Origin of the sequence: Sphingomonas sp. IC4-52, from assembly GCF_020707225.1 — a bacterium.
Classification (GTDB): domain Bacteria; phylum Pseudomonadota; class Alphaproteobacteria; order Sphingomonadales; family Sphingomonadaceae; genus Sphingomonas.
This window is the reverse complement of record NZ_JAJFEU010000001.1, coordinates 564,952-1,014,502: the sequence shown is the minus strand read 5'-3', so window position 1 is coordinate 1,014,502 and position 449,551 is coordinate 564,952. Positions and strand designations below refer to the sequence as shown.

General features: G+C 64.1%; 442 protein-coding genes, 7 tRNA genes, 1 other RNA gene, 1 pseudogene and 1 riboswitch (3 of these 452 only partly in view). Of the genes and pseudogenes, 222 read left to right on the top strand and 229 right to left on the bottom strand.

The features are described 5' to 3' along the window. On the bottom strand, position 1 holds a 1-nt sliver of the coding sequence (locus LK535_RS05035) for a metallophosphoesterase family protein (protein ID WP_227770756.1). 536 nt of this gene lie to the left of the window's left edge; only 1 of the gene's 537 nt is visible here; its start codon straddles the left edge of the window (only 1 of its three bases is visible, at position 1); the stop codon falls past the left edge of the window. Beyond that, positions 1-981, bottom strand: the 5' portion of a protein-coding gene (locus tag LK535_RS05030; RefSeq protein ID WP_227770755.1) for an SPL family radical SAM protein. Its footprint begins 3 nt before the window's first position; only the first 981 of its 984 coding nucleotides appear in the window; the start codon lies at positions 979-981; its stop codon lies off the left edge, out of view. The genes LK535_RS05035 and LK535_RS05030 overlap by 4 nt, the downstream gene beginning before the upstream one ends. A gap of 263 nt (positions 982-1,244) precedes the next feature. Between LK535_RS05030 and LK535_RS05025 the strand changes: the two genes are divergently transcribed. Continuing rightward, entirely contained in the window at positions 1,245-1,586 is a 342-nt protein-coding gene (locus tag LK535_RS05025) for an SWIB/MDM2 domain-containing protein (protein WP_415837082.1), read from the top strand. Positions 1,587-1,704: 118 nt separating this feature from the next. Here the strand turns inward: LK535_RS05025 and LK535_RS05020 are convergent, their stop codons facing one another. From LK535_RS05020 to LK535_RS04990, 7 genes are all read right to left on the bottom strand, one after another. Beyond that, a complete protein-coding gene (locus LK535_RS05020; protein WP_227770754.1) occupies positions 1,705-2,172 on the bottom strand; it encodes an OsmC family protein in 468 nt (155 codons plus the stop codon). Between the two features lie 83 nt (positions 2,173-2,255). Beyond that, a complete protein-coding gene (locus tag LK535_RS05015; protein ID WP_227770753.1) occupies positions 2,256-2,918 on the bottom strand; it encodes a TetR family transcriptional regulator in 663 nt (220 codons plus the stop codon). Further along, entirely contained in the window at positions 2,915-4,081 is a 1,167-nt protein-coding gene (locus LK535_RS05010; protein ID WP_227770752.1) for a CaiB/BaiF CoA transferase family protein, read from the bottom strand. The genes LK535_RS05015 and LK535_RS05010 overlap by 4 nt, the downstream gene beginning before the upstream one ends. Positions 4,082-4,319: 238 nt before the next feature. Continuing rightward, the gene (locus tag LK535_RS05005; protein ID WP_227770751.1) at positions 4,320-5,966 is read right to left on the bottom strand and encodes a S10 family peptidase; all 1,647 of its coding nucleotides are present in this window, start codon (positions 5,964-5,966) and stop codon (positions 4,320-4,322) included. A 95-nt stretch (positions 5,967-6,061) separates the two neighbouring features. Beyond that, positions 6,062-7,264: a CoA transferase gene (locus LK535_RS05000; protein ID WP_227770750.1), complete on the bottom strand. Its 1,203-nt coding sequence runs from the start codon at positions 7,262-7,264 to the stop codon at positions 6,062-6,064. Between the two features lies 1 nt (position 7,265). Then, on the bottom strand, positions 7,266-8,447 hold the full coding sequence (locus tag LK535_RS04995) for an acyl-CoA dehydrogenase family protein (protein ID WP_227770749.1): 1,182 nt from the start codon (positions 8,445-8,447) through the stop codon (positions 7,266-7,268). A gap of 11 nt (positions 8,448-8,458) precedes the next feature. Then, positions 8,459-9,376: an SDR family NAD(P)-dependent oxidoreductase gene (locus LK535_RS04990; protein WP_227770748.1), complete on the bottom strand. Its 918-nt coding sequence runs from the start codon at positions 9,374-9,376 to the stop codon at positions 8,459-8,461. Positions 9,377-9,477: 101 nt separating this feature from the next. Here LK535_RS04990 and LK535_RS04985 point away from each other — a divergent pair, with 101 nt between their 5' ends. Both LK535_RS04985 and LK535_RS04980 read left to right on the top strand, forming a co-directional pair. Further along, entirely contained in the window at positions 9,478-10,248 is a 771-nt protein-coding gene (locus LK535_RS04985) for an IclR family transcriptional regulator (protein WP_227770747.1), read from the top strand. Next, positions 10,245-11,408 (top strand): acyl-CoA dehydrogenase family protein, encoded by a 1,164-nt coding sequence (locus tag LK535_RS04980; RefSeq protein WP_227770746.1) that lies wholly within the window; start codon positions 10,245-10,247, stop codon positions 11,406-11,408. Before LK535_RS04985 ends, LK535_RS04980 begins: the two co-directional genes overlap by 4 nt. Positions 11,409-11,421: 13 nt before the next feature. Here the strand turns inward: LK535_RS04980 and pncB are convergent, their stop codons facing one another. The 7 genes and pseudogenes from pncB to LK535_RS04945 all read right to left on the bottom strand — a co-directional run bounded on the left by pncB (position 11,422) and on the right by LK535_RS04945 (position 21,749). Beyond that, a complete protein-coding gene (pncB, locus tag LK535_RS04975; RefSeq protein WP_227770745.1) occupies positions 11,422-12,726 on the bottom strand; it encodes a nicotinate phosphoribosyltransferase in 1,305 nt (434 codons plus the stop codon). A 304-nt stretch (positions 12,727-13,030) separates the two neighbouring features. Beyond that, positions 13,031-14,452, bottom strand: a complete 1,422-nt coding sequence (locus LK535_RS04970; protein WP_227770744.1) for an efflux transporter outer membrane subunit — start codon at positions 14,450-14,452, stop codon at positions 13,031-13,033. Next, a complete protein-coding gene (locus tag LK535_RS04965) occupies positions 14,439-15,599 on the bottom strand; it encodes an efflux RND transporter periplasmic adaptor subunit (RefSeq protein ID WP_227770743.1) in 1,161 nt (386 codons plus the stop codon). Before LK535_RS04965 ends, LK535_RS04970 begins: the two co-directional genes overlap by 14 nt. Beyond that, a pseudogene (locus LK535_RS04960) lies at positions 15,592-18,785 on the bottom strand (efflux RND transporter permease subunit). Before LK535_RS04960 ends, LK535_RS04965 begins: the two are co-directional and overlap by 8 nt. 133 nt (positions 18,786-18,918) lie before the next feature. Then, positions 18,919-19,572, bottom strand: a complete 654-nt coding sequence (locus tag LK535_RS04955; protein ID WP_227770742.1) for a YitT family protein — start codon at positions 19,570-19,572, stop codon at positions 18,919-18,921. A gap of 114 nt (positions 19,573-19,686) precedes the next feature. After that, positions 19,687-20,997, bottom strand: coding sequence for a metal-dependent hydrolase family protein (locus tag LK535_RS04950; protein WP_227770741.1), 1,311 nt, complete (start codon positions 20,995-20,997; stop codon positions 19,687-19,689). A 284-nt stretch (positions 20,998-21,281) separates the two neighbouring features. Then, positions 21,282-21,749, bottom strand: coding sequence for an Lrp/AsnC family transcriptional regulator (locus LK535_RS04945; RefSeq protein WP_227770740.1), 468 nt, complete (start codon positions 21,747-21,749; stop codon positions 21,282-21,284). Positions 21,750-22,163: 414 nt separating this feature from the next. On the opposite strand from LK535_RS04945, the gene LK535_RS04940 reads away from it, so the two are divergent. The 4 genes from LK535_RS04940 (at position 22,164) to LK535_RS04925 (ending at position 30,069) form a co-directional block, all read left to right on the top strand. Next, positions 22,164-24,689, top strand: coding sequence for a TonB-dependent receptor (locus tag LK535_RS04940; RefSeq protein WP_227770739.1), 2,526 nt, complete (start codon positions 22,164-22,166; stop codon positions 24,687-24,689). A 56-nt stretch (positions 24,690-24,745) separates the two neighbouring features. Next, on the top strand, positions 24,746-27,787 hold the full coding sequence (locus tag LK535_RS04935; protein WP_227770738.1) for a M14 family zinc carboxypeptidase: 3,042 nt from the start codon (positions 24,746-24,748) through the stop codon (positions 27,785-27,787). A gap of 29 nt (positions 27,788-27,816) precedes the next feature. Next, entirely contained in the window at positions 27,817-28,038 is a 222-nt protein-coding gene (locus tag LK535_RS04930) for a hypothetical protein (protein ID WP_227770737.1), read from the top strand. Positions 28,039-28,182: 144 nt separating this feature from the next. Continuing rightward, positions 28,183-30,069 carry a gamma-glutamyltransferase family protein gene (locus LK535_RS04925; protein ID WP_227770736.1) on the top strand — a complete coding sequence of 629 codons (1,887 nt, stop codon included), beginning with the start codon at positions 28,183-28,185 and terminating at the stop codon, positions 30,067-30,069. Positions 30,070-30,092: 23 nt separating this feature from the next. Here LK535_RS04925 and truA read toward each other — a convergent pair whose 3' ends face one another. Together truA and fmt are read right to left on the bottom strand one after the other, a co-directional pair. Next, positions 30,093-30,836, bottom strand: a complete 744-nt coding sequence (truA, locus tag LK535_RS04920) for a tRNA pseudouridine(38-40) synthase TruA (protein WP_227770735.1) — start codon at positions 30,834-30,836, stop codon at positions 30,093-30,095. Further along, positions 30,833-31,738: a methionyl-tRNA formyltransferase gene (gene fmt / locus LK535_RS04915; protein ID WP_227770734.1), complete on the bottom strand. Its 906-nt coding sequence runs from the start codon at positions 31,736-31,738 to the stop codon at positions 30,833-30,835. The genes truA and fmt overlap by 4 nt, the downstream gene beginning before the upstream one ends. Positions 31,739-31,794: 56 nt before the next feature. Between fmt and recR the strand changes: the two genes are divergently transcribed. From recR to rmuC, 3 genes are all read left to right on the top strand, one after another. After that, the gene (gene recR / locus LK535_RS04910; RefSeq protein ID WP_227770733.1) at positions 31,795-32,391 is read left to right on the top strand and encodes a recombination mediator RecR; all 597 of its coding nucleotides are present in this window, start codon (positions 31,795-31,797) and stop codon (positions 32,389-32,391) included. A gap of 57 nt (positions 32,392-32,448) precedes the next feature. Continuing rightward, on the top strand, positions 32,449-32,997 hold the full coding sequence (gene def, locus LK535_RS04905; RefSeq protein WP_227770732.1) for a peptide deformylase: 549 nt from the start codon (positions 32,449-32,451) through the stop codon (positions 32,995-32,997). Positions 32,998-33,059: 62 nt separating this feature from the next. Further along, positions 33,060-34,439, top strand: a complete 1,380-nt coding sequence (gene rmuC / locus LK535_RS04900) for a DNA recombination protein RmuC (protein ID WP_227770731.1) — start codon at positions 33,060-33,062, stop codon at positions 34,437-34,439. A 422-nt stretch (positions 34,440-34,861) separates the two neighbouring features. Here the strand turns inward: rmuC and eda are convergent, their stop codons facing one another. The 8 genes from eda to LK535_RS04860 form a co-directional block, all read right to left on the bottom strand. Then, a complete protein-coding gene (gene eda / locus LK535_RS04895; protein ID WP_227770730.1) occupies positions 34,862-35,467 on the bottom strand; it encodes a bifunctional 4-hydroxy-2-oxoglutarate aldolase/2-dehydro-3-deoxy-phosphogluconate aldolase in 606 nt (201 codons plus the stop codon). Further along, positions 35,464-36,432 (bottom strand): glucokinase, encoded by a 969-nt coding sequence (gene glk, locus LK535_RS04890; RefSeq protein WP_227770729.1) that lies wholly within the window; start codon positions 36,430-36,432, stop codon positions 35,464-35,466. Before glk ends, eda begins: the two co-directional genes overlap by 4 nt. Positions 36,433-36,566: 134 nt before the next feature. Beyond that, entirely contained in the window at positions 36,567-38,399 is a 1,833-nt protein-coding gene (gene edd, locus LK535_RS04885; RefSeq protein ID WP_227770728.1) for a phosphogluconate dehydratase, read from the bottom strand. A gap of 88 nt (positions 38,400-38,487) precedes the next feature. Continuing rightward, positions 38,488-39,195, bottom strand: coding sequence for a 6-phosphogluconolactonase (gene pgl / locus LK535_RS04880; RefSeq protein WP_227770727.1), 708 nt, complete (start codon positions 39,193-39,195; stop codon positions 38,488-38,490). Between the two features lie 114 nt (positions 39,196-39,309). Further along, complete coding sequence (zwf, locus tag LK535_RS04875; protein ID WP_227770726.1) at positions 39,310-40,773, bottom strand: glucose-6-phosphate dehydrogenase; 1,464 nt, start codon at positions 40,771-40,773, stop codon at positions 39,310-39,312. Between the two features lie 66 nt (positions 40,774-40,839). Next, positions 40,840-41,757 (bottom strand): N-acetyl-gamma-glutamyl-phosphate reductase, encoded by a 918-nt coding sequence (gene argC / locus LK535_RS04870; protein ID WP_227770725.1) that lies wholly within the window; start codon positions 41,755-41,757, stop codon positions 40,840-40,842. Next, positions 41,754-42,107: an SH3 domain-containing protein gene (locus LK535_RS04865; protein ID WP_227770724.1), complete on the bottom strand. Its 354-nt coding sequence runs from the start codon at positions 42,105-42,107 to the stop codon at positions 41,754-41,756. Before LK535_RS04865 ends, argC begins: the two co-directional genes overlap by 4 nt. Continuing rightward, positions 42,094-42,414, bottom strand: a complete 321-nt coding sequence (locus tag LK535_RS04860) for a MarR family transcriptional regulator (protein WP_088334508.1) — start codon at positions 42,412-42,414, stop codon at positions 42,094-42,096. The genes LK535_RS04865 and LK535_RS04860 overlap by 14 nt, the downstream gene beginning before the upstream one ends. Positions 42,415-42,620: 206 nt before the next feature. Here LK535_RS04860 and secG point away from each other — a divergent pair, with 206 nt between their 5' ends. The 3 genes from secG (at position 42,621) to LK535_RS04845 (ending at position 45,298) form a co-directional block, all read left to right on the top strand. Beyond that, entirely contained in the window at positions 42,621-43,010 is a 390-nt protein-coding gene (secG, locus tag LK535_RS04855; RefSeq protein ID WP_227770723.1) for a preprotein translocase subunit SecG, read from the top strand. Positions 43,011-43,095: 85 nt separating this feature from the next. Continuing rightward, positions 43,096-44,730 (top strand): CTP synthase, encoded by a 1,635-nt coding sequence (locus LK535_RS04850; RefSeq protein ID WP_227770722.1) that lies wholly within the window; start codon positions 43,096-43,098, stop codon positions 44,728-44,730. Further along, on the top strand, positions 44,723-45,298 hold the full coding sequence (locus tag LK535_RS04845) for an NUDIX hydrolase (RefSeq protein WP_227770721.1): 576 nt from the start codon (positions 44,723-44,725) through the stop codon (positions 45,296-45,298). Before LK535_RS04850 ends, LK535_RS04845 begins: the two co-directional genes overlap by 8 nt. A 105-nt stretch (positions 45,299-45,403) precedes the next feature. On the opposite strand, the gene LK535_RS04840 is transcribed toward LK535_RS04845, so the two are convergent. Further along, the gene (locus LK535_RS04840; protein ID WP_227770720.1) at positions 45,404-45,874 is read right to left on the bottom strand and encodes an Hsp20 family protein; all 471 of its coding nucleotides are present in this window, start codon (positions 45,872-45,874) and stop codon (positions 45,404-45,406) included. A gap of 210 nt (positions 45,875-46,084) precedes the next feature. Here LK535_RS04840 and LK535_RS04835 point away from each other — a divergent pair, with 210 nt between their 5' ends. Beyond that, on the top strand, positions 46,085-48,586 hold the full coding sequence (locus LK535_RS04835; protein WP_227770719.1) for a TonB-dependent receptor: 2,502 nt from the start codon (positions 46,085-46,087) through the stop codon (positions 48,584-48,586). A 10-nt stretch (positions 48,587-48,596) separates the two neighbouring features. On the opposite strand, the gene LK535_RS04830 is transcribed toward LK535_RS04835, so the two are convergent. Beyond that, entirely contained in the window at positions 48,597-49,484 is an 888-nt protein-coding gene (locus LK535_RS04830) for a LysR family transcriptional regulator (protein ID WP_227770718.1), read from the bottom strand. A gap of 122 nt (positions 49,485-49,606) precedes the next feature. Between LK535_RS04830 and LK535_RS04825 the strand changes: the two genes are divergently transcribed. Together LK535_RS04825 and wrbA are read left to right on the top strand one after the other, a co-directional pair. Then, positions 49,607-50,320: a pirin family protein gene (locus LK535_RS04825; protein ID WP_227770717.1), complete on the top strand. Its 714-nt coding sequence runs from the start codon at positions 49,607-49,609 to the stop codon at positions 50,318-50,320. A gap of 84 nt (positions 50,321-50,404) precedes the next feature. After that, entirely contained in the window at positions 50,405-51,007 is a 603-nt protein-coding gene (wrbA, locus tag LK535_RS04820) for an NAD(P)H:quinone oxidoreductase (RefSeq protein ID WP_227770716.1), read from the top strand. Between the two features lie 120 nt (positions 51,008-51,127). Here wrbA and LK535_RS04815 read toward each other — a convergent pair whose 3' ends face one another. Continuing rightward, positions 51,128-51,907, bottom strand: a complete 780-nt coding sequence (locus tag LK535_RS04815; protein ID WP_227770715.1) for a M15 family metallopeptidase — start codon at positions 51,905-51,907, stop codon at positions 51,128-51,130. A 47-nt stretch (positions 51,908-51,954) separates the two neighbouring features. Here LK535_RS04815 and LK535_RS04810 point away from each other — a divergent pair, with 47 nt between their 5' ends. The 4 genes from LK535_RS04810 to LK535_RS16885 all read left to right on the top strand — a co-directional run bounded on the left by LK535_RS04810 (position 51,955) and on the right by LK535_RS16885 (position 54,554). Beyond that, positions 51,955-52,605, top strand: a complete 651-nt coding sequence (locus LK535_RS04810) for an RluA family pseudouridine synthase (RefSeq protein ID WP_227770714.1) — start codon at positions 51,955-51,957, stop codon at positions 52,603-52,605. Then, the gene (gene arfB / locus LK535_RS04805) at positions 52,598-52,996 is read left to right on the top strand and encodes an alternative ribosome rescue aminoacyl-tRNA hydrolase ArfB (RefSeq protein WP_227770713.1); all 399 of its coding nucleotides are present in this window, start codon (positions 52,598-52,600) and stop codon (positions 52,994-52,996) included. The genes LK535_RS04810 and arfB overlap by 8 nt, the downstream gene beginning before the upstream one ends. Before the next feature lie 12 nt (positions 52,997-53,008). Then, positions 53,009-53,377 carry a hypothetical protein gene (locus tag LK535_RS04800; protein ID WP_227770712.1) on the top strand — a complete coding sequence of 123 codons (369 nt, stop codon included), beginning with the start codon at positions 53,009-53,011 and terminating at the stop codon, positions 53,375-53,377. Between the two features lie 91 nt (positions 53,378-53,468). Next, on the top strand, positions 53,469-54,554 hold the full coding sequence (locus tag LK535_RS16885) for a helix-turn-helix transcriptional regulator (protein ID WP_227770711.1): 1,086 nt from the start codon (positions 53,469-53,471) through the stop codon (positions 54,552-54,554). An 11-nt stretch (positions 54,555-54,565) separates the two neighbouring features. Here the strand turns inward: LK535_RS16885 and LK535_RS04790 are convergent, their stop codons facing one another. Both LK535_RS04790 and LK535_RS04785 read right to left on the bottom strand, forming a co-directional pair. Then, complete coding sequence (locus LK535_RS04790; RefSeq protein ID WP_227770710.1) at positions 54,566-55,759, bottom strand: mechanosensitive ion channel family protein; 1,194 nt, start codon at positions 55,757-55,759, stop codon at positions 54,566-54,568. Positions 55,760-55,895: 136 nt separating this feature from the next. Then, positions 55,896-56,846, bottom strand: coding sequence for a DNA topoisomerase IB (locus LK535_RS04785; protein WP_227771081.1), 951 nt, complete (start codon positions 56,844-56,846; stop codon positions 55,896-55,898). A gap of 171 nt (positions 56,847-57,017) precedes the next feature. On the opposite strand from LK535_RS04785, the gene LK535_RS04780 reads away from it, so the two are divergent. From LK535_RS04780 to LK535_RS04770, 3 genes are all read left to right on the top strand, one after another. Further along, on the top strand, positions 57,018-57,569 hold the full coding sequence (locus LK535_RS04780; RefSeq protein WP_227770709.1) for a type 1 glutamine amidotransferase domain-containing protein: 552 nt from the start codon (positions 57,018-57,020) through the stop codon (positions 57,567-57,569). 40 nt (positions 57,570-57,609) lie between these two features. Then, entirely contained in the window at positions 57,610-58,398 is a 789-nt protein-coding gene (gene fdhD, locus LK535_RS04775) for a formate dehydrogenase accessory sulfurtransferase FdhD (protein ID WP_227770708.1), read from the top strand. Positions 58,399-58,474: 76 nt separating this feature from the next. Further along, the gene (locus LK535_RS04770; RefSeq protein WP_227770707.1) at positions 58,475-58,903 is read left to right on the top strand and encodes a hypothetical protein; all 429 of its coding nucleotides are present in this window, start codon (positions 58,475-58,477) and stop codon (positions 58,901-58,903) included. Here LK535_RS04770 and LK535_RS04765 read toward each other — a convergent pair. After that, a complete protein-coding gene (locus LK535_RS04765) occupies positions 58,900-59,199 on the bottom strand; it encodes an HNH endonuclease (protein ID WP_227771080.1) in 300 nt (99 codons plus the stop codon). The genes LK535_RS04770 and LK535_RS04765 overlap by 4 nt on opposite strands. A gap of 134 nt (positions 59,200-59,333) precedes the next feature. Here LK535_RS04765 and LK535_RS04760 point away from each other — a divergent pair, with 134 nt between their 5' ends. Continuing rightward, complete coding sequence (locus tag LK535_RS04760; RefSeq protein ID WP_227770706.1) at positions 59,334-60,080, top strand: SDR family NAD(P)-dependent oxidoreductase; 747 nt, start codon at positions 59,334-59,336, stop codon at positions 60,078-60,080. Then, entirely contained in the window at positions 60,080-61,147 is a 1,068-nt protein-coding gene (locus LK535_RS04755; RefSeq protein WP_227770705.1) for an ecdysteroid 22-kinase family protein, read from the top strand. The genes LK535_RS04760 and LK535_RS04755 overlap by 1 nt, the downstream gene beginning before the upstream one ends. Positions 61,148-61,150: 3 nt before the next feature. Here the strand turns inward: LK535_RS04755 and LK535_RS04750 are convergent, their stop codons facing one another. Together LK535_RS04750 and LK535_RS04745 are read right to left on the bottom strand one after the other, a co-directional pair. Continuing rightward, positions 61,151-62,041: an alpha/beta fold hydrolase gene (locus LK535_RS04750; protein ID WP_227770704.1), complete on the bottom strand. Its 891-nt coding sequence runs from the start codon at positions 62,039-62,041 to the stop codon at positions 61,151-61,153. Then, positions 62,038-62,826 (bottom strand): SDR family NAD(P)-dependent oxidoreductase, encoded by a 789-nt coding sequence (locus LK535_RS04745; RefSeq protein ID WP_227770703.1) that lies wholly within the window; start codon positions 62,824-62,826, stop codon positions 62,038-62,040. The genes LK535_RS04750 and LK535_RS04745 overlap by 4 nt, the downstream gene beginning before the upstream one ends. A gap of 99 nt (positions 62,827-62,925) precedes the next feature. On the opposite strand from LK535_RS04745, the gene LK535_RS04740 reads away from it, so the two are divergent. The 4 genes from LK535_RS04740 to LK535_RS04725 all read left to right on the top strand — a co-directional run bounded on the left by LK535_RS04740 (position 62,926) and on the right by LK535_RS04725 (position 67,367). Then, positions 62,926-64,263, top strand: coding sequence for a flavin-containing monooxygenase (locus LK535_RS04740; protein WP_227770702.1), 1,338 nt, complete (start codon positions 62,926-62,928; stop codon positions 64,261-64,263). Then, positions 64,260-65,327: an acyl-CoA dehydrogenase family protein gene (locus LK535_RS04735; RefSeq protein WP_227770701.1), complete on the top strand. Its 1,068-nt coding sequence runs from the start codon at positions 64,260-64,262 to the stop codon at positions 65,325-65,327. The genes LK535_RS04740 and LK535_RS04735 overlap by 4 nt, the downstream gene beginning before the upstream one ends. Further along, the gene (locus LK535_RS04730) at positions 65,324-66,517 is read left to right on the top strand and encodes an acyl-CoA dehydrogenase family protein (protein ID WP_227770700.1); all 1,194 of its coding nucleotides are present in this window, start codon (positions 65,324-65,326) and stop codon (positions 66,515-66,517) included. Before LK535_RS04735 ends, LK535_RS04730 begins: the two co-directional genes overlap by 4 nt. An 85-nt stretch (positions 66,518-66,602) precedes the next feature. Next, on the top strand, positions 66,603-67,367 hold the full coding sequence (locus LK535_RS04725; RefSeq protein WP_227770699.1) for an SDR family oxidoreductase: 765 nt from the start codon (positions 66,603-66,605) through the stop codon (positions 67,365-67,367). 10 nt (positions 67,368-67,377) lie between these two features. Here LK535_RS04725 and LK535_RS04720 read toward each other — a convergent pair whose 3' ends face one another. From LK535_RS04720 to dapB, 3 genes are read right to left on the bottom strand one after another with little or no spacing between them, the layout of a single operon-like run. Next, on the bottom strand, positions 67,378-67,803 hold the full coding sequence (locus tag LK535_RS04720) for a DUF1801 domain-containing protein (protein WP_227770698.1): 426 nt from the start codon (positions 67,801-67,803) through the stop codon (positions 67,378-67,380). Continuing rightward, on the bottom strand, positions 67,803-68,450 hold the full coding sequence (nth, locus tag LK535_RS04715; RefSeq protein WP_227770697.1) for an endonuclease III: 648 nt from the start codon (positions 68,448-68,450) through the stop codon (positions 67,803-67,805). Before nth ends, LK535_RS04720 begins: the two co-directional genes overlap by 1 nt. After that, complete coding sequence (dapB, locus tag LK535_RS04710; RefSeq protein ID WP_227770696.1) at positions 68,447-69,175, bottom strand: 4-hydroxy-tetrahydrodipicolinate reductase; 729 nt, start codon at positions 69,173-69,175, stop codon at positions 68,447-68,449. The genes nth and dapB overlap by 4 nt, the downstream gene beginning before the upstream one ends. Positions 69,176-69,287: 112 nt before the next feature. Here dapB and LK535_RS04705 point away from each other — a divergent pair, with 112 nt between their 5' ends. Next, positions 69,288-69,986, top strand: a complete 699-nt coding sequence (locus LK535_RS04705; protein ID WP_227771079.1) for an NAD-dependent deacylase — start codon at positions 69,288-69,290, stop codon at positions 69,984-69,986. Positions 69,987-70,046: 60 nt separating this feature from the next. On the opposite strand, the gene era is transcribed toward LK535_RS04705, so the two are convergent. From era to lepB, 3 genes are all read right to left on the bottom strand, one after another. Continuing rightward, on the bottom strand, positions 70,047-70,937 hold the full coding sequence (gene era / locus LK535_RS04700) for a GTPase Era (protein WP_227770695.1): 891 nt from the start codon (positions 70,935-70,937) through the stop codon (positions 70,047-70,049). Between the two features lie 216 nt (positions 70,938-71,153). Further along, the gene (gene rnc / locus LK535_RS04695; RefSeq protein ID WP_227770694.1) at positions 71,154-71,846 is read right to left on the bottom strand and encodes a ribonuclease III; all 693 of its coding nucleotides are present in this window, start codon (positions 71,844-71,846) and stop codon (positions 71,154-71,156) included. Then, a complete protein-coding gene (gene lepB, locus LK535_RS04690) occupies positions 71,839-72,693 on the bottom strand; it encodes a signal peptidase I (protein WP_227771078.1) in 855 nt (284 codons plus the stop codon). The genes rnc and lepB overlap by 8 nt, the downstream gene beginning before the upstream one ends. 164 nt (positions 72,694-72,857) lie before the next feature. On the opposite strand from lepB, the gene pgi reads away from it, so the two are divergent. Both pgi and gorA read left to right on the top strand, forming a co-directional pair. After that, on the top strand, positions 72,858-74,351 hold the full coding sequence (gene pgi / locus LK535_RS04685) for a glucose-6-phosphate isomerase (protein WP_227770693.1): 1,494 nt from the start codon (positions 72,858-72,860) through the stop codon (positions 74,349-74,351). Positions 74,352-74,429: 78 nt separating this feature from the next. Beyond that, positions 74,430-75,779: a glutathione-disulfide reductase gene (gene gorA, locus LK535_RS04680; RefSeq protein ID WP_227770692.1), complete on the top strand. Its 1,350-nt coding sequence runs from the start codon at positions 74,430-74,432 to the stop codon at positions 75,777-75,779. Positions 75,780-75,844: 65 nt separating this feature from the next. Here the strand turns inward: gorA and LK535_RS04675 are convergent, their stop codons facing one another. From LK535_RS04675 to LK535_RS04660, 4 genes are all read right to left on the bottom strand, one after another. Next, complete coding sequence (locus LK535_RS04675) at positions 75,845-76,315, bottom strand: hypothetical protein (RefSeq protein ID WP_227770691.1); 471 nt, start codon at positions 76,313-76,315, stop codon at positions 75,845-75,847. Between the two features lie 61 nt (positions 76,316-76,376). After that, complete coding sequence (locus LK535_RS04670; protein ID WP_227770690.1) at positions 76,377-76,835, bottom strand: vgr related protein; 459 nt, start codon at positions 76,833-76,835, stop codon at positions 76,377-76,379. A 47-nt stretch (positions 76,836-76,882) separates the two neighbouring features. Next, positions 76,883-77,584, bottom strand: a complete 702-nt coding sequence (locus tag LK535_RS04665) for a hypothetical protein (protein ID WP_227770689.1) — start codon at positions 77,582-77,584, stop codon at positions 76,883-76,885. A 92-nt stretch (positions 77,585-77,676) separates the two neighbouring features. After that, positions 77,677-78,126, bottom strand: coding sequence for a copper chaperone PCu(A)C (locus tag LK535_RS04660; protein WP_227770688.1), 450 nt, complete (start codon positions 78,124-78,126; stop codon positions 77,677-77,679). A gap of 182 nt (positions 78,127-78,308) precedes the next feature. Here LK535_RS04660 and dnaK point away from each other — a divergent pair, with 182 nt between their 5' ends. The 5 genes from dnaK to LK535_RS04635 all read left to right on the top strand — a co-directional run bounded on the left by dnaK (position 78,309) and on the right by LK535_RS04635 (position 82,619). Then, entirely contained in the window at positions 78,309-80,216 is a 1,908-nt protein-coding gene (dnaK, locus tag LK535_RS04655) for a molecular chaperone DnaK (protein ID WP_227770687.1), read from the top strand. Positions 80,217-80,287: 71 nt separating this feature from the next. Further along, positions 80,288-81,409: a molecular chaperone DnaJ gene (gene dnaJ, locus LK535_RS04650; protein WP_227770686.1), complete on the top strand. Its 1,122-nt coding sequence runs from the start codon at positions 80,288-80,290 to the stop codon at positions 81,407-81,409. Between the two features lie 28 nt (positions 81,410-81,437). Further along, positions 81,438-81,809, top strand: coding sequence for a hypothetical protein (locus tag LK535_RS04645; RefSeq protein ID WP_227770685.1), 372 nt, complete (start codon positions 81,438-81,440; stop codon positions 81,807-81,809). Positions 81,810-81,870: 61 nt separating this feature from the next. Continuing rightward, positions 81,871-81,947, top strand: a tRNA-Arg gene (locus LK535_RS04640). Between the two features lie 426 nt (positions 81,948-82,373). Then, positions 82,374-82,619 carry a hypothetical protein gene (locus LK535_RS04635; RefSeq protein ID WP_227770684.1) on the top strand — a complete coding sequence of 82 codons (246 nt, stop codon included), beginning with the start codon at positions 82,374-82,376 and terminating at the stop codon, positions 82,617-82,619. A 336-nt stretch (positions 82,620-82,955) separates the two neighbouring features. On the opposite strand, the gene LK535_RS04630 is transcribed toward LK535_RS04635, so the two are convergent. From LK535_RS04630 to wecB, 4 genes are all read right to left on the bottom strand, one after another. Continuing rightward, positions 82,956-83,180 carry a hypothetical protein gene (locus LK535_RS04630; protein WP_227770683.1) on the bottom strand — a complete coding sequence of 75 codons (225 nt, stop codon included), beginning with the start codon at positions 83,178-83,180 and terminating at the stop codon, positions 82,956-82,958. Between the two features lie 132 nt (positions 83,181-83,312). Then, entirely contained in the window at positions 83,313-84,095 is a 783-nt protein-coding gene (locus tag LK535_RS04625; protein ID WP_227770682.1) for a metallophosphoesterase family protein, read from the bottom strand. A gap of 71 nt (positions 84,096-84,166) precedes the next feature. Continuing rightward, positions 84,167-85,459 (bottom strand): UDP-N-acetyl-D-mannosamine dehydrogenase, encoded by a 1,293-nt coding sequence (gene wecC, locus LK535_RS04620; RefSeq protein WP_227770681.1) that lies wholly within the window; start codon positions 85,457-85,459, stop codon positions 84,167-84,169. Beyond that, positions 85,446-86,561 carry a non-hydrolyzing UDP-N-acetylglucosamine 2-epimerase gene (wecB, locus tag LK535_RS04615; RefSeq protein ID WP_227770680.1) on the bottom strand — a complete coding sequence of 372 codons (1,116 nt, stop codon included), beginning with the start codon at positions 86,559-86,561 and terminating at the stop codon, positions 85,446-85,448. The genes wecC and wecB overlap by 14 nt, the downstream gene beginning before the upstream one ends. Positions 86,562-86,682: 121 nt before the next feature. Between wecB and galU the strand changes: the two genes are divergently transcribed. Then, positions 86,683-87,552, top strand: coding sequence for a UTP--glucose-1-phosphate uridylyltransferase GalU (galU, locus tag LK535_RS04610; RefSeq protein ID WP_227770679.1), 870 nt, complete (start codon positions 86,683-86,685; stop codon positions 87,550-87,552). 18 nt (positions 87,553-87,570) lie between these two features. Here galU and LK535_RS04605 read toward each other — a convergent pair whose 3' ends face one another. The 8 genes from LK535_RS04605 to LK535_RS04570 form a co-directional block, all read right to left on the bottom strand. Further along, a complete protein-coding gene (locus tag LK535_RS04605) occupies positions 87,571-88,347 on the bottom strand; it encodes a HesA/MoeB/ThiF family protein (RefSeq protein WP_227771077.1) in 777 nt (258 codons plus the stop codon). Continuing rightward, positions 88,344-88,778, bottom strand: a complete 435-nt coding sequence (locus LK535_RS04600; protein ID WP_227770678.1) for a hypothetical protein — start codon at positions 88,776-88,778, stop codon at positions 88,344-88,346. Before LK535_RS04600 ends, LK535_RS04605 begins: the two co-directional genes overlap by 4 nt. A gap of 185 nt (positions 88,779-88,963) precedes the next feature. After that, positions 88,964-89,449, bottom strand: a complete 486-nt coding sequence (gene dut, locus LK535_RS04595; RefSeq protein WP_227770677.1) for a dUTP diphosphatase — start codon at positions 89,447-89,449, stop codon at positions 88,964-88,966. 232 nt (positions 89,450-89,681) lie between these two features. After that, positions 89,682-89,755, bottom strand: a tRNA-Gly gene (locus tag LK535_RS04590). A 26-nt stretch (positions 89,756-89,781) separates the two neighbouring features. Next, a complete protein-coding gene (locus LK535_RS16880) occupies positions 89,782-90,882 on the bottom strand; it encodes a tyrosine-type recombinase/integrase (RefSeq protein WP_227770676.1) in 1,101 nt (366 codons plus the stop codon). Then, complete coding sequence (locus tag LK535_RS04580) at positions 90,879-91,133, bottom strand: hypothetical protein (protein WP_227770675.1); 255 nt, start codon at positions 91,131-91,133, stop codon at positions 90,879-90,881. Before LK535_RS04580 ends, LK535_RS16880 begins: the two co-directional genes overlap by 4 nt. A 91-nt stretch (positions 91,134-91,224) precedes the next feature. Then, complete coding sequence (locus tag LK535_RS04575; protein WP_227770674.1) at positions 91,225-91,422, bottom strand: hypothetical protein; 198 nt, start codon at positions 91,420-91,422, stop codon at positions 91,225-91,227. 4 nt (positions 91,423-91,426) lie between these two features. Then, the gene (locus LK535_RS04570; protein ID WP_227770673.1) at positions 91,427-92,011 is read right to left on the bottom strand and encodes a recombinase family protein; all 585 of its coding nucleotides are present in this window, start codon (positions 92,009-92,011) and stop codon (positions 91,427-91,429) included. A 168-nt stretch (positions 92,012-92,179) separates the two neighbouring features. Between LK535_RS04570 and LK535_RS04565 the strand changes: the two genes are divergently transcribed. Next, positions 92,180-92,632, top strand: a complete 453-nt coding sequence (locus LK535_RS04565; protein WP_227770672.1) for a hypothetical protein — start codon at positions 92,180-92,182, stop codon at positions 92,630-92,632. Positions 92,633-92,777: 145 nt separating this feature from the next. Here the strand turns inward: LK535_RS04565 and LK535_RS04560 are convergent, their stop codons facing one another. Then, on the bottom strand, positions 92,778-93,245 hold the full coding sequence (locus tag LK535_RS04560) for a hypothetical protein (RefSeq protein WP_227770671.1): 468 nt from the start codon (positions 93,243-93,245) through the stop codon (positions 92,778-92,780). Between the two features lie 607 nt (positions 93,246-93,852). Between LK535_RS04560 and LK535_RS04555 the strand changes: the two genes are divergently transcribed. Further along, positions 93,853-94,560, top strand: a complete 708-nt coding sequence (locus LK535_RS04555) for an HAD family hydrolase (RefSeq protein ID WP_227770670.1) — start codon at positions 93,853-93,855, stop codon at positions 94,558-94,560. 116 nt (positions 94,561-94,676) lie between these two features. Here the strand turns inward: LK535_RS04555 and LK535_RS04545 are convergent, their stop codons facing one another. The 12 genes from LK535_RS04545 to LK535_RS04490 form a co-directional block, all read right to left on the bottom strand. After that, complete coding sequence (locus LK535_RS04545) at positions 94,677-96,491, bottom strand: DUF885 domain-containing protein (protein ID WP_265333979.1); 1,815 nt, start codon at positions 96,489-96,491, stop codon at positions 94,677-94,679. 142 nt (positions 96,492-96,633) lie between these two features. Further along, the gene (locus LK535_RS04540) at positions 96,634-97,596 is read right to left on the bottom strand and encodes a L,D-transpeptidase (RefSeq protein WP_227771076.1); all 963 of its coding nucleotides are present in this window, start codon (positions 97,594-97,596) and stop codon (positions 96,634-96,636) included. A gap of 59 nt (positions 97,597-97,655) precedes the next feature. Continuing rightward, positions 97,656-98,909 carry a 2-oxoglutarate dehydrogenase complex dihydrolipoyllysine-residue succinyltransferase gene (gene odhB / locus LK535_RS04535; RefSeq protein ID WP_227770669.1) on the bottom strand — a complete coding sequence of 418 codons (1,254 nt, stop codon included), beginning with the start codon at positions 98,907-98,909 and terminating at the stop codon, positions 97,656-97,658. A 134-nt stretch (positions 98,910-99,043) separates the two neighbouring features. Further along, on the bottom strand, positions 99,044-102,019 hold the full coding sequence (locus tag LK535_RS04530; RefSeq protein ID WP_227770668.1) for a 2-oxoglutarate dehydrogenase E1 component: 2,976 nt from the start codon (positions 102,017-102,019) through the stop codon (positions 99,044-99,046). 209 nt (positions 102,020-102,228) lie between these two features. Next, positions 102,229-103,113, bottom strand: coding sequence for a succinate--CoA ligase subunit alpha (gene sucD, locus LK535_RS04525; RefSeq protein WP_227770667.1), 885 nt, complete (start codon positions 103,111-103,113; stop codon positions 102,229-102,231). Between the two features lie 69 nt (positions 103,114-103,182). Then, positions 103,183-104,145: a malate dehydrogenase gene (mdh, locus tag LK535_RS04520; RefSeq protein ID WP_227770666.1), complete on the bottom strand. Its 963-nt coding sequence runs from the start codon at positions 104,143-104,145 to the stop codon at positions 103,183-103,185. 129 nt (positions 104,146-104,274) lie between these two features. After that, positions 104,275-105,369: a cell division protein ZapE gene (zapE, locus tag LK535_RS04515; protein ID WP_227770665.1), complete on the bottom strand. Its 1,095-nt coding sequence runs from the start codon at positions 105,367-105,369 to the stop codon at positions 104,275-104,277. 167 nt (positions 105,370-105,536) lie between these two features. After that, positions 105,537-105,995 carry a PaaI family thioesterase gene (locus tag LK535_RS04510; protein WP_227770664.1) on the bottom strand — a complete coding sequence of 153 codons (459 nt, stop codon included), beginning with the start codon at positions 105,993-105,995 and terminating at the stop codon, positions 105,537-105,539. 103 nt (positions 105,996-106,098) lie between these two features. Next, positions 106,099-106,881: a succinate dehydrogenase iron-sulfur subunit gene (locus tag LK535_RS04505; RefSeq protein WP_294444193.1), complete on the bottom strand. Its 783-nt coding sequence runs from the start codon at positions 106,879-106,881 to the stop codon at positions 106,099-106,101. A 14-nt stretch (positions 106,882-106,895) separates the two neighbouring features. Beyond that, entirely contained in the window at positions 106,896-108,278 is a 1,383-nt protein-coding gene (gene creD, locus LK535_RS04500; protein WP_227770663.1) for a cell envelope integrity protein CreD, read from the bottom strand. 45 nt (positions 108,279-108,323) lie between these two features. Further along, positions 108,324-108,893 (bottom strand): ClpP family protease, encoded by a 570-nt coding sequence (locus LK535_RS04495; protein WP_227770662.1) that lies wholly within the window; start codon positions 108,891-108,893, stop codon positions 108,324-108,326. Between the two features lie 72 nt (positions 108,894-108,965). Further along, a complete protein-coding gene (locus tag LK535_RS04490; RefSeq protein ID WP_227770661.1) occupies positions 108,966-109,943 on the bottom strand; it encodes a C13 family peptidase in 978 nt (325 codons plus the stop codon). A gap of 108 nt (positions 109,944-110,051) precedes the next feature. On the opposite strand from LK535_RS04490, the gene LK535_RS04485 reads away from it, so the two are divergent. Together LK535_RS04485 and LK535_RS04480 are read left to right on the top strand one after the other, a co-directional pair. Next, complete coding sequence (locus LK535_RS04485; RefSeq protein WP_227770660.1) at positions 110,052-110,747, top strand: glutathione binding-like protein; 696 nt, start codon at positions 110,052-110,054, stop codon at positions 110,745-110,747. Then, on the top strand, positions 110,744-111,346 hold the full coding sequence (locus LK535_RS04480) for a 2-hydroxychromene-2-carboxylate isomerase (protein ID WP_227770659.1): 603 nt from the start codon (positions 110,744-110,746) through the stop codon (positions 111,344-111,346). The genes LK535_RS04485 and LK535_RS04480 overlap by 4 nt, the downstream gene beginning before the upstream one ends. On the opposite strand, the gene LK535_RS04475 is transcribed toward LK535_RS04480, so the two are convergent. Genes LK535_RS04475 through sdhC form a run of 4 tightly spaced genes read right to left on the bottom strand, consistent with a single transcriptional unit; the run spans position 111,331 to position 115,452 of the window. Continuing rightward, entirely contained in the window at positions 111,331-112,839 is a 1,509-nt protein-coding gene (locus tag LK535_RS04475; RefSeq protein ID WP_227770658.1) for a DUF389 domain-containing protein, read from the bottom strand. The genes LK535_RS04480 and LK535_RS04475 overlap by 16 nt on opposite strands. Before the next feature lie 5 nt (positions 112,840-112,844). After that, positions 112,845-114,647, bottom strand: a complete 1,803-nt coding sequence (gene sdhA, locus LK535_RS04470) for a succinate dehydrogenase flavoprotein subunit (RefSeq protein ID WP_227770657.1) — start codon at positions 114,645-114,647, stop codon at positions 112,845-112,847. Continuing rightward, positions 114,647-115,027 (bottom strand): succinate dehydrogenase, hydrophobic membrane anchor protein, encoded by a 381-nt coding sequence (gene sdhD / locus LK535_RS04465; protein WP_227770656.1) that lies wholly within the window; start codon positions 115,025-115,027, stop codon positions 114,647-114,649. Before sdhD ends, sdhA begins: the two co-directional genes overlap by 1 nt. Continuing rightward, a complete protein-coding gene (sdhC, locus tag LK535_RS04460) occupies positions 115,027-115,452 on the bottom strand; it encodes a succinate dehydrogenase, cytochrome b556 subunit (protein ID WP_227770655.1) in 426 nt (141 codons plus the stop codon). Before sdhC ends, sdhD begins: the two co-directional genes overlap by 1 nt. A 193-nt stretch (positions 115,453-115,645) precedes the next feature. Here sdhC and LK535_RS04455 point away from each other — a divergent pair, with 193 nt between their 5' ends. The 4 genes from LK535_RS04455 (at position 115,646) to LK535_RS04440 (ending at position 120,153) form a co-directional block, all read left to right on the top strand. Further along, positions 115,646-116,989 carry a methyl-accepting chemotaxis protein gene (locus LK535_RS04455; protein WP_227771074.1) on the top strand — a complete coding sequence of 448 codons (1,344 nt, stop codon included), beginning with the start codon at positions 115,646-115,648 and terminating at the stop codon, positions 116,987-116,989. Positions 116,990-117,038: 49 nt separating this feature from the next. Beyond that, a complete protein-coding gene (locus LK535_RS04450) occupies positions 117,039-118,409 on the top strand; it encodes a methyl-accepting chemotaxis protein (protein WP_227770654.1) in 1,371 nt (456 codons plus the stop codon). A gap of 114 nt (positions 118,410-118,523) precedes the next feature. Beyond that, a complete protein-coding gene (locus LK535_RS04445; protein ID WP_227770653.1) occupies positions 118,524-119,225 on the top strand; it encodes an SDR family NAD(P)-dependent oxidoreductase in 702 nt (233 codons plus the stop codon). Further along, positions 119,215-120,153: a 50S ribosomal protein L11 methyltransferase gene (locus LK535_RS04440; RefSeq protein WP_227770652.1), complete on the top strand. Its 939-nt coding sequence runs from the start codon at positions 119,215-119,217 to the stop codon at positions 120,151-120,153. The genes LK535_RS04445 and LK535_RS04440 overlap by 11 nt, the downstream gene beginning before the upstream one ends. A 27-nt stretch (positions 120,154-120,180) precedes the next feature. Here the strand turns inward: LK535_RS04440 and phhA are convergent, their stop codons facing one another. The 5 genes from phhA to LK535_RS04415 form a co-directional block, all read right to left on the bottom strand. Beyond that, positions 120,181-121,056 carry a phenylalanine 4-monooxygenase gene (phhA, locus tag LK535_RS04435; RefSeq protein ID WP_227770651.1) on the bottom strand — a complete coding sequence of 292 codons (876 nt, stop codon included), beginning with the start codon at positions 121,054-121,056 and terminating at the stop codon, positions 120,181-120,183. A 159-nt stretch (positions 121,057-121,215) separates the two neighbouring features. Continuing rightward, on the bottom strand, positions 121,216-122,271 hold the full coding sequence (locus tag LK535_RS04430; RefSeq protein ID WP_227770650.1) for a ribonucleotide-diphosphate reductase subunit beta: 1,056 nt from the start codon (positions 122,269-122,271) through the stop codon (positions 121,216-121,218). Positions 122,272-122,274: 3 nt separating this feature from the next. Next, positions 122,275-122,538: a hypothetical protein gene (locus tag LK535_RS04425; RefSeq protein WP_227770649.1), complete on the bottom strand. Its 264-nt coding sequence runs from the start codon at positions 122,536-122,538 to the stop codon at positions 122,275-122,277. Continuing rightward, positions 122,535-122,735: a hypothetical protein gene (locus LK535_RS04420; protein WP_227770648.1), complete on the bottom strand. Its 201-nt coding sequence runs from the start codon at positions 122,733-122,735 to the stop codon at positions 122,535-122,537. Before LK535_RS04420 ends, LK535_RS04425 begins: the two co-directional genes overlap by 4 nt. Beyond that, complete coding sequence (locus LK535_RS04415) at positions 122,732-123,112, bottom strand: hypothetical protein (RefSeq protein WP_415837077.1); 381 nt, start codon at positions 123,110-123,112, stop codon at positions 122,732-122,734. The genes LK535_RS04420 and LK535_RS04415 overlap by 4 nt, the downstream gene beginning before the upstream one ends. A gap of 110 nt (positions 123,113-123,222) precedes the next feature. On the opposite strand from LK535_RS04415, the gene LK535_RS04410 reads away from it, so the two are divergent. Then, a complete protein-coding gene (locus tag LK535_RS04410; RefSeq protein ID WP_227770647.1) occupies positions 123,223-123,474 on the top strand; it encodes a DUF2171 domain-containing protein in 252 nt (83 codons plus the stop codon). A 481-nt stretch (positions 123,475-123,955) separates the two neighbouring features. Here the strand turns inward: LK535_RS04410 and LK535_RS04405 are convergent, their stop codons facing one another. Beyond that, positions 123,956-124,303, bottom strand: a complete 348-nt coding sequence (locus LK535_RS04405; RefSeq protein WP_227770646.1) for an ArsC family reductase — start codon at positions 124,301-124,303, stop codon at positions 123,956-123,958. 549 nt (positions 124,304-124,852) lie between these two features. On the opposite strand from LK535_RS04405, the gene LK535_RS04400 reads away from it, so the two are divergent. Next, complete coding sequence (locus tag LK535_RS04400; protein ID WP_227770645.1) at positions 124,853-125,086, top strand: hypothetical protein; 234 nt, start codon at positions 124,853-124,855, stop codon at positions 125,084-125,086. 230 nt (positions 125,087-125,316) lie between these two features. Here the strand turns inward: LK535_RS04400 and LK535_RS04395 are convergent, their stop codons facing one another. Together LK535_RS04395 and LK535_RS04390 are read right to left on the bottom strand one after the other, a co-directional pair. Then, on the bottom strand, positions 125,317-127,200 hold the full coding sequence (locus LK535_RS04395) for a ribonucleoside-diphosphate reductase subunit alpha (RefSeq protein WP_227770644.1): 1,884 nt from the start codon (positions 127,198-127,200) through the stop codon (positions 125,317-125,319). Positions 127,201-127,928: 728 nt separating this feature from the next. Then, positions 127,929-130,499, bottom strand: a complete 2,571-nt coding sequence (locus tag LK535_RS04390; protein WP_415837076.1) for an EAL domain-containing protein — start codon at positions 130,497-130,499, stop codon at positions 127,929-127,931. 248 nt (positions 130,500-130,747) lie between these two features. Between LK535_RS04390 and LK535_RS04385 the strand changes: the two genes are divergently transcribed. Continuing rightward, positions 130,748-132,271 (top strand): fumarate hydratase, encoded by a 1,524-nt coding sequence (locus tag LK535_RS04385; RefSeq protein ID WP_227770642.1) that lies wholly within the window; start codon positions 130,748-130,750, stop codon positions 132,269-132,271. 28 nt (positions 132,272-132,299) lie between these two features. Beyond that, positions 132,300-133,238, top strand: coding sequence for an alpha/beta hydrolase (locus LK535_RS04380; protein WP_227770641.1), 939 nt, complete (start codon positions 132,300-132,302; stop codon positions 133,236-133,238). 80 nt (positions 133,239-133,318) lie between these two features. On the opposite strand, the gene LK535_RS04375 is transcribed toward LK535_RS04380, so the two are convergent. Beyond that, the gene (locus LK535_RS04375) at positions 133,319-134,281 is read right to left on the bottom strand and encodes an HAD hydrolase-like protein (protein WP_227770640.1); all 963 of its coding nucleotides are present in this window, start codon (positions 134,279-134,281) and stop codon (positions 133,319-133,321) included. Here LK535_RS04375 and LK535_RS04370 point away from each other — a divergent pair. From LK535_RS04370 to LK535_RS04350, 5 genes are read left to right on the top strand one after another with little or no spacing between them, the layout of a single operon-like run. Next, on the top strand, positions 134,253-134,894 hold the full coding sequence (locus tag LK535_RS04370) for a DUF969 domain-containing protein (protein ID WP_227770639.1): 642 nt from the start codon (positions 134,253-134,255) through the stop codon (positions 134,892-134,894). The genes LK535_RS04375 and LK535_RS04370 overlap by 29 nt on opposite strands. Continuing rightward, positions 134,891-135,793: a DUF979 domain-containing protein gene (locus LK535_RS04365; RefSeq protein ID WP_227770638.1), complete on the top strand. Its 903-nt coding sequence runs from the start codon at positions 134,891-134,893 to the stop codon at positions 135,791-135,793. The genes LK535_RS04370 and LK535_RS04365 overlap by 4 nt, the downstream gene beginning before the upstream one ends. After that, on the top strand, positions 135,790-136,773 hold the full coding sequence (locus LK535_RS04360; protein WP_227770637.1) for a DUF2891 domain-containing protein: 984 nt from the start codon (positions 135,790-135,792) through the stop codon (positions 136,771-136,773). Before LK535_RS04365 ends, LK535_RS04360 begins: the two co-directional genes overlap by 4 nt. Further along, positions 136,709-137,776: an NAD(P)H-dependent flavin oxidoreductase gene (locus LK535_RS04355; protein WP_227770636.1), complete on the top strand. Its 1,068-nt coding sequence runs from the start codon at positions 136,709-136,711 to the stop codon at positions 137,774-137,776. The genes LK535_RS04360 and LK535_RS04355 overlap by 65 nt, the downstream gene beginning before the upstream one ends. A gap of 13 nt (positions 137,777-137,789) precedes the next feature. Next, positions 137,790-138,581: an enoyl-CoA hydratase/isomerase family protein gene (locus LK535_RS04350; protein WP_227770635.1), complete on the top strand. Its 792-nt coding sequence runs from the start codon at positions 137,790-137,792 to the stop codon at positions 138,579-138,581. Positions 138,582-138,622: 41 nt separating this feature from the next. Here the strand turns inward: LK535_RS04350 and LK535_RS04345 are convergent, their stop codons facing one another. Beyond that, entirely contained in the window at positions 138,623-138,901 is a 279-nt protein-coding gene (locus LK535_RS04345; RefSeq protein ID WP_227770634.1) for a chorismate mutase, read from the bottom strand. Positions 138,902-138,952: 51 nt separating this feature from the next. On the opposite strand from LK535_RS04345, the gene LK535_RS04340 reads away from it, so the two are divergent. Then, positions 138,953-139,963, top strand: a complete 1,011-nt coding sequence (locus LK535_RS04340; RefSeq protein ID WP_227770633.1) for a polyprenyl synthetase family protein — start codon at positions 138,953-138,955, stop codon at positions 139,961-139,963. Between the two features lie 62 nt (positions 139,964-140,025). On the opposite strand, the gene LK535_RS04335 is transcribed toward LK535_RS04340, so the two are convergent. Next, entirely contained in the window at positions 140,026-140,976 is a 951-nt protein-coding gene (locus LK535_RS04335; protein ID WP_227770632.1) for a cation diffusion facilitator family transporter, read from the bottom strand. 99 nt (positions 140,977-141,075) lie between these two features. On the opposite strand from LK535_RS04335, the gene LK535_RS04330 reads away from it, so the two are divergent. Beyond that, positions 141,076-142,248, top strand: a complete 1,173-nt coding sequence (locus LK535_RS04330; protein WP_227770631.1) for a glycosyltransferase — start codon at positions 141,076-141,078, stop codon at positions 142,246-142,248. A gap of 452 nt (positions 142,249-142,700) precedes the next feature. Here LK535_RS04330 and ctrA read toward each other — a convergent pair whose 3' ends face one another. From ctrA to LK535_RS04315, 3 genes are all read right to left on the bottom strand, one after another. Continuing rightward, complete coding sequence (gene ctrA, locus LK535_RS04325) at positions 142,701-143,399, bottom strand: response regulator transcription factor CtrA (protein ID WP_227770630.1); 699 nt, start codon at positions 143,397-143,399, stop codon at positions 142,701-142,703. A gap of 97 nt (positions 143,400-143,496) precedes the next feature. Next, entirely contained in the window at positions 143,497-144,591 is a 1,095-nt protein-coding gene (locus LK535_RS04320; protein ID WP_227770629.1) for an AI-2E family transporter, read from the bottom strand. A gap of 38 nt (positions 144,592-144,629) precedes the next feature. Next, on the bottom strand, positions 144,630-145,217 hold the full coding sequence (locus LK535_RS04315) for an isochorismatase family cysteine hydrolase (RefSeq protein WP_227770628.1): 588 nt from the start codon (positions 145,215-145,217) through the stop codon (positions 144,630-144,632). Between the two features lie 377 nt (positions 145,218-145,594). On the opposite strand from LK535_RS04315, the gene LK535_RS04310 reads away from it, so the two are divergent. The 3 genes from LK535_RS04310 to LK535_RS04300 all read left to right on the top strand — a co-directional run bounded on the left by LK535_RS04310 (position 145,595) and on the right by LK535_RS04300 (position 148,134). Then, a complete protein-coding gene (locus LK535_RS04310) occupies positions 145,595-146,845 on the top strand; it encodes a lipoprotein-releasing ABC transporter permease subunit (protein WP_227770627.1) in 1,251 nt (416 codons plus the stop codon). Between the two features lie 39 nt (positions 146,846-146,884). Next, positions 146,885-147,556, top strand: a complete 672-nt coding sequence (locus LK535_RS04305) for an ABC transporter ATP-binding protein (RefSeq protein ID WP_227770626.1) — start codon at positions 146,885-146,887, stop codon at positions 147,554-147,556. Between the two features lie 98 nt (positions 147,557-147,654). After that, positions 147,655-148,134 (top strand): glutathione peroxidase, encoded by a 480-nt coding sequence (locus LK535_RS04300; RefSeq protein WP_227770625.1) that lies wholly within the window; start codon positions 147,655-147,657, stop codon positions 148,132-148,134. An 18-nt stretch (positions 148,135-148,152) separates the two neighbouring features. Here LK535_RS04300 and LK535_RS04295 read toward each other — a convergent pair whose 3' ends face one another. Next, entirely contained in the window at positions 148,153-148,719 is a 567-nt protein-coding gene (locus tag LK535_RS04295; RefSeq protein WP_227770624.1) for an HdeD family acid-resistance protein, read from the bottom strand. A gap of 90 nt (positions 148,720-148,809) precedes the next feature. Here LK535_RS04295 and dnaE point away from each other — a divergent pair, with 90 nt between their 5' ends. Beyond that, positions 148,810-152,304 carry a DNA polymerase III subunit alpha gene (gene dnaE, locus LK535_RS04290; protein WP_227770623.1) on the top strand — a complete coding sequence of 1,165 codons (3,495 nt, stop codon included), beginning with the start codon at positions 148,810-148,812 and terminating at the stop codon, positions 152,302-152,304. Positions 152,305-152,308: 4 nt separating this feature from the next. Further along, positions 152,309-153,157 carry a transporter gene (locus LK535_RS04285; protein WP_227770622.1) on the top strand — a complete coding sequence of 283 codons (849 nt, stop codon included), beginning with the start codon at positions 152,309-152,311 and terminating at the stop codon, positions 153,155-153,157. Positions 153,158-153,204: 47 nt separating this feature from the next. Here the strand turns inward: LK535_RS04285 and LK535_RS04280 are convergent, their stop codons facing one another. Next, on the bottom strand, positions 153,205-154,278 hold the full coding sequence (locus LK535_RS04280) for a PA0069 family radical SAM protein (protein WP_227770621.1): 1,074 nt from the start codon (positions 154,276-154,278) through the stop codon (positions 153,205-153,207). A 190-nt stretch (positions 154,279-154,468) separates the two neighbouring features. On the opposite strand from LK535_RS04280, the gene LK535_RS04275 reads away from it, so the two are divergent. Further along, complete coding sequence (locus LK535_RS04275) at positions 154,469-154,663, top strand: hypothetical protein (RefSeq protein ID WP_227771104.1); 195 nt, start codon at positions 154,469-154,471, stop codon at positions 154,661-154,663. Here LK535_RS04275 and LK535_RS16975 read toward each other — a convergent pair. The 5 genes from LK535_RS16975 to LK535_RS04250 all read right to left on the bottom strand — a co-directional run bounded on the left by LK535_RS16975 (position 154,635) and on the right by LK535_RS04250 (position 156,634). After that, positions 154,635-154,895, bottom strand: a complete 261-nt coding sequence (locus LK535_RS16975) for a winged helix DNA-binding protein (protein WP_227770620.1) — start codon at positions 154,893-154,895, stop codon at positions 154,635-154,637. The two genes, LK535_RS04275 and LK535_RS16975, sit on opposite strands and share 29 nt — an antisense overlap. Positions 154,896-155,224: 329 nt before the next feature. Beyond that, positions 155,225-155,431, bottom strand: a complete 207-nt coding sequence (locus LK535_RS04265) for a DUF2842 domain-containing protein (protein ID WP_227770619.1) — start codon at positions 155,429-155,431, stop codon at positions 155,225-155,227. Beyond that, positions 155,428-155,991 (bottom strand): 5-formyltetrahydrofolate cyclo-ligase, encoded by a 564-nt coding sequence (locus tag LK535_RS04260; protein ID WP_227770618.1) that lies wholly within the window; start codon positions 155,989-155,991, stop codon positions 155,428-155,430. Before LK535_RS04260 ends, LK535_RS04265 begins: the two co-directional genes overlap by 4 nt. A gap of 152 nt (positions 155,992-156,143) precedes the next feature. Continuing rightward, entirely contained in the window at positions 156,144-156,458 is a 315-nt protein-coding gene (gene zapA, locus LK535_RS04255; RefSeq protein ID WP_227770617.1) for a cell division protein ZapA, read from the bottom strand. Next, complete coding sequence (locus LK535_RS04250; protein ID WP_227770616.1) at positions 156,458-156,634, bottom strand: hypothetical protein; 177 nt, start codon at positions 156,632-156,634, stop codon at positions 156,458-156,460. Before LK535_RS04250 ends, zapA begins: the two co-directional genes overlap by 1 nt. Before the next feature lie 136 nt (positions 156,635-156,770). Between LK535_RS04250 and gap the strand changes: the two genes are divergently transcribed. From gap to LK535_RS04235, 3 genes are read left to right on the top strand one after another with little or no spacing between them, the layout of a single operon-like run. Continuing rightward, positions 156,771-157,772, top strand: a complete 1,002-nt coding sequence (gene gap / locus LK535_RS04245) for a type I glyceraldehyde-3-phosphate dehydrogenase (RefSeq protein ID WP_227770615.1) — start codon at positions 156,771-156,773, stop codon at positions 157,770-157,772. Next, positions 157,769-158,305 (top strand): MOSC domain-containing protein, encoded by a 537-nt coding sequence (locus LK535_RS04240; protein WP_321576535.1) that lies wholly within the window; start codon positions 157,769-157,771, stop codon positions 158,303-158,305. The genes gap and LK535_RS04240 overlap by 4 nt, the downstream gene beginning before the upstream one ends. Continuing rightward, positions 158,230-159,420, top strand: a complete 1,191-nt coding sequence (locus LK535_RS04235; protein WP_227770614.1) for a phosphoglycerate kinase — start codon at positions 158,230-158,232, stop codon at positions 159,418-159,420. The genes LK535_RS04240 and LK535_RS04235 overlap by 76 nt, the downstream gene beginning before the upstream one ends. An 85-nt stretch (positions 159,421-159,505) precedes the next feature. Here the strand turns inward: LK535_RS04235 and LK535_RS04230 are convergent, their stop codons facing one another. The 3 genes from LK535_RS04230 to LK535_RS04220 form a co-directional block, all read right to left on the bottom strand. Further along, positions 159,506-161,122 (bottom strand): choline dehydrogenase, encoded by a 1,617-nt coding sequence (locus tag LK535_RS04230; RefSeq protein ID WP_227770613.1) that lies wholly within the window; start codon positions 161,120-161,122, stop codon positions 159,506-159,508. A gap of 119 nt (positions 161,123-161,241) precedes the next feature. Beyond that, positions 161,242-162,201: an NADPH:quinone oxidoreductase family protein gene (locus LK535_RS04225; RefSeq protein WP_227770612.1), complete on the bottom strand. Its 960-nt coding sequence runs from the start codon at positions 162,199-162,201 to the stop codon at positions 161,242-161,244. Then, positions 162,198-162,779 (bottom strand): TetR/AcrR family transcriptional regulator, encoded by a 582-nt coding sequence (locus LK535_RS04220; protein WP_227770611.1) that lies wholly within the window; start codon positions 162,777-162,779, stop codon positions 162,198-162,200. The genes LK535_RS04225 and LK535_RS04220 overlap by 4 nt, the downstream gene beginning before the upstream one ends. 86 nt (positions 162,780-162,865) lie before the next feature. Between LK535_RS04220 and LK535_RS04215 the strand changes: the two genes are divergently transcribed. The 4 genes from LK535_RS04215 to LK535_RS04200 all read left to right on the top strand — a co-directional run bounded on the left by LK535_RS04215 (position 162,866) and on the right by LK535_RS04200 (position 168,436). Next, the gene (locus LK535_RS04215; RefSeq protein WP_227770610.1) at positions 162,866-164,125 is read left to right on the top strand and encodes an acetyl-CoA C-acetyltransferase; all 1,260 of its coding nucleotides are present in this window, start codon (positions 162,866-162,868) and stop codon (positions 164,123-164,125) included. Between the two features lie 58 nt (positions 164,126-164,183). Then, positions 164,184-165,779, top strand: coding sequence for an acyl-CoA synthetase (locus LK535_RS04210; protein WP_227770609.1), 1,596 nt, complete (start codon positions 164,184-164,186; stop codon positions 165,777-165,779). Then, a complete protein-coding gene (locus LK535_RS04205) occupies positions 165,776-167,368 on the top strand; it encodes an AMP-binding protein (RefSeq protein ID WP_227770608.1) in 1,593 nt (530 codons plus the stop codon). The genes LK535_RS04210 and LK535_RS04205 overlap by 4 nt, the downstream gene beginning before the upstream one ends. Before the next feature lie 195 nt (positions 167,369-167,563). Further along, the gene (locus LK535_RS04200; RefSeq protein WP_227770607.1) at positions 167,564-168,436 is read left to right on the top strand and encodes an RcnB family protein; all 873 of its coding nucleotides are present in this window, start codon (positions 167,564-167,566) and stop codon (positions 168,434-168,436) included. Positions 168,437-168,646: 210 nt separating this feature from the next. Here LK535_RS04200 and LK535_RS04195 read toward each other — a convergent pair whose 3' ends face one another. Beyond that, positions 168,647-169,435 (bottom strand): SDR family oxidoreductase, encoded by a 789-nt coding sequence (locus LK535_RS04195; protein WP_227770606.1) that lies wholly within the window; start codon positions 169,433-169,435, stop codon positions 168,647-168,649. Between the two features lie 142 nt (positions 169,436-169,577). Between LK535_RS04195 and LK535_RS04190 the strand changes: the two genes are divergently transcribed. The 3 genes from LK535_RS04190 (at position 169,578) to LK535_RS04180 (ending at position 172,632) form a co-directional block, all read left to right on the top strand. After that, positions 169,578-170,396 carry an SDR family NAD(P)-dependent oxidoreductase gene (locus LK535_RS04190; protein ID WP_227770605.1) on the top strand — a complete coding sequence of 273 codons (819 nt, stop codon included), beginning with the start codon at positions 169,578-169,580 and terminating at the stop codon, positions 170,394-170,396. Continuing rightward, the gene (locus LK535_RS04185; protein WP_227770604.1) at positions 170,393-171,904 is read left to right on the top strand and encodes an MFS transporter; all 1,512 of its coding nucleotides are present in this window, start codon (positions 170,393-170,395) and stop codon (positions 171,902-171,904) included. The genes LK535_RS04190 and LK535_RS04185 overlap by 4 nt, the downstream gene beginning before the upstream one ends. 185 nt (positions 171,905-172,089) lie before the next feature. After that, positions 172,090-172,632, top strand: a complete 543-nt coding sequence (locus LK535_RS04180) for a CHAP domain-containing protein (RefSeq protein ID WP_227771072.1) — start codon at positions 172,090-172,092, stop codon at positions 172,630-172,632. 64 nt (positions 172,633-172,696) lie between these two features. On the opposite strand, the gene msrB is transcribed toward LK535_RS04180, so the two are convergent. Beyond that, positions 172,697-173,188 (bottom strand): peptide-methionine (R)-S-oxide reductase MsrB, encoded by a 492-nt coding sequence (gene msrB / locus LK535_RS04175; protein WP_227770603.1) that lies wholly within the window; start codon positions 173,186-173,188, stop codon positions 172,697-172,699. 149 nt (positions 173,189-173,337) lie between these two features. Here msrB and LK535_RS04170 point away from each other — a divergent pair, with 149 nt between their 5' ends. Continuing rightward, positions 173,338-174,597 (top strand): glutamate-5-semialdehyde dehydrogenase, encoded by a 1,260-nt coding sequence (locus LK535_RS04170; protein WP_227770602.1) that lies wholly within the window; start codon positions 173,338-173,340, stop codon positions 174,595-174,597. 13 nt (positions 174,598-174,610) lie between these two features. Here LK535_RS04170 and LK535_RS04165 read toward each other — a convergent pair whose 3' ends face one another. Then, complete coding sequence (locus LK535_RS04165; protein WP_227770601.1) at positions 174,611-175,888, bottom strand: methyltransferase family protein; 1,278 nt, start codon at positions 175,886-175,888, stop codon at positions 174,611-174,613. Positions 175,889-175,973: 85 nt separating this feature from the next. Here LK535_RS04165 and LK535_RS04160 point away from each other — a divergent pair, with 85 nt between their 5' ends. Next, positions 175,974-176,456: a GAF domain-containing protein gene (locus LK535_RS04160; protein WP_227771071.1), complete on the top strand. Its 483-nt coding sequence runs from the start codon at positions 175,974-175,976 to the stop codon at positions 176,454-176,456. A 406-nt stretch (positions 176,457-176,862) separates the two neighbouring features. After that, positions 176,863-177,639, top strand: a complete 777-nt coding sequence (locus LK535_RS04155) for an RcnB family protein (protein ID WP_321576534.1) — start codon at positions 176,863-176,865, stop codon at positions 177,637-177,639. Between the two features lie 72 nt (positions 177,640-177,711). Here the strand turns inward: LK535_RS04155 and LK535_RS04150 are convergent, their stop codons facing one another. Then, positions 177,712-178,164, bottom strand: a complete 453-nt coding sequence (locus tag LK535_RS04150; RefSeq protein ID WP_227770599.1) for a universal stress protein — start codon at positions 178,162-178,164, stop codon at positions 177,712-177,714. A 108-nt stretch (positions 178,165-178,272) separates the two neighbouring features. On the opposite strand from LK535_RS04150, the gene LK535_RS04145 reads away from it, so the two are divergent. The 5 genes from LK535_RS04145 (at position 178,273) to LK535_RS04125 (ending at position 183,174) form a co-directional block, all read left to right on the top strand. Next, a complete protein-coding gene (locus LK535_RS04145) occupies positions 178,273-179,613 on the top strand; it encodes a pyruvate dehydrogenase complex dihydrolipoamide acetyltransferase (RefSeq protein WP_227770598.1) in 1,341 nt (446 codons plus the stop codon). Between the two features lies 1 nt (position 179,614). Then, positions 179,615-179,812, top strand: a complete 198-nt coding sequence (locus tag LK535_RS04140; RefSeq protein ID WP_227770597.1) for a hypothetical protein — start codon at positions 179,615-179,617, stop codon at positions 179,810-179,812. Between the two features lie 3 nt (positions 179,813-179,815). Further along, positions 179,816-181,216: a dihydrolipoyl dehydrogenase gene (lpdA, locus tag LK535_RS04135; RefSeq protein WP_227770596.1), complete on the top strand. Its 1,401-nt coding sequence runs from the start codon at positions 179,816-179,818 to the stop codon at positions 181,214-181,216. Between the two features lie 279 nt (positions 181,217-181,495). Then, positions 181,496-182,416 (top strand): aminotransferase class IV, encoded by a 921-nt coding sequence (locus tag LK535_RS04130; protein WP_227770595.1) that lies wholly within the window; start codon positions 181,496-181,498, stop codon positions 182,414-182,416. After that, positions 182,413-183,174: a sulfotransferase gene (locus LK535_RS04125; protein WP_227770594.1), complete on the top strand. Its 762-nt coding sequence runs from the start codon at positions 182,413-182,415 to the stop codon at positions 183,172-183,174. Before LK535_RS04130 ends, LK535_RS04125 begins: the two co-directional genes overlap by 4 nt. 20 nt (positions 183,175-183,194) lie before the next feature. On the opposite strand, the gene LK535_RS04120 is transcribed toward LK535_RS04125, so the two are convergent. Together LK535_RS04120 and LK535_RS04115 are read right to left on the bottom strand one after the other, a co-directional pair. After that, on the bottom strand, positions 183,195-184,019 hold the full coding sequence (locus tag LK535_RS04120; RefSeq protein WP_227770593.1) for an alpha/beta fold hydrolase: 825 nt from the start codon (positions 184,017-184,019) through the stop codon (positions 183,195-183,197). A gap of 70 nt (positions 184,020-184,089) precedes the next feature. After that, positions 184,090-185,484 carry an MFS transporter gene (locus LK535_RS04115; RefSeq protein ID WP_227770592.1) on the bottom strand — a complete coding sequence of 465 codons (1,395 nt, stop codon included), beginning with the start codon at positions 185,482-185,484 and terminating at the stop codon, positions 184,090-184,092. Positions 185,485-185,725: 241 nt separating this feature from the next. Here LK535_RS04115 and LK535_RS04110 point away from each other — a divergent pair, with 241 nt between their 5' ends. Next, the gene (locus tag LK535_RS04110; protein ID WP_227770591.1) at positions 185,726-187,825 is read left to right on the top strand and encodes a prolyl oligopeptidase family serine peptidase; all 2,100 of its coding nucleotides are present in this window, start codon (positions 185,726-185,728) and stop codon (positions 187,823-187,825) included. Between the two features lie 28 nt (positions 187,826-187,853). Here the strand turns inward: LK535_RS04110 and LK535_RS04105 are convergent, their stop codons facing one another. After that, positions 187,854-188,972, bottom strand: a complete 1,119-nt coding sequence (locus tag LK535_RS04105) for a 2OG-Fe(II) oxygenase (RefSeq protein WP_227770590.1) — start codon at positions 188,970-188,972, stop codon at positions 187,854-187,856. Between the two features lie 134 nt (positions 188,973-189,106). Between LK535_RS04105 and LK535_RS04100 the strand changes: the two genes are divergently transcribed. After that, positions 189,107-189,457 (top strand): WYL domain-containing protein, encoded by a 351-nt coding sequence (locus LK535_RS04100; RefSeq protein WP_227771070.1) that lies wholly within the window; start codon positions 189,107-189,109, stop codon positions 189,455-189,457. Here LK535_RS04100 and LK535_RS04095 read toward each other — a convergent pair. From LK535_RS04095 to LK535_RS04080, 4 genes are all read right to left on the bottom strand, one after another. Further along, a complete protein-coding gene (locus tag LK535_RS04095) occupies positions 189,440-189,856 on the bottom strand; it encodes a cupin domain-containing protein (RefSeq protein WP_227770589.1) in 417 nt (138 codons plus the stop codon). The two genes, LK535_RS04100 and LK535_RS04095, sit on opposite strands and share 18 nt — an antisense overlap. Next, positions 189,853-190,404: a glycine zipper 2TM domain-containing protein gene (locus LK535_RS04090; protein ID WP_227770588.1), complete on the bottom strand. Its 552-nt coding sequence runs from the start codon at positions 190,402-190,404 to the stop codon at positions 189,853-189,855. The genes LK535_RS04095 and LK535_RS04090 overlap by 4 nt, the downstream gene beginning before the upstream one ends. A 160-nt stretch (positions 190,405-190,564) precedes the next feature. Beyond that, positions 190,565-191,710 (bottom strand): aspartyl/asparaginyl beta-hydroxylase domain-containing protein, encoded by a 1,146-nt coding sequence (locus tag LK535_RS04085; protein WP_415837096.1) that lies wholly within the window; start codon positions 191,708-191,710, stop codon positions 190,565-190,567. Between the two features lie 52 nt (positions 191,711-191,762). Further along, positions 191,763-194,081: an ATP-dependent helicase gene (locus LK535_RS04080; RefSeq protein ID WP_227770586.1), complete on the bottom strand. Its 2,319-nt coding sequence runs from the start codon at positions 194,079-194,081 to the stop codon at positions 191,763-191,765. A gap of 192 nt (positions 194,082-194,273) precedes the next feature. Between LK535_RS04080 and LK535_RS04075 the strand changes: the two genes are divergently transcribed. Together LK535_RS04075 and LK535_RS04070 are read left to right on the top strand one after the other, a co-directional pair. Then, positions 194,274-194,675: a GFA family protein gene (locus LK535_RS04075; protein WP_227770585.1), complete on the top strand. Its 402-nt coding sequence runs from the start codon at positions 194,274-194,276 to the stop codon at positions 194,673-194,675. Between the two features lie 137 nt (positions 194,676-194,812). Beyond that, entirely contained in the window at positions 194,813-196,111 is a 1,299-nt protein-coding gene (locus LK535_RS04070) for an MFS transporter (RefSeq protein ID WP_227770584.1), read from the top strand. A 112-nt stretch (positions 196,112-196,223) separates the two neighbouring features. Here LK535_RS04070 and rsmD read toward each other — a convergent pair whose 3' ends face one another. Together rsmD and LK535_RS04060 are read right to left on the bottom strand one after the other, a co-directional pair. Then, on the bottom strand, positions 196,224-196,763 hold the full coding sequence (gene rsmD, locus LK535_RS04065; RefSeq protein ID WP_227770583.1) for a 16S rRNA (guanine(966)-N(2))-methyltransferase RsmD: 540 nt from the start codon (positions 196,761-196,763) through the stop codon (positions 196,224-196,226). Further along, positions 196,763-197,845, bottom strand: coding sequence for a pseudouridine synthase (locus LK535_RS04060; protein WP_227770582.1), 1,083 nt, complete (start codon positions 197,843-197,845; stop codon positions 196,763-196,765). The genes rsmD and LK535_RS04060 overlap by 1 nt, the downstream gene beginning before the upstream one ends. Positions 197,846-197,957: 112 nt before the next feature. Between LK535_RS04060 and LK535_RS04055 the strand changes: the two genes are divergently transcribed. The 8 genes from LK535_RS04055 to LK535_RS04020 all read left to right on the top strand — a co-directional run bounded on the left by LK535_RS04055 (position 197,958) and on the right by LK535_RS04020 (position 205,603). Continuing rightward, positions 197,958-198,416, top strand: a complete 459-nt coding sequence (locus LK535_RS04055; protein ID WP_227770581.1) for a response regulator — start codon at positions 197,958-197,960, stop codon at positions 198,414-198,416. Positions 198,417-199,039: 623 nt separating this feature from the next. After that, a tRNA-Leu gene (locus LK535_RS04050) sits at positions 199,040-199,124 on the top strand. Between the two features lie 61 nt (positions 199,125-199,185). Beyond that, positions 199,186-200,850: a trigger factor gene (gene tig / locus LK535_RS04045; RefSeq protein WP_227770580.1), complete on the top strand. Its 1,665-nt coding sequence runs from the start codon at positions 199,186-199,188 to the stop codon at positions 200,848-200,850. A gap of 147 nt (positions 200,851-200,997) precedes the next feature. Then, on the top strand, positions 200,998-201,930 hold the full coding sequence (locus tag LK535_RS04040) for a glycosyltransferase family 2 protein (RefSeq protein ID WP_227770579.1): 933 nt from the start codon (positions 200,998-201,000) through the stop codon (positions 201,928-201,930). Positions 201,931-201,971: 41 nt separating this feature from the next. Further along, positions 201,972-202,766, top strand: a complete 795-nt coding sequence (locus tag LK535_RS04035) for a MipA/OmpV family protein (protein WP_227770578.1) — start codon at positions 201,972-201,974, stop codon at positions 202,764-202,766. Positions 202,767-202,832: 66 nt separating this feature from the next. Further along, entirely contained in the window at positions 202,833-203,522 is a 690-nt protein-coding gene (locus LK535_RS04030; RefSeq protein ID WP_294443463.1) for an ATP-dependent Clp protease proteolytic subunit, read from the top strand. A gap of 78 nt (positions 203,523-203,600) precedes the next feature. Further along, positions 203,601-204,869 (top strand): ATP-dependent Clp protease ATP-binding subunit ClpX, encoded by a 1,269-nt coding sequence (clpX, locus tag LK535_RS04025; protein ID WP_227770577.1) that lies wholly within the window; start codon positions 203,601-203,603, stop codon positions 204,867-204,869. 233 nt (positions 204,870-205,102) lie between these two features. Continuing rightward, positions 205,103-205,603: a GNAT family N-acetyltransferase gene (locus LK535_RS04020; RefSeq protein WP_227770576.1), complete on the top strand. Its 501-nt coding sequence runs from the start codon at positions 205,103-205,105 to the stop codon at positions 205,601-205,603. On the opposite strand, the gene LK535_RS04015 is transcribed toward LK535_RS04020, so the two are convergent. The 3 genes from LK535_RS04015 to LK535_RS04005 all read right to left on the bottom strand — a co-directional run bounded on the left by LK535_RS04015 (position 205,604) and on the right by LK535_RS04005 (position 209,057). Continuing rightward, entirely contained in the window at positions 205,604-206,575 is a 972-nt protein-coding gene (locus tag LK535_RS04015) for an alpha/beta hydrolase (protein ID WP_227770575.1), read from the bottom strand. Positions 206,576-206,635: 60 nt separating this feature from the next. After that, positions 206,636-207,715: a 1,9-bis(guanidino)-5-aza-nonane synthase gene (locus tag LK535_RS04010; protein WP_227770574.1), complete on the bottom strand. Its 1,080-nt coding sequence runs from the start codon at positions 207,713-207,715 to the stop codon at positions 206,636-206,638. Positions 207,716-207,824: 109 nt separating this feature from the next. After that, on the bottom strand, positions 207,825-209,057 hold the full coding sequence (locus tag LK535_RS04005; RefSeq protein ID WP_227770573.1) for a type III PLP-dependent enzyme: 1,233 nt from the start codon (positions 209,055-209,057) through the stop codon (positions 207,825-207,827). Between the two features lie 197 nt (positions 209,058-209,254). On the opposite strand from LK535_RS04005, the gene LK535_RS04000 reads away from it, so the two are divergent. The 4 genes from LK535_RS04000 to LK535_RS03985 all read left to right on the top strand — a co-directional run bounded on the left by LK535_RS04000 (position 209,255) and on the right by LK535_RS03985 (position 212,557). Next, complete coding sequence (locus LK535_RS04000) at positions 209,255-210,184, top strand: threonine/serine dehydratase (RefSeq protein ID WP_227770572.1); 930 nt, start codon at positions 209,255-209,257, stop codon at positions 210,182-210,184. Positions 210,185-210,248: 64 nt separating this feature from the next. Then, positions 210,249-210,416 (top strand): hypothetical protein, encoded by a 168-nt coding sequence (locus tag LK535_RS03995; protein ID WP_227770571.1) that lies wholly within the window; start codon positions 210,249-210,251, stop codon positions 210,414-210,416. A 96-nt stretch (positions 210,417-210,512) separates the two neighbouring features. Next, positions 210,513-211,985, top strand: a complete 1,473-nt coding sequence (locus tag LK535_RS03990; protein ID WP_227770570.1) for a flavin-containing monooxygenase — start codon at positions 210,513-210,515, stop codon at positions 211,983-211,985. A 47-nt stretch (positions 211,986-212,032) separates the two neighbouring features. Further along, positions 212,033-212,557, top strand: coding sequence for an asparaginase domain-containing protein (locus tag LK535_RS03985; RefSeq protein ID WP_227770569.1), 525 nt, complete (start codon positions 212,033-212,035; stop codon positions 212,555-212,557). 172 nt (positions 212,558-212,729) lie between these two features. Here LK535_RS03985 and LK535_RS03980 read toward each other — a convergent pair whose 3' ends face one another. After that, positions 212,730-213,347, bottom strand: a complete 618-nt coding sequence (locus tag LK535_RS03980; RefSeq protein ID WP_321576533.1) for a hypothetical protein — start codon at positions 213,345-213,347, stop codon at positions 212,730-212,732. On the opposite strand from LK535_RS03980, the gene LK535_RS03975 reads away from it, so the two are divergent. Next, positions 213,346-213,531 (top strand): hypothetical protein, encoded by a 186-nt coding sequence (locus LK535_RS03975; RefSeq protein WP_227771103.1) that lies wholly within the window; start codon positions 213,346-213,348, stop codon positions 213,529-213,531. The two genes, LK535_RS03980 and LK535_RS03975, sit on opposite strands and share 2 nt — an antisense overlap. A 67-nt stretch (positions 213,532-213,598) precedes the next feature. Here LK535_RS03975 and LK535_RS03970 read toward each other — a convergent pair whose 3' ends face one another. Both LK535_RS03970 and lipB read right to left on the bottom strand, forming a co-directional pair. Beyond that, complete coding sequence (locus LK535_RS03970) at positions 213,599-213,853, bottom strand: hypothetical protein (protein WP_227770568.1); 255 nt, start codon at positions 213,851-213,853, stop codon at positions 213,599-213,601. Between the two features lie 88 nt (positions 213,854-213,941). Beyond that, positions 213,942-214,643 (bottom strand): lipoyl(octanoyl) transferase LipB, encoded by a 702-nt coding sequence (lipB, locus tag LK535_RS03965; RefSeq protein ID WP_265333973.1) that lies wholly within the window; start codon positions 214,641-214,643, stop codon positions 213,942-213,944. Between the two features lie 53 nt (positions 214,644-214,696). Here lipB and LK535_RS03960 point away from each other — a divergent pair, with 53 nt between their 5' ends. Both LK535_RS03960 and LK535_RS03955 read left to right on the top strand, forming a co-directional pair. Next, the gene (locus tag LK535_RS03960) at positions 214,697-215,509 is read left to right on the top strand and encodes a hypothetical protein (protein ID WP_227770567.1); all 813 of its coding nucleotides are present in this window, start codon (positions 214,697-214,699) and stop codon (positions 215,507-215,509) included. Next, positions 215,506-216,252, top strand: a complete 747-nt coding sequence (locus LK535_RS03955) for a hypothetical protein (protein WP_227770566.1) — start codon at positions 215,506-215,508, stop codon at positions 216,250-216,252. The genes LK535_RS03960 and LK535_RS03955 overlap by 4 nt, the downstream gene beginning before the upstream one ends. Here LK535_RS03955 and LK535_RS03950 read toward each other — a convergent pair. From LK535_RS03950 to LK535_RS03940, 3 genes are all read right to left on the bottom strand, one after another. After that, the gene (locus tag LK535_RS03950) at positions 216,222-216,815 is read right to left on the bottom strand and encodes a GNAT family N-acetyltransferase (RefSeq protein WP_227770565.1); all 594 of its coding nucleotides are present in this window, start codon (positions 216,813-216,815) and stop codon (positions 216,222-216,224) included. The genes LK535_RS03955 and LK535_RS03950 overlap by 31 nt on opposite strands. Continuing rightward, positions 216,806-217,648, bottom strand: a complete 843-nt coding sequence (gene hemF / locus LK535_RS03945) for an oxygen-dependent coproporphyrinogen oxidase (RefSeq protein ID WP_227770564.1) — start codon at positions 217,646-217,648, stop codon at positions 216,806-216,808. Before hemF ends, LK535_RS03950 begins: the two co-directional genes overlap by 10 nt. 80 nt (positions 217,649-217,728) lie before the next feature. Then, positions 217,729-218,178, bottom strand: a complete 450-nt coding sequence (locus tag LK535_RS03940) for a tRNA (cytidine(34)-2'-O)-methyltransferase (RefSeq protein WP_227770563.1) — start codon at positions 218,176-218,178, stop codon at positions 217,729-217,731. Positions 218,179-218,377: 199 nt separating this feature from the next. On the opposite strand from LK535_RS03940, the gene petA reads away from it, so the two are divergent. The 5 genes from petA to LK535_RS03915 all read left to right on the top strand — a co-directional run bounded on the left by petA (position 218,378) and on the right by LK535_RS03915 (position 222,568). After that, positions 218,378-218,962: a ubiquinol-cytochrome c reductase iron-sulfur subunit gene (gene petA, locus LK535_RS03935; RefSeq protein WP_227770562.1), complete on the top strand. Its 585-nt coding sequence runs from the start codon at positions 218,378-218,380 to the stop codon at positions 218,960-218,962. 12 nt (positions 218,963-218,974) lie between these two features. Beyond that, entirely contained in the window at positions 218,975-220,261 is a 1,287-nt protein-coding gene (locus tag LK535_RS03930) for a cytochrome b (RefSeq protein WP_227770561.1), read from the top strand. Between the two features lie 25 nt (positions 220,262-220,286). Continuing rightward, positions 220,287-221,129 (top strand): cytochrome c1, encoded by an 843-nt coding sequence (locus tag LK535_RS03925; protein ID WP_227770560.1) that lies wholly within the window; start codon positions 220,287-220,289, stop codon positions 221,127-221,129. Between the two features lie 142 nt (positions 221,130-221,271). Beyond that, on the top strand, positions 221,272-221,856 hold the full coding sequence (locus tag LK535_RS03920) for an adenine phosphoribosyltransferase (protein ID WP_227770559.1): 585 nt from the start codon (positions 221,272-221,274) through the stop codon (positions 221,854-221,856). A 79-nt stretch (positions 221,857-221,935) separates the two neighbouring features. Continuing rightward, positions 221,936-222,568, top strand: a complete 633-nt coding sequence (locus tag LK535_RS03915; RefSeq protein ID WP_227770558.1) for a hypothetical protein — start codon at positions 221,936-221,938, stop codon at positions 222,566-222,568. Between the two features lie 26 nt (positions 222,569-222,594). On the opposite strand, the gene LK535_RS03910 is transcribed toward LK535_RS03915, so the two are convergent. From LK535_RS03910 to LK535_RS03880, 7 genes are all read right to left on the bottom strand, one after another. Continuing rightward, positions 222,595-223,044, bottom strand: coding sequence for a MaoC family dehydratase (locus LK535_RS03910; RefSeq protein WP_227770557.1), 450 nt, complete (start codon positions 223,042-223,044; stop codon positions 222,595-222,597). An 8-nt stretch (positions 223,045-223,052) separates the two neighbouring features. After that, the gene (locus LK535_RS03905) at positions 223,053-224,357 is read right to left on the bottom strand and encodes an ectonucleotide pyrophosphatase/phosphodiesterase (protein ID WP_227770556.1); all 1,305 of its coding nucleotides are present in this window, start codon (positions 224,355-224,357) and stop codon (positions 223,053-223,055) included. Positions 224,358-224,496: 139 nt separating this feature from the next. Next, on the bottom strand, positions 224,497-225,834 hold the full coding sequence (locus LK535_RS03900) for a PQQ-dependent sugar dehydrogenase (protein ID WP_227770555.1): 1,338 nt from the start codon (positions 225,832-225,834) through the stop codon (positions 224,497-224,499). Positions 225,835-225,939: 105 nt separating this feature from the next. Further along, positions 225,940-226,464, bottom strand: a complete 525-nt coding sequence (locus tag LK535_RS03895) for an NUDIX hydrolase (RefSeq protein ID WP_227770554.1) — start codon at positions 226,462-226,464, stop codon at positions 225,940-225,942. After that, on the bottom strand, positions 226,461-227,132 hold the full coding sequence (locus LK535_RS03890) for a TPM domain-containing protein (RefSeq protein WP_227770553.1): 672 nt from the start codon (positions 227,130-227,132) through the stop codon (positions 226,461-226,463). Before LK535_RS03890 ends, LK535_RS03895 begins: the two co-directional genes overlap by 4 nt. Next, positions 227,132-227,992: a TPM domain-containing protein gene (locus tag LK535_RS03885; protein ID WP_227770552.1), complete on the bottom strand. Its 861-nt coding sequence runs from the start codon at positions 227,990-227,992 to the stop codon at positions 227,132-227,134. The genes LK535_RS03890 and LK535_RS03885 overlap by 1 nt, the downstream gene beginning before the upstream one ends. Positions 227,993-228,000: 8 nt before the next feature. Further along, positions 228,001-228,579: a LemA family protein gene (locus LK535_RS03880; protein ID WP_227770551.1), complete on the bottom strand. Its 579-nt coding sequence runs from the start codon at positions 228,577-228,579 to the stop codon at positions 228,001-228,003. A gap of 103 nt (positions 228,580-228,682) precedes the next feature. Here LK535_RS03880 and mscL point away from each other — a divergent pair, with 103 nt between their 5' ends. Continuing rightward, positions 228,683-229,135, top strand: coding sequence for a large conductance mechanosensitive channel protein MscL (gene mscL, locus LK535_RS03875; RefSeq protein ID WP_227771066.1), 453 nt, complete (start codon positions 228,683-228,685; stop codon positions 229,133-229,135). A 47-nt stretch (positions 229,136-229,182) separates the two neighbouring features. Here the strand turns inward: mscL and LK535_RS03870 are convergent, their stop codons facing one another. Next, positions 229,183-229,614, bottom strand: coding sequence for an RrF2 family transcriptional regulator (locus tag LK535_RS03870; RefSeq protein ID WP_066781816.1), 432 nt, complete (start codon positions 229,612-229,614; stop codon positions 229,183-229,185). A 43-nt stretch (positions 229,615-229,657) separates the two neighbouring features. Between LK535_RS03870 and ssrA the strand changes: the two genes are divergently transcribed. The 8 genes from ssrA (at position 229,658) to LK535_RS03830 (ending at position 236,038) form a co-directional block, all read left to right on the top strand. Next, positions 229,658-230,046: a transfer-messenger RNA gene (gene ssrA / locus LK535_RS03865) on the top strand. A 78-nt stretch (positions 230,047-230,124) separates the two neighbouring features. Next, positions 230,125-230,805: a prolyl hydroxylase family protein gene (locus LK535_RS03860; RefSeq protein WP_227770550.1), complete on the top strand. Its 681-nt coding sequence runs from the start codon at positions 230,125-230,127 to the stop codon at positions 230,803-230,805. A gap of 4 nt (positions 230,806-230,809) precedes the next feature. Continuing rightward, positions 230,810-232,555, top strand: a complete 1,746-nt coding sequence (gene recJ / locus LK535_RS03855; protein WP_227770549.1) for a single-stranded-DNA-specific exonuclease RecJ — start codon at positions 230,810-230,812, stop codon at positions 232,553-232,555. Positions 232,556-232,634: 79 nt separating this feature from the next. Next, positions 232,635-232,709: transfer RNA gene (locus tag LK535_RS03850), tRNA-Glu, on the top strand. Between the two features lie 57 nt (positions 232,710-232,766). Further along, complete coding sequence (locus LK535_RS03845) at positions 232,767-233,522, top strand: SDR family NAD(P)-dependent oxidoreductase (RefSeq protein ID WP_227770548.1); 756 nt, start codon at positions 232,767-232,769, stop codon at positions 233,520-233,522. A gap of 97 nt (positions 233,523-233,619) precedes the next feature. Next, entirely contained in the window at positions 233,620-234,387 is a 768-nt protein-coding gene (locus LK535_RS03840) for a LamB/YcsF family protein (RefSeq protein WP_227770547.1), read from the top strand. Further along, on the top strand, positions 234,384-235,046 hold the full coding sequence (locus LK535_RS03835; protein WP_227770546.1) for a 5-oxoprolinase subunit B family protein: 663 nt from the start codon (positions 234,384-234,386) through the stop codon (positions 235,044-235,046). Before LK535_RS03840 ends, LK535_RS03835 begins: the two co-directional genes overlap by 4 nt. Then, positions 235,043-236,038, top strand: a complete 996-nt coding sequence (locus LK535_RS03830; RefSeq protein ID WP_227770545.1) for a biotin-dependent carboxyltransferase family protein — start codon at positions 235,043-235,045, stop codon at positions 236,036-236,038. The genes LK535_RS03835 and LK535_RS03830 overlap by 4 nt, the downstream gene beginning before the upstream one ends. A 116-nt stretch (positions 236,039-236,154) precedes the next feature. On the opposite strand, the gene grpE is transcribed toward LK535_RS03830, so the two are convergent. Both grpE and hrcA read right to left on the bottom strand, forming a co-directional pair. Beyond that, the gene (grpE, locus tag LK535_RS03825; RefSeq protein WP_227770544.1) at positions 236,155-236,700 is read right to left on the bottom strand and encodes a nucleotide exchange factor GrpE; all 546 of its coding nucleotides are present in this window, start codon (positions 236,698-236,700) and stop codon (positions 236,155-236,157) included. Between the two features lie 24 nt (positions 236,701-236,724). Further along, positions 236,725-237,768, bottom strand: a complete 1,044-nt coding sequence (gene hrcA, locus LK535_RS03820; protein ID WP_227770543.1) for a heat-inducible transcriptional repressor HrcA — start codon at positions 237,766-237,768, stop codon at positions 236,725-236,727. 163 nt (positions 237,769-237,931) lie between these two features. Between hrcA and rph the strand changes: the two genes are divergently transcribed. Further along, positions 237,932-238,648: a ribonuclease PH gene (gene rph, locus LK535_RS03815; protein WP_227770542.1), complete on the top strand. Its 717-nt coding sequence runs from the start codon at positions 237,932-237,934 to the stop codon at positions 238,646-238,648. Further along, on the top strand, positions 238,645-239,271 hold the full coding sequence (gene rdgB, locus LK535_RS03810; RefSeq protein ID WP_227770541.1) for an RdgB/HAM1 family non-canonical purine NTP pyrophosphatase: 627 nt from the start codon (positions 238,645-238,647) through the stop codon (positions 239,269-239,271). Before rph ends, rdgB begins: the two co-directional genes overlap by 4 nt. A gap of 97 nt (positions 239,272-239,368) precedes the next feature. On the opposite strand, the gene LK535_RS03805 is transcribed toward rdgB, so the two are convergent. Then, positions 239,369-239,923: a CAP domain-containing protein gene (locus tag LK535_RS03805; protein ID WP_321576532.1), complete on the bottom strand. Its 555-nt coding sequence runs from the start codon at positions 239,921-239,923 to the stop codon at positions 239,369-239,371. A 21-nt stretch (positions 239,924-239,944) separates the two neighbouring features. Between LK535_RS03805 and hemW the strand changes: the two genes are divergently transcribed. Continuing rightward, positions 239,945-241,099 (top strand): radical SAM family heme chaperone HemW, encoded by a 1,155-nt coding sequence (gene hemW, locus LK535_RS03800; protein WP_227771065.1) that lies wholly within the window; start codon positions 239,945-239,947, stop codon positions 241,097-241,099. 6 nt (positions 241,100-241,105) lie between these two features. Here hemW and LK535_RS03795 read toward each other — a convergent pair whose 3' ends face one another. Next, positions 241,106-241,276 (bottom strand): hypothetical protein, encoded by a 171-nt coding sequence (locus LK535_RS03795; protein WP_227770539.1) that lies wholly within the window; start codon positions 241,274-241,276, stop codon positions 241,106-241,108. Positions 241,277-241,401: 125 nt separating this feature from the next. Here LK535_RS03795 and LK535_RS03790 point away from each other — a divergent pair, with 125 nt between their 5' ends. The 8 genes from LK535_RS03790 to LK535_RS03755 all read left to right on the top strand — a co-directional run bounded on the left by LK535_RS03790 (position 241,402) and on the right by LK535_RS03755 (position 248,941). Continuing rightward, complete coding sequence (locus LK535_RS03790) at positions 241,402-242,934, top strand: CoA-acylating methylmalonate-semialdehyde dehydrogenase (protein WP_227770538.1); 1,533 nt, start codon at positions 241,402-241,404, stop codon at positions 242,932-242,934. Positions 242,935-242,942: 8 nt separating this feature from the next. Then, entirely contained in the window at positions 242,943-243,452 is a 510-nt protein-coding gene (locus LK535_RS03785) for a hypothetical protein (protein ID WP_227770537.1), read from the top strand. Beyond that, positions 243,445-244,311, top strand: a complete 867-nt coding sequence (gene purU, locus LK535_RS03780; protein ID WP_415837071.1) for a formyltetrahydrofolate deformylase — start codon at positions 243,445-243,447, stop codon at positions 244,309-244,311. Before LK535_RS03785 ends, purU begins: the two co-directional genes overlap by 8 nt. Before the next feature lie 9 nt (positions 244,312-244,320). Next, a complete protein-coding gene (locus LK535_RS03775) occupies positions 244,321-245,466 on the top strand; it encodes an acyl-CoA dehydrogenase family protein (protein ID WP_227770536.1) in 1,146 nt (381 codons plus the stop codon). 99 nt (positions 245,467-245,565) lie between these two features. Beyond that, on the top strand, positions 245,566-246,612 hold the full coding sequence (locus LK535_RS03770; protein ID WP_227770535.1) for an enoyl-CoA hydratase/isomerase family protein: 1,047 nt from the start codon (positions 245,566-245,568) through the stop codon (positions 246,610-246,612). A gap of 53 nt (positions 246,613-246,665) precedes the next feature. After that, entirely contained in the window at positions 246,666-247,448 is a 783-nt protein-coding gene (locus tag LK535_RS03765) for an enoyl-CoA hydratase-related protein (protein WP_227770534.1), read from the top strand. Positions 247,449-247,601: 153 nt separating this feature from the next. Further along, entirely contained in the window at positions 247,602-248,486 is an 885-nt protein-coding gene (mmsB, locus tag LK535_RS03760; protein ID WP_227770533.1) for a 3-hydroxyisobutyrate dehydrogenase, read from the top strand. After that, positions 248,483-248,941, top strand: a complete 459-nt coding sequence (locus LK535_RS03755) for a GreA/GreB family elongation factor (RefSeq protein WP_227770532.1) — start codon at positions 248,483-248,485, stop codon at positions 248,939-248,941. The genes mmsB and LK535_RS03755 overlap by 4 nt, the downstream gene beginning before the upstream one ends. On the opposite strand, the gene LK535_RS03750 is transcribed toward LK535_RS03755, so the two are convergent. Continuing rightward, on the bottom strand, positions 248,928-249,872 hold the full coding sequence (locus tag LK535_RS03750; protein ID WP_227770531.1) for a cation transporter: 945 nt from the start codon (positions 249,870-249,872) through the stop codon (positions 248,928-248,930). The genes LK535_RS03755 and LK535_RS03750 overlap by 14 nt on opposite strands. Further along, positions 249,869-250,306: a hypothetical protein gene (locus tag LK535_RS03745; protein WP_227770530.1), complete on the bottom strand. Its 438-nt coding sequence runs from the start codon at positions 250,304-250,306 to the stop codon at positions 249,869-249,871. The genes LK535_RS03750 and LK535_RS03745 overlap by 4 nt, the downstream gene beginning before the upstream one ends. A 99-nt stretch (positions 250,307-250,405) precedes the next feature. Between LK535_RS03745 and LK535_RS03740 the strand changes: the two genes are divergently transcribed. Then, positions 250,406-250,867 carry a DUF3597 domain-containing protein gene (locus tag LK535_RS03740; RefSeq protein WP_227770529.1) on the top strand — a complete coding sequence of 154 codons (462 nt, stop codon included), beginning with the start codon at positions 250,406-250,408 and terminating at the stop codon, positions 250,865-250,867. A 93-nt stretch (positions 250,868-250,960) separates the two neighbouring features. Further along, complete coding sequence (gene alr, locus LK535_RS03735) at positions 250,961-251,989, top strand: alanine racemase (protein ID WP_227770528.1); 1,029 nt, start codon at positions 250,961-250,963, stop codon at positions 251,987-251,989. On the opposite strand, the gene LK535_RS03730 is transcribed toward alr, so the two are convergent. Continuing rightward, entirely contained in the window at positions 251,990-252,736 is a 747-nt protein-coding gene (locus LK535_RS03730; protein WP_321576531.1) for an alpha/beta fold hydrolase, read from the bottom strand. A gap of 318 nt (positions 252,737-253,054) precedes the next feature. Between LK535_RS03730 and phaR the strand changes: the two genes are divergently transcribed. Continuing rightward, entirely contained in the window at positions 253,055-253,597 is a 543-nt protein-coding gene (gene phaR / locus LK535_RS03725; RefSeq protein ID WP_227770527.1) for a polyhydroxyalkanoate synthesis repressor PhaR, read from the top strand. 69 nt (positions 253,598-253,666) lie between these two features. On the opposite strand, the gene map is transcribed toward phaR, so the two are convergent. Together map and LK535_RS03715 are read right to left on the bottom strand one after the other, a co-directional pair. Continuing rightward, positions 253,667-254,446, bottom strand: coding sequence for a type I methionyl aminopeptidase (gene map, locus LK535_RS03720; RefSeq protein ID WP_227770526.1), 780 nt, complete (start codon positions 254,444-254,446; stop codon positions 253,667-253,669). Between the two features lie 14 nt (positions 254,447-254,460). Next, a complete protein-coding gene (locus LK535_RS03715; protein ID WP_227770525.1) occupies positions 254,461-255,270 on the bottom strand; it encodes a class I SAM-dependent methyltransferase in 810 nt (269 codons plus the stop codon). Between the two features lie 50 nt (positions 255,271-255,320). Here LK535_RS03715 and LK535_RS03710 point away from each other — a divergent pair, with 50 nt between their 5' ends. The 8 genes from LK535_RS03710 to LK535_RS03675 all read left to right on the top strand — a co-directional run bounded on the left by LK535_RS03710 (position 255,321) and on the right by LK535_RS03675 (position 261,594). Further along, positions 255,321-255,512 (top strand): hypothetical protein, encoded by a 192-nt coding sequence (locus LK535_RS03710; RefSeq protein WP_227770524.1) that lies wholly within the window; start codon positions 255,321-255,323, stop codon positions 255,510-255,512. A gap of 95 nt (positions 255,513-255,607) precedes the next feature. Then, positions 255,608-256,228 carry a CatB-related O-acetyltransferase gene (locus tag LK535_RS16875; protein ID WP_321576530.1) on the top strand — a complete coding sequence of 207 codons (621 nt, stop codon included), beginning with the start codon at positions 255,608-255,610 and terminating at the stop codon, positions 256,226-256,228. Next, a complete protein-coding gene (locus LK535_RS03700; protein WP_321576529.1) occupies positions 256,201-257,100 on the top strand; it encodes a glycosyltransferase family 2 protein in 900 nt (299 codons plus the stop codon). The genes LK535_RS16875 and LK535_RS03700 overlap by 28 nt, the downstream gene beginning before the upstream one ends. Next, positions 257,097-258,017, top strand: a complete 921-nt coding sequence (locus LK535_RS03695; protein ID WP_265333971.1) for a glycosyltransferase family 2 protein — start codon at positions 257,097-257,099, stop codon at positions 258,015-258,017. The genes LK535_RS03700 and LK535_RS03695 overlap by 4 nt, the downstream gene beginning before the upstream one ends. 230 nt (positions 258,018-258,247) lie before the next feature. Continuing rightward, entirely contained in the window at positions 258,248-258,673 is a 426-nt protein-coding gene (locus LK535_RS03690) for a hypothetical protein (RefSeq protein ID WP_227770522.1), read from the top strand. A 313-nt stretch (positions 258,674-258,986) separates the two neighbouring features. Continuing rightward, positions 258,987-259,592 carry an SRPBCC family protein gene (locus LK535_RS03685; RefSeq protein ID WP_227770521.1) on the top strand — a complete coding sequence of 202 codons (606 nt, stop codon included), beginning with the start codon at positions 258,987-258,989 and terminating at the stop codon, positions 259,590-259,592. Then, positions 259,592-260,788 (top strand): zinc-dependent alcohol dehydrogenase, encoded by a 1,197-nt coding sequence (locus tag LK535_RS03680; protein WP_227770520.1) that lies wholly within the window; start codon positions 259,592-259,594, stop codon positions 260,786-260,788. The genes LK535_RS03685 and LK535_RS03680 overlap by 1 nt, the downstream gene beginning before the upstream one ends. Positions 260,789-260,799: 11 nt before the next feature. Further along, entirely contained in the window at positions 260,800-261,594 is a 795-nt protein-coding gene (locus LK535_RS03675; protein WP_227770519.1) for an SDR family NAD(P)-dependent oxidoreductase, read from the top strand. Positions 261,595-261,656: 62 nt separating this feature from the next. Here the strand turns inward: LK535_RS03675 and LK535_RS03670 are convergent, their stop codons facing one another. Next, the gene (locus tag LK535_RS03670) at positions 261,657-262,325 is read right to left on the bottom strand and encodes a CerR family C-terminal domain-containing protein (RefSeq protein WP_227770518.1); all 669 of its coding nucleotides are present in this window, start codon (positions 262,323-262,325) and stop codon (positions 261,657-261,659) included. A gap of 92 nt (positions 262,326-262,417) precedes the next feature. On the opposite strand from LK535_RS03670, the gene LK535_RS03665 reads away from it, so the two are divergent. The 4 genes from LK535_RS03665 (at position 262,418) to LK535_RS03650 (ending at position 268,263) form a co-directional block, all read left to right on the top strand. After that, positions 262,418-263,338: an oxygenase MpaB family protein gene (locus LK535_RS03665; protein WP_227770517.1), complete on the top strand. Its 921-nt coding sequence runs from the start codon at positions 262,418-262,420 to the stop codon at positions 263,336-263,338. Between the two features lie 90 nt (positions 263,339-263,428). Further along, positions 263,429-265,963, top strand: coding sequence for a TonB-dependent receptor (locus tag LK535_RS03660; RefSeq protein ID WP_227770516.1), 2,535 nt, complete (start codon positions 263,429-263,431; stop codon positions 265,961-265,963). 24 nt (positions 265,964-265,987) lie between these two features. Then, positions 265,988-267,520, top strand: a complete 1,533-nt coding sequence (locus tag LK535_RS03655) for a fatty acid--CoA ligase (protein ID WP_227770515.1) — start codon at positions 265,988-265,990, stop codon at positions 267,518-267,520. After that, positions 267,517-268,263 carry an acyl-CoA dehydrogenase family protein gene (locus tag LK535_RS03650; RefSeq protein ID WP_227770514.1) on the top strand — a complete coding sequence of 249 codons (747 nt, stop codon included), beginning with the start codon at positions 267,517-267,519 and terminating at the stop codon, positions 268,261-268,263. The genes LK535_RS03655 and LK535_RS03650 overlap by 4 nt, the downstream gene beginning before the upstream one ends. 298 nt (positions 268,264-268,561) lie before the next feature. On the opposite strand, the gene LK535_RS03645 is transcribed toward LK535_RS03650, so the two are convergent. The 3 genes from LK535_RS03645 to LK535_RS03635 form a co-directional block, all read right to left on the bottom strand. Next, complete coding sequence (locus LK535_RS03645; protein WP_227770513.1) at positions 268,562-270,094, bottom strand: porin; 1,533 nt, start codon at positions 270,092-270,094, stop codon at positions 268,562-268,564. 138 nt (positions 270,095-270,232) lie between these two features. Further along, a complete protein-coding gene (locus tag LK535_RS03640; protein WP_227770512.1) occupies positions 270,233-271,381 on the bottom strand; it encodes an acyl-CoA dehydrogenase family protein in 1,149 nt (382 codons plus the stop codon). A gap of 84 nt (positions 271,382-271,465) precedes the next feature. Continuing rightward, positions 271,466-272,212: a helix-turn-helix transcriptional regulator gene (locus LK535_RS03635; RefSeq protein ID WP_227770511.1), complete on the bottom strand. Its 747-nt coding sequence runs from the start codon at positions 272,210-272,212 to the stop codon at positions 271,466-271,468. 128 nt (positions 272,213-272,340) lie between these two features. Here LK535_RS03635 and LK535_RS03630 point away from each other — a divergent pair, with 128 nt between their 5' ends. Next, the gene (locus tag LK535_RS03630; protein WP_227770510.1) at positions 272,341-273,120 is read left to right on the top strand and encodes an SDR family oxidoreductase; all 780 of its coding nucleotides are present in this window, start codon (positions 272,341-272,343) and stop codon (positions 273,118-273,120) included. Between the two features lie 58 nt (positions 273,121-273,178). Here LK535_RS03630 and LK535_RS03625 read toward each other — a convergent pair whose 3' ends face one another. From LK535_RS03625 to LK535_RS03615, 3 genes are read right to left on the bottom strand one after another with little or no spacing between them, the layout of a single operon-like run. Then, positions 273,179-273,637, bottom strand: coding sequence for a cytidine deaminase (locus LK535_RS03625; RefSeq protein WP_227770509.1), 459 nt, complete (start codon positions 273,635-273,637; stop codon positions 273,179-273,181). Continuing rightward, entirely contained in the window at positions 273,634-274,299 is a 666-nt protein-coding gene (locus LK535_RS03620) for a GH25 family lysozyme (protein WP_227770508.1), read from the bottom strand. The genes LK535_RS03625 and LK535_RS03620 overlap by 4 nt, the downstream gene beginning before the upstream one ends. A 15-nt stretch (positions 274,300-274,314) precedes the next feature. Continuing rightward, positions 274,315-274,797, bottom strand: a complete 483-nt coding sequence (locus LK535_RS03615) for a UPF0262 family protein (RefSeq protein WP_227770507.1) — start codon at positions 274,795-274,797, stop codon at positions 274,315-274,317. 99 nt (positions 274,798-274,896) lie between these two features. On the opposite strand from LK535_RS03615, the gene LK535_RS03610 reads away from it, so the two are divergent. Beyond that, positions 274,897-276,387 (top strand): replicative DNA helicase, encoded by a 1,491-nt coding sequence (locus LK535_RS03610; RefSeq protein ID WP_227770506.1) that lies wholly within the window; start codon positions 274,897-274,899, stop codon positions 276,385-276,387. 112 nt (positions 276,388-276,499) lie between these two features. On the opposite strand, the gene LK535_RS03605 is transcribed toward LK535_RS03610, so the two are convergent. The 8 genes from LK535_RS03605 to LK535_RS03570 form a co-directional block, all read right to left on the bottom strand. After that, positions 276,500-277,258, bottom strand: a complete 759-nt coding sequence (locus tag LK535_RS03605; protein WP_227770505.1) for a phosphoadenylyl-sulfate reductase — start codon at positions 277,256-277,258, stop codon at positions 276,500-276,502. Further along, positions 277,251-277,694 (bottom strand): DUF934 domain-containing protein, encoded by a 444-nt coding sequence (locus LK535_RS03600; RefSeq protein ID WP_227770504.1) that lies wholly within the window; start codon positions 277,692-277,694, stop codon positions 277,251-277,253. Before LK535_RS03600 ends, LK535_RS03605 begins: the two co-directional genes overlap by 8 nt. A gap of 119 nt (positions 277,695-277,813) precedes the next feature. After that, positions 277,814-279,445, bottom strand: coding sequence for a nitrite/sulfite reductase (locus LK535_RS03595; RefSeq protein WP_227770503.1), 1,632 nt, complete (start codon positions 279,443-279,445; stop codon positions 277,814-277,816). A gap of 42 nt (positions 279,446-279,487) precedes the next feature. Then, positions 279,488-279,784: a DUF2849 domain-containing protein gene (locus tag LK535_RS03590; RefSeq protein WP_046411012.1), complete on the bottom strand. Its 297-nt coding sequence runs from the start codon at positions 279,782-279,784 to the stop codon at positions 279,488-279,490. Then, entirely contained in the window at positions 279,781-280,572 is a 792-nt protein-coding gene (gene cobA, locus LK535_RS03585) for a uroporphyrinogen-III C-methyltransferase (RefSeq protein WP_227770502.1), read from the bottom strand. Before cobA ends, LK535_RS03590 begins: the two co-directional genes overlap by 4 nt. Before the next feature lie 91 nt (positions 280,573-280,663). Next, complete coding sequence (locus LK535_RS03580) at positions 280,664-281,308, bottom strand: hypothetical protein (RefSeq protein ID WP_227770501.1); 645 nt, start codon at positions 281,306-281,308, stop codon at positions 280,664-280,666. Between the two features lie 127 nt (positions 281,309-281,435). Continuing rightward, positions 281,436-282,845: a succinylglutamate-semialdehyde dehydrogenase gene (gene astD / locus LK535_RS03575; RefSeq protein ID WP_227770500.1), complete on the bottom strand. Its 1,410-nt coding sequence runs from the start codon at positions 282,843-282,845 to the stop codon at positions 281,436-281,438. 59 nt (positions 282,846-282,904) lie between these two features. Next, entirely contained in the window at positions 282,905-284,263 is a 1,359-nt protein-coding gene (locus tag LK535_RS03570; protein ID WP_227770499.1) for a protein adenylyltransferase SelO family protein, read from the bottom strand. A gap of 37 nt (positions 284,264-284,300) precedes the next feature. Here LK535_RS03570 and LK535_RS03565 point away from each other — a divergent pair, with 37 nt between their 5' ends. The 3 genes from LK535_RS03565 to LK535_RS03555 are packed head-to-tail and all read left to right on the top strand — an operon-like array spanning position 284,301 to position 287,100. Next, positions 284,301-285,173 (top strand): alpha/beta fold hydrolase, encoded by an 873-nt coding sequence (locus LK535_RS03565; RefSeq protein WP_227770498.1) that lies wholly within the window; start codon positions 284,301-284,303, stop codon positions 285,171-285,173. A gap of 35 nt (positions 285,174-285,208) precedes the next feature. Then, positions 285,209-285,982, top strand: coding sequence for an SDR family oxidoreductase (locus LK535_RS03560; protein WP_227770497.1), 774 nt, complete (start codon positions 285,209-285,211; stop codon positions 285,980-285,982). Then, a complete protein-coding gene (locus LK535_RS03555) occupies positions 285,979-287,100 on the top strand; it encodes a glycosidase (protein ID WP_227770496.1) in 1,122 nt (373 codons plus the stop codon). Before LK535_RS03560 ends, LK535_RS03555 begins: the two co-directional genes overlap by 4 nt. A 147-nt stretch (positions 287,101-287,247) precedes the next feature. Here LK535_RS03555 and LK535_RS03550 read toward each other — a convergent pair whose 3' ends face one another. Then, positions 287,248-287,742 carry a hypothetical protein gene (locus LK535_RS03550; RefSeq protein ID WP_227770495.1) on the bottom strand — a complete coding sequence of 165 codons (495 nt, stop codon included), beginning with the start codon at positions 287,740-287,742 and terminating at the stop codon, positions 287,248-287,250. Positions 287,743-288,006: 264 nt separating this feature from the next. On the opposite strand from LK535_RS03550, the gene LK535_RS03545 reads away from it, so the two are divergent. Together LK535_RS03545 and LK535_RS03540 are read left to right on the top strand one after the other, a co-directional pair. Beyond that, positions 288,007-289,143: a glycosyltransferase family 4 protein gene (locus tag LK535_RS03545; protein WP_227770494.1), complete on the top strand. Its 1,137-nt coding sequence runs from the start codon at positions 288,007-288,009 to the stop codon at positions 289,141-289,143. Positions 289,144-289,232: 89 nt separating this feature from the next. Further along, entirely contained in the window at positions 289,233-290,636 is a 1,404-nt protein-coding gene (locus LK535_RS03540; protein ID WP_227771061.1) for an NAD(P)H-dependent flavin oxidoreductase, read from the top strand. Between the two features lie 144 nt (positions 290,637-290,780). Here the strand turns inward: LK535_RS03540 and LK535_RS03535 are convergent, their stop codons facing one another. Further along, positions 290,781-291,779 (bottom strand): 2-hydroxyacid dehydrogenase, encoded by a 999-nt coding sequence (locus LK535_RS03535; protein ID WP_227770493.1) that lies wholly within the window; start codon positions 291,777-291,779, stop codon positions 290,781-290,783. A gap of 98 nt (positions 291,780-291,877) precedes the next feature. On the opposite strand from LK535_RS03535, the gene LK535_RS03530 reads away from it, so the two are divergent. The 3 genes from LK535_RS03530 to LK535_RS03520 all read left to right on the top strand — a co-directional run bounded on the left by LK535_RS03530 (position 291,878) and on the right by LK535_RS03520 (position 294,062). Continuing rightward, a complete protein-coding gene (locus tag LK535_RS03530) occupies positions 291,878-292,375 on the top strand; it encodes an SH3 domain-containing protein (RefSeq protein WP_227770492.1) in 498 nt (165 codons plus the stop codon). Further along, on the top strand, positions 292,372-293,208 hold the full coding sequence (gene nadC / locus LK535_RS03525) for a carboxylating nicotinate-nucleotide diphosphorylase (protein WP_227770491.1): 837 nt from the start codon (positions 292,372-292,374) through the stop codon (positions 293,206-293,208). Before LK535_RS03530 ends, nadC begins: the two co-directional genes overlap by 4 nt. Positions 293,209-293,351: 143 nt before the next feature. Beyond that, the gene (locus LK535_RS03520) at positions 293,352-294,062 is read left to right on the top strand and encodes a ribonuclease T2 family protein (RefSeq protein WP_227770490.1); all 711 of its coding nucleotides are present in this window, start codon (positions 293,352-293,354) and stop codon (positions 294,060-294,062) included. Between the two features lie 74 nt (positions 294,063-294,136). Here the strand turns inward: LK535_RS03520 and LK535_RS03515 are convergent, their stop codons facing one another. Next, positions 294,137-295,315, bottom strand: a complete 1,179-nt coding sequence (locus LK535_RS03515; RefSeq protein ID WP_227770489.1) for a vWA domain-containing protein — start codon at positions 295,313-295,315, stop codon at positions 294,137-294,139. 111 nt (positions 295,316-295,426) lie between these two features. Between LK535_RS03515 and otsB the strand changes: the two genes are divergently transcribed. Genes otsB through LK535_RS03495 form a run of 4 tightly spaced genes read left to right on the top strand, consistent with a single transcriptional unit; the run spans position 295,427 to position 301,445 of the window. Next, a complete protein-coding gene (gene otsB / locus LK535_RS03510; protein ID WP_227770488.1) occupies positions 295,427-296,170 on the top strand; it encodes a trehalose-phosphatase in 744 nt (247 codons plus the stop codon). Further along, positions 296,167-297,963, top strand: a complete 1,797-nt coding sequence (locus tag LK535_RS03505) for a glycoside hydrolase family 15 protein (RefSeq protein WP_227770487.1) — start codon at positions 296,167-296,169, stop codon at positions 297,961-297,963. Before otsB ends, LK535_RS03505 begins: the two co-directional genes overlap by 4 nt. Then, a complete protein-coding gene (locus LK535_RS03500; protein ID WP_227770486.1) occupies positions 297,960-299,342 on the top strand; it encodes an alpha,alpha-trehalose-phosphate synthase (UDP-forming) in 1,383 nt (460 codons plus the stop codon). Before LK535_RS03505 ends, LK535_RS03500 begins: the two co-directional genes overlap by 4 nt. A gap of 57 nt (positions 299,343-299,399) precedes the next feature. Continuing rightward, positions 299,400-301,445, top strand: coding sequence for a TonB-dependent receptor (locus LK535_RS03495; RefSeq protein ID WP_227770485.1), 2,046 nt, complete (start codon positions 299,400-299,402; stop codon positions 301,443-301,445). Between the two features lie 25 nt (positions 301,446-301,470). On the opposite strand, the gene LK535_RS03490 is transcribed toward LK535_RS03495, so the two are convergent. Next, positions 301,471-302,034, bottom strand: a complete 564-nt coding sequence (locus LK535_RS03490) for a TetR/AcrR family transcriptional regulator (protein ID WP_227770484.1) — start codon at positions 302,032-302,034, stop codon at positions 301,471-301,473. Between the two features lie 153 nt (positions 302,035-302,187). Between LK535_RS03490 and LK535_RS03485 the strand changes: the two genes are divergently transcribed. From LK535_RS03485 to LK535_RS03455, 7 genes are all read left to right on the top strand, one after another. Beyond that, positions 302,188-303,408 (top strand): efflux RND transporter periplasmic adaptor subunit, encoded by a 1,221-nt coding sequence (locus LK535_RS03485; protein ID WP_227770483.1) that lies wholly within the window; start codon positions 302,188-302,190, stop codon positions 303,406-303,408. 6 nt (positions 303,409-303,414) lie between these two features. Continuing rightward, positions 303,415-306,630, top strand: coding sequence for an efflux RND transporter permease subunit (locus LK535_RS03480; protein ID WP_227770482.1), 3,216 nt, complete (start codon positions 303,415-303,417; stop codon positions 306,628-306,630). Between the two features lie 5 nt (positions 306,631-306,635). Further along, positions 306,636-308,135 carry an efflux transporter outer membrane subunit gene (locus tag LK535_RS03475; RefSeq protein WP_227770481.1) on the top strand — a complete coding sequence of 500 codons (1,500 nt, stop codon included), beginning with the start codon at positions 306,636-306,638 and terminating at the stop codon, positions 308,133-308,135. Between the two features lie 69 nt (positions 308,136-308,204). Then, a complete protein-coding gene (locus LK535_RS03470; protein ID WP_227770480.1) occupies positions 308,205-308,459 on the top strand; it encodes a hypothetical protein in 255 nt (84 codons plus the stop codon). A gap of 64 nt (positions 308,460-308,523) precedes the next feature. Further along, positions 308,524-309,300 carry a metallophosphoesterase family protein gene (locus LK535_RS03465; RefSeq protein ID WP_227771060.1) on the top strand — a complete coding sequence of 259 codons (777 nt, stop codon included), beginning with the start codon at positions 308,524-308,526 and terminating at the stop codon, positions 309,298-309,300. A gap of 95 nt (positions 309,301-309,395) precedes the next feature. Further along, the gene (locus tag LK535_RS03460) at positions 309,396-310,835 is read left to right on the top strand and encodes a DUF1800 domain-containing protein (protein WP_227770479.1); all 1,440 of its coding nucleotides are present in this window, start codon (positions 309,396-309,398) and stop codon (positions 310,833-310,835) included. Positions 310,836-310,838: 3 nt separating this feature from the next. Next, positions 310,839-311,990, top strand: coding sequence for a DUF1501 domain-containing protein (locus tag LK535_RS03455; RefSeq protein WP_227770478.1), 1,152 nt, complete (start codon positions 310,839-310,841; stop codon positions 311,988-311,990). Positions 311,991-312,069: 79 nt separating this feature from the next. Here the strand turns inward: LK535_RS03455 and LK535_RS03450 are convergent, their stop codons facing one another. Further along, the gene (locus tag LK535_RS03450) at positions 312,070-312,348 is read right to left on the bottom strand and encodes a hypothetical protein (protein WP_227770477.1); all 279 of its coding nucleotides are present in this window, start codon (positions 312,346-312,348) and stop codon (positions 312,070-312,072) included. 177 nt (positions 312,349-312,525) lie between these two features. On the opposite strand from LK535_RS03450, the gene argS reads away from it, so the two are divergent. The 8 genes from argS to tatC all read left to right on the top strand — a co-directional run bounded on the left by argS (position 312,526) and on the right by tatC (position 318,937). Then, complete coding sequence (gene argS, locus LK535_RS03445) at positions 312,526-314,250, top strand: arginine--tRNA ligase (RefSeq protein WP_227770476.1); 1,725 nt, start codon at positions 312,526-312,528, stop codon at positions 314,248-314,250. 3 nt (positions 314,251-314,253) lie between these two features. Continuing rightward, positions 314,254-314,979, top strand: coding sequence for an SPOR domain-containing protein (locus LK535_RS03440; RefSeq protein ID WP_227770475.1), 726 nt, complete (start codon positions 314,254-314,256; stop codon positions 314,977-314,979). Between the two features lie 126 nt (positions 314,980-315,105). Next, positions 315,106-316,110, top strand: coding sequence for a glycoside hydrolase family 3 N-terminal domain-containing protein (locus LK535_RS03435; protein ID WP_227770474.1), 1,005 nt, complete (start codon positions 315,106-315,108; stop codon positions 316,108-316,110). Then, entirely contained in the window at positions 316,107-316,832 is a 726-nt protein-coding gene (locus LK535_RS03430; RefSeq protein ID WP_227770473.1) for a segregation and condensation protein A, read from the top strand. The genes LK535_RS03435 and LK535_RS03430 overlap by 4 nt, the downstream gene beginning before the upstream one ends. Then, entirely contained in the window at positions 316,829-317,404 is a 576-nt protein-coding gene (gene scpB / locus LK535_RS03425; RefSeq protein ID WP_227770472.1) for an SMC-Scp complex subunit ScpB, read from the top strand. The genes LK535_RS03430 and scpB overlap by 4 nt, the downstream gene beginning before the upstream one ends. Before the next feature lie 26 nt (positions 317,405-317,430). After that, positions 317,431-317,670, top strand: a complete 240-nt coding sequence (locus LK535_RS03420; RefSeq protein WP_227770471.1) for a twin-arginine translocase TatA/TatE family subunit — start codon at positions 317,431-317,433, stop codon at positions 317,668-317,670. 29 nt (positions 317,671-317,699) lie between these two features. After that, complete coding sequence (gene tatB / locus LK535_RS03415) at positions 317,700-318,167, top strand: Sec-independent protein translocase protein TatB (RefSeq protein WP_227770470.1); 468 nt, start codon at positions 317,700-317,702, stop codon at positions 318,165-318,167. Then, on the top strand, positions 318,164-318,937 hold the full coding sequence (tatC, locus tag LK535_RS03410; protein ID WP_227770469.1) for a twin-arginine translocase subunit TatC: 774 nt from the start codon (positions 318,164-318,166) through the stop codon (positions 318,935-318,937). The genes tatB and tatC overlap by 4 nt, the downstream gene beginning before the upstream one ends. 53 nt (positions 318,938-318,990) lie before the next feature. On the opposite strand, the gene LK535_RS03405 is transcribed toward tatC, so the two are convergent. The 3 genes from LK535_RS03405 to LK535_RS03395 all read right to left on the bottom strand — a co-directional run bounded on the left by LK535_RS03405 (position 318,991) and on the right by LK535_RS03395 (position 321,112). After that, a complete protein-coding gene (locus LK535_RS03405; protein WP_227770468.1) occupies positions 318,991-319,125 on the bottom strand; it encodes an entericidin A/B family lipoprotein in 135 nt (44 codons plus the stop codon). 277 nt (positions 319,126-319,402) lie between these two features. Next, entirely contained in the window at positions 319,403-320,992 is a 1,590-nt protein-coding gene (locus LK535_RS03400) for a sensor histidine kinase (protein WP_227770467.1), read from the bottom strand. Positions 320,993-321,001: 9 nt separating this feature from the next. Continuing rightward, on the bottom strand, positions 321,002-321,112 hold the full coding sequence (locus LK535_RS03395; RefSeq protein ID WP_227770466.1) for a NepR family anti-sigma factor: 111 nt from the start codon (positions 321,110-321,112) through the stop codon (positions 321,002-321,004). A 306-nt stretch (positions 321,113-321,418) separates the two neighbouring features. On the opposite strand from LK535_RS03395, the gene LK535_RS03390 reads away from it, so the two are divergent. The 3 genes from LK535_RS03390 to LK535_RS03380 all read left to right on the top strand — a co-directional run bounded on the left by LK535_RS03390 (position 321,419) and on the right by LK535_RS03380 (position 323,146). Then, positions 321,419-322,216, top strand: a complete 798-nt coding sequence (locus tag LK535_RS03390) for a response regulator (protein ID WP_227771059.1) — start codon at positions 321,419-321,421, stop codon at positions 322,214-322,216. A 41-nt stretch (positions 322,217-322,257) separates the two neighbouring features. Beyond that, positions 322,258-322,401, top strand: coding sequence for a hypothetical protein (locus LK535_RS03385; protein WP_177179026.1), 144 nt, complete (start codon positions 322,258-322,260; stop codon positions 322,399-322,401). Positions 322,402-322,504: 103 nt separating this feature from the next. Continuing rightward, positions 322,505-323,146, top strand: coding sequence for a sigma-70 family RNA polymerase sigma factor (locus LK535_RS03380; RefSeq protein WP_227770465.1), 642 nt, complete (start codon positions 322,505-322,507; stop codon positions 323,144-323,146). Positions 323,147-323,161: 15 nt separating this feature from the next. On the opposite strand, the gene LK535_RS03375 is transcribed toward LK535_RS03380, so the two are convergent. Beyond that, entirely contained in the window at positions 323,162-323,338 is a 177-nt protein-coding gene (locus LK535_RS03375; RefSeq protein ID WP_227770464.1) for a hypothetical protein, read from the bottom strand. A 104-nt stretch (positions 323,339-323,442) separates the two neighbouring features. On the opposite strand from LK535_RS03375, the gene LK535_RS03370 reads away from it, so the two are divergent. The 7 genes from LK535_RS03370 to LK535_RS03340 all read left to right on the top strand — a co-directional run bounded on the left by LK535_RS03370 (position 323,443) and on the right by LK535_RS03340 (position 330,325). Then, positions 323,443-326,082 (top strand): bifunctional [glutamine synthetase] adenylyltransferase/[glutamine synthetase]-adenylyl-L-tyrosine phosphorylase, encoded by a 2,640-nt coding sequence (locus LK535_RS03370; protein WP_227770463.1) that lies wholly within the window; start codon positions 323,443-323,445, stop codon positions 326,080-326,082. Continuing rightward, on the top strand, positions 326,045-326,491 hold the full coding sequence (locus LK535_RS03365) for a peroxiredoxin (protein ID WP_227770462.1): 447 nt from the start codon (positions 326,045-326,047) through the stop codon (positions 326,489-326,491). Before LK535_RS03370 ends, LK535_RS03365 begins: the two co-directional genes overlap by 38 nt. Continuing rightward, a complete protein-coding gene (locus LK535_RS03360; protein ID WP_227770461.1) occupies positions 326,488-327,276 on the top strand; it encodes a ferritin-like domain-containing protein in 789 nt (262 codons plus the stop codon). The genes LK535_RS03365 and LK535_RS03360 overlap by 4 nt, the downstream gene beginning before the upstream one ends. A gap of 123 nt (positions 327,277-327,399) precedes the next feature. Further along, positions 327,400-328,608: a M23 family metallopeptidase gene (locus LK535_RS03355; RefSeq protein ID WP_227770460.1), complete on the top strand. Its 1,209-nt coding sequence runs from the start codon at positions 327,400-327,402 to the stop codon at positions 328,606-328,608. A gap of 69 nt (positions 328,609-328,677) precedes the next feature. Next, the gene (erpA, locus tag LK535_RS03350; protein ID WP_227770459.1) at positions 328,678-329,016 is read left to right on the top strand and encodes an iron-sulfur cluster insertion protein ErpA; all 339 of its coding nucleotides are present in this window, start codon (positions 328,678-328,680) and stop codon (positions 329,014-329,016) included. Positions 329,017-329,026: 10 nt separating this feature from the next. Continuing rightward, positions 329,027-329,797 carry an exodeoxyribonuclease III gene (xth, locus tag LK535_RS03345; protein ID WP_227770458.1) on the top strand — a complete coding sequence of 257 codons (771 nt, stop codon included), beginning with the start codon at positions 329,027-329,029 and terminating at the stop codon, positions 329,795-329,797. Positions 329,798-330,076: 279 nt separating this feature from the next. After that, positions 330,077-330,325 carry a hypothetical protein gene (locus LK535_RS03340; protein WP_227770457.1) on the top strand — a complete coding sequence of 83 codons (249 nt, stop codon included), beginning with the start codon at positions 330,077-330,079 and terminating at the stop codon, positions 330,323-330,325. A 273-nt stretch (positions 330,326-330,598) separates the two neighbouring features. On the opposite strand, the gene LK535_RS03335 is transcribed toward LK535_RS03340, so the two are convergent. Beyond that, the gene (locus LK535_RS03335; protein ID WP_227770456.1) at positions 330,599-331,753 is read right to left on the bottom strand and encodes an N-acetyltransferase; all 1,155 of its coding nucleotides are present in this window, start codon (positions 331,751-331,753) and stop codon (positions 330,599-330,601) included. A gap of 108 nt (positions 331,754-331,861) precedes the next feature. Here LK535_RS03335 and LK535_RS03330 point away from each other — a divergent pair, with 108 nt between their 5' ends. Next, a complete protein-coding gene (locus LK535_RS03330) occupies positions 331,862-332,938 on the top strand; it encodes a fatty acid desaturase family protein (RefSeq protein WP_227770455.1) in 1,077 nt (358 codons plus the stop codon). Positions 332,939-333,180: 242 nt separating this feature from the next. Here LK535_RS03330 and lptG read toward each other — a convergent pair whose 3' ends face one another. The 10 genes from lptG to LK535_RS03280 form a co-directional block, all read right to left on the bottom strand. Then, a complete protein-coding gene (gene lptG / locus LK535_RS03325) occupies positions 333,181-334,272 on the bottom strand; it encodes an LPS export ABC transporter permease LptG (RefSeq protein WP_227770454.1) in 1,092 nt (363 codons plus the stop codon). Then, positions 334,269-335,465, bottom strand: a complete 1,197-nt coding sequence (gene lptF, locus LK535_RS03320) for an LPS export ABC transporter permease LptF (RefSeq protein ID WP_227770453.1) — start codon at positions 335,463-335,465, stop codon at positions 334,269-334,271. The genes lptG and lptF overlap by 4 nt, the downstream gene beginning before the upstream one ends. Positions 335,466-335,646: 181 nt before the next feature. Further along, the gene (locus LK535_RS03315) at positions 335,647-337,497 is read right to left on the bottom strand and encodes an ATP-binding protein (RefSeq protein ID WP_227771058.1); all 1,851 of its coding nucleotides are present in this window, start codon (positions 337,495-337,497) and stop codon (positions 335,647-335,649) included. A 127-nt stretch (positions 337,498-337,624) separates the two neighbouring features. After that, positions 337,625-338,887 carry a serine palmitoyltransferase gene (spt, locus tag LK535_RS03310; RefSeq protein ID WP_227770452.1) on the bottom strand — a complete coding sequence of 421 codons (1,263 nt, stop codon included), beginning with the start codon at positions 338,885-338,887 and terminating at the stop codon, positions 337,625-337,627. 115 nt (positions 338,888-339,002) lie between these two features. Next, the gene (locus LK535_RS03305) at positions 339,003-339,245 is read right to left on the bottom strand and encodes an acyl carrier protein (protein ID WP_046410945.1); all 243 of its coding nucleotides are present in this window, start codon (positions 339,243-339,245) and stop codon (positions 339,003-339,005) included. A gap of 56 nt (positions 339,246-339,301) precedes the next feature. After that, positions 339,302-340,183, bottom strand: coding sequence for an NAD-dependent epimerase/dehydratase family protein (locus LK535_RS03300; protein ID WP_227770451.1), 882 nt, complete (start codon positions 340,181-340,183; stop codon positions 339,302-339,304). Continuing rightward, positions 340,180-341,280, bottom strand: a complete 1,101-nt coding sequence (proB, locus tag LK535_RS03295; RefSeq protein WP_227770450.1) for a glutamate 5-kinase — start codon at positions 341,278-341,280, stop codon at positions 340,180-340,182. Before proB ends, LK535_RS03300 begins: the two co-directional genes overlap by 4 nt. A gap of 63 nt (positions 341,281-341,343) precedes the next feature. Further along, on the bottom strand, positions 341,344-341,913 hold the full coding sequence (gene pth, locus LK535_RS03290) for an aminoacyl-tRNA hydrolase (protein ID WP_227770449.1): 570 nt from the start codon (positions 341,911-341,913) through the stop codon (positions 341,344-341,346). A 113-nt stretch (positions 341,914-342,026) separates the two neighbouring features. Beyond that, complete coding sequence (locus LK535_RS03285) at positions 342,027-342,641, bottom strand: 50S ribosomal protein L25/general stress protein Ctc (protein ID WP_227770448.1); 615 nt, start codon at positions 342,639-342,641, stop codon at positions 342,027-342,029. 124 nt (positions 342,642-342,765) lie between these two features. Further along, the gene (locus LK535_RS03280) at positions 342,766-343,662 is read right to left on the bottom strand and encodes a TraB/GumN family protein (protein ID WP_227770447.1); all 897 of its coding nucleotides are present in this window, start codon (positions 343,660-343,662) and stop codon (positions 342,766-342,768) included. Positions 343,663-343,793: 131 nt separating this feature from the next. Between LK535_RS03280 and LK535_RS03275 the strand changes: the two genes are divergently transcribed. The 3 genes from LK535_RS03275 (at position 343,794) to ppdK (ending at position 349,453) form a co-directional block, all read left to right on the top strand. Continuing rightward, positions 343,794-344,633, top strand: coding sequence for a glycine--tRNA ligase subunit alpha (locus LK535_RS03275; RefSeq protein WP_415837095.1), 840 nt, complete (start codon positions 343,794-343,796; stop codon positions 344,631-344,633). Next, the gene (gene glyS / locus LK535_RS03270; RefSeq protein WP_227770446.1) at positions 344,630-346,657 is read left to right on the top strand and encodes a glycine--tRNA ligase subunit beta; all 2,028 of its coding nucleotides are present in this window, start codon (positions 344,630-344,632) and stop codon (positions 346,655-346,657) included. Before LK535_RS03275 ends, glyS begins: the two co-directional genes overlap by 4 nt. A gap of 102 nt (positions 346,658-346,759) precedes the next feature. Then, positions 346,760-349,453 carry a pyruvate, phosphate dikinase gene (ppdK, locus tag LK535_RS03265; protein WP_227770445.1) on the top strand — a complete coding sequence of 898 codons (2,694 nt, stop codon included), beginning with the start codon at positions 346,760-346,762 and terminating at the stop codon, positions 349,451-349,453. A 254-nt stretch (positions 349,454-349,707) separates the two neighbouring features. Here the strand turns inward: ppdK and LK535_RS03260 are convergent, their stop codons facing one another. From LK535_RS03260 to LK535_RS03225, 8 genes are all read right to left on the bottom strand, one after another. Next, complete coding sequence (locus LK535_RS03260) at positions 349,708-350,073, bottom strand: hypothetical protein (protein ID WP_227770444.1); 366 nt, start codon at positions 350,071-350,073, stop codon at positions 349,708-349,710. Between the two features lie 64 nt (positions 350,074-350,137). After that, a complete protein-coding gene (locus LK535_RS03255; protein ID WP_227770443.1) occupies positions 350,138-351,139 on the bottom strand; it encodes a type II secretion system F family protein in 1,002 nt (333 codons plus the stop codon). Positions 351,140-351,141: 2 nt separating this feature from the next. Then, positions 351,142-352,116 carry a type II secretion system F family protein gene (locus LK535_RS03250; RefSeq protein ID WP_227770442.1) on the bottom strand — a complete coding sequence of 325 codons (975 nt, stop codon included), beginning with the start codon at positions 352,114-352,116 and terminating at the stop codon, positions 351,142-351,144. Positions 352,117-352,155: 39 nt separating this feature from the next. Beyond that, entirely contained in the window at positions 352,156-353,442 is a 1,287-nt protein-coding gene (locus LK535_RS03245; RefSeq protein ID WP_227770441.1) for an AAA family ATPase, read from the bottom strand. 1 nt (position 353,443) lies between these two features. Next, positions 353,444-354,091 (bottom strand): CpaD family pilus assembly protein, encoded by a 648-nt coding sequence (locus LK535_RS03240; protein ID WP_227770440.1) that lies wholly within the window; start codon positions 354,089-354,091, stop codon positions 353,444-353,446. Positions 354,092-354,114: 23 nt separating this feature from the next. Then, positions 354,115-355,773 (bottom strand): type II and III secretion system protein family protein, encoded by a 1,659-nt coding sequence (locus LK535_RS03235; protein ID WP_227770439.1) that lies wholly within the window; start codon positions 355,771-355,773, stop codon positions 354,115-354,117. 1 nt (position 355,774) lies between these two features. Further along, entirely contained in the window at positions 355,775-356,821 is a 1,047-nt protein-coding gene (gene cpaB, locus LK535_RS03230; protein ID WP_227770438.1) for a Flp pilus assembly protein CpaB, read from the bottom strand. A gap of 56 nt (positions 356,822-356,877) precedes the next feature. Beyond that, complete coding sequence (locus tag LK535_RS03225) at positions 356,878-357,351, bottom strand: prepilin peptidase (RefSeq protein ID WP_227770437.1); 474 nt, start codon at positions 357,349-357,351, stop codon at positions 356,878-356,880. A gap of 55 nt (positions 357,352-357,406) precedes the next feature. Between LK535_RS03225 and LK535_RS03220 the strand changes: the two genes are divergently transcribed. Further along, a complete protein-coding gene (locus tag LK535_RS03220) occupies positions 357,407-358,333 on the top strand; it encodes an alpha/beta fold hydrolase (RefSeq protein WP_227770436.1) in 927 nt (308 codons plus the stop codon). Beyond that, positions 358,330-359,415: an NAD(P)/FAD-dependent oxidoreductase gene (locus LK535_RS03215; protein ID WP_227770435.1), complete on the top strand. Its 1,086-nt coding sequence runs from the start codon at positions 358,330-358,332 to the stop codon at positions 359,413-359,415. Before LK535_RS03220 ends, LK535_RS03215 begins: the two co-directional genes overlap by 4 nt. Before the next feature lie 55 nt (positions 359,416-359,470). On the opposite strand, the gene rnhA is transcribed toward LK535_RS03215, so the two are convergent. The 3 genes from rnhA to ispH form a co-directional block, all read right to left on the bottom strand. After that, the gene (rnhA, locus tag LK535_RS03210) at positions 359,471-359,923 is read right to left on the bottom strand and encodes a ribonuclease HI (protein WP_227770434.1); all 453 of its coding nucleotides are present in this window, start codon (positions 359,921-359,923) and stop codon (positions 359,471-359,473) included. Further along, positions 359,920-360,879 (bottom strand): homoserine kinase, encoded by a 960-nt coding sequence (gene thrB / locus LK535_RS03205; RefSeq protein ID WP_227770433.1) that lies wholly within the window; start codon positions 360,877-360,879, stop codon positions 359,920-359,922. Before thrB ends, rnhA begins: the two co-directional genes overlap by 4 nt. A gap of 89 nt (positions 360,880-360,968) precedes the next feature. After that, a complete protein-coding gene (gene ispH, locus LK535_RS03200) occupies positions 360,969-361,919 on the bottom strand; it encodes a 4-hydroxy-3-methylbut-2-enyl diphosphate reductase (RefSeq protein ID WP_227770432.1) in 951 nt (316 codons plus the stop codon). Between the two features lie 90 nt (positions 361,920-362,009). Here ispH and LK535_RS03195 point away from each other — a divergent pair, with 90 nt between their 5' ends. The 6 genes from LK535_RS03195 to LK535_RS03170 all read left to right on the top strand — a co-directional run bounded on the left by LK535_RS03195 (position 362,010) and on the right by LK535_RS03170 (position 367,914). Further along, positions 362,010-362,678 (top strand): hypothetical protein, encoded by a 669-nt coding sequence (locus LK535_RS03195; RefSeq protein ID WP_227770431.1) that lies wholly within the window; start codon positions 362,010-362,012, stop codon positions 362,676-362,678. Positions 362,679-362,767: 89 nt separating this feature from the next. Then, positions 362,768-362,869: riboswitch (glycine riboswitch) on the top strand. Positions 362,870-363,025: 156 nt separating this feature from the next. Continuing rightward, positions 363,026-364,171, top strand: a complete 1,146-nt coding sequence (gene gcvT / locus LK535_RS03190) for a glycine cleavage system aminomethyltransferase GcvT (protein ID WP_227770430.1) — start codon at positions 363,026-363,028, stop codon at positions 364,169-364,171. 1 nt (position 364,172) lies between these two features. Continuing rightward, entirely contained in the window at positions 364,173-364,544 is a 372-nt protein-coding gene (gene gcvH / locus LK535_RS03185) for a glycine cleavage system protein GcvH (protein WP_088335045.1), read from the top strand. Positions 364,545-364,669: 125 nt separating this feature from the next. Continuing rightward, positions 364,670-366,028, top strand: coding sequence for an aminomethyl-transferring glycine dehydrogenase subunit GcvPA (gene gcvPA / locus LK535_RS03180; protein WP_227770429.1), 1,359 nt, complete (start codon positions 364,670-364,672; stop codon positions 366,026-366,028). Beyond that, the gene (gcvPB, locus tag LK535_RS03175; protein ID WP_227770428.1) at positions 366,025-367,602 is read left to right on the top strand and encodes an aminomethyl-transferring glycine dehydrogenase subunit GcvPB; all 1,578 of its coding nucleotides are present in this window, start codon (positions 366,025-366,027) and stop codon (positions 367,600-367,602) included. The genes gcvPA and gcvPB overlap by 4 nt, the downstream gene beginning before the upstream one ends. After that, positions 367,603-367,914: a hypothetical protein gene (locus LK535_RS03170; protein WP_227770427.1), complete on the top strand. Its 312-nt coding sequence runs from the start codon at positions 367,603-367,605 to the stop codon at positions 367,912-367,914. It abuts the gene before it with no gap. A gap of 27 nt (positions 367,915-367,941) precedes the next feature. On the opposite strand, the gene LK535_RS03165 is transcribed toward LK535_RS03170, so the two are convergent. Genes LK535_RS03165 through LK535_RS03155 form a run of 3 tightly spaced genes read right to left on the bottom strand, consistent with a single transcriptional unit; the run spans position 367,942 to position 370,912 of the window. After that, complete coding sequence (locus LK535_RS03165) at positions 367,942-368,196, bottom strand: hypothetical protein (protein ID WP_227770426.1); 255 nt, start codon at positions 368,194-368,196, stop codon at positions 367,942-367,944. 20 nt (positions 368,197-368,216) lie between these two features. Further along, complete coding sequence (locus tag LK535_RS03160) at positions 368,217-369,965, bottom strand: DUF885 domain-containing protein (RefSeq protein ID WP_227770425.1); 1,749 nt, start codon at positions 369,963-369,965, stop codon at positions 368,217-368,219. Between the two features lie 41 nt (positions 369,966-370,006). Beyond that, positions 370,007-370,912 (bottom strand): DMT family transporter, encoded by a 906-nt coding sequence (locus LK535_RS03155; protein WP_227770424.1) that lies wholly within the window; start codon positions 370,910-370,912, stop codon positions 370,007-370,009. A 359-nt stretch (positions 370,913-371,271) separates the two neighbouring features. Here LK535_RS03155 and cas5c point away from each other — a divergent pair, with 359 nt between their 5' ends. Genes cas5c through LK535_RS03140 form a run of 3 tightly spaced genes read left to right on the top strand, consistent with a single transcriptional unit; the run spans position 371,272 to position 373,856 of the window. Beyond that, positions 371,272-371,832, top strand: coding sequence for a type I-C CRISPR-associated protein Cas5c (cas5c, locus tag LK535_RS03150; protein ID WP_227770423.1), 561 nt, complete (start codon positions 371,272-371,274; stop codon positions 371,830-371,832). A gap of 60 nt (positions 371,833-371,892) precedes the next feature. Next, positions 371,893-373,428, top strand: a complete 1,536-nt coding sequence (proS, locus tag LK535_RS03145) for a proline--tRNA ligase (RefSeq protein WP_227771056.1) — start codon at positions 371,893-371,895, stop codon at positions 373,426-373,428. Continuing rightward, complete coding sequence (locus LK535_RS03140; RefSeq protein WP_227770422.1) at positions 373,428-373,856, top strand: hotdog fold thioesterase; 429 nt, start codon at positions 373,428-373,430, stop codon at positions 373,854-373,856. Before proS ends, LK535_RS03140 begins: the two co-directional genes overlap by 1 nt. 85 nt (positions 373,857-373,941) lie before the next feature. On the opposite strand, the gene LK535_RS03135 is transcribed toward LK535_RS03140, so the two are convergent. From LK535_RS03135 to LK535_RS03120, 4 genes are all read right to left on the bottom strand, one after another. Beyond that, complete coding sequence (locus LK535_RS03135; RefSeq protein WP_227770421.1) at positions 373,942-374,145, bottom strand: hypothetical protein; 204 nt, start codon at positions 374,143-374,145, stop codon at positions 373,942-373,944. A gap of 570 nt (positions 374,146-374,715) precedes the next feature. After that, positions 374,716-375,354, bottom strand: coding sequence for a cytochrome b (locus tag LK535_RS03130; RefSeq protein WP_227770420.1), 639 nt, complete (start codon positions 375,352-375,354; stop codon positions 374,716-374,718). A gap of 35 nt (positions 375,355-375,389) precedes the next feature. Further along, positions 375,390-375,770 (bottom strand): VOC family protein, encoded by a 381-nt coding sequence (locus LK535_RS03125; RefSeq protein WP_227770419.1) that lies wholly within the window; start codon positions 375,768-375,770, stop codon positions 375,390-375,392. A gap of 53 nt (positions 375,771-375,823) precedes the next feature. Then, positions 375,824-376,651, bottom strand: a complete 828-nt coding sequence (locus tag LK535_RS03120; protein WP_227770418.1) for a TIGR00266 family protein — start codon at positions 376,649-376,651, stop codon at positions 375,824-375,826. Positions 376,652-376,855: 204 nt separating this feature from the next. Between LK535_RS03120 and LK535_RS03115 the strand changes: the two genes are divergently transcribed. After that, positions 376,856-378,154, top strand: a complete 1,299-nt coding sequence (locus LK535_RS03115; protein WP_227770417.1) for an O-acetylhomoserine aminocarboxypropyltransferase/cysteine synthase family protein — start codon at positions 376,856-376,858, stop codon at positions 378,152-378,154. A gap of 116 nt (positions 378,155-378,270) precedes the next feature. Beyond that, a complete protein-coding gene (locus LK535_RS03110; RefSeq protein WP_227770416.1) occupies positions 378,271-379,461 on the top strand; it encodes an aspartate aminotransferase family protein in 1,191 nt (396 codons plus the stop codon). Here LK535_RS03110 and LK535_RS03105 read toward each other — a convergent pair. Further along, complete coding sequence (locus tag LK535_RS03105; protein ID WP_227770415.1) at positions 379,437-379,601, bottom strand: hypothetical protein; 165 nt, start codon at positions 379,599-379,601, stop codon at positions 379,437-379,439. The genes LK535_RS03110 and LK535_RS03105 overlap by 25 nt on opposite strands. Between LK535_RS03105 and argF the strand changes: the two genes are divergently transcribed. Beyond that, a complete protein-coding gene (gene argF, locus LK535_RS03100) occupies positions 379,590-380,510 on the top strand; it encodes an ornithine carbamoyltransferase (RefSeq protein ID WP_227770414.1) in 921 nt (306 codons plus the stop codon). The genes LK535_RS03105 and argF overlap by 12 nt on opposite strands. 128 nt (positions 380,511-380,638) lie before the next feature. Beyond that, positions 380,639-381,547, top strand: coding sequence for an Hsp33 family molecular chaperone HslO (locus LK535_RS03095; protein ID WP_227770413.1), 909 nt, complete (start codon positions 380,639-380,641; stop codon positions 381,545-381,547). Positions 381,548-381,703: 156 nt separating this feature from the next. Here the strand turns inward: LK535_RS03095 and dcd are convergent, their stop codons facing one another. The 6 genes from dcd to LK535_RS03065 form a co-directional block, all read right to left on the bottom strand. Next, on the bottom strand, positions 381,704-382,258 hold the full coding sequence (gene dcd, locus LK535_RS03090) for a dCTP deaminase (protein ID WP_227770412.1): 555 nt from the start codon (positions 382,256-382,258) through the stop codon (positions 381,704-381,706). Positions 382,259-382,338: 80 nt separating this feature from the next. Further along, complete coding sequence (locus tag LK535_RS03085; RefSeq protein WP_227770411.1) at positions 382,339-383,676, bottom strand: ATP-binding protein; 1,338 nt, start codon at positions 383,674-383,676, stop codon at positions 382,339-382,341. Continuing rightward, a complete protein-coding gene (locus LK535_RS03080; RefSeq protein ID WP_227770410.1) occupies positions 383,673-384,392 on the bottom strand; it encodes a response regulator in 720 nt (239 codons plus the stop codon). Before LK535_RS03080 ends, LK535_RS03085 begins: the two co-directional genes overlap by 4 nt. Positions 384,393-384,469: 77 nt before the next feature. Beyond that, entirely contained in the window at positions 384,470-385,087 is a 618-nt protein-coding gene (locus tag LK535_RS03075; protein WP_227770409.1) for an EF-hand domain-containing protein, read from the bottom strand. A gap of 175 nt (positions 385,088-385,262) precedes the next feature. After that, complete coding sequence (locus LK535_RS03070) at positions 385,263-386,048, bottom strand: thioesterase family protein (protein ID WP_227770408.1); 786 nt, start codon at positions 386,046-386,048, stop codon at positions 385,263-385,265. After that, entirely contained in the window at positions 386,045-387,589 is a 1,545-nt protein-coding gene (locus tag LK535_RS03065; protein WP_227770407.1) for a class I adenylate-forming enzyme family protein, read from the bottom strand. Before LK535_RS03065 ends, LK535_RS03070 begins: the two co-directional genes overlap by 4 nt. Positions 387,590-387,654: 65 nt before the next feature. Here LK535_RS03065 and LK535_RS03060 point away from each other — a divergent pair, with 65 nt between their 5' ends. Then, positions 387,655-388,440 carry an SDR family NAD(P)-dependent oxidoreductase gene (locus LK535_RS03060; RefSeq protein WP_227770406.1) on the top strand — a complete coding sequence of 262 codons (786 nt, stop codon included), beginning with the start codon at positions 387,655-387,657 and terminating at the stop codon, positions 388,438-388,440. Between the two features lie 108 nt (positions 388,441-388,548). On the opposite strand, the gene LK535_RS03055 is transcribed toward LK535_RS03060, so the two are convergent. After that, positions 388,549-389,247 carry a glutathione binding-like protein gene (locus LK535_RS03055; protein WP_227770405.1) on the bottom strand — a complete coding sequence of 233 codons (699 nt, stop codon included), beginning with the start codon at positions 389,245-389,247 and terminating at the stop codon, positions 388,549-388,551. Between the two features lie 45 nt (positions 389,248-389,292). After that, complete coding sequence (locus LK535_RS03050) at positions 389,293-390,459, bottom strand: MFS transporter (protein WP_227770404.1); 1,167 nt, start codon at positions 390,457-390,459, stop codon at positions 389,293-389,295. A 165-nt stretch (positions 390,460-390,624) separates the two neighbouring features. Between LK535_RS03050 and LK535_RS03045 the strand changes: the two genes are divergently transcribed. From LK535_RS03045 to LK535_RS03030, 4 genes are all read left to right on the top strand, one after another. Continuing rightward, positions 390,625-391,845, top strand: a complete 1,221-nt coding sequence (locus LK535_RS03045) for an acyl-CoA dehydrogenase family protein (protein ID WP_227770403.1) — start codon at positions 390,625-390,627, stop codon at positions 391,843-391,845. Between the two features lie 105 nt (positions 391,846-391,950). Beyond that, the gene (locus LK535_RS03040) at positions 391,951-393,015 is read left to right on the top strand and encodes an acyl-CoA dehydrogenase family protein (protein WP_227770402.1); all 1,065 of its coding nucleotides are present in this window, start codon (positions 391,951-391,953) and stop codon (positions 393,013-393,015) included. 174 nt (positions 393,016-393,189) lie between these two features. After that, on the top strand, positions 393,190-396,243 hold the full coding sequence (locus LK535_RS03035) for a TonB-dependent receptor plug domain-containing protein (protein WP_227770401.1): 3,054 nt from the start codon (positions 393,190-393,192) through the stop codon (positions 396,241-396,243). Between the two features lie 111 nt (positions 396,244-396,354). After that, positions 396,355-397,665, top strand: a complete 1,311-nt coding sequence (locus LK535_RS03030) for a spinster family MFS transporter (RefSeq protein ID WP_227770400.1) — start codon at positions 396,355-396,357, stop codon at positions 397,663-397,665. Between the two features lie 230 nt (positions 397,666-397,895). Here the strand turns inward: LK535_RS03030 and LK535_RS03025 are convergent, their stop codons facing one another. Then, the gene (locus LK535_RS03025; protein WP_227770399.1) at positions 397,896-399,140 is read right to left on the bottom strand and encodes a TetR/AcrR family transcriptional regulator; all 1,245 of its coding nucleotides are present in this window, start codon (positions 399,138-399,140) and stop codon (positions 397,896-397,898) included. Positions 399,141-399,295: 155 nt separating this feature from the next. Here LK535_RS03025 and LK535_RS03020 point away from each other — a divergent pair, with 155 nt between their 5' ends. From LK535_RS03020 to LK535_RS03000, 5 genes are all read left to right on the top strand, one after another. Beyond that, positions 399,296-400,612 (top strand): acyl-CoA dehydrogenase family protein, encoded by a 1,317-nt coding sequence (locus LK535_RS03020; RefSeq protein ID WP_227770398.1) that lies wholly within the window; start codon positions 399,296-399,298, stop codon positions 400,610-400,612. 103 nt (positions 400,613-400,715) lie between these two features. Beyond that, positions 400,716-401,804: a Zn-dependent alcohol dehydrogenase gene (locus LK535_RS03015; RefSeq protein ID WP_227770397.1), complete on the top strand. Its 1,089-nt coding sequence runs from the start codon at positions 400,716-400,718 to the stop codon at positions 401,802-401,804. Then, complete coding sequence (locus tag LK535_RS03010; protein WP_227770396.1) at positions 401,801-402,877, top strand: phosphotransferase family protein; 1,077 nt, start codon at positions 401,801-401,803, stop codon at positions 402,875-402,877. Before LK535_RS03015 ends, LK535_RS03010 begins: the two co-directional genes overlap by 4 nt. A gap of 114 nt (positions 402,878-402,991) precedes the next feature. Continuing rightward, positions 402,992-403,756 carry an SDR family NAD(P)-dependent oxidoreductase gene (locus LK535_RS03005; RefSeq protein ID WP_227770395.1) on the top strand — a complete coding sequence of 255 codons (765 nt, stop codon included), beginning with the start codon at positions 402,992-402,994 and terminating at the stop codon, positions 403,754-403,756. Positions 403,757-403,847: 91 nt separating this feature from the next. After that, entirely contained in the window at positions 403,848-404,645 is a 798-nt protein-coding gene (locus LK535_RS03000) for an SDR family NAD(P)-dependent oxidoreductase (RefSeq protein ID WP_227770394.1), read from the top strand. A gap of 107 nt (positions 404,646-404,752) precedes the next feature. Here LK535_RS03000 and LK535_RS02995 read toward each other — a convergent pair whose 3' ends face one another. From LK535_RS02995 to LK535_RS02960, 8 genes are all read right to left on the bottom strand, one after another. After that, positions 404,753-406,603, bottom strand: a complete 1,851-nt coding sequence (locus tag LK535_RS02995; protein WP_227770393.1) for a DUF885 domain-containing protein — start codon at positions 406,601-406,603, stop codon at positions 404,753-404,755. Between the two features lie 104 nt (positions 406,604-406,707). Beyond that, a complete protein-coding gene (locus tag LK535_RS02990; RefSeq protein ID WP_227770392.1) occupies positions 406,708-407,619 on the bottom strand; it encodes an acyl-CoA thioesterase in 912 nt (303 codons plus the stop codon). Positions 407,620-407,749: 130 nt separating this feature from the next. Further along, positions 407,750-408,877 (bottom strand): acyl-CoA dehydrogenase family protein, encoded by a 1,128-nt coding sequence (locus LK535_RS02985; RefSeq protein ID WP_227771055.1) that lies wholly within the window; start codon positions 408,875-408,877, stop codon positions 407,750-407,752. A 139-nt stretch (positions 408,878-409,016) separates the two neighbouring features. Then, on the bottom strand, positions 409,017-410,201 hold the full coding sequence (locus LK535_RS02980; RefSeq protein WP_227770391.1) for an acyl-CoA dehydrogenase family protein: 1,185 nt from the start codon (positions 410,199-410,201) through the stop codon (positions 409,017-409,019). Beyond that, the gene (locus tag LK535_RS02975) at positions 410,198-410,602 is read right to left on the bottom strand and encodes a VOC family protein (protein WP_227770390.1); all 405 of its coding nucleotides are present in this window, start codon (positions 410,600-410,602) and stop codon (positions 410,198-410,200) included. Before LK535_RS02975 ends, LK535_RS02980 begins: the two co-directional genes overlap by 4 nt. Next, positions 410,599-411,921: an amidase family protein gene (locus tag LK535_RS02970; protein ID WP_227770389.1), complete on the bottom strand. Its 1,323-nt coding sequence runs from the start codon at positions 411,919-411,921 to the stop codon at positions 410,599-410,601. Before LK535_RS02970 ends, LK535_RS02975 begins: the two co-directional genes overlap by 4 nt. Before the next feature lie 105 nt (positions 411,922-412,026). Next, entirely contained in the window at positions 412,027-414,057 is a 2,031-nt protein-coding gene (locus LK535_RS02965; protein WP_227770388.1) for a 3-hydroxyacyl-CoA dehydrogenase NAD-binding domain-containing protein, read from the bottom strand. A gap of 120 nt (positions 414,058-414,177) precedes the next feature. Continuing rightward, the gene (locus tag LK535_RS02960; protein ID WP_227770387.1) at positions 414,178-415,401 is read right to left on the bottom strand and encodes a serine hydrolase domain-containing protein; all 1,224 of its coding nucleotides are present in this window, start codon (positions 415,399-415,401) and stop codon (positions 414,178-414,180) included. Positions 415,402-415,551: 150 nt separating this feature from the next. Between LK535_RS02960 and LK535_RS02955 the strand changes: the two genes are divergently transcribed. The 6 genes from LK535_RS02955 to LK535_RS02930 all read left to right on the top strand — a co-directional run bounded on the left by LK535_RS02955 (position 415,552) and on the right by LK535_RS02930 (position 421,231). Then, a complete protein-coding gene (locus LK535_RS02955; RefSeq protein ID WP_227771054.1) occupies positions 415,552-417,246 on the top strand; it encodes a class I adenylate-forming enzyme family protein in 1,695 nt (564 codons plus the stop codon). Positions 417,247-417,277: 31 nt separating this feature from the next. Then, positions 417,278-418,003: a Crp/Fnr family transcriptional regulator gene (locus LK535_RS02950; protein WP_227770386.1), complete on the top strand. Its 726-nt coding sequence runs from the start codon at positions 417,278-417,280 to the stop codon at positions 418,001-418,003. Between the two features lie 135 nt (positions 418,004-418,138). Further along, positions 418,139-419,323 carry an AI-2E family transporter gene (locus LK535_RS02945; protein ID WP_227771053.1) on the top strand — a complete coding sequence of 395 codons (1,185 nt, stop codon included), beginning with the start codon at positions 418,139-418,141 and terminating at the stop codon, positions 419,321-419,323. A gap of 24 nt (positions 419,324-419,347) precedes the next feature. Continuing rightward, positions 419,348-419,424: transfer RNA gene (locus LK535_RS02940), tRNA-Asp, on the top strand. Positions 419,425-419,511: 87 nt separating this feature from the next. Then, positions 419,512-419,588 (top strand) — tRNA-Asp (locus tag LK535_RS02935). Positions 419,589-419,887: 299 nt separating this feature from the next. Further along, positions 419,888-421,231, top strand: coding sequence for an AmpG family muropeptide MFS transporter (locus LK535_RS02930; protein WP_227770385.1), 1,344 nt, complete (start codon positions 419,888-419,890; stop codon positions 421,229-421,231). A 14-nt stretch (positions 421,232-421,245) separates the two neighbouring features. Here LK535_RS02930 and LK535_RS02925 read toward each other — a convergent pair whose 3' ends face one another. The 10 genes from LK535_RS02925 to LK535_RS02880 form a co-directional block, all read right to left on the bottom strand. Further along, a complete protein-coding gene (locus tag LK535_RS02925; protein ID WP_227770384.1) occupies positions 421,246-421,677 on the bottom strand; it encodes a DUF6628 family protein in 432 nt (143 codons plus the stop codon). A 65-nt stretch (positions 421,678-421,742) separates the two neighbouring features. Continuing rightward, a complete protein-coding gene (locus LK535_RS02920; RefSeq protein ID WP_227770383.1) occupies positions 421,743-423,083 on the bottom strand; it encodes a bifunctional folylpolyglutamate synthase/dihydrofolate synthase in 1,341 nt (446 codons plus the stop codon). Positions 423,084-423,182: 99 nt separating this feature from the next. Beyond that, on the bottom strand, positions 423,183-424,043 hold the full coding sequence (accD, locus tag LK535_RS02915) for an acetyl-CoA carboxylase, carboxyltransferase subunit beta (protein WP_227770382.1): 861 nt from the start codon (positions 424,041-424,043) through the stop codon (positions 423,183-423,185). After that, complete coding sequence (gene trpA / locus LK535_RS02910; RefSeq protein ID WP_227770381.1) at positions 424,040-424,831, bottom strand: tryptophan synthase subunit alpha; 792 nt, start codon at positions 424,829-424,831, stop codon at positions 424,040-424,042. The genes accD and trpA overlap by 4 nt, the downstream gene beginning before the upstream one ends. Positions 424,832-424,880: 49 nt before the next feature. After that, entirely contained in the window at positions 424,881-426,110 is a 1,230-nt protein-coding gene (gene trpB / locus LK535_RS02905; protein WP_227770380.1) for a tryptophan synthase subunit beta, read from the bottom strand. Further along, positions 426,107-426,742: a phosphoribosylanthranilate isomerase gene (locus LK535_RS02900; RefSeq protein ID WP_227770379.1), complete on the bottom strand. Its 636-nt coding sequence runs from the start codon at positions 426,740-426,742 to the stop codon at positions 426,107-426,109. The genes trpB and LK535_RS02900 overlap by 4 nt, the downstream gene beginning before the upstream one ends. An 83-nt stretch (positions 426,743-426,825) precedes the next feature. Beyond that, a complete protein-coding gene (gene pyrF / locus LK535_RS02895) occupies positions 426,826-427,500 on the bottom strand; it encodes an orotidine-5'-phosphate decarboxylase (RefSeq protein WP_227770378.1) in 675 nt (224 codons plus the stop codon). 3 nt (positions 427,501-427,503) lie between these two features. After that, the gene (locus LK535_RS02890; protein ID WP_227770377.1) at positions 427,504-427,842 is read right to left on the bottom strand and encodes a hypothetical protein; all 339 of its coding nucleotides are present in this window, start codon (positions 427,840-427,842) and stop codon (positions 427,504-427,506) included. Positions 427,843-427,898: 56 nt separating this feature from the next. Continuing rightward, positions 427,899-430,184: a patatin-like protein gene (locus LK535_RS02885; protein WP_227770376.1), complete on the bottom strand. Its 2,286-nt coding sequence runs from the start codon at positions 430,182-430,184 to the stop codon at positions 427,899-427,901. Next, positions 430,181-430,876, bottom strand: coding sequence for an endonuclease/exonuclease/phosphatase family protein (locus tag LK535_RS02880; RefSeq protein WP_227770375.1), 696 nt, complete (start codon positions 430,874-430,876; stop codon positions 430,181-430,183). The genes LK535_RS02885 and LK535_RS02880 overlap by 4 nt, the downstream gene beginning before the upstream one ends. Positions 430,877-431,008: 132 nt before the next feature. On the opposite strand from LK535_RS02880, the gene LK535_RS02875 reads away from it, so the two are divergent. Both LK535_RS02875 and LK535_RS02870 read left to right on the top strand, forming a co-directional pair. Further along, positions 431,009-431,155, top strand: coding sequence for a hypothetical protein (locus tag LK535_RS02875; RefSeq protein ID WP_227770374.1), 147 nt, complete (start codon positions 431,009-431,011; stop codon positions 431,153-431,155). Between the two features lie 45 nt (positions 431,156-431,200). Beyond that, positions 431,201-431,446 (top strand): hypothetical protein, encoded by a 246-nt coding sequence (locus LK535_RS02870; RefSeq protein ID WP_227770373.1) that lies wholly within the window; start codon positions 431,201-431,203, stop codon positions 431,444-431,446. Between the two features lie 818 nt (positions 431,447-432,264). Here LK535_RS02870 and LK535_RS02865 read toward each other — a convergent pair. Continuing rightward, the gene (locus tag LK535_RS02865; protein WP_227770372.1) at positions 432,265-432,459 is read right to left on the bottom strand and encodes a hypothetical protein; all 195 of its coding nucleotides are present in this window, start codon (positions 432,457-432,459) and stop codon (positions 432,265-432,267) included. A gap of 150 nt (positions 432,460-432,609) precedes the next feature. Between LK535_RS02865 and LK535_RS02860 the strand changes: the two genes are divergently transcribed. Then, on the top strand, positions 432,610-432,876 hold the full coding sequence (locus tag LK535_RS02860) for a DUF6894 family protein (protein ID WP_227770371.1): 267 nt from the start codon (positions 432,610-432,612) through the stop codon (positions 432,874-432,876). Between the two features lie 1,446 nt (positions 432,877-434,322). Here the strand turns inward: LK535_RS02860 and LK535_RS02855 are convergent. The 3 genes from LK535_RS02855 to LK535_RS02845 form a co-directional block, all read right to left on the bottom strand. After that, positions 434,323-434,613 (bottom strand): hypothetical protein, encoded by a 291-nt coding sequence (locus LK535_RS02855; protein WP_227770370.1) that lies wholly within the window; start codon positions 434,611-434,613, stop codon positions 434,323-434,325. Then, complete coding sequence (locus LK535_RS02850; RefSeq protein WP_227770369.1) at positions 434,614-434,832, bottom strand: hypothetical protein; 219 nt, start codon at positions 434,830-434,832, stop codon at positions 434,614-434,616. Positions 434,833-435,826: 994 nt separating this feature from the next. Next, on the bottom strand, positions 435,827-436,093 hold the full coding sequence (locus LK535_RS02845) for a hypothetical protein (protein ID WP_227770368.1): 267 nt from the start codon (positions 436,091-436,093) through the stop codon (positions 435,827-435,829). Between the two features lie 214 nt (positions 436,094-436,307). On the opposite strand from LK535_RS02845, the gene LK535_RS02840 reads away from it, so the two are divergent. The 3 genes from LK535_RS02840 to LK535_RS02830 all read left to right on the top strand — a co-directional run bounded on the left by LK535_RS02840 (position 436,308) and on the right by LK535_RS02830 (position 438,954). Further along, the gene (locus tag LK535_RS02840) at positions 436,308-436,883 is read left to right on the top strand and encodes a recombinase family protein (RefSeq protein WP_227770367.1); all 576 of its coding nucleotides are present in this window, start codon (positions 436,308-436,310) and stop codon (positions 436,881-436,883) included. A 342-nt stretch (positions 436,884-437,225) separates the two neighbouring features. Beyond that, entirely contained in the window at positions 437,226-438,242 is a 1,017-nt protein-coding gene (locus LK535_RS02835; RefSeq protein WP_227770366.1) for a hypothetical protein, read from the top strand. Between the two features lie 256 nt (positions 438,243-438,498). Continuing rightward, a complete protein-coding gene (locus LK535_RS02830; RefSeq protein WP_227770365.1) occupies positions 438,499-438,954 on the top strand; it encodes a hypothetical protein in 456 nt (151 codons plus the stop codon). A gap of 768 nt (positions 438,955-439,722) precedes the next feature. Here the strand turns inward: LK535_RS02830 and LK535_RS02825 are convergent. Continuing rightward, entirely contained in the window at positions 439,723-440,010 is a 288-nt protein-coding gene (locus tag LK535_RS02825; RefSeq protein ID WP_227770364.1) for a hypothetical protein, read from the bottom strand. 269 nt (positions 440,011-440,279) lie between these two features. On the opposite strand from LK535_RS02825, the gene LK535_RS02820 reads away from it, so the two are divergent. Beyond that, positions 440,280-440,468 carry a hypothetical protein gene (locus tag LK535_RS02820; RefSeq protein WP_227770363.1) on the top strand — a complete coding sequence of 63 codons (189 nt, stop codon included), beginning with the start codon at positions 440,280-440,282 and terminating at the stop codon, positions 440,466-440,468. A gap of 469 nt (positions 440,469-440,937) precedes the next feature. After that, positions 440,938-441,333, top strand: a complete 396-nt coding sequence (locus LK535_RS02815) for a hypothetical protein (protein WP_227770362.1) — start codon at positions 440,938-440,940, stop codon at positions 441,331-441,333. A gap of 639 nt (positions 441,334-441,972) precedes the next feature. Here LK535_RS02815 and LK535_RS02810 read toward each other — a convergent pair. The 7 genes from LK535_RS02810 to LK535_RS02780 all read right to left on the bottom strand — a co-directional run. After that, complete coding sequence (locus tag LK535_RS02810; RefSeq protein WP_227770361.1) at positions 441,973-442,671, bottom strand: site-specific integrase; 699 nt, start codon at positions 442,669-442,671, stop codon at positions 441,973-441,975. A gap of 402 nt (positions 442,672-443,073) precedes the next feature. Next, positions 443,074-443,149: transfer RNA gene (locus LK535_RS02805), tRNA-Thr, on the bottom strand. A gap of 19 nt (positions 443,150-443,168) precedes the next feature. Beyond that, a complete protein-coding gene (locus LK535_RS02800; protein WP_227770360.1) occupies positions 443,169-444,065 on the bottom strand; it encodes a hypothetical protein in 897 nt (298 codons plus the stop codon). Next, positions 444,014-444,355 (bottom strand): MmcQ/YjbR family DNA-binding protein, encoded by a 342-nt coding sequence (locus LK535_RS02795; RefSeq protein ID WP_227770359.1) that lies wholly within the window; start codon positions 444,353-444,355, stop codon positions 444,014-444,016. Before LK535_RS02795 ends, LK535_RS02800 begins: the two co-directional genes overlap by 52 nt. Then, positions 444,352-445,728, bottom strand: coding sequence for a serine hydrolase domain-containing protein (locus LK535_RS02790; RefSeq protein WP_227770358.1), 1,377 nt, complete (start codon positions 445,726-445,728; stop codon positions 444,352-444,354). Before LK535_RS02790 ends, LK535_RS02795 begins: the two co-directional genes overlap by 4 nt. A gap of 219 nt (positions 445,729-445,947) precedes the next feature. Next, positions 445,948-448,242: an FdhF/YdeP family oxidoreductase gene (locus LK535_RS02785; RefSeq protein WP_227770357.1), complete on the bottom strand. Its 2,295-nt coding sequence runs from the start codon at positions 448,240-448,242 to the stop codon at positions 445,948-445,950. An 89-nt stretch (positions 448,243-448,331) separates the two neighbouring features. Further along, positions 448,332-449,551 carry the 3' portion of a replication-associated recombination protein A gene (locus tag LK535_RS02780; RefSeq protein ID WP_227770356.1) on the bottom strand. Its footprint extends 109 nt past the window's final position, so the window shows 1,220 of its 1,329 coding nt (coding positions 110-1,329); the start codon falls outside the window, past its right edge; the stop codon is at positions 448,332-448,334.

The following is a 449,551-nucleotide window of genomic DNA, read 5'->3' as shown; positions in this document are numbered from 1 at the left end:
TGTCCAGTAGAGGATCCGCGCTGACGGAAGGACGCGAGCGATGTTATCCTCGAAGAACGTGCGCAGCATCCGCATCGTCTCGGTATCATAGACCTGCTTTTCCCCGCCGAACTTCGTGCGCTTTGTGGTCCGGTGGCGGTCGCTCATGTCGAGCCCTGCGCCCGGGTACCAGCTTTCCAGGATCGCCTTCGATCCCGGCGTGAAGCGGTGAGTGATCAATTCGACCGTCAGATCGAGCGATCCTGTATCGCCGAGAGCGGCAGCGGCCTGCTCGATGAGCGTGCCGTACGCCTCCTCCCAGCCTTCCGCTGCAATGATGGGCGCAATCGTGAGACCCACGGCATAGCCGGCGCGCGCCATCCGGCCGAGTGCCGCCAGCCGGGCAGCAACCGGCGCCGTGCCCCCTTCGAAGCGCGCGAAGGCGGCGGGATTGATCGACGCGCGCATTCGGGTGCGGCCACCGTGATCGAGCGCCAGTAACGCCTCGACGTCGGCGAACTTGGTGGTGAAGCGGAGTTGCGCTGGCGCTTCCCAGCGTCCGAACCAGCGGATCGCAGCGGAGAGCGACCCGGTCAGCGGCTCCAGTGCAAGGGGGTCAGTATAGCAGGATGCTTCATAGGTGGTCCCTTCATGCGCCCTGAAACGACTGCGTGACGTGACGGTGCCTTGTCCGAGATAGGCTGGCACCCCTTCGAGTATCTCGTCCACGTTGGCGTACACACGCGTGATCGGCGGCCCCTTCAACGAGCCGGCAAGATAGCAATAGCTGCAATGCGCCGGGCAGCCTTCTGCCAGGTCCACACGCCAGTCGGCACTGGGAGCGATGGGCTGAAGGCGGCGCTTCGATGGCGGCGCCACCACCACCGCGAGGGTCGCCTTTGCCTCCGTGTAGGCGCGCCGGGGATCGGGCGCCAAATCGAGGTTCAGTCGATCACCGGCGAGTTCGACGATTGGGACGCCGAAGCTGGATGCCCGTTCCATGATCGCGCGTGCATGGTCGAACTGTCGTGCCGAGCGAGTGACAAGAAGCCGGCGAGGACGCCATCCGGGACGGCCGCGCGGTTCGACTGAGGCAGCGGCAAGCGAGTCCATCATCGGCAAACGAGCGATCGGCTGACAGGTTCAGGGCGGGCGCGTTTGCGCGATTGCGCACCTATCGCGGAACTTCGCCAAGCCGTGTCGCTTAAACACGCTGGATTGGCGGCTATCCGGTGTTAGGATCCGGCAACAAAGAGGAGAGACCGATGGCGCGGACCGCAGAAAAGCGTGGCAAGGACGAAACCAAGGCGGCGGAAAAGAAGGTGAAGGCCACCGGGAAGCCTGCCGGCGGTGCTCGCGGCGGCATCACGGCTCCGGTGACGCCCTCCCCTGAACTGGCCGAAATCGTCGGCAAGAACGACCTGCCCCGCAGCGAAGTCGTCAGCAAGGTGTGGGATTACATCAAGAAAAACGATCTGCAGGACGCCAAGGACCGCCGCCAGATCAACGCGGATGACAAGCTGGAGAAGATCTTCGGCAAGAAATCCGTGACCATGTTCGAGATGAACAAGCACCTCAGCAAGCACCTGTCCGCCAAGAAGGACTGACGCCCGCATCGGCATCGCGCCTGATGAAACGCACCGTCGGTGCGGGGCGCGATCTCGACCACCGGTCATCTGCGTCACGTCATCTGACGCCACGTTCGGCCTGCGGGCAAATTCGCGGTCAGCCGGTGCGTATGGTCGGCAGGTTCCGGACAGGAAAGTTCACTGATCGCGCGATAAAGCACATGGCGTGCGCTTTATCGTGAAGGGCCACGGCGAGCTCGGGATCTGATCCGGCGGCGATGGTGACGCACGGACGCAGGGTGACGCTCTCGAACTGCCCTGCCCCACCGGCCTCCTCGACCATCAGGCCCTCGGGCTGATCCGTGTAGCCCTGAACGATCACGCCAGCCTCTGCGCAGAGGCCAAGGTACCAGAGCTTGTGACAGGCCGCGATTGACGCAACGAGCAACTCCTCCGGATTCCAGCATGTCGGGTCTCCGCGGAAGCTGGGATCTGATGACCCGTTGATCGGTGGCTTGGCCCCGGCGGATATCCGGTGTTCTCGCCCGTACCCGGACAAGGTGCGTGTGCCCTCACCGCGGTTGCCGGTCCATTCCAGGTTAAGCACATAGCGGTGGATCTTCACCTTACGCCCTCCTGTGTGCAGTTCGCATGGAGAAATTTTATCAGTGTCTGCGGTGGCGAAAAGGTTGATTGCGCCTGGTAAGCTCAGACGCGAAGTCCGTGCAGAATGACGTCGATCACGGAGTGAGCGAAATCGCGCTCGAACTCAGGGCCATTCAGCTTTTCGCCCATGATGTTCGCGAAGACGACGCGTGACGAGAACAGGTAATTACACGCGCCGACGATCATATAGTAAAGATGGTCAGGATCGATCGGGCGCAGCTGTCCGGCTGCGATGCCGTCCTCTACAATCCGTCGCTGCGCGTCGATCAGCGGCGTGACGAAGCTCGTCTTGATCTGCTCCGAAGCCTCCGTGCGGGACTCCCGCAACAGGTGATTGAGCAAGCCGACAAGATACGGATAGCGGCTATAGGTCCGGGCAATCCCTTTGATGTGAAGCTTGAGCTTGGAAAGTGGATCGAGCTCGAGGGCGTTCAGCGCCTCCAATTGGGCGAGCGAACGCGCCGTGTCCCGCTCCACCAGCGCCAGCAGCAGCCCTTCCTTGCCGCCGAAATAATATTTGACCAAGGGCGCAGTGACGCCGGCCCGACGAGCGATGGCATGCAGCGACACATCGGGCGTGCCGAGTTCGATCATCAGATCGCTGGCTGCCTGCAGCAGGAGATCGCGGGCCGGTGGCGCGGCGCGGCCGGAACCGGTCAACGCAAGCTCAGTGCTTTCCTGCTGAGCATGGGCGAGCTTGCTCACGAGGCACTTCCACCGGAGCCGACGTTGAGCTCGGCGCGGATTGCTGCGCCGTCAGCATCAAGGGCCGGCGCGCGGCGACGCGCCGGGCGAGGTACACCGAAGTCGATGGGGGATGCGGGCACCCTGATCGTTTCTCCGGCCTCGTCGGCAACGTCAACATAGCAGCCGGCGGCGTTCGCCTGCGCATCCTGTGTTGCCTGCGCCACGGACAGGACGGGAGAGAAGACCAGCTTCTCCCTTGTCAAAACGGCACGCGCTTCCTCCCAGGTCATTTGCCCAAAGGCTTCGTCCAGTAGCGCCACTACTTCCGCCGCATTGGTGCGACGGGCGCGGATGGAGTTGAAGCGGGGATCATCGACCAGATCAGTCCGGCCGATCGCGGCGGCGAAGCGTGGCCAGTCATCCACCCCTTGCCGAGGGACGGCGACGAACCACTGGTCATCGGAGGTCTTGAAGAAATTGTTGAGCGGATTTTGCGCCTGGGCACGAGGGCGAGGGGACGCGAGCTTGCCGAGCTGCAACTGAACCGAATGTTCGCTGCTCGCGGCATAGATGCCCATGCGGAGCAGCGAGGTTTCGATCTTCTGACCCTCACCAGTCCGCTCGCGGTGGAACAGGGCGGCCATGATCCCGGCGGCGAGCCCCATGGCGGACATGTGATCACCGATGCCCGTGCGCAACTGGGCTGGATCGCCGCCCTTCACCGTGGTCAGCCAGCAAAGCCCTGATCGTGCCCAAAAGGCGGTGATGTCGAAGCCCGGCTTGTCCGCATCCTCGCCCACTGGGCCATATCCGGTGAAGTTCGCGAAGATCAGATCCGGCTTGATGGCGCGAAGTTGCTCCCACGAAATGCCGAGCCGCTCCAGGCTTTGCGGTCGCGTATTCGTGACAAAAACGTCGGCGGTGGCAAGCAGGCGGCGCAACACCTCTGTGTCGTCCGGAGTGGACAAGTCGAGAACAATCGAACGTTTGCCGCGATTGTCGTTCTCGAAAACGCGGTTCTCGGCATCGTCACGGCCGACCGACGCATAGAAGGTGCGGATCGGATCGCCCCCAGGCGCCTCCACCTTGATCACCTCCGCGCCCCAATCCGCCAGTAAAGCGGCCGCGCCGGGCCCAGCGACATAGGTGGCCAGCTCCACCACCCGAATGCCTTGCAACACTATCCGTCTCCCCGATCAGCCGCGACCATCTGCCCCAACAAAGGCGTGCCGCCTGATTAACCGTTCTCGTAACCCGGCAATTTACGATCGTTCAAGGGGAGCGGTGGACCCGATGCGACAGGACAAGGCGCGGCGGCGCGACGGACTGAGCGGGATGCAGGAAGTGGACGTTCGTCGTTCCAGCATTGCGAGTTACGGGGTGGCAGCGCGCCACTCGGGCGCGCTGCGGGCCTGCCGATCAGTTCGGCGTCTGGCCGGTCACCGTGCCGGCCTGCCCTGAGGGTGGCACAGGCGGGGTTGCGGAGCGGGCATCGCTCACCGCCTCGTCATACCAGCCGGCCAGATCGCGCTTCATCTGACGCAGCGCGTCCGGGTTCAGATACGTCATATGCCCGGCGGGATAGTAGGTGTACGTCAGGTTCGCTTGGAGCGCCGGCTCCAGCATCATGTGGCCAAGATCGTTCTCGGTGCCGAAGAAGGGCGTGGCCATGTCGTAATAGCCGTTCAGCGAAAGCACCTTGAGATACGGATTGGTACGCATCGCGGCGGCGAGATCGATCGCGGTATTAGGATTGTTCTGGCTGCCATAGCCGCCACCCGGTGCCTTATGCGCCCAGTTCCACTTCCAACCGGCGCCGTCGCGGGCCGACAAGCGGTACGGCAGGTCGGTCTTGTAGCCGAGCGTCGAGTGCACATAGTCCTGGAACGAGGCAATGTACGCGCCTGATACCGCGTCAGACGACGCATCGGTTTCGGGGCGCTCGCCCGCCGCATCGGTGTCCACGCCGAGGTAACGAGAATCGAACCGGCCGACCGTGCGGTTTGATCCGCGCAGCAATTCCTTCTGAAAGCGCGGAAGATCGATCCGCAGGTTTGCCCGCTTGATGAAGTCGAGGCTGAGCCCGGTCAGCTTGCTCATCTGCTCGGCAACCTGATCGCGCTCCTGTGGAGAGATCAGCTGGCCCTTGGCGAGCGCGGCCATGTACGGCCCGGTGGCAAAGGCGCGCGCCTGAGCGACAATCGTGGCGACGTCTGCCGGGCGGTTCTGCAGGCGATTATGATACCAGGCAGTCGCGGCGTAGCTGGGCAGGTAATTGATATAGACCTGGTCCAGACCCGGCTGGCGATAGCCGTAGTTCATGATCGAGCTGAGCAGCATAACGCCGTTCAGCGCCATGCCGCGGTCCTGCAGCTGATAAGCCAGAGCGCCAGCGCGCAGCGTGCCGTAGCTTTCGCCCAGGATGAACTTGGGGCTCATCCAGCGGCCGTATTTGGTCACGTAGCGCATGATAGCGCGGGCGAAAACGTCGACGTCCTCGTCCACGCCATAGAAGTCGCCCGGCTTCGCATCACCCAGGGGGCGCGAATAGCCCGAGCCGATTGCGTCGAGGAAGACGAGGTCGGTCTTGTCGAGCAGCGAATCCGGGTTCGGCCCGACATCATAGGGTGCCGGACGCACGAACTCAGGGCTGGTGGTGCGAATGCGGACGGGCGCGAACGATCCCATGCGGAGCCAGAAGGAGGGCGAGCCCGGACCACCGTTGAACAGGAACGTGATCGGCCGCTTCGTGCCCGGCTTCGTCCCGTCCAGCGTATAGGCGGTGTAGAACATCGAGGCGGTCGGCTTCCCCTCGTTGTCACGCGTCGTCAGCGTGCCGGCCGATGCGACGTAATTGTAGCGCTTGCCGTTGATCGTGACGCTGTCGCGGGTGCGAGTCTCGGTCTCTTCGATCGGCGCCTTGGCCCAGGCAGCTTCCGCCTCGGCCTTCACCGCCTCGGCGTGCGTGCGTGCGGGCGGCTGCTTAGCGTCAGGCTTTTCCTGGGCGGCGAGGGGGGCGGAAAGCGCGGAGCTGGCGATGAGCGCGAGAAGGAAGTGCTTGGTCACGAACAACTCATTTTTGCGGGAGATAGGACATCATGTTTGACCTGTTCCCGCTCACGCGCAACCGCTCAGGTGACCAAGGCACATTCGTATTTGTTTTAGCGCCCAGAACCTCCGGCAATACCGGCGTCGAACAGCCGCGCGATCTCACCCGATGACAGGCCGAGGGTTTCGGCGAGCACCTGCTCGCTATGCTGGCCGTTTCGCGGCGCGGGCGCGGGCGGGCGGCGTTCCTCGCCCGGCAGCGTCGCGAAGGCGCCGACCGCGGGATAGCGCGTGCCGCTGGGATCGTCCGCAGTGCCGAAGATCGGATTCTCGGTAACGAGCCGCGGATCGCGCACCGCATCGGCCATATTGCCGTAGGCGGAGTGGACGATGCCGCCGGCATCGAAGGCGGCAGCAAGATCGGCATGATCCCGCGATCCGATCGCTGCTTCGAACAGCGGGAACAGCGCATCGCGGTGGGTGAAGCGCAGGCCATCGTCGGCTGCGAAGCTGACGCCGCGTTCGGCCTCGACGCGCGCGATCGACACACCGAGGTTCAGCGCGGCGACGAGGTTCGCCCACTGGCGATGGGTGACGACGACGATCATCGTGCGCTTGCCGTCACGCGTGGTGAAATCGCGCCCGAACAGGCCGAAGACGGTGTTGCCGAGGCGCGGGCGATCGGCCCCGGTGTCCATTACCTCGGCGATCCCGCCAAGGTTGGCGACGGTACCGATCGCGACGTCGGAGAGCGGGATGCGGATCTCTCCGCCTTCGCCGGTCGCGTCACGGCGACGCAGCGCGGCCATTAGCGCGAAGGCAGCATAGGCGCCGGTCAGCAGATCCCAGGCGGGGAGGACATGGTTGACCGGGTCCGGCCCCGGCCCCGTCAGCATCGGATAGCCGACCGCATTGTTGACGGTATAGTCGAGCGCCGGGCTGCCATCGGCCCAGCCCATCACGCGCACTGTGATGAGATCTGGGCGGCCTTCCGCCAGCGTGTCATGCGCGAGAAAGCCCTTTACCGGGAAGTTGGTGACGAACTGCCCGGTCGCGCGGACCAGCGCCTGGAGCAATTCGCGCCCCTCCGGCCGGCCAAGGTCGAGCGCGAGGCTTTTCTTGGCGCGGTTGAGGTTCTCCCAGTAGAGCGAATCGCCGTTCGGCGTGACGGGCCAGCGGCGGAAATCCGGACCGCCGCCGATCTGGTCCACGCGGATCACCTCCGCCCCCATCTGCGCGAGATAGAGCCCGGCGGTAGGCGAGGCGACGAAGGACGACGCCTCGATCACGGTCAGGCCGGGGAGGAGGTTGTACATCTCAATTCACTCCGGCGTTGAACTCGCGCAGCATGTGCTTGGCGATCTGGAGCTGGAGGATCTGGGTGGTGCCTTCGTAGATGCGATAGACGCGCGCATCGCGGAAGAAGCGCTCCGCCTCATATTCGGCGAGATAGCCGGCACCGCCATAGACCTGCACCACGCGATCGACGATCCGGCCGCATGCCTCGGAGGCGAAGACCTTGGCGGCGGCGGCCTTGCGCAGCACGTTCTCGCCAGCGTCCGCGCGGCGCGCCGCGTCTTCCAGCATCGTCGTCGCGGCGTAGATCTCGATATCGCTTTCCGCCAGCATCTGCTGGATCAGCTGGAAATTGGCGATCGGCTCTCCGAACGCCTTGCGCTCGTTGGCGTAACGGAGAGCGGAATCCAGCGCGCGCTGGGCATAGCCGATCGAGGCGGCGGCGACCGAGAGGCGGCCGTTGTCGAGGCTCTTCATCGCGGTGATGAAGCCCTTGCCTTCCTCGCCGCCGAGCAACGCGTCCGCGGGCAGGTGCACGTCCTCGAGGATGATGTCGGCGATGTGGCTGGCAGCCTGGCCCATCTTCTTGTCGGACTTGCCGACGCTGACGCCCGGTGTGTTCATCGGGACGATGAACGCCGATACGTGCGCGTTCTTCGGCAGCGGCTCCTTCGAGGTGCGGGCCATGATCAGCGCCACTTCCGCCTGCGGCGCGTTGGTGATGTAGCGCTTCGTGCCGTTCAGCACCCAGCCGCCGTCGCTGGCGCGGATGGCCATCGTCTGCATGCCGGCGGAATCGCTGCCTGAGCCCGGCTCGGTCAGGCCGAAGGAGGTGATTGTGCCGGCGGCGAGCTTGGGCAGCCATTCCTGCCGCTGCGCCTCGGTGGCGCCGTTCTTCATCGCCGAGGTGAACATGCCGATCGTGATCGAGATGATCGAGCGGAAGCACGGCATGGCATAGGCCAGTTCGCGGATCGTGCGCGTGTACTGGGAGATGTTCATCCCGGCGCCGCCATATTCCTCCGGGATGGTGATGCCGAAGAGGCCCATCTCGCGCAGTTCGTCGATGATCTCGGGCGGGATGCAGTCGCTCTCGATGATGTCGCGTTCGGCCGGGATCAGCCGATCGCGCACGTAGCGGCGCAGCTGATCGATGAACTGGTCGAACGTCTCGGCATCCATGCCGGGGTTGAGATTGGACATGGCGACTGGCCTCAGATCGGATCGTAGGGGAAGACGTGGGCGGAGACTTCGTCGGCGCGGGCGAAGCTGGGGCGGAAGGAGGGGACCAGCTCGTCCGCGATCGACTGCGGCGTCCAGCCTTCCAGCTTCGTCATCGAGCGGATCGGGCGCGGCTTGGAGAAGAGCACGATCTCGTTCTTGCGCACCGCGAAGACCTGGTTGCTGACGTCCTTCGACAGGTCGGAGGCGAGGAAGGCGACGAGCGGCGCGATCTTGTCGGCGCTCATCGTCTGGAGGCGGGCGACCCGCTCCTTCGCCTCCGGCGTCTCGGCCGGGATCGAGGCGGTCATGCGGCTCCACGCGAACGGCGCGATGCAGTTCGAGCGGACGCCGGCGCGGGCCATGTCGAGCGCGATTGACTGCGACAGGCCGATGATGCCGGCCTTGGCGGCAGAGTAATTCGCCTGGCCGATGTTACCGATGAGGCCGCTGGTTGAGGTGAAGTGGATGAAGCTGCCGGACTGCTGCTCGCGGAAATAGGGCGTGGCCGCCTTGGAGACGTTGAACGCGCCGTTGAGGTGGACGTCGATCACCGCGCGCCAATCCTCGTGGCTCATCTTGTGCCAGATCGAATCGCGCAGGATGCCGGCGTTGTTCACCACCGCATCGATGCGGCCGAAGTGCTTCACCGCATCCTCGACAATGGTGGCGGCAGCCGCGGGATCGGCCACGCTGGCGAGATTGGCGACGGCCTTGCCGCCCGCGGCGACGATGTCCGATGCGGTTTGTTCGGCGGGGCCCGATTCGCCGCCTTCGCCGCCACCGCCGACGCCCGGATCGTTGATCACGACGGACGCGCCCTCGCGTGCGCAGAGCAGGGCGATCTCGCGCCCGATGCCGCGCCCGGCGCCAGTCACCGCGACGACCTTGCCCTCGAGAATACCCGCCATTCCGCTCTCCTTGAACTGCGGATGCACGGGTTACGGCGCGCCAGCGCTCATTTCAAGGTGGCGCATTGCGGTTTCAGTCTGATGAAGACTAGAAGGTCGATATGGGTTCTCCGGTGCCGTCTGTCGTTCAGGCTTTCGCGATCATGCGCGCGCTGGCGAATGGTCGCGCCTTGACGCTGTCAGAGATCGCGCAGACCTGCGGCATCAGCCCATCGAGTTGCCTTGGCCTTCTGCGAACGCTGGTGGGGGAAGGGGTGCTCTCGCTTGGCGAGGGCAAACGCTATGCCTTGGCGGCGCCATGGTCGGAGCTGGCGGCGGGTGACCTTGACCGTGCAACACGGCTCGTTGCCCGCGCGCGGCCGCTTCTCGAGCGAGCGGCGCGGACATGGGGGGCGCCGGTCGGCCTGTGGCGCGTGACAGGGCGGGATCGCCTGCAACTGGTAGCATTGGGCCAGAGCGTCGCTGCCACCCGCATTCACATGGAAGAGGGGCAGCGCCAGCCGATCGGCAGTGGTGCCGTTGGCCGGGCACTCGCGGCAGGGCAGCGCGTGAGCCGCGACGAGCTTGCGCGTCGGTTCGCCGCCGTGCGCTGGCAGCGACCTATCAGCTTCGATGATTATGCGGACGAAGTTCATCAGGCGGTGGCGCAAGGGTTCGGCGTGGACGACGGCTTCAGCTACGCCGGAATCGCCTCGATCGCCGTTTGCCTGCCGGACGAAACACATACGCTGTGCGTCTCGGCTTCCGTATTCGCCGGCTCGATCACTGACCAGGAATTCGCCGATGTCGCCCGGGGGCTTGTGGAGCTTGCCGACGAGATCGCCGCGCTCGACCACAAGCAATCTTCGCCGATCAGAAAGGCCCGATCATGATTCCCGCCGCTCGCGACGACTTTCCTGAGATCCGTGATGCTGTTCGTGCGCTCGTTCGCGAGTTCGGTGACAGCTACTTTCGCGAAGTCGACGAGGCACGTGCCTATCCCGAGAGCTTTGTTGAGGCGCTGACCAAGGCAGGCTGGATGGCGGCGCTGATCCCGGAAAGCTACGGCGGGGCAGGGCTCGGCCTGACCGAGGCCTCGATCATCATGGAAGAGATCAACCGCGCGGGCGGCAATTCGGGCGCGTGTCACGGGCAGATGTACAACATGAACACGCTGCTGCGGCATGGTTCGGAGAAGCAGAAGCGGCGCTTCCTGCCGGATATCGCGAGCGGTACGCTTCGCCTACAGTCCATGGCGGTGACGGAGCCCACTACGGGCACCAACACGACCGAGCTAAAGACGCGAGCCGAGCGGCGCGGCGACAAATATGTCGTGAACGGCCAGAAAGTATGGATCAGCCGCATCCAGCATTCGGACCTGATGATCTTGCTGGCGAGAACTACCCCACTCGAAGAGGTGAAGAAGAAGGCGGATGGGCTTTCGATCTTCCTGGTCGATCTTCAGGCGGCGATCGGGAACGGCATGGAGATCCGACCGATCCGCAACATGGTGAACCACGAGACAAACGAAGTGTTCTTCGACGATCTGGAGTTGCCGGCGGACTGCCTGATTGGCGAAGAAGGCAAAGGTTTCAGGTACATCCTGGACGGACTTAACGCAGAACGTGCACTGATCGCCGCCGAGTGCATTGGCGACGGTTACTGGTTCGTGGAGCGTGCCGTTCAATATGGATCGGAGCGGATCGTCTTTGATCGGCCGATTGCGAAAAACCAGGGCGTCCAGTTCCCGATCGCCCAAGCCTATATGGAAGTGCGCGCCGCTGACCTGATGCGTTACGAGGCGTGCAGGCTGTTCGATGCGCACCAGGCGTGTGGTGCGGAGGCAAACATGGCCAAGCATCTTGCCGCGGAATCGTCCTGGAAAGCGGCCAATGCCTGTTTGCAGACGCACGGCGGCTTCGGCTTTGCGGCCGATTATGATGTCGAGCGCAAGTTCCGGGAAACGCGGCTTTATCAGGTTGCCCCGATCAGCTCGAACCTGATCCTGAGCTTTGTCGGTGAGCACGTTCTAGGCATGCCGCGCAGCTTCTGACGAGGCGCGGCGATCAGACCCGGACGGGTGCCGACACCCGCCCGGCACCGCCGAACACGCGAAGATACCGATCGATTTCCGATGGTTCTCCCGTCGCCTTCGCCGGATTATCGGAGAGCTTGACGGCGGGCCGGCCATCGACGCGGACGACCTTACACACCAGCGATAAGGGAGCGAGCGGTGCGTCTCCCTCCGGGTCGCAGCCCCTGAAGTCGTTGGTGAGGTTCGTGCCCCAGCCGAAGCTCATCCGCACGCGGCCATGGAAGTGGCGATAGGCCGCGCTGATGGAATCGACGTCCATACCATCGGAGAAGATCAGCAGCTTGCCGCGGGGATCCTGGCCCTTTTCCTGCCACCAACGGATGATCTGCTCGCCCGCCTCTATTGGTGGCGCGCTGTCCGGACGGAAGCCGGTCCAGTTCGCCACCCAGTCGGGCGCGGCTTCAAGGAACGATGCGGTGCCATAGGTGTCTGGTAGTACAATCAGCAGGTTACCGGCATAATCTTCCTGCCATTCTTCGAGTACCCGGTAGGGCGCGCGCGCGAGTTCGTCATCATTGCGGGCCTGGGCGGCGGCCACCATGGGGAGTTCGTGGGCGTTGGTGCCGATCGCCTCGAGATCGGCGTCCATCGCGAGCAACACGTTCGAGGTGCCGATAAATCGGGGCCCGAGCCCTTCCTTCAGCGCCTCCACGCACCAGCGTTGCCAAAGGAATCCGTGGCGCCGGCGGGTGCCGAAGTCGGACAGGGCGAGATCGGGAAGATTCTGTAATTGCTCAACCTTTGCCCAAAGCCGCGCCTTGGCACGAGCGTAGAGGACATCAAGCGCGAACCGGCCGCGGTGGCGCAGGGCGGCACGGGAGCGGAGTTCGTTGACGATCGAAAGGGCAGGGATTTCCCACATGGTGGTGGACGCCCATGGCCCGGAGAAGGTGAGTTCGAACTGGCCGTCGACCTTGTGCAACTCGTACTCAGGAAGCTGAAACTCAGCGAGCCATTTCAAGAAGTTGGGGCGGAACATTCGCTCTACGCCGTAGAAGGTGTTTCCTGCCAGCCAGATCAATTCCTTCTTGGAGAACCGCAACGTTCGGGCGTGATCGAGCTGTTCCCGCAATTCCGCTTCATCGATGACGTCCGCCAATCGCACCGTGCGCGTACGATTGATCAGTGAAAAGGTAACCTGAGTGTCGGGGTGGCGAGACTGAATAAGCTGCAACATCAACAGCTTATAGAAGTCGGTGTCGAGGAGGCTGCGGACGATCGGATCGAGCCGGAAGCTATGGTTGTAGGTGCGCGTGGCGAGATCGGTGACCGTCATGCAGGTGGATTGCCCGAGATGCGTGCTTCGTTCCACGCGGGGCCCGAATGGCCCGCATACGAGCTGATTAACTGGCCGCCGCGCGGAGACGAACGGCCGCCGACGTTACGCGAGCGGATCAGCGCTGGCGAAAATTGGCCTGGTTCTGGAGGCGAACGGCCAGTTCGGGAAAATGATGGCTGAAGCGTGAGACGTGTGCGGGCTGCGAGCCGCTGCCGTGGGGGGGGCGCCGCTCACAACCGCACGCGCAAGGACTGCTGTCGCGGACCAAACCAGGAGCGGCGCGCATCGCCCGCGGTTCGGCTCAGCCGGTCGGAGGGGCGGCCGGATATAGACCGCCGAGTGCGCGGACCAGATCGACGGCGATGCGCATCTGTTCGCTACGGTTCAGGATCAACGCGCGCTGCGCATCCAGAGCGGCGGTCTGGGCAGTAACGACCTCCAGATAATCCGACGCGCCGTCGCGATAGCGGGTGAGGGCAAGCTCACGGGTGCGTTCGGCAGCACGAGCGGCGGTGAGCAGGTTGACGGAACGGTTGGCGAGATGACGGCCGGTCGCCAGATCGTCCTCCACCTCGCGAAAGGCGTTGAGCACGGTCGCGCGATAGGTGGCGCTTGCCTCGTCAAACTGGGCGCGTGCCGCCCGCACGGCGGCACGGCGGGCGCCGCCGTCGAACACGGAGGCGAGTGCGGAGAGCGGGCCCAGTGCCCAGAAGGTGCTCGATGCGCCCAGAATGTCGCCACGCACCGCCTGGAAGCCGCCGGCAGCGCCAAGAGTGACTTGCGGGAACAAGGCAGCGCGAGCCGCGCCGATGCCGGCGTTGGCCGCCGCGACCCTGCGCTCTGCCGCGATCACGTCCGGGCGATCGCGCAGCAACGTCGAAGGGAGGCCAACGGGTATGGTCGGGGGCAGCACATCCTGCTGAGCCGAAGGGATGGAGAAGGTGGCCGGGTTTTCGCCGATCAGAATGGCGATGGCATGTTCGTTTCGCGCCCGAGCGGCAGCAACGGTATCGAGTTCGGCGCGCGCATTGGCGAGCACGGTCGCCGCGCGGCTGACATCGAGACCGGACGCGATGCCGCCGCCGTGCCGGGTATCCGTGAGCTGATAGGCGCGCTGAAAGGCAGTGACGGTCTCGCGCAACAGCACGAGCCGGGCGTCGAGCGCTCGCATGTCGAAATAGGTGCCGGCGAGTTGCGCCTCCAGGCCGAGGCGCAGCGTAGCGGTATCGGCGTCGCTCGCCTCCGCCCGGGCGCGGGCGTCGCGGAGCTGGTTGCGGATGCGCCCGAACAGATCCAGCTCATAGGACAAAGACGCGCCGACCTGCCGTTCTGTGTAAAGCGCCGAGGACGAGGCGAGGGGGCGTGCGGCGGAGAGGCGTTCGCGGGAAAGATCGGCGCCGGCATCGACCTGCGGTAACAAGGGCGCGCGAGCCTGGCCGACAGCCGCAAGCGCCTGCTCATAACGAGCGACCGCGCTGGCGAGATCGGGATTGTCCGACGCAACGCGGGGCATCAGCGCGGATAGCGCGGGATCGTCGAAGACCTGCCACCATTGCTGCGCCGGTCGCGCGTCGGCAGCGGCAGGCACCCAGCCGTCTACCTGCTTGAAGGCAGCGGCGGCGGGCACTTCGGGACGCTGGTAATCGGGCGCCGTGGCGCAGCCGGCAAGCGCAATGCCCGGCAGCGCGACGCCAGCGAAGAGGAAGAGCTTAGCGGGAGCCATCGGTATCCGCCGCAGCAATCCGGACCTTGTCGCCATTCGCCAGCGAGTCCGGTGGGCTGTCGATGACGCGATCCCGGATGGTGAGCCCGCTCGTGATCTCCACCGACTTGCCGAGATCGCGGCCAATGGCGACGTCGCGAAGCCGGGCGCGGCCATTTGCGTCCAGCACGGCGACCTGTGCCCCCTCCGGGCGGAAGATGAGCGCGCCGGGAGGCACCATCACGCCGCCCGGCGCATTCTGGATGGGGAAAGTGGCGCGGGCATAAGCGCCCGGCTTCAACGCGCGATCGCCATTCGCGGCCTGCAGTTCGACCAGCACGGTGCCCGAAGTGGGGTCTACGGCACCCGCGCTGCGCGTGGTGGTCGCCGTGAAGCTTCGCCCCGGATATTCGGGCAGGCCGAGCGTGACGGGCATGCCGGGGGTTACCTGCGCGGAAAAAGCCTGAGGCACGCGGACGAGCGCACGGATCTGCTTCACGTCGGCGATGGTGAAAAGCGGCTGCGCGCTGGCGTTGCCGGCGGTGACCAGCGCCCCGATTTCCGCATTGCGGCTGATCACCACGCCATCGAAGGGGGCGCGCAGACGCGTGAAGCCGATCATGGTTTCGAGCCGGCGGACGTTGGCGGCGGCGGCCGCCGCGACCGCCGTGCGGGCGGCAAGCTCGCCGCGGCGCTCATCCGCCTCCTGCCGGGAGACCGCGTCCTTGGCGAGCATCTGGTCCCAACGGTTAGACGTGGTGGCGGCGAGGCGGCGATTGGCCTGTGCGGTTTCCAGATCGGCGCGAGCGGCCGCGAGTTGCTGCTCCACCTCCGGTGCGTCGAGCACGGCCAGTACCTGGCCCCGGCGCACCGTTTCGCCGATGTTCACCAGCCACCGCTGCACATAGCCCGAGGTGCGGGCGTAGATCGGCGCGCTGTTCAGCGCGCGAAGATCAGCCGGCAGGACAAGCTCGCCAGCGCCGGTGCCGGTTTCCGGCCGGATGACCCGGACGGTCGGGACCGCCGATTCCGCGGCAAGGCTGGTGAGGCGGCTTTCGTTGCTCATGCGGCTGACGATGCCGCCAGCGGCGACCAGCGCCAGCGCACCGACCCCGGCAGTCACTGCGACCCACCGCGAGCGGCGAGGTGCGGCAGGGGCATCAGGCATGAGAAGGCTCCATGGCGTCGGATTGGGGCGCCGCTGCCTGCGTGCGGCGGTGAACGAGGCTGAAGATCACGGGAACGAACATCAGCGTCGCGAAGGTGGCGACCAGAAGGCCGCCAATGACCGCGCGGCCGAGCGGCGCATTCTGCTCCCCGCCTTCGCCAAGGCCCAGCGCCATCGGCAACATGCCGATGATCATGGCGAGCGCCGTCATCAGCACGGGGCGGAAGCGAGTCATTCCGGCATCCAGGGCAGCGGCGACGCCATCCCCCAGCACGGCGAGCCGTTCGCGCGCGAAGCTGACCACCAGGATCGAATTGGCGGTGGCCACGCCCATGCACATGATCGCGCCGGTCAGGGCAGGCACGGACAGCGTCGTACCAGTGACGAACAGCGTCCACACAATGCCCGCAAGCGCGCCGGGCAAAGCAGTGATGATCACGAACGGGTCCAGCCAACTCTGGAAGTTCACGACGATCAGCAGGTAGATCAGCACGATCGCGCCAAGCAGACCGAAACCGAGGCCGGTGAAGGCGTTGCGCATCGTCTGATACTGACCGCGCAGGGTGATACTGGTGCCCGGCGGCGCTTTCGCTTCCATTTCCCGGATCACGGCAAGAATGTCGGCCGATACCGCGCCGAGATCGCGGCCGCTGGTAGTGGCGAAGACGTTGGTGACCGGTTCGATATTGTAGCGGGAGACGATCGCGGGGGCGTTGCTGCGCCGGATGGTGGCGATGCCGCCGAGCACCTGCGATGGGCGCCCCTGTGCGCTCGCCGTCACCGGGATGTTCGACAGATCGGTGAGCGAGCCGACGCGATATTCCGGCGCCTGAGCAACCACTGGATAGCTGACGCCGTTTTCGGGATTGAGGAAGAAGACGGGGGCGCTTTGCTGGGTTCCCGCGAGCGAAGCGCCGACACTGGTCGTCACGTCGCGTTCCGTGAGGCCGAACTGGCCGATGCGCGAGCGGTCCACGTCAACATTGAGCTGCGGCAGGCGGGTCGACTGCTGGATGCGCGGATCGGCGACGCCGGGGATGCGCGAGATACGGCGCAAGATCTGCTGCGCGAGATCGGCATTGGCCGCCGCATTCTTTCCGGCAATGGCAATGTCGATCGGGGCGGGGGCGCCGAAGTTCAGGATCTGGCTGGTGATGTCGGCGGGAAGGAAGGCGAAGCTGGTACCCGGATAAGCGCGAGGCAGCGCCTCCCGCAGCGCCGCCACGTAATCGGCGGTGGGCGCGTGATCGTGGCTGAGCTGGATCAGGATGTCGCCGTCCTGCGCCCGAACGTGCCGGAGTTCAGGTAGATGTTGTTGATCGAGCTGGACGGCAGGCCGATGTTGTCGACCACCGAGACGAGCTCCTCCGCCGGGATGATCTGGCGAATGGTGCGCTGGATGCGGTCGAGCTGGGCGGAGGTTTCCTCGATCCGGCTGCCGACAGGCGCGCGGACGTGGATGGCGATGGAGCCGGCGTCGACGCTGGGGAAGAAGTTCTGGCCCAGGAACGGCACCAGCAGGAACGAGACTGCAATCAGGCCGAGAAAGCCGATGATGAAGGGACGGGGCGCGGCCAGCACGTTGCCCAGCATCGCGCCGTAGCCGCTGCGCAGCCGCTCGAACCGGGCCTCGAACGCGCGCTGAAAGCGGACCAGCGGGTTGCGGCTGTCCGGCGTACCCGCCTCGTGAATGTGGCCGGGCGCGTGCGGCTTCAGCAGATAGGCGGCGAGCGTCGGTACCAGTGTGCGTGACAGGATGAACGAGCCAACCATCGCGAACACGACCGACAGCGCCATCGGCACGAAGAGGAAGCCGGCGACGCCGGGCAGGAAGAACATCGGCACGAACACGATGCAGATGCAGAGCAGCGCGACAAAGGCGGGCGCCACGATCTGCTGCGCACCGTCAAGGATCGCCTGCTGCACCGGCTTTCCCTGCTCCAGGTGCCAATTGATGTTCTCGATCGTGACGGTCGCATCGTCGACAAGGATGCCGACGGCGAGCGCAAGGCCGCCCAGCGTCATCACGTTCAGCGTGTTGCCGGTAAGCGCGAGGCCGATGATCGCGAAGAGAATGGCGAGCGGGATCGAGATGGCGATGATCACGGTGGAGCGCCACGAGCCGAGGAAGAGCAGGATCATGGCGGAGGTGAGGGCGGCGGCGATCGCGCCTTCGACCACGACGCCCATCACTGCGGCGCGGACGAAGATCGACTGATCGGCAAGCTCAATGACCTTTACGGCGTCGGGCAGCGTCTTTTGCACCTGCGCGACCTTGCGCTTGATCCCCTCCACGATGTCGAGCGTGGAGGTGGCGCCGTTCTTCATCACCGTCATCAGCACCGACCGGCCGCCATCCACATGGACGACGTTGGTCTGAACCGCGGCGCCGTCGCGGACATTGGCGACATCGCGCAGGTAGATGGTGGCACCATTGATGGTGCGCACGGGGATGTTGTTCAGCTCCTCGACCGAGCGCGGCGCGTTGTTCAGCCGGACGGCATATTGCAGCGTGCCGATCTTCACGAAGCCGACCGGATTGATCTGGTTCTGCGCCGCGATGGCATTGGCGACGTCCTGCGCGGACAGGCCCTTCGACTGGAGCGCCTGCGGATCGAGGTCGATCTGGATCTGCCGCTGGCGCCCGCCCGCGGGAAGCGGGACGGCGGCGCCGGGCACGGTGACGAGCGGCGGGCGAAGTTGGTTCTGCGCCAGGTCGAACAGCTGCGCCTCCGACATGCCGCGGCCTTGCAGCGCCAACTGCAGGATCGGCACGGTCGACGCGCTGTAGTTCACGATCATCGGCGGGGTGACCCCGGGTGGCATCTGGCGCAGCATCGTTTGCGACACAGACGTGACCTGCGCGGTTGCGGTGCGGACGTCGGCGCCGGGCTGAAGAAAGATCTTCACCACGCCCATGCCCTGCATGGACTGGCTTTCGACGTGATCGATGTCGTTGACGGTGGTGGTGAGCGTCCGTTCAAACGGAACGAGCATCCTTCCTGCCATCTCTTCGGGCGGGAGGCCGGCATATTGCCACGCCGTTGCGATCACCGGCACGCGGATCTCGGGGAAGATGTCGACCGGCGTCCGCACTGCCGCCAGCAAGCCCAGGATGGCGATGAGGATCGCCATGACGATGAAGGTGAGCGGACGGGACAGCGCAACGCGAACGATGCCGATCATGTGCACGCCCCCGAATGATCGTTTTGTTGAACGAAAGGAGCGCCGGGCGCCTTCCGCTTTGCAGCATAGCGGCACGAAGTTTCGGTGTTCAAGCCAAATAGGTCAGCAATGCTGATCTTTCTTGGCGGCTGCCTCATCGCCGCGCGCGCCGTCGCGTCGGCGATACGCCCGTGTACCGGCCCGGACGGTGCCAGAGGTACACGACCGAGGCCATCATCAGCGCGCTGACCGCCGACCAGAGCAGGCGATCGGGACGCAGGTAGATGCCAGCCGCAGCCAGCACCAGCGCGTCGATGGCGATCTGCGTCCGGCCGGCGTTCCAGCCACGGGCGTTCTGCAGCCACAAGGTGACCACGCCGACGCCGCCCACACCCGCGCCGTGACGCGCCAGCGCCAATGTCCCCATGCCAAGCAGGGTGCCGCCGGCCACTGCGGCCACCGCTGGATTGCCACTGGCGATCCTGGTGGTCGCGTCGATCACCACCGACATGCCAGCGATGCCCAGGCTGACCAGGATCGTGCGCGCGGTGAACCAGCTGCCCATCACCCGCGCCGCCAGGATGAAGAAGGGCAGGTTGAGGATGGCGAACAGCACGCCCGGGCTGACCGAGACGAAACGGGAGATCAGCAGCGCGAGGCCGGCCGTGCCGCCCGTCACCAGATGCGCGGCGCGAAGCATCGCCAGACCGACCGCGATCAGGATGCAGCCGATGCATAACGCGTAAGCGTCCTCGAAACTGGTGTGTGAGGTAGTGGCCGGACCGTTGGCGACAGGCTGTTTTGGCATCAGGATCCCGATTGGTGACCGGCATCCTCCCCAGTAGCAATCGTGCGCCTGTGTCTATCTGTGCCGCAACGGGAAAGCGGCGCCGGGGCGATGAACCCCGGCGCCGCCGCAGGCTCACTTGTCCGCGAGCATTTCCCCGTTCGCCTTGTAGACCTTGCCGCCCTTCATCACGAAGCGGACCGATTGCAGGATCTTGATATCCTGCAGCGGATCGCCTTCCACCGCAACAATATCGGCATAGCGGCCCTTCTGGATAGAGCCCACTTCGCCGCTCTTGCCCAGCAGCTCCGCCGCATTGCGGGTGCCCATCATGATCGCATCCATCGGCTTGACGCCGGCAGTGACGAGATATTCGAACTCCTTCGCATTCTCGCCATGCGGACGCCAGCCGAGCTGATCGGTGCCAAGCGCCATCTTCACGCCGGCGCGGTAGGCACCGAGCGCATTCTGGGTCATCGTGGGTGTCACCGCGATCGCCTTTCCGGCAACGGTCGGCGGCAGCTTGTCCGGCGTCGCCTTTGCCACGTCATAGATTTCGCGACCGGCGAACAAGGTCGGCACCATGAACGTGCCGCGCTCCTTCATCAGGCGGTAGGTTTCGTCGTCGGCATAGGTGCCGTGCTCGATCGAATCCACGCCGGCACGGATCGCCGCGTCCACGCCGGCCTTGCCATGGGCGTGGCTTGCCACCTTCATGCCCAGCGAGTGAGCGGTGGTGACGATCGCCTTCAGCTCATCGTCGTTCAGCAGCTGAAGCGTGGGATCGTCACCGACGCTGGCGACGCCGCCGGACGAGTGGATCTTGATCACCTGTGCGCCGCGCTTGCGCAGTTCGCGCACGGCACGCATCGCCTCGCTTGGGCCGTCGATGACGGTCATCTTCCACTGATCATGGCGATCCCAGGCGGGATCAATGCCGTTGGACGGATCGGAGTGACCGCCCGTCGGGCTGATCGCCGGGCCGGAGATGGTGAGGCGGGGGCCGGGGACAAGCCCTTCGTTGATCGCGCCCTGAAGCGCGGTGAGCACTTCGATGTTGCCGCCAAGATCGCGAACGGAGGTGAAGCCGCCCTTCAGGATTTCCCGCACGTTCCAGACCGACTGCATGCCCTGCTGCGCCGCAGTGCCGCGCAGGCGATCACGACGCGAACCGCCGCCGGTGATGTGATCGTGAACGTCGATGAAGCCCGGCATGACCGTGCTGTTCGACAGGTCGATCACCTCGGCGCCGGCCGGACCGGGCACGAAGCCGTTTTCGACGCTGACGATGCGGTCGTCCTTGATGACGATGCTGGCCTGACGGCGCGGCGTGTTGCCGACCGCGTCGATCAGCGTTCCGGCGTGAATTACCACATCCTTTGCATAGGCCGGCACGGCCTGAAGCGCAGCAAGCGCCGCGCCTGCCGCCAGAAGCTTCTTTCGCATGTAACCCCCCTGTTCACGTCTGATCTGCGCTGTCTCCGGCAGTCGTCGGCCGAGCAACTGTCATTGCCGTGAAATACGATCACGGAACCATCACTGACGCAATACCAAAGTGGCCGGTATTTACCGGTCGATTTAGACCATTAATCATGCATCAAAGCTATAGCTTGGTGCAAAGCATCTACGCTGTCGATGGTGGCTGGCATTGATGGTCGTTTGGGTCGGTGACGGCCGGCTGTGCCCTCCAACCTGTCGGGAGATTCCGAGAAGGAGGTCAGGGGGGGGGATCACGTCACTTTCGCGGTACGACGCAGCACCGTCTTCAGCACGAAGCTGGAGTTGATTCGCGACAGCATCGGGATGCGGGAGAGAGTGCCCAGCATCACTTGATAATGTTCGAGGTCGTTGACGACGACGCGGAGCAGATAATCATAATCCCCGGTCATCTGGTAACAATCGGTGACTTCCTCAACATCCCGAATGCTACGTTCAAATATTGTCAGCGCCTCATCCGACTGACGATCGAGGGTTACGGAGATCATCGCCTCAATAGCGCCGCTCAAAATACGTTCGTTCAGGCGGGTCGTGTACCCGAGGATGTATCCTTCACCTTCCAGGCGACGCACACGACGGAGCGTTGGTGTCAGGGAAAGGCCAATTTCATCGGCGAGTTCGCGCCAGGATATGCGACCGTTCGCCGTCAGTATCTGAAGAATGCGGGTGTCGAATGCGTCCAATTTTGATTTTGTTGCCATGTGCCCCCCCCCAAACACCGCTTCTTCAAGCGAATGGCGAGGTTTGCACAGTCGGGGCGCGGCTGCAATTTTTCAGGATGAACGCGCGGGATCTCGGCACTGAATGCGCGCGCGAACGCGGTGTGCGCCTGGGGACGGATCGCCTGGGCCAGATAGTATCAATCGTTAGCATCGCTGATTATGGTTCAAGATAGTCGACTAAGACCGCTTCGTGGAACAAACATTCCAAAAGGTGATACAAACCGCACGAAAATTAGGATTGCCATCCTCGTGGCAACACACTTTTATAGTTTGAAAGGACGGCGGCGGGATCGTCCTGGGATATGGGAGCCTCAGGTTAGTTCCAAACGCGCCGTCCATTGAGTTGGATTGCGGGGTGGGAACGGCCTGCTTCCAAAATGAGGGGGCGTATAAATGAGGGTGGGATCAGCGCGGGCCTTGCGTGGCGGACGATTGTTGCTTGGTGTCTCGATGCTGGCGGCGGCGACAAGCGTGCTTGCCCAGGAAGCGAGCGGGGTTCCTGCGCAAACGCAGACCCAATCGCCGTCCGAAGTGGCGGGTGGCAGTGCCCCAGCGCTGCCCGAGGATGACAGCAATCCGGGCGAGATCGTCGTCACCGCGCTGAAACGGGCCACCAGCATCCAGCAGACCCCGCTCGCCATTTCTGCCGTGACGGCGGAATCTCTGGTGGCGCAGGGGATCACGGATTCCCAGCAGCTGACGCGGACAACGCCGAACCTCATCATCAACGAAAGCGCGAATGGTGGCAGCCGCGTCATCATCCGCAATCTCTACGCATCCGGCGAGCCGCTGGTCGGCCTGTATTATGACGAAACGCCGATCACCGGCACCAGCGGCGTCAGCAACGACGCCGGCGGGACGCAGCCCGGCATCCGCCTGTTCGACGTGGAGCGCGCCGAGGTGCTGCGCGGCCCGCAGGGCACGCTGTACGGCGCCAGCTCGATGGGCGGCACGATCCGCCTCATCTTCAACAAGCCCGACCTCAACGACTTCGAAGGCGCCGTGAATGGCCAGCTGACCACGGTGAAGCACGGCAGCGGCGTTGGCACGAACCTGGACGGCATGATCAACGTGCCGCTGATCGATGACGTGCTGGCCGTTCGCGCCGTGGCATTCTGGGATCGGACGGCTGGCTATATCGACAATTCCGTCCTTGGGCTGAAAGACTTCAACAAGAACCGCACCTATGGCGGGCGGTTGATGGTGCGTTTCCGCCCGGCGGAGAACCTGACGATCGACGGCCTGGCGGTGTATCAGGACCGCAACAGCTTCAGCCCGACGTGGAACCAGACCCGCTATGAGCTATATGGCGACAAGTTCGACCAGGATCTGCGTATCCAGACGCCGCAGTCGGACACGTTCGAGCTCTATAGCGGAACGCTGAACTGGGACTTCCAGTTCGCGACGCTGACCGCGATTGCGTCGTATTCGAAGCGCGATCTGGCGTTCAATTTCGACTATTCGCCCTATTTCTCCCGCTACTGGACGGGCGCAACGGCGCCGACCAGCGTGCCGGGCTACGCCAACTTCCTCAACGATTGTAACGCGGGCAATGTCGCCGGCGTCACCTCGTGCAGCCGTGAGGAATATCAGCGCTTCGTCACGCAATGGGGCATCCTGTCGGCGTATCAGCCGCAATCGACCAAGACGACGACGCAGGAGATCCGGCTTGCCGATGCACAGCATGCGGTGAAGTGGACGGTCGGCTTCTTCCACAGCAATCGCGACAATCATACGCAGAGCCTGCTGAACACGGTCGACCCGGCAACGGGGCTGCAATATTTCCCGGCCGGCTATCAGGCGAACCCATATGGCTTCGCGTCGCGGACCCATCTCGATCGCACCATCGACGACACGTTGAAGCAAATCGCCTTCTTCGGCGAAGCGGCGTGGGACGTGAACGACAAGCTGGAGCTGAGCGTCGGCGGCCGCTGGTTCGAATATAAGAAGGTGACGGGCGCCGAGGTGGTCATCCCCAACTATGTCGCCGGCAACGTGCGGCTGCCGTATTCGGAGCTGTCGGGCAAGGAAAGCGGCACGCTGCTGAAGTTCAACGCCAGCTACAAGTTCAATCGCGACGTGATGGTCTATGGTCTTGCGTCGCAGGGTTATCGCCCGGGCGGTGTGAACCAGACGCTTGGCCTGCCGAGCTATGCCACGACGTACGATTCCGACCAGCTGTGGAATTATGAGCTTGGTCTCAAGAGCTCGCTGTTCAATCGCAAGGTGACGTTCAACGTCGACGTGTTCCAGATGGATTGGAGCAACGTGCAGATTTCCGCCTCGTACCAGGGCGCGTTCAGCTTCATCACCAATACGCCCAGCAAGACCCGGATCCGCGGCGTGGAATTGGACACCGCTTACTATCCGCTGGACGGCCTCGCGCTGCGGGCGTCGGGTAGCTACACCTCGGCAAAGCTGCAGGGTAACGTGTCGTTGCCGTCGGGCATCAACCTGTGCACCGGAACGCCGCCCTATGTCGGTTGCGCGGTGCTGGCGGGCATCGGGAAGAAGGGCAACACGGTGCCTTATTCGCCTGAGTGGACCGCGCAGGCGTCGGCCGACTACACCCAGCCGCTGGGAGGCGACCTGGAGCTCTATTACCACGGCAACGTGAGCTACCGCAGCGCGGCGTGGACGGTGTACGACCGGACGGCGGCAAACATCACGCCAGAGGGCATGCGCCTGCCGGGCTTTGCCACGGTCGGCCTGCGGTTCGGCATCCAGAACGGCGACAGCTGGGGCGTCTATGCCTTCGCCAATAACCTGTTCGACGTGGTCGGCGCGGTCGGCAAGTCGACCAGCGCGACCAGCTCGACGCTGCGCCCGGTGGTGGACAATGGCGTGACCTATCCGAGCATCTACCTGACGGCGAGCGCGCCGCGGGTCATCGGCATCAGCGCGCGCACGCGCTTCTGACGATGTGCCGGCGGCAGCCCGTCGCTGCCGCCGGACACCAATAAAGAACGTAACAAATGGGGGGCATGATGGGGCTGCGGCTGTTCAATCAGGGGCGGGTGCGTCCGGCGACCGGCAACGTGAGGAAGCGGGCCGGGATAGCGGTCCGCGCGGGGGCGCTGGCGGCGACGATGCTGGGCGGGGCGGTCGCCATCGCCCAGACCGTACCGGCACCGGCACCGGCTCCATCCGCGCCGCGCCTGCCATCCGCTGCCCAGCCGCTGACCCAGCCACAGGATGCCGAATACGGCCGGCTGATCGACCAGCATCTGGTGGACAAGAGGTTCACCACCGAACTGGTGGACCACATGCCGCTGTCCGACACGGTGCCCTCGCCGCTGAAGTTCTTCGGCCGGATCCCCGGCACGCCCGGCGAACTGACCTATGCCGCGGACATCCACCGTTATTACCGCGAGCTGGCGCGCACGTCGAAGCGCGTGAAGTACATGACACTGGGCACCACCGAAGAAGGGCGCGAGCAGGTGGTCCTCGCCATCGCCGACGAGGCGACGTTGGCCTCGCTGGACGAGCATAAGGCGAAGCTGGCTGCGCTTGGCGATCCGCGGCGCACCGATGCGCGCCAAGCGGCCGAAATCATCAAGACGGCCAAGCCGATCTACTGGGTGACGAGCGGCATCCACTCGCCGGAAACGGGCGGTCCGGAAATGCTGATCGAGCTGGCCTACCGGCTGGCCGTGGAGGACACGCCCTTCATTCGCGACATCCGCGAAAAGATGATCACCTTCATCACCCCGGTCGTCGAAGTCGACGGGCGCGAGAAGATGGTCGACACTTATTATTACGGCAAAAAGACCGGCAAGCCCAAGCCGCCGCTGGTTTATTGGGGCAAATATGTTGCGCATGACAACAACCGCGACGGCCTGGGCCAGTATCTGAAGCTGACCCAGAACATCACCAACGGCTTGCTCGATTGGCATCCAACGGTGCTGCACGACCTGCACGAAGCACAATCCTATCTCTACACCTCGACGGGAACGGGGCCGTACAATCCGTCGCTGGATCCGATCCAGTCGAACGAATGGTGGCTGCTGGCCGAAACCGAAGTGCTGGAGATGACGAAGCGCGGGGTTCCGGGCGTCTGGACCTATGGCTTCTACGACGGCTGGGTGCCCAACTATCTGTTCTGGATCGCGCATACGCACAACAGCTTTGGCCGCTTCTACGAAGTGCAAAGCTATGGCCCCGACATTCAGAACGACCTGAAGCTGGCGTCGACCGTGACCAGCAAGGAATGGTATCGCCCCAATCCGCCGCTGCCGTCCGTAAACTGGGGGCCGCGCAACAATACGAACATCCAGCAGTCCGCGCTGCTGATCGCGATGAATCGCGTCGCCAATGACGGCGCGCAATATCTCGAGAATTACTGGACCAAGAGCCGCAACGCGATCGAGACCGGGCAGCGGGCTGGCGAGATCAATGCGTGGGTCGTGCCGGCGCAGCAGCATGCGCCGAAGAACGCGGCCGACATGGTGAACATGCTGCGCAAGCAGGGCGTCGAGGTTTCCACCGCAACGCAGGCGTTCACGGCCGGCGGCGTATCGGTGGCGCCGGGTGATTATGTGATCCGCGCCGACCAGCCGTATCGCACGCTGCTGGACATGTATCTGAGCGTGCAGACTTATCCGACCAGCAACCCGCGCCCGTATGACGACACCGGCTGGACGATGCAGTATATGCACAACGTCGAGTTGAAGACGATCAAGGACACGGCCGTCTTCTCCCAGCAGCTCGCGCCGGTAACGGCGGACGTCTCGCCGCGGGGCGGGGTGAGCGGCGAAGGCTCGACAATCGTCTTCAACCACAATGGCGACAATGCGCTGGTGTCGCTGCGCTTCAAGCTGAAGGGCCAGCGCATGCTGGCGGCCGAGGCGCCGTTCGAGATCAATGGCAAGCGCTATGCCGCCGGCAGCTTCATCCTGCCGTCGGCCAACCGCGCCACTGTTGCCGCGATAGCAGAGGCACTGGGCGTGCAGGGCGAGGCGGTGTCAGGCGTGCCGAATGTCGCCACCCATATGCTGACCGCGCCGCGCATCGGCTATGTCCATTCATGGCTGCGCACGCAGGACGAGGGCTGGTGGCGCGCCGCGCTGGACCATTATGGCATCCCGTACGACTATTTCGCGGACACCACGCTGAAGGCGCAGAACCTGCGCGGCAAATATGACGTGCTGATCTATCCCACGGTCGCGAACAACGCCAAGGACCAGTTCGTCGGCGTGCCGATGAACGGCAGCGACAAGATTCCGTACAAGAAATCGGCGCTGACCCCGAACCTTGGCGCGCTGGATTCCGCCGAGGACATTCGCGGCGGCATCGGCGGCGCCGGCCTGGACGCGCTGAAGCGGTTCGTGGCCGAGGGCGGCACGCTGATCGGCGATGGATCCACCGTGGAGATGCTGGCGGGGTTCGGGGTCGCGCCGAACGTGTCGGTCGGCAAGCCGTCGGAGCTATACAACAAGGGTGCGATCATGCGCGGCATGATTGCCGACCAGAGCAGCCCGATCGTCTACGGCTATGACGGCAAGCAGCTGCCGATCTACTTCTCGCAATCGCCGGTGCTGAACGTGTCGCGCGGCGGCGGGCGGATGGGGTATTTCGACCCCAACGGCCCGGGGGTGAAGCTGGCCCAGAACACGACGCCCAATGCCGCGCCTGCGCCTGTGTCGCCATGGCCGGGGGCAGAAGCGGCGGCCGCGTCGGCGCCGAAGAACGAGGTCGATCCGAGCAGCCCGTTTGGGTCACGCGAGCCGGCGTCACGTTCCAGTGGTGCAGAGCCAACGCAGTTGCCGCGCGTGGTGATGAACTTCCCCGCGAAAGCGAACGACATCCTGTTGAGCGGGATGCTGAGTGGCGGGGAGGCGCTGACCGGCAAGCCGCTGGTCGTCGACGTGCCGCACGGGCGGGGCCACATGGTGCTGTTTGCGCTGCGGCCGTTCTGGCGGTGGCAGACGCAGGGCAGCTACATGCTCGGCTTCAACGCCATCCTGAACTGGGATCACCTGAGCGCCGGCGCGCCTGCCGGTGCGGGAACGGACTGAAACTTCAACACAGGCGAGGGGTCGCAACGATGGAAATGAACATCGTCCCGTCCGGGGCAAAGGCGGGGATGCGCCCCGTCAATGAACGGGCAGTGGCGTTGATGAAGCGCGAGATGATCGGGCAGACCGACGAGCTGCTGATGCGGCAGTTCGGCATCAGCTACAACACCTGGCGCAAGGTGCGCGAGGGCCAGCCGATCCGCCGTTCCGTGGCCGATCGGCTGGAAAGCCGGCTCGCGCGATCAAGCTGAACCCCGTCGGTGGCGGCGGGAATCGTGGTTGCGGATCGAGGCAGGGCAGCAAGTGACCGGCGCCTTGATCCGGATCGGTGACGATGTGGCGCTTGTCCTGTCCTTGTTTTGCCGCAACAAGGGTCTGAAAATAGGAGCCTATTGATGCGCCGTCGGACCTTTGTCGCCACTTTGCCTGCGCTTGCGATGGCGCCAGCCCTGGCCCGGGCACAACAAGGCGCGGCCGGCGGGGCGCAGGGCACCGAAGGACCGGGACAAGGCGGTGCCCCCCAACCGGCGACCGCCAAAGGTGCGGCGCTGCCGGGCCATTGGGCGGCCGGCGAGGACCGGTTTATCCGGCCTGACGTTCACGCCGGCGATCGTCCGGTGGGGGCAAGCTTCGCCTCCCGCACCGCAGTCTACGGCCTGAACGGCGCAGTGGGCACGGCGCATCCGATGGCGACGCAGGCTGGCATCGACATTCTTAAGCGTGGCGGATCGGCCGTTGACGCGGCTATCGCCACCAACGCCTGCCTCGGCCTGCTGGAGCCGACCGCCAACGGTATCGGCGGCGACATCTATGCGATGATCTGGGACCCCAAGCAGAAGAAGGTGGTGGGGATGGCCGGGTCGGGCGCCAGCCCGCGCGGCCTGTCGCTGGAAACGGTGCGCGGACGGGCGAAGAACGGGGCGCTGCCGCCGCTCGGCGCGATCACCGTTTCGGTGCCGGGGACGGTCGACGGCTGGTGGACCATGCACCAGCGCTACGGGAGGCTACCCTGGGCGACGCTGTTCGCACCGGCGATTGCCATGGCCGAGGCGGGGACGCCGGTGCCCGACATCATCGCTTTTTACATCCGCCGCAGCATGGCCAACTTCGCGCGCCCTGGGAATGGCGTGGAGGAGACCGCCAATGCGCTGAAGACCTGGGGCATGGCAGACGGCAAGGGGCCAGCGGCGGGGCAGGTGTTTCGCAATCCCGATCTCGCCCGGACCTATCGCGCGATCGCCAAGGGCGGGCGCGACGCTTTCTATTCGGGCGAGATCGCGCGGACGATCGACCGCTATTTCAAGCGGATCGGCGGCTGGCTGCGGTACGAGGATCTGGCGGCCCACCATTCGGAATGGATCGAGCCGAGCCGCACCGATTATCGCGGCACCACCGTTCATGCGCTTGGCGCCAATACGCAGGGCATCGCCACGTTGCAGATGCTCAACATCCTCGAGCATTTCGACCTGAAGGGCGCAGGGTTCCAGTCCGCGCTGTCCATCCACCTTCAGGCCGAAGCGAAGCGGCTCGCTTATGAGGATCGGGCGCGCTTTTATGGCGATCCGAAGTTCTCCAAGGTGCCGGTCGAGTGGCTGATTTCCAAGGAATATGCCGCCCAGCGCGCGAAGCTGATCCGGCCTGATCGCCTGCTGACGCCGATTTATCCGGGGCAGGCGCCGAGCCAGGGCGACACGACCTATTTCTCCTGCGCCGATAAGGACGGAATGATGGTGTCGCTGATCCAGTCCAATTTCCGCGGCATGGGATCGGGGCTGGTGGCCGATGGTCTGGGCTTCATGTTCCAGGATCGCGGGCAGCTGTTCAGCCTGAAAGACGGGCACCCCAATGTCTATGCGCCCGGCAAGCGGCCGTTCCAGACGATCATCCCGGGCTTTGCCACGCGCGGCAATGATCCGTGGATGAGCTTTGGCGTGATGGGCGGCGACATGCAGCCGCAGGGGCAGACGCAGATCATCGTCAACCGGGTGGACTATGGGCTGGAGATCCAGTCCGCCGGCGATGCGCCGCGTTGGCACCACGAGGGATCGTCGCAGTCGATGGGCGAGGATGATCCCGATCTGGGGCCGACCGGCCGACTGCGATTGGAGAGCGGGGTACCGACGGAGACGCGCAAGCGGCTGGCGGAACTGGGCTGGAAGCTGGGCGACCCGGATGGCGGCTTTGGCCGGTACGAATGCGTGGAGCACCGCATGGATGGGGCGACGCGGGTCTATGCGGCGGCCAGCGAAATGCGCGCCGATGGGTGTGCGCTGGCTTATTGATCGGGCCGGCGCGGCGCCCGCGCTCAATGGGAATAGCGGGCGCCCATGAAGAACAGGCCGTCCGGCGGGGCGTTCAGTCCCAGCTGCGAGCGGTCCGCGGCGCGCAGGGCGTCGCCCATGTCGGCAACCGTCCAGCGGCCGAGCCCGACCAATGCCAGGCAGCCGACCATCGAGCGCACCTGATGGTGGAGGAAGGAGCGCGCCTCCGCGACGACCGACAGGTGATCGCCGCTGCGCGTCACGTCCAGCACGTCGAGGGACTTGAGCGGGCTGGCCGATTGGCAATGGACCGAGCGGAAGGTGGTGAAATCGTGCTTGCCGACGAGGAGCTGCGCCGCCTCGTGCATGGCGGCGGCATCGAGCGGCTGCGCGACTTGCCAGGCCAGGCCCTTCTCCCAGGTGAGCGGAGCCCGGCGATTGATGATGCGATATTCGTAGAACCGGCCGACGCAGGAGAAGCGCGCGTGCCAATCGCCGGGCACCTCCTCGCAAGCAAGAATGGCCACCGGGTTTGGCCGCAGGCGAGCGTTCAATGCCTCACCAAGGCGAAAGGCGGTGATCGGCTTGGCAATGTCGACATGCGCGCGCATCGCCGTGGCGTGAACGCCGGCATCGGTGCGACCAGCGGCGTGCACCGCGGTACGCTCCCCCGTTACGGCGAAGGCGGCATCCTCGATCGCTTGCTGAACGCTGGGGCCATGATCCTGCCGCTGCCACCCCATGAAGGGGCGGCCGTCATATTCCACCGTCAGCGCGAAACGCGTCACAGGCGGGTGCCGGACGGAATGGGGAAGCCGCGCAGCAGATCAGCGACGGTCATGACGCCGCGGCCGGCGCGCTGGACCGAGGTGGGGCGGATTGCGCCGCTGGCGCAGCGGATGGTGAGGTGATCGTCAATGACCTCGCCGGGCTCGCCCGTGACCACCGGACAAACCTCGGCTGACAGGATGCGAAGGCGCTCGCCATTCACCTCCACCCAGGCGCCCGGCGGGTTGAAAGCGCGGATCTGGCGCTCCGCCGCAGTCGCCTCCTGCGCGAAATCGAGGCGCAGTTCGTCCTTGGCAATCTTCGCCGCATAAGTGACGCCGTCCTCCGGCTGCGGCGTCGCGGGGTGACCGTCGAGATCAGCCAGCACCTGCACCATCAGCCGAGCGCCGAGATCGGCGAGTTCCCGCGTCAACTCGCCCGCCGTCTTGCCAGCGACCGGGGTGCGTCCTTCCAGGCGGACGGGGCCGGTATCGAGCCCGGCCTCCATTTGCATGATGCCGACGCCGGTTTCCTCGTCGCCAGCCAGGATGGCGCGCTGAATCGGGGCAGCGCCGCGCCACCGCGGGAGGAGCGAGCCGTGGATGTTAAGGCAGCCGTAGCGCGGGGCATCGAGGACGGGGCGGGGCAGGATCAGGCCATAAGCCGCCACCACCGCGACATCAGCGCCGAGCGCGGCGAAGGCCTGCTGCTCATCCGCATCCTTCAGCGACACGGGGGTCCGCACCTCGATGCCGAGCGCCTCGGCGCGCTGATGCACGGGCGAGGGCACCAGAGCGCGACCACGGCGGCCGCCCGGTCGGGGCGGCTGGCTGTAGGCCGCGACGATCTCATGCCCGGCGGCGACCAGCGCATCCAGCGCAGGCACGGCAAAGTCGGGCGTTCCCATGAAGACGATCCGCATGGGGCGCGCTTCAACGCGCTGGCGCGGGCGGGCGCAACCCCCTATCTGTTCCGGCGATGGCATCGCAGGAGATCGAGGCGCTGACGGGCGCGCTGGCGCGGCTGCCCGGCCTGGGCCCACGATCGGCTCGCCGGGCCGTATTGCACCTGATGAAGAAGCGCGAGGGTGCGCTCGTCCCGCTGCTCGCCGCCTTGCAGGCAGTGGAGGAGCGGCTAGCCACGTGTTCCACCTGCGGCAACGTGGACACGACCGACCCGTGCGCGATCTGCGCCGATCAGCGCCGTGACGCGCGGGCATTGTGCGTGGTGGAGGAAGTTGCTGACCTGTGGGCGCTCGATCGATCGCGCCTGTTTCCGGGGCGCTTTCACGTGCTGGGCGGGCGACTGTCGGCGCTGGAGGGGGTGCGGCCGGAGGATCTTGCGATCGACGCGCTGGTGCAGCGGATCGAAGCGGGCGGTATCGACGAAGTGGTGCTGGCGATGAATGCCACGCTGGAGGGGCAGACGACCGCGCATTACATCGCAGAGCGGCTGGAGCGGTTTCCGGTGAGGATCACGCAATTGGCGCACGGCCTACCGGTAGGCGGCGAACTCGATTACCTCGACGAGGGGACACTGGCGCAGGCGCTGCGTGCCCGCCGTCCGGTGGCGTGACAAGCGCGCGGAGCGGAGCGGCTTGATTCGACGCGGTCACGCCAATATCTGCTCGCAATGGCCGTTCTTCCCATCGTCGAGATTCCCGATCCCCGCCTTCGCCTGATGTGCGAACCCGTCGACGCGATCGACGGCGAGGTGCGTCAGCTTTCCACCGACATGATCGAGACGATGTACGCGGCGCGCGGCATCGGTCTTGCGGCGATCCAGGTGGGTGTAGCCCGCCGCGTCGTCGTGATCGACCTTCAGGAGCGTGAGACGGAGGAGCCCGTCGAAGAGGCGGAAGCACCCGAGGCGGTTCGCGATCCCAAGACGTATATCAATCCGGAGATCCTGTGGGTTTCCGACGAGACCTCCCGATATCAGGAGGGCTGCCTTTCGATCCCGGAGCAATATGCCGAGGTGGAGCGCCCCGCACGGTGTCGCGTGGCTTGGATGGACCTGGACGGTCAGCGGCATGAGGAGGAGATGGGCGGTCTGCTCGCCACCTGCATGCAGCACGAGATCGACCATCTGAACGGCGTGCTCTTCATTGACCATATCACGCGCCTGAAGCGCGACATGCTGCTGAAGAAGCTGGCCAAGGCGCGCAAGAGCGCCGCCTGAGATCGCTTGCCCCGCGACGTTGCGGGGGCTAGGTTCGCGCTTCGTTCTCGTGAGGAGGAAGCGTGGAGCCGATTGCCGCATTGTTCGTCGTCATCGCCTTGCTGTTGGGCCTGGCCGTCGGCTGGTGGCTTGCGCAGCGCAATGTGGCGGCGATCCGGGCCGAGCGTGACGCGCGGGCCGAAGAGTTCAAGAAGGCGATCGTCGACCTGGCCGGTGCCGAGGAGCGGGCGCGGGCAGCAGACGCGCTGCGCCAGGAGCTGACGGCATTGCGCGCCGACCGGGACGCGGTGCGTGCCGATGTGGCGCGTCTGGAGGCGGAAGCGCGTGGCTTCGACGCACGACTGGCCGAAATGCGCGAGGCGAAGGATGCGCTGGCGGCGCAATTCAGCCAGGTGGGGCAGAAGCTGCTTGCCGACGCGCAGGACCGCTTCCTGCAACGTGCCGACGAGCGCTTCCGGGAATCGGAACAAGTGGCGGGCGCGAACCTGCGCGCCATGTTGCAGCCGGTCAGCGAGCGGCTCCAGCGGTATGAAGAAGGTGTCGCGAAGGTCGAAGCGGAGCGGCGCGATGCCTTTGGCGAGTTGCGCGGGCAAATCGAGCAGATGCGCGTCGGCCAGGAAAGCGTGCGCAGCGAAGCCGCCAAGCTGGTCAATGCGCTGCGCAATGCCCCCAAGGCGCGCGGCCGCTGGGGCGAGCAGCAGCTACGCAACGTGCTGGAAAGCTGCGGCCTGTCCGAACATGCCGATTTCGCAACCGAAGTTTCGGTGGCGGATGGCGAGGGCGGGCGGCTTCGCCCGGATGTGATCGTGCGGATCCCGGGCGGGAAATCGCTGGTGATCGACGCCAAGGTTTCGCTCAATGCCTATCAGGACGCGTTTGGCGCGGTGGACGAGGCAGAGCGCGTGTCGGGCCTAACCGCCCATGCCGCGGCCATGCGCGCGCACGTCAACGGTCTGGGCGCGAAGGCGTATTGGAGCCAGTTCGATGACGCGCCGGATTACGTCATCATGTTCGTGCCGGGCGAGCATTTCCTCTCGGCCGCGCTGGAGCATGATCCGGGGCTGTGGGACTATGCCTTTGAGCGCCGGGTGCTGCTGGCAACGCCGACCAACCTCATCGCCATCGCGCGCACGGTCGCAGCGGTGTGGCGGCAGGAGCTGCTGGCCGAACAGGCGCGGGAAATCGCACAGCTTGGCAAGGATCTGTACGCGCGCTTGTCAGTCATGGGCGGACATGTCGCGAAGCTGGGCAAGAACCTCGACACGGCAATGGGAGCGTACAACCAGTTCGTCGGTAGCCTGGAATCGCAGGTGCTGACACAGGCACGCCGGTTCGAGGCGCTGAAAATCGATACGGCGGGCAAGAGCATCGAGGCGCCACCGGTGAGCGAGCAAAGCGCGCGGCCGCTAACCAAGCTGATCGCAAGCGAGGCGGCGGAATAGCGCACAGCCGGGCGCGGGTGCTGTTTGCGTGGGCGCGATCAGTAGGCGGGCGCCGCGGGCGCCGGCCTCTTCGTTCACCGGGTGCCTGTCTTCGGTCGCACCGGCTGCACAATCGTGGGCGCGCTTGGGATGAGGCGCCGGCCCTCCTGGTCCGACCTCAGTGGTAGAGCATAGCCGCAATCCGTGCGCCCCGGCTACTAAGGCTGCGGCTTACTAAACCTCGCCGCGTGCCGAACGTGCCAGAACGCGACGACGGGCGGTTGGGACACGTTTAATTCGGGGCATCTCGGACGGAGATCCGGTCTGCCGGGCGCGTCGGCGGCCGCGCGCTGAACAGAGTGGCGGGGTCCCGACATTCCGGCGCAAGTGGGGATGACGGGACCGCGTCGGCGAAGCGGCGGGTTCGTCTAGCCGCTTCCCGTCTACGGCCGCAGCGCTGCCGCTGCGCGGGCTTTGGCCTCGATGTCCGCCGGGGTGCCGCTCGCAACCCAGCTGCCGCCAACGCAAAGCACCGGATCGAAGGCCAGCCAGTCGTGGGCACTGGCTTCGGTGATCCCGCCGGTCGGGCAGAAGCGGCATTGGTGGAACGGGGCGGCAAGTGCCTTCAGCGCCTTCAGCCCGCCCGAGGTTTCCGCGGGGAAGAACTTGAAGTGCGTTAGGCCGAGATCGAGCCCGCGCATGATGTCCCCCGCCGTGACGACGCCGGGAAGGTAAGGGATGCCGCTGGCGATGATCGGATCGGCAAGCCGCTCCGTCAGGCCGGGGGAGACGATGAACTCGGCGCCGGCATCCATCACTTCCTGGAACTGCGCCGTTGATACCACCGTGCCGGCACCGACGATGGCACCCGGCACTTGCTTCATCTCGCGGATAGCATCCAGCGCCGCCGGGGTGCGCAATGTCACCTCCAGCACCTTGAGCCCGCCGGCGACAAGCGCTTGCGCGATCGGGCGTGCACTTGCCACGTCATCAATGACGAGCACGGGAATTACTGCGCTGGTCTGCATGATCTCGCCAATGGTGGTCATGCCGTATGCTCCTGAGCGAAGGCAGCCGCGGCGCCGAACAGGCCCGGCTGCGGATGAGTGATGAGCTTTACCGGAAGGCCGGCCATCATGGACTGGAACCGACCCTTGGCGACGAACCGCTGATCGAAGCCGGAGCGGATCAGCTTGTCCTTGATGCGAAGGCCAAGACCGCCGGCGATCACGACGCCATTCGCGCCATGCGCCAGCGCCAGATCCCCTGCGACCGCGCCAAGCGCGAGGCAAAAGCGGTCAAGCGCGGCGAGCGCGATCGAATCGGTGCCGTCGAGCGCCTCGCTCCAGATTTTCTTGTCGTCGCGGGTGGGAACAGACCGTCCCTCCATTTCCGCCAGGGTTTCGTAAATGGCGACGATGCCCGGCCCCGCGCAGATCCGCTCAGCGGAGACGCGGGTGAAGGTGCGGCGGAGGCGCCTCACAATCGCGTCCTCGATGCCGTCCAGCGGAGCATAGTCGACATGGCCCCCCTCCGTGGGAAGGACATGGTAGCGGCTGTCGGTCTTGAACACCTGAGCGACGCCAAGCCCCGTGCCCGGCCCGCAGATGGTGGTGACGCCCTTCGCGGGAAGTGCCACGTTCGGGCCGCACAAATGATCGAAATGCTCGTTCGGCAGCTGCGCCACAGCATGGCCGATCGCGCCGAAATCATTGATGATCGTGTAGGTTTCCGCGCCCAGCCGCTCCGGGATCAACGACGGGCGGATTACCCAGGGGTTGTTGGTCAGGCGGATGACGTCGCCGGTGATGGGCGAAGCGACCGCAATGGCGGCGGCACGCGGGATCGGCCGATCGAGCTTTTTCTCGAACGACTGCCACGCGGTCTGAAGGCTTGCATGCTCCGCCGTTTTCAGGGTGACGGGCTCGCCAACCGAGAGAACGCGGCCATTTTCCACCTCGGCGATGGCAAAGCGGGCGTGCGTGCCGCCGATATCGACCGTTACCAGTTCCATCTTCTTCTCCCTCTCCCCACCACAGAGAGAGGGCCGGGGAGAGGGGGCAGTCTCTCGCAGCCGGCCCGTTCGTTGCTTATGCGCCGTCTATCGCTCCGTTGGCCATTCAGCCGACAAGAGCAGCCGCGATTTCCCTACAGGCCGGCCGCCGCCAGCATTGCGGACGCGCCGCGCTCCGCCTCATCGGAAAGGCCACGGAACATGCTGAACAGCTCGCGCCCGAATCCGCTGGCAGCCGGCGGCGCCTCCGCGGGCGTGCGCGCGGCCCATTCCTGCGCATCCACCAGCGCATCGAGCGTGCCGGCGACAGCATCGACTCGGATCAGATCACCGTCGCGAATGAGGCCGATGGCGCCGCCGACGCCATCCGGGCCCGGCAATGCCTCGGGCGAGACATGGATCGCGGCCGGCACCTTGCCCGACGCGCCCGACATGCGGCCATCGGTAACCAGCGCGACCCGGTAGCCCTTGTTCTGCAGCACGCCGAGCGGCGGCGTCAGCTTGTGAAGTTCCGGCATGCCGTTGGCGCGCGGCCCCTGGAAGCGGACCACCACCACCACATCACGATCGAGCTCGCCATTCTGGAAGGCGGCGAGCACCTCGGCCTGGTCGGCAAACACGCGGGCGGGCGCCTCGACGATCCAGCGATCACGTTCCACGGCAGACACCTTGATGCAGGCGCGGCCGATATTGCCGGCGAGGATCCGCATGCCGCCATCGGGCGCGAACGGATCGGCCGGCGTGCGCAGGATCGTGTTGTCGCCGCTCGGCCCCGGATCGCGCCAGACGAGCGCGTCATTCTCGAGGACCGGCTTCGCCGCAGCATCGGCAAGCGAATTGCTTCCGGCAGTGAGGATGTCGCCGTGGAGATGCCCGCTCGCGAGCAACTCGCGGATCACGAATGCCATGCCGCCCGCAGCCTCGAAGCCGTTCACGTCGGCCGCGCCATTGGGATAGACCCGCGCGATCAGCGGCACCGCGCTGGACAGGCGATCAAGGTCTTCCCAATCGATCACGATCCCGGCGGCGCGGGCAATCGCTGGCAAGTGAAGCAGGTGATTGGTCGAGCCGCCGGTCGCGAGCAGGCCGACCGCCGCATTCACGATGGCCCGCTCATCGACGCAGTGGCCGATCGGCCGATAATCGTTGCCGCGCCAGCCGAGTTCGGCGACCCGATGAACGGCCGCGCGGGTTAATGCCTGGCGGAGCTTCGTGCCCGGATTGACGAAGGCGGCGTTTGGGATGTGGAGGCCCATGACCTCCATCATCATTTGGTTGGTATTCGCCGTGCCGAAGAAGGTGCAGGTGCCCTGGGTGTGGTAGGCCGCGATCTCGCTGTCGAGCAGTTCCTCCCGGCTGGCCTCACCGCTGGCATAGCGTTCGCGTACCGCGGCCTTCGCCTTGTTGGGGAGGCCGGAGGGCATCGGGCCACCGGGGACCAGCAGCATCGGCAAGTGACCGAAGCGCAGTGCGCCCATCAGCAAGCCGGGCACGATCTTGTCGCAGATGCCCAGCAGCAATGCGCCTTCGAACGTCCCGTGGCTTAGGGCAATGGCGGTCGCCAGTGCGATCGTGTCGCGGCTGAACAGCGACAGCTCCATGCCGGCATAACCCTGCGTCACGCCGTCGCACATCGCCGGCACGCCGCCGGCCACCTGCGCCGTCGCGCCGACCTCACGCGCCCAGATCTTCATCTGCTCGGGATAGCGATAATAGACGGCATGGGCGGAGAGCATGTCGTTGTAAGCGGTTACAACGCCTATGTTCATCCCGCCGCCGGCCTTCATCGCGGGGCGATCTTCCTCCGTTCCGGCATAGGCATGGGCGAGGTTCGCGCAGCCCAGCATCGGCCGACCGATCCACTGGTCTCGCTCGCGAGTGAGCAGATCGAGATAGCGCCCGCGGCTTTCACGCGAGCGCTCGATCACCCGGTCAGTAACGGCGGAGACGGTAGCGTTCAAAGGCATGTCGATACTCTACTCCGTTCATCCCCAGCGTGTCGAAACATGTGTCCGCCCCGCCCGGAATGAACGGTCCAGATCGCGTGAAGTTCGGCTATTCCGCCCAGTGGATGTCGACCGGCAGCTCTGCATCCGCCAGCACGCGGCCGATGGGATAGGCGGAACCGGCGCCCTGAGCGATGGCGTCCTCCAGCACCTTGCGCTTCTTCGCGCCGGTGACGGCGATCATCAGCGCCTTGGCGGAAATGATGCCAGCGCGCGACAAGGTGACGCGGGGTACCGGAGCCTCTTCGGGAAGCGGCTCCGGCATCACGCCGAGTGCGCGGCGCTCACGCGGGCCGTTCAGCGCCTCGTCGAAATCGGGGCCGGGGAAGATCGAGGCGGTGTGCCCGTCCGGGCCGACGCCAAGCAGGCAAAGGTCCAGCGGCCAGTGCAGATCCTGCATCAGCGCATCGGCGGAGCGGCCGGCAGCCTTATAGTCCGCGGTCGCCTGCGGCACGATCGGGATGACGCGCGCGCCCTTCGGGATGAAGGTTTTGCCGATCAGCGTCACGTTGCTGAGCGGATCGCCCAGCGGCACGATGCGCTCGTCGGTCGGCACGATCGTGACACGCTTCCAGTCGAGCTTGGCAGCGGCCAGCTTCTGATAGATCGGGATCGGCGTCTTGCCGCCTGGCAGCGCGATGACCGCTGCGCCACGCGCATCGATAGCACTTTCGATGATGAACTGTACGTCGCCAGCGACAGCCTCAGCCATCTCCGCGGCGTCGTCATATTCCCACCATTCGATTTCTTCGCTCATGTTCTTCTCCGTCATGCCGGACTTGCCCCGGCATCGACCCGTCCGCAACTCCACCGGCCGCGGGTATGCGGCGCGGTGGATGCCGGCACCAGGCCGGCATGACGGGCTAGTTTATCAATCGTCCTGCCAGCTGACGCCGTCGCGCTCGGTCAAGGCGATCGAAGCGGCGGGGCCCCAGGTGCCGGCGCTATAATGCTTCGGCTTCATGTCGTTCGCCTTCCAGCCCTCGCGGATGGCGTCGATCCAGGTCCACTGGGCCTCCACCTCGTCGCGGCGGACGAAGAGGGTCTGATCGCCCTCGATGAGATCGAGCAGCAGGCGTTCATAGGCGATGCGGCGACGCTTGCCGGCGAATTCGGCATCCAAGCTGAGGTTCAGCGGCACTTCGCGCAGGCGAATGCCCTCGCGGTCCAGACCGGGCTCCTTCGCCATCACCAGCAGCTGAATATATTCTTCCGGCTGTAGGCGGATGATCAGCATATTGGGCTGCAGCAGCCCACCACGGCCCGAGAACATGGAATGCGGCACGGGCTTGAACTGGATGGCGATCTCGCTGCGCCGGGTGGGCATCCGCTTGCCGGTGCGCAGGTAGAAGGGCACGCCTTGCCAGCGCCAGTTATCGACATGCGCCTTCAGCGCGACGAACGTCTCCGTGTTCGAATCGCGGCCGAGTTCCTCGTCATAGCCCTTGACGATCTCACCCTTTACCGCGCCGCCGACATATTGGCCGATGACGCTGTTCTGCGGCACTTCCTCCGGCTTCAACTGGCGCAGCGAGCGGAAGACCTTGGCCTTTTCGTCGCGGATCTCAGTGACGTCGTAGCGCGCGGGGGGCTCCATCGCGATCAGCGCGACGAGTTGCAGGATGTGGTTTGCGACCATGTCCCGCAAGGCGCCGGCGTCGTCGTAATAGCCAGCGCGATCCTCCAGGCCGACCGTCTCGCTGACGGTGATCTGGACATTGTCGATGCCCTGGGCATTCCACACCGGCTCGAAGAAAGAATTGCCGAAGCGCAGCGCGAGGATGTTCTGCACCGTCTCCTTGCCGAGATAATGGTCGATGCGGAACGTGCGCTCCTCCGGAAAGGCGGTGGCCACGCAATCGTTGATCTCCCGGCTGGAAGCGAGATCATAGCCGAGCGGCTTTTCCAAGCCGATGCGCACCGTCTCTCCGGCAAGGCCAGCGCTTTCCAGCCCGCGGATTACCTGTTCAAACAGGGACGGGGCAGTGGATAGGAAGATCGCCAAGCCGCCGGAGACGTCGCCGACCTTCTTGGCCAGCGCAGCATAGCCCTCGATCGTCGTGGCATCGAGCGCCTGATATTGCAGGCGGCCGAGAAAGGACTGGATCGCATCCGCGTCCTTACGATCCTTCGGGAGATATTCCTCAAGCGCCTTTTTCGCGAAGTCGCGGAAGCTTTCGTCGTCGTGATCGGAGCGGGCCGTGCCGGTGATGGTGAGCCCTTCCGGGAGCAGCTTGTCCGCGTGAAGGCCATAGAGCGAAGGCAGCAGCATGCGCTGGGCGAGGTCGCCCGTTGCGCCGAACAACAATAGTTTACCCACGGGATTGCGCTGCATGGGTGCTCCTCCTTCTGACTTGTCGCTGCGGCTATGGGCGCCGGCAGATCGCGTCGCTGCTCCGGTTCAGTAAACCAGGCCAGCGAGCGGATCAGCGCCGATCATCAGGTTGAGGTTTTGCACCGCAGCCCCCGACGCGCCCTTGCCGAGGTTGTCCAGCATCGCGACGAGGCGCGCCTGACGGCCGGCCAGATCGGCGAACACCCACAGGTCCAGGCGATCATTCGGCGCGGCGTCGACCTGCATCAGCAACTCATCGGGCTGATCATCATGAACGGTAATGAGCGGCGCAGCGTCAAACGTGGCGTGCAGCGCGTCCACCATTGCGGAGCGCGACGGTGCCGTAGGCAGCGCGGCGAGCGGCACCGGCACTTCGACGATCATGCCGCGAAACGCGCGCGCCACCGAAGGCGCGAACAAGGGCGGATGCACCAGCCCGGCGTGACGCTGCATCTCCGGCACATGCTTGTGCGCTAGCGAATAGCCATAGCCCCGGAACGCGAGATCCGACTCGTCGGCGAAGCGGTTGATCAGCGCCTTGCCGCCACCGGAGTAGCCGGACACCGCATTGACGGTGAGCGGCCAATCTGCCGGCAGGACGCCTGCGCGCACCAATGGCGCCACCAGCGCAAGGAACCCGGTCGGGTAACAGCCCGGATTGGATACCCGATCCGCGGCGGCAACGTCGAAGCCAAGCTCCGGGAAGCCATAGGTCCAGCCGTCAGCCACCCGGAACGCGCTGGACGCGTCGATCACCCGCGTGTCGGGATTGTCGATCAGCGCCACTGCCTCGCGCGCGGCATCGTCCGGCAGGCAGAGAATGACGACGTCAGCGGCGTTGATCGCTTCGCGGCGAGCGTCTGCATCCTTGCGCCGATCCTCCGGCAGAGTGACCAGCGTCAGATCCGTACGCGGCTCCAGCCGCTCGCGGATTTCGAGACCTGTCGTGCCGGCGGCGCCATCGATGAAGATGCTTGCCGTCATGCCGCATCGCCCAAGGTATTGCCGTTAGCGGCGTCGAGGCCAAGCACGTCGGCTTTGATATAGCCGACGAAGCCGCTGACCGGCGCCACGCCCCAGGCGAGGTCTCCGGTCACGTCGAGCAGCTCAAACGTGTCACCGGGAGCCAATGATACGAGCACGTCGGAGTCCGGCGTGCGAGCGGCGCGAAGCGGCGCCGCTGCCACGATCGTCCGGACCAGCGGCGCAGCATAATGTGGCGCAAACACCTGATCGGCGAGGCGAACGTCGGCGAGATCACCGCGTACCGCGTGGCGCGTCGGATCAAGCGCACGTGATCTTCCGACGAGCGCGAACGTCTTATGCGGTGGCACGAGCGGGGACGGGCTGCTCGCCGTCGCCGAGAAACTGGCCGAACTCCTCAAGAAAATTTGCCCCTTCGGAAGTGCGCGCGACGAAGATGTTGCGCTTGTCGCTATCATCGCGTTGGCGGCGCAGATAGCCGAGCGCACCAAGTCTGTTCAAGGCGCGTGTCACAACCGGTTTCGAAACGTTCAATATCCGAGCCAATCCGCGGACAGTATGGGGCCCTGGCTTCAGGTAAACCACCAGCAGCAATGCCATTTGCCGGTTGGTCAGATCGGGTTCCCCCGAGCGGACATAGTCCACCAGGGTGTTCATCCACGAACTAAGATCGGAATTCGCCAAGCTTGCCACGATGCGTCATCCGGATACCAGGCCGCTGATGCGTGCCATTCGCGACTGATAACGTCTGCCCGCGCGGCTGGTTTCAGTACTGTCACGAAATCCACGACGGTTGATCGCCGGGCTGGTGCGCCCTATGTGCGCGCATCCGCCGGCAGGGCCGGCATCATATCGGGTTCAGCATGTTCACCTTCCTTCTCGTCGTTCAGGCGATCATCGCAGCCGCCCTCGTGACGGTGATCCTGATGCAGCGGTCGGAAGGCGGCGGGCTTACCAGCGGCGGCAGCCCGTCCGGCCTGATGTCAGCACGCGGCGCGGCGGATTTCCTGACCCGCGCGACGTCCGTGCTGGCGGCGCTGTTCGTTGTCCTGTCGATCACGCTGGCGGTACTGGCAGCGACGCGCGGCGGCACTAGCGTCGACACGTCGCTGGAGCGGACCGCGCCGGTGAGCCAGACCGCGCCGCAGCCGCAGGCAGATGGCGCGGCACTGTCCGGCGCGGAAGCGGCCGCAGCCGCAGCAGCGGCCAATCAGGCAGCACCGGCCGACAACGGCGTTCCGCTCGCCCGCTGATCCACCCGGTTCGCCGGTTTCGTAGCGCCCGTGGTAACGCGGGCGCTTGTCCTTTGTGCATGTTAGAGGCTAATCCGATATTCCCATGGCGCGGTTCATTTTCATCACCGGCGGCGTGGTCTCCTCGCTCGGCAAGGGTCTTATGGCGGCGAGCCTCGCGGCTCTCCTGCAGGCGCGCGGTTATCGCGTGCGGATCCGCAAGTTCGATCCTTACCTGAACGTCGATCCGGGCACGATGAGCCCGTACCAGCATGGCGAAGTCTATGTGACCGACGATGGGGCGGAGACCGATCTCGACCTTGGCCACTATGAACGCTTCACCGGCGTGGCTGCGCGGCAGAGCGACAACGTGACCTCTGGCCGGATCTATCAACAGATCATTCAGCGCGAACGTCGCGGTGATTATCTGGGTGCGACGGTTCAGGTGATCCCGCACGTTACCGACGCGATCAAGGCGTTCGCGCGCGATCAGACGGACGATCTGGACTTCGTGCTTTGCGAGATCGGCGGCACCGTGGGCGACATCGAGTCGCTCCCGTTCATCGAGGCGATTCGGCAGCTGAAGAACGAAGTAGGCCGTGGCAACGCCATCAGCGTTCACGTGACGCTGGTGCCGTATATCGCGGCAGCCGGTGAGCTGAAGACGAAGCCGACCCAGCATTCGGTGCGCGAGCTGGCGGCATTGGGCGTTCAGCCCGATGTGCTGGTCTGCCGCTGCGAAAAGCCGTTGCCGCCGTCCGAACGCGCGAAGATCGCGCTGTTCTGCAATGTGCCGGAAGGCGCCGTCATCCCGGCGCTGGATGCCAAGAGCATCTATGCGGTGCCGCTTCAGTATCACGCCGAGGGCCTCGACTCGGAGGTGCTGCGCGCCTTTGGCATCACGCCGTCTTCGCCGCCGGACCTGTCGCGCTGGACCGAGATCGTGGACCGCCTGACCAATCCGGAAGGCGAAGTGACGGTGGGCGTGGTCGGCAAATACGTCGGCCTGCAGGACGCCTATAAGTCGCTCAACGAAGCGCTGGTCCACGGTGGCATCGCCAACAAGGTGAAGGTTAATATCCGCTGGATCGACGCGGAACTGTTCGAGAATGACGACGCGGAGATCGCGGCGCAGCTTGAGCCGTGCGACGCCATTCTCGTGCCCGGCGCCTTTGGCGAGCGCGGTGCCGAAGGGAAGATCGCCAGCGTCCGCTTCGCGCGGGAGCGTGAGATCCCGTATTTCGGGATCTGCTTCGGGATGCAGATGGCGTGCGTCGAGGGCGCGCGTGATCTCGCCGGCATCAAGGAAGCATCCTCCACGGAGTTCGGCCCCACCACGGAGCCAGTGGTCGGCCTGATTACCGAGTGGATGGGCCGCGACGGGCTGCAGAAGCGCGAAGCGGAAGGCGATCTTGGCGGCACGATGCGGCTTGGCGCCTATGAGGCGAAGCTCGCCGGGAACAGCGTCGTTGCCTCGATCTACGGCGACACCACCATCCATGAGCGGCATCGTCACCGCTACGAAGTGAATACCGCTTACAAGGACGCGCTGGAGAAGGGCGGCCTGGTGTTTTCGGGCATGTCGCCAGACGGCATGCTGCCCGAGATCGTCGAGCGGCCGGACCATCCCTGGTTCGTTGGCGTGCAGTTCCATCCCGAACTGAAGTCGAAGCCGTTCGACCCGCACCCGCTGTTCGCCAGCTTCATTGGCGCTGCGGTGAAGCAGAGCCGGCTTGTCTGAACAGGAAGAAGGCGACCTGCCGCCGTGGCAGGTCGTGTCCTCCCGCCGGGTGATCGATGATCCCTGGCTTCGGGTGCGCGCAGACGATTGCGTAACCGCGGAAGGGGTGCGGATCGCCCCCTTCTTCATTACGGAGCACCCCGACTGGGCGATCGTGGTCGCGATCGATGAAGACGACCGATTGCTGCTGGTCGATCAATATCGCCACGGATGGGGCATCACGAGTCGCGAGCTGCCGACCGGTGCCATCGATCCGGACGATGCAAACCCTGTTGCGGCCGGGCAACGCGAGCTTATCGAGGAAACAGGCTATGGCGGCGGCGAGTGGACGCTTGTCGCCACCCTGGCGCCCAATCCCGCCAATCAGTCGAACCGCTGCTACGCGCTACTCGCCAGCGGCGTCAGTAAGCTCGCCGAGCCAAAGGACGAGCCGACGGAGCGCCTGCGGCTTTCCGCGGTCCCGGTGCCCCAAGCACTGGCGATCGCGCGGTCGGGGGGGATTGTACAAGCCATGCATGTCGCCGCGCTCGCTATGGCATTGCCGGCTCGTTGGAGCAGTGAGCGCTGATGCCGCCAGAGGCGGCGCGGGTGTTCGGAAAAGATGAAGGCGCCCGGGCCCATCGGCCCGGACGCCCCACGACGCCTCGAAAGGGAGCAAAGAGGCGCCGAGCAGTTAGGCGGCTTGCGCCTCGTTCTCGTCACGCTTGTCCTCAACCACAGTCGGCTTCGAGCCGCTTTTGATCGAGATGGTCTTCGGCTTCATCGCCTCAGGCACTTCGCGCACCAGATCGATCACGAGCAGACCGTCGTTCAGCCGTGCATCCTCAACGAACACGAAATCAGCGAGTTCGAAGCGGCGCTCAAAGCTGCGGGTCGCAATGCCGACATGCAGGAAGTTCGGGCCGGTCGCCTTATCGTCCTTCTTGCCGGCAACGAGCAGAAGGTTCTGCTGCGCCGTGATCTCGATCTCGTCGCGGGAGAAGCCGGCCACGGCAAGCGTGATACGGTAACGATCCTCGGCAAGACGCTCGAGATTGAAGGGCGGATAGTTTTCGGACGACGAGCGGGCATTCGCCTCAATAAGGTCGAACAGACGATCGAAGCCGATGGTCGAGCGGCGATAGGGGGTAAGGTCCAGACGCATCTTCAATTCCTCCATTGAGCGAGTTGAAAAGCGGCGGCGTGCATGTTGCCACGTCACCGTCTGTGCGGCCCGTACGCGGCACCGCACGCGGGGAAATCTGGTAAGGTCAAGTGACTTTTCAAGAGGCGAGATCAAAATCCACTAGGCTGATGGGGTATTGATTCCCTACTTTTCCGATGGGAGAAGACATGATCTTCTTAGGGGGCGACCATGTCGATAACTCTTGCCATCATTCTCGCTCAGGCCGCCGCTGCCGAGGCCGGTCAGCAGCCGGTGGAATTGCAAAGCCAAGTCTCCACCAATCAGGCGGGCCAAACGCCAGCCGATCAGCCTGGGGAGCCAGCGGAGGAGGTCGGGCGCCTGGGGCCGGCCCAGCAAGGGGGCGGTGACATCGTCGTGACCGCGCGGCGCCGGGCAGAGACGGTGCAGGACGTGCCGATCGCCATGTCGGTTATTGGCGGCACGGCATTGGCGGAGACTGGCGCGTACAACGTCAACCGACTGACGCAGCTGCAACCCTCGCTCCAATTCTATTCCACCAATCCGCGCAATTCGGCTGCCAATATCCGCGGATTGGGGGCACCGTTCGGTCTGACGAACGACGGCATCGAGCAAGGGGTCGGCATCTATGTCGACCAGGTTTATTACAGCCGCATCGCGTCCGCGACGTTCGACTTCACGGACACGGAGCGGATCGAGATCCTGCGCGGGCCGCAAGGCACGCTCTATGGCAAGAACACGACCGCCGGCGCCATCAACATAACGACGCGCAAGCCGAGCTTCGAGACCGAAGCGCGCGTAGAAGTGACCGGCGGCAACTACGAGTTCTTCCAGGGCAAGTTCTCGCTTTCGGGGCCGCTGGTGGACAATGTGGTCGCCGCGCGCATTTCAGGATCGGTGACCACCCGCCGCGGCACGGTTTACAACACGCTGCAGCGTGAGTGGCAGAACAGTCAGGACAATATCGGCCTGCGCGGTCAAATGCTGTTCCAGGCAGCGCCGAACTTCGACGTGACGCTTTATGCCGACTACAACCGGCAGAACCCGAATTGCTGCGTGCAATATTATGCCCGGGTGGGCGCCACGCAGCGGCCGCTGGCACGCCAATATGCGGCACTTGCCGCGGCATTCGGCTATGCCCCCCCTTCGACCAATGCGTTTGATCGGCTGACGGATGTCGACACCGACCTGCAAGCCAAGCAGGAGCTTGGCGGTGCGTCAGCGCTGGCGAACTGGAACTTGGGAGCGGGAACGCTGACGTCGGTAACGGCGTGGCGTTTCTGGCATTGGGGTCCTTCCAATGATCGCGACTTCATTGGCCTTCCCGTGACGCCAGTTTCCGCCAATCCGTCTCAGCAGAGCCAGTTCACGCAGGAACTGCGCTTCGCCTCGGATACCAAGGGGTCGGTCGATTACACCGTCGGCGCGTTCTATTTCTATCAGACGCTGGATACCCAGGGCCTGCAGGTGCAGGGCCCGGCCGCGAGCCGCTTCCTGCTCAATCCCGGCAACCCACCATTTGGCCCGAATGGTTGCGCCACCGCGACGGCGGCAGCCTGCAACCCGCCTATCCTGAACGGCCTCACGTCACGCAACCAGATCAGCTTCAAGAACACATCGGCTGCGCTGTTCGGCAAGCTGACCTGGCGGCCCACGGAGCAGTTGGAGATCGCACCAGGCCTGCGCGTCAATTACGACAAGAAAGAAGGGCAATATATCGCCACGGTCACGACCGGAGCCGGCAGCACGACGCTGACCAACGATCAACGCGGTGTTCTTGCCCCCCAGAGCTACAGGCCCGAGTTCGACAACTGGAATATCTCCGGCGACATCACTGTGTCTTATGAGTTCGCGCCGGACATCCATTACTATGCCACCTATGCCCACAGCTATAAGTCCGGTGGCATCAACTTGTCCGGGCTTCCGCTGGACGGCGCGAACAATCCGATCCTGGCGGTTCAGACGATCGATCCAGAGACGGTGAACCATTTCGAACTGGGCTTGAAGACGCAGTTCTGGGACCGGCGTGCGACCGTGAACGTCGCCGCATTCTGGACCGAGATCGACGATTATCAAGCGACGGTGAACAACCAGCAAGTGGGCGTTCTGCGCGGCTATCTCGCCAATGCCGGCAAGGTGCGCACGCGGGGCGTCGAGGTGGATAGCGCGTTTCGGCCGTTCGACGGGCTGAACCTGTACGTCAACGGCGCTTATACTGACGCCAAATACGTCCGCTTTGTGGACGCACCGTGCCCGCCGGAACTGTCGGGTGGTACGACGGCCGCGGCGGGGCAGGCGGCGAGCGCGCCGGGCACGCCGGGGGGGATCAGCCCGCAATCCTGCAACATTTCCGGACAAGTGCTGCCGGGCGTTTCCAAATGGGCGTTCAGCTATGGCGCCGAATATGGCATCCCGACCCAGATCGGTGGCCTGTCAGGCCAGGTGTATATCGGCTATGACGGCAGCTACCGTTCGCAGTTCTCGTCGAACCCGTCGCCGTCGCGCTATACCTGGGTGGATGGCTACGCCCTGTCGAACTTCCGGTTGGGCTTCAAGAATGACGATGGGCTGAATGTCTTCGCCTGGCTGCGCAATGCGTTCGACGAGGATTATTTCGAGCTGCTTGCCACTCAGTCCGGGTCAACTGGCCTCATCGTCGGCCAGCCGGGCGATCCGCGTACTTACGGCGTGACCCTGTCAGCGCGGTTCTGATTGGTGTCGCTCAGTCCCGCAAATGATCGCTGAGATACGCGATCAACGCCTCCACTCTGGCGGGGCGTAGCGGGCTGGGCGGTGTCAGAAGGTGCAAACCGATCGGCTCCGGGCGCCAGTCCGGCAGCAGCTCCACCACGGCTCCATCGCGGAGCGTATTCCCCAGGATGAAGGCGGGCAGGCGCGCTATTCCGAGCCCGCCGACAAGCGCGGGGATCAGCGCTTCGCCACTATTGGCCGCCAGCGGGCCCTGAGCCTTGACCGAAATTTCCGCTCCGCCGGGACCACGGAAACGCCATGGGCCAATGAGGTTCGTGTACCCGAGCAGCTGGTGGTCACCGAGCTGGCCCGGATGCGTCGGCGTGCCGTGCCGTTCCAGATAGGCCGGCGCTGCCACGAGATAGGATTGGATGGAGCAGAGCCGGCGTGCTCGCAGCGAGCTGTCGGGCAAATCCGCGATGCGCAGCGCAATATCGAAACCCTCCGCGACGATGTCGACCCGCGCGTCGGACAAGTGAAGTTCGACCTCAATGCCGGGATGGGCGGCTAGGAAGTTGGTGAGGAGAGGGGCAACCTTGCTGACGCCGAAGGTCATCGGAGCGGCAAGGCGGATCCGGCCCGTGGGGGCGTGAGCTGCGTCACGCGCGGCCTCCTCCGCCGCGTGCGCCGAGGCAAGGATCATGGCCGCATGTTCGGCCAGCGGCCGTCCTGCCTCGGTCAATGCCAGGCGGCGCGAGGTTCGGTGGAACAGCGACTGGCCAAGATCAGCCTCAAGCCGGGAGATGGCTTTCGAGATCGTGGCCTTGCTCAGCCCGAGCGCCTCGGCAGCAGCAGTGAAGGAGCGGTGCTCGGCCACCGTGGCGAAGATGGCCCAGGCTTCAAGATCGGGCAGGCGCATAAAGGCGGTACTCGCTGTCTTTACCGCCGCGTGCTTACAAGCAGAAACAATCCGTTTCAATCGTTTCTGTTTATGTAGCGAACCGACGCTCTTACCTGTGTTGCAACAGACGGAGGTTCATCATGACCGACACTCGCACTCACATCGACATCCGGCCCTTCGCAACCCTTGGACATGCCGATCACGGCTGGCTGGATGCGCGGCACCACTTCAGCTTCGCCAGCTATCACGATCCCGCGCGCATGGGCTGGGGCGCAATCCGCGTCTGGAACGACGATACCATCGCGCCGCAGACGGGCTTTCCCCCACATCCGCACAGCGACATGGAGATCATCACCTATGTTCGCAGTGGCGCGATCACTCACCAAGACTCGATGGGAAACAGGGGGCGTACCGCAGCCGGCGACGTTCAGGTGATGAGCGCCGGTTCGGGCGTTCGCCACGCTGAGTATAATCTGGAAAGCGAGCCGACCACCTTGTTCCAGATCTGGATCCGCCCGCGGAGCAGTGGCGGCAGCCCGAGTTGGGGTGCCAAGCCCTTTCCCAAGCACGACCGGTCGGGCCGCTTCGTGACGCTGGCGAGCGGGTTCGCCGAGGATAACGACGCGCTGCCGATCCGTGCCGATGCTCGGGTCATGGGCGCGACGTTGAAGCAAGGCGAGCGCGTCACCTACGTGGTCGGGGACGGCCGCCATGCGTATCTGGTCGCGGCTGCGGGGGCGATCACCATTGATGGCGAAGCGGTAGCGACGCGTGACGGGGTCGCCCTGGGCGGCGGCTCCTATGAGATCCTCGCCACTGCGGACTCGGAGCTTGTTCTCGTCGACGCCGAATGAATGAAGCCGGCTCCGCCAGTCCTGGGCGGAGCCGGCATTTTCCACCGACACTTTTCCCTACGGGCCAATCAAAAGGAGATATTCATGACCAAGGTTCTCGTTCTTTATTACTCATCCTACGGGCACCTCGCCAAAATGGCCGACGCCGTGGCTGAAGGCGCGCGCGAGACGGGGGCTCAGGTCGACGTGCGGCGTGTGCCAGAAACCGCTCCCGCAGAAGTCGCCGCCGCTGCCGGTTTCAAGGTCGATGATTCGCATCCCGTGATCGAAGGCGTGAACGCTCTGGCGGAATACGATGCCATCATTATCGGCGCGCCGACGCGGTTCGGCCGTATGCCGAGCCAGATGGCAGCGTTCCTCGATCAGGCCGGCGGGCTGTGGGCGCGCGGCGCGCTGAACGGCAAGGTCGGCGGCGCCTTCACCTCCACCGCCACCCAGCACGGCGGCCAGGAAGTGACCCTGTTCTCAATCATCACGAACCTTTTGCACTTCGGCATGACGGTCGTTGGTCTCGACTATGGCTATCAGGCGCAAATGACGATGGAGGCGATCCACGGCGGCTCGCCTTATGGCGCGACCACGCTGGCGAGCGGGGATGGCAGCCGTCAGCCGAGCGATGTCGACCTGGGCGGCGCCCGTTACCAGGGCAAGCGGATCGCCGAGACCGCGGCCAAGCTTTCGGCCTGATTGTCGACCTTCTCGCTCACGGCTCCCCGCGGATCGGGTGAGCCGTAGCGGTAGCCAGTGCCCAAGAGCGCCTCGCACAGACCTGCCGTTCCTCACGGCAGGTCTGTGCGCCCGTGCCGCTTAGCTGACGGTCCGATCCCCGCGCCGGTTCTTCTTCTTGCGTTTGCCCTTCTTCGGCTCCTCCGGTGCTGCCGGGGTCAGGGTCCGGACGACCGGCGGGGGAGTGATCAGCGGCGCTGGATCGACCGCCGGATCAGCGGCAAACTCCTTGCGCGCTCTGGCGAACAGGAAGCGGGCGCGAGCGGCTCCGGGCGCGCTGCCGGATACGCCTACCCAGCGCCAATGCCATGGCTCCCATTTGACGCCCTGTTTGTTGCTGGGCGGGAAAGACATTTCGAAGCCGAAGCGCGTGGCGTTCGCCGCGAGCCAGCGGAAGGCCGGTTTCGCGGCCATGCACGCCTCCGCATCGGGGCAGCCGTCAGCCGGGCGAACGGTGAAATCGAGCGCATAGCCGGTCGCATGCTCGCTGTGCCCGGGCGGCGCCGCTGAGATCGCCCGGTCGGCGCCGCTCTCACTCTCTCGTGTGCGACAGAATGTGCTTTGCTGATACGAAAGCGAGCGGTGGCATGAAAAAGCGTACAATCGCCCCTGCACGGCGGGGTCGCCAGCGGCGGCGGTGATGAGGCGTTCGAGATCGGCCGCTACCTCCGGCCGCAATCGGCATGCGCCGACCGCGAGGTGAGACGGAACTGCCACAAGCGTCCCGGGCGCAGCATCCCCATAGGGAAGGTGGCCAAGCGCGCGCCCGTCAGTCCCGATGGCGACGCTCACGCCGTTGCATAATTGAGCCTCGGCAGGTGCGGCGGCGAGCAGAACAAGGAGCGGAAAGTGAGCGCGCATCCTTGTCACTCTGGCCTCGGGAGGCTCGGGATGGCAAGGGCGGTAACATGCTTGGAGACCGAGTGCTCTTCCTCGATGGCGAGGCGTTGATAATCGATAAACCGGCGGGCCTGCCGGTGGATCGGCCGCGCGACGGCGCGATCAGCCTGGAGAATCACCTTTCGAACCTCACCTTCGGTTTTCGTCGCTGGCCCCAGCCGGTGCATCGACTGGATCGCGATACCAGCGGCTGTCTGCTCTTGTCGCGCAATCCCAAGGCCCACGCGCGGTTCCAGCAGGCGTTCGAAACGGGTGCCGTGACGAAGCGCTATTTGGCCATTCTCGATGGGGTGCCATCAGGCGAAGAAGGGACGATCGATATGCCGCTGGCGAAGATTTCGTCGGCGGAGCAGGGCTGGCGCATGCACCACGACCCGGCGGGCAAGGCGGCGCGCACGGGATGGCGCGTGATCAAGGTACAAGACGGCCGGGCGCTGGTGGAATTTCGACCGGCGACGGGACGTACACACCAAATCCGCGTCCATGCGCTCGAGGGGCTGGGCATACCCGTCCTGGGTGACCCGACCTATGGGAGCGGCCATCGTTCGGGCATGATGCTGCACGCAGCCGAGTTAATCGTGCCCCGGCCCGGCAAGCCTGATGCCGCTGCGCAGGCGCCCTGGCCGTCTCGGTTCCGGGACGTAGGCTTCGATGATTGATGTACCCGAGGACGCGCTGGAAGAGCGTTTCCTCGCGGCGACCGGCCCCGGTGGGCAGAACGTCAACAAGGTGGCGACAGCGTGCCAGCTGCGCGTCGACGTGTTCCGGCTGGGCCTGCATCCTGAGACTTACCGGCGGCTGAAGCTGCTGGCGGGATCCCGGCTCACGATGTCAGGCACGCTTGTTCTCACCGCTCGCCGGTACCGCACGCAGGAAGCCAATCGCGCAGACGCTCGCGAACGGTTGGCGGAGCTGCTCGCCAAGGCTGAGGAGCGCGACGCCCGGCGGGTAAAGACAAAGCCGACGCGCGCGGCCAAGGCCAAGCGGCTCGATGAGAAGAAAGGCCGGGGTGCGGTGAAGGCGGGGCGCGGGAAGATCCGCGACTATTGAACGCGTCGCGCCGTGTATTATATCGCCCACACACCTACTGGCGGGACGGCAATGGCGAAAAAAGGCAAGAAGAGCGGCTTCCGAATTCCGAAGGAGATCGGCGGCGTGAAAGTGCCGAAAGAGGCGCGCCGCGCCGGTGAAGCCTTGATCGACAGGGCCAACAGCCCCGCAGGGCGTCAGGCGCTCGCTTCGGGCCTTGCGATGGCGGCGACCGTTGCCGCGGCAGCGGCGGCGCGGCAGACGCGTCATCACGACTGCTCTTCTAAGTCGGACTCAGACAAGGAAGGGCCGGGCGCCGGTGGCACGGACGCCAACCGGGTAGCAGACGCCATCGGTGAGGCGGCGAACGCGTTCATGAACCGGATCTTCGGCCAAAAGTAGTCACACAGCGCTGAGGGAAACGTCAGCGCCGCCGCTTCCTAAGTGGCAGACGCTACGGTAACGCTCTGTTGAAGCAACAGAGTCGCAGTGAGTGGCCGGGACGAAGGACATAACGAACCAGTTCCTGGAGGCCGCAGTCGACCCGGCACGTTGGATGGACGTGCTGGAGCGTCTCGCGCATGAAACCGGCTCCGATCATGCTCAGATCATCGGTGTGGGGCCAAGCTTTTCACTTGAGTTCAACTGGGTCAACGACATGGATGCTTCGGCCCATGCTGTTGCCGACCGCGCAGAATTGATGACGCCGGCGACCAATTATCGTGTCGCTGCGGGGCTCACCCAATCCTCTCGGACGATTTCCTGGGAAGACAGATACGAGGCGATCAAGCCGCACCTGACCGACGACGCTTACCTCGACATGTGCAACGACCTGCGGATACCCTTTGGTTGCCAGACCAATCTGCTTGTCGAAGCAGACGGATTGATCGGCTTTGCGCTTCTGCGGTCGGATCGAAACGGGCCCACGGACGCAGAGACGCGCGCCTTGTTCGCCAGCGCGTGCGCACCTGCTGCCGCCGCTGTGTCGCTTCAGGCGGGGCTCGAGCGTGAGGGATATCAGCTAGTGGCCGGCGCTTTCGAAGTGATGAGCGTCGCGTGTTTCGTGCTGGATCGGTCCATGTCCGTTCGGGCGATGAGCCGCGCGGCCGAACAATTGCTTTCAGATGGTACGTTGCAGTTGGTGGATGGCCGTGTGACTGCCTCGTCTCCCGGCGCCCAGCGCCGGATCCGGTCGGCTACGACAGCGTTGATGGAGGGCCGGGCTGCGGCTGCCAGTGTCGCCGCACCGGACGCCGCCGGCATGTTGATGCTGAAGGTGCATCGCCTGCCGTCGCGCGAATGGAATATGGGCTTTGCGCCGTTTGCCATCCTGATCGCCAAACGCCCGCCGGGCGGGAGCGACGCGGATGTTGCGGTTCTTCGCGACGCCTACGGGTTGACCGTGGCCGAGGCGGAGATTGCGATGCTGTTGAGGGCAGGGCGAACGCGAGAAGCGATATGCGCGGTGCGTGCCATCACGCGCGAGACCCTGCGCAGCCACCTAAGATCGTTGTTTTCCAAGCTGGGCGTGAAGAAGGAAACGGAGGCCATTCACCTACTGCACGCCCTGCTTAGTTGATGAGGCAGCGATCAGGGATCGTTACGATCCCGGGAAGCTGACGCAACCTCATGAACGGCCTGCACCTCGGGATAGGGCATGATCAGTTTGCCGTCCGGAGCCGCGGTAAACGTGGTCTGCGTGGGATAGGGGATCGCAATCCCCTCGGCATCGAAACGGCGGTAAATAGCGAGGCCAACGGCATGCCGGGCATCATAGGCGGTCTGGTAATCCGCAGTCGTTGATTCGAATTCGAGTTCGAAGTCGATCGATGATGCTCCGAAGCTGACGAAACCCGCGCGCACGAAAACCTGATCGTTGCGCTCCACCTCTTCCTTGAGGATCTGAGGGAGCCGATCCAGCAGATCGCGGCTGGTTTCATAGGCGACACCGATGGCGAGCTTGGTTCGGCGACGATCGCGCTGCGTATTGTTGACGATCTCCTTGTCCAGAAGGTTGCGGTTCGAGATGATCCGCTGCTCCCCGTTAACACCTCGGATGCGCGTGGACTTGAGGCCGATCTCCTCCACGGTGCCGGAACTGGAATCGTAGGTGATCGAATCGCCGCGACGGAATGGCCGGTCGAAGATGATCGCGAGCGCCGCGAAAAGATCGGCAAAGATCCCTTGCGCCGCAAGGCCGATGGCGATGCCGCCGACGCCAAGACCAGCGACAAGGCCGGTGACGTTCACGCCAAGATTGTCGAGGACGACGACCAGCGCGATGGCAAAGACCACGATGGTCACCAGCAGGCGAATGAGCCCCATCGCGTTCATCAGCGCTTCGCCGGAGTAGTTTTCCGCCCGGGTGCGATGCTCGATGGCGCCCAGGATCAACTCGCGTGCCCATGTCGCCGCCTGGAAGACGGCGGTCAGGGTGAAGAGGAAGTTGATCGTGGTCGCGACTATAACCGGTGGATCGGCATAGCCTGCCACCAACTGGGCGGCGACCATGATGATGAAGAAGGTGCTGGTGCGCTCGATCGCCCGGCCGAACACGGCTGACCAACCTTTGCCGGTGTGCGACCGGCCGGCGAGCCGCGGTCCGAGGCCGCGAAGCCACAAAAGGGCAAGGGCGATGGTGGTGCCGATCGCCAATGCAATCGCAATTTGCAGCCAATGCGCGCCGAACCAGTCGACGCTGGAGATCCAGAAGGTGGATATCTGCTGCTGAACGTGGTCGGCGGATATTTTCGGCAGGGGTGCCGCGCTGTTCTTCGCTGTCATCCGATCCTTCTACGATATTTAAATAGCCGCTGCGCCAGCGGAGATTGTCCTGTCGATCCCGGAGGTACGTCAGTCGATGCGCAGACGGCGAACGTGCATGGAACGGGCGCCCTCATGATTTCGCGGGATGCGGCGTTCACGCCGCCTCTCGCGCGCTTCCATTTTCGCCGGTTTCCAGAAAGGCGATTAGTCCTCGCTCGGCGCGGCTGAGCCACCGAGTGGTACGGGGAAGATGCAAGGCGCTCCGGAAGGCTTCCTGCCCATCCTTGATTAGCGCGATCAAGGCGGGATGGACGTAGGATTTGCGCGCGATAGCAGGGGTATTACCGAGCCGTTCCGTCACGGGCGCAAGCAAGGTCTTGAGGCTGATGTCCTTTTTCGCATGCGCCAGGGTTTCGAACGCGATCACGCTCGCCCCCCAAGTGCGGAAATGCTTGGCGGTGAAGTCCTCGCCCATCGCTTCCTTGATATAAGCGTTCACGTCCGAGGACGTGATCGGGCGAGCTTCCCCGCAGTCATCGACATATTGAAACAGCTTCTGACCGGGTAGATCCTGGCACCGCTTCACAAAGCGGGCGAGGCTGCCATCGGTAATGGTTAGCATCCGCAGCTTGCCGGACTTCGCCTTGTACTGAAGCTTCAACGTGCTGCCGCGGATCTTTGCGTGCCGATCACGCAGCGTCGTGACCCCAAAGCTCTTGTTGCTCTTGGCGTACGTTTCGTTGCCGATTCGCAGGTGCGCGATGTCTAGCAATTTGACGATCGCCGCGATCGTCTTTTCCTTGGAATGACCGCGGGTTTTGAGATCGGCCTCAACCCGCTCGCGAAGCCGGGGAAGCGCCCTGCCAAACGCGGCGCACAGATTATACTTCTCATCCTCCCGCGCGGCGCGGAATTCCGGGTGATAGCGATATTGCTTGCGGCCTTTTTCGTCCCAGCCGACGGCCTGAATGTGACCCGCCGGGTCCGGGCAGAACCATGCGTCGCGGTACGCGGGCGGCAGGCCGATGGCATTCAGCCTGTCAATTTCATCACGATCGGTGATGCGGCTACCTTGGGGATCGAAATAGGCCCAGCCATGGCGCATCTTCTTCCGGGTAATCCCCGGCTCCTCATCGTCGTGGTATACGATCTTCGTCGACGCCACTGGGCAACCTCCACATATCCCCGGAAATGCGTGGGCAGCCGCGCGGGTTCCGGAACGGGCCAGTCTCCCGCCGGTTATGGAGGGAAACCTGCATATCGGAGTTCCAGCGACATGGCCGACCTATCTCAAGCACGCGTGCTCATCCTCGCAACCGATGGCTTCGAGGATGCTGAACTGTTCGAGCCTCGCCAGGCGCTGCTCGACGCCGGCGCGCAAGTGACGCTGGCCTCGATCAAGACCGATCCGATCCAGGGCGTGAAGGGGGACACGGACCCGACGCGCACCATCACGCCGGATCTGACGCTGGATCAGGTCGACACCGAGGATTACGATGCGCTGCTGCTCCCCGGCGGTGTCGGCAATCCTGACAAGATGCGCATGGAGGATCGCGCCGTAGCGATCGTTGGTGAGTTCATGGATGACGACAAGATCGTCGCCGCCATTTGCCACGCCCCGTGGTTGCTTGTGGAAGCGGACGTAGTGGACGGGCGCCGCGTCACGAGCTGGCCGTCGGTTCGAACCGACCTGGAAAATGCCGGCGGTTATGTCGTGGACGAGGAGGTGGTGATCGACGAAAACCTGATCACTAGTCGCAAGCCGGACGATATCCCCGCATTCAACCGTGCGCTGATCGCTGCGCTGGAGGATGAACTCACCGAATGACGGCTTGTCCCTCACGCATGCGCGCCGCACGATGCCGCGCATGACGAGCGAGGTGCGACCGGCGGCGATCACAAGCCACTTCAAGCGAGTGCCTGCGAGCGGGCCTGCGGTGCCGGTGTCGCGAGCGCTGGCGGATGAAGTGCCAATCGCCATTGAGTGCAACGGCGTTGCCTATGCGGTGCTGATGGCGACGCCCGCTGCCGTGGAGGAACTCGCCGCCGGCTTTGCTCTTGGCGAGCGGTTGATCGACGGCGTGGACGACCTCCGCGGTATCGACGTGCATGATACAGGGGAGGGGATCCTCGTCCGGCTCAGCCTTGCCAGACGGGTGGCCGAACGCATCACCGAACGGGTTCGCCATAGGAGCTCGGACGCGTCATGTGGCCTGTGCGGAGTGGAGACGCTTGCGCAGGCGCTGCGGCCATTGCCTGCCGCAAAGCCTTGGGATGGTGACGACGCGGCGGTTTTCGCGGCCTTTCACGCCCTGCGGGATCATCAACCGCTCAATGCGGAGACGGGCGCGGTTCACGCAGCGGCGTCCTGCACGCGCGAGGGCGCAATCCGGGCCGTGTACGAGGACGTGGGCCGGCACAACGCCTTCGACAAATTGATCGGGTCCATGCTGCTTGCGCGGCAGGAGTGGGGCGGCGGCTTTGCCCTGCTCACCTCGCGCTGTTCGTTCGAACTGGTCGAGAAAGCGGTTCTCGCCGGATGTCCGATGCTCGCCACCATTTCGGCTCCGACCGGGCTTGCCGTGGAGCGGGCGGAGCGGGCGGGATTGGCGCTGCGTTCACTGGTGCGCGCAGATGCCTTGCTGGCAAGCGGATGACGGCGGGACTCCGTCGGGCGTGTTAGTGCCTGCTTCCGCTTATTGTCCGAGACAGCCGGTGCGGTAAGGGCGCTTCATGCGCCCGTTCCTCAAATCCGTTCTGCTGGGCGCTCTGGCCGGCGCGGCGCCATATCTGCTCGCGTCGCTCCTGTTCACATTGGTGGCAATTCCGCGTGCCTTCACCAGCATGCGTGAGTTCGCATCGCTTTTGTTGCTCGCTGCCTCTCCGATGATCGTTGCTGTTCCGATCGTCACAGCCGGCGGGCTCATGATCGGATTGCCCACATCGCGCCTATTGAAGCGGTGGAACAAGGAGAACGGCCTTACCTATACGGGTGCCGGGGGCGGCTCGGGAGCCTTGATGGCGTTGATCCTGGGGCTGCTGCTCGATGTGCCAGACCTGGCATGGGCGGCGTTGCTAGGAGCCCTAAGCGGGGCGGTGACTGGCTTCAGCTGGTGGCGACTGGCGAGATCGCCACACGCCCGAGCGCCCGAGGCGCGCTAACGCGGTCGTCGGGTCGGCGCGTGGAAGTCGGGCGGCTTGTTTGCAATCCAGCGCAGAAAGCGGGACATGGCCGGCAGTGCCCGCACCGCCTCCAGATCGGCAAGGCGTGCCAGCGTGTTATTGTCCGCCGCGGCGTGAATAGCGCGATGGCAGATCGGGTGGACTGGCGCCGTCTGAGTGCCACCCTTGCTTTTCGGAACGACATGGTGCCACTCGACCCGCGCGCCAAACAGGCGGCCGCACAGCGCGCATTCCGCGGGAGGTGGCGGAGCGATGCGAGCCTCCGCTGCAGCCATAGCGATCTTGCGTTTGACCCGTCCCATCGAGGCTTCATGTAGTGTCTTGGACAGCCGCTTGCAGCGGGCGGCGCAATCGGCATAACAACGGTTAAGTCAGCCGGCTTACGATCGGCGACACCAGGAGAAGATGCATGGCCGAACCTCACCCCTTGTTCGATCTGATGGGCAAGGTCGCGCTGATTACCGGGGGCTCTCGTGGGCTGGGTCGTGAGATGGCGCTCGCCTTCGCAGACGCCGGCGCGGACGTCATCGTCTCCAGCCGCAAGGCAGAAGCGTGCGAGGCGGTTGTTGCAGAGATCGAGGCGAAAGGCCGCCGTGCTGCGGCCATTCCGGCGCACGCGGCCAAATGGGACGAAATGGATCGGCTGGCGGACGCGGCCTGGGAGGCGTTCGGGAAGATCGACATCCTGGTTGCGAATGCCGGCATGGGGCCGCTGGTGCCGAGCCATGAGGTGTCCGAGGCGCTGTTTGACAGTGTCGTCGGGCTGAATTTCAAAGGGCCGTTCCGCCTGATGGCGAACATTGCGCACCGCATGGCGCAGGGGGAAGGCGGCACAATCCTAGCGACCTCGTCAATCGCCTCGCTGCGTCCGACGCCGATGGTGGTGCCCTATGCCGGGGCAAAGGCAGCACTGAACGCGATGGTTTCCAGCATGGCCCATGAATACGGACCAAAGGTGCGCGTCAATGCGATCGCCGCTGGCCCGTTCCTTACCGACATCTCCAAAGCGTGGACCGAGGAAGCGCGCGAGAAGACAGATAGCGCCGCAGGCCGGCCCGGGCGCCCCGAGGAGATCGTGACGAGCGCGCTATATCTCGCGAGCCCAGCGTCGAGCTTCGTCACTGGCACCGTGATCCGCTGTGACGGTGGCTGCTGATGGCGGCGGATCTGGAGGCAGGGGCCGTTGATGCGGCATGGCTAACCACCCGGCTGCGCAATGCCGGCGTGCTGAGGGACGCACGCGTGATTGCGGTCGACGCTACGCCGGTCGGCGTCGGCATGCTCGGAGATTCCATTCGCTTCGCGGTGAATTATGACATTGAAGAAGGTGCGCCCGCGTCATTCGTCGGAAAGTTTGCGAGCGCCGATCCTACCAGTCGGCAAACGGGTGCGGGCTTCGGCCTCTACGAACGCGAAGTCGGCTTTTACCGTCACGTCGCTGATACTGTGGCGGTCCGTTCGCCCAAATGTGTGTCCGCAGAGCATGATCCGGCCGATGGCACCTTCGCGCTGCTGCTGGAGGATTTGACGCCGGCACGGGCGGGCAACCAACTGACTGGTTGCGGACTGGCTGACGCCGAGCGGGCGATGGAGCAGGCGGCAGCCTTGCACGGGCCGCGGTGGAATGATGCGACGCTGCGTCAGCATGCATTTCTAGACACAAGCGGCGCACGCGACTTCGTTATCAGCGTGTTTCCGGATTGCCTGGCCGAGTTTCACCGCCGCTACGATGGCGTGCTGGAACCAGAATATATGGCAGTGTGCGACCGCTATGGTGCGCTGATTGCCAGTGCCCCGACGCACCAACCGGCCAACTTCACGCTGACGCATGGCGACTTCCGGCTCGACAACATGCTGTTCGACGCGCGAGGCGGAGAGGTGCCGCTGGCGGTGCTCGACTGGCAGTCGCCGGCGATCGGCCTTGGCGCAGTCGACGTCGCGTATTTCCTTGGCCTCGCGCTATCGATCGAGGATCGTCGGGCGCATGAGCGGCATCTGCTGGAATATTACCTCGATCAGCTGCGCGGATATGGCGTAGGCGACTATGGCTATGACGATCTCTACCGCGACTATCGGCTGACCTTGTTGTCCGGCGTCTCCACCGCGGTTTTCGCCTCCGCCTCCACCAAGCGGACGGAACGCGGTGACGCGATGTTCCTGGCTATGGCGCGTGGCGGTTGCGCCCAAGCAATCGACTGCGATGCATTGGCGTTGATGGCGTGACCGTCACGAACGCGGCAGCCACTCCTTGATGATCTCGTTGACCTTTTCCGGCGCTTCCTGCTGCACCCAGTGGGAAACACCGGGGAGGCGCCGGATCGTCAGGTCCTTCACGTAACGCTCGGTGCCGTCGAGCGTCTCCAGCCCGAGCGCCTTGTCCTCCTCGCCCCATACGATCAGCGTCGGCACATCCACCTTGCCGTCGCCAAGCCCCATCGCGTTGCGATTGCGCAGCGCGGCGCGGTACCAGTTGACCATCGCGGTCAATGCGCCAGGGCGCTGCGCCGCCTTGGCGTAGACGTCGAGCACCTCGTCGGGGAAGCGGCTCTTGTCGACGGCCATGCCACGGAACGCCTCGCGGATCCCGCGCGCGTCGTTCCGGCCGAGCGACCATTCGGGCAGAAACGGAAGCTGGAAGAAGGCGACATACCAGCTGCGCTTGCGCTGCGGCCCGTGCTTCAGCGCTTCGGCGAAGCATAGAGGGTGGGGTAGGTTCATCACCACCAGCCGCTCGATCGGCCGCTTCTTGCCGATTGCGAACAGCCAGGCGATTGCGCCGCCCCAATCGTGCGCCATCAGCGTGAGCTTCTTGGCGCCGCTCGCGTCGAACAGCGCGGCCGCGTCCGCGACGATCTGGTCGGAACGATAGGCGGCGACGCCCTTGGGTCGCGAGGAGGCGCCATAGCCGCGTTGGTTGGGGGCCCAGACGCGATAGCCCATCTCCGCCAGCAGCGGCATCTGGTAGCGCCAGGAGAAGTTCAGCTCCGGGAAGCCGTGAAGGCACAGGATCAGGTGGTCGCCGCTTCCTGCCTCGGCCACCTCGAAGACACGGCCGTTGGCGGCGACCTCGTGGATGGTGATGCCGCTATCGGCGGGCGGGCTCCAGCTCGGGGTCATGCGGCGGCTCCCTCCGCTGCGGCGGCGGCGTAGCGATACAGGTTCGGCTGACCCGTCCAAGCGGTCTGGCCCCCGTCTGCGACGAACGCGGCGCCGGTGACGTAGGAGGCGGCGTCGGAGGCGAGAAAGGCGATCACCTCGGCCATTTCTTCCGGTGTGCCGGCGCGGCCCATGGGGATGGTATCGTGCCAGCCCGCTTCAAGGCCGGGGATCGTCTTGGCGCTGGCCGTGAGCGGCGTGGCGATCAGGCCGGGGCAGAGGCAGTTCACGCGGATGCCTTCGCGCGCGTGATCGACCGCAAGGCTGCGGGTGTAATTGATCACGCCCGCCTTGGCGGCATTGTAGGCGGTGAAGCCATAGTCGCCGCCCATGCCGGAAATTGACGCGGTGTTGACGATCGCGGTCGACCGACCCGTCATGTGCGGGATCGCCGCGCGGCAGGCGTAGAACACCGCATTGAGGTCAATCGCGATGACCCGCTCCCACGTTTCAGGCTCGAGATCCGGCGTCCGTCCGAAGCAGCCGATGCCCGCATTGTTGACGAGAACGTCAAGCCGGCCGTGCGCTTCCACGGTCTTTGCCACCACACTCTCTACTGCGCTGCGGTCCGCCACGTCGGCGGCGAGCGCCATTCCGCCGGTTTCCCGCGCGACCGCGTCTGCCGCTTCCGCGACGAGATCGACCACCACGACATGCGCGCCTTCGCTGCCCATCAGGCGCGCCGTCGCGGCGCCGATGCCGGAGCCGCCGCCGGTGATCAGCGCCACCTTGTCTTTGAACCGCATCCTGCTCTCCCCTCGTGCGGGCCGGTTGATTCGGCGCTCGCTTCGGGCCATCATAACTTTGGTTATGGCCGCGGGAAGAGGGCGGCTGGGGAGATGGACATGGTGGAGAGGAAACGCGCCTGTATCATCGGCGCGGGCTGCTCGGGCTTCACGACCGCAAAGCGGCTGAAGGACGAAGGTATCTCGTTCGATTGCTTCGAGATGTCGGACGATATCGGCGGTAACTGGTATTACAAGAATCCCAACGGAAAGTCGGCCTGTTACCAGTCGCTGCATATCGACACCTCTAAGTGGCGGCTGGCGTTCGAGGATTATGCGGTGCCCGCCGACTGGCCCGATTTCCCGAGCCACGCGCAGCTGTGGCAATATTTCTGCGACTATGTCGATCACTTCGGTCTGCGGCCACTGATCACCTTCAACACCGAAGTGAAGAAGGCAGAGCGCAAGGCTGATGGCGGTTGGGTGGTGACGCTGTCGACCGGCGAGACGCGCGAATACGAGACGCTGTTCGTGTGCAACGGCCACCATTGGGATCCGAACGTCCCGAGCTACCCGGGCAGCTTCGACAACCCGCATTTCCACGTCCACAGCTATCGCGATCCGTACGATCCGGTGGACCTTCGCGGAAAGAACGTCGTCGTCGTCGGCATGGGCAATTCGGCGATGGACGTCGCGAGCGAACTGTCGCAGCGGCACCTCGCCAGGAACCTGTGGGTCTCGGCCCGCCGCGGCGTGTGGGTTCTCCCCAAGATGGCGGGCGGCAAGCCGATGGACAAATCGGCCATGCCCACCTGGATCCCGCGCAAGCTCGGCAAGGCGCTGGCGCGGCGCGCGGTGAAGAAGCTGGTCGGCCGGATGGAGGATTACGGCTTGCCCAAGCCCGATCACGAGCCGCTCGACGCACATCCCAGCGTCTCCGGCGAATTTCTCACCCGGGCAAGCTGCGGCGACATTAAGTTCAAGCCGAACATCAAGGCGCTGGAGGGCACGCGCGTCCGCTTCCAGGACGACAGCGTCGAGGAAGTGGACGCGATCATCTACGCCACCGGCTACAAGATCAGCTTCCCGTTCTTCGATGATCCAAAGCTGCTGCCCGATGCGCAGAACCGCTTCCCGCTGTTCAAGCGGATGGTGATCCCCGGCATCCATGACCTGTTCTTCATGGGGCTGGCGCAGCCGCTGCCCACGCTGGTCAACTTCGCGGAGCAGCAGTCGAAGCTGGTCGCCGGGTTCATGACCGGTCGCTACGCGCTCCCGCCCGTCGCGGAGATGGAGCGGATGACGAAGGAGGACGAGGATCGCGAGCTCGGCGACTATTACAAGTCGCAGCGGCACACGATCCAGGTCGATTTCGCGCGCTACGTCGCGGATCTTCACAAGGAAGTCGCCAAGGGCGAACGCCGCGCCAAGGCACAGACAGGAAAGCAGGCCGCATGACCGATACGCTGGTGCGTCCCCCCGCATCACTCACCATGCTGGACGCGGACGATCGCGCTGCGCTGGTCGACAGCGTCCGCCGGCTGCTGGCTGACCGCTGCACCGAGGCCGACGTTCGCCGGATCATGGATAGCGAGAGCGGGCACGATCCCGCGCTCTGGCAGGCGCTGGCGGAACTCGGCGTCGTCGGCCTGGTCGCGCCGGAAGCCGCGGGCGGGGCGGGGCTGGGGCCGATCGAGCTTGGGCTGGTGATGGAAGAGGCTGGGGCCGCGCTGCTGCCCGCACCGCTCATCTCCACCGCCATCGCCACGACGCTCGCGCCGGACCTGCCCGGCATCGTCGACGGCTCGCGCATCGCCGCGGTCGCCTTTGTCGGCAGCCATGACTGGACACGCCGAGGCGATGTTCGGATGGACGGCGATCGCCTGACCGGCATGGTGCGCTTCGTTCCCGATGCCGCCATCGCTGACGTCATCATCGTGGCGAGTGACGATGGCGTGTTCGCGGTCGAGCGCAGCGACGTGACGGTGACGCCGCTGCCAGTCTTCGATCGCACGCGGCGGATGGCGGATGTCGCCTTCCACGGCCCCGCGACACGGGTCGGCGACGCGTCCCGCATCAAGGCGGCGCGTGATCTCGGCATCGTGGCGCTGGCCGGCGAGCAGGCCGGCGGCGCGCGCCGGACGCTTGAAATCACCGTCGCTTATGCCACCGATCGCCACCAGTTCGGCCGCGCGATCGGCAGCTTCCAGGCGATCAAGCACATGGCGGCGGACCTGTTGCTAGAAAGCGAATCCGCCACCTCCGCCGCGCGCGACGCAGCGCGGCAGCTGGCGGAGGGGACGGCCACCGTCGATGCCGCGGTAGCCCTTGCCGCCTTCGCCTGCGCCGATGCCTTCGTGCGCGTAGCGAAGGATGGCATCCAGATGCACGGCGGCATCGCCTTCACCTGGGACCATCCCGCCCATCTTTATCTGCGCCGTGCCCGATCGGGCGCGCAGCTGTTCGGTGACAGCAACGCCTGGCGCGAAAACTACATCCGGGCGCTGGAGGCGCAGGCATGAGCATTACCGACAAACAGCTCCAGGCCGAAGTCGAGGCCTGGCTCGCGGACAACTGGAAAGGCGTGCCGGCGCATCACGAAAGCTTCGGCCGTGATCCGCGCAGCGAGTGGCTGGCGAAAGTGCGCGATGCTGGCTGGGCCGTCCCGCGCTGGGCGCCCGAGTGGCAAGGTCGCGGCCTCACGAACGATCAGGCCAAGATCGTCGAGCGCGCCTTTGCGAAGCTGGGCGCACCCGGGGCTGGGCAGGATCGCTCCAACCTCTGGGCCAACACCGCGCTCGCGCATGCGACCGACAGCTTCAAGCGCAAGATCGTGCCGCAACTTCTCGCCGGCGAAGTTGGCATGTGCCTGCTCTATTCCGAGCCCGGTGCGGGATCGGATCTCGCGGCAGTGCGCACGCGCGCCGACAAGGTTGATGGCGGCTGGCGCGTCACCGGGCAGAAGGTGTGGACCAGCGGCGCGCGCGTGGCGGATTATGGGATGCTCATCGCCCGTACGGATTGGGACGTGCCCAAGCACCGCGGCATCAGCTTCTTCTTCTTGCCGATGAAGCAGGAAGGCGTCGAGGTCCGCCCGCTGCGCCAGATCACCGATGAAGCCCACTTCAACGAAGTGTTCATCGACAATGCCTTCGTCCCGGAAGAAAATCTGCTCGGCCCGCTGAACGGCGGCTGGGGCGTGCTGCAGACTGCGCTGGCATACGAACGCTCCGTGATGGGCGATGCGGCGCGCGGGCCGCGCTCGGGCGCCGGCGGTCCGAAGGGCGACTATTCGCTCCTCGGTTTGGCGAAAGAGGCCGGGCGGCTTGACGATCTCGTCGTGCGGCAGGACGTGGCGCAGGTGATCGCCTGGCGCGTGCTGAACAAGCTCAACACCGCCCGCGCCAAGGCGGAACTGGCGCAGGGCACCTCATCCTCGATCATGTCGCTGGGCAAGCTCGCGATGAGCCGCATCCTGCACGAGGAAGCACGCTTGCGCACGATGCTGCTTGGGCCCGAAAGCCTGCTTGAAGGGCCGGACCATCCCCGCGCGGAGGATGCGAACTTCCTCACCCTCAACGCCTATTTCACCTCGATCGGTGGAGGGACGGACCAGATCCAGCGCAACATCATCGGGGAGCGTGTGCTGGGCCTGCCCAAGGAGCCGGAAGTCGATCGCACCATACCGTTCCGCGAGGTGCGCGCGGGCTGACGTCACGCAACAAAGGCAGGGCGGTGGATGGAGCACGCCAGAGGCTCCGCCAGCCGCCCTAAGCCATCATATCGGGAGAGGATAAATGAGCAGGGCGATTTTCATCACCGGCGGTGCCTCCGGCATCGGCCTCGCCGCCGCGCGCCGTTTCGCGCGCGAGGGCTGGACGGTCGGCATCGGCGACATCGACGACACCGGCATGCGCCGCGTGGCCGAGGAGCTGGGCGCCTTCACGACGCGGCTCGACGTGCGCGATCGTGCGGAATGGGCGGCCGCGCTGGAGGCGTTCGCGAAGCACGCCAGCAAGATCGACGTGCTGCTGAACAACGCTGGCATCGCCCGCTACGGCATGTTCGAGGAAGTGACGCCCGAGGAATCCGATCTTCAGATCGACATCAACGTGAAGGGCGTGATCAACGGCGCCTATGCCGCGCTCGATCATCTGAAGAAGACCCGCGGCCGGCTGGTGAATGTCGCGTCGGTCGCGGGAATCGTCGGCTCTCCGGGGCTGGCGGTATACTCGGCGACGAAGCATGCCGTTCGCGGCCTTTCCGAGGCGCTGGACGCGGAGTTCACCCGCCACGGCGTCGACGTCACCTGCGTGATGCCGTTCTTCGTCGAAACGCCGATCCTCGATGCCGGCTCGAAAGGCAGCAATCGCACCATCCGCGATGCGATCGGCAAGTCACCTGTCTATACCGTCGACGAGGCGGCGAACGTCGTGTGGCAAGCGACGCACGGGCGCGACCGCGAATATATCGTCGGCAAGGCTGGCCGGCAGGCGAACTTCGCGCGCCGCTTCATGCCCAACCGGCTGCGCAAGCGGATGAAGGCGGCCTTCGCGACCTGACGGCGCAGCGTTAGGTGCCTGGCACCCATCCCGGGATCGCCGCCGCCTGCTTAACCCAGGCGGTGAACTGCGCAGCGTCGATCGGCTTGCCCTCGAACAGGTGCAGGTAGCGCGTATTCGGATCCTTCGAGCCAACTGGCGGCTCGGGATCGAGTGCGGCGCCGCGGAAGAAGGCGACCTTCACGTATTTCGTCGTGCAGTTGAACCCGAGGAAGAAGCCCTGACCGGGCACGCCATAGAGCGGCGTGTTCCACTTCACCGCCTTTGCGACAACGGGCAGCGCCGCGACGACCAGCGCATCGATCCGCTCGCCCACGGCGCGCTTCCAGCCAGGCATGGCGGCGATATAGGCCTGCACCGGCGCGTCGCCGTCCGCCTTCGGGATCTGCGGGTTGCCGCCGGTCAACAGCACGGGCTTGCGCGGATCCTCGCTCATCATCCGGCTCCGGGCGGGGGCGTCTTCGGCTTGAACGCGCACAGGTCAACCACCGGGCAGCGCCAGCATTCGGGCTTGCGCGCCTTGCAGATGTAGCGGCCGTGCAGGATCAGCCAGTGGTGCGCATGAAGGCGGAACGGCTGCGGCACCGTCTTTTCCAGCTTCAGCTCGACGGCGAGCGGCGTCTTGCCCTTGGCAAGGCCAGTGCGGTTGCACACCCGGAACAGATGCGTGTCGACCGCGAAGGTCTCCGCGCCGAACGCGACGTTCATGACGACGTTGGCGGTCTTGCGCCCGACGCCGGGCAGCTTCTCCAGCGCGTCGCGGTCGCCCGGCACCTCGCCGCCATGCTCGTCGATCAGTGCCTGGCTCAGCGCGATGACGTTCTTGGCCTTGCTGTTGAACAGGCCGATCGTCTTGATGTGCTGTTTGAGGCCTTCTTCGCCCAGCGCCACCATCTGCGCCGGCGTCGTCACTTCCGCGAACAGGCGGCGGGTCGCCTTGTTGACGCCAGCGTCGGTCGCCTGCGCCGACAGCACGACTGCCACCAGCAATTGATAGGTGTTGCCCGATTCCAGTTCCGTCTCGGGATGCGGATTGGCTTCGGCGAGGCGGCGGAAGAACTCGAAGACGTCCGCCTTCTTCAAAAGCCCAGCACCTCAGCCATTCCATAGCGTCCGGCTGGCCTGCCAGCGAGCCAAAGGGCGGCCTTCACCGCTCCACGCGCGAAGATCGATCGATCCTCTCCCCGATGGCCAAGTTCGATGCGCTCGCCTTCGCCGGCAAAAACGACTTGATGGTCGCCAATCACGGTTCCCCCGCGCAGCGATGAAAATCCGATCGTGCCTTCGGTTCGCGCACCGACCAGCCCTGCGCGTCCGTCGACACGCTCTTCATTGAGCGTGGTGCCTCGCCCGCGTGCGGCCGCTTCCCCGAGCAGCAAGGCGGTGCCTGAGGGCGCATCCACCTTGTGCCGATGGTGCATCTCGACGATCTCAATATCCCATTCCGGGCCGAGCCGCTGCGCCGCCTGCTGCACCAGAATGCCAAGCAACGTGACGCCAAGAGAGGTATTGCCGGTCTGCAGCACGGCGATCGTTTCTGCCGCTCGATCGATGAGCGCATGATGGGTTGCGTTCAGGCCAGTCGTCCCGATCACAATGGGGGTACCAGCCGCCACCGCGGCGGCCAGATGAGCCTCGAGCGCCGCAGGGGTCGAGAAATCCACAAGAACGTCGGCATCATGTGCCAACGGAACGGGATCCTCGCGGGCATCCACACCACCGGCAATGGAGGCGCCTTCGTCTCCGGCGATGGCAGCGATGACGCGTCCCATCCGCCCCGCGCTTCCGTAGATGCCGATCGCGGTCATGCGTTTCCCTTAATGCTTGTTAGCGCCCCGATACCGCCCGACACTAGCCGCGTCGAGGGGGCCACATTCATCGAGGTCGCGTGTCTTTACGGCATCGATTATGGCCGACGATATGAACGACAGTCGCAGCATTGTGATCCTGACCGGCGCGGGCATTTCGGCGGAAAGCGGTCTTGCTACATTTCGCGGACCGGGCGGCCTTTGGGAAGGGCACCGCGTCGAAGACGTCTGTACCCCGGAGGCCCTGGCGGCAGATCCGGATCTGGTTCATCGTTTCTACGATCTGCGCCGCGGGGCGTTGGCCGGGGTGCACCCTAATGCGGCACATCAGGCACTGGCCCGCCTTGATGAGGCGTGGAAAGGCGACCTGCTGATCGTCACTCAGAACGTTGACGATCTGCATGAGCGTGCCGGTGCCCGTCGCTTGGTCCACATGCATGGCGAACTGACATCTGCCTTTTGCGCCGCATGTGGCAATCGCGTGCGGTGGCCAGATCCGCTGCCGCCTGGCAGCGCGTGCGTGGCCTGCCATCAGCCCGCCCTGCGCCCGGACATCGTGTTCTTCGGTGAGATGCCATATGGCATGGAGAAGATCGAGGAAGCGCTTTCCGGATGCGATTTGTTCGTGTCGATCGGTACGTCCGGGGCGGTTTATCCCGCCGCCGGCTTTGTGCAGCTGGCCCGGTCCTATGGTGCTGACACGCTGGAGCTGAACCTGGAGCCGTCCGCCGGCAGTCACTTGTTCGGGGAAAGCCGGTTTGGCCCGGCCACCAGCCTGGTGCCGGCCTGGGTGGATGAGCTTCTGAAGTAGCGGGCCTGGGCGGCCGCGCCTTGTCGCCCCCGGTCTGAGCCCGCTGTCTCCCGGCGGCGTTCAGTCCACCCAGTCGAGGCCGATATCCCGATAAACACCGCGGTCCTCGTCCCAGCCGGGCTTTACCTTAACGTGAAGGTAGAGGTGCACAGGCCGATCAAGCAGGACGGCGAGTTCGGCACGAGCGCGGGCCCCGATCTCCTTGATGCGCGTGCCTCCCTTGCCGAGCACGATTGCGCGCTGCGTGGGGCGTTCCACCAGGATCTGCTGATGAATCTCGGCGGCGCCATCGGAGCGATCAACAAACTTCTCGGTTTCCACCGTGGCTGCGTAAGGAAGCTCGGCGTGCAGCTGTAGATACAACTGCTCCCGCGTGACTTCGGCAGCGAGCATTCGCTCGCTTGCGTCAGAGACCTGATCTTCCGGAAAATGCCACGGGCCTTCCGGCATCGCAGCCGCAAGTGCGCGCTTCAGTTCGGGAAGCCCGTCGCCGGTCGACGCGCTGATGAAATACGTGGCTTCGAACTGTACCAGCGCGTTCAACTTTTCCGCATGGATCAATAGCTTGGGTTTGTCGGCGAGATCCACCTTGTTCAGTATCAGGAACTTCGGTTCGGGACGATCCGCGATCCGTTCTGCAATGTCGGTGACCTTCGGGCCCAATCCGCCCTTCGCATCCACCACCAGGGCAAGCACGTCTGCGCCCTCCGTGCCACCCCAGGCGGCGGCGACCATCGCGCGATCAAGGCGTCGCTTGGGGTCGAAGATGCCGGGAGTGTCGACCAGGAGGAGCTGCGCGTCATCCTCCATCGCGACCCCCAGGAGGCGGGTGCGGGTGGTCTGTGCCTTTGGGCTGACGATCGCGACCTTTTGGCCGACCAACGCATTGACCAGAGTGGACTTTCCGGCGTTGGGCGCGCCGAGAACGGCGACAAGGCCGCAGCGGGTCATCGATTTTCCTTTGTTGACGTGGAGGCGTCGGAGCGAGCCCCGAACGCGATTTCAAGGGCGTGAAGAACGGACACGAACGGCCCGTACGAGGACAGAAGGGGGTGCTTTAGAACCACTTTTGGCCAGATACCGGATAAAGCCGGCCACGGACAGGAAAAGCCGCCGCGAGCGATCGAGCCGCCACAGCGCCGTGTTCCCGATCCTCCCTGGCCGCCCTTATCCCTTGCGCGGCTTCTTCGCCGGCGCCACGCGCACCTCGCGCAGCAGGGCCTCGGCAGCCGCTGTTTCTGCCTCCTGCTTGCTGCCGCCCTCCGCGGTGCTTTCCGCCAGCTTCGGAATCGCGGCTCTCACCGTGAACCGCGGCGCATGGCCGGGGCCGGAGCGATCCATGACCTCATAGACAGGCGGCTTGCGGTTGTTGGCGGCCGCCCATTCCTGAAGCGCGGACTTCGGGTGCTGGGGTGCCGCGGATCCGGCGTGGAGCCGGTCTGCCCACAAGCGCCGGATGGCGGCGCGCGCGGGATCGAGGCCAGCGTCGCGGTACAATGCGCCGAGCAGCGCCTCCATCACGTCGCCCAGGATATTGTCGCTGTCGCTGGCGCCATCGTCGCGCGCCTGTTTGCCAAGCCGCAGGTGCGCGGGAACGCCGATCTCTCGCGCGATTTCGGCACACACTGCACCCGTCACGAGCGCATTGAAGCGCTTGGACAATGCGCCTTCGGGCTCCTCGGGAAAGGTTTCGTAGAGCCATTCCGCCATGGAGAGGCCGAGCACGCGGTCGCCGAGAAACTCGAGCCGCTCGTAATGATTATCGCCGTGGCTGGCGTGGGTGACGGCGCGCTGCCAGTCACTGAGGTCGCGGGGCCGGTGACCGAAGGTACGTTCGATCCAATGGGAAAGATCAGTCAAAGCCGCCTCCGATCCGATCCCAGCGTGCCGCGGTGAACCACGTCCAGGGCAGCAGCCAGTTGGCAGACCCATCCGTGGACCAGAACACGATCACTGCCTTGCCCTGAACACGATCGAGCGGGATGAAACCCATGCCCTGCGGCTGACCCGGCAAGGCCTCGTCCGCCGACGGGAAGCGGCTGTCGGCGGAGTCATCGCGATTGTCGCCCATCAGGAAGACGTGGTTCGCCGGTACGGTGAAGACCTGCGTGTCGTCCGCATCGGGAATATACCGCTGGTCCAGCACCTCATAGCTGCGGCCCCCCGGCAGCGTCTCGCGGAAGCGCGGAATGCGGCAGGTTGGGCCTTCGGCCGCCGGTGCGATGAAGTTCGGATCGCAATGCCGTTGATCGAAGTTTGGCGAGAGCGGCAGAACGAAGTCGGCGATACGCTGCTTGGAGATGGCCTGACCGTTCAGGAACAGTTGGCCCCGCCGCATCTGGATCGTATCGCCGGGAAGGCCGATGACCCGCTTGATCACGTCGTGGTCGTCCTCGCCCTTTGAGCGGAAGACCACCGTGTCGCCGCGAGCCGGCACGCTGCCTAACAGGCGACCCGAGAAGGGCGGAACCCCGAAAGGCATCGACCAGCGCGAATAGCCGTAGTTCCATTTGGAAATGAACAGATAGTCGCCGATCAGCAGCCGCGGCAGCATGGATTCCGACGGGATCGAGAAGGGCGCAAAGACGAAGCTGCGAAACAGCCATACGACCAAGGCGAGCTTCAGCAGGAAGCGGAGCGTTTCGCTGGTTTCGGACCGCGGCTTGGCAGGACTGGTCGCCGGCTTGGCGGGAGAGGTTTCGGCCATGACCCGCGGCGTTGCCGATGGCGTGCGGCGCGTCAAGCCGCTGGAACGATCCACCGTTCGTTCCTGTTCGTGTCGCGCTTGTAGTGAAGCCTGCGTTCCGTGTTATCGCGGGCGCGTAACAAGCGGGCCGCAACAGCCCTGCTTCGAACCGTGGAGAAGTGACAATGACGGATTGGTCGAGGATCGAGGCACTTCCGCAGATCCGGCTGGAACAGCTCTTTGCCGATGATCCTGAGCGGCTGGCGAAGCTGTCGCTGGATGTGTCGGGCATCCACTTCGACTGGTCAAAGACGCATCTGACCCAGGACGCGATTGCCGCGTTCGAGACGCTGGCGAAGGAAGCGGATCTTGCCGGCAAGCGCGACGCGATGTTCGGCGGCGCTCATGTCAACGTGACGGAGGACCGTCCGGTGGAGCACACCGCCGAGCGCGGCGAGGGCAATCCGGAGAGCGTGAAGCGAGCCGCGGAATATCATGCCCGCATGCGCATGCTGATCGACGCCATCGAGGCGGAGGCATTTGGCCCGGTGCGCCACGTGCTGCACGTCGGCATTGGCGGATCCGCTCTGGGACCGAACCTGCTGGTCGATGCGCTGGGCCGCGATAGTGAACGCTATGACGTCGCGATCGTATCCAATGTGGATGGAGTAGCCCTGGAAGACGTGTTCGACCGGTTCGATCCGTCGGCCACCCTGCTGGTGGTCGCATCCAAGACGTTCACCACCACCGAGACGATGATGAATGCAGACAGCGCGATCGGCTGGATGCAGGAAAATGGTGTCGAAGACCCTTATGGCCGTGTGATCGCGCTCACCGCGTCGCCGGAGAAGGCGATCGAATGGGGCGTGGACGAAACTCGAATTCTGCCGTTTTCCGAAGGGGTGGGCGGCCGCTATTCTCTGTGGTCGTCGATCGGTTTCCCGGCGGCCATCAAGCTGGGCTGGGACCAGTTCGCCGAATTGCTGGAAGGCGCCGCGGAGATGGACCGGCACTTCCGCCTTTCGGCGCTGCATGAAAATGCGCCCGTCCTCGCCGCCTTCGCGGATCTTTACTACACTCAGGTGCGGGGTTGCGAAACGCGCGCACCGTTCGCGTATGACGAGCGGCTTCGCCTGCTGCCGAGCTACCTTCAGCAATTGGAGATGGAATCAAACGGCAAGAGCGTGACGGTTGATGGCAAGCCAGTCGGCCGCCCCACGGCACCGATCACCTGGGGAGGGGTGGGGACGGACGCGCAACATGCTGTCTTCCAGCTGCTGCATCAGGGCACCCATCTGGTGCCGGTGGAATTTCTGGCGGTGATCGAGCCTGGCGATACGCTGGCGGAGGAGCATCACCGCCAGTTGCTGCTCAACGCCTTCGCGCAGGGCGCAGCATTGATGAAGGGGCGCAAGAATGCCGATGACCCCGCACGTGCGTATCCGGGCGATCGCCCGTCCTCGACGATCCTGCTTGATACGTTGGATGCGCGCACGCTGGGAGCGCTGATCGCCTTTTACGAGCATCGCGTATTCGTGAACGGCGTGCTGCTGGGCATCAATTCCTTTGACCAGTTCGGAGTCGAGCTAGGCAAGGAGATGGCGAAGGAAGCAGCCAAGGGCGGCGGTGATTTCGATCCGTCGACGGAGGATCTGATCCGTCGTGCGGGGCTTGCCTGAACGATCCTTCGATCCTGATCGATTTGCCGCGCGGCGCCGTGCGCCCATATCCCGGTGCGGCGCCAGTGGAGTAAAGTAATGCCCGATTTCGATTATGACCTGTTCACCATCGGTGCCGGCTCCGGCGGAACCCGGGCGTCGCGTGTAGCGGCGGCGCATGGCGCGCGCGTGGCAGTGGCAGAGGAATATCGCGTCGGCGGGACATGCGTGATCCGCGGCTGCGTGCCCAAGAAGCTGCTCGTCTATGGTGCGCACTTCGCCGAGGACCTGAAGGACGCAAAGCGGTTCGGCTGGCTCGTCCCGGATGATTGCGCCTTCGACTGGAAGTGCCTGCAGGAAAACGTGTTGGCCGAGGTGGACCGGATCAACAAGGCTTACACGACGACGCTGGAATCGAACGGCGCGGAAATCATTCACCAGCGCGCGACGATCACCGGACCGAATGAAGTCACGCTTGCGGATGGCGCTACTAAGACCGCCAAGCACATCCTGGTCGCCACTGGCGCACGGCCGCATGTGCCGGAGTTCCCCGGTTCCGAACACGGCATCACCTCCAACGAGGTATTTCACCTCGACGCCATTCCGAAGCGGGTGCTGATCGCGGGTGCCGGCTATATCGCCAATGAGTTCGCGGGCATTTTTCACCAGCTTGGCGCGCACGTCATCATCATGAACCGCACCAAGGACATCCTGCGCGGCTACGACCTGCAGATCCGCGATCGTTTGTTGCAGATCAGCATGATGAAAGGCCTGGAATTCCGTTTCGACGCCACGTTCGAGAGGATCGAGAAGCGCGATGACGGCTGCCTGGAGGTTCACATGACTGGCCATGAACCCGTAGTGGTCGATTGCGTGATGTACGCCACCGGACGTGTACCCAACACCGAAGGGCTGGGGCTGGAAAATGCCGGGGTCGAGGTGGACGCGAAGGGCGCCGTGCCGGTGGATGATGACAATCGTTCGACGTGCCCCTCCATTTACGCTGTGGGCGACGTGACCAATCGCATCCAGCTAACACCGGTGGCGATCCGCGAAGGGCAGGCCTTCGCGGAGAACCTCTTCGGCCGGGGCGGCGTGACGGTGGATTATGATTGTGTGCCGGCGGCCTGTTTCAGCCATCCCCCGATAGCCGGGGTCGGCATGACCGAGAGCGAGGCGCGTCAGAAGCTCGGCTCCGTGAGGATCTACTCGTCCGATTTCCGCCCGATGAAGAATGTGCTGGCAGGCCGGGACGAACGGTCACTGTACAAGATGGTGTGCGATGCCGAGACCGATCGTGTGGTGGGCATTCACATGATCGGACCGGATTGTCCGGAGATCATCCAGGCAGCGGCGGTGTGCGTGAAGGCTGGTCTCACGAAGGCGCAGTTCGACGCCACGGTCGCACTGCACCCGACCATGGCGGAAGAACTGGTGCTGATGAAGTGAGGTGAGGGCCGGGCGGACGTGGCGGCCCTGGGGAGGCTGCCGCGTCTTAGCTCAGGCGTTCTGCATCAGGCGGTTGCGCCCGCCTCTTCGGTCGTGAGCCGTTCGGCGACCAGCGCGGTGACGACTGACTGCAGCACATGAACTGCCCAACGCTCGGACGCCTTTCGCGGGCCGGCTTTGAGCTCCCCTTGTGTGATGCCAAGCAGCGGCGCGATGCCGCCGATGTTGACCACGTAAAGCGCAGTGCCGAATGCGGCGCCGAGGGCAACCGGCGACGTGTTGGGCGCCCACTGCCGCACCTGTGCGTAAAGGCCGCCGAACGCCGCGGAGGCGCCGAGATGGTTGGCGAACTCAACCGCGCTGGTGCCCGCTTCCCTGATCACCTCCCGCGAGCCGGTGGTGCGGTCGATCCAGTCCACTGCGTCGCGATCGAGCGTCTTGCCAAGCACGCCGCTGCGCCGTCCTGCCCACATTGCCGCCGTGGTCACGATCCCTGCCACGATGCCGCCGGCGATCGCCGCGTTGCGCCTGTCCATCGGTCATTCTCCTCGATCGTACGTCAAGGAGCGTAAGCCGTCGCGGCGACCAGGGTTCCGCTCAGCGGTTGCCGAATGGCAGAACGCTTTCGTAAGCCGAAAGATCAGGGGCGCCGATGACGCGCGCGCCCGCCCGCAGGAGGAAGGCATGACGGACGATCTCCGCCTGTTGCTCGATCCCATAGCGGGCAAGCGGGCGACCCGGCACGAAGCTGTAGTGATAACGGCAGAAGGGATGGCGGGCGAGCGGCAGGAAGATGCCGCGCTGATGCTGCCAAACGTGACACATTTCGTGAATGAATAGCCCCTGCTCGCCCAGCGACGCAGCGGCGAAATCGTCACGGTAGAGGCCGCCATGCGGGTGGAAGTGGATGCGGCCGCGCGGCGCCATCACGACGTGACGCGGCTGAAGCGGCCACCAGCGGCGGTCGCAGATCTCCACCTGCTCCAGATCGATGGCGTTGCCGTATACGGAGCGGGCGAGGTCCTTCTCGCCGGAGGTCAGGCGCCGAATGGTCATCATTGACTTAGGTAAGCACTTCGGCCCGGCGATCTAGTCGCCTCGGTTCAGCGCGCGGCGGGAGCCGGGCGATAGAGTACCCAGTCTTCGCGATCGGCGACGACATGCCAGCGGTCTTCATCCTCGAACGCGTTGCGGTGACGTGGATTGACGTAGAGGGCGATGATTTCCTCGCCGGCCGCGGCGCGCTGTTCCAGCCGCTCCAGCACTTCGCGCAAGATCACGGGACCGAAGCTGTTGTAGATATAAGCGAACACCGGACCTGGGGGAGGCGCGTAGCTGCCGGCATCGCCCAACACCATCTCGCAGCGTCGTGCTGCGCCGCCGGCAGCCGCAAAGCGATCGGCATTGGTGAGCGCGACCTCGTGAAGCTCGGGAGCAAACTCGACGCCGATAGCCCGACCGAATCCAGTAGCGGCGGCGATCATCACCACCCGGCCCTTGCCAGAGCCGTAGTCGATGAAGGTGAAGCGTGCCGGATCAATGGCGGCAATCTTCATCGCGTCCTTCAACGCGACGCCGTTGCTGGCCTGATACCCGAAGCCGAGCAAGGCACGTTCACGCGCGACGTTCAGCGCGGACAAGTTCATTGTGCCGCCTGTGTCGGTGCCCCAACGGCGATCAAACGCCTGATCGGCGCGCCGTGCGCGGGCGGCAGCGGGGCTGAAGCTGCTGGCAGTGTGGCGCAAGGTCTTGAGGGTGAGCGTGGCGATCTCACGCGCGGAGCGGCCCTCCACGCGTCGCATCACCCCATTTCGCCATGTTGAAAGCTTGCCCATGCGCGCCGTGATGATGCGCAAAGGTTACGGACCCGTGAGTCGGCACCGCTGGCGGCGCGCCGTCACTTGCCGGCGGGTGCCGGATCCCCTGCCGCGATGACGCGCGCATTCTGCTGGATCCGTGTCGAATCCGCGAACGTGAAGGTAAAGGTGAGCGTGCCTCCTGGCTTCACCGCCGGGTTCACGCCGAACAGCATCGCGTGCTTACCGCCAGGCACGAACCGCACTTGCTGAAGGGCCGGCACGGGAACCTGATCGATCGAGTCCATCGTCATGCCACCTCCGTCCGCCGCCTTGCTTTCGTGAAGCTCCGTCCGGACGGCCATGTCGGTCCTGACGCTTACCAGAGTTGCCTCTGCCGGGCCGCCGTGAATGGTGAAATAGCCCGCCGCCGGGCGTCCTTCGACCGCGGCGAGGCGCACCCACGCGTCGCTGATGTACAGTTGCTTTTCCGGCGCGCATCCAGTGAGGGCGGCGGCGGCAATGGCGAGCGCGGCGGCGGCGCGGAACATGGGTCTCTCCCAAAGCGAAACGATACCAGATTGGTACGCCCCCCACTCGCCAGCGGCAAGCTGGGCAGGTGTCTTGCGGCAGGGGAACCGCCACCTATATCGCGCTTCGTCAACGCTGTTCCGTCGCCGTAACGGGGCGAAGCGGCACGTTTTTTGTTCGAGCAGGGGCTAGAAGAGCACTCATGGCAAAAGTTATCGGTATCGATCTCGGCACCACCAACAGCTGCGTGGCAGTGATGGAGGGCGGCAAGCCCAAGGTGATCGAGAATGCGGAAGGCGCACGTACCACGCCGTCCATCGTCGCCTTCGCCAAGGATGGCGAGCGACTGGTGGGGCAGCCGGCGAAGCGCCAGGCGGTTACCAACGGCGACAACACGATTTTCGCGGTGAAGCGCCTGATCGGCCGCCGCTTTGACGATCCGATCACCAAGAAGGACACCGAGCTTGTTCCGTATCACATCGTGCGGGGCGGCAATGGTGACGCCTGGGTGCAGGCGGGCGGCAAGGAATACAGCCCCTCGCAGATCAGCGCCTTCACCCTTCAGAAGATGAAGGAAACCGCCGAGAGTTATCTCGGCGAAACCGTGACGCAGGCCGTGATCACGGTCCCGGCATATTTCAACGACGCGCAGCGCCAGGCGACCAAGGACGCCGGCCAGATCGCGGGCCTCGAAGTGCTGCGCATCATCAACGAGCCGACCGCGGCTGCGCTGGCCTATGGCCTCGAGAAGCAGGACGGCAAGACGATCGCGGTCTATGACCTTGGCGGCGGCACGTTCGACGTCTCGATCCTCGAGATCGGCGACGGCGTGTTCGAGGTGAAGTCGACCAACGGTGACACGTTCCTCGGCGGCGAAGACTTCGACAACAAGCTGGTCGATTTCCTGGCGGAGAGCTTCAAGAAGGATGAGGGCATCGACCTCACCAAGGACAAGCTCGCGCTGCAGCGCCTGAAGGAAGCGGCCGAAAAGGCGAAGATTGAGCTGTCCTCGGCCGCCTCGACCGAAGTGAACCTGCCGTTCATCACCGCCGACCAGAACGGCCCGAAGCACCTCGTCAAGACGATCAGCCGCGCGGACCTCGAGCGTCTCGTCGACAGCCTGATCCAGCGCACGATCGAGCCGATGAAGAAGGCGCTTGCCGACGCCGGCCTCAAGGCCAGCGATATTTCGGAAGTGGTGCTGGTCGGCGGCATGACCCGCATGCCCAAGGTGCGCGAAGCGGTGAAGAACTTCTTCGGCAAGGATCCGCACACCGGCGTGAACCCGGACGAAGTCGTCGCGATGGGTGCGGCGATCCAGGCCGGCGTGCTGCAGGGCGACGTCAAGGACGTGCTGCTGCTCGACGTGACCCCGCTGTCGCTGGGCATCGAGACGCTCGGCGGCGTGTTCACCCGCATGATCGATCGCAACACCACGATCCCGACCAAGAAGTCGCAGACCTATTCGACTGCCGATGACAATCAGCAGGCGGTGACGATCCGCGTCTTCCAGGGCGAGCGCGAGATGGCGGCCGACAACAAGCTGCTGGGCCAGTTCGACCTCGTCGGCATCCCGCCGGCGCCGCGCGGCGTGCCGCAGATCGAGGTGACGTTCGACATCGACGCCAACGGCATCGTCAACGTCTCCGCGAAGGACAAGGGTACCGGCAAGGAGCAGCAGATCCGTATCCAGGCATCGGGCGGCCTGTCCGACGCTGACATCGAGAAGATGGTGCAGGAAGCCGAACGGTTCGCCGAGGAGGACAAGAAGCGCAAGGCAGGCGCCGAGGCGAAGAACAACGCCGAGAGCCTGATCCACACCACCGAGCGCCAGCTGGCCGACAACGGCGACAAGGTGGACGAGGCACTGAAGGGCGAGATCCAGTCCGCGATCGATGCCGCCAAGGCAGCGGTCGAGGGCGGTGACGTCGATCAGATGAACGAGAAGAGCCAGGCGCTCGCGCAGGTCGCGATGAAGCTCGGCCAGGCGATCTACGAGAAGCAGCAGCAGGCGGAAGCGTCGCCGGCTGCCGACGCCGGTGCGGCGCCGAAGGACGATGACGTGGTCGACGCCGAATTCTCGGAAGTCGACGACAACCAGAAGGCGTAAGCAATGTCGCCCGCCCGTTATGCCGAGTATTTAGGCGTGACGGGCGGGCTGTTGCTGCGCGGGGGCGTTGAATGACAGAAGTCGATTTCTACGAATTGCTTGAGGTCGATCGTTCGGCCGATGCGGGGACGATCAAGTCCGCTTACCGCAAGCTTGCAATGAAGTATCACCCGGACAAGAACGCCGGGTGCAAGGATTCCGAGGCGAAGTTCAAGGCGGTCAGCGAGGCCTATGACTGCCTGAAGGATCCGCAGAAGCGCGCAGCCTATGATCGCTACGGCCATGCCGCGTTCCGCAACGGCGGCGGTGGCGGCGGGCAGGGGCACGCGGACTTCTCCGGCTTCTCCGACATCTTCGAAAGCGTGTTCGGCGAATTCATGGGCGGCCGCGGCGGCGGGCGCCAGCAGGTGCGCCGCGGCGCTGACCTGCGCTACGACATGGAGATCACGCTGGAGGAGGCCTATCACGGCAAATCCGCGGAGATCACTGTCGATGTTACGGCAGCGTGCGATACGTGTCATGGCTCGGGCGCACGGGCCGGCAGCCATCCGCACACCTGCAACACCTGCGCTGGCCACGGCAAGGTGCGTGCCCAGCAGGGCTTCTTCGTCGTCGAGCGTGCTTGCCCGGTCTGCAACGGTTCGGGCCAGGTGATCGACGATCCATGTCCGGACTGCCGCGGCGACGGACGAGTTGAGCGCACCAAGACGCTGAGCGTGGAGATTCCGCCGGGTGTCGACGAAGGCACGCGGGTCCGCATGACGGGTGAGGGCGAAGCGGGCGCACGTGGCGCGCCAGCAGGCGACCTTTACATCTTCCTTCATGTGAAGCGGCACAGTCTCTTCGAGCGCGAAGGCACGACCCTGTTCGCCCGCGCGCCGATCAGCTTCACCACCGCGGCGCTCGGCGGATCGCTGACCATACCCGGGCTCGACGGCCGCACTCATGAGCTGCGGATCCCGGCGGGTATTCAGTCGGGCAAGCAGCTGCGTCAGCGCGGCGCAGGTATGCCGGTGCTTCAGGGCAGAGGCTTCGGGGATCTGGTGGTACAGATCGACGTTGAGACTCCTACCCGCCTCTCGACGCGTCAGAGGGCGCTTCTGGAGGAATTCCGTGAAACGGAGACGGGCGAGGAATGTCCCGCCAGCCAGGGCTTCTTTTCCCGCCTGAAGAATGCGTTCGCGGGAGATTGAAGAAGGTGAGGGCTGAAGGAGAAGGTTGATGCGTATCCTGTTCCCCATTGCCCTCACCATCGCGACTGTGGCCGCGCCGGGCGCCGCGCGTGACCGCAACGCTGTGCCTGCGGCGACGCCCGCGGGCGAGCCGCAAAGCTGCATTCCAATCCGCAGCATTCGCGAGAGCCTTGTTCGCAACGATCGGGTCATTGACTTTCGCGTCGACGGAAACCGCTATTACCGCGTGACGCTGCCGCAATCCTGTCCGCAGCTCGGCTTCGAGCGGCGCTTCAGTTACGCTACGTCGCTAAGCCAGTTGTGCGCGCAGGATATCATCACCGTGTTCACGGTGAACCCACCGATGCGCGGCGCAAGCTGTGGTCTTGCACCGTTCCAGCCGGTGAAGCTCACGAAGTGAGGCGATGAGCGCGTAAAAGCGCTGGCGCCAGCCGCCGACCGCTGCTAGGCGCTCCTTTCCGGCACCCGTAGCTCAGCTGGATAGAGCGCTGCCCTCCGAAGGCAGAGGCCACAGGTTCGAATCCTGTCGGGTGCGCCAGTTTTACAACTTGGGCGAGTAGCAAGCCGGGCTTGGGAGAGCCTCGGCCCAGTTCCGCTTGTCCGTTGTTGCCTAGTCTTTGCGTGAAACGAACAAGGCGGCGGAAACATTGCGCGAGATGCGCAATGGAACGCGTCTGAGGCTGATCAGCAGAAACGTCGCAGGCGTTTTATCCTCGATGGCGAAGCTGCGATCGAAAAAGCCAAAGGGTCAGCCGATCCTCGTGGCCGCTCTGCGGGTGTGGTGAAGCGCTGCAGTGACCCGGTCGATCTAATGTTGGTTCTTCTCGCTGGTGCAGTTACTTGGCGAAGTTCAGTTGATCCTCTTACGATCTCCAGGGAACAGAACGCGCAGTCAGTATTTTCGGTTGCTGGCGGTTGGTAGTGTTGCGTTGCACCGCTGCGTGTCTTTAACGGGAGAAAGGGTATGGTTCCAAAGTTACTCACCGGCGTGATGGCGAGCGCAGTTGTCCTCACGCCAGTTGCGGCTACGGCAGCTACTGCGGCCAAGCCGACAGTGGCGCAGTCGACACGCGCAGCTGCCTCTGTTGGTCAGTCGGAAAAGGCCGCGAGCGGTGGCGTGATCCCAGCAATCCTCGCGGCAGCGATTGTCGCCGGCGGCATCTATCTGGTTGTTGATGACGACGACGATGACCGCGCGGACAGCAACTGATGGTTGACGGGCGGGGAAGGGAGCTTCCCCGCCTCAGAGTCTAGATGGGGCTTGAATGGGTCCCGCCGCGCTGAGCAACGCATCTGCCAATTTTCTTATGAGGCGTGTGCAGGTGTCGGGCCTTGGCGCGTGACGCGTAGGCCATCACTTCGGGTCGTGATTCTCACAACAGCGTGAATTCGGACGAAGCCGCCTTTTGAGTCTGAGTCGATTTGCAGGTGAGAATGCGCCGAGTTGCCGCGCCTCTCCCATCCTCGCGAACTGCCTACCCCCCGTGCCGCGGGCAAAAAAATAGCGGCCCGAAGACCGCTATTTCTTATTCAACAGAGCGGATGCTCAGTTGCTGTCGGCCTCATCGTCCGAGTCGGCGATGATGACGATGCCGGCGATCACTGCAGCAGCAGCGAGAACGGCAACGATCACGCCGCCGCCAGCAGCCTGCTCAGCCTTGGCAGCCGGGGCGCTCGCGCGAGCAACCTTGGCGGTCGCCGGAGCGGCAACGGCGGGAGCAGCCGCCAGCGAGGCAGCGGCAACGGCCGCGAAATAGTTACGAAGCTTCATCACGAACTCCCTTTTTTGTCCGTTGCGGCGATCTGACAGAGATCGCATCGCAACGCAACGCATATAGCGCACTATACTGGTGGATGATCAGCAAAATTCCGCTGTGTTGCAACATTTCAACGCGTTATCGGATCAACCCAGGCCACCGCCAGGAGATCCAGTGGTATCTAAAAACCACTGGTCGCGCCCCTCAAGGCCGAGTGCGGTGAGTCGGCCCGATCGATAAGCCCCGGTATCGATGCCGATTCTGTTATCGCGCTGCGCGACATCGTCGGTGATGGTGTGGCCGTGCACAACCAACTTGCCATGATTCCCTGCGAAATCGAGAAAGGGCTGGCGGATCCAGCGAAGATCGCGCGGCGACTGCTGCTCCACCGGAACACCTGGCCGGATGCCGGCATGCACGAAGAGATAATCGCCTTCGACGAGGTAGTCGTCGAGCGCGCGTAAGAAATCGATGTGCTCGGCTGGTACAGCGCGCTCGATCATTTCAGCGAGTTCGGCAATGCTCGCCTCGTCGATCTCCTCGGGATCAAGGCCGTAGCTGAGCAATGTCTCGAAACCGCCTGCCCGCAGGAGCAACCGGATCAGATCGCCGTTGCCCTCATGCGCGCCGAGGAAGATCTCCTCGTGGTTGCCGCTGAGGCAACGGGTGTCCAGGCGCTCCGCACATAGCTTCCGTACACGCTCGACCACGCCGGCCGAGTCGGGGCCCCGATCGACCAGATCGCCGAGGAAGATAATGCCAGTTTCGGCTGCGCCACGCGCCGCGTCGTCTTCATCGATGCGGGCGAGCAACTGATCGAGCAGGTCGAGCCGGCCGTGAATATCGCCAATGGCGTAGATGCGCCTGCCCTCAGGCAATTCTGCCTGGATCGGTTCGGGGCGACGGCGCGTGAAAAGGCGCGAAAGCATAAGCGGCCGATATATTAGGAAGAGCGGTCCCTCTATCCAAGGCCGCTCGCACCCGCAACATCTCCGCGCCCTCAGACTGCTAAGCGGAGAGGCTGCGGAGATCGGGCGGGGGGCTGGTCCGGCCAGATCCCTCGAGTATCGAGAACCTGCTTTTCGCTGCGCTCCTCAAGCGGCACCGAGCGAAACACGTCATGATCAACCAGCACGATCATCATGGGGCAGCGCTCAATCGCGGTGTCGATATCGATCAGCGAGGCGCCGGCGGCTGCCAGAGGGGCGGGGAGCTGCGATGCATAAGGTTCAACGATTCGAATGCGATTGCCAAAGCGTTCTGCCAGCGCGCTTGCGACTTTAAGCGCCGGACTTTCGCGAAAGTCGTCGATGTTCGCCTTGAACGCCAACCCAAGACAGGCGACCGGCACGCCCGGATTGGCTTCGATCATAGCAGCCGCGCGCGCGATCACATGATCCGTCTTACCGTCGTTTACTTCGCGTGCCGTCCGGATCAGTGGTGTATTCGCCGGATCTGCAGCAACGAGGAACCAGGGGTCCACGGCGATGCAGTGCCCGCCGACACCAGGTCCCGGCTGAAGGATGTTCACCCGCGGGTGGCGATTGGCGAGGCGGATTACTTCCCACACATCGACGCCCATGGTGTCCGCGACAAGGCTCAGCTCATTGGCGAAGGCGATGTTGACGTCTCTGAACGCGTTTTCGGTAAGCTTGGTCATCTCCGCAGCGCGCGCGTTGGTGGTGACACAGGCGCCGCGCACGAAGCGGCGATAAAAGGTCAGCGCCTTGCGAGCGCAACGCGGCGTGATCCCGCCGATTACCCGGTCATTGTCGATCAATTCAACGAGGATCCGGCCGGGAAGCACGCGTTCCGGGCAATAAGCGACTGCATAATCCGCACCTTCACCCAGGCCGGGGGCTCGCAGATCGGGGCGAAGCTTCGCGAGCAAATCGCGCACCTGTTCCGTCGTGCCGACCGGCGACGTGGATTCCAGGATCACGGTATCACCCGCCTTCAGCACCGTGGCGAGGCTGGTGGCTGCGTTGAGAACATAGCCGATGTCCGGGGAGCGATCGTCCGAAAAGGGTGTCGGAACCGCGATGACGAAGACGTCTGCTACGTCGATCGTCGTGGACGCGCGCAGGTGCCCGCGTGCCACCACACCGGAGACCAGTCCATCGAGATCGACTTCCTCGATATGGACGCGGCCCGAGTTGATCGTGTCCACAACGCTCTGGTGGACGTCGATGCCCAGAACGCGCGCGCCAGTGCGCGCGATGACGGCCGCGGTGGGTAGGCCAATATAGCCGAGCCCGAGCACAACAACGTTCAGTTCGTTATCCGACTTCATCAGCGATGATCCTTGCGATCCGCTCACTCGCGTGGCCGTCCCCGAAGGGATTGTGGGCACGGGCCATTGCGGCATAGGCGGCCTTGTCATCAAGAAGCGTGAAGACTTCGGAAACGATCCGGTCCTCGTCGGCACCGATCAGCCTCGCGGTTCCGGCGGCGACGCCCTCGGGCCGTTCGGTCGTATCGCGCATCACCAACACGGGCTTGCCCAGCGCTGGTGCTTCCTCCTGCACGCCGCCGGAATCGGTGAGCGCCAAGTCGCAAAGGCCGAGTGCGCGAATGAAGTGCGGGTAATCCAGCGGGTCGATCCGGGCGACATTGGCCTGTTTCCCCAGCACGGCATCCATCACCGACGCGACATTCGGATTTGGGTGCATGGGAAACAGGACGGCCACGTCCTCGCGTGAGCCGATGCGTGCGATGGCGCGCGCGATCGCGGCCATGCCGTCACCGAAATTCTCCCGCCGATGAGTGGTGACCAGCACGATCCGCTTGCCAAAGAAGCGCTCGGCGATGTCATCAAGCTGTGCAGCAAGGCGCGGGTCGGCCTCGATCCGGCTGCGTGTCCAGTGCAGTGCATCGATTACCGTATTGCCGGTGACGTGCACGCCTGTGCGGATATTTTCGCGTGCCAAGGCGTCTGCCGCAGTCTGCGTAGGCGCAAAGTGAAGATCGGCGATTGGCGCAACGATGCGCCGGTTCACTTCTTCTGGCCACGGGTGGTAAATGTCGCCGGAGCGCAGCCCGGCCTCGACATGTGCGACGGGTATCTTGCGGTAATAGGCTGTCAGCGCGCCGCACATGGCGGTGGCAGTATCACCCTGTACGATGACACGATCAGGACGCTCGTTATCCAGAACGTCGCCAATCGCAACCAGCAGCCGGGCAGTAAGACCGTCAAGCGTCTGCCCCGGCTCCATCAGATCGAGGTCCACGTCCGGAGCCAGGCCGGCAATCGCCAGAACCTGATCCAGAAGTCCCCGGTGCTGGGCGGTGACGCAGGTGCGCACCTTCAGCCCCGGTGTCGCCTGAAGTGCGCGCACGACCGGGAACAGCTTGATCGCTTCCGGGCGAGTTCCAAAGATGACCAGCGTTTTCATGCCAAGACGGATAGGACACGAGCGATTAAGGACGACCTAAGCAGATCTACGCGATTCTTGCTTTGCCGCAACGCAGCGTCTCGTTAAGCCCGCAGCGCAAATGCTCGGGAGAAGATCATCAATGCCGATCAAGCCGCTGCGTAAGGCCGTTTTCCCGGTCGCGGGACTTGGAACGCGATTTCTTCCGGCTACAAAATCGATGCCCAAGGAAATGCTGACCGTCGTTGACAAGCCGCTGATCCAATATGCGGTGGAGGAGGCGATTGAGGCCGGTATCGAGCAAATCATCTTCGTTACCGGTCGCGGCAAGGGCGCGCTGGAAGATCACTTCGACATTTCGTTCGAACTCGAAGCCACGATGAAGGCGCGTGGCAAGTCGCTCGCGCTCATCAACAATATCCGGCAGACGCCGGGCTCTCCCGTTTATGTTCGTCAGCAGGAGCCGCTCGGGCTTGGACATGCGGTCTGGTGTGCACGCGAGATCGTGGGAGACGAGCCCTTCGCGGTGCTGCTGCCCGACGAACTGATGGTCGGGACGCCTGGCTTCCTCGCGCAGATGGTGGAGGCTTATCACCAGGTCGGCGGGAACCTGATCGGCGCACTTGAAGTCGCGCCCGAAGAGACGGACAAGTACGGGATCATCACCCCGGGCAAGGTCGAAGGACCGCTGACCGAAGTTCTCGAAGTCATCGAGAAGCCCAAGCAGGGCACCGCCAAGTCGAACCTCATGACGCCGGGCCGCTATATTCTGCAACCCGACGTGATGAAGATCCTCGACAATCCGGTGACGGGGGCGGGGGGCGAGATCCAGCTCACTGACGCAATGGCGCAGCTGATCGGAAAACAGCCTTTCCACGGCTATACGTTCACCGGTCAGCGCTACGATTGCGGCGACAAAGCAGGCTTCATTCAGGCGAACCTCGCGCTAGCGCTGGCCCGTGAAGACATCGGGCCCTCTGTTAGAGCCTTCGCGAAGAGCCTGGTGGGCTGAGCCCACCATCAGGGCGGCCTAAACCGGGATATGCTGGATCCGGTTTCTCCCACACGCGGGGCAGCCGGAATCCTTTGGCACGCGGATTGTCCGAAAGCGGAGATCCAGAAGGTCAAGCAACGTCAAGCGCCCAGCGGGATCCTGACCGAATGGTACCACGGCGCGGATCGCCTCAAGTGCCGCCATACTGCCGAGAATCCCAGTCACCGGGCCCAGCACGCCCTGCTCGGCACAAGTCGCCCCGTCCCGATCGGGCGCGCTGCCGACAAGGCAGCGGTAGCAGGGCTTATCAGCCTCCCACCCCCGATAGGTCGCGAGTTGCCCTTCGAACTGTCCGACGGCGGCAGAAATCAGCGGAATACGCGCGTCCAGCGCCGCATCAGCCACCGCCAGACGGGTCGCGAAATTGTCGCACCCATCCACCACCACATCTGCGCCCGCCAATAGGCCGGGAGCATTTTCCGCGCTGATCCTGGCGACCGTCGTCTGCACGCTGACGTACGGATTCTGTCGAGCAACAGCGCTCGCCGCCTGAATCGCCTTCGGGGTGCCGACATCGGGGGTGCCGAAGAGGATCTGTCGCTGAAGATTGGACAGGTCCACGCGATCATCGTCGATCAGGAGCAACCGCCCGACACCGGCCGCGGCCAGATAGGCGATCACCGGCGAACCGATGCCGCCAGCGCCAATCACCGCCACGGTAGATCGCTTCAGCCGCCGCTGCCCCGGGCCACCGATCTCACGAAGGATGATCTGGCGGGCGTAGCGCGCGCGTTCTTCCTCGCTGAGCGTCACTGCCATGCAAAGGTGACCGAGATGCGATACCAGCGCTCCTCCAGCGGAGGCGGCACATTGCCGCGGGCCATGCGCATGACGAGGCCCGAAGCATATTGCTCTACCGTCGGGCAGCCGATCGCATTGGGGCGGATCCGGCGCAACTGACCCGCTGGGGCGATCAACACGGCAAGATCGACGCGCAGCGGACTTTCCGCAGCGCATCGACCGGCGCGAACTTCGTCGCGCACGTAGGAAGACAGCGCTCCCGGATCAGGCTGGCGACGCTTCAGCCTCAGTTCGGGCAATTGCGACCAATCCTCCGGCGGTGAGGACAGGGGCGTGACAGTGCCGCTGGCCGGCGAGCCGGCCTGCGCAGGTTCGGCCGTCGCCGGCGCATCAACTGCCGCAGCTGTCTGGCCCAACGCCAGCATCAGGGGAATTGCGATCACTGCTTCACGATCCGAGTCCGCCCACGCCCGCCGTCTTATCAAGCAGGATATGGCGCTCGTCCAGAAGGGCCGATGGTTCAGCGTCAATCACGGTCGATCTCCACGCCTGCGCTCCGACATTCGCGAGGATCTGGCGCACGAAGTCAGCCGATGCCTTCGCGACGTAGCAGTGCGCGGCGCGACGGTCAGGACGTGCCAAAACCAGTTGATCCGAACCCGCCGCCGCCGCGAGCGGTTGTGGCGCTCAGCGTATCAACAAAGGTGAGTTCCGGGCGGATGATCGGAACGAACACCAGTTGAGCGATCCGGTCCCCGGGATTGATGGTGAGCGTCTCCGAGCCGGGTGGGGTTCGAAGCCATGCGCTGACAAAGATCTGAGCGGTGTAATCCGCATCGATCAACCCGACCGACTGACCAAGGATGAGTCCCTTCTTGTGGCCAAGCCCGGACCTGGCGAGGACTATTGCCGCCATCTCCGGATCATTCATCAACACGGCCATGCCGGACGGAACAAGCACCGCCGGAGCCTGCGGCTGAAGCACGAGGGGCTCGTCAATGCAGGCGTGCAAATCGACACCGGCAGCCATGTCCGTCTGATAGCGAGGCAGGCCCCACTCGCGCAGCCGCGGGTCCAAAATCTGAACCTCGATCTTCTTCCGGCAAGACGTCATCGCTACTTCTCTATGCTCCATACATGTCAGCGGCGTTTCCACTGCGGCTCGTCGCGCATCTCTCGGGCGGATCGGGGCTGACGAAGTGGCGTGTGGCAAATAGCTGGCATTGAGGCCAGCCTGCAGCGAGGGGCACCGCCTTTCAGATCCGACCGACAGGCGCAAGTCAATCAAGACCGATCGCCGCCTCGGCAGGCCAGATGCAGCAGAACAAGGGGTCGGGCCGAGGGAATGGAGCGGGTGAAGGGAATCGAACCCTCGTCGTAAGCTTGGGAAGCTTCTGCTCTACCATTGAGCTACACCCGCAAAGCGGCGGAAATCCGCCACTTCGGCTAATCGGCGGCAGCCTGTTTTACAAGCCGTTTTACCTCCGCCGCTTCGAGCCGCTCGGCCAATGCCACGATGCGCCGCTTGCGGTCAACATAGTGGTGCCGAATACTTGCGACCTGTGCGGGCGACCATGCGACGATCTCGGCCACCTCGCCGTCGTTCAAGCCGAGCGCGAACAGCTTGGTGGCAAGGGTGCCGCGAAGGTCGTGGAGATGCTTCAATCGTCCGTCGTCGGCACGGATGTCGAGACGCTTGACCGCGCTTGCAACCCTTCCACTCAACCCGTCGGTTGACCACGGGCGACCTCGCGAGTTCACCAGCACTGTCTCAACCCCATCGACCCGGTGGCGGCCACGAAGCTCTGCGAGCAGCGCCTGCGCTGAACCAACCAAGAGGACGATAGCGGTTCGGCGCTTGCCTCGGCTCTTCTTCTCCGCCTCCCGGACGATCATGTTGTCCTTGACCTCGCTCCAAGTCAGCGCGGCCAGATCAGCCGCGCGAAAGCCGGTGATCGCTGCCAGCCGCACAATGTCGCCGATGTGCTCCGGTGTCTCGGCAACAAAGCGTTCCACCTCTTCCGCCTCCCAGACGATCTCGGCTCGCTCGCCACCGCCATAGAGCTTCGGGACGCCCTGCGCAGCGTTGGAAGCCATACGCCCCCGGATCAGCCCCCAACCGAGCAGCGACCGCAGCACGCCAACCTGATAGTCAGCGGATCGAGGCGTGGATGCGCGTTCGTCACGCCATGCGATCACCTTCGCGCGCATCCGGGGATCGCTGACTACATCAAGCGGCACCTTGCCCCATCGATCCTCGATCCGGTCGAGGTGGTAGCCCCATTGCTTCTTGGTGTTGGGCGTGAGGCGCATCCATTCCGGGCTTGCCCGATAGTCGCGGATCAGCGCGGCGACCGTGTTGGTGGGCTTGGCCTCGACCGCCGCCTTCGCGGCATGGTATGCGCTCACCTCGGCGGCGGTCAGTGCCTTCGGGCGTGGCCCGCCGACCCGCACGCCGATCTGCTTCCCACCGCGCCATGCGTAGATATACCAGCGCTTGGTGTTGCCGGGACGACCGCTGCTGACGACATGGAGACCGGCGATCACAGGCGGTGCTCCCACTGGCCGAACTGATCGACTGGTTCGGCCAGTGCAGGAAGGGCGTTCGACAGGCTGACCGATCCATCTGGGCGGTAGGTGATCGACTGCGGATCAAGGCCGCTCATGCGCGCAGCCTTGACCATGCGCTGAACGGAGGCAGTGGAGGCGTAGGTCGTCGCGGACTTGCCGCGACGCTTCTTGGTTGCGGCGTCCGGGCTCCGACCGGCGGCAACATGGAGGGGAGTGATGTTCGTCATCCCCGAGTCTTACATCGGGGCGGTTCGAGTTCGCGATATTATTCTGCGTGCCCGGTGAAGTCGTTGAACTTTGTCTGGGAGCGCGCCAACATCACACAGTTCGCAGCGTAGACTGCGCCGCCGTTCGACTGTCATTTGCCGAGCGCAGCGCGTCCTGATAGGTCTGTGCCGCGCGCGACTTCTTGCGTTCGGCGTCCGCGATCTTCTTGCGGGCCTTCACGGCCTTCTCTGCTCTCTTCCGCGCCTTATCGGCGATGTCGCTCTCGGCAACAATATCTTTCCACCTCATGGACCTATTTATCGGCGGCCGAGCAGTAGCGCTTGACGGAGGCGACGCTGACGCCGAACCGGGTGGCGGTCGCGGTGATGCTGGCGCTGTTCTCCGAACGCCACGCGCGGATCGCGGCCGCGTCGGCGGCCATCGGCCGTCCCATCGAGACCTTGCCCCTGTGCGTGCGGCCGGTGGCGGCGAGCGAAGCGCGCGCGGCCGCGCGGCCGGTGTCGCAGCGCTCCTTAATCCGCTGGCGCTCCATGTCGGCGATCTGCGCCAGCACCGCGACGACGAGTTCACCGACGCCGCGACCGATGGGGCCGAGACCCAGCACATCGACGATCACGCCGCGCTCGACCAGCCGCCGCACCGTGGCCTGAACATCAAGGGCATCGCGGCCGAGGCGATCAACCGCCGTCACTGCCACGGTGTCGCCCTCGCGCGCGTAGTTCAGCAGCGCGGCGAAGCCGGGGCGCATGGCGGCAGGTGTCGCACCGCTCACCGCCTCGTCGATGAACTCCCTCTCGAACCCGCCGCCAAGCGCCTGACGCTGGCCTTCGATGCTCTGGTCCGAGGTCGAGACGCGAAAGTAGGCGAGGCGGGCCAAGAAGCTTCTCCGGTTCAGAAGATATGCTGCGCCTTATGAGCCATGTCAGAAGTCGTTGTCAATATCTTTTGAGCCAGTCAGCGCGTCGATTTGGGCATGGCTCACAAGGATCAAGTTCTGCGCCGCTGCTCTGCTTGCCTCCGAGCGACATTGGTGGTTCATTGAGGCATGGATATCGGTCTGCTCCGTTTCACCTGCGCGAGTGCGGCGATCTGGCTCACCGTGGCTGCGACTCCGGTTCACGCTTGCGCGGTGGTCGTGCCGGAGACTTGGGGCGCGCGCGAGATGCGTCAGGCCGCGAAGCGCGCCGTCGATAACGCCACGCTGATTGTTGATGGGGAGGTGATCCGCCCGTTCATACCCGGGAGGCAGACTGCGCTTGTTCGCGTGGCTCGCGTCTTCAAGGGGCAGCAACGCGTGGAAGTAGAGGTGGGTGAAGGTGATAGTTGTTCTATCATCCTTGATCGGCTGGGGCAGAAAAGCAGGATGATATTGATTGGCGGTCCATCGATATACCTGCTTCAGGAGGATCAATCGAACGCGCGCTATGAGGACCAGCTTCTTGGGTCCGACCGGCGTAAGGTGTGGCCCTTTGTTGAGGATCTGGAGCCCGCCAAGTAGCGCTCTAAATCTATTCAGCTTTCCTGATGATTTCAGGCATAGCTGCGCATTGCCCTTGGGGAAGGGCTCTTGCGGCTGGCGGTGAACCGGCCGGTGTCGCGACGCGCTGGATCAGCACCGCCCTCGACCGGCCGGGATAAGACGGTCAGTTCGGGCGGGGCAGGAAGATGATGTGGTCGCTGTGATCGCGGTTGGCGAAGCGCTTGGTAGCGTATTCGTGCCAGCCCTCCGCCTCGGTGATCGGCTCGATACAGGTCGTGCCGCCGGGGATCATCGCCACCCATGGGTTGCGCGGGTTCCCCGCCGCGAACAGCGCCTCGAAGCGGCCGTGGAGTTCCGGGGCAACGCGCACCGCCGCGTGGATGTGGCCGTTGTAGGGCAGCCCCTCCATGATTGCGACCATCCGCGTGCGGCGGACGCCGTTCTTCTCGTCGGCGAAGCGCGTACCGAGCAGCCGCCGGTCGAGGTTGCGGTGGAAGCGATCAAGGTTGCGCCGCAGGAAGTGTTCTCCGGCGTCGAACTTCTTGTTGTTCGGCTTCAGGGTGATCGCGTGCGAGTAGTTCTGGCTGGACAGAAAGTCTACCCAGCCGTGTCGTAGTTGTTGTGTGTTCATGTCCAAAGTATATATCAGGAAGATGACTTCGCGCGATATTCTCGTGATTTCGTCGGGCCAGCTTCGGCCGCGCGATGCGGTTTTACTCGCGTCTAATAAGTTATTGATGTAGTTGATGCGCGGAAGTGCCGGTTTTACATCACCAGCGGCGGATTTCTGGACTTCCCGAATACTTCGGAAGCTTCTGCTCTACCATTGAGCTACACCCGCTCATCAGCGGCTCTGGCAGGGCACTGCCATGTTCAGGGCGGCGGCGTCAATCCAAATGCAGCGTCGTCGTTGCACTTTAGCGGGCGGCTGGAATGGTCCGGTGCGTTGCGGAGAGATCCTGGGTCACAAGGCGCATTCACCGGTGAACTGACGGGTGCGATCGGCCTGCCGTCAGACCCACGTCAGCCAGGCTCAAGTCTGGAGCAGGTATCTGACGAAGTAACTCGATTTCTTGGGAGAGCATTGGCTACGCAGATGTTGCGCGCGCCGTTCTGGCCGCCGCTGCCCTGCTGTGCGCCCGCGCCATCCTTGCTTGTGAGCTGCAGCCCGCGCCTTAGCGGCTGGGCCCGCATCAGATAGGCTTGGCCAGCAGCCCGGGCCACACCTACAAGATGTCATGGCCATGAAGCTCATCCTGCTCGATGCCGACGACACGTTGTGGCACAACATGCGGCACTTCGAAGTCGCCGAGGCAGCCTTTGCCGATATGATCGGGACGTTTGCCGATGTTGGCATCGCGCGATCCACACTGGCCAAGGTCGAAGAGCGCAACCTGAAGCATTACGGCTATGGCGCGAAAAGCTTCACCCTGTCGATGATCGAAGCAGCGGTGGAGCTCGGCGGATCGGCGCTCCCCATCGAAAGCATCGCGAGGATCCTGGAGACCGGACGCGAACTTCTCCGTCATCCCGTGGAGCTGCTCGAGGGAGTGGGGGAGACTATCGAAGAGCTTGCCGAGATGGGCGACCTAGTCCTACTCACCAAGGGCGATCTCTTGCATCAGGAGACGAAGCTGGCGGCTTCTGGACTCGGTAGCTACTTTGCCGCTGTCGAGATCGTGAGCGACAAGACGGTGGACACGTTTAACCGCCTGTTTGCCCGACGCGGCGTCGATCCCGCCGGGGCGATCATGGCAGGGGACTCGCTGCGCTCCGATATTGTGCCGGCGCTGGAGGCAGGCGCCTGGGCCGCCTTTGTGCCGCAGCCCCTCGCGTGGAGCCACGAGCATGCTCCCGAGCCGTCCGACGCACCCCGGTACCGGCGCTTGTCACACCTGCGCGACCTGCCGGCTCTGATCGCGGACATCAATCAGCGCCAAGGTTGAAGGTGCCGAGCCATTGAACTTGCGGGCGCGAGCTGCGAACCGCGCAGCAGTTCGCGCCGACAGGGACGTACGCCGTATCCAAACGACGCACGTCCCTCGATCAAGCCACTCTGCGTTCAACCGCGCTTGGCAGCGATGTAGCGGTTGACCTGCTCCTCCAGCAGATCGAGCGGGAGCGCGCCCTGGCCCAGCACCGCTTCGTGGAACTCGCGAATGTCGAAGCGCTTACCCAGTTCACGCTGCGCGCGGGTGCGCAGTTCCACGATCTTGAGCTGGCCTACCATGTAGCTGGTCGCCTGACCCGGCCAGTTGAAGTAGCGGTCTACCTCGCGCGCGATATCTGTATCGGATACCGAGCTGTTGTTCTTGAAGTAAGCGATCGCCTGTTCGCGGGTCCAGCGCTTGGAATGAATGCCGGTGTCCAGCACAAGCCGGATCGCGCGCCATACCTGCAGCGAAAGCATCCCGAACCGGGTGTACGGATCCTTGTAGACGCCCATCTCGTCACCAAGCCGCTCGGTATAGAGGCCCCAGCCTTCCATGTAGGCGCCATACCCGCCGAACTTACGGAACTTCGGAATGCCCGTCAGTTCCATCTGACGTGCGATCTGGAAGTGGTGGCCGGGCGCCCCTTCGTGGACGGAGATGCCGGCTACCTGCACCTTCTGCGTCTGGTTCATGTCCACTAGATTGACGTAGTAGATGCCGGGGCGCGTGCCGTCTGCCGAAGGTGGATTGTAAAAGGCGGTCGACGCCGTCCCCTCACGCCATTTTTCCACGGCACGTACCTCGAGCGGTGCCTTTGGAAGCACGCTGAAATAGCGCGGTGCCATCTCCATGACTGATGCGATGACGGCGCGCGCATCAGCGAGATATTGTTCGCGCCCGGCATCAGTATTCGGATACTTCAGCTTCGGATCGGTGCGGATGTGGTCGAAAAACTGCTCCAGCGTTCCGGTGAATCCGACCTGGCGCTTAATCGCCTCCATTTCCTGCCGAATGGCTGCCACCTGCTTCAAGCCAATCTCGTGGATTTGATCAGCGGTCAGGTTGGTAGTGGTCGAGGTCTTCAGGCGATCTTCGTAGAGCGCGGCGCCGTCGGGCAAGCTCCAGACGCCGAAGTTGCCTTTTGACTTCGGCTCGATCTCATCCAGGGCGGCGAGGAGCACGTCGTATCCCCGCTTGAACGGGCCGGTAAGTGCCGCCTGCGCCTCAGACAGGAGCTGCTGCTTCGTCGCGTCAGGTGCGTCTAGCGCCATCACCTTCTTGCGGAAATCGGCCATCACCGTTGAGTCGGCGCCGCTGTCGAACGGCGCTCCCGTGATAACCTTTCGTGCGTCGCTACGAGCAGGTGCGAAATTGACCTTGTTCGGCACGATGCCCGCCGCGGCTTGCTCGCGCATGATGGCTGCCACTTCACCCATCACACGTTCCGTATCGCGCAGGCGGCCGACATAGGCCCTGGCGTCGGCCACGGTATCAATCTTGTGATTGTTGATCAGCAGGACGGGGATCTCGCCGGCCGGGCTGCCATTTGTCGACACAGGGAAGCGATGCTTGCGGAAGCGGAAGGACTCACGTCCACGCTGCACCTCATACTCGAACAGTCGATAGCTGACGCGCGCGCTCTCGCCGAGTTGGTCGGGTTTGAAGCGCGCCTTCATTTCCTTGAGCTGGCGTTCCGCCAAGTCGCGCGATCGAATCGCCGCGGCATCGGTATAGTCGTCGAGCCGGTCATAGTTGGTCTTGAAGCCCAACTGGGTTTGCGACTCCGGGCTGAGCGCCAGCTGTTCATCGTAAGCCGTATCGAGGAATTGCAGCAGCGCCGCATCCTGCTGGCCGGGCTGCGCGGCGACGGGGGCCGGTGCGGGCGCATTCCCCTGCACCAGCGGCAACATCGGCAAGAGCATCAGGGCAAGGGTATGGCGCATTGAAATCTCCTAAAACTCACTGCTTGTTACGTCGTGCGCAGCGACGCGCAATGCCCTGCGAAAGCGGGTCGAACAGTCGCCTCTTGGCCGCTGGGTCGGCGCGTGATTTGGTAAGAACTGGGCGTTGCCGCCGCGGAAGGACTTACTCGGGATCCGTCACTAGGACGGCCAGCTTGTTGCCGGTCCCGCTGGTTGCCAAGGTTTCCCTGGTAACGAGCATCGTCGTACCAGGAGTCAGCACCGCTTCCAGCTTTGACCGAAATTCATCGGGAACATGGCCTTTGGTGAGATCGTGGGTGGTCAGCTCACCAGTTGCGTTCAAGCCACCGCCCGGAAGCGGAAGGCGCAACCAGTGCGGTCCCTCGGTATCAAGGGCGCGCAGCGTGAAGGCCTGTGTTGCCGTAATCGGCTCATCAAGCACAACGGTGGCTGATCCGATCTGCTTGCCGTTGCGCAGCACGATGATCCTTTTGTCACGTCCGCTGACGATGATGGAAACGGGGCCAGTCGGCGCTCGCTCCGGATTCCAGCTATAGCGGGTCGGGCTCGCGTGCAGGTCTGCGTCGGGCGCCTTCATCGGGTTTGCCGCAGGCGACACCTCCGGCACGAGGGCGTCGTTCGTAATCACCACGGTCAGTCCCAGTTCGGTCACGCCATAAAGCAGCTTGGCAAACTCAAGCGGCAGACGAACGCAGCCGTGACTGGCGGGGTAGCCGGGGAGCGAGCCTGCGTGAAGCGCAATGCCGTCCCAGGTCAGTCGCTGCATGTAGGGCATGGGCGCGTTGTTGTAGAGGTTGGACTTGTGATCCACGCGCTTCTGCAAAATAGTGAATACGCCCGTCGGCGTCGCGTGGCCCGGCTTGCCGGAGGAAATCGTGCTGACGCCGATCGGCACGCCATTGCGATAGACGTAGGCGCGCTGTGTCTTCAGGCTGACGATCATCGTCACTGGCCCGGTTGGCGCGATCTGCGGCGCCCAAAAGAACTGGCCAGGCTTCAACCGCTCAATGGCGCCGGGCTCCATGATGGGTGCCGGGATCTGGGCGGGAGCGGCTGCTGCAAGGGCGAGAGCAGCGGAGGCAAACAACGGCACGAAACGACGCATCGACATGCCGGCAGACATAAACTCCCGCTGGCACTGGCGCCAGCGGGAGGTATCGGAGATCAGAGATCGATCAGGATGCGCGTCGGATCCTCGATGGCATTCTTGAGCGCGACCAGGAAGGTCACAGCCTCGCGGCCGTCGATCAGGCGGTGATCGTAGCTGAGCGCAAGATACATCATCGGACGCACGACAACCTGGCCATTCACCACGACCGGGCGATCCTCAATGCGGTGCAGGCCGAGCACGGCGGACTGCGGCGGGTTGATGATCGGGGTCGACATCAGCGAGCCGAACACGCCGCCGTTGGAGATGGTGAAGGTGCCGCCCTTCATTTCATCCATCTTCAGCGTGCCTTCCTTGGCGCGCTTGCCGAAATCGCCGATCGTCTTCTCGATGCCGGCGACCGACAGGTCCTGCGCATCACGGATCACCGGCACGACCAGGCCGCCCGGCGACGACACTGCCACAGAGATGTCGGCATAATCGTGATAGACGATCTCGTCGCCTTCGATCGAGGCGTTGACGGCCGGAATGTCCTTCAGCGCCATCGTCGCGGCCTTCACGAAGAAGCCCATGAAGCCGAGGCGGACGCCATGCTTCTTCTCGAATAGGTCCTTGTACTTGGCGCGGGCTTCGATGACCGCGGTCATGTCGACGTCGTTGAACGTCGTCAGCATCGCGGCGGTGTTCTGCGCATCCTTCAGGCGCTTGGCGATCGTCTGGCGCAGGCGCGTCATGCGCACACGCTCTTCCTTGCGGCCCGTCGATGCAGCGACCGACGGCGTCGGCGTAGCCGCAGGTGCAGCCGGCGGAGCAGCGGGACGGGACGACGCGGCAGCTGCGACGTCCTCCTTGGTGATACGGCCGTCGCGGCCCGTGCCCTTGATCGTCGCGGGATCGACGCCGTGCTCCAGAACCGCGCGGCGGACCGACGGGCTCAATGCAGCCGGCGCATCGCTATCGACCGGGGTTGCACCGTGATTACCATAGCCGCCGGCGACCGGGGCAGGGGCTTCCGACTTGGTGCTCTCCGCGGTGGCGGGCTGTGCCGCCGGGGCAGCAGCGGCGGCACCATCGCCAGCCTCCACCGTGGCGATCATCGCGCCGACCTGAACGGTATCCCCGACAGCGACGGCATGCTGGCCCATCACGCCCGCAATCGGGCTCGGCACTTCAACCGAAACCTTGTCGGTCTCGAGGCTGGCGATCGGTTCGTCGGCAGCGACCTTGTCGCCCGGCTGCTTCAGCCACTCGCCGAGGGTCGCTTCGGTGATCGATTCACCCAGTGTGGGGACCAGAACTTCGGTTGCCATTCCCGTTTCCTTCTGCCCCGCCATGCTTTGGGGCCCAGTTACGAGGCGCGTCTTGGATCACGCCTCGCAAGATCAACATTAGCCTGCCCTCCGTGGCTTCCAGGCGTCGCCGGAAGCCACGGCACAGGACGCTCTCAGCTCGCCGCCTTGCCGGCCTTCTTCGTCGTCTCTGCGGAGCGCGTGCGACGGATCTCCTCGCGCACGCTGTGCCCAAGCGCATCGGCGATCAACGCGCCCTGTTCCGCCTGGTGCCGCTTCATCAGGCCAGTTGCCGGCGAAGCTGCGGCGGCACGACCGGCGTAGCGTGCACGCTTGATCGAGCAGCCGGCGTCACCAAGCGCTTCCTCGATGAACGGTTCGACGAAGAACCAATAGCCGTTGTTGCGCGGTTCTTCCTGTGCCCAGACGACGTCTTCCAGGTTCGGCATCCGCGCGATCCGCTTCGCCAGCGCTTCCGTCGGGAACGGATAAAGCTGCTCGATGCGCACGATCTGCGTGGTTTCGTCGCCGGCAGCGTCTCGGGCCTCGATCAGGTCATACGCGACCTTGCCCGTGCACAGCACCAGCCGCTTCGTCGCTTCGTCGGACGGTGCCGACGGATCTGAGAGGATCCGGCGGAAGTGCGTGTCACCGACAAAGTCCGCCGCAGAAGAGACCGCCAGCTTGTGGCGCAGCAGTGACTTAGGCGTGAAGATCACGAGCGGCTTGCGGAACGGGCGGTGCATCTGCCGGCGCAGCAGGTGGAAATAGTTTGCCGGGGTGGTGCAGTTCGCAACCTGGATATTGTCCTGGGCGCAAAGCTGCAGGAACCGCTCCGGCCGGGCGGAGCTATGCTCCGGACCCTGACCTTCATAGCCATGCGGCAGCAGCATCACGAGACCGTTGGCGCGCAGCCACTTGGCCTCGCCGCTCGCGATGAACTGGTCGATCATGATCTGCGCGCCGTTCACGAAGTCGCCGAACTGCGCTTCCCACAGCACGAGGGTCTTCGGATCGGCCAGGGCATAGCCATATTCGAAGCCGAGCACGCCATATTCCGACAGCGGACTATCGAGCACTTCGAAGTGACCGTGCTCGATGTTCGAAAGCGGCACGTGGCGCTTTTCGGTATTCTGGTCGACCCAGACGGCATGACGCTGTGAGAAGGTGCCGCGGCCTGAATCCTGACCGGACAGGCGAACGCCATAGCCTTCCGACAGAAGGCTGCCGAACGCGAGTGCTTCGCCGGTAGCCCAGTCGAAATTCTCGCCGGTCGTGAACATGTTCCGCTTGGCCTCAAGCACGCGTGCCAGCGTCTTGTGGATCGCCAGGTCTTCCGGAACGCTCGTCAGCGTCCGGCCGATCGAGTCAAACAGCTTCTGCTCGATACCGGTATCCACGCTGCGTCGAGCCGTTTCGGCATCAGCAGGCGCATGCAGACCCGACCAGCGACCGTAGAACCAGTCTGCCTTGTTCGGCTTGTAATTGGCGCCAGCTTCGAATTCGCCCTCCAGAACGGTGGTGAACTGCTTGACGTTCTCATCCACCCACGCCTGGTCCACGACCTTCTGCTCGATCAGGCGCTTGCCGTAGATCTCGCTCACCGGCGGGTGATTGCGGATCGCCTTGTACATCAGCGGCTGGGTGAAGCCCGGCTCGTCGCCCTCGTTGTGACCGAACCGACGATAGCACCACATGTCGATCACGACATCGCGGTGGAACTTCTGGCGGAACTCGATCGCCATCTTGGTGGCGAAGGTGACGGCCTCGGGATCGTCGCCATTGACGTGGAAGACGGGCGCCTGGACGCCCTTCGCAACGTCCGAGGGATACGGCGAAGAGCGCGCGAACTGCGGACTCGTCGTAAAGCCGATCTGGTTGTTGATGACGAAGTGGACGCAGCCGCCGGTGTTGTACCCTCGAATACCGGAGAAGCCGAAGCACTCCCACACGATGCCCTGGCCGGCAAAAGCGGCGTCACCGTGGATCAGCACCGGCAGGGACTTGCTGTGTTCGCTAAGGTCACCCGCGATCGTCTGAATTGCGCGCACCTTGCCCAGCACCACGGGATCCGCCGCCTCGAGGTGCGACGGGTTCGCCACGAGCGACATGTGGACCTTCACGCCGTCAAACTCGCGGTCGGTGGAGGTGCCGAGGTGATACTTCACGTCACCCGAACCACCGATATCGTCCGGGTGTGCCGAACCGCCGGCAAATTCATGGAAGATCACGCGCAGCGGCTTGCCCATGACATTGGCGAGCACGTTCAGGCGGCCACGGTGGGCCATGCCGAACACGATCTCGTTCACGCCGGCCGCGCCGCCATACTTGATGACGCTTTCCAGCGCCGGGATCATCGCTTCGCCGCCGTCGAGGCCGAAGCGCTTCGTGCCGACGTACTTACGGCCGAGGAACTTCTCCCACTGCTCGGCCTCGATGACCTTGTTCAGGATCGCCTTCTTGCCCTGGGGCGTGAATTCGATCGCCTTGTCCTTGCCCTCCATGCGCTCCTGGAGGAAGCGGCGCTCCTCGACATCGGCGATGTGCATGTACTCAAGGCCGACGTTGCCGCAGTAATTCGCGCGCAGGATGTCGACGACCTCACGGATCGTGGCCCATTGCAGGCCGAGCGTCCCACCCATGTAGACAGGGCGGTCGATGTCGGCTTCGGTGAAGCCGTGGTATTCGGTGCGCAGGTCAGCCGGCAGCTCGCGCTGCGTATTCAGGCCGAGTGGATCGAGGTTCGCTGCAAGGTGGCCGCGCACGCGATAGGTGCGTACCAGCAGCTGAGCGCGAATGGCGTCGCCGGCCGCGCGGACGATTTCTTCCTGCGACAGAGCAGGCGCGGGAGCGGCAGCCGGGGCAGGGGCGGGCTTGCCCTTTGACGGCTTGGGCGCTGGCTCCATCTGCGTCGGATCAAGCGCGGCGGTCAGATCGTCGGTGCTGGTCAGCGGCCACCGCTCGTTGCGCCAGCTCGGCCCTGAGGTGGCGGTTTCCAGCCCCTCGAAGAACCCGCGCCAGCCCGGCTCGACGCTGTCGGGCGAGGCCTTGAAGCGCGCATAAAGCGCATCGATGAACGCTGGCGATACGCCGCCGGCGATGTCCGAGAAATCCTGACCTTCGTAGCCCATTGCCTACTCCACTCCCTCTCTCCCGAACGCAGGAGAGAGGGTTGCGCAGACCAGGATCCGACTGACCCTGGTCGTAGCTGGGAGAGAGGTGAACGGTATCGCAGAAGCCGTGCGGGCCTGCGGCTCGCTCAACCCCTCTCCAAGTTCGTCCAAGCAACGAGTTGCCGGGACTTCGTATCCCCTCTCCGTTGAGGAGAGAGGATGTTACCTTACTTGCCCAGGACCGACAGCAGCGTGGAGCCGAGCTCGCTCGGGCTCGCCGCCACCTTGATGCCGGCAGCTTCCATCGCCGCGATCTTGTCCTCGGCGCCGCCCTGGCCGCCCGAGACGATCGCGCCGGCGTGACCCATGCGGCGGCCCGGAGGCGCCGTACGGCCCGCAATGAAGCCGGCCATCGGCTTCTTGCGGCCACGCTTTGCTTCGTCGCGCAGGAACTGGGCTGCTTCTTCCTCTGCGCTGCCGCCGATCTCACCGATCATGATGATGGATTCGGTCGCATCATCGGCCAGGAACAGCTCGAGCACGTCGATGAAGTTCGTGCCGTTGACCGGGTCGCCGCCGATGCCGACCGCGGTGGTCTGACCCAGGCCGGCGTTCGAGGTCTGGAACACTGCCTCATAGGTCAGCGTGCCCGAGCGCGAGACGACGCCGACCGAGCCCTTCTTGAAGATGTTGCCCGGCATGATGCCGATCTTGCACTCGCCGGGCGTCAGCACGCCCGGGCAGTTCGGGCCGATGAGGCGCGACTTGGAGCCCGAGAGCGCACGCTTCACGCGCACCATGTCGAGCACCGGAATACCCTCGGTAATGCACACGATCAGCGGCACTTCGGCGTCGATCGCCTCAAGGATCGAATCCGCGGCGAAGGGCGGCGGGACGTAGATCACGCTAGCATCGGCGCCGGTCTTCTCCACCGCCTCGGCGACGGTGTCGAACAGCGGCAGGCCGAGGTGCGTGCCACCACCCTTGCCCGGGGTAACGCCGGCGACCATCTGCGTGCCGTAATCGAGCGCCGCCTGGGTGTGGAAGCTGCCGGTGTTGCCGGTCATGCCTTGCGTGATGACCTTGGTATTCTTGTCGACGAGAATGCTCATTGGCTCTCCAATCCCTCAACCCGGCGCGCGCTGCCGGATGCCGGCGCGCACCGGGTAATCAATCCGGCGTTACGCCAGGCTCTCGTCGATGCCCTTGCAGGCGACGAGCAGTTCCTTAACCGCGTCAACCGAGACCTGAAGGTTCGCCTTCGCCTCGTCCGACAGCTTCACCTCGACGACCTTCTCGACGCCGCCGGCGCCGATCACGACCGGAACGCCGACGTACAGGTCGTCAACGCCATACTGGCCGGTCAGATGCGCTGCGGCCGGCAGGATGCGCTTCTGGTCATAGAGATAAGCCTCCGCCATCGCGATGCCGCTGGTGGCGGGCGCATAATAGGCCGAGCCGGTCTTCAGCAGCGCGACGATCTCGCCACCGCCGCCGCGCGTGCGCTTGATGATCTCGTCGACCTTCTCCTTGGTGGAGAAGCCCATTTCGATGAGGTCGCTGACCGGGATGCCCGAAACGGTCGAATATTCGAGCACCGGGACCATCGTGTCGCCGTGACCGCCGAGCACGAAAGTGTTCACGTCCTTCACCGACACCTTGAACTCGTCGGCGAGGAAGTGGCTGAAGCGTGCCGAGTCGAGAACGCCCGCCATGCCGACCACCTTGTTGTGCGGCAGGCCGGAGAATTCGCGCAGTGCCCAGACCATCGCGTCGAGCGGGTTGGTGATGCAGATGACAAACGCGTCGGGCGCATTGTCACGAATGCCTTCGCCAACCGCCTTCATCACCTTCAGGTTGATGCCAAGCAGGTCGTCGCGGCTCATGCCCGGCTTGCGGGCGACACCGGCGGTGACGATGATCACGTCGGCGCCAGCAATGTCCTTGTAGTCGTTCGAGCCGATGATCTTGGCGTCGAACCCTTCGACCGGGCCGCACTGCGACAGGTCAAGCGCCTTGCCCTGCGGCACGCCTTCGACCACGTCGAACAGAACGATGTCGCCAAGCCCCTTGAGAGCAGCGAGGTGCGCGAGCGTGCCGCCGATATTGCCGGCGCCGATCAGCGCGATCTTCTTGCGGGCCATCCAATCCCCTTTCCGTAACGTGGGTCGTGATTGGAGAGGTCGGGTACGCCCTTTGAGCGAGCCGCACAAGCCACTAAAGGCAGGCTCGTTCCTTTTTAACGATAACCATTCTCAATAGCAATAGTAAGCTCAGCCGGTCCCGTGGCCCTGTGCCAGATAGTCTTCGGAGCGCATTTCCTCCAGACGGCTGACCGTTCGCTGAAACTCGAACCGCCCATCGCCGGCAGGATATAAGGCCTCAGGTTCTGCATCAGCCGCCGCCAGCAACTTCACCTTATGCTCGTAAAGCGCGTCGATCAGGCTGACGAAACGCGCGGCCTCGTTGCGGTTCTCCGGCCCAAGAACGGGAATGCCGACCAGGATCACGGTATGAAAGCGACGTGCAATCGCGAGATAGTCGGCGCTGCCCCGTGCCTCGCCGCACAGCTTCCTAAAGCTGAACACCGCCACGCCCTTGAGCGACTTCGGCACACGCAGTGCCCGGCCCTGCACCGTGAGTTCTTCGCTGGGGACGTGGTCGCGATCTTCCGGCGGGTAGTCGGTGAGACGGAAGAACGCGGCAGAAAGCTGTGCCGTGGCTTCCGCGCCATTGGGGACCAGCCAAGTGTTCTGCTGTCCGAGGCGATCGCGCCGGTAATCCACCGGCCCATTTAGGGCGAGAACGTCCAGCCGCTCCTGAATGAGTGCGATGAATGGCAGGAAGTGCTCACGGTTCAAGCCGTTCTTGTAAAGGTCGGTTGGCACTCGATTGCTCGTCGTCACCACTGTGACGCCCGCCTCGATCATTGCGGTGAACAGGCGGGACAGGATCATTGCGTCCGGCGAGTTGTTGACGATCATCTCGTCGAACGCGAGCAATCTGGCTTCCTCGGCGAGCGCCGCGGCCACCGGCGGGATGGGATCGCCTTGTTCCTTGCGCCTCTCCGCGGCGATCCGCTCGTGCACCTCCAGCATGAACTCGCCGAAGTGTACGCGGCGTTTCCGATCGACAGAGGCGTTGGCGAAGAACAGGTCCATCAACATGGATTTGCCGCGGCCGACGTCACCCCACATGTAGATGCCGCGCGGCGGGATGACCTTTTTGCGGAAGAACCCGGTCGTCCTCGGATTCTCAAGCTCGAAGGCCAGCGCGTTGAGCCGTGCCGCGGCAGCCGCTTGTTCCGGATCGGCGCGCAACTCGCCCGCGGCAATCAGGGCTTCATAGGCGTTTAAAACTGCGGCCACGACAAACTCCATTGAGGGACCTGATGGTCCCGCCCTCTGACGCGCGTACACCGGCAGCACCGGCCAAGCGTTTAGGGTGGTCAAACCCTAAGACGCCGCTGCGGAAGGCGAGGCCTCACATCGGCAGGCTGTTGGTGCCCAAGAGGGCCGCGGGCGATAAAACCAGGTCAGCGCTTGGTCGGCTTGCGGATCGTGCCGGAAAACTCCGCTACCGGGCCTTCACCTTGCACCACGAGGCCGCGCATGAACAGCAGGCGGCCAGTCTCGCGGAGCAATTCCACGCGTGCCTCCAGCGGCTCGCCGATCGTGCCTGCGCCCATGAAATGAGTGTTGAGGTCGAGGGTGACGGCCGTTCCAGCCGTGATCAGACCAAAGCTGCGCGCGGCGGCGAACAGTGCGACATCGATGAACCCCAGCATCGCGCCGCCATGAACATTGTTGCCCAGGTTCGAATGGCGCCGTTCCGGCAGCATTCGCACGCGGCAAACGCCATCCTCGACGCGGACGACCATATCGCCCAGGAAGGTGTTATACCGATCCGAATTGCGCAGGCCCCAGCGATGCCACCCGGGGTGATCGGGATGTTCCTCATAGAGGAATTCGGGCTTCGGCTCGATATCCGCCACATCAGCTCCGTGGATAGCAGGCGAAGTCGGCGTTAGGGCAGGGCGCTCGCAACCCGTTCCTCGACTTCGTTCGGAACAAGCGGGGAGGGATCGTCGAGTCGCGTCAGAGGACGCGCTCGACTTCCATCTTCTTGATCTCGGCGATTGCCTTCGCCGGGTTCAGCCCCTTGGGGCAGGTGTTCGCGCAGTTCATGATCGTGTGGCAGCGATACAGGCGGAACGGATCCTCCAGGCTGTCGAGCCGCTCGCCGGTCATCTCGTCGCGGCTGTCGGCCAGCCAGCGATAGGCCTGAAGCAGGATCGCCGGGCCGAGGAACTTGTCGGAATTCCACCAATAGCTCGGGCACGAGGTGGAGCAGCAGGCGCACAGGATGCACTCGTACAGGCCGTCGAGCTTCGCGCGGTCCTCCGGCGACTGCAGCCGCTCCTTGCCGGCGGGGGGCGGGGTGACGGTCTTCAGCCACGGCTGGATCGAGGCATATTGCGCGTAGAAGTGCGTGAAGTCGGGGACGAGGTCCTTGATCACGTCCATCGCCGGCAGCGGGGTGATCTTCACCTCGCCCTTCACGTCCTCGATCGCGGTGGTGCAGGCGAGGCCGTTCTTGCCGTCGATGTTCATCGAGCAGGAACCGCAAATGCCCTCACGGCACGAACGGCGGAACGTCAGCGACGAGTCCTGCTCGCTCTTGATCTTGATCAGCGCGTCGAGAACCATCGGGCCGCATTCGTCGAGATTCACCTCGAACGTGTCGTAGCGCGGGTTCTCGCCGCTGTCCGGATCGTAGCGGTAGATCTTGAAGTTGCGCATCGTCCCGCCCGGCTCGGGCGAAGGGATCTTGCGCCCTCCCTTGATCTTGCTGTTCGCCGGCAGGGTGAATTCGGCCATTTTCCGTTCCCGCTTCAGTCGGTTGGTGACTGGGAACGAGGGCCGCTCCAGTCGAGGTTGCGCGTCAGATACATAACACCGGCCAAGGCCGCAAACAGAAGCAGCGATCCGATGAGCAGCGAATATGCCTCCAGGCTCAGCAGCACGTAGAGCAGGGCATAGAGCGCGGCCAGAAGCGCGGCGATATAGCCGCCCCGCCGCCAGCTGCGCAGCACCGCGGCGGAATAGGCCGCCAACAGGGCGATGATCGCGCCCGCCGCGACAATATAGGCGGCGGCAAAGCCGATGACCTCGGCAAAGGCGAGCAGCAGGACGAAGAACAGCACCAGCCCCGCGCCGACCAGCAGATATTCTACCGTTGCCACGCGAACGCCGCCGATCACGTCGAACATCAGGAAGGCGAGGAAGGTGAAGCCGATGAACAGGAAGCCGTATTTCACCGATCGGTTGACCTGGCTGTAGAGATCGACCGGAGAGATAAGATCCACCCGCGCCTCATAGTCGCCGGCCGGAATGGCGGTGATGTAGCGATCCGTCACCTCCGTGCGCGACTCGGGAACGACATCTCCCGATGAGACGAGGCTTCGGCCAAGCGCGAGGTTGCCGACTCGCCACGTGGCGGAGAAACCCTTGTCGCTCACCTGCTGCGCCGTCGGCAGGAAGCCGCCCTGGAAGCTCGGGTGCGGCCATGCCGATGTCACCTGCCACCGTGTGTCGCCCGCCTGGGGCGCGAGCGCGAGCCAACCGTTGCCGCGGAAGCTGTAGCGGAAGCTGACCGTCATCGGCTGGCTCTGGATCGTGCCGGCATCGAGCCAGGTGAAGAAGCCGGAGCCGTTCGTCGCGGGCGTGCCCTTGCCAGGCTGCAACGCCAGCTGGCGGCCATCAGCGGTTACCTCGGGCGGCTTGCCGAACAGCCCGCGCGCATCCTTCAGCCCGAAGCGAAGCTCCGCGCGGTCATAGGCCAGCCGATCCGCCGTGATCCCGAAGCGCGCGAGATCGCTCGGCAGCCTGAACCGGGCGGTGCCGCTGGCCAGTGCCTCGAACAGCACCGCTTCATAGATCGAGCGACGCCGGCGTTCGGGGGTAAGTTCCGTCTTGAGATCGGCCACTTCGGGCGCCAGCGTCAGCTCGCGCCACACCATACTGGTGCGCACCACCTGTCGCCCGCCTTCGTTGACGGTCTCGGTCGTCTCCGCCTGATAGGGAAGGATCAGCACCGGCCCCGCGATCGTCTGCGGCCCGCCCCATCCAGCCGCGATCGAGGCGCGGGCGGTGTTCGACTGCTCCTGCCGATCGTACACGAGCAGGTACACGGCGAAGAGCGGGATCGCGAGCAGCAGGGCGATCAGGATCGCCATGCCGAACTTGCGCCCCGGGGTCGGGCCTTCGATCCTCAAGCAGCACCTCGTTTCGGCTTTTCTGCCACCTTGGTGCCGCAGCCGTCAGATGATGTCGAGGATCAGCCCAAGGTTACGGGCTTCCTCCGCCTCGATATACCAGTTGGACGGCGCCTTGGCGCGAAGTTCGTCGAGCGACACGTTGGTGCCCTCCACCAGCGCCGCGAAGCCCTCGTCCTGGATACGAATCGAATCCTGGATCTCGTTCAGCTTGGCCAGCAGCACCGGCGCCAGCGTGTTGAGCGGGCCGGAGAGCTGCACGGTGGAGTTCATGATGCGCTCGTGGATCATCAGCCGCGTGCCGCGCGTCAGGAAACGCTTGTCGGCCGGGAATGCGGACATGAACGTTGCGCCAGCCGAATATACCGCGACCTTGCCCAGGAACAGCGTCTCACGGCCAGTGTACTCGCGCAGCAGCCGAATAGTGTCCCCCATGGCGCGCGCCATCTCGGGATCACCGCCGAGCGTTGTGATCGACACGACAAGCGGTCCTTCGCCGGTCGCGGCAGCCAGCTGGCCCTTGAAGTTGTTGTACATCGCGTCGTCGACCGTCCCGTGCAGCTGAATCTGCGGGCTGGCGAGCAGCGGATAATTGATGGCGTTGCTGTTGGTCATGGCGCGGCGAACCATGCGCAGGCACGAGGGTTCCGATCAGGCGCGAATATATGTGCCGCGCTCTTCGCCAACTTACCGCCCTGACCCAGACAGTATCGCATTGGCGGGGCGCCCGACAGGTGCGCTCACCACGGCCGGCGCACGCGCATCGAGCGTCGCCAGCCACCGCATCGCCTCTTTTCCGACCGACACTTGCGGTTCCGAAGGGGCCAGGCTCGCCTCGCGCTCCCAGGTGGCGATCGTCTGCGTCGCCTCCGCCGCAGCGGCGACGAGTGGCTGCGGCTTGCGTAGTGCTCGATTGATCAAGGCGTCCCCGAAAAAGGTCCAGTCGTTGTCCGATTGGCAACCGAAGGACGTGCGCTCTGAAGAAGCCGCGGTGATAATCGCCGTCGTGTCGCTCGACAGGATCGGCACGAACACGCCGGCATAGCACGCGCTGATCAGGATCAGGCGATTGCGGATGCCCAACTGCGAAAGTGTGCTCCACATCCGTCGCGGGGAGATAGCGCCAAACCCCTGATCCGCGTCGTTGTAGACTATTCCGAAGCGCGCGCCGTGGCTGGTGAGGTAGAGGATCAGTACGTCTTCAGCTGGGTCCATCAGCTCTGCCACGCGCGCGAGAACCGCATCAAGATTGGCCGGCGAGCCCATCGGGAGCGTGCTCTGGGCGCTTCCATCTGTTCCTGCTAGCACGATAGTCCGACGCTCCGCATCGTAGCGGCGACCAAGGACCTTGCTGGCCTCACGCGCCTCTCGACCGAATACGGGATCGCTATCCAGCGCGGCCGCGACGACATAGGCGTCCACGGTCCCTTTTCGCTGCGGAGCGAGACCGTTGAGGGCGCCGAGCAGCCGACGATGCTCGGCAAGTTGCCAATGTGGCGCACGATCACGCTCGATGGCGCCACCCTGATCCGCCAGGTCGATCAGTCCGGCCTCCCCGGCGCTGGCCACCAGCGGCACAGGACGTGTGTGTTGCGGTGGTTGAAAGGTTTGCGCCGGCGCGGCCCCCGTCAGGCCCGCAAGCAGGATCGTCAGCAGCCTCTTCATGCCCCGCACCCTCCCCGGGGCGCATCACAATCGGCCGGGGCGGACCTGTCAATTGCTTGATTGCGCGATCGCGGCGAGTTTAGCCTGCGCCCAGAGGAGAGGCCCCGCATGATCGATCTCTATTTCGCCGCCACGCCGAACGGCTGGAAGATCACGATCATGCTGGAGGAGTGCGGGCTCCCTTACACCGTCAAGCCAGTGAACATCGGGGCAGGTGAGCAGTTTCGGCCCGAGTTCTTGGCGATCAGTCCCAATAACCGGATCCCGGCTATCATCGATCATGATCCACCGGGTGGGGGAGAGCCGATCAGCGTCTTCGAGACGGGAGCGATCCTGATTTACCTTGCCGAGAAGACCGGTCTTTTTCTTCCGCAGGATCTGCGGGGAAAGATTTCGGTAACCGAGTGGCTAATGTGGCAGATGGCTGGTCTGGGGCCGATGCTTGGGCAGAATGGCCATTTCCTGCTCTACGCCCCGGAGAAGCTGCCCTACGCCATCGATCGTTATGGGCGCGAGGCGGACCGGCTGTACGGCGTTCTCGATCGGCAGTTGGCGTGGACCAACGCGTACGTGGCCGGAGCGCAATATACCATCGCGGACATGGCGTGCTTCCCATGGGTTATCACGCACAAGGCCCAGGGCATCGACATGGGCAAGTTCCCCCATGTGGCACGCTGGTTCGCCGAGGTGCGACAAAGAGCAGCGGTCAAAGCTGGTACCGCCGTGGGTCGCATGGCGCGTCCGGAGGAGATCACGGCCGATGCCAAGCGGGTGATGATGGGGATCGGGGAGAAGCAGGCATGATCGAGTTCTTCTTCGACTGCTCGAGCCCGTGGACTTGGCTCGGCTTCGAAAGCATCCAGCCGCTGGCAGAAGAACTGGGCGTGGAGATCGCTTGGCGACCGATCCTGGTCGGCGGCGTGTTCAATGCGGTGAATGCAAGCGTCTATGAAGGCCGCAAGAACCCCGTTCCCGCCAAGGCCCGCTACACGCAGAAGGACCTTGCGGACTGGGCGCGGCTGCAGGGCCTGACGATCAACTTTCCACCCGCGGTGTTTCCCGTGAACAGCGTCAAGGTGATGCGCGCTTGTTGCTGGCTGGGGCAGGATTGCGTGCCGTTCGCGCGCGCCGCCTTCCAGGCATACTGGACGCAGGATTGTGACATTTCGCAGGATCCGGTGATCGCCGAGGTGGCGGCGCGCGCTGGCCTGGATGCGGACGCGCTGTTCGCCGCCATCGCGGGGGACGGCCCTAAGGTTCAGCTACGCGCCAACACCGACGAGCTGATTGCGCGCGGCGGTTTCGGATCGCCCATTATCTTTGTTGGCGGCGACGACATGTATTTCGGCAATGATCGGATGCCGCTGGTGCGCGCGGCGATCCTGGCTCAGCGATCCGCCTGAGTCTCCAGCCACCCAAGCGTCAGCGTGTCGCCGCGCCGCGTCGCGCCTTCTTCCGCCGCCACCCCGGCGTTCGACAGCCGCTCTAACGCGGTGGCGACGGCCTCGGCCGGGCCGGACACGGTCAGCGCGCGGCCCAGCCGATGCGCGGCCCAGATGGCGTCGTCGAGCGCCTTGGCATCCGGGCCGTCTTCGCCAATCGGCACGGGCGGCAGCGTTCCGTCCGGCGGCGTGAGCTCGATGCTCCAGCCCGGCACCGCGGCCTCGGCGCGCTGTTCGAGTGCGCGATAGGTGGCGAAGCCTGCGCCGGGCAGGGCGGCCGGGCGGGCGGTGGCGCGCTTCAGCACCGGATCGGCGATCACGTTCGATTCCGGCACCCCGACGATCAGGCCAATCCGCTCGGCGACCGCGTTGCGATCGTTGCGCGCGGCTGAGCTGGCGCCCGCGCCGCCCTGCGCTGCGGCGATCTGCGCCGCTTCGCCCGCGCCGCTTTCCATGCCCACCCGAATCTGGTCGACGTGAAGGTCCAGCGGAATGCTCACCGTCCGTTTTGCCAGCGCAACTGCCGCGGCATCCGCCCCCGGCACCACCTTGGATGTCAGCACGATGGCGCGAACCACCGCCGGCTTGCGATCGAAATTGATGTCGAGCTGGCTGATCCGGGCATCGCGTTCGAACGGCTGCAGCACGGCATCGCGGATCTGCCGGCGCGCGAGGCTCTCGACTGCAATCTGCTTCAGCGCCAGGCCGAGCGGGATCGCCAGCGCGGCAAGCCCAACGATGATAAACAAACCCTGCAGCCGTGTCTGCGCCGGGGACAGGTGCGCGCCAAAGCCATAGAGCCGCGCCACCGTCGCCGCAGTCAGTGCGATGGTGATGAGGTTCGTCAGGAACAGCAGCAGCGATCCGCCCAGCACCGTCCAGTTCTGCGTTGCGAGGCCAAAGCCGACCACCGCGAGCGGCGGCATCAACGCGATTGCGATGGCAACGCCGACGACCGTGGTCGAACGCTCGCGGATCAGAGCATAGCCGCCGGCGACCGCAGAGAGCAGCGCGACGAGCAGGTCGAACAGGTTCGGTCGCGTGCGGATCGCGATCTCACTGGTCACCGTCTGGATCGGGGAAACCGCCACGAAGGCCGCCGAGAGCCCGACCGCAATCAGCGAGCCGAGCAGCAAGGCCCAGCCGGCACGCTTGATCTCGTTCAGGTCGAAGGTCGCAATGCCGAAGCCGAGGCCGATGATCGGCATCATCAGCGGCGAGATCAGCATCGCACCGATCAGCACTGCGCTCGACGGCAGCAGCAGGCCGAGGATCGAGATCCCCGCGGAGATCACGATCGCGAACAGATATGCGCCGCTCCAGCCGGATTCGGCGGAGATTTTGGTGATGACGGCTTCGTGGTGGACGTCGCCAACCACGCGCGATCGCCACCAGCGGGCGATCACATGAGCACGTCCGGGGCGCACCGGCGCCCCGGAGAGAGCATCATTCACCGCGATCAGTACACCCGCTTCTTCGGCTTGATGTACTCGGCGTCATCGGTGAGCGTGTAATCGTGCACCGGACGGTAATCGAGCGAGCAGCTGCCGCCCTTGCCGCCCCAGCCATCGAACGTCGCGATGGTGTGCTTCATCCAGTTCACGTCATCGCGCTCCGGATAATCCTCGTGCATGTGCGCGCCGCGGCTTTCTTTGCGGTTCTCCGCGCCGCGCATCGTCACGACCGCCTGGCTGATGAGGTTGTCCAGCTCCAGTGTCTCGACGAGGTCGGTATTCCAGATCAGCGAGCGATCCTTGATCCCGACGTCTTCCATCGACTTGTAGATCGCGTCGATCTTGGTCACGCCCTCGGACAGCAGCTCGCTGTCGCGGAACACCGCGGCGTGGCGCTGCATCGTCTTCTGCATTTCGGCGCGGATCTTCGCCGTGGGCGAGCCGCCGCTTGCGTTGCGGAAGTGGTCGAGCCGCCCGAGCGCCATTTCTTCCGAGCCCTTGGGCAGCGGATTGTGCGGCGTGTTCGGCTTCAGCGTCTCCTTGAGGCGCAGACCGGTCGCGCGGCCGAACACGACAAGGTCAATGAGCGAGTTCGAGCCGAGGCGGTTCGCGCCGTGCACCGACACACAGGCTGCCTCACCAACCGCGAACAGGCCCGGCACAACGGCGTCCGGATCACCGTTCTTCAGCTGGACGACTTCGCCGTGATAGTTCGTCGGGATGCCGCCCATGTTGTAGTGGACCGTCGGCGTGACGGGGAGCGGCTGGCGCGTAAGGTCCACGCCGGCGAAGATCTTGCCCGTCTCGGTGATGCCCGGCAGGCGCTCCGCCAGCACCTTCGGATCGATGTGATCGAGGTGAAGGAAGATGTGGTCCTTGTCCTTGCCGACGCCGCGGCCCTCGCGCATTTCCGCCGCCATCGACCGCGATACGACGTCGCGGCTGGCAAGGTCCTTCGCGCTGGGCGCATAGCGCTCCATGAAGCGCTCGCCCTCGGAATTGGTGAGGTAGCCGCCTTCGCCGCGCGCACCTTCGGTGATGAGGACGCCCGCGCCGTAGATGCCGGTCGGGTGGAACTGCACGAACTCCATGTCCTGCAGCGGCAAGCCGGCACGCAGGGCCATGCCGTTGCCGTCGCCGGTGCAGGTGTGCGCCGAGGTTGCCGACTGGTACACGCGGCCACCGCCGCCCGTTGCCAGCACCACTGCATGGGCACGGAAGCGGTGGATCTGCCCCGTTTCCATGTTCAGCGCGATGACGCCGCGGCACGCCCCGTTCTCCATGATGAGATCGAGTGCGAAATATTCGATGTAGAAGTCCGCGTCATACTTCAGCGACTGCTGGTACAGGGCGTGCAGCATGGCGTGGCCAGTACGGTCGGCGGCGGCGCAGGTGCGCTGCACCGGCGGGCCTTCGCCCATGTTCTGCATGTGCCCGCCGAACGGGCGCTGGTAGATCGTCCCATCCTCGTTGCGGCTGAACGGCACGCCGGCGTGCTCCAGCTCGTACACGGCGGCCGGGGCTTCGCGCACCATATATTCGATCGCGTCCTGGTCGCCGAGCCAGTCGGAACCCTTGACGGTATCGTACATGTGCCAGGACCAGTGATCCGGCGAATTGTTGCCGAGGCTCGCTGCGATGCCGCCCTGCGCCGCCACGGTGTGGCTGCGGGTCGGGAACACCTTGGTGATGCAGGCGGTCTTCAGGCCCGCTTCGGCGATGCCCATCGTGGCGCGGAGGCCCGAGCCGCCGGCGCCGACGACGACCGCGTCATAGGTATGGTCGATGATCTGGTAAGCGGCGGGCATCAATTTGCTCCGAAGGCGATCTTCAGGATCGCGAAGATGGCGGTGCCGGCGATCGCGGCAACGAACAGGTTCAGCACCACCATGGCGGCGACGCGGCGCTCGTGGCGCTGGTAATCCTCGATCACCACCTGAAGGCCGATGCGGAAGTGGTAGAAGACCGAGATGACAAGCAGCATCATCGGAATCGCGACCCAGGCCGACGACATCCACTCGCGCATCGTGCTGAAGTCATAGGCCGGACGGCGGGCGAGCGAGATCATCAGCCAGCTCATCAGCAGGATATTGGATCCCGCCGTGATCTTCTGGTGCCACCAATGGTGCGCGCCTTCATGCGCGCTGCCAAGGCCGCGGACGCGGCCGATCGAGGTTCCCGTACCCATCACTTGGTCCCCACGTAGAGCCAGAAGGCGAGCGTCAGGATGGTCGAGCCGACGAAGGTGAGCCGCGCGAGACGCTGGTTCAGCTTCAGCTCGAAAGCCGCCCCGGTGTCGAGCACCAGATGGCGAATGCCGCTCATCATGTGCTGAAAAAGGCTGAGGGTCAGACCGACGCCGACGATCCAGCCAAGGATGTTGAGCCGCCCGTCAGCAAGCGTGAACACATCGACGAAGGTCGCATAGGCCTGCGCCCCGGACGCCAGCGCGACCAGGAACCAGACCAGCAGCATCGCGCCGACGGTGGCCATGCCGCTGCCGGTGACGCGGTGCAGGATCGACACCGTCATTGCGGCGCTCCATCGATAATGGAGGGCTAGCGGGCCGCTGAAGAGATGCGGACTTCTGGGGCGGACGGGTTTTGTGGCCAAGGCTACGGTTTCCTGCGGTAAGCCGACGGTTTGGCGCGGTCTATGTGACGGGTGGGCCGATGTTGCAAGCGTAGGCCACCTACTGCGAATCGATTGCAGGTGTTCGCCAGTCCCAAATCTAACCGCGGCTTAACCACTCCCCGCTAGAGCCATGCACATTCAATCCCAGGGGGCAGTCACTTTGTCTATCGAGATGCCAGCTGCGGGCGCGGTCGCCCGCACCATCGATCTGGAGGCTCGGCTGCGCGTTTTTGACTTCGACGGTACCATGAGCCGTTCCAGCCGTGACACATGGGAGCTGATTGAACCCGAGATACGGTTGATAAGTGAGGCTTATTGGCAGCAATGGCAGCGTTGCTTCGACAATGGACGTGTGTGGGCCGCGCACGAAACAGCGAAGATGATCGACCTGGGGTGCGAATTCCTGCGCAACCGGTTCCTTGAAACAAGGGGCAGGGCCTGGATCGAATCAATCGAGCGCTCCGTTGCCGCGGCTTACGAGGCGCAGGTGTCTCCCCTCGCGCTGCTGTCGATGATCAGTGCTAGCGACCGTGCTGCCCTTGGCGTCCTCATGAACCGCTGTGGTGCTTCCGACCCCCGGCTCCCCGTCATGATCGACACGCTGATGCGGTTGTCAGCGCTGGAGGGGGAGATCACGGGTGCGATCTTCAACGAATATCGGCTGTACAGCGCCCAGGTTGCGCGAGATCGGCTCGCGGCGGATTTCCGCGTCGGGATCGCGGCCACAGCGGAGGACGCGACGGTCGAAGGGGCAGAGTTGCGCGCCCAGGCTTCCAGCGCCTCGCATTCCGCACGCGGCGTTTTGGGCAAGGCGAGCGAGGTGGCGGCTGCCGCCGAACAGTCAGCACTCGCCATGCGGGATGCCGCAGGCACGGCGGCCGGCCTGATCAGCGCAATCGAGGAGGCTCGCGTGCAAGTGGAGGCCGCGGCAGAAATCGCCACCCGCGCGGCTGATCAGGCGGATCAGGCAGTGGGCGTCAGCGAGGCGCTCAGTGACCATGCCAAGTCGATCGAGTCGATCCTGGGCCTGATCAGGGAGATTGCTGGGCAGACCAACCTGCTCGCGTTGAACGCGACAATAGAGGCTGCCAGGGCAGGGGATGCGGGACGCGGCTTTGCGGTTGTCGCGCAGGAGGTGAAGAGCCTCGCGAACCAGACTGCCCGAGCGACGGACGACATCGCCGCCAAGATCAGGTCAATTCAGGTCGCGACTCGCGTCACGGTAGAAGCAAACGCAGGCATTCGCACCACCATCAGTGATGTCCAAGCCTCCGCCACGCGCATCCGCAGCGCGATGGAGGTCCAGGCGAAAACAGTCACCGCCATCACTGCGGCAGTCGATGAAACGGCGTTGGCTGCTGATTCCATGTCCGGCACCATCGCTTCCATTCATGCTGACACCGATGCTGTTGCGATCGAGATCGACGCGCTCGGCGCCGGCTTTGATCGCCTCGCCGGACGACTCGGCGCGCTGAGTGGTAGCGCGGGCGACTTCGCGGCGCGTGTGGCTGCCTGAACGATAAAGAATGAGCGCTCCGTCAACGGGGCGCGGGAGGGGGAATCAAATGACGGATAGCGGCTCTTCCGGGGCAGCCGGGCGAAGCTATGCCAGCCGATCAATTGCCGCGCACGTCCGCGACTATGACTGGGACGGCGACATGGCGCCGGCTGCTCTCGAGATTGCTGCGTTGCTCACGCCGGATGCCTGTGATCAGATCTCGCGGGAGTTTTGGGCCCATTATCTCAACGGACCAGCCGCCCGGCACTTGGGCATGGCGGATGATCTTGCGTGGCTGGAACGGCAACATGCGCGCAGCGCTCGCTACATCCGCATGAAATATGCCGCCCCGTTCGACGAGGCATGGCGGGTGGCAGCCACCAAACATGCCGATGTCTCGTGCGAGTCGGGCGTTCCGTTAGCCGCTCTGCTGGCCTCATTGGCGTTCGCCCATGCGCGGACGCTAACCGTAATCGAAGAACGCGTTTCAGGCGATACCGCCCTATTGCGCCGGTTCGCGGACATCGTTCAGCGCCTCGCGCTGATCGAAGCGGATGTGATGGCGTCGCATCTCGCGCGCACCGACCAGCATCGGATTGCAGAAGAGCGTGGCGCGCACGCACATTCCTTTCATCAACATATCGCTGGCGCAATCGATGGTGCCGCCTCGCTGGGAGAGCGTGTGCGCGCGCAGGCCAGCGAGGCCGCCTTGTCGGCAAGCGCGATGATCGGGCGGGGCGCGGAGGTCGCCGCAGCGGCGGAGCAATCTGCGTTGGCGATGCGTGACGCTGCCTCCACAGCTGCCGGATTGATCCGTGCGATCGAGGACGCACGCGTCGAAGTGGAGGCTGCTGCCGAGATTGCAACGCGCGCGGCCACCCAGGCCGATCGCGCAGTTGGTGTGAGCGAGGCGTTGAGCGAGCATGCCAAATCGATCGAGTCGATCCTGGCGTTGATCCGAAACATCGCTGGCCAGACCAATCTTCTGGCATTGAACGCCACCATTGAGGCCGCACGCGCGGGCGAGGCCGGGCGCGGTTTCGCAGTGGTCGCACAGGAGGTGAAAAGCCTCGCCAGCCAGACTGCACGCGCCACCGATGATATTGCCGCGCAGATTACAGCCATCCAGAACGCGACGCGTGTCACCGTTGACGCAAATGCTGGCATTCGGACCACCATTGGCGACGTGCAGCAATCCGCCACGCGGATCCGTCATGCAATGGAGCTGCAGGCGCAGACCGTCACTGCCATCACCGCCGCCGTGGATGAGACCGCGCTCGCGGCGGACGCCACCGCGGGGAACATGGCAACGATCATGCAGGAAGGTCAGGCATTCGCTCGCGACTTCGAGCTGCTGGGCTCCGAGTTCGCCGCCATCGATGATCGATTGGCAGCCCTGCGCCATGCTGCAGTGGATTTCAGTGCGAAGATGGCATGATGAGAGCCGCTTCGATGCGCCCACGCCGCTGTTCGTGCGTGGCGGCGTATAATGCACAGGGCTCGCCGCACCATGTGAATTGAGCACGGCCATCGCTCCTTCTATGGCGAGGTCATGACGAACATCCTTCTCACCGGCGCATCCCGCGGCATCGGCGCAGCGATCATGACGACCCTGTCGCCGACAACGTCCATTGTTGGCCAGGCAACTCGCGCAATCGATGGGCTCATTCCCGCTGATCTCGATCAGCCCGGTGCCGCCCAGGCGCTCTGGCATGCCGCGATGGAACGCCTCGGCAGCATCGACGTGCTGATCAACAACGCGGGTGTGTTCGAAGCAAACCCGATCGACAGCAACGACGAAGACTGGCTGGCCGGGTGGGAGCGCACCATGCGGATCAATCTTACCGCCTCTGCCGAATTGTGTCGGCTGGCCGTGCGCCACTGGCAGTCACGCGGGGTGCCCGGCCGAATCGTCAACGTCGCCAGCCGCGCCGCATATCGCGGGGACAGCCCGGCGCACTGGCATTACGCCGCGTCCAAGTCGGGCATGGTCGCCATGACCAAGACGATTGCGCGCGCTTATGCGAAGGACGAAATCCTGGCCTTCGCCATTTGTCCGGGCTTCACGATGACCGGCATGGCGGATGAGTATCTGGCCAGCCGCGGCGGCGACAAATTGTTGGCCGACATTCCACTCGGCAGGGTGGCAATGCCGGAAGAAGTTGCCGAAATGGCACGTTGGTTGGCACTTGAAGCGCCCGCTTCCATGACCGGAGCTGTGCTTGACGTGAATGGAGCCAGCTATGTCCGCTGACAGCTGGCGGGTCACCTTGCCGTGTACGCGTGCGGAAGCGGAGGCGATCGATGCTGCGGATGATCTGGCGATCGACGCGGTGCTGATGACCACCGAGGAAGTGGAAGACGATGTCGAGCGTTGGCGTCTCGACGCCTATATGGAGAGTGAGCCGGACGAGGAGATGCTTTCTGCACTCCATGCTCTCGTTCCTAGCTCGAGCGGCACGGCCGCGGTCGTCACCGCGCTGAGCCCCCAGGACTGGGTGGCGATGTCACAGGAAGGGTTGGAGCCGATCCGGGAGGGCCGCTTCGTTGTTCATACAAGCGCACATCCAACTGCTCCACCGAATGGCGGTAGAGCGCTGTTGATCGATGCCGGGCGGGCGTTCGGCACTGGCCACCATGCGACCACCAGTGGCTGCCTGGCCATGCTGGACCGCTTGGCAGACCGTCACTTCAACAACGTCATTGACGTGGGCACCGGCACGGGCGTGCTTGCCTTCGCCGCCGGCCATTTGTGGCCTGGCGCTGCGATCATCGCGACCGATATTGATCCGGCCGCGGTTGAGGTCACGGCAGAGAACGCCGTCGCGAATGGCATCGAAGGGGTGCAACTCGTCGTCGCTGACGGCGCCTTGAGTGAGGCTATCACCAATGGCGCCCCCTATGATCTGGTCATTGCGAACATTCTTGCAGGGCCGCTGGTGTCAATGGCGCCGGAGCTGGCCGCGATCGCCGATGCGAATGCCACCATTGTCCTTGCGGGTCTGCTGGAGACGCAGCGCGAAAAGGTTGTGGAGGCGTTCGGCGCTTGCGGATGCTCGCTGGCAGAGATCGATCGCCGCGGGGACTGGACGGTTCTGCGTCTCACGGCCGGCGCTGAGCGCTTCGTGCCGCAAAGCCCGCCAGACCCGAAGGGACGAGACGGCTGGGCGCTCGATATCTAAACGCCCAGGGTGCGCTCGATTCAGGATTTAGCCGAGCGCACCTGGTCTGGACGCCGCATATTGCTGCGTGCCGCGCGTAATTACCTCGTCTTCGCTGACAATCTCGGCGACGGCGATCTCGGGCTGCTGCTTCAGCGCCTCATACAAAGGCGCGAAGTCGGTCTCGACAGTCGCACGCAGCAACTCATCGAAGCTGGGGATGACGAAGTAATTCTGTTGAAAGTCGTCGATCCGATAGGCAGTTCGCATCACGCGCGCGATATCGAACTTCAGTCGATGCGGAGACGCATCCTCGAGCGCGAAGCGGCTTTCGGCATAACTTGAAACGATACCTGATCCATAGATCCGCAAACCTTCCGGCTCTGCGATCAGACCAAACTCAACCGTGTACCAATAAAGGCGGCCCAAATACTTCAGCGCATCGTGTTCCATCGCGCGAAGGCCGCCGCGACCGTAAGCCTCCAGGTAGTCGGCGAAGACCGGGTCGGCGAGCATCGGCACATGGCCGAACACGTCATGAAAGACGTCGGGTTCCTGCAGGTAGTCGAGCTGATCGGGTCGCCGGATGAAGTTGCCAGCGACGAACCGCCGGTTTGCCATATGTTCGAAGAATACATCATCGGGAACGAGGCCCGGCACCGCAACGACCTGCCAGCCAGTGAGCGCCATCAACCGATCAGACAATTCGGCGAAATCCGGAATTCCCGGCTTCGATAGCTTCAGGACATCAAGCCCACGTAACCATGCATTGGAAGCACGGCCGGGCAGCAGCTTCGCCTGTCGCGCGAAAAGCGTGTCCCAAGTGGCATGTTCCTCCGCCGTATAATGTGCCCAGTCCTGCGGGATCGTCCAGTCGGCAGCGGCGCCGGGCGGCGGGACAGTGGCATTGGATGCGTCAGCCATGGATCGGACATAGCACGGGCGAGCCGGGCTTCAAGATAGTAACCTTTGTAACTAGCTCCGTTCCAGGCCGCAATTTGGCGACAGGCTGCTCATCACCCTGTCGCCGCAAATTGCCGTCACCGTCCCCGGCAGTGTTCGGGGCGGCGAAGTCTCACGATCTTATTCCGCCGCGACGCCGGCGCGCGAGAACATGTCACCTTCGTCACCGGCATCCTCGTTGGCGGGGCGTGCGCCCTTCGCCTTCTGGCGCTTGTCAAAGGAATCCCACACATCGCTCCACTGGCCCTTGGTGGCGGCCTTGGAATATTCCGTCGCGCGGGTTTCGAAGAAGTTCGCATGCTCCACGCCGTTCAGCAGCGGGGTGAGCCACGGAATGGGGTGTTCGTCGATCATGTAGATCGGCTTCAGCCCCAACTGCCCCAACCGCCAGTCGGCGATGTAGCGAATGTACTTCTTGATGTCCTTGGGCGTCATGCCGTTCACCGGGCCCATCTCGAACGCGAGATCGATGAACGCATCTTCCAGCCGGATCGTCGTCTGGCACTGGTCGGCGATATCGTCCTTCACCGCCTTGGTCAGGCAGTTGCGTTCCTTCACGAACGCGTGGAACAGCTTGATGATGCCTTCGCAGTGAAGGCTTTCGTCACGCACCGACCAGCTGACGATCTGGCCCATGCCCTTCATCTTGTTGAAGCGCGGGAAGTTCATCAGCATTGCGAAGCTGGCGAACAACTGCACGCCCTCGGTGAAGCCGCCGAACATCGCCAGCGTGCGGGCGATATCCTCGTCATTATCGACGCCGAACTGCTGCAGATAATCGTGCTTGTCCTTCAGCTCGGCATATTCGAGGAACGCGCCATATTCGCTTTCCGGCATGCCGATCGTGTCGAGCAGGTGGCTGTATGCCGCGATATGCACCGTCTCCATGTTGCTGAACGCGGTCAGCATCATCTTGACCTCGGTGGGCTTGAACACGCGGCCGTACTTTTCGTGGTAGCAATCCTGCACCTCGACGTCCGCCTGAGTAAAGAAGCGGAAGATCTGGGTCAGCAGATTGCGCTCGTGATCGGTCAGCTTCTGCGCCCAGTCACGGCAATCCTCCCCCAGCGGTACCTCTTCCGGGAGCCAGTGGAGCTGCTGCTGACGCTTCCAGTATTCGAACGCCCAGGGGTATTCGAACGGCTTGTACTGCTTGGATGCTTGGAGGAGGGGCATGGATTACTCCGACAGAAGCGAGACTGACACTGCGGTAAAGCAGGGCGGGAACAATGCGCCCGGGACGACAGCCGTCCAGGCGTGAAAACGGGCGAAATGGCGGTCGGTCGCGGTGCGTGCCGATAAGGCCACGCTGCCGATACGGAAGATCACGATCTCCGCGGCCTGTGGGTCGCTGTACCACGAACCAGCACGCAAAGTCCAAAGGCCAAGTGCCAGTGACACCGGTGCGACGGCAGCCAGGAAAAGCAAAGTAGCGACACTCATCCTTCCACGCTCCACTGCCACATGGCCGTTGCGCTCATCGCCAGCACGACGCCGCCGGCGAGAGCCATGATCCCGATCATGCGGAAAGCGTAGACCTGCCCCTCGCTGCGTGGGCGGGCGAGCGCGAGCAAGAGGCCGGCGCCCGTTACCGCAAAAACCAGGGCCACAAGGTACATGGCCATGATCTGCCAGCTCATCGGCCAGCCCGCCGCGTCACATAGACGGTCCGCGTTTTGCGGGCACCTACGCCAAGGAAGACCACGCCGATGAAATAGCCGAAATCATACCAGCCGCCGTTGTTCGGCACTGCATAGATCGCGACATCCGGCATGAAGAGGCTGAGTACCCACGCCACCGGGAAGATGAAGCCGTGCCACAGTCCCAGCAGAAACCCTGGCGTAGCATCGGCGTGGTTGACGGCAGAGGGCACCTGCTTTGCGCATGCGGCAAGAAGGAGGGCAGGGGACAGCAGCGCCAGCGTGCGACCGGCGCAAACCGCCGTAGCCGACAGCCGGCGCAACAAGTCGCCCCCGCAAGCGCCGACACTGGCCCGGTGTCCGAGCGAGAAGGGCATGACGCGCTCGTCATAAGGGGTTGGCCCGCACTCCGTCCTCACGACAGGTCTCCCCGTGCATCCATTCCGGCCATGTGTCGTTCTCTTGCCGACCCCCAAGGAGGCTCAGCATGCACGACCATAGCAACATCAAGGAACATATGACCGTCATCGGCGCAGATGGCGTCCACGTCGGTACGGTGGACCATGTCGATGGCGAGCGAATCAAGCTGACGAAGGAGGACAGTCCGTCCACGCAGGATGGACAGGGCGCCAAGCACCATTACCTTCCCGCTGGCCTTGTGGCTGGCATCGAAGGCGACACCGTCCGCCTCAGCACCACGGCGCAAAACGCTATCGACATGTTTGAAGAAGCCGAATGATCGACCACCAGCTTCCCACCGGGAAGCGGGGCCAGTCGAACGACGCCTGATTGCACGGACAGTGCCGGTTCGCCGGCGCTGTCCGTCTTCGTTCCGGTAGCGAGCGTCGGCATCCTTCACCTCGATGACCGCCGACGGGGCGCATCGGCTTTTCGTCCGTTCCATCCGCTCGCTCCCACCAGCATGACCGTTCCGGCATCACCCCTCCCTGAGCCTGATTCAGGGTCGTAAAGCCATGCTCAGAATAGCGCAGACTGAAGGAGCGCACTACGCCCAATATCGAATATATAGATATTGTACATCGTGATGCCCCCATATCTTGTATGTTCTTGACAAAAGCGCCAATCCCGGCAATCCGCGGTTGTTCCGGTAATGTTCCGCACCGCGCCGTCGCTGTCAAGACGCTGCGACGACCGTAAGAAGGGCCGCCACCAGGCGGCCAGCCTTCGACCGATCGAACCGAGACGCGGGTTTGATCGAATCAATCGAACAATTGTGCGTAGCGCTCAGGGGAAAACCCCCCCTCGATCACGCCGCCATGTTCAAGCAGCGGGCGCTTGATGGCTGATGGATGCGCCTGCATGATCGCCAGCGCTCGGTCCCGATCGAGCCCGGAGCGTTCGGCCTCCGGTAACTTGCGGAACGTGGTGCCCTGGCGATTGAGCACCTTTTCCCACCCCAAGCGGTCAATGGCACGGCCGAGCATGGCGGCGTCGACACCCTGCTTTTTATAATCGTGGAAGCGATAGGTGACGCCCTGCGCTTCCAGCCAGGCGCGCGCCTTCCGGACAGTATCACAAGCGGGAATGCCGTAGAGGATGGCGGTCACTGAAATCTCCGCGTGGTTGTGCATGGTCGCGGGATAGCGGGTTGTGATTGGTAAGCCAGTCAGTGGGGACGTCTCCCGCCGGCATGGCAGGCTCTCGATCGAGACCGCGCCCATTCCGGCGGCTCATGCAACGCGTCTCAATGGGCGAACGCGAGCGACCAAGAAGCTGCTCAGCGTGAGTGATTGGGAAAGCGCAGGAAAGGCACCGCTTTTTTCCGCATTAAGGCTTACGAACCGATCGGCCGTTGTGGGTATCCCGTGACCCCACTTTGCACCACTTACCAGCGCTCTTCGAACAACCGATAGGTTAGGCTTCGTATGTGGCTCAACATGTTGGGGGAAAGAATGCCTGTTTCTGACCGAGGGAGCCAACGGGAGAGAGGCAGGCCGTGCAGCCGGTCGGAGCGAAGTTCCCGCGGCGTCGCCGGGCGCGGACGTGCAAACGGTCGGGTTCTCGCCCGGCTTCTCTCCGGCATGGCGCTGACGGTAAGCCCGGGCGTTGCCTCGGGATGTGCGGAACGAGAAGGTCCAAGCGGGCAGTCCGCAACGGTGCAAACTTATGTCCAGGGACAAGTGCAACAGTTCAACCGTTGGGACGACAACCGCGACAAGATCGTGGAATATACCAAATTGCCGAAGAAGATCGCCAAGCGATACAAGAGAATGGATGCTGATGACGATGGTCGGCTGACCCGCGCGGAACTCGAAAAAGGCGCCGCTTTGGCCTTCGCTCGCGCCGACAAGAACAAGGATGGCGTGCTGGACCTGACGGAGCAGCATTGACCTCGGGGAGACCGAGCGTCCCGCCCATATTCACACGCGCAACCCTGGCTGGTGTTGGGCACGGCGGTTGAAGGCCGAAGCAGTGCCGACCCGCCCAGCCACGCCGCTGAAGAAGGCGAGTGGAGCAGGAGCCGCTGACTGAATCGGCCCGACCGGACTGTCATCCGGCCGGGTATTCCAACGCTACGAGAGACGTTCCGACGATCCCGTCTGCTGCATCAGCGCCGCCGTCACTGACAGGCGAGGCACTCGTCATAATCGGTCGATTCGCCGAGATCGAACTTCGGCTTCTCGATCGTGTTGTCCGCTTCCACGCCGCCCGCGAAGCCCGCGCGCTGCACGCTCTTCGAACGCAGATAATAGAGCGACTTGATGCCAAGCTCCCACGCGCGGAAGTGGAGCATCAGCAGGTCCCACTTCTCCACATCGGCGGGGATGAAGAGGTTCAGCGACTGGGCCTGGTCGATGTACGGCGCACGGTCACCGGCAAGCTCCAGCAGCCAGCGCTGGTCGATCTCGAAGCTGGTCTTGAAGCAGTCCTTCTCTTCCGGGCTGAGGAAGTCGAGGTGCTGCACGCTGCCGCCATGCTCGAGGATCGAATTCCACACCGCGTCGGAATTCTTGCTCTTCTCGTTGAGGAGCTGCTCCAGATACGGGTTCTTCACCGCGAAGCTGCCCGACAGCGTCTTGTGGGTGTAGATGTTGGCCGGGATCGGCTCGATGCAGGCGGACGTGCCGCCGCAGATGATCGAGATCGACGCGGTCGGCGCGATCGCCATCTTGCAGGAAAAGCGCTCCATCACGCCCATGTCGGCGGCGTCGGGGCAGGGGCCACGCTCGGCGGCGAGCGTCATCGACGCCTGGTTCACCTGCGCGTTGATGTGCTTGAAGATCTTGAGGTTCCAGCTCTTCGCCATCGCGCCTTCCATCGGCAGGCCGCGTGCCTGGAGGAAGGAGTGGAAGCCCATCACGCCCAGGCCAACCGAGCGCTCGCGCGCCGCGGAATAAGCCGCGCGCTCCATGCCCGGCTCGTGCCGGTCGATATAATCCTGCAGCACGTTGTCGAGGAAGCGCATCACGTCCTCGATGAACTGCTTGTCGTCCTTCCACTGGTCCCACGTCTCGAGGTTGAGCGACGAGAGGCAGCAGACCGCGGTGCGATCATTGCCGAGGTGGTCGCGGCCCGTCGGCAACGTGATCTCGCTGCACAGGTTCGAGGTGGAGACCTTCAGGCCCAGATCGCGGTGATGCTTGGGCATGTTCTTGTTCACGTGATCGGCGAACACGATGTACGGCTCGCCAGTCGCAAGGCGGGTTTCGACCAGCTTTTGGAACAGGCTGCGCGCGTCCACCTTGCCGCGGACGCTGCCGTCCTTGGGGGACTTCAGCTCCCACTCGCCGCCGTCACGCACCGCTTCCATGAAGGCGTCGGGGATCAGCACGCCGTGGTGCAGGTTCAGCGCCTTGCGGTTGAAATCGCCCGAGGGCTTGCGGATCTCGAGGAACTCCTCGATCTCCGGATGCGACACGTCGAGATAGCAGGCGGCCGAGCCGCGGCGGAGCGAACCCTGGCTGATCGCCAGCGTCAGGCTGTCCATCACGCGGACGAAGGGAATGATGCCGCTGGTCTTGCCATTCAGGCCCACCGGCTCGCCGATGCCGCGCACATTGCCCCAATAGGTGCCGATGCCGCCGCCACGGCTGGCGAGCCAGACGTTCTCGTTCCAGGTGTCGACGATGCCGTTCAGGCTGTCGGGCACGGAGTTCAGATAGCAGCTGATCGGCAGGCCGCGCCCGGTGCCGCCGTTCGACAGCACTGGCGTCGCCGGCATGAACCACAGGCGGCTGATGTAATCATAGATGCGCTGCGCATGGGCGGCATCATCGGCATAGGCGCTCGCGACGCGCACGAAGAGATCCTGATAGGTCTCACCCGGCAGCAGATAGCGATCGTTCAGCGTGTCCTTGCCGAAATCGGTTAGCAGCGCGTCGCGCGAATGATCGACGTCGAGCGGATACGGTCTGTGGGAAGCGCCCGTACGACCGTCAGTCGCGGATTCAGCGCCGTCCTCATTGGGCCCACTCTTGTGATCAATGCCGACGTTGAAATCCATTACTCGCTCCCTTGACGAAGTGAGCGTGTGGAAAGTCTCGATAGCGCATAACAACACAACAGCGAGAGAGGCCATACCTCCGCTGATGCGTCTCTTAGCTAACGATCTTATCCACAGCTTTATCCACAACCCCTTGTGGTTGTGACGCTTCGCCTACGCTGTGGGTTGCGAAATTACGCGAATAAACTGCGTCGTCAAACGAATTCGATCGATCTTGAGAGCGATGTAGTGCTGCGGCTCGCCGACGGTCGAAAGCGGCGTTTACCCGCCTATTAGGTTCCGATTCTTGTGCAACGATGAAGTACTCAAACCCTTGCGTTTGATTGACGTGATCGATCACCCACAGCCGAACTACGCGGTCGTCGTATGCATATGGCGGCTCGGAACCAATGGAGTACAACATTCTGGCTCTCCAGTCTGCACGACAGCCCACACCACAACATATGGTATAGCCGGGCAGCTATGGGCACCAGATTGTGTCGGGCGAGCCTGAGAGGCAAGGGGTGGTCGCTTACACACCTTCTCGGTTTGTCTTAACTGAATCGCAGATCGTTGCGCACGAGCGCCCGGGACGCGGGAACTTCCGCGGGGTTCATGAATTGCAAGACGGCACAGCCGCCGCAAAAATATTTTCCCGTTTCGCTTCCGCAACGCCAGTAATGGCCGGCTGGTACTTTTGGCGCTCGCTCCGGAGCTGATAGCGAGCTTCGTGATTGGAGAATGGCGCCTCAGCTGACGCGGCGAACAACCCGAGACGGCGCTTGCGACAGCCTCTCCATGTCAAAGTGGCGGGTAAACTCAAGTCCCGCCCGGCCTTCCGAGATCCAGCGGATCGTCGCCGGGAACAGCTCGTTTTCCACCAGTTCGATGCGCACCTCGGCGCCGACCGCCTCATCGGTGAAGTCGACTCCGTCGATCATCACTCCGGTTGCGGAGAGATTGCGGATGCGCACCTCACCGAACTCGCCGCCAATCTCCAGGCGCGCCGATCGCAGCACCGTGGAGCGATTCGCCCGGCTAAAGCGATGGCCGACCGGCGTCGCACTACCCTGGCCGCTGGCGAGCTGCGCGCGGACATCCTCCGCGCGAGCGGGGCGGCCATAGACGAAGCCCTGGATGTGGCTGCACCCGAGCTCGCTGATCAGCTTGATCTCGTCCTGCTGCTCCACGCCCTCAGCGGTGGTTTCCATCCCCAGCGTATTCGCCAGGCTGACGATCGCCTTGATGATCGCCGCGTTGCGGTTGCCAGCCTGGATCGCGCCGCGGACGAAGCTCTGGTCGATCTTGATCTTGTCGAACGGTGCCTTGCGGAGATAGCCAAGCGAGGAATAGCCGGTGCCGAAATCGTCGAGCGCCAGCCGTACGCCAATGCCCTTCAGCGTCTTGAACATCTGGTTGGACGAGGCATCGTCATTGACGAAGACGCTCTCCGTGATCTCCAGCTCCAGCCGGTTCGGAGCAATACCTGACGAGGCGATCGCGCTCGTCACGATTGCGGGGAGGGCGGGGTTGGCGAACTGGATCGGCGAAACGTTTACCGCGATGCGCACATCGGCGGGCCAGTTCGCGGCTTCGGCACAGGCGGTACGCAACACCCATTCACCGATCGCTTCGATCATCCCGCATTCCTCGGCGACCGGCACAAAATCCGCTGGGCTCACTGCGCCGCGGGTCGGATGCTCCCAGCGCAGCAGCGCTTCGTAGCCGACAATGCGCTGGTCGCTGGTGGACACCACCGGCTGATAAACCAGGTGAAACTCGTCCTCGCCCAGCGCGCGACGCAGGTCGTCCTCCAGCCGCTTTCGCTTCTGCGCGCCGGCCAGCATCTCGTCACGGAAAAAGCGGGAGACGCCCCGGCCGTCCGCTTTCGCGGCATAGAGCGCGAGATCGGCATTGCGGATCAGCGTCTCGCTGTCCTGGCCGTGTTCGGGTGCGATCGCGATGCCGATCGAGCAGCCGATCGACAGCGAGGAGCCCGCAATGAAGAACGGCTGCGACAAGGCGTTGATGATCAACTGCGCCAGCGTGCCGAGCCGTTCGCGATTGCCCTCTCGCGGCAGGACGACCTGAAACTCGTCGCCGCCCAGGCGGCCGACCAGCCCGGCGTCGCCGACGGTGCGCTGCAGCCGCTGCGCGACCTGCTTCAGCAACTCGTCGCCGCATTGGTGCCCGAGCGTGTCGTTCACCGCCTTGAACCGATCGAGGTCGAGCAGGAACAATGCCGTGGTGGTGTTTGGCCCCTGCGCCGGCGACAGCGCCTGATCGAGCGACAGGCGCAGCCGCTGCCGGTTCGCGAGGCCCGTGAGGCTGTCGAACAGCGCCAGGCGGGTGATTTCCGCTTCCGAGCGACGCTTTTCCGTCAGATCCGAACCGAAGCCGATGAAGCCCTGAAAGCGGCCGAGATCATCCAGCATGGGCCGGCCGGATATCGACCACCACCGGTCTGCACCCGTGTCAAAGGCCGGTCGCACCGAGTAATCCGAAAAGCTTGTCCGCGCCGACAGGTGGAACGTCAGCGTCCGCTCCGTGTCCGCCATGCTGGAATCAACCCGGAAAATGTCGACCAGCCGTCGTCCCGACGGGGCCATGCCGAGCGCCGTCAGCTCCTGCGCCACCTTTGCACTGACATAGTTGAGGCAGCCGGCGCGATCGGTTTGCCAGAACCAGCCGGTTCCGTGGCTTTCATATTCCCGCACCAGCCGCGTCGCGAGTTGCCGCTCGTGCTCCTGCGCCTCCCTGGCAGCGAGTTGTTCATGATCACGCACCGCGATGCGGAACACGCCGATCACCAGCAATGCGGCCAGAAGCACCGCTGCGATTGCCGCCATACCGAGGCCGGCAGTAACCGGCACCATCAGCGCCAGCGAAACGGCGAAGGCCAGCGAGGCGGCGCGCACCGGATGGAGCGCGATCGCAGCAAGTATGATGGCCCCGAACCCGAGAACGAACGCAGCGACGCGCAACGATCCGCTGGGGAGATCCGGCGACAGATCCAGCTGAAGCGACAGCGTAATCGCCAGAACCGCAGCCAGCCCCGCCAGTACCGGGATGCGCTGATGTGGCGCCAGGCTTAATGCGGCCGGAAGCGACAACAATGCCCAAGTGGCGATGCCAGCGCCGGACATGGCGATGCCGAGAAGGGCCGCGGGGCCCAGCGGCTCGTGCCAGATAGCTAGCGCACCCGTGATCGCGATCGAGCCGAGCAGAAGCACCGCAAGCACCACCGGCCACAGAGCCGCGGCTTCCGCAAGCCGGGCATTGCTCGAGTCTCGCAGCGTATCGTCGTCCGACGCGGTCAAGCCCAGTGCTTCGATCAGACGTGCGGAGCGGACTGGCGCTACAGGTGCGGTACGACGAACGGATCCCATCCGTCCGCGCTAGGCCAAAGAGGATTGGGAAAGCGTTTATGGCCGATGATTTTTCCGCGGCCCTGATGTTCCGGTGAGCCGGCCGGGTATCCGCTGATTTCTCGTGCCGTTGCAACGATGCTCGCGCGCGAAAGCAGACCAGTTGCACTCGCCGCCAGCGCGCCATAGTGCTCGCCATTATGACCACGACGATCCGCGCCGCAGACCTGATCGAGAGCGTTGCCGATGCGCTCCAGTTCATCAGTTACTATCACCCGATGGATTACATCCGCGCGCTTGGCGACGCCTATGAGGCGGAGCAGGGCCCGGCCGCAAAGGACGCAATCGCGCAAATCCTGACCAATTCGCGGATGTGCGCCGAGGGCCACCGGCCGATCTGTCAGGACACCGGCATCGTCAACGTGTTCGTGAAATGGGGCATGGATTGTCGCATCGACGACACGACGCGCTCGATGCAGGAAATCGTCGATGAAGGCGTCCGGCGCGCGTATCTCCACCCGGAGAACAAGCTGCGCGCCTCGGTTCTCGCCGATCCCGCCTTCACCCGCCGCAACACCAGGGACAACACGCCCTGCGTCCTCCATGTCGAGATGGTGCCGGGCAGCAAGGTCTCGGTCGACGTCGCGGCCAAGGGCGGCGGCAGTGAGAACAAGTCCAAGTTCAAGATGATGAACCCCAGCGATTCGATCGTCGACTGGGTGCTCGAAATGCTGCCGCAGATGGGCGCCGGCTGGTGCCCGCCCGGCATGCTCGGCATCGGCATCGGCGGCACGGCGGAGCATTGCGTGCTCCTCGCCAAGAAGGCGTTGATGGAGCCGATCGACATGGGGCCGCTGAAGGCGCGCGGCCCGAAGAACGACATCGAGGCGCTGCGCATCGAGATCTTCGACAAGGTCAACGCGCTCGGCATCGGCGCACAGGGCCTGGGCGGGCTGTCGACCATCCTCGACGTCAAGATCCTCGACGCGCCGTGTCACGCCGCGGGCAAGCCGGTGGCGATGATCCCCAACTGCGCCGCCACCCGCCACGCGCATTTCACGCTCGACGGCAGCGGCCCGGCGTATCTCGAGACGCCGAAGCTGGACGAATGGCCCAAGGTCAACTGGACGCCCGACAAGGCCGCGATCCGCGTCGATCTCGATACGCTGACGCCGGAGATGGTCCGCTCGTGGAAGCAGGGCGATCGCCTGCTGCTGAACGGCAAGATGCTGACCGGCCGAGACGCCGCGCACAAGCGGATCAAGGACATGCTCGACGCCGGCGAGGAGCTGCCGGTCGAGTTCAAGGGCCGCGTGATCTATTATGTCGGCCCGGTCGATCCGGTCGGCGAGGAAGTGGTCGGCCCGGCCGGCCCCACCACCGCGACGCGGATGGACAAGTTCACCCGCATGATGCTCGACCAGGGCCTGCTTGCGATGGTCGGCAAGGCCGAGCGCGGGCCGGCAGCGACGGACGCGATCAAGGACGCCAAGAGCGCCTACCTGATGGCGGTCGGCGGCGCGGCCTATCTCGTCGCCCGGGCGATCAAGGGATCCAAGGTCGTGGGCTTCGAGGATCTCGGCATGGAAGCGATCTACGAGTTCGAGGTGGAGGACTTCCCGGTCACCGTCGCCGTCGACAGCGAGGGCAACAACGTCCACCGGCTCGCCCCGCTCGTCTGGCGTGACAAGATCGCCAAGGAAGGCCTGCTGCAGCCCGCATAAGGGCGCGGCTGCTCCAGGAGACGGCGCCATGAGCACGCGGCATCTGGTCGATCCCGAACTGCTGCCGCTGCTCGACCTGTGGCCTTCGGTGACCATGTCGGCAGAGGTGCTGGAGCAGGCGCGCAGCTGGCCTGCTCCGCCGCCGCCCCCCGATGACGACGGCGTCGTCATGGAGCGGATCAGCGTGCCCGGCCCGTCGGGCGCGCCGGATCTCGGCCTCGTCATCTTCCGCCCGGCCGAGCCGGTGCAGGGTGCGGGCGGCATCTGCCACATGCACGGCGGCGGCTTCGTGCTCGGCACGCCGGAGGGTAGCGCGGCCCGGCTGCGCCCGATGGTTGCCGCGCTAGGCTGCGTCATCGTCTCGGTCGACTATCGCCTCGCGCCCGAGACGCCGTTCCCCGGCCCGGTCGAGGATTGCTACGTCGGCCTGGCCTGGACCTTCGCCAATGCCGCGCCGCTTGGCATCGATCCGGCGCGGATCGGCGTGATGGGCGAAAGCGCCGGCGGCGGGTTGGCCGCCGCACTGGCGCTGCTCGCACGCGACCGTGGCGAACATCGCCTCGCATTCCAGCACCTCCTGTATCCGATGATCGACGACCGCACCGGCGTGATCGAAGGCGACCCGCTGACGGGCGAGTTCATCTGGAACCGCGACAGCAACCGCTTCGCCTGGCAGGCGATGCTCGGGGAGAAGCCGGGCGGGGAGGGCGTCTCACCCTATGCCGCCGCGGCGCGCGCGGAGAGCCTCGCCGGCCTGCCGCCCACCTATATCGCGACCGGCAGCCTCGATCTCTTCCGCGACGAAAATATCGCCTACGCCCAGCGCCTCCTCGCCGCCGGCGTGGCGTCGGAGTTCCACATCTGGCCCGGCGCCATCCACGGCTTCGACGGCGCACCCGACGCAGCGATCACGCGCGAGGCCAATCAATCCCGCATCGCCGCGCTGCGCCGGGCGTTCAGACGCTGACTGCTCGGCTTCGTCGCCGGTCTTGAAGGTCTCGGTTAGTCGGAAATCAGACCTGCGCGCGGCCCCTGTTTCCGTGAACATCAGTCGAGCAGTTTGCGAAGCGCCGAGACACTGTTGAGCATCAGGGTTGGTTGCTCGCGATCAAGTGCTTCATGGTGCGCATAGCCCCAAGTAACGGCAGCCGAGGCGATGCCGGCCTGATGTGCGGCTTCGATATCTCGCGCCTCATCACCCACATAGATCGTTCTCTCGCGCGTGACGCCGACTTTCTTCATCGCACCCCGCAGCTTGGCCGCCTTGCCGAACATGCTGGAGCCGCAGCTTAACAGGCTCATTTGCGTCGAAAGCGTCGGACCTAGAACAGCGCGGACATTGCTCTCGGCATTTGAACTGACGACGGCAATTCGCATGCCGCTTTCGTGAAGTAGCGCTAGCTGCGCATCGATTCCGGGAAACAGCCGGAACGATTCAACGTTGGCGGACGCCCTTCTGCGCATGTGTCGCGCGATGGCCGGCATCCTCCACATTGGCACTCCGAGTTGTTTGATGATCTCGCGACTTGCCAGCCGCCTAAGTACTTGGCGCTCGCCATCAGTCGTTTTCCTGAACTCGTACTTGTCAGCTATTTCGTTCAGGCAGCCGAAGAACCAGTCTGTCGTGTCCGCAAGAGTGCCGTCGAAGTCGAAAACCGCTAGGTCATACCGCATTGCAGCGGGGTGCCTGCGCGGCATTGATTGTTCAACGCTTTCACGAAGAACCAGCCGAAAATGCGACGAGCGCGCACCAGTCTGTCGTGGGCCACAAACCCGCAACCGGGCATTTCCTGTCGAACCGGTCTCACCAGCCATAACGTCCAGTGGATCGCTGAATGTCGCCGATACGCACGATTGCGCCGAACCACCTCGCCGCTTCGGGCTTGTTCGCGCACCGCCGCTGCCGCACAGATCGGCGGATGGTTTCCATGACATGGCGGCGCCCGGGGCGGCGGCGAACTGATGCGCGGGAGGGCGCCTGATGCTCGTCCTTGCCGGCATCGCGATCATCGCGCTCGGCTTCCTGTTGCGCTTCAACCCGATGCTGGTGATTGCCGCCTCCGCGCTCGTCACCGGGCTCGCAGCGGGGATCGATCCGCTCGCCATCCTCGCTGCATTCGGCAAGGCGTTCAACGATACCCGCTATGTCACCGCCATCTATATCGTGCTCCCCGTGATCGGCCTGCTCGAACGCAACGGCCTGCAGGCACGCGCGCGCTCTTTGGTGGGCGGGCTGAAGGGGCTGACGACCGGGCGGCTGCTGGTGGCCTATCTCGCCTTCCGCCAGATCACTGCCGCGCTTGGTCTTACCTCCGTCGCCGGGCCCGCGCAGACCGTCCGCCCGCTGATCGCCCCGATGGCGGAGGCGGCGGCGGGGGAGGCGCATGATCCCGAAAAGGTGAAGGCCATGGCCGCCGCGACCGACAATATCGGGCTGTTCTTCGGCGAGGATATCTTCATCGCGATCGGATCGATCCTGCTGATGAAGGGCGTGCTGGAGGGCTACGGCATCTTCGTCGAGCCGCTGCACATGTCGGTCTGGGCGATCCCCACCGCGATCGCCGCCTTCGCCATCCATGGCACGCGGCTGTGGCTGCTCGATCGCAAGGCGCGCCGCGCATGATCGGGCTGAATTTTGTCTATCTCGTCGCGGGGCTCACCTTCCTCGCCTTCGCGATCCTCTCGCTCGCGGAGCGGCGCTGGGCGAACACCGGCTTCTACGGGCTGGTCGCGACGAGCTTCCTTGCCGGCGACTGGCTGGGCGACATCGGCAATGGCGTGCTCGTCCTCGCGCTGGTGGCGATCGCGGCGAGCGGGCGGATGAAGCGCCGCGTACCCGCCGGCGAGCCCGCCGCGCGCGGCGCGATGGTGTTCGTGCCCGCGCTGGTGATCCCGGCGACCGCGCTGATCGGCACCTTCGTGTTCAAGCAATTCCCGGCGGTGTTCGACGGCAAGCAGGCGACACTGGTGGCGCTGGCGGCAGGCGTGCTGCTGGCGCTGGCGCTTTGCTACGCCTGGCTCCGGCCCGCCCCCGCCGAGCCGTTCCGCGCTGGCCGTGCATTGATGGACGATATCGGCTGGGCCGCGGTGCTGCCGCAGATGCTGGCGAGCCTCGGCGCGGTGTTCGCGCTGGCGGGCGTCGGTGAGGTGGTCGGCCGGCTGGTCGGCGTCGCCATCCCCACCGGCAGCGTGCTCGGCGCGGTGCTTGCCTTCGGGCTTGGCATGGCGCTGTTCACGATGGTGATGGGCAATGCCTTCGCGGCCTTCCCGGTGATGGCCGCGGCGGTCGGCATTCCGCTGCTGGTGCAGGCCTATGGCGCGGATCCCGCGCCGGTCGCGGCGGTTGGCATGCTGGCGGGCTTCTGCGGCACGCTGATGACGCCGATGGCGGCGAACTTCAATCTCGTCCCCGCCGCGCTTCTTGAGCTGAAGGATCGCAACGGCGTGATCCGCGCGCAGGTGCCCACAGCGCTGTCGCTGCTCGTGTTCAATGTGCTTTTGTTGTGGTGGATCGTTGCATGACCCTGACGCCCGATGTCGCCGCCGGCTTCGCCCGGCTCACGCTGGGCCATGTCGGGCAGCGTTATCCCTTCAAGCTCGATCAGGTGCTGACTGGGCCGGAGGATCTGCGCGAGCCGCATGAGATTCACCCGATCTTCCACGGCAGCTTCGATTGGCACAGCTGCGTCCATGGCTGGTGGCAGCTGCTGACGATCGCACGGCTGTTCCCCGACCTGGCAGAAGCCGCGGAGATTCGCCGCCGCGCCAACGAGATGCTGGTGCCGGAGAAAGTCGCCGGGGAGCTGGCGGTGCTCACGCGGCCCTACGCAGCCGGGTTCGAACGGCCGTACGGCTGGGCCTGGGCCCTGGCGCTGCATGGCGAGGCGGTGCGGCACGACGCGGCCTGGGGCACGGCGCTGGAGCCACTCGCGCGCGCCTTTGCCGAGCGCTTCCACCAGCATTTGCCCAAGCTCACCTATCCGATCCGCGTCGGCACCCATTTCAACACCGCCTTCGCGCTGACGCTCGCGCGCGACTGGGCGCTCGATCATGATCCCGCGCTGGTGACGCTGATCGACGCGCGCGCGCGCGACTGGTTCGGCGAGGATCGCGGCTGCCAGGCATGGGAGCCGGGCGGCGACGAGTTCCTGTCTTCCGCCTTGTGCGAGGCCCTGCTGATGAGCCGCGTGGTCGGCGACGGCTTCGCGGGCTGGTTCGACGTCTTCCTGCCGGACGCCGTCGCCGGTCGCCCGCAGAGCCTGTTCACGCCCGCGATGGTTTCGGACCGCAGCGACGGGAAGATCGCGCACCTCGACGGGCTCAATCTCAGCCGCGCCTGGTGCTGGCGTTCGATCGCTGCGGCGTTGCCCGCGCATCCAATTGCGCTGGTCGCGCGCGCCACGGCGGACGATCACCTCGCCGCCAGCCTCGCCCATCTTGCCGACGATTACATGGGTACGCACTGGCTGGCGACGTACGCGCTCCTCGCACTCACTGTTTGAAAGGGGCTGGCGCCAAGGCGCTGCTCGTGCGAACCCGATCTTCGAATCGCAATTGCGGGAGAGGGAAATGGCGCTGAAGACGCGCGTCACCGAGATGCTCGGGATCGAGAAGCCGATCATCCAGGCGGCGATGGGCTGGATCGCGCGGTCGCATTTGTCGTCGGCCGTGTCGAACGCCGGCGGGATGGGGATCATCGAGACGTCGTCGGGTGAGCTCGACGCGGTGCGCGACGAGATCCTCAAGATGCGGCAGCTGACCGACAAGCCGTTTGGCGTGAACGTGGCCCAGGCGTTCGTGCGCGATCCGGGCATCATCCAGTTCGTGATCGATCAGGGCATCCGCTTCGTCACCACCTCCGCCGGGGACCCGATGAAATATACGGCCATGCTGAAGGCGGCGGGCCTCACCGTGTTCCACGTCGTGCCCAACCTGGCCGGTGCGCTCCGCGCCGTCGAGGCCGGCGTCGACGGCCTGATCGTCGAGGGCGGCGAGGGCGGTGGGTTCAAGAACGCCAAGGACGTCTCCACCATGGTGCTGGTGCCGCAAGTGGTGGAGGCCGTCGACGTGCCGGTCGTTGCCGCGGGCGGAATCATGGACGGCCGCACCATGGCCGCCGCGTTCGCGCTGGGCGCCGAGGGCGTACTGATGGGCACGCGCATCCTCTCCTCCGCCGAAAGCCCGGTGCACGAAAATTGGAAGACGGCGATCGTCGAGGCGGATTCCACCGACACCGTGTTCCTCAACCGCAGCGGCCCCGGCCCGGCGCTCCGCGCGCTGCGCACCGATCGGACTACCCGGATCGAGAAGGAAGGAACGCCCAACATCTTCGGCGAATTCGCCGATACGACGACGGTCTATTTCGGCGGCGATCTGGAAGCGGGCATCGCGCTCACCGGTCAGGTCGCCGGCCGCATACGCGAGGTAAAGCCGGTCGCACAGATCTTCGACGAGACGATGGCGGAATATGGAGCGACGGTCGCGCGCCTGCCGCGGTCCGCGTGAGGGGAGAGGAAGAATGAGCGAAGACGTAACCTACGAAGTGTCCGACGGCGTCGCCACGCTGACGCTGAACCGCCCGGAGCGGATGAACACCATTTCCGGCCCGATGTTGGACGAGCTGACCCGGTTGCTCGTGAAGGCAGGCGAGGATCGCGAGGTGCGGGTGATCGTGCTGACTGGCACCGGCCGCGCCTTCTGCGCCGGGCTCGATCTCAACGCCGCGTCGAAGGGGGAGGGGATCGGTTCCTCCTCCGCCACTTTCGGCGCGACGATCGACCTCCGCAACACGCCGCCCACCGTGCTCCACGCGCTCGACAAGCCGGTGATCGCCGCCTTGAACGGCTCGGCCGCGGGCTATGGCATGGACCTGGCGCTCGGCTGCGATATCCGCGTCATGGCGGCGGAGGCGAAGCTCGCGGCGGCGTTCGTGAAGCGCGGCGTTCTGCCCGAATCGGGCGGCACCTGGTTCCTCCCGCGCATGATCGGCTGGGCCAAGGCGGCGGAGATCGTCTTCACCGGCCGAACGCTGTCGGCAGAGGATTGCCTGAAGGAACGGCTCGTCAACGAAGTCGTGCCAGCCGGTCAGGTTGCCGCGCGCGCGCGGGAGCTGGCGCTGGAAATCGCCGCCAACGCGCCGATGGCGGTGCAGGGCGCCAAGCGCCTGATGCGCATGGGGATGGAAGAAACCTTCGATACCCATGTGCAGCACGTCTATCTGCAGCTGCTGCCGCTCTTCCAGAGCCAGGATTTCCGCGAAGGAATGGCAAGCTTCCTCGAAAAGCGTCCGGCGAAGTTCACCGGCAAGTGAATGCCCGGCCCCCTTCCTGAAACCCAGGAAGGGGGCGGGGATCAGCCGCGAAGTTGCTGATGATGCCTGATCACTTCATCGATGATGAAGCGCAGGAACTTTTCGCTGAATTCCGGATCCAGTTCGGCCTCTGCCGCGAGCGCCCGCAGCCGCGCGATCTGCTGCTCCTCCCGCCCGGGATCGGCCGGGGGCAAGCCGGACTCGGCCTTGTAGCGTCCCACCGCCTGAGTGACCTTGAACCGCTCAGCGAGAAGGCAGACCAGGGCGGCGTCGATATTGTCGATGCTTTTGCGATAACCCTTCAACACCTCGTCCGCCATTCACGCCCTCCCATTGCGGCCTTGCGCCTGCGTCCGTAGAGGCAGTTGTAGATGAGCGCTACCGTCCACCGCCTTGCCGGCCATCAGCCTTCGCTTGACCCGATGATTCAACTCGTCGCGGACGACATGAATCAGGTCAACGCTGCGATCGTCGGCCGCATGCAATCGCAGATCCCCCTGATTCCGGAACTCGCCGGGCACCTGATCGCCAGCGGCGGCAAACGGATGCGACCGATGCTGACGCTCGCGAGCGCACGCCTGCTGCAATATGACGGCTCGCGCCATTACGGCCTGGCTGCCGCGGTTGAGTTCATTCACACCGCGACGCTGCTTCACGACGATGTGGTTGACGGGTCCGATCTCAGGCGTGGCAAGCGCACCGCCAACATCATCTGGGGCAATCCGGCGAGCGTCCTCGTCGGCGATTTCCTGTTCTCACGCTCGTTTGAACTGATGGTCGAGGCGGGCAGCCTCAGCGCGCTCAAGATCCTGTCGAATGCCTCTGCCGTGATTGCGGAAGGTGAGGTGAACCAGCTGACGGCCGCACGACGAGTCGATCTGGGCGAGGATCGCTACCTCGAGATCATTAACGCCAAGACGGCGGCTTTATTCGCAGCCGCTTGCCGGATTGCCGCGGTGGTGGCCGACCGCCCTGAGAGCGAGGAGGCTGCGCTGGATGCTTATGGCCGCAACCTCGGCATTGCGTTCCAGCTGGTCGACGATGCAATCGACTATACATCTGACGCGGGCACCATGGGCAAGGATGCGGGGGATGATTTCCGCGAGGGGAAGATGACCCTTCCTGTAATTCTCGCTTATGCCCGCGGTAACGAGGAGGAGCGGCAGTTCTGGAAGGATGCCGTTGAAGGGCGCCGGGATAGCGACGCTGACTTCGCGCGCGCGGTTGACCTTGTCCGGTCCAGCCGCGCCGTGGACGATACGATCGCTCGGGCGCGCCATTATGGGCAACGCGCGATCGATGCAGTCGCGCCCTTTGCCGACGGGCCTGCCAAGGACGCGATGATCGAAGCGGTCGAATTTGCTGTAGCGCGGGTTTACTGAGGTACTTAGAGCGCCGCTGATCCTGCATCAGGAAGGCGTGGCACCTCTGGTGTGACCGCCAGTCAGACCGCGTCGGCCGGCTCGAGCGTGCAGGTTCCGGTTCCGGTTTCCACCTGCAGCGTGGCGTGACCGATCCCGAAATCGTGCTGAAGCATGTGCTGCACATCGACGAGGAACCTGTCGCCGGGATGCCCCGCCGGCATCAGCAGGTGAGCGGTAAGCACAGGTTCGGTCGTCGACATTGGCCAGATGTGGAGATCGTGCACCTCGACCACGCCGGGAAGGCCGCCAAGCGCGGCGTGGACGCGATCATAGTCTATCGCCCGAGGCACGGCAGCCAGGCTCATCTCTACGGTCTCGCGCAACAAGGCCCACGTCTGCCAAAAAATCAGCGCGGCGATGACAAGGCTGACGATCGGGTCGATCCAGCCGAACCCGGTTAGCCAGATGCCAAGCCCGGCAAGCACCACTCCCGCCGAGACGGCCGCATCGGCGAGCATGTGAAGATAGGCGCCGCGAATGTTCACGTCGCCGGCCCGCCCGCGTGCAAAGAGCCAAGCGGTCACGCCGTTGATCAGAATGCCTACCGCCGCCACGGCGGAAATGGTGAGGCCCGGAACCGTGCTCGGCTCGGTGAAGCGCTGCACCGCTTCCAGCGTGATGGCGCCGAGCGCTACCAGCAGCAGCACGGCATTGGCCAGCGCTGCAAGGATGGTGGATCCCTTCAGGCCATAGGTGAAGCGCTTCGATGGCGGCGTGCGCGCCAGCGCTGCACCCGCCCAGGCGACTGCGAGCCCCAGAACATCGGAAAGGTTGTGTCCGGCGTCGGCGAGCAGCGCCACCGATCCGGTCCACAAGCCGGCACTTGCTTCCGCAATCACATAGGCGAGGTTGAGCGCTATCCCGATTGCGAACGCTCGATCCCAGCGGTCGGGCGGGGCGTGATGGTGGTGGTGGCCATGATCGTGGCCGTGGTCGTGATGGTGCCCCTGACCATGATGCGCGTGCGCCATGAAGGCCAGTTAACAGCAGGTGGGCTGCAACGCCACAATCCGCAGTGGTTCAATGATGAGACATGCCGCTTTAACCAGCTTCCCGCTACACGCGCCGTCATGCTCCGCGTTCTCACGCTTTCCACCCTCTTTCCCGATTCGACCCGGCCCAACTTTGGGATCTTCGTCGAACGGCAAACCCTGGGGCTAGCGGCGCAACCCGATGTGGAGGTGCGTGTCGTAGCCCCTTTTGGGATGCCGCCATGGCCGTTGACCTCCCTGGCGCACTATCGCGAACAAGCTGCCATTCCCCACCGCGAGCTGTGGAAGGGGCTGCCGGTAGAGCGGCCGCGCTTCACCGTTTATCCTGGGACGCAGGGGCGCTTTCATGCACGGTCGCTGACGCGCGCGCTCTTCCCCGTGCTTGATGACATGCGTCTCGCGTTCCCCTTCGACGTGATCGACGCGTCCTTCTTTTTCCCGGATGGACCAGCGGCCGTAGCGCTCGGGCGTCGTTTCGGCGTTCCCGTGTCGATCAAGGCGAGGGGGGCAGACATTCATTTCTGGGGTCGGCAGCCTGCAACGGCGGGGCAGGTCCGGGAGGCAGGCCGTGCAGCGGATGGCTTGCTGGCCGTCTCGACTTCGATGCAGTCCGACATGGCAGCCATCGGCCTCGCTGCCGAGCGGATTCGTGTGCATCACACCGGCGTGGATCTCGCCCGTTTTGCGCCGGTCGAGCGCGCAACCGTAAAAGGGCGGCTTGGCATCCCAGGGCCGCTGGTCGTTTCCGTTGGCGCTTTGATCGACCGAAAGGGGCATGAGATCGTTGTTGAGGCGGTTGCCCGGCTCCCCGGTGTGTCGCTGCTTATTGCTGGCGAGGGGCCTTCACGCTCGAGCATCGAGGCTGCCGTCGCGCGGAACGGTGTGGCAGATCGAGTGCGCTTGATGGGCGCCGTGCCCCATGGAGATCTGCCGGGCCTGATCGCGGCTGCCGACGTGATGGCACTCGCATCCAGTTCTGAAGGCTTGGCGAACGCCTGGGTGGAAGCTCTGGCTTGCGGTACCCCGATTGTGATCACGCCGGCCGGCGGTGCGGCCGAAGTCGTGACAGGCGACGCCGCCGGCCGCATCGTACCGCGCGAGGCCGCTGCCTTTGCCGATGCGATCGCCGATCTGCTTATAGATCCACCGGCTCCGGAAGCGACGCGCCGTCACGCCTTGGCGTTCACTTGGGACGCCAACGCAGAGGCGCTGCGCGACCACCTGCAGGTGTTGGTCGCGAAGGGGAGCTGAGCGTCAGTTCAGGCTCGCGATCAGTTGATCCAATTGCCGGCGGCCAAGTTCCTCCACGTCGCGAGCCGAGTGCTCGCAAGTGCCGATGCTGCGCTGCGCCCGATCGATCGTGCAGGTTGCAGGGGCGCGAACGAAGCACGCCTGCTCAGTGCAGCGCGTATTCGGTGTCGGCGCATGCGAGGGCTCTGGGGCGGCTGATGCCGGTACGGCCAAAGTAGCGAGCGCGACAGCGCCGATCAGAATAGCGATTCTCGTCATGTTTCCCCCCAAGTTCGGTGCAGGGGGGTAGATCGCATTGGCTATGGCATACCGCCTCGCTCCCAACGAAGCGGTCGTCGCTTCGTTGATATGCGACCAAGCATGGCAGAGGCGCAGGCGCGCCTCGCCTTTGATTTGGAAGCCACGCGACGCCCCCCGACGCGCGCAGCCTCGCCCCCTACTTCAGGACGACGTCAGGCAACCTTTGCCGGTACTTCGTCGAGTTCACGCAGCACATAGCCGCGACCCCACACGGTCTCGATATAGTTCTCGCCATCGCACGCCATGCTGAGCTTCTTGCGCAGCTTGCAGATGAAGACGTCGATGATCTTGAGTTCCGGCTCGTCCATCCCACCATAAAGGTGGTTCAGGAACATTTCCTTCGTCAGCGTGGTGCCCTTGCGGAGCGAAAGAAGCTCCAGCATCGCATATTCCTTGCCGGTCAGGTGAACGCGTGCGCCGTCCACTTCCACCGTTTTGGCGTCAAGATTGACCGACAGTTTGCCGGTGCGGATCACTGACTGGGAATGGCCCTTGGAGCGGCGAACCACTGCCTGGATGCGGGCGATCAGTTCCTCACGGTGGAACGGCTTGGTCACATAATCGTCGGCACCAAAGCCGAACGACCGCACCTTGGATTCCATTTCGTTCACACCGGAAAGGATCAGCACCGGGGTGGAGACACGCGCAACGCGCAGTTTCTTCAACACCTCATAACCGTGCATGTCCGGCAGGTTCAGGTCGAGAAGGATGATGTCGTAGTCGTAGAGCTTGCCGAGATCCAAGCCTTCTTCGCCAAGATCAGTCGAATAGACATTGAAGCCCTCGGCAGAGAGCATCAGTTCAATTGCCTTGGCGGTCGTCGGCTCATCCTCGATCAGCAGCACGCGCATCCGTCATCCTCCCGTTTGCGAGCATGCGCGGCACCCCGTCACGCCCCAACCGATCCATTAACCAAAACACATGTGAACGTAAAAGGTAAACAGAGACTTAATCCGTGGATCCGGGAAAGTCGCGCCGCGTGCCGCTCGAGTCGAACAAGGTCCGATGGCGGGCGTGCGGTATATCTTCGCCCAAGGTATCCCGAAGATACAGGCTGCGCACCAATGTGTAGATCACGACCAGGATAGCCGCCGAGAAGAACAGGCCGAACAGCCCGAACACCGCGCCAATCGCAAGAATGGCGAACAGAGTGACCGCCGGGGGGATGGCGACAACGCGGCTCGTGACAAAGGGCGTGATGAAGTTCGTTTGTACGACACGTACGACCGCGAATACTGCCACGGTGAGTAGCACGTGATGCAACGACTGGGTTGCGGCGAGCCCAAGCGCCGGCACCATCGCGGCAAGCGGGCCGACATAGGGGATGAACTCGCTCAAACCCGTCAACAGCCCCAGCGCAGGGGAAGAGGGGACGCCCACCAGCCACAGGCCGAGTCCGACGAGCACACCCATGGTGGTCATCTGGATCAACTGCGCACGCAACCAGAGCCGGAGCGTGGAGGCTGTGTCGAGCAGCGCGTCTTCCATCACGGCTCGCTTGGATGGCGGCATTAGCAGCAGGAACCCGCGTTCATAGACCTTGGGATCCACTGCGAAGAAGATCGCGCCGACAAGGACCAGGAGCGCATTGAGGACGAACTGTCCCGCGCCTTCAGCAAGGCCTCCGATATCCTGCGCCACGCGGCTGCCGGCGAAGGCCGCCCGCACCGCATCCACTACCTTCGCGCCGACTGGAGAGGTGGAAAGCTGAGCGCCGAACTCGGACAATATGCCAGGCAGGCGGGTGACGAGTACGTTGACCTGGGTCCGAAACTCGACGCCGAACAGCCAGCCCAGGAAGATGATAAGGGCAAGAACCGTGACAATGCCCGCGCCTAGCGCCGCCTTGGGGGGCAGATGCAGGCGCTCTTCGTAGATCTCTGCGATGGCATGGATGACGATTGCACCCAGGATCGAACCGAAAGCCAGGATCAGCAGGTTGCCCGTGAAATACAGTGTCGCGGCTAGCGCAATAACGCCGAGTGTCAGGAACAATCGGCGGATATATCGGGCATCGTCTTCATCGGGGGAGAGCCGGTTCATCGATCGTGAACGTGGCAGCAGCCGGGACGTTGCAGCACCTAGGCGGCGCGGCCCGGGCGAACCTTGGGCTCGCTTGCCAGCCAGTCGGCCAGAGTCAGTTCACTGGTGGGCCGGGTATCGGCGCTCATCCCGTTCTCCATCATCTCGAGCGCCCAGCTTGCCCGCTCATCGTGCTGGGATGCAACGAGGTCGCGAGGCACCCACAGATCATATTCGCGCATATGAGCATCAGCTGCCGTGAACAGCACGCAGATGTCTGCGGCGACTCCGATCAACACCAACCGGGAGACGCCGAGCCGCGGTAGCAATGCCGGCAATGTCGTGGCGTAAAATCCGGAAGACTCCGGTTTGATGACAAAATAATCGTCCCCGCCAGGCTTTAGCTGCTCAATCAGCTCTCCTCCGGCGCCTTCACTCACGAACGCAACGAGCTCGCTCGGCTCATCATGCCAGCGGCCGTAATTGTCGTTGACGAAGATGACCGGCACATCGGCGTCTTTGGCCTGCTGACGCAGCGAACTGATCGGATCGATCATGGCGGCCACTGCCTCTTTCAGCTTTTCTCCACCGGTGAAATCAAAGGTATTGAGCAGATCGATAACGAGGATCGCAGCTTTGCCGTTCATGCCAGACACCTAATTGTCGATGAGCGAACAACGATCCGGATCGGCTTTGGCCGCATGGTGCGAGTGCAACGTGCTGTTTTCGTTGAAATTCGGAAGTAGATAAGCAAACGCCCGGATCGTTTCCGACCCGGGCGCCTGCGTGACGATTGCTCGTCAGCCCCCTTGTGCCTCCGCCCGCGCGCCTCATTTATGAGGCGGGGCTGGAAGCTTTTCCCCGAACCACGGCCTTTTGCCTGTGTGCCAGTGCGATCATTGCTAGGTGGTCAATACTGGGCCGTCCACGAAAATGAACCGCAGCTAAACCGATTGCTCCCGCTATGTGATCATTTCGCAACAGCGCCGTTGCCAGCTTGCGAAGCCGTCGATAGACGCGGGCCATGATCCTGTCGCGCTACGAACGAATGATCGCGCGGCGCTATCTGCTTCCTGGGCGCGGCGAGCGCTTCATCGTTCTTGTTGCTGGTTTCAGCCTGGGCGCGGTGATGCTGGGGGTGGCGGCGCTCGTGATCGTGATGAGCGTCATGAACGGCTTTCGTGCCGAGCTTTTCGACAAAATCGTCGGGTTGAACGGCCATGCCGTGGTGCAGGGGATCGGCGGCCGCCTCACCGACTGGCGCGATGTCGTTCGCGAGGCGGAGGCGACCCCTGGGGTGACCAGCGCGGTGCCGCTGGTCGAACAGCCGTTGATGTCCACCTACAACGGTCGGGTGGAGGCCGTGCTGGTTCGCGGCATGCGCGTGGAGGATCTGCGCTCCAACCAGACGATCGGCAACAAGGTCATCACCGGCACGATCAGTTCGCTGACGCCTGGTTCGAACCGTGTGGCATTGGGCTCGCGGCTTGCCGAATCGCTCGGCGCGACGGTCGGATCGGAGATCACGCTGATCAATCCGGCTGGCCAGACGACGCCGTTCGGCACGGTGCCGCGCTACGTCAACTATACCGTTGCCGCCGTGTTCGAGATCGGCGTCTACGATTTCGACAAGGCTTATGTGATCATGCCGATGGAGGATGCGCAAACGCTCCTGCTGCTCGGCGATGCAGTCGGCATGATCGAGCTGGAAGCGGTCGACGCTGACAAGGTCGGCCAGATCCTCGCGCCCCTTGCTGAAAAGGTGAGCCGGTTCGCGGTGGTCAGCGACTGGCGCCAGATGAACGCCCAGCTCTTCGAGGCGCTGGCGGTCGAGCGGGTGGCAATGTTCGTTGTCCTGTGCATCATCATCCTGGTCGCGGCCTTCAACATCGCTTCCTCACTCATCATGCTGGTGCGGGCGAAGACGCGCGACATCGCGATCCTTCGCACCATGGGCGCGACACGCGGCGCGATGATGCGGATCTTCATGACGGTGGGCGTCACGATCGGGGCGCTTGGGATCATTGCGGGGCTGATTCTCGGTGCCCTCTTCCTGTTCTATCGTCAGGCAGTGGTGAATTTCGTCCAGTTCGTCACCGGGCAGGAGCTATGGGATCCATCGATCCGCTATCTCACGGAGCTTCCCTCCAAGCCCGACCCGGTGGAGATCGTCGCAATCGTGCTCATCACCGCGCTCATGACGCTGCTGGCAACCGTCTACCCGGCGTACAAGGCCGCGAGCACGGATCCTGTTCAGGTGCTGCGTTATGAATAAGGCGATCGCAATCCTGTGGTCGGGTCGCGAGGTGTTGTCATGACGCCCGTTCTGGAAACACACGGACTGTCGCGCAGCTTCACGCAGGGCGAGGAGACCATTGACGTCTTGCGCGGCGTTGAACTGTCCGTCGCACCGGGTGAGATCGTGGCGTTGCTCGGCCCGTCCGGCTCGGGCAAATCGACGCTCCTTCAGGCTGTCGGTCTGCTGGAAGGCGGCTTCGAAGGATCGATCCGCATTTCTGGCGAGGAAGCGGCAAGGCTGGATGCGCATGGCCGCACCGTCGTTCGGCGGGATCATCTAGGGTTCGTATACCAGTTCCACCATCTGCTGCCCGACTTCAACGCCATCGAGAATGTGGTCCTGCCGCAGCTCATCCATGGCGCGGAGCGCGACGCGGCCGATGCACGTGCGCGGACGCTGCTGCAGGCGCTGGGGCTAGGGCACCGGCTGACCCACCGTCCCAGCCAATTGTCCGGTGGCGAGCAACAGCGCGTCGCAGTCGCCCGAGCACTCGCGAACCGCCCCGCTCTGGTCCTCGCCGACGAGCCGACAGGCAATCTGGATGAAAGCACGGCGGATCGTGTGCTGGCCGAATTTCTCCGATTGGTCCGCGAGGAAGGCTCGGCCGCGCTGATCGCGACGCACAACGAGCGATTGGCGGCCAAGATGGACCGGGTCGTGCGCCTCCACGACGGGGTGCTGACGTAAAGGCGAGGGCGTGTTCCAGCGCGTGGCGCGCGCGTTATTGCCTTGCGCGCAATGGAATATAGGGCAACACCTCTCCAGTGAAAAATGGGAGAGGGTTCATGACCGCGATCACCGACTTTCAAGTGAAGACCGCCGACGGTGGGCGAGCCTCCCTAGAGGAATATCGGGGCAAAGTGCTGCTGATCGTAAACACCGCCTCCAAATGCGGGTTCACGCCGCAATACGAGGGGCTGGAAGCGCTTCACCGCGAGTATGGCGACCGTGGCTTTGAGGTGCTCGCTTTCCCCTGCAACCAGTTCGGCGCGCAGGAGCCGGGCGACGCAGCCGAGATCGCAAACTTCTGTTCGCTCACCTATGATGTGACGTTCCCGGTGTTCGCGAAGATCGACGTGAACGGCGCGCAGGCCGATCCCTTGTTCGAACGACTGAAGAGCGACGCTCCGGGTGTACTGGGCTCAAAAGCTATCAAGTGGAATTTCACGAAATTCTTGGTCAACCGCGACGGCGAAGTGGTCGATCGCTATGCGCCAACCACCAAGCCGGACGATATCCGCAAGGACATTGAGAAGCTGCTCTGAAGAATACCGGGGAGCCGTCTAGGCCGGGAAGGTAAAGGGCGAGGCGCCTGAGCGATGATCCATGCCGGCCAAGATTGCGGCGACGCCCCCGAACAGGAAGCTCACACCCAGGATGAAACCCGGGAGCGTCAGCGCCGAGAACGGGACGGTGCCGATGATGAGCAGCGCCAGCAGGATGTTGATCAGCCCGAGCAGCACCATCAGCCAACGGCGTCTCCGCATCCGAAATCCAAGCATGATCTCCAGCCCGCCTCGCAACAGCAACCATGAGGCGACCACGATCGTCAGCGAAATCGCGCCGGTAAGCGGGCGCGCGATCATGACCACCCCGGCCACGATCGAAAGAGCGCCGAGCAGAAGCGAATAGCCGCGGCTTTCCGCCCCGGTCCCACGAAGGCCGGCAACGAGCGAGAAGACGCCGGTGACCACAAAGGCGATGCCGATGACGAAGGTGGCGGCGATTGTCGCCGGGAATGGCCAGAGCAGGGCCGCCAGCCCGAACAGCGCGGAGCTCACGCCATAGGCGATGATCCAACCCCATCCCGCGCCGGTGCTCGGCGCTTCGTCACGGCCCGTGTCGGTCATCGCGCCGCCTCCCGTCAATCTGCCGCGAAACGGATCGGACATGGCGCAGTTCCGCTGGTCGAATCACGCCCCGGAAGGTAGGCGAAAAAGATGCCGCATTCCGGGTTCGTACCGCTTCGTATCTTCTCCTCGTACACGATGCTCGACGGGGCGATCGACCCGAAGGCGATTGCGAAGCAAGCTGCGAAGCTCGGGTTTCCGGCCGCCGCGCTGACGGACCGCAACGGCCTTTATGCGGCTATGGCTTTTTCGGACGCGGCCTTTGGCGAAGGCGTGCAGCCGATCATCGGCACCATGCTCGGTATTGCGCGGCCGGACCTGCCGGAAGGGGTCGCGCCGGTCGTGGACTGGCTCGCGCTCTATGCCCAGGATGAGCGGGGCTATGACAATCTTTGCGGGTTGGTCAGCGCCGCTCACCTCGACCGGCCGATCGACCTGCCGCCACACGTCTGCTTTGACGCGCTGATCGGAAAAACGGACGGTGTCATTGCGCTGACGGCAGGCGGCGAGGGCGCACTGGCGCGGCTTTTTGCGGAGGATCAGCCTGCCAGGGCGAGCGCTTATGCCGACCGGCTCGCCGCTCTGTTTCCGGGCCGGGTATATGTGGAGTTGGTCCGGCGCGGGGACGACATTGAGGAGCGCGCAGAACAGGCGCTGGTCGATCTCGCCTACGACCGCGATCTGCCGCTTGTCGCCACCAATCCTTGTTGTTTCGCCGAACAGACGTTCGCCAAGGCGCATGATGCCATGCTTTGCATCGCGAATTCGACCTACGTCGAAAGCGACGATCGCCCGCGCAGTTCGCCAGACGCCTGGATGAAGCCGGCAGATGCGATGCGCCGCTTGTTTGAAGATCTGCCAGAAGCGATCGCGAACACCATGGTGGTGGCCCAGCGCTGCGCCGTCGCTGCGCCCAAGCGCAAGCCGATCCTGCCCAGCCTCGCCGGCGATCGCGAGGGCGAGGCCGCAATGCTGCGTGAGCGCTCGCACGAAGGTCTGACGGCACGACTGCAGCGCATACAGGAACTCGCGACCGAGCCGCTGCCGGACGGTTGGCAGGAGGAATATCGCAAGCGGCTGGACTTCGAACTGGATGTGATCATCCAGATGGGCTTCCCCGGTTATTTCCTGATCGTCGCCGATTTCATTCAATGGGCAAAGTCCCACGATATCCCCGTTGGCCCCGGTCGTGGTTCGGGCGCGGGCTCGGCGGTGGCTTGGGCGCTGACCATCACCGATCTCGACCCGCTGCAACTCGGCTTGCTGTTCGAGCGCTTCCTCAATCCAGAACGCGTGTCGATGCCGGACTTCGACATCGACTTCTGCGAAACGCGGCGCGGCGAAGTGATCCGCTACGTGCAGGAAAAATACGGGCGCGATCAGGTGGCGCAGATCATCACCTTCGGTAAGCTGAAGGCGCGCGCCGTGTTGAAGGACACCGGGCGCGTGCTTCAGATGAGCTATGGGCAGGTTGATCGTCTGGCCAAGCTGGTGCCCAATCATCCCACTGATCCTTGGACGCTGAAGCGCGCGATCGACGGCGTTGCTGAGCTCCATCGCGAATACGCGAACGACAATCAGGTTCGTCACCTGCTGGATCTCGCGATGCAGCTGGAGGGCCTGCCGCGCCATTCCTCCACGCACGCGGCCGGCGTGGTCATTGGCGATCGGCCGCTCGCCCAGCTTGTGCCGCTCTATCGCGATCCGCGATCGGACATGCCTGTCACCCAATTCGACATGAAATATGTCGAGGGCGCCGGGCTGGTGAAGTTCGACTTTCTTGGCCTGAAGACGCTATCCGTTCTGAAACGTGGCCTGCAACTGCTGGAAAAGCGGGGCATTCATGTCGACTTGGATGCCCTGACCTGGGATGACGAGGCGGTCTATTCCCTTCTGCAGAAGGGCGACACCGTGGGCGTGTTCCAGCTCGAATCTGAAGGCATGCGCCGTACGCTGTCGGCCGTACGACCCACCAATTTCGGCGACATCATCGCGCTCGTCTCGCTCTACCGGCCCGGTCCGATGGACAACATTCCATCGTTCGGACGCCGAAAGCAGGGCACCGAGCCGATCGATTATCCGCACCCTTTGCTTGAGCCGATCCTGGCCGAAACGTACGGCATCTTCGTCTATCAGGAACAGGTGATGCAGGCGGCGCAGGTGCTTGCCGGCTATTCCCTGGGCGGCGCCGACCTGCTTCGCCGCGCGATGGGCAAGAAGATCAAGGCGGAGATGGACGCGCAGCGCGCCACCTTCGTCGCCGGCTGTGCGGAGCATAATCAGATCCCGGCCGACCGGGCGAATGCGCTGTTCGACTTGATCGACAAGTTCGCCGGCTACGGCTTCAACAAGAGCCACGCGGCCGCTTACGCGCTGCTCGCCTACCAAACGGCTTGGCTCAAAGCGCATTACCCCCACGAATTCTTCGCCGCATCGATGGCCTATGACATCCACCAGACGGATAAGTTGGCGATCTTCTGTGATGACATGCGGCGGCTCGGCGTTCGATGCCTCGCGCCCGACATTAATCGCAGCCAGGCCGATTTCGACGTCGAGGTGGACGAAGAAGGTCCTGCGGTCCGCTACGCGCTCGCTGCGCTCAAGTCAGTCGGCGAGGGTGCGATGGAAAAGCTGGTGGCGGAGCGGGACGCGAGCGGCCCCTTCGCCAGGCTCGACGATTTCGCCCGACGGGTGGATCCGCGCCTGATCAACAAGCGGCAGCTGGAAACACTGGCCGCGGGCGGCGCCTTCGATCCGATCGAGCCGAACCGAGCGGGCGTCTATGGTGTCGCAGAGACGATCCTCGCGGTTGCCGCGCGAACCCATGAGCAGCGGACGAGCGGACAGGGCGGGTTGTTCGGCGATGCGGAACCGGCCGGCGACGCGATCAAGCTTTCGGCGGCGGCTCGCTGGAGCATGGCGGAGAGAATGGAGCAGGAAAAGGATGCGTTCGGCTTCTACTTCTCCTCTCACCCGGTGGATCGCCACGCTCATTTGGCAAAGGCGAACGGGGCACGGCTTTATACCGCACTCGCCGAACTCGCGATCCCTGACGATGGTACGCGGGCGGGAGCCACCATGGCGGTGCTGGTGGAGGAGGCGCGCTGGCGTACCTCGGCGCGCGGCAAGCGCTATCTCATGGCGACGCTGAGCGATCAGAGCGGCCAGTTCATGGCGACCTGTTTCGATGATGCGGTCGCTGCTGATCTCGAGGAAGCGGCGCGCGCCGGCGGCTGCGGCCTCGCCACGGTGGAGCTTGATCGTCGCCCCGGCGAGGAAACGCCCCGTGTAACAGTGAAGCGGATCCAGCCGTTCGAGACGCTGGCCTCTCTGGCCCGCTTCGTGATCGAGGTAGTGGTTGGGGAAACAACCGCCCTGACGGCGCTCGCGGCGTTGCTCGAGCATCAGCGTGGCGCACGAGGCGAGGTGATCGTGCGGGCACCACTCGACGGCGGCGAGGCCAAGATTCTCCTTGGGCGCGACTTCCTGCTGGACCTGGAACTGGTTCAGCGCATTGAGGATCTTCCCGGCGTGCAGCAGGTCACCCTGCGCCAGTCGGAAACGCGGCTAGCGCTGGTTGGGTAAGAGCATGATGATCACAGCCTTGCTACTCCTTGCGGCTGCCGGCGCCACTTCCGATGCCGTGGCCGCACAGGAGGCAGACGGAGCCGATCGTGCCGCGACGTACTCCATAAGTGATCCGGTACCGGCCGGAGCAATGCGTGAATTCACCCCCGATCGGCCGAGCGTTACCGAAAGCCCGTACACCGTGGATGCCGGGCACGTTCAGATTGAGCTGAGCGCCGCTGAGTACGCGATCGCGCGGGACCGCAGCCGAACCCTCGACGTGCTACCGGTGAACCTGAAGCTGGGCTTGCTCGACAATGTCGACGTGGAGCTGCTGTTCACCCCTTATCAGAGGGTGTTTGACGGCGGCTCGATCTCAAGCGGTTTCGGCGACGAAACGCTGATGCGCCTGAAGATCAATCTTCAGGGTAACGATGGCGAGGGCACGGCCTTCGCCATCATGCCATATGTGAAGTTTCCTACCGGTACGGGCGGCCTCTCCAACCATCATGTCGAAGGGGGGCTGATCGTTCCGATGGAAGCCGAGCTTCCCGGCGATTTCACCTTTAACGCCATGGTGGAGGCAGATCTCGTCTATCACGACGCACGAAGCGCCTATGGAACTGATCTGGTGCACAGCGCGAGCGTCGGCCATTCGATCGCAGGGCCGGTGAGCGGCTATGTCGAATATGTCGGCGTGGCGCCATTTGGTGCGCCCCATGGCCGGGAAAACCACTATCAGGCGATCGGCTCTGCTGGTCTCGCCGTCGAGGTACGGGACAACCTGATCCTGGACGCCGGTAGCCGGGTTGGTTTCAGCGGGAATTCGGACCGGGCAGCCCTGTTCGTCGGTGCTTCGACCCGATTCTGATGGTGGCTATGCCCGATGCGCCCTCAGCTCTGGCGCGCCGGCAACGTTCAGAACAGCTCTCCTTGAGCGCCCGGCGGTGGCCGAAATAGGTCTGTTCTCAGCGCCACCCGCTCGCCACCATGCAGGCCGTGGCGGCGTCGCGCGATCTGGAATCGCGTCCGCAGCAGATCGGCCCAGGGCCCTTGGCCGCGCATACGGGTGAAGAAGCCGGGATCATTGTCCTTCCCACCGCGCAGCGATTGGATGGCAGCCATCACCTTTGCGGCCCGATCGGGGAAGTGCGCGTCCAGCCACGCGCGAAACAGCGGCGCAACCTCCCAGGGGAGGCGCACCGGAATGAACGACACCCCGCGGGCACCCGCGTTGGCGGCTTCGGCAACGATTGCCTCCACCTCGTGATCGGTGATGGCTGGAATGACGGGTGCCATGTTCACGTAGGTGGGCACGCCCGCCTCGTTCAGCTGGCGCACCGCCTTCAGCCTGCGCTGCGGATGCGGCGCTCTCGGCTCAACCGTCATTGCGATCTTCGGCTCGAGTGACGTGACGGAGATCGCCACCGCCACCAGGCCCTTTGCCGCCATAGGTGCCAGCAGATCCAGATCCCGCACCACCCGGTCGGACTTGGTCGTGATCATCAGCGGATGATCGCATGACGATAGCACTTCGATGATCTGACGCACGATCCGCCATTTGGATTCGATTGGCTGATAGGGATCGGTGTTCGTCCCCATCGCGATTGGCGCACAGCGATAGCCCGGCTTGGCCAGCTCAGCCCGCAGCAAGACAGGCGCGTCGGGCTTTACGAACAGCCTGGTTTCAAAATCGAGGCCGGGCGACAGATCGTGATAAGCGTGGCTGGGGCGGGCAAAGCAGTAAATGCAGCCGTGCTCGCATCCAACCATCGGGTTGATACTCCGGTTGAACGGTACGTCCGGGCTCTTGTTGTACGAGATGATGGTCTTGGGGCGAAGATGTTCGACACTGGTCCGCACGGCGGATGGCGGGCCATCAATCTGGCTTCGCGCGTCGAGCCAATCGCCGTCCCATTCACGCTGCGGCAGGTTGAAGCGCCCGCTCACAGCATTGGACGTCGCGCCACGTTGCGGCCGTCCTGTTCCCATTGCGCGTCTCCACCCAGATGCGGACGCTAAGCTATACGAACAAATGGAGAACATCAATTGTCCGAGGGGCGCAGCAGCCACGTGCGAGGGTCATTGGCTTTTCACGCGATCGGCGTATCATGTTGCACTGCGCCGCGACTTTGCGGCGCCGACAGGCGAAGCTGCCCTGATCGTGGTCGATGGAGCCTCAATGATGAGCAATCCCCCACGTGTCGATCGACCCAAAACGGCATCTGAGTGCCTTGGATTACTCGTGGCGGTACTTGGCTGTTTGGATGCCATCGCAAATGAGGCGGACGAGGCTACCCAGCGGGCCCTCTCGTTTGCCGCCATTCGCGTTCACGAAGCCATCGATTTCATGAAGCCCGACGTTCTCGACTCCTGACGCTATCAACTCCGGCAAACACTGCTTCAATCTTGGCCTCACCGATGCTGGTCAGATCAATCAGCGTTCTGCGGCGATCAACAGGGTCCGCGCGGCGGCTTATCAGGCCCGCCTTTTCCAGCATCAATAGCCAGCGCAAACCGGTCGATTGTGGGATCCCAGATGCCAGGCACAGTGACGATACTGAGCTCGGCTCGCCAGCGCTATGCCGAAGGTACAGGTCCAGCAGCATACACCATGCCGGGTCAGAGAATAGATCAGCCCCTAGCGCCCTGTCACGAGCACGTCGCGCCTGAATACAGCTACGTACGAGTAACGCTGTTCTCGTTTCGGCTGATGTACGTGGGCGCCGTTCAGTGTTCTGGCCGCGCTCGCCTACTGTTTTTGATAGCTTATCAAGGATGTGCTCGATCCGGGATAGGTCTGGTTGGTCAACCATCTTCGTCCGGCCTCTCGAATGCCGTCAATTTGCGAACAGGCATTGGGCGGCAACTATAATCAAATCTTGATCGACCCGAAAGGACAAGCTGCGTCCAAGGTACTTCGATTTACGCTACGTAATTACCGCCAGCGACCGGTTTCCATCCAACGTAGCAGTGGCTTTAGCGGGGTGATCCAGATGATCCCCGTAACCAAGTAGAACGCCAGCTGCGCCAACGGATGCCAACCACTCACGGTCGCCGCAAAGCTCAAGATTACTGCGCACCAAAGCATGATCAGCAGCAGAATGGCAATCATGCCGGCCGGTTTGCGCCAGGACGGGCTCATGCAGCGATCCACTCTTGTTCGGTGATGATGGCGTGGAGCGGCATGTCCCACGGATCGGTCGGGACCCGATCGACTTCCTGGACCGAGAACGCAACCCCGATGCGGTGGGCTGCCGGAAAACCTGCAAAGGCGCGATCGTAATGTCCGCCGCCCTGTCCAAGCCGCCCGAGCATCCGATCGAACGCGACCAGCGGAGCAAGGATCAAGTCCGGCGCAAGCTCGTCCCGGTGATCTTCCGGTTGCAGAAGTCCGAACGGCCCGGGCACCAACGTCGCATCGTCATGCCATGCAAGAAAACGAAGCGGCGTGGGCTGATCCACGACATGGGGCAATGCAATGCGGCATCCCTGCTTGATTGCGGCCGCAACCAGCGCGCCCGGATCTGCCTCGGCGCCAACTGGTGCATAGCTTGCCACGATCATGTCAGGTTTCAGCATCTGCAAGAACGATGGGCGCGGCGCGATGATCGGGCGCGGCTCGGGCAGCGCTCGCCTTGCAGCGCGGCCTCTGGCGCGCACCGCGATCTTGTCAGCGGCGGGGGAGGGTGACGGGACCGCCATGGCCGTTTGCCGGGATATCCACTGACGCCCAGTACGTCAGGTGGGGACCATGTGCGTCGGGCCAGGGCCCGGGCAGGGACAGCCCCCATGGATGATGAATAGCCTCAGGGATAAGTCTAGGCTCGTACCGGGCAGTACCCGTCACCAACAATCTAGTCGTTCCCGGGCGCACGCTCAAGGGCCTCTGCCAACGATTCCAGACGTCCAGCGACCCAGCTTAGCGCCACCGAGTCCATCGCCGCGGCAGAAGTAGACGCGGCAGCTTCCTGCGCCTCTCGCAATTCGTCGGCCAACATCAACGCGGTAAGCAGCAGGGCCTGCGGCACGCCGCCATCTCCAGCCGCCCTGATCGCCTGGGGCCAGCGTTCCGACAGCATGGCCCCGAGGCGTCGAACCTCATCCTCGCCGCCTTCACGGGTGTTGACGACCCAGGGCGTGCCGCCAACGTCGAGCGTTACGCGCGCCATCAGTCTGTGGCTTTCGTGGCAAGGGCGTCCATGTCGGCAATCGCATCGGCTACCTCCTGCCGAAGGGCAGCATGGCGCTCACGCAGGGCGGCATGGTCATCCGCCCGTCGTTCGATTGCTTCCTCGATGCGCCTGATCGCGGCATCGATCCGCGTCACAGCGTCGCTTTCTGTCATGATTGCGGATTAGGATCGCGCCGGCTCATCGGCAAGCCCCGCTGCGACACTTGGCAGGTCGGTGCGGTTGACGCGCAGCGCATCCGTCGCGCAAAGGCGCCCGAGATAGTTCGGGATCAGGGGAGAATCGGTCGAGATGACGAAGGTTGCGATCAACGGGTTCGGGCGGATCGGGCGCCTGGTGGCGCGGGCGATGCTGGAGCGCGGCGGCGATCTGGAGCTGGTGACGATCAACGATCTCGCCGACGCGAAGTCGAACGCTTGGCTGTTCAGCCGTGACAGCGTCCATGGAAAGTACCCGGGCACGGTGGTTGCCGAAGGCAACGATCTCGTCATTGATGGCAAGCACATCCGCGTCACGGCGGAGCGTGATCCGGCGAACCTGCCGCACAAGGAACTGGGTGTTGATCTGGTGCTCGAATGCACCGGTTTCTTCACCGACCGCGCCAGCGCGCAGAAGCACATCGATGCCGGTGCCAAGAAGGTGCTGATCTCGGCCCCGGCGAAGGGCGTGGACCTCACCGTCGTTTATGGCGTGAACCACGACAAGCTCGAGGCGGGCCACGCGATCGTCTCGAACGCATCGTGCACCACCAACTGCCTGGCGCCAGTCGCAAAGGTCCTGAACGATGCGATCGGCATCGAACGCGGCCTGATGACCACCGTTCATGCTTATACCAACGATCAGAAGATCCTCGATCAGATCCATCCGGACCTGCGCCGTGCGCGCGCGGCTGCGATGAGCATGATCCCGACCACCACTGGTGCTGCCCGTGCCGTCGGCGAAGTGCTGCCGGAGCTCAAGGGCAAGCTGGACGGCTCGGCCATTCGCGTGCCGACTCCGGACGGCAGCCTTGTCGACCTCACCTTCACGCCGAAGCGCGATACGACCATCGAGGAAGTGAACGCACTGCTCAAGGCGGCGGCGGAAGGTCCGATGGAAGGCGTCCTGCACTATTCCGACGAACCGCTGGTCTCCATCGACATCGTCCACACGCCCTATTCCTCCACCGTCGACAGCCTGGAAACCGCGGTGATCGACGGCAAGCTCGTTCGCGTCGTCAGCTGGTACGACAACGAATGGGGCTTCTCGAACCGCATGGTGGACACCGCGACGCTGATGGCGAAGCTGGGGTGAGCCAGATCGGCCGCCTTCTCGGGATCGCGCGTCATGCGCGGCCCCGTGCGTCCATGGAGGTGATTGAGGCGGCCGAGATCACGCTCGCAGGCGGCGTCACTGGCGATTACCGCGGTGGGCTGAGGGGCAAGCCGTACAAGCGCCAAGTGACACTGATCGAGCGCGCCGACTGGCAGGCCGCTACCGAAGAGGTCGGGCAGGTGATCCCGTGGCAGGAACGCCGCGCCAACCTGTTGATCGATGGCGTCGATCTGCCGCAGGTACCGGGAGCCAGGATCCGCATCGGCCCGGACGTCGTACTTGAAGTGACCGGCGAAAATGATCCGTGCAGTCGCATGGAGGCGATCGCCGCCGGTCTTGAAGCGGCGCTGACTCCGGACTGGCGAGCGGGCGCGTGCACAAAGGTTGTACAAGGCGGCGCGATCGCCGCCGGTGATGAGATCAGGATTGAGGAAGCATGGCCAAGTCATTCCGAACGCTCGACGACATCGGCGACGTCCGCGGCAAGCGGGTCCTCGTCCGCGAGGATCTGAACGTCCCCTTCGCTGACGGTGCCGTCACTGATGACACGCGCCTGCGCGCGACGATCCCAACGGTCACCGAGCTGTCGGACAAGGGCGCAATCGTGCTTGTTCTGGCCCATTTCGGCCGACCAAAGGGCGTTCCCAGCCCGGAGATGTCACTCGCTCAGATCACCAAGCCCTATGAAGCGGTGCTTGGTCGCCCGGTGCGCTACATCGACTGGGAAGGTGACGCGGCGAACGTGGCGACGCTGCAGCCCGGCGACATTGCGGTGCTGGAGAATACGCGCTTCTTCGGCGGTGAGGAAAAGAACGATCCGGCAGTGATCGATCGCTTCGTTGCGCTTGGCGACCTTTACGTCAACGACGCCTTCTCGGCCGCTCATCGCGCCCATGCCTCGACGGAAGGTCTGGCGCGCCGGCTGCCGGCATACGCCGGCCGCGCGATGGAGGCGGAGCTGGTTGCGTTGCAGAAGGCGCTCGGCGAGCCAGAGCACCCCGTGGCAGCGGTGGTCGGCGGCGCGAAGGTGTCGACCAAGCTGGACGTGCTGAAGCACCTGGTGGGCAAGGTTGATCATCTCATCATTGGCGGTGGCATGGCCAACACCTTCCTCGCGGCTCGCGGCGTGGATGTCGGCAAGAGCCTGTGCGAGCATGATCTGACCGGAACGGCCGAGGAGATTCTGGAGGCGGCGGACCGGGCGAACTGCACCGTTCACCTGCCGTACGACGTGGTAGTGGCGAAGGAGTTCAAGGCCAATCCGCCAACGCGCACGGTCAACGTGCACGAAGTCGCTGCTGACGAGATGATCCTCGACGTCGGCCCAGCTGCAGTTGAAGCGCTTGGCGACGTACTCAAGAATTGTCGCACTTTGGTGTGGAACGGGCCGCTCGGCGCATTCGAGACGCCGCCCTTTGATACGGCCACGGTGGCGCTGGCAAAGACCGCGGCGGCATTGACGATCGGGGGCACCCTGGTTTCGGTGGCTGGCGGTGGGGATACCGTTGCAGCATTGAACCACGCCGGCGTTGCCGATGACTTCACCTTTGTATCCACCGCAGGTGGCGCCTTCCTTGAGTGGATGGAAGGACGGGAACTGCCTGGGGTGGCCGCTCTCCTCCAGTAACACGGCAGCATGCCCGTCACTGGGCAACACCTGGAGAATTCGGACGTGAACGGCTCCCGCCAGGCAGGCGGGAGCCGATTTCGTGTCAGGCTGCCAGCGCGGCTGGTTTCCCTACTCCGCGGATCAGGTCTGCCGCTTTTTCCGCGATCATGATCGTCGGCGCGTTGGTGTTCGATCCCACCAGCGTCGGCATCACCGACGCGTCGACAACGCGCAGGCCGGTGAGCCCGCGCACGCGGAGCTGTTCGTCGACCACCGCCATCTTGTCACCGTCGGCCCCCATCTTGCAGGTGCCGACCGGGTGATAGATGGTTTCCGCATTGGCGCGGACCCAGGTGTCGATCTCGGCATCGGACTGGACCGTGCGACCCGGTGCATATTCGTCCCCGCGATAGGGATCGAGGGCGGCTTGATAGGCCACTTCGCGCCCGATGTGCACGCAGTCGCGCATCACGCGTCTGTCGACTTCGCTCGCCAGATAGTTCGCGTAGATCAACGGATCGGCGGTCGGATCGGTCGATCCCAGTGCAATGCGGCCCCGGCTCTCCGGACGAAGCTGGCACAGATGCAGGGAGAAGCCGTCCGCTTTCACCCGGGTCTTGCCATGGTCCTTCATGATCGCAAGCACGCCATGGATCTGGACGTCCGGACGCGAGAGGCCCTCGCGCGAGCAGATGAACGCGCCAGATTCGAGGAATTGCTGACGACCCAGCCCAGTGCCGCGGGTCAGATATTCCAGGCCGACGCGCAGCTGCCGCAGCCCTTTGGTCGAGGAGAAAGCGGTCTTCAGCCCACGGCTGTACCAGCTCATGATGATGTCGAGATGGTCCTGCAGATTCTCGCCGACACCGGGCAGATCGTGCACCGGCCGCACGCCGGCCTCGCGCAGGGACGCGCCGTTACCGATCCCGGAGAGCTGAAGAATGTGCGGGCTCTGCACGGCGCCGGCGCACAGGATGACCTCTCCGTCCACCTCAACGCGCTGTATCTCATTGTCCTTGATGTAGCTGACTGCCACGGCACGGCCGCCCGAGATCGACACGCCTGCGGTCCGCGCGTCTGTGATCACGGTCAGGTTTTTGCGGGTGGCGACCGGACGCAGGTAGGCGGCGGCAGTGGACCAGCGCTGACCATCCGAGATCGTCAGGTCATATCGGCCGAAGCCTTCCTGCTCGGCGCCATTGAAGTTCTCGGTTACGGGGTAGCCGGCCTGGCGTCCTGCCTCGATCAGTGCGTCGTGGAAGGGGCTGTCGCTCTCACCCCCGGAGATTTTCAGCGGTCCATCCGCCCCGTGCAGCTCATGGATCCGATGATGCCCTTCCAGCTTGCGGAAATAGGGGAGCACATCCTCCCATGACCATCCGGTGAGCCCCAGTTGGCGCCACTCGTCAAAGTCCTGGGGATGCCCGCGCGTATAGACCATGCCATTGATCGAGGATGAGCCGCCGAGCCCACGGCCGCGGGGCCACCAAAGGCGGCGATTGTCTAGATGTGGTTCCGGCTGCGTCCAGAAGCCCCAATTGTGTTTGCCCTTCGCCTTGATCAGGCTGCCGACGCCCGCCGGCATCCGCACCAGCAACTCCTTGTTGGCGCCACCTGCTTCCAGCAGGCAGACGCTGACGGCCGGGTCCTCACTGAGCCGCGCCGCAAGCGTGCATCCAGCGGAGCCCCCACCGACGATGACGTAATCGAAACCAGCCATCTTCCTCTCCATTTCTCATTCTCATCCCCGCGCCGAGGATGGTTGATGCGATCTTGTGCGCGGGAACCGGGCGATTGCCAGCGCTAATTCGATGTTATTGGTTCGGCGCGGGCCGCCGCTCACGGGATCAGGACGATCTTTCCGACCATGTCGCTGCGCTGCATGGCTTCGAATGCCGAGCGCCAGTCCGCCAACGCATATTCCGCGTGAACCCGCGGCCGGACCTTGCCTTGCTCGGCGAGGCTCCAGATTGCGTCCTGATTTTCGCGTCCCTTGTCTGGAAACTGACGTCCATACTCACCCGCTCGCACGCCGATCACGGAAAAGCCCTTGATTAGCGGCATGTTGGTGGAAACTGTTGCGATACGCCCGGAGGTAAAGCCGACGACGCAAAGCCGTCCGCCAAACGCGATGGACCGTACGGATTCGTCGAAGACATCGCCGCCGACAGGATCGTAGATCACGTCTGCACCACCGCCAGTAAGCTCTTTCACTCGCTCTCGAAATCCCGGTGCGGGTAGACCGGCCTCGACGCCATATTCCGCCATCAAAACTGCGAGCTTTTCGGGCGAGCGGGAGGTGGCGATAACACGGGCGCCCAGAGATGTCGCAAGATCTACCGCCGCCAGACCGACGCCGCCGGTGGCGCCGTGGATCAGCACCGACTCGCCCGCTTCCACCTTTGCGAGTCTCACTAGTGCGACATATGCGGTGAGGTAGGCCGCGCCGACGCCAGCCGCCTGCCCGAATGACAGTTGCGCGGGCTTCTGCCGGACGGCTGCTGCGTCGACTGAAACGACTTCAGCGAAGCCGCCGAGCCGCGTGCCTGCCACGACCGCTTGGCCCGGCTCGAAGCCGTCGCCCGCGATCACTTCGCCGGCAATTTCCATTCCCGGCGAGAAGGGGAGTGGCGGCTTCAGCTGATATTCTCCCCGCGTCATCAGCAGGTCGGGGTAGTTTAGCGCCGCCGCCTTCACCCGGATCAGGACCTTGCCGGGCTCAGCCGTCGGCTCGGGCAAGTCGAGCAGGGCAGTTCCCGAAAGATCCGGCGACAGGGTGGAAACGACCAAGGCCTTCACGGGCGCGCGACCATGATGTCGAGCAGCGAATCGAACAAAGTGGCCATGTCGAGGTGCGGCGCATGAACCTTGCTCAGCCCCAGCGTGATCAGCCCATAGGCGCGCACCTCCGCCTCACTGCGCGAGAAGCCGATCTCCATGAGGCTGCTGGCCAGGAAATTGAGCATGAGCTCATCGTGACGTTCGACAGCGCTGCGCGCCCGCGAGTCGCTTTCCGCCCAAGCGCGCATAGCCACTGCGATCCGCGACGATCCCCTGCGGCGCACCGTCTGCCCCAGGAGGCGGATACGCCCGATCGGGTCGGGCGTGGCGCGCCCCAGCGCGGCGATCAGGTCGCTGACCTGATCCTCGGCGAAATAGGCCGCCAGCTTGCCCTGATAGTCATCGAAGTCGCGAAAGTGGTGATAGAAGCTGCCGGTCGAGACCTTCAGTTCCTCCGCGAGTGGACGTAGTTTCAACGCGCGCAAGCCGCCACGCCTCAGGAGTGACTGGCCGGCTTCCAGCCAATCACGCGGGGTCAGGTCCGGGCTTCGAGGAGCTGTCGTTGATCCCGAAACTACTGGCTGCACGCTTGACATCCCCTCTACCATAACGAAGGTTATGCCGGAAATCCGCGCCGGTAAAGGGCCGGTCGGGGTGGGATTCTTGGAGAGGTTCTGAAGCAATGGCCGACGCTTACATCATCGACGCCGTTCGTACGCCGCGCGGAATCGGGAAGCAGGGCAAGGGCGCGCTGGCGCACATGCACCCGCAGCATCTCGCCGCCACCGTGCTGAAGGCGCTGAAGGAGCGCAACAACCTGAACACTGCCGAAGTGGACGACATCATCTGGTCGACGAGCTCGCAGCGCGGCAAGCAGGGCGGTGACATGGGCCGCATGGCGGCGCTTGATGCCGGCTATGACGTCAAGGCATCCGGCACCACGCTGGATCGCTTCTGCGGTGGCGGCATCACGGCGGTGAATTTTGCCGCGGCGCAGATCATGAGCGGCATGGAAGATTGCGTCATCGCCGGCGGCACCGAGATGATGAGCCTCACTGCCGCAATGGGCCAGGAAGACATGGAAAGCGGCAAGCCGCCGCTGGGCATGGGCTCGGGCAACGAGCGGCTGAACCTCAGCCACCCGCAGTCGCACCAGGGCGTGTGCGGCGACGCGATCGCCAGCATGGAGGGCTTCACCCGCGAGCAGCTCGACGCGGCCGGTCTCGAAAGCCAGCAGAAGGCTGCCAAGGCGATCGCCGAAGGCCGCTTCAACAAGTCGATCGTGCCGGTGCTCGATGATGACGGCAATGTCGTTCTCGACCATGACGAATTCCCGCGTCCGCAGACCACTGCGGAAGGGCTCGCGAGCCTGAAGCCGTCGTTCGCTGCGCTGGCCGACATGCCGTACAACAAGTCCGGCGACACGTTCCGCAAGCAGATCAATCGCAAGTACCCGGATCTTGAGATCCAGCATTTCCACCATGCCGGCAATTCGTCCGGCGTGGTTGACGGCGCGGCGGCGGTGCTGCTGGCGTCCAAGGAATATGCCGACAAAATGGGCTGGAAGCCGCGTGCGCGCATCGTGGCCATGGCGAACATCGGCGATGATCCGACGCTCATGCTGAACGCGCCGGTGCCGGCCGCGAAGAAAGTGCTGGAGAAAGCGGGCCTCAAGAAGGAAGACATCGACCTCTGGGAGATCAACGAGGCGTTCGCCGTCGTCTCCGAGAAGTTTATCCGCGACCTCGAACTGCCGCGTGACAAGGTAAACGTGAACGGTGGTTCGATCGCGCTCGGCCACCCGATCGGCGCGACCGGCTCGATCCTGATCGGCACCATCGTCGACGAGCTGGAGCGTCAGGAAAAGCGCTACGGCCTCGTTACCATGTGCGCCGCAGGCGGCATGGCGCCGGCGATCATCGTCGAGCGCCTGGCCGCCTGATCGAAGCTGAAGCAAGACCGCGAGCGGGCCGAGAGCGCCCGCCGCGGCGGAGAGAATGATGACGCACCCGTACAAGCATGCCGCCGCCACGCCCGATAAAGCCGCCTATATCATGGCGGGAAGTGGCGAGACGATCACTTTCGCCCAGCTCGATGCGCGCGCGAACCAGGGTGCGCATCTTATTCGTTCGCTCGGCCTGAAGCGTGGCGACGCAATGGCGATGATGATGGACAATTCGCCCCGCTATTTCGAGGTCGCCTGGGCGGCCGAACGCGCCGGCGTCTATCTCACCTGTATCTCGTCCAAGCTGATGGCGGGCGAGGCGGAATATATCATCCGCGACGGCGACTGCCGCGTGTTCATCGCGTCCAAGGGTTGCGCCGCTTGTGCAGAGGCAGTGCTACCGCTGATCGAGGATCTCGACTGCTACATGGTCGATGGCACGATCGAGGGGTATCAGAGCTGGGAAGAGGCCTGCGCCGCGCAGCCGACCACGCCGATTGCCGATCCGTCGCCGGGCCAGATCATGCTCTACTCCTCCGGCACGACGGGCAAGCCCAAGGGCGTTCGCTTCGCATTGCCGGAAGAGCCGTATGGCGAGAATGTTTCGCCGCTGATGATGATCGGGCAGGGGCTGTACGGCTTCAACCCCGACATGGTCTATCTGTCGCCCGCGCCGCTCTATCACGCCGCGCCGCTGCGTTGGTCGATGGCGGTGCAGCAGCTGGGCGGTACCGTGGTTGTCATGGAGCGCTACGATCCTGAAAAGGCGCTGGAGGCGATTCAGCGCTACAAGGTGACTCATGCGCAATGGGTGCCGACGCATTTCATCCGGATGCTGAAACTTCCCGAGGATGTACGCAGGAAATATGACGTATCGTCGCTGAAGGCCGTCTGGCACGCCGCTGCGCCGTGTCCGATCCCCGTTAAAGAGGCGATGATCGAATGGTGGGGCCCAATCATCGGCGAATATTACGCCGGGACCGAAGGTAATGGCTTCCACAACATCCTCTCGCCCGAATGGTTGACGCACAAAGGGTCGGTCGGCCGCAATCTGACGACGATCACCCATATCTGCGACGAGGACGGGAACGAGGTGCCACCGCGGACCGAGGGCACAATCTATTTTGAAGCCCCGGTGACCGAGCTCAATCCCACCGGGGCTGCGCCGTTCAGCTACCACAACGACCCTGAGAAGACGAAGGACAGCACCAACGCCAAGGGCTGGACGACGCTCGGTGATGTGGGCTGGATGGACGAGGAGGGGTATCTCTACCTGACCGATCGCAAGAGCTTCATGATCATTTCGGGCGGGGTGAACATCTACCCGGCCGAGATCGAGAACTTGTTGATCACGCATCCCAAGGTTGCCGACGTCGCCGTGATTGGCGCACCGCACGAGGAAATGGGCGAGGAAGTTGTCGCCGTGGTCCAGCCGAAGGATCCACTGGAGGATCGCGAGGCACTGGCGGCCGAACTGTCCCAATATGCCCGCGCTAATCTCAGCCACGTGAAATCGCCACGTCGCTGGGATTTCCGCGAAGAACTGCCGCGGCATGACACGGGGAAGCTCTACAAGCGGCTGCTGCGTGACGAATATTGGGGCAAGGCGAAGCCGGCTGAGACGGCTCCGCCCGCGGAGCAAGCCGCATGAGCTTCAACTTCGGCGACTTGATCGAAGCGGTGGAGGCCGCGATCCCGGGTGACCGGCCGGCCCTCGCCCATGGCGATCAGGTGGTGGACTGGGCCGCGCTGCGGGTTCGTTCGAACAATCTCGCACGTGCATTGGTGGAGCGGGGGCTCAAGCCCGGCGACCGCTTCGCCTTTTACGCCTATAATTCCGCGGATTATCTCGTTGCGCTGATGGCGTGCTGGAAGGCACGCGGCACCCACGTCAACGTCAACTACCGTTATGTCGCGGACGAGCTTGCCTATATCCTTGCTGATAGTGACGCGACGGTCCTGGTCTATGATGCGCGGCTTCGGGAATGCGTCGAGGAAGTCGTCGATCGGTCCCCGTTGGTGCGCAGCTATGTCGAGATCGGCGGCAACGGCGCGGCGCCGGCGTTTGCCGAATCCTTCGAGGATCTGGTCCAGGGTGACGGCGCATCGCTCGGCATCCCGCGCGATCCGCAGGACCGATTTTTTATCTATACCGGCGGCACCACGGGAATGCCGAAAGGTGTGGTGTGGAGCCATGCCGATCTGAACGCGATCGGCCATGCCGCAGCGGAGGCTGCCGGATTGCCGGTGCCCACGACCGTCGAAGAGGCGGCGGCTTTTGCCGCTGCCAATCCGGATTATCCGCGCACCGTTTGCGGCCCACCGCTGATGCACGGCACGGGCCTCCTAACGTCCTACGGCTCGCTGCTCGCGGGCGGGTTCGTTGCGACTTTACCCAGCCGGAGCTTCCACCCGGAGGAAGCGCTGGACGCGATTGATCGGTGGCAGGCCAACCGGCTGGTCGTTGTCGGCGATGCCTTCGCGCGTCCAATCCTTGAGGCACTCGACGCAGAGCCGGATCGGTGGGACGTATCCTCGATGCGTCTCATCAATTCGTCGGGCGTCATGTGGACGCAGGGCGTGAAGGAAGGCCTGATTCGGCATATGCCGGAGGCTACCTGCCAGGACAATTTCAGTTCGTCCGAGGCGATAGGTATGGGCGTATCGCTGACCACCAAGGATGGAACGGTCGAAACGGCCAAGTTCGTCGTCGGTCCGCGTTGCCGTGTTCTGGACGATGATGACAAGGATGTGGTTCCCGGCTCGGGCGTCACCGGCAAGGTGGTGCTTGGCCCCCCCAATCCGGTCGAATATCATAAGGATCCGGTGAAAAGCGACCGCACCTTCCGGTTGATCGATGGCGTGCGCTATACGGTGTCTGGCGATTTCGCGCAGGTTGCTGAGGACGGCTCTGTCATCCTGCTCGGGCGCGGCTCAGCCTGTATCAATTCCGCGGGCGAGAAAATCTTCCCGGAAGAGGTGGAGGAAGCACTCAAGCTGTGTCCCAAGGTGGATGACGCTTTGGTATTCGGCATGCCGGACCCGAAATGGGGCCAGGCGGTCGCCGCCGTTGTTCAGTCCGCACAAGGCTTTGACGAGGGCGCCGCTCGCGATGTCCTGCGAACCAAGCTGGCCGGGTACAAACTTCCCAAGCTCATTGTGGCAACAGGCGAGTCGCTCCGTGCGCCTAATGGCAAGGCGGACTATGCCAAGGCAAAGGGGCTCGCAGGGGTCGCCTGACGCCTGCTCCCCATAGCAAGATGGGGTTGGTGATCTTCCCGACTGGGAAACGGTACGTCCGACGTTCGCCTTTCCTTTCGCAATGCTGACGGTTGCATTCAGCCAGTATTCTCGACGGTTGGTGCAAAAGGGCTTCATCATCGGGGCCGGCTCGTGCGCCGGCGGTGGAGTTTGCAGCAGATGGGCAGGAAATTGGTGGCAGCGTTGATGGCGGCGGCGGCGCTGGTGCCCGGTGTCAGCCTTGCGCAGGAGCGCGGCGGTGGTCGCCAGTGGGGCGGCGCCGAGCAGCGACAGCGCCAGCCGGGCGGCGGGTGGCAGCGATCCGCTCCGCAGGGCCGCGCGCCTGAACGACAGGTACAAGGCGGCGCGGAACGGAACTGGCAGCGTACAGCGCCGCAGGACCGGGGCGGCTGGGCACAGCAGCGCGCGGTTCCGGGTACGGAAGCGGGCCGAGAGTTTCGGCAGGAGCGCCGCGAGCAACGTCGCGATTTTGCGGCCGAGCGTCAGCGTGATCGCCAAGCGTTGACCTCCGGCGCGGTGACGCGGGAAACCTTCCGCGCGGATCGGGCGCGGGATGGCGAAGCATTTCGTCGTGATCGTGCGCAGGATCGTCGCGATTTCACGCGGGAGCGCCGGAACGATGCGCAGCGGAACTGGGCGCGCAGTGGCGCGGATTGGAACGACCACGCACGTTGGGACAGCCGGGGCGGCGACTGGGGCGATCAGCGGCGCTGGTATGGGCGCAACGATCGGGGCGGCTGGAATCGCGACTGGCGGCGCGACTCGCGCTATGATTGGGGGCGGTGGCGAGCGTCGAACCGCAATGCCTTCCGCTTGCCGCGCTATTATGCGCCTTATGGCTGGAACCAGGGCTATCGGCGGTTTTCGGTAGGCGCCGTCCTGTCATCATTGCTGTTCGCGCAGAGCTATTGGATCAACGATCCATGGTCCTATCGCTTGCCGGAGACCGACGGAGACCTCCGCTGGGTGCGCTACTACAATGATGCGCTGCTGGTGGACGTTTACTCCGGCGAAGTCGTGGACGTGATCAACGACATTTTCTGGTGATCGGTGCGGCCGAAGGAGGCATGCTCAGCACGCCTGAGGCCGGGTGGTTGTCCGCTCAGCCAAGGTTGATGGCGTGGCATCGACAATGCCCGCTGATGGCACGGTAAAGCCGGACTGCAGATGCGCGAAAGGCCGTGAGGCCTATATGGAAACGGGTGGCTGACCCTGTGTCAGCCACCCTTTCTGTATCTCGCAAAGCAACGACCGCTGTCAGGCCTCCAGGCTAGTTCCAAGCGACGCATTCACCAGCCCGCCGTCAACGACGAGCGTATCGCCTACCACGTAATCGCTCGCCCGGCTCGCGAGGAAGATCGCGGCACCCGCCATGTCCTCGAAATTGCCGATCCGCCGCATCGGGATCCCCTTCGCCACCTGATCACCATGGTCGCGCGCGGCGCGGTTCATCTCGCTGGCAAAAGCCCCCGGGGCGAGGCTGGTTACGATGATCCCGTCCTTGATCAACCGAGCGGCCATGCGCTTTGTCAGATAGATCAGGGCAGCCTTCGATGCGTGATAGCTGTAGGTATCCCACGGGTTCAGCCGCATGCCATCGATGGAGGTGATGTTGATCACCTTGGACGGTGCCTCGTGGCTGGCATTCGTCTTCAACAAACCGTGCAGGGCCTGGGTGAGGAAGAAGGGTGATTTGACGTTGAGGTCCATAACCTTGTCCCACCCGCTTTCGGGGAACTCTTCGAACGGCACGCCCCACGCCGCGCCGGCATTGTTGACGAGGATGTCGAGCCGTTTCTCCCGCTCTGCGAGGGCAGCGGCAAGTGCGCGGCAGCCCTCCACGGTTGAGACGTCCTGCGGCAACGGAATGCACTTGGGGCCAAGCTCCGCAGCGGCTTCATCGCAGGCGGCGGCCTTGCGCGACGAAATGTAAACCGTTGCGCCCTGCTCGATATAGGCCTTCGCGATCATCTTGCCGATGCCGCGGCTGCCGCCGGTGACCAGTGCGACGCGCCCCTCAAGGCTGAAAAGATTGTTCAGGCTCATCCATATACCTCCGTGTTGGCGGCTGGGCTAGCGGTGTCGGCGGCGGTGAACAAGCGGCCTACCGCTTTTTCGAACAGGTTATGATTGACGGCCGGCCTTGCCATACTATGCTGCCGAAAAACAGAAATGACAGGACGAGAGGATGCGCTTTTCGGGCAAGCGTGCCGTCGTAACAGGCGGCGCTTCGGGCATCGGTCGTGCAACGGCGCTTCGGCTGGCTGAGGAGGGTGCCGAGGTCTGGATCGGCGACATCGATGAGGCCGGAGGACAGGAACTTGCCACTACCTCCAACGGCAAGATCCACTTCCAGCGCTGCGATGTAACGCAGGCGGAGGAGATCCGGTCGCTGATCGAGGCGACGGACGGCCTGGACGTTCTGTTCAACAACGCCGGTGCCGGGGGCGCGCCCGAAAAGATCGACGAAATTGCACCTGAGGACTGGGATCGGACGCAGTCGCTGTTGCTTCGCTCGGTGGCACTCGGGATGCGTTACGCCGCGCCGCTGATGGCCAAGCGCGGCGGCGGCGCGATCGTCAACACGTCTTCCGTATCCGCGCTAGGCACGGGCTACGCCCCGACCGCTTATTCCACCGCAAAGGCCGGCGTGCTTCACCTGTCGAAGATGGCCGCGGCCGATCTCGCCAAGCACAATATCCGCGTGAATGCCGTCATTCCCGGCTTCATCACGACGAACATATTCACCCGTCATCTGGATGTGCCGGCCGACAAGCTGGAGCGCGCAAACCAGGTGATCGCGCAGGTCGCCGCCGGCGCCCAGCCGGTAAAGCGGGCCGGGCGGCCTGAGGACATTGCGTCCGCCGTATCATTCCTGCTCAGCGAGGACGCTGCGTTCATTACTGGCACGCATCTGGTGGTGGACGGTGGGATTACTATCGGCACCCGCCAGAGCTGGGACCCGGATCAGCCAGGGTTGTTTGCCGCGTTGGAGGCTTTTCAATGAGTGCAACGATCGCAAGCACTGCCTCCATTGGGACGGCGCCGCCGGCCGGCCGGCGGCTGCGCACCGGCACCATGGCCAGCTACGGGTTCGGCGCTGCCGCTTATGGCGTGAAGGATTCCGGCTTCGGCACGTTCCTGTTGTTGTTCTACAACCAGGTCATCGGTGTGCCAGCGGCAACTGTCGGCTTCGTGATCATGTGTGCGTTGATCATCGACGCGTTCATCGATCCAACGGTTGGCGTTCTTTCCGATCGCACGCGCACCCGGTGGGGTCGGCGCCATCCCTGGCTTTACGGTTCGGCCCTGCCGATCATGCTGGGTTGGGTGCTGTTGTGGAACCCGCCGCAAAGCTCGCAGACCGCGACGCTGGCGTGGCTTTTCGTTGTCGCTGTGTTGGTACGCAGCGCAGTCAGCGCCTATGAGGTGCCGAGCCAGGCGATGGCCGCGGAGCTCAGCTCGGACTATGACGAGCGCACCCGCATCATGGCCTATCGCTATCTGTTTGGCTGGGCCGGCGGGCTCGTCATGCTAATTGCCGCTTACTGGATCTTCCTGTCGCCAACGCCGGAATATCCGAACGGCCTTCTCAACCCGAACGGCTACAAGGGTTTCGCGATCGCGGGCGCATTGTTCATGGGCGTCGCGATCCTGACATCCGCCTTGGGCACTCACCGGGAGATTCCCAATCTTCCCGCACCAGTGATCGAAAAACAGACCATCCGGCAGAATTTCGCTGAACTGGGCCAGACGCTCCGCAACAAGGCGTTCCTTATTCTGATGGGGGCGGGGCTGTTCGTGTACACGAACCAGGGCATCACCTACGCCATCTCCAACTATCTCTACACTTACGTCTGGCGGTTCACGACCGTGACGATCGCCGGCCTCACCGTGCCGACCTTCGTCCCGCTCAGCATGGTGTTGTTCTGCGGCGTGCTGGTCGCCTTCGTTCTGGCGCCTCGCATTGGCCAGGTGACCAGCAAGCCTAAGGCTGCGTCTGTGGCGGCGGTGCTGGCGATCATCATCGGCACCTCGCCTTATTGGCTGCGGCTCGCCGGCCTCTTCCCTGAAGTTGGCAGCGCTGCGATGCTGCCGCTGCTGTTCGCCATGCTGGCGATTGGCACGGCAGCAAGTGTGACTGCGCACATCCTGGGCGCTTCCATGATGGCAGACGTGGTAGAAGACTCGGAGCAGCGCACCGGTCGGCGTTCGGAAGGCGTGTTTTTCGCCGGCGGCTTTTTCATTCAGAAATGCACCAGCGGCGTCGGCATCTTCGTTACTGGTCTGATCCTTGCCGCCGCGAATTTCCCTGCAAAGGCGGTGCCGGGACAGGTGCCTGCCGACGTGCTCGATCGGCTCACCGTCATCTATATCGTCGCCGCCACGGTCCTCGCGCTGGTCGCGGCGGCGCTGTATCGGGCCTTTCCGTTCGGTCGCGCTGAACATACCGCGCGCCTCGAAGCATTGCGCATGCAAGCGCTTGATTCGGAGAGAATTGATCCGGTTCCCTGACGTTTAAGGGCGGTGATTTGGTCGGCAGCCGGCACTTCGTCGGCGCCGCAACACCGTTCATCGGGTTTGGTTCCCGCGACTATTGGTTTTCTTGAACGCCCCCCGTAGCCGGACTGCGACGAACATCCGTTGACCGGGGGGTCGCAGTGAATTTCAAGACTTTCGGGGCGCGCCTCGCGCTCGTAATGTCGTGCAGCCTGATGACGGCAACGGCGGCAAATGCGCAGTTTTGGCAATGTGCGCCCTATGCTCGCGAGATTTCGGGCATTCAGATCCACGGTAACGCCAATACTTGGTGGGGCCAGGCAGCGGGCCGTTACGAGCGCGGCAATGCGCCAAAGGTTGGCGCGGTGCTTTCCTTTCGCTCGACCAGCCGCATGCGGGTGGGCCATGTTGCCATGGTCAGCCAGATCGTCAGCGATCGCGAGGTTCTGCTAACCCACGCGAACTGGTCGCGTCGGGGCGGCGTGGAGCGTAACGTTCGCGCGATCGACGTGTCGGACGCGGGCGACTGGAGCCTCGTGAAGGTGTGGTACGCGCCGCAGGGCGGCCTGGGTACCTCCAGCTATCCCACTGACGGCTTCATCTACGGCGGCCATGCGGACAGCGTTGCTCCCGTCGTGATTGCGAACAAGAACAACGGGACGGACGAGACCCGCCTGGCCAATCTGGCGATCGCATCGGCCGCCGCGGCACCGGTGCGCGGTGCCATCACTCTCAGCAACTGATCAGTTCGGTTCGGCGGCGCCCATCCTTACTGAAGAGTTCGACTGAGGGCGCCGGTCGCCCTGGTCACTTCGGCCGGAATGCCATGGCTGCGCCGTTCATACAGTAACGCTTGCCGGTCGGACGCGGGCCGTCGTCAAACACATGGCCCAGATGTCCGCCACATCGGGCACAATGCACTTCCGTACGGGGTATGCCGAGGCTGAAGTCCCGCCGGATACCCACGCTTCCTCTCAGCGGCGCCCAGAAGCTTGGCCAACCCGTTCCGCTGTCGAATTTCGTCCTTGAGGAAAACAGTGCCTGACTGCAGCCGGCGCAGTTGAAGACGCCCAGCCGTTTTTCTCGATCGAGCGGGCTGGAGAACGGGCGCTCCGTGGCCTCTTTGCGCAACACGGCATAGGCTTGCGGCGACAGTTTTCTGCGCCACTCTGCATCGCTCAATTGAACTGGGAATGCCTCGGCCTCGGCAGGCGAGGCGCCGCAAGCTGCAAGCATCAAGGTTGCGGCTCCACCACCAAGTCCCAGGATCATGGTGCGCCGATCAAGCAGAGGGCTCATGGATCCGAATATGGGTACGGATCGGCCGGTGTGTATATGCGCTGACGCGATCTCGGTTGCTGCGCGGATAGCGGCGAGCGATGCGGACCTTCGTTGGCTGGCAGAAACGCTAATTCGATGATCGACCATGCCCGTGCTATCCAGGATCGATGCTGGACACTCAGAACCCTCAAGCAATGATCGCTGGCATGGCTGCGTCTGCGCGCCGTGCAGCACATCAGCTCGCCCGTTGCTCGACGGATCAGCGCCGCTCCGCGTTGCTGCGGGCGGAGGAGGCGATCCGCGCCGCTAGTGCTGAGATCCTGGCCGCCAACGCGACAGATGTGGCGCGCGCGAAAGCAGCAGGGCTTACCGATGCCATGCTTGATCGACTGCGGCTGGACGAGGCGCGCGTCGCGGGGATGGCGGCTGGCATCGCAACCGTCGCTACGCTTCCGGACCCCGTCGGTGAGGTGATCGACACCACCGTACGTCCGAACGGGCTAGAGCTGTCGCGTGTTCGGGTGCCGATCGGGGTAATCGGGATCATCTACGAAAGTCGCCCCAATGTGACGGCCGACGCAGCGGCGTTGTGCGTCATGTCAGGCAATGCCGCCATTTTGCGCGGCGGAAGCGAAGCTTCCGAGAGCAACGCTGCCATTCACCGGGCGTTCTGCGCCGGCTTGAACGTCGCGGACTTGCCGACCGATGCGGTGCAATTGGTCGGGACGACGGATCGCGCGGCCGTCGGCGCGATGCTTGCCGCTCAGGGCGCCATCGATCTTGTCGTGCCGCGGGGCGGGAAGGGGCTGGTGGCGCGTGTCCAGGCGGAGGCTCGGGTGCCGGTGCTGGCGCATCTGGATGGGATCAACCACGTCTTCGTTCACGCGTCCGCCGATCCGGACATGGCGGCGGAGATCGTCAGGAACGCGAAGATGCGGCGGACCGGCGTGTGCGGCGCCATGGAGACGCTGTTGATCGACTCAGGCTACCCGGATCCCGCCGCACTGGTGCGGGCCCTTTTGGACGCCGGCTGTGCAGTTCGGGGTGACGATCGGGTGCGGGCCTTCGCGTCCGTAGCGGCAGCCGACGCGGCGGACTGGGATACCGAATATCTGGATGCGATCTGTTCGGTGGCGATGGTCGACGGCGTTGACGAAGCGCTCGCGCATATCGCGCGGCATAGTTCGGGACATACAGACGCGATCGTGGCAGCGGACGAGGGGGTGGCAAACCGCTTCCTCGCGGAAGTCGATTCGGCGATTGTGCTGTGGAATGCCTCTACCCAGTTCGCTGACGGCGGCGAATTCGGGTTGGGCGCGGAGATCGGAATCGCGACTGGGCGCCTGCACGCCCGCGGTCCCGTCGCGCTGGAGGGCCTGACCACCTACAAATGGATCGGCCGCGGCACGGGGCAGGTGCGAAGCTAGCGACAGGTCTCGCTCATCTGCCGCCCAGCCAGCGGAAGAACCGCGGAACCGGCGCATTGCGGCTCATCCAGGCGCTATAATCACGGTACACGGGATCGGCGGATAGGTGGCGCTCCTCCGTGCGCGCGCGCCAATAATAAATGCCGCTTACTGCCGCCAGGATCAGCGTTGCCCGCGCCGCATCGACCAGAGTGCCCGTCGTGAACAGGGGCAGGGTGGAAAGCCACCAGAACAGATTTTTCGTGAGATACGCGGGATGACGTGACCACGCATAGGGGCCGTGGGTGAGAATGCCCCGATGCGTCAGATTCGAAAAACGCAACCCGAACGCCACGGTGGCCCAGGCATAGATCGCGGTGAGCAAGACCAGCGCTGCGCCGACGATCGCCAGCAGCACGGGATAACCATGAAGCCATTGGCTCCATTCCGCAGTTCCTGGATGATAGTCGAGCGGTCCGCCCTGATCCATAAGGATGAATGGCGGGTAGCATATCAACGCGGCTGCCCAGCCAGCGGCATAGGGATTTGCACTGCGGATATGCGCGTCGAGCGGGCGCATGGTCAGGACGTAACCGACCGTCGCGAACGCCACGTCGATGACGAACATGAACGTGATCAGCCAGTTCGCGAGTGCCACGGGATTGGCCAGGATGCCGAACGTGGGCGTTCGGATGAACTCGCCAAAGCCCGGCGGCACGATGGCGAGCATGAACGCCAGGAAGAACGCTTTCACGCCCCAGGCGCGAAGGTGAGCATGGATAAGCTCGGCTTCCGCATTGTTCGTATGCGTCAGCCAGGCGCCCAGGGCCCAGGCGCCATCCCGAGGCTCCACCAGGCGACGATCGAGCCAGATTACATAGGGAATGGAGAGAAGGAACAGCAGCGGCGCCGCCATTCCGAAGCACCACATTGCGAACCGGAAGTTGCCCTCCCAATAAAAGCGTCCGGTCGCATAGATCAGCGCAATGCCCGCCCATGTGGCCCACAGGCCGACAAGCTTGATCAGGCTGGTGTCAATCGTCTCGCGCCACGGACGCACCCTGGACCAGTCGATGCCTGTGGATGGCCGGCGGTGGACCTTGTCCACCAGCAGCGACCAGATCACCATGGGAATGCCGCACGCCAGCAGGTTGACCAGCGCCGCATAGGGGCCATCCAGGTCATAGAGCCGCGCAACAAAGATCCACGTGATCAAGCCCGCCAACCCTGCGAGCCCAACGCCATGGGAGACGGCCGATGCTGGGCGCGGATCGGCGCGGTGGGTGGGGGTGAGCGCGACGTGCTGGTGCATGGGCCGCTCGCGTAGCACAGCAAAGGTAATCGTCGCATGAAGGATGGCTCTCGCTTCCCCATCCCAGCGTGACTACATCGCGCGCATGTACCAGTTCGATATCCAGGCCGGCGAAAAGGCCGAGCTTTACCGCGACATCCTGTCCGCTCTCGATGCGCTGACCGCCGGCGAGCCCGATCCGGTCGCGAACATGGCCAACGCCGCAGCGCTCATTTGGCAGTATCTCCCCGATCTCAATTGGGCTGGCTTCTATCGCGTGGTCGATGGCGAACTGGTGCTCGGGCCGTTTCAGGGCAAACCTGCCTGTATCCGGATCGCGCTGGGTGCCGGCGTGTGCGGCGCAGCCGCAGCGTCGCGTGAAACGCAGTTGGTTGCCGACGTTCACGCCTTTCCCGGGCACATCGCCTGCGACGCGGCCAGCGCGTCCGAACTGGTGGTCCCGATCATCCATGACGGCGTCGTGATCGGCGTGCTTGATCTCGACAGCCCGACGCCATCGCGTTTCGACGAAGAGGATGCCCGGGGCGGGGAGGCGATCGCCTTGCTGCTGGCCTCACGCATCGTCTGACACGGGCGTTCCGGCTGCATCATTCCGGGACGAAGCGTCACGTCGAAGGCTCCCGACCGGCTGGTAAGCGGTCCGTCAACCATGGCAGGCGCCGGGGGAACACACGCGACTTCGGGGAGAGTGATCGATGCGCGCGCATCCGGCAGCGGCAATGCTTTTGCTAGGCGTCATGGCGACGGCGGCTGACGCCCTCGAGCCTCAAGCTGTTCGCGCGGACACCGGATCTCGTGCGAGTGCCGCATCCGCCACGACTGGGGGGCGAATGCCGGGGCGTGCAGTGCGCTCGCTCTCGACGCCAGGCCGGGCGGATGAGCCACGTTGGGGCGGGCGCATCGACGGGCGGTGGTGGGCCGGCGCGCGCGCTCCCGGCGGCTGGAGTGCGTATCAGCGGCCGCTCAGAGGATCGGTGCTGCCACCCTATTGGGCAGGATCGCAATGGCAGGTCGAGGATTGGGCAGGTTTCGACCTCCCGCCGCCGCCCGCCGCCCATGTCTGGTCGCGCTATTATGATGATGCGGTGCTGCTCGACCAGCGGGGCACGGTCCACGACACGATCGGCGGTGTCGACTGGGATCGCTTCGACTCGCAGCATGCGGATTACGCCTACCGGGAGGGTGGGGGAAACGATCAGCAGCTCACCTCGACCGCCGCGCCGCCGGGCGCGCCATATCCTGTCCCTGCGCATCGGCAGGCCGGTCAGGTGCCAATCGCCCGCGACACGACGGAACGTGCGCAGGCCGACGTGAAACAGGGGCGTGCACTGCTCCCAAGCTCGCCGGATAGCCCCGCGGCTGCGACCCACAGCCGCAAAAAGGATCGCCGTCGCCGCGCCTCGGCTGATGCGCCTGGCGCAGCATATCCGCGCCCAGAGCACGGCAGCTATCCGCTGGCCGTGGCGACGCGGGAACCCGTACCGCCTCCGACCTACGCTCCACCAGCGCCTGTTCCCATCGTCGCCAGTTCGAACGGGGCCACGGTGGTGACCACCACCGCGACAAACCCGTCAGCTGGATATTACAGCAACGGCTATTACTATCCGGCGCCCACGATCATCACCATCACGGTGAACGGCCAACCAATGGTGACAGCCCCGCCGAGCGACATCTGGGAAGATGGAGTAACTTACTCGCCCGCATCCGGAACTCGGGTGCATACCGTTACGCCGCGCTCCACCCGCCGCTGACCGGATTTCCGTCGCCTCACAGTTCACCCGGCAATGGTGTGGCGTCGAGCGCGGAGCGGGCTTCTCACGCGCCTAGCTCAGCCGATCAATCGCGTCCCGATCAAGATTGCCCGGAATGATCATCAGCGGGATGGGCAAGGTCCCTGCCTGTCCCGCAAAATGCGTCACTAGCGGCCCGGGGGTGCCGTCGGCCGCAGCGCCAAGCACCAGGGCCGCAACGTCCGGATTGCCAGCGATCAGCTCCCGAATGATCTTCGGGCCATCACCTTGCCTGACGGTAATGGACGGACGCAGCCCGGATTCCTGGATCAGCGTGCCGGCCGCTTTTGCCACCAAACCTTCTGCCCGCCGCCGGGCTTCTTCTTCGATCGTCGCTTGCACGCCACCAAAAGCGATGAACTCCTGCTGCTCCACCAGCGCCAGGATCTCGACTCCACCCCCCGTTTTCACCGCGCGTCGAGCCGCAAACCGGAGGGCGATTTCCGCTTCCGGCGCGTCATCGATGACCGTCAGATAAATGCGCATGCGTCTTCGATAATCTCCAGTCAGCCCATCCTTATCCGCGTGCGGGGTTGACCGCGCAAGGCCTCGGCGCAAGAGACAGGCACTCCCCAGGAACCGCCGAGAACCCTCATGTCGATCGAAATCAAGATGCCCGCGCTCTCCCCTACCATGGAGGAAGGAACGCTGGCGAAATGGCTCGTGAAGGAGGGGGATACCGTCAAGGCCGGTGACCTGATGGCCGAGATCGAGACGGACAAGGCCACCATGGAGTTTGAAGCGGTGGATGAGGGCGTCGTCGCCAAGATCGTCGTAGCCGAGGGCACGGACGGGGTGAAGGTCGGCGACGTGATCATGCTCCTCGACGCGGAGGGCGAGGAAAGCACGCCAGCGCGCGTGCAGCCTGCCAAGACGGAAGGCCAGCCGGTCTCGAAGGAGCAGGTCGACGCCCCGGTGGACCGGGAAACCAGCGAGCCGGTGTCGCCGCAGAACCCGGAGACAAAGTCGGCGGCGCCACAGGTGAAGCCGCAGAATACCGGCGGCGATCGTGTGAAGGCGAGCCCGCTTGCGCGGCGTATCGCCGCCGAGAAGGGCGTGGATCTCGCCGGAGTGACTGGCTCCGGGCCGAACGGCCGCATCGTGAAGGCCGATGTCGAAGGTGCGCCCCGGGGTGCGGCTTCGGCGGCGCCCCAGGCCCAGGCTGCACCGGCGGCGGCTGCGGCTGCGGCGCCAGCGCCGGCCGCGGCTTCCGCTCCGGCGCCAGCTGTTGCGTCCATTCCCGATATCCCGCACGAGACGACGAAGCTCAGCAACATGCGCAAGACGATTGCGCGGCGGCTGACCGAGTCGAAGCAGCAGGTGCCTCACATCTACCTCACGGTCGATGTACGCCTCGACAAGCTGCTGAAGCTGCGCACCGAGCTGAACGACAGCCTTGCCCCGCGCGGCGTGAAGCTGTCGGTCAACGATCTGATGATCAAGGCGTTGGCGGCCGCGCTGGTGCAGGTGCCCAAGTGCAACGTGATGTACACGCCCAATGAACTCGTCACGTTCAAGCGCGCCGACATTTCGGTGGCGGTGTCCACCGCCGAGGGTTTGATCACCCCGGTCATCACAGAGGCGGATACGTCCTCGCTTTCGTCCATTTCCACCCGCATGAAGGATCTGGCCGCACGCGCCCGCGACAAGAAGCTGAAGCCAGAGGAATTCCAGGGCGGCACCGCCTCGCTCAGCAACATGGGCATGTACGGGATCAAGCAGTTCGAAGCGGTCATCAATCCGCCGCAGGGCATGATCCTGGCGGTGGGTGCTGGCGAAAAGCGGCCCTATGTGATTGACGATGCGCTTGGCATCGCCACCGTGATGAGCGCGACCGGCAGCTTTGACCACCGTGCGATCGACGGAGCCGACGGCGCCGAGTTGATGCAGGCGTTCAAGGCGTTGTGCGAAAATCCGCTGGGCATGCTGGCCTGAAATGAACCGCGCGGTCGCCGCCGAGCTGCTGCATCTTGCCGCGGGCTTGCTGCTGACGTTGGCCTTCTTCCGCGCGGCCATCTGGTCCTATCCGCAAGGCGCCGGCTCGTTGGAGCCGGTCTGCGTGCTGACGATGCTGGCTCTGCTGGCAATGAGCGTGCCGGAACTGGTGAAAGCCGCGCGCAAACCAAGGAACTGAAAAGTGGCAGACACTTACGATCTCGTCGTCCTGGGCTCCGGACCGGGCGGCTATGTCGCGGCTATTCGGGCGGCGCAGCTCGGGCTGAAGACCGCCATTGTCGAGCGGGAGCTGCTTGGCGGCATCTGCCTGAATTGGGGCTGCATCCCGACCAAGGCGCTGTTGCGCTCGGCCGAAGTGTATCACCTGATGAGCCACGCCGGGGATTACGGCCTGACAGCGCAGGGGATCACGGCTGATCTCGACGCGGTGGTTAAGCGCTCGCGCGGGGTGGCGAAGCAACTCAATCAGGGCGTTACGCACCTGATGAAGAAGAACAAGATCGCCGTTCACATGGGTGAAGGGAAGCTGACCGGAAAGGGCAAGCTGACCGTCACCGACAAGGACGGGAAGGCGAGCGAGCTTTCCTACAAGAACGTCATTGTCGCCACCGGCGCGCGGGCGCGTGAGCTGCCGTTTGCCAAGTCCGACGGCGAAAGGGTGTGGACGTATCGCCATGCAATGACGCCCAAGGAAATGCCAAAAAAGCTGCTGGTGATCGGATCCGGCGCGATCGGTATCGAGTTCGCCAGCTTCTACAACGACATGGGCGCGGACGTCACGGTCGTGGAGATGCTTGACCGTCTCGTGCCGGTGGAGGATGTCGACGTCTCCGCGCATCTGGAAAAGGCGCTGAAGAAGCAGGGCATGACGATCATGACCTCGGCCAGCATCAGTGCGCTTGATGTGAAGTCGGGCGGCGTCACCGCCCGACTGAAGGACAAAGCGGGCAAGGAAACTACTGCCGAGTTCAGCCATGTGATCGTTGCGGTCGGTATTGTGCCGAATACGGAGAATGTCGGCCTCAAGGAGCTGGGCGTTGAGATGGACGAGCACGGCTTCCTGAAGACCGACGCCATGTGCCGCACTAATGTGGAGGGCGTCTGGGCAATCGGCGACATCACTGCGCCGCCATGGCTGGCTCACAAGGCGAGCCACGAAGGCGTGATCGCAGCGGAGGCGATTGCCGGCGGCCACCCGCATGCCATGGATCCGCGCAACATTCCGGGCTGCACCTATTGCCGGCCGCAGATCGCCAGCGTCGGCCTCACGGAGGCAAAGGCCAAGGAGGCCGGCTATGAGGTCAAGGTTGGCAACTTCCCGTTCATCGGCAACGGCAAGGCAATTGCGCTGGGCGAGCCGGAAGGGTTCGTGAAGACGGTGTTCGACGCGAAGACCGGCGAACTGCTGGGCGCACACATGATCGGGGCCGAGGTGACCGAGATGATCCAGGGCTATACGATCGGCAAGACGCTGGAAACGACCGAAGCGGAGCTGATGGAAACGGTGTTCCCGCACCCGACGATCAGCGAGACGATGCACGAGGCGGTGCTCGGCGCCTATGGCAAGGCGCTGCACATCTGAGGGTTCTGTGCTGCGCAGGCGGTCCGACAATGATCGCCTGCCTTGTTGGCGCGCAAATGCGCGGCGCTGACGCGGGAAGGCGCCGCGCGGGCGCTCTACGCTGGTAGTACGCCGTCGCCGGCACCGGCGGGAGTGTGGCCTCTTGCGACGCAAGCTTGCCGCTTTCCCCCGCGCCCCATGGCTCCCATGCGCACTCGTCGGCGTACCCAGGCGCGAACATCCTTCGACAATCTCGGCGCCCTCAGGTTAGGAGCGGATGTCCGAACCAGGGGAGCGACCATGACCGATCACGCCACCGGCACTCACGTCTTCACGCCTGATCCCCGCAACGACAATGTCCTGATCGACGTCAACGGCGAACTGTTCCGGCGTCCCGAGGCAAAGGTGTCGGTATTCGATTCGGGCTTCATGCTGGGCGATGGCGTCTGGGAAGGGCTTCGGGTCTACAATGGCAAGATGGCGTTTCTCGACCGCCATCTCGACCGGCTCTGGCAGGGTGCGAAGGCTATCGCGATGGACATCGGTATCACGCGCCAGGCGCTGGTCGAGCGTCTGCGGCGGGTGCTCGATGCCAACGACATGCGGGACGACGGTGTTCATATCCGGTTGATGGTCACGCGGGGGGTACGCTCGACGCCCTATCAGGATCCTCGCGTGGTAATCTCGCCTGCCACGATCGTCATCATTCCTGAGTGGAAGGCACCAGCCGCCGGTACCGCCACCCGCATGCTGAACCTGTTCACCGTCCACGTGCGCCGCGGCTATCCCGACGTTCAGGATCCGAAGCTCAATTCGCATTCAAAGCTGAATTGCATCACCGCCTGCATCCAGGCGGCTCAGGCGGGGGCGGACGAGGCGCTGATGCTGGATCCGCATGGCTTTATCGCAACCTGCAACTCGACCCACTTCTTCATCGTGCGGAAGGGCGAGCTGTGGACCTCGACCGGGGATTATTGCCTTGACGGGATCACGCGCCGCATCGTCGTCGAGACGGCGCGGGCGGCGGGCATTCCCACCTATGAACGCAACTTCTCCCTGACGGACGTTTATGGTGCGGACGAGGCATTCACTACCGGCACGTTCGCCGGGCTTGCACCGGTCGGGGTGATCGACGGGCGAGTGATCGGTACCGAACGCGGGCCTGTGGTGGAGCGCTTGCAAGCGCTCTATCGCGAGGCGGTGGACCGGGAACTGGCATGACCTCCGCGGCCTTTTCCCGCGTCGGTGAGCCGCTGCGAATCGCCATGTGGTCTGGCCCACGCAACATTTCGACGGCGATGATGCGCAGCTTCTCCAGTCGCGCGGATTGCGCGGTCAGCGATGAGCCCTTCTACGGCTGTTTCCTGGCCGCGAGTGGGGCCGATCACCCGATGCGCGATGACGTGATCGCCAGCATGGACTGCAACTGGCAATCGGTCGCTCGCACCTTGGCCGGCGAGGCTCCGGCAGGAAAGCCGGTCTGGTACCAGAAGCACATGCCCCACCATATGGTCGGGCCAATAACGCCGGATGATCTTTCCGGTGTGGTCCACGCCTTTCTGATCCGCGATCCTGCCCGAATGGCAGCGTCCTACGCCGCGAAGCGGGAGGCGGTGACGCCCGAGGATCTCGGCGTCGGGGCGCAACGGGCCTTTTTCGATCGGGTCGCCGAGCGCCTCGGCCACGCCCCGCCGGTGATCGACTCCGCGGACGTGTTGCGCGATCCCGCGGGCACGCTCTCGGCCTTGTGCCGGGCGCTCGACATCCCGTGGGACGAGGCCATGCTGTCATGGGCGCCTGGGCGCCACCCCGACGATGGTGTCTGGGCGGCTCACTGGTACGGCCGGGTCGAGGCATCCAGCGGGTTCGGTGCGCCGGAGCCTGAACCGGCCCCGCTGCCGCCCGGGCTCGCGGTCGTCGCTGACGTATGCCGGGCGGACTATGAAGCGATGGCGGCCCATCGCCTTCGTGCGGACTAAAGCGGCAAATTCGTCACCGCCTATCGACTCAGAAACGTCAGCAGATCCTGGGTCAGCCGGTCGCTTTCGGTAGCGAACAGACCGTGCGGCGCCCCGTCATATTCCACGAGCTGGCTCATCTTGATCCCGCGCGCCGCGGCTCGCCCGGTGGCATCGATGGGGACGGTTTTGTCGCCGGTGCCGTGGATTACCAGCGTCGGCACCCGGAAGGCGGCGAGATCGGGACGGAAATCGGTGAAGCTGAAGCTGCGCGCGCACTCCAGCGTGGATCGCAGCGACGCCTGCATTGCCAGCCGCCATGCCCAGTCGAGCGTCGCCTCGCTCACCGGGCTGCTCACGTAACCGACCCCGAAGAAATCCTTGAAGAAGGTGCGGAAGAAATTGGCCCGATCGTGCCGAATGCCTTCCCCGATCTGCAACAGTTGCGCTTCGGTGGCGCCCTGCGGATTGTCGTCGGTCTTCAGCATGTAGGGAACGACGGAGCCGACCAGCACCGCCGCATGCACACCGCGTCCATCGTGCCGGCTCATGTATCGCGCGACTTCACCGCCGCCCATGGAGAAGCCGACCAGGGTGGCGTCCTGCTCCACGCCCGCCGCCTTCATGACTTCCGACAGGTCGTCGGTCAGCGAGTCATAGTCATAACCGTTCCACGGTTGGCTGGAGCGGCCGAAGCCACGACGGTCATAGGCGATCACGCGATAGCCGGCCTCGGCCAGCGCCATGGCCTGTGGGTCCCAGCTGTCGGCAGAAAGCGGCCAACCGTGGATCAGGACGACCGGTCGACCCTCGCCCCAGTCCTTCACGTAGATATCGGCACCATCGCGCGTTTTGACGTAGGGCATGATCAACTCCGGTGGCTAAGACCGGAAGAACGGTGACCGCCCGGCTGGCGTTCCGTCCCGCGCCGAAGGCCTAACGTGATTGCCGCAACGCCGGCACGTCGTCCCGCACCTCCGTCACGGAGGGGTTGCGGATCGAGGGCCGCAGCCGGGCAATGCTGCACAGGCCCGCGATCAGCGCGAGCCCTGCGGCAACGACCGGCGGTACCGAGCCGGCGCCGATGCCAGCGGCCAGCAGCGCGGCCGCGAGCGTCGCACCTGTCGTTTGCCCGGTGAGCCGCACCGTCGAGACGAGGCCGCCGGCTGCCGCCGCCCGTTCACGCGGGGCGGAGCCGACAATCAGCCTGGCGTTCGGGGGCAGGTACAGGCCGAAACCCGAACCACAGAGCGCCATCCGCCACGCCACGTCGAAATAGGTCGGGTCCGCCGGCATGGTGGCCAGCAGGGTCAGCGCCACCAGAGTCACCGCCATCCCGATCCCGCCCAGGATGCCGGCCGGGATACGATCCGAGAGGAAGCCGGAGAGCGGCGCCACGATCATGTTGGTGAGCGGCCAGGGGGCGATGCACGCGCCGATCTGGGTTGCGGTAAAGCCCATCGCAGACAGTCGGAATGGCGTTGACACCAGCAAGGTCATGGAGGCGGTGAAGGCGGTCAGGCTGCCGACTGCCGACAACGCGATGATCGGCCGCGCGAGCAGGTCGACCGGCAGGATCGGGGCAGGCGCGCCCATTTCACGCCGCACGAAGAACCAGCCGATCGTCGCCCCCGTGGCGATGATGGCCAGGCTGACAACCGGGCTTTCGCCATGCACCAGGCTTTCCGCCCCGCCGATGATCAGGCCGAACATGCCTGCGCACATCATCGCCCCGATCAGATCTAGGTGCGCCAAGCGCGGGCTGGGATTGGGCAGCGAACGGCCGAGCGCGATGCTGATTACCGCGAACGGAAGCGAGCTCGCGAACACCCACGGCCACGGGGCAACCGCCAGCACCAGACCGCCGATCGTGGGCGCGGCGGCGGCGGAGCTGGTGACAATCACCGAATTGATGCCGAGCCCGCGGCCAAGTTGGCTCGACGGATAAGTCTGGCGGATCAGCGCCGACGAAACGCTGAGCACGCCCGCCGCTCCGATCGCCTGTACCGCACGGACGATCAGCAGGAACGGCAAACTTTTTGCAAAAAAACACAGCAGCGTCGCGACGGCGAAGATTATTTGCCCGGCCTGGTAGGTGCGCTTCAGCCCGATCCGCTCGCCAAGCCCGGCAAACGGCAGAAGCAACATCACCAGCATCACCTGATAGACGGTGACGATCGACACCACCGAGCTTGGCGCCACCCCCAGATCGCGCGCGATCGTCGGCAGCGCTACGTTAGCGATGCCGCCATCAATGATGACCAGCGCGGACCCGCATCCCAGCGAAGCCACGGCAAGCAGGCGACGGGGAAGGGGCAGGCCATCGGACATGGGTGCTTGCCTTACGGAACCTGGCTCGTCGGGCAAGCTACTCTGCGGGGGCTGAAGCATCCGATATCCTGTTGTGCCGGAGGCATTTGCTCCCCCGAACCCTGCGCAGGGCCGCCCTTGCCCGAAGGCACATCGGACGGGAGGCAAACGTCGCAAACGGCAAGCCGATCCCGGCTGGGCGATCATTGCGACAGGATAGCTGTCCGGGCATGGAGGGGCTGGTGACGAAGCGGAGTAGGGAATGAGACTTGGGGTGTTTGCCGTTGCGGCGGCGCTTGCGGCATCGGCCGGCATCGCCCAAATCGCAGGCGTGACTGACGATCCCCATATCTGGCTTGAGGATCGCGAGGGTGCCAAGCCCCTCGCGTGGGTAGAAACCGAAAACAAGCGGACGCTGGCCCGGCTGGAGGCCGATCCGCGTTACCAGACCTTCTATCAGGAGGCGCTGGAGATCGCCTCCGCCGAAGATCGCATACCGATGCCGGAGATGATCGGCACGCGCATCTTCAACCTTTGGCGGGATCAGGCGCATCCTCAGGGCATCTGGCGATCCACCGATGCAGCGGATTTCGCCTCGGCCAACCCGGCCTGGACCACGCTGATCGACCTTGATGCTTTGTCAAAGGCGGAGGGGCGCAAATGGGTGTGGAAGGGCGTCACTTGCCTGGAGCCTGATGAGCGCCGATGCCTCGTCGCCCTGAGCGAAGGCGGAGAGGACGCGACGAGCCTGCGCGAATTCGATCTGGAAACGGGCAAGTTCGTCGACGGCGGTTTCGACCTTCCCGTCTCGAAGCAGAATGCCGACTGGATCGATGCAGACACGCTGATTGTGTCGCGCGATTGGGGCGAGGGTACGCTCACCAAGTCCGGCTATCCCTTCGTCGTGAAGATCCTGAAGCGCGGCGAGCCGCTGGCGTCCGCGCAGGAAATTTATCGCGGCACTTCCGATGACATCGGCGCCTGGCCATCGGTCGAGATTGACGCTCAGGGTAATCGCGCGGTCGTGATCACGCGCGCGAAGACCTTCTTCACCTCCGACATTCTGTTGTGGGATGGTGCCGCGGCAAAGAAAGTGCCGTTGCCCGATCGGGTGGACGTGAACGGTCTGGTTGATGGCCGATTGATCGTGCGCATCAGCGAACCGTGGGGCAAGGTTCCGGAAGGGGCGCTGGCCTCGCTGCCGCTGAAGGACGCGCTGCGCGGGGCGGGCGATCTAACGACGATCTTCGCACCCGGTCCGCGCCAGTCCGTGGATCGCGGTAACGTGCGCGTCACCGGCGGGACGGTGATCGCATCCGTTTACGATAACGTGCGCGGCCGAGCGATGGTGTTCACGCCGTCTGGCGAGGGCTGGACCAGCCGAGCGCTGGCGCTGCCGGACAATCTTTCCGTGGATCTGGTGACAACCGAGCGCGCTGGCGATCGCGGCTATCTCGCGGTGTCGGGCTTCACCACCCCCACACGGCTGATGGCGTTCGACGCTGCAGCGAACCAGCCGCCCGTTGCGGTGAAATCATCGCCCGCCCGGTTCGATGCCACCGGGCTGGTGGTGGAGCAGTTCGAGGCGAGCTCGTCTGACGGCACGAAGGTGCCCTATTTCGTTGTTCACCGTCAGGGCGCACCGAAGGACGGCAGCACGCCCACGCTGATGACGGCCTATGGCGGCTTCGAGGTGTCGAATACGCCTTATTACTCCGGGATCACCGGCAAGCTGTGGCTGGAGCGCGGCGGCGCCTTCGTGCTGGCCAACATTCGCGGTGGCGGCGAGTTCGGGCCGGAGTGGCACGAAGCGGGCCGAAAGACGAAGCGTCAGCTGATCTTTGACGATTTTGCCAGCACCGCGCGGGATCTGTTCGCACGCGGCATCACCAGTGCGCCCAGGCTCGGCATCTATGGCGGTTCCAACGGCGGGTTGCTGATGGGCGTGCAGCTGACCCAGCATCCGGAGCTATGGGGCGCCGTGACGATCCAGGTCCCGCTGCTCGACATGTTGCGGTATGAAGGGATCGCGGCCGGGGCTTCCTGGGTCGACGAATATGGCTCCATTTCCGTGCCGGAGGAGCGCGCGTTTCTGGCGAAGATGTCTCCCTATCATGCGCTGCGCAAGGACGGCCGCTATCCGGAGCCCTATATCTGGACGACGACCAAGGACGACCGGGTGGGGCCGCAGCACGCGCGTAAGTTCGCTGCCCGGATGAAGGAATATGGACTGCCGTATCTGTTCTATGAAGACATGGCGGGCGGCCACTCCGGCGATGCCGACATTGCACAGGGCGCGCGATTGCAGGCGTTGCAGACCGTGTATTTCGCACAGAAGCTGATCGGCCCCGCCGGGAAGTGAGCCGCTCCGCCGACGTGCCCCGTGGCGATCAGGCGGGGGCGTCGGCCGGCGTGGCGGTTCTCGGCTGGCCGCCCGTTTCGGGCGCCAGGAACCGCAGATTGGCCTCGCGTAGCTTCGCGCCTTCCTCGTCATAAAGGAATGGCAGGAAGGCATAGCGCTTGCCGCGGGTGACTGGCTGCGCCTCGTGCAGCAACGAGCAGGAGAAGATCACTGCTCCCCCCGTCGGTGCCCGGTAGGTTTGAGGGCCGAATTCCGGGAAGCAGAGATCACCGCCGTCATATTCGCCGGCGTTCAGGTTGATCGTGCAGGCGAATTTCCGGTGTGCCGTGCCCTTGGTGGTGTTGTCCCGATGCGCGCGGAAGTGACCGCCGCCATTGTCGCCATCGTAGCAAGCGACCAGCCAGCGTTCGATCCGGGTGGCTTCCCAGCCGAGCGCGCGCTTGATCTGCGGAATAAGGAAACGGGCGAGACGGGCGCGCAGCTGCTCGCGCAGCACGTCATCCTCCATATGATAGTCGGAACGCCGCTTATGGCTGTGGTCGATGCGGCCGACGGTGAGTCCGTTTTCCTCCCGCATGAACCCCGAATCCTCGCCGCCATTTGCTTCGTACAGGGTGATGAGGCGCTGGCACAAAGCGGGCTCGAACACGCGGGGCACGATCAATACCGGAGCGGCGGGATAGACGTCCGGCACCGTGATCTGCGCCTTCAGGGCGGCGATCGCTTGCGTACCGGCGTCGAGTGGGAAGCGCCCGCAGACGCGCAGCGTGGTATCAAGCAGCAACCAATGCGGGCGGTATTCGGCGCCCCCCGCATCGTCGTTCAGCGCGCCGTAAAGCCTCGAGACCGCGCCGTCATAATCAAGGAACCAGCGGATGCCGGGCAGTTGTTGCTGTACCACCCCGTCTGCCGCGTCAGCCGGGTTCGTAGACACACCGAAAAAACACGCGTGCCGATCATCGAACAGCATGCGGGTCTCGGTCACCAGCCGCAGGGCGGGTGCCAGCGCCGGATGAGACGCGCTTCCGGCGAAGAGCATCAGGATCGGCCGGCCCGCTGCCGTATCGAATGCGTAGCGCGGGTTGCCCGAAAGCGCCGGCGCATGGAACCACGGTGCCTGATCGCCCGGAAGCAGCAGATTGGCCATGCCGAACGCTACCATGGGCATGCAGTGGCGCGCGAATGGTTTCGCTACGTGAGTTTGCGGATGCAAACGGGGAACGGACCGTTGCACAAAACAGTTATTGCTGCGCTGCAACAGCATGGATATTGCCGGTGAGCATGAAGCTGAACACCGACGAAGATCGGGTCGCCGCACCGGCAACGCCGCCCGTCAGCATGCCGACCGTTTTTGAAGCGATCGTGAAACAACAGGCCATCGCCGCGACGTACAATCGCGGATCGGTGACGCTGGCACCGCATATCGTCTACACCAAGCACGGCGAATTCTATCTCGACGCGATCACGCTGGAGCGGGATGGCAAGCCGCCGCGCGAGCCGAAGATCGGCGCCTTCAAGATTGCTGGTCTCGGGGGCATGCGCGTGACGCCCCGGCGATTTACCCCCAGCGAGCTCTTCAACCCGAAGGAAGAGCGGTACCAGGGCGTGACGCTGCTATCGATCGAAGCCTGAGGGCGACCAGCCGGACCGTGCGAGCTCGAACCCGGCGAAGTCGAAGCCGGGCGCGACGACGCAGCTGACAAGCACCCACCCGTCTGGCGCTTCCGCTGCCTGCCAGCCATGCGCCGGAACCAGCGCTTGCGGCGTGTCCGGGTCAAGGTGACGGGTCGTGACCTGCTCGTCTTCCTCGATATGCAGGAGCAGCGGGCTGCCCGCGTGCCACAGCCACAGCTCTGCCGCGTCGACGCGGTGCCAGTGCGATCGTTCGCCTCGGTCGAGCAGGAACAGGATAGCCGTCATCGGCGATCGCTGGCCCGGCCGCGCCGGCAGCCGGACCGTCTCGCGGTAATGGCCGCCCTCCGGGTGCGGCGACAGGCCGTGCCGGGCGATGAGGGCGGCCGCTTCGCTCACCGGCAGCGGACTTGGTTGTTTTGATCCACGGCCCGACCCGCCAGCGCGCCTGCCGCGCCACCGAACAGTGTGCCGACAATACGGCTGCGCCCGCCATCGATCACGTTGCCAAGAACGCCGCCCAGCGCGCCGCCAACGATCAGCCCGGTCGTGCCGTCGGAGCGGCGGCAGTAATAGCGGCCGTCCGACCCCGAATAGACACGGTCGGTGGGCGCAAGTGCGCGCTCCTGATACTGCGAGCCGGACCGGTAATAACGGGAAGGATCATAGTCGCCCTCGTCGCGCCAGTCCCGGTCATCGTACGCGGAGGCAGGCGGTGGCGGTGCGGTCCGTCCGTCATCCCAGCGCGGATCCCGATAGCCTGATCCCGGCACCCGTCGAACGGACTGATAGCGGTCGAACTCGCTGCGGAAGACCTGCAGCTCGCGCTCGAACCGCTCCTGTGCGGCGCGGAAGCGGGCATCGTCAGCGCTGGATTGGGCGACGGCCGGCGTGCCGAAGGCGGCAGCCGCTACGCCGACGGCGATCGCGATGCGACGAGTAAGCATGTGACGTTTCTCTCCACGCCCAAGAGTGGGCAAGGGGAGGATACGGCCGCCCAGCAATATCGTTCCTGAACAGGAGGTCGCGCCGATCGGAAGCGAATCGCGGCACCTGAACCGCTCAATCCCGACGCACCGTCACCCTCCCAGCATTCTCTCGGCCAGATCAGCCCTGATCCATCATCGGGGCCCCATAAGCGTCGATGGCTTCGAACAAACGGGTCAATTCAATCCGCTCCGCCTCATCGATCTCGGGCTTCCAGATCTCGAACAGCAGGACGGTGCGGGTTTCCGTTCCCCTGTTCCATGCCTCATGTTCAAACGAATCGTCGAAGATCACCAACTCGCCTTCGCGCCATTCGTGCACGTCGGCGCCGACGCGCAGGCCACATCCGGGGGGCGCAATGATCGGCAAGTGACAGATCAGGCGCGTGTTGAGCAGGCCGTGGTGCGGCTGGATGTGCGCGCCCGGCGTCAATCGCGAGAACAGCGCCATTGGGGAGCGGCCGGCAATGCGCGGGATCGGCAATTTGGCAAGCGCCGCCATGGTGGCGGGAAAGCGGGCAGCATTGGCCTCCACTATCTCGCCGCCGCGCCACAGATGAAGTGCGCTCCAGGCGGGGTCGTCGAGCAGGGGATTGTTCGGCAGCGGCCGATCCGGGTCGCCCTCCACGTAAGGGGCGAAGCCCTCCGTCACGGCTTCGAGCTCCGCCCGGATCGCCGGCGTGTCCGCTTCCAACTCAGCGATCCAGGCAAATTCGTCGCGCGAATAGAAGGCGCGTTGCGGCAATCCTTCGAAATAGAACATGCTTGGCTGTTGCAGGTGCAATTCCCGCCGGCCGAGCAGCAGATCGATCGACTGCGCCACCCGGGGCGCCTGCGGGCTGGCGATCGCAGTCTCGACATGCGCCGTGAACCGCTCGCTCGCCTCGCGCTTGAATAACTCCGCCTGTCGCAGCAGCGGGTGCAGTGATTGCGGTACATCCCGCGTGACCGCGGCCTGATTGAGCGCTGCGGTATAGAAGTTAGAAGCAGCGCGATCGTCCCCGTCCAGCCGCTTGCGATCGCCCATCAGCAGCAGCGCGGCGACGTGTCGCGGCTGTTCTCGCAGCTGGGCCTGCAAGGCCTGGGTCTCTGCCGCCGTGTCCCCGGCCATCCGGCAGGCCTGCGCCAGCGCCAGCCAGGGCAGCGGAAAGCCCTCCGGCTGCGATGCGATGATGCGGTCGAAACTGGCGCGCGCAGCCCCGCCGTCCCCGCGCCGCAGCGCCTCCACCCCTTGTCTGGCGAGGTGTTCGGCTTCGGCGCGGGTCATGGTCATGCCGCTTCTATCGCGGCTCCATTCGGCCCCGTAAAGCAGGCCGGCGTCATGGTAGCGAGACGAAACTGTCCATCACGCGCTTGTGCCCGGCCTTCTCGAATTCGATCTCCAGCTTGTTACCCTCAATGCTTTCGATCGTGCCGTAACCGAACTTCTGGTGGAACACGCGCAGACCGACGGAAAGGTCGGAACGGCCCTTGTTCCCCAGGCTGACCGATGGCGCGCGGCTTTCCACCACGCGGGTCGGTTCGCGGTTGAAGGTGCGGCTCTGCCAATCACCGCCCGGCTTGCCGCCAAGCGTGCCCGCCGCCCGCTGCCATCCCGGGCCCCGCCCGGTGCCGCGCCCGACATCGGAGAACGGGTCGGCCCGCTCGGACCAATTTGCCCGCCACAGGCTTTCGCCGCCGCTCATGGTGGTTTCGCTGTCCACGTGATCCGCCGGCAGTTCGCCTACAAAGCGCGAGGGGATGGAGCTGGTCCATTGGCCATAGATACGGCGGTTCGCAGCATGCAGGATCACCGCCCGCCGCCGCGCGCGCGTGATCGCGACATAGGCTAGGCGGCGCTCCTCCTCCAGGCTGCGGGTGCCGCCTTCGTCCAGCGCGCGCTGGGACGGGAAGATTCCTTCTTCCCAGCCGGCGAGGAACACGGTGTCGAATTCCAGGCCCTTCGCCGCGTGGATGGTCATGATCGTGACCTTGGGATCCTCGCGCGCGCCCTCATTGTCCATCACCAGGCTGACATGCTCAAGGAACGCGCCGAGGCTTTCATATTCCTCCATCGCGCGGACCAATTCGCTGAGGTTCTCCAGCCGGCCGGCCGCTTCGGTCGATTTCTCAGCCTGCCACATCGCGGTATAGCCGGATTCGTCCAGGATCTGCCGGGCCAACTCGGCATGAGGCAGATCGCGCGCCATGTCGCGCCAGCGGGCCACATCGCCGATGAAATTGCCAAGCGCACGTCGCGCCTGCGGGGTCAGCTCGTCCGTGTCGAGAATACGGGCGGCCGCAAGGCTCAGCGGCAAGCCTTCCGCGCGGGCGAGCTGATGCAGTTTCGCGATTGCCTTGTCGCCAAGTCCTCGCTTGGGCGTGTTGACGATCCGCTCGAAGGCGAGATCGTCCGCCGGCTGGTTGACGATACGCAGATAAGCCAGCGCGTCGCGGATTTCCTGGCGCTCATAGAAGCGGAAGCCGCCAACGATACGGTACGGCATGCCGATCGCGATGAAGCGATCTTCGAACTCGCGGGTCTGATGCTGGGCGCGCACCAGGATAGCGATATCGTCCAGTGACTTGTCGCCGTCCGACCGAAATGCCCGTTGGCAGGCCTCGATTTCGTCGCCAACGCGCCGGGCCTCCTCCGGCCCGTCCCAGACGCCGATCACGCGAACCTTCTCGCCAACGTCCAGTTCGGTCCACAGTGACTTGCCTAGGCGTCCGGAATTATTGCCGATCACGCCGCCGGCCGCGCCCAGGATGTGTGGCGTGGAGCGGTAGTTCTGCTCCAGCCGGATAACCTTGGCGCCGGGAAAGTCCTTCTCGAACTTCAGGATATTCTCCACCTGCGCGCCGCGCCACGAATAGATCGACTGATCGTCGTCACCCACGCAACAGATGTTGCGCCGTTCCTGCGCCAGCAGCCGCAGCCAGAGATATTGGACGGAGTTGGTGTCCTGGTATTCGTCCACCATGATGTAGCGAAAGCGCTGCTGATATTGCTCCAGCACCCCGCGATTGGTCTTCAGGATCGTCAGGACGTGGAGCAGCAGGTCGCCGAAATCGCAGGCGTTCACTGCCTTCAGGCGATCCTGATATTGTTCATACAGCTCGCCGCCGCGGCCGTTACCGTAGCGCTCGCTTTCTCCGGCATCGATCTCGCGCGGGGTCAGCCCCTTGTTCTTCCACTCGTCGATCAGCCCGGCGAGGCTGCGCGCCGGGAAGCGCTTCTCGTCGATGTCCGCCGCAACGATCAGCTGCTTTAGCAGGCGCAGCTGATCGTCGGTGTCCAGAATGGTAAAATTGTTCTGCAATCCGACCAGTTCGGCGTGCCGGCGCAGCATCTTCGCGCCGATGGCGTGGAACGTGCCCAGCCACGGCATTCCTTCCACAGCGTCTCCGACCAGACGGCCGACCCGTTCGCGCATCTCGCGCGCGGCCTTGTTGGTGAAGGTCACCGACAGGATCTCGCTGGGGTAAGCGCGCCGGGTATAGAGCAGGTGAGCAAGCCGGGCGGTCAGCGCTGCGGTCTTGCCCGTGCCAGCGCCGGCGAGCACGAGCACTGGCCCGTCGGTGGTGAGCACCGCCTCACGCTGCTGCGGATTGAGGCCCCTGAGATACGGAGGGTCGGCAAGCTGGGTATCGGTCACCCACGAACAGTTAGGGAACGAGAGCCACGTGAGCAAGCGCGAGCCGATGAGGCGCGTGCATCTTCAAGGCCGGCAGGGCCGGGCCCTTAGGGGCACGATCGGACGTACTTCGCGCACGATCGCGCTCCCGGAATGCATATTGCAGGGTGTCACCATCTATGAGAACATAGTAGAAACACGCAGGAGGGTTCGATGGCGACGACAGGCAAATGTCACTGTGGTGCAGTCAGCTGGTCCGCCGAGGGCGAGCCGGAGCATCACGCGATCTGTCACTGCGACGATTGCCGGCGCTGGTCCGGTGCGCCGGCCGTCGGCTGGATCGCGTGGCAGGCGGATCGTGTCACGATAGACGGTCAAACAACGACCTATCATTCTTCCGAACATGGCACGCGTGAGTTCTGCGGCACCTGTGGTACCGGGCTGTTCTACCGCAATCCCGAAGCGCTGCCGGGGATTGTCGACATTCATTCGGGGACGCTGGACGATCCCGAAGGCCAGCCGCCGGGCGCGCAGATCATGGTCAAGGATCGCCTGAGCTGGACGGCCGGCATCTCCGAACTTCCCGCTTTTCAAACCTATCCCGGTATGGACTGATTTAGAGAAGTTTGGTTCTCCCCAAAGGACGGCGGAGCCGGACGGACGGTAGTTGCCAGCAACTCCCGGCCCGTGCCGGCCAGGGTATCGCGCAGGCACGATGTTGACGCCGGCCATCGGCGGGAGGAGAGGGGGCCATGACGACGACTGCGACCAGCGCCAATTCTCCTCGCCGTGTCCTGCTGGCGAGTTTCGTCGGCACCGGGGTCGAATTCTACGACTTCTATATCTACGCGACCGCGGCGAGCCTCGTATTCGGACAGATCTTCTTCCCGGTGGCGGAGCCGGGCATGCAACAGATGGCCAGCTTTGCCACCTTGGCTGTGGCCTTTTTCGCTCGTCCCGTCGGGGCCGCTTTCTTTGGACATTTTGGCGATCGCATCGGGCGCAAGTCCACGCTCATCGCCAGCCTGCTCACCATGGGTCTGTCCACCACATTGATCGCTTTCCTGCCGACCTATGCCGATGCCGGATGGTGGGCCCCGCTCATTCTTTGCCTGCTGCGATTCGGGCAAGGCTTCGGCTTGGGTGGCGAGTGGGGCGGCGCGGCCCTGCTTGCGGTGGAAAACGCGCCGCCGGGGTGGCGTGCACGGTTCGGCAGTGCGCCGCAGATGGGCGCGCCTGCCGGCTTTATTGCGGCCAACGGGCTGTTTCTGCTTCTCGGACTTTGGCTGACGGCTGAACAGTTTCGCGAATGGGGCTGGCGTATCCCCTTCCTGATCAGCGCCCTCCTTGTTGGCCTCGGCTTGTGGATCCGGTTGAAGCTCACGGAGACGGCGGAGTTTGCGGCTGCGCTGGAGGAAGCGCCCCCGCCCGCGGTGCCCTTCGCTGAGCTGGTCCGCCACCATGGAGTAGCGACGATCGCCGGTACGATCGGCGCAATCGCTTGCTTTGCGCTCTACTACATCACCACCGCCTTCACGCTGGGCTACGGCACCAAGACGCTTGGCTATTCGATGCAATCCATGCTGCTGGTTCAGCTTGGCGCCATCCTGTTCATGGCGCTGGGCATTTACGGCTCGGCATGGCTCGCGGACCGCAAGTTCGATGAGCGTCGCGTGCTTGCCGGTGGTTGCGTCGGCGTGGTGATTGCCGGGCCGCTGTTGGGGCCGATGCTGGGATCGGGCTCGCTACTGCTGGTGTTCGCTTATCTTTCGCTGGCATTGTTGCTGATGGGCTTTGTCTATGGGCCGCTCGGTGCCTGGCTGCCCGGTCTGTTCCCGCCGCGAGTCCGGTACACAGGCGCGTCGATGGCCTTCAACATTGCCGGCGTCCTTGGTGGCGGTCTTACGCCGCTGTTCGCGCAGGCGCTGGCAGAAAACGTGGGGCTTGCCGCTGTTGGCTGGTACGGCAGCGTTGCAGCCGCATTGAGCCTCGTGGCCCTGATCGCGACTCGGCCGCGCGCTCGCACGCATGCGGTGGTCGTTCAGCCATGAACGGTCGCGGCAGTGCCACCGCGAATAGGTCCCGCGGCTTCGCTGCCATCGTACGGGAACAACGCGATGTGGTAAGGCTTCCCACGGCCGCGAGGGCCTATTCGATCAGGCACTAGGCCCGACGAAGCAGAGTCAATCTGGCCTTGCCGTACACGCGAGTCGCATCCTCGACAAAGCCATCAACGGCCACTTGCTCGTCACGCGCCGTTTCGATGCTGATCCACGTAGCCGGGCCTGCCCAGCCTAGCCGGCCCAGTTTGTGTAGCGCCACCGCGCCGGCGCCTGTGCTGTACGGCGGGTCCATCATGATCAGGTCCATGGGCGCACGTGCCGGTCCCAGTGCCAGCACGCTACCAGCGCGCACCTCTGTGCTCGGCGCAGCAAAGGTCGCAATGTTAGCGCGCAACGCGTCAAGCGCGTCGCGATCCTGTTCAACGAACAGGCACGATGCGGCACCACGCGACAGCGCTTCAAGGCCAAGAGCGCCCGATCCCGCGAAGAGATCGGCCACTGACAACCCTTCGAAACTGCCGAGGCGGCTGACGAGCATCGAGAACAGAGCCTCACGGGTGCGATCCGCGGTCGGCCTTGTCGTGTCGCCCTTGGGAGAGACAAGTCGTCGTCCACGCCACTGTCCCGCGATAATGCGCATCAGCGGGAGCCTTTCGGCTTTGTGGGCCGTGTCGGACGAGGCTTGGCAGGGCGCGGCGCCTCTTCGCCACGATCCTGTCGGAAAGAGCGCGTCCGTGCACCCCGGCTGCCGCTGTCACGAACGGCAAGAGAGCCGTCTGCTCGGCGCCGCGGACCCTTTACGGGCTTTGCTGCCGCCTTTCGCTCGCCGACTTCCTCGGCCTTGCGCGGTACCGTGCGTTGCGGCGCAGCGATGGCACGTGCTGCTGGCCTCTCTTTATGAACCTGCGCCTGCTGCCCCTCAACGGGGGCGACGCCGCGGCGCCGCGCCGGCTGGGGCAGTCCACGTCGGGTCGGGTCAGCCTGGAATGCTTCCACGTCGTGGCGCCGCACTTCCCCGATCTGACCTGGTGCAAGGTCACCGAGAACGAACGGGCCATAGCGGGTTCGGATCAGGCGGCTCACCTGCAGGCCGAGATGTTCCAGGACTCGCCTAACCTCGCGGTTTTTGCCCTCTTTCAGGACCAGTTCGATCCAGAGATTGGCCCCCGTGCGACGTTCGATGTTCGCGTCGATGGAGCCATAGCGGACGCCCTCGATTTCTACGCCGTGGATGAGTTCCTCCAGCTGAGGCTGGCTCACCTTGCCGTAAGCACGAGCGCGGTAAGCGCGCTCGACCCCGGTCGCGGGCAACTCGAGCTGACGCTTCAAGCCACCATCAGTGGTCATCAACAGAAGGCCTTCGGTATTCAGATCAAGGCGACCCACTGGCATCAGTCTCGGCAGGCCCTTTGGCAGCCGGTCGTAGATTGTCGGGCGGCCTTTCGGGTCGCGCTCGGTCGTCAACACGCCCGTAGGCTTGTGGAATAAATAGAGGCGGGCTGGCTCGGGAGCGGCAACCGGAGCGCCATCAACAGTGACGCCTTCCAGAGAAGGCAGGAGGGTGGCGGGCGTTTCCACTGGCACACCAGCCAGGGCGACTCGGCCGTCGGCGATCATGCGTTCAATCTCGCGTCGCGAAGCGACCCCGGCGCGGGCGAGGAGCTTGGCAATGCGGTGCAGTGGCGCCGTGGACGGCGATCCGGCGCGGGAGGAACTCGACATGTCGCACCTGATACATGCGTTGTGCGCCTGCGGCGAAATTATTTGCGTCGCAGCGGGTTCAGCAGCGTTATCTGGTCAGGCGTGAACCGTAGCGGACTTTGCGGAACTGGTGATGATTTTCAGCCGGAAAAAGAGGTCGATCGTACGGCTCCTGGTGGTGGAGGACGAGCCTCTGGTCGCGTTTGACACCGAGCATGTGCTGAGCGAACAGGATTATGAGATCATTGCTACGGTCGATCGTGTCGCAGACGCGGTTGCGATCCTCAACAAGGCCTCCGACATTCATCTCGTGCTCGCAGATTTGGCGCTTGCCGACGGCAGCGGAATCGAGGTGGCACGCACTGCCGTTCAGTTGGGAATCCCGGTTATGTTCGTGACCGGAAACTGTCCCGGCGACGCCGAAGCGCTGGCGGTTGGCTGCTTGTCGAAGCCGTATGCGCCTCGTGACTTGTTGGCTGCGATTGGCGCCGTCGAAGCTGCGCGAGAAGGCAAGACACCTCGGCGACTGCCACGCGGCTTCCGTCTGTTCAGTCCCGCACCCACCGCAGGTGGAGTCGCTGTGATCAGGTGATCACCATCTGCATCTAAATGAACTCACGGACCGCCGCCTACAGCTGACGCGAGCTTACCGGTTCCCCGCGGTATGGCTATGAAGTTCTGCCAAGCGCTACACTCGATCACGTCAGTTGAGCCGCGGATCGTCGGAGCTCTCACCTGGACCGTCGGGCTCACTGAATCGTGCCGGAGCATCATGCGGCTCGACGGGCACACCATCTTCCACCGCTTCGTTCCGGGCTGCACCTTGGCCTTCAATATCGGTGCGAGCAGCGTCGTCCCAGGCAGCCGGAGCGCTGTCCGGCGACTGGTCTACTCCGTCTTCTGGCATGCTATCGGGGTGCGGGTCTCCGCCTTGTTCTATCATGTCACACGCTCGGCTGGATGGGAGTTGGATCGTTGCCTGGCGCGGCGGGGGCGGGCTGGTCAAAGTCCGGGCTCGGAGGGGTAACCTCGGGCGGCGGTGAAGTCGGCTCGGCCGGCTGACTTGGCGGCACGGGTTGTTCAGGTGGGGGCGTTGTGGCCATTGTTGTTCGTCCTTTTCCCTCCAACAACGCGCGATCGTTCGTCCTGGTTGCTGGCAAAGCTTGCGGGGAGGCGCCGCGCGGTATAGAGGCCCGCGACCGGCGGTGCCTTTATGCGGGCGTGGCGGAACTGGTAGACGCGCTGGATTTAGGTTCCAGTATCGCAAGATGTGGGGGTTCGAGTCCCTTCGCCCGCACCAGTTTATCCGCGGCGTGCCCGCGGACAGGCACCATCCACGAAATTCTTTTCAAGGCACGAAGATGCAGACTGTCGAGACGTTGAACGAGGGCCTGAAGCGCGCCTACACGCTGACCATTCCCGCCAAGGATATCGAGTCCCGCGTTGATGCCGAGCTGGCACGTGTCGCGCCGCAGGTGCGGATGCCCGGCTTCCGCCCGGGCAAGGTTCCGGCCAACTTGGTACGCAAGATGCATGGTCCGGCGCTGATGCAGGACGCGCTCAACACGTCAATTCAGGAAAGCATCCAGGCGCTGATCGCCGAGAAGCAGCTCCGTCCCGCTGTTCAGCCGTCGGTCGCCCTGACTGAAGGATATGAGCCAGGCAAGGATGCCGAGCTGAAGATCGAGCTCGAAGTGCTGCCGCAGGTGCCGGCGCCGGCCATTGAGGGTCTCAAGCTCGAGAAGCTGGTCGTACCGGCGGCCGACGAGGTAATCGACGAACAGCTTCAGAAGTTTGCCGATCAGACCAAGAGCTGGGACGACACCGAAGAGGGCTACGCCGCGCAGAACGGTGATCTGGTCACGATGGACTTCGTCGGCAAGACGATGGACGGCGTTGCCTTTGATGGTGGCACGGGCACCGACATGGCTGTGGAGCTCGGCTCCGGCCGCCTGATCCCGGGCTTTGAGGATCAGGTTGTTGGCGCGAAGGCCGGCGAAGAGCGTCAGATCAAGGTGACCTTCCCTGAAGAGTATCAGGCGAAGGAACTGGCTGGTCAGGACGCGACCTTCGATCTCACCATCAAGTCGGTAAAGACGGCAGGTGAGGCCAAGGTTGACGAGGATCTGGCGAAGAACCTCGGCCTCGAGAGCCTAGAGCAGCTGCGCGGCCTGATCCGCGGCCAGGTCGAGAGCGAGCTCGGCAACCTCACCCGCACCCACATGAAGCGCAAGCTGCTCGACCAGCTCGCCGCCGGCCACGATTTCGAAGTGCCGCCCTCGATGGTCGAGGCCGAGTTCCAGCAGATCTGGGCGCAGCTCGAGCATGAAGCGACCCATGAGCCGGATCCTAAGGCGGCCATGGAGGAGATGGAGAAGGAGCGCGACGATTACCGCAAGATCGCCGAGCGCCGTGTCCGTCTGGGCCTGCTGCTGAGCGAGATCGGCCAGGCGAATGGCGTCGAAGTGACGCAGCAGGAAATGAGCCGCCTGATCGCGCAGGCCGCCCAGCAGTATCGCGGCGAGGACCAGCAGCGCTTCATCCAGTACATCCAGCAGGAACCGATGGCTGCTGCCCAGCTGCGCGCGCCGCTGTACGAGGACAAGGTCGTCGACTTCCTGTTCGAGAAGGCCGAGGTGACCGAGCGCGAAACGACCCGCGAGGAGCTGGAAGCCGCGATCGAGAGCGAGGACGGTTTCGCGACCGGCACGCACCATCACGATCACGACAACCACAAGCCCAAGCAGAAGAAGGCCGCTTCCAAGAAGAAGGCCGACGAAGCTCCAGCCGAAGACGCTGCGACTGCGGATGGCGAAGAGGTGAAGCCGGCAAAGAAGACGGCGAAGAAGAAGGCGGCTGAGCCTGCCGCGGAAGCAGAAGAGGCCGAGGCTGCTGCTCCTGCCAAGAAGCCGGCTGCGAAGAAGGCGGCCAAGGCGACGACGCAGGACGACGGAGCGACTGCCGACGTAGAAGCAAAGCCCGCCAAGAAGACGGCGAAGAAGAGCACCGCCAAGTCCGAGGGCTAACCTCCGGTTCGGCCATCATCCCATGCCGTTCGCCCGGCGCTTGTCGAACGGGCGTTCTTTTCCCTAGAATGACAGCACCTTCAGGGCCGCAGCGATGAACTCATCGCTGCGGCCTTGTCCGGTTTAGTCCGAACGGATCGGGATCACGTGAAGTACGAGCCAACGATCGCGGTACTGCTGCCGTGCTACAATGAAGAGGCCGCGATTGCGCAGACGATCGCCGGGTTCCGTTCCGCGCTGCCGTCCGCCAAAATTTACGTCTATGACAACAACTCGGCCGATCGGACCGTAGAGGTGGCCCGGGCTGCCGGCGCGACCGTCCGGACCGAGCGCATCCAGGGAAAAGGGGCGGTTGTCCGTCGCATGTTCGGCGACATCGATGCCGACGTTTACGTGATGGCAGATGGTGATGCGACATATGACTCCTCGTCCGCGCCGGCGCTTGTGCAGCGCATGCTTGATGAACAGCTCGACATGGTCGTCGGTTGTCGCGTCGGCGAAGCCGCGGCCGCCTACCGCCGGGGTCACCGTTTCGGCAATGCTATGCTCACGGGCATGCTCGCGCAGCTGTTTGGCCGCAGCTTCACGGACATTCTCAGTGGCTATCGTGTGTTCTCGCGCCGGTTCGTAAAGAGCTTTCCGGTGCTGTCGGTCGGATTCGAGATCGAGACCGAGATCTCAGTTCATGCACTCGAACTGAAAATGCCTGTGGGTGAGCTGGAGACCCCATATTTTGCGCGGCCGGAAGGGTCGGTGTCGAAGCTCAGCACCTATCGCGACGGGTGGCGCATCCTTGGCACGATTGCGACCCTCTACAGGATCGAAAGACCGCTGTGGTTCTACGGGGCTTTTGGCGCGGCGCTGCTGGCTCTCGCGATCATTCTCGCGATGCCGCTGGCGATCACTTATGCACAGACGGGTCTCGTGCCCCGCTTCCCAACTGCCATCTTGGCAACCGGCCTTACTATATTGGCCGCTTTGTCTGTGTTTGCCGGATTGATCCTGGATACCGTGGTGCGTGGCAGGCTTGAAGTGCGTCGACTAGCCTATCTCGCGTACCGAGCGCCCGGCGAACACTAATCTAGCTAGTCTATATCAAACAACTGGCTTAGGCTGAGGTCATGGCAACATTGCACTTCGGCCGGCTTGCGGCCCTTTTCGCCCTTGGTGCAGCTTGGGCGACAGGCGTCGCCGCTCAGGAACAACCGCGCCGAACCAGGATCGCTCTCGGGCCGCAACTTGTCCCTCGCTATCCTGGATCGGACGAAGTGGTGGTTCGGCCCTTCATCGATTTCAGCCGTGCGCGCGGCGATGCACCTTTCCGGTTCGAGGCTGCGGACGAGAGCTCGGGCTTTCCGGTATTTTCCACTAACGGCTTTTCCTTTGGGCCGGCGGTGGGCTTCGAAGGCTCGCGCCGCACCCGTGAAGTGCCAGGTGTGCCAAAGGTCGGCTTCACGGTTGAAGCGGGCGCCTTCGTCCAATATCAATTCACCGCGCCAGTCCGTGCTCGGGTAGAGCTTCGGCAAGGCCTCGGCGGTCACAAGGGGCTCATCGGGATGGCCGGCATCGATTATGTAGCCCGTGATCGCGACGAGTGGCTGTTCGCCATCGGCCCGCGTGTTACTTACTCGGGTGGCAAGTATCAGCGAGCGTACTTCGGTGTCCCCGAGCAATCTGTGGCATCATCGGGGTTGCCGGCGTTTCGTCCCTCCGGTGGCATCCACGCCATCGGCGCGAACGCGAGCTACCTGATGCAACTCAGCCCGCGATGGGGCATCTACGCTTACGGCAAATATGATCGGCTGGTGAATGACGCCGGCGACTCGCCCGTTGTTGCGCGCTACGGTTCGCGGGACCAATGGTCGGGCGGCTTGGCACTGACCTATACAATTTTCGGGCGTAGCAAGGACCAATAGGCAGGGCTTGAAGTCGCGCCACCCGCGCGCGACATAGGTGCTCCTGAGGCATAAGAGAGAGTTTTCATGCACAATCCGTTCGAGACCGGCGACTTCGCAGGCGCCCTGGCGCGCGCCGGAGTCGGTATGCAGCAGACGCAGGCCGGCCTCGTTCCCATCGTGATCGAGCAGTCGAACCGCGGCGAGCGTTCGTTCGACATCTTCAGCCGCCTGCTGCGCGAGCGCATCGTCTTCGTCACGGGTGGCGTGGAGGACGGCATGGCCAGCCTCATCACCGCTCAGCTGCTGTTCCTTGAGTCGGAGAATCCGAAGAAGGACATCTTCATGTACATCAACTCGCCGGGCGGTGTCGTGACGGCGGGCATGGCAATCCATGATACGATGCAGTACATTCGGCCGCGCGTCGGCACGGTGTGCATCGGTCAGGCCGCCTCGATGGGCAGCTTCCTCCTGGCTTCGGGTGAACCCGGCATGCGGGTGGCGCTGACCAACGCGCGGATCATGATCCACCAGCCCTCGGGCGGTGCGCAGGGCATGGCCAGCGACATCGAGATCCAGGCGCGTGAAATTCTGCGCATCCGTAGCCGGATGAACGAGTTGTACGCCAAGTACACCGGTCAGCCGCTCGAGGTGATCGAGAATGCAATGGATCGCGACAAGTTTATGAGCAGCGACGAGGCGAAGGAATTCGGCCTGATCGACGAGGTGTTCGACAAACGGCCTGCCCCGGCCGACGACGTGGCTGCGGCGGCCTGACGCGCGTTAGCCCTTTTCCGGCATTGCCGGATTGTGACCGGCCGGGTTACCATGCCCGGCCGAAAAGGATGTGATTGAATGACCAAGCTCAGCGGCGGTGACTCGAAGAGCACGCTCTATTGCTCGTTCTGCGGCAAGTCGCAGCACGAGGTTCGCAAGCTCATCGCAGGACCGACCGTGTTCATCTGCGATGAATGCGTGGAGCTGTGCAACGATATCATCCGCGAAGAAACCAAGTCCGCGCTCGTCTCGAAGAAGGACGGCGGCGTGCCCACGCCGCAGGAGATCTGCGACGTTCTGGACGATTATGTCATCGGGCAGAAGCAGGCCAAGCGCGTGCTCTCCGTCGCGGTGCACAACCACTACAAGCGGCTGAACCACGGCGCCAAGGGCGCGGACGTGGAACTGGCGAAGTCTAACATCCTGCTCGTCGGCCCCACCGGCTGCGGCAAGACGCTGCTGGCGCAGACGCTGGCGCGCATCCTCGACGTGCCGTTCACCATGGCCGACGCGACGACGCTGACCGAAGCGGGCTATGTCGGCGAGGATGTCGAGAACATCATCCTCAAGCTGCTCCAGGCATCTGACTATAACGTCGAGCGGGCGCAGCGCGGCATCGTCTATATCGACGAGATCGACAAGATCAGCCGCAAGGCCGAGAACCCGTCGATCACGCGCGACGTGTCGGGTGAGGGCGTGCAGCAGGCGCTGCTGAAGCTGATGGAGGGCACCACCGCCTCCGTGCCGCCGCAGGGCGGCCGCAAGCATCCGCAGCAGGAATTCCTGCAGGTCGACACGACGAATATTCTGTTCATCTGCGGCGGCGCCTTCTCGGGCCTTGAGAAGATCATCGGCGATCGTCTGCAGGGCAAGTCGATCGGCTTTGGCGCCTATGTCGCGTCGCCCGAGGAGCGCCGCACAGGTGAGGTGCTGCGCCAGACCGAGCCTGAGGATCTGCTGAAGTTCGGCCTCATTCCTGAGTTCGTCGGCCGCCTTCCCGTGATCGCGACGCTCGAGGATCTCGACGTCACGGCGCTGGTGAAGATCCTGAGCGAGCCGAAGAACGCGCTGGTGAAGCAGTATCAGAAGCTGTTCGACATGGAGGAGGTGAAGCTTGGCTTCACCGACGACGCGCTGGTCACGATTGCGAAGAAGGCAATCGAGCGGAAGACCGGCGCGCGCGGCCTTCGTTCGATCCTGGAGGCGATCCTGCTCGACACGATGTTCGAGTTGCCGGGTATGGACTCGGTGGACGAGGTGATGATCGACAAGGACGTGGTGGAGGGCCGCAAGGAGCCGATCCGCGTCTATACCGAGAAGAAGAAGGCCGGCAGCGACGCGGCGTAAGCGGCGTGATGCAACGGTAACAGACGAAGGGCGCCGAACGATCGGCGCCCTTTTCGTTTGCGGCAGGGTACGCCACGCTGGTGACGAAGCGAGGAGGGTGCGATGATCGGTGGATTCGCAGAACCTGTCAGGCTGCGGGGCGTTCGCCGGTGACCGGGATGCGCATCGCCGGACGGGCGGACCGGGCCCGGGTTTCCACCATGCTTGCTCGGGCATTCGCGGACGACCCCGCGATGAGCTGGATTTTTCCTGATCCGGTCGATCGGGCGCGTCGCTTGCCGCGGCTGTTTGCGCTGCTGTTCGATGAGGACGCTGCCGGCATGCGGATCGTTGCAGGCGGCGCGGAGGCGGCGACCTTGTGGCGGGGGCCGGGGAAGGCAAACACCAGCACCGCGGCGATGCTGAGACAGGCGTGGCCGCTGTGGCGCGCGCTGGGAGCGAACATCCCGCGCGCGCTGAAGGTCTCGAACGCCATAGCGGCACACATGCCGGCCGGCGACTTCTGGTACCTCCACATCGCAGGCTGCGATCCGGCTGCGCAGGGGAAGGGGCTTGGCGGCGCGGTGGTGCGTGCCGGTCTGGCGCGCGCCGCTGGGCGACTGCCCGCTTATCTCGAGACCGCGACCAAGCGGAACCTCGGCTTCTACCGCTCGCTCGGCTTCGACGTTACCGACGAATGGGTGGTGCCGGGGGGCGGGCCGCGCTTCTGGTCGATGCTCCGCCCGCCCGATTGATCACGCAGCGCGCGGCGCCGCGAGCGTCCGCTTCATCCAGCGATCGAACAGGTCCGGCCAGCGCGATCCGGGCAGCTCGGCCGGCAGATACGCTGGACCAAAGCCATGCCCGCCCTCCCCGAAGAAGTGCGCCTCTACCGGAACATCGGCTGCCTGACAGGCCTGCATCATCGACAGCGGCTGCGCGAGCGGGACGACCGGATCGTCGATCGCATGAGCGATGAACACGGGCGGGCTGTCGCGCCGTACACGGCGTGCGGTGTCGAACCGTCCTGCAGCTTCCTTGCCAACCCGCATCACATCGCCGGCGATGACCGGATAGACCAGCCCGGCGAACGCGGGCCGGGCCGAGCCCTCGTCCGCAGCGTCGACCTTGGTGTAGACGGGGTCTTCATGCGCGACCGCCAGGCTCGCCGCGAGCAGGCCGCCGGCCGAGAAGCCGACGATGCCGAGCTTTGCCGGATCAAAGCCATCGATGGGTGCGCGCGCGCGCACCAACCGCATCGCGCGCTGCGCATCCTGCAGCGGCACGTCCTGCGGATCGGCCCAGCCTTCGCCGGGCAGACGATAGCCGAGGACGTAGACCGTCACGCCAAGCGGATTGAAGGTCCGCGCGACGTTGATGCCTTCATTCTCGACGGAGACGAAACGATAGCCACCGCCCGGGATGGCGAGCAGCGCCCGGCCGTCCGGCCGCGGCGCGCGATAGATGCCGACGACCGGGTCGACCACGCCGCGCAGGTGAAGCTCACGGCGTGGCGGGGCGCCGTTCATCGTGAAATCGGGCCGCGGGAGAACCCGCGAGGCACCCGGCGCGCGGCCAGGCCATAATCTGATATGATCGGCCGGAGGCCAGGCGGTCACGGCCCCATCCATTCCCAATTGCTGGGCCGCAGCCTGTGCGGGGGAAAGCGCAGGCATCATCGCGGCGCCAAGCGCGCCGCCAAGCATCATCCGACGATCGATCTGCACCACACCTCTCCCTGTTTCGAGGGAGGGGTGTGGCGCAAACCTGTCGTCAGGCCAAGCCGATCAGGCGAACAGCTTTGCCCAGCCGCGCTTCGCGCGCTCCTTCCAGTAGCCGCGGTGATAGGCGTCGGATGCCAGCAGCGGCATCACCGAGCCGGCTTCCGCGAACACCATCTGCTCGATGCCGGTGTTCACCTTGCCCCACGAGGCGGCTTCCTGCAGCGTCGAGGACGAGCAGGCGCCGTCGCGCACGTCGGCGACGGTGATCTGTACCGCATATTTGTGCACCTCGACATCCTCGTGGCCGAGGATCTCGGCGCAGACGACCGTGTCCTGGATGAAGTTCTTCGGCACGCCGCCGCCGATCATCAGGAGCCCGGTGGTGCCCGCCTTGATCTTGATCTCGGTCAGCTCGCGGAAGTCCGCGACCGCGTCGATCATCATGTAAGGCTTGCCTTCCTTGGCGCGGTCGACCTGATGCTTGACCAACCCGAAGCCGGCCGAGCTGTCGACGAAGGCCGGGCAGAAGATCGGCACGTCATGCTCATAAGCGAGCTTGACGAGGCTGTTCTCCTTCTTGCCGTGCTCGACGAGATACTTGCCCATCTCGCGGATGAAGGCGCGCGACGAATAGGCCTTGGGCTCCAGCTCGTTCGCGATCTTGTTGATCGTGAAGTCGCAGTCCTGGAGCTGCTCCTCGTCGATGTAGGTGTCGTAGATGCGGTCGATGTACAGCGAGCGCAGCGTGTCATCGTCAGGGATTTCAAGCGCTTGATAGTGCTTGTGGCCTAGGCCCTCGAAGAAATCCATGTCAACGATGGTGGCGCCGGTGGCGACGATCACGTCGACCATGTTGTTGCGCACCAGATCGGCGTAGAGATCCATGCAGCCGCCGGCGCTGGTCGATCCGGCGATCACCAGACACACGGTGCAGTCCTTGTCCGCCAGCATCTCGTTGTAGATCTTCGTCGCGCGGCCCAGGTCGCGGCTGGTGAAGCTCATGTCGCTCATCGCATCGACGATCGGGCGTGCGTCGAACGACTTGATGTCGATGTGCTTGACCTGCTTCGACAGCAGTTCCGCCTTGCGGGTGTCGTTGATCGGCGCGTTTGCCGCCGCGGTCTTCGTGAGGGTGTCAGTCATGGGTTGCTTCTCGCATGATGGCACACGTCGTTCGGAAGGGGACGCGTTAACCCGTAAGAACGACGGCGCCCCTGCGAGCGCCGCCGTCTATTCCAATGTAAGCAGTCGGTTACAGCTTTACGACGTTGGAAGCGGCCTCGCGTTCCACCTCGGCGTAGAGCGAGACCATCGGTTCGTCCTCGACGATCACCGTCTCGTCCGATCCGAAGCCGTTGAAGGTCGTGCGCATCGCCGAGCCATAGGCGCCGAGCATGCCGATCTCGATATAATCCCCGGCCGTGATGTCCGCGGGGAGCAGGAACGGGCCTGCCATGTGATCGAGATCGTCGCAGGTCGGGCCGTAGAACGAGAAGGGATGATCGCGAACGGTCGACTGCGGCTCGCGCAGCAGCGTGACCGGGAAGCGCCAGCCGATGTGCGCTGCGTCGAACAGCGCGCCATAGGCGCCGTCGTTGATGTACAGCTCGTTCCCGCGGCGCTTTTCGACGCGAACGACGACGCTGCTGTACTCGGCGCACAGCGCACGGCCCGGCTCCGCCCACAGCTCAGCCGAATAGCTGATCGGCAGGCTCTCGAAGGCGCGGTGGATCGTCTCGAAATAGAGCTCCAGCGGCGGCGGGGCCATGTCCGGGTAGGACGACGGGAAACCACCGCCGACGTCGATCACGTCGACCGTGACGGCCGCGTCAACGATCGCGGCGCGCACGCGCTCCATCGCCTCGGCATAAGCCTCCGGCGTCATTGCCTGGCTGCCGACGTGAAAGCAGATGCCGAGTGCATCAGCCGCCTGACGAGCGGCGAACAGCAGCGGCTTTGCATCCTGCGCCGGCACGCCGAACTTCGACGCGAGGCTGAGCTTCGAATGCTCCGACGACACACGCAGACGGACGCAAAGCGTCAGATCCGACGCATTGCGCGTGGCGCGCATGATCTTGTCGAGCTCTTCGAGCGAATCGAGGCTGAAGACGCGGACGCCGTGCGTGAAATACGCCTCGGCAATCGCTTCCTCGGCCTTCACCGGGTGCATGAAGCACAAGGTGGCTTCCGGCAGCGTGCGCGCGACGAGCCGCACCTCGGCGATCGAGGCGACGTCGAAATGCGTGATCCCGTTGTCCCAGAGGATCTGGATGAGTTCGGGCGACGGATTGGCCTTCACGGCATACATCGACCGGCCCGGGAACTTCTCCACGAAGAACCGGGCGGCGCGTGCCGCGGCGTGCGGACGCACGAGCGTGACCGGCTGGACCGGCTTTGCCTGTGCGATGTCGAGGGCGCTCGAAACAGAGTTGCGAGCAACGGTCGAAAGGGGCGCTAGCCCCAGCGCGCAATGATCCTGATGCAATTCAAGGGACCTCCAATGCCAGAGGGCAAGCCCCCGGTCTTCAGTTGCGAAATCACTGCCTTGCGGTGGAAGTCCCATGGGGCAGCGGAGGCGCGCACTTAGGGTCGCTCACCCCCCGTGTAAAGTGTGTTTTCGCCGGTCCGAAATTGCGGCAAGGACAGGCCGTGACAATCGTGCGACAACCCACCCGCGCCGGTGTGCGCGACGCCGCGGCAAAGATCGCCGCGATCCTCCCGCCAACACCGCTTTTCGTGAGCGAAATCAAAGGCGTGCCTGTTGCCTTCAAGGCAGAGTCGCTGCAGCCCATTGGGGCGTTCAAGATCCGGGGTGCTTGGCACCGATTGACTGCGCTGGACGAGAACGCGCGTTTGCGCGGGGTGGTTGCGTTCTCGAGTGGTAATCACGCGCAGGGAGTCGCGTGGGCGGCAAAGAGACTCGGTATGCCTGCCATCATCGTCATGCCTTTGGACGCGCCCCGCGCGAAGGTGGACGGTACCCTGGCGTTGGGTGCCGAGGTGGTGAGTTATGATCGCCACACAGAATCCCGCGAACAGATCGCGGCCCAATTGGCGGAGGCTCGGGGAGCGACCTTGGTGCCCAGCTTCGACGACGCTTGGATTATCGAAGGCCAAGGCTCCGCTGGGATCGAGATAGCGTCACAGCTGGAGGCGATGGGCTCGGGTGAACCGACTCATATAGTGGTGCCGTGCGGGGGCGGGGGGCTTGCAGCCGGTCTGGCGCTCGCGCTTCCTCATGCGTCGATTACCGTCGCAGAGCCCGAAGGATGGGACGATATGCGGCGAAGCCTGGAGGCAAGCTGGATCCTTCCCGTCGGTGATGCGCCGCCTTCGACCAGTTGCGACGCGCTGATGACCAAGGAAGTCTCGCCGCTGACCTTTGACGTATTGTCACGCCGTGACGCGACCGGAGTGGCGGTGTCTGAGTCTCATGTTAAAGCGGCACAGCGCTGGGCGGCCGAGCGGCTTCGTCTGGTCGTTGAACCGGGCGGCGCCGTGGCGCTTGCGGCTCTGCTGGCTGGGGAGGTTGCGCCATCGCCTGGGATGGTGGTGATCCTGTCCGGCGGCAACGTCGACATTGATGCATATGCCCGGGCGATCGGCTCGTGATTGTCCGGCCGGCAGCATAGGTGACGCGCTTTGCCGTGGCGGCGCCGAACGATAAGGGGACGCCATGAATTCGATCGCCAGCGCCGCCCCCGCCGCCGCCATGTTAGCCGCCTTCGCCTGTCTGTTCGGTGGGGGCTGGCTGATCAAAACCGGGCAAGATCCGAAGCGCGGATGGTTGATGATCGTGATGGCGACGGTGCTGGTCGGCAACGTGCTGATCTGGACGCTCTAAGCCGGGTACGTTCAGCACTTACTGACACCGTGGTAAGTCAGGTTCTTTCCTGACCACTCTCGATGCGTTAAGCTCGCGCCAGAGAGAGGATCGTCCATGAGCGAGCACGTCGACGTTATCATCGTCGGAGCGGGGCTGTCGGGGGTAGGTGCGGCGCACCACCTGCAGCAGCGCTGTCCCGATCGAAGCTACCTCATACTAGAGGCGCGCCAAGGCATGGGGGGAACCTGGGATCTTTTCCGCTATCCCGGCATCCGTTCCGACAGCGACATGCACACGCTCGGCTATAACTTCCGGCCTTGGACGAAGGCGAAGGCAATCGCCGACGGTCCTTCAATCCGCGAATATATCGAAGAAACCGCGCGAGACGCCGGTATCGACCGGCGCATTCGGTTCGGTCATCGGGTCACTGGGCTGGAATGGTCGACGCCGGAGGCGCGGTGGACTGTAAGCGTGGACGGACCGCAGGGGCCAACTTCGTTCACTTGCTCCTTTCTGCACATGTGTTCCGGCTACTACGACTATGAGCAAGGGCATGCCCCAGAGTTTCCGGGTCAGGAGGAATTCGCAGGCCGCATCGTTCATCCGCAATTCTGGCCGGAAGACCTTGACTATGCCGGTCAGCATGTCGTCGTAATCGGAAGCGGCGCAACTGCCGTGACGCTTGTGCCTGAAATGGCCAAGGCGGCGGCCAGTGTGACGATGCTTCAGCGCTCACCCACCTATGTCGTGTCACGACCTGCGCAGGACGCTTATGCGAATTGGCTGCGCGCAAAACTTCCCAGCAAGGCGGCTTACGGGCTGACTCGCTGGAAGAACGTGATGTTCGGGATGCTTTTCTACCGAATGACTCGCAAGCAGCCTGAAAAGGTCAAGCAGAAGCTCCTCGATCAGGTGCGTGAGCATCTTGGTCCGGACTATGACGTGGCGACCCATTTCACGCCCCGCTACAATCCCTGGGACCAGCGGTTGTGCCTGGTGCCAGATGCGGATCTGTTTGACACCATCAAGGCGGGCAAAGCCACCGTGGTGACCGATACGATCCAGCGGTTCACGCCGGGTGGGATCATGCTTAGCTCTGGACAGGAATTGAAGGCCGACGTCGTCGTCACGGCGACCGGTCTGAGGGTGAAGCTGTTGAGCGGGATCAATCCGATTGTCGACGGGGTGGAAAAGAAGATCGCCAACGCTTTGCAATACAAGGGGATGATGTTTTCGGACATCCCGAACCTGGCGTTCACCTTCGGTTACACCAATGCCTCCTGGACGCTGAAGGCGGACTTGGTTGCCATGTACCTCTGCCGGCTTCTCAACACGATGAAGAAGCGCCGTGTGCGCCAGGTGACGCCGCGGATTGGCGATCAGCCGATTGCGACTGAACCATTCGTCGATTTCAGCTCCGGCTACATTCAGCGGGTCGCGGACCAGTTGCCCAAGCAGGGAAGCAAGAAGCCCTGGCGACTCAACCAGAATTATGCCCTTGACGTGATGGCGCTGCGGTTTGGCTCCGTCAACGACAGCATGGAATTCTCAAATCCGGAGCCAAATTCGGTTCGCGCGGCGGCTTAGTTGGGACCGAAGAACATTCCGGTCTTTCTTGACGCTGCGAACGCGGTATGGCCCGCGTCTTCGCAGCAAAGGAGAACGGCGCCGTGGCCGATGTGCTGGTGCTCACCACCGGTGGGACGATCGACAAGCTCTATTTCGACGCGCTGAGCACGTATCAGATTGGCGAGAGCGTTGTTGATCGGGTGCTGAAGACGGCACGCGTTACCTTGTCCTACCGGATCGCCGAGGTGATGCGGAAGGATAGCCTGGAACTCACCGACGATGATCGAGCGCTGATCGCCAGAACCGTGGCGGATGCGCCCGAACAGCGCATCATCATCACTCACGGTACCGACACGATGGCGCAGACGGCGCAGGCCCTTGGCAGTACTGCGGGGAAGACGATTGTTCTGGTGGGTGCCCTATCACCGGCTCGCTTTGCGGAGAGTGATGCGACCTTCAACCTCGGCATGGCCTTCGCCACGGCTCAGGTCGCCGCGTCGGGAATCTGGATTGCCATGAACGGCACGGTGTTCGACGGATTGCGCGTCCGGAAGGACCGTGCTGCCAACGCCTTTGTCGCGGTGGAGTGAACGCTAGCCGCAGCGCGGGTGTGCGACCAGAGGTGCCTTGATGTCGGGCCGAAGAAGCGGAGCGCGGGTGCGACACTGCGAGATAGCCAACCGCTCTTTGGCCTGAACCCAGTCCGTGCTCGACCTCGCGACGGTCGACGGCGGGCCCGATCGTCGGGCCCGCCTATATTCGTCAGCGCTGCGCCAGGCTGACGGCGCCGACCGGCGGCGGGAAGTCGAGCGGGCCGCACTTCTTCGTCTGCCATTCGCCCTTCTTGGACCAGCAGAGGCTATCGAGCCGCGGCACGCGGGACTCAGCGTAGAAATAGCGCGGGAATTGCTGCTCGCCCCAAGGCGACAGGCTGTTCCGTAACTCGCGCATGCGCTCCTGCGCCAAGGTACCGAAGCTTCCCCGCGGCGTGTAAATGGCGGCGCGGCCAATCTTACCGGCGGTCTGGCAGAAATTATACTGCGACGCGACGGCATTGAAGCTCGAGTAGGTCTTGGTCCCGAACTGGTCGAGCGCCGTCTGCCCGGCCTTTGCCGTCTTGTTGACGCGCTTGAAGTAAGCGGTCAGCGTGTCGTAGCTTTCCTTCAGCTCGTTACGGTGATCAGTCAGCACGGCGTTGTAGTTGTCGACCGTGAGCAGCGTCGGCTCAAACTGGCACTGAAGCGCCGCGACGTTCAGCGCAGCGCGGAGCGTCCAGGTGAGGCCGGCCTTGATCTCCTTGTCAGTGGCACCCGGCAGCGGCTGGGCGACCCCAGGCTCATCTCCCCTCACAACTGAGCCCGATAGATCTTTGGACTTCATGAAGAATTGCGCCGAAGCGGGCACCGCACCCATCACCGCGACGGCTGCCAAGCTTACCCCGACGATCCGCAACCCAACCATTCGCATGACTTCCCCCAAACGCAACGCGCGGGATTCATACGCGTTTTCTGGCGATCATCCAACACCGTTCGTCATGCTGCGCGAACAATCAGGCGATCATTGACGCTCTAAAATGACGAAGGCCGCCCGGTCGCCCGGACGGCCTGTCAAAACACCTTCTTGAAGCGAAATTACATCGCGTTCGTGGTGGTGTTCGTCATCATCATGTCGTTCGACATCATGGTGTCGTTCGCCATCATGCCGCCGTTCATGGCGCCATCAACCGCCGTCATGTTGTCGCTCATGGTGTCGAGACCTTCGGTCGCGTTCATGTCGGTGATGGTGGTGTTGTCGACCGTGGTTTCGGTCTTCGAGCCGCAAGCCGACACGGCGAGCGCGGCTGCGGCAATGGCCGAACCGGTCAGGATCTTCGAGATAGCACGCATGGAAAGCTCCCTAGATAAAGGATTTGGACGGCGGACGGATCCTTAATACCCAAATCAGAGTGGATATTAGTCACAGAACGCCGACCCCTCAAGCCTCGTTTTCACGCGCACAAGTCAGGCTTTCGAGGAAAGCGCCGAACGTTAACGCCAGCGCCGCGTCAAAGGTTTCAAGCGCGTATTCCGCCCCAAGCGCCTTTGCACTGGTGACGGGAAATTCCGCAATCCCGCAGGGCACGATCCCGCCGAAGTGCGAAAGGTCCGGTGACAGGTTTACGGAGAAGCCGTGCATGGTGGTCCAGCGCCGGACGCGTACGCCGATGGCGCCGATCTTTGCCTCGGTGCCGGCATGATCGTAGGTCCAGATACCAATCCGGCCGGGTGCGCGGAAGGCGGCTATTCCCATCTCCGCCAAGGCCGCAATCACCCAGCCTTCGACCGCGTGCACGAAGCAGCGCACGTCCCGCCCGCGGTTCGCCAGATTGAGCACCAGATAGCCAATACGCTGCCCTGGGCCATGATAGGTATAGCGGCCGCCACGCCCGGCTCGGACGACCGGGAAGCGCGGATCGATCAACTCGGCTGAATCTGCGCTGGTGCCCGCTGTGTAGACGGGGGGATGTTCCAGGAGCCAAATGAGCTCGCGATCCGTTCCGGCCGCCACGGCAGCGGCGCGGCGCTCCATTTCGTCAAGCGCCGTTGCGTAATCGGTCAACCCTGGCGTCACCCGCCATTCGATGTTCAGACCTTCATTCACATGGCAGCAGATGCGGTCGCCCGGCGAGATTGGCAAGCGGCTGTTCGATCGGGTAGCGTCGCCAGCATGATGCACACACAAGGTCGGTCATGATCAGCATTGGAATGGTCTGGGACCGCGCGATGGCGGTAATTTCCGGCCGATTCAGCATTTTGCTGTCGCTGGCTGTCGGCCTGATTATCGTGCCGCCGATCGGACAGGCTGCGATCGACGCGGTGGGTGGATCGTCCTTCATGCTGCGCTCGACGCAGATGGCGGCATCGCTCCTGGTCTTTGTTTCAGCGTCGATCGGAGCAATCGCGATCACCGCGGTGGCAAGCGATCCTGACGTAGATCTGCGATCGGCGCTGGCGATCGGGCGGGCTCGGCTAGGAGCGTTCATTGGTGTGTGGGTAATTGTCGGCCTCTGCTTCGTACTGGCGGCGCTGCCCGGTCTGATTCTGGTCGCCACGTCCGGCTTCAGCGTGGCACAGGCACAGGCCGGCGGACCTCAGGATGGGCTGAACATGGGCGTCCTAAGCATCGGTATGGTATTACTTTTGGTTCTCGTGCCGGTGATGTTCTGGGCCACGGCGCGGCTGGTTCCACTCGGTGCCGTGATCGTGAACGAGCGTCGGGGCATCGGCGCCATCCAGCGGTCCTTTGCGCTCACCCGCGGAATGACGCTGAAGCTGCTCGGTGTTCTTATCCTGTATGCGATCGTTTTCGTTGTCGTGCTTACGGCGTCTACCTCGGTCGTCGGATTGATTGCGCGCCTGCTTGCGGGATCCGACGGGGCAATCGTCGTCTCCGTGACAGTCGCCGCCGTTGCGGCGTTGGTCGCGGGGCTTTTCAGCGTGGTACAGGCGGTCTTTTCGGCGCAGCTTTACGCAGCCGCGCGAGAGGCGCACGACGGGGCATGACAATCAATTTCGCGCGTCTGCTGGCGGACGGCTGGACCGTGCTTCGCCGTGAGGCGGAGCTGGTCCTCGCGTTGGCGGGCGCTCTCGTCTTTTTGCCGGCTCTTGCAGTGCAACTCCTGTGCGATCCTATGCCGCCGCTCCCTGCGCAGCCCGGCGACGAAGCGGTAATGGCACAGTGGATGGAGGCGGTTTCAGCCTGGGGGCAGGGGAATGCCCTTTGGTACTTGCTGGCTGATGTCGTGGGCATGGTCGGGCTTGCTGCCATTGCGATGCTGCTTGTCGCACCTGGGCAGTTAACGGTGGGCGCGAGCCTCTCCGTTGCCCTGCGTTGGATAGGGCGGTTCATTCTGGTGAACCTACTGGTTGCGATCCCGGTCGGCCTGGGGTTGTGGCTGTTTGTCTTGCCTGGACTTTATCTGCAGGCCCGGCTTGTCGCATCGGTGCCGGTGGTCGCGGCCGAGCCCGGCCAGAGTGCGGCCCGGGCGCTACGGAAGAGCTGGCACCTGACGCGCGGTGTCGGCTGGCCGGTGCTTGGCGCCGTGGTCGCGTTGTTTCTGGCCCAGTGGCTGGCAGTCAGCCCGCTCTTCTCGATGGATAGCTGGCTCCGGCAACCGGGGCACGATAACCCATTTCTTATATCGCTCGTCACCATTCTGCTGACGGCCGCCGGCACGTTCTACAATGTCGGGCTGCTCTTACTCGGGATCGTGGTTTATCGACGCTTCGCCAGAAGGGGCACGTGAGGGGCCGTTTCGGGCGGCAACAGTCCGGCAATGCGCGGGTCAGCGAACGTTTCGACCGTACGCTTGACGGCCACAAACCCTTGTGCCCGGTAGAAGTTGAGCGCGGAAGGGTGGTCAAGCGTGCAGGTGTGAACCACGACCCTCTCGATCCCCGCGCGCCAGCTTCGCGCCATGGCCTCGCTCATCAGCCACCGGCCATGCCCTTGGCCAGCAAGCTCCGGTATAAACCCGAAGTATGACAGCTCGCATACGTTCCGGTGTCGGAAGTCCAGCTCCAGCATGCCGACTTCAATGCCGAACCGATCTATGACGGCATACACTTCGATGGCTTCGTCGTGGATGATCGCCAACAGTTCGCTCTCCCGCATCGCGAGGCGAGAGAACCAGAGCCACGGACCGCCGACGCGCCGGAACAGCATTCGATAACCTTCGGCCGCCGGCCTCGTCCACCGCACCAGCCGGAACGGAGATGTGGGCATGGGTCGCAGCGGCGGCCTGCTCGACATCTCCAGCGTGGTGACGACGGTCGCCACCTGTTCGTCTGGAACAGCGATCAGGCCCATGTCGCCACGGGTGGAAGGCTCATCAGGATGGCGTCGATGTTGCCGCCAGTCTTCAATCCGAACAGCGTTCCTCGATCGTAGACGAGATTGAACTCCGCATATCGGCCGCGCCACGCGTTGCGCTGCGCGATCTCCGCGTCCGTGTAGGGCAGGTTCATTCGGCGGCGAACAATGCGGGGAAAGACGTCGAGGAAGGCGCGGCCTACGTCCTGCGTAAAGGCGAAATTGTCCGCGAAATCCCCCTCGAGGTGGTCATAGAAAATGCCGCCCACGCCGCGATGAACCTTGCGATGCGGGATGTAGAAATAGTCGTCGGCCCATTTCTTGAAGCGTCCGTAATGCTCTGGATGGTGAGCATCGCACGCCGCCTTCAGCGCGCCGTGGAAGTCTGCGGTGTCCTCCTCGATCGGCAACGGAGGATTCAGGTCAGCGCCGCCGCCGAACCAACGCTTGGTGGTCACAAGGAAACGGGTGTTCATGTGCACCGCGGGGACATGCGGATTGCTCATGTGAGCGACGAGGCTGATGCCGGTCGCGAAGAAGCTGGGATCCTCCGAGGCGCCGTGGATCGTCTTGCCGAATTCGTTTTCGAACCGCCCACCGACCGTGGACACGTTCACCCCGACCTTTTCGAATACCTGGCCCTTCATCACGCCACGCACGCCGCCGCCGCCATGTTCGCCCGACGAGTCCTGGCGGTCCCAGGCTGTATAATCAAAAGCCGCAGAGGAGCCGGCCTCACGCTCGATAGCTTCAAACTCTGCGCAGATGAGATCGCGAAGCTCCTCGAACCAAGTGCGGGCGGTCATTTGTTCGTTGTCGAGCGTGTTCATGAGCGGCTGATACTTGCTGGTGAGCCGGCCTGTCGAGGTGTCGGGGTGATCGGCCGCCAGCCTCGCCGAGAATCGGCCATTCAGGCCGATGCACCGCGCGTCTGGCGAAGCGATTCGGCGAGCATGATACCGACGCTGACGGCGACGTTCAGTGATCGGAAGCCCGGTTGAACCGGTATCCGGACGGCGAGACTTGCCTGCCCGTGGACGTGGTCGGGAACGCCCGCGCTTTCGCTTCCGAACAAGAGAATGTCGTCCGACTGAAAGCGAGCATCCCAGAGATCAACGGCGCCGCGCGTAGTGGCGAGAACCAGCCTGCCAACCCTCTTGCCGTTGAACGCAGCCCAGTCAGCATGGCGCACAACCTCTACAGATCCGGCGTAATCCATGCCGGATCGCCGCAACGCGCGGTCCCCCCAGGGGAAACCCATCGGTTCGATCAGGTCAACTGGAACGCCGAAACACGCGGCCGTCCGCAGGATGGTGCCGACGTTCCCGGCGATATCTGGCTCATACAGGGCGATGCGCATTCTGCTGCCTTAGCGTGGTTCCCCGGCGCCGACAGGATGAAGGCTTGGTGAACGGAGGCAAAAATCACCATTGGCAGGGGCAGGGTGCGCAGCTATCAACCGCCCACCCCGCGGGTCGATGGGGGTTTTCAGGCGGGCGTCGGGGGAGGCTCTTTCCACATGCGCTCCCCGCCGGGGCCGGTTGGACAAGGGTTGGTGAATGGCGACGGTCGACAACACGATTACTCCGGGCGATTATCCTGCCCGAAACGAAGAGGACGGGCATGATCCCCGTCGCCGGGATTTTATCAACATTGCCGCAGTCGCCTGGGCCGGTGTCGGCGCGGGCGTGGTTGTTCTTCCGCTCATCAATCAGATGAACCCATCGGCCGACGTGCTCGCGCTGTCCACGACCGAGGTCGATATCAGCAAGATCGAGCCGGGTCAGGCGATCAAGTCCACGTTCCGTAAGCAGCCGCTGTTCGTGCGCAATCTGACGCCGAAGGAAATCGCGGAAGCTGACGCGGTAGCGGTCAGCGACCTGCGCGATCCGCAGACGCTGGAAGAGCGCACCAAGGCAGGCAAGAAGAACTGGCTGATCACCCTGGGCGTTTGCACCCACCTCGGCTGCGTGCCGCTGGGCGCTGGCGAGGGTGAGAACAAGGGACCGTTCGGTGGCTATTTCTGCCCGTGCCACGGCTCCGCCTATGACACCGCAGGCCGTATCCGCCAGGGACCGGCACCGACGAACCTCGTCGTTCCCGAATATGCATTCACGTCCGACACCGTCGTGACGGTGGGTTGAGGTAGCACACAGATGAGCTTTCCCTGGGCCAATCATTATGAGCCAAAGCAGCCGCTGATGCGGTGGATGGACGAGAAGCTGCCGCTGCCGCGCCTCGTCTACAACGCCATTGGCGCCGGTTATCCGGTGCCGCGCAACCTCAACTACTGGTGGAACTTCGGCGTGCTCGCCGGCCTCGCGCTGGTCGTGCAGATCGTCACCGGCGTGGTGTTGGCGATGCATTATGCCGCCAATGGCACCGTGGCCTTCGCTTCGGTGGAGAGCATCATGCGCGACGTGAACGCTGGCTGGTTCCTGCGTTACGCGCACGCCAATGGCGCGTCGATGTTCCTTGCCGTTGTTTATGTCCATATCGCCCGCGGCCTTTACTACGGCTCGTACAAGGCGCCGCGCGAGATGGTGTGGCTGCTGGGCGTCGTGATCTTCCTTCTCATGATGGCAACCGCTTTCATGGGCTACGTGCTGCCGTGGGGCCAGATGAGCTTCTGGGGCGCGCAGGTGATCACCGGCTTCTTCTCGGCGATTCCGCTGGTGGGCGAGCCCATTCGCGTGCTGCTGCTGGGCGGTTACGCGCCGGATAACGCCGCGCTGAACCGCTTCTTCTCGCTGCACTATCTGCTGCCGTTCGTGATCGCGGGCGTCATCATCCTGCACATCTGGGCGCTGCACATCCCAGGATCGAACAACCCGACCGGCGTCGACGTGAAGGGTGAGCAGGACACCGTGCCGTTCCACCCGTATTACACGGCCAAGGACGGCGTCGGCGTGGCCGTATTCTTCCTGATCTTCGCTGCGCTGGTCTTCTTCTCGCCGAACCTGCTGGGACACCCGGACAATTACATCGAAGCGAACCCGCTCTCGACGCCGGCACACATCGTTCCGGAATGGTACTTCCTGCCGTTCTACGCGATCCTCAAGAGCTTCACCGCGGATTTCATCCTGACGGGCAAGCTGTGGGGCGTGCTGGCGATGTTCGGCTCGATCCTGCTGCTGTTCTTCCTGCCGTGGCTGGACAGCTCGCCGGTTCGTTCGGCCAACTATCGTCCGACGTACCGCTGGTTCCTGTTGGTCCTGCTGCTCGACGTGCTGGTGCTCGGCTATGTCGGCGGCGCAGAGGCAACCGCCCGCAACGTCATCATCGGTCAGATCGCGACGGCTTACTACTTCGCGCACTTCCTGATCATCCTGCCGATCGTTTCGCGCTCGGAGCGTCCGCGCCCGTTGCCGAACTCGATCACCGAAGCGGTGCTCGCCAAGCATGGCGGAACGTCGCCTGCACAGACCGCGATGGCGCACTGAGCCGATACGGGGGAATAAGAAGAAAATGGTTCGTACCATCGCACTCCTGATCGGCGCGGGCTTCGTGTTCGTGCTCGGTATCGCGCTGTTCGGGACGATCTCGACCGCGATCTCCGATCCGGCACCGGAAACCGCGGAACATGAGTTCCATTTGCATCCGAAGGACGCAGGCCTTTCGTCGGCAGGCGTTTTTGGGAAGTTCGACAAGCAACAGCTGCAGCGCGGCCTGAAGGTTTATCAGGAGGTTTGCGCCGCCTGCCACAGCCTGAAGTACGTCTCGTTCCGCGATCTCGAGCAGATCGGCTATAGCGAAGGCCAGGTGAAGGCGCTGGCGCAGGCATGGCCGATCGAGCAGCCGAGCGTGAACCCGGACACGGGCGAGGCAATGACTCGCAAGAACATTCCGTCGGATCGCTTCCCGAGTCCTTATGCGAATGAAGTTGCTGCTCGTGCCGCGAACAACAACGCGCTTCCGCCGGATCTCTCCTTGATGACCAAGGCACGGCATGACGGCGCCAACTATGTGGCGTCCTTGCTGACCGGCTATCAGAACCAGCCAGCTGAACTGCTGAGCAAGTTCCCGGATGCGAAGACACCGCAGGGCCTCCACTACAATCCGTACTTCGCGAACCTCAACATCGCGATGCCCCCTCCGATCACGTCAGATGGTCAGGTGACCTATGAGGACGGCACTCAGGCCACTCGCGACCAGATGGCCAAGGACGTTGCTGCCTTCCTCACCTGGACGGCTGAGCCGAACTTGGAAACGCGCCATGCGGCTGGTTTCGCAAGCGTTATCTTCCTGGCGATCTTCGTCTTCTTGACGATCGGTGCTTATCGTAACGTCTGGCGCGGCGTGAAGCACTGACAACCTGAGGGCAGTTGTGGCCAAATAGGAAAGGGCTCCGCGCGCGTTAGGCGAGCGGGGCCCTTTCTTTTTGGCTAGCCCACTCTCGCTCGGTGCGGTCAACTTGCTTGCGGGGCAAAAGCGCGGAGGGCATGAGCTTCCGATGACCTCCAGCGACAATCCCGTGGCCGACGCCATCCGTGCGGACGATGCGAGTCCGAACGATGATCTCAAGGCGCTGATCCGAACGATCCCGGACTTCCCCAAACCGGGTATTCAGTTTCGTGACATCACCACCTTGCTGCTCGACCCGCGCGGCCTTGCACTGACCGTCGAGCGAATGGTGGCGGCGACGCGCGGCCCCGTCGACCTTGTTGCGGGCATCGAGGCACGGGGTTTCCTGTTCGCGGCCGCGCTCGCCCTGCCGCTGAAGGCCGGCGTCTTGCTGATTCGCAAGGACGGAAAGCTGCCGGGCGCAACGATCGCGGAGGATTATGCGCTGGAATATGGACAGGACCGTATTGCCGTCCATGCGGATGCTTGTGCTCCCGGAGCGCGGGTTCTGTTGATCGATGATCTGATTGCGACCGGCGGAACCGCACGGGCCGCTATTCGGCTGCTGCGGAAGGCAGGCGCTGTGGTCACGCAGGCGCAGTTCCTGGTGGACCTTCCAGATCTTGGCGGTGCGGAGCTGCTGCGATCAGACGGCGTGGACGTCGATGCGCTGATTTCGTTCCCCGGCCATTAAGGAACTTCGCTTTATAGCCCTCGTTTCGAACTGGTCGCGGCGCGTATTTGCCGCCCCTCCAGCGTGTGGGAGTTGGATCATGGGTTTCAAGCGCTTCAGCCTAATCGCGCTAATCAGCGGCCTCGCATTTGGCACAGCTGCCTGTACGGATGGCTACGGCTATGGCGGTGCCTCTCTTGGCTATGGCTCCGCTTATTATGCCGATCCTTACTATGCCGATGCAGGCTGGGGTGGGTACGGCCCGGGATATGGCAGCACGTTTGGCTGGTATAACGACTTCTACTATCCCGGCACCGGAGTGTACGTGTACGATCGGTTCCGCCGTCCCCACCGCTGGAACGATGCGCAGCGGCGTTATTGGCAAGGGCGCCCGGGTTGGAACCAGCCTGGCGCACGAGCAAACTGGAACGACTTCCGCCGGGACTATCGCGCGGAGCGGCGCGATCTCCGCCGCGACCTGAGAGAGAATCGCGAGGATTTCCGTAACGGGACCATCAATCGTGATCAGTTCCGCCAGGGGCGGCAGGACGCACGCCGGGATTTCCGCCGCGATGTGCGCCAGGATTGGCGCGAACTGCGGCGAGACAATCGTGCAGATGGCGTCCGGACGCCCGGCTTGAACCGCGGGCGTGATTTCAACCGGGGGCCGGGAATCAACCGCGGCAGCGGCGGCAGGGGCGCGAACCCACGTGGCGCCGAACGCCCACGGTAAGGCTCGCGTCTAAGTAACTCGCCCGCTTACGAGGTCGGACGGGTGGCGATCAGCCCGTTCGACAGCATCGACATGACGGCGACGTTGTCCTGATTGTACACGACCATGCGGCTCTTGAAGATCCCCATCTCCGGACGGGATTGCGACTGCCGCTTCTCGATCACCTCGGTTTCGCAGCGCAGGGTGTCACCGGGGTAAACGGGCTTGAGCCAGCGTAACTCGTCCACGCCGGGAGAGCCGAGGCCCGCCTGTTTGTTGTTCTTCAGGTTCTCGACGATCATCGACATGACCATCGCGCAGGTGTGCCAACCGCTCGCGGAGATCCGCCCGAAGTGCGTTTGTGCCGCAGCCTCGTCCGAGAGGTGGAAAGGTTGCGGATCATAGCGGGAGGCGAAGTCGATCACTTCCTCCCGCGTGACATGATAGCTGCCGAAGCTCGCCTTGCTCCCGACGGCGATGTCTTCGAAATATTGCATGCTCTCTCCTATTCTTTCCGCAGCACGGGACGAAATACCGCGTCCGTGCCGTCCAGCGTAGGATCGGCAGGCAGGCCGAGCAACGTACGAAGCAGCGGGGCCACGGCGACATTGTCGAAGGTCGGCAGTTGCCGGCCACGCGCGAACGCCGGTCCATTGGCAATGAAGAGGGCACGCATGCTCGGGAGCATGGGGTCGAAACCGTGATTCCCGCGGGCGTAAGTGTGGGTCGGCGCCGTCTTCATCAGCTCCCAACCGTCCTCCGCCAGGCAGAGGAAGGGCGGAATCCGAACGTTGCGACCATAATGGAAGCGCCCAGGGATATTCTCCTTGCGCCAGCATTCCATGTGGGCGTGCGGCTTCAGCAATGCCGAGGCGACTGCGCCTTCGCGTCCCGGCAGGGGAGCAAATGTCGCGTAGGGGCCGCTCTCGACGACACGGGCGTCGGTCGCGGGAACGATCTTGTCGAGGGGAACGACTCGCTCGCTCGATGTTGCGGCCATCCCGTGATCCGACACGATGATCAGATTGGTGGGCTGCCCCAGTTCGGCGAGTCCGGTGACGAGCTGGCCGATTTGGCGGTCCACCTCGGCCAGTGCACTGCGCACGCCCGGCGAGTCTGGGCCGGCGCGGTGGCCCTCAGTGTCCACCACGTCAAAGTAAGTGGTCACGAACCTGGGCCGGATCGCCGCTGGGCGACGCATCCAGTCGATGACCTGTCGGACCCGGTTTTCGCCGGGCATTTGCTGGCTGAATGCCTGCCAGTCGCTCGGCCGCACGCCGCCAGTCAGCAGATTTGGCCATTCGGCCGCTCGCGTGCCACCCCAAGCCACGGTCGACCCCGGCCAGAACATCGACGCCGTACGAATACCGCCTTGTTCCGCGCTCACCCAGATCGGCGGGGCTGCATTCCACCAGAAGGGATCGTCGGTCGCCATGGTGAAGACTTCGCCGGGCCGCGCCGGATCTTCCATCATATTGGCTGTGATGCCGTGGCGATCCGGGCGAAGGCCGGTCACCAGCGTCCAGTGGTTGGGGTAGGTCTTGGACGGAAACGACGGGCGCATAGGGCCGGTGACACCGTCTGCGGCCAAGCGCGACAGATTGGGGGTGACGCCGCGCCTCAAGTAGTCGGCGCGGAAACCATCGATCGCCACCAGGATAGTAACGGGAGCGCGAACTTCACCTTGCGCCGATATCGCGGCGGTCGGCGCCGGCGTGGTCGCGGAAGGGAGAGCGGCGGGCGTCCCGAGATGGGCGCATCCGGCAAGGGCGGAGACCGCGACGAGCGCGGGAATCAGTCGGCGCAACATGCCGCTTCGGTAGCGATCAGAGTGGTCGCTGTCGCCCAAAGGATTGCTGATAAGCCAGACTTAAGAAGGAAGAGCGGGCGCACGGCTCAGCCGAGGTGGCTGATCCGTGCACCCGCCCTTTCAGTTCGAGAAGTAACGCTCAGCGGGTGGCTTCCTTTGCCGCCGAAACGCGCCAGATCACATTGCCCACGTCGTCAGCGACCAGCATCGCGCCGGTGCGATCACCGATGACGCCCACCGGTCGTCCCTGTGCCTCACCATCTGCGTTGAGGAAGCCGGTGAGCACATCAACCGGCTTTGCGCCCGAGACCGGCCAGCCCTTGTCGGTGAAAGGAACGAAGACGACCTTATAGCCGGATGGAGGGACGCGGTTCCACGAGCCATGTTCGCCGATGAAGGCGCCATGGGAGAAGCGCTGGCCGAGGTTCACGTCGCCTGCGAACGTCAGGCCCAGTGCAGCGACGTGAGGTCCGAGCGCGTAATCCGGCCGCTTCGAATATTGCTGCAGCTGGGGATTGGCTGGCTCCACCCGCTTGTCGGGATAGCCGCCCCAATAATACCAGGGCCACCCGAAGTGATCGCCCAGTTCGATGGCGGTCAGGTAATCCGGAACGATGTCGGAGCCGAGCATGTCGCGCTCGTTGACCACGGTCCACAGCTGCTTCGACTGCGGGTTGATCGCCATGCCATTGGGGTTGCGCAGGCCCGCCGCATAGATGCGTGACGTTTTCTCCTTCGGCCACACCTGCAGGATGTTGGCGCGCCGCTTTTCCAGTTCGATGCCCTTCTCGGCGATGTTCGAAGCCGAGCCCACTGACACGTAAAGCGTGCGGCCATCTTCGGCAGCGATGACGTTGCGCGCCCAGTGATTCTGGCCACCCGGCAGCTTGATCACCAACTCGGGCTTGGCGTCGATCTTGGTCGCTCCCTCCGTATACGGCACGCGAACCAAGGCGTCGGTGTTGGCGATGTACAGCTGACCGTCGAACAACGTCATGCCGAACGGCGAGTTGAGCCCGGTCATGAACACGGAACGGAACTCGACGCGGCCGTCACCATCGGCATCGCGCAGCAACGTGATCCGGTTGGCCGACGGGACGCCTGCACCGGCGCGGCCCATGAGATAGCGCATCACCCGATCGACAAAGCTGCGCCCGCGTGGCGGAGAGTTCGTTTCGGCGACAAGCACGTCGCCGTTCGGCAAGCGATACATCCACCGTGGATGATCGAGGCCGTCGGCGAAGCGGGTCACGGTAAGGCCGGCTGCGGCTTGCGGTTTACCTCCGGCCGGCCAGCCAACCGCGTCCGCGACCTTGACGGTCGGGATCATCTGGCTGCGGGGCTCCGAAATCGTCGGCCGTTGGCCAGTCACGTCAGCGACGTCGAGCCGAGCCTTGTCGGGCCAGCTCAGCCAGGTGAAGATGCCGATGCCCGCAAGGACGAGCAGGCCCAGCACGATCAGGATGTGTTTGCGCATTCGGCGGAGATAGACGCGCCGGCGCAGCGGGGGAAGGGCGGTTGAAGAGTACAAACTGCTGACGACCGCTGTCTGGGCCGCGCTTCTCGCCCGCGAACCTGCCGGTCAGATCAGCAATTCGTCTGCCAGCAGTAACAGGAGCTTCACGTCCATGGCGGCACCTTCGGCGCGCTTCTTCGCCACGAACGCCGGTAGCGTGGTGCGTGGGACGACGTGGACGGTGATGTCCTCCTCTGCGTCTCCCCCCCCTTCGCCGACCTTCACCAATTCGCGCGCGCGCACCAAGGTAAAGCCTTCGCTGACCATCCCCGGCGACGAATGGAAAAAGCCGAGCGGCTCGATAGAGCCTGCGCGATAGCCGGTCTCTTCTTCCAGCTCCCGACCTGCTGCTTCCACCAGAGGTTCACCGGCTTCCACGTCGCCAATCAACCCAGCCGGCAGTTCCAGGCAAGTTCGGCCTAGGGGAACGCGATACTGTTCGACCAGAATCACCTCGTCAGCATCGGTGATTGCGACGATCACCGCGGCCCCGATCCCCCGGCAGCGCGAGGCAAATTCCCATTTGCCCTGCTTCACCATCTTGATGAAGCGGCCTTCCCATACGGTCTCGCGCACGGTGTCGTCGGTCATAGTTCGATCAATCGATCCGGCAGTTCGTTGGGATTGCTGCCCTGGCGTGGGAAGTGCTCCGCCAAGACCATACCGATCTCCGCCACGGCAGCAGCCATGCCGTCGCCAGGACGTCCGTCCTTCACCGCTTCGAGCAGCACCGCCATGGCATGGCCCCAGACGTCCGGAGAGACGCGGCTGTGTATGCCTGCGTCCGCCACGATCTCGGCTCGATGCTCATCGAGGCTCAGGTACAGGAGCACACCCGTCGAGGCGACGGTGCGATGCTCTGCGCTCGCCCGGAACAGCGTCAGGGCCCGGGCATGAACCCTCCGCGTCTTGGTGGCACCAGGCGTCAGTGCCATCCGCAGCCCCCCGATGGCGAGCACATAGCGGACGAGCAGGAACGTCGATGCCGCAAGGAGAGTGGCGACGGTTAGCGCGGTACCGGTGGATACATGCTCGTTCCACGGATCCCCGGTTAGCAAGTGAACGGTGTCGATTGCGCCCGGAAAGGTGGCAAGCAGCGCCAGCACGAGCAGCATGGCCAATACTGACCAATGCAGGCCGACGTCATGATAAGCGTCGGACCGGCGAGCGACGATGGTGACGATTTCGCCATCCGTGTTCTGCTCCGCAGCGGCAACAGCCGCTGTTACCTTTGCGTGATCCTCAGGGGACAGCCGCATCACCAGCTCCCCGAGGCGCCGCCGCCTCCGAATGAGCCGCCGCCCCAGCCGTCGTCGTCATTTCGACTGTTCAGTGCGGCGCTCGCCACATTGGCGGCAATGTTCCACAGAATGACGGATTCGAGACCGCCGTCGCTGCGATAGCGGCGGCCCTTTGCCGCGCCGCGACGCCCCAGCGACAGCAGGACGAAGAGCGCGACCATGCCCCAGAAGATCAGTCCGACGGGAAGGCCGCCACCGCTGCGGCGCTTGCTGGTCTGTGTCGCGTCGAATTGCTTGATGGCGGCATCAAGGCGCGCCTGAGCCTCTTCAGGCGACGCCCGTAGCTGCGCCTCGAGAGCATCCGCACCAGCGACAACCCCGCCCGGCAGGTCTCCAGCCTTGAAGCGCGGGAGGATCTGCTGGTTGATGATCACGCTGGAAAGAGCGTCGGTCAGTATCGGCTCAAGACCGTAGCCCACCTCCACGCGCACCTTGCGGTCAGTGGGTGCGACCAGAAGAATGGCGCCGTTATTGACGTCCTTCAGCCCGACGCTCCAGGCTCTGCCCAGCTTGTAGCCATATTCCTCGATCGGATAACCCTCCAGACTGGGCACGGTGGCGACAATCAATTGCCGCTTGGTGTCCCGCTGCACGGCATCGAGCTTGCGGGTAAGGTCGGCCTCTACTTGCGGCGGCAGAATATCTGCGGCGTCCACGACGAAGCCGGTGAATTTCGGGAAGGTCTGCGCGTTGGCGGCACCCGCTGCGAGCGACGCGGTCAGCAGGAGTGCCCCCCAAATCAGGGCGGCGATCCATCGCCAGGACGCACGAGGCTGTGCGCCGATCCGCCTTCGGGTGGCAGCGAGTGGTGCGCTCATCCTGATCGTCAGCCGCCGAAATCAACCTTGGGGGCCGTCTCCGCTCCCGGCGTCGTGGCCTGGAACGGTACCATCGGCTTCGCGCCGTAGAAGATCCTGGCGCCGATCGCGTCGGGGAAGGTGCGGATTCGCGTGTTATAAGCCTGAACCGCGGTGTTATAGTCGTTGCGGGCGATGGTGATCCGGTTTTCGGTGCCTTCCAGCTGGCTCATCAACGTGGTGTAATTCGCCTGGCTCTTCAGCTCGGGATACGCCTCCTGCAACCGCTGCAGCGAAAGCGTAAGCCCCGCCTGCGCACGCTGATAAGCCTGCATCTTCGCGGGATCGGCCAGATCATCTCCGGACACTTGGATCTGCGTCGCCGACGCGCGAGCCTGAGTGACCTCAGTCAGCACTTCCTTCTCCTGAGCGCCCGCAGCCTTCACGGTCGACACCAGGTTGGGGATCAAGTCCGCGCGGCGCTGATACTGATTCTGGACGTCGGCCCACCGCGCCTTGGCATTTTCCTCCGCCGTCGGAACGCTGTTGATCCCGCACCCAGCAAGGCTGGCAGACAGTGCGAGGAGGACGACAGGGCGGAACGTCATGGGCTTGGCTCTCCAATAACTGTGTCATGGATATAGGACAGCCGTGTCGCTTGGCGAAGGGGCAATCAGCGATTAACCTTGATCAAAAGACGGGGACATGACGATGCTCAAGGAATTCAGGGCGTTTATCGCCCGTGGCAACGTGCTTGATCTCGCCGTGGCCGTGATCATCGGCGCGGCATTCGGCAAGATCGTGACGTCTCTCACCGAGGACGTGTTGATGCCCGTGATCGGGAAGATCTTCGGCGGGCTGGATTTTTCCAGCTATTTCCTGGTGCTTGGGGAGGTGCCGGCCGCGTTGAAAGGCTCGACGGATTACGCCGCGCTGAAGAAGGCCGGCGTCCCCCTGCTGGGCTATGGGGCGTTCGTTACTCAGGCCGTCAATTTCCTGATCGTGGCGTTCATCATCTTCATGCTGCTACGCACCGTGAACCGAGCAGTGGCCCTGTTCGAGCATGAAAAGGCCAGGGCCGCCGAAGAACCCAAGGCAGAGCCAGCCGACGTCGCACTGCTGCGGGAGATCCGCGATGAGTTGAAGGCGCGCCCAAAGGTCTGACGAGCCCGGGCGTTCTTCTCGCCCGTCGCGCGGGGGCGAGCGGCGGATTATGCCGCCGCCATCTCCTCTGCGGTGGCGTCTGCCAGGCTTGTACCGTCCAGGATACGCGCTGTTTCATCGCGCACCCGAGCCATCGCGTGGCGGATGGCGCAATCCGCTTCGCTCTTGCAATCCTTACACGGCCGATAGGCGGTGCGACTGACGCAGGGTACAAGTGCCAGCGGCCCCTCGATCACGCGGATCACTTCGCCCAGCGAAATCAGATGGGCCGGCCGCGACAGAACATAGCCACCCATCTTGCCACGCTGGCTGTGCAGCAGGCCGGCGTCCCGCAGGTCCGCGAGGATCAGCTCCAGAAACTTGCGCGGCACGTTCGCTTCGGCCGCAATGCGGTTCATCGGGGTAGGCGGGCCACCGGCTGGCATGGTCGCGAGGAACAGCATCGAGCGCAGGGCGTAACGGGAACGCTGGGTAAGCATGATACTCTGTTATATGCACCCGTATTATGGCGACCGAAAGGCGCCTCTTCCAACTTTCTGTTCGGGCCCCTATATCGGTCGGGCTCGCGGGGCTTGCCCCACGGCTATGGCGATAAACGCCGGCGAAGAATAGGCACAGCGGACCCGGGGGCAGTACCCGGCGGCTCCACCATCGCAGCTGCTTTCAGCAGCTTCGTTGACGGGGCCGAACCAGGATCGACGTGTGTTGAAAAGCGCTGGTTTTTGCTCGGAATGGGACCACCGTGACGGCCCATACACAAGTGCCAACGATAACGAAGCACTCGCGATTGCGGCGTAACCTGACGGCTTAACGGCCTAAGGTTACTCCAAAATAGCGCGGTCGGGCCGCACCGGGCAACAGAAGCGGATTCCAGCGGCACGGGGAGCGCCGGGCAACAGAAGCTCCCCACCTCATGCATGCTCGCCCTGCAACGAGGGGCACTGGCGCGGACCTTGCCATTCGGGGTGGCGCGCGCAAATAGGTGCCTCATGGCGATCACCAGCGTTCCCGGTCATCCCTCCGATCATCGCGCCCGAATCGGCAATATTGTCGCCGATCGGCTCAGTGCAGATCCGCGAGCGATCCGACTTCCCACCGAGCAAGCTGCAGCGTGGAAGATCCCGAACTATCTCGACGTGGCGACGTGCAAGCGGCTGGTCGCGATGATCGACGCGAACCGGCGGCCCTCTACGTTGCTGTCCGATCATGGCGACACGTCCTTTCGCACCTCCGAAAGCTGCGACATGAACCGTCGTTCGCCGGACATTCAGCCGATTGATGAGGGGATCGCAAATCTTCTCGGGCTGGATCCCGCGTGGGGCGAGACAATGCAGGGTCAACGCTACGCGCCGGGACAATATTTCAAGGCGCACCATGATTACTTCCACGAAGGCGAGAGCTATTGGCCCTCGATGAAGGCATCCGGCGGCCAGCGCGTGTGGACAGCGATGATCTTCCTGAACGACGTCGAGGAGGGTGGGGCCACCTGGTTTCCCCAGGCCGGCGTACGCGTGACGCCCAAGCGCGGTACCTTGCTCGCGTGGAACAACATGAACCCGGACGGCAGCCCGAACACCGCTACCCTCCACGAGGGCACTGCCGTTTCCGAAGGGGTGAAGTACATCATCACGAAATGGTTTCGAGAGGCACCCTGGACGCCTGGATCTTGACGCGATGATGCATGTTCTGGGGGTGGAACGGTCGATACTCGGCCAGCCGTGGCGATGGCGCGCCACTGCCGCCGATAACCTGGCGCCGCAAGATCTCGTCACGCAGTTGCTCCTCGCGCGCGGCTGCACGCCCGAGGCGCTTGAGGATCATCGCAGCCCCTCCATTCGGGCGTTCATGCCGGATCCGTCGATCTTTCGCGACATGGACTTGGCGGCTGAACGACTGGCGGACGCGGTTCAGCGGTCCGAGAAGATCGCGATTTTCGGCGATTATGATGTCGATGGCGCGACCTCCGCTGCGCTGATGATCCTGTTGCTTCGCCAGCTTGGGCTGGAGGCCCGCGGCTACATTCCCGACCGCCTTACCGAGGGCTACGGGCCGACCGCCGCAGCGATGACGCGACTGGCCGGTGAGGGGGCGTCGTTGATCGTGACCGTGGATTGCGGGGCCCAGGCGTTCGAGGCGCTGGCGGCCGCGCGCGCTGCGCCGGTCGATGTGATCGTGGTCGACCATCACCAATGCGCCAGCGAACTGCCGGTGGCACATGCGGTGGTGAACCCCAATCGCCTTGATGAGGCCGAAGGCGCGACCCATGGTCATCTCGCAGCCGTTGGCGTCGCCTTCCTGCTCGGTGCCGCCTTGCTCAGGACCCTGCGGCGCAGGGGCTTTTTCGCCGCGCGACCTGAGCCGAAGCTTCTCGATCTGCTTGATCTGGTGGCCTTGGGCACTGTCGCTGACGTGGCCCAGTTGCGCGGGCTGAACCGCGCCTTTGTCGCTCAGGGTCTGAAGGTCATGGCGGGTCGCCGCAACATCGGGCTTGCTGCCCTGATCGAGGCGTCCCGCCTGACGCGTGCGCCCACCGCGACCGATCTCGGGTTCGCGCTCGGTCCTCGCATCAATGCGGGCGGCCGAGTGGGGAGAGCTGATCTGGGCCTGCGTCTGCTCACCACGCGCGATCTGGCTGAGGCCCGAACGATCGCGGCGGAACTGGACCGGCTCAATGAGGAACGGCGCGCGATCGAGGCTGCCGTTCAGGTCGAGGCGGAGGCGATGTACGCCTCGGGCCGCCGGGTAACGGTGGTTGCCGGTCAGAACTGGCACCCGGGCGTAATCGGGATCGTCGCGGGGCGGCTGAAGGAGAAGCTTGGCCAGCCTGCCATCGTGATTGCTGTCGACGGCGACGGGGTGGGGAAGGGCTCCGGCAGGTCGATCACTGGCGTCGACTTGGGTCAGGCGATCCTTGCTGCAAAGGAGGCTGGCATCCTGGTGGCAGGAGGCGGACACGCCATGGCTGCCGGTCTCACGATCATTGCGGACAAGGTACCGGCATTCGCTGATTTCCTCGAAGAGTTGCTCGGCGATCGCGTGACGGCCGCCATCGCCGACCGCGCCTTGTTGGTCGATTCCGTCCATGCCCCCGGCGGTGTGACGCCAGATCTCGTCACCGCGATGGAAACGGGCGGGCCCTATGGTGTCGGCTGGCCAAGCCCGCGCGTCGCGATCGGGCCGGTTCGGCCGGTGCGCGTCGATGTGGTTGGCAACGGCCATGTCCGCGCAATCGTGGCTGGTGATGACGGACGCAGCCTGAAGGCCATGGCGTTTCGGTCGGCGGATACGCCGCTGGGTGCGGCGTTGCTCGGGGCTGCCTCCCACCGCAAGCTCTGGCTGGCCGGGCGTCCGAAGATCGATGATTGGTCGCAGCGGTCCGCAGCCGAGCTTCACATCGACGATGCAGCTTGGGCGGATTGAGCATTGCAGCATGAAATGCAGCAGAAGTGGAAAGGGGCGATTGACAGGCGCCTCGCCCCCCTCTAGCTGCACCCCCGCTGGCCCCTTCGTCTAGTGGTTAGGACGCGGCCCTTTCACGGCTGAAACACGGGTTCGAGTCCCGTAGGGGTCACCAGCACCTCGCCCGATCGCTCCGTTCGGCGCCAAAAGGGCGGCAGAACGGGGAGGATGCGTGGCTTTCGATCTTAGCGGGCGCACGGCGCTGATCACGGGCGCCTCCTCTGGCCTGGGCGCCCATTTCGCCGAAGTGTTCGTGGCCGCCGGTGCACAGGTGGTGATCGGCGCGCGGCGCGTTGATCGGGTTGAGGCCCTTGCCTCGCGCTTGGGTGACAGAGCGCTGCCCATCGCGATCGACGTGACGGATGAAGCTTCCATTGCGACGGCGTTCGATGCCGCCGAGGCCCACTTTGGGGCGGTCGACACCGTGATCGCCAATGCCGGCGTGGCGAACGGGGGCCGCACCGTTGATGTTTCGCCGGACAAGCTGCGACAGACGATCGACACGAACTTCACCGGCGTGCTGCTGACGGCGCGCGAAGGCGCGCGGCGCATGATCGCTGCGGGGTCGCGGGAAAGCGGGCGTGGGCGGATCGTTCTGGTCGGCTCAATCACCGCCCATGTGACTGGCCATGGTGATAGTGCCTATGCCGCGTCCAAGGCTGCGGTGGCGCATCTCGGACGGAACCTGGCTCGTGAATGGGTGAGGCAGGGCGTCAACGTCAACGTGATCCAGCCCGGTTACATACAGACGGAAATCGCCGGCGACTGGTTCGAGAGTGAAGGCGGCGCCAAGCAGATCGCCGGCTGGCACCGCCGGCGCTTCATGCCAATCGATGTCCTGGATCCGCAGCTGCTCTACTTCGCCTCCGATGCCAGCGCCATGGTCACCGGCTCGGTCATCGACATCGACGACGGTCAGTCGCTCTAACCGTCGTCGCACGCGGATCGTGGACGGATGTACCGCGGCCGATCGTCGCTTCTCCGCTGGTTTAGACAAGCGCAACGCCAGGGAGTAGAGCTGCCGGGTGGTTACGATCGACCTGAACGCGGATCTTGGCGAAGGTTTCGGCCCCTGGGCCATGGGCGACGACGCAGCGATGTTCGCGCTCGTCACCAGCGCCAATGTGGCATGCGGCGGCCATGCGAGCGATCCCGAAACCATGTTTCGGACGCTCTACCTCGCACGCGACAACGACGTCGTTGTCGGGGCGCACCCCAGCTATCCCGACCTCGCCGGTTTCGGCCGCCGTCGATTGCCGGTGAGCGAGGCGGAGATCGAGCGGTTCGTGGCGGCTCAGGTTGGATCCATCCTCGCGGTCGCGGCGCTGGCGGGCCACCCGGTGCGCTATGTGAAGCCTCATGGCGCACTGGCCAATGTCGCCGCGGCAGAGCGCGCCGTTGCCGAGGCGATCGTCCGATCCGTTCAGGCCGTGGATCGCCGCCTCGCCATTCTCGCCATTTCCGGTACCGAACTGGAAAGCGCTGCATCACGGGCCGGTCTGCGCGTGTTCAGCGAGATTTATGCCGATCGGGCCTACACGGCTGCCGGGCAACTCGTGCCGCGTAGCGCACCGGGTGCGGTTATCCACGATGCCGATGCCGCCGCGGCCCGGTTGCTCGCCTTCTTCGATGGTGGCGCGATGCCCACCATTGACGGCGCGTCGATCAAGCTCGCAGCAGACTCGATCTGCGTCCATGGTGACAATCCGGCCGCCGTGGCGATGGCGGCTCGGGTGCGGTCTGCATTGGAAGGTCAGGGGCTGAAGATTGCTCCGTTCCTTGATCGCGCATGAGCGATCCGGTCTTCCGCTCCGCCGGTTCCGGTGCGCTGCTGGCGGACTTCGGGAGTATGATCGAGGAAGCCCTTTTCGGGCGCGTGCTGTCTCTTGATCGTGCGCTTGCGACGGCGCGGCCGTGCTGGCTGCAGGAGACAGTGCCGGCTTATACCAGCCTGCTGATCGTGTTCGATCCTCTTGCCGTCGATCACGGCGAGGTAATGGCATATGTCCGCGCGCTGGAGCCAACGCCGGTCGATCTTCTTGCGACCACCACGCACGTCGTGCCTGTTTGTTATGAAGGGGAGGCCGCGCCCGACATCTCCGAGGTCGCGACGACGCTTGGTACTTCCGAAGAAGCGGTCATCGCCGCCCATCTCGCCGGCGACTACCGCGTCTTCATGTACGGCTTCGCGCCCGGCTATGCTTATCTCGGCGGTGTCCCCAATGAGCTGCGGCTGCCGCGCAAAGTGGCTGCAGTGCGCGGCCATGCGGTGGGAAGCGTCATGGTGGCCGGCCCACAATGTCTGATCACCACCTTGCCGATGCCCACTGGGTGGTGGGTGATCGGGCGCACCCCGCTTCGCGTACTTGATCCCGCCTCGGAGCGGCCGTTTCTGTTCGAGGCAGGAGACCGCGTTCGCTTCACTCGCGTAGGGCTGGCGGCGCTTCAATGAGCGAAGCCCGGCTCCTGATCGAAGCGGCAGGGCCGCTCACCACTGTTCAGGATGCGGGCCGGCCGGGTTGGCGGCGGTTCGGCGTGCCGCCGTCCGGTCCGGTCGACCGGCGCGCCTTCGCTGCTGCCGTAAGCGCAAGTGGGGGGCATGGCAGAGTCATTGAGCTTTCGTTGGGCGGCCTGACGTTCAAAGCGGAAGGTCATCCGGTCGCCGTGGCAATTACCGGCGCTGCAACGGCTGAGGTGAACGGCGTTGACGTTGGTGGCTGGTGCGTGGTGACCCTGCAACCAGGAGCCCGCTGTCGTATCCGCGAGAGCGGGGGCAACTGGGGCTATTGCGCGCCGGCCGGACGAATAGTGGCCGATGCGTGGCTGGGCAGCAGCTCCACTCATTTGATCGCTGGTCTAGGCGGCGGCAGGATTGCGCCAGGAGGCGTCCTGACAGTTCGGGACGCTCAGGGCGATCTTACCTCGGTGGCAATCCCCCGGCCTCCTCAATCCGCTGCGATCACGGTGGCGCGGGCCATATTGGGTCCGCAACAGCGCTTCTTTTCCGGCGAGGTGCTGGAACAGCTGGTGGGCGAGCGCTTCACGGCCAGCCCGCGTTTTGACCGCATGGGAATGGTCCTTGACGGTCCCAGGCTCCCGCCCTCGCGGATCGATATGCCCAGTGAGCCCGCCATTCGCGGCGCGCTGCAGATCGACGGTGATGGACGAATGAGCCTTCTGACCGCCGATCATCAGACCACCGGCGGCTATCCGCGCGTCGCCGTGGTGATTGAACCTGACATTGATCGCATTGCGCAATTGCCTGTCGGCGCAGGCATCCGCTTTGAACTGGTCGATGAAGCAGAAGCGATTGCGCAAACCCGAGCTGCGGCTCGCCAGACCGCCGAGTGGCTCACGCGGGTAAAAGCCGGCGCCCGATCACGCCCTCCGCTGATTACGGCGAACCTCACCGATGGCGTCGTGGTTAGGCGATCGATGTTTTAGTTATCGCGGAGCGGCCATCGCCCAAGAGTGCTTCGCGCCGATCCGCTGCACCGGAGCCATGAAGCCGTGAGAACACCCAGTTCCCGGCTCCGGTGCGCGAACAGACGCGCCGCAGGTCAGGCAGGCTTCTTCGCCACTCCGACCAATGACGGGCGCAACAGGCGGTCGCGGATCATCCAGCCGGACTGCATCTCCTGAACAATGGTGCCGGGCTCGGCATCGGAGGGCATCTCGACCATCGCCTGATGCCGGTTGGGATCAAGCGGCTGTCCCATCGCCTCGATCCGGGTCAATCCGTGGCGCTGGAAGACGCTTGTCAGCTCCCGGCCGGTGGCTTCCAGGCCGGTGACGAGCCCCTTCAGCTTCTCATCCTCGCGCAGCTCGGCGGGGATCGCCGCGAGTGCGCGCTCCAGATTGTCGTTCACGCTCAGCACGTCGCGCGCAAACGCAGTCGCCGCATATGCGCGCGCGTCTGCCGCGTCCTTTTCCGCACGGCGGCGGACATTCTGGGTCTCCGCCTGGGCATAAAGCGTCTGCTGCTTGGCATCGGCAAGCTGGGCCTCCAGCTCGGCAACGCGATCATGCTCGGCAACCTCGGGGGCGGCGGCAGCGGTTTCCTCGCGCAGATCCTCGCCCGGGGTGTTCGTCTCGGTATCGGTCATCGTTTCCCTGTCTTTGCTGGCAGCTCAACCCATCAAGCGGGCGAGCGTTGCGGCAGTGAAATCCACCATGGGCACGACACGCGCGTAGTTCAACCGGGTCGGCCCGATCACGCCGACCACGCCGACCACGCGACCGTCGCTGCCGCGGAACGGCTTTGCAATGACGGACGAGCCCGAAAGGGCAAACAGCTTGTTCTCGGCGCCGATAAAAATTCGGGTCGCATCGCCTGCGCTTGCGGAATCCAGCAACGCGGCGATTTCCTGTTTGCCGTCCAGATCGTCGAGCAAGTCGCGCACTCGCTCAAGATCGGCCGTGGCCGCGTCATCAAGAAGGCGTGCCTGTCCCCGCACGATCAGCACGGGCCGCCGTTCGCCATCTTCGCTCCAGACGGCGATGCCGCGCTCGATCAGTGCGCGTGCCGCACTGTCGACGGCGGCCCGTCCTTGCGCAAGCTCCCGCTCGATCCGGACGCGTGCGGCGCCGAGCGTCAGGCCCGACAGGGTCGCTGACATGTAATTGCCCGCTTCGATCAGTGCGCCGGCGCCGACACCCGGCGGCAGGTCGACGACCCGGTTCTCCACCGCGCCATCCTCGCTCACCAGGACCGCCAGTGCCTGGCCGTGGGAGAGGGGGACGAACCCAATGGAGCGAAGCACCTGTTCGTGCTTCGGCACCATCACGAGTCCTGCGCACGCGGAAAGCCCCGAAAGCGCGGCGGTGGTAGCGGCGAGTGCCTCTTCCACTGGCCCGCCAAGCCCTGCGCGCGCTTCGATGGTGGCGCGCTCCTCGGCGGAGGGTTCAAGCGCCTGCATCATTCCGTCGACGAACAATCGCAGGCCGAGCTCGGTCGGCATGCGGCCGGCGGATGTATGAGGCGCCGCCAACAAGCCCGCGTCCTCGAGCTGCGCCAGCACGCTGCGGATCGATGCGGGTGAGAGGTTGAGCCCCGCCTGCGCCAGCGTCTTCGACCCAACCGGATGGCCACTCGCGAGATAGCCGTCCACCACCCGGCGGAAGATGTCTCGCGCTCTATCGGACAGTTCGGCGATGGGCGGGGAAGGTGTCACGTTCCAAATCTAGGCTGCACATACTGGCGCGGCAATCACGTAGCGGCTACGGCCGGCACAAATCACCGCTGCTCGCCAGAAGCCTTTCGAAGACTGCCACGCGCTTGAACAAAGCCGCAGGGTGCGTCAGGTTCCAACCGAGCGGCTTCAGGAGTTGTTTCGAATGCGTCCCAGCGGCCGTGCGCCCGACCAGATGCGCGCAATCACCATTGAGCCGAACTTTACCCGCCATGCCGAAGGGTCCGTGCTGATCGGCTTCGGCGATACGCGCGTGCTCGTCACCGCCAGCGTCGAGGAGCGTGTACCGCCTTTCTTGCGCGGCAAGGGGCAGGGTTGGGTCACTGCGGAATATGGCATGCTGCCCCGCGCCACGCACACCCGCGGCAGCCGCGAGGCGGCCAAGGGCAAGCAGTCGGGGCGGACGCAGGAAATTCAGCGACTTATCGGTCGATCCTTGCGCGCCGTGACAGATATGGCTGCGCTGGGCGAGCGACAGATCGTGCTCGATTGCGACGTGATCCAGGCCGATGGCGGCACCCGCACTGCATCGATCTCGGGTGCGTGGGTCGCACTGCGCCTGGCGGTGAACGGCCTGATGAAGGCCGGAAAGATCGAGAAAGATCCGATCTCTCAGAAAGTTGCGGCGGTAAGCTGCGGCATCTTCAAGGGAAATCCGGTGCTCGATCTCGATTATGACGAGGATTCGAACGCGGACGCGGACGCCAACTTCGTCCTTCTTGAAAACGGCCATATTGCCGAAGCGCAGGCCACGGCGGAACATGCCACCTATGATGAGGAGGCCTTGCTCCGGCTGCTGCGTCTGGCCCGGATCGGCTGCACCGACATCTTCGCGGCTCAGGAACGGGCGATCCGGGCATGAGCGGGGAGGGCAGCGAACCGCAAGCTATCCGCAAGCTGCAACCGGGCAAGCTCGTGATCGCCAGCCACAATCCCGGAAAGGTCCGCGAGATCGCGGCCTTGCTTCAGGGCCATGGCGTGGAAGCGGTCTCGGCCAAGGATCTCGACCTTCCGGAGCCGGAAGAGACCGGCACCACGTTCGTGATGAACGCGGAACTGAAGGCAAGGGCCGCGGCTGACCTTTCCGGTTTGCCCGCGTTGGCTGATGACAGCGGCCTGTGCGTTGAGGCTTTGGGCGGTGATCCGGGGATCTTCTCCGCCCGCTGGGCTGGCGAAAGCAAGGACTTCAACGAAGCCATGCGCCGCGTGCACGAAAAGGTGGACGCGATCGAGGATGCATCTCGCGATGCCCACTTCATCTGTGCTCTGGCGCTGGCATGGCCTGATGGGCACGTCGAGTGGTTCGAGGGCCGGGTGGATGGCACCTTGGTGTGGCCACCTCGCGGGGATAACGGCTTTGGCTATGATGCCATGTTCCTGCCGGAAGGTCGGACCGAGACATTCGGCGAGATGGACCCCGACGCGAAGCACGGCATCAGCCATCGGGCGGACGCATTCCGGCAACTGGTCGCCGCGGTATTCTGAGCATCCCGGCGCACGTGGTGCGCCCGGCGATGGTCACGGCAGCTTGCGGATCACGGCGCGCTAAGCGCAGACCCGGCGACCTATCCGGCTGGCGGGGTCAGAGCGTTCGTTCGCCCACCACATTGCCGGCCGGAGTGTATCGGCACACCAGATAATCATCGCGCCTGTTCGAAGCGATGGCACAGCCGACACGCGTCGTGTTGCGCCAGATCATCTGGGTATAGTGCGAAACGTCTTGCCATTTGCCGGTACGGCTGAAGGCAGGCGTGATCCCGTTCACGAAGTCGCGTCCTTCCGCGGCCCAGTGCCCGAGCATTTCCTCGAACCGATATGCACCCCGAGTCCCGGTCCACAGATTCTCGCCCTGGCGTGTCGGGCCGTGCGGCTGCTCGGCATGCGCGAAGCGCCCGCTCCGCGCCATTTCCTCGGCATAGCTGCGGGCAGAGGCAACAAGCGATTCGTCCCACTGGAGCGGCGGGACACCGGCATCGGCACGCGTGCGATTATGCCCCTCCAGCATTACTTGCCGCAGCAAGGCTGAGCCGCGAGGTGCCGGCACCTCCGACAGTGTTTCCTCCACCACGCGTTCGGGCCCCTGGGCACAAGCAGATAACAGAAGGGCCAGAGCGATAAGGTGGCGTTGCAGCTTCATCGCGACCATATCGGCATGATCATGATCCCCGACAATCCTCTGGCGCTCTACGTCCACTGGCCGTTCTGCGTCTCGAAATGCCCTTATTGCGATTTCAACAGCCACGTCCGCGCCAATGTTGATCAGGAAGTATGGCGCGATTCGCTCCTGGCCGATCTCGCCCATGAGGCGTCGGTCCTGAAGGGCCATCGCCTCACCTCGATCTTCTTCGGCGGGGGTACGCCGTCGCTGATGCCCCCCGAGACGGTGGCGGCCGTCCTGCAAGCGGCCGAGCGCCACTGGGGCTTCGCGCCCGGTATCGAGATCACGCTCGAGGCCAATCCATCCTCCGTGGAGGCGGCGTGTTTCGCCGATCTCGCCGCGGCGGGCGTGAACCGCGTCTCGCTCGGGCTTCAGGCGATGGACGATCAGGCGCTGCGCTTTCTCGGCCGTGCGCATGATGTGAGCGAAGGGTTGGGCGCGCTCGAAGTCGCTCAGAAGGCGTTTGCCCGCGTCAGCTTCGATCTGATCTATGCCCGTCCGAACCAGTCACTGGAGGCATGGGAGGCCGAGTTGCGGCGTGCTCTGGCGTATGGAACGGAGCATCTGTCGCTGTACCAGTTAACGATCGAGCCGGGCACGCGCTTCGCCACGGAGGCTGCTGCCGGCCGTCTCACGATACCCGATGGGGACGCGGCGGCGGATCTCTTCGAGGCTACCCGCGCCATCACGGCGGCCTCCGGACTTCCCGCCTATGAGATCAGCAATCATGCGCGGCCCGGCGCGGAAAGCCGTCACAACCTAGCGTACTGGCGCTACCAGACGTACGCAGGCGTTGGTCCTGGCGCGCACGGCCGCCGCGGCGGACTGGCCACCGTGCGTCGGAAAAAGCCGGAAAACTGGTTGTCGGCGGTCGCCCGCAACGGCCACGGTATCGAGAGCGAGGAACCACTCGCCCCCGCTACCCAGGCGTCAGAGGCGTTGTTGATGGGCCTCCGGTTAAGGGAGGGCGTGGATCTTTCGCGAATCGCCAGCCTCGCCGGACTGGAGGTTGACGCACTTGTCGATGAGCGTGCGATCGCGCGCCTTCCGGACCTGATCTGCCGCGAAGGGACCCGACTACGGGTCACCGAAGCCGGAATGCTGCTCCTGGACGCGATCCTGCCGGAAGTGGTGAAGGTCAGCGTTCCCGCCTGAGGGCGCTCATATGCCCCACCAGAACAGCACCATCGTGACCAGTGCGATTGCGACGAAGATGAGATGTCTGCCGCTGTCGGGATCACGCTCCGGCCGATCAACAAAGGTAACCGGGTCGTCCGGGTGCGGTATACGCGGCGGGCGCTCGTGTTGAGGTTGCCGTGGATCATCGGTCATCACGCATCTCCGTGATGGGGGCTTTGACCGGTCAGGCGCCAACGTCAACCGCACGACCGGGGTGGCTTGTGACAATCAACCGCCCCCGGCTAAAGGCCCGCGGGCCAGAGTAACGGAGAGGCAGCATGCGCGTCATTGATCATCACATCGTCGGCTCTGGGAGCGCGGCAGGCGGGCGTGTGTCCGACGTTTACGATCCCAACACCGGGCAGATCCAGGCGCGCGTGACGCTGGGCACCCAGGCCGATCTCGATCGCGCGGTGGCAGCGGCGCAGGCGGCGCAACCGGCCTGGGCGGCGACCAACCCGCAGCGCCGCGCCCGCGTGATGTTCGCGTTCAAGGCGCTGGTCGAAGCAAACATGGACGAGGTCGCGCATCTCCTTTCGTCCGAGCACGGCAAGGTGATCGCCGATTCCAAGGGCGATATTCAGCGCGGCCTCGAGGTCGTCGAATTCGCCTGCGGTATCCCGCACGTGCTGAAGGGCGAATATACGCAGGGCGCTGGCCCGGGCATCGACGTCTATTCGATGCGCCAGCCGATCGGCATCGGCGCCGGCATCACCCCGTTCAACTTCCCGGCGATGATCCCGCTCTGGATGGGCGCGGTGGCGACGGCCTGCGGCAATGCCTTCATCCTGAAGCCGTCCGAGCGTGATCCGTCGGTGCCGGTGCGCCTCGCCGAGCTGATGCGCGAGGCGGGGATGCCGGAAGGGATCTTCCAGGTCGTCCATGGCGACAAGGAAATGGTCGACGCGATCCTCGATCACCCGGCGATCGGCGCGGTCAGCTTCGTCGGTTCGTCGGACATCGCGCATTACGTCTACAATCGCGGTGTCGCGGCCGGAAAGCGTGTCCAGGCGATGGGCGGCGCCAAGAACCACGGCATCGTCATGCCGGATGCCGATCTCGATCAGGTGGTGGCGGATCTGTCGGGCGCTGCCTTCGGCTCCGCTGGCGAGCGCTGCATGGCGCTCCCCGTCGTCGTGCCGGTCGGCGAGAAGACCGCTGTGGCGCTGCGTGAAAAGCTGCTGCCGGCGATCGAGGCGTTGCGCGTCGGCGTCTCCACCGATGCGGAGGCGCATTACGGTCCGGTGGTGAACGCCGCGCACAAGCAGCGCGTCGAGAACTGGATCCAGACCGGCGTCGACGAGGGCGCGGAGCTGGTGGTCGATGGCCGCGGGTTCAAGCTGCAGGGGCATGAGGAAGGTTTCTTCATCGGTCCGTCGCTGTTCGATCATGTCACGCCGGACATGCAGAGCTACAAGGAAGAGATCTTCGGCCCGGTGCTGCAGATCGTCCGCGCGCCCGATTTCGAGACCGCGCTTCGCCTGCCGAGCGAGCATCAATACGGCAATGGCGTCGCGATCTTCACCCGCAACGGCCATGCCGCGCGCGAATTCGCCGCGCGCGTCAATGTCGGCATGGTGGGCATCAACGTGCCGATCCCGGTGCCGGTCGCCTATCACACCTTCGGCGGCTGGAAGCGCTCGGCCTTCGGCGACACCAACCAGCACGGCATGGAAGGCGTGAAGTTCTGGACGAAGGTGAAGACGATCACGCAGCGCTGGCCGGACGGCGCCGCCGATCTGCCGCGCGGCAGCGAGGATGGCGGGCCCAGCCGCATCCAGGACGCGTTCGTCATCCCAACGATGGGCTGATCGATCGCATGGCTGGCAAGCTGACGGTCATCGCGGCGCTCGTTGGGCTTGCCGCGTGCCGTGCGTCCAAAGAACCGGAGCAGGCCGCCGCCATTGCCGCCGCCGTGCCCGACAGCCCGAATACGGCGGCGGCAATGGGTAGTGCGGGGGGCCAGCCCCTCCCGTCACTGACGCCGACACCGACGCCGACGCAGATGTCGACGGCGATCACCGACGGGCGCCTGCCAACGGTTTTCGTCGGGCGCTGGGGGCTGGTGCCGGCGGACTGCACGTCCACGAGGGGCGACAACAAGGGTCTGATGACGGTCACCCCGGATCGCCTGGCCTTCTACGAATCGCGCGCCACCATCACGCGGTTGGAGGGCGTTTCGCCAACCGAGCTTCGCGCCACCCTCGCTTTTACCGGGGAGGGGCAGGAATGGCGCGAGGAAACCGGGCTGGTGCTGGAGGATGGCGGCCGCGTGCTCGTCCGCGTGGTCGATGGCGAAAGGCTTCGCTACACGCGCTGCGATGCCTGACCCTTCCATGACCGATCTCGCTATCAGCGCTCCCAGCTGGATCCTCACCTTCTCCTGCCACGATCGCCGCGGCATCGTTGCCGCGGTGACGGGGCGGCTGGCGGAGGCGGGCGGCTTCATCCTCGACAGCCAGCAATATGCCGATCTCGACACTGGCCGTTTCTTCATGCGGTTGGTGTTCACCGGGCCCGACATGCGCGATCGCCTCAGCGACGTGGCCGATCAGTTCGGCTTCGACTGGACGTTGGTGCCGGCCGATCATCGCCCCAAGGTGGTGATCGCCTGTTCCACCACCTCGCATTGCCTGAACGATCTGCTCCACCGTTGGTCGATCGGCGCGCTGCCGATCGATCCGGTCGCCGTCGTCTCCAATCACGAGGTGCTGCGCGGCCTTGCCGAATGGCATAATGTCCAGTTCCATCATCTGCCGGTTTCGGCCGCCAATCGCGCCGAGCAGGAAGCGGCGCTGCTGCGCGTGGTGGAGGATAGCGGCGCGGACCTGCTGGTGCTTGCGCGCTACATGCAGGTCCTCTCGCCCGATCTGGTTGCGGCGGTCGAGGGGCGCTGCGTCAACATCCATCATAGCTTCCTGCCGAGCTTCAAGGGCGCGAAACCCTATCACCAGGCGCATGCCCGCGGCGTGAAGCTGATCGGCGCCACCGCCCATTTCGTCACCACCGACCTCGACGAGGGGCCGATCATCGAACAGGCCGCCGAGCGCGTCGACCATCGCGCGACCGTGAACGAGCTGATCGCGATCGGCCGCGATATCGAGGCGCAGGTTCTTGCCCGCGCCGTGCGCTGGATCGCCGAGCGGCGCGTTCTGGCCAATGGTGCACGCACCGTTGTCTTTCGCTAGAGCCGGAAAATGACTGACCAGTTTGATCTCACCGACGACCAGCGCGAGATTCAGGATCTCGCGCGCCGCTTCACCGCGGATCGCATCACGCCCTTCGCTGCCGAATGGGACGAAAAGCACATCTTCCCGCGCGACACGATCAAGGCGGCGGCCGAGCTCGGCTTCGCGGCGATCTACGTCAGCGAGGAAAGCGGCGGCATCAACCTCGGTCGGCTCGAGGCGGCGCTGATCATGGAGGCGATGGCCTATGGCTGCCCCGCCACCAGCGCGTTCATCTCGATCCATAACATGGCGTCGTGGATGATCGACCGCTTCGCCTCGGACGATCTCAAGGGCCGCTATCTCCCCAGCCTCGTCACCATGGACAAGATGGCGAGCTATTGCCTGACGGAGCCCGGCTCCGGATCGGACGCGGCGGCGCTCAAGACCAGCGCGCGGCTTGAGGGCGATCATTACATTGTCAATGGATCGAAGCAGTTCATCTCCGGCGCCGGGGAGAACGAGGTCTATGTGACGATGGTGCGCACCGGCGCTGAGGGGCCCAAGGGCATTTCCTGCCTCGTCATCGACAAGGACACGGACGGCGTCTCCTTTGGCGCGAACGAGCGCAAGCTCGGCTGGCATGCACAGCCGACGCGCCAGGTGCTTTTCGATAACGTGAAGGTGCCGGTGGCAAACCGGGTCGGGCAGGAAGGCGAGGGCTTCCGCTTCGCCATGATGGGCCTCGACGGTGGCCGCCTCAACATCGGCGCCTGCTCGCTTGGTGGGGCGCAGCGCTGCCTGGACGAGGCGATCGCCTACACCAAGGACCGCCAGCAGTTCGGCCAGCGCATCGCCGACTTCCAGAACACCCAGTTCACGCTCGCCGACATGGATACCGAGCTTCAGGCCGCCCGCTACCTGCTCTACGTCGCCGCCGCGAAGGTGACCGCCAACGCGCCGGACAAGACGCGCTTTGCCGCCATGGCGAAGCGGCTGGCGACCGACACCGGGTCGTCGGTGGTCGATCGCGCGCTGCAGCTCCACGGCGGCTACGGCTATCTGATGGATTACCCGATCGAACGCTTCTGGCGCGACCTGCGCGTCCATTCGATCCTTGAAGGCACGAACCAGGTGATGCGGATGATCGTCGGCCGCGAACTGACGCGCCAGTAACTGTCCTACACGCGGCTCGTGTGAGAGAAGATAGGATCGCCTGCGAAACGAACGTCTTTATCTTCTCTCTCACACGCACAAGTTTCGGGAATTTTGCGGATGACCAGTGACGTTCTGACCTTTGTCGACGGCCCGATCGGCCGCATCCGGCTGAACCGCCCGAAGGCGATCCACGCGCTCACCACCCCGATGTGCGTCGGCGTGCTGGAGGCACTGGAGGCGTGGCGCAGCGACGATGGCGTGCGCGCGATCATCATCGACCATGCCGAGGGCCGCGGCTTCTGCGCCGGCGGCGACATCCGCATGCTGGCCGACAGCGGCGCGAAGGACGGGGCGGAGGCGCGCCAGTTCTTCCACACCGAATACCGCATGAACCACCGGCTGTTCACCTACGCCAAGGACACGGTGGCCTTCATGGACGGCATCACCATGGGCGGCGGCGTTGGCATTGCGCAGCCGTGCCGCTATCGCGTGGCGACCGAGAACACGAAGTTCGCCATGCCCGAAACCGGCATTGGCCTGTTCCCGGATGTTGGCGGCGGCTGGTATCTCTCCCGCCTGCCGGGGCGGATCGGGCAATATCTGGCGCTGACCGGCCATCGCCTCGACGGCGCGGAAACGTTCGCGCTTGGTCTTGCCACGCATTACCTGCCGGCCGATCAGGTCGATGAGGCCAAGCGCCGCATCGCTGCCGCTCCCACCGCGATCGCCGCGACGCTGGACGCCCTCTCCGCCGAGCCCGGCCCGGCCGCGCTGCTCGACAAGCGCGCCCAAATCGACCGGCTGTTCGCGTCGGACAAGCTCGAGGACATCTACGCCGCGCTGGAAGCCGACGGCGGTGAGTTCGCCGCCGCGACGCTCGCGACGCTCAGGACCAAGTCGCCACAGACGATGAAGGTCAGCCTCAAGCTGCTGCACGACGGCAAGGGAATGGCGACCTTCGCCGACGAGATGCGCCAGGAATATGCCGTCGGCGCCCGGGTCGTTCAGCGCCACGACTTCCTCGAAGGCGTGCGCGCGGTGATCGTCGACAAGGACAATGCGCCCAAGTGGGAACCGGCGACGCCCGAAGGCGTCAGCGATCATGTGATTGACCAGATCTTCGCGCCGCTGCCCGACGCCGAGGCATGGACGCCGCACGATTGACCAATGAACCCAGCGCCGCCGGCGGTGCCGCGGCGAGGGAAGGGGAGAGACCGATGACCGAATATGCCAACATCCTCGTCGAGCAGCGCGGTGCCGTCACGCTCGTCACGCTCAACCGCCCGCAGTCGCTGAACGCGCTCAACAGCGATGTGCTTGCCGATCTGTCTTCGGCGTTCGGCGCCTACGACAAGGACGGCAGCCAGCGCTGCCTCGTGCTCACCGGCTCGGGCGAGAAGGCGTTCGCCGCGGGGGCGGACATCAAGCAGATGGCCGACATGGCCGCGGCCGATTTCTTCCTGCAGGATTTCTTCGCCGGCTGGCAGACAGGCGTCGTGGCGACGCGCAAGCCGTGGATCGCGGCGGTGAACGGCTTCGCGCTGGGCGGCGGCTGTGAGCTCGCGATGATGGCGGACTTCATCTACGCCGCGGACACCGCGAAGTTTGGCCAGCCCGAGATCAAGCTGGGCGTCGCGCCGGGCATGGGCGGCTCGCAGCGGCTGACCCGCGCGATCGGCAAGGCCAAGGCGATGGAAATGTGCCTCACCGGCCGGATGATGGATGCCGCCGAAGCGGAACGTTCGGGCCTCGTCGCGAAGGTGGTGCCGCTCGCCTCGCTCCTTGAAGAGACGCTCAAGACTGCCGAACTCATTGCCTCGATGCCGCCGATGGCCGCGATGGTGAACAAGGAGATGGTCAACGCCGCGTTCGAAACGAACCTCGCGCAGGGCATCCTGACCGAGCGTCGCCTGTTCCAGATCCTGACCGCGACGGAGGACAAGGCCGAGGGCATGGCCGCCTTCATCGAGAAGCGCCAGGGGGTCTGGAAGGGTCGGTAAATCAGGTAATTAGCCCCTCTCCTTTAGGGGAGGGGTCGGAGTGGGGCCTGTCTGCTGGGCGGTCCTTTTGATCGTAGTCTTGGTGAGACTGAGACACCCCACCCCTAACCTTTCCTCTGAAGGAGAGGGACTTCGAGATCTGGAGAGTTTGGCATGGCACGCGTGGCATTCATCGGACTGGGCAACATGGGCGGCGGCATGGCCGCAAACCTCGCCAAGGCGGGGCATGACGTGCGAGCCTTCGACCTCAGCACGGAAGCGCTGGAGCGCGCGAAGAAGGCGGGGTGCTTGCCGGCGAGTAGCGCTGCCGAAGCTGTGGAGGGTGCGGAGGCAGTCATTACCATGTTGCCGGCCGGGACGCATGTCGCGGCCGTCTATGCGGATGCGGTGTTCCCCAACGCCGCCCCCTCAACGATCCTGATCGACTGTTCGACCATTGACGTCGCTACCACACGGCAGCTGGCGCAGGATGCAACGGCCAAGGGTCTCGAAGCGGTCGATGCCCCGGTTTCGGGCGGCATCGCTGCGGCTAATGCAGGTGCGCTGACCTTCATGGTTGGCGGTACCGAAAGCGGCTTCAGCCGGGCACAGCCCTATCTCGAAGCGATGGGCAAGGCTGTTATCCATGCTGGTGCCAGCGGCGCGGGGCAGGCCGTGAAGATGTGCAACAATCTGATCCTGGGGGCGACGATGATCGCCACCTGCGAAGGGCTCGCCCTGGCGGAGAAGCTCGGGCTGGACCCGCAGGTCTTTTATGACATCGCCAGCAAGGCCACGGCACAGAGTTGGTCGCTGAACACCTATTGCCCGTTGCCTGGTGTTGGTCCCGAAAGCCCCGCCGATCGCAATTACGAGGGCGGCTTTGCCGCGGCGTTGATGCTGAAGGACCTTCGGCTCGCCATGGCAGCGGCGGGAGAGGCCGGCGCTAACCTGCCGATGGGAACGCGCGCAACCGAACTTTACAGCGCCTTCAACGACGCCGGTCATGGCTCGACCGACTTCTCCGGCATCATCAAGACCTTTCAGGGCACGGCATGAGCGTTGCGTTTCGCCGGGAGAGCGACGAGGAACATCTCGAGCCTCGGTTCGAGTTGCCCTTGCCGGCCGGCCCCAATCTGGTCACGCCCCGCGGCCAGGCTCTGATCACAGAGCGCATTGCCGCGCTGGAGGCCGAGCAGAACGGCGCCGAAGAGGGGCGCCGGGAAGAGATCGCACGCGAGCTCAGATACTGGAATATGCGTCGGATTACGGCAATCTCGGCTCCACCCGCGCCGGATGACGAAGTGGCGTTCGGCTCACGAGTGCGGTTCCGCCTCAATGGTGCGGAGCGAGAAATTGCCATCGTCGGCGATGACGAGGCGGATCCCGCGGCTGGGCTTGTTGCTTTTTCGGCCCCGCTCGCGCGCGCGATGATGGGTGCGGGTGAGGGCGAACTGGTCGACTTCAATGGTCGCGCCGACGCCATCGAGATCCTTGCCGTCAGCCCGATCTGAAAAGCTGCTGGTGACGATCGGCCTCCAGCGGACGCCCGGTAAACGTCACCTGCGCAAGGCGCCAGGCGCTGTCGGGCCCACAAGGCCATAAATCTTCCCGCGACGGGGTTGGAGCCGGCGGCGCTACCCCGTGAACTTCGACGTGGATCAGGCGTCCGGTTTCACGCATCAGGATGGTCGCGCCGGGAAACCGCTGATCCAGCGCTTCGTGAAGCGCGCGTGCATCGCTCGCGACCTCTGGGGCATCAAGCGAGCGCGGGGCACCGTCAATCAGTTCCGCCGCGGCCGAGCGCATCGCCTTCCATCCGTCGTTGATGATATCCACGGATATAAGCGCCGCGGCAACAGCGTCCGCCCACCACCAGCCAAGGCCAAGCCCGATCACGCCGGCGAGGCCAGCGGCGCCGGTCAGCCAGTTCGCCTTGTTCATCATCGCATTGGTGTGAAGAAGCTTGTCGTCGAGCGCGCGTGCGAGCGGGAGCAGCTTGGCCCCGATCACCATTGGCGGGATCAGCGCGAACAGTTGAGCGGCCAGCATCAGCCAGCCCAGCCAGATATCGCGTCCGAACAGCTGGACCGAGGCGACAGTTGCATGCTCTTCCATCACCAGAGTCATGGCGGCGTTGATCAGCAGCAAGACGCCGACTGCTGCCAGGGCGACCGCTGCGACGAAGAAGCCAAGTCCGTTTGCCCGGGTGAAGCCGAATGGAAAACGGGCGCTTCGTGGTCGCTGCTCCAGGTGTGACGCGGCTAGAAAGGCGATCGGCGGAACGAAGCCGAGCATGTCCTCAATCCACGCCGTCTTCATCGTTTGGCTTTGGCCCATCACCAAACCCATCACGATCACGACTGCGGCAAACCAAACCAGTTGATGCCAGTTAAGCCGCTTGGCGCGATGTAGCGCGGCGGCAGGATCATGGGAGGAACTCATGAGCGCGCCCCGCTTACCTGTCGGCTGAGGCGCTCAACCTGCATGATCCAGCGGTTCTCACCGTTTTTCATCAGCGCCCGCCACTCAATCCTCTGCTTCCCGGCTCCTTCGATCGAAAGCGCAGGCCCTGGTGCGACAAGCTTCCTCCAAGGCGAATCCTTCGCCATGGGCGCTAATATGAGATCGAGTCGCCCGGCGTTCAGATCGACAATCAGCGGCTCGAGCGCCGCTCTGCGGATCGAGACGCGCGCGTCGTTGTGCTCCGCCAACTCTGCCACCAGACTTTGAGCTTGTGGCGCAACGGGTTCCCCGTTGATGCCGACACGCAAGATACGGCTTTGGCGAAGTCGATCGCTGGTACGATCCGGATCTCGAGGCAGGGCGTCACATGCCGCGAGCGAAAGGAGCAACAATCCGGCGATCCGTTTTTTCATTTCGCTAGCTAAACGTCCTGCTCGTCTGCCCCGTTCCCGCGGCACCAATTCGGGCGTTTCGACGTTCTACGGTCGTCAGCAATGATCGGGAGTATCAGCGTGAGCATCTTTGGCGCGATCAAGAAGGCCATCTTCGGGGACCGGGGCCCACTCGGTGGCCAGTTCTCCGGGAAACCCGCGCCTCAGGCGGCGCCAGCCCCGGGTGCCACGCCAAAGCCGGTGCCCACGCCTTCCGCCCCGACGCCTGCTGCGCAGCCAGCGTCGCCCGCACCTTCCCAAGCGACGGCAGCGCCGGCCGCCCCCGTGGATGTGGAGAAGGTGCTGTCTGACCTCGCTGCCAAACACGAGGGGCCGGCGCTGAACTGGCGTACCTCGATTGTCGATCTGATGAAGCTGCTGGGTATCGACTCGAGCCTCGCGAACCGCAAGGAACTGGCCACCGAACTCGGCTACACCGGTGACAAGGATGGCTCGGCTGAGATGAACATCTGGCTCCACAAGGCAGTAATGCGTGAGTTGGAGAAGAATGGCGGCATCGTTCCAGCAACCATGAAGGACTAGGCCTTACTTTGAAGACAGTCGTGCCGCGGCATAAGCCGGTGGCATGAAGCGCTGCGGTAGCGTCGAGCCCATCTCGCCGCTATCCGCCTGCGCATGAATGCACCGAACCGATTGCGGCTGGACGGGGCCGCCCTTGTTGAGAACTGGCAATCGCTGGCACGGATGAGTGGTCGCGCTTCATGCGGCGCGGCGGTGAAGGCTGATGGTTACGGCCTCGGCGCCGCAGAAGTGGTGCGCCGTCTCGCGAATGCGGGCTGCCGGGACTTTTTCGTCGCAACCTGGGCAGAGGCTGCGGCTCTTGCTCGAGCCGACGTGTCAGTGTCGGTGCTTCACGGCGCGCGATCCGCGGACATGGTCCTCGCGAAGAGCGTGCCGGCAAGGCCGGTTCTGAGCACGAGTGCGCAGATCCAGCGCTGGCGCGAGGCCGGTATGGGCGCGTGTGACGTGATGGTGGACACCGGCATGAACCGGCTGGGTGTGTCCACGGACGAGATTGCTTCTGGCTTGCTGGACGGGCTCCATGTGGAAACGCTGATGAGTCATCTCGCTTCGGCGGAGGAGCAGGATGACCCCATCAACGAGCGCCAGCGCGCGGGTTTGCAGGCCATCGCTGATCGCTCATCCGCAAGACGGATCAGCTTGGCAAATTCCGCAGGGATCGCTTTGGGCAAAGACTATGCCTTTGATCTCACGCGCCCCGGCATCGCCCTGTACGGTGGCGTGCCTTGCGCGGCTCTGGCGGGCGTGATCCGCCCCGTTGCGACGATCGAGGCAGAAGTGCTGCAACGCCGTGCGGTCCCGGCGGGTGGCCGTGTCGGATACAATCTCACCTGGGTCGCTGAGCGAGACAGCGTCGTAGCGGTTCTGAACCTCGGCTATGCCGACGGCTATCGACGAGCCTTCTCCAGCCGCGGAACAGCGTTCGTGGAAGGCGTCGCTGTTCCAGTCATTGGCCGCGTCTCGATGGATCTGACGGCAGTGGATGTCACTGGCCTCGACGTCGGTGAAGGCGACTGGATCTCCTTCGACTCCGACCTTCCTCATGCGTCGGCTGTATCGGAGGTGTCGCAGTATGAGCTGCTGACCGGCCTTGGTCGACGTTTCGACCGGATCTGGGTCTGATCAGGGAAGGGTAGCCAGCCAGTGGCGCAGCGGTTCCCAAAGCTGCTCTCTGGCGCGGCTCCCGACGACCATACCCACATGTCCAGCACCCAACTCTCGGCGATTGCTAAGGCCGATCGCCGTCGCGGCCGGTACGATCCGGTCGGCAAGGGAGACGAACTCGATAGCGGGGCACGGCAGGGTTTCAGGATCGATCGTCTTGCCCGCGACGTGCCACTTCCCTGAACCGGGTGCGTCCGCCAGGATCAGTTGCTCAAACAGTTCCGCACCGGCCGCATAAGTGAGCGGGGCGCCACTGTTCGCCCAATCTTCCATCGCAACAAACATCGCGGCCTCGTCACCCGACATTGTCGCAAACGCCTCGAATTTGGCGATCGTTCGCGCCGGATCGAGTTTCCAGAAGCCAGTCTGGAGTACCTCGATCGGGACAAGCCCTAGTTGCTCGCAGCCGGGCTGCGCAGCTTCCCAGAGCGAAGCAATGTCCCCGCGCGTGTCACCATATCCATTAAAGTGCCAAGGTGCGGCGATTACGGCCGTGCCCGCACAGGCCCCCGATACCGCCGCGGCAATGCTCATCGTGCCGCCAAGGCAATAGCCGACAAGCACCGGCGGAGTATCGAAGCGTCGCATCAGCGGGATCAGAACCCGCTCGATATGACCGCTGATGTCGAGGCCGCGATCCGTCGGTTGTGCCTCTCCCCAATCAAGTAGCCAGGCATGGTAGCCCTGCTGTGCGATCCACCGCATCAGAGATCGCCCTGGCATCAGGTCGAGGATGAAGGGTGGGTTGATCAGCGATGGTACAAAAAGCACCGGGCGCCCTGTGCCGCCATAATCCCGCAGGCGCGCGCGGCCCTGCCGCTTGACCGCTCTGGCCATTCGCCTCTTCGTACGGGGCGCTTCCTGATAGCGGCGCAGACCGGCGAGCGCACTACTCATTCTGGATGGGGATGCTGCAGTTTCGTTGCCCAGCATGTCGAGGAACAGGGGTAGTGGCCTTGGGCCGTGTTGCGGTGCCATAACAGATGCTGTAGCGCAGTAAGAAGTCATGAGCGGGGCATCGCGATGAAGAAGCAGCACAGCGGAGAGGGCGCGATCATCATCAAGAAATACGCCAACCGCCGACTCTACAATACCGAAAGCTCGTCATACATCACCCTTGAGCATCTCGCCGCGATGACCCGCGAAGGACGCGAGTTCAAGGTCGTTGATGCCAAAACTGACGAGGATATAACCCACAACATCCTTACCCAAATCATCATGGAAGAGGAGGGACGTGGGGAACAGCCGATGCTGCCGGTGAATTTCCTGCGGCAGCTGATCGCCATGTATGGCGATTCGATGCAGGCCATGGTGCCCGGTTATCTGGAGGCGTCCATGGACAGCTTCCGTCGCAACCAGGCCCAATTCAAATCCGCAGTTGAGGGCGCTTTCGCCGGCTCGCCTTTTGCCGAGATGGCGAAGCGCAACATGGCGATGTTTGAAGCCGCGACCAGCGCTTTCAAGCCGACCACGCCTCCGCCCGTAGCCAACAAGGATGACGAGATCGCCGCGCTGAAGGCGGAACTCGCTAGGCTGCAGGACAAGGTTGACAAGCTGGTTGGCTGATCAACCCGGTACGTCATCCCATTATCGGTGGCCGCCCCGCTTACCGTCACTTCCGTTAGTTCCCAAAGATCAGGCGCGCATCGCCACCAGCGGCTTCTCGTCGCTGCGCAGGGTGAGCACTTCCACGCCGCCGCTTGTGACCGCCACGGTATGTTCGAACTGTGCTGATAGCTTACGGTCGGTCGTCACCACGGTCCATCCGTCATCCTGAGTGGAAACCTTTCGGCTTCCCTGATTGATCATGGGCTCGATCGTGAAGGTCATGCCCTCGCGCAGCATCGGTCCCGTACCCGGCCGGCCGAAGTTCAGCACCTGCGGCTCTTCATGCATTTCGCGGCCGATGCCATGCCCGCAAAACTCTCGGACCACCGAATAGCCGTTCTTCTTGGCATGGCGTTCGATCGCGGCGCCGACGTCTCCCAGGCGAGCGCCCGGACGAACCTGTCTGATGCCCTTCCACATGGCTTCCTGCGCTACGCGCACCAAACGCCGGGCCGCCGGCGACGTTTGGCCAACCAGATACGTCTTGCTGGAATCGGCGATGAAGCCGTTCTTTTCCAGCGTAATGTCAAGGTTGATGATGTCCCCGTCGCGAATGATCTCGTTCGCATCGGGGACACCGTGGCAAACCACATGGTTGATCGAGCAATTCAGGACATAGGCAAAACCATACTGTCCCTTGCTCGCAGGCCGGGCTTGCAGGTCGATGGTGATGAACCGCTCAACAAGATCATTGACCTGTAGCGTCGACATGCCTGCAAGCTGCTGTTGATCCAGCATCTCAAAGACGGATGCCAGCAGCCTGCCAGATTCCCGCATCAGGTCGAGCTCGTCGGCGGTTTTCACCATGATTGATCGTTCTCTTACTTTGGCTTCACGAACTTCAGGGTGAACCGATCGCTTTCACCGACCGCGGCGTATTTGGCCCGGTCCACGTCCTTCAACGCGAAGGTGGGTGGCAGGGTCCAGACACCGCCGGGGTGATCGTGAGTATCCTTGGGGTTGGCATTCACCTCGCTCTCGCCCGCCAGCTTAAATCCCGCTGCCTCGGCCAGCCGCACGACGGTCGACCGCTTGATATAGCCGCTCTTCTTTTCGAGTGCGGAATCCATGGATTCCGGCAGGCGATGATCGACAACGCCCAACGTGCCGCCCGGCTTCAACATCGCGTAGAAAGCAGCAAAGGTACGCCCGGCGACCGCCGGATCGTCGTTCATCAGCAGGTTATGGACGTTGCGGAACGTCAGCACCACGTCCGCACTGCCTGCCGGAACGGTGCTGGTGCCGTTCGCACCGTCAACGGTTGCAACAGTAGTAGCGCCGAACCAGGCCTGTTTGTCGGCTAGCATCTTCTCCGTGCTGGCGACCCCGCGCGCACTGACCAAGGCCACGTAGCGTCCCTTACCCTTGGCCAAGGGCGCCAGGATTTCCGTATACCAGCCCCCGCCCGGGCTGAACTCCACCACCGTGTCGGTCGGCTTCACTCCGAGAAATGACAGTGTTTCTGCGGGATGGCGGTACTCATCCCGCTGCCGGTTGACGTCGCTGCGTTGCGGGTTCTGAACGGCCGCCCGGACCTCGGCGGAGATCGGCGCATGCTGCTGGGCCGCATGTTGTGCCGTGGCTGCCGCGGCGCTCGCAAGCAAGATGGTCGCAATGCCGATAGTGCGCATTATCTCTCTCCCTGGGGCAAGTTCATTGGCGTCGGTTTGGAGGCAGAAGAATGGCAACGCAAGCGGTGCTGCTCGGGGCGGCGGCATCCTGCGCAGTCGCAGCAGCAGGGGCGGCATGGGGGGACAGCCGACCGACGCGCCGGCACGATCCGGATGCGGTCGGCCTGGTCGATTGGCGGACCTTGCAGTTGATCGCGATCGCGGCAGCGCTCGTGCTCGGGGCACTCGCGATCCGCGCCTGAAATTGCATCCGTTTTGAATGCTCTAGCGACTTCATTCCTGCGGCTTCCGCTATCCAAGGCGTCAAGGAACGCAGGCGGGGGCGACAATGTTGAGCATGGCATCACGCGCCATCGAGCGGGCGAGGATCTGGCGATGGCAACGCGACCCGTTCCGCAGCATGGCGCTGCGGCGTTGGTTCTGCGAACGACACCGGATCGACGTTGGCCTGTACAGCTACGGCTGCTTCGATCAGTGGCGGATGCCGGGCCCGCTGATCGTCGGCCGTTACTGTTCCATCGCCAAGACGGTCCGTTCCGCGCCGATCAACCACCCTCTGGAGGCGATCACCACCCATCCTGCTTTGTATGAGCGCAAGTTCGGCGTGGTGGATGCCGACATCCACTATGATGATCCGCAGGTGATCGAGGACGATGTGTGGATCGGGCACCACGCGATCATCCTACCCGGCTGCCGACGGATCGGCCGCGGAAGCGTCATCGGGGCGGGCGCAATCGTCACCCGTGATGTTCCTCGCTACGCTGTGGTCGTCGGCAACCCGGCGCGGGTTGTGCGGGAGCGCTTCCCGCGCGACGTGCAGGCGGCACTTGAGCAAAGCCGCTGGTGGGAACTCGACCTTACCGACCTGCGTGCCTTGGTGCAGGACAATCCCGCGCTGATCTTCCATCCCACCAGTGGAATGCTGCGTGCATGGACTGGCCTCGCTGCGGCCGCGTAACGCTTATGGTCGAGGTCAGCGTCATCGTGCCGCACTACAATGATCTACAGGGCCTAGATCGTTGTCTCGCGGCTCTAACCGCACAATCGTTGCCCCGCGATCGTTACGAGATTGTCGTGGCAGACAACATGAGTCTCCGGGGTGAAGCCGCGGTGCGCGAAGTGATCGGACAGCGCGCGCAGCTGGTGTTGGCGCGTGAAAAGGGCGCAGGGCCAGCGCGCAACGCCGCCACTGCGGTGGCGCAGGGCCGATTGTTCGCTTTCACGGACTCCGATTGTGTGCCTGATTCTGGATGGCTCGCTGCCGGAGTGGCCGCCTTGGAAGCTTACGACATCGTCGGAGGGGCGATGTCATTGTTGTTCAGCGGCCGCGAGAAATCGGGCGCCGAAGCCTATGAGGCAGTCTTTGCATTCAATAACCGCCGCTATGTGGAGCGCGAGGGCTTTTCCGTTACGGCAAACCTGTTCTGCCGGCGCGACGTCTATTCCGCGACAGGGCCATTCCATGTCGGCATGTCCGAGGACCGGGATTGGTGCCTGCGAGCTCGTGCGCTTGGTTTTCGGCTCGGCTATGCGCCGGCTGCACGGGTCGCGCACCCGGCGCGGAGTGACTGGCGCGCACTGCATGCAAAATGGCACCGCCTCAACGCGGAGCTTTATGCCAACACGCTGATGACGCCACGCGGCCGGCTCCGCTGGCTTGCATCGACCGCAGCGATGCCGCTCTCGATCCTCGCCCACCTTCCGCGGGTACTGACGAGCCCTGCACTTGCCGGCACCGTTGAGCGGCGGCGCGGTGCCGCGACCTTGGCGCGCTTGCGATTGTGGCGGTTCGCCGATGGAATGTTGCGGTTGGTGGGAGCGCGCGCTTGACTCAAGTTGTCGTCTGTATCGTCTCCTTTCGCGATCCGCCGCTAATTGCGCATTGTCTCGCCGCCCTCGCACAATCGACGTTCACCGATTTCGAGGTGGTCATTTGCGAGAATGGCGGAGATGACGCGCGACAACGGCTTGCCGCAACGCTGCCGACCCGGCTGCCCGCCGGCCAGCCGATTGCGTTGCTCGAACAGGCCGCAAACCTCGGCTATGCCGGTGGCGTGAATGCGTGCCTGGCCGCGCGCCCGGATGCTGATTTCTGGTGGGTTCTAAACCCCGATACCCGAGCTGATCCAGAGGCGCTGGAGGCGCTGGTTGAGCGACTTCAGCGCGGCGACTGTGAAGCAGCGGGCGGAGTGCTCTACCACCCAAACGGCCGAGTGCAGGCCTATGGCGGGCGCTGGAACACCTGGTGCGCGCGCGCAGAGTCCATCGGCTTCGGCGCTCCTGTGACCGCGCCCGTGGATCCGCGCTTTGTCGAAAGCCGCATGAACTACCTGCTCGGTGCGTGCATGTTGATTGGGCGTTCCTTCGTGGCCACGGCCGGCCTGATGCGGGATGATTACTTCCTCTATGCGGAGGAGATTGAATGGTGTCTTCGAGCTCAGGCTAAGGGTTTGCGACTTGGCTTTGCCCCCGGCGCGCGTGTCTGCCATGGGCAGGGGGGCACTACCGGGTCAGCCGCGAGCCTTCGAGCGCGGCCGCCCCTGCCGATCTACCTAGACGAGCGTAACAAGCTCCACGTCATCAGGGACACGACGCAGTTCCGCCTCCTTGTAGCCGCACCAATGGCCTTCATCTTGGCTTGCGCGCGCTTTGCTCGGCGCGGGGCGATGCGGCAGTGGAAGCATGCAATGGCAGGCTGGTGGGCGGGCGTCTGCAACCGTCGGGGCGCTCCTACTTGGCTGCAGTGAGGGCAGTGTTCTCTGGTGGCACGCTCCCATTTTCGATCTGCGACTTTGCGTACCAATTGGTACGGAAAGCTGTTGACGCCGCTTCGGCTGTTCAATATACCGGTTGGTACACAAGGCGGTGACGCAAAGCGACATCTAGCCTGACGTCAGTCAACCAATGAACAGCGCATAGGCGAGCCTCTCTGCTCCCGCCTTGGTCATCCGGTGCGAACAACAGAAGGGGAAGCAGCATGGCTTACATGGCTTTTGACACGCTGGCCGCGAGCCTTCCGCCAAGCGGCGCTGCCTGTCTGCGTGTGGAGCCAATTACAACCGCAGCTGATCAGGCCAACGCTGGCACTTCGCCGCTGAGTGCGCTTGAATGGTCGGTAGTGGCGCTTGCCCGCAATGATAGCCTGTCGTCACTGCGACAGCCCGGCAGACTGTCGATGGCGATGGCCACGATCTTCCGCCAGAGCAATCCGCGGCTCGCAGACCCCAAGCTCGAAGCGCTTCGCCGAATGGCAGTGCTCGCGTGGCACCACAGCTTTCAGGTGCCGGCCAGTGAGTTGCGCGCCTTCTTCGAAGCCGGCTTCACGGTTGGCCATTACGAAACCATGATGGCGAGCATATCGGCGTCGCTGACGCGCGATCGTGGCGGTCGCCGCGGCCGTTGATCGCCTCGACCGTTCACGAGCGTTGTTCCATTCCCCTGGTGTTAGGCTCAACGCCGCTCGGGCGAACTCGGGTGTTCGCTGATTACTCGCCAAAAAGTAGCCCGTGAGCGCTAAAACGCAGATCGCGCATCGTGATCGTTCAGCGCTTCGGCTTGTCGCAAGGTCGAGCCGACGTCGGCAGTGCTGCTGAGATTCGCGATCGCCCACACGGCAGCAGCATCAGAATATCTCGGCAATAACGCAGCTTGCGCACCAAAGGTCGGAACGCGCAGGCGCCGCGCATCGTTGACAGGCCATTCACCAGGAGGATGAGATGGCCGAGACGATCGACCCGGCGCGCGCAGATGATGCGCCGCTCTCCACTTCGAAACATCACAGTGCGGCAATTGACGCCGCTACTCGCAACGTCGGTTCGCCGGACACTGGTGATCCAGATCAATTGATTGGGCGCACGGTCACCATCAATCGTCCTCGGGCCGACTTATTCGCCTTTTGGCGCGACTTCACCAATCTGCCCAGCTTCATGGACAATGTCGAGCGTATCGAATTGCTCGACGACCGCCGATCACATTGGACCGTAAAAGGTCCGGGAGGATCGCACGTGGAGTGGATCGCGGCGATCACGGAGGAGAGCGACGGCGAGTATATCGCCTGGGCATCGGAAGAAGGCGCGGACGTCCCTAACAGTGGCCGCATCGAATTTCGTGACGCACAGGCGGGACGGGGGACAATCGTTACCGCGACGATCCTTTACGATCCGCCGGCGGGGATCATCGGCAAGGTCATCGCCAAGATGTTCCAGCGGGAGCCCGCAATCCAGGCGCGACGTGACCTGCGACGCTTCAAGCAGCTCATGGAAACCGGCGAAGTGGCCACCGGCGCGCGCAATCGCCGCCTTCTGGAAGAGGGGAAGAACTGATGCGAGCGCTTACCTGGCATGGCAAGCACGACGTGCGCGTCGATACGGTGGATGACCCTGAGATCCTCAACCCGCGCGACGCCATCATCAAGATTACGTCGACCGCCATCTGTGGATCGGATCTTCACCTCTACGACGGCTACATCCCAACCATGCAGTCCGGCGACATCCTCGGCCACGAATTCATGGGTGAAGTGGTGGAGGTCGGCGCCAAATCAACGCTGAAGAAGGGGCAGCGCGTTGTTGTTCCCTTCACCATTTCATGCGGTGGCTGCTATCATTGCGGGAAGCACCAATATTCCGCCTGTGAGAATGGTCTGCCGGCGGAGAACCAGGATATCGCGCAGACCTTATATGGCCATCCAATGGCTGGTCTGTTCGGGTATAGCCACATGACCGGCGGCTATTCGGGCGGGCAGGCGGAATATGTCCGCGTCCCGTTCAGCGATGTCGGGCCCATCGTCGTTCCCGATGGAGTTGAAGACGAAAAGGTCCTGTTCCTCTCGGACATCCTGCCCACGGGCTGGATGGCAGCCGAAAACGCTGAGATCGAACCTGGTGATACCGTGGCCGTCTGGGGCTGCGGGCCAGTTGGCCTGTTCGCGGTTCAATCCGCGTTCCTGATGGGTGCCGAGCGCGTAATTGCGATCGATCACTTTCCGCGTCGTCTGGAGCTCGCCCGCAAGTTCGGGGCGGAGACCATAAACTTCGAGGAGAGCGCGACTTACGAGGCGTTGATGGAGATGACAGGCGGCATCGGGCCGGATGCCTGCATCGATGCGGTCGGCCTCGAGGCACACGGCTTCTTCGTCGACAACGTCATCGATCAGATCAAGGCCTCTACCTTCCTCGGAACTGACAGGCCCCACTCCATTCGTCAGGCGATCCTTGCCTGTCGGAAGGGCGGGCGCGTGTCGATGCCGGCCGTTTATGGTGGCTTCGTGGACAAGTTTCCGCTCGGCGCATTCATGCAGAAGGGCCTCACGCTCAAAACCGGACAGACCCATGTGCAGCATTATCTGCCCGGACTGCTGAACGCGATCATGGAAGAGAAGATCGATACCACTTTCCTGATCAGCCACACACTGCCGCTGGAAAACGCCCCGGACGGCTATCGCATTTTCCATGACAAGCAGAACGAAGTGACCAAGGTCGTGCTGAAACCCGGCCTCGAGCGCGTCGAACTCGATATTTGAGGAGAGACGAAATGGCTGGAAAGCTCGGCATCGTGACTGGTGCCTCCACCGGCATCGGCTTTGAATTAGCGACAATTGCTGCGCGGGAGGGATACGACCTTATCGTCGTTGCGGACGAGCCGCTGATCGAAGCTGCCGCCCGTGACTTCGAACAATTCGGTACACAGATCGAGGCGGTTGAGGCGGACCTCTCCACGATCGACGGCGTGGATAAGGTGCTTGCGGCAGCCGGCGATCGCCGCATCGATCTGGTATGCGCCAATGCCGGGATCAGCAAAGGCGGGCCGTTCCTGGACGAGAGCGTTGTTGACTGGCGACGATCTATCGACACCAACGTCACCGGTACCGTCTACCTGCTTCAGAAGGCGCTGCGCGACATGGTGGCCCGAAACTCCGGCAAGGTGCTGGTGACGGGTTCGATCGTCGGCTACATTCCCGGCAGTTTCAACGCGATCTACAACGCGACCAAGGCGTTCATTGACAACTTCACTGAAGCCCTGCGCAACGAGTTGAAGGACGTCGATGGGGTCACGTTGACGACGCTTATGCCCGGCGCCACCGAGACGGAGTTCTTTGCGCGTGCCGACATGCTCGACACGTCGGTTGGACAGAGCAAGAAAGCTGATCCCGAGAAAGTGGCCAAGGATGGCTGGGACGCGCTGATGGCAGGCAAGGGCCATATCGTATCCGGCTTGACCAACAAGCTCCAGGTGCTGGCATCTGGCGTCGTGCCGCAGGCCGCCTTAGCGGAGCTACACCGCGGAATGGCGGAGCCCGGGAGCGGCAAGGCGGACAAGGAAGAATAGGGTCCGTATCGAGGGCGCGCTCGGCCTCGAGCCGGCGCGTCGCGGATGCGACTGCCTGCCAGTCAGAGGGCGTCTATACGTTCGTCCAGCCGGGCCAGCATCGCCGTGACCAGCCGCTCATCGATCGACGGCCATCCACCGAAATCGAGTGCCACTCGCCGCGAAGCGCTGAACGCGCTGAAGCTCGAGAGGAGAAGGAGCGCTTCCAGCTTGTCCTGCTCCTCTGCCGCGCCGCGCCCCCGGGTCGCCGCGACCAGCGCGGCGACCAAAGAAAGCCCGGGCTCCCACAAGTCCCGGTAAAGTAGCTCATGTGCCAGGCCGGTTCCGTTCATCTCGCGGATCATGAACGTCAGCCAGCCCTCATTCCCCGTTGTGTCGAGCAGCATGGCGGCCAGTATCGCCATTACCCGCCGCAGGGCGCCGCGCGCAGCCGCCGGCGTCGTGGGCATCGTCAGGTCGCTCTTGATCGCGTCGGCACGCATCCGCTCGCGATATTGTTCGACGACGTGCTCGGCGCAGGCGCGGTAAAGGCCTTCCTTGCCGCCGAAGTGATAGGCGATGGCGGGCAGCGCAACGCCAGTCCGCGCTGCGATGTCGCGAGTGCTTGTCGCTTCGAAACCATTGCTGCCGAACAGGGCAAGGGCAGCATCGATTAGGCGCTGCCGCGTTTCCGCGCTGCTGCGATACGGCCCGCGAGGGCTGCTTTTCCGAGAAGCCGATCCATCCGTCACGCACGGCGCATAGAAGATGCCGGGCTTGCGGAACAGCCTGCGCCGGCATAAGCCAACTTCTATCGCATGATCGATTTTGAGGGGCGGATCTGATGGCGGTGGGATATAAGGGGTACCAGATTGACTATCGGCGGCCGTTGGGGGAGCCGGCCCTGGTTGCACCAACATCGCCGCAATGGCGGGTGTTCAAGAACCCCATCGCCATCGCAATCGGCGGTGTAGCCGCAGTCCTGCTGGAGTTCGCTGACGCGCGGATCCGGTCCGGTGTTTGGGACCATTCGACGTACAAGCTCGATCCGATCGGCCGGTCAAAGCGTACCGGGATTGCTGCCATGGCAGGCGTCTTCGGGCCAGCAAGTGCGGCGCGGCGCATCATTGGCGGCGTCAACCGAATGCACCGCAAGGTCGTGGGCGAAACGCCGAACGGGGAGGCTTATCGCGCCCTCGATCCCGAACTGCTGGACTGGGTCAGCGCTACCGCCGCATACGGCTTTCTGGAAGCTTACCATCGCTTCGTTTCGCCCCTGAGCGAGGAGGATCGGCGCACCTATTATCGCGACGGGGAGCCCATCGCCCGGCTCTACGGGGTGGAAAATCCGCTTTCCAGCGACGCTGACTTCTTCGCCATGCTCGACAGGCTGCTGCCAAGGTTTGAGGCGCATCCCATCAATCTCGAATTCCTTGCCATCATTCAGTCCGGCAAGGCAGCTTCGGCCGTGCCAAAGATCCTGCATCGCGCGCTCGCCCGCGCGGCCATTTCGCTATTGCCGGACGCCGTGCGGGACCGGCTGGAGCTGGGCGCGGAGTTTGACCTGACTGTGACCGACAGGTTGTTGCTGCGAACCGCCGGAAAGCTGGCGGACAAGGTGCGCAGCCGCCAGTCACCTGCGTGGCAGGCGGCGCAACGCTTGGGCTTGCCCGGGGAGTTTTCGTGGCTCTCGCCCGCGAAGCAACGAAAGATGGTTGGCGAGCGCGCATCGGTGCGTCCGGGGCACGCTGCAACCCTGACATAGGTGTCAGGGAGTGCGTCTGATCGGCGCTGCTACAGGAGATCAATCAAGACGCCCGAAATAGGGTGCTGGGCTACTATTGGGAGGGGATTTATGGCCAAGATGGGTCGTACGCGCACTGGGCTGCACATCGGCGCCAGCTTGCTTGCCGTGGTTATGGCCGGGACCGCACACGCGCAGGATGCCGCGGCGGATCAGACGAACACGGTCGCGGAGCCCGCGGCTGCAGGTACCGCCGGTGCCCCCGCGCAGCAGACGGCGCGCGATGATGTAGGGATCGGCGAGATCGTCGTCACCGCACAGCGCCGCGCGGAATCAATCAACCGGGTCGGCATTTCCGTTCAGGCGCTGGAGTCCGAAACGCTGCAGGAGCTGCGGGTCCAGAACGTGCGCGATCTTGCCGCCGTCGTTCCGAGCTTCACGGTTGCGCAAAGCTATCAAGGCGTGCCGACCTACACGCTGCGCGGCATTGGCTTCAACTCGATCAACCTATCCGCGCAATCGACCGTCGGCACCTATGTCGATGAAGTCGCGTACGCTTATCCGATCATGAATACCGGCCCGCTGATTGATATCGAACGGGTCGAGGTGCTGAAGGGGCCGCAGGGCACGCTTTACGGCCGCAACACCACCGCCGGCCTCATCAACTTCGTCACGGGTAAACCGAGCGAGGACGCCTCGGGCGCGATGAGCGTGGACGTCGGCAATTACGAGACGTTCAATGTCGGTGGCTATGTCACCGGACCGATCGCCGAGGGCATTCAGGCCCGCATCGGCTATCGCGTGGATCTCAGCAACGATGGCTGGCAGGTGAGCAACAGCCGTCCCAACGAGCGTCTTGGCCGCGTGAAGCGCTACGGCCTCCGCGGCTCGCTGGCGCTTCAGCCGGGGCCATTCGAAATCGATCTGTCCGCCACCTATTGGGTCAACAAGTCGGACACGGTCGCTGGTCAGGCGATCGGCTTCACCCCGGCGACTACGCCCGGCGGCGGCGGCGCGGCCAGCAACTTCAACGCACCCGGTGCGGCGGCCTATATCGCTGCCAATCGGCCAACCAGCGGCAGTCAGGCGGATTGGGCGCCCTATGCACGGCGTTCGTCCGACATCGGCCGCGGCGCAGGCCTCAAGGATCCGCTGGCTGAGAACAACTACTTCCTCGGCCTTAAAGGCCGGGTCCAGCTTGAAGTCGCCGACAACGTCCGGCTTGTGTCGCTCACCAGCTACAATGAGTTTGATCGCGACGCGACCTTCGACTGGTCCGGTATTCCCAACGAGGTCCTGATCCAGGAGGCGGACGGCCGCATCAAGAGCTTCGGTCAGGAACTGCGTGTTGAGGGTGACGGGCCGGGCTACAACTGGCTGGTCGGCGGCTATTATGCCAAGGACAAGATCGCGGACACTAACCGCACGCTGCTGGGCGAGAACGCGAACTCGGCGCTGATCCGTTTCGCCACGTCGCAGCTGATCAATACCCCGATCAACACGTTCGGCTACACGCTCGCCGATGCCGCAACGACATTCCGTACCTATCGCGACGAGGGCTCGTTCGACACGCGCACGTGGAGCATCTTCGCCAACGGCGACTACGCCTTCTCCGATCTGATCAAGCTGACGCTCGGCGCGCGCTATACGCAGGACTTGCAGAAGTTCACGGGCTGCTCGCGTGATTTCAACGGCAGCATGCTGACCAACATCAACCTGTTCAACCGCGGTCTTTATCAGCGTCTCTTCAATCCGACCGGGCCGCTCGCCGCGCCGATCGGGCTGAATGAGTGCAACACGTTTGACCCGGCCACGAACAGCTTCGGTGTGGTGAACTCGCGCCTGGAAGAGGACAATTTCGCATGGCGCGGCTCGCTTGACATCACGCCGAACTCGACGACGCTGATCTATGCATCGATATCGCGCGGCTATAAGTCGGGCACGTCGCCGATTAACGCTGCCAGCAACGCTCGTCAGAACTTGCCGGCCCGTCAGGAGCAGCTGACCGCGTATGAAATCGGCGCGAAGCTCGGTCTGCTGGATCGCAAGGTGCAGCTCAATCTTGCTGGCTTCTATTACGACTATAAGGACAAGCAGATCAGCGCCTACTTCGCTGATCCGATCTACACCGCGCTTGCCCGCCTCGATAACATCCCGAAGTCAGAGGCTTACGGCGTCGAAGGTGAACTCACCGTTCGTCCGGCGCGTCCCCTGACGCTGATGGCGAACGCGCTTTGGCTGAAGACGCGCATTAACGGCTATGTCGGCACCAACGCCGCCGGCCAGTCGCAGGATTTCGACGGCGCACGCTTCATCTACAGCCCGGAATGGACGCTCTCCGGAACCGCACTCTTCGATCAGCCGCTGACCAATGATCTCAGCTTCACGGCGAACACCAACGTGCGCTGGCAGTCGCGTCAAACCACGATCTTCGAACGCAACCCGCTTTACGACATCAAGGCATATACGGTGGTGAACGCTGGCTTTGGCGTTAAGGCGACCGATGAGAGCTGGGCGTTGAACGTCTGGGCACGCAACCTGTTCGACGAATATTATTGGAATGCTGTAGCCAGCAATGCCAACATTGTGGTTCGTTTCCCGGGCCAGGTGCGCACTTATGGCGCCACTGCGACATTCCGGTTCTGACGGCGAAAAGGAGCGGAAATCAGCATGACTGACTTGCCGACGACCTTTGGCGAAGCGCTGGCCCGGCACGCGGCGGAAAGGCCGCATCAGGTCGCCCTTCGTTTCGAGGATCGGGTTACCGATTATGCAACGTTTGACCGACACGTCACTCAGATCGCCAATGGCCTCCTCGCCATGGGCCTGAAGAAGGGCGATCGGGTCGCATATCTCGGCAAGAACAGCGACTGGGCGGTGGAACTGGCGCTCGGCACCGCCCGGGCGGGAATGGTGCTGGTGCCGGTGATCTGGCGGCTCGCGCCGGCGGAGGTGGACGGGATCCTCAACGATTCTGGCGCCGCCGTTCTGTTCGTCGAGCCGGCTTTCCAGCGCCAGTTCGCTGCCGAGCAGGTCGTTGTCATGGATGAGGGTTTCGCACGCTGGCGCGATATGCAGAGCGACGCGCCGCCACCTGTTTCGGTCGCGGAGGAGGATATCGTCCTCCAGCTTTACACCTCCGGTACCACGGGCGCGCCGAAGGGCGTCATGCTCAGCCATGCAAACGGCATTCGCCAACGCAAGAACCAACTCGAGGCGAAGATCGACTGGTTGCTCGCAGATCCTGGCGACACCACGATTATCGCGATGCCCTACGGTCATATCGGCGGCGTCGGTGTGGCGCTTGGTGCGGTGAACAGTGGTCAGGAACTGATCATCCATGCCGAATATGACGCTGGCGACGTCATGGGCGCAATCGCTGCCCATCGCGTGCGTCGCCTGTTCCTGGTGCCGGCTGCGATTGGCCTGATGCTTCAGCATCCAAAGGCAGCAACAGCCGACTTCTCCTCCATCGAAACCTTGTCCTACGGCGCCAGCCCAATCCCGCTACCGCTGCTTCAGCAGGCGGTCGAACGCATCGGCTGCGGGTTCGTGCAGGTTTATGGCATGACCGAAACATGGGGATCGATCGTGGCGCTGCCGCCCGAGGATCATCTCCCCGGGCGCGAGCACAAGATGACGGCCGCCGGCAAGGCGTTGCCCGGCGTCGAACTGAAGATCATTGACGAGGATGGCAACGAACTGCCGCCGGGCGAGATTGGCGAGGTCGCGATCCGCAGCCCCAACAACACAGGCGGTTATTGGAACAAGCCGGAGGAGACCTCCAAGGCGCTCATCGGCGACGGTTGGTTGCGCACCGGCGACGCGGGCATCCTGGACGAGGAGGGGTATCTCTACATCCAGGATCGCATCAAGGACATGATCATCACTGGCGCCGAGAACGTCTATCCGGCGGAGGTGGAAAGCGCGATCTATGGCCATCCCGCCGTGGCTGATGTCGCCGTCATTGGCGTTCCTGATCCGAAGTGGGGTGAGGCGGTGAAAGCCATAGTGGTGCTGAAGCCGGACACGCCTTGCGATGAAGCGATGATTATCTCTTACGCGCGGGAGCGGATTGCCGGCTTCAAATGCCCGAAGAGCGTGGAGTTCATCGAAGCGCTTCCCCGCAACCCATCGGGCAAGATTTTGCGGCGGACCCTGCGCGAGCCTTTCTGGGCAGGACACGAACGGAGAGTGAATTGACGGCTTTCGCACGAACCGACGAACAGCGGATGCTGGCCGAGACGCTGGATGCGTCTCTGGCGGGCGGGGTCGCTGATTGGGACGCAGCGGTGGTGGCGACAGGACTGGGCGCGCTGGGGATGCCGGCTGAGGAAGACGGACTCGGCACCGACTTGCGTGACGCCGCGGTAGTCGCGGCGGCGCTTGGCCGGGCGAACGTGGTGCTGCCCTGGGCGGAACATTGGGTGGCGACGCGGCTCGGTGCGAGGGGGGAGGACGGCCCACGCGCGGATACGCGGGAAGCGGTGCTCGTAATGGCGGGCGCAGACAGCAACCGTCGCTGGGCGGAAGACGCGCTGACGGTGCTGCATTGTGCGGAGATCGTTGGCCTCGGGCGCGCGATGTTGCGTGATGCTGCGCTGTTTTCCAAGGAGCGCAAGCAGTTCGGGGTGGCCATTGGTTCCTTCCAGGCATTGCGACACCGCATGGCCGACATGGCGATGATCCTTGAGCAGGCGGACGCGATAACTGCCCTCGCGATCACCGCCTTTGATGGTGAGGACGATGTACGGGCCCGCGCCGTATCCGCAGCACGTGTCGTCTGTGATGACGCAGCGCGGCTGGTGGGCGAGGGCGCGGTGCAGATCCACGGCGCCATGGGCCTGACCGCGGAATTGCGGCTGGGCGGCTATTTTCGTCGCGCGCGGACACTCGCGCAGGGCGATGGCACAGCCCGCGCCCATCTGCGTCGCTACGCAGCATAGCGAAGGAGCAGGGACCTGCCGGCGGCTTGCCGGCAGCCTCGTTCTGCCGTGGATCGGTAGCATACCTCGATACAGCAGGCAGACGGCGAGAAGCGGCCGAAGCGCGAACAACATGCCGGCCAGCGGCGCCTTGCTCTAACCCGCTGGCACCTCTGGAAAAGGCGAGGGGCAAGCAAGCTGCTCCGCGAAAGACGTAAAGGCGGGCCGCGGATCAGCCTCTCCGCAGGCGGCTCACCGGCTGGCTCATGAGTCTAAAGGTTGTCGCGGGGGTGAGGGAGCGCCTCTCCGGTCGGTTAAATCAGTAATTCCACTGCAATTGAGTGCGGATTAGCTGCCCTTCGGCACGCCCGAGGCGCCGTTCGTCAGGCTCGCGCCGCGTCATGTCAGCGTAGGCGATCGTGACTTCGAGTGGCTCGATCGGCTGAAATTCGATCCCGAGTTCCAGTTCGTTTGTTTCCAACCGCGGCGCATTCGTGATGGCCTTCCACCCGCCTCGGTAACGCTGCCACCGTAAATAGGGCATGAACGGGCCCAGCGGACTTTGCCGAACTCGCGCCATGCCTTGTATATAGCCACCGTTCAGGTCACGCGTGACGATCGTGCCACTCAGAGGGTCGAACTCAGGCCCACGGCCCCAATTCCATTCGGCCTGCAATCCGAACGGCTGGGGATAGAGGATGGCGTGAAAGCCAACCCGATCGTCCTGAAAATCCTTCGCGCTGACGCCTCCGGTCCGCACCTCCGGCCGCACGCGGTTCCGCATCACCGCACCACCCAGTTCCAGCACCTGCCCGTGGAAGGCGGGGCCCAGGCTGTCCAGCTCGAAGGGCCAGGTCGCCATCGCCACGGTCATCAGACCATTGTTCCGTTCCGTTCGATTGACGCCCTGGCCGTTGAAGAAGCCAACTCCAAAAGCGCCATAGTTGCCGAACAACTTCTGCCCGTCGTGCGCCAATCGATCCCAGGTCTGCTGGACGGAGGGTGGTGTGAAGAAGCCGACGACGCCCAAGTCGCGCTCCGATGGTATCGCGCTGTTGATGCCGTCGGACCGGTCGAGCGTCAGACGATTAGAAGACGATTGCAGGTTCTCCCAACCGAACGGTACCTTCGACTGCCCAACGCGAAGGCGGAAACGACGGTCGCCGTTGGGAAACCAGTCCACATAGGCATCCCGGAGCTGCGCGAAGCCTTCCCGACGCTCATCGTTTGACTGATTGCTGATCGCATTGGCGAAATCCGGCTGAAAGTAGAAGGACACTTCGTCCGAGATGTCGCCGGAGAATACGAGCCGTATGCGTCGGAAGGTGAAGTTGCCCTGATCGGTGATTCCGCTGTCACCGGGCGTGCGCAGGCGTGATCGGCCGGCAGGGGCGCTTGCATCGCCAGAAATGATTTCGTTCAGCCGCACCTGCGTGTAACCGCGCAGGCTGATCCGCTTGTACCATGGCCGCTTCTCTGCGGTGCCGGCATCCGCCAGGACGCTTGGTGTCGCCGTCGAAACCGGCGCTTCGGCCGTCCCCTCTGCGGTTTGCAGGGCGGTAGGCGCCCGCTCAGCGGTGCCCATAACCGGGGGCGGTGCGCTTGCGACAGCCGGGGGTTGCGACGAACGGACGCCCACCGCCGCCGCACTGGCCGGCTGCGATGATGATGCATTCGCCTCCGGCGAGGGCGCGCTGCCGATCTTCGCTTTCTGAAGCTCAATCAGCTCCTGCAATTGCGCCTTCAGGTCGTCGATTTGCCGCTGGAGATCCTGCACCGTCTGCGCCTGCGCCGGAACCGGCGCCACCGCCGTTCCCAGCATCAGCGCCGCGATTCGCAGGTGATGCCTCATCGTCCGATCCTTGACGCCATTGGAGAAGCCGCACTTCGACCTCTGCCGATCAACCACTGACGCAAGCCCTATGCCCGATTGCCGGGCCAGGCAATCGGGGCAGAAACGGTGCGGCTGATCAAGGGCGCGGCGAGGATGCTAAGCTGCCTGATCCACCGCGACGCGGGCGATCAGGTCGCGCTGGATCTCGTTCGATCCGGCATAGATGCTGGCCGCGCGGTTGTTCAGATATTTGGGCATGGCGATGGCAATCGCGTCGGGTGCGTCCTCGATGGGGCCCTCCCACCCTGCTGCAATTTCCAGTGCGAGCAAGTCGATGCGCTGCGACGTTTCCGTGCCCAGTACCTTGAGCATCGACGGGCGCACCGCATCACTCGGGCCGCCGCCTTCCAGGCCGGCGAGTTCGATGGCGCGAAGCGCGTCCACCGCTATTGCTTCCCGGGCAAGCCGCTCGCGATTGCCCTCATGCTCCAGCCAGCCTGTTGCCTGCGCCGCCTCGCGCACCATGTCGAGAAATGCGGCGAGCCCGGGCGCATATCGCCCGGAACGCTCAAAGGTGAGGAGGTGCTTGGCGACGGTCCAGCCATCATTCTCCTCGCCTAGCCGGCCGCTGACCGGCACCCGCACATCATCGAAGAACACTTGGTTGAATTCATGTTCTCCAGCGAGAGTGTGGATCGGCGACACGGTGATGCCGGGCGTCTTCATTTCGAGCAGCAGGAAGGTGATGCCCGTCTGCGGCCGGCCTTCGGTGCTGGTGCGAACCAGGCAGAACATGCGGTTTGCGAAATGCGCGTGCGTGGTCCAGATTTTGGAGCCATTCAGCACATAATCATCGCCATCGCGCACCGCACGCAGCTTCAGCGAGGCGAGGTCCGATCCCGAGCCCGGCTCCGAATACCCCTGGCACCAACGATCCTCGCCGGACAGGATGCGTGGCAGCAGCGTTGCCTTCTGCTCGGGCGATCCATAATGCATGATCACGGGCGCCACCATCTTCAGGCCCATCGGGGATAGGCCCGGCGCATGCGCGCGAGCATATTCTTCTGCCCAGATGTAGCGCTGGATTTCGTTCCAGCCGGTGCCGCCATATTCGACTGGCCAGTCGGGCGCCGCCCAGCCTTGCTGGTGAAGAATGCGCTGCCACGCGTCGGCGATGTCTGGGTGCAGGAAAACGCTGGTTCCCCGCCGTGCACCGCGGCGCAGCTCCGGCGTCAGCTTTTCGGATAGAAACTGGCGCACCTCCTCACGAAAGGTGCGCGCTTCTGCGCTGTTCAGGCTCTCCATGCACGCCACCGTGCGCCGCGGCGCTGGCCGGCGCACCTGACGCTCTTGTCAGGTTTCAGGATCCAGGCGGAATCAGCCCACCGTTCAGGCGTGCGGCCCGAGAAAGCCGTGGCCGGTCGCGATCTGGATCATCCGCGCCCGCGTGGTCGCCCCCAGCTTTTCGGCGGCATTGCGCAGGTGAAAGCGCACGGTGGAGACGGACAGCGACAGGATCGTGCCGATCTCCGCATTGGTTTTACCGGCTGCGGCCCAGCGCACGCATTGTGCTTCGCGTGCGGAAAGCTGCCCCGGCGGCTTGCGGGCGCGTCGCGTCGTCAATTCGGTGTGGGCCGCGAGAAATCGATAGGCGAGGGCGAACATCGATTCCGCGTGGCGCGTGAAGCTATCGGCGATGTCGATGGGCTCGGCGGCCACCCACAACACCGTACCCACTTGGCCGCCCGCCAGGTGAACAGGCGCGATGATCGCCCCGGTGAACCCGAACTCTTGCCAGACGTGAGAGCAATCTATCCCGTCCAGTGCGCTGGTATCACGCCATGAACCGAGACGCCCGTCGGCATACCAGATCGGCTCGGCAAAGATCCGCGCAGCGTGGAGGAAGGTAGATCGCAGTGCCAGACTGCGGTTGCGCCAATAACAAGAGGCGGAAGCCAGCCACGGCATGCGCTCGGCATAGGCTTGGCCGTTCCGGTCGGCCATGGGTGCCGCATCGCCCAGGTCGCTTTGCGCGGCCACGAACGGCAGGCCAGCGCGCTCGCCCACCGCGACCACTTGCGCGGCCAAGGCGTCGACATCATCCCATGACAGGCCTGCCGGCATGAAAGATTGCATGTGCGCTCCCGCTCCCGGGGAGGACCGCTAGACGCCGGCTCGCCTCGCGACAAGGCCGCCTCTTGCCTTGATCGCCAGATCGCGTCATCCAAGTCCGTAACTATAGTTATGGTGAGAAAGGGAGAGGCATGAGCGGAGACTTCGCAGGTAAGCATGTATTCGTCGCAGGCGCATCGAGCGGCATCAATCTGGAGATTGCGCACGGCTTTGCCCGCGCTGGCGCCAAGGTGACGGTGCTCAGCCGGAGCGCAGAAAAGATCGAGGCCGCTGCTGCCGGCATTCGCGAGACAGGTGCGGAGGCGCTCGGCATCTCGTGCGACGTGCGCGACTATGAAGGGCTGGAGGCCGCCTACGCCCAAGCAACCGGCAGGTTTGGCTCCGTCGACGTTCTGGTATCAGGCGCCGCTGGCAATTTCCTGGCGCCGGCCGTGAAGCTGTCGGCAAATGCATTCAAGACCGTGGTGGACATCGACCTGCTGGGCACGTTCAACGTCTTCCGCGCCAGCTACGATCACCTGACGAAGCCGGGCGCGTCGCTGATCGCGATCACGGCTGGCCAGGCTGTGCACCCCTCGGCCTTCCAGATCCACGCTTGCGCGGCAAAGGCTGGGGTCAACATGGTCACCAAGTGCCTGGCGCTTGAGTGGGGTCCCGCGGGGATCCGGGTCAACGGCATCTCGCCGGGGCCGATCGGCGACACGGAAGGCATGAAGCGCCTGGGCGGCGACCCGGCGCGAGAAGCGCAGATCAAGAGCCGCCTTGCGCTGCGTGACTATGGCACCAAGGCCGACATCGCCGAAGCCGCATTGTGGCTGTCGAGTCCGCAGGCGAAATACGTCACGGGCGCGATCATCAATGTCGATGGAGGCAGCGACCTCGGCGACGCCAGCGCAAACGCGCTCGGCTGATCTTTCGTTAATACGGGGTGCGGAGGGGCCGTCAGCCTCTTCGTACCCCCGCCGGGTCTCAGCCCTTCGTAGGGCCGATCCCCAGGTCAGCCGGGCCAAAGGCGTCCGGCAGCAACTGCGACAATAGATAGCTGTTCACCGCGTCGCCCTCGGCGCCGGCGCAGTGGACCCGAATATCTCGGCCGCCAATCTGCGCCGCCTCGTTGATCACTTGGCGGCATCGACCGCAGGGCCGTACCACTTCCTCGCCGACGATCGCACCGTCGCGGATCATGCCGCCGACGACGCCGATCGCCACCACCTGGGCAAGCCGCCCCTGCGCGTTGGCTGTGGCCAGTGCCACCGTTTCGGCGCACAGCGACAAGCCATAGCTTGCATTTTCGAAATTGGCGCCGTTCACGATGGAGCCGTCCGATAGCAGCACGGCTGCTCCCACCCCAAATCCGGAGTAAGGGGCATGGGCGTTGGTCGCCGCCGATCGGGCCAGCGCGATCAGGTGAGTCGCTTCGTCGTTCATGATGCTGCTACGTTCCAGTTCACCGGGCCCATGATGCCGTCGATCCGGCGGATGTCGCTCGCCCGCCACATGCGCCACGGTCGGGCGGCATAATCAGGCATGAAGAAATTGCCCATTGCCCAGATCGGACGGGGCAGCGCGCCGGCAAGTTCATATTCCTTCTCGAACTGTCGCGACACGCGCAGCAGCACTGGCTTTCCGGTATGGGCCTCGATCAGGTCCGCGGCACGCCGCACGTCCTCGATCAGCGCCTGCCGCTCGGGACGGGCAGTGCAATCCTCGGCAAAGTCGAAATCGATCGCGGCCGGCAGCGCATCATCATCGCGCGGCACCATTGTGTTGAACGCATTCGCCTGATCGATACCGGGCTCGCACAGCGACCATACGTGGACGGCGCCACGGCGCAGCCCGGCACCTGCCATGTTCTGCCAGTTCTCCTCGAACCGTGAATCACGGCGCCGCCCACCGTACGTGGCGACGGCATAAGCAAAGTCCGCCCCGCCGCCGGCCACGACCTTCCATTCGACGGCGCCATTGGTCTCGCTCACGTCGACACCTTGGACGGCGAACTTCTCGCTCGCTGGGCGCCAGCGAACGGCTTCGCGCCAACCGAATGCTCCCAGAACAGCAAGCATGGCAAAGATCAGGAGGAATCGCCTCACCCGAAACACGTAAGTTCAACCCTTGATGTGAAGGACGCAGATCAGCGTGAAGAGCCGCCGTGCGGTATCGAAATCCAGCTCGATCTTGCCCTTGAGCCGTTCCATCAGCAGCTCGGCACCCTCATTATGGATGCCGCGCCGCGCCATGTCGACCGTTTCGATCTGTTGCGGCGTTGCCTGGCGGATCGCTTGATAATAGCTGTCGCAAATGGCGAAATAATCCCGGATCGGACGGCGGAACCTGCCCATGCCCAGGATGTGCGCTTCCAGGTGCGACCCGTCCTCCCGCTTGATCTGCAGGATTAAACGGCCCTCCTCGACAGAAAGGGCGAGCCGGTATGGCCCCGCATAGCCGTCGGCATGCTGCTTCTGCGGTGCGAAATGATTGCCTTCGATCAGATCGAAGATCGCAATCCGACGTTCCTGCTCGATATCGGCCGAGCGCCACAGGATCGTGCGCTCGTCCAGTTCGATGTCGATGATCCGCGGATCGGGCATTAAGCCGCGATAGAGGCCAAAGGCGCCGCCGACAATTCTGGTAATCCACAGCCCCGCCGGTTCCCGTTTCGGCTCGGCGGCGATACAAGCAGATCAATCATGGCGACTCTGGCATTCCCGCAACCGGCTCCGGCCGAACCCGTTCAGCTGCCCCGCAACGTCGAGGCGGAAGCCGCGTTGCTCGGCGCGATGATGATCGACAACCGGCTTGCCGACGATATCGTCGACCGGCTCGACCCGGCGCACTTCTATGAACCGGTGCACGGCCGCATCTTTGCTGCGATCAAGACGCTGCGTACGAACGACATGCTGGCCACCCCGGTCACGCTGCGTCCGATGTTCGAGGCGGACGAGGGGATGCGGGAGCTTGGCGGCCCGGCCTATCTGGCGCAGCTCACGGGCTCGGGCGCGGGCCTCATCGGCGCGCGCCAGTTCGCGCAGCAGATCTACGATCTCGCCATGCTCCGCTCGCTGGTGACGGTCGGGCGTACTTTGGTCGAGCGCGCGATGGACACCTCGGAGGAAGTGAACCCGCGCGCCCAGATCGAACTCGCCGAGGAGGAACTGTTCAAGGTCGCCGCCGACGGCACGACCGAAAATGCCATCAAGAGCTTCGCGCAGGCCACCAAGGTCGCGCTGAAGATGGCGGAAACGGCGCTCAACTCTGGCGGCAAGGTCTCCGGCATCACCACCGGCTTCGACACGGTCAACGCGCGCATCGGCGGCATGCACCGGTCGGACTTGATGATCCTCGCTGGCCGTCCCGGCATGGGCAAGACCTCGCTCGCCACCAACATCGCCTTCAACGCGGCGCAGCGCTGGATGATGGACATGAAGGCCGGCATCGCGCCGAGCGAATCGATCGGCGCCAAGGTTGCCTTCTTCAGCCTCGAAATGTCCGCCGATCAGCTGGCGACGCGTATCCTGGCGGAGCAATCGCGGATCACCTCCGAAAAGCTGCGCCGCGGTGACATCAGCCGGGCCGAGTTTCACCAGCTGGCCGCTGCGGCGGCCGACCTCGAGAACCTGCCACTGTTCATCGACGATACCGGCGGCCTCTCGATCAGCGCGCTTCACACCCGCGTTCGCCGCCTCCAGCGGCGCCATAATAACGAAATTGGTCTCGTCATTGTCGACTACCTTCAGCTTCTGTCCGGCAGCGGCAAGTCCAGCGACGGCAATCGCGTGCAGGAAATCTCCGAAATCAGCCGTGGTCTGAAGACGCTGGCGAAGGATCTCCACGTTCCCGTGCTCGCGCTCTCGCAGCTCAGCCGCGCGGTGGAGCAGCGCGAGGACAAGCGCCCGCAGCTGTCCGACCTTCGCGAATCCGGCTCGATCGAGCAGGACGCCGACATGGTCTGGTTCGTGTTCCGCGAGGATTATTACGTCGCCGCCAAGGAGCCCAAGCGGCCGACCGAGGGCGACGCGGCAAAGATCTTCGAGGATCACGCGCAATGGGCGAGCGACATGGAGCGCGTCTTCGGCCTTGCCGAACTGATCATCGCCAAGCAGCGTCACGGCGCGACCGGCAAGGTGACGATGAAGTTCGACCCTGCCGTAACCCGGTTCAGCGACTATGCCGGCTACTGATCCCCATCCGTTGTCCCGGACTTGGTTCCCGGATCCCGCTACGTAGCATTTCGCTTGTTGGGCAGTGGAACCCCGGCCCATGCCGGGGTGCCCGCTCCCTGAGGAAGGTGGCTCAGAAAACCGGTTCTTCGCCCGGCTTCTCCGGCACGTGAATGCCGCACTCCACCTTTTCCCAACCGCGCCAGCGGCCCGCACGCGGATCCTCGCCGGGCAGCACCTTGGACGTGCACGGTTTGCAGCCGATGGAGGGGTAACCATCTGCCTCCAGCGGGTGCCGCGGCAATTCATGCTCCGCGAAATAAGCCTCTAGCCGCTCCTTGTTCCAGTCGGCGAGCGGGTTCAGCTTCAATCGACCGTCATCGATCTCGAACCGCGGCAATGCGGCCCGCGTTGCGGACTGGAAACCCTTGCGTCCCGAAATCCACGCGTCGAACGGCAGCAGCGCGCGCCGAAGCGGCTCCACCTTGCGGATCTCGCAGCAGCCGTCCGGATCATAGGACCAGCGCAGCCCGGTCGCGTCCTTTGCGGCCAATATGCGGGGATCAGGCCGAAAGACGCGCAAGTCCGTCAGCCCCAGCCGCTCGGAAAGTTCATCACGATATTCAAGCGTTTCCCCGAACATCTTCTGGGTGTTGGTGAAGACGACCGGCACATCCTTGTCGACTTGTGCCACCATGTGCAGCAGCACGGCCGATTCGGTGCCGAAGGAGGAAACCGCGGCCACGCGGCCCTTGAGCTCGCCGGTAAGCAGGTCAGCGAGCATGTCTTGGGTAGAAACACCCGCGAAGCGCGCCTCCATCGCCGCCGCATCCGCGCTCGTAAAGGCGGGTGCGACGTCGATCATGTCGAGGCGGCGAGCGGCATTAGCCATGACGTAACTTCCATATGGGCACCGTCGGGTCGGCGGCGCGCTGATAAGGGTGATCGTATCGATTCAGACTGCGTTGCAGCGTCTCGCCATCGACCGGCGCCTCGGGGGCAAAGCTGTCGAAGCCACAGCGGCGCATATGCGGGATCTGGTCGACCAGCACGTCGCCGGCCGCGCGCAATTCGCCGGTGTAGCCGGCCTCGCGCAGGATACGTGCGGCGGAATAACCCCGCCCGTCACGGAACGTGGGGAAGCTGACCTCCACAAGGGCAAGCTGACCAAGCAGCGGGAGCAGCGCCCGCGCATCGTCGCCGGCCTCCAGCCGCACGGCCCCGGCGTTGGTCTGGCCGTCCAGGAACGAGTCCAGCGTCACTGCCGGCTCGTCATGGGCTTCATCGTCGCGAAAGCGCAGAAGATTGTCTTGGGTCATATCTGCCATGTTCTGATCACTTGCGCGATGAACGCGAGAGGAGCGAAGGGTGGGGCGTGTTCGCCGTTCCACAGGACAGCGAACTGACGTTCGCGCCGCTGTAGCCGCCGCCGGGGAGCGGCACGCGGTCAACCATAAATGGCTTCCTTGAACGTCTCGAAGCCAACACGGCGGTAGGTGTCGAGGAACCGCTCGCCAGGCTCGCGCACCTGGACGAAGCGGTCGGTGACGCGCTCGATCGCGTCGACCACGCCATCCTCGTCGAAACCGGGGCCGGTGATCTTGGCGAGGCTCACGTCCTCCGCGCCCGATCCGCCGAGCGATAGCTGGTAGTTTTCCTTGCCCTTCTTATCGACGCCCAGGATGCCGATGTGCCCGGCATGGTGGTGGCCGCAGGCGTTGATGCAGCCCGAGATCTTGAGCTTCAGCTCGCCTAGGTCACGCTGCCGGTCGAGATCGCGGAACCGCTGCGCGATCTTCTGTGCCAGCGGGATCGACCGCGCATTGGCGAGGCTGCAATAATCAAGGCCGGGGCAGGCGATGATATCGCTGATGAGGTCGAGGTTCGCCTCGGCCAGCCCCGCCTCGGTCAGCTTCTGCCATACCGCGTAGAGGTCCGCCTTGCGCACATGCGGCAGGACGATGTTCTGCGCATGGGTCACGCGCAGCTCGTCGAACGAATACTGCTCGCCCAGGTCCGCCATCACGTCGATCTGGTCGGCCGAGGCGTCGCCCGGGATGCCGCCCACCGGCTTCAGCGACACGTTGACGATCGCGTAGCCCGGCTGCTTGTGCGGCTTCACGTTCTGGTCCAGCCACACGGCGAAATCCGGGTCGCTGCGATCGACGTCCTCGCTCAGGCCCGTCTCGAACGCCGGCGGCGCAAAGAAGGCGCTGATGCGCTCCAGCTCAGCGACCGGCGGGTCGATGCCCAGCGTCTTCACATGGGCGAACTCCTCCTCGACCTGGCGGCGATATTCGTCCGGGCCCAGTTCGTGGAGCAGGATCTTGATCCGCGCCTTGTAGATATTGTCGCGCCGGCCGTAGCGATTGTACACGCGCAGGCACGCCTCGAGATAGCTCAGCAGCTCATCCGCCGTCACGAAATCGCGGATCTCGTGCGCGATCATCGGGGTGCGGCCCATGCCGCCACCGACGAAGATCTTGGCGCCGAGCACGCCATCCTTCTTCAGCAGCTCGATGCCGATATCGTGCAGCCGCATCGCTGCGCGATCCTCCGCCGCGGCGATCACCGCGATCTTGAACTTGCGCGGCAGGTAGGTGAATTCGGGGTGGAACGTCGACCATTGCCGCAGCAGCTCGGCCCAGGGGCGCGGATCGGTCACCTCGTCGGCGGCGGCCCCAGCGAACTGGTCCGAACTGATGTTGCGGATGCAATTGCCGCTGGTCTGGATGGCGTGCATCTCGACCGTCGCCAGCTCCGCGAGGATATCGGGCGCATCCTCCAGCTTGATCCAGTTGAACTGGATGTTCTGGCGCGTGGTGAAATGGCCGTATCCGCGGTCATACTTGCGCGCGACATGGCCCAGCATCCGCATCTGCCGGCTGCTCAGCGTGCCATAGGGCACTGCCACGCGCAGCATATAAGCGTGCAATTGCAGGTAGAGGCCGTTCATCAGCCGGAGCGGCTTGAACTGGTCCTCGGTCATCTGACCCGCGAGGCGCCGCTTCACCTGGTCGCGGAATTCCTCCACCCGGGCGTCGACGATCGACTGGTCATACTGGTCATATTGATACATCGTGTCTTCCTGGTCCCCGCCGCTCGCCAGCGGGATCGAGGGTCAAATTACCCAGCTGCCCGCATCGGGATCAGCCGGCTTCAGCGTCAGGTCCGGGCGGACGGTCGGGCCCAGCGCGCGGATCCGGTCCTTGATATGCGCCGGTCGCGGCCCCTCGGGCGTCGCCACCGCATCGATCACATAGGGCACGTTGACGCGGCGGGCGCCTTCCTCCGCCTTGGCGATCGCTTCGCCACGATCACCCACGTCGACGGCATCCTCGACATGGCGTGACCAGCCTTCGCCGGTCCACCATGTGACGTCGCCGGTCACCAGATCATTCCCCGTCAGCAATTTCATCCGTTCATGCTCTCCGCAGCACGCGCCCAGGCCACCAATTTGTCCTCCGCATCCGACAGTTCGACCACTTCGCCGACGACGATAATCGCCGGGCTCGCCACCCTCTCGCGCGTCACCATCGCGCCCAGGTCCGCCAGCAGCGTCTTGAGCGCGCGGTGGCCGGGGCAGGTGCCCTTTTCCAGCACGGCGACCGGCATGTCGGGCGCCACGCCATCGGCGATCAACTTGTCCGCAATCGCATCTGCCGTCGCGACGCCCATGTAGATCACCAGCGTACGACCCTGGCCGGCAAGGCCCGACCAGTCCTGCTCGGTCAGCCCTTTGCACTGGCCCGCAACGAAGCTGACCGCGCTGGAATGGTCGCGATGCGTCAGCGGCAGCATCGCCTCCGCCGCGCAGCCGAGCGCCGCCGAGACACCCGGGATCACCTCGACAGGCAGGCCGGCGGCGCGCACCGCCTCCACTTCCTCGCCGCCGCGCCCGAAGATGAACGGGTCGCCGCCCTTCAGCCGAACGACCACGCTGCCCGCACGTACATGCGCGACGATCAGCGCGTTGATGGCTTCCTGCGGCAGGGTGTGGCGCGCACGCCGCTTCGCCACCGAAATGCGGTGTGCGTCCGCCGGTGCCAGATCCAGCACGCGCATGTCGATCAGGCCATCGTGAACGATCACGTCCGCTGACTTCAGCGCTTCCACCGCACGCACAGTCAACAGTCCGGGATCGCCCGGGCCGGCACCGACTAGGATGACGCGCCCACGCGCATCGGGATCGAGAAGGCTTGCCATGCTCGGGAAGATGGCGTGCCCGCCTGTCCGCATCAACCGAGCGATGCTTGACGATGCCGTAGGATAGCTATGCCAAAAGGTTAAGTGCGCCTCACGCGCAGCCCTCGACATAGCCGAGCACTGGCATAGTCCCGACGTGGATCAGGCTGACCCGACGATCCTGTCCGATCTCGAAGCGCAACGCCGGGTCGCCGCTCCGCGCATTGGGCGCGGTCAGATATTTGGCTGGCGCCTGCTCATATTCGTGGCGTTCCTCACGGAACCCGCCAAACGCCCGCTTGACGTCCTGCTCGCTGGTGCCGACGCCGATGCCTTCGACCAGCTTGACGTCCGATCGTTCCCCAACAGTGATCCGACGGACCTTACCGGCGGTGACGATGGCATAAACACCGGGGAAGCGCGGTGAGCTGACGGTTCTGCAATCACCGTCGATCTGCGCGCCGCGCTCGGCCCAGCTGCCACCCGAAGGAATGGCGGCGCCGATGCGTAGATCACCAAGCCCTTCTAGGGCAAGGACCCTGTCAGGCGCACTCGACATGGTCGGCGTCGGTGTGAGCACAGGCGAAGATACCGGCGCAGGCGCAGGAGAGGGCGCCACTTGCGCGTCCGGCTGCGGCGCCGCCTCCGGCACGTCCTGCGTTGCGTCGACCGATTGGGCAGCATTCGACGCATCGGGCTCGGACGAGCAGGCAACGAGCGATAGGCTAAGGGCAAGGGCGCAGGCGAGTGTTCGCATGCCAACACAACCCCGCGAAGGCAAAGGTGGTTTCCCCGGCCACTCCCTGCCGCTCCCGCCCGACCCCGCGCCGGCCACCCCGGACGGGCTGGAAGACAGCAATTGCTGGACCACGGTGCGGCCGCGATCAGGCGTCGCGCAGCCCAATGCCGATCGATGCCCGCGCGGCATCCGCCTCGTTCGAGACCACTGGATAGGCGCAGTAGTCGGCGGCATAATATGCGCTCGGCCTGTGATTGCCCGACCAGCCGATGCCGCCGAACGGCGCCGAGGACGAGGCGCCGTTGGTCGGACGGTTCCAGTTGACGATGCCGGCGCGCGCGCCTGCCCAGAACCGATCGTACAGGGCAGGGGTCTGGCTGATCAGCGAAGCCGACAGGCCATACCGCGTGTTGTTCGCCTCGGCGATCGCCTCGTCGAAGGTGTTGGTGCGCACCACCTGAAGAATCGGCCCGAACAGCTCCATGTCGGGTCGCTCGGTCACCGCCGTCATGTCGATGATGCTCGGCAGCAGGAACGGCTTGTCCGGAACGAGCCGCTCCAGGTGGCGGATCGGCCGCCCGCCGCGCATCAACAGCGCAAGGAAGCTTTCGGTCAGCTGGTCCGCCGCTTCATTGTCGATCACCGGGCCCATGAAAGGGGCGGGGTCGTCGTGGGGAGCGCCAACGATCACGCGGTTCAGCAATCCGTTGAGTTGCTCCATCAGCGGCACACACAGCTTTTCGTCCACGATGAGCCGTCGGGCAGCCGTGCACCGCTGACCCGCCGTGGTGAACGCAGACTGGATGATGATGATCGCCGCTGCGTACAGGTCCGGCGTGTCCCAGACGACGATCGGATTGTTGCCGCCCATTTCGAGCGCCAGGATCTTCTCCGGCTTTTCCGCAAATGCCCGGTTCAGCGCGATCCCGGTGCGCGCCGAGCCAGTGAAGAGCAGCCCATCAATCCCGTCGTGACCGGCCAAGGCGCGGCCTTCATCGGGTCCGCCGATTACCAGCCGGATGCTATCCTCCGGCACACCCGCGGCGCGATAGCAATCCACCAGAAAGGCGCCGGTGGCCGGCGTCTTCTCGGATGGTTTGAACACCACGGCATTGCCGGCGATCAGCGCGGGAACGATGTGGCCGTTGGGCAGGTGGGCGGGAAAGTTGTACGGGCCCAGCACCGCCAGCACGCCGTGCGGCTTGTGGCGGAGCGCCATGCGCGATCCCATCGGCGCATCCAGGCGCCGCTGCGCGGTGCGGTCCGCATAAGCGGAGACCGAGATGTCCACCTTGCCGATAACGGTGTCCACCTCCGTCCGCGCTTCCCATAGCGGCTTTCCGGTCTCACGGGCGATTACATCGGCGAAATCATCCTGACGGGACCGAACCACATTGGCGAACCGGCGCAGGGTTTCGATCCGATAGGTCAGCGGCCGCGCCGCCCAGGTCGCCCAGCCGGCACGGGCAGCTGCGACCTCCGCATCCACGTCTCCGATCGCCCCGCGCCACATTTCCGCGCCGGTTGCGGGCTCGAAGGAGATGATTTCGCTCACGTACTGCCCTCAACATCCGATTATTCGGCCTTATGGGTATTCGGCCGCGTGAAACAAGTTCAGCGAAGAGCCTCGCCCATGGCCCGCACGGCCGCAATCTTCGCATGAAACGGCGCCCAATCGTCATGGTCGCGGATCGCTGACCAGATCGCTTCGACCTCTTCGATCAGCATGGAGCACGGCTCACTCGCCCAATAGCGATGCGACCGGTCGCTGCGTAGGGGCGCTGCATCCAGCAGCTTTCGTGCCTCGTCCCATTCCGAGCCATAGCTAGCTGGAAGTGGCTGGGCGAAGGCGTCGAAGAAGAAGCGGTCGATGCCGGCGTTGCTTTCGCGCAGCGCGCGCTCGGTTGCTTGCACCAACGCCCGGTCTGCCTCTGCCGAGACGGACGTGCGACCCAGCCGCCAGAGCATGGCATCGGTAATCGCCGGCTGATAGGCGGGCGCGAACTGCTCCAGGGCCGCGACGAGAGGATCGGCCTCAGCCAGCAGCCGCAGCGAAGAGGCCAGCTGCATGACCGCCCAGTGGATCGCTTCGGGTTGCCGGCCGAAGGCGTACAGGCTGTTGTGGTCGAAATACGCGGCCGTGAAGGCGGGTTCCCATGTCGGCGTGAACCGCCAGGGGCCGTAATCGAAACTCTCGCCGGTGATGTTGATATTGTCTGTGTTCAGCACGCCGTGAACAAATCCGGCCGCCATATAGCTGGCGGCAAGCCGCGCCGTGCTGCCGACCACCAGCTTCAGCAGCCGAACCGGATCGTCGCTGTCCTCGCCATACAGGTTGGCCAGCACATATTGTACAAGCCGCCGCATGTCCGCCGCGTTGCGCTCGAACGCCAGCCGTTGAAAGGTGCCCACCCGAATGTGGCTGTGGCTCAGCCGTACCAGCACCGCCGAGCGGGTTGGCGAGGGTTCGTCCTCGCGGCGCAGCTCTTCCCCCGTTTCGATCAGCGACAAGGTGCGCGATGTCGGGACGTTCAGCGCCTCCAGCATCTCCGTCGCCAGCGCCTCCCGAACTCCGCCCTTCAGCGTCAGGCGACCGTCGCCGAACCGGCTCCATGGTGTCTGTCCCGATCCCTTGGTGCCAAGGTCCATCAGCCGCCCGTCGAGGTCGCGAAGCTGGGCAAAGGTAAAGCCACGACCATCGCCTATATCGGGATTGTACGCGCGAAACTGGTGTCCGTGATAGCGCAGGGCGAGTGGCTGCTGGAGCGAGCCGGATAGCGGCCGAAAGCGGCCGAAATGCTCCGCCCAGCGGCCGTCATCCAGTCCATCGAGGCCGATCTCGGCCGCTGCCCGATTGTTGCGGAACCGGATGATCGTTTGCGGGAACGCTGCTGCCTCGACCACGTCATAGAACTCGTTCCCGAGCGATTGGATGGTCGTCTCGGGTCGGTACGCTTGCGGGTCGAAGGCCATGAGTGGATATGGGCCTAGGGTGAGTGAAGGTGCAAGCATGACCGCCTTTGAAGATGTATATTGGTGGTCCAGGGATGGTTTGCGGCTCCACGCGCGTGATTATCCTGGCGAAAGGGGCGCGCCGCCGGTGCTGTGCCTGCCCGGGCTTACGCGAAACGCGCGCGACTATGATTTGCTCGCACGGCGGATTTCCGCCCGCCATCGGGTCCTGGCGATCGACCTGCGCGGACGAGGCGAGAGCGCCTACGCGAAGGATCCGATGAGCTATGTCCCGCTCACCTATGCTCAGGACATCGCCGGCTTTTTGGAAGAGCAGAAGATCGACCGTTTCATTGCGGTTGGCACGTCGCTGGGTGGCATCGTCACCATGTTGCTCGCGGGCATGTTGCCCGGGCGGATCGCGGGCGCATTGCTGAATGATGTCGGGCCTGAGGTCGATCCTGTCGGCTTGGCAAGGGTACGTGGCCATGTTGGGCGCTCCAGCACGTGGCCGACCTGGATGCATGCTGCCCGCGCCGTTCAGGAGGCTCACGCCGATATTTACCCTGACTGGGGCATCGAGGATTGGCTGGCGATGGCCAAGCGGCTTTACAGGCTCAACAGTGCTGGCCGCGTAGTCATCGACTACGACCTCAAGATCGCCGAGCCGTTCCGCGTTCCCGGAAATGAAGCCGGTGCGGATCTCTGGCGCGCACTGGCTGCGCTTGGCACCGCTCCGGTCCTGGTGGTGCGAGGAGGCAGGTCCGACATCCTCACTACACGCGTTGCCGAACGCATGGTGGCGTCGCTACCGAATGCGGCGTTGGTCACCCTGCCGGGCATCGGTCACGCACCAACGCTTTCGGAACCCGGAGTTCAGGGGGCGATTGATCGACTGCTCGCCCAGGCGGCGGAACCGGCAAGCACTTGAGGCGTCAAGGAAGCTCCCGCTCAAAAGGAGCTTTCATGTCCGCTCGATCCGACGCGCATACCGCCGTCACGCCGCTGGCCGGCCGCCGCGTCCTGGTGACTGGCGGAACAACGGGTATCGGGCGAGCTATCGCCGTCCTCCTCGCAAGCGAGGGTGCGCGCGTCTTCATCTGCGGTCGCGACGAACAACATCTACAGGATGCCCTCACACGCATTCGCGAGGTCGGGGAGGGCGATGGTATCTCCATCGACCTTGCCGAGGAGAGCAACGTCGATCGCCTGTTCGACGCGGCCAAGGAATATCTCGGCGGGCTCGACGTTGCGGTGATCAATGCGGCACGCGGCGCCGAAGGTCTGACCGACATGAGCGAGGCGGACTTGCGCTATACGATCGGCAGCAACTTCACCGCCTATCTGCTCTCGGCTCAAGCCGCCACAAAGGCGATGGGTGCCCATGGCAAGGATGCTAAGGGGCAGGGGGACATCGTCCTGATTGGATCAATGAGCGCCTATGTTCTCGGCAAGGAGTCGACCGTCTACGCCGGCATCAAATACGGCATCCAGGGCTTCGCCATCGCGCTTCGGCGGGAACTCGGAACCAAGGGCATCCGTGTCTCGCTCGTGGAGCCCGGCCTGACGGGCAGCGACATGGTCGAAGGCACCAGCGAGGAGCAGGCCGAGCGTATCCGCAAGGAAGAAATGCTGCGCGCCGAGGACATCGCCGTCGGGGTTCACTATTTGCTCACCCAGCCTCGCCGCGCCGTTGTGCAGCAAGTGACCATCTCGCCGCGAATGCAGGATGAGGAATGACCTTCCCGCTCGATCATCTGGTTTTCACACCCAACGACGTTGATCTGTCCCGCTCGCCATTGGCGGGGCAGATCGATGAGGAAACCTACGTACTCGGCGCCTTCAACCCCGGCATGACCCGGTTGCCGAATGGCAATCTCCTGCTGATGGTTCGCATCGCCGAGGCTCTCCGGACTCCCATTCGCGACGGCCACGTTCGGGCGATCCGCTGGGATCGTGGCGCCTACAGGCTCGATCCTTGGCCGCTGCAGCTCGTCGACACGGCGGATCCGCGCAAATTCTTGATGCGGGGCGGCGGCTGGAAGGTGATGGCGCTGACCTCGCTGTCATGGCTTCTCCCGGTCGAGCTGGATGCGGAGGGCAGGCGGGTCGAAGCTGTTCACTACGACCGCGCCATCGCCCCGCGAGCCAGTTACCAGAATTATGGGGTCGAGGACGCCCGCATCAGCCGGGTTGGGGATCGCTACCTGATGACGACTTGTTCCGTCAGTCCGGAGCGCCACTCTACTACTCTCTATACCAGTGCCGATGCGGCCGACTGGCAGCTAGAAGGCATCGTCCTCGATCATCAGAACAAGGACATGCTGATCTTCGAAGGATTGATCGGCGACCGCTATTGGGCGCAGACCCGTCCGCTCGGCGACCTCTATTTCGCCTATTCCCCCGGCAGCGAATGGCGCGCCGGGCCATCGATCAATCTCGCGTCTTCGCCCGACGCCTTGCACTGGAAGCCCAGCGATCATCCGGGCATCCGCCCGCACGCTGCCACCGTCGCCACGGCACGAATGGGTGGCGGTGCGCAGCCCGTCCTGACCGACCAGGGATGGCTTACCTTGTGGCATGGCGTCGAACCGTCCGGCGTTGTCGGCATCTACCGGACATACTGGACCCTGCTCGACAAGGATGAGCCGTGGCGCACGTTGCACACGCAGCACCAAGCGCTCCTGGAACCGAACCCCGAACTCACCGCCCCGCTTAAGGACCAGATGTACCTTGATAACGTCGTATTCACGACGGGTCTCGTTGACGGTGGTGATCACTGGATCGTCGCCAGCGGGGAGGCAGATCTCGCCTGCCGAATCACTCACATCCCGAAGGACGTGATCTCGCCAGCGTAGCGCCAGGCAAGCGCCACGTTCAGGCGCAACTTGCCGCTGTTGAACGTTGATCAAGCGCCTTGATCGCCTATGCGGCTACGGTCAGTACCCGACCGGGAGCTGCGGCGCAGAGACGGATCCGCGCCGCGCCCGGTGTTGAATTGCTAATCAGCCGCGCGGTTCATTGGACCGCGGATCCGACGATGTCCGTTCCTCGGCAGTGCGGTCGGTTCCCGAGCTATTGGTCGAGCGGGTGCTCGATTGCGTCGTTGATGTACCAGAGCGGCGGGAGTTGCGTTCCGAGCCGCGCCGGGATGTCGAGGTCGTTGCGTCAGTGTGACCGTGCCGGCTCATCGTGGCGTCCGACGTCCCGGTCTGCCCCGCTCGATCGGTCATCGTGGGACTGGACAGATCCGTTTGTGGTGACGTGGTGCTCGTCTGACCAGTCGTGCTGCCCGTGCCGGTAAGCGGGCCCGTTTGGTTGATCGTCCCGCCGGTACCGGTCGGCGTACTTGTTTGGCCCATGTCGGTGCCCGTGGTCGTGCCGGTCTGTTCCGTCGAGCTTCCTGTCCCGCCAGTACCGCCAGTACCGCCAGTACTTTGCGCAATCGCAGCCGCTGGCAGGAGCAAGGCTGCCAGGCCGATCATCTTGATTTTAGGCATTTTGGCTCTCCTAAATAGCCTCAGCATCAACCCGGCGGGGACCGGCGCCGTTCCTGTCAAGAAGAGCGAAATTGCATTAACATGGGTATAGGTTCAGCCGCATCGGATCGTCGGTTCGATGCTCCGGACCCTGTTTCACGTGCATGCTCTGTGCGATGCCGAAGCTACGAGTATAGGCCGTACTCCCTGTTCCCGCACGAATGATGAGAACAATCCGCGAGTGTCTCAACTTTTTTGCTGTTCGCAGCTACATCGCGTCGCCTGATGCCTCAGCCAGTCTCCATCCTTCACCTCCACTCCACCTTCGATCTGGGTGGCAAGGAGGCTCGCGCCGTCCGGCTTATGAACGCCTTCGGAGATCGCGCGCGCCACACTATCGTTTCGGGAATGCCGGGTCGCTATGGCGCGCGGGATCGGATCGCGAAGGGGATCAAATATGAGATCGCACAGGATCCGCCCCCGCTGCAGGGGCGCCCATCCGTGGCCCGATACGACGCTCTTGCCCGCTACATGCGACGCTTTGATCTTGTGCTCACCTACAATTGGGGCGCCATTGATGGCGTGATGGCACGACGCGTCTTCGGCCGTGGTGTGCCGCCGGTGGTGCATCATGAAGACGGCTTCAACGAGGATGAAGCCGGTGGCCTGAAGCGGGAGCGCAACCTGTATCGCAGGTTGGCGCTGTCGGCCGCGCACGGACTGGCGGTGCCATCCTCGTCCCTGGAGCGGATCGCGCTGGAGACATGGAAGCAACCGGCGTCGAAAGTTCACCGTATCATCAACGGGATTGCCACCGGGCTGTATACCGGCAAGCCCGACCCTAAGGGCATCCCCGGCTTCGTGCGCAAGCCTAAGGAGACGGTGATCGGCGCGGTAGCTGGCTTGAGGGCAGTTAAAGACCTTCCCGCGCTCGTCCGTGCGGCGGGCGGGCTGTCCTCCCGCTTCCGGTTGGTCATCGTCGGCGAGGGCCCCGAAAGGGCGGCTATCGAAAAGGCCGCACTGGCAATGGGGATCGAGGATCAGCTGGTATTGCCCGGGTTCCTGGACCGTCCCTACCGCTTCCTCGGTCACTTCGACATGCTCGCACTTTCTTCCCGCTCAGAGCAGTTCCCTATCTCCGTGGTGGAGGGGATGGCCGCCGGCCTCCCGATCGTCTCACCACCCGTCGGGGACGTGCCGGCAATGGTGTCGGCCGCGAATGCGCCGTTTATCACTGAATATCATGGTGAGGTTCGTTTGCGTGATGCGATGCAGGCGCTCATCGCTGATCCGGAGCTTCGGCGCAGCGTCGGTGAGGCAAACCGGCGCAAGGCGCAGGCCGAATATGACGAACAGCGCATGATCGCTCGCTACGCCGCGTTGTACGAAGCGGCGATGGGCCGGTCGGGTGCGCTTTCCTGATCCACGTAATTTTCTCGCGCCACGCAACCTTTCCGGCTAGGGCGCCTTATCCGTCTCATTGGAGGTAAAGCAAAGTCGTGGCATCTGCCGTGTTCAAGGGGCTGCAGCCCATCGTCTACAACGGCCGCGAGGTTTGGCCGCTGGTGGAGGGCGGAAAAGGAGTTGCGGCAACGAACCACGCATCGGCCGGCGCATGGGCGGCGGCTGGTGGCATCGGGACGGTAAGCGCCGTCAATGCCGACAGCTACGATGCCGAGGGCAAGATTGTGCCACAGGTATACCACGCGTTGACGCGGCGGGAGCGGCACGAAGAACTGATTGCTTACGCCATTGAGGGCGCTGTGCAGCAGGTCCAGCGCGCCTGGGAAATCGCCGGCGGCAAGGGCGCGATCAACATCAACGTGCTCTGGGAAATGGGTGGCGCGCAGCGCGTGTTGCAGGGCGTGCTTGAGCGGACCCGTGGGCTCGTCGCGGGCGTCACCTGCGGCGCTGGCATGCCCTATAAGCTCAGCGAGATCGCTGCCTCCTACAACGTCAACTATCTTCCGATTGTGTCTTCCGGTCGAGCCTTCCGGGCGCTCTGGAAGCGCGCCTATTCCAAGGTCGCGGACCTTCTCGGTGCGGTGGTTTACGAGGATCCTTGGCTCGCCGGCGGTCACAATGGCCTTTCCAATGCCGAAGACCCGCTGAAGCCGGAGGATCCCTATCCTCGCGTGAAGGCGCTTCGTGAAACCATGCGTGAAGGCGGTATTCCCGATACCACGCCGATCATCATGGCCGGTGGCGTGTGGTACCTGCGCGACTGGAACCACTGGATCGACAATCCTGAACTCGGCGCGATCGCCTTCCAATATGGCACGCGTCCGCTGCTCACCCAGGAAAGCCCGATTCCCCAGGCTTGGAAGGAGCGGCTGATGACGATCGAGGAGGGCGACGTCCTCCTGCATCGTTTCTCACCCACGGGTTTTTATTCCTCGGCGGTGCGCAATCCGTTTCTGCGCAGCCTTGAAGCACGCTCCGAGCGACAGATCGCCTTTTCGACACAAGAGGCCGGTGATCACGTCTTCCAGTTGGACGTGGGTGTGAAGGGCAAGAACTTCTGGGTGACGCGCAACGACCTGCTCCGTGCGCGCGAATGGTTCGGCCATGGTTTCACCGATGCCCTGAAGACGCCTGACAACACGCTGGTCTTCGTCACGCCGCAGGAAAAGGCAGAGATCCGGAAGGATCAGGCGGACTGCATGGGCTGTCTCAGCCAGTGTCTGTTCTCAAGCTGGGCTGATACCGAAACCAATTCCACCGGGCGCCTGGCGGATCCGCGCAGCTTCTGCATTCAGAAAACCCTGCAGGAAATTGCCCATGGCGGTGACACGGAGGCCAACCTGATGTTCGCGGGTCACGCTGCCTATAATTTCAAGCGCGATCCCTTCTATTCCAACGGCTTTGTGCCGACGGTGAAGCAGTTGGTCGACCGGATCCTGACGGGCGATTGATCCTTTGGCAGCGGCAACGCCGTTTGGCTCAGGCAGGCAGAGGTGGGGAATGGCCCCTCATCTGCCTGTCAGCCGCGACATGCGGAATATGGTCCGCTGCCCATTATCTGATACTGGCGAGGCGCGGAGCCTCGGTCGCTAATTTCAGATCCAGCCCTCAAGCACTTGGTCGGGCGGTCGATGGCCGTCCGCCCACATCCGGATATTCGCGATAACTTTCTCGCCAGTGGCGAGCCGACCCTCGTAGGTCGCTGATCCCATGTGCGGGGTCATCACCACGTTGGGAAGTGCCAAGAGCCGTGGATCAATCACCGGTTCGTGGGTCCAGACATCTAGACCTGCCCCCGCCAGCTTTCCTTGTTCCAGTGCATCGATCATCGCGTCTTCGTCGACGATCCCGCCACGGCTGGCGTTGATCAGATAGACGTGTGATCGCAGAAGGCTGATCCGGCGCGCGTCGATCAGGTTTTCGCTATCTGCATTTCGGGGCGTGTGGATCGTCAGAATATCAATCCCGCTCAGCATCTCGTCGAGATTGGGATGCCATTGCGCCTGGAGCTCCGCCTCCACCACCTTGGGCAGGCGATGACGGTTGTGGTAATGGATGGATAGCCCGAAGGCTCGCGCCCGACGTGCGACCGCCTGTCCGATCCGTCCCATTCCGACAATGCCGAGCGACTTGCCGCCGATGCGATGGCCCAGCATGCCGCCGGGGCTCCAGCCCTTCCATTCGCCGGAGCGTACCAGCTTCTCTCCTTCGGCGAGGCGGCGCGGCACGGACACGATCAGCGCCATGGTCATGTCGGCCGTATCTTCAGTAAGCACGCCCGGCGTGTTCGTGACGATGATCCCACGGGCGCGGGCAGCTTTAAGATCGATATGGTTCACGCCCGCGCCGAAGTTGGCGATCAACCGCAGCCGTTCGCCAGCGCCCGCGATCAGTTCGGCGTCGATGGAGTCCACGACCGTGGGCACCAGCACATCGCAATCGGCCATCGCGGAGGCGAGTTGTTCTCGCGACATGGCGAGATCGGAGCGATTGTTGACGGTGTCGAACAGTGCCTCCAGCCGATTCATTGTGGTGTCCGGCAGCTCGCGGGTTACAACGACCCGAGGGTTGGGGCATCGGCGGGTTTCAACCATGGTTCTGGCTTGGCGAAGCTGTGCATCCGCGTCAACGATCGGTTGAATGCCCGCAGCCCACCGGGCTAGGGGAGGGTGTTATCGACAGGGGGGCAACGATGCAGCGATGGACCGCGGGACTGACGGCACTTGCCGTTATTGCCGCGTTGGCGGGGGGCGATGTCGCTGCGCAAGCCGGGAAAGAGCGGCCGAAGCCACCCTATTTCGCCTCGATCAGTGCCGGAAAGGCGCGGATGCGTTCCGGGCCGGGCCGATCCTACCCTGCAACATGGCTCTATGTGCGTGCCGACCTGCCGGTACGGGTGGTTGATGTCTTCAAGGAATGGCGGAAGGTGGAAGACCCCGGCGGCGAGCAGGGATGGATGCTGGGAACGCTGATCAGCAGTACGCGAACTGCGATCGTGCAAGGCGCAGTAACGGAGATGCGGGACCGGCCCGCCTTTGGCGCGCGCGTACTCTGGCGTGCAGAACCCGGCGTGGTGGGTCGGGTAAGCCAGTGCGCCCGAGGATGGTGTCGGTTCGATGTGCGCGGCCAAGCCGGCTATGTCGAGGCAACGCGCCTGTGGGGAGTTTCGCCTGAGGAGACGCTGCCGTGATCGAGGGCTTTGACATCAGCGCGTTTGTTCGCGCAACCTTGGCGGAGGATCTTGGCCCCGGCGTGGATGTCACGTCAGAGGCGGTCATCCCGGCTGACGCTCGCTTCGATGCGCTCATGGCCACGCGCGATGCAATCACCGTCGCTGGGCTCGACATCGCAGCGGCCTTTTTCCGGCACCTCGATCCCGCAGCTACGATAGAGCCGCTGGTTGAGGACGGCATGAGAGTATCCAGCGGTACTGGCTTGATGCGGATCAACGGGCTTGCTCGTGCTCTGCTGACTGCCGAGCGCTCGGCTTTGAACACTGTTCAGCATCTGTCTGGTATCGCCACCATGACGAGCTTGTACGTCGATCGTATCGCTGGAACCGGTGCTGTCTTGCTCGACACGCGCAAGACCCTGCCGGGCCTTCGCGTGCTGGAGAAATACGCGACCCGAATGGGAGGCGCCAGAAATCATCGCATGGGGCTTTGGGACGCTGCGATGATCAAGGACAATCACGTTGCCGTTGCAGGCGACGTTGCGGAAGCAGTCCGTCGCGCTCGCACCGCGGGTATCGCCGAAATCATCGTTGAGGTTGATCGTGTCGACCAAATCGAGCCCGCGATAAGCGCTGGCGCGACACGCCTCCTGCTGGACAATATGCCAGCCGCGGTTCTCCGCGACGCTGTTGGCCTCATCAACGGCCGCGTTCCTGCGGAAGCATCAGGAGGGGTGTCGCTCGAAACGATCCGCGAAATTGCCGGTACTGGTGTGGACTTCATCAGCGTTGGCCGGCTCACCCAGTCTGCTCCCGCCGCAGACATCGGTCTTGACTTCGCGTTGGCTTGAACGGCGAGCACATCGAGGTTGCGCAGCGCATGACGATTGTGGCCTTCACGTGGCCGCCGCACATGACAGGCTCGAGCCGTAGCCGCGGGTTAATCCGCATCGAGAGGGCCGTTGGCGACGCTGCAATGAGTGGAGTGAGGTAAATGATACGTTGGTTGGGTCTGGCGCTTGCCATGGTGCCGGGTGTGGCAACGGCGCAGGCGTACCAGTGCAATGTGCCGGACGCGACGATGCTGACGGTCCGACCGGACCTGCCAAGCGAACGTGAGCCACAGCGCTTGCTGCCGATCGGTCACTACACGCTCGCGATCAGCTGGTCCCCGCAATATTGCCGCCAGCCAGACCGGGCAGCGCGGTCCCGCTTTCAGTGTGGCGGCTCCAATCGCTTTGGCTTTGTCCTGCATGGGCTATGGCCTGATGGGGTAGGCAAGGAGTGGCCGCAATATTGCAAAGTCACTTCGCTGCTTTCTGAGCGAACCGTGCGGGCGAACATCTGCTCCACTCCTTCGGCACAGTTGCTGCAGCATGAATGGGCGAAGCACGGGACCTGCATGGCCGGAGAAACGCCGGACAGCTACTTCGCGAAGGCCACTGGCCTTTACCGTAAGCTGCGCTACCCGGACATGGTGTCGCTGTCCCGTCAGCCGCTATCGGCCGGAAAGCTCGCAACCGCCATCGCTCGTGTAAACCCCGGTATGCGCGCGGACATGATGAAGATCACCACCGATCGCCAGGGCTGGCTCGACGAGGTGTGGATCTGCATGAACAAGCGGTTTCAATATGCTCGATGCCCGGCGCATCAGGGCGGCGTGAAGCCGAACGCGCGCGTTCGGATCTGGCGCGGCCCGCGCTGATCCAGGCCCGCGCGAATTCAGAAAGAACAGTAGTGGAGCCGGACCGAGCTACGCTGGCCGGCTCCAAAAGAAGTTCAGCGCTTCCGCGTCAACTCCCGCATGGCATCGTCCAATCCTGCCAAAGTGAGCGGGTACATACGGTCGTTCATCAGTTCACGAATGACCTTCACCGATTGTGAATAACCCCATTGCGCCTGTGCGACGGGGTTCAGCCACACCGCAGCTGGATAGGTTGTTGTCAGGCGGTTCATCCAAATCGCGCCCGACTCTTCATTGAAGTGTTCCACCGAGCCGCCGGGATGGGTGATCTCATAGGGGCTCATCGAGGCGTCGCCGACGAACACCAACTTATAATCGTGCGGGAATTTGTGGAGCACATCCCACATAGGCGTGCGTTCGGAGAAGCGCCGCTTGTTATCTTTCCAGACCCCCTCGTAGGGGCAGTTATGGAAGTAAAAAAACTCTAGGTTTTTGAATTCGCTGGTTGCTGCTGAAAACAATTCCTCACAGAGCTTCACAAACGGGTCCATGGATCCGCCGACGTCGAGGAACAGGAGCAACTTCACGGCATTCCGGCGTTCCGGACGCATGTGAACGTCAAGCCATCCCTGACGCGCAGTCCCATCGATCGTGGCGTCGATATCGAGTTCGTCTGCGGCGCCTTCGCGAGCAAACTTGCGCAAGCGTCTGAGCGCAATCTTGATATTGCGCGTGCCAAGTTCGCGCGTGTTGTCGAGGTTCTTGAACTCGCGCTGGTCCCAAACCTTCAGCGCGCGCTTCTGCTTGGATTCGCCGCCGATGCGGACGCCTTCGGGATTGTACCCGGAGTTGCCAAAGGGTGAGGTGCCGCCGGTGCCGACCCACTTGTTGCCGCCCTGGTGCCGCTTTTGCTGCTCTTCGAGGCGCTTCTTCAGCGTCTCCATGATCTCCTCCCAGGAGCCGAGCGACTTGATCGCCTCCATCTCCTCCGGAGTAAGAAACTTCTCGGTGATCGCCTTCAACCAGTCCGCCGGGATCTCAGCGCCTTCCTGGGCGAAGCTGGTTTCGATGCCCTTGAATACCTTGGCAAAGACCTGGTCGAACTTGTCGAGGAGGCCCTCGTCTTTCACGTAAACCGATCGAGACAGATAGTAGAAATTCTCTGGCGTGCGATCGATCACGTCCTTTTGAAGCGCCTCCAGGAGGAGCAGGTGCTCCTTCATGCTTGCGGGTATCCCCGCCACGCGCAGCTCATCAAGGAAGTTGAGGAACATCGGCAATCCGCCCCATCATCTGCTTTTGTCATCCTGATGACAGAGTTGGCGGCATCGCGCCAGCGCATGAGGCGCTGACTAAGGGTTCAACGGCCGCTACAGCCATGTTCCATGGTGACGGCACCCACGCTTCCTCCGCCACCGGCCTTGATTTCGGCCGGTCATTGTCTCCTTCTGGATTTCGACGGCACGCTGGTCGACCTGGTCGACAGGCCCGATGCTGTTGTTGTGGACCGCGCCCTGATTGAGCTTCTGCAGTGCCTTACTGGAACCTTTGAGGGGCGTCTGGCCTTAGTGAGTGGGCGGTCGGTGGCGCAGATCGAGGGTTTCCTCGGGCATGCGGTTCCGGGGATCGCGGTTGTTGGCAGCCACGGCGCCGAGCTGCAGGTCCTCGGCAAACGGATCACTCCGGCCCGCCCCGCCGCCCTTGATGAGGCGGAGAGGACATTTTCCGCGGCCTTCGCGGACGAGCAGGGGGTGTTGATCGAAGTGAAATCCCTTGGAGTTGCAATCCACTACCGGATGGCGCCGGAGCAAGACGCGACCGCTCGCCGGCTGGCCCAGCAGTTTGCCGGCAGGGACGGGTTGGTTCTGCAATCCGGCAAGATGATGGTGGAGCTTCGTGCAGGTGGCCACGATAAAGGAACCGGCATCACCTCTTTGCTCACCCACCCGACCTTTGCCGGCCATATTCCCGTTTTCGTCGGCGACGACGTGACTGACGAAGCCGGCTTCGTCGCGGTTGCGGAGGCAAATGGCGTTGGGGTCCTGGTGGGGCCGACAAGAGCCACGGCTGCGAACCATCGGTTAGATGATGTGGCGGCTGTCAGGACATGGCTGGGAGCCGCTGCATGACCGCCACAATGGATCTCTGGCCAATCGGCAATTGCCAGGTCTCGGCCTTGGTTGATCGTGCTGGCCGCTTCGTGTGGGGCTGCTTGCCCCGAGTGGATGGCGACCCGGCATTCTGTTCGTTGCTGGACGACAAGCCGCCTGCAGGGCAGGATGCGTTCGGTTTCTGGGAGATCGACATCGATCGGCCCCGCGAAACGACGCAACGCTATCTGCGAAACACACCCATTCTCGTGACACGCCACGAGGATGAGAATGGTAGTGCCATTGAGGTGATCGACTTTTGTCCGCGTTTTGCGCGGAACGGCCGAAAGTACCGCCCTGTCGCCTTTGTACGCATCGTTCGACCAGTAGCCGGCAGTCCTCGGGTCCGTATTCGCCTGCGACCCGCCGCAAATTGGGGCGAGAGGCAAGCGCAGACCACACGCGGTTCAAACCATATCCGCTACCTCTTGGACAATGGCGTCGTCCGCTTGTCGACCACCGCGCCCGTTGGCTGGATCGAAGACGAACGAATGTTCAGGGTGGAGCGGCCGCTCTATTTCTTCCTGGGCCCTGACGAAAGCTTTTCCGACGACATCGCCATGTCGCTCGAGAACATGCTCGATCGTACCGTAGAGGAATGGCAGCATTGGACGCGGAGCTTGGCAACGCCCCATGAATGGCAGGAAGCGGTCATCCGCTCGGCCATCACCTTGAAGCTTTGCCAGCATGAAGAAACAGGCGCGATTGTTGCCGCTTTGACTACTTCCATCCCTGAGCATGCTGGATCCCAGCGGAATTGGGATTATCGTTATTGCTGGGTCCGCGATGCCTATTATACCGTGCAGGCGCTGAACCGTCTTGGCGCGCTGGACGTGCTTGAGGGCTATCTCGAATATCTCCGTAATATCGTGGACAACGCGAAGGACGGGCACATCCAGCCGCTCTATGGCGTAGGTGGAGAGGCGACGCTCATCGAGCGCGAGGCCCCGGCGCTCAATGGCTATCGCGGCATGGGGCCAGTGCGGGTAGGCAATCAAGCGTATGAGCAGATCCAGCATGATGCCTACGGACAGATCGTCCTCTCCAATGCTCAGGCGTTTTTCGATCATCGGCTGTTGCGTGTGGCCGGGCTTGATGACTTCGAAGCTCTTGAGCCGGTAGGCGAACGCGCATGGGAGAAGTTTGACAAGCCGGACGCGGGTTTGTGGGAATTGCGCACCAAGAGTCACGTTCACACATATTCGGCCGCGATGTGCTGGGCGGCGTGTGACCGGCTTGCAAATGCTGCCGAAGCCTTGGCCCTCTTCGAGCGTGCTATTTTCTGGCGCGACCGCGCGGACCAGATGCGCTCGCGGATCGAAGCGGCCGCCTGGCGTCCTGAAACGGAGCGGATGTCAGCTACGTTCGGGGGTGATGACCTCGACGCCAGCCTGTTGCAGCTTCTCGATCTCCGCTTCCTCGCTCCGGACGATCCGCGTTTCCGATCGACCCTCGATGCGGTGGAGGGAGGGTTGAGGCGTGGATCGCACATGCTCCGCTACGCAACCGAAGACGATTTCGGCCTGCCGCATACTGCATTCAATGTTTGCACGTTCTGGCTGATTGAGGCGCTTCATTTCACCGGGCGGGATGCTGATGCGCGCGCCCTCTTCGAGGAGATGCTGTCGCGGCGCACGCCCGCCGGCTTGCTATCCGAAGACATCGATCCGGTTACCGGTGAGTTGTGGGGCAATTACCCGCAAACCTATTCCCTCGTCGGCGTGATCAATTGTGCCGTGCTTCTCAGCAAGCCGTGGAGCGCAATCCGATGAGCCGTCTGATCGTCATTTCGAACCGGGTGTCAGCGCCCACTGCGCAACAACCAAGTGCGCAGGGGGGACTGGCCGTCGCTCTAACCGCGGCGCTGCGGGAGGCGGACGGGATCTGGTTCGGCTGGTCGGGCGAGACCGGTGATGCCGGCGAACTCCGCTTCGAAACCTATGACGGCGTTACCTCGGCCACGATCGACCTGCCCGAGCAGGACGTCGAGGAATATTACGACGGATACGCCAACCGCACTCTTTGGCCGCTCTTCCACTACCGACTTGGGCTGACCGAGTTCGAACGGGATTTCCAAGGTGGCTATGAGAGAGTGAACCGCCTCTTCAGTGAAGTCATCAGCCCTCACATCGAGCCGGATGATCTGGTGTGGGTCCACGACTACCATATGGTGCCGCTCGGATGGATGCTGCGGCAGAAGGGGATCAAGAACCGGCTCGGTTTCTTTCTCCACATCCCGTGGCCACCGACGCGGCTGCTGATCGCATTGCCGGAACACAAGCGGCTGGTAGAGGCACTGTTTGCCTATGATGTAATCGGCTTTCAGACCAGGGAATGGCTCGAGACGTTCCACGACTACGTGGAACGTGAAATGGGTGGGACGATTGGGCCGGATGACGATGTCACCGTTGGCGGGCGAACCATCAAGGCGATAGCCTGCCCCATCGGCATCGACGCTCGCGAATTCATTGCTGCCGCAAATGGAGAAAAGGCCGCCGCAACACTGAGCCGAATGGTTGAAAGCGTCAGCGGGCGTGATCTGATCGTTGGAGTGGATCGGCTCGACTATTCCAAGGGGATCGAAGAGCGCTTCAATGGCTATCAGCGCTTTCTCGAAACCCGGCCAGACCGGCGGACCAACGTCTCGCTGCTACAGATCGCACCTCCCTCCCGCGCTACTGTTCAAAGCTATCAGGAGATCCGCGCGAGCCTCGACGCGCTTTCAGGACGCATCAATGGCGCGTTTGCAGAGATTGACTGGGTGCCGCTTCGTTACGTCAACCGCGGTTTGCCACGGGACGTGCTCGCTGGCGTGTATCGCGCTGCTCGTGTCGCACTCGTGACACCGCTGCGCGACGGGATGAACCTGGTGGCGAAGGAGTTTGTCGCTGCGCAGGATCCTGAAGATCCCGGTGTGTTGATATTGTCGCGCTTTGCCGGCGCGGCAGAGCAACTGGGTGAAGCACTTCTGATCAACCCCTACAGTCCCGACGAGACGGCGGACGCCATCGAGCACGCGCTTGCCATGCCGCGGGACGAGAGGATCGCGCGCTGGCAGAAGATGTACGACAATGTCCGGCGTGAGGACGTAATCTGGTGGAGACGCCGCTTCACGGATGCTCTGGCCGCAGTCGAGTTGACGCCCGCTTAGATCCCGGGACCGCGGTATGGCTTGCGCTTGTTGAGCGGTCATAGGCAAGGCGCGGTCATGACCTGTCGAATCGGCGCATTTGGCGCTTTGCTTCTCGCCACTCCTGCCATTGGGCAAACTGCGCCCGACATCATCGTCACCGGACGCGGGCTTGACGATCGAGCTGGAGACCGAGTGGCCAGCGTGGTGACGATCGACGCAGGCCGCGTCGCCGCGAACGCGAGTGATCGGCTTGAGAGTGTGCTGGCGGACGTTGCCGGCCTCCAGCAATTCCGTCGCTCGGATTCTCGTTCGGCCAATCCGACGAGCCAGGGCATCTCGCTTCGTGGCATCGGCGGCAATGCCTCCAGTCGCGCGTTGCTAGTGCTTGATGGCGTGCCTCAAGCTGACCCGTTTGGCGGATGGGTGCCATTCCCCGCTTATGCGACAGATCGCATCGGCCGCATTCGCGTGACGCGCGGGGGCGGAAGTGGCTATTTCGGTCCTGGCGCACTCGCCGGCACGGCGGAACTGGAGAGCGCCAGCCCGCGCGAGCAGTCGATATATTCGGGCTCTATCGCTTACGGCAGCCGCGACTCTGTCGATGCCCAGGCGTCTGGCGCTTTTGTGGCCGGTCCAGGGTTTGCGTCGATCTCCGCGGCTTATGCAAGTGGCGACGGCTTCGAGCCGGTTGTTGCGCGCTCCAGAGGCGCCGCTGATCGTCCCGCGGCTTACGAGCAAGCATCCGCGGCTCTGAGGGGGGTGGTGCAGCTTTCAGCCGACACGGAGCTCCAGGCAAACGTCAGTGCCTTCACCGACAAGCGTGATCGGGGGACGGCATTTACCGCCAATCGCAGCGAGGGGGCGGATGCCAGCATTCGCGTGGTTGGTCGCGGCACTTGGGGCTTCTCCGCGCTCGCCTATCTGCAAGCGCGCGCGTTCGCATCGCAGTTTGCGAGTGTCCCTGCTGATCGCGCCTCCGCCACGCAGACGCTGGACCAGTACAACACGCCTGCAACAGGATTGGGCGCCCGCTTCGAGATCGTGCCTCCTGTCGGTGAGGGAAGGGACCTGCGGCTTGGCGTCGACGTGCGCGATGTCGAGGGGCGCACCCAGGAAAATTACACCTATGTAGCCGGCCTTCCAACCCGGCGCCGCATCGCCGGCGGGAACAGCCGCACCGCGGGGCTGTTTTTTGACAGCACGGTGGAGACCGGTGCCTTGACGCTCACACTAGGCGGCCGGGTGGATCGTTGGCGGATCGCCGACGGTCGGCTGAGCGAATATACGCTGGCGACTGGCGTTCCGATCACGATTGCGAACTACCGCGACCGTACGGGCACGGAGTGGACGGGCCGGGTGGGCGCCGCCTTTGCTGCTGCCGACAGCGTTGTATTGCGCGCGAGTGGCTATCGCGGATGGCGATTGCCGACGCTGAACGAACTGTACCGTCCTTTTCGCGTCGGCGCTGATGCCACTTCGGCCAACGCATCGCTGCGCCCCGAGCGTTTGACCGGCGTCGACGGGGGCCTGTCGATTACGCCGGTCGTCGGCCTGTCTCTTAGCGCTACCGCCTTTTGGAACCGGCTCGAAGACGCGATTTCGAACGTGACCGCTGGAAATGGCCCGGGCAACTTCCCCGGCGTCGGCTTTGTCAGTGGAACCTACCGGATCAGGCAAAATCTGGATGCGATCGAGTCCACAGGCTTCGAATTCGACGCTCGCTGGGCGGCGGGACCCGTTTCGGTCGCGGCCTCCTGGAGCCACGTGGACCCGCGAGTGCAATCGTCAGGTTCGGCGAGGGCGCTAGACAACCTTCGGCCGGCGCAGACACCTCTGGATCAGGTGTCCGGAACTTTGGGATTCAACAAGGACGGATGGGCTGCTTCTGCAACCTTGCGGCACGTCGCACGTCAGTTTGAGGACGACCAGAACAGTCGGACGCTCGCGCCCGCAACGACGCTGGACGGCTACCTGGCCGTACCCGTTACCCCGGGTTTGGCTATTGAGCTCCGCGGGGAAAATCTGTTCGACCAGCAGGTTGAGGCGGGCATCAGCGGCGCCGACATCGTAGAACGGGCAACCCCGCGTACGCTCTGGATTGGCATGCGCGTGCGACGTTAGATTGAGCCCTCGGGAGCGTTGCAGGTCATCCCGCATCCTCCCGAAGCTGGTCGATCTTGGCGTATATGCAGCTCATCAACGCGTCGATCACCGCAGGGCAGGGCTCATCGGGCTCGATGATCCGGCGGTGAAAAACGCCCGACGCGATCGTGTGGATCATCTCCGCCAGACGGTTGAAGCGCTCCGGATCGGTGCCGGCCGGCACCAGCAACTGCAAGGCGGCGGTAAGCTCACGCCGTAATCGCTGCTGCAGATTGCGCGCGATGTCTGCGATCCGCTCGTTTCGGGTGGCTTCAGCCATGATCTCCGCGACCAGGCGTCCCCCATCTGCCGGCTCTTCACACGCCACGAAGTCGCGGATCCAGCCGCGCACTGCTTCCGGATCACCGGACGCGCCCGCCGCGCACAAGCCGCTTTCTGACAGAAATTCCTCGAGATCGCGCTCCACGATCGCGGCTACGATCGCCTCTTTGTTGGCGAAGTCACGATAGATCTGCCCCACGGCAATTCCGGAGGCTTGGGCGATCTGAGCGATGCCCGTTCCGTGGAAACCGTGCGCGGCGAATGCCTGACGCGCTGCCTGGATCAAGTTTTCACGTCGTGCGTTTGCCCGGCTGGTGCGCGCACTAGGCGGGGCGGTGCTGCACTGGTTGATGGCTCATCTCCCGTACTTGACGCTTCACCTAGTTCGCAGTAGCAGCAAACGTGAGTGAACGATCACTCACATATCACAGAGAACAATATGTCATTCAAGAGGGTCGCGCTTTCGGCGCTGCTGCTGGCCTCCGTGTCTGCATGCGGGGGGCAGAACGACCAGGCGCAGCAGGGACAACAGCAGGCGGGACCGCCGCCCGTCAGCTTCGTGGCCGTGCGACCGCAAGCGGTGACGCTTACGACGACGCTGCCCGGACGGACTGCGCCGTATGAAACGTCCGAAGTGCGCCCGCAGGTGAATGGCCTCATCCTTGAGCGCTTGTTCCGTGAGGGCGATCAGGTCAGGCGGGGCGCGCCGCTCTACCGCATTGACACTCAGCCTTATCGCGCCGCGGTGGCTAGTGCCCGGGCGGCGCTGGCGCGTGCGCGAGCCGCCATTGCCTCCAGCGCGGCGCTACAGCGGCGTTATGGTGAGTTGGTGAAGATCAATGCGATTTCTCGCCAGGAGTATGAAAACTCGATCACTGCCGCTCAGCAGGCGCAGGCGGATGTAGCCGCGCAGCAGGCTGCGCTTCGAAGCGCACAGATCGACCTGGAGCGTACAACGGTGCGTGCTCCGATTTCCGGCCGCATCGGTCGCGCCCTTGCTACGACGGGCGCGCTCGTGACGTCCGGGCAGACGACGCCACTTACCACCATCCAGCGTCTCGATCCCATTTACGTCGATGTGCCTCAATCCAGTGCGGACCTTTTGAGGCTGCGTCAGCAGATTGCAGCCGGGAATCTTTCCCGGGACGGCGGCGCTGCCCGTGTTCGGCTCCGCCTTGAGGACGGCTCGCTTTATCCGATCGAAGGAACACTCCAGTTCGCCGACGTGACGGTTGACCCAGCTACGGGTACCCAGACGATCCGCGCCATCTTCGACAATCCGCGCGGTCTGCTGCTTCCGGGCATGTACGTCCGTGCCGAGCTGGTCGAGGGTACCGAGCCTGACGCCCTGCTCGTGCCGCAACGTGCCGTTCAGCGGGATGAAAAGGGCCAGCCTACCGTGATGGTGGTGGGGCAGGGCAACAAGGTCGAGCAGCGGACGCTTACGGCGCCACGCACGATCGGTGATAACTGGCTGGTCACGGCTGGCCTAAAGGCGGGCGATCGGGTGATCATCGAGGGTGGAAGCATGCTTCGCCCGGGCATGCCAGTGACGCCGCAGCCATGGAACCCTAACGCAAAGCCTGCGCAGCCCGGCGGTGGGGGACAGCAAGGTGGTGCGGGACAGCCGGCGCAGGGCGCCCAGGCACAGGCGAAGTAACCACACATGGCACGTTTCTTTATCGATCGACCCATCTTCGCATGGGTGATCGCGATCGTCATGATGTTGGCGGGCGTGATTGCCATCCGATCACTCCCGGTCGCGCAATTCCCTCAGATCGCGCCGCCGACGGTGTCGATTACTGCCACTTATCCCGGTGCCGATGCCCAGACCCTCGAGCGCACCACCACGCAGATTATCGAGCAGCAGCTTCGCGGCATCGATAACCTGCGGTACTTCTCGTCGTCGTCATCATCGGCGGGTGTGCTGTCGATCACGCTGACGTTCGAACAGGGCACAGACCCTGACATCGCTCAGGTCCAGGTTCAGAACAAGCTCCAGGCTGCCACGCCGCTGCTTCCACAAGAGGTGCAGCAGCAGGGCATTCAGGTGCAGAAGTCCGCTGCCAGCTTTCTCGTGATCGTCGGCCTGTATTCGCAGGACGGATCGCACACCGCGACCGATCTCGCCGATATGGTAGTGGCCCGCCTTCAGGATCCTGTCAGCCGTGTGACCGGCGTGGGTGAGCTCCAGGTGTTCGGGTCGCAATATGCGATGCGCATCTGGATCGATCCGATCAAGTTGAACAACTATCAGCTGACGATCGCTGACGTTTCGACAGCGGTGCGCGCGCAGAATGCGCAGGTATCGGCCGGTCAGATTGGTGCGAAGCCGGCGCCTGCCGAGCAAATGCTCAACGCCACTGTCTCCGTGCAGTCGCGTCTGCAAACGCCGGAACAGTTCGGGGCCATTCGTCTGAAGACGAATGCGGACGGCGCCGTGGTTCGGCTGCGCGACGTGGCGCGGGTTGAACTTGGAGCCGAGAACTACGGCTTTGATACACTGTTCAACGGCAAGCCGGCCTCGGGCTTCGGCGTGCGCTTGGCGGCGGGCGCAAACGCGCTGTCGACCGTCGATGCCGTGAAGGCAGAAGTGGAGTCGATCGCGAAGGGGCTGCCGGCTGACGTGAAGGTGGTTTACCCGTTCGATACGACGCCGTTCGTGCGGCTTTCGGTCGAACAGGTCGTCCACACGCTCGTCGAAGCGGTCGTCCTCGTGTTCCTCGTGATGTTCCTGTTCCTGCAGAACTGGCGAGCCACCATCATCCCGACCATCGCGGTGCCGGTGGTGCTGCTTGGCACCTTCGCCGTGATGTCGGTGGCAGGCTATTCGATCAATACGCTGACCCTGTTCGGCATGGTGCTGGCGATCGGCTTGCTGGTGGACGACGCCATCGTCGTCGTGGAAAACGTCGAACGCCTCATCGTTGACGAAGGATTGAGTCCCAAGGACGCCGCCCGCAAATCGATGGACGAGATTTCGGGCGCGCTGGTCGGCATCGGCATGGTGCTCTCCGCAGTGTTCCTTCCCATGGCCTTCTTCGGTGGGTCGACGGGCGTGATCTATCGCCAGTTCTCGATCACCATCGTGTCCGCGATGATCCTGTCCGTGCTGGTTGCGCTGATCCTCACGCCAGCGCTCTGCGCGACGATCCTGAAGCCGCACGATCCCAGCAAGCATGAGGGCAATGGCATCTTCGCCCGGTTCTTCCGCTGGTTCAACGCGACCTTTGAGAAGGGCACCGTCCGCTACGAGAGAGGCGTGAAGAAGACGGCGCGCAGTTGGAAGCGCTCGCTGCTGGTCTATGCATTGATCGTAGGCGGAATGGCGTTCCTCTTCATGCGTCTTCCCACCGCCTTTCTGCCGGATGAAGACCAAGGCACCGTCGTGGCGCTGGTGCAGGGCCCTGCGGGCGCGACCAGCGCGCGCACGGACAAGGGTCTGGATCTGATCCGCAGCCATTTCCTGGAGGAGCCCGGCGTCCAGTCGGTCTTCACGATCAACGGCTTCAGCTTCGCCGGCCAGGGGCAGAATGCGGGTCTCGCCTTCGTCAGCCTGAAGCCTTGGGACGAGCGTGAAGGCGCCGAGAACAAGGCGCAGTCGATCGTGGGCCGGGCGATGGGCGCGTTCTCTCAGTACAAGGACGGCATGATCTTCGCGCTGGTGCCGCCCGCCGTTCAGGAATTGGGGAACGCCACCGGGTTCGACGTTCAACTCGTCGACACTGCAGGGATCGGACATGAGCGACTGACGCAGGCGCGCAACATGCTCCTTGGCATGGCCATGCAGGATCAGCGGGTGGCGCAAGTGCGACCCTTGAGCCTGGAGGACGCGCCTCAGCTCAAGATCGACATCGACCAGGACAAGGCACGTGCGCTTGGGCTCGATATCGCGTCGATCAATTCCACGATCGCGACGGCCTGGGGCGGCGCCTACATCAATGACTTCATCGACCGTGGTCGCGTGAAGCGGGTCTATGTCCAGGCGGATGCCCCGTATCGATTGAAGCCGGAGGATCTCGCCAGCTTCTATGTGCGGGGCACCGAGGGGCAGATGGTGCCGTTCACCGCCTTTTCCACGATCTCATGGGCGAACGCACCGGTGCAATTGACGCGGTACAACGGTCAGCCCGCGATGCAGCTGCAGGGGTCGCCTGGCGCAGGTGTCAGCACCGGCGGCGCGATGGAAGCGATCGAGGAGATGCACGCCAAGCTGCCGCCGGGTACGGGGCTGGAATGGACTGGTCTGTCCTATGAAGAACGGCTGTCGGGCGGCCAGGCGCCGGCGCTTTATGCCTTGTCGCTGCTGATCGTGTTCCTCTGCCTGGCTGCGCTTTACGAAAGCTGGTCTGTGCCGATCGCCGTCATGCTGGTGGTGCCGCTTGGCGTCATCGGGGCGCTTCTGGCGGCCACGCTGACGGGGCTGAACAACGACATCTATCTTCAGGTGGGCCTGATCACGACAATCGGCGTCGCGGCGAAGAACGCGATCCTCATCGTGGAGTTCGCCGAGGAGCGAATCGTCGAAGGGATGCGGCCCTTCGATGCCGCGGTTGAAGCGGCACGGCTTCGATTGCGGCCGATCCTGATGACCAGCCTGGCCTTCGTCTTTGGCGTGCTGCCCCTGGCGCTCTCCACCGGCGCTGGCGCTGGCGGACAGAATGCGATCGGCCGCTCGGTTGTCGGGGGCATGCTGTCCGCGACGGTGCTCGCGATCTTCCTGGTGCCGATGTTCTTTGTCGTGGTCTCACGCCTGTTCGGCCACGGAAAGGAGCATGACGGCGATCAGAATGTGAACAATTACGAACCGTTGCGCGATCCCGAGGGTGATGGTGATGGTGACGGGGCGCGGGGCGATACGATCGCGCCGCGGGGAGCATGATTGACATGAAGAGCCGTTCCGTTCTGACAGCATTGGCTCTCGCCACCGCATTGTCGGGCTGTAATCTGGCGCCGAAGTATGAGCGTCCAATCGGGGCGGTGCCTTCTACCTTGCCTCAGGGGGGCATCTATCCGCGTGCCGCCAGCGATGCTCCGGATGTCTCGCAGATAGGCTGGCGTGACTTCTTTCTTGATCCCCGCCTGCAGCAAGTGATCGAGAGCGGCCTGGCCAACAATCGCGACTTGCGGATCGCCGCAGGCAATGTGCTGCAAGCCCGCGCGCAGTATCGGGTCCAGCGCGCCAACCAGGTGCCGAACACGACAGTCTCGGGCTCCGGCACCTACACCAACAACATCTTCGGAGCCGGAGGTGCGGGCGGGACCGGTGCGGTCGGGGGCGGTGTGGGTTCTGGCACTGGCGGCGGCGTCGGCGCAGGAGCCGGGGCAGGCGGCGCCGGAACTGGTGGCGGATCTTCCAACCTGGAGATTTATTCGGTCAACGCCGGCTTCTCGGCGTTCGAGCTTGATCTGTTCGGGCGGGTGAGGAACCTGTCTCAGGCCGCTCTGGAGCAATATTTCGCGACGGAGGAAGCGCAGCGGGCGGCTCGCATCAGCCTTATCGCTGAAATCGCCACCGCGTGGTTGACCATGGCGTCCGATCTCGAACAGCTGCGGATCAGCCGCGAAACGCTGAAGACGTTCGAGCAGTCGCTGAACCTCACTCGCGCTCAGTTCCGCATCGGCGTGGCGTCGGAATTGGAGGCTCGGCAGGCCGAAACGAACTATCAGGCGGCCCGGAACGACATCGCCACGTTGCAGACGCGCGTGGCGCAGGATCAGAATGCGCTGAACCTGCTCGTTGGCACCACGGTCCCAGCGGAGAGGTTGCCGCAAGGGCTGGGTGCTCAGCCCATTACGCGTGACGTGCTGCCCGGCAATCTTTCGTCGGACATCCTGCTGCGCCGTCCGGATGTTCTCCAGGCCGAACATCAGCTCATTGCAGAGAATGCGAACATCGGTGCGGCCCGCGCCGCATTCTTCCCCCGCATTTCACTGACGGCGACGATTGGAACCATTTCAACGGCACTGTCCGGGCTCTTTGCCGGTGGCAGCTTCACCTACAATGCGGCTCCGTCGATCGGTCTGCCGTTGTTCGATGGGGGACGCAACGCCGCAAATCTCGACTATGCCAAGGCGTCTCAACAGGTGGCTGTGGCGACCTATGAACGTGCGGTGCAAACCGCGTTCCGCGAAGTCTCGGACGCGTTAGCGCAGCGTGGGACGATTGACGAACAAGTCGCCGCGCAGACTGCCCGGGCAGAGGCCGCTAGCGTGGCGGCTCGCTTATCCGAAGCGCGGTACCGTGCAGGTGTTGATTCGTTCCTGGTGTCATTGGACGCGCAACGAACGGCATATGCTGCGCAGCAGCAATTAGTAACTGCTAGGCTGGCGCGCGGGAGCAATCTTGTTGAACTCTATCGTTCACTTGGAGGCGGGCTTAACTGAGTTCGGCCAGGCTCTTGCAAGTGGGAACGAATTCGATACTCTCCCGTAGTTAGGACGAGGAGAGAGCCGATGGTGCCGAAAGAGCGCGCGGGCGACGAAACACTGGTGATCTTGCAAAGCCTGCTTTGCCTGCTCCGGGAAAAGAACGTGCTGACCCGCGCTGACATTGAAACGCTGTGCGATCGAGTGGCGATGCGCGCCAGCCAGGCGGAACGCGATCCGTTCCCTTGCGCGGCGGAAGCAGCCCGCAATGCCGCCGCGGAGATGGCGCGGATCGGCGGCTACATTGGTGCGCACTACGGTGGAAAACACCGGCGTATCTGAACCGAGTCCCTGACAGCGGTGCTTGCCCGCGAACCTTCTTGCGGGCAGCGCGTTTGCCATGGCCATGAAACTCTTCCACGTCAGCGACGTGCACTTCGGCGCAGAAGACCCGAAGGCGCTTGATTGGTTCGCCCGCTGTGTCGCAGATGAGGCACCGGATGCCGTCATCATGACAGGCGACCTCACGATGCGCGCTCGGCCGAGCGAGTTCGATGCAGGCGGAAAGTGGCTGCAGTCGCTGGGTGTGCCGGTCACCATTGAGGTCGGCAATCATGATCTGCCTTATTATTGGGATCCGCTGCGCCGCCTGTTCAGCCCGTACAAGCGATACGGTGCCGCAGAGCGTCTGATCGAGAAAACGCTCGATTTGCCAGGTGTGTCGATCATTCCGCTGAAGACCACAGCGCGGGCACAATGGCGATGGAATTGGTCCAAGGGGCATGTGAGTTCAGGAGCGTTGCGCGACGCGCTCGAACTGGCCGATGCGGCGCCTAAGGGTAACCTGATCTTCGTAGCGGGGCACCATCCGCTGATCGAAGGCGGAACCCGTGGCACGGCAAAGACGCGCAATGGGGAAAAAGCCTTGGCCGCGCTGGCAGAAGCCGGCGTCCACGCGATCCTGTCCGGCCACGTCCACGACCCATTCGACAAGCCGGTTCAGCACGGAGAATGGACCGTACGGATGATTGGGGCGGGCACCCTGTCCAAACGACTCCGCAGTTCGCCCCCGGCCTTCAATGAGATCCGGATTGAAGCTGGCCGATTCGAGACCTTGGCGCGGACCTTGTCGCCTGAACCCAAGCATCCGATCAGCCAGACCTCTCACGCGGGCGCCCGCTGACGTCGCCGCAGGTTATCTGAAGCAAGCGGTACTATCGTCCACCACAGGTACAGGCGACCCGCTATAGATTGCGCCCTCTGCCAATGGAGGTCCGCGTGAATGAGCGATCCATCGCACTGAACCGCTTCGGACTGGGAGCGCGGCCGGACGAGCCGGACCTTGCTTCCGGATCTGACGCGCCTCGGACGTGGCTGCTTGCTCAGTTGGACAATTATGATCCCGAGCCTGCTCCGATCCGAAACGCTGCTCGTACTCCAGCGATCTTGAGCGACCTGGCTGATTATCAAGCTCAGGGACGCGCTATCAAGAATAGCCAGCCGGCGGGCGATCGCGCCGTCTCCGGTGTGACGGCAACGATGCCCGATGACTTCGGACCTGCCCTGGAGCTGCGGCGGCAGGCTCGCGGTAGCTTGCGGAAGCACTATGTGCGTGCCGTGAATGCGCGCGTGGACGCCGCCGTGAGTACGCCCACGCCGTTCGCGGAACGCCTGGTTCACTTCTGGTCCAATCACTTCGCTGTCTCTGTCGAGAAGATCAGCGTGTCGCCCTTGGCAGGGGCGTTTGAATTCGAGGCGGTCCGCCCGCATGTCATGGGGAAGTTCAGCAACATGCTGAAGGCGGTCGAGCGGCACCCGGCCATGTTGCTCTATCTCGATCAGGCGAGTTCCATTGGCCCGGGAAGCGCATTCGGACAGCGCCCGCGCGTGATTGCCCGTAACCGCGGCCTGAACGAGAATTTGGCCCGGGAGATCCTGGAACTGCACACCCTGGGTGTGCGGACGGGCTACGGCCAGAACGACGTGGTCGAACTCGCACGCGCCCTCACAGGGTGGACGGTGCCAGGGATCGGGCCGCGCACCAGTGCGGTGGGCATGACCGGCGGGTTTGAGTTCGTACCAGAGCTGCATGAGCCGGGCGCACGCACAGTCATGCGCAAAACCTATCCGGAGGAGGGGCAAGCGCAGGCGGAGGCGGTGCTGGAGGATCTTGCCCAGCATCCGGCCACGGCTCGCCACATCGCCACCAAGCTGGCGCGTCACTTCGCTGGCGACACACCTGCGCCAGCGATGGTTGCGCGTCTGGAGCACGCATTCCTTCGCTCGGGTGGAGACCTTCCAGCGGTATACCGGGCCCTGATAAGCTCTCGCGAGGCGTGGGTCGCGGCGCCAGTGAAGTTTCGCAGTCCGTGGGAGTGGTCCGTGGCAGTATTACGAGCGCTCGGTTCGCATCTTGCTGACGCAGGGTCGGCTGTTGGTTTGCAGGAGCAGCTTGGCCAAAGAGTATGGCGGCCCGGGCAGCCGAGCGGATTTGACGATATGGCTGCGACCTGGGCGGGATCGGATGCCTTGATGCGCCGCGTAGAGGCCGCTGAGCGTCTGGCTCAGCGCAGCGGCGCTGTTTATGCGGTGAGCCTGGCAGAGAAGATCTTTCCCGGGGCGGTCAGCGTCGCGACATTAGAGGCATTGAAGAGGGCGGAGAGCGGCGGTCAAGCACTCGCCCTTCTGCTTGTCTCGCCTGAAATGATGCGGAGGTAAGCCATGCTCGATCGCCGCTCCTTTATCATTCGCGGAACGCTCGCGACGCTGGCGGCGGGCACGATTGCTCCCATGGCATTCGCGCGCGCTGCGACTGAGCAACGCTTCGTGTTCATCATCCAGCGGGGTGCTGCAGACGGTCTGGGAACGGTGATACCGGTGGGAGATCCTGCCTTTACCGCAGTACGAGGAGCCTTTGCGGAAGATGCGGCAAGCGGTGCCAAGCTGGACAATCTGTTCGCCTTGCACCCGGCAATGTCCACGTCCGCGGAGCTGTATCGTAGACGGCAGGCGCTGTTCGTTCACGCGGTTGCGTCACCGTACCGTGATCGCTCGCACTTTGACGGGCAGAATGTGCTCGAGACGGGTGGGGTAAGTGCCTATCAGATACGCGACGGCTGGTTGAACCGGTTGCTCAGCTTGCTTCCGAATGATGCCTCTCGGGCGATTGCCGTTTCTGCAACCGTTCCGGCAGCGTTGCGGGGCGGCCACGAGGTGGCGAGCTATGCACCATCCGTGCTGCCGGACGCCTCGGACGACCTGCTTCAGCGGGTAACCATGCTGTATCAGGGAGATGCGCAGCTCCACGCGCTATGGAGCGAGGCGATGGACACGCGCCAGTTAGCCGGAGACCTGGCGGATCGATCCGGACGGGAGGCGGCTGCAACCGGCGCCTTGGCTGCCCAGCTGCTGGCCCCGGCGGACGGAGCGCGGATCGCGATGATCGAGACCGGAGGGTGGGACACGCACAGCGCGCAGCGGGGGCGGCTCGCCAATGGCCTCAAGAACCTGGACGCGATGCTGGCCGCGCTCCAGACGGGGCTTGGCCCTTCGTGGCAGCAAACCTTGGTGCTGGTCGCGACGGAGTTCGGCCGAACCGTGGTCGTGAACGGGACAGGGGGTACAGATCATGGCACCGGCGCTGCAGCCATGCTGTTCGGCGGCGGAGTACGTGGCGGTAGAGTTGTCGCGGATTGGCCCGGAATAGCGGCCGGCCAGCTGTATGAAGGGCGGGATCTTCGGCCTACATTCGGCCTTCACGACGTCATCACCGGCGCATTATCGGAGCATTTCGGCCTCGACGCCGAGCGGGCGGGAGCCGTGCTGTTCCCGGCGGTGGCGCGCCGGACACCCATGTCGGGCCTAGTCGCCTGATCGCGACAATGCTCAAATGAAAAGCCGCCCGCGTTGAAAACGCGGACGGCTCACGCTTTTCGAGAGGGAAGTCTCGAACTTAGTTGGCAGTCAGAACCTGAACCGAGCCGTCCTGCGGTGCGCGGAACGCAACCGGGGTGCCGCCGACGTTTCCGGTCACGCGCTGACCGTTCAGGACCAGGCGGAAGCGATCGCCACCAATGCGGCGGCCGGTGATGACGGTGGCGCCGCCACGGCCTTCGCTGGTCTTGTACACATAGGTCTGCTTGCCATGCTGGAACGTCTTTTCAGCCTCGGCCTGCGCAGCGAGCGGCGCCAGGGCGGTCAGGACGGCGGCGGTGGTGATCAGCTTGCGCATTGGAGAAATCCTCGGTTGAAAACCTAATCTGTTCGCAGATGCACAATATGTGCTGCACTGCGGCGTGACGAGCGCAAAAATCTTTTTGACGGTTGCAACGGATGCAATCGCTCCGGCATTTGTCGGTTGCGGCGGGTTGGTCTATCGCGCGCGGCTTCACGAACACGATTGGTTGCCATGACGCTCTACTCACGTTTTGCCGCTCACATCGACGCGGCGCTGGACGCCCTTGAAACTGCCGGTGTGCTGACGCCCGGCATCGACCGGCGCGCCGTGACCGTGGAGCCGCCGCGCGACCCTTCCCATGGCGACCTTGCCACCAACGCCGCCATGGTGTTGGCCAAGGCGGCGAAGACGAACCCGCGCGCGCTTGCTGAAAAGATTGCGGAAGAGCTGCAGCAGCGTGACGAAGTGTCCGCGGTGGAGGTTGCTGGACCCGGCTTCATCAACCTGCGTTTGACCGATAACAGCTGGCGTGCCGAACTCTCCACCATTATCCATGGCGGCGCAGAATATGGCCGCTCCGCGCGCGGCGCTGGGACCAGCGTGAACATCGAATATGTTTCCGCGAACCCGACCGGGCCGATGCACATGGGGCATTGCCGCGGCGCTGTTGTCGGCGACGCACTGGCGGCCCTGCTGGAGTTTGCAGGTCATCGCGTTATCCGCGAATATTACGTCAACGATGCTGGCGGGCAGGTGGACGTGCTCGCCCGATCGGCGCACTTGCGCTATCGCGAAGCGCTGGGTGAAGACGTTGGTGCGATCCCGGAGGGCCTTTATCCCGGAGACTATCTGGTCCCGGTAGGCCAAATGCTCGCCGACGAGTTCGGCGATCGGTACGTGACGGCGCCCGAGGCGGACTGGCTGCCGCTGTTCCGCACCCGCGCGGTTGCGGCGATGCTTGACCTGATCAAGGCGGATCTTGCCCTGCTGGGTATCCACCACGACGTATTCTCGTCAGAGGCCGAGCTTCAGGCAGCGGGCAAGCCAGAGGCTGCCGAGGCGTGGCTGCGCGCTCGCGATCTGGTGTACGACGGCACGCTCGAGGCGCCCAAGGGCGAGACGCCCGAGGACTGGGAGCCGGTCGAGCTGCCGCTGTTCCGTTCCAGCCAGTTCGGTGACGATCAGGATCGCCCGATCAAGAAGTCGAACGGCCAGTGGACGTATTTCGGTGCCGACCTCGCCTATCACTTCCAGAAGGCGCAGGGCGCGGACGAGTTGATCGACATCTGGGGCGCTGACCATGCCGGGACGGTTAAGCGGATCCAGGCCGCCGTGGCCGCGCTGACGGAGGGCAAGACGCGCTTCGACGTGAAGCTCGTCCAGATGGTCCGGTTGCTGCGTGGCGGTGAGCCGGTGAAGATGTCAAAGCGCGCCGGCAACTTCGTGACGCTCGCCGACGTGGTGCGTGAAGTGGGCAAGGACGTGGTGCGCTTCACGATGCTGACGCGTCGTGCGGATGCCCAGATGGACTTCGACTTCGCGAAGGTGGTGGAGGCGTCCAAGGACAACCCGGTCTTCTACGTGCAATATGCGCACGCACGTGTCGCATCGCTTCGTCGCCGCGCCACAGAAGCCGGTATCGAAACCGGCGGCATCGACCTGTCCCGCCTTGATACGGAGGAACTGGGGCTGGTGAAGCTTGCGGCGCAGTTCCCGCGCGTTGTGGAGACGGCCGCTGCTGCTCGTGAGCCGCACCGCATCGCCTTCTATCTCTATGACTTGGCAGCGGCTTTTCACGCTCTGTGGAATGTGGGCAATGATCGACCTGACCGGCGCTTCCTGTTGCCTGACGATCATCAGCTGACTGCTGCGCGTCTTTTCTTGGCGGAAGGCGTCGGGCAAATTATTCGAAACGGCCTCTCCATCATGGGCGTGGAGGCGGTTTCGGAGATGTAAGGCATGGCGAGCAACGAAATCGACCTTCGGGACGAGGACCGGCTTCCGTGGCTGGAAACGGTCGAGGCGGACGAGCCGGAAGGCCCTGGTCTGTTCAGGGTCGTCGTTCTCGTGGTCGTCGGTCTCGTGCTGCTCGCTGCCATCGTCTTTGCGGTGCTGACCTTCCAGCAGCGCGCTCCCGACGGGCAGGGGGAACTGATCGCGGCGCCAGCGGGCGATTACAAGGTCAGGCCTGATGATCCCGGCGGCCTGAAAGTGGAGGGTGAAGGCGATTCTGCGATCGCCGTGAGCGCCGGTGCCAATGCGCCAGCGGCGATTGACCTGAAGGCGGTGCCCGAAACGCCGATCGACGGCCGCCGTGCAGAAGGTGCGCCGGCGCCTGTGACGGGCGGCAGTGCGCGTACCGTCGCCGAGGTGCCGGGCTCGGGCGGTCGCCTGACCGCCACGGCTCCGATGTCCGCACCGACCAAACCCGTGCCTGGGATGGCATCCGGAGGGTCGCTGGTTCAGCTGGGTGCTTTCCCGAGCGAGGCGGCCGCTAACGCCGCATGGAGCGCCGTGGCGAAGCGCTTCTCCTACGTCGCGACACTGGGGAAGACGGTTCAGTCCGCTGAGGTCAACGGGCGCAAGGTGTATCGCCTCAAGGTGAACGCGGGCAGCGCCGATGCCGCGGCGGATCTTTGCGGGCGACTGACGGTGGCTGGCGAAAAGTGCTTCGTCACAAGCTGACGACCAAGGGGCGGGCGGTTCGCCTGCCCCGATCGGCATAGCCGCCCGCCGCCAGGCCGGCTTTTTGCCGCGGCGAAGGCCCTGCTCCCTAGTGAAAAGCGGGCGAGCATTCGCTAACAGCGCCGAATGAAACCTGTGATCTTCGGCCTTTCGGGTCCGGTCCTGACTGCCGACGAACGCGCGTTCTTCGCGGAGGCGCGTCCGGCCGGATATATCCTGTTCAAGCGCAATTGCGTCGATCGACAGCAACTGCGTGCACTGACGGATTCGCTGCGCGAACTCGAAGGGCGAAACGACGTCGCGATCCTGGTCGATCAGGAGGGCGGCCGAGTGGCGAGACTGGGGCCGCCAGAGTGGCCGGCGTTTCCGGCAGGGCCGGACTTCGACCGCCTTTATGACATCGCACCGATGTCCGCGATCGAGGCCGCGCGCGCCAACGCCACCGCACTTGGCATGATGCTGGCCGAGGTTGGCATCACCGTCGATTGCCATCCGATCCTCGATGTCATTCGCCCGGAAACCACTGAGGCGATTACCATTCGCGCTTTCGGCAGCGAACCCATGCGGGTCGGCGCGATGGGCCGGGCGACGCTGGAAGGATTGGCAGCCGGGGGCGTGGTCGGCGTGATCAAGCACATGCCGGGCCACGGCCGTGCACTGGTCGATTCGCACCACCTGCTGCCCACTGTCACTGCAAGCGAAGCGGAGCTGGAGGAGGATCTGGCGCCGTTCCGAGCGCTCGCCAAGGCCCCGATGGGCATGACCAGCCATATCATCTTCGAAGCATGGGACCGCGAGCGGCCCGCCACCATGTCTCCGACAATCATCCAGGATGTGATCCGTGGACGGATCGGCTTTGACGGTCTGTTGATGACTGACGACATCGACATGAAAGCCTTGTCCGGCACACCGTCGGACAAGGCGGCCGGGGCGATCGCCGCCGGATGCGACCTGGTGCTCGATTGCTGGGCCCGGATGGAGGAGATGGTCGCGATTGCCGACCGTCTCGACGAGATCGCGCCTCGCGCTCGCCAGCGGCTGGATGATGCGATGCGCAGCGTGGTGGCGGAGGAGGGCGACTTTGCGGCGCTGATCGCCAAACGCGACGCACTGCTCGCCCTGGCGGCGTGAGCGGAGAGCAGCTGACGCTCGACCTGGAGGGGTGGGAGGGGCCGCTCGACCTGCTGCTGAACCTGGCGCGGGCGCAGAAGGTGGACCTGAAGCAGATCTCCATCCTGGCGCTCGTCGAGCAGTATCTTGTCTATGTGGAGCGGGCGCGAACTCTGAAGCTGGAGTTGGCGGCCGACTATCTCGTCATGGCGGCGTGGCTGGCGTATTTGAAATCGGCATTGCTCCTACCGCGGGATCCTGCGGTGGAGCCGAGCCCCGAGGAGCTTGCCCTTCGACTCCAGCTTCGGCTGGAACGGCTGTCGGCCATGCGGGAGGCCGGGGCGCGGCTGATGGCGCGTGATCGGCTTGGCCGTGATGTGTTCCGGCGCGGCGCTCCGGAGGGGCTGCGTACGGTGCGCAAGGCGAACTGGTCGACCGGTATCTTCGACCTCATCTCCGCTTACGGGCAGGTGAGCGCGCGAACCCGTCCCGTCATGCACGTGGTGCACGATCGAGAGGTCATGACGCTGGAGGCGGCGATCGCGCGAGTTGCGGCATTGATCGGAACGGCGATCGACTGGGCGGCGATCCAGAGCTTCCTGCCGGAAGGTGCGGCCGGATCGTTCCGACGATCGGCGTTGGCGTCCAGCTTCCTGGCGGCGCTTGAGCTCGCGCGACAAGGCAAGCTGGAGTTGCAGCAGCGCGGCCCCTTTGAACCGCTGTATCTGCGCGCACCGGCGTGAACCCGGTCGACGATTTCACGCGCGCGGTGGAAGCGGTGCTATTTGCCGCGGACGAACCACTTTCGATCGACAGCTTGCGTGCGCACGTGGGCGAGGGCGACGTGCGCGGCGCACTGGCCAGGCTCGCCGAGGATTATTCGGGGCGTGGGATCAACCTGGTCCGTCGTGGTGATCGCTGGCACTTCCAGACCGCGGGCGACATGGCACACTTGCTGCGCCGGAATCGGGACGAAGTGCGCAGGCTTAGCCGGGCGGCGATCGAGACTCTGGCCATCATCGCCTATCACGAGCCGGTTACGCGTGCCGACATCGAGGCGATCCGGGGCGTGCAGATCTCGAAGGGGACGCTCGACGTGCTGATGGATGCCGGCTGGGTTCGCCCGGCGGGGCGACGCGAGGTGCCGGGGCGGCCGCTAACCTATGGTACGACCCAGAGCTTCCTGGCGCATTTCGGCCTGGAGTCGCGGCGCGATCTGCCCGGCATCGAGGATCTGAAGGCGGCGGGCCTGCTCGACCCGATTGATCTCGCATTGGAAGAACTCGCGGTGGAAAAGCCTGACGAGGGCGACTAGATGGGCGGGACTTCAGGAGATTCCTTATGGGTAGCTTCAGCCTCCCGCATATTCTTGTTCTCGCCATCGTGGCGATCCTTCTGCTCGGCGGCGGCCGCTTCTCGAGCATGATGGGTGACGTCGCAAAGGGCGTGAAGAACTTCAAGAAGGGCATGAGCGAGGATGACGATGAGACGCCGGCCAAGCCGGCGCAGCGCATCGAAGCTCAGCAGGCAGCACGGCCAGCGTCCGAGACGGTCGTCCAGGACGACAAGGTGGCCCGCTGATCTGACGACTGCCGGAAGCATCGCGGCGCATGCTCGACTTCAACTTCTCGGAAATGGCGGTCGTGGCCCTGGTGGCCCTGATCGTCATTGGCCCTAAGGACCTGCCCAAGGCGCTGCGGGTCCTTGGCTATTGGGTCGGCAAGGCCCGAGGTGTGGCACGTCAGTTCCGGGCCGGCTTCGACGAAATGGTCCGGGAGGCCGAGCTCGCCGAGATGGAAAAGAAGTGGAAGGAGGAGAACGAGCGGATCATGCGTGAGCATCCGATGCTGACGCCTGCTCAACCCGTCGCTTCCGACCCGGTGCTGCCCGACGCTCCAGGCTCACAATCCGGTGCTTCAGAATTCCCGGGCAGCCAGGTTTCGCCTGCCGAGCCGGCAAGTTCAGGAGTGCATCATCGTTCGGCCGAAACGGACGAGCCCGTGATGGTTGAGCGACCGACGATCGTTGCGGCCCCCGTGACGAGCCCTGCGCCGCCCCAAGACAAGGCAGCCTCGTGAGCACCGCCGACGACCTGGACGACACCCGCGCCCCGCTGCTTGATCATCTCATCGAGCTGCGTCGCCGGTTGCTCTACTGTATTGGCGCGATCGTGGTGGCGTTTTTCGTCTGCTATTATTTTGCCGAGGCGATCTTTTCGTTCCTGGTTCAGCCGCTGCTGGCGGCAGGACAGACCCGGCTGATTTACACCGAAATCTTCGAGGCCTTCTTCGTTCAGGTGAAGGTGGCGTTCTTCGCCGCCATCATGGTGTCGTTCCCGATCATTGCAAACCAGCTTTGGCAGTTTGTGGCGCCCGGGCTTTATCGCAATGAGAAGCGCGCGCTGCTGCCGTTCATTCTCGCCACCCCGGTGCTGTTCCTGTGCGGGGCGGCGATGGCGTATTATATCGCAGTGCCGATGGCGCTGCATTTCCTGCTCAGCTTCCAGGGCGAAGTTGGCGGGGTAAATCAGGAAGCGCTGCCAGGCATCGGCAACTACCTGTCGTTCATCATGCAGTTCCTGTTTGGTTTCGGCGTGGCGTTTCTGCTGCCAGTGCTGTTGATGCTGCTGGAACGCGGCGGCATCGTGACCCGGCAGCAGCTGGTGTCCGCGCGCCGCTACGCCATTGTCGGTGCGTTTGCGATTGCCGCCGTGCTCACGCCGCCCGACGTTGGCTCGCAGCTGCTGCTCGCGATTCCGTTGTGCTTCCTCTACGAACTCGCGCTGATCGGGATCTGGTTCACCGAGCGGAAGCGCTCGCGTGAGCGCGAGCACTTGTCCGCCGAATAGCAAAACGGCGGACGCGACCTTCATCGCCCCCGCCGTTTCCAAAGGCTTCAGGCTTACTTAGCGTCGTCGGCAGTCTTGGCGACCGTGTCTCCGGCCGAGGAGACGTCACGACCGACGCCTTCGACCGTGTTGCACGCTGCGACCAGCAATGCACCCGCGACTGCAAGCATCCCCACCAGCTTCTTCATAATTCCTCCTGAGCGCAAATGATCTACCAAGATCGCAAATGCGCGATGGCGCCGTTCGTTCCATTAACGTTATGAGCGACCCCGGATGTAATAAGGCCCGGAAGCGTCACCGGGGGGGGGAGGGTTGACGCTTCCGGGCCTATGTCGTGGATAGCGAGAGCGGGGGGGCATAAGGTCGCTATCCGAAGTGTAGAACGCGACTTCTGAAGCGCAGTTCCAACAAAGTTCAGGTTTTTTTATCGCGTGGTTAACGCCGGGCGCTACCCCGCGGGGCAGATCAATCGCGGCCGAGAACTGCGATCGAGATTTCGTAAGCGCCCGTAAGCGGATCATGGTGAAGCGGCGCCCGCAACTGACGCGAGAGCCCTTCCGTGACCCTGCCGAAGCGCGTGGCCAGCCCCTCGCGCAGCGCGGGACTGTCGATGAGGGCCGGCGACGATACCCGCAGGGTGGCCCGATCGGCTTCCGCGCCTTCCTTGACCGACACGCGCAGGTGGGCAGCGGGATCACATGTCACCGCCAGTTCGATCAGTTCCGTGACAAGGAAAGCCACGGCGACCGCCACGTCCTGGGAAACCAGATACGGATCGGTATCCAGCTGGATGCGCAGCTGAATGCCCTCGGCTGCGGTGGCCCTGATGTTCGAGGCAAGCTCGCCCAGCATGGGGCGGAGCCCTAAACCGCGATTTTCTTCCATCTCCGCATAATGGTTGCGGTGAACCACGGCCAGGGCATCAACGCGCCGCTGGATGGAGGCATAGGCCTGCGCTGCCTCGGGTGAGCGGGCACCGCGCGCGTGGAAGTTGATGAGCGAAGAGATGACCTGAAGATTATTCTTCACGCGGTGGTGAACTTCGCGCGTCAGCTTCGTCTGTCGAACAAGACCTTCAGCCAGTCCGGCCTCGTGAATCGCGACGGTGCGGGTAAGCGCGCGGAAGGTGTCGCCGAGCTCGCGAAGCTCCTGAGCGGGGAGGGCGCGAATGGCAGCTGGATCCGGTTCCTCGCCAGGGGTGAAGGCCGCCACATGCGCCCGCAATTGCCGCAACGGGCGGATCAGCAGCCGGTCGACCACGAACCAGGCGATGCCGGCGGCCGCGGCCCACATGACAAGGGGCAGAAGCAAAGCAATGACCAGCGGCGAGGTGATCGGTGCCGAGCGCACCTGCATGGCAAGACCCAACTCGCCGATGCCGAGATCCGTCACATTGCTTTCGCGCCGCTCAAAGGCGTTTTCACGGGGCAATGGCTCGAGGATCAGTTCCTCGCCCTGCCTCGTCAGCTTGGCTGCATAGGCAGGGGTAAAACCGCTTGGGCGACTGAGGTCGGCAATAAAGTCCTTCGGGAAGAAGGCCGACGCAGCGACACGGCCAGTGCGGCCGACCACGCCCAGCAGCAGTCCGCTTCCCGCCACGATCCGGGCGGCGACGGCGGAGTCCCTGGCAGCGCGCGCTACCTCCAGCGCCTGCGGAAAGCCGCTGCCGCATAGCAAGCGGCCGCGCGCGTCGAACACGGCAAAGCGTGCACCGTTGAACGCCTGTTGGGCAAACACGCCCTGAACGCGGGCGCAGCTGGGCGTGTCGAGCGGATCGGCTTCAAGCGCGTCAACGGCTACCCGAAGCGCCGTCATGTCGCCGATCAATTCAATGGCGATCGCCCGACTGCTCTCCGCCGACGCGACGCGGAGGCTCGCCCGGGCCTCGGCGTCTGCGATCTGCGTGATGCGCAGCGTCGCGAAAACAGCAATGATCGCGAGGGGAAGGAGTGCGATGGAGATGATGACGAGCAGCTTTGCGCCCGTCGGCCACCGCATCATGAACGTCGGCGCCATCGCGCCGTCGCGCGACTCTTCTGGCGCCTTCGTAACCATAAGGTGGGTCTAGTCTAGCTTGCCTAAAAGGGAAATCATCTCGTCGGGCACGGCCTCGTCAATCGTCTTCTGATAGATCGATCGCAGCGCCGCACCCATGTCCCGGTCCTTGGACTGCACCGCCGTGCCGCCTTTCGTCTTGACCGTCTTTTTTGGCGCTTCCTTATCCGAAACCAACTCTAAGCCCCCTGAACCACCCGTTCCGCGTGACGATGAGATTTCCTTGGCCGGATACGGGCCGCGGCGCCAGCCTGTTGATCAAGGCTGACGACGGTGAAACCAAAAAGCCGCTCGTTGGTTCCACATATCGGCGACGAATTGCGTCGTCGGGCGTTTGGCGCCCGCGGGGGGTTTGTCGATGAAGTTGATCAATCAGGGCATGGCGCGCAAAGCCATGCCTTCATCTATTGGGAGTCGTTCCGCCTCATGTCGCTTGGACAACAGCTCGCCCCGCACCTGCCCTTCCTGCGTCGATATGGGCGGGCGCTCACCGGCAGCCAGTCGCACGGCGACAAATATGTGCGCGCCACGCTTGAGGCGATCGTTGCCGCGCCCAACGAGTTCCCGCGCGACGTGGATCCGCGGCTTGGTCTGTATCGCACGTTCCAGGTAATCTGGAATTCGACCAACGACGGCGAGCAGGCCGATCCAGGCGATGTCGACGATCAGGAGGCGATTGCCCGCGCCCGCCTGGCGCGGATGACGCCGCTGTCGCGCCAAGCCCTGCTGCTGACCGCCATGGAGGGGTTCACCGTCGAGGACGCGGCGTATCTGGTCGACGTGGCGCCGAGCGAGGTGGAAGCGCTGGTCGCAGAGGCGCTGTCGGAGATCGAGAAGCAGACCCGTGCACGCGTGCTGATCATCGAAGACGAGCCGATTATCGCCATGGATATCGAGACGATCGTTCGCGATCTCGGTCACGAGGTGACGGGCGTTGCCGTCACTCGCGACGAGGCCGTTGCGCTCGCCATGGAGGATCGCCCCGGTCTGGTGCTGGCGGACATTCAGCTCGCGGATGACAGCTCGGGCATCGATGCAGTGAAGGACATTCTGCACGAGTTCCAGGTGCCGGTGATCTTCATCACCGCGTTCCCGGAACGACTGCTCACCGGTGAGCGGCCGGAGCCGACCTTCCTGATCACCAAGCCGTTCCAGCGTTCCACCGTTAAGGCTGCGATCAGCCAGGCTCTGTTCTTCGATCAATCAACCGCGCCCGTTTCGTAATTCGATACGGAGCCAAAACGAGGCTGAGGGGTTGAGCACGCATGGCACACGAAAACGAACGGATCGAAGTAACGACGGACGAGGCGCGGGCCGGTAGCACGCCGCACATGACGCGCTACATCCTGCCGATATCGCTCGTCCTTGTTGTGGTGATCTTCGCCCTCATCCTGTTTGCGCGGCAGTAAGTAACAACCGATGCTAACGGAGCGGCTGGCAAAGCACGCCGGCGACACCTATCTTGCGCAAAGGACGCCGGAACATCCCGGCGCGGGGATCGAACGACACGACATGACCGAAGCTGAACCGCGCGCCACGGACGCGGCCGATGAGGTATCGGTCGAACACGTCTCCTTGTCCGATCCCGAGTTCAAGAAGCAGTTGGCGCAGGTGATCCCGCACCTTCGTGCGTTCGGCCGGTCGCTGTCCGGGAACCGCGATCTCGCCGACGATCTGGTGCAGGAAACGCTGCTGAAGGCATGGGCCGCTCGAAAGCGGTTCCAGGCCGGCACCAACATGCGCGCTTGGACCTTTATCATCCTGCGCAACCTGTATCTCTCCCAGATGCGGCGCGCTCGCTTCAAGGGCGAGTGGGACGATCTGGTGGCGGATCGCCTGCTGGCCGCGCCGGCCAGTCAGGACAAACATGTCGAGCTGGCCGACATGCAGCGCGCGTTGCTTCATCTGCCGCAGCCCCAGCGTGAGGCGCTGATCCTGGTTGGCGCTGGCGGGTTTGCTTATGAGGAAGCGGCGGAGATCTGCGGCGTCGCGGTGGGCACGATCAAGAGCCGGGTGGCTCGCGGCCGTGTCGCGCTCGAGACACTGATGAGCGGTAACGACATGACGTCGCGTACCGACCACACCATCGCCAGCGTGAAGCCCACGCTGGACGAGATCATGGACGAGGTGGACGAGCTCAGCAGGGATCGCTGAGCTGGCCTACCTTTGTCAGTGTTGCGTGGTAAGCCGGTCCAGCTGCGCCAGAATACGGGCGAGTTCATCCGGCACCCTGCGCGTTTCCGCATAGGCATATCGCAGCGACTCGCCCACCGCGTCGGTCACGCGCGGGCGGGGGACGTAATAGCCGCCTCCGCCGCGCTCTCCTGTGTGATGTTCATGTCCCATCATAGCCGCTAGAACGGGCGACGGAGCCATAAGGTTTCAACGTCTTTTTCGTGGTGGATCGTTTGTCAAGCGAAATTATTGCTGATCGAGCAGTAAGCGATGCGGTGGCGCGAGCCCGCGACTGTTCGCCATTTCTGGCGAATTTGCTTGAGCGCGAAGGGGAGCAGGGCGCGGGTACGCTCGCCGATCCGCCGCTGATCTCAGCTGACCTGGGGACTGGAAAGGCACTTCGGCTCGCACGTCGGCGCCTGGCCCTTCAGGTAGCGATCGGTGACCTCTCTGGCATGTTCGATCTGAGCGCGGTGACGCACCGCCTCACGAATTTTGCCGACCTGGCCTTGGATAAGGCAATTCACACGGCCATCCTCGAGCGGACGCCTGGTGCGGCCCCACAGGGGTTCGTGGCCATCGCCTTGGGCAAGCAGGGCAGTCGTGAATTGAATTATTCGTCGGACATTGATCCGATCTTCCTGTTCGATCCCCGCACGCTGCCGACCCGCAACAACGAGGAGCCGGTGGACGCAGCAGTGCGGATCGGCCGCCGCGTCATCGAGCTGCTCCAGGCGCGCGATGCGGATGGTTACGTTCTGCGGGTGGACCTTCGGCTTCGGCCCACGCCTGAAGTCACGCCCATCGCCGTGCCGGTCGACGCCGCCATCGTCTATTACGAATCGCAGGCGCTGCCGTGGGAGCGGGCGGCATTCATCCGTGCGCGCCCGGCCGCCGGTGATCTGGCGCTAGGCCAATCGTTTCTCGACGCGATCCGCCCGTTCATTTGGCGCCGAAGCCTCGACTTCGGCGCCATTGGAGAGATCGTCGAGATCACCCGCCGGATTCGCGACCACCATTCGCAGGGGCAGACGTTCGGGCCGGGCTATGATCTCAAGCGTGGCCGGGGCGGCATTCGCGAGGTGGAGTTCTTCGCCCAGATCCACCAGTTGATTCACGGCGGCCGTGATCCGGCGCTGCGCATTGGCGATACGCGCTCGGCGCTGGCTGCGCTGGCCGCTGCCGGCCGGATCGATCCGGCGGAGGCGCGTGCGCTGACGGACGCTTATGTTGCGCTACGCACCGCCGAACATCGCGTGCAGATGATCGATGACCGCCAGACCCACTCGCTTCCCACGGGGGAGGCGCTGGATCGGGTGGCGCGGCTCGACGGGCGCGAGGATGGTGCGGCGCTGCTCGCGCATCTGCTGCCCCATGTTACGCGTGTCGCGGAAATATTCGACCGGCTGGCTGCGCCCGGGGCGGCGGCACTCTCGACCGATCCCGACAAGCTGTGCGGGCAGTTGGCGGATGCCGGCGTTGGCGACACTCAGGTGGCGCTGGCGCGGATACGCAGTTGGCGTGCCGGTCGCTATCCGGCGCTCCGCAGCGCCGCCGCACAGACGGCACTCGAGGCAGTGCTGCCCGGCCTGATCGGTGCGCTTGCCGAAGCGCCGGAGCCCGAAGCGGCGCTCAACCGGCTGGATCGATTGTTCGAGCGGCTGCCAAGCGCCGTGAACATCTTCCGCCTGCTGGAGGCGCGACCCGCGCTGGCGGTGCTGCTGGTGCAATTGCTCAGCCATGCGCCGACGCTGGCGGACGAGCTCGCGCGGCGACCGGATCTGCTGGATGGCTTGATCGACGCGTCGGCATTCGAACCTGTGCCGGACATCGCCGAACTCGCGGCCGAGATGCGAGTTCGCAGGGGGAGCGACTATCAGGCGCAGCTCGATCATGTTCGCAGGATCGTCGCCGACCGGCGCTTTGCCTTGGGGGCCCAGATCATTGCAGGCGCTTCTGACCCGCTCGCGGTTGCTGCGGGCTATTCGCGGGTAGCGGAGGCCGCCATTGACGTGCTGGCGCAAGCCGCGGTTGATGAATTTGCCCGCCCTCATGGTTTGGTTCCCGAAAGCGAGTTCGTGATCCTGGCGCTTGGCCGGCTTGGAGGCGGGGCGCTGACCCACGCCTCCGATCTCGATCTCGTCTATCTGTTCACTGGCGACTTCGCCGCAGAGTCCGACGGCCCTAAACCGCTGGGCGCGACGCTTTATTATAACCGCCTGGCACAGCGAGTGAGTGCGGCCTTGTCGGTGCCTACCGCCGCCGGTCCGCTGTATCCGATCGATACGAGGCTCAGGCCCTCGGGCAACCAAGGCCCCTTGGTCGTCAACTTCGAGTCGTTCGCGCGCTACCAGCGGGAGAGCGCGTGGACGTGGGAGCATATGGCGCTCACCCGGGCGCGGCCGGTATTCGGCTCTCCCGCCGCCCGCGCGGCGTTGCAGGCGATCATATCGGATGTGCTTGCCGGCAATCGTCCGGAGCGGGACATCGTCGGGGACGCACTGAAGATGCGGGCCGAGATGGCGACGCACAAGCCGCCGGCCGGGCCGCTCGATGCAAAGTTGCTGCCCGGTGGCCTCGTCGATCTGGAGTTCGCGGTGCATGTGCGACAGCTGCAAACCCACCGCGGTTTCGATCCGCATCTGGGCCGTGCCATCGAGGCGCTTGATCTGGCGCCAAGCCTTGGTCCAGCGCACGACCTGCTGACACGCATGATCGTGACGCTGCGGCTGGTGGCGCCGGACGCGACCCAACCGGACATGCCGGCAACCCGCGCGCTGATCGCCCGCGCGCTCCGGCTGGACGATTGGCCGGCGGTGGTCGCGGCGCTGGACAGTGCACGACAGGAGGTTACGGCGGCATGGAAAGGAGTGACTGATGGACATGTTGCCCGACGTGACGGTGACCGCACCTGACGGAACGGTGTTGCGCCTTCGCGAGCGCCCGCTTCCGATGGTGGTCTATTTCTATCCCAAGGACGATACGACTGGCTGTACCCGGGAAGCCCAGGATTTCTCCGCGCTGGCGGCTGAGTTCGCCACTGCCGGCATCTCCGTGCTCGGGATCTCGCGCGATACTCCGTCGAAGCACCAGAAGTTCATCGCCAAATATGATCTGGCTGTTGCCCTCGCAAGCGACGAGGACGGCTCTGCCTGCGAAGCGTTCGGCACATGGGTGGAGAAGTCGATGTACGGCCGCACCTATATGGGCATCGAGCGGTCGACCTTTCTGTTTGATCGTGATGGGCGGCTCGCGCGGGAATGGCGCAAGGTGAAGGTCGCTGGTCACGCCGCGGCTGTGTTGGAAGCGGCCTGCGCCCTGTGAGCAGCGTTGCCGAGGCAGCGCGCCGCGTTCTTGAGGCTGCCGATCCATACGAAAAGGTGAAGGCTGCCCGAGCGGCTGCACGTGCATGGCGGCTCGGCAAGCTGGACCATTCGTTCGCGGTGGCCATGCCCGACGCACCGGCGCGTCCGTCGCTTCCTGAATTGCTGCCGCCGAACCGGATGCCCAAGCGCGGCAAGGGCGGTTCCGAACGCGGCCGGCTCGCCTTGTTGCATGCGCTGGCGCACATCGAGTTCGTGGCGATCGACCTCGCCTTCGACATGGCCGGGCGGTTCGGCGCCGGGTTCCCGCGCGCGTTCGTCGATGACTGGTTTTCCGTTGGCGCCGATGAAGCGATGCACTTTGCCATTCTCGAGCGGCGGTTACGGGCGCTCGGCAGCTTCTATGGCGCGCTTCCCGCTCATGCCGGCTTGTGGGAGGCGGCAAGCGTCACCGCCAAAGATCCACTTGCCCGACTGGCTGTTGTGCCGATGGCGCTGGAAGCACGCGGGCTGGACGTGACGCCGGTTACAGTGGAGCGGTTCCGCACCGCGGGCGACGAGGCGAGCGCGCGCATTTTGCAGCGCATCTACACCGATGAAATCCGCCACGTTCGCTTCGGCACGAAGTGGTTTGAGGCAAGCTGCCAAGAATTGGGCCTGATTCCCGCGGCTCATTGGCAATCTTTGATCGGGACGCACTTTCGCGGCGTGGTGAAAGGTCCATTCAACGACTCAGCGCGCGACTCTGCCGGCCTAACGCGGGATTATTACGGCGCTATTGCCTAAGAGACGTAGAAGGAGCCAGAGATCGGCGTCCGGGTGCGGGGGGCCGCAATCCAGACCAGTTTAGATCAAGCGCGTCGGGCGTGTCTCGACGGCTGCCGTATCAACGATCTCGTTTGGGGTTCGATGACTAAATCTTTTTCCGCGCCGGCTAATCGCATCGCTGCTGGCGCTCGCCTGCTGTTTTCGCCGCGGAACGTGGTTTTCCACGATGGCCGCTCGGTTCGTCGGATGCGGCTGGGCCGGGCGTCGCAGAGCGCGGTCGTCGGCGCTGCCGCCGTTGTAGTCGCCTTCGCTGGCTATGGTGCCGCAACCGCGACCGGCCAGGCTGCGGTCGCCGCTGGCCTGACGGCCGCTCCCAAGTCCGAACAGCGTATCGAGACCATGGAGCGCAAGCTGGCGCACATGCAGACCCGCGTCGCGACGATCCGCAAGTCCGCCGAACAGCATGCGACCCGGCTTGAGCAGCGCCAGGCGCTGCTCGCCGCTGCGCTGACCGGCGTCGGCGACGAAAAGAAGCTGGCGCTCGCGACCCTGAAGATCGATCCCACCGGCGATCGTCTCGCCGCCTTCGCCCTCGCGCCGTTCGGGAAGGTTGAGCGTCGGCAGGCAATGCTGGCCGATGTCGCGCTGGACCAGTTGCAGGAGCGCTACCAGCTCGCCACTCAGGAAATCCGCGAGCGTGGACTGCGGCCGGAACGCCTGGTGAAGGGCCGCAAGCAAGCCGCCATGGGCGGTCCGCTGATCCCCGCCGCCAGCGCCGAGGCGACGGCTGACCTGAACGCAGATGCGCAGTTCCGCTCGCTGTTCATGACCTGGAAGAAGCTCGACACGCTGGAACAGGGGGTGATCTCCATCCCGTCCGTTCAGCCGGTTCAGCATCTTACCTTCACCAGCAACTTCGGCGTCCGTAGCGATCCGTTCCGCGGTACCGCCGCGATGCACGCCGGCGTCGACATTCCCGGACCAACTGGCACGCCCATCTATGCCACCGCCGATGGTGTGGTGAACCACGCTGGCCGTCAGGGCGGCTATGGCAACATGATTGAAATCAATCATGGCAAGGGGATCACCACCCGCTACGGCCACCTGTCGAAGATCATCATCAGCGACAATGCGCGTGTACGTCGTGGGCAGATCATCGGCCTGATGGGTTCGACCGGCCGCTCGACCGGCCCGCACCTCCACTATGAAGTCCGCATCGACGGCGCTGCCGTGAACCCGGTGCCGTTCCTGACCACGGCTGACTATCTACTCGCGGCGCAGGACCGGACGGTCGGGCAAATCCCGGTGTCGACCGGCGGGCCCGCCGCTCAGGACGGGCTGGACCACTAAGCCACTGGCAGACCGCACCCGCGGTGATCGCGGGTTGCGGGCAGGGTGGGGGAGGCTTATCTCATCCCCATGGCTACTCTCGCCGCTGACATCGCCCTGACCCCTGCCGCAGCGGCTCGGGTTGCTGCCATTGCAGGCAAGCAGAACAAGCCCGCCATCCTCCGGCTTTCGGTGGAGGGCGGCGGCTGTTCCGGCTTTCAGTACCGCTTTGGTTTCGCCGATGCGCCGGAGGCCGGCGACGTAGTGGCGGAGACGGATGGCGTTCGCCTCGTGGTCGATGATGTGAGCCTGGATCTCGTACGGGGTGCATCGGTCGATTACGTGGAGTCGCTCGGCGGTGCCGCGTTCAAGGTCGACAATCCGAACGCTGCGTCGGGTTGCGGTTGCGGGACAAGCTTCTCGGTGTAATGCCGCTGGCGTGAAAATCGTCACTTACAACGTCAACGGCATCAAGGCGCGCTTGCCGCGCCTGCTGGAGTATCTCGCCGAGCAGCAGCCGGATATCGTCTGCCTGCAGGAGTTGAAATCCTCCGACGAGACCTTTCCGATCCAGGACGTGCGGGACGCCGGCTATGGCGCCTGCTGGCACGGGCAAAAGGGCTTCAACGGCGTCGCGGTTCTCGCGCGTGGTGCCGATCCGGTCGAGCAGCAGCGCGGGCTCGAAGGCGAGCCGGAGGACGAACACAGCCGGTATCTCGAATGTGTAGTCAACGGGCTGACGGTTGCGTCGATTTACCTGCCGAACGGCAATCCGCAGCCTGGCCCGAAATTCGATTACAAGCTGCGCTGGATTGAGCGTCTGTCGCGGCGTGCTCGCGAGCTGCTGTCGGCTGAGGTGCCGGCGGTGCTGGCCGGCGACTATAACGTCATCCCGAATGACGACGATACATTCTCCGTTCGCGCGATGGCGAGTGACGCGCTGATGCAGCCGGAAAGCCGGGCGGGATATCGGGCCCTCTTGGCGCAGGGGTGGACCGATGCTCTGCGGACGCGCAATCCGGCGGGCGGGGTCTGGACCTTCTGGGACTATCAGGCCGGCGCGTGGCAGCGAGATGCCGGTTTCCGGATCGACCATCTGTTGCTTTCTCCAGCCGCGGCGGACCGCTTGGCGGAAGCGGGCGTGGACAAGGAATATCGCGGCCGGGAAAAGGCGAGCGATCACGCACCCACCTGGGTTCGGCTGCGCTAGAAGAAAAGCGCGGCGGCACGCCCGCCCGAGCGGCGGTCAGCCAAATATTTGAATCAAGACGTTCGTGTGCGGACGCAATCGATGCGCGCGTCCGGATGCGCACAGTTGATATTTGGCAAGATCCGCCGCCACTTGGTGAACTTCGCCGAAGATCAGGATGGCCAGCGCGGGGCCATTTGCTAAGTGGTTGAAACTACGTCGGCAACAAGTTTGGCACGGTGCCTGCAATAGGTTTAGTGGCAGCGCAGTGGAGCGCTGCCGGACCTGAAAGGAACTGCCATGACGATGATCGCTCTCGCTGCTGCCCTCGCGTTCGGCACCGCTGCTCCCGAACCCGCGCCGGCCCCGGCTCCTGCGCCTGTCACCGCACCGGCTGAACAGCGACTGGCTCAGGGCATCAATCCGGAAACCGACACACGCCGCGTCTGCGTTGTCGACACGATCACTGGTCCGGGTTCGGCCCGCCGCTACTGCCAGACTCGCGCGCTTTGGGTTGCGCAGGGCACCGATCCGCTGGCGAAGCGCTGAATGTCGCCCCTCATCAGGGGCAAGACGGAGCCTGCCGCAAACAGGAGAAGAGAGGATGAAGGCGCTGGGGTTCGCGATGAGAGCAGCGGCTACGGCCGGTCCGGTGATCCATGTGGATGGGGCCGGACCGGAGAAGCGCCCCGCTCTCGGCCGCGGGCCTCAGCAAGCCCGGACCCCAGCCGATCCATGGGACGAACAGGGCTTTTACGACAGTTTGACAGCATCCCGCGATTTGCAAAGCGAAGGGCAAGATCGCGTAATGGATGCTGAGCGCTACAGCGTCTTTTCGTACACCTGATACACTTTGTTGACGCGGCTATCGATCGTCTCGGCGATTGATCGCATCCCCTGGTTGTCATCCAGGATCCAGCCGATCTCCCCACGGGTCGCCCCGTAGCGGGTCACGGAAGCGCGGCGGATATATTCGATCATCATGAAGGCCAGCTGGCTCGCCATGCGCGAGGATTGCAGTTCCTTCACGACGCCCATCAGCGGCACCCGCATCGTCCGTACCTTCGGGCGGCGGAGCCACAACAGCAGCTTCGCCCAGCCGAACGGCAGCAAAGAGCCGTTCAGCTTGGCAAGCGGCTCGTTCAGGTCGGGCAGGGTGATCATGAACGCGACGGGCTTGCCGTCGAGTTCGGCGATTCGGATGAGATCGTTGAACACGATTGGCTTGAGCTTGACCCCGACGTCCCGGATCTCCGGCGGCGTCAGCGGTACGAAGCCCCAATTGTCGCTCCAGGCATCGTTCAGGATCGACAGGATGATTGCCGCCTCTTCGTCGAACCGCGACTTGTCGACTTCGCGAACATTGATGCGGCCATTCTTCTCGCCCGACTTGATGATGCGCTGAACAATCGGAGGGAAGTCCTGCGTGATGTCCAGTTCATAGGTCATCATCTGCTTGGCTGGCCGATAATCCGCACCTTCGATCCACTCGCGATATTCGCGCTTGGCATGACCCATCATCACCGTCGGCGGGTGATCATAGCCTTCGATCAGAAGTCCCGGCTCCTCCCAGATTGATTGAGAGATCGGGCCCAGCGCGCGACTCATGCCCTGATCGCGCAGCCATCGTTCGGCGGCCTGAAGGAGGGCAGCAAAGACGCCGGAGTCCTCCGCTTCCATCAGCCCCCACTGGCCGGTCCCAGGTCCGAACCCCTGTGTCGCAGGCATTTCCAGCGCCAGCGTGTCGATGTGGGCCGAGATGCGGCCGACCACACGTCCATCCCGCTCGGCGAGAAAAAGCTGTGCCTTCGCATGGCTGTACCAGCCGTTCTTCTCAGGCGTGATCAGGCCCAGCGCTTCGCTTTTCAGCGGCGGTACCCAATTGGGGTCGTCGCGATAGAGGCGGAACGGCAAATCGACGAACGCACGGCGATCGCGCTTGGTCTGAACGGGGCGAATGGTGAGGGAGCCTGCCATGACCGGCCCTGTAATCGCCTGAAGCGATCATGGCGAGCGGCCTTTCCGCGACATGCGCCACTGTTGCAGCCACCGTGTCGCCATTATCTCCCGGTAATGGACATGCCTATGACGACCATGACTTTTGCCCGGACCAACGCTGCGACCACGCCTCGTGTGCCGATCGCAGATGATCGTGCCATGCTGAAGGCGGCGGCGGAGTTGACCCGCGACCTCAATGCGCCGCGGCCCGGCGTGTATTGGGCGGACTTCCTTGCGTCGGCGCTGGTCGGTTATGCCGCGCTGGGCGTGGCGATTGCTGCTGGCCCCTTGTGGCTGACGCTGGTGGCGGGCGTCGTCGCCATGCTCGCGCTGTATCGTGGTATGAGCTTCATCCATGAACTGACGCATGTGAAACATGCAGCGCTGCCGGGTTTCCGCCTCGGGTACAACGCCTTCATCGGCGTGCCGATGCTGGTGCCATCCTTCATGTACGAAGGGGTGCATAACCTGCACCACGCGCGCACCCGCTATGGCACGTCGGAAGATCCGGAATATCTGCCGCTGGCATTGATGAAGCCCTGGTCCCTGCCGGTGTTCGTGGTGATCGCCGCGCTCGCGCCGGTGGCGCTGATTTTCCGCTATGGCGTGCTGTCGCTCTTGTCGGTGATCATCCCGGGTCTTCGCCGTGTCGTGGTGGAGCGCTATTCGGCGCTGGCCATCAATCCGCAGTTCCGCCGTCGCATGCCGGAGGGTGATGCGGCGAGGCAGTGGAACCGGATCGAAGCGGCCTGCGCGATCTGGGCCATGTCGCTGATCGCGCTGGTGGCGACCGGAACCATGTCGTTGCGCGCGTTTGCGATCGTGATGGTGGTGGCTTCTGGCGTCGCTGTTATCAACCAGCTCCGGACGCTTGTTGCCCATCTTTGGGAGAATGAGGGTGAGGCGATGACGGTGACGGCGCAGTATCTCGATTCGGTCAACGTGCCGCCGCCTGCCACGCTTCCGGCACTGTGGGCGCCCGTCGGGCTCCGTTATCACGCGTTGCACCACCTGCTGCCGGGGCTTCCCTATCACGCGCTGGGCGAGGCGCATCGACGGCTCAGCGCAGTGCTCGAGAAGGACTCGCCTTACTACAAGGCAAACTACGCAGGCATGCCGGGGCTGGTCGCCAAGATCGCCCGCAGCACCATGCTGCCGCGGTAACGCTGGTCGGCGCTGCCGCGTCAGCGGACGCGGCGATGATTGGACGATGAGGCCCTGTCTGAGCGGATCCTCGGGCAGCTGAGCGGATCCTCGGGCAGGGTCTTTGCTTATTCACAACAAGGCTGCGCTCGATCGGGACGACCGCAGTGCGGCGATGGCCAGCCATTCCGCCCGCACCAGCGTACCGTCAGTGATTTGCGGCTGTGCGGTGCCTTAGCCGCGCAGAATTAGCCGCAGCAGGGCTATTCCTCGGTGCGCAGCAACACTGCTTCCCCAATCAGCAGGAACAGCAGGAACGGAGCCCAAGCGGCCAGGAAGGGCGGATAGGCGCCCAGGTTGCCCATCGCGAGCGCGAAATTGTCAGCCACGAAATAGGCGAAGCCCAGCGCCATGCCGATCACCGCGCGGATGAAGAGCTTGCCCGAGCGTGCGATACCGAACGCCGCCACTGCGCCCAGCAACGGCATCAGCACGGATGACAGCGGCCCGGACAATTTGTGCCACAAGGATCCCTCGAGCGCCTTCGTCGGTCGCCCCGCGGCGGCGAGATCGTCGATTGCCTCGTTCAGCGCGCGGAAGGACAGACCGTCGGCGTTAATGGTGGACAAGGTGAACTGATCCGGCGTGACGCCTTGGGCAACCACGACCGTGCCGAGATCGGTCATGGCTCCGCTCGCCACATCGAAGCGACGGGCCGGCCCGATCGACCAGCCCTCGCCGCTACGGCGGCCGTTCGGCGCCGTCACGATCGCCCTCAGCAATCCGCCATCCCGTTCGTACAGGGTGATGCCACCCAATTGTGCTTGGTCTCCACGGCCGCGGATCTGGTTCACCTGGATGAGATCGTCGCCGGTGCGAACCCACACATTGGCTCGGTCGCCCCGATCAATCGGCATCGGCCCGTAATTCACCTTCTGCCACTGCGAGAGCGTCGCCGTCGATCGGGCAACGATGCGTTCGTTAAAGGCGAAGCTCAGAACCGCGATGCCGATGCTGGCAGTGATCAGCGGCGCCAGCACCTGATGAGCGGACATGCCCGATGCCTTCAGCGCGACGATCTCGCTGTTCTGGTTCATCGTGATCAGCGTCAGGATGGTACCAAGGAGGACGGAAAAGGGCAGAAAGCGCGCGATGATCTGCGGCACGCGCAGCGACATATACTGCCATACCTGCGCGTCCGTGTTGCCTGGCACCGCCAGTATCTTCCCGGACTCTCCGAGCAGATCGAGCGCCTGAAGCACCAGCACCAGGCCGGCCAGAATGCCGAAGGTGCGGACCAGGAACATCTTGCCCATGTACAGAGCAACGGTGCGCGACGGGAAAAACGAGATCATGCGCGTGCCTCTCGCGGGCGGCGGCCTGGCATGCGCCGGGTGATCGCCTTCAGCGCCTTGCTCGCGCCACGCTCAAGCGCGCCGATCGGCTGCCCGCCGGGCACATAGGCGAGGGTGTAGTACATCCAGATGATCAGCGCGGCGAAGATCGCAAAGGGTGTCCACAGCGCGATGAAGGGATCCACGCGCCCCAGCTCGCCAATCGAGGCGGCATATTGGTTTACCTTGTGATAAGCGACGACCATCACGATCGAGACGAAGACGCCGAGCGCCGACGTTGATCGTTTGGGCGGCACCCCCAAAGCCACGGCGAGCAGGGGCAACAGGAACATCATCAGCACTTCCGCCAAGCGGAAGTACAATTCCGCCTGGCTGCCGTCGCGGGCTTCTTCATTGCCGCTTGTCGCGCCGATGCGCGCAAGCTCCGGAATGGTATATTCCAGATTGCGCCCCCCGCGCGCCCGGAATTGCTCGAACTTGGGCAGGTCGATCGGCAGGTCATGGGCGCTGAACGTCAGGACGCGCGGCGCCGGAAAGTTCGGGCGATTGTGGATCAGCGTGCCGTCAGTCAGGCGGAAGATGATCGTGTTGGGATCGTCCGTCGCGAAGAACTGACCGCGCTGGGCAGTAACGCTGATCCAGTCACCCTGCGGTGTCTGTGCGCGAACGAAGATGCCCGAAAGCTCACGCCCTTTGTCCCGGCTGCGCTCGATCCGCAGCGTCATGCGATCGCCGAGATGAGTGAATTCGCCCACCTTGATGGAGGCGCCCAACGCGCCGGTGCGCAGCTCGAAGCGCAGACCCTCATAAGCGTAGCGGGCCCGTGGCTGGATGAAGCCAACGATGGCCAGGTTGATGAGCGCCAGACCCACCGCATACATGTAAGGCACCCGGAGCAGCCGGCCGTAGCTCATGCCCACGCCGCGCATCACGTCGAGCTCAGACGAGGTGGCAAGCCGACGAAAGGCCAGCAGGACGCCCAGCAGCAGGCCGATCGGGATCCCGAGTCCGAGATACTCGGGAAGCAGATTGGCAAGCAGCTGCCACACCACGCTGACCGGCCCGCCCTCCGTCGCCACGAAGTCGAACAGGCGCAGCATGCGATCGAGCAGAAGCAGCATCGCCGCGATCACCAGCGTGGAGAACAGCGGCAGCGCGATCAGCCGGGCCATGTAGCGGTCGATCGATTTCATGGGCGCGGCTGGGAAGCTCGAACTAGCGGGTGGGGGGGCCGGGTATAGGCGACCAGACGGCAAGCGCCACCCCCTTTGCTATCGCGTCGTCGCCGCGACACTTCAGCTCATGGGGCAGCGAGAAACCGAACCGGTCGGAAGGGTAACGATGACACGGCGAATTGGTGCCGTTACTCCTGCGTCATTCCGCAGCCAGCCTGTGCGGTCCATTCGATTGGTGACGTGACATCGCCTCCGCGATGGCGGCTTCCAGGCCGGCGAGCGTGAATGGCTTGCGCAGGACATGGTGCCCGTTGAAGAGCTCCGGATCGCGGGTTTCGCCGGCAAATCCCGTCACGAACAGCACCGCGACCCCTGCGTGGCGGGGATCGAGCGCGGCAACCATCTCCGGTCCGGTCTGCCCCGGCATCAATACGTCGCTGATGATCAGATTCACGGGCCAATGAAGATCCAGCTTGGCAGGCGCTTCGGCCGGGTCCGAGCAAGGGATCGGCCGATGGCCAAGTTCCTCAAGCGCCCCGATCGTGGCCGAAAGCACGCGCGGATCATCTTCCACCACGAGGATCGTCAGCGACCCGATCTCGACCGGAGCGATTTCTTCTGCCGCATCGGCCTCGGACTCGGTCGCGGCGCTGGTGTCTCGCGGCATCCTCACGTGGACGGTGGTGCCGGCTCCCGGGGCCGAGTCGATCGCCACCTCGCCGCCCAGCTGGCGAACGAACGAGAAGATCTGGCTCAGCCCAAGGCCGGTTCCCTTGCCCACCGGCTTGGTGGTGAAGAACGGTTCGAACACCCGCTCTGCGACCTCCGGTGACATGCCACAGCCGGTGTCACGCACGGCGATGGCAACGAAGTCGCCGTCGTCGGACCATTCAAGCCGAGCGGTGATGGTCAACAGCCCGCGACCCTCCATGGCGTCGCGCGCATTGACTGCCAGGTTCAGGATGCAATTCTCCAACTGAACCTTGTCCGCCCGGACGTAAGCGCCCTCGGTGGCATCGATGATCTCGATCCGTATTCCATCCCCAAGGGTCCGATCCAGAAGATCGCGCATGCTGGCAAGCAGGGTGCCGATATGGATCGGCTGCGGATCGATGGCCCCCTCGCGAGCGAACGCCAGGAGCCGGCGAGTAAGCTCCGCCGCCCGAAGAGCGCCCTCGCGCGCACTTTCGACATGGCGGACAGCGTCCTCGGCATTCCCCGGCATTGAGCGCTGGGCAAGCTCAAGTCCGCCAATAATGATGGCTAGCATATTGTTGAAATCGTGGGCGATGCCACCGGTCAACTGGCCGACCGCGTCCATCTTTTGCGCTTGCCGGAGTCGAGCCTCCTGGGTGCGAAGCTCGTCGGTTGCCTCATCAACCGCTATGGCCAGTTCAGCGGCGCGTGCCCGTTGCGCGTCCGCTTCGGCCTGCGCGATCGCGCGTTCGGTCAGCGCGCGAACCGTGAGCCAGCCGAGCGCGATCGCACCCAGCAGCAGCAGGACACCGAAAACGGAGAAGACGAACGCCGCCTTGGTCGACCGGTTGACGAGCGCCATGGCAGCGGCGGTGCGGCGGCCCAGCACCGCCCGCTCGCCAGTGATGATCGCGTCGAGAACAACGCGGATCTCATCCAGCGATGGCGCCTTGCGGGCGGCGTAATAGCGCGAAAGCGCCTGCTCGTTCTTGCCATAGGTGGTCGAAAGCGCCGTCAGTGACAGTTCCTCGCCGCGATCGCGATAGGCAGCGCTCAGGCGCGCCACCAACTGCTGTTGCTCGGGATCATCGCGGGTCAGCGATGCCAGCCGCTGGATCTGATCTCCCGCGCGGCGCCAATCGTCGAAGTATAATTGCCCCAGCTGTTTGTCGCCTGAGATAACGTAGCGGCCCAGCGAGGCCTCCGATTGCGCGATCGTGCCTGAAAGTGTCCGCGCCAGGATCATCACGTCATAGCTGTGGGATTGCAGCGAAACCGCTCGGTCGCGTTGCCGATTGGCTTCCCCAAGCGCCAGGATCAGCGCCACCAGCACGCCCAGGCCCAGAACACCCATCACAAGCAGCGTGAGGGTGCGCCAGGCCGAGGCCACCCCCTCCGGGGCATCGACGCCCACGTCCGCGATCACGGGCACGGGACCTAGCAGATGCGTGGAACTGGCGGAAGCGCTCACCGGGTTCGGATCAGGCGATCACTCCGGTGGCGCGCCCGGCCGCCTCGAACATCGCCACCACCTTGGCCATCTGCTCGGGCGTATGTTCCGCGCAGACCGAGCAGCGCAGCAGGAACATGCCGGCCGGCGTCGCGGGCGGACGCGCGACGTTGACGTACAGCCCGGCCTCCAGCAGCCCGTGCCACATCCGCACCGCCTGTTCCTGGTCGTTCAGGATGACGGCGACGATCGCCGATTCCGGTTCTTCGGTCGGCAGGCGGAAACCAAGCTGCTTCAGCCCGCCGTGCAGCTGCCGCGTATTGGCCCACAGCCGCTCGCGCTTGTCCTTGGCGTGCATCAGCTTGCGGATCGATGCCGTGGCCGACGCGACCACCGCGGGCGGCAGGCTGGCGGTGAAGATATAGGGGCGGCAGACGAAGCGCAGGATCTCGAACTTCGGGTGGTTCGACACGCAGAAGCCGCCCACCGTGCCGACCGACTTGGAAAAGGTGCCGATCACGAAATCGACCTGGTCCTGCAGCCCCTGGTCCTCATAGACGCCGCGACCGTTGGGGCCAAAGAAGCCCATCGAATGCGCCTCGTCGACCAGCACCATCGCGCCATGCTTCTTGGCGACGGCGACCATTTCCTTCAGCGGGGCAATGTCGCCCAGCATCGAATAGACGCCTTCCAGGACGACCAGCTTGCCCGGCTCCTTGGGAAGGCGGCCCAGCCGCTTGTCGAGATCCTCGACCGAATTGTGGCGGAAGCGGACGATCTCCGCATTACCCATCGCGCATCCGTCATAGATCGACGCATGGCTGTCGGCGTCCAGGATGATATACTCGCCCTTCGCCGCAATGGCTGAGATGATGCCGAGGTTCGCTTGGTAACCCGTTGAAAAGACGATGGCGCCGGACATGCCATAGAAGTCGCGCAATGCCTGCTCGACTTCCATATGGTCGTGGAACGTGCCGTTCAGCGCGCGGCTGCCGTTGGTGCCGCTGCCGAACTTGTCGAACGCCTGCTTGCCGGCGGCGATGACGTCGGGATCGAACGTCATACCCATGTAATTGTACGTGCCCAGCAGGATCGTCTCGCGGCCCTTGATCACCGCGACGGTGGGGCTCTTCACCTCCTCCATGACGATGCCGAACGGATCGCGCACGCCGCTCTCGAGCAGCGCCTGCCGCTCGGCGATCAATGGTGCGAACTTGTCGAACAGGTCGCGTTCCGGAGCCACGGTGGCAGGCTCGACGGGCAGGGCTTCAGCCTGGAGGCCGGTTTCGGTCATGTGTTAGATTCCCAACCGTTCACATCGGGTCGTGTCATGTCACCGGGCGCGCCGCGCCCGGCCACGTTCCTGGTCATCCGTCGCGAAGCGCTGAGCGCCGCGCGGTACGCGGCGTTCAGTTCTTCAGCTTGGCGACGGCGTCGGCGAGTTGCCCCACCGTCTCGATCTCTGCCTGCATGTTCATCGTGATGATGATGTCGAATTCGTCCTCGATCGCGGCGACGAAATCCATGACGGTCAGCGAATCCCATTCGAGATCGCCCTGGAACGTGGTGGCCTCGGTCACCGTCACGCCCTTCTTGTTGAAGGGTTCGATCTGGGCCTTCACGGTGTCGAAGATGCTGTCGCGGTCGCTCATGCCGGGTCCTTAGCTGCAAGCGGGCGAGGTGCCAATCGAATGCGGCGGAAGCGTGGTCATCCTGCGATGGCGTACGCCCGCGCGGTCTGCGCCATGCCCTGGTCAAGCGGGATCTGCGGCGTCCACAGCGTCGCCGGCGGGCGATGATCGACGCGCGCCGTCCAGTCGGGGTGGCTGAGATACTCGACCCGGTCGAGTGTCAGCTTGGCGCCGTTGCCGCGGAATTTGCGGTCGATCCGCGCCGCGACCCGCATCAGCGGCTTGGGCAAATGCATCGGCATCACCCGCCGCCCCACCGCGCGGCCGATCGCGGCGGCAAGATCGGCGTGGGTCAGTGTCTCGCCATCGTCGACCTCGTACAATTCATGCCCGCCCGGTCGTTCGGCGAGCAGGACGAGCAGCCGCGCCAGGTCATCGACATGGATCAGCGACACGCGCCCCGGCGGCGGCAAGAAGGCAAGGCCCAGCCGCGCCAGCCGGAACATGTCGCGCATCTCGGTATCGCCGGGGCCATAGACGCCGGTCGGCCGCACGATCGTCCAGTCGCTCGCGCTCTCAGCAACGATCGTCTCGGCCTCGCGCTTCGACCAGCCGTAGATCGACAGCTGCGGCTCGCGGGCCGACAGCGACGACACGTGCACCAGCCGCCGCACGCCCGTCGCCGCCACCAGCCTGCGCGTGCCCTCGATATTACCGGCGACAAAGCCCGCTTTGTCGGGCGCATTGACCACGCCCGCGATATGGATGACCGCATCTGCGCCCTCGACCAGCGCCGCGAGGCTCGCGGCATCGTCCAGCGCGCCTGCCACCCAGGTAACGCCGTCGCGCGCCGGCTGCGGTCGGCGTGTGAGCGCACGGACCTCATGCCCCGCCGCCAGCGCCGCCTCGATCGTCGCCCGGCCGACAAAGCCGGTCCCGCCGGTAAGCGCCAGGATCACAGCAGCGCCATATGGTTGCGGTGGATCAGCGCAGATCGCGGCGCATAGCCGAGCAACGCCTCCTGCTCCTCGCTGCGCCGGCCGAGCAGGCGCTGCATCTCGCCCGCGTCATATTCCGCCAGCCCGCGCGCGATCGGCCCGTCGGGGCCGGCGATCGTCACCACGTCGCCGCGCGCGAAATCGCCCGAGACGGCGGTCGCCCCCGCCGCCAGCAGGCTGCGCCCCGCCGCCAGCGCCTGCGCCGCGCCGGCATCCACCGTAATGACGCCATTGGCGGTCAGCCGTCCCGCCAGCCAGGCCTTGCGTGCCCGCGCACGTTTCTCGGGCAGGAAGATCGTGTGCCGCGCCTGCGTCGACAGCGGCCGGTCAACCCGGCCCGAGGCAATCGCCAGCGAAACGCCTGCGCCGGTCGCGATCCGCGCCGCGGCGATCTTCGACACCATCCCGCCCGATCCCATGCCGGAGGCGGAGCCGTCGTCCGCCATCGCGGCGATCCGTGCGTCGATCTGCGCCACTTCCGGGATGTGGACCGCGCCGGGCTGCGCCGGATTGCGATCGTAGAGGCCGTCGATGTCGGACAGCAGCACCACGCCGTCCGCCCCCGCCGCCTGTGCCACCCGCGCCGCCAGCCGGTCATTATCGCCGAAGCGGATCTCGGCCGTCGCCACGCTGTCATTCTCGTTGATGACGGGCACGGTACCAAGCTGCAGCAGCCGGCCCAGCGTCGCCGCGGCGTTCAGGTAGCGGCGGCGATCCTCCAGATCGTCCAGCGTCACCAGCATCTGCGCCGCGGTCAGTCCGTTGGCGGCCAGCACCTCGGCCCAGGTCTGGCTGAGCGCGATCTGTCCCGTTGCAGCCGCCGCCTGCGCATCCTCCAGGCTCGCCCGACCGCCACGCGGCAGCCCCAGCCGCCGCGCGCCCAGCGCGATCGCGCCCGACGAAACGATCGCCACCTGCTGGCCGGCATCGGCGCGCGCCGCGACATCGGCGGCAATTCCCGCGAGCCAGTCCCGCCGCACCGCGCCCGATGGGTCGACAAGGAGCGCCGAGCCGATCTTCACCACGAGGCGCGGGCAGGAGGCGGGCGGAAACAACATGGCTCGATCCGTTATCGCGCCGCGCGCCAATGGGAAAGGCCGTGGGAAGGGCGGGCGGCGCCGTCAGCCCTGCAACCGCAGCGCCACGTCGTTCATGAACCGCACATCACCCCCGGCCGCCAGCGTCGGTGCCTCCGCAGCAAGTGCCCCCAGCAGATCGCTCAGCGGATCGACCTCATTCTTGGCGTAGTTACCAAGGACATGGCCGGTCACGCGGTCCTTGTGCCCTGGATGCCCGATGCCGATACGTACGCGGCGGAACTCCGGCCCCAGATGCTGGTCGATCGAGCGCAGGCCATTGTGCCCCGCCAGCCCGCCGCCCATCCGCACCTTCACCTTCATCGGCGCAAGGTCGAGCTCGTCGTGAAACACGGTCAGCGCCTCGACGCCCAGCTTGTAGAAGCGCAGCGCCTCGGCAACGCTGCGGCCGCTCTCGTTCATGAAGGTCGCGGGCTTCAGCAGCAGCACCTTCTGGTTGCCCAGCCGGCCCTCGCGCACCCAGCCCTGGAACTTCTTCGCCGTGGCGCCGAAATCATGCACCTCGGCAATCGCGTCGAGCGCCATGAAGCCCACATTGTGCCGCTGCATCGCATATTGCGGGCCCGGATTGCCCAGGCCGACCCATAGCTGCATCACCGATCCCATCGTATCACTGGCGTATCACTGGCGCCCAAACGAAAACGGGCGGGGGCGTTGCCGCCACCCGCCCGCGAAACCGCGCCGCCAACAGACGGCGAACGGCGATGTTACTCGCCAGCAGCGTCCTCAGCCGCTTCGGTCGACGTGTCGCCCTCGGCCGACTTCAGGGCCGACGGAGCAACAACGGTCGCGATGGTGAAATCGCGATCGTCGATCGCCGACTGCGTGCCGTTCGGCAGCGTGACGGCGGAGATGTGGAGCGAATCGCCCACGTCCAGGCCCTTGAGCGAGATGGTGACTTCCGACGGGATTTCGGCCGCGTCGCACACCAGCTCCAGCTCGTGACGAACGACGTTCAGCACGCCGCCCTTCTTCAGGCCAGGCGCTTCTTCCTCGTCAACGAACACCACCGGCACTGCAACGGTGACGGTCGTGTGCGCGGAAATGCGCAGGAAGTCGACGTGGACCGGACGGTCAGTCACGGCGTGGAAGTGCACGTCCTTGGGCAGGGTGCGCTCGCCGTTGATCATCACGACGGTGTTCATGAAGTGGCCGGTGCCCAGCGCCTTCACAAGCGCCTTTTCCTCGAGATGGATCGAGGTGGGTTCCTTGTTCTGGCCGTAGATCACGGCGGGTACGCGGCCTGCACGACGCAGTGCACGGGAGGCTCCCTTGCCAACCCGGTCACGCGTCTCGGCTGCGAGCGTCAGCTGGTCGCTCATCAATATTCTCCGAAACTCATGTTTGTCCTTCCGCGCCACGCCTCCAGGGATGACCATGGCCGGAAGCGGGCGCGCATAGCGGGGAGGGGCGCGAAAGGCAATCCTCCCGGCATGGCGTCAGCGGTCAGTACTTCACCCGTACCGCCTTCAGCTTGTACTTGCCCAATTGTGCCTGGACGCTCTGCGGCCCGGCCAGATGGCCGGCGCCGACCGCGATGAATACCCGGCCGGGGGTCCGCATCCGCTCCGCGATCCACTCGGCCCATTTGGCGTTGCGATCGACCAGCAGCGCCTTGCTCACCTCCGGCGAGTCCTTCAGGCTTTCATTCATGGTCGCGGCGAGGCCGTCCGGGTTGCCCTTGGCCCAATCCTCAACCATCCGGTCCATCGTCTCACCTGCCTTCGGCAGTTCCTCGACGGTGGAGCTGAGCAGTTGCAGTTGCGCCTTCTGCGACAGCGAGTCGAAGATCGACATCTGCCCCTCGAACGTTTCCAGGCCCATCACTTGTTTCTTCTGCGCCTTGGCCGCGCGGGTCAGCACCCCTTCCGGCCCGTTTCCGGCGTCATAGCCGAGCTTCTGTACGGGCAGCACGGACAGGCTGATCGCGGCGAACCACGGTTGCATCCGCTCGAACGAGGCACGCGGGAGCTTGTTGTCCTCCAGCGCCTTCACAAACGCCGCCCGTTTTTCCGCCGGCAGCTTTTCGACAAGCGTCGGGCCGACCGGATCGAATGCCTTGGAGACGACCACCTTCTGCTGGGTCTCCTGGTCCGGCTCCACCATTTCCAGCACCAGCGTGCCCGAACGATCGAACGCCTTCTTCACCGCTTCATCAAACCACGTCAGTCCAGGTTTCAGGACGTGGATGGTGCCGAAGAGGTAGATCGTCGTGTCCTTGTCCCGCACGACCCAGAGCGCGGGATCGGCATCCTTCTGCGGCGCCGGGGCGGGTTGTGCACATGCGGGCAGGGTGAAGGCGAGGCCGACGGAAGCGAACAGCGAGATGAAGGGACGGAACACGGGTTTATGCAACCTTCCTGATCGGGGCACGGACGAGCCTAGCGTGGCCCTTGCCTGTTGGCGAGCCATCCGCCATTGCCCGCCGCGCGATGAACGCCACCTCAACAGACGTGCCATTGAGCTTCCAGGACATGATCCTGCGCCTCCATTCCTATTGGGGAGCGCGGGGCTGCGCCATTCTGCAACCCTATGACATGCGCATGGGCGCGGGCACCTTTCACCCCGCCACGACGCTGCGCGCCCTAGGGCCCGATCCGTGGAACGCCGCCTTTGTCCAGCCCAGCCGCCGCCCGACCGACGGCCGCTATGGCGAGAACCCGAACCGGCTGCAGCATTATTACCAGTATCAGGTGATCCTGAAGCCCAGCCCGCCCGACCTTCAAGAGCTGTATCTCGGCTCTCTCGCGGCGATCGGGATCGATTTCACCCGCCACGACATCCGCTTCGTCGAGGATGACTGGGAAAGCCCGACGCTGGGCGCCTGGGGCCTTGGCTGGGAAGTGTGGTGCGATGGGATGGAGGTGACCCAGTTCACCTATTTCCAGCAGATGGGCGGCTTTGATTGCAAGCCGGTCGCCGGCGAGCTCACCTACGGGCTCGAACGGCTGGCGATGTACATCCAGAACGTCGACAATGTGTACGACCTGCGCTTCAACGATGCGGGCGTTTCCTATGGCGACGTGTTCCTCGAAAACGAACGGCAGATGTCGACCTGGAACTTCGAGGTCGCCGACACCGACACGTTGTTCGACCTGTTCCGCAAGGCGACGGCCGAGTGCGAGAATTGCCTCGCCGCAAAGCTGCCGATCCCGGCCTATGAGCAGGCGATTGAGGCAAGCCACATCTTCAACCTGCTGAACGCGCGCGGCGTGATCTCCGTCGCCGAGCGTCAGGCCTATATCGGCCGCGTCCGCGATCTCGCGAAGGGTGCCTGCACGGCGTATATGGAAAAGAACGGGTGGATGGCGTGACCGACTTCCTCCTCGAATTGCGCTCGGAGGAAATCCCGGCGCGCATGCAGGACAAGGCGCGCGAGGATCTCGCCCGCCTGTTTGCCGCCGAACGGGACAAGGCCGGGCTGAAGGCCGCCGAACTCGTCACCTATGCGACGCCGCGTCGCCTGGCGCTGATTGCGCGTGACCTGCCGGCCGAGACCGCGGCGGTCAGCGAGGAGCTGAAGGGCCCGCCGGCGGGCGCGCCCGACGCTGCGGTCGAAGGCTTCCTGCGCAAGGCCGGCCTCACCCGTGACGCGCTCCAGACCCGCGAGGTGAAGGGCCGTGCCACCCTGTTCGCGGTGATCGACAAGCCCGGCCGCGCCACCGCCGATGTGCTGGCGGAGGCGATCCCGGCGATCATCCGCGCCTTCCCCTGGCCCAAGTCGATGCGCTGGGGCGATGCCTCGATCTCGACCGAGAGCCTGCGCTGGGTCCGCCCGCTGCAGGGCATCATCGCGTTGTTCGGCGAGGATGTGGTGCCCTGCGCGATCGCCGGCGTCGAAAGCGGCGCGGCGACGGTCGGCCACCGCTTCCACCACCCGGGCGTCATCACCATCGGCAGCGCGGCCGACTATGTCGAGAAGCTGCGCGCCTGCCACGTCATCGTCGACCAGAACGAGCGCCGCGCGACCATCGCGCTAGGCGCGAAGCTCGCGGCGAACATGGCCGGCCTCACGCTGATCGAGGACGAAGGACTGGTCACCGAAAACGCCGGCCTCACCGAATGGCCGGTGCCGCTGCTCGGCCGCTTCGACGAAGCGTTCCTCGATGTGCCGCCCGAGGTGATCCAGCTCACCGCGCGCGTGAACCAGAAGTATTTCGTCTGTCGCGACGCGGGTGGAAAGCTCGCCAACGCTTTCGTCTGCACCGCGAACATCGACGCGTCGGACGGCGGCGAGCGGATCGTGGAGGGCAACCGCAAGGTCCTCGCCGCGCGCCTCGCCGACGCGCGCTTCTTCTACGAAACCGATCTCAAGACGAAGCTGGACGACTTACGTCCCAAGCTCGAAAAGATCGTCTTCCACGAAAAGCTCGGCACCGTCGCCGACAAGGTCGACCGCGTCGCGAAGCTCGCCCGCTGGCTGGCCGAGGAAGGCATCGTCAAGGGCGCCGACTCTGATCTCGCGGAGCGCGCCGCGCGCCTCGCCAAGGCCGATCTCGTTACCGGCATGGTCGGCGAATTCCCCGAGCTCCAGGGCCTGATGGGCGGCTATTACGCCGCCGCGCAGGGCGAACCCGCCGAGGTCGCCGAGGCGATCCGCGACCACTACAAGCCCGTGGGGCAGGGCGACGACGTCCCCACCGCCCCGGTGACGGTCGCGGTCTCGCTGGCGGACAAGCTCGACAGCATCACCCAGTTCTTCGGCGCCGATCTGAAGCCCAGCGGCTCCAAGGATCCGTTCGCGCTTCGCCGCTCCGCGCTGGGCATCCTTGCGCTGATCCTCGACAACGGCCTCCGCTTCTCGCTGTCGCGGATCGCCAACGGCGACGTGCTCGATTTCTTCGCCGACCGCCTCAAGGTCCAACAGCGCGAAGCCGGCGTTCGCCACGACCTGATCGACGCGGTGTTCGCGCTCGGCGGCGAGGATGATCTCGTCCGCCTGCTCGCGCGGGTGAAGGCGTTGCAGTCGTTCGTTGGGACCGAAGATGGCGCGAACCTGCTCGCTGGCTACAAGCGCGCCGCGAACATCCTGAAGAAGGAAGGTTATCTGGCCGACGCCGCGCCATCCGCGGCCGATTACGACCGGGAACCGGCAGAGGCGGCGCTGGTCGCCGCGTTGGATGCGGCCGAACCTGCGTCAGCCAACGCGATCGCGAACGAGGATTTCGAAGCAGCAATGGCGGCACTGGCCACCTTGCGCGCCCCCATTGACTCGTTCTTCGATCAAGTCACCGTAAACGATGCAGATTCGAACAAGCGTGCCGGCCGCCTGGCGTTGCTCGCGCGGGTTCGGGCTGCCGTTCACGGTGTTGCCGATTTCTCCCGCATCGAGGGATGAGCGGGTAAACGGTTACATCTACTTAGGTGCCGCTTTGCGCTTGCAATCCGGCGTCTGGACGTGTGTTGCGGCGCAATAACGAGATTCAGGAGGCGATAACCCATGGCAACCGCGGTTAAGACCCAGGCGGATGAACGGTACGTCTACCGCTTTGGGGGCGGCGTGTCCGACGGCGGGAGCGGGGACAAGAACCTCTTGGGCGGCAAGGGTGCGAACCTCGCCGAAATGGCGTCGATCGGCCTGCCGGTGCCGCCGGGCTTCACCATCAGCACCGCCATGTGCACGCGCTATTACGAGGAGGGCGAAGCCTTCCCGCAGAGCCTGCGCGACGAAGTGGCCAACGGCATCGCCCACATCGAGGGGATCACTGGCAAGAAGTTCGGCGATGCGTCGGACCCGCTGCTGGTTTCCGTTCGCTCGGGCGCGCGTGTCTCGATGCCCGGGATGATGGACACCGTTCTCAACCTCGGCCTCAATGACGAGACGGTTGAGGGGCTCGCCAGCGCGAGCGGCGACGAGCGGTTCGCCTGGGACAGCTATCGCCGCTTCATCCAGATGTATTCGGACGTGGTGCTCGGCCTGGACCACGGTGCCTTTGAAGAAGCGCTGGAGGTTGCCAAGGAAGACAAGGGCTTCACGCTCGACACGGAATTGTCGGCGGCCGACTGGAAGGCGCTTGTCGCCGAGTTCAAGGGCCTGGTCGAGGAACAGCAGGGCAAGCCGTTCCCGCAGGATGTGCACGACCAGCTCTGGGGCGCGATTGGCGCGGTGTTCGGCTCGTGGCAGTCGGACCGGGCCAAGGTCTATCGCCGTTTGAACGACATCCCCGGCAGCTGGGGCACTGCCGTTAATGTGCAGGCGATGGTGTTCGGCAACATGGGCGACACGTCCGCGACTGGCGTCGCCTTCACGCGCGATCCGTCTACCGGCCACAATGCCTATTACGGCGAGTTCCTGATCAACGCGCAGGGCGAAGACGTGGTGGCCGGCATCCGGACGCCGCAATATCTGACGAAGGCCGCGCGTGAAGATGCGGGTGCCAAGCCGCTCAGCATGGAAGAAGCGCTGCCCGACGCCTACACGGAGCTCGCTGCCGTGTTCGATCGGCTTGAGCGTCATTATCGCGACATGCAGGACATCGAGTTCACGGTGCAGCAGGGCAAGCTCTGGATGCTCCAGACGCGCTCGGGCAAGCGGACGGCGAAGGCCGCGCTGAAGATTGCGGTCGACATGGCGGCCGAAGGCCTGATCACCCGCGAGGAAGCGATCGCGCGCGTCGACCCGCAGGCGCTTGACCAGCTGCTTCACCCGACGCTTGATCCCAAGGCCGCGCGCGACGTCCTGACCAAGGGCCTGCCGGCATCACCGGGCGCGGCAAGCGGCGCGGCGGTTTTCGATGCGGACACCGCCGAGAAGTGGGCTGCCGAGAACAAGGCGGTGATCCTCGTGCGCACCGAAACCTCGCCGGAGGACATTCACGGCATGCACGCCGCGAAGGGCATTCTGACGGCGCGCGGCGGCATGACCAGCCACGCCGCCGTGGTGGCGCGCGGCATGGGCCGTCCCTGCGTGTCGGGCGCGGGTGCGCTCTCGATCGACAGCAAGGCAAAGATCGCCCGTGTCGGCGGACGTGAAGTGAGGGAGGGTGACCTCCTGACGATCGACGGCGCCACCGGAGAGGTGATGGCGGGCGAAGTCGCGACGATCCAGCCGGAGCTGGCGGGCGATTTCGGGACGCTGATGGAATGGGCCGACGAAGTTCGCCGCCTGAAGGTGCGTGCCAACGCTGAAACCCCGCTGGACTGCCGCACCGCGCGCGATTTCGGCGCGGAAGGCGTTGGTCTGTGCCGCACGGAGCATATGTTCTTCGAGGCTGACCGGATCACCGCTGTGCGCCAGATGATCCTGGCGGAGGATGAGGCCGGTCGCCGTGCTGCGCTCGAGAAGCTGCTTCCCGAGCAGCGCAGCGACTTTGCCGAGATCTTCGAGGTGATGGCTGGCCTGCCCGTAACGGTGCGCCTGCTGGATCCGCCGCTGCACGAATTCCTGCCGCATGAAGAGGCGGAGTTCAGCGAAGTGGCCGCCGCGGCCAGTGTCGACATTGACGTGCTGAAGCGTCGCGCTGCCGAGTTGCACGAGTTCAATCCGATGCTCGGCCATCGCGGCTGCCGGCTCGGTGTGACGTATCCCGAAATCTACGAGATGCAGGCTCGGGCGATCTTCGAGGCGGCGCTGGATGTCGCGGACAAGTCCGGCGAGGCGCCGATCCCGGAGGTCATGATCCCGCTGGTCGCCACCAAGCGCGAACTGGAGCTGATGAAGGCCGTGGTCGATCGTACCGCAAAGGCGGTTTTCTCGGAACGTGGGAAGACCATCGACTATCTGGTCGGCACGATGATCGAACTGCCCCGCGCTGCGCTGCGCGCCGGGGAGATCGCTGAAGCCGGAGAGTTCTTCTCCTTCGGCACCAACGACCTGACGCAGACGACGCTGGGCGTTAGCCGCGACGACGCTGGCCGGTTCCTCGGCTCCTATGTGGAGCAGGGTATTTACGCCAAGGATCCTTTCGTCAGCCTGGATGTCGAGGGCGTGGGCGAATTGGTGAAGCTGGCGGCTGAGCGCGGCCGGGCCACCAAGCCCAAGTTGAAGCTCGGCATTTGCGGCGAGCATGGCGGCGACCCTGCATCGATCGCTTTCTGCGAAAGCGTCGGGCTCGATTACGTGTCGGCATCGCCTTATCGCGTGCCGATCGCTCGCCTCGCCGCAGCGCAGGCAGCGTTGAAGGCTCGCGGCTGATACGAGAGGTAAGGGCGGGGGCCGTTCACCGGCGTCCGCCCGAGCGGTTGAGCTCTCTCAGCCGCGCGGGTGTCCAGTGCGCTTGACGCATCAGGCCGGGCGCACGCTCATCACGGCTTCAGGCGTAGTAGGCAGCGCAGCCGCGGAGCCCACGGCTCTCCGGCGGGCACGACCCTAAGTCACAAACAGGCTATTGCCGGAGTGAATGGCAGTGCCGCTCGGCACCAGCCAAAGCTCAGATCACGAACGGCCGCTCAGCCGTTCGCACCGACCCGGTTCTTCCAGTCAAACCACCGCGCGCGCATGGTGCCGGCGGGCCGTGCCGCGCTCTGCGCCACGGGCGCCCGCGTCGCCGCTACAGGAGCGGTCGTGGCTGTCGTCGCTGCAACCGGGACGGCGTGCGCCAGCCGCGCGTTCTCGCGTTCGAGTTCCGCAATGCGCGCGTCTCGTTCCGCCAGTCTTGCGTCCAGATCCTTGCGCGTGCGGCCATGCACATCACGCTCGTCGGCGTAGCGTTGCTTCCATTTGCGGCCGCCCGGATGGCTCGCCAGTCCCAGCAGCCAGCCAGCGATCAGCGCTACGGCGAGCGCCAGCCATTGCGTAGGCGTCGTGAAGAGCATCGCGTTCCTCCTGTTACGCAGGTCAAACGATGGTTCACGGTCCGCGTTCCGCCGGCGCGAGGCCTTAGAAGTTGCCGCCGATGAACGCGTCGCTGATCGAACAGGCCGCTGGGCCCAGGATGACGACGAACAGCACCGGAAGAATGAACAGGATCAATGGCACCGTCATGATGGCGGGCAGGCGGGCTGCCTTTTCTTCCGCGCGCATCATCCGTTCGTTGCGGAACTCGCCCGACAGCACCCGCAGCGCGCTCGCAAGCGGCGTGCCGTATTTCTCCGTCTGCACCATGGTGGTGACGATGCCTTTCACTTCCTCCAGCGCGACGCGGCCAGCAAGGTTTTCGAAGGCAAGACGTCGGTCGGTAAGGAAGCCCAGTTCGATCGCGGTCAGCGCGAATTCGTCACCGAGTTCGGGGTACGCTTTGCCAAGTTCCTTCGCCACCCGGTGAAAGGCAGCATCGACAGTAAGCCCAGCCTCCGCGCAGATGACGAGCAGATCCAGCGCGTCGGGCAATCCCTTGCGGATCGCGTCGGATCGCTTGGTAATCTGGTTTTTGAGGTAGATGTCCGGCGCTTTGTAGCTCAGGATGAACGTGCCCGCGACGACGAGGTAGCGCTTGAGCGCCGACCAATGGGCGAAATTTTCGGTGCCATAAACCAGGAAGAGCATGAAGCCGCCGAACACGATCGGCAGCATCATTCGGCCGAAGATAACGCCGACCGCCCATTCCTTCTTTCGAATGCCGGCCTGCAGCAGCTTGGTCTGCGCCTCCTTCAGCTGGCTGTCCTGAAGGACCTTGAGCGATTCCAGCAGCTGCCGGATGCGATCTGCGCTTTCGCTCTTCTGCACCAGTTTCGCCCGCCGCTTGCTGGTCGAGGCGGTGATGCCAGCCTTCAGCTGTTCACGGCGATCGTTCAGCGCCTTGATCCGCTTGGTCATCGGATCGCGCACGCTGACCGCGGCATAGATGGCGACGAACACCGCTGCCGCCGCGACCGCCGCGAGGATGGTGGCCACCCAAATTACGTCCACGCCAAGCAGCGTCGGGCCTTGTGTCGGATCCATCATCAAATCTCGAAATTGACCATCTTGGACATGATGAAGGCGCCGATGCTCATCCAGATGAGGCCGCCCACGCCGGCCACCATCAGGCGCTCGTCCATGAAGAACTTCTGCATGTAGCTGCCGTTGATGAACCAGATCAGGCCGAACACGATGAACGGCAGCGCGCCGATGATCATTGCCGACGCCTTGGACTCCGACGACATCGCGCGGATCTTCAGCTTCATCTGACCACGCAGACGAAGCACGGTGGCAAGGTTCTGCAACGTCTCCGCCAGATTGCCGCCGGTTTCGCGCTGGATGGCGATGGTGATGACAAAGAACTGGAATTCAGCGGTGCCGAGGCGATCCGCGGTTTCCTGAAGCGCCACGTCCATGGAACGGCCGATCCTCATCTTGTCGGCGACCGCGCGGAATTCCTCACCCACCGGCCCGCTCACTTCGCTTCCCACCACCGACATGGTTTCGGTGATCGGCAGGCCCGAGCGCAAACCACGGACCAGGAGCTCGATGGCATCGGGGAACTTGGCGTTGAAGGCCTTGATGCGCCGGCCGATGACATAACTCACGGCGAAGTGCGGGATGCCGCCGCCGGCTGCCAAGCCAAGGAAGAGGGCAAGTAACAGGGGAAAGCCCAGCAGCAGCAGGAGCAGCGATGTTGCGACGAAGATGCCAAGGGTAATGCCCCCGTAGCGGCCAACCGTCCACGGTTTGCCCGTCATGTTCAGGCGCTTCTGCAACTCTTCGGGCCGCGGCAGGAACCGCATGGCCGCGCGGTCTGCCTTGGTGGCGCCGCGTCCGGTGATGCGGCGCAACTGTGCCTCGACCGCGTCGCCGGGCGCCTCGGAATAACGCTGCCGCACGGCATCCAGGCGGCGCGATGCCACTCGTTCGGGCGAAGGGCCGGCCAGGGCGAAGTACACCAGCCCCAAGGTGACGAGTGCGCCGACCGCCAAGGTAATCACCGGTAACAGGGGCATGTCGGGTTCCGTTCTCCTACGTTCCGGGCCTGAGCGCGATCAGCTCTTGGCCGGCCTTCTGGGCATCAACCCTTTAAGATCCGCAAACTTGCCCATCAGCGACGTGCCGGCCTTGCCACGGCGGGCACCCTTGCCGAGCGTCGCGTCGTCCTGGGTGATGAAGCACAGGTGAGTTACGATCTCGGCGATTGCCGCGACCGTCTTGGTGGTCTTGCCAGCTTCGACGAGCGGCTTGCCCAGCTTCGCGGCCTGCGCGGCCAGCTTCTGGTCGAACGGCACGACATAGTCGATCTTGCGTTCGATGGAGGTTTCGAAGTCCTTTCGGCTGATTTCCAGCTGGGCCGACGGGTGCACCTTGTTGGCGAGCACCAGGACCTGTGCTTCGGGAGCGTTGGACTTCAGCCAGGAGAGCAGGCGGATGCTGTCCCGCGCCGCGGCAAGGGTCAGCTCGGTGACGATCACCACCGTTTGCATCTGGTTCATGAGCTGCGGATGGCTCACCAGCATGCTGCGCGGCAGGTCCACCACCGTGCATTCGAATGCCGCGCGCATTTCTTCCTGCAACTGCAGATAGGCGCCCCCATCGGACACGATGGGCGCGGTGATCGGTGCCTCTGCCGACAATACCGCCAGCTTTTCCGAGGCGCGGACCATCGCCCGTTCGATGAACAGGCCGTCGATGCGGCTGGGATTCTCGATGGCGTCGGTCAGCCCGCGGCCAGGTTCGAGATCAAGCGCCAGGGCGCCCGTGCCGAAATGGACATCCAGATCCAGCAGCGCGGTCGACCTGCGCTCGCGCTCACTCATCAGCCAGGCGAGGGAGGTCGCGATGGTCGACGCGCCTGCGCCGCCGCGGGTCCCGATCACCGCAACCGAGCAATGCGGGTGCTCGCTGGCGCTCTCCACGACCTTGGGCGTGTTGAGCAGCAACTGCGCGTGGCTGAACGCGTCGCGCAGCATGTCGGGGCTGAGCGGCTTCAGCAGATAGTCCTGGATCCCGCTGGAAACGAGATCGCGATACAGGCGGACGTCGTTCACTTGGCCAGAGGCGATGACGATCGTGCCGGGCTCGCAGACTTCGGCGAGGGAGTTGATATCGTTCAGTGGATCGCCGGATTCGGCAAGATCGACGAACAGGATCTGCGGCGAGGCGGATACCGAGAGTGACTGCACCGCGTTGCGCAGGCCGCCCTTGTTCACTTTCTCGGCGGACCAGCCCATCTCACTGACCACCGGGCGCAACGTCTCGGCGGTGTTCTCATCACAGACATAGGCGACGAACGGCTCCCGGTTCGTAGCGCCGGCAAGCTTCCATGGTGCGTTCATCTTAACGGCCCCCCGCGTTTCCGCTGGTGCTTTCGCCGTTGACGACGGTGCCGCCGCGTCCGGTCGGCTCTGCCCTGCGGAACCGGTCAATGGCCTTGCTGGCAACCGCCGGATCATAGGAGCTGTTGGTGCCCTCGCCGCGAACCAGGTCGGTCGGATTGGCGACCATGGCGGCCAGGTTGGAATTCACGGCGCAACCATGGTTGGAGGAGGTGTGCGCCCCGAAGTTCGGCTCGGACATGCGGCTGTAGTCGGGGCAACCCGGCACATAGGCGCGCGCACGGCTGACGACGACGCGAGCGGTGCCCTGGGCGATTGGCGCTGGTGTGACGGGCGCCTCGTCCGAAACCAGCAGGCCAAAGCGCGCAGCGGCAGCCGCCACGTCGGCGCGCGTCGCCGCGTCGCGGGCCGGATCGTCCACCGCGACGCGATCGCCGTAGCCGACCCTCAGCGAACCCATCCACGCGCTCAGCCGCTCTGCCTCACCCGGAGCAAGCCCGCCCGGACCAGAGCCAACGTCGAACGCGTAATCAGCGCGGGCAACGACCGGCTGGTGCACCGATTCCAGCCCGCGATTGATGGTGCCGCCGCCGCATCCGCCGATCATCAGAACCGGCGCCATGCCGAGGAGGAGAGTGCGCTTGAGCATGTTGCTGTTCCTCACCGTCACCATCAGTTCAACGAAAAGCCCGGGGCGGGCGCATCGTTTTTCTTGTTCTTCTTGCCCTTGCCGCCGTTTGCGGCACTGACGGCCTTTTCGTCCGCACCGCCGGCCAGGGGCACGGCTGCCGTCGGCATGATCGGCGTGGTCGCGCCGATCGCCGGTGCGGCCGGTGGCCCGGCCTCAATCGTCGGCTTGGGCCGTTCGCCACCATTGGTGCCTGATGAAAGCTGGCCAAGCAGCACCCGTTCCACGTCGGTCGGTGACTTGTATCCGTCCGTCGGCAGTTTGATGTCATTACCGTTCACCGGCTGCACGAGATAAGGGGTGATCACGATCACCAGCTCGGTCTCGTTGCGCTGGAACCCGTTGGAGCGGAACAGCGCACCCAGGATCGGAATGTCGCCCGCGCCCGGCGTCTTCTCGATCGAGTTGTTATGGCTGTTCTGCAGCAGGCCGGCGATCATGAAGCTCTGGCCGGACCCGAGTTCCACGGTGGTTTCAGTCCGGCGCGTGGTGAGGCCAGGCACCTGCGCGCCGCCGACCGTCACTGCGTTCGAATAGTCCAGCTGCGACACTTCGGGGCGCACGCGAAGCGAGATGCGCCCGTCCGACAGAACGGTGGGCGTGTAGGCGAGGCTGACGCCATATTGCTTGTACTCGACGCCAACGCCGCCCAGCCCCTGCGTGATTGGGATCGGAATTTCACCGCCTGCCAGGAACGTGCCGGTTTCCCCCGACAGCGCCGTCAGGTTCGGATTGGCGAGGCTCGTGACCTGGCCGATCCGCTCGCCCAGATCCAGCGCGCCGGCGAGATCGAGACCGAGGAGCTTCGTCAGGAAGCCGACGGTGGTGCGCTGCGTGCCCGGCGTGATGGTCGTGCCCGCCTTCTGAACCCATTTGATCGACGCTGGGTCGATTTCGCCGTTGGGAAGACGCGTGATCGCGGTTGGATCGATCGTGTAGCCCTGCACGGTCCCGCCAATGCCAAGTGGCAGACGCGGGTCGGTAGTAATGCTGCCGACCGGCCGGCCGCTGCCGATACCGAACTTGAACCCGCCAGTGCCGTCGATCGTGGTGAGGTTCGCGCCGATGTTCTTCACGAAGCTGCGATTGACTTCGGCAAATCGAACCTGAAGGTTGACCTGCAACGGGGTGGCGGTGCGCAGCCGGCTGATCACCTTAGTGTCCTCGCCAACGAATGCCTGCACCAGCCGTTCGGCCTCGGCGGCATCTTCGGGGCTGCCGACGGTACCGGTCAGCAGCACGACCCCGTTCATCGTGGTCGGCGTAATGTCCGCTTCCGGCATCGCCATCGACAGCATCTGCCCGAGCGAATCGAAATTGTTGCCCACCCGAACCGTCGCGGCATAGACCACCGCGCCCGCCTTTGACGTGGCCGAGATCGTCGTTTCCCCGGATTTCTTGCCGAACACATAAAGCTGCGTTGGCGAGCGGACCTGGACGTCGGCGATGTCTGGATTGGCCACGAACAGATCGCTCATGGGGCGGGGCAGATTGATCAGGCGGCCGCGATTGGTCGCGACCTGAAGCGTGGTGCCCGGAGCCGCAGCGGTCTGCGCCGACGCTGCCACTGGCACGATCGCGCTGGTCGTTGCTGCAAGCGCGATCGCGAGTGACAGGCGAACCGGCTTTGAAAAAGCGCGCATCTCAGTTCTTCCCTCCGACCGGCACTTCGGTCACGTTGTTGCCGCGCGCGATCCTCACGACCGGGCCGGACACGCGTGCCGGTGCGCCGGGGTAGGGCGTCGGTCCGACCGCGCTGGGGGCGTTTGGCACCATCATTGATTGCTGCTGCGGGCGGCCTGGAACCGTCCGACGCTGGAAGCGCGATACGTCGGCGCCAACGGCATAGGTGGGATCGCCGGCCTGGGGCGCGCTCGCAAGCTGCAGGATCATCGCGCGTTCGGCCTTGGGATCGCTGCCTTCCGGCACCTTCACGTCCCCCGACGCAATCGCCTGTTCCAGTTCGGCTGTGTTGTCCGCGATGGAGCGAAGCGACAGGGAGATGGTGCCCATGGTCTGGGCAACCGCAATCTGCTCGGCGATCTTCGGCGTCGCCTCGATCGTCACCGTGGAGAAGGCGTGGACCACCGTGTTGCCGGTTTCGTCCTTCTCCTGGTTGGTGCGCTGGTCGGTCGCGAGTACGCGCAGGTTGCGCAGGATCGTTTCCGCGACGCGCAGCGGCGGGCCGTCCCCGCCGCCTTCGACGCTTTGCGTCAGCAGCAGGTCGATCCGATCGCCCGGAAATACAAAACCGGCAACGGAGGACTGGGTCGAGACGGGAACAGTCACCGCCCGCATTCCGGGGCCGAGTGCCGCCGCCAGGAAGCCGCGATCGCCGGGCTTCACCAGCGCGCCCTGCGTGATCGGCTGACCGGCGGTGATCTGATTGCGCACCACCGTGCCGAGCACGCTGCGCATGTCGAAATCGGCCGTTTCCTGATAATAGGCGCCTTCGACGAGCTCGGCTGGCCAAGGCTGGAACTTCACCGAACCGGGGTCCAGGATGGTCCCGACGGGCAGGGCGCGCGTGGCGACCAGCACCTTGGGCCCGGCCGGGACCGGCGCCGGTGCGCCGGGAACGGCACCGGCCTGCGGCGCGCTGGTGCCCATGATGAGCGAGCGCGCCATGAAGGCAGTGATCGCTGCGACGAACAACGCGCCAATCAGCAATATGACCTTGCGACTATCCATGAATCATCGTGCCTTTCGCATCAGCGCTGGCCAGTGTTGCCCATGCTGGCGTATGATTAGGTGAAGTGGTTAAGAAGCGGTTCGCGCAGCCCGATCAGTCCGGCGATAGCTATCGCCACCCCATAAGGGATCTCGGGATTTCCGCTGTTTTTACGGATCCTGTGATCAATCAGCATCACTATTGTGAGAGCGCCGCCGATGATGGACATGACCAGCAAAAGCTGGACCAAAGCTCCCACCGGCATCCAAAGCGCCAGCGCAGCGATCAGCTTCACGTCGCCGCCGCCCATCTGGCCGAAGTGAAAAGCCACGCAGAAGAGCACAAGCACCACCAGCGCCACCCCGATCTGAACGACCATGCCGGGCCAGGGCGCAATACCGATCGCGAACCACCACAGCGGCGCGAGCAGCGCGATGGTTGCATTCTTCCAATTGGCGATTTCACGCACGCGGGCGTCTTCGATGCCAGCCGACAGGAGCAGAAGGCCGAGAATCACCGGCAGCGCCCAGGAAAGAAAATTCAACCCCATGAAGAGGCGGCACTAGACGGAATGGCTTGCGAAACCGTAACCAAGCCGCCTCGCCATGAATATGCCTGCTCCGATCCGCCGGGCCATCCCGGCCGACGCGACCGTTGCGTGCTGGTCCGCTCCGGACGGGTGGCAACTTCGTCGCTTCGATTGGCGCGGCTCCGGTCGTGGCGGGATCCTGTTTCAGACGGGGCGCGGCGACGTGTTCGAGAAATATCTCGAATCGTTCGAACACTGGCACCGGGCGGGCTGGTCGATCGCGGCATTCGACTGGCGAGGGCAGGGTGGCTCCGGCCGGCTCTCGCCCGATCCGCATGTCGGCCATGCCGAAGACTTCGCACCGTTTCTCAGTGATCTCGCCGCCTTCTGGGACGACTGGGACGTTGCCGGCCCGCGCGTCGCCATTGGTCATTCCATGGGCGGGCACCTTATTCTGCAAGCGCTGCTGGATCAGGTGATCGATCCAGACGCAGCGGTCCTGATCGCTCCGATGCTCGGGCTGAAGGCGCCGATCGCCGCGCGGCTTGGCGAAGGATTGGCGCAGATCATGTGCAGGTTGGGCGATCCGGCGCGCGCCGCCTGGAAGGGCAATGAGCGGCCCGCGAGCCGAAGAAAGCGGCAACAACTCCTGACCAGCGACGCCAGCCGCTATGCCGACGAGCAATGGTGGTATGATCAGGTGCCCGAGATCAGATTGGGGCCGCCCAGCTGGTCCTGGCTGGTTCAGGCGTTCGCCTCGACCCGCCGGCAGCGTAGTGACCCCCGCTTGGCGACGCTGAGCACTCCCATCCTCATGCTGATCGCGGCCGAAGACGGGCTGGTCGACCCTCGCGCAGCGGCGAGGGTGGCCGGCAAGCTCCCGAACGCGGAGTTGCGTGAGTTTGGTCGCGAATGCGCCCATGAGATCCTGCGCGAGGCTGATCCTGTCAGGAACCGCGCGCTCGCCGCTATCGACGAATACCTCGCGACTCGTCTGCCGTGACCTACGACATCGCCATCGTCGGCGCCGGCATGGCGGGAGCGTCGCTTGCGGCGGAACTTGGCGCGCGCGCCCGCGTGCTGCTGATCGAGGCTGAGGAGGTTCCGGGTTACCACGCGACCGGGCGATCGGCGGCCTTCTGGTCGGAAACGTACGGCGGGCCCGGAATACAGCCACTCACCACCGCCTCGGGCGAGAGCCTCCGGGCCGGAGGCTTCCTTGATCCGCTGGGCTCGCTTCACATCGGCCGCGCCTTCGAAGCTGCTGAGGCCGAGGCCTTCCTCGCGGCGTTCGCGGACAGCGGCGTTCCGCTTGTCCCAGTTGATCCGCGAGATCACGTGCACGGGCTTCGCCCTGGCTGGACCATCGGCATCATGGAGCCGACCTGCGCCTATATCGACGTGGCCGCGCTCCATGCCGAGGCCCTGACGCGCGCGCGCCGGGCCGGTGCGGAACTGGTCCTGCGTGCCGCGCTGACGGGTGCAACCCGCACTCGCGGCCTCTGGCGACTGGAGTCCACGGCTGGCGTGTATGAGGCTGCGGTGCTGGTGAACGCCGCCGGGGCCTGGGCCGACCACGTAGCGCGCTTGGCTGGTGCATCGCCCCTGAACATTCAGCCTTACCGACGCACCATGGTGCAGTTGAAGACCGATCCCGCGCCAGCGCCGGGTGTTCCGCACGTTGTTCACATCGGCGGGGATTTCTACTTCAAGCCTGAGGCTGGCGGTCGCCTGTGGCTCAGCCCGCACGATGAAACGCCTTCCGATCCTGCGGACGCTCAGCCGGAAGAACTCGATGTCGCGATTGCGATCGATCGCTTCGAACAGGCGGTAGACTGGCGGATAACCCAGCTTGAGCGCAAATGGGCGGGACTGCGCAGTTTCGCGCAGGATCGCTTGCCTGTTTATGGCTTTGCTGCCGACGCACCCGGCTTCTTCTGGTTTGCGGGGCAGGGTGGCTTCGGTATTCAGACCGCACCAGCCGCTGCCATGATCGGGGCCGCGCTTCTGCTTAGCGAAGTTCCTGCGCTCGCCGGTACGATCGACATCGAACGCTACGCCCCGACCCGCTTCGCCCGCGTCTGAGCCACGTTGTCGCGGCGAGGGTAGCGGACGGGGCCCGCCGGAGCGCCAGGGCCTTTCAGCCGCGCTTGCCGGCGGCCACCGCGGCGTCGCTCGCCAGGCGATCCGCGCGTTCATTTTCCGGATGGCCGGCGTGGCCCTTCACCCATTGCCACTCCACGCGGTGACGTGCCGCCGCCTCAAGCAGCGCCTGCCATAGCTCGGCATTCTTCACCGGTTTCTTGTCCGCCGTCTTCCAGCCATTCCGCCGCCAGCCGTGGATCCACTTGGTGAGCCCGTCCATCACGTAGCGGCTGTCGGTGTACAAGGTGACGTGACAGGGCCGCGTGAAAGCGTTCAGCGCCTCGATCGCGGCAGCCAGCTCCATCCGGTTGTTGGTGGTCAGCGCTTCGCCGCCGGACAGCTCTTTTTCATGCGCGCCCATGCGCAGCACCGCGCCCCAGCCGCCCGGTCCCGGATTGCCCTTGCACGCGCCATCGGTGAACGCCTCCACCTTCGTCATTTCGGTCATCGAACGCGTGTCACCAGTTCCGGATCATAATGTTTGAGGCGCCGCATATAGGCGAGCGGGTCCTTGCGAACGACCAGCGCGTCAGCCGGGGTGTTAAGCCAGTCCCATGCACGCGAAAGGGCGAAGCGGATGCAGGCGCCGCTGGCGAACGTGCCAAACCTTGCCCGCTCAAGCGAGGACAATGAGAAGTGCCGCTCGTACCCGGCGATGAGCGCATCGCCGACCTGTGCATCATAGTTGCCGCCCTTTGCATCGAACGACCAGGCGGTGTGCATCACTGCCAGGTCATAGACGCGGATGTCCGTGCACGCGAAATAGAAGTCGATCAGCCCGGTGACCCTGTCGCCAAGCATCAGGACATTGTCGGGGAAGAGGTCGGCGTGGATCGCGCTGCGCTCGAAGTCCGCGCCGCACCAATTCGCCTCCACATTGTCCAAGGCGAAGGCGAGATCGTCGTGGAGCCCCGGCGCGATATCATCAAGGCTGCGCCCGCACCGTTCGAACAACGGTCGCCATGTCTCCACACCCATCGAATTCGGGCGTGTCGGCGTGAAGTCGGCGACGGCGCGGTGCATCGCGCCCATGGCATCACCCGCCGCCAGCGCTTGCGCCGCGGTCGGATGAGACAGCGATACGCCCGACAGGAACTTGATCAGGCAAGCCGGACGCCCTTCCAGCTCCTGGATCTCGCGTCCGTCGCGATCCTTGATCGCCGGCGGGACTGGCAAGCCCTTGGCATCCAGATGATCGAGCAGGCTCATGAAGAAGGGCAGGTCGTCCGCTGCGACCCGCTTTTCGTACAGCGTCAGGATGAACCGCCCACGCGTGGTATCCACGAGATAGTTGGAGTTCTCGACCCCCTCTGCGATCCCCTTCGCGGAGACCAGCTCGCCAACGTCATAGCGCCGCAGAAAGGCGGAAAGTGCTTCCGCCGACACATGAGTATAAACCGCCATATGCGATCGTCATGCCGGCACGCCGGCATCCCCCTGACACATCAATAGGCCGATCTTCCGCTCGCCTGCCGGCCGTCAGGCGCAGCGCGTCAGGCAGCCGCGTCGAGCGCGCGCGGCAGCTTGAACGCGATCGTTTCGCGCGTCGTCTCTTCCTCGCGCTCGGTCACCTCGTAGCGGGTGGACAAAAGGTCCACCAGTTCGCGCACCAGAAGCTCGGGAGCCGACGCCCCCGCGCTGACGCCCAGCGTACCGACACCCTCAAGAAACGACCAATCGAGATCCGCGGCACGCTGGATCAGCCGCGCGGGTACGCCTTCGCGCTCGGCCACTTCAACCAGCCGCAGCGAGTTGGACGAGTTCGGCGCGCCAATCACCAGCACCGCGTCGCACGCACTGGCGATCGCCTTTACGGCCGCCTGCCGGTTGGAGGTGGCGTAGCAGATATCCTCGCCGCGCGGCGGCTGCATGTTCGGGAAGCGTCGCTGCAACAAGCGCACCACCTCGGCGGTATCATCCACCGACAGCGTGGTTTGCGTCAGGAACGCGAGGTTGTCGTGATCTGCGGGCTGCAGCGCTTCGGCGTCGGCCACGTCCTCGATCAACGTCATCGCGCCATCCGGCACCTGCCCGAACGTGCCGATCACTTCGGGGTGGCCGGCATGGCCGATGAACAGGATATGCCGGCCGGCCGCTACCAGCCGCTCCGCCTGGCGATGGACCTTCGACACCAGCGGGCAGGTGGCATCCAGATATTCCAGCCCGCGCGCCTCGGCATTAGCGGGTACCGACTTGGGCACGCCGTGTGCGGAAAAGACGACCGGCGCGCCATCGGGCACCTCGTCCAGCTCCTCCACGAAAATCGCACCCTTCGCCTTCAGCGAGTCCACGACGAACTTGTTGTGGACGATCTCGTGGCGGACGTAGACGGGGGCGCCGTGCTTCTCGATCGCCAGTTCGACGATGCGGATCGCGCGGTCCACTCCGGCGCAGAAGCCGCGCGGGGCGGCAATCAGCAGTTCGAGCGCTGGCTTGTCGGTCATCCCTGCCGCTTACGCGATTGCCTGCCTGCACGGAAGGCGGTTATGAGCGCGCGGGCACTTCGTACCCGTTCGCATAAGGTTTCTCCGCACGTGTCCTTTCGCACCTCCGCGTTTCGCCCCGCGTTTGGCGTTGCCCCGCTCGCCCTGGTCCTGCTCGCTGGCGGTTGCGCCAAGAGCGGCGACATCTCTCTGGAGGGCGGCGTCGGGATTACCGCGGTGCGTACCGCCTGCCCGGTTGTCGGCGTGCCGACCGGTACGGGAGACATCACCCTGTTCGACCCGGCGACCAGCCAGGACGCCAGCGCCATCGACGTAACGGCCGCGATCACCAATGTTCGCAGCACCTGCGACGACAGCGGTGCCGAAGTGGTCAGCACTGTCACCTTCGACGTTCGCGCTCGTCGCACCCGGACGGATGGCCCGCGTGAAGTGACCCTGCCGTACTTCATCACCGTCGTTCGCGGCGGCAGCCAGGTGGTGGCCAAGCGCGTCGGCGCCGTCGCGATCCGGTTCGAGCCGGGCCAGGCGCTTGCCAGCACGTCGGCTCAGGCGAGCGCCAATGTGAACCGCGCGGCGGCGACTCTCCCCGAATCGGTGCGCGAACAACTCACCCGCAAGCGCAAGGCGGGCGATCAGGATGCCGCCATCGATCCGCTTTCCACGCCGGAAGTGCGGCAGGCGGTGCTTTCCGCCAGCTTCGAGGCACTGGTCGGTTTCCAGCTCACACCGGATCAGTTGCGCTACAACGCGCAGCGCTGAAGGCTTACCCAATGTAGCGGCCGTGCGTGGGCGATTGACTCGCCCCGCGCACCCCGCCACAGGCGCAAATGTCGATGCCGGGCAACCGGCGTGGGCGCGCGGGAGAGCGCGGATGGCCTTTCAGGCACGATCCGCCGCCGAAGGAGCAACCACCCCGGAATCTCTCAGGCAGCAGGGACCGCGCATACCCATCGACGCTCTGGAAAGCGGCCCCGCCAGCGGCGTGGCCCACCGAAGGTGTAAGCACGGCACATCCGTGCGAAAGCTCTCAGGTTCCGTGACAGAGGGGGTCCGGTTCGTTTCGCCAGCAATGGCGGACGATCGCCCTTGAAGACGGACGATCCGCGATGAGCGATCACGACGACGAAGACGTAATCATCGAAACCATGACGCTGCCGCTCGACGGCTGGCATCGTGCGCGCGGCGGCCGGATGGTCGAGTTCGCTGGCTATTGGATGCCCGTGCAGTACGAAGGCATCATGGCCGAGCATCTGTGGACGCGCGAAAGCGCCGGCTTGTTCGATGTCAGCCACATGGGGCAGATCACGTTCCGCGGCGAGGGGCTGGTGCCCGCGCTCGAGGCGATGATGCCCGCTGACATCGCCGGCCTCGCGCTCAATCGCGCACGCTATTCGTTGCTGCTCGACGAGGGCGGCGGCATCCTCGACGATCTGATGCTGACCCGCCTGCCGGCCGACGAGGATGGCGAGCGAATCTACATGGTCGTCAACGGCGCGACCAAGTACGACGACATCGCGCACATGCTCGATCATCTGCCGGACGACATCACGCTGAACCTGATGGAGGACCATGCGCTGCTGGCGCTGCAGGGGCCCAAGGCAGTGGAGGCGCTGGTCCGGCTGGTTCCCGGTGTCGATGCGCTGGTGTTCATGCAGGCCGCACCCTTCACCTGGCAGGGGCATGACCTGTGGGTCAGCCGCTCGGGCTATACCGGCGAGGACGGTTTCGAGATCTCGATCCCGGCAGAGGCTGCCGAGGCGTTCGCCGATGCGCTGCTGGAGCAGCCCGAGGTGAAGCCGATCGGCCTTGGCGCTCGCGATTCGCTGCGGCTCGAGGCGGGCCTGCCGCTCTACGGCCATGACCTGTCGCCCGAGACGACGCCGGTGATGGCGGACCTCGGCTTCGCCTTGTTCAAGCGCCGTCGCGAGGAAGGCGGCTTCCCCGGTGCCGAGCGCATCCTCGCCGAACGCGAGAACGGCCCCGTCACCAAGCGGGTCGGCCTGCTGGTGGAAGGGCGCCAGCCGGTGCGCGAGGGCGCCACCGTGCTCGATGAAGACGGCAGCACCGTCGGCAACGTCACCTCCGGCGGCTTCGCGCCGACCGTGGGGGCACCGATCGCCATGGCGTACGTTCCGCGCGCGATGGCGACGCCGGGCACCCGCATCCAGCTTTCGCAGCGTGGCAAGGTCCACGCCGCCACCGTCACCCCCATGCCATTCGTCCCCCACCGCTACGTCCGAGGAGCGAAGTAAGATGAGCCGTTATTTCACCGAGGATCATGAGTGGATCGACGTCGACGGTGATGTCGGCACGGTCGGCATCTCGGATTATGCGCAGGGCCAGCTCGGCGACATCGTGTTCGTCGACGTGCCGGAAGCCGGCAAGTCGCTCGCCAAGGGTGACGAGGCCGCCGTGGTCGAAAGCGTGAAGGCCGCCAGCGACGTCTATTCGCCGGTCTCGGGCTCGGTGATCGAGGGCAATGCGGCGCTCGCCGATGAGCCTGGCCTGGTGAACACCGATCCGGAAGGCGAGGGCTGGTTCTTCAAGCTCACCCTGTCGGACGCGTCACAGCTCGACGGCCTGATGGACGAAACCGCCTACCAGGCCTTCGTCGCGAAGCTGTGATTGGCAACTAGCCCCTCTCCTTCAGGGGAGGGGTTGGGGTGGGGTCTCTCCGCCGGCGCTGTGCCGCGTGAGGGTGACACACCCTGTCAGCCCCTCCCGCTGGTGGGAGGGGAGGAGTGTATCGAATGCGCTACCTACCGCTTACCGACCATGACCGCCGCGAGATGCTCGCCGTCATCGGTGCCGGCTCGATCGACGACCTGTTCGTCGACGTGCCCGAATCCGCGCGCCTTTCCGGCCCGATCGCGAACCTGCCCGCGCATGCCAGCGAGCTGGCGGTCGAACGCCACATGACGAAGCTCGCGCGGCAGAATCTGTCCGCCGGCGAGGCGCCGTTCTTCCTCGGCTGCGGCGCGTATCGCCACCATGTCCCCGCCAGCGTCGACCACCTGATCCAGCGCGGCGAGTTCCTGACCGCCTATACGCCCTACCAGCCCGAAATCGCGCAGGGCACGCTGCAGATGCTGTTCGAGTTCCAGACGCAGGTCGCGCGCCTGCTCGGAACCGATGTGGCGAACGCGTCGATGTACGACGGATCGACCGCCTGCTGGGAAGCGATCGGCATGGCGCGCCGCATCACCAAGCGTGCCAAGGCGATCCTGTCGGGCGGTCTCCACCCGCATTACGTCTCCGTCGCCAAGACGATGGCGAAATATACCGGCGACGCGCTTGAAACCTCGCTTCCCGCGCTGACGGCTGAGACTGACGTCGACGCGCTGATCGCCAGCATCGATGACGATACCAGCTGCGTCGTCGTGCAGTACCCCGACATCCTCGGCCGCATCACCGATCTTCAGCCGCTGGCCGACGCCTGCCACGCGAAGAAGGCGCTGCTGATCGCCGTCGTCACCGAGCCGGTGGCACTCGGCGCGATCAAGTCGCCGGGCGAGATGGACGCTGACATCGTCGTGGGCGAGGGCCAGTCGATCGGCGTCGGGCTCCAGTTCGGCGGCCCGTACGTCGGCCTGTTCGGCTGCAAGGACAAATATGTCCGCCAGATGCCCGGCCGCCTGTGCGGCGAGACGGTGGATGCCGATGGGCGTCGCGGCTTCGTGCTGACGCTCTCCACCCGCGAGCAGCACATTCGCCGTGAGAAGGCGACCAGCAACATCTGCACCAACTCCGGCCTGTGCGCGCTGGCCTTCTCGATCCACATGACGCTGCTGGGCGAGGCAGGCCTTCGCCGGCTGGCGGGGATCAACCACGCCCAGGCCTGCCGTGCCGCCGATCGCCTGGCGAAGGTGCCCGGCGTTCGCGTCGTCAACGACAGCTTCTTCAACGAATTCACGCTCGATCTCGGTCAGGAGGCGCGCCCACTGGTGCGCACGCTGGCGGACCGCGGCGTGCTCGCCGGCGTGTCGCTCGGCCGGCTCTATCCGGGCGAGGGCGCGCTGGAGAATGGCTTGGTCGTGGCGGTGACCGAAACCGTGACCGACGAGGATATCGAGGCGCTGGCGACCGCGCTTCAGGAGGTGCTGGCATGACCATCAACCAGAGCGGCTGGAAGCCCACGTCGCCTGAGGCCAATGAAGGCGGCGCCCCCGCCACCTTCACCGGCAACAAGGCGCTGATGCTGGAAGAGGCGCTGATCTTCGAGATTGGCGACGCGCACACCACCGGGGTCGATTTCGCCGGCGGCGAGGTATCGACCGCGCGCCTCGGCAACCTCGCGCGTACCGCGCCGATCGGCCTGCCGGGCCTCAGCGAGCCCGAAACGGTCCGCCACTACACCCGGCTCAGCCGGCAGAACTACGCCATCGACCTCGGCCTTTTTCCGCTCGGTTCGTGCACCATGAAGCACAATCCGCGCCTGAACGAGAAGATGGCGCGCCTCCCCGGCTTCGCCGACGTTCACCCGCTCCAGCCGGTCGATACGGTGCAGGGCGCGCTCGGCGTCATCAACGAACTCGCCATGTGGCTGATCGAACTGACCGGTATGCACGGCGTCGCGATGAGCCCCAAGGCTGGCGCGCATGGCGAATTGTGCGGCATCCTGTGCATCAAGGCAGCGCTGGAAAAGCGCGGTGAGGGGCATCGCAAGGTCGTGCTGGTCCCGGAAAGCGCCCACGGCACCAACCCGGCGACCGCGGCCTTTGCCGGCTTCACCGTCGAGGACATCCCGGCAACGCCGGAGGGCCGCGTCGATACCGAGACGCTAAAGGCGCGGCTCGGGCCCGACGTGGCGGCGGTGATGATCACCAACCCCAATACCTGCGGGCTGTTCGAGCGTGACCTGAAGGCGATCTCCGACGCGGTCCACGCTGCCGGCGCCTATGTCTATTGCGACGGCGCGAACTTCAACGCGATCGTCGGCCGCGTGCGTCCCGGCGACCTCGGCATCGACGCGATGCACATCAACCTGCACAAGACCTTCTCCACCCCGCATGGCGGCGGCGGCCCGGGCTCCGGCCCGACCGTGCTGTCGGAGGCGCTGGCCCCGTTCGGCCCGCTGCCCTTCACCGCGCGGATGAAGGACGGTCATATCGCGTTGATCGAGGAAGAGACGGCCGGCGACGATCATCCCGACACGTTCGGCCGCATGACCGCCTTCCACGGCCAGATGGGCATGTTCACCCGCGCGCTGACCTACATCCTCAGCCACGGCGCCGATGGCCTGCGCCAGGTCGCCGAGGATGCGGTGCTCAACGCCAACTACGTCCTGCGCAGCCTAGAGGACACGCTCGACGCGCCGTTCGCCTTCTCGGGCCCGTGCATGCACGAGGCAATCTTCTCCGACGAAGGCTTCCCCGAAGGCTTCTCGACGATCGACGTGGCGAAGGCGCTGATCGACGAGGGCTTCCACCCGATGACCATGTATTTCCCGCTGGTCGTCCACGGGGCGATGCTGGTCGAGCCGACGGAGACGGAGTCAAAGGCGGCGCTGGATCAGTTCATCGGCGCACTGCGCTCGGTGGCGCAGCGGGCCAAGGCGGGCGACCAGAGCCTCAAGACCGCGCCGCACTTTGCGCCGCGCAGCCGGCTCGACGAAACGCTGGCCGCGCGCAAGCCGAAGCTGGTTTGGAAACCGCCGGTCGTCACCAGCGAGGCGGCCGAGTAAATGACGGGCAGGGCGGTGCTGGCGGGCACCGCCGGCCTTGTCGGCGGCGCAGCGCTTGGGCTGCTCGCCGCGCTCCTCTTCGTTCACCTGTGGCACAATGTGCTGCGCCTGCCGCCGCTCAATGATGATCCGAAGCCCGGCATCGCGATGCTCGGCGGGGTGGTGCCGATCTCGGTCGGGCTGGGTGCGCTGCTCGGCACGATCGGGATGGTGCGCCGCGCGCGGCGGGGGCAATCCTTGCGGACGTGGCTGATCCTCTTCGCGCTCGCGGTCGCCGTCACGCTGGCCGGCCTCGTCGCGATCATTTCCTGATCGGCCCGCCGGCGGTACGGGCGACCCTCAGTCGCTGCCTCGCCGCGGCCGCAGCGACGCCGCCAGTACGGTCCCCGCGCCGATCTGCGCCAGCCCGTACAGCCGCCGTCGTCCCGGATGGTTGCCGAACGGGCGGACCAGCACGTCCACCGCATCCACGTCCGATCGCCACAAGGCGACATGCCGCTTGGGCTGCAGCAACCCCAGCAGACCGTCGCCGATCATGAACACCGCGGCCATTTCGGCCGACCGTTTTAGGCCCAGCGCCAGATTGTCATCCATGCCGGGCCAAACGCTTGGCGTCAGGCGGCGGGTTCCTTGGGATAGGGCGAGGGCCCGCCTTCCGCGATGAAGCGGTCGACCCGCGCCTCCAGCACCGGGATCGGCACGCTGCCCAGGCTCAGCACCAGATCGTGGAAGTTGCGGATGTCGAACCGGTCGCCCAGCGCCTTCTCCGCCTTGGCCCGCGTCCGCTGCACCGCTAGCTGTCCCAGGTAATAGCTCAGCGCCTGCGCCGGCCACCCGATGTAGCGATCCACCTCGGTGGTGATCTCATGCTCGCTCAGCGCGGTATTTTCGCGGAAATATTGCAGCGCCTGGTCGCGCGTCCATCCCTTGGCATGGATGCCGGTATCGATGACCAGCCGCGCCGCGCGCCACGCCTGGTACGACAGCATCCCGAACCGCTCATAGGGCGTGCGATAGAAACCCATCTCGTCGCCTAGCCGCTCGGTGTACAGCGCCCATCCTTCGCCGAACGCCGAGATATAGCTGTTGCGCCGGAACGGCTTCAGCGTCGTATTCTCGATCGACAGCGGCATCTGGAAGGCGTGCCCCGGCGCGCTTTCATGCAGCGTCAGCGCCGGCAGCTGGAACAGCGGGCGCGACGGCAGGTCATAGGTGTTGACCAGATACGTCCCCGGCCCGCCGCGCCCGGCGGTGTAGAAGGGTGCGATATCGGGCGGCACCTCGATGATCGCGAACCGCTGCCGCGGCAGCCGGCCGAACCACTTGCCCGACATCGCGTCGAACCTTTTGGCGTGCCACGCCGCCTCCTTCATCAGCTCGTCGGCGGTCTTAGGATAGAATTGCGGGTCGGTGCGCAGGAACTTCAGGAACGCCGGCAAGTCACCGTCGAACTTCGCGTCCTTCTTCACCTGCTCCATCTCGGCGCGGATCTTGGCGATTTCGGCCAGCCCCAGCGCGTGGATCGCGTCGGGCGTCATGTCCAATGTGGTGAAGGCGCGGATCCGGCTGCGGTAATAATCCGCGCCATTGTCGTAGCGCGTCGCCGCCAGCTCGTCGGTCATGCCCGGGAAATACTCGCCGCGCAGGAACGTCAGCAGCGTCTTGTGCGCGGGTACGATCTGCTCCGCGATGATCGCGCGCGCTTCGGCCTGCAACGCGGCGCGCCGGTCCGCCGGCATCGACGCCGGCAGCTTGGCGAACGGCTCGTAATAGACCACCGTCGTCGGATCAGTCGCCGTCGCGATCGTCTCCACCGCCTTGTCGCGGCCCTTCATGATGACGGCGGGCGGGGTGAAGCCGCGCTTCAGGCCCAGCCGCATATTGTCGGTCTGCTGGCCCAGGTAGCGCGGCACGGTGCGCAGCCAGCTCAGGTAGCGGCGGTAATCCTTCTCGCCCCCGGCGAAGTTGCCGCGCGCGGAATAATGCAGGTCGCTCCAGAATGCGCTGTCGCCGTTCAGCGGCTTTTCCCACTCGCGGAACTGCTCCTCGTCGATCAGCGCAGCGATTTGCGCGCGATAGACCTGCCAGTCGATCAGCGTGTCGGGCGACAGGCGCTTGGTGTCGACCGCGTCCAGCTTCGCCAGCGTGCCCTTCCAATAGGCGAGCCGCTTCGCATGCGCCTCGGCCGACACGTCGGGCAGGCGGTCATCGACCACGCCCGGGCCGGCATCCGCCAGTCCTTCGCTTTGTCGCCATGCCCATTCGGCGCGCCAGATCGCGTCAAAGGCGGCGTCCGCGGGTGTGGCGGCAGGGGCAGGGGCGACGGCGGTGGCGACGAGTGCCAGCGGGGCAAGGAAGGGCATGGCTAGGCTAGGTGTCCGATCAGCGCGCCGATCGCAAGCGCTCACTCCTGCGGAATGGCCCCGCGCGTATCCTTTTGCCGCCGCACATGCTCGCGCCAAACGATGTACAGCCCCGACGCGATGATCACTGGCGCGCCCAGCCACGTGCTCGGCACCGGCAGCATCCCGAACACCAGCCATCCGAACAGGGTCGCCCACAGCAGCGCGGTATAATCCATCGGCACCACCAGGCTGACGTCACCAAGCTGCAGCGACCGCGTCATCGCGATCTGCGCCGCCCCGCCGAGCAGCCCGATGGCGAGCAGCAGCGCCCAGACGAGCGGCGGGTGCGCCTTCACCGACGCGGCATAGACGACGGACAGCGGCACCAGCGACAGGCTGGAAAACCAGAACACGGTGGTCAGCCCCGCTTCCGTCTTGCCGATGGTGCGTAGCAGGATCGAGATGCAAGCGGTGCAGAACGCCGCGCCAAGGCCGGTCAGGATGCCGAGCGGCGGGATATGCCCGTCGCCGGGCTGGGTCACGATCAGCACGCCGATGAACCCCGCCAGCACCGCCGCCCAGCGCCGCCACCCGGTCGCCTCGTGCAGCAGCAACGCGCCCAGCACCGTGGCAAAGATGGGCATCGAGAACCCAAGCGTCGTCGCCTCGGCGAGGGGGAGCAGCAGCAGCGTCCAGAACGTCAGCGACATCGCGGTGAGGCCGATCACGCAGCGCAGCACATGCGCCCCGAACCGCTGCGTCTTAAGCGAGGCGAACCCCGGCCCCGCGCCGACGATCGCCCCGACCAGCAACGCCGCGCCGAACTGCCGCCAGAACAGGATCTCTCCGAGGCCCGCCCCTTGGCCTTCCGCCACCTTGATCACGGCATTCATCGTCGCAAATAGCGCAACCGAGATCAGGCGCAGGCCGATGGCGCGCGAAAGAGACTCGGGAGGCGCGGGCATTGCGCTCGCGCATAGGCGACGATTGTTGCTTAGGAAAACTGTATCGCCGCTAGCATCCGCAGGATTTTGATTTCGGCGCTACGCGAGTGGTTCTGCGGACGCCGAATGGAGCGGTTGAGGGCTGCGGACCGGTCGCGATACATATTGAGTATGCCGACGGGCTATCTGCCACGATGGTCACCACAATCTTGGCTGAACTCACAGCAACCTCCTGATCAAGCCATAGGGCTATCGAAATGTGCCCCTTACGGATCAGAGTCGACGCAACGGAGAAAAGCTCCGGATTGGATCAGCTACCTGTTTGCGGCTGCCGGGGATGAACATACAAAGAACGTATGGAGAATTTAAGGGCAGTTCGGGTGTTGCTCACTGCGGATAGCGCGTGCTTCCCGAGGCCTGATTTCCGCCGTGATGAAGTCACCTACGACGTACTGACACCTTCGGCGGCACGGAGTATTCTAGATCGTGTGCACTGGCGTCCGGCAATCCGCTGGGTGATCAATGCGATCAGCGTTCTTCGTCCGATCTATACTTTCGAGGATCGCACCTCCGCAGATAGGCAACTTCACTCCCGCTCCATCATCTTGCGCGACGTGAGTTACCTTATCGACGCCCATTTCGATCTGACCGCGAGGGCCGGCCCCTCGGACGAACCGGAACGCCACCGAGGCATGTTCAGACGACAGGTTCGAAGCGGCGCATCCGTTTTCTTGGGGGGAGAGGAGCATCTAGGAGAGATACGATTACTGGAGGACGTCGCGCCGGAAGAGGCGGTGCCGATCAATGAGACGCGCGACCTAGGCTGGATGGTCCACGAGGCCGATTACCAGGATCGCAAGCGCCTTCGGTTCTTTCGTGCGCAAATGGTGGCAGGAATTGTGACCGTGCCGCCTCCAGATGATCCGCAACTTTTTGGTTAAGCGCGGCACGTGGAGACGTCCCATCTGGCACATGACGAGAACCACCGCTATCCGCGGCTGATGATCAAGCATGCACTCCCCGTCACGCGCGAGGCGGATTTCGCCGCCTGGTACCAGGCCGTCATTTCGGAAGCCGACCTCGCCGAGGAATCGGGCGTGCGCGGCTGCATGGTCATCCGGCCATGGGGCTATGGCATCTGGGAACGCATCCAGCGCCTGCTCGACGACCGCATCAAGGCGACCGGCCACGAAAACTGCTATTTCCCGCTCTTCATCCCGCTCTCCTATTTCGAAAAGGAGGCCGAGCATGTCGAAGGCTTCGCGAAGGAGATGGCGGTCGTCACTCACCACCGCCTCGTCGCTGACGGCAAGGGCGGCCTGACTCCCGATCCCGAGGCCAAGCTGGAGGAGCCGCTCGTCGTGCGCCCGACCAGCGAGACGGTGATCGGCACTGCCTTCTCGCGCTGGGTCCAGTCGTGGCGCGACCTCCCCGTGCTCATCAACCAATGGGCCAATGTCGTCCGCTGGGAGATGCGCACCCGCATGTTCCTGCGCACCAGCGAATTCCTCTGGCAGGAGGGGCACACCGCGCACGCCACCGCCGACGAGGCGCGCGACGAGACGCTCAAGATGCTCGAGGTCTATCGCGACTTCGCCGAAAACTGCCTCGCGCTGCCGGTGGTCGCCGGCGAGAAGCCGGAGAATGAGCGTTTTCCCGGCGCCGTCGCGACCTATTCGATCGAGGCGATGATGCAGGATGGCAAGGCGCTCCAGGCCGGCACCAGCCACTTCCTCGGCACCAATTTCGCGCACGCCCAGAACATCCGCTTCCAAAATGCCAGTGGCGAGCTTGAGTTCGCCAACACCACCAGCTGGGGCGTCTCGACCCGCATGATCGGCGGCGTCATCATGGTGCATGGCGACGACGATGGCCTGCGCGTGCCGCCGCGCATCGCGCCGTGGCAGATCGTGATCGTCCCCATGCTGCGCGACAAGCCCGAGGACGCGGAACTGGTCGACTATTGCAAGGCGCTGCAGGTGGCGCTGGCGAAGCAGACCGCGCTGGGCGAGCCGGTCCGCGCGCTGCTCGACCTGAAGCCCGCCAAGGCCGCGACGAAGCGCTGGGGCTGGGTGAAGAAGGGCGCGCCGATCATCGTCGAGGTCGGCCCGCGCGACATGGCCGGCGGCAACGTCTCGGTCGTCCGCCGCGACCGCCTCTATCGCGAGGATGGCAAGCTCGACAGCGCGATCGTCACGCAGGACACGTTCGTCGAACAGGCCGGCGCCATGCTCGAGGACATCCAGGTCGCGCTCCATGCCGAGGCGAGCGAGCGGCTGAAGGCCAGCATCAGCCCGGCCGACGACTGGGCCGGGGTCGAGGCGATGTTCGCCGACAGCGCCGCGAAGCCCGGCTGGGCCGACGTCGCCTGGTCGCGTCCGACCGGCGCCGAGCTCGACAAGGTGGTCGAGCGGCTGAAGGCGCTGAAGCTCACCATCCGCAACGCGCCGATGGGACAGACCGGTCACCCCGGCGCGCCTTGCATCTTCACCGGCGGACCGGCGGTCGAGCGCGTCCTGATCGGACGCTCCTACTGATGGCGATCTGGACCCGCCCGATCGACCTGGCGCAGCTCAACACCCTGGGGGAGGGCGTCCTCCCCGGGCTGCTCGAGATCGAGTTCACCGGCCATGGAGACGATTGGCTGCGTGCCCGCATGCCGGTCGGCAAGAAGGTGCATCAGCCGTTCGGTCGCCTCCACGGCGGCGCCTCGGTGGTGCTGGCTGAAACCGTCGCCTCGGTCGCCGGTGCGATGGCCGTGCCGGAGGGCAAGGTGACGGTTGGGCTCGACATCAACGCCAATCACGTCCGCGCCGCGCGCGACGGCTATGTCCACGCCACCGCAAAGGCGGAACAGCTCGGCCGCACCACTCAGGTCTGGACGATCCGGATCGAGGATGATGCGGGCAAGCTCATCTGCCTCTCGCGCATGACCGCCGCGGTGATCGACGCCGCGGCGGGGTAATGCGCCGTCGTGCTGCGGCTCGGAGGGCAGCCCTGAAATGTCATTCGGTTGGCTGCGTGGATCGGCGATCTACGTGCGTGATCGATTACGACCTGCGGCGTAGCTCCACGCGCAATCCGCCGTCGGCGGTGAGCGCAACTGTCTCGCGCTCAGGCAACGCAACGGTTTGGCGAAGCTCAACCGTTCTTAAGCCATCGCAGCCGCGGCCATCCCGACGCGCCCATTTGATGTTGATCACGAAGGTATCTTCGCCGTCCGTTTCCCTGGGTAATAGCGACAGGCTGAGCATCTCCGGCTCGCTACCGAATTGATTAGGCGCTGCCGGACAGTCGGCGGACGGCGGCTCGGAGCGGCTCTGAGACCAGTTGCTCTGCCGCCCCTGCTCGCTGACGCGAAGCGATCCTTGCCAAAGCACACCGGCCGGCCCGCGGATCACAATCTCGACATCTGTCGTTCGAGATGGCGTTTGCCGATCGAACGTGCTCCGTCCGGTTATAAACCGTGTCGTTGATACGGTGGGCGGCAACGCAGGTACGTTCGCCGTCTGAGCGGACAGACTATGAATAGCCAGTAATATCAACATCTTTGTCAGGCCCCCTCATGTCCGACGTTACAAAAGGAGCCTGAGGTTTGTCTGAAGAAACAAAGCTAACGACCGGGTAAACCGCCCTTTCCGCCGGCTATTCGCATCATGGTTCGATCCGGGCGTCAGTTGTTACCGCCGATCACGTCGCTGAGGCCCCCAGCGCCGGTCTTTCGCCGCGGTGATCGACTCCGCCGCTGGCTGAGGGATGCCGGCACGTCGAGCCGGCAGCGCGGGCGCGGTCTTCCGGTAGCTCCGACCCGCTGCGCGCCGGCTTTACCGCCTGCCGGTGCCAAATGGCGGCATGCGCCCGGCGGTCGCGCGCTTGTCCACGAACTGGTGCTGCAAGGCGGCGCCCACATGCAGGATGATCAGCGCGTAGGTCAGCTTGATGAGCGCGCCATGGCCGAATTCGAACGCGTCATGGCTCGATAGCGGCAGGCCCGGAATGAACGGCAGCGGGATGCCGCCCAGCATCGTGGTCGCGCTGCTCGTCGCTGCTGCCCGAACCGTCGAAATTGCGGCCCATCCCGTCAGGGGCAGGCCGATCATCACCACATAGAACAGCGTATGGTTGATCCGCGCCACCGTCCGCTCCCATTGCGGCAGCTCGGCGGGCAGCGGGGGCGGTGGGTTCATGAACCGCCATGCCAGCCGCGCCACGCTCAGCAGCAGGATCAGCATGCCAAGCGTCTTGTGCCAGGTGAACCACATGCCTTGCGAGGGGCCGCGCGGCATGTCCTCGAACGTCCAGCCAACATAGATTTGGGTCAGCAGCAAGGCGGCGATGATCCAGTGAAGGGCAATGGCGACATTGTTGTATCGCTGCACACCATGCCACCGGGCCATCGCATTCCCCCGCGCGTGATGCCGTCCGCTTACTTGCGCGATGGCGGCCGCAACGATGTCAGTCACAGCACCGCCAGCCCGGCAAGCGCCTCTGCCGCTCGTCAGAAACTGTGGTGAACGGCCTCCAGGTTGCATCCGTCGGGATCGAGCACGAACGCACCGTAATAGCCGGGGTGGTACTGCGGGCGCAGGCCGGGCGCGCCATTGTCCTGTCCGCCCGCCGCCAGCGCCGCCGCGTGGAATGCATCGACGCTGGCCCGGTCGGGCGCCGCAACCGCGATATGGATATTGCCGCTGATCGCGCGTCCCCTGGCGATCCACAGGAACGGCTTGGGTCCGACGCCATAGCCCACCTGGTCGGGCAGCTCATCGGTGCCACCCTGCACCATCACGCGGGTGATGCCGAGCGGCGCCAGCGCCTGGTCATAGAAGGCGAGGGAGCGTCGGATGTCGCCCACCGCGATGCTCACATGATCCAGCATGGTTACCTCCCTGAATAGCGGACGACGGCTCGGCCGCCGCCCGAGCTTTGACGTTAGCGGTTCCCCCCGATCAGGTCGCCGAGGCCCCCCAGCGCCGATCCTTCGCCGCGATTTCCGCCGCCGCCTTGCGCCGCCGACAGCATCCGGCCGGCAAGCCGCGCAAACGGCAGCGACTGGACCCACACCTTCCCCGGCCCGGTCAGCCGGGCATAGAACATGCCCTCGCCGCCGAAGATCATGCTCTTGACGCCGCGCACCATCTCCAGATCGAACTCGACCGATGGGGTGAAGGCGGCAAGACAGCCCGTGTCGACGTGCAACTGCTCGCCGGCGCGAAGCTCGCGCTCCACCAGCGTGCCGCCCATCTGCACGAACACCCAGCCATCGCCCTCCAGCTTCTGCATGATGAAGCCTTCGCCGCCGAACAGCCCGGTCATCATCCGCCGCTGGAACGCGACGCCGATCGACACGCCCTTCGCCGCCGCAAGGAAGCTGTCCTTCTGGCAGATCAGCGTGCCGCCCAGGTCAGCGAGGCGGATCGGCAGGATCGTCCCCGGCGTCGGGCTGGCGAAGGCGACCCGCGCCTTGCCCGATCCGCGATGGGTGAAGACGGTGGTGAACAGGCTTTCACCGGTGACGAGGCGCTTGCCCGCCCCCAGCAGCTTGCCCATGAACCCGCCATCACTGCCGCCGGACCCATCACCGAAGACGGTGGTCATCTCGATCGAGGCATCCTTCCACACGAAGGCCCCCGCCTCGGCGACCGCGCTTTCGCCGGGGTCCAGTTCGATCTCGACGAACTGCAATTCCTGTCCCTTGATCTCAAAATCGATATCGTCCGACAGCCCGGTGCGGGCGTGATGGGACCAGGGACTGGCCATGTGACATGCTCCATTCGTCTGTGTTGATCACTTAACACACATGGATACTCCGGCCGGGCATCGCCGGGGAAGGGGGGATCGTCGCACACGCCACTCGGTCTGGCGTCACGGCGATACCATCTTGGGGGATCGAAACCCTTTCTAGGTTCGCGATCGCGGCGCGAGGCGATAGCCTGTCTGCAACCAAGCCAAGGGAGAGTGTTCGTGAGCAAGGCCAATTACCGTCCGGAAACGCTGGCGCTGCATGCCGGTTGGCGCGCGGACCCCGCCACCGGGTCGGTGGCACCGCCGATCTTCCAGACGACCTCCTACCAGTTCCGCGATGCCGATCATGCCGCCGGGCTGTTCGCACTGCAGGAACTCGGCAACATCTACACCCGCATCGGCAACCCGACGACCGACATCCTCGAACAGCGGATCGCCGCGATCGAGGGCGGCGCGGCGGCGGTCGCGGTCGCCTCCGGACAGGCAGCGTCGGCCTATGCGGTGCAGAACCTTGCCCGCGCCGGCGACAATATCGTCAGCGCGACCGACCTCTACGGCGGTACCTACAATCTCTTCGCCAACACGCTGCGCGACATGGGGATCGAGACCCGTTTCGTCGATCCGAGCGACCCGGGCGCCTTCGCCGCTGCCTCCGACGATCGCACCCGCGCCTGGTATGTCGAGACTTTGCCCAATCCGAAGCTGGTTGTCTCACCGCTGGCGGAGATTGCCGCCGCGGGGCGTGAGCTCGGCATCCCGCTCATCGTAGACAATACCGCCGCCCCGCTGCTTGCCCGCCCGCTCGATCATGGCGCGGCGATCGTCGTCTATTCGACCACCAAATATATCGGCGGCCATGGGACCTCGATCGGCGGCATGATCGTCGACGGCGGCAATTTCGACTGGTCGGCCTATCCTGAGCGTCAGCCGCTGCTCAACACGCCCGATCCCAGCTATCACGGCGCCGTCTGGGCGGAGGCGGCAAAGCCGCTCGGCCCGATCGCTTATGCGCTACGCGCCCGCACGGTCCTGCTGCGCGATCTCGGCGCCGCGCTCTCGCCGTTCAACGCCTTCCAGATCCTTCAGGGGCTGGAAACGCTGCCGCTGCGCATGCCGCGCCACTGCGACAATGCGCTGAAGGTGGTCGATTTCCTGAAGAGCCGCCCGGACGTCACCCGCATCATCCACCCCTCGGTTCAGGAGGGGAAGCAGCGCGCCCGCGCCGATCGTTACCTCACCGGTGGCCTCGGCGGGCTGATCGGCATCGAGCTTGCCAGCGGTCGCGATGGCGGCCGGCGCTTCATCGATGCGCTGCAATTGTTCTACCATGTCGCCAACATCGGGGACGCGCGCAGCCTCGCGATCCATCCCGCCTCCACCACCCATTCGCAATTGTCGGAGGAGGAACAGTTCGCGACCGGCGTCTCGGCTGGCTACGTCCGCCTCTCGATCGGGCTCGAACATATCGACGATATCCTCGCCGATCTGGCGCAGGCGCTGGACGCGGCGAAGGGCTGATCCGCCGGTTATGGCGTCACGCCTTTCACGGTGTTGACGCCCCCGGCACCGAATCCGTATCAGGGCGTCAGGGCGGTCCCTGTTGGGCCGCCCTTGCTCTTTCAAGGAGACGCCCCGTGTCGATCACCGCCCTGATGCCCGTTTATCCCCGCTGCGGGGTGCGGCCAGTGCGAGGCGAGGGGTGCCATCTGATCAGCGAGGATGGCCGCCGTTTCCTGGATTTCGCCAGCGGCATCGCGGTGAACGCGCTCGGCCATGGCCATCCGAAACTGGTGAAGGCGATCGCCGATCAGGCCGCCACGCTGATGCACGTCAGCAACCTCTACGGCAGCCCGCAGGGTGAACAGTTCGCGCAGCGTCTGGTCGACAACACCTTCGCCGACACAGTGTTCTTCACCAATTCGGGCGCCGAGGCGGTGGAATGTGCGATCAAGACCGCGCGCCGCTATCACTTCGCCAACGGCAACCCGCAGCGCCACGATCTCATCACCTTCTCGATGGCGTTCCACGGCCGCACCATGGGCACCATCTCGGCCACCAACCAGGCCAAGATGCGTGATGGATTCGAGCCGTTGCTGCCCGGGTTTAAGTACGCCGAGTTCAACGATCTCGAAGGCGCACTGGCGCTGATCGATGAAAATACCGCCGGCTTCCTGGTCGAACCGATCCAGGGCGAAGGCGGCATCCGCGCCGCGACGCCGGAATTCCTCAAGGGCTTGCGCAAGGCGTGCGACGACCACGGCCTGCTGCTGGTGCTCGACGAGGTGCAGGCCGGCTACGGTCGCACCGGCAAGCTGTTCGCGCATGAACTGTACGGCATCACGCCCGACATCATGGCCTCGGCCAAGGGTATCGGCGGCGGCTTCCCGCTCGGCGCCTGCCTCGCCACCGAGGAAGCAGCCAAGGGCATGGTGATCGGCACGCACGGCTCCACCTATGGCGGCAACCCGCTGGCGATGGCTGCGGGCGAGGCCGTGCTCGACGTGATCCTGGAAGACGGCTTCCTTGATCGCGTGACGCAGATGGGTGAGCGGCTGCGCTCCGGTCTCGAACAGATGATCCCGAACTACGATCACCTGTTCGACAGCGTGCGCGGCCATGGCCTGATGCTCGGCCTGAAGCTCAAGAGCGACAGCCGCCGTTTCGTCGAATTCGCCCGCGACAACCACGGCCTGCTGCTGGTCTCGGCCGGCGAGAATGTCGTGCGCGTCCTGCCGCCGCTGGTGATCGACGAAAGCCACATCGCCGAGTGTATCGAGAAGCTGAGCGAGGCGGCGCGCGTCTACGTTCCCGCCAGCGACGATTGATGGAACAGGCTCCGGCGCACCGCGCCGGGGCCGTTCGACCTGATCTGGCCGACTCCCATTCGATCGAGGCCGATCTTCGCCGGATAGCGGCCGCCCATGATGCGCATGAGGCCATTGGAGGAGCTGAAGTGACCCGCCATTTCTTGAACCTGTCGGACGCCGGTGCCGATGGCCTCGCCGCCATCCTCGCGGACGCCCTCGATCGCAAGAACGCGCGCGCCGGCTGGACCAAGGGCCGCGTGGACGCCGACGCCCCGCTCGCCGCCCACGTCCTGGCGATGATCTTCGAGAAGAATTCCACCCGCACCCGCGTCTCCTTCGACATGGCGGTACGTCAGCTCGGCGGCCAGTCGATCGTGATGGAAGCGGGCCAGATGCAGCTCGGCCGCGGGGAGACAGTGGCCGACACCGCGCGCGTCCTGTCGGGTTATGTCGACGCGATCATGATCCGCACCGACGACCATGCCAAGGTCGAGGAAATGGCGCATTACGCCAGCGTTCCGGTGATCAATGGCCTGACCGACGCCTCGCACCCGTGCCAGATCGTTGCCGACCTCTTGACCGTGATCGAGCAGGGCAAGGCGCTGCCGGGCCTGAAGGTCGCGTGGTTGGGCGATGGCAACAACGTGCTCGCCTCGATCGTCGAGGCAGCCGGCCTGATGCACTTCGATGTGGTCGCCGCCTGCCCGCAGGGCTTCCAGCCCTCGGACGCCGATCTCGCCCTCGGAAAGGGGCGCGCGAAGGTCGTGGGCAATGCCCGCGAGGCGGTCGAGGGTGCCGATGTCGTCGTCACCGACACGTGGATCTCGATGGGGCAGGCGCACGCCGACACCAAGCTGGCGGCGATGATGCCGTTCCAGGTCGACGCCGCGCTGATGGCGACTGCCAAGCCCGATGCCAAGTTCCTCCATTGCCTCCCGGCGCATCGTGGGGAGGAGGTCACCACCGATGTGATCGATGGCCCGCAATCGCTCATCTGGGCAGAGGCGGAAAACCGCCTCCACGCGCAAAAGTCCATTCTGCGTTGGTGCTTGGGCCAGATCGGTTGATCACAGGCTGGCTGCTTCCCATCTAAGGCCAACAAGTTTCCGGTCCGCGCTAAGCTTGTCGAGGTGCTGCACTTCTCTCGTCGAAGTAAGCGGACGCGGTTTCGACAAGCTCAGCCCCAATGGTGGACATGCCCAACACAATCACGACCGATTTCGACCGCGCCATTGGCTTCACCATCCCGGCGCGTAACGCGCGCGGGCGGATGGTGCGCCTTGGTCCGGTGCTCGACACCATCCTTTCCGTTCACGCATATCCACCTGCGATCGAAGCGCTTTTGGCGGAGGCACTGACGCTAACAGCCCTGGTCGGTGCCACTCTGAAGGACGTGAACGGGCAGCTTACTCTGCAGACGCAGAGCGAGCAGGGCGTGGTGCGGCTGCTGGTTTGCGATTATCGTGGCGGCGAAATCCGGGGCTATGTTCAGTTCGATGCGGATCGCCTCGCCGAAGCGCCGGCCGACCCCACCTTGTTTGCCCTTTTCGGCCAAGGTTACCTGGCAATCACCTTTGACCTTGCGGCCACTGGGGAGCGGTATCAGGGCATAGTGCCGCTCGACGGTGACCGGCTTGCAGACGCCGTGCAAAGCTATTTCGCTCAGTCGGAACAGATCCCAACGCAGGTGCGGGTCGGATTTGCGAAACAGGATGGCCGCTGCATAGCAGGTGGACTGCTGCTCCAGCATCTGCCGGAGGGCGAAGAAGGCCGCGAGCGGCTACACGCTAAAATGGATCATCCCGAGTGGGAGCATGTCGCCGCACTGGGCGCTACGGTTGGCTCAGAGGAGCTTGCGGACGCGACACTGCCACTGGAAACGTTGATCTGGCGCTTGTTCAACGAGGAGGACGAAGTTCGCGTGTTGGCGAGCACGGACCTTTCCCGTGGCTGCCGCTGCGACGCTACATACATCCGTTCGGTTCTTGCGAAATTCCCGCATGATGAACGGCTTGCAATGGCGGACGCGAACGGGGTGATCGGCGTTGATTGCGCCTTTTGCTCGATCACCTTCCCCATCAAGGTCGACGAACTAGCTGAATAGGCGCAGAGCCGCGCTGGCTCGCACTGATCATGCGAGCCGGGCCGAGCCGACCGGGCGCGGTACCTGACGCGGAGCTTTCGCGCGCGGAGACCCTCTTTCGTCGGGCAGGACGGGCTAAGCTTTCACGTTGCAGTTGAACCGCTCTGGCCCGCGGCGTCAAAGTCGCGGCAGTGTGACCCCAAGCTGTCCCATGTATTTGCCGGCACGATCAGCATAGCTGATCTCACAGGGCTCGTTCCCCTGCAGGAACAGGAACTGGCATGCTCCCTCATTGGCATAGATTTTGGCCGGCAGCGGGGTCGTGTTCGAAAACTCCAGCGTCACATGCCCCTCCCATCCTGGTTCCAGCGGGGTCACGTTCACGATAATGCCGCAGCGTGCATAGGTCGATTTCCCGAGGCAGATCACCAGCACATCGCGCGGCACGCGAAAATACTCGACCGTACGGGCAAGGGCAAAGCTGTTCGGCGGGATGATGCATACGTCGGTCTTACGATCGACGAAGCTGTTGGCGGCGAAGTCCTTGGGATCAACCGTTGCAGAATCGACGTTAGTGAAAATCTTAAATTCGTCAGCAACTCTAGCATCATAGCCATAAGAGCTGAGGCCGAAGCTGATGCATCCATCCCGCCGTTGGGCTTCGACGAACGGCTCGATCATGCCGTGCGCAAGCGCTTGTTCGCGAATCCAGCGGTCGGATAGGATGGACATGTGCAGGCTCCCTTGGCGGCGCTCTTCGCTGTCCATCGGCCTGCTGGCAAGTCCCTGCACCAGTGTCGGCGCGAGTGCGCTCAGGGGTGCGCAGTTGGGGGAAGCGGTAGAGTGATAATCGCCATCAACCCGCCACCGGCTCGGTTGGAAAGGCGGATTGTACCGCCCGCGTCCTGTACAATGGCTTGAGCCAGCGCGAGACCAAGACCGATACCGCCGGTCTCACGATTTCGGGACGTTTCCAGGCGAGTAAACGGATCAAAAACGGATGTAAGGCCGGCCTCGGGAATACCTGGTCCTCGATCGGCTACACACACTCGGATGTGGCTTGCTTCCGGTGAGATCATCACTTCGGCAGATCCGGCGTATTTGATCGCATTCTCAATCAAGTTCCGTATTGCGCGTCGAAATAGAGTCGGGCGCAGCTGCATACGCAACCGCTCGCTGTCTTCGAACAGCACCTCTGCGCCCAAATCGCGAAAGTCTTCCACGACGGCATCGACCAACGCCGCCAGATCAACTTCGGTGATCGGTTCGCTGGGGCGTCCCAGTCGCGCGAGTGAAAGGATGTCGTCTAGCGTTCGGCTCATTTCCGCGATTGTTTCCGCCATTCGTGCACGATCCTGCTCGTCCTCGACCGATTCGATGCGGACGCGCAGCGCAGCGAGCGGAGTGCGGAGATCGTGCCCGATCGCTCCCAACATCCGATCTTTTTCATCAAGCATGGCGGCTACGCGCTGCGCGAGCCCGTTGAATGCAAGGATCAAGTCCCGCACGTCTCCCGGGCCTTCTACAGCTAGTGCCGGCATTCCCTTGCCCGGAGCAAAGGTTCGCGCTGCACCCGCCAGACCTCTCAAGGGGCGTGAGATCCGCCGCGCAATCCACAGAACCGGCAACAGAATAAGGATATAGATGATGAGAGTTTGGGATAGTAGGGCCCACAAAATTCGATTGTCTCGCCGGGGCCAGGATGAGTTCGTCGTGATCCATGTACCTGCACGCAGCTGCACGGCGATCATCAGCGTGTCAGAGGTGCGGCCGATCAAACGATGATCATGACGGCTTGGTCTTACCTCGCGTGGACGGATGCCTGTGTCGATGCGATCCACAGAGACGCCCAGTTCCGACAGCTGGGCTTTCAGTTCTGCCGCAACTTCGGGCATCCTCTGAAGTTCAGGTGGAATCGGATTGATGTTGTGCCGGCGCACGCGGCTACGCTCGGCAACGGCGGTCCGATTACCACTGTGATCGAGGGCATCAGCGATGCGAACCGCTGCTGGGCGCGTCGCTTGCGCTAATCGGAAGCTCGCTCGCTCCCGTAGTACCAGCGCCAGATTGATCGCCTGGGCAGCGAATAGCGCCAATGCCAGCAGAAGTGCCAGCTGACCCGAGAGATTACGAGGGAAGGGTAGTCTCACAAGCGAGTGACTTCCGTAGCCAACGTGTAACCGCCGCCCCATACCGTCTTGATCAATTGCGGATTTTTCACGTCGGTTTCGATCTTCTTGCGAAGTCGGCTCACTTGATTGTCGATGGCTCGGTCGAAAGCCGCGGCTTCTCGCCCTTGGGTGAGGTCCAGCAACTGATCGCGAGTGAGCACCTGACGAGGGCGTGTCACCAAGGCGTGCAGCAGGTTGAACTCCCCTGTGGAAAGCGGAACTGCGACGCCCTCCTGGTCCACCAGCGTGCGTTCACCGGTTTTCAGTACCCAGCCCGCAAACGCGTAAGCCGCGGCGTCGGGCGCGTGCTGGCGTGTGCCTCCGGCCTGAAGTCTCCTAAGCACTACCTTGATGCGTGCGGCCAGCTCGCGCGGCGAAAAGGGTTTTATCATGTAATCGTCGGCGCCCATCTCCAGTCCGACGATCCGGTCAGTTTCTTCTGTTCGAGCGGTAAGGAGGATAACTGGCGTATCGCTGGTCGCACGGATGTAACGACAGAGACTGAGCCCATCCTCGCCAGGCATCATAATGTCGAGCACCACCAGATCGATGGCGTAAGCTCCCAGCCGAGTGCGAGCTGCCTCGGCGTCGCCGACCTGCGTAACGCGAAAGCCCTGTTTCGTGAGATATTGCGCGAGTGGCTCGCGGATCGAACGCTCGTCATCCACGAGCAGCAGGTGAGGCGTATCGGACATGGGATTGCCGTCTAGCATGTCGCTCTCCGACGAAAAGCGCCGGGCGTTGTCGCCCGGCGCGCTGATTGTGATTGAGCTTATTTCGCTAGCGGGGCGTCGGTACTTGCGCTCGGCCGATGTCCCATCTTCGCGCGTGCAGCCCCGCGTTCGGATTGGTCGATGCGGCCGTCGCGATTGGTATCAACCCGGTCGAACATCGCGGTGGCAGCGGCAATCACCTCCGTCTTCGTCAGGACTCCGTCCCGGTTGGTATCAGCCCGCATCATCATTCCCATGCCGTGCTCACCGCGGCCACCCTGATGCGCCATGCGACCGCGGCGATGCTCCCCGCGCTTGCCTCGGAGGTCTTGGCGCTCCGCTTGATCAAGGCGACCATCGCGGTTGGCGTCAGCAAGTTCGAAGCGCTTCAGCGCCCGCTCACGAAACTGCTGCTGCGTCATCTCCGGCGCGTTTGCTCCACCACGGCCCCGTCGCTCGTCCGCGGAGATCTTGCCGTCGCGATTTTTGTCCATGCGCGCGAACATCGCATCTGCGGCCGCGCTCGCTTCCGCACGAGTGACAATGCCATCTCTGTTGGTGTCTGCCTTGGCTGGCCCACGTGCTGAAATGGTACCCGGCTGGGGCACGTTCTGTGCAACCGCCACCCCGGCAAGGGTTGTGGCGCTAAGCGCGGCGGCGATGATGAAGCGTTTCATTAACTACAGGTCCTTTGTCTGAACGGAGCAGATGTCCGTCGATGAGGCCCGATATGAAACCACTCTGTCGCACGACTGTGCCGTGCCGCATACAAACTGTCGCAACTTGTCGCGCCCAAGTCGGCCCTGGGAGGCGGGACAAGAGGGTCGCGACTGCGCGCGAACCCTCACCCGTTTAGGCAAACACGGCAACCGACTGCATCTGTTCCGCCACCATCTCACCCGCGCTATTCCAGATCCCCATCTGTTGCGATGAGCTTCCGGATCGGGCGTAGTCAGCGTTTGATCGTAACAGCCACCATCCGTCCTGCGTGCTAGGTGTCGGGCCGAGCACGTTGAGAATCCACGTCATTGAGCTCATCGGGACGTTCCGGCCGAGCAGACGCAGAGCTGCTGGGGGCAAGCAATCGCCCACCGCGATCAGCTCTACCATCGGGTCGATACCCTCACGCTCATTAAGGCGTGTCCAACGCAGCCACTCGGCCGGCTGCAGATTGGGACCTTCCCGGCGATCAAGGAACTCGAAGTTTTGGGTGAAGGCTACATGGGCATTGCCCTTGAAGGTCTTTTCCCCCGCACCCGGACGTGGGAAGTCCGGCACAGTGGTGGTGGCGTAATCGACTTCGCTGTCGATTGCGCGCATGAAGACGAAAGTACAACGCAGCCCAAGGCCGGCTTCGCTTTCTATGTCTGCCTGAATGAATGCCGCGTTTTTCCCACGCCTCAGTCGGTGGGTCGTTACCAGGATGGGACCGGCGAGTGGGCCAATGAAGCTGACCTGCGCGGACCTAAGTGGCGGTAGATCGACATCGGACTGCATCGCGCAATGAAGCGCCACTGCCGCTGACATTCCACCATAGGCCGTGCGGCCTTGCAGCCAGCTTTCCGGTATCTCGCCGCGCCACCCGGTGCCATCGGCCACTGGCACCAAATTGTCCAAAATCGTCTTCAGGCTTGTCATGCAGTCTTCCCCCGAAATTCCCCTGCCGCGAGCCGGTCGCGCAGCTCCCGCTTCAACACCTTGCCGATCGCGCTGCGTGGCAACTCGTCCGTGACGTAAAGCGCCGAAAGTCGCTGCGTTTTCCCGAGCTTGGCGTTCGTTGTTGCGCGAACTTCCTCCGGACTTTCGGTGGCGCCTGCTCGCGGCACATAGAAGCCGACGGGCGTTTCGCCCCACTCGTCGCTGGGCACCCCGACGACGGTGCAATCCGCCACGGCCGGGTGTTCGGCAAGGACAGCCTCCAAATCAGACGGGTAGATGTTGAAGCCGCCCGAGATGATCATATCCTTTTTGCGATCCATCAGGATCAGGAATCCGTCTTCATCGAACCTGCCGACATCGCCATGCCTGATCCACCGGTTCCCAGCGGCGTCATAATATTCGGCATCTCTCGTCGCGCCTTCGCGCTTGTGGTAACCGTTCATCATCGCCGGTGAGCGGCCCACGATCTCGCCCATTTCGCCGGGCGCAACTTCGCGCCCCTCGTCGTCCAGGAGGATCGCTTCATGTCCGGGCGACAGGCGACCTACCGTGTGAAGCTTGTCCGGAAACTCGTCCGCGACGAGAATGAATGAAGCTCCTCCTTCGGTCATACCGTAATATTCGACCAGTTTGCCGGGCCAGCGGTTCACCACATCGCGCTTCAGTTCGGCCTTGAATGGGGCAGACGTGCACGTTTTGAACCGGAACGATGACAGATCAAAGCTGCTAAAATCCGGCAGCGCCATGATCCGCTGATATTGAACCGGCACGAGCATCGTGTGCGTGGCGCGATAATGCTGGGCGAGCTCCAGATATCGATGAGCGTCGAACTTCTTCATCAGCACTGCGGTGCCGCCCCATGCGACGGTGGGAAGGAAGCTGACGAGCGTAGTGTTCGAATAGAGTGGCGTGGCGAGCAGTGTCACCGCAGTGTCAAAACCAGCTGCGCTGTTACGTGACAGATGCTGCCACCGCATTGCGTGGCTTTGAACGATCCCTTTCGGGATACCTGTGGTGCCAGAAGAGTAGATGATGTTGAAGCCATCGTCGGGCTTGATCGTCACTGCTTCCGCGCTTGTTCCCTCGGGGGCCAGCCAGTCCTCAAGCTCCTCCAGCATTACGACTTTCGCGTCCAGACTTTCGGAAGCAAGTGCTCCGGCATTCGCGGCATCAAGGAACACGAGGTTCGCGCCACTGTCCCTGATCATGCCCGCGATTTGTTCGGGGGTTGCCGACGGCTGAATGGGCGCGGCGATCGAGCCCGCTCTCACAGCTGCGAGGAACACAGCCGCTTGCGCTACGCTGGGATAGCTCACCATCGCAACTGCCTGGCCCTGAGTTGTGCCGTCGCGCTGGAGCGCTGCTACACCGCGATCCATCACCGAGTCCAACTCGCGATAGGTCAGTTCGTCATCGCCATCGGTTATGGCGATCTTGTCTGGCTGAACGGCGGCGTGGCGCCGGATCAGATCGGGCAGCGTGCCGAAAGGCTGTGCCAGCTGGTCTGCGATACTCTCCATGCGACGTCGCTAGCGGCAGGCTCTTCCGAATGCCATACGCGACATTCAAATTCATGGAGGGTGATATGCAGGGAGGGGTTGCGATCGTAACCGGTGGCGGAACCGGGATCGGTGCCGCGGTGGTCCGCCGGCTTGCAGCGCGCGGTGTGCGATGCGTCATTAACTACGCGCATAGCCGCGACGAAGCGGAGGCACTGGCGCGCGAGCTCGCGAACGGCTCCATCGCGGTTCAGGCCGATATCGCTGACGACGCGGAGTGCAGGAAACTTGCGGAGGCGGCCCAGGAGACGTTCGGGCGCATCGACTTTCTGGTGAACAATGCAGGCCGAACCAAGCACGTTGTTCATGAGGATCTGCATGGCCTCGATGCGGAAGATTTTGTCGATATCTACAGGCTGAACACCATTGCCGCCTTTCAGATGGTACGGGCGTGCGTGCCGGCCATGCAGGAAGGTCCAATGAGCGCCGTTGTGAATGTGGCCTCTATTGCCGGTCTTCATGGGGTCGGCTCGTCCATCGCCTATGCTGCGTCCAAAGGGGCGCTGATCACCATGACGCAAAGTCTGGCGCGCGTTCTTGCCCCAGCTATCCGTGTTAACGCCGTAGCGCCTGGCTACGTCGGAACAGGATGGTTCGAGAAAGCTTTAGGCCAGGAAGGAAAGGCCAAGCTGGACCAGACGATCGCCCGCCGCACGCCGATGGCAATGGCACCGCAGGCGGAGGATATTGCCGGGCCGATCGAGATGTTGCTGGATCCCGCAGGCAAGGCGATCACTGGAGAGGTCCTGCGGGTAGATGCCGGATTCCATCTGGATACCGGTGGAAGCCGACGACCTGGACGTGAAGGTTGAACAAGAGGCGAGGGCCGAAACTCACACGAAGGCAGGCGTGATCCACTGACGATGACCGCATCTCTGGCGTTAAGGAGATGCGGTCACCCTCCAGCTAGATCGCAATGCTTAGCGCCCAGTTTTCGCCGTCTGTCCGAACAGCACCTTCTTTGCCTCGTCGCTCATCGGCGATGGTTGCGGCTGGACCTCCTTGCCCTTGGCGTAGGCTCGTTCGGTCGCAGGCCGTGCTTTGATGTCGGCATGCCAACGAGCCACATTCGGAAAGTCGGCAAGGTCTTGCCCTTGCGCTTCGGGCAGGATCCACGGATAACTGGCCATGTCGGCAATGGAATATTGTTCCCCCGCCACGTACGGCCGGTCGGCCAATCGCCGATCAAGCACCCCGTAAAGGCGATTGGTTTCGTTCAGATAGCGTTCGATCGCATAAGGCACCTGCTCTGGCGCATAATTCCGGAAATGGTGGTTCTGTCCCAGCATGGGGCCCAGACCGCCCATTTGCCACATCAGCCACTGGTTCACTTCGGCACGGGCACGCACATCGCCGCCACCGAACAGCCCGGTTTTTTCGGCGAGGTACAGCAGTATCGCGCCTGACTCGAAGACGGACACCGGGGCGCCCCCGTCGACGGGCAAATGATCAACGATGGCGGGCATACGGTTGTTCGGAGCGATCTTCAGGAAGTCTGCCTGGAATTGCTCACCAGTGCCGATGTTCACTGATTTGATGGTATAATCGAGGCCAGTTTCCTCAAGAAAAAGCGTGATCTTGTGACCATTCGGCGTGGGCCAATAATATAGATCGATCATGCGTCCCTCCTTCACGTCTCGCAACAGATGGTCGGGCATGGTTTGTCAGGCAAGCTGTCTTCGCCGATGACCGACGCCAAACAAGAAGATGCAAAACGTAATGCAACACAGCGTGGAGGCGAGGATAAAGGCGCTGCCTGGCTGCCCTCGTTCCGCTCCGAACGCCAAAGCCTGAGTCATTGTCAGCGGGCCGACAATCGCAGCGACGCTCGCGAGGCTGGCCATTCCGCCTTGAAGCGCCCCCTGGTTCGAAACGTCGACGCGGGAGGACAGGAGCGCGTTGACTGACGGGAAAACGAGGCCGGTGAGCGCTCCCGCGCCGATCAGAGTATATATCTGCCAGTCCTGGCGCGCGAAAACGTATCCGCCAAATACAAGTGCGCCGCTGACCAACCCGATGAGCACGGTGCGCTCTTCTCCGAAATGCTTGATGGCCGGACGGATCAGGGCGACCTGAGCGAACATCATTGCCAGCCCGCTGGCGGCGAGCGACCAGCCGACCGCTTTCGCGTCCCAGCCAAGTGCAATTTCGGCAAAGAAGGTCCAGGTGGAGGGGTAAACCATATGAGCGATTTGCCAAACAAGTGCGCCCGCGAGCAGGGCGGTGGCTCCCCGGCTCTGGAACAGTGGAGCAAAGGCGCCGATGGCGTTGGCGCGCTTCCAATCAAAGGGGCGACGACGCTCTTCCGGCAGGGTTTCCGGCATGAACGCCACAATCAGGCCCATGTTGAAAAACGCCAATGAGGCGGCGGCCAAAAACGGCGCTCGCGAGCCGAAATCCGCCAACAGTCCGCCGATCGCCGGACCGAGGATAAAGCCCCCTCCGAATGCGGCGCCCAGCAGGCCGAACGCCGCGCCGCGCTTTTCGGGAGGGGTGACGTCAGCAATCACCGCATTTGCCGGCCCGTAGGTAGCCCCTGCGATGCCAGCGATCGCGCGCCCCGCAAATAGCCAGCTGAGCGAAGGTGCGGCCGCCATGAGGGCATAATCTATGCCGAAGCAACCCAAGCTGGCGAGCAATACACGCCGCCTACCAAATCTGTCCGAAAGACTCCCGATCACCGGCCCGGCGAAGAAGTGCGTGACCGCATAAACGGCCAACATGTAGCCGCCGATCCGAGAGGCGTCCGCAAGGGATACCTGCCCGAGCTCAACGATCAGTGAGGGCAGTACCGGCAATACGATCCCGAAGCCTATCGAGTCGATCAGCATGGCAATGACAGCCACCGGGACGGCTCGGTGTTCAAATCGCATCGCTCTGGCGCTCCCATGGTTCCACTAGCCGAGCAGGCTTACCTTGTCTCTTTGCTTGGCACGTAAAACGTGCCATGTCTCGACCATACCCGATCTTCAGAATGGGCTCCGGAGAACCGATTGATGGCAAGTGCCGCCGAACTAGACCGTCCGACCGACTCGCTCGATAGCTTCCGCCAGGAAGCGCGCGCGTGGTTGGAGGCCAATTTCCCGCAAAGTCTTCGCGGGAAGGACAACGCTATGTCCGCGGTGGATGGGCCGACGGATGAAACTCCGGAGCAGAAGGCCTGGCGCGAAGCGATGGGCGAAAAGGGCTGGGGAGTGCCGACCTGGCCGAGCGAGTACGGCGGCGGCGGGCTGACGCGTGAGCAGGCGCGGGTGCTTGGCGAAGAGATGATGCGCATCGGGGCTTGGAACCCGATCGGCGGCATGGGCGTGATGATGTTCGGCCCGACGCTCCTCGAATATGGCAGCGAAGAACAGAAGCGGCAGCATATTCCTGGCATCGTTCGCGGTGAGGTGCGCTGGTGTCAGGGTTATTCCGAACCGGGCGCAGGTTCGGACTTGGCAAGTCTCCAGACTTTCGCCGAGGACAAGGGCGATCATTATATCGTCAACGGCCAGAAGACCTGGACCTCGGGCGGGCAATGGGCCGACAAGTGCTTCGCGCTCGTTCGTACCGACAAGACCCAGAAGCACGCTGGCATCAGCTTCCTCCTGATTGATATGGACGCGGAGGGCGTTGAAACTCGGCCGATTAAGCTGATTTCCGGCGCGTCTCCCTTTTGCGAGACGTTCTTCACCAACGTGAAGGTGCCGAAAGAAAACCTGGTTGGTCATGAAGGTCAGGGCTGGGAGATCGGCACTCGCCTCTTGCAGCACGAGCGCAACTCGCTCTCCGGCGGCGGCGGCTCGCAGGGTCGCATGAATCAGGGTGAGCAGATTCCGGCGATTGCCAAAAAGTATCGTGAAGTTGATGCCGAAGGCAGGCTCGCCGATAGCGATTTGCGAACGCGCATCATCAAGCATGAGATGGATCAGCGCGCTTTTGCGCTGACCCTCCGCCGCGCGGCGTTGGAGGCCAACGGCAATGCTGGCCCATCTGCGGCAACCAGCGTCATGAAAAACGTTGGAGCTCGCATCACCCAGGATCGTGCCGAGCTGGCCATTGAAATCATGGGCATGCAAGGTCTTGGCTGGGAAGGGGAGGGCTTCAGCCAGGAAGAGCTTGCCCAGACCCGTACCTGGCTGTGGGGCAAGGCGGTCTCGATCTACGGCGGTTCGTCCGAGATCCAGAACAACGTGATTGCGAAACGCATCCTCGGAATGCTCGATCACCAGTGAGTTCGGTTAGGCGCGGGAAGACACGCGTCGGAGAGGGCCGGGTCGAGGAGGAGTGCGCCAGATACTCCTCCTCCCCGGCAAGTCCTTTGAGTGGGGTTTGAAGACATGGCGGTGTTGAACGACGAACAGGTGATGTTGCGGGACATGGCTCGCGAGTGGGCGGACAATGAGTCCCCCGTCTCTGCCTTCCGCAAGTTGCGCGACGCAGCCCCTGCCAAGGGGTTTGACGCGGAGGCTTGGACGACGATCGGTCAGATGGGCTGGGCCGGCGTGGTTATCCCTGAGGAGTTTGGCGGATCAGCCTTTGGTTATCTTTCCTTGGGGCTGGTGGTTGAGCAGCTCGGCCGGAACCTTGCGGTGTCACCGCTTGCCTCGACCGCTGTTGCGGCAAGCGCAATCGTGATGGGCAGCTCTGATGCTGCCAAGAACGAGTGGCTGGCCAAGCTTGCGTCCGGAGAGGCGGTCGCAACCCTAGCGATCGACGAGGCTCCGGTTCACGGTGGCCAAATCTCGGCTTCCGTTTCGGCGGGCAAACTGACCGGCATGAAGCGCTTTGTGGCCGAGGGCGACGGCGCCGACGTCTTCGTCGTGGCGGCTGAGGATGGCTTGTACCTGGTCGCCAAGGGCGAGGGCGTATCGGTTTCCACGCGAAAGATGGTGGACAATCGCAGCCATGCGGATGTGACCTTTAATGGTGCGCCCGCGGAAAAGCTTGGCGGCACTGAGCTGACCCAAGCGATTGTTGATCGCGCAACGGCAGTCAGTGCTGCTGAAATGCTGGGAATGGCCGATAGTGCGTTCAATCAGACGCTCGACTACCTGAAGCAGCGTGTCCAGTTCGGACAGGTCCTTTCCACTTTCCAGGCGCTGCAGCACCGCATGGCGAAGATGAAGACCGAGTTGGAGCTCATGCGATCGGCGGTTGAAGGCGCGCTGGAAGCGATTGATGCCGGGCGCTCCGATGTCGATCAGGCCGTGAGCCTATCAAAGGCGATCGCAAATGACACGCTTCGGCTTGTCAGTCGCGAGATGGTTCAGCTTCACGGCGGCGTCGGCATGACTGATGAATATGATGCTGGTCTCTATCTGAAACGCGCAGCGACGCTCGAGACCATGTGGGGTACGGCGTCCTACCATCGTGATCGTTTCGCGCGGCTCAATGGATATTAATACGCGTTCCAAAATAAACGGTATGGCGGCGGCGGTCTCATCTGACCGCCGCCGCTTTTTTATTTCAACTCGGATATTCCCGTACTTTCCTGCTTGACGTGGCGGAACCCGCGTCGTCTATTCGATGACTGGGTATGGCGCACATAGATGCCAACCAACATTGGGAGAGAAGGAATGGCGAAAGCGGCTTTCGTCCGGGTGAGTGCGTCGGCGCTTGCCTGGGTACTCGCGATGGGCACGGCACAGGCGCAGATTGGCGGTGATCCAGTCCCCGCGCAGGCCTCTCCTGATGTAAACGAAGCCACATCGGCGCCCGATATCGTCGTTACTGGCACTTTGATCCGCGGCACGCCAGAGAACCTCGCCGTTCCAGTTGACGTGATATCCAGCGAAGAGCTCGCAAAGCAGGGCGCCCCAACCGCAGTCGATCTCCTGAAAAATCTCACTGTCGCGAACGGCACGGTTGGTGATGCAAACCAGTTCGACAATCGCGCGCAGGGCTCTGAAGGCGTCGCGTCAGTTAACCTGCGCGGCCTCGGCCCTCAGCGCACGCTGGTGTTACTAAACGGCAAGCGGATGGTTCCCTCCGGCCTGGGTATCCCGATTGTGGACGTCAACATGTTCCCGGCGGCGGCAATTGGCCGGATCGAGATCCTGAAGGATGGTGCCGCGGCGACCTACGGCTCGGACGCGATCGCGGGCGTGGTCAATTTCATCACCCGTACTGATCAGGAAGGCTTCCTGGTTTCGGGCGACTACCGGTGGATCGATGGTTCAAAGGGGGACTATGGCGCTGCTGCCTCCTTTGGACACAAGCAGGACGGCTTCCGCATGTTCGCTGCTGTCGGGTATCAGCGTCGATCCGAGCTGCGCTTTACCGACCGCGATTTCGCGGTTCAGCCGTACCCGACCAATCCTCAGGGCGCTTGGACCGGCGGCGGCAATCCGGGCAACTTTGACTTCAACGGCACGGTCGGGGGGATCAATCTGACCACGGACCTAGGTTGCGAGGGGCTGGGCGGGTTCCGCAGCGCGCCTGGTTCAAATACGGACCGCTGCTTCACGCAATTCGGTCAGTTCGACAATCTTGTCGAACCTGAGGAGCGGCTACAAGCTTATGTGGAGAGCGAATTCGACGTAGCAGACAACGCGTCTCTGCGTTTTACTGGCCTTTACGCCTTCACCAACACACGCGTCACGAGCTCGCCCAGCTACCTGCCGACGCTGCCTCCGTCCCCGAACGCCGCGTTCGGGAATAATTCGCTCTTCGTGATCCCTGGCTATGCGCCAGCTCTTCAAGATTATTGCGCGCTTTATGGCGCCCAGGCTGGATGCTCGCGAAGTGGATCAGGCGCTCTAGATAGTGCCATTGGCTTGCCTGTGTTGTTCCGGCCGTTTCTGCTCGGCGGCAACCCGTTGTTTAAGAACGGAAGCAATGATCGCGGATCGGCTGTTTCAAAGCGTGATACTGAGGCGCTTCGTTTTACTGCTGATCTGAATATTCAGCTTACCAGTGATATCGACTTTGCTACGGGGTTCACCTTCAGCCAGTATCATCGCGATTACGACGGTACCGACGCGTTTGGTGACCTACTGCAGAATGCGTTAGCCGGATTTGGTGGGCCGAACTGCGCATACGCAAGCACCGCATCCCGAGCGGGCCTTACGCCGGCACAGCTTGCGGGGTTGGCAGGTACGAACGGTTGTACGTTCTTCAATCCTTTTTCGACCGCCATCTCCGCGAATGCAGTGACGGGAGTCGCCAATCCGAACTTTGCCGGGTCGCGTAATCCCGCTGGCTTCAGCCTCACGCCGGGCGCTGGGCTGATCAACGACCCTTCAACCATCGACCTGTTCTTCCGAACGCCGAATACACAGCTGCGGACCCAGCAATATGTTGGCGACGTGTCTCTTTCCGGCCGTACTGGGCTTCGCCTGTGGGCTGATGAAGCGATCGGATTCGCGGTTGGTGGCCAATATCGCAAGAACACGTTCCAGCGACGTCTGAACGCCGACGCGAACATCGCGATCAATCCGTGCCCGGGCACGCCGCTGAATCCCAACGCGACCTGCAACCCGCAGACCGGCGCGCTTGGCTTCCTCGGAACCAACCCGCAACAGGACGCAGAGGCGGATGTTTACGCGCTCTTCGCGGAACTTCAGGTGCCAATCACCAATGCGGTGAATCTGCAGCTTTCGGCGCGGTATGAAGATTATGGTGGCGCGGTGGGCTCCACGTTCGACCCCCAGGCTCGGCTTAAGGTTGAACTGACCGACTGGCTCGGCTTGCGGGGTGGTGTTGGTACGAGCTTCCGTGGCCCGCCGCCTCAGAATCTCTCGGGTTCTGTGGTGTCGCTCCAGGTGATCGGGACCGGTTTCCGTGCGGTGGAGGTGTTTGGCGCTCCCAACCTGAAGCCAGAAAGCGCGACCACGTATAATGCCGGCGTTCTGATCGACCGTGGCCCCTTTAACGCCAGTCTCGACTACTGGCGCTATGAGTTTGCAGGCCCGATCGAGTCCGAACCGGTCTCGGGTCTGACCAACGCGTTGTTCGGCGCTACAGGATCGGCCAATTGTGACAATCCGGCTTATGCAGCGCTGAGGGCTCGCTTCACGTTCAACGCTGCCGGATGCGGCATCAACAACGTCAGCCGTCTGAGGGCGCAGGTGTTCAACAGTGCCGATGTCAAAACCTCGGGCCTCGACTTCAATGCCAACTACCGGGGTGAGCTTGGCCCCGTCGAGTTGCTGGTCGGCGGCGCCGCTACTTATGTCATCGATTTCAAAGTCGACGACCTTGTGGTGGAAGGGGTGTTGGTTCAGCCGGCGTTTGATGCAGTCGGAAAGCTGAACTTCCAGACGACTTCCTATCCAATTCCGCAGTGGCGCGGAAATTGGTACGTTCAAGGAGACAGCGGACCGCATTCGCTTCGGCTCCAGTTCAACTATGTCGATGGCTACACTGATCAGCGCGGTGCCGCGATTTTCGGGCCTAACCTTGGCGCGCTCGGTGGGGCTGCGAACACGCGTGGGAAGGAGATCGGCTCGTGGCGCACCTTTGACGCGACCTACCGTTTGGCGCTGGATAGCGGAACGACCTTCACGCTGTCCGCCGTGAACATCTTCGATCGCGATCCGCCGTTTGCACGACTGGATCCAAACTACGACAGCTTCACCGCGTCGCCTCTTGGTTTCACGTTGAAGGCGGCAGTATCGCAGCGATTCTGACGAATGGAGCGGCGAAGTTCGTTTCGAAACATTGCTGCCAGGTTGACAGGCTGACTTGTCGCGGGGGCTTGTTTAAGCCGTCGCGACGAGGTCAAGGTTTAGGAGAATGACATGGATGCCAGCACCACGTGGTCGCACGATGAGCGCGACGCGCGGGCTATTCGCAGGAGAGGTTGGACGCTGGCACTGCTGACGATCGCCTATTTCTTCAGCTTCATGGACCGGCAGATCCTTGCGATCCTGCTGGAGGCGATCAAAGCAGACCTGAAGCTTTCGGACACGCAGTTGGGGTTGCTCTCGGGGCTCGTGTTTGCGCTTTTCTACGCCACCTTGGGTTTGCCAATAGCGCGTCTGGCGGATCGCTCGAGCCGTAGCAATATCATCGCGATAAGCCTTGCATTCTGGAGCGGAATGACTGCGCTTTGCGGGCTGGCGCAGAACTTCACACACCTGATGCTTGCCCGTATCGGCGTCGGCATCGGCGAAGCGGGATTTGGCCCGCCGAGCCAATCCATCATTGCCGATCTGTACCCGCCGGAAAAGCGCGCAAGCGCGATGGCGATCTACTCGCTCGGCGTGTTGCTCGGCGGTGGGCTTGGCATGGTGATCGGCGGTTTCGTGGCGCATTCTTACGGTTGGCGCGTTGCTATGATGGTCGTGGGTCTGCCCGGCATCGCGCTCGCCGTTATCATGAAGTTGTTCGTGGTCGAGCCGCGCCGTGGGCTAGCGGACGGCAAGGCCCCCGCTGGACCGGCCGACGCGCCTACAATTGGTCTTTGGAAGGGCATCGCTTCGATCTGGCACAATCGCGCGGCGTTCCACTTGGTGGCTGCGATCACGATCACGTCGCTGGTCGGCTATGCGGTCACGGGATGGGGCCCAAGCTACATGCAGCGTTCGCTGGGCATGTCCATGCTCGACGTCTCGAAATACGTGGCACTTCCAGCCGCTTTCGTCGCTGGCTTCTCAGCAATGATCGGAGGCTGGCTTTGCGATCGGGCCGCGAAAAACAAGGGCATTTACGCTCAGAGCTACGTCGTGGTGGTCATGAAGATCCTGGCGTTCCCCTTCGCGCTGGCCTTCTACTTCGTTGATCATCTGTGGCTCGCGCTGAGTTCCTACTTTGTCGCGGCGATCTTTGCCGGCGCCTATATCGGGCCGACCTATGCGATGATCCAGCACCTGGCGCCGTTGCGGCTTCGCGCCACCTGGGCGGCTCTCACGCTGCTGGCGACCAGCCTTTTGGGCTTGGGGCTTGGGCCGTTCGCGGTTGGCCAGATCAGCGACGCACTGAAGCCTATGTACGGGGCGGAATCGCTGCGTTGGGCGATGTTCTCCGTGGCGATGCTCACGCCTTGGGGCATCTTCCATTATTGGCGCGCAGGCGTGCTGATGAAGCGCCAGGAGGCGCCAACAGCGTAGGGTGTCTCCTCTTAAGATCTTGCGAGATTGGCAAACCCCGGGGCACGGCAGCGCTCCGGGAAGGTGCAGGTCGCTGGCCGATTGCATGAAAACGGACGTTCAACGAGGAAGAGCCGTTGACTAGTTATCCGCCGATTTCTTGCATCGTATCGCTCGTGGCGCGGCCAAGTTTGATGCTGCGCGCAAGTTAGCTCATCAAGGCGAGCGGCTGTGCCGCTCTTCAATCCTGATCAGTGCCGGATGACTCGATCATCGAACATGCCGAACGCCAAGGTTGAGGCGTAAAGGGCGATTGCACGATCACGTGGCATCGCCCAAGCCCACTTCCGCATGTCAAACGCAGCGTTAAGGAACGCCATCACCAACTGACTGGCGACTAGCGGATCAATGGCGCGGACCGTTCCCTCGGCGATCCCGTCGGAGATTGTGCCGGCAAAGCGCCGGGCGATCCGGTTAGACCGGTCAACCATAGTGGCGCGAACAGACATGGGGAGACCACTGAGCGCCGTCGTCCGCAACAGTGGCCCTGTCTCGGAAAACTGTACTTCCAGTAGCGTCGCGAACATCGCGCAAAGCCGCTCCCAGTGGGTTCCGCCCTGCTCGTCCGCCATTCTCTGCGCCGCGGAAATCGTATCGAAGCTCCTGCGATAGCAGGCAATAACGAGGTCATCCTTGGCATCGAGATGGTGGTAGAAACTCCCTTTGGTCACGTTGAGTTCGCTAGCGATCCGCTGCACCGAAGCGCCACGATAGCCAAGCTCGTTGATCAAACGGGTGGCGGCGTGAAGGAATGCATCGCGGCCTTCAACTGAGTCCTGCGGCAGCGAAAGGGTGCGCGGTTCCCAGCCCGCGGGGCGGGCAGCAAGGCCGCCACGAAACACATCCATCACGCAGGCCTCGACCCGCGCAATCTGGTCCATGTCGTAGCGGCTCAGCCAAACCGGCAGCCAAAACGTGTTTTCCATGAGAACGTGCGCGCGCGCGCCGTTCAGATCCGTCTGTGCGCGAGTGTCCGCCGGTCCCCACAGTGCCCGGGCACGCCGGAACACCTCCCGCCATCCCGCCATGAGGCGGCTGCGAACCGGATCTTCCATCGCGCGCAGATCGGACAGCCCAGCGATCTGGCGTTCCTCACCCCGTTGCACCCGCGCCAGGCGGGCCATGTTTAGAGCGAGATACCGCTGCACCCGCTGCTCCGGCGTGTCTGCCTCCATAGCGGTGTCGAGCATGACCAGGAGATAGTCTAGCGTATGCTCGAACGCTGCGGCCGCAAGATCTTCCTTGCGCTTGAAGTAGTAGGTGACGCTTGTGGTATTCAGGCCTACGCGCCGCGCTACGTCCGCGAAGGTCATCCCCTTTGCGCTCTGTTCGTTGATCGCGTCGGCAGCTGCGGCGAGGATGGCTTCACGCTTCGCTCGGAAGCGGCGCGTGCCGATCTCCTCTCCGTCGCCGTCCGGTTCCCCCCGAGCCTGCATCCGACTGATCCTAGCGCCTATTTTTCGAACGAACAGTCCCTTTCTTTATCGCTGGCCACCTCTTCCTCACTAAGGAAGGCTCGACCGATTCGCGCGCTTGTCCGAAGATGCGGTACGCTTTACAGCTTTGATGAAATATCGAGCGGAGGGATGCTATGGACTTCACCCTGACCGAGCGCGAAACCTATTTCAGGGACCGCGTGAAGGCCTTCATCGACGCCGAGATCGCGCCGCGGCAGGCCGAGTATCACGAACAGGCGCACACTGGCGATCGCTGGAAGGTGATCCCCGTTATCGAAGAGGTGAAGGCCAAGGCCAAGGCGGCCGGGCTGTGGAACTTCTTCATGCCGCCGCACTCGGGCCAGACGCATGTCGACGAGACGTTCGAGTTCGAAGGGACGCAGCTCACCAACCTCGAGTATGCGCTGTGCGCCGAGGAAATGGGCAAGATCGGCTGGGCCAGCGAGTGCTTCAACTGCTCCGCGCCGGACACGGGCAACATGGAAGTGCTGCATCGCTATGGCACGCTGGAACAGAAGGAGAAGTGGCTTCGCCCGCTGATGAACGGCGAGATCCGCTCCGTCTTCCTGATGACCGAGCCGGCGGTCGCCTCGTCCGACGCCACCAACATCGAGACTCGGATCGAGCGTGACGGCGATCATTACGTGATCAACGGCGTGAAATGGTGGTCGTCGGGCGTGGGCGATCCGCGCTGCAAGATCGGCATCCTGATGGGCAAGACGAGCTTCGAAGGTTCGCGCCACCAGCAGCAGAGCCAAATCCTGGTGCCGATGGATACGCCGGGCATCAAGATCGAGCGCATGCTCTCGGTCTATGGCTATGATCATGCGCCGCACGGCCATGGCGAGGTGAGCTTCACCAACGTGCGCGTGCCGGTCGAGAGCGTCATCCTCGGCGAGGGCCGCGGGTTCGAGATCGCGCAGGGCCGGCTCGGGCCGGGCCGCATCCATCACTGCATGCGCACGATCGGCGTCGCCGAGGTGGCGCTGGAGAAGATGGCGAAGCGCCTCCTCAGCCGCGTCGCCTTCGGCAAGCGGATTTCCGATCACTCGGTATGGGAGCAGCGCGTGGCGCAGGCCCGGATCGAGATCGAGATGACCCGTCTGCTGTGCCTCAAGGCAGCGCAGACGATGGACGCGGCGGGCAACAAGGCGGCCAGCCAGGAAATCGCGATGATCAAGGTGTTCGCGCCGAACATGGCGCTGCGCATCCTCGACGATGCGGTGCAGGCGCATGGCGGCGGCGGTGTGGCGGAGGATTATGGCCTCGCGCATGCGTGGGCTTCGCAGCGCACGCTTCGCCTCGCCGACGGCCCGGACGAGGTTCACGCCCGCGCCATCGCCCGCAACGAATTCGGCAAGTACGGCGACTGGAAGGCGGAGATCGCGAATGATCGCGGCGCGCCGCGCGGTGCCGAGATTTCGAGTGGTGATATCGGCGTATCGCGCTGAGCCTTTTCGTCACAGGACCGGACCCGGAGCCCGCTGCCAGCCATCGCGGTTGCGGGCTTGGCGGCCGGGTGACGATCATTCGTGAGAATAATGGAGAGAGACCGTGAAAGCCGCCGTCATCTTTGAAACCAAGGCGCCGCTCCAGATCGAGGACGTCGTCGTATCCAAGCCCGGCCCGCACGAGGTGCTGATCCGCACCGTCGCGTGCGGCGTCTGCCGTTCCGATCTTCATTTCGTCGACGGTGCCTATCCGCATCCGCTGCCGGCGATCCCGGGGCACGAGGCCGCCGGCATCGTCGAGGCGGTGGGTGATGAAGTGCGCACGGTGAAGGTTGGCGATGCGGTCGTCACCTGCCTCAGCGCCTTCTGCGGCCATTGCGAGTTCTGCATCACGGGCCGCATGTTCCTGTGCGTCAGCGCCGAGACGCGCCGTGGGCCAACGGCGGAGCCGCGGCTTCGCCTGGCGAACGGCGGCAACGTCAACCAGATGCTGAACCTGTCGGCCTATGCCGAACAGATGCTGGTGCACGAGCATGCCTGCGTCGCGATCGACCCGGAAATGCCGCTCGACCGTGCCGCGCTGATCGGCTGCGCCGTGACGACGGGCGCCGGCGCCGTGTTCAACACCACGGACGTGACGCCGGGCGAGACGGTCTGCGTCGTCGGCTGCGGCGGCATTGGCCTTGCCGCGGTGAATGCCGCGAAGATCGCCGGCGCGGGCAAGATCATCGCCCTGGATCCGGTGCCTGAGAAGCGCGCTGTCGCCGAGAAGCTGGGCGCGACCCATACCTTCGATCCGATGAAGGAAGGTGTCGTCGGCGAAGTGGTGGAACTCACCAAGGGCGGCGTCCATCATGCGATCGAAGCTGTCGGCCGGCCGCAGTCGGCGCAGACCACGGTCGACGTGCTTCGCCGCGGCGGCACCGCGACGATCCTCGGCATGATGCCGCTCGACCAGAAGGTTGGCCTTTCCGCGATGGAGCTGCTGTCGGGCAAGAAGCTGCAGGGGGGCATCATGGGGTCGAACCGCTTCCCGGTCGACATCCCGCGCCTGGTGGATTTCTACATGCGCGGCATGCTCGATCTCGACACGATCATCGCCGAGCGCCTGCCGCTCAACCGCATCAACGACGCGTTCGACGAACTCCGCAAGGGCGATGCGACGCGCAGCGTGATCGTGTTCGATCAATGAGCACGGCCGTGGCGGAAGATACCGGCCTCCAGGCGGAGATCAGCGAGCGCGATCGGCTGGACACCGATCGCCTCTACACCTGGATGGAAGCCCACGTCACGGACTTCGCGGGTCCGCTGACCTATGCGAAGTTCGCCGGCGGACAATCGAACCCGACGTACAAGCTGATGACGCCGGGGCGCAACTACGTGCTTCGCCGCAAGCCGATGGGCGAGCTGCTCCCGTCCGCGCACCAGGTTGATCGCGAATATCGCGTCATGGCCGCGCTCCACCCGACCGGCTTCCCGGTGCCCCGGCAATATGGCCTGTGCGAGGATGACAGCGTCATCGGTTCGGCCTTCTACGTCATGGAGATGGTGGACGGCCGCACGATCTGGGACGGCGCCTTCCCGGGCATGGATGCCGACACCCGGCGCGCGCATTACAATGCGATGATCGATACCCTGGCGGCGCTCCACAATGTCGATCTGAAAGCGACGGGGCTCGAGGATTTCGGGCGGCCGGGTAATTACTTCGAGCGGCAGGTGAGCCGCTGGACGAAGCAGTATCGCGGTGCCGAGACCGAGCATATGCCGGCGATGGAGCGGCTGATCGAATGGCTGCCGCGTACCATTCCCGAGCAGACCCGCACCACGATCGTCCATGGCGATTACCGCTGCGACAATATGAAGTTTGCGCCCGGCCTTGAACCGCGCGTCGCCGCGGTGCTCGACTGGGAACTCTGCACGACGGGCGATCCGCTCGCCGACCTCAGCTATTTCCTGATCAGCTGGGTGACCGAGCCGGAGGGCCGTTCGGGCGTGATGGGCCTGACCGGGCCGGAGACCGGCATCCCGACCGTCGAGGAAGTCGTCGCGCGTTATTGCGAGAAGACCGGGCGGGATGGCGTTCCGGATCTAAACTGGCTGTTGGCGTTCAACCTGTTCCGCCTTGCCTCCATCGTCCAGGGTATCCGCAAGCGCTTCCTGATCGGCACGGCGTCCAGCGCCAATGCCGAGGCGACCAGCGCACGCGTGCCGATGCTGGCCGATGCGGCCTGGCAGTTCGCACAGAAGGCCGGCGCAACCGCGTAACGCCTGCCTGTCGGCGGGCACGGATCGGGGAGGGGCATGCTCCTCCCCCTTTATGCATTCACTTGCGGGCCGGCCCACCTTCAGCCCTTCCCGCAAGCGGGAGGGGAGTGAGCCATGAGTTTGTTCGATCTGACCGGCAAGGTCGTCCTGATCACCGGATCCTCGCGCGGGATCGGCAAGGCCAGCGCAATCGCTTGTGCCGAGCAGGGCGCAAAGGTGGTGATCTCCAGCCGTAAGCAGGATGCCTGCGAAGAGGTGGCGGACGAGATCAACGCGCGGTTCGGGCCGGGCACGGCGGTGGCGATTGCCGCGAACATCTCCGACAAGGCGGCGCTGCAGCATCTCGTCGACCAGAGCCGGCGCGAGTTCGGGCGGATCGACTGCCTGGTCTGCAACGCCGCGTCCAACCCGTATTACGGGCCGCAGGAAGGGATCGCGGACGAGCAGTTCCGCAAGATCCTCGACAACAATATCCTCTCCAACCACTGGCTGATCACGATGGTCGCGCCCGAGATGAAGGAGCGCGGAGAAGGCTCGATCGTCATCGTCTCTTCGATCGGCGGACTTCGCGGATCGACCGTGATCGGCGCCTATTGCATCAGCAAGGCGGCCGACATGCAGCTCGCCCGCAACCTGGCGCATGAATATGGCGCCCACGGCATCCGCGTGAACTGCATCGCCCCGGGCCTGATCAAGACAGATTTCGCCAAGGCGCTATGGGAAGACGAGGCGGCAGTCGCCGAACGCAATCGCACGACGCCGCTGCGCCGCATCGGTGAGCCGGAGGAGATCGCGGGCGCGGTCGTCTATCTCGCGTCGCGCGCCAGCGGCTTCATGACCGGCCAGACGATGGTGATCGACGGCGGCGTGACGATCTGATCCCGCCGCTCCTCAGGTGAGGGGCGCGGAAGTATTGATAAAGCGAGGCACGGGGGGCGTTTCTTCCACGCCGGCGCCAACGGAGTGAGACATGGCTAGGTTCACCGACAAATCGATCATCGTGACGGGTGCCGGCTCCGGCATCGGCCGCGCCGCCGCAACGCTTTTTGCCGCCGAGGGTGGCCGGGTCATCGCGGCCGACAAGAAGGGGGCGGAGGAGACGGTCGAGGCGATCCGCGCCGCCGGCGGTACGGCGCATGCGATCGAGATGGATGCCGGCAGCGAGGAAGATGTCGTGCGCACCGTCGCGCTCGCCTGCGACAAGTTCGGCGGGCTCGACGTGATGTTCGCCAATGCGGGCATCTCGGGTGGCATGGCCAACATCTTCGATACGGACGTAGCGCTGATCACCGAAGTGCTGCGCGTGAACCTGATCGGCCCGTTTCTGGCGATCAAGCACGCCGCGCCGCGCATCGCCGAGCGCGGGCAGGGCGCGATCATCCTGACGGCAAGCGTCGCCGGCATCCGTTCGGGCGCCGGGTCGCCAGCCTATTCCGCGTCCAAGGCCGGGGTGATCAACCTCGCCCAGGTGTCGGCGCAGCAGCTGTCGGGATCGAACGTGCGCGTCAACGCGATCTGCCCTGGTCTGACGGAGACGGGGATGACCAAGTCCGTCTTCGATTACGCCCGTGACGCGGGCAAGATCGACCGCGTCGGGCGGCTCAACCCGCTGCGGCGCGGTGCGCAGCCAGAGGAGCTGGCGAAGGTCGCGCTGTTCCTTGCCTCGGATGATGCAAGCTACGTCAACGGCCAGGCGATCGCGGTAGATGGCGGCCTGTCGTCGAGCCACCCGGTAACCAAGCAGGAATACGGCCGCACTACGGCCTGATGCTCCCCGGGGTTTCAAACGCCACGTCTATCGGAAAGGGGGCATTCTCGTTTCCGATACGTGACGGTATGAACATACCGCCTTTCTTGAGGACGCGGTTACGGCGGTCAGGTACGTTCCGCCGCCACCCACCGATCGACTACTTTGGCAAGAACGCCAAGCGGCATCCCGCCGGCTTGCACCACAACATCGTTGAAGCCCCGCACATCGAAACGTCCAGCAAGGCGAGCTTTCGCGTGGTCGCGCAGTCGATTGATCTCGTTATGACCCGTCTTGTAGCCAAGCGCTTGTCCTGGCCAGATGCAGTAACGGTTGATCTCTGAACGGGCGCGGCTTTCAGTGTATCCGGTCGCTGCCATGAGCCAGCGCACGGCCTGATCGACGCTCCAGCGCTTGTGGTGAAGCCCCGTATCTACCACGAGGCGTGCCGCTCGGAAGTTCATCGATTGCAGGTAGCCGATCCGACCGAGTGGATCGTCTTCATAATAACCCAGCTCCGCCCCAATCTGTTCGGCGTACAAGCCCCATCCTTCCGAATAGGCATTGAAGCCTAGGAGAGTTCGGATCAGGGGCAAGTCGAAAGTATATTCGCCCTGCCAGATATGGCCCGGAATACCCTCATGGAAGGTCAGCGTTGCGAGTTCGAACCGGGGCCAGTTCGCCGTGTCACGCAAATTGATGTAATAGATTCCCGGCGTCGAGCCATCGAGCGCGCCCGGCCCGGCATACCCGTTGGGCGCCCCGTTCTGAATGGCAGGCGGCACCCGCTTGATAACGAGATTCCCGCGTACGAGCTTGCTGAAAGCTTGCGGCAGGCGCGGTCGAAGCCGGGCGACGACGGTATTTAGGTATTCCAGCAATTCCGCGCGCCCTGCGTCCGTGTTGGCGTAGAGCAGGTCCGGCCGCTTGCCGAGCGCCGCCAGGCGCTCGCCCGGTGTGCCTTGCGCCAAGCCCTGTGCGCGGAGCAGCGGATCTAGCTGGGCGGCATAGGCGCGGCATTGTTCAACCCCGGATTCGTGTATCTCATCCGGCGTGCGCTTTGTTGTGGTGGCCGCCTCCGCCAGCCAGGCGTAGCGATCCGCCGCGTCGGGCATGTGCCACATTCCCCCATCCTGAGGTGCGCGAGGGCGTAGGGAAGCGAGGGCATCCGCCTGATTTGCGAGGGCGGGAGCAATGCGGCGATCGACGATCGCCGTGGCGCGAGCCGTCCAGTTGCCGGTCAGGCCAGCCTTGGCGAGCTTGTCGGCGAAGCTACGGATCATGCCCTGCTCGGCGGCTGGTTGCGCGGCGCCGGCGCGCAGTTGCGCGACGGTGATGTCGTTGAAGGGAGCTGGCAGCAGCACGTTCTGGCGAGCATCGGCCTGTATCCGGCGCGTTTCGGCCTCGAGCTGGCCAGCATAGGCCTCAAGCCGGCTAAGATAGGCCTCGGCATCTGCGCGATTTGCGATTTGATGCTTGTTCTCAAGTAAATCGGGCGTGTCGACGAACGCGCCATTGCCCTGCGTCACCACATAGGGGGTCGAGCGGTAGTTGTTGTTCGACAGGAATGCCATGTCGCCTACCGGCATCCGGCGCCAACCTTCGAGCGCGATTTCATGGGCGGCGATCACGGTTTCGACATGGGTCGCGACGGTGGGCGAGAGAGCGGCCCGATTGATGGCTTGGAGTTGAGCCAGCCGCTTTGCTGCGTCATCCCTGCGAGCCGCCTCTGCGGTGGCACTGCGGTCGGTCAGCTTGCCCTTGAGCGACATCCGCTTGCCGCTGTCGAGACCAAGGTATGCCGCGCCGTCCGGGTAGGCAGCGAGGAGGGCTTCTGCCTGTTGATTGAGGATCGCCAGCGCGGCGGTGTCGGCGCTGCTGCTGGCACCACCCGTCTGCGCATGTGCTGGGGCAACCAGGGCGCTGCTGACGGCAAAAGCGGCAGTGCCGGTGAGGAAGTCGCGTCGATCGATCGTCATGCTGACACTCGAAACAGGAGGGAGCGGGAGAAAGCACATGTCCGAAGCCGGGTGACTTCCCACGAGAAGAGGGCGTCGTAGGCTGGACGACGTATGGCGCGCAGCTACTCCGCGCGCGGGGTGCGCTGGCGGATCAAACCTTCCTGCGCGACGCTGGCGACGAGGCGGCCATCCTGGGTGAAGATCTGTCCGCGGTTCATGCCGCGGGCGTGGCCGGCCCAGGGGCTGTCGGTGGCGTAGAGGAGCCATTCGTCGGCGCGGAAATCCTCGTGCAGCCAGACCGAATGGTCGAGGCTGGCGCTCTGAAAGCCGGGCGTCGTCCAGTTGACGCCGTGCGGCAGCATGCAGGTGCCAAGCAGCGCCATGTCGGACGCGTAGGAGAGGATCGCGCGGTGCATCGAGGGATCGTCGCCGACTGGAGCGACGGCGCGGAACCAGCTGTGCTGGATCGGCTCCGTCGGCGTCGGGTTGAACCACTTGCGCGGGTAGACCGGGCGGATCTCGATCGGGCGCGGGCGGGTGACCATGCGCCGCTGCTTCTCGGGCAGGTTCACCGCGTCCTTCTCGCGCAGTTCCGCCTCGGTCGGCAGCGCTTCGGGCGGGGGCACGTCGGGCATCCGATCCTGATGGTGGAAGCCGTCCTCCGGCACCTGCAGCGAGCAGGCGAGGTTCAGGATCGGGGCGCCCCGCTGCATCGCGATGACGCGGCGAGTGGCAAAGCTGCGGCCTTCGAAGTCGCGCACGACGCGGTAGACGATCGGGAAGTTCTCGTCGCCCGGCCGCATGAAATAGGCGTGCAGCGAATGCGCGACCTTGGGTGCGTCAGTCGAGCGCTGCGCAGCCTGGAGCGCCTGGGCGATCACCTGGCCGCCGAAGACGCGGCCGACGCCGCCCTTCGACCGGCGGCCGCGATAGAGATCGGTGTCGATTTCCTCAACGTCGAGCAGATCAACGAGATCGGCGGCCAGAGCCTCGGGGGTGGGGGGAATGCGCGTGTCGTTCGAGGTGTCGCTCATCTAATCCGGTCCCTGTGCCTGCCGCGATGGAGCAGGCAAGCAGGGCGGCCGTGGATCACGACTGGCACACCTGTTGCGACCTGCCCCTGATGTCGCTCCCCTCCCTCCTGCGGGAGGGAGGGGAAAAGCGTCAATAGCCGGCCGCGCGCGCGAGGCGATCGGCGTGGAAGTTCGCGTCTCCGAACAGTTCGGCGAGCACGCGCTGGCGCTTCATGTAGAAACCGATGTCATATTCATCGGTCATGCCGATGCCGCCGTGCATCTGGATGCCTTCCTGCACGCTGAGCATCGTCGCGAGTCCGGTCATCGCCTTGGCGACCGAGACGGCGGCGTCGGCCTTCTCGTCACCGGCGTCGAGCAGCTGCTGCGCCTTCAGCACGGCAGCGCGCGCCACTTCCATCTCGCTGTAGAGGTGCGAGGCGCGGTGCTGGAGTGCCTGGAAGCTGCCGATCAGCACGCCGAACTGCTTGCGCTCCTTCAGGTAATTGACCGTCATGTCCATCGCGCCAGCGCCGACGCCCAGCATTTCGGCAGCGGCACCCGCGCGACCGGCGCGCAGCAGGCGATCGAGCGGCGTGCGGCCGGCATCGACTTCGCCAATCACGGCGTCGGCATCGACCTCGACACCGTCGAACTCGATCCGCGCGGCGAGGCTGGCGTCGGTAAGGCGCTCGGCCTTGGCGGTCATCCCGGCGGCATCCCTGGGCACGGCGAACAGCGTGACGCCATTCTCGTCATCGGCAGCGCCGGCAGTGCGCGCGGCGACGATGACGACGTCAGCGACATGGCCGTGGTGGACGAACTGCTTGGCCCCGGTGAGCTTGAAGCCGTTGCCGGCGCGCTCCGCCTTCATCGCCACCGAGGAACGATGCTTTGCGCCTTCGTCGATCGCGAGCGCGGCGACGGTTTCGCCGGCGAGGATGCCGGGGAACCAGCGCTCCGCGTGCGGCGTGCCCTTCATCGCCTCGACTGCGGCGACGGCGGTCTGCAGGAACGGCGAGGGCGACAGGTTGCGGCCGATTTCTTCCAGCACGACGCCCGCCTCGACATGGCCGAGGCCAAGGCCGCCCTGGGCCTCATCGATGAGGATGCCGGTGAAGCCCATGTCGGCGAACTGCTTCCACAGATCGCGCGAGAAGCCGGTCTGGTCATTGTCGTCGCGCAGCTTGCGCATGTGGCTGACGGGGGCAGAATCGGCCACGAAATCGCGCGCGGTGTCGCGCAGCATGGTCTGATCTTCGTTCAGGAAAAGAGGCATCATTGGTCCCTTTTACGCCCCGGCGCGCGTGAGCGCCGGAGGAGGTGGAAAGGGGCGGCTGCCGCCTGCGGCCGCGCCGCCCGCTTCCCGTCGATGGTCTGGCGAGCGCGCCCTTCCTCAGCAGGGAAGGGCGACCCGATCACGCGCCCGGCAGCTCCAGGATGCGCTTCGAGATGATGTTGAGTTGCACCTCGCTGGTGCCGCCCTCGATCGAGTTCGCCTTCGTGCGCAGCCAGTCGCGTGCCGGCGCGCCGCTGCGCGAACGCTCGCTTTCCCATTCCAGATTGTCCGAGCCGCCCGACGCCATCAGCAGCTCGTGGCGGGCCTTGTTCAGCTCCGTCCCGTAATATTTCATCATCGACGGCTGGGCGGGATGCGCGCGGCCAGCCTTCAGCTCGTCAATGAAGCGTTCGGACTGGGCGGCGAACGCCTTGGAGCGAACCTCGAACTCGGCGATCTTGGCACGGAGCAGCGGATCGGCGAGGCGGCCGTCGTGATCGAGGCCGATGGTGGCGATCGCGCCCTCGATCAGCGGGTTCCTGCCGCCGCCGCCGAGGCCCATGTTCGAGATCATTTCACGCTCATGGCCGAGCAGGTACTTCGCGACGTCCCAGCCCTTGTTGAGCTCGCCCACAAGGTTCTCCTTCGGCACCTTCACATTGTCGAAGAAGGTTTCGCAGAAGGGCGAATAGCCGCTGATCAGCAGGATCGGCTTCGTCGAGACGCCCGGCGTCTGCATGTCGAACAGGACGAAGCTGATGCCCTTGTGCTTGTTCGTCTTGTCGGTGCGCACGAGGCAGAAGATCCAGTCCGCGTAATTCGCGTAGCTGGTCCAGATCTTCTGGCCGTTGATGAGGAAGTGGTCGCCCTTGTCCTCCGCCGAGGTGGCAAGGCTGGCAAGGTCGGACCCGGCGTTCGGCTCCGAATAGCCCTGACACCAGCGGATCTCGCCGCGCGCGATCTTGGGCAGATGCTCCTTCTTCTGCTCCTCGGTGCCGTATTTCAGCAGCGCCGGCCCAAGCATCGAGATGCCGAACGAGGAGAGCGGGTTGCGGCACCGCAGCTTCGCCATTTCCTCGCGCAGGATCTTGGTTTCGGCAGCAGACAGCCCGCCGCCGCCATATTCCTTGGGCCAGTCGGGCACCGTCCAGCCCTTCGCGCCCATGGCGTCCATCCACTGCTTCTGCGCCGGGGTCATGGCGCTCTGGTCGCGGCCACCCCAGACGCTGTCTTTTTCGCTGCGGATCGGCTCGCGCATCTCGGGCGGGCAATTCGCCTCGAGCCACGCGCGCGTCTCGGCGCGGAACTGATCAAGATCGGTCATTCGCTTGCTCCTTCGCGGGTCTTCTCGCGCAGATATTGGATGAGTTCGATGGTGTGGCCTTCCGGATCATCGAGGAAGGCGATGCGCATGCCGGGGAGATCCTCCGGCGGGCGAACGGCGGTGGCACCGGCGGCGATCGCGCGATCCCAGGCGGCCTGGATGTCGCGCGTCGAGAGGCCGAGCGGCCCGTGATTGTCCCCGCGCACAAGGGCGCGGCCGTCGGTGTGATGATAGAGGACGAGGGTGAAGGGATCATCGGGAAGGCCGATCAGCACCTCCTCCAGGCCCGGTAGCGCGATCCGCCTGCGTTCCGTGAAGCCGAACGCTTGCTCGTAGAAGGCGAGCGCGCGGGGCAGATCCTCCACGACGAACTTGGTGAAGAGGATGCGGCCGACGGTCATTGCGCGCCTCCGGCGGCGTCGTGAATGTCGCGTGCCGCGGCGATCGCGGTGCGATCGGCATAAAGGTCCGCGATCACCTGGACGCCGATCGGCAGCCCGTCCGCATCGTTGCCGATCGGCACGCTGGTGGCGGGCAGCATCGGGAAGGTCGCGAGGCCGGGGAAGACGAACTGGTGGAAGAATTGCGTATCCTCGCCGTCGATCGAGAGGCGGCGGGTGGCGAGTGGCGTGGGATCGTGCGGGAATGCCGTCATGCCGACGGTTGGCGCGATCACCGCGTCGTAGGTTTCGAACAGGCGGCGCCACTGGCGCTGGTTGCGCGCCTGTTCGTCATGGAGGTGGAGCCAGGGTTCGAGCTCGGGCGCAGCCTCGCTCTCCGGTCGCGGTGCACGGCGTGACATGGCGATGTTGAGCATCTTCCAATAGCCGGCGTGCTGGCGTTCGAGGTCGGGCAGGAGATCGCTGCTGGTGTCGACGGTCGCGCCGGTTTCGCGCAACGCCGCGGCCACCCGTTCGAGGGCATCGACGATCGATTGCTGCACCCGTGCCATCGGGTGGCTGGTGAGGAGCAGGAAGCGCCAGTTGCTGCCGTGGCGGCGTGCCGGGGCGAGCGGGTGATCGGCGACGATGCCGAGCGCCGTTTCGAGATCGTCAGCGTCGCGTGCCATCGGGCCGAGCACCGACAGGACGGTGCGCGCCCCGTCCGTGCCGGGCATGTAATGGCCCTCAGTGGGGATCACGCCCCAGGTGGTCTTGTGCCCCCACACGCCGTTGAAGGCGGCGGGCACGCGGATCGAGCCGCCGATGTCGGAGCCGAATTCGAGCGGGACCATGCCGGCGGCAAGCGCCACCGCCGATCCGCCGGACGAGCCGCCCGCAACGCGATCAGGGTTCACCGCATTGTTGGTGCGGCCATAGACCGGGTTGTCGGACTGGAGATCCGACAGGGCAGGCGGGACGTTGGTCTTGCCCAGGATGATCGCGCCGGCGGCCTTCAGGCGTCGAACGGTGACGGCATCTTGCGCAGCGGTGAAATCGCGATGCTCGGCAAAGCCGAAGGTCGTCGGCAGGCCGGCGACGTCATAGCTTTCCTTGATCGTCATCGGCACGCCGAGCAGCGGGCCGTCGAAGCCTTCGGCGATGCGCGCGTCGAGGTCAGCAGCGGCGGCGCGGGCGCGATCGAAATCACGCACCACGACGGCGTTGAGCGTGCCATCACGCTCCTCGATCCGGGCGATCGCCGCCTCGGTTTCCGCCAGCGCCGTGGTGGCGCCGGAGCGGACCGCGGCGGCGGTTTGAAGAGCGGTGCGTTCAGTCATCAGCGCGTGCTCCTGTGCCCGCCTGCCCGGCGCGCGTGGTAACGCCAGCCCCAAATAGGGAGAGGCGGCACCGCGCGGTGACGGGCAGGGCGGAACACAATGCGGTCACTTCAGTGCAGCGCCCGTCTCGGCGGCGGTCTTGAGGCTTTCGGCGACCTTGAAGCCATGCTTTTCAAGCCCTTCAACGATCTTCTTCAGGCCGACTTCATGCTGCGCCCAGAACATCGGGCCGCCGCGATAGACCGGCCAGCCGTAGCCCATGATCCAGACGACATCGACGTCGCTCGCCCGCTGCGCCTTGCCCTCTTCGAGGATCAGCGCACCTTCGTTGACCATCGGGTAGAGCGTGCGCTCGACGATTTCCTGATCGGTGATCTCGCGCTTGGGCAGGTTCGACTTGGCGCGGAATTCCTCGATGATCTCGAGCGCGCGGGGGCTCGGCGTCGCGTTGCGCTTTTCGTCGTAATCGTAATAGCCCGCGCCCTTCTTCTGGCCCCAGCGACCCTCGGCAGCGAGCGCATCGCGGATGCTCTCGATCCGGCTCGGGTCACGGTGCCAGCCGATGTCGACGCCGGCGAGATCGGCCATCTGGAACGGGCCCATCGGCATGCCGAAATCGGTGTGGACCTTGTCGATCTGCTGCGGGGTCGCGCCCTCCATGAGGAGCTTGTTCGCCTCGATCTGGCGCGGGCTCAGCATGCGGTTGCCGATGAAGCCGTGGCAAACGCCGGCGACCACCGCGACCTTCTTGATCTTTTTCGCGAGCGCCATGACGGTGGCGAGCACGTCCTTGGCGGTCTTCTCGCCGCGCACCACTTCGAGCAGGCGCATGACGTTGGCCGGCGAGAAGAAGTGCATGCCGAGCACGTCCTCGGGACGCTTCGTCACCGCGGCGATCTCGTCGACGTTCAGGTAGCTCGTGTTCGACGCGAGGATCGCACCGGGTTTCGCAATGGCGTCGAGCTTGGTGAACAGCTCCTTCTTGACGTCCATGTTCTCATAGACCGCCTCAATGATGAGATCGCAGTCGGCGAGATCGTCCAGGCTGAGCGTCGGGGTGAGCAGGCCCATCGCCTTTTCCGGCGCGTCCGGCTTGATGCGGCCCTTGGCAGCCGATGCCTCGTAATTCTTGCGCATCACGCCGGTGCCGCGATCGAGCGCCTCCTGCTGCATCTCGACGATCGTCACCGGGATGCCGGCGGACAGGAAGTTCATCGAAATGCCGCCGCCCATCGTGCCGGCGCCGATCACGCCGACCTTGTTGATCGGGCGAAGCGGGGTCTTGGGATCGACGTCGTCGATCTTGGCGGCCTGACGCTCGGCGAAGAACAGGTGACGCTGCGCGGCAGACTGGGTGCCAGTCATCAGCTTCACGAACTGTTCGCGCTCGAACTTCATACCCTCGTCGAACGGAAGCTCGCTGGCGGCGACGACGCAGGCGATGTTGGCGGCCGGCGCATCGAAGCCGCGCATACGGCGGCCGTGCTTCTTCTTGAACTCCTCGACCGCCTCCGGGTCTGGGGCGACCGTCTTGTCGCGGACGCGTGGGATCGGCTTCTTGTCGGCGATCTCGCGCGCGAAGGCGATGGCGTCCACCTCCAGGCTGTCCTCACCAACGACGCGATCGACCAGGCCGACTTCGGCCGCCTTCTTGGCGGGGATCGGATCGCCGATTGCGACCATCTCGATCGCGGCCTTCACGCCGACGATGCGCGGCAGGCGCTGCGTGCCGCCGGCGCCCGGCAGCAGGCCGAGCTTCACTTCGGGCAGGCCCATCACCGCCGAGGGGACGGCAACGCGATAGTGGCAGGCAAGCGCGACTTCGCAGCCGCCGCCGAGCGCGGTGCCGTGGATGGCGGCGACGATCGGCTTCTCGCTCGAATCCATCATGTCGATGACTTCGTGAAGCGATGCGCCCTTGGGCGGCTTGCCGAATTCGGTGATGTCGGCGCCGGCAAAGAAGGTCTTGCCGTCGCAGCGGATCACCATCGCCTTCACGGCGGGATCGTTGATCCCCTGGCTCACGCCTTCCTTCAGCCCGTCACGCACGCCGGCGCCAAGGGCGTTCACTGGCGGCGAATCGGAGATGATGACGAGAACGTCGTCGTGGCGTTCGAAGCGGACGGGGGAAGTCATTTCTTTCTCCATTCGTCATCCCCATACGGGCGGGGATCCATATTTCTCGAACCGAGCCGGTTCGGTTGATAAGTCCGCCGGCCGACTCCCCCGATCGCGGAGACAACGGCCGACCGATGATCAGGTGAGCGCCGAGTAGATCATTGTCTTCAGCTCGCGCCGGATCGGGTAAATCATGCTGGGCGACAGCTGAGTCATGAACACCATCGTCAGCCGCTCCACTGGGTCGATGAAGAAGGCGGTGGAGAACATGCCACCCCAATAATATTCGCCCACGCTGCCGGGCATCATGGAGCGGGCGGTGTCGATCGTCACAGCAAAGCCCAGGCCAAATCCGGTGCCGGCGTTCTGGGTCTCGCTGAACAGCGACTTCGACATGGAGGACAGGTCAGCGCCGTTCGGCAGATGATTTTGGGTCATCAGGTCGATGGTCTTGCGACCGAGAATGCGCACGCCATCAAGCGTTCCGCCGTTGAGGCACATCTGGCAGAACCGCTGGTAATCCAAAGCGGTGGAAACGAGCCCGCCGCCGCCCGAGACCAAGGTGAACGGCTTCGACCACATGCTCTCCTCGGCACGGTCGAACATCACCCGGCCCTTGCCGGGCACCAACGTGTAGCAATCGACCAGCCGGTCCAGCTTTTCCGCGGGCACGGTGAAGCCGGTGTCGTTCATGCCCAGAGGCTTGAAGATGCGTTGTTCGAAGAACTCCGGCAGCGACATGCCGGACACGCGCTGGACCACCGCGCCGAGCACGTCGGTGGACACTGAGTAATTCCAGCTCGTTCCGGGCGAGAACTCCAGCGGCAGCTTGCCGAGTTCAGCGACGAAGCCGTCGAGATCGTAATTGCCGTGCCAGTTCTCCAGCTTCAGCTCGCGATGCGCGGCGTCGATGTTGGAGCGGTTCTGGAAGCCGTAGGTGAGGCCGGAGGTATGCCGCAGCAGGTCAACCATCCGCATTGGCTCTTCGGTCGGCCGCGTCATGAACGGCACGCCAGCGCCGCCGCCGGCGTAGACGCCAAGCTTCTTGAACTCCGGAAGAACGTGGTGAACGGGGGTGTCCAGTGCGACCTTGCACTCTTCCACCAGCATCATGAACGCAACCGACGTGATCGGCTTGGTCATCGACGCAATGCGAAACAGGCTGCTCTCGTCGATCTGCTTCGAGCCACCTTCGCGCGCGCCGCCCTGAGAAGAAAAGTGCACGATCTCGCCATCACGCGAGACGAGCAGCTGGGTATGGGGGAATTCGCCCGAATCGAGGTACCGTTCTTTCAGGAAGGTATCGATTGCGGCGAGGCGCCGGCCGTCAAACCCATGCTTCTCGGGTGATGCGATGTTCATTGCCCCTCCATACCCCGGCTTCTAATTCCCGCTCTTCCTATCGCTTGAGCGGGCGTTGAATCAATCCTAACGTGAGCACCTGGAAACCGATTTCGAGTGCGGGGAGAATCTGACGTGGCGACGCAACCCTTGGCTGCATCATGGCCGGCCATGTCAGTGAAGCAGGCGGAAGTCGTGCTCACCGCACCCGGCGCGAAGTTCGAGATGGAAACGGTGGACATCCGGGGTGTGCCCACGCGTGTGTGGAAGAATGCACCTCCCCATATGGCGGCCTTGGTGGCGCTGTCCCGAACGCATGGCGACCACCTCGCGACGATCTATGAGGATGAGCGTGTCAGCTATGACGCGCAGTTCCGGGCTATCGCCGCATTGGCCGCCAATCTCGCTGCGCGCGGGGTTGGCAAGGGCGATCGCGTCGCCGTCGCCATGCGCAATCTGCCGGAATGGATCGTCGCGTTTTTCGCGACAACGGTGCTCGGTGCCATTGCTGTGCCGCTCAACGCGTGGTGGACCGGCGAGGAGCTTGCCTATGGCCTTTCGGATTCCGGTGCCAAGGCCCTGATCGCGGATGATGAGCGCTGGGAGCGGATCGCCCCTTTGCGCGCGCAGCTTCCCGGTCTGGATCACGTCCTGGTGAGTCGCGCCAGCACCCCGCTGCAGGATGCCGAGCGCCTTGAGGACGTTATCGGCACTCCGCATGGCTGGTCGAGGCTTCCGGCCGGCGAATTGCCAGCCGTCGCGCTGGCGCCAGAGGATGAGGCGACGATCCTTTATACCAGCGGCACGACGGGTCAGCCGAAGGGGGCGCTGGGCACGCACCGCAACTTCATGACCAACATCCTGTCGACCGGTTATGCCATGGCCCGGTCGATCCTGCGCCGCGGCGATCCGCTGCCGGAGCCGAGCAAGAAGGTGGCGCTGACGGTTATCCCGTTGTTCCACGCCACTGCCCTGTCATCCGGACTGATGGGCGCGATGGCTGCGGGCCACACCATCATCTACATGCGCAAGTTCGAACCGGTACGCGCGATGGAAATCATCGAGCGTGAAAAGGTGAACTCCACTGGCGGGGTGCCGACGATCGCGTGGCAATTGCTCGAGCATCCCGAGCGGCATCGTTACGATCTCTCGAGCCTCGAGACGATCGGATATGGCGGGGCGCCCTCCGCACCGGAGCTGGTGCGTAAGATCGCCGCGGAGCTGAAGTCCGCGCCCGGCAACGGTTGGGGCATGACCGAAACCACCGCCACCGTCACCACTCACTCGGGCGAGGATTATCTTCATCGCCCGGAGAGTTGTGGACCGGCGGTAGCGGTTGCGGACCTCAAGGTAACCGGAGCTGACGGCGAAGAGCTTCCGCCCGGGGAGATCGGGGAATTGTGGGCGCGCGGGCCGATGATCGTGAAAGGCTATTGGAACAAGCCCGAAGCGACGGCCGCAACCTTCGTCGATGGTTGGGTGCGCACCGGCGACCTGGCGCGGCTCGATGAAGAGGGCTTCTGCTATATCGTCGACCGGGCGAAGGACATGGTCATTCGCGGCGGCGAAAACATCTACTCCAGCGAGGTGGAGAACGTGCTCTACGATCACCCGGCGGTGACGGATTGCGCGCTCATCGGCATTCCCCATCGCACGCTGGGCGAGGAGCCAGCGGCAGTTGTCCATCTGGCGCCGGGAGCAACGGCCACCGAGGCGGAGCTCCAGGCCTGGGTCCGTGAGCGGCTCGCCGCCTTCAAGGTGCCGGTCGCGATCCGCTTCTGCGAGGAGATGCTGCCCAGGAACGCGAACGGCAAGATCCTCAAGCGCGAGCTGAAAAGCTACTTTGAGGATCGCGCGGCTGCCTGAAGCGTTGCATCGGCGAAACAAAGGGCCGTCGATGCGTACAAAGGATTTCCTCAGGGGCAGGCGTCGTCACGAATTGTCTGCCGAGGAGTTGGCCGTTTTGGAAGCGGCGGTGGATAGCGTGGAGGTGGTGCCGGCCCGAAGGGTGCTGGCCCACCGCGGCGAGCGGCTGAGGCGCAGCACGCTGATCGTCGAGGGCTATGCCTGTCGATACATGGATGCGCGGGACGGCTATCGGCAGATGCTGTCGTATCACGTGCCCGGCGATTTCGTTGACCTTCACAGTTATCCGACGCGGTATATTGATCACGCTGTGGCCACCATCTCCCAAGTGACCGTCGCTTACGTCCGTCATGATCGGCTGGATGGGATCATGAGCGAGCGACCCCATCTGGCCTCTTTGCTTTGGTTCAGCACGTTGCTCGATGCGGCGCTACATCGGGAATGGATCTTCCGCATCGGCAGGCTCGACGCGGCAGGGCGCGTGGCCCACTTCGTCTGCGAGACCTATTGCCGCATGCGCGCGGTCGGCCGGGCAGCAGAGGGGCGGTGCGACTTGCCACTGACGCAGCAGGATCTCGGAGATATCGTCGGCCTGACCAGCGTTCATGTGAACCGCGTTCTTCGACGACTCCGCGAAGAAGGCCTGGCGATCATCGGCCGCGGGACGCTGCAGATACTCAATATTGACCAACTCGCCCGGTTGGGGGAGTTCAAGGCCGATTACTTGTACCTTGAGGATGGACCCTGGCGGGAATGATGGACGGCGCTCTTCCAGGATCCAGTCCTCCGCCGGTACCCATCCGGTTCCTGCTCACGGCGCACGGGCTTGTCGGGCGTGGTTGAGGCCGCGCCCGCTTCGTCCGTCTCGACCCTCAATGATCCGGCGGAGCAGATCGAAGCAGCCAACTCGGCCGATGAACCGCGGGTGGCGCTACGCCGCGACCGATTGCTCGCGGCACTGACGCTTACAGCGGGGTTGGGGCTCATCATCGGCTTGCCGTTTGCCCTGAAGGCCGGTGCCGAATTCTTCATGCCGACGGCGGTCGCCATTGTCGTCAGCATCGCGCTTATCCCGCTGTTGGAATGGCTCGAGGCGCGGCGTCTGCCGCCGGCGATCGCGTCGCTACTTTGCGTGATCCTGTTTCTGGTGGCCGCGAACGTGGCGCTTGCCGCTATTGTCGTCCCTGCGATCGACTTTTTCCGGCTGCTTCCCAAGCGCATCGACCGCATCCAGGAAAATCTGGAGCCGCTGCTCGACCTGTATTCGAATCTGGAAGGCTATGCGAATCGTACCTTGCGGCGGCTTGCGGCCACGCCGGTACGTCAATCGCCAACGGCCGCCGTGGCGCCGCCGAGTTCGATCCTGGAACTGGCGGCGACCTCGGCACCCGCGGTGATTATCCAGATCTTGTACGCCGTCCTCGTCACCTTCTTCTTTCTGACCGGCTGGACGCGCACCAGGACGAGGATGATCACCAGCCGCGAGAGCTTTGGCGGGGCGATGGCGACCGCCCGAGTGATCCAGGACGTGGTGGACGATGTCTCTAGCTATCTGGGAACGATTACCGCGATCAACATCGTGCTCGGCCTGGTGACTGCCGGCGCGCTCAATCTGCTCGGCATGCCGTTTCCGCTGATGTGGGGCGGAATAGTCGCGCTGTTCAATTACATACCGTATTTCGGACCGGTCATTGCAGCGCTGCTTGTCGCGCTGGGCGGGCTCATGACATTCAACGACGTGGCGACCGCACTGGCAGCCCCGGCGATCATGTATGGACTTCACCTGATCGAGGCGAACGTCGTGACGCCGCTGATCGTGGGCCATCGACTGACCATCAGCCCGGTGCTGATCCTGGTGTCACTCAGCTTCTGGGGCTGGGTCTGGGGAACGATCGGCGCGCTGCTGGCGGTGCCGCTGTTGATCATCATCCAGACGATCATCAAGGGCGCGGGCAAGCCGGACATCGCCGGGTTCCTCTTCGAACATGGCACTTTGGTGCGGCAGACCGTGAAGAGATCGCCAGGATTTGAGAAAAGCGATGATGAGGTCGTTGACAGCCCCTCGCCGGTGGCATAGTGGCGCGCCTCCACGCTGATCCAAGCGGGTGTAGCTCAGTTGGTTAGAGCGCCGGCCTGTCACGCCGGAGGTCGCGGGTTCGAGCCCCGTCACTCGCGCCACCTTCAAGGTGGAGGATCCGTTCCGTGGTTGTCGGTACAAGCTTGTGCTGGCGGCTGAGGAACGTAGAAAGCGTTCGGATAGTTCGAGCGGGTGTAGCTCAGTTGGTTAGAGCGCCGGCCTGTCACGCCGGAGGTCGCGGGTTCGAGCCCCGTCACTCGCGCCATCCGGCAGGATGGCATCGACCCAGCGGCGTTTTGCCGCGGTCACCATAACTCATCGGTATACATCGGTCTGCTTGCCTCGTCAGAGGTAAATGGATGGGTGCTGCGGGCTTGCCTGATCGGCGGTCCGCCAGCGCGTTTCTGTGTCTGTAGCGCGCGGCGACGGAGTCGGTGGCGGACCGCAGCCGCGTCCAGTTGAAGCGCGTGCAGGATCAGGACCGGCCATCGCGCGATCATGGGCTTACCTCCGGGCAATTTCCCGTTAGTGTCCCGGCAAAGCTGGGGTGTGGAGCAAGCGTAAATGACGGAAGCTATCGCGCGGCGTGGTTGGGGCGCCGCGATGGGGCCGTACTTCCGGCCGCGGCCATTTGCCGCCTTTCTGCTTGGCATTTCCAGCGGGTTCCCCCTCACGCTGCTGCTTGGCACCATGACCTTCTGGCTGGCGAAGGTTGGCATAGACAAGAAGACGATCGGCTTCGCCATCGGTCTGACGACCCCATACACCCTCAAGTTTCTGTGGGCGCCGCTGATCGATCGCACGCGCCTGCCGTTTCTGACGAAGCTGGTGGGGCAGCGGCGCGCGTGGCTGTTCCTTGTTCAAGCACTGCTTCTGGTGTCGGTATGGATGCTGGGCGCAAGTCAGCCTGAGCTGCACCTGGGCGTCTTCGCGTTCTGGGCGATCGTAACCGCCTTTCTTTCGGCGACGCAGGACATCGTCATCGATGCCTATCGCATCGAGATCCTTCCCGACGCCGAGCTGGCGCATGGCACCGCCATGAACCAGTTCGGATACCGCACCGGTAACTTCATCGCTGGGGTAGGCACCATCGCGATCGCTTCGGCCGAGGGGCTCGGTCTCGGCTGGGGCTTGGGTTACGGGCTCACCTCGCTTTGCCTGATCCCGGCCGCCGTCGCGGCGTTGTGGATTGGGCCTGGCCTTCACGAACAAGCGGTGAAACGAGGCGGGCGCGGCTGGTTCACCGATACGGTGGTCAGCCCGTTCCGTGAATTCTTCCGTCGCCGCGGCGCTTTGCTGATCCTGCTGTTCGTCCTCGTCTACAAGCTTGGGGACGCGATGGGGCAGGGGATGCTCAATCCCATGATCGTGGAACTTGGCTTCTCCGACACGGAGTTCCTCGCCATCAACAAGGTCGTCGGGCTCTGGGGCCTGCTGATCGGCACGGCGCTAGGTGCGCCCTTCCTGGCGTGGCTCGGCATGGGACGAGCGCTGTTCATCTCCGGGCTGCTGATGATGCTCTCCAATGCCACCTTCGCAATTCTGGCGGCAAAGGGCCATTCACCCACATGGCTGTTCATCGCGGTGGCGACCGAACAGGTGACGAGCGGCATCGGCTTGACGGTGTTCGCGACCTATCTTTCGGGGCTGGCCAACCTCGCTTATACCGCCACGCAGTTCGCGCTGCTTTCCTCCTTTGCGGTCGTCGGCCGCACCTGGCTGTCCACGCCGTCCGGCTATGTGGCGGAGCAGTTCGGCTGGGTCGGGTTCTGGCTCGTCACGATGGTGGTCGCGCTACCTGGCCTGCTGTTGCTGTGGATCCTGTGGAGGCGCGGCTTCGTCGTGGAGCAGGCACGTCAGCCGATCGCTGACGATGAACCCGGGGCTCCTGTTCCGGCCACTCCCTAGCCCCGTGGGACGCGTCAGGCCGTGATCGGCCGGCCCTCGTCCGCGAAGGCCACAGCTACAGCCGCCGCGCTGGAGAGAACGCCCTCCACGGCCTTGATGCCCAGGAGGTCGGCCATCAGCAAACGCGCAGCTCCGGTCTGAACTTCCACTCGCGCGAGGATCGTGAGCAACGCAGCCTCCGCATGGGTCATGCGGCCATAGCAGCAAGGCGCGATCGCGATCGGCCCGGCAGCAGCGGTGGCGAGGTCCACCATCAGGCCGCGCATCAGGATCAGCGGCCGCCGAAAGCTCGCGCCAAACGCCGTGAAGAAGGCGTGCGCCGCCCGAGCGTCGGTTAGCCCGTGTGCGCCCATCCGGCGCATGGCGAACAATATAATGCGTGCGTTGCAGCAGGCTGGCAGTGGGTGCGGCAACAGCGCCAAAGTGGCAGGTGCGAACATGGTCATGGAAGAGCCTCCTCTTCCCGCAGTCTCGACCAGTGTGCTATTGCAAGTCAATCGCAACTTTGGGTCTAGGTGGGGATCTCGTCGTTTCGGAGGAGCACCTCACCAGCCAGGTAGAGCGAACCTGCGACCAGAATCCGGTCCACATCCGCAGTGGCGAGCGCAAGGAACGCTTCTGCGATCCCTTTCGCTGTCGCCGCTTCGACAGCGCCATTCTCGATCGCCAAGCGCGCCAGCTCCTCGGGCTCGTGGTGCGCGTGGCCCGGAACCGGGATGGCGATCACTCGTGTCGATACCGACATGGCGATAAGATGGCGCAAGACGGAGGCGGCATCCTTGTTGGCCAGCACGCCGATCACGATCGCGGTCTTGGCACTTTGCGGCCAAGCGTGGGCGATGGCCGCAGCCGCCGACTCATTGTGAGCGCCGTCGAGCCAGACGCCGCCCGGCGAGGTGCGGTCCAGCAATCGGGTAAGTGGTCCATCGTTCAGCCGCTGCATCCGTGCCGGCCAGAATGCGCCACGGATGCCTGCTGCCATATCCTCTGACCTTACGGTGACGGCCGTCTGGTGACGCAGCATCGCTACGGCGAGTGCCGCATTATCGGCCTGATGCCTGCCAGCTAGTGTCGGCAGCGGCAAACGCAGTGACCCGGCAGCATCCGCATAAGTGAAGCCGTCAGCATCAACGGCGCAGGTCCAAGCCTCGCCAATCTTGGTCAGGATTGCGCCCTTGGCAGAAGCAACTGCCCGAATGGCATCATTCGCCGCGGGGGGATATTCCAGGGTCGCCAGCGGCGCCCCGGGCTTGGCGATCCCCGCCTTTTCAAACGCGATACGGGCAAGGGGCTCTGGCGGCGTGCCGGCTTCCTCCGCCAACAGGAACGCTTCATGGTCTATGCCGAGCCCGGCAATGCCGCAGACCAGCGGCTGCACGACATTGGTGGCATCCAGCCTGCCGCCGAGTCCCACTTCGATCACACAGGCGTCCGCTGGCGTGCGTGAGAAGGCGAGGAAGGCTGCGGCGGTCGTGACTTCAAAGAAGCTCGCCCGGATGTCGCCGCCCGCGTCCAGCACCTCCTCCAGCACCGCTGCAAGCGGAGCATCCTCGATCAAGGAGCCCGCGACCCGGATCCGCTCGTTAAAACGAACCAAGTGAGGACTGGAATAGACGTGCACGCGCTTCCCCGACGCTTCCAGCATCGCGCGCAAGAATGCGCAGGTCGATCCTTTCCCGTTCGTGCCCGCCACATGGAATGCCGGCGGCAGGCGCAGGTGTGGGTCGCCCAGACGAGTGAGGAGCGCCGTGATGCGCGACAGGCCGAGAACGTCGGCGCCTGGCGACAGCGACCACAGTCGTGCCAATTGTGTCTGCACGGCGGGATCAGTCGAAACGGCATAGTCGGGCATTGTCGCTCCAGCTTCCCGCGCGCTGAAACGCGGCGGGCCGATGCAGCCCGCCGGCGTGATGCTATCATTATCCTCTGCTTCGGGCAGAGGTCGAGTGTGTCAGGCCGCCTTGCGCTCGGCGCAAAGGTATCCGATCACCGTCGCCAGTTGATCGCGCAGATCCTTGCGGTGGACGACCATGTCGACCAATCCGTGCTCCAGATAATATTCGCTGGTCTGGAAATCGTCCGGCAGCTTTTCGCGGATCGTATTCTCGATCACGCGCCGTCCCGTGAACGCCAGCGTTGCGCGGGGTTCGGCGATGTGAATGTCGCCGAGCATCGCATAAGCCGCCATCACGCCGCCTGACGTGGGATCCGTCAGTACGACGATATAGGGCAGGCCGGCGTCGTGCAGCATCTGGATCGCGACCGTGCTTCGCGGCATCTGCATCAGGCTGAGAATGCCCTCCTGCATCCGCGCGCCGCCGCTGGCGGTGAACACCACATAGGGCGCGCGATCAGCAATTGCCGCCTCTACGCCCTGGATGAATGCTTCGCCAACCGCTTGGCCCATGGACCCGCCCATGAACGCGAAGTCCTGCACGCCAATCACCACGCGATTGCCCTTGATGGTGCCGCGCGCATTGATGAAGGCGTCCTGCTCACCGGTTTCGGAGCGAGCGGCTTTCAACCGATCCGAGTAGCGCTTCGAGTCGCGGAACTTGAGCGGATCTTCCGGCGCAGCGGGCGCGGGCAGGATGTTCGCGCTGCCTTCGTCCAGCAGCTGCGCGAAGCGTGCAGCAGGACCGATGCGGCCGTGGTGATCGCAGGACGGGCAGACCGATAGATTCTCCTCCCACTCCTTGGTGAACACCATCGTCCCGCATCCCTTGCACTTGTGCCAAAGATTGTCGGGAGTCTCCTTCGTCGCCGGAACAACGAACGACAAAGCGTTGCGAACGCTGGACAACCAGCTCATGCGATTTCCTTCCGAGCGGCACGGACGGCGGCCGCCAAGCTTTCAACATAGGTGCGCACGTGGCGCGGTGCATCAGTCGTGTGGCGCGCCACGAGTTCCACGATGGCGGAGCCCACGACAACGCCGTCGGCGATCCTGGCAATCGCCTTCGCCTGTTCAGGTGTGCGAACACCGAAGCCGACAGCAATTGGCAGGTCCGTCGCTTCCTTGAGGCGCGTGACGGCGGCATCGATCGAACCCTGCGCTGCCTGTTGCAGGCCGGTGATGCCGGCGACTGACACGTAATAGACGAAACCGGAGGCTCCGTTCAGCACCGTCGGCAGGCGCGCGGTATCTGTCGTCGGCGTTGCCAGGCGGATCGGATCAATGCCCGCCTGCCGCAATGCCGGCCCCAGCGCATCGTCCTCTTCCGGGGGGACGTCCACACAGATCACCCCGTCCACGCCGGCTTCCCGCACTGCCGAGGCAAACCACTCTGGCCCGCGTCGCAGCATGGGGTTGGCATAACCCATCAGCACTAATGGCACATCCGGATGCCGCCGGCGAAAATCGCCTGCAATCCGAAGGATATCGGCGGTTGTTGTGCCCGCTTCGAGGCTCCGGATGTTTGCAGCCTGGATCGCAGGGCCGTCCGCCATGGGATCCGTAAACGGCATGCCGAGTTCAATGACGTCGGCGCCGCCCGCGACCAGCGCGTCAAGCACTCCAGGCGTGTCCCCATCCCCGGCCGTCACAAAGCAGACGAGCGCCGGGTGGTCCTTAGCGAAGGCCTTCGATAGCCGGGTCATCGGATGTCACCGGTGGATGCAGCGATCGCACAGGGTCGGTGAAAACCCCTCATATCGCCACTCCCAACGCATGAGCGACGGTGAAGATATCCTTGTCACCGCGGCCGCAAAGGTTAGCCAAAATAATCTGATCACGACGTAATTCCCGTGACTTGCGTGTCACGGCTGCGATTGCGTGGGAGGGTTCCAGCGCAGGAATGATACCTTCCGTCCGGCACAGGAGCTGGAACGCATCGAGCGCCTCCCCGTCGGTCACCGACGTATACTCCACGCGGCCGATATCCTTCAGCCACGCATGCTCCGGACCGATACCCGGATAATCCAGCCCGGCCGAAATCGAATGCGCCTCGGCGATCTGCCCGTCGTCGTCTTGCAGCAAATAGGTCTTGTTTCCGTGCAGCACGCCGGGGAAGCCGCCGGCCAAGCTGGCCGCATGCTTCTTTTCCAGACCTTCACCGGCTGCCTCTACGCCGAGCATCTGCACGTCGAGATCGTCCAGGAACGGGTGAAAAAGTCCAATGGCGTTCGATCCGCCGCCGATGGCCGCCACAAGCATGTCGGGGAGGCGCCCAGTGCGGGACAGCATCTGCTCGCGAGCCTCACGACCAATCACGCTCTGGAAGTCGCGGACGAGCTCCGGATAGGGATGGGGGCCGGCCGCTGTGCCGATGATGTAGAAGGTGTCGTGCACGTTGGCGACCCAATCGCGCAGCGCCTCGTTCATCGCGTCCTTGAGCGTGTTCGCACCCGAAGTAACCGCCCGAACTTCCGCACCTAACAGCTTCATGCGAAACACATTTGGCTGCTGACGCTCGACGTCCTTCGCGCCCATGTAGATCACGCATGGAAGACCGAAGCGGGCGCAGACGGTGGCGGTCGCCACGCCATGCTGACCAGCGCCGGTCTCGGCGATGATGCGCGTCTTGCCCATCCGGATCGCGAGGAGGATCTGGCCGATGCAATTGTTGATCTTGTGCGCGCCCGTATGGTTCAGCTCGTCGCGCTTGAACCAGATCTCGGCGCCCATTCCATCTACCGCATTCTCGCGCAGCGCCTCCGTCAGCCGCTCTGCATAGTAGAGCGGCGAGGGGCGTCCGACGTAGTGCTCCAGCAGATCGTCGAACTGTGCTTGGAAGGCCGGATCGTTTTTTGCCGCGCGATATTCGCGTTCCAGATCCAGGATCAGCGGCATCAGCGTTTCGGCGACATAGCGGCCGCCGTAATCGCCGAAATGGCCGCGCTCGTCGGGCTGTGCCCGGAAAGAATTCGGAGCGTTCATGATGCGGCGACCGATTGCAGGAAGGCGACGATCTTGTCCACGCTCTTCACACCGGGCGCGCTCTCCAACCCCGATGAGGCGTCGACCAGCGGTGCGCCGGTGCGCCGGATCGCTTCCGCAACATTGCCGGCATCGAGCCCCCCGGAAAGCGCCCACGGCATCCGGTGACGGAAGCCGTCAAGCAAGGACCAGTCGAAGCGAATACCCATGCCGCCCGGCAGAGCGGCGTCCATCGGCGTCTTGGCATCAAACAGGATACGGTCGGCAGCGCCTGCATAATCGCTGGCACCGTCTAGATCCGAGCGAGTCTTGACCGCAACGGCTGCCCAGGTTTCCAGGCCGGTGCGTTGGCGCAGGTGAGCGACCCGCTGTGGCGCCGTGCGATGCAGCTGCACCGCGTGAAGGCGCCCGGCCTGAACCGCATGCTCGAGCATCTCGTCGTTCGGATCGACAAAGACGCCCACCCTCCGAACATGATCAGGAGTTCGAGCCGCAAGGCTCGCGGCCGTATCAAACGAGAGATTGCGGGGCGAAGGGGCGAAGAAGACGAAACCGACATGAGTTGCGCCGCCGCCGATCGCAGCGTCCAAGGTCTCCACGGTGCTAAGCCCGCAGACTTTCACATCAGTCATCGAATCGTCCGCGAGAGAGATGGACGTTGCACTGTGACGGTGCGCATGTTCCGGCTTCTAGATGTCGGGCGGCGCATCTCGCGTCAAAGCGTCGCGCCGATCGCGCGAGCCGCTGCATCGGGATCATCCGCCTGAGTGATCGGACGGCCAACGACCAATACTGACGCGCCGCGATCGAGTGCTTCGCGTGGCGTCACCACCCGCTTCTGATCGCCGGTCGCACCGTCAGCTGGTCGCACGCCCGGCACAACAAAGAAGCCCTTAGGCCAAATCTGGTGGGCGGCCTGCACTTCCTCGCCCGAACAAACGATTCCGTCCACGCCGGACCGCATGGCAAGCTCGGTCAGTCGCAGTACATGGTCATGCGCGCGGCCCTGAACGCCGGTAGCTGCCAGATCCATGTCATCAAGGCTGGTCAACATAGTGACGGCGACCACCTTGGTGCCGGCAGGTGCCGCGGCCTTGGCATCTTCCAGCATGGCCTGCCCCCCGGATGCGTGAACGGTGAGGATCGCGGGTTCCAGCCCGCCAAGTGCCTGGATCGCCTTGGCCACCGTGTTGGGGATGTCGTGCAGCTTCAGGTCGAGGAAAATCGGAAGTCCGACGTGGCTCATTTCCCGCACGCCATGCGCGCCATTGGCAACGAAAAACTCGAGCCCGAGCTTAAGGCCGCCCACATGATGCCGGACGCGTGTAGCCATCTGCTTCGCGCGCTCGAGATCCGGCGTGTCGAGAGCTACGAAAATGCGATTGGACATGCGTCAGGCGACCTCTGGAGAAGCGGAAACAGGCTGGAGCGGTGGAGCCGCCTGCGCTGGCGAACTCGCCGGCTGGACCGGAGGGAGTTCCAGCGCGCGAAGATCGGCAACGGTACGTTCTGCAGCCGCGAGCCGTTGGCGCAACCGCCAGCGAATGGCCCGCTGATACAGGAATGTTGGCAGGAACCCCGCCAGGAACGTCACGAGAAGCAGAACCGGCAGGTTCACTTCAGCAACCAGATTTCCGAACAACGAAATTGGCACCCATTTCCAATTGCCGAAGGTGAAAAGGGCCGCGGCAAAGGCGATCAACGCCCAGAAGAGAATTTTCAGGAACTGCATGAACAAGGCTCCGGCATGGCGCGGACGCTATTACGGCGCGCGCCCTTTGGCCAGCCTCAGCCGATCTCGCCACGCAATGAGGCGATCAGTGCGCCGGCCGTCGTCAGACGCGGTTCCTCCTCATCCAGGATCGCGTGGAATGCGCGACGCTTTGCCGCGGCAACGCTGCCCGGCTTCAATCGGGCGTCCGCCGGGAGCGCCGAGATGATGATGTCGATCATCCGCTCGGCCCCGTGCAGCCTACCCCAGAGATAGTCGTTCTCGCGATAGGCGCGGCTGAAAAACGCACCGAAATTGCTGAACTGGATGCCCTTCAGGGTTGCTTCCGCACCGCCCTGACGAATGGCGACGCAATCATCGGGCGCGATGCGGTCGATCTTCACCGGGTCGAATTCATCCACGCCTGCGCCTTGCAACAGCGGCATGGTGGCAAGATCGACATAGGGAAAGCCGAGATAATGCAGAAGAAGCGTGCGCCGCGGCGCGCGCGGCAAACCGGCCAATGCCTCGGCGATCCGCTCGTCCGTCTCGGCATCGACCCGAGTCAGCGCCAGCGAATCGGCGAGTTGGTCGAGAAGCTCGGAAGCGTCGCCCTTTAGCGAACGGACCTTGGCCCGTAGTGGCCGATGCGGCTCCGGCATCTTGCGTTCAATATAGGCAGCCAGCGAATCATAGATGGCGTGGCGCACCGGGAGCAGGACTTCCTCGTCATGTTCCGGTTCAAGCTCCACCAAGCGGCGCGCCAGCAGGCGCAGGCGGCGGATCCTGAAACCGATGTCGAAGGTGCGGAGGAAGTCGATCGATGCTGCGCTGGACGCATCTGAAGGACGTGCCTCGTCATAGCCACGCGCCAGCAGCGCAGCCTCGATGCGGTTGCGGATCTTGGCCCAGCGCTGCGGCCCGGGTTCTCCGCCCGCGGCATGGAGCAGGGCAGTAATCGTCTCCACGACGCCCGCGATCTTCAAGTGCGCATAAGCGGCGTAGCTGAAGCCGGCGCGGTCGGCCGCGGCCATTTGCGCGCGACGCCGCCACCCGGAAAGCCGCGCAGGCGTCGGTCGGTCCAGGAAGAAGGTTCGGCCGAACAGCGCCTCTACTTCGGCCTCGATTGCCGGGCGCACAGCGTCGGTGATGGTCCGCATCTGCTGTATACGGCGGGATCGAGCGGCAAGCGCCTCCAGATTGTCGCGGATCGGCTGCTTGCGCGGCAATTCGCTGATCGCGCCCAGGATCGTCTGAAAAAAACCAGGCTGTCCGTCATCGCCGCGGGTCAGCCGAAACTTCATGCCGGGCGACGGGTCGATATAGACGAAGCGGCGGTCCACTTGTCGGCGGGCAGGGCGCTCATCGAGCGCTTCGATCGCTGGCCGGAACGGCGCGTTGGCCAACACCGACCCGTCGATAAGATACGCCTTCTCCGCCGCATTAGCAGCAACGTGACGTGGCAGCGCGCGCTGCAGAAACGCGCCACGCCCCGGCCAGTGAGCCTCACGCACGCCCAGAACCGTGTCCAACTCGGTCACACTGAACGGCGGGAACGCGCCGGGAAAGCTTGAGGTGGCTCGCGCCGCAAACGTCAATTCAGGGGAGGCGGCCAGCGTCTCACATTCGCGGCCATGATCGGTGAACGAAAGGACCAGCCGGTGTTCGGTCTCAAGGACCTCCGGCGGCGAATGAAGCTGCAGGCGTTCGGGATGGCCGGTGAAATCCGTAACCGTGACAAACAGATCGAGCGGCTGCCCCTCTGGAAGGAGACGCGGACCACGGGGCGCCGCCGCCATGGCATCGAAGGCGTCCAGCAGCATCGAGGTGAAGCCGGCGCCGTCAAACGGCGGCTCGAACCAGCGCGACCGCACAAAGTGCGAAAGCTTCGCCTGCACTTCATCCCGCGTATTCTCGTCTAGTGCGTCCAGCTTGTCCGCGCTGCGCCCAGCAGCCATCCATGCCAGGGGAAGCGCCCACGCCTTGGAAAAGCGGGTCGCGGGTGCGGTGCCAGGCGCAATCAGCGCCTCCGCGTCGGCTTTCTCGAGCCACAGGTCGGTCAGCGGATCGAGTGACTGGCCGGCGCTCAGTGCCTGGGCAAGGAAGATGCCGTTGATCCCGCCGGCGCTCGCACCGGCGATGATGTCGGGCAGCACGCGTAGGCGAGTGCCCGTCTCCTGAACGATGTCCTCCATCAACGAAGCGTATACCGCTCCGCTTCCGGACAGCGCTTCGCCCGCATGGCTGGCGCGGCTGGCGCGCGCGACGTGCCAGATCTCCTTGGTGATCCCATGCATGTAGACGGCGAGGCTAATTCCGCCGTAGCAGACCAGCGCGAGCCGCAGTTCGCCGTCGCGGATCATGTCGGGCGAACGTCGGCCCAAATGGGCAGGTGGTCGCTTGCTTTACGCGCGGCGGCGCTTTGATGGACGCCGCACTCGACCACCTTGAGATCCTCCGAAACCATGATCCGGTCCAGCCTGCCGACGGGCCGCCGAGCGTGGTAGCTCGGCCCTGTTTCTGCGAAGGAGAAGTCCCGCGAAAAGTCTCGCAGGCACCCCGCCGCGCGAGTCCATTCGTTCAGATCACCCATCATCACCGTTGGGCGCGGGTGAGTGCTGGCGGCGACATGGGTGAGGATCGCTGCCGCTTGCCGCCGGCGCCAGAGCCCCGACAGGTCCAGATGCATTCCGATGATGCGGAAGATCGTGTCCCTGATGCGCACGTCCGCCATGACGGCGCCGCGCGGCTCCAGGGCCGGCAGGTGGATCAATTCGCAGTCCACGACCTGGCTGCTCTTGCGGACAAGCAGGGCGTTGCCGTGCCAGCCCATCGAACCCGCGCGTACGCCGAAGCCGACCGACTTCCAGTCGCTGTGCTCGTCCAACAGGTGCGGCGTGATGACGGCAGCGCGCGCACCGAAGCGACGGTCCGCCTCCTGCAGCGCGATCACGTCTGCGTCCACTTCGCGCAGCACCTCAAGGATGCGTTCGGGATTGCGGCGACGATCGGTGCCGATCGCTTTGCGCATGTTGTAGCTCGCGACACGGATCATTGCGGTGGTGAAACGCCCTTATCGCCGGCTGGTTGCCGCCACTTTGTCGCGCGCCGGTCGCAGCAGCGATGCCCGCTCAACCCTGATGGTGCAATGGCCTGAGCGGTAGGGGCCGGGGAAGGGAGGCGCGCTGTGATTGCGGAAACCATATTCGTCATGCCCTTGATCGGCCTTGCAGTATTTTCTGCGCGCGCCAGCCGCCGCGATCCCGCCCGGCGCGCGCGTCAGGAGGCGGTATGGCGTGACATGATCCGCGCCGCTGGTCATGCCGATCGTTGAGATCGGGCGTGGCCAGTCCGACCGCGCAGGTTTACAGCAGCAGGGATGTTGTTCGATCATTTTGCTGGCGCGCAGTCGGGCTGGCGCATCGAAGCGAAGATCCGCGCTCGCCGGGTCATGGGTGAGCAGCCTGACGACCCGCTAGGCTATGTCGACCGGCGGCTCGCGCGCACGCGATTCGCTTCTTTCGAGCGGCGGCGCTGGAAGCACATCCGCACGCTGGTGCTCCAGTTGATGGCGGAAGAAGCGCGGAGAATACGTCCGACCAAGTCCAAGCGCCGCGTGAAATGATGGTGCCGGTTGCAGGGAACTTCCCTTAGCACCAAAACCCACGGTTTTGCGCCACTTTTCAAACGTGCGAAGCGGCCGTTATGTACCTTATATTGTACCTCTTTGCTCTGTGAAGCAAGCCGCATCGACTGGGTACCGCGCACCTGACGAGAATTGTCGCCCCTGCAGGAGGAGTGCGCCGGAACGGTTCAACGCGATCTTAAACGCAGCTGGTGTTCGCGCTTCTCAAGCCTTGAGTGGCCGCTCATAGAGGTCTTTGCAGCGGCAAGATCGACATGGGCCGCGATCAACTTTTCGGGACGCCCGAGCGACAGCAAGCATGGCAGGAGGAAAATCACGATCGCCAAACTAAGCTGGCGATCTCCAGCGGCACCGTTCGAAATGCGTAAGACAAGGTGCGAGCAATCGGGCGGGGCAGTGCGTGTAGCACGGCGGAGCCCCGCGAGAGCCGATATCGAAGCCTAATGTTGAGGCGGGCCGTGTGATTGCTGAGGGTCGGAGTGGCGTTGGCGCGGCTGCAGCGAAGGCGCCGTTTTGAGCGCGGATTGGCCGATCGCCAGCGGGTTCCCGTCCAGCCCCCGGGGGGACCCGCGGTCAAAGTCCCCCCACGACAAAGTCCCCCCACCCTGCAGGAACTGGCGGTTTTCTGCGGGTTTGCACTGGATGAGGAAGCCGATGCGCCTACCTCACTCCTCACTTTGAACCCAGGGCATTGCGCCTTCTCCGCGGCCCGCCGCGCCATTGCCGGGGACATTCAGGGCCGTGTGCTGGTCCGGGAGACAGTTGCCGAAGCAACGATTCGACGAGGGACTAACAAACTAGTCGTTCTCCGCGAGGAGGCGAGCGGCCGTGTACCCGCGGTGCCACGCGGCACTCTCGTCGGAACCTTCAGGATACGTGCAGGCACTCGGCAGCACCCCGTCCGCATAGACCTGCTTGCCGGCCACGAGAGCCTCGGCGATCCGCAGAGGCGACTGAACATACGGGGAGTACCCGCTGCGTTGATCCGACATGAGGAAGCTCCGTCTGTGCGGCAGCTCTCCAGTTGCTGTCAGTCGATACCGTGCAGGGCAGAAATACCGATAACCCGCCTATAGCACGGATCGGCAAGAACACCTAACACGCAGGCCTCGCCGGTCTCTCGTGGTGCTTGAGAGGATGAAATGTCGAAATTCCACATCGACGTCCGAACCCCGTCGCACATCGGAGGGACGGTCACAGTCGAACGCGATGATCATACGGCTCTTCGGATCGAGATTTCCCGCTATGTCGCGCAGTTACTTCGGGATCACGCCGGAGAAATCTGGGCCGATGAGGAGTGGCAGATTGATGTCACCGACGAAAGCGGTCTGATCCTCTACGTACTAAACGTAAGTGCTTATCGCGCCCCAGCAGTGACGGGCCCAACGCGGCCCACCTACGGCGCCTAGCAGGTCCTCGAAGCCTGCCAGTCCACCTACCGGGACACGGGCTCCACGCCGCAGGGTCCAAGCGTTCCGGCGGGGCTGTGAGGGCCTGAATGGACTGCAGGAAACAGGACGGGCACGATCCGCGCTTAATGGCCGAGATTGGGAGGAAAGCGGACCTAAAAACGAATGTCATTTGAAGGATCGCGATAGCTGCGAACGATACGAGCGCGACATTCTCAAACCTGCCTCCTATGTCCATCATAAGGACGAGGAAGGCGGGGACGGCGACGCTGATGGTGAGCACCTTCACCCAAATCGGCTGAACCTTCCAATGACCGTCCCGAACCGATAATACGTCGTCGTCGCTGCTCATGCTGTGGATCATCACACGGTCAGTCAACGGCCGCAATTGGGCGTGAGCGGAATGGCGGCTTTCTGGATCGACAGCGCCGATGCGGACCGGCCGAGACTGGGAGGGAAGCGGACCTTCGCCGAGATCAGGTAAGCATCGCAACGATCACAAGAGGGACCGCGAACAAGAGCACCAACCACGCAGCAAACCGAATGGACAGATGCCGTACTCGCCACTTCCAGAGGATTGCTATTGATCCAAGCGCGAGGACTACGCAGCTTGGGGTCAAATAGCGAACCTGTACAGCTCCATTAGGATGGTGCGGTGTTAGCGCCAAGATCACGACCAAAAGAGCCGAGGCCATTGCAGATCCAACGCTCACGTCCCGATACATGCGCCACCCGCGCTGCACCTCCGTGCCCTCGTTAGCTATCGTCTTCTGCTCGGCGTGCAGCCACTCGTAGCGATTAGGCTTCATGCAGAAGGTATGCGCGTGTCGGTGAGCGTCCACAACTGGGAGGTTAGCGGACGTTCGCACAGTTCTCGCCGACGGAAGAACCAAACGACCTAATACGCTTTCGACGGGAGCGCTTCGCAACGCGTTCCGAACGGATTGAAGAGCAATAACCTAAGCCGATCATTCTTCGCACATGTATCCACATGATCAGTCCGCCGTACAAGAAGAGGCCAACGAAGAGGATCGCCGCACCGGCACCGTACGACCATTGCTCAACTACCATTGACGGGACGAGCAAGCAGATCATGGGTGCAACTGCGATTAGATGGTGGCGCAGTGTCGGCATCCCGGCCCAACCGAATCTTATCCATTCGCGATCGATGATCCGTCGCAGACGGTGACTTAGCTGCGCCATGCCTCGATCCTGATCAGATTAGCGAATGTCCGCAACTGGGCGGAAGCGGAATGTCCGCTTTTCGCTCCTCATGCCCCATACGTTCTCACCCAGGCATACCGCAGGACCGCATAGGTCAACAGGACCAGCAAGGTAACTGCCCAGACCGGCATTGTTCGTGAGGGCCTCGGAGGCATCATACAGGCCCGCCAGGAGCGCCCACGAGGGCCATAACGATCTCCAGGCCCTCCAGGTACTCGGCGGCTATCTACGGTCGCCTGTGCGCTCCCGCTGCACCGCGTCGTCCCAGTCGAGCCGGTGGAGATACCAGTTTCGGAGGACCTGATCCATGAACAGGCGCAGGCCCTTCAGGATCGAGAAGACGGCGACCCACACCGCGACCCGATCAATGATCTCCATGTGCCGGGTGAGGACCAGGACGGCGCCGAGCGTGAGCAGGTCGAGCACGCCCACCGTTTTGGCGTCGCGCTGGAAGTGCTGACCAATCGCCTTTCGCACCTCGTCGGTGGAGTGACCCTCCGCAAACATGCTCATCTAGCCGTCCTTCTTGGGCTTCCAGTCGGGCTCGTCGACCTTCATCCAGTAGGGCTTCTCGCCGCGCTCTCGCTGCCTCGGCGGGGGAAGGATGACGACAACGCCCGCCGGATCAGCGAGGTAGTAGGCCGACATGTCAGGGCCGCGGACCACGAGAAGGTCCAACCAGCGCCCCGCAGTGTCCACCGGGATCGGCGCCGAGACGCCAGGAAGGGCCACATGGACCTCCCGGCCTCCGTCGATTTCCCGCCGCATCACTCCAGCCAAGGCATCGGCCCAGTGCATCGGGGGCGATCCGGGGGGACGAGGCGGCGTGTTCATGCTCATGTGGGGGACAGTATGGCGTACCCGAAAAGCCGACAAGGCGCCTGCGGACCACGCGCTACCTGAAGGTTTCCTGCAGCACCTGCGAAAGGACCGCACGGGTTACCGCCAAGCACCTGGAGGGCCGAACGCTACGCTGCCCAGATACGGAGTGCGTGGGCGAGCTGGCGCAACCGGAATAACGACTAGCTGGGCCGGTGCGATCGGTCCTGAATGTCCGAGTCTGGGAGGGAGGCGGACGTTCGTCACCCGCTATGTTCTGACAATGGAAGTGAGGTGGCTGCAACCGCCATCGCGATTAACACCGCGTAGAACAGCGCAACGAAAGACCAGAAAGCGAGCGGCCTTTCGTGCCGCCTAATTAGGAAAATGGGGCCATCAGTATCGAACACCCTAATTGATCCCGACTGAAACATGCGGAAGGCACGCCAGCCCGCCAAGAGGAGTGCAAGCACAACGCCAATTTTGGCTAGCCAGTTCATGCGTCTTCACGCTGCACTATCCGCGCAATGTCGGCAATTGGGCGAGAGCGGAATGTCCGCTTTTCGCTCCTCAAGCTCCATACGTCCTTACCCAAGCATACCGCAGGACCGCATAGGCCAACAGAGCCAGCAAGGTCACAACCCACACGGGCATGGATCGGGAGGGCCTCTGCGGCATCATGCAGGACCTCTACGAGCGCCCAGGAGGACCGGAACGACCCGCCCAGGCTCTCCAGGTGCTCGGCGGTAGCCTCAAGGTCCTGGGCGAGCTGCAGGAGCGCGTTCTCGGCCCCTAGCCGTTCCAGGCCGTCTCGCTGATCTACCGATCTCGGCGGCTGGGCACGTGATCGACATAGGCGTGCAACAGCTCGCAGGGTCTCGGGGTCGTGCTCGGGAGTCTCGGGCATCTAGCGGTCCTTCTTGGGCTTCCAGTCGGGCTCGTCGACCTGCATCCAGTAGGGTTTCTCGTCGGGGCCTAGCTGCCTGGGCGGGGGACGTTTGACGACAACGCCCGCCGGATCAGCGAGGTAGTAGGCCGACATGTCGAGACCGCGAACCACGAGAAGGTCCAGCCAGCGCCCGGCAGTGTCGACTGGGATGGGCTTCGAGATGCCTGGGAGCACCGCCTTCACCTCACGACCTGCGTCAATCTCCCGCCGCATCAATCCTGACATGAGGTCGGCCCAGTGCATAGTTCCCGGGGGGCACAGCGGCTTTGATCATCGCAACAGTTTGCCACGCGTCCAGTGAAACAACCATGACTCACAAGTTGTAGGTTCTGAGTCAGCCCGCAACAGCGGCTTTGAGTGTGTCTCAAAAGGTACTTGACGGGCTTTGCGTCATGTCTCAGAAGTGTGGTATACCTTCTGAGCCACTGGAGCTGGGACCATGAGCCGGATCGCCTACTATCGCGTGTCCACGGGCGACCAGTCGGTTGCCGCTCAGCGGCAGGCGCTTGGCGATGGGTTCGATCGCGAGTTTGAGGACGTTGGGGTAAGCGGCTCAGTGAAGGCGGAGGATCGGCCAGGCTTCGCTAAGCTCCTCAGCTACATCAGGGAGGGCGATACTCTCTACCTGTACGCAATCGACCGCCTTGGCCGCGATGCCTTAGACGTCCAGGCGATGGTACGCCGGCTGTTGGAAGTGGGCGTCACGCTAGACGTGCGGGGCCTCGGCGTGATCGGCCGAGGCGTGGGGGAGCTTATCGTCGCCGTCTTGGCTCAGATGGCCGACATGGAGCGCCAGCGCATCAAGGAGCGCTGCGAGAGTGGACGACAAGCGGCCCGTGCAGCCCTGGCGGCGACTGGGCGGACCCACAAGGGTAAGGAGAGCCTAGGGCGCCCCAAAGCCGCGAACGCCGCCGAGGTGGCTGCATGGCGCCGGGAGAATGGCGCTTCCATCAAGCAGACCATGGAGCGCTTCAACATCTCGAAAGCGACAGTGGCGCGTTACTGTGGCGCCTAATGGCTCCGGAACTAGGGTCTGGGCGCAACCATCATCGCGAAGCGCCTCGGGATCGGCCGAGCGAGCGTTTACCGGGCGCTGGAAGGTACCGAGCAGCCTCCGAAATAATCGGCGGACAGGTACAGCTCGGACGCGGAGATTTCTGCCGTTAATAGTCCGCTTCGGCCATTTATGTTGTGTTGTGATGCGCGTTTAAGCGCTTTCACGGACGACATGCAGGAGGGACGCAGAGGGACTTAAAGCCCTTTATAGGCCCTCTAGGGTTGGACCCAGTCATTCATCAATCATGATCCCTTATGGGCCTTGAAGTAAACAAAAGCCCCTTTAAGGGAGTAAAGGCCCGTGAATATGTTTACTCCGTCATCTCCTCATGGCTCCGATAGCCAGTGGGTCCTCTCCGAGAAGGCCTTCAAGGACCTTAAAGTAGCGCTTGGCTCGTACGGCTCCAGCCTCAGTCCTGAAGCCCACGAAGCCCTGTGGTCCGTGCTCACGACGATGGAGTCCGGCTTACGAGGCGAGGTGCCCCCGTTCTTCTATCTGTCCTCGATCGATCCAGGGTCCGGTAAGTCGCTCACAGTCGCCATATTCCTCCGGGCCTATAAGGCCGCTGGCTTCCTGCCGGCTACTGGGGTCCTGGTGTGCGTTTCGCGCCTCGCGGAAATCGAGACGTACCTGGCCGCCGCTGGCCTCGATCGGGACGAAGTGGCCGTCCTCACGAGCGATGAGCGACTCAATGCCCTTGGAGCGCCTGAGGGTGTCCACGACGCGGCGCCTGTGCTGTTTACTACGCAGCAGCGCCTAGCCGCCCGTGGTGCTCAGGCAAGCATGGAGGACCTTTCTGCGTTCTTCTATTGCGGTAAGCCTCGTGCGCTCCGCATTTGGGATGAGAGCATTCTTCTAGGATCGCCGAAGACTGCCAGAATTGATGACCTGGGCGCCCTTCTGAGCCCGCTCCGTGCCGCGAAGCCCCAGATGGCAACCGCAGTACAATCGTTAATGGTGGAGGCTTGGCAGGCGAGTCCGAACGATATCGTGAGGCCCGCCCCGATCCTTGGCGGAGGCTGGGGGAAGCTCGGGGACCTTGAGGTCGTGAGGGACCTTTCCGGACTCGCGGGCAATGACGCGCGTTTGGTGAGCGCCGGGACCCACCTTTGGCTCTCTGGAGCGGCTCCGACCCTTCCGGCCGACTTTGCGCCAGTAATAATCCTTGATGCATCGGGTCGGGTTCGCGAGACCTACAGGCTCTGGGAAAAGCGGAAAGGTGGCCTCAAGCGTTTCTGGCGGTTACACAGGACAGGGTGTGACCATCTCAAGCGCGGTCATCACAGAGCTTCGGCCGGATGGTCCGGTAGGCTCTGAGCCGATCAACCTGGGCTACAGCGACGGCGGGGCGATCACCGATGACGATCCACGGTCGGCTTGTGAGCTGGAGGGCAAGATCACGAACGTCGAAAAAGACCGGAGCTTCGATGTCGCCGTAACGGGGACACTCAGCGGACGTGACCGCTACGTGAAGCAAGGAGGGAAGTTCGTGCCGGCCCGGAAGCGTGACTGGGATCTGCCGTGTGCATCGACCCGATAAGGCCGTTTGGTTGGGTCCAGGTAAGAAGCGGTGATGACACCTGATCTGCGCAAGACCCTCTCAGCAGTCGCACAGGCCATGCGGTCCGCCCACGATCCTTGGTGGATCATCGGCAGCGCTGCGGCGGTACTTCATGGGGCTGCGCCGATCGAGGTAGCTGACGTGGACGTGGTGCTCAGCGTCCCAGACGCCACCCGCATCCTCGCGCTGATCGGTCTTGAGCCTGCGGCAGGAGGGGGAAGCGACCAGTTCCGCTCTGAGGTATTTGCGACTTGGCACGACAATGCGTTGCCAGTCGAGTTCATGGCGGGCTTTCACGTCCGCACAGAGAACCGATGGTCCCCTGTGGTCCTCAAGACCCGCGAGGCCATCTCGGTCGATGGTGCTGAGGTGTTCGTTCCGGGCCGTAGGGAGCTGCTGGAGCTGTTCGCGAGCTTTGGACGGTTGAAGGACCTGGAGAGGGCCCGATTGCTGCTGAAGGGGCTGTGAGGGGCTTTACGGCCGTCTGAGCGGGCGTCCTGCTGATCCCGCTCGCTATGTGTCTTTCGAGTTGCCCATGTGGCGGATCGTCACGCCTCTGGAACATTGGCGCTTCTGGATTGGTTTGCTCATTGCAACCAAGGTGAGGGTGCATGGGGGGAAAACGTCGACGCAGACCGGCCGCCGTTGGCAAGATGTGGGCGATTGCAGCAAGCTGCCCGCTCGCAGGTGCGGTTCTGGGGGTGATCATCGCCGAGGTTGCGGTTGGCCGTATAAGTCCGGTCTATCGAGAGGGGCTGGCCGCTTCCGACACACGCTTGCCGCCTCATCTGAGAGGTAGAGCGCTCACGGAAACGGATGACTGGGGCACTTACGACGCTCCGCGTGCCACCTGGGGTGGGCCTCTGTACGGCGCGTCCTATCTCCCCGTCGCATCTCCCCCTCAGTCGGGCGCTGAGGAAGATTGGGAGGGAAGGGTCGAGCGACTGGAGGCACGTTGGAGGGCCGAAGAACGTGCATGGGCCAAGCAGCAAAAAGCCGACGTCCACATGCCCTCCTTTGAGGACGGGTCAGCCGAGTTGGAGGTTAAAGCCCAAGTGGCTCCCCTCGCGGCTACCTTGGTTTCGAAGGCGCCTTTGGTCCGTTCGAACGATGGCGCATCGTCCCCAGATCAACCGGCAGCACAAGTGGAATACTCCGAGCTTGAGGCCGTTACCCAGAACGGCAGCTGAGGAGGCGGACACAAGCTGTTGAGCTTGGCGCCTCCCAGCGGATCATTTACTTCTCGCCGTTATCCTTCACACCAACAACCGGCACGTCGACTTCTGCCTTCTTGGTGCCGACCACGACTTCCTTGCTGTCGAGATCAACCTTCGGAAGTGCGCCACCCTTTGCGCTAACGTCAACATCCGGCAAAGAGCCTTCTTTCACATCTGCGCTCCAGAACCCAGTTGCGAAAAGCACCGCAGCGATGATGGCGGCAATTGCGAGCACAATGGCAATCGTTCGTCCAGGACCGCTGCGCCGAACAACAACCCGTTCGTCAGTTGTGCGATAGTCTGCCATGTTGCTCTCCCGTTACAACGTGTTTCTTCTGCGACGAACCGATGTTGACGAGGATTGTTCCAGGTTAAGGCGGGCTCGAAACTTCGAGGTAGATCCCGAGACGCTCAGGCGTGTGGCTCGTCTGGCACGCGGGCGCACTCGCCGCGCGGTGTCGATCATCGGGACGGGTTGGAGAGGTTAGGAGCCGAGAAGGCGCTCCGGCAGCTTGCCGAGGACCTTGAGGCCACCGCAGACCATTTAGAGGCCACACGGCGACGGATGAGGCCACAATGACCGTCTGGCTCCACAGCAACGCGGAGAAGCTATACGCGCTGACTGCCGACGAGAAGGGCGCATCGCTCCCATCGGACCTCGGGCCTTGGGAAGCCTTGCGATCCCTGTCGATTTCTGACGAAGCTGAAGATGAGGCCGAGGCGCTCATGCTTATCCAGGAGCACGGCTATTGCTGCTTCAAGTAACCGCGTAAGCCCACTGGACGATGGGCGCTCCTAAGCAAAGTATGCCGGTCTGGATTGTGACCTTGCTGGTGCTGTTGGCCTACGCAGTCCTGCGGTATGCCTGGGCGAGGACGTATGGGGCTTGAGGAGCGAAAAGCGGACATTCCACTGCCGCCCTATTGCGGACATTGCGGACCCTATGTTGAGTTAGCGGACGTATTGCCATGCCGCCGCAAGTACTGCGCTAGTGTTGCGATTGGCAGGAGGTAAACAGGGGATAGCATCCAGATGCCCCACGGACTTCCCTCTGCGGCCATGCTGAATACGGCTATTGGAAACATCAGACCATCGCGGAAAGACGCCGTCAGAATACCAAACATTACCATGAAGCACGCGAGGCAGACCGCGACAGCTACAGCGTTAAGCGAGTAGATGCGTAGCGCCCAGAATACCAGCCTGCGCTGAAGGTCGGTGTCCCTTGCCACAGCCTATGCTGTCAAAAGATGATGTCGAGCGCAACGCCCGCCCCCCCTTTAAATCGCTGCTATTCACGCTTGCGTCAGCGGCACCAAAAAGCGGACCGGCGGCAGGCGCCCACTATCCGACGTTCGTCGGTTCTGCGATCTTTGGCTGCATGAAGCGAAAGAAGCTCTTGCTTGCCGTCAACGCAGCTTTCGGGCCCGCCCTCGTGGCATTGGCATTGAACGCTTGGAATTTACCGCGATGGCGGTGGCTCGTTGCGCGGGACGACGGCGGGATGCACGGAGTTTTGGCGATCATGCTCGCCGTCGTGATGGTCTACTCGCTGGGCTTTCAGCTGTGGTTAGTGAAACTCTTTTTCGAACCGTACTTAAGGCGGGCTTTCGATGCCGCCCGGCACCGTTAAACGGATAGGCGAAGGGCAGCTTTCCTTGCCAATCCCAGCCGCTCGCGAGGAGCACCGACGATCCAAAAAGCGGACCGACTGCTAACGCCCACTTGGTGACATTCATCTGCCAGTGACGAGCGAATGCAGAGAGGCAACAGGGGCGGTCCAACAGGACACCCGATCTCGTTCCCGAAGTAGCGCTCTGGCTGCACCTTGGCGGGTCAAAGGTTGGCGCGGGTCACGGAACATCTGCTCGAAAACGAGCAAGCCTGTTGCGGTCGGCACGACGTGATACGCCTTTGACGCTCTGACCCCTACGTCCGTGTAAAATAGAACCGGACGGCGTGTAGCTAAGCACCGTTTCGCAGCAGCCACCCAGTGACGCTCATATTCATCGGCGGTCCAGACGTAGGTTCCAGACCAGAATGGCTCCTTGAGTTCGCCCAGCGTAACCTCGCCATATACGTACCGACGACCGGGCCTGGTCTGCCCAACGGGCACCTTGAGGAAGGATAGAGCCTGCTGCGTCATCCAGCCAATTTACACCGCCGAGCGAATGTCAGCTATCCACCCAATCTCGGACATTAAGCGCGGACCGTGCCCGTCCTGTGTCCTGCGGTCCATTCAGGTCCTCACAGCCCCGCCGAAACGCTGAAGTCAGGCGCCCTCGACCTCAAAGCGCGGGAAGCGCTCCATGGCCGCCGACAGGGTCTTTACGGACGCATGACCGTAGGTCTGGCCTACGGACGACGGCGCATGGCCCTGGAGCGCATCAGCGACCCGCTCCTGAATACCAGCCTCCAACGCCAAGGTCTTGAAGGTCTGACGCCAAGCGTGGTTGGGGGCTATGCCCGGATCGTTGATGCCCACTTCGTTACGGACCCAGCCTGCCAGGCGTTCACCGATTTTCTTGTGCTGCCGGCTCTCTCCCGCACCTCCGCGACGCCGATCGGCGTCGAAGAACAGCGGCCCCTCTCCGGCCTCCTGGACCACCTTGATAAAGCCTTGGTCAACAAGGTGCGCATGGACGGGGACGAGCCGAGCTTCGTTGGTCTTCACACGGCCTGCCTCGGGAGTGATCCGGATGAGCCACACGCCTTCCTGCTGCTGAACGTCTTCCTTCCGGAGCTGAGTGATTTCGTTGACCCGAGCGCCGGTGTACGCGCACAGCCAAGGAACCCAGCGCCGCGCCAGAGCCGATCGGGATGAGGTGCGGGCAGGGGGAGGCGCAAGAGCGGCCTTCAGCACCCTCCGGGCCTCCTCGGTCGTATAACTCTTCTCGCGTAGCTTGGCGGACTTGGGGACCCTGACGACCACGCCCTTAGCGACGTTGGTATCCAGTTTCTGCTCGTCCACCGCCCAAGCCAGAGCGGCCTTGATGGGCGTCAGGTACTTATTTCGGACCGTCCTTGCGGACCTCAGAGTTCCCTTGTCAGAGGGCTCCGAACACCAGATTGTTGAGCGCGCGCCTTGGCGATGATTGCGTCATATTGGCGCATCGCAGCGGTATGCCGGGTGCCAACCTCGGGGTCTCCGAGCCGACCTAGCGAAATCTTGAACTCGCGGGCCTGCTTCGGGACGAAAGGCCTCAGTGCGACCGGATAGACTCGACGATAGATGACACGGCCGGATGGCAGCGTGTGGGTGTTTTCCATGACAGCAGGCATAGCGCCGATGTACCTTCCGTTGTACCCGCTTCGGGGCCGGAAGTGGCGGAAAACCGCGAAAAGCGCGGAGAATAGCGCCTTTCAAGAACTTTGGTGCCGGTTGCAGGGATCGAACCCGCGACCTTCGGTTTACAAAACCGCTGCTCTACCAGCTGAGCTAAACCGGCATGGTCGGCGGCTCATGCGTCAGGATACGCCGAAGGTCCAGCCTTCCGTGTATCGGATTTTCTCATTCAAGCCTCGCGGGTGCCACAAATCGTCGCGATCGGCCCTCGTGCGCAGCCACGCGGCGGCGAGGATCGCATCGGTTGCGTGATCGTCGTAGCGGCTGAGTGGACGATGCGGTGCGCTGCCGATCATCGTTAGTGCAGCGTCCAAAGCGACGGCATCCCGGAGCTTGCTTCTCCCGCGGGGTAGGCCGGCGGCGCGTGCGGCAATTGCAGTGTAGATCTCGACCAGCACTGCGCCATTCTGCGGCAGCGGGTCAAAGGGCCAGACGGGGACGCGGCCCGCGAGATGATGGAGCATGCGCATGCCGGCGAAGCTCGCCTTGGCGACCTGTGCCGCGCCAATCGCGTCATAAACGGTGGTCGGCTTAGTCGCGTGGCCATCCGCCATCTCGCAGGCGCGCCAATGCAGGAAGTCTCGCTTCGGACCGTCCGCCGCGCCCAGGTAGAAGTGGCGGCCGCGGCGCTGCTCCAGAAAGGATGCGGCACCCAGATCTTCGTCGCTGCTGTGAGAGTCGACATAAGCCCAAAGTTCTTGCGCGCTCGCCGTCGTCGTTTCGCCGGGAAGATGGGCCCCTCGCACGACAAAGGGCGCGGAGAAGCTGCAGTCGATTCCAACTAGCAGCGGCTCGTCCGCTTGCGCCAGCAGCCACTCCAGAATTTGCGAGCGCGACCAGGCACCTTCGGGCGGCGCGATCAGCTGCGGGGCATCGTCGCCGGCGTGGCAGAGGGCAAGGGCAATGCCCTTGTGCCGTCGCCCTTTCGCGCCGGACCAGTCGATGGCAGCGAATTTGCGGAAGTGGGTCAGGGCCTGGGTCCAAAAGCCTGGCGCTGCGCCTTGGTCGCGCGATCCCACCAGGCGCGGCGGATCACAGTGCGGACACGTTCCGGATCTCCGGCCGCGTAGCGGACCAGAACACCTGGCCAGCCCTCATAGTGAGGGGTCTGCCAATATGTGTCCGGCTCTGTCTCCAGCAGCACCGCCTTCTCGTCGTGAGGGGTGGGGACATGAAAGCTTCCCGCCTCACGCCCGGGCGAGACGAACGCCTTGCCGTTCACCTTGGGACAGGGGAAGCCGTAATAAGGCGCCATGGTCACGTCCGGCAGGCCGCACGAGAACGCCACAACGTCCTCCCAGTCCTTCATTGCAGGTCGCGGATGACGTCTGCGGTGAACCGGGCGATGTCGAACCGTCCGTTTGCCGTGTCCTCACCCCGGCGCACGATTACCAGCTTCCGCGAGGGAACAACCATGACGTACTGGCCGCGGTTACCCTGGGCCGAATAGCTCCCGACCGGAAGCCCCTGTTTCGGGCCGAAGAGCCACATCGTCGCGCCGTAGCCGGGGCCATCCGCGGGCTGTGGGCCGCTGGGCGTGGTCATGTAGCGCATCCATCCCGCCGGCAGCAGGCGCTTGCCCTGCCATACGCCATCCTGAAGCCAGAACTGGCCAAGTCGGGCAAGGTCCCGCGCCGTCGTGTAAACCTGACTGGAGAGGATGAAATTGCCCTGCCAGTCCGTACCAGCCGTCGTGTGCTGCATGCCAAGCGGCGCGAACAGGCGTTGTGGCCAGGCAGAGTAGCGCTTGTCGTTGTTCATCGCCGCCCTGACCGCTCGCGCGGCGAGCATGATGTCATTGTTTGCATAGCGGAACCGCGTCCCCGGCTTGACCTCTAGGGGCCAACCCGCAGCCTGCTCGGTTACGGTCGTGCCGCCGAAATAGATTGCGTCGGTCCGATTGCCATAGTGATCGCTGTGCAGGCCGGACGACATCCGCAGCAGATGGTCGAGTGTGATGTTGCGTCGGGGATCACCGGATACGCGCCATTCCGGGATCTGCGCCGGCTTAGTCGTGTCGATGCCATGTTCTTGCACGGCAATGCCGACCAGGGTGCCGGCGATGCTCTTCGCGACCGACCAGGTCCGGTTGGCGACGAAAGGGCCGAAGCCGCTGGCATATCGTTCCCCGAGGACACGGCCGTCCCTCATCACGATCACGCCGACGGTTTCACCCTTGTAGGTGGAGCGGTCGAAGGCCTTGTCGATCGTGGCGCCGAGTGCGGGGGTGGGGCGAGGCGAGATGCCGGCATCTCCCAGCGGCCAAGGACGAGCATCGGCGGATGCAGGCAATTGGCCCTGCCAAGTGCCGGCCGGCCAGAGCCGTGAGGTTGCGCCGATAGGGGAGAGCACACAGCCGACACCGGGAGCCCAGTCCGCTCTGCGAGGTGGCAGATCACCAGGGAAGGAAACCAGCACGCTCCGTGCGCGGCGATCCACGGTCGCCTTCAGTTTCGGCAGGAGTGGCTGATATTCGGAGTAGATTCCGCGCAGCTCGAGCGCTTCCACCTGCGCCTCGGTACGGCCAGCGGCAACAACGCCTTCGCATAGTGCGAGCGCCTTGTAGCCGGCGGCAACAGCATTCTCATACGCCGTTGATCGTTCCGCGGCGATCACCTGGGCCGAAGCCGGCGTAGCAAGAAGACCAAGAGCGAGGAGCCCCGGCATAGAAAGTTTGGCCAAGCAATGCCGAGCCTCTGGCCGATCACTCACGCGCCCAGCCCGAGTCTTGGTGATGGTAAGACAAGACGCGCCGACCTTGAGCACATGGACATCAAGCTTCAACTGCCGATCCTCTTCCGATTGTAAGCGACGATGACCCGATAGCCTGCCGGTTGGCAGCGCCCGCACATGCGCTGCCATAATCGATGCGCTGGCGAAACAGCGTAGATCAATGGCCGATTAGGCTACGATGCGGACCGGCACGCTCTTTCCCGCCGGCGTCTTCGACTCTTCGTCATGCCAGCTCAGCGGCACGAGCGGGTTCATCTCTGGATAGTAGCCGCCAATGCATCCCCGTGGCAGCAGGAATGGAGTCACCGTCAACCCACCCACCTTACGGTCCACGCCGTCCTCGGCGTCGCTGGCAAGGCCGACGATCTGCCCATCTTGCAGCCCCGCGGCGGCGATGTCCTCGGGGTTCATCAGCAGCACATCGCGCGTCCCCTCGATCCCGCGAAGTCGATCGGAATAGCCATAGATGGTCGTGTTGAACTGATCGTTGGATCGGAGGGTCATGAGCCGCCAGCGGCCTTCCTTGTCTTCCGTGCCCCAGCTGTTCAACTTCTTCGGCAGGGTGAAATCTGCCTTGCCACTTTCCGTCTTCCAGACTCGCTCCCGCGCCGAATTGCCGCGGTAGAACCCGCCGGGCGTGAACACCCGCTTGTTGAAGTCGTGGAATTGCTCGGGATAGGTTTCCTCGATGGCGTCACGGATCAGGCCGTAGTCAGCCACCCAATCATCCCAGGGCACCTTCGGGTTCGGCGGCAGCGTTGCCTTCGCCATGCCCGCAACGATCGCTGGCTCGGATTTAAGGTCCGGGGAGGCCGGCGTGGCCCGGCCGATCGACCCATGGATGCAACTCAGGCTGTCCTCCATCGTCACCGCCTGCGCGCCGGTCACCTGGACGTCCTCCTCCGATCGGCCGAGACACGGCAGGAGATAGGCCACCTCGCCGTTGATGAGATGGCTGCGATTGAGTTTGGTGGCGATCTGCACGGTCAGGCGCAGCTTGGTCCAGGCAGCCTCCATCCGCTCGCGTTCAGGAATGGCGCGAACGAAATTGCCGCCCAAGCCGATGAAGGCTTTCACCTCCCCGGTCTGGATCTTCTTGCAGGCGTGAACGGTGGTAAGGCCCTCATCGCGCGGCGGCTCAAAGTCATATTGCTCGGCCAGCTTGTCGAGCGGCACCAACTCGGGCTTCTCGGAAATGCCCACTGTGCGCTGGCCCTGCACATTGGAATGGCCGCGCACCGGCGAAATGCCCGTGCCGTCGCGGCCGATATTTCCCTTCAGCAGGAACAGGTTCACCAACTGCTTGATGTTGTCGCTGCCGTGCACGTGCTGGGTCAGCCCCATACCATACATTGCGATCGATCGTTTCGCCTCGATGTAGATATCGGCGGCCGCCTCGATGTCTGAGCGCGCGAGGCCGCTTTCGTGTTCGATCGTCTCCCAGCTGGTCGCGCCCACATGCGCCTTCAGGGCGTCGAACCCGGCCGTATGCTGTTCAATGAAGTCGACGTCGAGAACGTGAATTTTCTCGGCCGCCCAGCGCTCCGCCTCCTTGGCGAACACATGCTTCATCATGCCGGTGATCGCGGCGATATCTCCACCCGTTTTCACTTGAAGGTACAGGGCGGAAATCGGGGTCGCCGCCGGTGTCAGCATCTCCTTGGGGCTTTGCGGGTTCTTGAAGACCTCCAGCCCTTTCTCCCGGATCGGATTGAACGTCACAATCTTGCAGCCCCGTTTCACCGCTTCCTGCAGCGGGTGGAGGAGGCGCGGGGAATTGGTCCCAGGGTTCTGCCCGAAAAAGAATATCGCGTCGCAGAGCTCGAAATCGGAGAGCACGCAGGTGCCGACCGGCGATCCCGTCACCTCCTTCAGCGCGACTGAGGTCGTTTCGTGGCACATGTTCGAGCTGTCAGGCAGATTGTTGTGGCCATAAAGTCGCGCGAACAATGCGTAGAGATAACTCGTTTCCAGACTCGCCCGTCCAGAGGAGTAGAAAACGGCGGACTTAGGATCGATCGCCTTCAACTCACGCCCGATCGCGCTGAACGCCTCTTCCCAACTGCACGGGACATATTTGTCGATGGCATGTTCGTAGCGCATCGGGTGGGTCAGCCGCCCGGTCTGCTCCAGGTCATAATCCTTCCACCCCTTCAGCTCCGTCACCGTATGTTCGGCAAAGAACTCAGGCGTGCACCGCCTGCTGGTGAGCTCCCACAAGGTCGCTTTCGCGCCGTTCTCGCAGAACTCGAAGGTGTGTGGGTGCTTTGGCTTGGTCCAGGCACACGACACGCACATGAAGCCACCGGGCTTGTTCTGGCGCCGCAGCGCGTCGAGGGCGGCCGGCTTCGGACGTTCGCGAAGGGCGGTCTCAACGATGCCGCGCACAGAGCCCCAACCGCCTTCCGTGCCGGAGTAATGGACGGTGCCCTGTTCCTCGCCCTTGTCCTGTCCCTTGCGCATCACCGTCTCCTCGCTTGAAGGCAGAACCATCGAGCAAGGCCGAGGATGCATCGCTTACCATCCATCAGCTGAGGATATCAGGTGAACCGTTAGCGACCGGACTCGCGCCGCGCCGACCAGAAGGCCAGGCGCTTGCGGATCTCCCGTTCGAACCCGCGCTCGTTTGGTTGGTACAGCGGTTCTGGCCGGGCCGCGGCAATGTCGTCGGGGTAGAATTCCTGGCCGGAAAACGCGTCGGGCCGATCGTGATCATATTGGTAGCCCTCGTGGTAGCCCAGCTCCTTCATGAGGGCGGTCGGCGCGTTGAGGATGTGCTTGGGCGGCGGAAGCGAGCCCGTTTTCCGCGCCAGCGCCGTCGCCTTGTCGAACGCCAGATACGCGGCATTGGACTTCGGCGCGGTCGCGACATAGGCGATAGCCTGTGCGAGGAAGAGCCGCCCCTCGGGCAAACCGGCCCGCTCGAACGCCTGCCAAGCCGTGAGCACCTGAACCATGGCTTGCGGATCGGCCATGCCGACGTCCTCAGACGCGGCGCATAACAGACGGCGAAAGATCACGGCGGGATCCTCGCCGCTCGCCAGCATCCGCGCGGCCCAGTACATGGCGGCATCAACATCGCTTCCACGCAGGCTTTTGTGAAAGGAGCTGAGCATGTTAAAATGCTCTTCCTGCCCCTTGTCGTACAATGGCGCGCGAACCTGCACGATCTCCGCGAGTTGCTGCACGCTGAGCGGCTGATCGGTGCCAACCGCGAACAGATCGTCGCAAAGCCCCAGCAAGTAGCGCGCGTCGCCGTCCGCCATCCCGATCAATGCGCCGCGCGCGACCGGATCAAGCGGTAGGGGCCTTTCGAAATGACCCTCCGCGCGGACGATCACCTGCTCGAGATCATCCTCGCTCAGCCGCTTCAGCGTGAACACTTTGGCACGCGACAATAATGCCGAAACCAGACTGAAACTCGGGTTCTCGGTGGTCGCGCCGATCAGGGTGAACGTGCCATCTTCAAGCGCGGGTAGCATCGCGTCCTGTACCGGGCGGGAGAAGCGGTGCAGCTCGTCGATGAAGACGGCTGTTGGGCGCCCCGTGGCGTTCCGCAGGGCCGCCGCCGCGGCGATGGCCTTTCTCAGATCGGCCAGGCCCGTCGTCACGGCGGATAGCTGCATGAACTCGTATCCCGCCTCTCGCGCGATCAGGCGCGAGATGGTCGTCTTACCGACCCCAGGCGGCCCCCACAGGATCATGGACGAGAGGCGACCGGCTGCGATCATCCGCCCGATTGCGCCTTCCGGTGCTGTCAGATGTTCCTGCC

Excerpts from the sequence above, each read along its gene's own strand:
- LK535_RS05025 (WP_415837082.1), top strand. The coding sequence starts at position 1,245 with ATGGCGCGGACCGCAGAAAAGCGTGGCAAGGACGAAACCAAGGCGGCG.
- LK535_RS05000 (WP_227770750.1), bottom strand. The coding sequence starts at position 7,264 with ATGTACAACCTCCTCCCCGGCCTGACCGTGATCGAGGCGTCGTCCTTC.
- LK535_RS04995 (WP_227770749.1), bottom strand. The coding sequence starts at position 8,447 with ATGTCCAATCTCAACCCCGGCATGGATGCCGAGACGTTCGACCAGTTC.
- LK535_RS04990 (WP_227770748.1), bottom strand. The coding sequence starts at position 9,376 with ATGGCGGGTATTCTCGAGGGCAAGGTCGTCGCGGTGACTGGCGCCGGG.
- LK535_RS04985 (WP_227770747.1), top strand. The coding sequence starts at position 9,478 with ATGGGTTCTCCGGTGCCGTCTGTCGTTCAGGCTTTCGCGATCATGCGC.
- LK535_RS04980 (WP_227770746.1), top strand. The coding sequence starts at position 10,245 with ATGATTCCCGCCGCTCGCGACGACTTTCCTGAGATCCGTGATGCTGTT.
- pncB (WP_227770745.1), bottom strand. The coding sequence starts at position 12,726 with ATGACGGTCACCGATCTCGCCACGCGCACCTACAACCATAGCTTCCGG.
- LK535_RS04970 (WP_227770744.1), bottom strand. The coding sequence starts at position 14,452 with ATGGCTCCCGCTAAGCTCTTCCTCTTCGCTGGCGTCGCGCTGCCGGGC.
- LK535_RS04965 (WP_227770743.1), bottom strand. The coding sequence starts at position 15,599 with ATGCCTGATGCCCCTGCCGCACCTCGCCGCTCGCGGTGGGTCGCAGTG.
- LK535_RS04955 (WP_227770742.1), bottom strand. The coding sequence starts at position 19,572 with ATGCCAAAACAGCCTGTCGCCAACGGTCCGGCCACTACCTCACACACC.
- LK535_RS04950 (WP_227770741.1), bottom strand. The coding sequence starts at position 20,997 with ATGCGAAAGAAGCTTCTGGCGGCAGGCGCGGCGCTTGCTGCGCTTCAG.
- LK535_RS04945 (WP_227770740.1), bottom strand. The coding sequence starts at position 21,749 with ATGGCAACAAAATCAAAATTGGACGCATTCGACACCCGCATTCTTCAG.
- LK535_RS04940 (WP_227770739.1), top strand. The coding sequence starts at position 22,164 with ATGAGGGTGGGATCAGCGCGGGCCTTGCGTGGCGGACGATTGTTGCTT.
- LK535_RS04935 (WP_227770738.1), top strand. The coding sequence starts at position 24,746 with ATGGGGGGCATGATGGGGCTGCGGCTGTTCAATCAGGGGCGGGTGCGT.
- LK535_RS04930 (WP_227770737.1), top strand. The coding sequence starts at position 27,817 with ATGGAAATGAACATCGTCCCGTCCGGGGCAAAGGCGGGGATGCGCCCC.
- LK535_RS04925 (WP_227770736.1), top strand. The coding sequence starts at position 28,183 with ATGCGCCGTCGGACCTTTGTCGCCACTTTGCCTGCGCTTGCGATGGCG.
- fmt (WP_227770734.1), bottom strand. The coding sequence starts at position 31,738 with ATGCGGATCGTCTTCATGGGAACGCCCGACTTTGCCGTGCCTGCGCTG.
- recR (WP_227770733.1), top strand. The coding sequence starts at position 31,795 with ATGGCATCGCAGGAGATCGAGGCGCTGACGGGCGCGCTGGCGCGGCTG.
- def (WP_227770732.1), top strand. The coding sequence starts at position 32,449 with ATGGCCGTTCTTCCCATCGTCGAGATTCCCGATCCCCGCCTTCGCCTG.
- eda (WP_227770730.1), bottom strand. The coding sequence starts at position 35,467 with ATGACCACCATTGGCGAGATCATGCAGACCAGCGCAGTAATTCCCGTG.
- glk (WP_227770729.1), bottom strand. The coding sequence starts at position 36,432 with ATGGAACTGGTAACGGTCGATATCGGCGGCACGCACGCCCGCTTTGCC.
- edd (WP_227770728.1), bottom strand. The coding sequence starts at position 38,399 with ATGCCTTTGAACGCTACCGTCTCCGCCGTTACTGACCGGGTGATCGAG.
- pgl (WP_227770727.1), bottom strand. The coding sequence starts at position 39,195 with ATGAGCGAAGAAATCGAATGGTGGGAATATGACGACGCCGCGGAGATG.
- zwf (WP_227770726.1), bottom strand. The coding sequence starts at position 40,773 with ATGCAGCGCAATCCCGTGGGTAAACTATTGTTGTTCGGCGCAACGGGC.
- argC (WP_227770725.1), bottom strand. The coding sequence starts at position 41,757 with ATGACGGCAAGCATCTTCATCGATGGCGCCGCCGGCACGACAGGTCTC.
- LK535_RS04860 (WP_088334508.1), bottom strand. The coding sequence starts at position 42,414 with ATGAACACCCTGGTGGACTATGTCCGCTCGGGGGAACCCGATCTGACC.
- secG (WP_227770723.1), top strand. The coding sequence starts at position 42,621 with ATGTTCACCTTCCTTCTCGTCGTTCAGGCGATCATCGCAGCCGCCCTC.
- LK535_RS04850 (WP_227770722.1), top strand. The coding sequence starts at position 43,096 with ATGGCGCGGTTCATTTTCATCACCGGCGGCGTGGTCTCCTCGCTCGGC.
- LK535_RS04840 (WP_227770720.1), bottom strand. The coding sequence starts at position 45,874 with ATGCGTCTGGACCTTACCCCCTATCGCCGCTCGACCATCGGCTTCGAT.
- LK535_RS04835 (WP_227770719.1), top strand. The coding sequence starts at position 46,085 with ATGTCGATAACTCTTGCCATCATTCTCGCTCAGGCCGCCGCTGCCGAG.
- LK535_RS04830 (WP_227770718.1), bottom strand. The coding sequence starts at position 49,484 with ATGCGCCTGCCCGATCTTGAAGCCTGGGCCATCTTCGCCACGGTGGCC.
- LK535_RS04825 (WP_227770717.1), top strand. The coding sequence starts at position 49,607 with ATGACCGACACTCGCACTCACATCGACATCCGGCCCTTCGCAACCCTT.
- wrbA (WP_227770716.1), top strand. The coding sequence starts at position 50,405 with ATGACCAAGGTTCTCGTTCTTTATTACTCATCCTACGGGCACCTCGCC.
- LK535_RS04815 (WP_227770715.1), bottom strand. The coding sequence starts at position 51,907 with ATGCGCGCTCACTTTCCGCTCCTTGTTCTGCTCGCCGCCGCACCTGCC.
- LK535_RS04810 (WP_227770714.1), top strand. The coding sequence starts at position 51,955 with ATGCTTGGAGACCGAGTGCTCTTCCTCGATGGCGAGGCGTTGATAATC.
- arfB (WP_227770713.1), top strand. The coding sequence starts at position 52,598 with ATGATTGATGTACCCGAGGACGCGCTGGAAGAGCGTTTCCTCGCGGCG.
- LK535_RS04790 (WP_227770710.1), bottom strand. The coding sequence starts at position 55,759 with ATGACAGCGAAGAACAGCGCGGCACCCCTGCCGAAAATATCCGCCGAC.
- LK535_RS04785 (WP_227771081.1), bottom strand. The coding sequence starts at position 56,846 with ATGCGCCATGGCTGGGCCTATTTCGATCCCCAAGGTAGCCGCATCACC.
- LK535_RS04780 (WP_227770709.1), top strand. The coding sequence starts at position 57,018 with ATGGCCGACCTATCTCAAGCACGCGTGCTCATCCTCGCAACCGATGGC.
- fdhD (WP_227770708.1), top strand. The coding sequence starts at position 57,610 with ATGACGAGCGAGGTGCGACCGGCGGCGATCACAAGCCACTTCAAGCGA.
- LK535_RS04770 (WP_227770707.1), top strand. The coding sequence starts at position 58,475 with ATGCGCCCGTTCCTCAAATCCGTTCTGCTGGGCGCTCTGGCCGGCGCG.
- LK535_RS04765 (WP_227771080.1), bottom strand. The coding sequence starts at position 59,199 with ATGGCTGCAGCGGAGGCTCGCATCGCTCCGCCACCTCCCGCGGAATGC.
- LK535_RS04760 (WP_227770706.1), top strand. The coding sequence starts at position 59,334 with ATGGCCGAACCTCACCCCTTGTTCGATCTGATGGGCAAGGTCGCGCTG.
- LK535_RS04755 (WP_227770705.1), top strand. The coding sequence starts at position 60,080 with ATGGCGGCGGATCTGGAGGCAGGGGCCGTTGATGCGGCATGGCTAACC.
- LK535_RS04750 (WP_227770704.1), bottom strand. The coding sequence starts at position 62,041 with ATGACCCCGAGCTGGAGCCCGCCCGCCGATAGCGGCATCACCATCCAC.
- LK535_RS04745 (WP_227770703.1), bottom strand. The coding sequence starts at position 62,826 with ATGCGGTTCAAAGACAAGGTGGCGCTGATCACCGGCGGCGGCTCCGGC.
- LK535_RS04740 (WP_227770702.1), top strand. The coding sequence starts at position 62,926 with ATGGTGGAGAGGAAACGCGCCTGTATCATCGGCGCGGGCTGCTCGGGC.
- LK535_RS04735 (WP_227770701.1), top strand. The coding sequence starts at position 64,260 with ATGACCGATACGCTGGTGCGTCCCCCCGCATCACTCACCATGCTGGAC.
- LK535_RS04730 (WP_227770700.1), top strand. The coding sequence starts at position 65,324 with ATGAGCATTACCGACAAACAGCTCCAGGCCGAAGTCGAGGCCTGGCTC.
- LK535_RS04725 (WP_227770699.1), top strand. The coding sequence starts at position 66,603 with ATGAGCAGGGCGATTTTCATCACCGGCGGTGCCTCCGGCATCGGCCTC.
- LK535_RS04720 (WP_227770698.1), bottom strand. The coding sequence starts at position 67,803 with ATGAGCGAGGATCCGCGCAAGCCCGTGCTGTTGACCGGCGGCAACCCG.
- dapB (WP_227770696.1), bottom strand. The coding sequence starts at position 69,175 with ATGACCGCGATCGGCATCTACGGAAGCGCGGGGCGGATGGGACGCGTC.
- LK535_RS04705 (WP_227771079.1), top strand. The coding sequence starts at position 69,288 with ATGAACGACAGTCGCAGCATTGTGATCCTGACCGGCGCGGGCATTTCG.
- era (WP_227770695.1), bottom strand. The coding sequence starts at position 70,937 with ATGACCCGCTGCGGCCTTGTCGCCGTTCTCGGCGCGCCCAACGCCGGA.
- lepB (WP_227771078.1), bottom strand. The coding sequence starts at position 72,693 with ATGGCCGAAACCTCTCCCGCCAAGCCGGCGACCAGTCCTGCCAAGCCG.
- pgi (WP_227770693.1), top strand. The coding sequence starts at position 72,858 with ATGACGGATTGGTCGAGGATCGAGGCACTTCCGCAGATCCGGCTGGAA.
- gorA (WP_227770692.1), top strand. The coding sequence starts at position 74,430 with ATGCCCGATTTCGATTATGACCTGTTCACCATCGGTGCCGGCTCCGGC.
- LK535_RS04675 (WP_227770691.1), bottom strand. The coding sequence starts at position 76,315 with ATGGACAGGCGCAACGCGGCGATCGCCGGCGGCATCGTGGCAGGGATC.
- LK535_RS04670 (WP_227770690.1), bottom strand. The coding sequence starts at position 76,835 with ATGACCATTCGGCGCCTGACCTCCGGCGAGAAGGACCTCGCCCGCTCC.
- LK535_RS04660 (WP_227770688.1), bottom strand. The coding sequence starts at position 78,126 with ATGTTCCGCGCCGCCGCCGCGCTCGCCATTGCCGCCGCCGCCCTCACT.
- dnaK (WP_227770687.1), top strand. The coding sequence starts at position 78,309 with ATGGCAAAAGTTATCGGTATCGATCTCGGCACCACCAACAGCTGCGTG.
- dnaJ (WP_227770686.1), top strand. The coding sequence starts at position 80,288 with ATGACAGAAGTCGATTTCTACGAATTGCTTGAGGTCGATCGTTCGGCC.
- LK535_RS04645 (WP_227770685.1), top strand. The coding sequence starts at position 81,438 with ATGCGTATCCTGTTCCCCATTGCCCTCACCATCGCGACTGTGGCCGCG.
- LK535_RS04635 (WP_227770684.1), top strand. The coding sequence starts at position 82,374 with ATGGTTCCAAAGTTACTCACCGGCGTGATGGCGAGCGCAGTTGTCCTC.
- LK535_RS04630 (WP_227770683.1), bottom strand. The coding sequence starts at position 83,180 with ATGAAGCTTCGTAACTATTTCGCGGCCGTTGCCGCTGCCTCGCTGGCG.
- LK535_RS04625 (WP_227770682.1), bottom strand. The coding sequence starts at position 84,095 with ATGCTTTCGCGCCTTTTCACGCGCCGTCGCCCCGAACCGATCCAGGCA.
- wecC (WP_227770681.1), bottom strand. The coding sequence starts at position 85,459 with ATGAAGTCGGATAACGAACTGAACGTTGTTGTGCTCGGGCTCGGCTAT.
- wecB (WP_227770680.1), bottom strand. The coding sequence starts at position 86,561 with ATGAAAACGCTGGTCATCTTTGGAACTCGCCCGGAAGCGATCAAGCTG.
- galU (WP_227770679.1), top strand. The coding sequence starts at position 86,683 with ATGCCGATCAAGCCGCTGCGTAAGGCCGTTTTCCCGGTCGCGGGACTT.
- dut (WP_227770677.1), bottom strand. The coding sequence starts at position 89,449 with ATGACGTCTTGCCGGAAGAAGATCGAGGTTCAGATTTTGGACCCGCGG.
- LK535_RS04580 (WP_227770675.1), bottom strand. The coding sequence starts at position 91,133 with ATGACGAACATCACTCCCCTCCATGTTGCCGCCGGTCGGAGCCCGGAC.
- LK535_RS04575 (WP_227770674.1), bottom strand. The coding sequence starts at position 91,422 with ATGAGGTGGAAAGATATTGTTGCCGAGAGCGACATCGCCGATAAGGCG.
- LK535_RS04565 (WP_227770672.1), top strand. The coding sequence starts at position 92,180 with ATGGATATCGGTCTGCTCCGTTTCACCTGCGCGAGTGCGGCGATCTGG.
- LK535_RS04560 (WP_227770671.1), bottom strand. The coding sequence starts at position 93,245 with ATGAACACACAACAACTACGACACGGCTGGGTAGACTTTCTGTCCAGC.
- LK535_RS04555 (WP_227770670.1), top strand. The coding sequence starts at position 93,853 with ATGGCCATGAAGCTCATCCTGCTCGATGCCGACGACACGTTGTGGCAC.
- LK535_RS04545 (WP_265333979.1), bottom strand. The coding sequence starts at position 96,491 with ATGCGCCATACCCTTGCCCTGATGCTCTTGCCGATGTTGCCGCTGGTG.
- LK535_RS04540 (WP_227771076.1), bottom strand. The coding sequence starts at position 97,596 with ATGCGTCGTTTCGTGCCGTTGTTTGCCTCCGCTGCTCTCGCCCTTGCA.
- odhB (WP_227770669.1), bottom strand. The coding sequence starts at position 98,909 with ATGGCAACCGAAGTTCTGGTCCCCACACTGGGTGAATCGATCACCGAA.
- LK535_RS04530 (WP_227770668.1), bottom strand. The coding sequence starts at position 102,019 with ATGGGCTACGAAGGTCAGGATTTCTCGGACATCGCCGGCGGCGTATCG.
- sucD (WP_227770667.1), bottom strand. The coding sequence starts at position 103,113 with ATGAGCATTCTCGTCGACAAGAATACCAAGGTCATCACGCAAGGCATG.
- mdh (WP_227770666.1), bottom strand. The coding sequence starts at position 104,145 with ATGGCCCGCAAGAAGATCGCGCTGATCGGCGCCGGCAATATCGGCGGC.
- LK535_RS04505 (WP_294444193.1), bottom strand. The coding sequence starts at position 106,881 with ATGGCCGAATTCACCCTGCCGGCGAACAGCAAGATCAAGGGAGGGCGC.
- LK535_RS04495 (WP_227770662.1), bottom strand. The coding sequence starts at position 108,893 with ATGACCAACAGCAACGCCATCAATTATCCGCTGCTCGCCAGCCCGCAG.
- LK535_RS04490 (WP_227770661.1), bottom strand. The coding sequence starts at position 109,943 with ATGAAGAGGCTGCTGACGATCCTGCTTGCGGGCCTGACGGGGGCCGCG.
- LK535_RS04485 (WP_227770660.1), top strand. The coding sequence starts at position 110,052 with ATGATCGATCTCTATTTCGCCGCCACGCCGAACGGCTGGAAGATCACG.
- LK535_RS04480 (WP_227770659.1), top strand. The coding sequence starts at position 110,744 with ATGATCGAGTTCTTCTTCGACTGCTCGAGCCCGTGGACTTGGCTCGGC.
- sdhA (WP_227770657.1), bottom strand. The coding sequence starts at position 114,647 with ATGCCCGCCGCTTACCAGATCATCGACCATACCTATGACGCGGTCGTC.
- sdhD (WP_227770656.1), bottom strand. The coding sequence starts at position 115,027 with ATGGGTACGGGAACCTCGATCGGCCGCGTCCGCGGCCTTGGCAGCGCG.
- LK535_RS04455 (WP_227771074.1), top strand. The coding sequence starts at position 115,646 with ATGCCAGCTGCGGGCGCGGTCGCCCGCACCATCGATCTGGAGGCTCGG.
- LK535_RS04450 (WP_227770654.1), top strand. The coding sequence starts at position 117,039 with ATGACGGATAGCGGCTCTTCCGGGGCAGCCGGGCGAAGCTATGCCAGC.
- LK535_RS04445 (WP_227770653.1), top strand. The coding sequence starts at position 118,524 with ATGACGAACATCCTTCTCACCGGCGCATCCCGCGGCATCGGCGCAGCG.
- LK535_RS04440 (WP_227770652.1), top strand. The coding sequence starts at position 119,215 with ATGTCCGCTGACAGCTGGCGGGTCACCTTGCCGTGTACGCGTGCGGAA.
- phhA (WP_227770651.1), bottom strand. The coding sequence starts at position 121,056 with ATGGCTGACGCATCCAATGCCACTGTCCCGCCGCCCGGCGCCGCTGCC.
- LK535_RS04430 (WP_227770650.1), bottom strand. The coding sequence starts at position 122,271 with ATGCCCCTCCTCCAAGCATCCAAGCAGTACAAGCCGTTCGAATACCCC.
- LK535_RS04425 (WP_227770649.1), bottom strand. The coding sequence starts at position 122,538 with ATGAGTGTCGCTACTTTGCTTTTCCTGGCTGCCGTCGCACCGGTGTCA.
- LK535_RS04420 (WP_227770648.1), bottom strand. The coding sequence starts at position 122,735 with ATGAGCTGGCAGATCATGGCCATGTACCTTGTGGCCCTGGTTTTTGCG.
- LK535_RS04415 (WP_415837077.1), bottom strand. The coding sequence starts at position 123,112 with ATGCCCTTCTCGCTCGGACACCGGGCCAGTGTCGGCGCTTGCGGGGGC.
- LK535_RS04410 (WP_227770647.1), top strand. The coding sequence starts at position 123,223 with ATGCACGACCATAGCAACATCAAGGAACATATGACCGTCATCGGCGCA.
- LK535_RS04395 (WP_227770644.1), bottom strand. The coding sequence starts at position 127,200 with ATGGATTTCAACGTCGGCATTGATCACAAGAGTGGGCCCAATGAGGAC.
- LK535_RS04385 (WP_227770642.1), top strand. The coding sequence starts at position 130,748 with ATGACCACGACGATCCGCGCCGCAGACCTGATCGAGAGCGTTGCCGAT.
- LK535_RS04380 (WP_227770641.1), top strand. The coding sequence starts at position 132,300 with ATGAGCACGCGGCATCTGGTCGATCCCGAACTGCTGCCGCTGCTCGAC.
- LK535_RS04370 (WP_227770639.1), top strand. The coding sequence starts at position 134,253 with ATGCTCGTCCTTGCCGGCATCGCGATCATCGCGCTCGGCTTCCTGTTG.
- LK535_RS04375 (WP_227770640.1), bottom strand. The coding sequence starts at position 134,281 with ATGATCGCGATGCCGGCAAGGACGAGCATCAGGCGCCCTCCCGCGCAT.
- LK535_RS04365 (WP_227770638.1), top strand. The coding sequence starts at position 134,891 with ATGATCGGGCTGAATTTTGTCTATCTCGTCGCGGGGCTCACCTTCCTC.
- LK535_RS04360 (WP_227770637.1), top strand. The coding sequence starts at position 135,790 with ATGACCCTGACGCCCGATGTCGCCGCCGGCTTCGCCCGGCTCACGCTG.
- LK535_RS04350 (WP_227770635.1), top strand. The coding sequence starts at position 137,790 with ATGAGCGAAGACGTAACCTACGAAGTGTCCGACGGCGTCGCCACGCTG.
- LK535_RS04345 (WP_227770634.1), bottom strand. The coding sequence starts at position 138,901 with ATGGCGGACGAGGTGTTGAAGGGTTATCGCAAAAGCATCGACAATATC.
- LK535_RS04340 (WP_227770633.1), top strand. The coding sequence starts at position 138,953 with ATGAGCGCTACCGTCCACCGCCTTGCCGGCCATCAGCCTTCGCTTGAC.
- LK535_RS04335 (WP_227770632.1), bottom strand. The coding sequence starts at position 140,976 with ATGGCGCACGCGCATCATGGTCAGGGGCACCATCACGACCACGGCCAC.
- LK535_RS04330 (WP_227770631.1), top strand. The coding sequence starts at position 141,076 with ATGCTCCGCGTTCTCACGCTTTCCACCCTCTTTCCCGATTCGACCCGG.
- ctrA (WP_227770630.1), bottom strand. The coding sequence starts at position 143,399 with ATGCGCGTGCTGCTGATCGAGGATGAGCCGACGACCGCCAAGGCAATT.
- LK535_RS04320 (WP_227770629.1), bottom strand. The coding sequence starts at position 144,591 with ATGAACCGGCTCTCCCCCGATGAAGACGATGCCCGATATATCCGCCGA.
- LK535_RS04315 (WP_227770628.1), bottom strand. The coding sequence starts at position 145,217 with ATGAACGGCAAAGCTGCGATCCTCGTTATCGATCTGCTCAATACCTTT.
- LK535_RS04310 (WP_227770627.1), top strand. The coding sequence starts at position 145,595 with ATGATCCTGTCGCGCTACGAACGAATGATCGCGCGGCGCTATCTGCTT.
- LK535_RS04305 (WP_227770626.1), top strand. The coding sequence starts at position 146,885 with ATGACGCCCGTTCTGGAAACACACGGACTGTCGCGCAGCTTCACGCAG.
- LK535_RS04300 (WP_227770625.1), top strand. The coding sequence starts at position 147,655 with ATGACCGCGATCACCGACTTTCAAGTGAAGACCGCCGACGGTGGGCGA.
- LK535_RS04295 (WP_227770624.1), bottom strand. The coding sequence starts at position 148,719 with ATGACCGACACGGGCCGTGACGAAGCGCCGAGCACCGGCGCGGGATGG.
- dnaE (WP_227770623.1), top strand. The coding sequence starts at position 148,810 with ATGCCGCATTCCGGGTTCGTACCGCTTCGTATCTTCTCCTCGTACACG.
- LK535_RS04285 (WP_227770622.1), top strand. The coding sequence starts at position 152,309 with ATGATGATCACAGCCTTGCTACTCCTTGCGGCTGCCGGCGCCACTTCC.
- LK535_RS04280 (WP_227770621.1), bottom strand. The coding sequence starts at position 154,278 with ATGGGAACAGGACGGCCGCAACGTGGCGCGACGTCCAATGCTGTGAGC.
- LK535_RS04275 (WP_227771104.1), top strand. The coding sequence starts at position 154,469 with ATGATGAGCAATCCCCCACGTGTCGATCGACCCAAAACGGCATCTGAG.
- LK535_RS16975 (WP_227770620.1), bottom strand. The coding sequence starts at position 154,895 with ATGCTGCTGGACCTGTACCTTCGGCATAGCGCTGGCGAGCCGAGCTCA.
- LK535_RS04265 (WP_227770619.1), bottom strand. The coding sequence starts at position 155,431 with ATGAGCCCGTCCTGGCGCAAACCGGCCGGCATGATTGCCATTCTGCTG.
- LK535_RS04260 (WP_227770618.1), bottom strand. The coding sequence starts at position 155,991 with ATGGCGGTCCCGTCACCCTCCCCCGCCGCTGACAAGATCGCGGTGCGC.
- zapA (WP_227770617.1), bottom strand. The coding sequence starts at position 156,458 with ATGGCGCGCGTAACGCTCGACGTTGGCGGCACGCCCTGGGTCGTCAAC.
- LK535_RS04250 (WP_227770616.1), bottom strand. The coding sequence starts at position 156,634 with ATGACAGAAAGCGACGCTGTGACGCGGATCGATGCCGCGATCAGGCGC.
- gap (WP_227770615.1), top strand. The coding sequence starts at position 156,771 with ATGACGAAGGTTGCGATCAACGGGTTCGGGCGGATCGGGCGCCTGGTG.
- LK535_RS04235 (WP_227770614.1), top strand. The coding sequence starts at position 158,230 with ATGGCCAAGTCATTCCGAACGCTCGACGACATCGGCGACGTCCGCGGC.
- LK535_RS04230 (WP_227770613.1), bottom strand. The coding sequence starts at position 161,122 with ATGGCTGGTTTCGATTACGTCATCGTCGGTGGGGGCTCCGCTGGATGC.
- LK535_RS04220 (WP_227770611.1), bottom strand. The coding sequence starts at position 162,779 with ATGTCAAGCGTGCAGCCAGTAGTTTCGGGATCAACGACAGCTCCTCGA.
- LK535_RS04215 (WP_227770610.1), top strand. The coding sequence starts at position 162,866 with ATGGCCGACGCTTACATCATCGACGCCGTTCGTACGCCGCGCGGAATC.
- LK535_RS04210 (WP_227770609.1), top strand. The coding sequence starts at position 164,184 with ATGACGCACCCGTACAAGCATGCCGCCGCCACGCCCGATAAAGCCGCC.
- LK535_RS04205 (WP_227770608.1), top strand. The coding sequence starts at position 165,776 with ATGAGCTTCAACTTCGGCGACTTGATCGAAGCGGTGGAGGCCGCGATC.
- LK535_RS04195 (WP_227770606.1), bottom strand. The coding sequence starts at position 169,435 with ATGAGCCTGAACAATCTTTTCAGCCTTGAGGGGCGCGTCGCACTGGTC.
- LK535_RS04190 (WP_227770605.1), top strand. The coding sequence starts at position 169,578 with ATGCGCTTTTCGGGCAAGCGTGCCGTCGTAACAGGCGGCGCTTCGGGC.
- LK535_RS04185 (WP_227770604.1), top strand. The coding sequence starts at position 170,393 with ATGAGTGCAACGATCGCAAGCACTGCCTCCATTGGGACGGCGCCGCCG.
- LK535_RS04180 (WP_227771072.1), top strand. The coding sequence starts at position 172,090 with ATGTCGTGCAGCCTGATGACGGCAACGGCGGCAAATGCGCAGTTTTGG.
- msrB (WP_227770603.1), bottom strand. The coding sequence starts at position 173,188 with ATGAGCCCTCTGCTTGATCGGCGCACCATGATCCTGGGACTTGGTGGT.
- LK535_RS04170 (WP_227770602.1), top strand. The coding sequence starts at position 173,338 with ATGCTGGACACTCAGAACCCTCAAGCAATGATCGCTGGCATGGCTGCG.
- LK535_RS04165 (WP_227770601.1), bottom strand. The coding sequence starts at position 175,888 with ATGCACCAGCACGTCGCGCTCACCCCCACCCACCGCGCCGATCCGCGC.
- LK535_RS04160 (WP_227771071.1), top strand. The coding sequence starts at position 175,974 with ATGTACCAGTTCGATATCCAGGCCGGCGAAAAGGCCGAGCTTTACCGC.
- LK535_RS04150 (WP_227770599.1), bottom strand. The coding sequence starts at position 178,164 with ATGCGCATTTATCTGACGGTCATCGATGACGCGCCGGAAGCGGAAATC.
- LK535_RS04145 (WP_227770598.1), top strand. The coding sequence starts at position 178,273 with ATGTCGATCGAAATCAAGATGCCCGCGCTCTCCCCTACCATGGAGGAA.
- LK535_RS04140 (WP_227770597.1), top strand. The coding sequence starts at position 179,615 with ATGAACCGCGCGGTCGCCGCCGAGCTGCTGCATCTTGCCGCGGGCTTG.
- LK535_RS04130 (WP_227770595.1), top strand. The coding sequence starts at position 181,496 with ATGACCGATCACGCCACCGGCACTCACGTCTTCACGCCTGATCCCCGC.
- LK535_RS04125 (WP_227770594.1), top strand. The coding sequence starts at position 182,413 with ATGACCTCCGCGGCCTTTTCCCGCGTCGGTGAGCCGCTGCGAATCGCC.
- LK535_RS04120 (WP_227770593.1), bottom strand. The coding sequence starts at position 184,019 with ATGCCCTACGTCAAAACGCGCGATGGTGCCGATATCTACGTGAAGGAC.
- LK535_RS04115 (WP_227770592.1), bottom strand. The coding sequence starts at position 185,484 with ATGTCCGATGGCCTGCCCCTTCCCCGTCGCCTGCTTGCCGTGGCTTCG.
- LK535_RS04110 (WP_227770591.1), top strand. The coding sequence starts at position 185,726 with ATGAGACTTGGGGTGTTTGCCGTTGCGGCGGCGCTTGCGGCATCGGCC.
- LK535_RS04105 (WP_227770590.1), bottom strand. The coding sequence starts at position 188,972 with ATGGCCAATCTGCTGCTTCCGGGCGATCAGGCACCGTGGTTCCATGCG.
- LK535_RS04100 (WP_227771070.1), top strand. The coding sequence starts at position 189,107 with ATGAAGCTGAACACCGACGAAGATCGGGTCGCCGCACCGGCAACGCCG.
- LK535_RS04090 (WP_227770588.1), bottom strand. The coding sequence starts at position 190,404 with ATGCTTACTCGTCGCATCGCGATCGCCGTCGGCGTAGCGGCTGCCGCC.
- LK535_RS04085 (WP_415837096.1), bottom strand. The coding sequence starts at position 191,710 with ATGACCCGCGCCGAAGCCGAACACCTCGCCAGACAAGGGGTGGAGGCG.
- LK535_RS04075 (WP_227770585.1), top strand. The coding sequence starts at position 194,274 with ATGGCGACGACAGGCAAATGTCACTGTGGTGCAGTCAGCTGGTCCGCC.
- LK535_RS04070 (WP_227770584.1), top strand. The coding sequence starts at position 194,813 with ATGACGACGACTGCGACCAGCGCCAATTCTCCTCGCCGTGTCCTGCTG.
- rsmD (WP_227770583.1), bottom strand. The coding sequence starts at position 196,763 with ATGCGCATTATCGCGGGACAGTGGCGTGGACGACGACTTGTCTCTCCC.
- LK535_RS04060 (WP_227770582.1), bottom strand. The coding sequence starts at position 197,845 with ATGTCGAGTTCCTCCCGCGCCGGATCGCCGTCCACGGCGCCACTGCAC.
- LK535_RS04055 (WP_227770581.1), top strand. The coding sequence starts at position 197,958 with ATGATTTTCAGCCGGAAAAAGAGGTCGATCGTACGGCTCCTGGTGGTG.
- tig (WP_227770580.1), top strand. The coding sequence starts at position 199,186 with ATGCAGACTGTCGAGACGTTGAACGAGGGCCTGAAGCGCGCCTACACG.
- LK535_RS04035 (WP_227770578.1), top strand. The coding sequence starts at position 201,972 with ATGGCAACATTGCACTTCGGCCGGCTTGCGGCCCTTTTCGCCCTTGGT.
- LK535_RS04030 (WP_294443463.1), top strand. The coding sequence starts at position 202,833 with ATGCACAATCCGTTCGAGACCGGCGACTTCGCAGGCGCCCTGGCGCGC.
- clpX (WP_227770577.1), top strand. The coding sequence starts at position 203,601 with ATGACCAAGCTCAGCGGCGGTGACTCGAAGAGCACGCTCTATTGCTCG.
- LK535_RS04020 (WP_227770576.1), top strand. The coding sequence starts at position 205,103 with ATGAGCTGGATTTTTCCTGATCCGGTCGATCGGGCGCGTCGCTTGCCG.
- LK535_RS04010 (WP_227770574.1), bottom strand. The coding sequence starts at position 207,715 with ATGACTGACACCCTCACGAAGACCGCGGCGGCAAACGCGCCGATCAAC.
- LK535_RS03995 (WP_227770571.1), top strand. The coding sequence starts at position 210,249 with ATGAATTCGATCGCCAGCGCCGCCCCCGCCGCCGCCATGTTAGCCGCC.
- LK535_RS03990 (WP_227770570.1), top strand. The coding sequence starts at position 210,513 with ATGAGCGAGCACGTCGACGTTATCATCGTCGGAGCGGGGCTGTCGGGG.
- LK535_RS03985 (WP_227770569.1), top strand. The coding sequence starts at position 212,033 with ATGGCCCGCGTCTTCGCAGCAAAGGAGAACGGCGCCGTGGCCGATGTG.
- LK535_RS03975 (WP_227771103.1), top strand. The coding sequence starts at position 213,346 with ATGAAGAATTGCGCCGAAGCGGGCACCGCACCCATCACCGCGACGGCT.
- LK535_RS03980 (WP_321576533.1), bottom strand. The coding sequence starts at position 213,347 with ATGAAGTCCAAAGATCTATCGGGCTCAGTTGTGAGGGGAGATGAGCCT.
- LK535_RS03970 (WP_227770568.1), bottom strand. The coding sequence starts at position 213,853 with ATGCGTGCTATCTCGAAGATCCTGACCGGTTCGGCCATTGCCGCAGCC.
- LK535_RS03960 (WP_227770567.1), top strand. The coding sequence starts at position 214,697 with ATGATCAGCATTGGAATGGTCTGGGACCGCGCGATGGCGGTAATTTCC.
- LK535_RS03955 (WP_227770566.1), top strand. The coding sequence starts at position 215,506 with ATGACAATCAATTTCGCGCGTCTGCTGGCGGACGGCTGGACCGTGCTT.
- LK535_RS03950 (WP_227770565.1), bottom strand. The coding sequence starts at position 216,815 with ATGGGCCTGATCGCTGTTCCAGACGAACAGGTGGCGACCGTCGTCACC.
- hemF (WP_227770564.1), bottom strand. The coding sequence starts at position 217,648 with ATGAACACGCTCGACAACGAACAAATGACCGCCCGCACTTGGTTCGAG.
- LK535_RS03940 (WP_227770563.1), bottom strand. The coding sequence starts at position 218,178 with ATGCGCATCGCCCTGTATGAGCCAGATATCGCCGGGAACGTCGGCACC.
- petA (WP_227770562.1), top strand. The coding sequence starts at position 218,378 with ATGGCGACGGTCGACAACACGATTACTCCGGGCGATTATCCTGCCCGA.
- LK535_RS03930 (WP_227770561.1), top strand. The coding sequence starts at position 218,975 with ATGAGCTTTCCCTGGGCCAATCATTATGAGCCAAAGCAGCCGCTGATG.
- LK535_RS03925 (WP_227770560.1), top strand. The coding sequence starts at position 220,287 with ATGGTTCGTACCATCGCACTCCTGATCGGCGCGGGCTTCGTGTTCGTG.
- LK535_RS03920 (WP_227770559.1), top strand. The coding sequence starts at position 221,272 with ATGACCTCCAGCGACAATCCCGTGGCCGACGCCATCCGTGCGGACGAT.
- LK535_RS03915 (WP_227770558.1), top strand. The coding sequence starts at position 221,936 with ATGGGTTTCAAGCGCTTCAGCCTAATCGCGCTAATCAGCGGCCTCGCA.
- LK535_RS03910 (WP_227770557.1), bottom strand. The coding sequence starts at position 223,044 with ATGCAATATTTCGAAGACATCGCCGTCGGGAGCAAGGCGAGCTTCGGC.
- LK535_RS03905 (WP_227770556.1), bottom strand. The coding sequence starts at position 224,357 with ATGTTGCGCCGACTGATTCCCGCGCTCGTCGCGGTCTCCGCCCTTGCC.
- LK535_RS03900 (WP_227770555.1), bottom strand. The coding sequence starts at position 225,834 with ATGCGCAAACACATCCTGATCGTGCTGGGCCTGCTCGTCCTTGCGGGC.
- LK535_RS03895 (WP_227770554.1), bottom strand. The coding sequence starts at position 226,464 with ATGACCGACGACACCGTGCGCGAGACCGTATGGGAAGGCCGCTTCATC.
- LK535_RS03890 (WP_227770553.1), bottom strand. The coding sequence starts at position 227,132 with ATGCGGCTGTCCCCTGAGGATCACGCAAAGGTAACAGCGGCTGTTGCC.
- LK535_RS03885 (WP_227770552.1), bottom strand. The coding sequence starts at position 227,992 with ATGAGCGCACCACTCGCTGCCACCCGAAGGCGGATCGGCGCACAGCCT.
- LK535_RS03880 (WP_227770551.1), bottom strand. The coding sequence starts at position 228,579 with ATGACGTTCCGCCCTGTCGTCCTCCTCGCACTGTCTGCCAGCCTTGCT.
- mscL (WP_227771066.1), top strand. The coding sequence starts at position 228,683 with ATGCTCAAGGAATTCAGGGCGTTTATCGCCCGTGGCAACGTGCTTGAT.
- LK535_RS03870 (WP_066781816.1), bottom strand. The coding sequence starts at position 229,614 with ATGCTTACCCAGCGTTCCCGTTACGCCCTGCGCTCGATGCTGTTCCTC.
- LK535_RS03860 (WP_227770550.1), top strand. The coding sequence starts at position 230,125 with ATGGCGATCACCAGCGTTCCCGGTCATCCCTCCGATCATCGCGCCCGA.
- recJ (WP_227770549.1), top strand. The coding sequence starts at position 230,810 with ATGATGCATGTTCTGGGGGTGGAACGGTCGATACTCGGCCAGCCGTGG.
- LK535_RS03835 (WP_227770546.1), top strand. The coding sequence starts at position 234,384 with ATGAGCGATCCGGTCTTCCGCTCCGCCGGTTCCGGTGCGCTGCTGGCG.
- LK535_RS03830 (WP_227770545.1), top strand. The coding sequence starts at position 235,043 with ATGAGCGAAGCCCGGCTCCTGATCGAAGCGGCAGGGCCGCTCACCACT.
- grpE (WP_227770544.1), bottom strand. The coding sequence starts at position 236,700 with ATGACCGATACCGAGACGAACACCCCGGGCGAGGATCTGCGCGAGGAA.
- rph (WP_227770542.1), top strand. The coding sequence starts at position 237,932 with ATGCGTCCCAGCGGCCGTGCGCCCGACCAGATGCGCGCAATCACCATT.
- rdgB (WP_227770541.1), top strand. The coding sequence starts at position 238,645 with ATGAGCGGGGAGGGCAGCGAACCGCAAGCTATCCGCAAGCTGCAACCG.
- LK535_RS03805 (WP_321576532.1), bottom strand. The coding sequence starts at position 239,923 with ATGAAGCTGCAACGCCACCTTATCGCTCTGGCCCTTCTGTTATCTGCT.
- hemW (WP_227771065.1), top strand. The coding sequence starts at position 239,945 with ATGATCCCCGACAATCCTCTGGCGCTCTACGTCCACTGGCCGTTCTGC.
- LK535_RS03795 (WP_227770539.1), bottom strand. The coding sequence starts at position 241,276 with ATGACCGATGATCCACGGCAACCTCAACACGAGCGCCCGCCGCGTATA.
- LK535_RS03790 (WP_227770538.1), top strand. The coding sequence starts at position 241,402 with ATGCGCGTCATTGATCATCACATCGTCGGCTCTGGGAGCGCGGCAGGC.
- LK535_RS03785 (WP_227770537.1), top strand. The coding sequence starts at position 242,943 with ATGGCTGGCAAGCTGACGGTCATCGCGGCGCTCGTTGGGCTTGCCGCG.
- purU (WP_415837071.1), top strand. The coding sequence starts at position 243,445 with ATGCCTGACCCTTCCATGACCGATCTCGCTATCAGCGCTCCCAGCTGG.
- LK535_RS03775 (WP_227770536.1), top strand. The coding sequence starts at position 244,321 with ATGACTGACCAGTTTGATCTCACCGACGACCAGCGCGAGATTCAGGAT.
- LK535_RS03770 (WP_227770535.1), top strand. The coding sequence starts at position 245,566 with ATGACCAGTGACGTTCTGACCTTTGTCGACGGCCCGATCGGCCGCATC.
- LK535_RS03765 (WP_227770534.1), top strand. The coding sequence starts at position 246,666 with ATGACCGAATATGCCAACATCCTCGTCGAGCAGCGCGGTGCCGTCACG.
- mmsB (WP_227770533.1), top strand. The coding sequence starts at position 247,602 with ATGGCACGCGTGGCATTCATCGGACTGGGCAACATGGGCGGCGGCATG.
- LK535_RS03755 (WP_227770532.1), top strand. The coding sequence starts at position 248,483 with ATGAGCGTTGCGTTTCGCCGGGAGAGCGACGAGGAACATCTCGAGCCT.
- LK535_RS03750 (WP_227770531.1), bottom strand. The coding sequence starts at position 249,872 with ATGAGTTCCTCCCATGATCCTGCCGCCGCGCTACATCGCGCCAAGCGG.
- LK535_RS03745 (WP_227770530.1), bottom strand. The coding sequence starts at position 250,306 with ATGAAAAAACGGATCGCCGGATTGTTGCTCCTTTCGCTCGCGGCATGT.
- alr (WP_227770528.1), top strand. The coding sequence starts at position 250,961 with ATGAATGCACCGAACCGATTGCGGCTGGACGGGGCCGCCCTTGTTGAG.
- LK535_RS03730 (WP_321576531.1), bottom strand. The coding sequence starts at position 252,736 with ATGCGGTGGATCGCACAGCAGGGCTACCATGCCTGGCTACTTGATTGG.
- phaR (WP_227770527.1), top strand. The coding sequence starts at position 253,055 with ATGAAGAAGCAGCACAGCGGAGAGGGCGCGATCATCATCAAGAAATAC.
- map (WP_227770526.1), bottom strand. The coding sequence starts at position 254,446 with ATGGTGAAAACCGCCGACGAGCTCGACCTGATGCGGGAATCTGGCAGG.
- LK535_RS03715 (WP_227770525.1), bottom strand. The coding sequence starts at position 255,270 with ATGCGCACTATCGGCATTGCGACCATCTTGCTTGCGAGCGCCGCGGCA.
- LK535_RS03710 (WP_227770524.1), top strand. The coding sequence starts at position 255,321 with ATGGCAACGCAAGCGGTGCTGCTCGGGGCGGCGGCATCCTGCGCAGTC.
- LK535_RS16875 (WP_321576530.1), top strand. The coding sequence starts at position 255,608 with ATGGCATCACGCGCCATCGAGCGGGCGAGGATCTGGCGATGGCAACGC.
- LK535_RS03700 (WP_321576529.1), top strand. The coding sequence starts at position 256,201 with ATGGACTGGCCTCGCTGCGGCCGCGTAACGCTTATGGTCGAGGTCAGC.
- LK535_RS03690 (WP_227770522.1), top strand. The coding sequence starts at position 258,248 with ATGGCTTACATGGCTTTTGACACGCTGGCCGCGAGCCTTCCGCCAAGC.
- LK535_RS03685 (WP_227770521.1), top strand. The coding sequence starts at position 258,987 with ATGGCCGAGACGATCGACCCGGCGCGCGCAGATGATGCGCCGCTCTCC.
- LK535_RS03680 (WP_227770520.1), top strand. The coding sequence starts at position 259,592 with ATGCGAGCGCTTACCTGGCATGGCAAGCACGACGTGCGCGTCGATACG.
- LK535_RS03675 (WP_227770519.1), top strand. The coding sequence starts at position 260,800 with ATGGCTGGAAAGCTCGGCATCGTGACTGGTGCCTCCACCGGCATCGGC.
- LK535_RS03665 (WP_227770517.1), top strand. The coding sequence starts at position 262,418 with ATGGCGGTGGGATATAAGGGGTACCAGATTGACTATCGGCGGCCGTTG.
- LK535_RS03660 (WP_227770516.1), top strand. The coding sequence starts at position 263,429 with ATGGCCAAGATGGGTCGTACGCGCACTGGGCTGCACATCGGCGCCAGC.
- LK535_RS03655 (WP_227770515.1), top strand. The coding sequence starts at position 265,988 with ATGACTGACTTGCCGACGACCTTTGGCGAAGCGCTGGCCCGGCACGCG.
- LK535_RS03645 (WP_227770513.1), bottom strand. The coding sequence starts at position 270,094 with ATGAGGCATCACCTGCGAATCGCGGCGCTGATGCTGGGAACGGCGGTG.
- LK535_RS03640 (WP_227770512.1), bottom strand. The coding sequence starts at position 271,381 with ATGGAGAGCCTGAACAGCGCAGAAGCGCGCACCTTTCGTGAGGAGGTG.
- LK535_RS03635 (WP_227770511.1), bottom strand. The coding sequence starts at position 272,212 with ATGCAATCTTTCATGCCGGCAGGCCTGTCATGGGATGATGTCGACGCC.
- LK535_RS03630 (WP_227770510.1), top strand. The coding sequence starts at position 272,341 with ATGAGCGGAGACTTCGCAGGTAAGCATGTATTCGTCGCAGGCGCATCG.
- LK535_RS03625 (WP_227770509.1), bottom strand. The coding sequence starts at position 273,637 with ATGAACGACGAAGCGACTCACCTGATCGCGCTGGCCCGATCGGCGGCG.
- LK535_RS03615 (WP_227770507.1), bottom strand. The coding sequence starts at position 274,797 with ATGCCCGATCCGCGGATCATCGACATCGAACTGGACGAGCGCACGATC.
- LK535_RS03610 (WP_227770506.1), top strand. The coding sequence starts at position 274,897 with ATGGCGACTCTGGCATTCCCGCAACCGGCTCCGGCCGAACCCGTTCAG.
- LK535_RS03605 (WP_227770505.1), bottom strand. The coding sequence starts at position 277,258 with ATGGCTAATGCCGCTCGCCGCCTCGACATGATCGACGTCGCACCCGCC.
- LK535_RS03600 (WP_227770504.1), bottom strand. The coding sequence starts at position 277,694 with ATGGCAGATATGACCCAAGACAATCTTCTGCGCTTTCGCGACGATGAA.
- LK535_RS03595 (WP_227770503.1), bottom strand. The coding sequence starts at position 279,445 with ATGTATCAATATGACCAGTATGACCAGTCGATCGTCGACGCCCGGGTG.
- LK535_RS03590 (WP_046411012.1), bottom strand. The coding sequence starts at position 279,784 with ATGAAATTGCTGACGGGGAATGATCTGGTGACCGGCGACGTCACATGG.
- cobA (WP_227770502.1), bottom strand. The coding sequence starts at position 280,572 with ATGGCAAGCCTTCTCGATCCCGATGCGCGTGGGCGCGTCATCCTAGTC.
- LK535_RS03580 (WP_227770501.1), bottom strand. The coding sequence starts at position 281,308 with ATGCGAACACTCGCCTGCGCCCTTGCCCTTAGCCTATCGCTCGTTGCC.
- LK535_RS03570 (WP_227770499.1), bottom strand. The coding sequence starts at position 284,263 with ATGGCCTTCGACCCGCAAGCGTACCGACCCGAGACGACCATCCAATCG.
- LK535_RS03565 (WP_227770498.1), top strand. The coding sequence starts at position 284,301 with ATGACCGCCTTTGAAGATGTATATTGGTGGTCCAGGGATGGTTTGCGG.
- LK535_RS03560 (WP_227770497.1), top strand. The coding sequence starts at position 285,209 with ATGTCCGCTCGATCCGACGCGCATACCGCCGTCACGCCGCTGGCCGGC.
- LK535_RS03555 (WP_227770496.1), top strand. The coding sequence starts at position 285,979 with ATGACCTTCCCGCTCGATCATCTGGTTTTCACACCCAACGACGTTGAT.
- LK535_RS03550 (WP_227770495.1), bottom strand. The coding sequence starts at position 287,742 with ATGCCTAAAATCAAGATGATCGGCCTGGCAGCCTTGCTCCTGCCAGCG.
- LK535_RS03545 (WP_227770494.1), top strand. The coding sequence starts at position 288,007 with ATGCCTCAGCCAGTCTCCATCCTTCACCTCCACTCCACCTTCGATCTG.
- LK535_RS03535 (WP_227770493.1), bottom strand. The coding sequence starts at position 291,779 with ATGGTTGAAACCCGCCGATGCCCCAACCCTCGGGTCGTTGTAACCCGC.
- LK535_RS03530 (WP_227770492.1), top strand. The coding sequence starts at position 291,878 with ATGCAGCGATGGACCGCGGGACTGACGGCACTTGCCGTTATTGCCGCG.
- LK535_RS03520 (WP_227770490.1), top strand. The coding sequence starts at position 293,352 with ATGATACGTTGGTTGGGTCTGGCGCTTGCCATGGTGCCGGGTGTGGCA.
- LK535_RS03515 (WP_227770489.1), bottom strand. The coding sequence starts at position 295,315 with ATGTTCCTCAACTTCCTTGATGAGCTGCGCGTGGCGGGGATACCCGCA.
- otsB (WP_227770488.1), top strand. The coding sequence starts at position 295,427 with ATGGTGACGGCACCCACGCTTCCTCCGCCACCGGCCTTGATTTCGGCC.
- LK535_RS03505 (WP_227770487.1), top strand. The coding sequence starts at position 296,167 with ATGACCGCCACAATGGATCTCTGGCCAATCGGCAATTGCCAGGTCTCG.
- LK535_RS03500 (WP_227770486.1), top strand. The coding sequence starts at position 297,960 with ATGAGCCGTCTGATCGTCATTTCGAACCGGGTGTCAGCGCCCACTGCG.
- LK535_RS03495 (WP_227770485.1), top strand. The coding sequence starts at position 299,400 with ATGACCTGTCGAATCGGCGCATTTGGCGCTTTGCTTCTCGCCACTCCT.
- LK535_RS03485 (WP_227770483.1), top strand. The coding sequence starts at position 302,188 with ATGTCATTCAAGAGGGTCGCGCTTTCGGCGCTGCTGCTGGCCTCCGTG.
- LK535_RS03480 (WP_227770482.1), top strand. The coding sequence starts at position 303,415 with ATGGCACGTTTCTTTATCGATCGACCCATCTTCGCATGGGTGATCGCG.
- LK535_RS03475 (WP_227770481.1), top strand. The coding sequence starts at position 306,636 with ATGAAGAGCCGTTCCGTTCTGACAGCATTGGCTCTCGCCACCGCATTG.
- LK535_RS03470 (WP_227770480.1), top strand. The coding sequence starts at position 308,205 with ATGGTGCCGAAAGAGCGCGCGGGCGACGAAACACTGGTGATCTTGCAA.
- LK535_RS03465 (WP_227771060.1), top strand. The coding sequence starts at position 308,524 with ATGAAACTCTTCCACGTCAGCGACGTGCACTTCGGCGCAGAAGACCCG.
- LK535_RS03455 (WP_227770478.1), top strand. The coding sequence starts at position 310,839 with ATGCTCGATCGCCGCTCCTTTATCATTCGCGGAACGCTCGCGACGCTG.
- LK535_RS03450 (WP_227770477.1), bottom strand. The coding sequence starts at position 312,348 with ATGCGCAAGCTGATCACCACCGCCGCCGTCCTGACCGCCCTGGCGCCG.
- argS (WP_227770476.1), top strand. The coding sequence starts at position 312,526 with ATGACGCTCTACTCACGTTTTGCCGCTCACATCGACGCGGCGCTGGAC.
- LK535_RS03440 (WP_227770475.1), top strand. The coding sequence starts at position 314,254 with ATGGCGAGCAACGAAATCGACCTTCGGGACGAGGACCGGCTTCCGTGG.
- LK535_RS03435 (WP_227770474.1), top strand. The coding sequence starts at position 315,106 with ATGAAACCTGTGATCTTCGGCCTTTCGGGTCCGGTCCTGACTGCCGAC.
- LK535_RS03420 (WP_227770471.1), top strand. The coding sequence starts at position 317,431 with ATGGGTAGCTTCAGCCTCCCGCATATTCTTGTTCTCGCCATCGTGGCG.
- tatB (WP_227770470.1), top strand. The coding sequence starts at position 317,700 with ATGCTCGACTTCAACTTCTCGGAAATGGCGGTCGTGGCCCTGGTGGCC.
- LK535_RS03405 (WP_227770468.1), bottom strand. The coding sequence starts at position 319,125 with ATGAAGAAGCTGGTGGGGATGCTTGCAGTCGCGGGTGCATTGCTGGTC.
- LK535_RS03400 (WP_227770467.1), bottom strand. The coding sequence starts at position 320,992 with ATGGTTACGAAGGCGCCAGAAGAGTCGCGCGACGGCGCGATGGCGCCG.
- LK535_RS03390 (WP_227771059.1), top strand. The coding sequence starts at position 321,419 with ATGTCGCTTGGACAACAGCTCGCCCCGCACCTGCCCTTCCTGCGTCGA.
- LK535_RS03385 (WP_177179026.1), top strand. The coding sequence starts at position 322,258 with ATGGCACACGAAAACGAACGGATCGAAGTAACGACGGACGAGGCGCGG.
- LK535_RS03380 (WP_227770465.1), top strand. The coding sequence starts at position 322,505 with ATGACCGAAGCTGAACCGCGCGCCACGGACGCGGCCGATGAGGTATCG.
- LK535_RS03375 (WP_227770464.1), bottom strand. The coding sequence starts at position 323,338 with ATGGGACATGAACATCACACAGGAGAGCGCGGCGGAGGCGGCTATTAC.
- LK535_RS03365 (WP_227770462.1), top strand. The coding sequence starts at position 326,045 with ATGGACATGTTGCCCGACGTGACGGTGACCGCACCTGACGGAACGGTG.
- LK535_RS03355 (WP_227770460.1), top strand. The coding sequence starts at position 327,400 with ATGACTAAATCTTTTTCCGCGCCGGCTAATCGCATCGCTGCTGGCGCT.
- erpA (WP_227770459.1), top strand. The coding sequence starts at position 328,678 with ATGGCTACTCTCGCCGCTGACATCGCCCTGACCCCTGCCGCAGCGGCT.
- LK535_RS03340 (WP_227770457.1), top strand. The coding sequence starts at position 330,077 with ATGACGATGATCGCTCTCGCTGCTGCCCTCGCGTTCGGCACCGCTGCT.
- LK535_RS03335 (WP_227770456.1), bottom strand. The coding sequence starts at position 331,753 with ATGGCAGGCTCCCTCACCATTCGCCCCGTTCAGACCAAGCGCGATCGC.
- LK535_RS03330 (WP_227770455.1), top strand. The coding sequence starts at position 331,862 with ATGACGACCATGACTTTTGCCCGGACCAACGCTGCGACCACGCCTCGT.
- lptG (WP_227770454.1), bottom strand. The coding sequence starts at position 334,272 with ATGATCTCGTTTTTCCCGTCGCGCACCGTTGCTCTGTACATGGGCAAG.
- lptF (WP_227770453.1), bottom strand. The coding sequence starts at position 335,465 with ATGAAATCGATCGACCGCTACATGGCCCGGCTGATCGCGCTGCCGCTG.
- LK535_RS03315 (WP_227771058.1), bottom strand. The coding sequence starts at position 337,497 with ATGGGTGTTCTGGGCCTGGGCGTGCTGGTGGCGCTGATCCTGGCGCTT.
- spt (WP_227770452.1), bottom strand. The coding sequence starts at position 338,887 with ATGACCGAAACCGGCCTCCAGGCTGAAGCCCTGCCCGTCGAGCCTGCC.
- LK535_RS03305 (WP_046410945.1), bottom strand. The coding sequence starts at position 339,245 with ATGAGCGACCGCGACAGCATCTTCGACACCGTGAAGGCCCAGATCGAA.
- proB (WP_227770450.1), bottom strand. The coding sequence starts at position 341,280 with ATGTTGTTTCCGCCCGCCTCCTGCCCGCGCCTCGTGGTGAAGATCGGC.
- pth (WP_227770449.1), bottom strand. The coding sequence starts at position 341,913 with ATGCAGCTATGGGTCGGCCTGGGCAATCCGGGCCCGCAATATGCGATG.
- LK535_RS03285 (WP_227770448.1), bottom strand. The coding sequence starts at position 342,641 with ATGAGCGACCAGCTGACGCTCGCAGCCGAGACGCGTGACCGGGTTGGC.
- LK535_RS03275 (WP_415837095.1), top strand. The coding sequence starts at position 343,794 with ATGATCCTGCGCCTCCATTCCTATTGGGGAGCGCGGGGCTGCGCCATT.
- ppdK (WP_227770445.1), top strand. The coding sequence starts at position 346,760 with ATGGCAACCGCGGTTAAGACCCAGGCGGATGAACGGTACGTCTACCGC.
- LK535_RS03260 (WP_227770444.1), bottom strand. The coding sequence starts at position 350,073 with ATGCTCTTCACGACGCCTACGCAATGGCTGGCGCTCGCCGTAGCGCTG.
- LK535_RS03255 (WP_227770443.1), bottom strand. The coding sequence starts at position 351,139 with ATGGATCCGACACAAGGCCCGACGCTGCTTGGCGTGGACGTAATTTGG.
- LK535_RS03250 (WP_227770442.1), bottom strand. The coding sequence starts at position 352,116 with ATGCCCCTGTTACCGGTGATTACCTTGGCGGTCGGCGCACTCGTCACC.
- LK535_RS03245 (WP_227770441.1), bottom strand. The coding sequence starts at position 353,442 with ATGAACGCACCATGGAAGCTTGCCGGCGCTACGAACCGGGAGCCGTTC.
- LK535_RS03240 (WP_227770440.1), bottom strand. The coding sequence starts at position 354,091 with ATGCTCAAGCGCACTCTCCTCCTCGGCATGGCGCCGGTTCTGATGATC.
- LK535_RS03235 (WP_227770439.1), bottom strand. The coding sequence starts at position 355,773 with ATGCGCGCTTTTTCAAAGCCGGTTCGCCTGTCACTCGCGATCGCGCTT.
- cpaB (WP_227770438.1), bottom strand. The coding sequence starts at position 356,821 with ATGGATAGTCGCAAGGTCATATTGCTGATTGGCGCGTTGTTCGTCGCA.
- LK535_RS03225 (WP_227770437.1), bottom strand. The coding sequence starts at position 357,351 with ATGGGGTTGAATTTTCTTTCCTGGGCGCTGCCGGTGATTCTCGGCCTT.
- LK535_RS03220 (WP_227770436.1), top strand. The coding sequence starts at position 357,407 with ATGAATATGCCTGCTCCGATCCGCCGGGCCATCCCGGCCGACGCGACC.
- rnhA (WP_227770434.1), bottom strand. The coding sequence starts at position 359,923 with ATGACCGAAATGACGAAGGTGGAGGCGTTCACCGATGGCGCGTGCAAG.
- thrB (WP_227770433.1), bottom strand. The coding sequence starts at position 360,879 with ATGGCGGTTTATACTCATGTGTCGGCGGAAGCACTTTCCGCCTTTCTG.
- ispH (WP_227770432.1), bottom strand. The coding sequence starts at position 361,919 with ATGACCGACAAGCCAGCGCTCGAACTGCTGATTGCCGCCCCGCGCGGC.
- gcvT (WP_227770430.1), top strand. The coding sequence starts at position 363,026 with ATGAGCGATCACGACGACGAAGACGTAATCATCGAAACCATGACGCTG.
- gcvH (WP_088335045.1), top strand. The coding sequence starts at position 364,173 with ATGAGCCGTTATTTCACCGAGGATCATGAGTGGATCGACGTCGACGGT.
- gcvPA (WP_227770429.1), top strand. The coding sequence starts at position 364,670 with ATGCGCTACCTACCGCTTACCGACCATGACCGCCGCGAGATGCTCGCC.
- gcvPB (WP_227770428.1), top strand. The coding sequence starts at position 366,025 with ATGACCATCAACCAGAGCGGCTGGAAGCCCACGTCGCCTGAGGCCAAT.
- LK535_RS03170 (WP_227770427.1), top strand. The coding sequence starts at position 367,603 with ATGACGGGCAGGGCGGTGCTGGCGGGCACCGCCGGCCTTGTCGGCGGC.
- LK535_RS03165 (WP_227770426.1), bottom strand. The coding sequence starts at position 368,196 with ATGGATGACAATCTGGCGCTGGGCCTAAAACGGTCGGCCGAAATGGCC.
- LK535_RS03160 (WP_227770425.1), bottom strand. The coding sequence starts at position 369,965 with ATGCCCTTCCTTGCCCCGCTGGCACTCGTCGCCACCGCCGTCGCCCCT.
- LK535_RS03155 (WP_227770424.1), bottom strand. The coding sequence starts at position 370,912 with ATGCCCGCGCCTCCCGAGTCTCTTTCGCGCGCCATCGGCCTGCGCCTG.
- proS (WP_227771056.1), top strand. The coding sequence starts at position 371,893 with ATGATCAAGCATGCACTCCCCGTCACGCGCGAGGCGGATTTCGCCGCC.
- LK535_RS03140 (WP_227770422.1), top strand. The coding sequence starts at position 373,428 with ATGGCGATCTGGACCCGCCCGATCGACCTGGCGCAGCTCAACACCCTG.
- LK535_RS03135 (WP_227770421.1), bottom strand. The coding sequence starts at position 374,145 with ATGCTCAGCCTGTCGCTATTACCCAGGGAAACGGACGGCGAAGATACC.
- LK535_RS03125 (WP_227770419.1), bottom strand. The coding sequence starts at position 375,770 with ATGCTGGATCATGTGAGCATCGCGGTGGGCGACATCCGACGCTCCCTC.
- LK535_RS03120 (WP_227770418.1), bottom strand. The coding sequence starts at position 376,651 with ATGGCCAGTCCCTGGTCCCATCACGCCCGCACCGGGCTGTCGGACGAT.
- LK535_RS03105 (WP_227770415.1), bottom strand. The coding sequence starts at position 379,601 with ATGGCGGGTCACTTCAGCTCCTCCAATGGCCTCATGCGCATCATGGGC.
- LK535_RS03095 (WP_227770413.1), top strand. The coding sequence starts at position 380,639 with ATGCCCAACACAATCACGACCGATTTCGACCGCGCCATTGGCTTCACC.
- dcd (WP_227770412.1), bottom strand. The coding sequence starts at position 382,258 with ATGTCCATCCTATCCGACCGCTGGATTCGCGAACAAGCGCTTGCGCAC.
- LK535_RS03080 (WP_227770410.1), bottom strand. The coding sequence starts at position 384,392 with ATGTCCGATACGCCTCACCTGCTGCTCGTGGATGACGAGCGTTCGATC.
- LK535_RS03075 (WP_227770409.1), bottom strand. The coding sequence starts at position 385,087 with ATGAAACGCTTCATCATCGCCGCCGCGCTTAGCGCCACAACCCTTGCC.
- LK535_RS03070 (WP_227770408.1), bottom strand. The coding sequence starts at position 386,048 with ATGACAAGCCTGAAGACGATTTTGGACAATTTGGTGCCAGTGGCCGAT.
- LK535_RS03065 (WP_227770407.1), bottom strand. The coding sequence starts at position 387,589 with ATGGAGAGTATCGCAGACCAGCTGGCACAGCCTTTCGGCACGCTGCCC.
- LK535_RS03060 (WP_227770406.1), top strand. The coding sequence starts at position 387,655 with ATGCAGGGAGGGGTTGCGATCGTAACCGGTGGCGGAACCGGGATCGGT.
- LK535_RS03055 (WP_227770405.1), bottom strand. The coding sequence starts at position 389,247 with ATGATCGATCTATATTATTGGCCCACGCCGAATGGTCACAAGATCACG.
- LK535_RS03050 (WP_227770404.1), bottom strand. The coding sequence starts at position 390,459 with ATGCTGATCGACTCGATAGGCTTCGGGATCGTATTGCCGGTACTGCCC.
- LK535_RS03045 (WP_227770403.1), top strand. The coding sequence starts at position 390,625 with ATGGCAAGTGCCGCCGAACTAGACCGTCCGACCGACTCGCTCGATAGC.
- LK535_RS03040 (WP_227770402.1), top strand. The coding sequence starts at position 391,951 with ATGGCGGTGTTGAACGACGAACAGGTGATGTTGCGGGACATGGCTCGC.
- LK535_RS03035 (WP_227770401.1), top strand. The coding sequence starts at position 393,190 with ATGGCGAAAGCGGCTTTCGTCCGGGTGAGTGCGTCGGCGCTTGCCTGG.
- LK535_RS03030 (WP_227770400.1), top strand. The coding sequence starts at position 396,355 with ATGGATGCCAGCACCACGTGGTCGCACGATGAGCGCGACGCGCGGGCT.
- LK535_RS03025 (WP_227770399.1), bottom strand. The coding sequence starts at position 399,140 with ATGCAGGCTCGGGGGGAACCGGACGGCGACGGAGAGGAGATCGGCACG.
- LK535_RS03020 (WP_227770398.1), top strand. The coding sequence starts at position 399,296 with ATGGACTTCACCCTGACCGAGCGCGAAACCTATTTCAGGGACCGCGTG.
- LK535_RS03010 (WP_227770396.1), top strand. The coding sequence starts at position 401,801 with ATGAGCACGGCCGTGGCGGAAGATACCGGCCTCCAGGCGGAGATCAGC.
- LK535_RS03005 (WP_227770395.1), top strand. The coding sequence starts at position 402,992 with ATGAGTTTGTTCGATCTGACCGGCAAGGTCGTCCTGATCACCGGATCC.
- LK535_RS03000 (WP_227770394.1), top strand. The coding sequence starts at position 403,848 with ATGGCTAGGTTCACCGACAAATCGATCATCGTGACGGGTGCCGGCTCC.
- LK535_RS02995 (WP_227770393.1), bottom strand. The coding sequence starts at position 406,603 with ATGACGATCGATCGACGCGACTTCCTCACCGGCACTGCCGCTTTTGCC.
- LK535_RS02990 (WP_227770392.1), bottom strand. The coding sequence starts at position 407,619 with ATGAGCGACACCTCGAACGACACGCGCATTCCCCCCACCCCCGAGGCT.
- LK535_RS02985 (WP_227771055.1), bottom strand. The coding sequence starts at position 408,877 with ATGCCTCTTTTCCTGAACGAAGATCAGACCATGCTGCGCGACACCGCG.
- LK535_RS02980 (WP_227770391.1), bottom strand. The coding sequence starts at position 410,201 with ATGACCGATCTTGATCAGTTCCGCGCCGAGACGCGCGCGTGGCTCGAG.
- LK535_RS02975 (WP_227770390.1), bottom strand. The coding sequence starts at position 410,602 with ATGACCGTCGGCCGCATCCTCTTCACCAAGTTCGTCGTGGAGGATCTG.
- LK535_RS02970 (WP_227770389.1), bottom strand. The coding sequence starts at position 411,921 with ATGACTGAACGCACCGCTCTTCAAACCGCCGCCGCGGTCCGCTCCGGC.
- LK535_RS02965 (WP_227770388.1), bottom strand. The coding sequence starts at position 414,057 with ATGACTTCCCCCGTCCGCTTCGAACGCCACGACGACGTTCTCGTCATC.
- LK535_RS02960 (WP_227770387.1), bottom strand. The coding sequence starts at position 415,401 with ATGAACATCGCATCACCCGAGAAGCATGGGTTTGACGGCCGGCGCCTC.
- LK535_RS02955 (WP_227771054.1), top strand. The coding sequence starts at position 415,552 with ATGTCAGTGAAGCAGGCGGAAGTCGTGCTCACCGCACCCGGCGCGAAG.
- LK535_RS02950 (WP_227770386.1), top strand. The coding sequence starts at position 417,278 with ATGCGTACAAAGGATTTCCTCAGGGGCAGGCGTCGTCACGAATTGTCT.
- LK535_RS02930 (WP_227770385.1), top strand. The coding sequence starts at position 419,888 with ATGACGGAAGCTATCGCGCGGCGTGGTTGGGGCGCCGCGATGGGGCCG.
- LK535_RS02925 (WP_227770384.1), bottom strand. The coding sequence starts at position 421,677 with ATGACCATGTTCGCACCTGCCACTTTGGCGCTGTTGCCGCACCCACTG.
- LK535_RS02920 (WP_227770383.1), bottom strand. The coding sequence starts at position 423,083 with ATGCCCGACTATGCCGTTTCGACTGATCCCGCCGTGCAGACACAATTG.
- accD (WP_227770382.1), bottom strand. The coding sequence starts at position 424,043 with ATGAGCTGGTTGTCCAGCGTTCGCAACGCTTTGTCGTTCGTTGTTCCG.
- trpA (WP_227770381.1), bottom strand. The coding sequence starts at position 424,831 with ATGACCCGGCTATCGAAGGCCTTCGCTAAGGACCACCCGGCGCTCGTC.
- trpB (WP_227770380.1), bottom strand. The coding sequence starts at position 426,110 with ATGAACGCTCCGAATTCTTTCCGGGCACAGCCCGACGAGCGCGGCCAT.
- LK535_RS02900 (WP_227770379.1), bottom strand. The coding sequence starts at position 426,742 with ATGACTGATGTGAAAGTCTGCGGGCTTAGCACCGTGGAGACCTTGGAC.
- pyrF (WP_227770378.1), bottom strand. The coding sequence starts at position 427,500 with ATGTCCAATCGCATTTTCGTAGCTCTCGACACGCCGGATCTCGAGCGC.
- LK535_RS02890 (WP_227770377.1), bottom strand. The coding sequence starts at position 427,842 with ATGCAGTTCCTGAAAATTCTCTTCTGGGCGTTGATCGCCTTTGCCGCG.
- LK535_RS02885 (WP_227770376.1), bottom strand. The coding sequence starts at position 430,184 with ATGATCCGCGACGGCGAACTGCGGCTCGCGCTGGTCTGCTACGGCGGA.
- LK535_RS02880 (WP_227770375.1), bottom strand. The coding sequence starts at position 430,876 with ATGATCCGTGTCGCGAGCTACAACATGCGCAAAGCGATCGGCACCGAT.
- LK535_RS02870 (WP_227770373.1), top strand. The coding sequence starts at position 431,201 with ATGTTGTTCGATCATTTTGCTGGCGCGCAGTCGGGCTGGCGCATCGAA.
- LK535_RS02865 (WP_227770372.1), bottom strand. The coding sequence starts at position 432,459 with ATGTCGGATCAACGCAGCGGGTACTCCCCGTATGTTCAGTCGCCTCTG.
- LK535_RS02860 (WP_227770371.1), top strand. The coding sequence starts at position 432,610 with ATGTCGAAATTCCACATCGACGTCCGAACCCCGTCGCACATCGGAGGG.
- LK535_RS02855 (WP_227770370.1), bottom strand. The coding sequence starts at position 434,613 with ATGAGCATGTTTGCGGAGGGTCACTCCACCGACGAGGTGCGAAAGGCG.
- LK535_RS02845 (WP_227770368.1), bottom strand. The coding sequence starts at position 436,093 with ATGTCAGGATTGATGCGGCGGGAGATTGACGCAGGTCGTGAGGTGAAG.
- LK535_RS02840 (WP_227770367.1), top strand. The coding sequence starts at position 436,308 with ATGAGCCGGATCGCCTACTATCGCGTGTCCACGGGCGACCAGTCGGTT.
- LK535_RS02830 (WP_227770365.1), top strand. The coding sequence starts at position 438,499 with ATGACACCTGATCTGCGCAAGACCCTCTCAGCAGTCGCACAGGCCATG.
- LK535_RS02825 (WP_227770364.1), bottom strand. The coding sequence starts at position 440,010 with ATGGCAGACTATCGCACAACTGACGAACGGGTTGTTGTTCGGCGCAGC.
- LK535_RS02820 (WP_227770363.1), top strand. The coding sequence starts at position 440,280 with ATGACCGTCTGGCTCCACAGCAACGCGGAGAAGCTATACGCGCTGACT.
- LK535_RS02815 (WP_227770362.1), top strand. The coding sequence starts at position 440,938 with ATGCTGTCAAAAGATGATGTCGAGCGCAACGCCCGCCCCCCCTTTAAA.
- LK535_RS02795 (WP_227770359.1), bottom strand. The coding sequence starts at position 444,355 with ATGAAGGACTGGGAGGACGTTGTGGCGTTCTCGTGCGGCCTGCCGGAC.
- LK535_RS02785 (WP_227770357.1), bottom strand. The coding sequence starts at position 448,242 with ATGCGCAAGGGACAGGACAAGGGCGAGGAACAGGGCACCGTCCATTAC.